Source organism: Prochlorococcus sp. MIT2308, from assembly GCF_059772345.1.
On sequence record NZ_CM186283.1, the window covers coordinates 1,527,099 to 1,921,059 of the forward strand.

Sequence of the window (393,961 nt, forward strand, 5' to 3'; positions counted from 1 at the left end):
GGCTTGCATTGGATGATATCTTTTGCAATTGGAATTAGTCGAAATTTCCAAAATAATTTTAAATTACTACCCTCTGAATTTTGTATAAGATTTTTCCCGGCACTTTTTTCTACATTTGTTGTTCCCTTGGGAGCCATGATTCAGTGGAATTTGCGTCCTAAAGATCGAATTTCTTGCATTACTACATCAGCAATTTTATTGACTTTATTGCCAATTATTAGATATGGGCGAATGGCAATGTTGGATGGAACGCAGCTTAGTGCTATTGCACTTTTATGGTTTTGCTTATCATCTATAAAAAATAATAAGTCTACTAAATTTAATTTTTTGGGAGCTGGGTTTGCCTGTAGTTTTATACTTTTACTTAAAGCTCCTGTAATTATCCCTGCACTATTTGCATCTTTATTACCTTTAATCTGGGAATATAAATCACAAAAATATTTTAATAATCTTTCATGGTCCTGGTTCTTTTATGGACTAATTCCAGGTTTTGCTTGGCACTCATGGAATATCTTTTCCTACGGGTCAGGAGCTCTCTGGCTCTGGTGGGGAGATGGAGCAGGAAGAGTTTTGTTTGAAAAAGGATCAGGTAGTGATCTGGGATTTTTGGTGCCAATAATTGAAATACTTGAAGGGGGTTGGCCTTGGATTCTTGTATGGCCCATTGGTTTTTTATGGGCATGCTTTAGTCTCAATACTCGTTGGGGAGTGTGGGCTTTTAGTACTCAGATCATTATTGCCGGAAGTGTTTTACCCTTGAAAATGCAACTTCCATGGTATATACATCCATTTTGGTTGCCTTTCGCTTTAATATGTGGCCCCCCAGTCTCTTGGTTAATTGAAAGGAAAGGTAATGATTATCTTTTTGCTAAAAAAATATTAAGTAAGATTCCGTACGTATTAACTTTGATTGGATTATGTTTAATTGTTTTTTCTTTATTAATTAAATTCAATATTCTGAATTTTGGAGAAGGTTACTTCAATATAATTTTTTATATAAGCTTAGGTTGGTGTACGGGAGGATTATTATTATCTAATCCAAGAAGGAATATTAGAAAAGTTGGTTTTGTTGGAATAATTTTTGGAAGTATTATTACTTTATTCTTTTTCGTGAGCTCTAAATTTTGGTTATGGGAAATAAATGAGAATTGGGATGTAAGACCAGTAGCTGAATTCTTATCTAGCTTTCCTGATCAACCAATATATATTCGAAATAGCTTCGAGCGTCCAAGTTTAAATTGGTATGCTCAAAAACAAATAAAAAGTTTTAACGATAAAGATCAAACTAATTGCAACCTAATTAAGAAAACTAATGATTGGGATCTTTTTACATGTAATGATTAAATAAAATATTATTATTCTGATATTTTTCACTTCTTCTGCATTTGTTTGTAAGAATTAAATGGTTATGAGGTTTTTAAAAACAAGTGTATTGTATTGAGCTTACTATTAAATTAAGTCCTTTGCCTTTGGTGGTACAAAGAAAAGAGCATGGAGATGCTCAGAGACTTTATTCTGAAGTAATTGATTCGATAAAAAAAGGCAATCAAAGCCTTTTAGAATTGACTTGTGAAAAAGTTGAAGATAAAAGAATTACTGTTCTTGTGAGTGAAATATCAGCTGTTCAGATTTATGAAAAGACCAGTAGCAGCTCTAGTAAGAGGCCTGGATTCTCATTCCAGGATTAAAAAAAAGGGATTTTAAATTTTGAAATCAACTTGGTCTGGTTACTTGGAATTCGATAAAGTTTCTTTTTCTTGGCCCTATGGAGTCAATGTTATTGATCAATTGTCTTTCTCAATTGTAAAACCTGGTTTGTGGATGATAGTGGGTGAAAATGGGAGCGGTAAAAGTACATTGTTTCGCTTGATCAGTGGGGTAATTCCCCCTAAAAGTGGAAAAATATACTGTTCGCTTAGACCATCAATGGTTTACCAAAATCCAGATCATCAATTGCTCATGCCAACATGTAAAAGTGAATTAATGCTCAGCGTTCCTAAAACCATTCCACATAGAAAATTATTTGATTTGATTCAATCTGCTCTTGAAAAAGTGGATTTAGGAGAAATGTTGGACAGACCAATTCATACCTTGAGTGGTGGCCAAAAGCAGCGATTAGCTCTTGCTAGTGCAATTGTCAGCAATTCAAATTTACTGTTACTCGATGAGCCCACAGCGCTACTGGATCCTCAAAGTCAAAATTCAGTTTTGAAAGTTGTGCAGAAGTTGACAAGTTCCTCAAAGGAACCAATAACGGCAATATGGGTGACTCATCGCTTGGAGGAATTATTTTTTTGTGATGGGGCCGCAATAGTTAAAAATGGATGTATTAGTAAATGGGATTCTGGTTCAAAAGTGTTCCAAGAATTAAAATCACTTGCCGTTAGGTAGCTAGCAAGGCTAAGTTCTTAATGTTGCAATCCTCGGTAGCTCAGCGGTAGAGCGATCGGCTGTTAACCGATTGGTCGCAGGTTCGAATCCCGCCCGGGGAGTTTAAAAAACAAATTTAAATTTGTTTAACCTTCAAAATTAGATTTTCTAGTTGCTGAACTGAAAAACAAAAATTTCTTGATTTGTAAGATAAAAACAAATCTCATTGATTTATTTATGAACATTTTTTCTTCCAGTTTTGAGAATTCCTTAACAGTAGAGCCCTGGAATCGGAAGACTTTCTAAAGACAGTTAATTTTTTTTTCTCCTTTTCAAGTCTAAAAAACAAGTCATGGCATATGATTTGCACGATTAAGGTATGGAAAAACGAATTTTCCGAATTCTGCAATAAAAACAAAATTTTGAGAGAATCATATGAAAATTTAGTAATCGCTCTTGCGGGTACTTTTAACTTGGTCATTTATCAATGAAGCCTTGCATTTTACTTATTGAAGACGACCAAGATATGAGAGATCTGGTTGCAGGGCACCTTGAGCACACTGGTTTTGATGTCCAAAAAGCTGAGGATGGTATCAAGGGCCAAGCACTTGCTTTGCAATACGCTCCCGATCTAATTCTTCTTGATTTAATGCTTCCAAAAGTTGATGGTTTAACTCTCTGTCAACGTTTAAGAAGAGATGAGAGAACAGCGGGTATTCCTATTCTCATGATCACTGCGCTAGGGGGCATAAAAGACAAAGTCACTGGCTTCAATTCTGGTGCAGATGATTACATAACAAAGCCATTTGACTTAGAGGAATTACAAGTCAGGATCAAGGCATTATTAAGGAGGACAAATCGTGCTCCACTGGGAAGTAATAATCAGCAAGAAATACTCAATTACGGTCCTCTCACACTTGTTCCTGAAAGATTTGAGGCGATCTGGTTCGAATCACCAGTACGTTTGACTCATCTAGAATTTGAATTGCTCCATTGTTTGATGCAAAGACATGGGCAGACAGTTGCACCTTCATTAATTCTAAAAGAAGTTTGGGGTTATGAACCTGATGATGATATTGAAACCATTCGTGTGCATGTAAGACATTTAAGAACAAAGCTTGAACCTGATCCTAGAAAACCAAGATTCATTAAAACTGTCTATGGTGCTGGATATTGCTTGGAATTACCAACTGGAGAAAAAATAAAAGAAATTCAGCCGTTAATAATTCAAGCTAGAGAAGCTAGCGCTATTAAAGAGAATACTGATGAAAAAGTGATTGCTTAATCAATCAAATTAATTTCTAATAATGTTACTTCCCAAGCAAGTCTTGGTTGTACGTAATTTAATAATTGTTTTCTCAGTTCTTCGAGTTTTTTTATTATATTTGAGTTTTTTTGTTTTATCCATATTCTATTTTGTTCGAAATCAATTAACCATAATTGCTGCTCTATATTAAGTTCATCAGTGATTTCTTTCGCTAATGTTAGTAATTTAATTTGATTATCTAACCTGATTTCTAGTTTTTGTCTTAACGGACTTGATATTTCTAACCAATATTGGAGATTTATTAGATACCGTCCAGGAGATCCATGTGAAAAATCGATTAGTTCCTTAATTTCTTCATTTGGAATATTATCCATTTCTCGTGCAAATTCTGATTGCTGAATGATTTTATTAACGTGATTATCATTTAGGCGTTCAAATGGGACTATTTGACATCTAGATCTAATAGTTGATAATAATTTCTCTGGTCTTTGAGTGATAAGAATAAATAATCCTGTATTTGTATCTTCAAGAGTTTTCAATAATGCATTTGATGCAGACTCATTTATTCGCTCAACATCTTCAATTAATACAATGCTTCTTTCTGCACCGAATGGCTTTTTCCCTAAGAATTCGATTATATCTTTAATTTGATTAAGCCTTATTTGTGGTCGTGATTTGATGCTTATATTTTCGAACTTTGCTTTTGTTTGTGAAATAGTTTTACCTTGCACTATATATGAAGGTTCTATCCATAATAAGTCAGGATGATTATTACTTTCTATTTTTCTTTTTGTACTCCCTTTATCAAAACTCTTATCAAGAAGAGTTTTAATAAAAACTTTTGCAGTTTTTTTTCTTCCAACTCCCTCTGGTCCAGCAAATAAATAAGCAGGAGCAATATGTCTTTTAGAGATGGCGGACTTTAAAATTTCAATTGCTAAATCTTGCCCATATATAGTTTTAAAGTTATTCATTTTATTTGCTTTTTGACAACTTGTTTATCTCCGATTTTATCTTGGATAAAATTTCTTTTTTGGAATCCATAGCAGATATGCGTTTCCATTTATTTTCTTCACACAAAGCCCTAAAGCCAAGAGAGACATTGGATAAAAACTCTTTGCCTTCTTTTTCCATTCGATCATCTTCTATATTTATTCTTCTTTTGACACTCTCTTCCACAGGTATATCTAGTAGAAATGTAATGTCTGGAGAAATATCTTGAGTAGCAATGATTTCTAGGTCTTTGATTAACTTGATATTTAATTTTCTACCATAACCTTGATAAGCAAGTGTGGATCCACAAAATCTATCGCTTATTACCCAATCCCCTTTGTTTAAAGATGGGCGAATAATTTCGTTGATGTGTTGAGCTCTATCTGCAGCATAAAGTAAAAGCTCTGTAATTGAATCTGGGCTGTATTCTTTAGAGGTATCTAATAAAAGTGATCTTAAAGATTTTCCTAGTTTAGTCCCGCCTGGCTCTCTAGTGATAACTAATTGATTATTTTCAGGAATCAAATCGGTCTCAAGAAGCCATTTTGATAATTGATTGATTTGAGTGGTTTTGCCAGAGCCATCAATACCCTCAAAAACAATAAACTTTCCTTTCATTTTGACTTTAATGAAATGGCATTAAATACAACACTTATTGAGCTCAAAGCCATCAGTAAAGCTGCTAAGGGAGGTGATAGTAATAAGCCTGATGATGGGAGAAGTAATCCTGCAGCTATTGGTAAAGCAATTAAGTTGTATCCAAATGCCCACGCAAGATTTTGTCTTATTTTGAGCATTGCTTGTCTCGAAAGTTGCAAAGCGTTGGGTAGAGCCTCCAAATTCTCTCCGAGTAAAACAAGATCAGCAGAATCCTGAGCTATTTGAGTTCCTGTCCCTATTGCTACTCCTAAGTCTGCGGAAGCAAGAGCAGGAGCATCATTGATTCCATCACCAACCATTGCGACTAAGCCATTTTTCTTTAGTTCATTTAACTTATTAAGCTTGCCTGAAGGTAACATTTGCCATTCAATTTGTTTTGAATTAAACCCTAATTTTTTTCCTAGAGATAAAACTGCTGAATCTCTATCACCACTAAATAAACTCAATGAAAAACCTTTTGAGCGTAATTTGTTAATTGAAAGTAAAGCATCTTTTCTTAATTGATCATCTATTAAGAAAAAACCTAATAATCTACTCTCCCGAGCAACTGCAACTACTGACTGAGCTTTTCTTTTTGAATGCATAAAATGTTGTTCAATTATTTCATTCCATTGAACTCCCTCACTTCTTATCCATTCTGGCGTTCCGACTCTAATCAATCCCTCTAAATTATTAATTTTGCCTGATAAGCCTTTCCCTGCAAATGTAGTTGAGGAAGTGACTTTCTCTAATTTAATTTCTTTTTTATGTGCTTCTTGAATAATTGCTTGTGCGAGAGGGTGTCGACTATCTTGTTCGATGCTTGCGGCTAATTTGAGCATCTCATCCCTAGATGAATCTTGGTTTTCCCATGAGCCAACAATTAAAGGCCTTCCAATTGTCAGTGTTCCTGTTTTATCAAAAACGATCTGACTGATTTTGGATGACATTTCTATCACATCTCCGCCCTTGAAAAGCCAACCTCTTTTTGCAGCTTCCCCAGAGGCAACAGTTATTACTGTTGGCGTCGCAAGACCTAGAGCACATGGACAGGCAACAACTAAAACGGCTATTGACAATTGAAATGAGAGCCCAATTGGTGTTTGCGTTGTATTCATTAAATGATCATGCAAATGATGACTTTGCATGAAACCTTGATTAGAGACTTCTAAAACTTCTGGCCATATTCTTGTTCCTATCTTCCACCAAAAAAGAAAAGTAAAAAAGGAGAGAGTTGTCACTGCATAGCAAAAAATTCCTGCAACCTTGTCTGCTAAACCTTGAATTGGGGCTTTTCTTGCTTGGGCTTCTTCAACTAAATTTATAATCTTTGCTATTGCAGTATCAGAACCTATTTTTTGTACTTCTAAAATAAGAGTTGATTCTAAATTTAAGCTTCCAGATGGGAGCTCGACACCAGGTGATGCCTCTAATGGTAAGGATTCACCAGTCAGACTGGAGATATCTACTGCCGAATTACCCTTTACAACTAAACCATCAACAGGGATTCTATCTCCTGCTAATAATTGAATTTTTTCTCCTGGTCTTAGAGCGCCTATTCTTATCTCACGAGTTTCATTGTTATCTAAAACCAGGTTGGCTATGTCTGGCTGTAACTTGGCTAATTCTTTTAATGCTGTACCTGTGTTTACTCGAGCTCTTTCTTCTAAAAAACGTCCTAATAAAACAAATCCAAGTAGCATTACCGGCTCATTGAAAAAACATGGCCAACCAACTTTTGGCCAAATTAAAGCAGTTATACTTGCTAAGTAGGCACTTAGTACTCCAAGACTAACTAAGGTATCCATGGTCGGAGTAAGATTAAGGGCCGCCTGGAAACCTGCTTTTAAGATTCCCTTGCCTGGGCCCAGTAAAGCAAATGTTGCGAGTGCTGCATGAAAAGGTAATGAACCAATCAGGGGCATGGATATTTGTTGCCCCTCTACTAAATGTCCCAATCCAGAGAGAATGAGAAGTGCAGTAGCTATTATTAGTTGTCGCCATTTATTCCATAAAGTTTGATTGTCATTTTTTTCTAATTCAATATTGTTTGAAATCGTTTGGTAATCTCTTTCCTTGGCAGGAAAACCCTTAGATGAAAGAGTTCTTATTACATCATTTAAGGAATTATTAAGTTCTTTAAGTTCTACAAAAGCTGTTTTTGTAACTAAATTAACGCTCGCGTTACTTATGTTTGGGTCGCTTTTAAGGATTTTTTCGACTGCCTGTACACAACTTCCGCATTTCATACCATCTACATCAAGCAAAATTGAATTTTTGCTTTGTGCAATTTTTTTGTTGCTCAAGGGAATATAAATACTTGATACTTATTCTAAATTTAATAAATAAATAGCATGTTGCATTTATTTAATAATTTATTAATACACATAATTAGTTACATTTTATATATCCATTTTTTCTATTTCCAAGCACGATAGAATATGTTTATTGAAATTGGTTCAATCCGTGCCACGAAGTCAAAACAAAGACAATTTTCTTGATAAGGCCTTCACGAAGATGGCTGAGGGAATAGTCAAAGTGATGCCAATTGCCTCTAAAGAAAAAGAGGCCTATCTTTATTACAGAAAAGGTCTAGCAGCACAAAATGATGGAGATTATTCAGAGGCTCTTGAGTACTACGAAGAGAGCTTAAAACTTGAGGATAATCAAGTTGATAGAGGAGAGACATTAAAAAACATGGCAATTATTTACATGAGTAATGGAGATGAAGAGAGGGCACTAGATACATATAAAAAAGCTTTAGGGCAAAATCCAAAACAGCCTTCTTGTTTGAAAAATATGGGATTAATTTATGAAAAAAGAGGCAGAATGGCTCAAAGGAATGGAAATCAAGATGAAGGTGATATCTGGTTTGATCAGGCAGCTGAAGTTTGGAGTAAAGCTGTACGACTCTATCCAGGTGGATATTTAGATATAGAGAATTGGCTTAAGACAACAGGGAGAGGAAATGTTGATGTTTATTTATAAAATAACAAAACCCCAAATTAAATATTATTTAATGCATAGACTAACGCTTGATTTATATTAGAGGCTTTTAATATTTTAAATTTTTTATTTGATTCAATCTGACTTGTATCTATTCCATTTGGGATGATTAATGTTTTATACCCAAGTCTGATAACCTCATTAATTCGTTGTTGCATTTGTCTGACCAATCTTAATTGACCGGCTAGACCTATTTCACCTATAAAAACCACACCTTCTGCAAGCTCAATATCCTTAAAACTCGAAACTATTGCTGCTGCTATTCCAAGATCAGCTCCTGGCTCTTCTACATTTAATCCTCCAGCAACAGCTAAATAACAGTCATATTTTGAGAGTGAGAGATTCATATTTTTTTCTAGAACTGCCAAGATTTGATGAAGCCTGTTTATCTCAATACCCGTGGTAGTTCTTCTGGGACTTGCATAACTAGTGGGATTTAAAAGTGCTTGTATATCTATGGCTAGTGGCCTTGTCCCCTCGCAAGTGACAATTGTCGAAATGCCAGGGGCAGAGATTTTGCTTAAGAATAGTTCGCTTGGATTAGATACTTCCGATAATCCATCTGCTTGCATTTCAAAAACACCAAGCTCACAAGTTGCACCAAACCGATTTTTTACCCCTCTAAGTAGTCTGTGAGAAGCAAATCTATCGCCCTCAAAAGTAAGTACTGCATCAACAAGATGCTCAAGCACTTTTGGTCCGGCAAGCATGCCATCCTTAGTGACGTGCCCAATGATTAAAAGAGATATGTTTTCTCGTTTCGCAATTTGCTGTAAAGCTGCTGAACATTCTCTAACTTGAGCAACTGAGCCAGGTGAGCTTGATAAGCTCTGATCATGTAAAGCTTGAATGCTATCAATAACTGCAACTTCAGGTTTTAAATAATTAAGCTCTTTTATTACTAATTCTAAATCGGTTTCTGCAAGTAAATGAAGATTGGACTCAGAGTTTTCTATTCGATTCCATCTAAGTTTGACTTGTTGAGCAGATTCTTCAGCAGCCACATAAAGAACAGATCTATGGTGTGAAATTTTGGTGGCACTTTGCAAAATGAGAGTACTTTTTCCAATACCTGGGTCTCCCCCAATCAATACAAGTGATCCAGGTACTAAACCGCCTCCTAGTACTCTGTCTAACTCATCATATCCACTTGGAATGCGATCAATGATTTGGTCTTTTGCTTGGCTTATCAGCTCTGAACGATAGGGAGTTTTCTCTTTGGGAGAATTAATCTTTGTGTAAATAGATTTTTCTGATTTTTGATTAATTTTTTCTTCTATTATTGAATTCCATTCCCCACAATTGTTGCAGCGGCCAAAGAATTGCCTGGTTTGAGCACCGCAACTTTGACAGACATAAATAGAGACAGATCGAGACACTTAGTTGTAAAAAGGAAGTTGGCTGTAGTTGAATAAAGATAGTGATCTTTATTGTTGGTGAACCTTCACTTAAGATCTTGTGACAGCCGCCAAAACTAAGGAAGAAATGACGGCCACAAGTCCCTCAAAGGAAACCATCCTCGTAGCTGATGATGAGGCGAGTATTAGGAGAATCCTAGAAACTCGTCTATCCATGATTGGCTATCAAGTCGTTACGGCTTGTGATGGAAACGAGGCACTGGATCTCTTCAGAAATTGTGAGCCTGATTTGGTTGTCCTTGATGTCATGATGCCTAAATTAGATGGATATGGAGTTTGTCAGGAATTAAGAAAGGAATCAGATGTCCCAATAGTCATGTTGACAGCATTGGGAGATGTTGCAGACAGAATTACTGGTTTAGAGCTTGGTGCTGATGATTACGTTGTTAAACCATTTAGTCCAAAAGAATTGGAAGCAAGGATCAGGTGTGTTTTAAGAAGAGTTGAAAAAGAACAAATAGCAGGACTGCCTAATTCCGGAGTTATTGCTGTTATGAATTTAAAGATTGATACAAATAAACGTCAGGTTTACAGAAATGATGAACGAATTAGATTAACAGGAATGGAATTTAGTCTTTTAGAACTTTTAGTTAGTCGGTCAGGTGAACCTTTTAGTAGAGGGGAGATTTTGAAAGAAGTTTGGGGGTATACACCTGAAAGACATGTTGATACGAGAGTGGTTGATGTACATATTTCTAGACTAAGATCAAAACTTGAGGATGATCCAGCTAATCCGGAACTAATTCTTACTGCAAGAGGAACAGGTTATCTTTTTCAAAGAATTGTTGATTCAATGATTCCTGAAGGCTCATAAATCAGTGGAAAAAAATCACCAAAATAATAAATTAAATCGTTCTAAGGCAATTAGGCGATTGGTGATTTGGTACCGTCGAAATTCAGCTGTTACTAGTCTTGTTGACACTGCAACAAGCTCAGCTACGGCAGCAACTAATGTCGCTGGAACAGTTGTTTCTAATGCTGGTTCTGTTGTTACAAGCGCTGGATCGATAGCTAGAAGCACACTAGAGCCATTTGTATTTGATCCTCTTAGAAGACTTCAAGTTGGAGACAGTACAGAAGATAAAAATGAAATTCAAGATTCCGAAAGGGTTTGGGTCGCTGTCGATGGAATGGGAGGAGATCTTGCACCTGGAGCGATACTTGATGGGTGTTTGAAAGCTTTGTCATTGCTTCCATTAAAAATTAAATTTGTAGGTGAAATTGAGAAAGTACAAAAAGCAGCGATTGAATTTGGCTTAGAAGATTCTTTAGAGAGAGCATTAGAAAATGGCAATTTTGAATTAATTCCCAGTGGACTCTCAGTTGGCATGGATGAAGAAGCCACTGCAGTGCGAAAAAAAAAGGATTCGAGCATAAATATTGCAATGAAATTAGTTAAAGAAGGAAAAGCTATGGGTGTCTATTCAGCTGGGAACTCCGGAGCAATGATGGCCTCAGCGATATTCAAGTTGGGACGTTTAAAAGGAATTGATCGTCCAGCAATTGGAGCATTATTCCCAACAAAAGATCCTGGTCAACCAGTATTGGTTTTAGATGTTGGGGCAAATATGGACTGTAAACCAACGTATTTGCATCAATTTGCTCTTTTGGGAAATATTTATTGTCGAGATGTTTTGCAGGTCGCAAAGCCAAGAATAGGATTATTAAATATTGGAGAAGAATCTTGTAAAGGGAATGATCTTTCTCTGGAAACTTATAAACTTTTAAGTACTGAAGAACGTTTTTGCTTTTCTGGAAATTGTGAAGGCAGAGATGTCTTATCAGGTGATTTTGATGTTGTGGTTTGTGATGGATTTACAGGAAACGTTTTGCTGAAATTTTTAGAGTCAGTTGGTAGTGTTCTTTTGGGAGTTTTGAGGGCTGAGTTGCCTAGAGGTAGACGGGGTAAAGTAGGTTCTGCTTTTTTAAGAAATAATTTAAAACGCATTAAGAAACGTTTAGATCATGCTGAACATGGTGGAGCGTTACTTCTAGGAATAAATGGAATTTGTGTAATTGGTCATGGTGGAAGTAAAGCTTTATCTGTTTTAAGTGCTTTGAGAGTTGTTCATTCTGCTGCAAGTCATGGAGTAATGGATGATTTAGCTAATCTCAATAAAACAGATGTCTTATAGGTCTGATAGGAACTGTCCTGTCCTAACATGTGAATGACTTATGAAATGAAGGCTTTTTTTAGATTTGAATAGGAACTCTAAATGTGACTCAGGAATATCTTTTGTGGGGTGTGGAAGCGCCACGCCTAAAAAGATAATCAACAATAATCAACTTAGCCAGAGAGTAGATACTAATGATGAATGGATTCAAAGTAGAACTGGAATTGAAGAAAGAAGAGTTATAGGAGAGAAAGAATCTCTTATTAATTTGGCGACAGATGCAGCTCTTAATGCTGTAAAGATGGCTAATTGGGATGTAAAAACTATTGATTTGATAATTCTTGCAACATCTACTCCAGAAGATTTATTTGGCTCTGCGCCTAAAATACAATCAAATTTGAAAGCCTCCAATGCAGTCGCTTTTGATTTAACTGCTGCTTGTAGCGGTTTTTTATTTGCTTTGGTAACTGCATCACAATATTTAGCTTCTGGGTCTATGAAAAGAGCTGTTGTTATTGGAGCCGACCAATTGTCAAAATGGGTAGATTGGGATGATAGAAAGACTTGCGTTTTGTTTGGAGATGGAGCAGGAGCAGTAGCTATTGAAACCACTGATAATAAAGATGGTTTAATTGGATATGATTTGAAGTCTGACGGCAGTAAAGGAGGTTGTTTAAATCTCTTTCAATCAAATAATTTTTTAGATTTAGTTCAAGGAGCTAAACATCAAAAAGGGGAATATTTACCGATCAAAATGGAGGGGAAAGAAGTTTATAAGTTTGCAGTGAAAGAAGTTCCAATTATTCTTGGAGAACTTTTAGATAAATATCAAATACAGCCTGAAAGTATAGATTGGCTCTTGTTACACCAGGCTAATCAAAGAATTCTCGATGCTGTAGCTTCACGATTTTCAATACCGTCTGAAAAAGTGCTTTCAAATTTAAAACACTATGGCAATACCTCCGCAGCAACAATTCCATTGATGCTTGATGAGGCAGTTAGAGATCAAAGGATCAAATCAGGAGATTTAATAGCTTGTAGTGGATTTGGTGCTGGTTTGAGTTGGGGAGCCGCGTTGTTTTTTTGGCATGGTCCCTATTAGGCTGCTAAACAATTAATCAAATAAATTATGACTATTGCCTGGGTCTTTCCTGGTCAAGGCTCTCAAAAAATAGGGATGGCAAATTCGTTAATAGATTTGCCTGGTTCGAGAGAAAGATTTGAATTAGCTTCTCAAATTCTTGGACGAGATCTTTGGAAAATCTGTTGTGGTGAGAGTATTCCTAACGAAGAAATTTATGATTTAAACGATACTAGAAACACGCAACCTGCACTTTTTGTGGTTGAGTCACTATTGGTTGATGATTTAAAAAGACAAGAAAGGGAGACCCAAATAATTGCAGGTCATAGTCTCGGCGAGATAGTTGGTCTTTATTCAGCAGATGTTTTAGATGCGGAGAAAGCGTTGAGGCTATTAAAGAAAAGATCTGAATTAATGGCAGCTGCAGGAGGCGGTGCAATGATTGCTGTTTTGGGTTTTGATCGCGATGAATTAGATGAGTTGATTAGAGCAACTGAGGGGGCAGCAATAGCTAATGATAATAGTGAATCCCAAGTTGTTTTATCTGGTTTACCAGATGCGGTGAAGAAAGTGGCTGATAATTTAAAATGTAAAAAAGCAATTCCTTTACAAGTTTCGGGGGCCTTTCACTCCACATTTATGACTGAAGCATCTCAAAGCTTTGCTGAGGAACTTGATCAATTAACTTTTCAAGATGCTCAGGTACCGGTTCTTAGTAATGTTGATCCGACTCCAACTGTAGATGGTGGAAGTTTGAAAGAACGCCTGAAAAAACAAATGACTACTGGGGTTAGGTGGAGAGAGACTATGAATGTCATGCAAAACGAAGGAATAACAACAATGGTTGAAATTGGACCTGGAAATGTACTTAGTGGTCTTGCTAAAAGATCAATGAAAGGAGTCCTGACTAGTCAAATCTCCAATGCAAGTGATTTAGGTTATTGATTTTGGAACAATCAAAAATAGTTGAGGGAGTTGAAACTATCAATCAAGCAATGCCTCGACAGAGCTTTGTTTATGCTTGCGTCAGTTATCTCTTTGTTTTTCCAATTTTTCGTTTTTTGTTTAGAGGTAAAACAATAGGGATTTCGAATTTACCCAAGACCGGCGGAGTTGTAGTTGTCTCTAATCATGGTTCTCATTTGGATCCACCAATATTGGGGCATGCTCTGGGCAGACCGGTAGCTTTTATGGCAAAGTCTGAACTTTTCAGAATACCAATTTTGGCATCTATAATTTCAGCCTGTGGGGCTTATCCAGTTAAGAGGGGTGCTGGAGATAGAGAGGCATTAAGAACTGCCTCTAATAGAATAAATAAAGGTTGGGCCACTGGTGTGTTTTTGGATGGAACCAGACAAGAGAATGGGAGGGTTAATGAACCTAAAGCAGGAGCGGCTCTTCTTGCAGGCAGGACAGGTTGCCCTATCCTTCCTGTTGCAATAGTCAATAGTCATAGAGCTTTCCCAAAAGGATCCTTTCTCCCTAGATTTGTATCTATTCATTTAAGAGTTGGTGAATTAATTCAACCCCCTAAAACACGGAAAAGAGAAGATCTATCATCAACAACTAAAGAAATTCAAATAGCTATAAATTCAATGCTTGATAAAGGTCTAATTATAAATAATTCAGCTCAGGCTATCTCCCATTGATAATAAAATAATATTGTAACTTATAAATTTTTTATTTATTATCTATTGGTGATGTTGGATAAATTGGCAATGTTTCTCCCCAATGAGAGTTTATTTTTGAATTTTGACAATACTGAGAAAAATCTATAAGTGAAATAATATCTTTTTCAATATTGTTAGAAGCTTTAATTGAAGGATTTATTTCTTTTTCATTGATTATCAATTTAGGGGGAATGATTTCAGTAAATTCATGATAATTTGATTCTTGGTGAATTTTAATTAGTTTGTATTGTCCAGCTACAAAGCCTCTTCGTGGCAAAAAATCTTTTATCCAAAATGGATTTTTTATTTGACTTTGATCAAGATCTCTATAAAGTCTTTTAGCCATTAAATGAAATGTACTAAGTGAATCTAATGAACAATTAATTTGCTGAGCAAGTGTTCTGGCCATTGAGATAGTTAATCTTGTGCTTGTAAAACTTCCAGGGCCTTTTGCGACTGAAATACGAATTATTTGCTTCCAAAATCTTCTAGGTAGAATGTTTTCTATACAATTAAATAATTTGTTGGATAAGGAGCGTCCGATATTAAATACTTCACTTTTTACTATATTTTCTGGATTCTTAATATCTTTAATGGCAATTCCAAAGGATTCTGTGCAGCTATGTAAAGCTAATAAATATTTTGATTTTGAGCTATGGAAATCTTGCAATGGATTTATTATAGTTGTTACTTTGGTATTTCTTCTCCTGGACGAAGTCTGCTCCATTTCCCTTTGTCTAATACAAAACTATCACAACCTCTTACATCCCATTCAATTCCTATCTCGCTCTCAGGCATATCCAAAATATTGATATGAATTTTTGGATTTGTGCCTTGAAAATCTGGATTTTTGGAAATGTGTTTGACGCCGTGATTCTCTTCAACTGTGAAGTAGGTCTTGCATCTATCTACCCAAGCACAATCAACACAGATGCACATAGCTATAAAAATAAAACCTAGGTGACATTTTGATAAGTAAGAACACATTACTATCAAATGATCTTTTTGGAGATTTAAATCCAAAAGATTGGCCAATATCCATAGCCGATTTGCCTGCTGGAAGTGCTTTGGTGGGGGGATCTGTAAGAGATGGATTGTTGAAAAAATTGAGTCAAAAACCTGAGTTGGATTTTGTGATACCAATAGAAGCTATTAAATTTAGTGAAAACTTATCAAAGAAAATTAATGCTACTTTTATAAAGCTTGATCAAAAGAGGGATATTGCTCGGTTAGTTACTAATGGATGGACTCTTGATTTTGCTGGACAGGTTGGAGCAACTCTTGAAGATGATTTATTAAGACGTGATTTTAGAATTAATGCAATTGCTTTAATCATTAGAGAAACGCCAGAGATATTTGACCCAACAGGAGGAATAGATGATCTAAAAAATAAGAGAATTGTTGCAATAAGTGAAAAGAACCTAATCGATGATCCGTTGAGAATTCTTAGAGGTTTTCGATTGATGTGTGAGTTGGATTTTGAGATAGAGGGAAAAACCAAAAGGTTTTTAAAAACTAATAAAGATAAATTAAGTAATGTTGCGCCGGAAAGGATGAAAATGGAGATTTTAAAAATAGTGAATTCAGAATGGAATCCCACAGTTTGGGAAACTTATTTAGAACTTCAAATATTGAGAGATTGGAATGAAGCTAAGCTCCCTTTTTTTGAGATAAAAAAACAAGAAAACTTATCTAAAGAGCTTTTACTTGGAAAGCCTTTAGCAAAATTAATATCTCTACTTAGTGATGAGGGTTTGTCAAGATTGAGATTTAGTAAAAATCAAATTAAAAAATGTAAAAACTTGAGATTTTGGGTTAATAAAACCAATTGCTTAGGTTTAGAAAATCTTTCAGAGGATGCAAGGTTTCAGCTTCACCTCGATTTGGAAGAGGATTTACCATCATTCATTCTTTTTTTGAATCAGAAACATAGAAGCGTTTGGTTGAAACGCTGGAAAGACCTCTCTGACCCTCTCTTTCACCCTTCTTATCCTTTGGATGGGCATTTGCTTCAAAAAGTCTTTGATATTCCCCATGGCCCTTTATTGGGAAAGCTTATGAGACATCTTTCTAAGGAAAGAGCTTATGGTCGATTCTTTACAAATCAAGAGGCTTTGGAGGTCGCTCGTAAATGGACCTTAGAGAATTCCCCCTCTATGTGATTAACTACACACAAATCAAATTCATCTCGGCCGTATGCCGTAGCCATTTTATCCCCTTTTTCTAAATGAGCGTCCGCCTTTACATCGGTAATTTGCCGCAGAATGTCAACGTTAAAGAACTTGAAGCCCTCCTAGCATCCATAGGTGATGGCATCAAATTTAAAGCTGTTTTCGACAGAGATACCAAGGCTTGTAGGGGATTTGGTTTCGCAAATATTAAAGATGAGAATATTGCAAATGAGCTTATTGAGAAATTAAATGGATATGAATTTAATGGGAATAAATTGAGGGTTGAGCGTTCTGAACGTAAAGATTCTAATTCAAGCAACTCAAGAAGAGGAGGAGGTTCTAATAGTGGGAATAGAGGTTCTAATCGTAAAGATGTTAAGAAAGTTGTACATAGCGATGCACCAATTAAAGAAGCTCCTGATCCAAGATGGGCTGGGGAACTATCAAAATTGAAGGATCTTTTAGCTAATCAAAAAACCCCTGTATAGATATTCAATTAATTAGTGTTTTAAGTTTATATTTTTCATCGTTGATAGTTATCAGATAAGAGATGGGTAGGTTTATTGCTTTAACCCATCCTTTTACATAAGCACGATTATTGAAGACGTCATAATCTAATTTTTCAATTGAATTTAGTATTCCGCTGTATAGCCTTAATGATGTCCATATGGGCCATCTTGCATCTATTGACAGCCATTTTATTCCTTCTTCAGACTTTTGGAACCAATCTCTCGCTCTGGCTAATTGAAAAGACATTAAAGCTTTCCAGTTCTCATTGATTTTTCCTTGCATTAAATCTTCCTCTGAGTAATTGAATTTTTCTAGATCCTCCAAAGGGAGATATATACGCCCTCTTCCTCTATCTTCGCCGACGTCTCTAAGAATATTTGTTAATTGATTCGCGATTCCTAAAGCAATAGCGGCTTTTGAAGTATCTGGAGATGGCTTATTTGGATTGGACGTATAGGCAGCATCAATTCCTATTACTCCTTGAGTCATTAACCCAACCGTTCCAGCGACTCGATAACAATAGAGTTTAAGTTCTTCAAAGGTTTTATATCTGGTTGTATCTAGATCCATTCTCTGGCCTTCTATCATATCGATATAGGGCTGAATAGATTGAGGGAATTTTTGAAGAGTATCCGCTAAGACTGCATCAAGATCATCTTCAGTATTACCAGCAAAAACCTTTTTTGTTTTGTCTTCCCATTTATTTAGTCGATCTGATAACTCATTTTTTGATTTTTTTTGAGCCTCAGTGCTATCCATCAACTCATCAGTTCTACGGCACCATACATAAATGGCCCATATTGCTCTGCGCTTTGCAGGAGGAAGCAACATAGTGCCAAGGTAGAAGGTCTTGGCCCATTGTGCAGTTTCTTTTCTGCAAGCCTCGTAGGCATCCTCTAAATTCACAGAAGGCCGCACCAAAATTAAAAGTTTGTAAGTTTTTTAGTTTGCATTAATCTCTCGAATAGCAATTTTAAATAAATTGCTATTGATACATTAAGACTAAGAAGAACCTATGTCAGTTGAGATTCGATCTTTTCCGCACATAGTTTTCCACTTAACACAGCCCCTTCCATGGAAGCAAGATATTTTTGCATTGTATAATCACCCGTTAAGAAAAAGTTGCTAATAGGAGTCTTTTGATCAGGACGTAAATCTTGACACCCAGGAACTGCTTTGTAGACCGATTGTGGTGTTTTTATCACTTTGTATTTTCTTAATTTAGCTTTGTCTTCCCCTAAAAAATGACTGGGAAAAAGCTTAGCCAATTCTTTCATTGTCGCATCGACGATTTCTTCATCTTTACGACTGATCCAGTCTTTTGCAGGCGCAAAGACTAATTCAAGCATGGATCGATTTGGATCTTCATATTCTTTACAGGTTATGCTCATGTCTGCATAAACGCTTAAGAGCGGAGATCTGCTAAATAAAAGGTGGTCAATATTGGTAAGTTTCCGATCAAACCAAAGATGAATATTAATAACTGGAACTCCTTTCAGACCTTCAAGTTTTCTGAAGATATCTTTAGAAGCCCACTCACTTGGCAAAATTGTTTTAAAAATATCTACGGGCATTGCGCTGACATATGCGTCAGCTTCAATTTCTTTCCCGTGAGATTCTTTAGCACTTCCTATCAAGAAATTTTCAACAGTGCCATCTCCTTTTAAATTGATTTTTTTAAGTGGGCTATTTAAAAATACATCGCCTCCCAAAGCTTTTATGTGATCAACCATTGGTTGGCAAAGTCTTTCTGGTGGGGCTCCATCAAGGAATGCCATTTTAGACCCGTTTTTTTCTTGTAAAAAGCGGTTTAAGGCTGTTAACAATACTGTTGAGGAAATTTCATCAGGGCCTATAAAATTTAGGGCCTTACTCATTGCGATAAAAACTTCGTCGTTTACTCTTTCGGGAATATTTTGTTTTTTTAGCCATTCGGTCCAAGAGTACTTATCACAATCTTCTACGTAATTTTGGCCGCGCAACATAGCAGGTATTAGCCCCAGTCCAAATGAAATTTTTTCTGGCCAGCTAAGCATGTCATTGTTGCTTAAAATTGCTGCGACTCCATTTATTGGAGCAGGCAAATCAGGAAAATCAAAACGGCTATATGTGCCCGGTTCTTCAGGTTGATTAAAAATCATTGAATGACTTTTCCATTGAAGACGATCTTCAATGTCTAACTCTTTAAAAAGTTGCAGCATGTTTGGATATGCCCCAAAAAATATATGCAAACCAGTTTCGTACCAATCCCCATCTTCGTCTTTCCAAGCAGCAACTTTTCCACCAAGTACGTTTCTTGCTTCATAAACGAATGGAGTATGACCTGCATCCGCTAAGTATTTTGCACATGAAAGTCCTGCTAATCCGGCTCCAGCAATTGCTACCCGCATACTTAAATAAAAGAGTATTTAACAACTTTAGTAAGTAAGACCACCCAACAAGGGGTAAGGTCGTTAAATTTGCAGTATAAATTTCGGTTTGTTGTTTTAATTTCATGAGCGACACTATCCTTAAGTGCACAACACGCCACGTAAGAATCTTTACTGCAGTAGTAGAAAATGAAGATTTAATTCTAGATAATGGTCATTTGACTTTGGATATTGATCCTGATAATGAATTTCTTTGGGAAGATCAATCTATTAGAAAGGTACAAGATTATTTTCGGGAACTGGTTTCTTCTCAAGACGATAAAGAATTGAGTGATTACAGCTTGCGAAAGATAGGATCCTTGCTAGAAGATTTTATTCGAAAGTTGCTTAAAGACGGAGAACTCAGTTATAACCCAGATAGTAGGGTTATGAATTACTCCATGGGATTACCTCGAACTCAAGAATTACTATGAATCAAGGTCCCTTCGATCGCCGTCCCCCATCTCGTAGAAGATCAGATCTTGCGAGAAGACAAGAGGGTAATAAATTTAATCCTAGAAATGAATCGAATTTTAGAAACCAATACGAACAGAGAAGAAGTAGATTTGATGCCTCTGGCCCTTCTGGTGGTGGTGGCGGAATAAAAATAAACTCTAACTCAGTTGCTATTTTGGCTGGAGTTTTGGTTATTGGTGTTGGTATTGGTAGCCTCATAACAAGCACAACTTCAGGTGGTCAGGGAAATATTGCAAGTCAGCAACAGCTCGACATGGCAGTTCCAGATCCAGACTTTTGTAGGCAATACGGGGCTAGTGCTTTTGTGATTGATGTTGAAATGTATACGACTCTAAATCCTTCTACAAGCTTTGTTACACAACCAGCTCTTCAACCTGGTTGTGTAATTAGAAGGGAAAACTGGACTGTTTTGCAAAAACAAGGAGCCATAAATAACGATGATGTTAGAGAGTGTAAACAGAGAATGAATACATTTGCTTATATTGGTTCTATTCGGGATCAGCCAATTGTTCGTTGCGTTTATCAAGCAGATGTTAACGAGAATAAATTTATAATTAAAGGAGCTGAAGAAGATGCTGTTGGTATTAATAAAGAAGCCATACAATTTTAAATTTCATCATTAGATAATGGTGAAAATGAACTAGCAAATAAAGGTAGGATATCATTTGTGAAGGCTTCTGCAGCTCTTGATGAATATCTCCCAGGATTAGTGATTACTTTTAGTTCTCTTTTTACTTCTAGATCCGCAACAATGGCTCTGTGGATACTTCCTCCAGCAAGTTCTCTTTCAATTGAAACTACTGGAAGAAAAGCGGCTCCAAGATCTGATTGAACAGCATTTTTTATCGCTTCAAGAGAATTTAATTCCATTTCAATATGTAGTCTTTGCACATCTAGTCCCGAGGAAGATAGAAGTTGATCAACTACTTTTCGTGTCGTTGATTGATTATCTAAAGTTATAAATCTTAGACTATATAAATCTTCTTTTGTAAGTACTTTTGACTTTGCAAATGGATGATTAGTAGGTAAAACAAGAGCTAATTCATCAGTTGCAAAAGGAATTACTTGTAATGATTCGTTTAGTTCTAATGGAAGTTGGCCTCCAATAATAGCTATATCAATCTGGCCATTAGCAACGCTCCACCCTGTCCTTCTAGTGCTATGAATTTGAAGTTGAACAGAAACCTCTGGATATTTTTGTCTAAAATGCCCAATCATTCTTGGCATTAAGTAAGTACCAGTAGTTTGGCTGGCTCCAATAATTAGAGAGCCCCCTTTGAGGTTGTTTAAATCTTCAATGGCTTTGCAAGTCTCTTGGCACTCTCCTAAAATTTTTTCGCAATAGTTAAGAAGAAGTTTTCCAGCTTCAGTTAATTGAGCTTTTCTTCCTCCTCTATCAAATATGGCAATTTCTAATTGTTTTTCTAAATTTTGCACTTGCAAACTAACAGCTGGCTGAGTAACAAACAGGCTGTCGGCAGCTTTTTTAAAACTTCCCTCATCAACAATTGCTTTGAGGATTCTTAGTTGGTCAAGAGTGAATGGAATTTCGGCCATGGTGGCAGGCCTGCATGGCAGTTATTAAAGTAAAATGTAGGGAAAAACAACACCAACTGTTGATCCGGTATGGATCTAATAATTTTTTGAGAGGCTTTTAAAAGGACGAATGGCATTTTTAGATACGCATGGTTCGAGTTGTGTGATGATATTACTTTTGTTTTGTTTTGCCATTATTCATAGTGGGGGCGCTGCTTTAAGGGTGAGGGCAGAAGGTTTAATTGGTGCAAGAGCATGGAGATTGATTTTTGCTTTTGCAAGTATTCCCTCAGCAGTTATTTTGGTTGGTTATTTTATTGCTCATCGTTACGACGGAGTTAGATTTTGGAATTTTCAGGGAGTTAGCGAATTAATTCCAATGATTTGGATTTTGAGTGCAATAAGTTTTCTTTTCCTATATCCAGCTACGTATAACCTTTTAGAAATACCAGCTGTTTTGAGGCCCAAAGTTAGAATCTATGCTACTGGGATCATTAGAGTCACTCGCCATCCTCAGGCAATTGGTCAAATTATTTGGTGTTTTGCTCATTTACTTTGGATAGGCACAAGTTTTACTCTTGTGACTTGCTTGGGATTAATTGCTCATCATTTATTTGCTATATGGCATGGTGATAGAAGACTTAGTCTCAAATTCGGGCAAGAATTTGAGGATGTGAAGAAACAAACATCAGTGGTTCCATTTTTGGCTGTGTTGGATGGACGACAAAAATTAGAAATCAAAGAATTTATCAGGCCTTCTCAAATGGGCATTCTAATTGCAGTGTTCTTTTTCTGGTGGTCCCATAAATTTATCTCTGTTGGAGCTGAGAGATTTCTCTCTTTTGATTTCACTGAATTACTAGCAAGAATTGCCTAAAATGATATCAATATGATTTAGCTGGATGCATTCGGCTGCAGATTTTGCTTGGTTAATTCCTCTCCTCCCTCTTTGTGGGGCAGTTTTGATTGGTTTGGGATTAATTAGTTTTAACGATCTCTTTAATCGTTCAAGAAAACCCGTTGCAATAACACTTTTAACCTCTGTAGGTGCCTCTGCATTTATTAGCTATGCAGTTTTGGCTGAGCAACTTTCAGGAAAGCCTCAAGTTGAACACTTGTTCATATGGGCAAGTGCAGGTTCTTTTGAGTTGCCAATGGGATATGTGATTGATCCCTTGGCAGCAGTAATGCTTGCTCTTGTTACGACTATTGCTTTGTTGGTAATGATTTACTCCCATGGTTATATGGCACATGACCCTGGGTATGTTCGTTTTTTTACCTATCTAGCCTTATTTAGCAGTTCTATGCTTGGGTTAATAGTTAGTCCTAACTTGCTTGAAATATATGTATTTTGGGAATTGGTTGGAATGTGTTCATATTTACTTGTTGGTTTTTGGTACGACAGAGATGGTGCTGCGCATGCAGCTCAAAAGGCTTTTATCGTTAACAGAGTAGGAGATTTTGGTTTATTGCTTGGCATCTTGGGTCTTTTTTGGGCAACTGGAAGTTTTGATTTTAATGGAATTGCTAATGGTTTATCAGAGTCAGTCAGTGCTGGGACAGTGCCAATATGGGCTGCTTTGACCCTTTGTATTCTTGTTTTTATGGGACCAATGGCAAAGTCCGCACAATTCCCTCTGCATGTTTGGTTGCCCGACGCAATGGAAGGCCCAACTCCCATATCTGCTTTAATTCATGCGGCAACAATGGTTGCAGCTGGAGTTTTTTTAGTAGCGAGGCTCGATCCTTTGTTTAGCCAGTTTCCTTTTATTGGATTGTTCATAGCAATTATTGGGACAATTACTTGTTTTTTAGGGGCATCAATTGCTTTGACACAAATGGATTTAAAAAAAGGATTGGCTTATAGCACTGTTTCTCAACTTGGATACATGATGTTAGCGATGGGATGTGGAGCACCAGTTGCCGGAATGTTCCATTTAGTTACCCATGCATGTTTTAAAGCAATGCTATTCCTTGGTTCAGGTTCAGTTATTCATGCAATGGAGGAGGTGGTTGGTCATGAACCAATTCTTGCTCAAGATATGAGATTAATGGGCGGCTTACGTAAGAAAATGCCCATTACGGCAATAACCTTTTTCATTGGCTGTATTGCTATCAGTGGTATCCCCCCTCTTGCAGGTTTTTGGAGTAAGGACGAAATTCTTGGTCAAGCTTTTAATAGTTATCCAATACTCTGGTTCGTTGGTTTTTTAACGGCTGGAATGACTGCTTTTTATATGTTTCGTCTATATTTTCTAACTTTTGAAGGAGACTTCCGTGGTGAAAATAAAGAGATGCAGCTTGCTTTGCTTTCTATGGCAGGTAAAGACCAAGATGATGAGCATGAAGATCATGAAGTTGGCAAGATACATGAATCTGCATGGCCTATGACATTCCCCTTGGCAGTTTTGGCAATTCCTTCTGTTTTGATTGGATTTATAGGAGTTCCTTGGAACAGTATTTTTGCAAACTTGTTAGACCCTCTTGAGGCTATTGAAGCTGCAGAAAAGTTTAACTGGGGAGAATTTATTCCACTTGCTACTGCTTCTGTGGCTATCTCATCTGCAGGAATACTGTTGGCAGTTTTAACTTATTACCTTAAACGATTTGATCTTGGCGTCTCTCTCTCCAAGAAATATCCTCAAATAAATTCATTTCTTCAAAATAAATGGTATCTAGATGATATTAATGAGAAAATTTTTGTAAAAGGTAGTAGAAAGCTCGCTAGAGAAGTACTTGAAGTAGATGCAAAAGTAGTTGATGGAGTAGTTAATCTGACTGGATTACTGACTCTCGGTAGTGGAGAAGGACTAAAGTATTTTGAAACAGGAAGAGCTCAGTTTTATGCATTGATTGTTTTTGGAGGAGTGATTGCTTTGGTCGCACTTTTTGGCGTTATTGGGACGTAATTTACATAATTTTTTTAGGTGTGTGTTTCATCCCCTATCTATAGGGTGCCAATAATCTCATAATTTCTAAACTCAAAAAGTGGTGATTAATTTCGAGTCTTGGAATTCGCTTTCAATGCAATTTTGAACCTAGGGACAATGCTCATTCCTGAGCCAATTCAAGCCGATTTACCTTGGTTAAGTTTATCCATATTTTTCCCAATTGTTGGAGCTTTAATCGTTCCTTTTATTCCAGATAAAGGAGAAGGGAAAGAAGTTCGATGGTATGCCCTAATAATTGCTTTAATTACTTTTCTAATTACCGTTGCTGCTTACTTTAAAGGTTTTGATCCGAGTCAAGAAGGCTTGCAGTTATATGAAAAAGTTAATTGGCTTCCAAATCTTGGATTGACTTGGTCTGTTGGCGCAGATGGTTTGTCAATGCCATTGATATTGCTTACAAGTTTCATAACCTCTCTTGCGGTTTTAGCAGCTTGGCCAGTTAGCTATAAACCTAAATTATTTTTCTTTTTAATCCTCGCTATGGATGGCGGCCAGATAGCAGTATTTGCTGTCCAAGATATGTTGCTTTTCTTTTTGGCTTGGGAATTGGAGTTGTTCCCGGTGTATTTATTTCTTGCAATTTGGGGCGGAAAGAAAAGGCAATATGCAGCCACGAAATTTATTATCTACACAGCAGGAAGCTCGTTATTTATTCTCCTTGCTGGTCTTGCAATGGGGTTTTTTCAAGGAGGAGGAATCCCAGATTTCGGCTATACCCATTTGGCTCAGCAAAATTTTGGTAAGGGGTTTCAACTGCTTTGTTATTCAGGATTACTAATTGCTTTTGGTGTCAAACTTCCTATTGTTCCTCTTCATACTTGGTTGCCAGATGCACATGGAGAGGCCACTGCTCCAGTGCATATGCTTCTAGCAGGAATATTGTTGAAAATGGGTGGATATGCTCTTCTAAGATTTAATGCGCAATTGCTGCCTGATGCTCATGCTCAATTTGCACCATTGTTAATCGTTCTTGGAGTAGTAAATATTATTTACGCAGCTTTAACTTCTTTTGCTCAAAGAAATCTAAAAAGAAAAATTGCTTATAGCTCCATAAGTCATATGGGTTTTGTTTTGATAGGTATTGGAAGCTTTAGTTCTTTAGGAACGAGTGGAGCTATGTTGCAAATGGTTAGCCACGGTCTAATAGGAGCAAGTTTGTTTTTCCTTGTTGGAGCAACTTACGACAGAACACACACGCTTCAATTAGATGAGATGGGGGGTATTGGTCAAAACATGAGAATTATGTTTGCTTTATGGACTGCATGTGCTTTCGCCTCTCTCGCTTTACCTGGAATGAGTGGATTTATCTCAGAATTAATGGTCTTTGTTGGTTTTGTAACTGACGAAGTTTATACACTCCCATTTAGAATTGTTATTGCTTCATTAGCAGCAATAGGGGTCATTTTAACACCCATATATCTATTATCGATGCTCAGAGAAATTTTCTTCGGGAAAGAGAATGCGAAGTTGATATCCAAAGCAAAGTTGGTAGATGCTGAACCTAGAGAAATTTATATCATTGCTTGTTTGTTAGTTCCAATTATTGGAATTGGTTTGTATCCAAAAATCATGACTGATACTTATATTTCATCGATTGATGGATTGGTTGAAAGAGATTTGTTAGCCGTTGAGAGAATTAGAAGTGACCAAGCAACGATTATTAGTAGTCCTAATTTATCAATTGGGACTATTGAAGTTCCTTTTTTAGATTGAATATCATTCCTTTGACCTGGCATAACTTTCATCAAAGAGATAACTTTCTTGTAGAGTCATAGTCTTACTTGCCAGTTAATCTTTTAAGTCAAACTGCAGATTCTGGAGCGAGACTTGCAATTCGTCTTTTGCAAGATGCTGCTGAAAGAGGTGATATTGATCCATGGGATGTAGATGTTATTCCTGTTATTGATGGGTTTCTTGACCAACTGAAACAGCGGATTGAAATTCCAAAAAAGATTTCAGAACATTTCAGTCAAAATGGTGGAAGTTATGAAGTTGATCTTGCTCAGAGTAGTGAAGCCTTTTTAGCCGCTTCTGTCTTAGTTGGCTTAAAGGCTGAGGTCCTTGAAGCTGAAATATTATCTGTTGATATAGATGATCAAGATGATTCAGAATTTGATTTTGGGGAGCAAGGTTGGCTAGATGAAACTTTTCAATTACCTTCTCGTCCAGAAAGACATCTATTTAGACGGCCTGTTGCTCCTCCACCTTTTAGAAGGCCAGTTACGCTTGGAGAATTAATAAACCAGCTTGAGACCATTGCAGAATCTTTGAAAAATGATGAGTTGCATAATCGTAGAAAGTTAAGACAGAGAAAATTAACTGATAGGGAAGTTATTGCTCAAGTTTCATCTCTTGCTCATCGAGAAAAATTACCTGAAACCACTGCAGCTTTGGCAATTTTTCTTAACGATTGGGAACAAGCTTTGCACTGGGTTGATTTTGAATTATTAGTTGAGAGGTGGAGTGAAGATTCAGCTTCAGAGGATTTGGATACTGATAGAGTTGGAGTCTTTTGGGCTTTATTGTTTTTATGTTCCCAAGGCAAGGTGGAGATTGATCAAAAGGATTCTTTGTTTTCTCCATTAAGTCTAAAGAGGCTTTTAGAACCAGGTATGGTTGCTCAACTTCCTTTGGCATCTTTGGACGTGACAGATGGCTCGCCGGCTGCTGCCTAGCTCTTTTTGGAGGCAGCATTCTATGTTGGCCTTGTATCGCTTCAGTTAGACCACTTATGAAGGCGATGATCCTGGCGGCTGGGAAAGGTACCAGAGTTCAGCCGATCACGCATGTGATTCCAAAGCCAATGATTCCTATCCTTCAGAAACCTGTAATGGAGTTTCTGTTGGAACTCCTTAAGGAGCATGGTTTTACTGAGGTTATGGTTAACGTTTCTCATTTAGCAGAAGAAATAGAAAATTATTTTCGAGATGGGCAAAGATTTGGAGTTGAAATTGCATACAGCTTTGAAGGCCGTATTGAAGATGGAGAATTAATTGGTGACGCACTAGGGTCAGCGGGTGGGCTGAAAAAAATTCAAGACTTTCAAAAATTTTTTGATGATACTTTTGTTGTCTTGTGCGGAGATGCACTAATTGATTTGGATTTGTCTGAAGCTGTAAAAAGACATAAAGAGAAAGGTGCCTTAGCTAGTTTGATTACTAAACGTGTTTCAAAAGATCAAGTAAGTAGTTATGGCGTAGTAGTAACAGATGAGGAAGATCGTGTTAAAGCCTTTCAAGAAAAACCTTCTATTGATAATGCACTAGGAGATACTATTAATACAGGAATATATTTATTTGAACCAGAAATTTTTAATTATATACCATCTGGAAAACCCTTTGATATTGGCTCAGATTTGTTCCCAAAGTTAGTAGAAGAGGGGGCATCTTTTTATGCTTTGCCTATGGATTTTGAGTGGGTTGATATTGGTAAAGTTCCAGATTATTGGAGAGCAATAAGGAATGTTCTTAAAGGTGATGTTAGACAGGTTGAAATACCAGGCAAGCAGGTAAGACCAGGGATTTACACTGGTTTAAATGTTGCAGCTAATTGGGACAAGATTAATGTTAAAGGACCTATATATGTTGGTGGAATGACAAGGATTGAAGATGGTGTAACTATTATTGGTCCTTCTATGATTGGTCCGAGTTGTTGTATTTGTGAAGGAGCAACAATTGACAATTCAATAATATTTGATTATTCACTCATTGGACCTGGAGTGCAACTTGTAGAGAAGTTAGTTTTTGGTAGATATTGTGTAGGTAAAGAAGGCGATCATTTTGATTTACAGGAAGCCGCGTTAGATTGGTTAATAACTGATGCTCGAAGACAGGACTTAGTAGAACCTTCACCGCAACAAAAAGCAATGGCTGAATTATTAGGAACTGACCTAATTGGTTCTTCTAACTAATATTTGCTCTTTCTAAAATTATCGGTATTTGTTGCTCTGCTTTAACTGCCATAAGATGAACCCCTTGAGCAATTCCTAGGAAACTTTTTACTTGCTCAGCAGCAATTGAGATGCCTTCATCAAGAGGGTTTGATGCTCGCTCAAGTCTGGAAATTATTGATTCGGGTATGCATGCTCCTGGGACTACACGATTAATGAATTGAGCATTCTTAGCAGATTTGAGAAGAAAGACCCCAGCTAAAACAGGTATTTTCATAGGCTCTGTTATTTCCTTACAAAATCTCTCAAGCACTTTGGTGTCCATAACCATTTGAGTTTGAAGGAAATTAGCACCGGCTTTTTTTTTGAGTTCTATTCTTCTTCGTAAACCATCGAATCCTCTGCAATTTGGATCCGCAGCGGCTCCAGCGAACAAATTAGTTTGGCCATCGGGTAATGAACCAGACACGGGATCTATCCCTTTGTTAAGTGATGTGACTTGATTGATAAGTTCAATTGAGTTTAAGTCTTGTACTGATTTGGCTTGAGATTGGTCTCCTACCCGTACAGGATCGCCAGTTAAACAGAGGATATTTCTTATCCCTAAAGCGTGCGCTCCTAGTAGTTCAGCTTGTAATGCGATTCGATTCCTATCCCTACAAGATAATTGCAAGACTGGTTCAAGTTTTGCCTCTAAAAGCAGTTTGCACAAGGCTAGGCTGCTCATTCGCATGATTGCCCTACTGCCATCTGTAACATTGAACCCATGAACAAAGTCATTTAATTTGATGGCTTTTGATATAGCCGAAGCTGTATCTCCTCCCCTAGGAGGCATGATTTCAGCAGTAATAGCTGATAAGCCAGATTCAAGTCGAATTTGAAGTTTAGATTTCACATGTATTTTTTACTAGATAATTACTATCGGTGATTAAAGGCCCTAATCTAAGTAGTATTAATTAAAGAGTTGTGAGTGAGGGGAATGTTTACAGGAGAAATCTCTAATTCGTCCCACATGGGACTCTCTGCTAGGGAAATGGAGATTATTGGATTGGTTGCAGATGGCCTCACTAATCAAGAGATTGCTGAAAAACTGACAATTAGCAAAAGAACTGTAGACAACCACGTGAGTAATATGTTTACCAAAACAGGTTCAAAAAACAGAGTGGCTTTATTAAACTGGGCAATGGATCATGGAAAGATATGCCGGGATGGGTTTAATTGTTGTTCATTGCCAGATGAAACAGATTCTTAAAAGATCTAATTATTTTCGTCCTCATTACTTTCTAATAGTGGCATTAAAGAAAATTCAATTGAAGATAAATTAAATAACTTTGCATATGCAATGCAAGCTTCCTTGTCAGTGCAAGTAAAGCGAAGTATACCCTCTTTGTCATAAAGACCGAACAAGTTAGGCCTCCTGCAGTAAGTGCATAGGCTGCTAGTTGTTACTAGCGCTAATTATAAAGACAATCTAAAGTAACGTTTGCTCTTTGGCTATTCATCTTTAGTTTTCAGCCTATCTTTTAATGACAATTCTGAAATAGGTATTTTTGCAAGAGATGCATTGCTCAGTAATTTGAGGCCTGTTATCTCCTTGCCACACCACGAGGGCACTTGGATTTCTTCGGATTCTGACATTAATTCAATTTCAGCTATTTTTAGAGAGAAATTTGACCCATCAAATAGATCAACTACCCATGTTTTATTATTGATTTTTAGCTGATATCGAGTTTTTATAATTTTATATTTTGATAATTTTATTAATTCAATAGCATCTTTGATAGGAATTGAATATTCAAACTCGTTATTTACTAATCTATTTAAAGAGGACTTTAAAGTTATGTATGCTTCATTATTATTAATTATCCTTATTCGAGTTGCCCATTCATCTACACTTGAATTTAAGTAGGCTTGACTAATATCTTGAATTAGTATTACCTTAGACTTCCAGTCTTCACTCTTAACTAAGAATCTTCTTTCGATTTCTATTCCCATAACTTATTATTTATTGCTTTCATTAAGGCTGCTTGCCCAATGAAGTTTTTGAGTGATTGTCTTATAATAAGAAAGATTCTCATCTAAAATTATTATTGATGTTGAATGATTCGATTTCTTTATTAAACATATATCATTAGCTTCAATTAGACATCCACCAGATCCATCTAGCCATAACTTTATTTTTTGCTTTTTTTCTCTGATGGGTTTTATTACTAATTGAGATTCAGGAGGGACCACAATCGGTCTACTTGCCAAGCTCATTGGACAAATGGCGCTTACGATTATTGCATCCAAGGAAGGGTGGATTATTGGCCCCCCTGCTGCCATAGAATAAGCAGTGGAGCCCGTTGGGGTCGAGAAAATAAGACCATCTCCTTTGTATTTGTCAACACCTTCACCATCTATTTCTAGCGCAAGACAGCAAGTAGGTGCAATTTCATCGGTGCAAGATCGAAAATAAAAATCGTTTAGAGCAAAAAATGATCTTTTAAGTATCCTTTCCTTATTGTTTTTTTCTTTAAATACATTTGCTTCAAGCATCATTCTTTTTTGTACGTTAAACCTATTATTTGTGACGCGTTCCCAGAAATTTTCTTGCTTTAATATACGACGATCGTGGGTCAAGAAGCCTAGATTGCCTCCAACATTGAAACTTAAAATAGGTATGTTTCTCGGGGATAAATATCTTGCTGCCTTTAAAACTGTTCCATCACCTCCTAAAACAAGAGCGATGTCAGGTAAATCCTCAGATTTTGAAAATAATTGATTAACATTATTCGTTTCATTACTTATTTCTGAAAATAAAACCTTTTTTCCATAACCTTCAATTATTTTCTTGCAATTTAAGGTTTCTTTGTAAGCAGTATCGCTATCTGATCTATATAAGATCCAGATCAGATTTGTTGTCATTAATATTATCTACCATTTGAGTAGATTGAAGCTTTCCATATCAATAGTAACTCTATTTCTATACAATGAAAGTAGTATTGCTAGTCCAACAGCGGCCTCGGCAGCAGCGACTGTAATAACAAAAATCGCAAATACCTGTCCTCTAATTATTGATCCGTCTATATAGGATGAAAAACTCATTAGGTTTATGTTTACTGCATTTAACATTAATTCAATACTCATTAAAACTCTTACAGCATTTCTACTATTTATCAATCCCCAGACTCCAGTACAGAAGAGGAACGCAGCAACTATTAGGTAGGCTTGGAGAGGTACTGGTACAATTGAAGTTGCTAACATCTTTATTGAATAAAAATTATATATACAGTTATTTTATTTTAGACTATTTTCGGAAAGAAGAGGAATTTCCTTATCAATTAAGGACTTTTCTTTATTAAATTCGTTTATATTATCTTTTGAAATTGAGCCATCTCTTCTTGCTAAAACAATTGCTCCAATCATAGCCATTAATAATAGAATTGAAGCTAGTTCGAAAGGTAATAAATAATCTGTGAATAGATGTTCACCGATTCTTTCAGTTGCTTCTTCACCAATAGAGGGTGGTCCAGGCAAGTTCCATTTCGTCGTGATGCTAACGCGCAATAACAAAATTAATAATCCACCACAAACTCCCCCGGATATCAATTTTCTGGTTTTAAGTCCTGAAATTGGTTTTAACTTTTCTTTCTTATTAACTAACATTATTGCAAATAATATTAAAACATTTACAGCTCCAACATATACAAGAATTTGAGCCGCAGCGACAAAACTAGCATTAAGTAAAAGATATAATCCCGCTACAGCCATAAATACTCCGCCTAATAAAAATGCTGAGTAAACAATATTTTCTAATAAAACAACTGCCAAACTTCCAGAAACTATGACAGCACTGAGAATTAGAAAGCAAATTAATTCTGTTGAATAAGCGATATTCATTAATTAGGAGAATTTAATTTTTTTTGAACGACATCGGACGAATTATTTTTATCTGCTTTTTGTGATTTCTGTGTTTGTAGTTCTTTTATAATTTGACCTGGCAGCTTGCCTGCTCTTTTTTGGTTTGCAGATAGTTCATGGGGATCCATAATTCCCTCGGGCAAATAAGCCAGTTCCCTTAGAGGAATAACTGAAGGATCTGAAGTTACGCTTGTTGGTAGTCTTCCAAGAGCAACATTATCGTAGTTAAGGCTATGCCTATCAAACGCAGCTAGCTCATATTCTTCCGTCATTGACAAACAATTTGTAGGGCAATATTCAACGCAATTTCCACAAAAAATACATGCACCAAAATCAATAGAATAATTTCTCAATTCTTTTTTCTTGGTTTCCTTGTTCATTACCCAATCAACAACTGGAAGATTAATTGGACATACCCTGACGCAAACCTCGCAAGCAATACACTTGTCAAATTCATAATGAATCCTTCCTCTATAACGCTCAGAGGGGATTAGCTTTTCGTAAGGATATTGAACCGTTACTGGCCTTCGACGCATGTGGTCGAACGTAACACCCAGACCGTCGACTAAATATTTTGCTGCACTAACTGCTTCTTTAGTGTAGTCGGCAATTTTTTCAAGGAAACCAAGCATATTAATCTTTCTGCCGGCGGCCCTTATTTACATTAACCATTATACAGTTTTTTTAAAATAAATGTAGGTACTTTTACTTAAAAAATAAGTGATTGTGTCGCTTTTCTTTTATCCCCCAAATGTCAAAGGAAATGCCAATTTCAGTGAAGCAGTGAAAAGTAAATTTACCAATGAAATAGGTAAAAGAAATTTCCATCCTAAATCAAGTAATTGATCAATTCGAACTCTTGGGGTAGTCCATCTCAATAAGATTGCTAAAAAAACCAGCAAATAAGCTTTGAGTATTGTCATGACAATGCCAATAGATGCAGCAATAATTTGAACTAATGGATTATCAATTGAAAGACCTATCAAAGACGAAAACCAATCGATTGATATTGGGAAACCCCATCCCCCTAGGTACAGAACGGAAACAAGTAAAGCAGATAAAACAAGATTTATGTATCCAGCCAAGTAAAACAGAGCAAATTTCATACCTGCATACTCAGTTTGATAACCAGCTACAAGTTCTTCTTCTGCTTCAGGTAAATCAAAAGGTAGTCTCTCGCATTCAGCTAATGCACAGATCCAAAAAATAATAAAACCCACTGGTTGTCGCCATATATTCCAGCTAAGAAAACCGGCAGTATTTTGTTGTTCAACTATATCAACTGTACTCAATGAGTTGCTCATCATAACTATTGCTAAAACCGCTAGCGCTAGCGGGATTTCATAACTAATTGATTGAGCAGCAGCCCTTAGTCCACCTAGCAATGAATATTTGTTATTGGAAGAGTAACCACTCATCAATAAACCAATAGGTTGAATACTACTCAGGGCAATCCACAAAAAGATTCCTATGCCTACGTTGCTAATTAAAAGATTTTGACCAAAAGGAACAATTAACCAAGATAGGATTACTGGAACTAAAACTAATATTGGACCAACTGTGAAAAGAACGCTGTCTGCCCTTGCTGGAATAATGTCTTCTTTAACTAAAAGTTTCAAACCGTCTGCCATTGGCTGAAGAATACCAAGCGCGCCTGCATACTCAGGCCCGATTCTCTGTTGAGCTGCTGCTGAAATTTTTCGCTCCAGCCAAACTGTTACTAGTACACCAATGACGGCTGACACCAATACTAGAAGCATTGGCAGAGGGATCCATAAAAGATGAGCCAATTCATGAGATAAACCAAGGTTTTGAATACCTTGTGTAAAACTCATTTCAAGGTCTATACCTGAGTTCACTTCTGATATTTAATCTATTAACAAGGTTAGTGTAATTTAAATTAATTTTGAATTCGAAAAAAAATTTTTCAAATTATCTATTCTCAAGAGGCTGCCAATTTCTGATTTTTGCTCCTTCATAAATTTGTGACGGTCTAAAAATTCTATTTGCTCCAAGTTGTTCTCTCCAGTGAGCCAACCAACCAGCAACCCTGGAAATTGCAAAAACTGGAGTAAACAAATCTCGAGGGATACCAAGCTTTCGATAAACCAGTCCAGAATAAAAGTCAACATTTGGGAATATACCTTTTGGTCCCAGTTTTGAAATAGCCTCCTTTTCAAGTGCTTTGGCGACTTCATACATTTCATCTTTACCAAATTCCGAGAAAAGTTCCTCTGCGAAGGCTTGTAAAATTGTTGCTCGAGGGTCTTTTACACGATATTCCCTATGACCAAAGCCCATAATTTTCCTTTTTTTTTCAATTGCATTATTGAGAAATGATGATGCTTTATCAGGTATTCCAATTTCTTCTAACATTGCTATCACATCTTCATTGGCCCCTCCATGCAGAGGACCGGCCAATGTCCCAACGGCAGAAGCTACGACAGCGTAAGGATCAGTTAGTGTGCTGGCAGTTACTCTTGCGCTAAACGTACTCGCATTGAGACTGTGCTCGGCATGAATAATTAAACATCTATCGAAAACTCTTGCTGCAAGAGGATTTGGTTCTCTCTCGGTGAGCATGTAAAGAAAATTGGATGAATAAGGTAAATCATCCTGAGGCTGAATTGGATCATCTCCCTTTCTTATTTGCTCGAAAGCAGCAACCATAGTAGGAATTTTTGCAATCAACCTCACGACTGCGTCGTAGATATATTTTGGATCATCAATTGCTCTTCGAGAATAAAAGAGACCGAGAGATGCAGCACTTGCTTGCAGAGCATCCATAGGATGCCCTGATTCTGGAAAACACTTGAGCATATCTCTAATTCGAAAGCTTACCCGTCTATGCATTTGGACATCCTCTTCAAATTTATGAAGCTCATCTTCAGTCGGAAGTTCTCCCCATATCAAGAGAAATGCAGTTTCTAGAAAACTACTTTTTTGGGCTAGCTCAGATATTGGATATCCTCTGTAATTCAGCTTTCCTTCTGTCCCATTGATTTCGCATATCCCAGAGTTGGTTACTGGAACTCCTTCCAAGCCTGGCTTTAGAACCAAATTAGTTGTCTTTTGTTCGTTATCTATGGCTTTAGCTCCTCAAAATAATTTTTCTGGTAAACTGGAAAAAATAAACTTCAGTTTGAACTTTATTGTATAGAATTAAGCTATAAGTTGAATATAGCACTTTAAACTTTTATCAACTAATTTTTAAGTCGATTTTAACTTTAATGAAGTCTGGATAATTAATTGCAGGGACAGCAACAGACATATCAATATTCTGAGGAGGAGTTAGTTTGTTCCCTAGCATTGTTTTAAATAAGATGTATGGATAGAAATTAGTTAAAACTTTCTTAGTTTTTTGTTCCCCTAAATGTATCCTAAGGATATCATTAAAATCGCTAATTTTTTCTATTTTTTGATCATTATCTGAGTAATTTTCTAAGTAATTTGTATTATCAAAATTGGAAATGGATGATAAGTTTTGACTCCAAATGTAACTCTCTTCATCTTCTCCAATAATTGCCTCGATATTTTCTTTTAGCTCATATTTTTCACTCTCATCTGTACTAATTTTTGACCAAATCTCTAGTGTCCTGTTTTTAAAATCTATTTTTGACCTTAAAAACTTCTCGTTTTTTAGAATATCTGTTACATTTGTTTTGCTGATATCAGATTTTTTAGTCAAAACGAACCAGTCTTTATCATTTATCCAAATCAAATTTCCTTTAGAGCTTTCAAGAATATTTTTTAAAAGATTAGAATAATTAGAAGTTGTAGATTCTTTAATAATTGACGCTATTAGATTTTGATATGGATGACTAGAATCTTTACTGAAATACTGGTTAGGATTATCAACTATTATTAGATCTTTTGACGATTTAAATTCTTTTTTTATATCAATTAAATTATATTGAATATCTTTAAATGGCATTATAGTTTTAACATCATAAGATATTATTCCTTCTAAATTTATTTTACTCTTATCTAAATTTATAGAAGATATTATATTATTCATCTCATTTGCCTGGAATAAATTTTCTTCTTCACCTATTAGATTTAAAATCTTCTTTGGAGACATTTCTAGTAAAAATATCCCGTCTTTAAGATTATCCTTTAATTGAATATTCTTATACTTATTTTTTGTATTTAATATATTCTTATCTAATTTTTCTATTGACGAATATATGATTTTAGGATTGGTCGCTATTAAAAGATTATCTTTATTATTTGTAAAGTAAATTGATTTATTTGAAGAAAGTTTTTTTGAAATTATTTCTGTTTTTGAAGTGCTTAATTTATTGGTTTTTCCAATACTCTCATCAATATTTTTCGAGCCTAATATAGATTCTAATTCTTCTTCGATATTAATATTTTCTTTTATTGCTAAGACCATAAGCCAATCATTTTCAGCTTGTTTATCTAAACCAAATACAGCAAAGCTCCCATAGTCTCCTACCAATTTTGAGAGGTCTTTTTCAAAATCAAGGCTAATTAACTTGAAAAAAGAATCTCTAATAAAACTTGTTTTTTTATGAACAATACTCTTGCTAACTTTATCTTGATAATTCTCGACATGCTTTGGAAGATTAGCTGGATTGATTTTCCAGTGAAAAACCAGATCAGCATGAGTTGGTATATATTTCGAAGAAACTGGAGCATTAAATTGTTGTTCATTTAACTGTGTTTTCTGATTGAGCTGACTATTTCGCCAAAAAAATGTACCTATGAAAATTGATAAAACTATTATTCCTGATATTAAAAGATGAGATAGACGTAATTTCATTTTTTTATTATTTGAGCCTTTGTATACTTTTTGAACTTTGATAACAGAAAGTTTAATCTTTAATTAGAATCTAAAATATGAAACAGAAGATTCCTTTAAATATATCTCCAAAAGAGTTAAATAAAATCTTAGAAGATGATTCTTCTGAAAAACCATTTATTGTAGATGTGAGGGAGGATAATGAAATAGCTATTGCTTCATTTTCATTTTCAGTATTACATCTTCCTTTGAGTAAGGCTTCAAACTGGTCAGCTGAAATAGGTTCAATGTTACCTAAGGATAGGCCTGTTCTCGTTGTCTGCCATGCAGGTGTGAGAAGTCTAAATTTTGGTATTTGGCTTTTAGAAAATGAGATAACGAGTAGTGTTTGGAATCTTGTTGGGGGAATTGATGCTTGGAGTACTGATGTTGATAAATCTATTCCGAGGTATTAATAGGGTTTTTACTTTATATTTTCGATCCTAGCTTTTCAGCAACTGTATTAACGTCTTTATCTCCTCTCCCAGAGCAGTTAATCACAACTTCAGAATTATGACTGAGAGTTGGGCAAAGTTTTTCAAGATAGGCAAATGCATGAGCGGTCTCTAGTGCAGGAATAATACCTTCCAATTTACTAACTAATTGCAGAGCTTCTATGGCTTCAGTGTCAGAAACAGCTGCATATTCCGCACGTCCAATTTCTTTTAAATAACTATGCTCCGGTCCAACTCCTGGATAATCAAGACCTGCGCTTATAGAATGAGCTTCCTCAACTTGCCCATCTTTGTCTTGGAGTAAGAGACTCATGGCTCCATGAAGCACTCCTATTCTTCCTTCGGTAATTGTCGCTGCATGTCGACCAGTGTCGACTCCATCTCCTGCAGCTTCAACTCCAATCATTCGCACACTTTTGTCTTCAACAAAAGAATGGAAAAGACCCATCGCATTCGATCCGCCACCAACACAAGCTAAAAGAACATCAGGAGACCTCCCAAAAGCTTGTATGCATTGTTGCTTTGTTTCTTCCCCAATAACTGCGTGAAAATCTCTGACCAACATTGGATATGGATGTGGGCCCGCAACGGAACCGAGAATATAGTGAGTATTTTCAACATTAGTAACCCAATCTCGAATAGCTTCGCTGGTTGCATCTTTTAATGTTGCAGTTCCAGTTGTTACTGGCTTCACTGAAGCTCCAAGCAATTGCATTCGGAAAACGTTTAAGGCTTGTCTTCTCATATCTTCTTTGCCCATATAGATAATGCATTCCAATCCAAAACGAGCGCAGACTGTCGCAGTTGCAACTCCATGCTGACCAGCTCCAGTTTCAGCAATAATTCTTTTTTTTCCCATCCGTATCGCAAGAAGAGCTTGCCCAAGTGCATTATTTATTTTGTGAGCACCTGTGTGATTTAAATCTTCTCTCTTAAGCCAAATTCGTGGTCCTTTAAAGGTATTTTTTCTGTAATGTTCAGTTAATCTTGTAGCTTCATAAAGAGGAGTGGATCTTCCTACGTAAGTTTTGAGTAAATGATTCAATTCTGAATTGAATGAAGAATCCTTCCATGCTTCTTTAGCAGCTTGCTCTAATTCAATAAGGGCAGGTATTAAAGTTTCAGGAACATATTGTCCCCCGTACTTACCAAATCGACCAAAAGCATTTGGCCTTGTTAATGGAGATAAATCCGAATCTTTAAATTGAGTTGGGAGTGTACCTGTCACCTTAAATTAAGAAATAGTTACCAGCCAAAAAGTAAGAAAATGTCCAAAGGTGGCTGGCGTGAATTTAATGACCCTCTTAAGACAATAGGGAATGACACTCAAAATAGTGTTACTCCTAAAGGAAAGCGACAAGTTCGTCTAGAAAGAACTCGATATGGAAAGAAGGGAAAACTTGTGACTGTCATTAAAGGACTGGAATTAAATCCAGTAGAGGCAAAAGAAATTCTTAAGAATTTGAAAATAGCTTGCGGAACAGGAGGAGCTTTGAAAGGTGATTTTTTAGAGTTACAAGGAGATCAAATTTCAAAAGCTCAAGATTTTCTTTTTAAGGAGGGTTTTAGACCAAAACAGAGTGGAGGCTGACAATAAACTGTGTCGATCAACATGGAGAATAGTAAACAATTAGTCTGAATTCATGGAACAAAACTCTCAAAGACCTCTATCAAAGGCCACCAATATAGTTTGGCACCAATCTTCAGTTGATAGAGATGCAATATCTCAGCAAAGAGGGCATCGCAGTGCAATACTTTGGTTTACGGGTCTATCTGGTTCTGGGAAAAGCACACTAGCTAATGCAGTAAATGTAGCTCTACATAAAAATTGTTATTCAACTTATGTTTTAGATGGAGACAACATTAGACATGGTTTATGCAAAGATCTAGGATTTTCTGATTTTGATAGAGAAGAAAATATTAGAAGAATTGGCGAAGTCTCTAAACTTTTTCTTGATGCTGGGATAATTGTATTAACAGCATTTGTATCACCATTTAGAGTTGATCGAAATAATGCAAGATCATTAGTTGGAAAAGATGATTTTATAGAAATATATTGTTCAGCTGATTTAGGGGTTTGTGAAACAAGAGATACAAAAGGACTTTATGCCAAGGCAAGAAATGGAGAAATTAAGGATTTTACTGGAATATCAAGTCCTTATGAAGAGCCTCAGTCTCCAGAATTGAAAATTGATACTGGAAATCTAGAGATTGATAAATGTGTAGATATAGTTACTAATTTTCTTGTTGATAAAAAGATTATTTCAAAAATCTCTTAGTGAATTAGTAATTCATTTCAAGTTCATTTCATTTTTTCTAGATACATTCCAGCTCCAATTTCTTTAAGTCTTTGATCTTTTTTTACTACAAGATCATGAAGCTCAGATCTGTAGGTTTTTAATTTGTTTTTTAATTCAGTATTGTAAATTGCCAAAATTTGAGTAGCTAAAAGGCCAGCATTTAGGCCACCTTCAATGGCAACTGTTGCCACTGGGATGCCTGAGGGCATTTGCAAGATTGAATACATAGAATCTACTCCCGAAAGCGCCTTGCTTTTGACTGGAACCCCTATTACTGGAAGGGTCGTAAGAGATGCGATCATTCCAGGTAGATGAGCAGCCCCTCCAGCCCCCGCAATTATGACTCTAAAACCATTTGATTCTGCCATCTGAGCAAAATCCATCATTTCTTTAGGAGTTCTATGAGCGGATAAGATCCTTACTTCATTAGTTATCCCAAATTTATCTAGGATTGTAATGGCAGGTTCAAGAGTTTTAAGATCTGAATCACTACCCATCACTACTGCTACTTCCTTCAATGTATGAGCTTCGGTTAAAGACAATTGTCAATTTTTATAAATCTCATTCTTAATAATGCCAATTATTTAGAAATCCTGCATTTCCTAACAGTGGAAAATAGTTTACACAGACTTCCAAATGAGACATTGCAGAATTCACTTTGCATTCACCAGATAGATGGAAGAAAATAGTTAATAGGGTTATGATTATTCTTCTGCCTGATGGCAACACTTGTTCTAAGTATGGTATTGAGTCAAAACATAATGACTGCAATAATTTTTACTGGAAAAATATTCAGTCTTTACTTCGATGGAGAATGAATTCTTGTAATCATCAGTTGTCTTGGCAGTTGGCTGCGTAAGATTGGTAAGAGGTAATTATCTGATTAAATGACAACGCAAATTGAGAACAATGAAAAAGCCGAAGTCACTGAATATTTTAATGGGACAGGATTTGATAGATGGAATCGAATATATAGCGAAAGTGATGATGTAAATAAAGTGCAAAAAAATATAAGGATAGGTCACCAAAAAACAGTTGATGATGTCATTAATTGGTTGAAAGAGTACAACAATATAAAGGATAAAAGTTTCTGTGATGCTGGCTGCGGTGTTGGTAGCTTAAGTATCCCATTGGCAAAATTGGGTGCTAAATCAATTCATTTAAGTGATATTTCTGAAGCAATGATAACTGAGACGAAAAACAGGGCAAAGGAGGCAGGCTTGGACTTCAATAAGCTGAATTTTCGAACATCTGATTTAGAGAATTTAAAAGGTTCCTTTAATACAGTTATTTGCTTAGATGTTTTCATTCATTACCCTCAACAGGAGGCTGAGACGATGGTGAAACATCTCTGTCAATTATCTGATGAGAGATTAATTGTTAGCTTTGCTCCTTACACCCCTTTACTAGCGCTTTTGAAAGGTATTGGTCAGCTATTCCCTGGACCAAGTAAAACCACTAGGGCCTACACATTAAGGGAGTCAGGAATTATTGAAGCTGCAAAGCAATCTGGCTTTAAAGTGGTCAAAAGCAAGTTGAATCAAGCTCCTTTTTATTTCTCAAAATTGATAGAATTTGTGAAATCCTAGTGAAAAAAAGCCTTTATTTTTCATAACACATTTAGGTAACTAAATGATTTTCAAGTGCATATCTAACTAGTTCTGTTCTACTAGAAGTGCCGGTTTTAATAAATAATCGACTCACATATTTCTCTACATTGCGGATAGAAGTCTCAAGTTGTCTTGCAATTTCTTTGTTCATTAAACCTTCCGCAACTAGTTGCAAAACGCTTGCTTCTCTTGGGGTGAAATTAGGAATCGAATCATCTTTGCGTAGGTTGTTTTTATCCCCCTGGCTAAGCATGGATTTTATTTCTGTAATTTGTTTTGCCATTTGGCCAACATCAGCATTCGCAAATCTGGCTGCTTCAGTTAGTAATCGCTCTTGCCGCTGAACTACATTCTTAACTCTTGCAACTAGTTCATCTGGATCAAATGGTTTTGGCATGTAGTCGTCTACACCTGCTTGATACCCCTGAGTCCTATCAGCTGTCATACCTTTAGCAGTTAGGAAAATGACAGGTGTACCTCCAAGTCTTTCATCCTCTCTAATTTTTTTTAAAAGCCCATAACCATCGCATCTAGGCATCATGACGTCACTGATAATCACATCAGGAATCATTTTTTGAGCTTTTTCCCATCCCTCTTCTCCATCTACAGCGGTTGTAACTTGAAATCCTTCATCTTCAAGATAAGCCTGAACAGCAGTTCTTAACCCAGGCTCGTCGTCGACAAGTAATATCCTTGGAGTTTGAGAAACTTCTTGTGTTGATGGATTGGGATCACTCATAAAAATTGGACTTCTAGAGCTCTTAAAAGGATATTAACCTTTATTCCTCTCTTGTTATTTAGCTTAACGAATGAATCAATGGATAATAATCACCTGAATTTTGATTTTCAGTCTTCAACACCATGTTGTACGAAGGTTGTTGAGGAGATGGCTCCTTATTGGAATGAGTTGTGGGGTAATCCCTCTAATACTAATAATCGATCAGGTCTTTCTGCTTCAGCTGCAGTAGAAGTATCTCGTGAAACAATAGCTTCCTATTTGAACATCAATCCTAAAAGATTAATTTTTACGAGTGGGGCAACAGAAGCAAATAATTTGGGTTTAGTTGGACATGCAAGAGCTAAAGCACAACTGATTGGAAAACCTGGACACATAATAACTGTTTCAACTGAACATCATGCAGTCCTTGACCCGCTTAGGCAGCTTCAAAAAGAAGGGTTTCGTTTGTCAGAATTACAACCTAATAAAGAGGGTTTAATCAATATTGAACAACTTTCTGAAGCTGTTGAAAAAGATACTTTTCTGGTTAGTGTCATGGCTGCAAATAATGAGATAGGGGTTTTGCAACCTATTGCTGAAATTGGATCTTTTTGTAAGAGAAAGGGAATCGCTTTTCATACTGATGCCGCTCAAGCCCTGGGTTATTTAGATTTAGACCCCGATAAATTTCGAATTGATTTGATGAGTTTGAGTGCTCACAAAATTTATGGACCTAAAGGTATTGGGGCTTTGGTGATTAAGGAAGGATTCCCTCTTGAACCATCTCAATATGGAGGAGGACAGGAGCTTGGATTAAGATCTGGTACGCTTCCTGTCCCTTTAATTGTTGGCTTTGCAAAGGCAGTCGAAATAACAAAAAATGATCAGGATGGGAGGAATAAGAGACTTTTGTTTTTTAGAAACTTATTGTTGAGTGGATTAAAAAAGAATATTTCTGGATTGATAGTTAATGGATCTATTGATCAAAGATTGCCTCATAATCTCAATATCACTTTCCCTGGTGTGAAGGGAAGTCAATTGCATGGTCAATTAAGAAGGTTTATTTTTTGTACTAGTGGTTCAGCTTGCAGTAATGGTAATGCTTCTCATGTTCTAAAGGAGATAGGGCTTTGTAAAAATGATGCTGAAGCATCAATAAGGATGAGTATTGGGAGAAAAACTACTGAGAAAGATATCAATAAGGCGATTGAAATTATAACAAATATAGTGATTAATCTGAGGCAATAGGTTAAGTCTATTTTAAAAATTTCTTTGCAGAAATTCTTAACTTTGCACTTTTACTTCTTGGATTTAATTCTATCTCTTCAAGGCATGCTCTCATAGGCTTTTTAGATAGTATTTTTAATCTATTGTCAGTTTTAAAACTCGATTTTACTCTTCTATCTTCTAGTGAATGAAAACTCATCACCATAAATAATCCATTCTCTAGCAACCAGTTTGGAGCTTTTAAAAGTAAACTATCGAGAGAGACTAATTCATTGTTTACAGCTATTCTTAAAGCCTGGAAAGTTCTAGTTGAGGGATGAATTCGACCATACCTTTGTTTTGGTGGAAAGCATCCTGCAATTGCATAAGAAAGGTCTTGAGTTCCAGAGTATGGCCCATTTTCTGCTAGATCATTTTTTATTTTTCTTGCAATACGTCTGGAGCGTTTTTCTTCTCCTAATTCATATATTAAATCAGCTAGATCTTGCTCAGAGAGAGTTTCAATAAGTTCGGCTGCACTTGAACCCTCTTCTGGGTTCATACGCATATCTATTGGACCATTTAGACGAAAGCTAAAACCCCGTGAAGGCTCATCAAGTTGATGACTACTGACTCCAAGATCCGCTAGGACGCAAATGGCTTGTTCGTGATGTGAAAAATCTGCGAAGTTTGTAGAAATTATTTCTATTCTTCTTCCGAATTTAATTAATTTTTTTGATGCTGCTTTTATGGCCATTGGGTCTTGATCAAGTCCAATGATTTTGATTCCCGGGAAATTTTCGAGTATTTGCGCTGAATGTCCCCCGCCTCCAATGGTGGCATCAATAATTAATCCTTGTTTTGTTAATTCACTTGGTAATTCCTTAAGTGATTGAATTATTTCTTTCCCCATTACGGGGACATGTTTAAAGTTAGAACTTGAACTAATTGGCCCTTCTTTCATAAGTTTTTACTAGTATTTAGACATTGCTTTGGTTTGGCCCAATGACGCAGCTTGAAACGCGTACGGAGCCGATGGTGGTCAACTTTGGGCCACATCATCCATCAATGCATGGTGTATTGCGATTAGTAGTAACCCTTGATGGAGAGGATGTTGTTGATTGTGAACCAGTTATTGGTTACTTGCATCGAGGGATGGAGAAAATTGCTGAGAATAGAACAAACGTTATGTTTGTTCCTTACGTTAGTCGCATGGATTATGCGGCTGGTATGTTTTATGAAGCCATTGTTGTTAATGCCCCTGAGCGTTTAGCAAATATAAAGGTACCCAAGAGAGCAAGTTATATCAGAGCGATAATGCTTGAGTTGAATAGAATAGCTAATCATTTGCTATGGTTAGGTCCATTTTTGGCTGATGTCGGAGCTCAAACTCCTTTCTTTTATATTTTTAGAGAAAGAGAGATGATTTACGATTTATGGGAGGCTGCAACTGGTCAGAGATTGATTAACAATAATTATTTTCGCATTGGTGGCGTTGCATGTGATTTACCTTGGGGTTGGTTAGAAAAATGCAAAGATTTTTGTGACTGGTTTGGTCCAAAAATTGATGAGTATGAAAAATTGATTACTAATAATCCTATTTTTCGTAGACGTATAGAAGGTTTAGGAGTTATTGGAAAAGAGCAAGCGATTAACTGGAGTCTTTCTGGCCCAATGCTTCGTGCAGCAGGTGTTCCGTGGGATTTGAGGAAGGTAGATCATTATGAATGCTATGACGATTTTGAATGGGATATTGCATGGGAGAAAGAGGGTGATTGTTATGCTAGATATAGAGTACGCATTGAAGAAATGAGACAGTCATTAAAGATATTACGACAAGCTTGTGAGATGATTCCTGGGGGGCCAACAGAAAATCTTGAGGCACAAAGAACAGTTGATGGGAAAAAAGGTGATTTGTCCGGTTTTGATTATCAATATGTTGCTAAGAAAGTTGCACCTACTTTTAAAATTCCTAATGGTGAATTATATACACGCCTTGAGTCTGGGAAAGGAGAGATAGGAGTATTTATTCAAGGTAATAATGATGTGACTCCTTGGCGGTTTAAAATCAGAGCAGCTGATTCAAATAATTTGCAGATACTTCCTCACATACTCAAGGGCGCCAAAGTCGCTGACATAATGGCTATCTTAGGCTCAATTGATGTGATTATGGGTTCTGTTGATAGGTAAGTCTTTTGAAGAAGCGCGATAGGAGAGATTGGTTGTTTTTGCAACGAACCGTTCGTTTTGGTGAGACAGATGCAGCAGGTGTAGTTCATTTTCTTCAATTATTCAAATGGTGCCATGAAGCTTGGGAAGAAAGTTTGGAAAGATATGGAATAGCTTTAAAAGACATTTTTCCTACAACCCAAATTAATCCAAGCAAGCAAAATCTCTCTCTGCCTGTCGTACATTGTGAAGCAAATTATTCCAAACCACTTTATGTTGGAGATTCTATTAATGTTGAATTATATCCAGAAAAGGTAAATGATTCATCATTTATACTTCGATTTAAATTTAAAAAGAATGGTGAGCAGATAGGTACTACAAATATCAGACATGTATCGATAAATCCGATTACAAGAGAAAAATGTTCATTATCTAAGCAAATAGATTTATGGCTAAATGAATCTTGTTTCGATTTTTAGTTAATAGGTGTATTTAAGGCTACCCAATCTTGCCATTTGTTTAGGTCCCATTTTTTATTTATATTTCTTGAAAGCTTTGGGCAATCGTACCAGCTCAGTGGCTTTTTTGATGGTTGCCAGTCGTTAATTAGACGAGTTAGAAGAGATATGATTTGAGGTTTATTAATTTCTTTTTCTTTAAATCGAGCTAAGGCAACTAAACGTTGTCCCCATTTTTTATCACTCACGCCTAGTACAAAAATGTCTTTAATTGGGAGCTGATTTTTTGTGACTATTTTGATTAATTTCATTTCGATATCTTCTGGGAAAATTGTTTCACCACCCGAATTAATGGCTGAATCTCTTCTCCCTAGGATTTGAAGTGATTTTTTGTTATTGAGTGTAATAAATTGCCCTAAATCGCCTGCTTCCCACCATCCTTTTGAGTCTGTAATTGATTCGAATTTGTCATCCTTCCATTTTGAAGTTGCAATTCTACTAGTTTTAATTTTCAATAAATTTTTTTTGTTGATTTCTATCTCAACATCTTCGAGTGGAAAACCAACACTATTACTTCCTTTTAAAAAATCTTTTGGACTAAGGCAAGTCACCATTGCGACTGTCTCGGTAGCCCCGTAACAAGGAGCTAAATTAATAGAATTCTTTCTCGCTTTGTCAGCAAGTTCGATGGGAATCAAAGCTCCTCCAACCCAAATGATGGCAAAAGATTGAAGCCATTTTAAACCATCAGGATTGTCAATTAGAGATAATAATTGAGTTGGTACTAGGGATGTAATTAATGGACGTCTATATTTATTAGTTAATTTTTCACTAAACCGTTTAAGTTGAAGTGGTTTATGCATCATAGAATGTGAAATCCAATGATACTCTGATTGCCAAGTGTGATGCCTCCACCAAGGCATGAAACCACTTATATGGTGTAAAGGTAGTGAATTTAGAATTATGCACTCTTTTGGCAGTAGTCCATGATTCTTCAACCACTTTCCGGTTGCTAAAGCCGAATTAGTTAGATTTTTAATTGATTGGAAACAAAGATTTGGTCCGCCAATACTTCCCCCGCTTGAGATGATAATGCCTTCTCCCTCAGGTAAAGTTGCAGATGTGGAAATTTTCGTTTGATCTTTTGGAGGTGCCAGGTATACCCAGTTATGCTCTTCAAAATTCTTCAAAATTTCTTTTGAACATTTCAGGGGTTTTTCGGGGTCACATTTTACAATTGAAAGTTTGGTCATGCGGCTTCCCAGACTGATTTTGGATTGTTGTTAAAGAGTGGCCCTCTCGGGCACCATCCTGGTGCAAGTCCAGGTGCGCATGGATTTTCTCCTTCGACTTGCTTGGCAGCGAGGTGATGAATCCACTTGCTCCCAATACCAGTTTCAAAAGCTGTGCTTATTACTGTTTGATTATCTTCTTTCCCTATCTCTTTTAAAAGCAATCGAGGATCACCCTCTAAAGCAGGGCGTCGTATTTGCCAACTTTTCCATATTTTCCGTAAATGTGGAAATTCAACCAAAGATTCGTCTAGTGCGATTGGTATTTGATCAGCCAATGAAAATAATCCTTCAATATCTTTTGATGGAAGTGGCTGCTCAATCCATTCCAAGCGATGTTCGTTTTTGAGTTCTATACTCCATTCTTGTGCTTTTTGACGGCTCCATCCCCCATTTGGATCAATCCTAAGTTTGAAATTTTTTGGGAGAATATTTAATATTTTTTGTAATATTTTTTCCTCATCAAAATTATTTTCTTTGTTAGATACTTTCCATTTTATTGTATGTGAACTTTTCACTTTATTCGATCTATCTAAATAATTTACTATTGAATCTAAAGGATCAATATCTGTAGGTAAAAGATAACATGATTTTGTGATATCAAACTCTTTAAAACTTTGCTTTTTTGTATTTAGAGTTTCTAAATCAGCTAAGGATGCTCCTAAACCGAAAGCAAGTGATCCTGGTAATTCACATAAATAATTTTCTATTGAATCTTTGGTAGTATTTTTCCCAATAAAAGCGAGTTTTTCGATACATGTTCTTAACTCACTTTCTTCGATAGGTGAAACTTCACCCCATCCGCAATTACCATCTGAGTCTTTTATTTGCAACAATAAACCCTTCTTTTGATGAATTATTCCTTGTGAGGTAGTTAACTTTCTTGTTAGTTGAAATGAAAATGGCTTAATATTAATTATTAATTTCATGATTTAATAAAATTAATAATTTATTTTAAAAATAAATACGACATAGCAAAACCTAAACTTAAGCATAACCCATTGATTGTCTGAAAGCGAAGAGCTAAAAATTTACTGTTTTTAATTAGCTCTGGCTTATTGTGATGTCTTTTAATTAATTTAATTAGATCTAATCCTGAAGGAAGGCTTATTAAACATATAAGAGTTGTTAGGGGCCATATCCCATTTAGTACTGGTAATAACTCTAAAAGAAATATTAGACCAACTAACCACGGTAAAAAATTTGCTGCTCGACTAGTTCCTAAAACAACTAGGGGTGATTTTTTACCAACAGCAGCATCTTGATTGATTTGATGAAAATGCGAACAGAATAGAACCAAAGTGGTCGCCATCGCCGGGCCTGCCCCAACCATTAGTGCAGTACCCCAGGGGATGGTTTCAAAATTGGATTTAGGAGAAATAACAATTAGTGCTGCAGCTGTCGCTAGTGGGCCAAATGCAATCCAGCAGAGGGGTTCCCCTAACCCCTTATACCCCAGTCTAAAAGGAGGTCCTTGATACAAATATCCAAGTAAACAGCAAATTAAGACCAAAAAAAGTACTGTTATTTTACTTTTTAAAGCGAGGATCAATATTATAAATAAACCCAATAAAAGAGAAAAATATGCAACTCGACTTACAGTGGTTTTATTACCAGTTAAAGCTACTACCGAGTGGAATTTGTATTTGTCAACACCAGTTTCATCGTCAAAAAGATCATTGGTAAGGTTTTCCCAAAGCAAAATCAAGATTGAGGCTATTAGGAAGCCGATGAATTGTCCTAGACGAATATTGCCGCTAATTCCTAGCTCCCATCCTGCAGACAAAATTACTGGCATTATTGCGACTGAATACAATGGCCACTTAATTGCAGCTTGCCAAAGATGTTTCCTTTCAGTTGTAGAAGACTTCACTGATAAAATAACCTGCTCTGTTTGTTTCTTGGTTCTTTCCTTAAGATTAGGCAGCAGTTCATGTATTGGTTTATTTATGTTTAAAGGGTCTAATTGGTTATGAATTTGGAACCTGTCTTTAGTGAGCTTTTAGTTAGTTCTCTTCAGAAATGGAGTTCAAGAAAAGTTGATGAATGTATCTTGAGTATTTGTGCTCCCGTAAGTCAAGCAGATCCTTTAACAACATTACCTTTAATTGCTGAGAAACATCAGTTTAGATTCCTTTGGGATCTCTCTCCAGGGTTGTGCATTTCTGCTGGAGGACATTGTCAATCATTGGATTTATCTGGGCCAAAGAGGTTTGAAAATGCAAAAAGGTTTAGTGATGAGATTTTTACTCGATTGATAGATCCTTGTCCAAGCCCAGTATTCTCAGCATCAAGGATTCTATTTTCATTTTCTTTCTTTGATCAAATTAAGAGTAATGAAAAGTCAATAGATGATAAATTTTCTTTGCAGGCTGTTCTGCCTAAGTGGCAATTAACTGCAAGAGAAGGATCGACATGGTTACGTTTAAACTCAGTTGCTCAGAATCCGACAGATGTTCGTGAAGCGACAGAAAGATTATGGGCAATTCGAGAAAAGATCAATAAATCACCAGTCATAATTGACCATGATTTAAAAGAAAATTTTTTTGTCGAAGATCTTTCTAATGATTGGAAATCTCAATATCGAGATGCATTAAGCAAGGGTATTGAATTAATAAATGTAGGTGATTTGGATAAACTTGTATTGGCTACAAGACAACTTCTTTTCCTGAAAAAACCATTGGATCCACTGAAGTTACTTGCTCGGCTAAGATTTCAACAATCTAATAGTTGTCGATTCCTGTGGCAAAAAAATAATGATGAGTCATTTTTTGGTGCATCACCAGAGAGACTTATAAGTCTCAATAAAAATCAGTTGCTAATTGATGCTTTAGCCGGTACTGCAAAGAAAGGTGATGATGGGAAGAAATTGCTTGCTTCCTCTAAAGATTTAAGAGAACACCATTTTGTAGTTAAATCTATTATCGAGCAACTTTTAAGAAAAGGGATTAAAGCAAGTCATCCATCTCAACCAAAATTAATTACTCAAGGACATCTAATCCATTTGCATACTTTGATTGAAGCTTTTGTTAAAGAGAAATCTCCTCTTGAGTTGGTTGAAGCGCTTCATCCAACACCTGCAGTTGCAGGATTGCCTCTGACTAAATCTTTGAGTTGGTTGGCAGCTTTAGAATCATTTGATCGTCAAACATATGCTTCTCCAATAGGATGGATAGATCAAAATCAAAATTCAGAATTTAGGGTAGCTATTCGTTATGGACATGTTAGAGGCAATGAACTTAAATTATTTGCTGGGGCTGGCTTAGTGAAAGGCTCAACTGTTGAGGAGGAAATGCAAGAGGTAGCTTTGAAATTTGAAGTTTTAAGAAATCAATTAAACTTAGATAAGGTTAATTGTTCAAATGAACTTTAAGGGAATCGATCACTTGATCTCCTAAGGGAACATTCATTAGGTTTTCTACTTCTCTAATACCAGTTGGACTCGTTACATTTATCTCACTTAACATTCCCCCAATAACATCTATTCCAACAAAAAAGAGCCCTTCTTTCTGTAATGCAGGTTTTATTTTATCACATATCTCTATTTCTTTAGGAGTTAATTTAGTTATCTCAGCTTCCCCACCTAAAGCAAGGTTGCTTCTGAAGTCTCCTTTTTTTGGGCGTCTATTAATTGCACCTAATGGTTCTCCATTAACCAAAAGGATTCTTTTATCGCCATTTATTACTTCTGGTAGAAATTGTTGCATCATCACTGGCAAATGTTCTTGTGAAGTAACCAGTTCTAGTAATGCTTCTAAGCCTGGTGCATCCTTTGCAATTCGTATGACTCCTTGCCCACCTTTCCCTCCAAGTGGCTTTAAAACAACTTCTCCATACTCTTTTGCAAATGTGATTAATTGTTCCACCCTACTTGCGACAAGAGTGGGAGCCATTAATTCACTAAATCGTAATGCTCCTAACTTTTCATTCCAAGCTCTAAGTGAAGCAGGCTTGTTAATTACATTGACACCATCTCTTTCGGCAACCTCTAGTAAATGAGTTGCGTATAAAAAAGCCTCGTCAACAGGTGGATCTTTGCGCATCCAAATGCAGGAGAAATCTCTTAAAGGAAGGCTTTGAGATGACTGGACATTGATCCATGGTTCACAATTAACTTTATTAGAAACGACCCATGCATCATCTCCCCGGGCTTGAAGGTCAGAGGGAGTACAGATCCAAACATCTATGTTAGCTCTAGATGCAGCTTGCATAAGTGCTGCTGATGAATCCTTTTTGGGATTAATATTTTCAATTGGATCAAGAACAAATAGTTGCTTCATGAATCAATTATTAGTTTCAATAATTTCATTTAATTTATTAGTTCTCTCAAGTTCGTAGAGCTCGTCGCAACCTCCAATACTTTTTCCATTAATAAAAATTTGAGGAACAGTTCTGAGTCCTCCTGCTCTTTCTGACATTTTTATTCTTGCTTCATTGTCTCCATCAATAGAATATTCAGTGAATTGGATCCCTTTTTCATTGAGTAGCGCCTTTGCACGCAGGCAAAAGGGGCAAAATTTCCAAGTGTATATTTCCACTGAAGAGATGCCTGAATCGTGAATTGATCTGTTCATTTATAGTTTTTGGGTGGATATGCTGATAGCTTTTAATGTATTAATTCTATTACCTCGTTTGCAAGACCTGACTGATTTTAAAAGAGACCTTTCTTTGTTGACTGCTCGCCTGGGTAAAGCCCAGGATTGTCTTTGACGAGCCTGCATTGTTAGCAAGGAAAAAGGATTTAGAACAAGTTGCATCACAACCTGAGTTTTGGAGTGATTCCCAAAACGCCCAAAAACAGATGCGTCAACTTGATGACGTTAAAGCAGAGTTGGAAAAATTAACCATATGGAGGAGCGCCATTGAAGACGCCAATCTCTCGTTAGAGCTTTATGAGTTAGATCCTGATGAAGAAATTCTCTCGGAAGCTCACAATGGGCTTAGGAAATTAAAACTAGAACTTGAACGTTGGGAAATGGAGCGCCTTTTAAGCGGTACTTACGATAAGGAGGGTGCTGTTCTTTCAATTAATGCTGGAGCGGGTGGAACTGACGCTCAAGACTGGGCTCAAATGCTTTTAAGGATGTATACCCGTTGGGCTGAAAATAATGGGATGAAAGTAATTATTAATGAACTTTCGGAGGGAGAAGAAGCGGGAATAAAAAGTGTCACTATCGAAATAGAAGGTTTGTACGCATATGGCTTTTTACAAAATGAAAAAGGAACACATCGTTTAGTCAGAATCTCCCCTTTTAATGCAAATGGAAAGCGACAAACCAGTTTTGCCGGAGTTGAAGTTATGCCTAAAATTAATGAGGAGGTTGAACTTGAGATTCCTGAAAAAGATTTAGAAATTACTACAAGTCGCTCAGGTGGAGCAGGCGGACAAAATGTAAATAAAGTTGAGACTGCAGTTCGTATTCTTCATGTGCCTACAGGTATTGCAGTTAGATGTACACAAGAAAGATCTCAACTTCAAAATAAAGACAAAGCAATGGCATTATTAAAATCAAAATTAATGGTGATAGCAGTCGAACAAAGAGCTGCAGAGATTGCTGATATTCGCGGGGATATTGTTGAAGCTGCTTGGGGAAATCAAATTAGAAATTATGTTTTTCACCCTTACCAGATGGTAAAAGATTTACGTACTGAACAAGAGACAACAGATATAGGTTCAGTTATGAATGGGGAAATAGATATTTTTATTCAGTCTCTTTTAAGGCAAAATATTGAAGAATCATAAATTTATTGGATATGAATAATAAAAATATTTCTGACGACGATGTCAAGAAAAATACACCTCCTCCAAGTTTTGTGAAACTTGCGATGAAAAATATGGTTCGTAAAGGTAGTCAAAGTCTTTATCATTTTGGCTTAACTGCTTTTGGTTTTCTGGGATTTATTCTTTTGGTTGCATTTCTTGGAAAACCTCACATACCGCAATAACTTTATGGAGAATTATTTGTCTAGTTCAAAAAAATTGGATTTAGAACTTTCTTTTAACCCTTTCCCGGTTCAAGATTTAGGTACCTCTGTAAACAATGAGACTTTAGAGCTTTTGAAGAATCCAAGTAAGTGGATTGAAGAGATAAGTAGATGGATTAGATTTATACAAGTCAATGAAGAACTTAAGTGTCCTGAAATAGTTCGAAATGCGTCTCAATTTAGCTTGGGGTTGGAATTAACGAATGATGAACAAATTCTTGATCTAAATTATACTTGGCTAGGTAAATCAAAAAGTACAGATGTGCTTTCATTTCCCATAATTGATGAGACATCTTTTTGTGTGAGTAATGAATATGTCGAATTGGGTGACATAGTTATCTCTGTTCCGACAGCAATCAGACAAGCCAAAGAAAATAGTGCTGATTTATTTAGAGAACTTCGATGGCTTTCCACTCATGGCCTTTTACACCTTTTGGGTTGGGATCATAGTGACGAAGAGAGCCTTAATAAAATGCTTTTCATTCAAGAGCAACTTATAGATTTAAATTGTTAATGAAAAACAAATCTACTGTAGCTAGAGCAACTAGCTATAATTCTTGAAAAGCAAGAATGACGAGTGATAAGGATGCCTCCTAAGATGCCTAGTGAAACTGAGAGAGAAGTTTGGGACAGGTTTAAAACTCTTCAAAAACCTAATAAAAGATCTTCATGGAAGATTGCTAAAGATCTTCCAACCAGCTTTTTATATGCAGCTAAAGGCATAGGATATGCTTTTTCGACTCAGAGGAATTTTCGAATTCATGTTGGTTTTGCAATTGGTGCGTTTGTTTTAGGTCTCTTACTAGGTCTTAATAAAAGTAATTTGGCAATAATGGCCCTCACAGCCTCTAGTGTGTTAGTAGTTGAATTGCTTAATACAGCGATTGAATCAGTTGTTGACTTGGCTATTGGAAAACAATTTCATCCACTCGCCCAAATCGCTAAAGATTGTTCTGCTGGAGCAGTTTTAATAGCTTCATTCAGTTCAGTACTGGTTGCTATTTTATTATTATTGCCTCCAGTACTTAAACAGTTTGGAGTTTAATGGTTTTAAAATTATGTTTTTGGTAATCGACAATTATGACAGTTTCACTTATAACCTTGTTCAATATTTGGGCGAATTAGCTTCTCAGCATTCAATCGCATCAGAAGTAAGAGTCGAACGTAATGATGCTCTTACAATCAGTGAGATTAAAGATTTAAATCCTGATGCAATTTTGTTATCTCCTGGTCCAGGAGACCCTAATCAATCTGGAATTTGTCTAGATATTTTATCTGATTTATCAATTGAAATACCAACCCTTGGCGTTTGTCTTGGTCATCAAGCTATTACGCAAGCTTTTGGTGGGAAAATAATTAGAGCTAAGCAATTAATGCATGGTAAAACATCTAATATTTTGCATAAAGGTACTGGAATATTTAAAGATTTGCCTAATCCCCTAGTAGCAACTAGATACCACAGCTTGATTGCAGAAAGACAGAGCCTCCCAGAGTGCTTAGAGGTTATAGCCTGGCTAGAAGATGAAACGATTATGGGAATAGCTCATAAGGATTACCCTCACATATACGGGGTACAGTTCCATCCTGAGAGTGTATTGACAGAAGCTGGGCATAAGTTACTTTCTAATTTCTTGGATGTAGCAGAAAATATATAGATTATCTAATTATCTATAGACGTTATAAATAAATTTATACCTCATCGACAACCTTGAAAGCTGACCAGAATCTTTTCATCTGCTCAATTGTTCCAATGCTAACTCTGATAGAGCCCTCTAAATTTTTTTTCTTATCCATATTTCTAATTAGTATTCCAGATGACTTTAGCTGTTGTTCAACGTGTCTTGGGTTTGATTTTGGCCAAAGTAGAAAATAGTTCCCTCCATCAATATGATGCTTTACTTGATACTTTTCAAATGTATTTTTTATCCAATTACGAGCCTCCAGTACTTTATTTACATAAGAATCAATATAGGGTTGATCTTTAAGTGCTGCAAAAGCTGCGATCACAGCAAAGCTATTGACGTCATAAGGACCAGTGACTCTATTAATTATGTTAATTACTTTAGAGTTACCAATAGCAAATCCAATTCTTAAACTTGCTAAACCAGCAGTTTTAGAAAGCGATCTTAGTGCAACAAGATTAGGTGTTTTTTTGAAATTTACAAATGGCAGAACACTATCACCTGTAAATGCCTCGTAAAGTTCATCGACAACAACTAGTGTTTTAGATGAAAGCTTTGTGATCTCTATAATTTTTTCTGGACTAAGTCTTGTTCCGGTGGGATTGTTTGGATTGCATATGAGTAAAATCTTAGGATTATTTTGGGTAATGAGTTCGCAAATGCGATCAAATGGGTATTGAAAATCCTGACCCTGATAAGGTATTGAGATAATTTTCATTCCTCGCATTTGTGCGCATGGAGCATAATATCCAAAAGTAGGCGATGTTGTTAACATTAGATCATTTAAGTCGCCATAGGCATGAAAAATAGCATTTATTGCTGCATCTACTCCATTAAAAATACCAATTTCAGATGAGTTTATATTCACCCTTGCATTTTGCTTGATAAGAGTTTCCACCACCTTTTCTTGAAGGCCTGAGTATTCAGGATAAATAGATATTTCATCTCTACTTATTTCTCTAAGAGATTTAATTACTAGTGGACTTGGTCCAATAGTGTTTTCATTAAAGTCTAGTCTTAGTAAATTTCTTCGACCTTCCAGTGGTGCTGAATAAGGCTTTAAATCCTCTACATTTTTCCTGGGATTTGGTAGATCTATGAATGAATCTTCTGTCTTTTTCATTACATTCTTTCCAGCGTGGGTATCCCCAACAAACTCATACCCAGTTTAAGTGTATCTGCAGTGATAGAACATAAAGCAAGTCTGCTCGTCTTTGAGGGTTCACTTGCTTTTAAAATAGGAACTTGATCATAGAACCTATTAAAGATTTGACTTAATTCGAATAAATATCCGCATAAGCGATTTGGAAGAAGCTCTTTTTCGACTTCAGCAATCACACAATCAAGTTGTAAAAGCTTACGAACTAATGTCCATTCTTGTTGTTCTTTGAATTGAATATCCTGACTTAATACGTTTAAATCCCCACCTTTACGAGAAATACCAGCTATTCGAACTAATGCATAAAGTAAATAAGGAGCTGTATTCCCTTGCAAAGAGAGCATCTTATCAAAACTAAATTGATAATTAGAGACTCTATTTTGACTTAGATCCGCATATTTGATGGCTGCAATCCCAACAGTTGTCGAAACTTTATCTATAAAACTTTCATTCTCATATCTACTTTCAGTATTGAGACGATCTATAAGATCGTCTTTTGCTCGTTGAATTGCTTCATCCAGAAGATCTACTAATTTAACTGTCTCTCCGGAACGAGTCTTTAATTTTTTACCATCTTCTCCTTGAACAAGACCAAAGGGGACATGCTCAATTTGACAATCTTTAGGAATCCAATTTGCAAGTTTTGCAATTTGAAAAACACCAGAAAAATGTGATGCTTGCCCAGCATCGGTTACATAAATCAAGCGGAATGCTCCATCTCCATCTGGGGGATTTGTCAATCTGTATTTAATCGCTGCTAAATCAGTAGTTGCATAATTAAAACCTCCGTCACTTTTTTGAATAATTATTGGTTGGGGCTTGCCGTCTTTACCTACTATGCCATCAAGGAAAATACATTGAGCTCCTTGATCATTTATTAGCAAATTTTTATTTTTTAAATCATCAATTATATCTACTAAAAATTTGTTATAAAAGGATTCACCTCTTTCAGTCAGTTTGATATCAAGCCGATCGTAGATCTTTTGAAACTCTTTTCTTGATTGATTACATAGCAATTGCCATGCAATTAGACTTTCTTGATTACCTGCTTGTAAATCAACAACTTCACCTCTAGATTTATTCTGAAAAATTTGATCTTCATCAAATCTTTTTTTTGCTTGACGATAAAAATTTACAAGGTCACTTATTTCCACGACATCTTTTGTATGGAGTGCCTCTGGGCTTACCTCTTTTAAATGAGTGATGAGCATGCCAAATTGTGTACCCCAATCGCCCACATGATTGATTCGTAAGACTTCATAACCGCAGAATTCAAGAACCCGTGCGAGAGAATCACCAATAATTGTTGATCGTAAATGACCAACATGCATTTCTTTAGCAATATTTGGACTGGAAAAATCAATAATAACTCGATTGTTATTTGTTCCTTCTTCTGCTTTTTCATTGCTGAATTCTTTTTGAGGCACTCCTAATCTTTGATCGTTTAGACGAAGATGGATCTCGGAAATAAGTGTTTTTGCGTTAATAGATAGATTTATAAATCCTGGACCTGCGATCTGTGGTGGGTTGCATAATTCCAAGAAACCTTTATCTTTTTGAAGCTGATCAGTGATTTGTTGTGCGATATGACGAGGAGGCTTTTTTAGTTCTTTTGAAAGTGCTAAAGCACAATTTATTTGAAAATCTCCGAACTCTGGCTTAGATGCGGGGACCAAGCTAGAACTTGTGAGTATTGAGGAGGTTTTTGAGGTTCGGTCCTCTTTTGGGAATACCTTAATGAAAGCTCTATTTATTGCTTCTTCTAATTTGGCGGATATTGCAAGCATGATGTTTGTGGTTAGGTGGAGCTGTTAAGATTTCTTGGCTTTTTCAAATTGTCAGAAAATAGTTTATTCATTGTTTTAGTCAAAGCGCATACTGAAATCTATCCATTTGCTTTTGGTGATTGGCGCGCTAGTTGATATTAGATCGATACCTGTAAAAACATAGTCTGATAAATTTTTTGGATTAATTCCAGAAACTTCAATAACAATATTATGTGAGACGTGCTTGGAATAAGTTTTCTTTGAAAGTTGACGTAATTCTGGAACTAATTTCTCAATAGTTTGAATAGACATTTCATCAAGTAAGACTCCATCAGCACCAGCCTCTACCGCTTCTTTCGCTTGGGCGGGAGTTTCTGCCTCCACTATTATTTTTTTTGTCCATGGAATAGTCTTTTTTAAGATTGTGATACTCTCACTAATCCCTTGAGACCATTCAATATGGTTTTCTTTCAACATTGCAGCATCATCTAATCCAAGTCTATGGTTTATTCCGCCACCACAATGAAAAGCATATTTTTCGAAGATTCTCAGCCCTGGAGTAGTTTTCCGGGTGTCTGCCAATCTCACATTAGATCCTGAGAGTTTACTTACCAGTAAAGCTGTCGATGTAGCAATACCTGAAAGATGCATGGCTACATTTAGAGTTATTCGCTCTCCTGCTACTAATGATGAAGAAGACCCTCTTAACTCTATGAGCCTTTGATCCTTATTAAATTGTTCACCATCTTTGATGAGTAGTTGAATATCAACTTGGGGATCAATTTTTTTAAATATTAGTTTGACAAGATCTCCACCACAAAAAGTTCCTGCTTCTTTTGCTACCCAATGAGCTGATGCACTTCTGTTTTTGAGGACAAATCTTGTGAGATCTCCATCACCGAGATCTTCCTCAATCCAGGTATCTAATATTTTATTTAGCTTTGGTGAGCGAAGATCCACAATACAACAAATACATTTATTACTATACCAATGCTAAAACCATTTATAGAAATATCTTTTCCTATTTTTTAATTTCATCTATTTATTTTTATCTATATTACTTCCAAGCTAAAGAAGTTTTGTAATAATTTTTCTTGGAGATATGTTAGATATGCTTTAATTAATTTAGTTTAGAATATTTTTAGAAAGTGGACGTTGTTCATAGTGTGAACATTATGGTGGCTCTATTGATTGGAGGGGTTTGCTATTACTTATATTATATTTTTACAATCGACAATACCTAGTAGATACAAATTGCTTGATTACTTCCCAATACAGAATTTTGAAAATATATTATCAAGTAAACTCTCTGTTAAATCATCGCCTGTTAATTCACCTAAATAATTAATAGCTTCTCTTAAATCAATCGTCCAGAAATCCCATGGGAGCTTTTCATCAAAAACCTTATCAATATTTTTTAGTGATTCCATCGTTGACTTTGCCAGATCAAGTTGTCTTTCATTTAGAGCAATGTTTAAACCATGCGTTAGAGACGAACCACACATTTTTAGTAGATAATTAATTAAATCGTCTTCCCCATTGCCCGTTTTTGCACTTATGATCACTAAATTCTCTTTTCCTGATAGATATTTGGGAATTTTTTCAAAAGGATTATTCTTCTTTAAATCAGATTTATTTCCAGCAATTAAGAGTGGAATATTTGTAGGTAATTGTTTTAGTATTATTTCATCCTCATTAGTCCATCCATTTGAATAATCATAGATCAATATTATTAGATCAGCTTGAACCAAAGTCTTTTTAGTTCTTGAAATACCAATTCTCTCTATGGTATTTTCAGTTTCTCTTAGACCTGCTGTATCAATAAAAGTTACTGGTATTCCCTCCAATACTATTTCACTTTCCAAAAGATCTCTTGTCGTTCCAGGTAGGTCAGTAACAATGGCTTTTTCTTGCTTAGAAAGCCTATTCATTAAGGAGCTTTTCCCTACATTAGGCTTCCCAGTTAATGCAATTTTTAAACCAGTGCGAACCCAGCATCCTCTTATAGCATTATCAATTAGTTCGTTGAGATCTTTTCTAATTGCAAAAATTTCATTTTTTACATTTTCTTCATCTAACTTTGGAAGATCCTCTTCAAAATCTATTCTTGCTTCAATTTCAGTTAGTTGCTCTATCAGTCTTTTCCTGATTGATTGGATCGTAGTTTGAATATTTCCTTCAATTCCATTAATCGCGAGTTCTGCAGCCTTTCGGCTTCTTGCTGACACTAATTCGCTAATTGATTCTGCTTGAGTAAGGCTTATACGACCATTTAGTACTGCTCTTTGGCTAAACTCACCTGGCTCTGCTCTTCGAACGTTTTTATTGTCAAGTACTCTTTCCAGGATCCTCTGGACTGAAATGATTCCACCATGGCAATGGATTTCTACTACATCTTCACCTGTAAAGCTTCGTGGCCCTTTCATTATTAATACGAGTACTTCATCGATATATATTTTTTGATTTAATTCGGTTACATGTCCGTAAAGCACTTGGTGAGTTCTCCAATCATGCTTTCCAGGAATATGAACAATAGTCTTAGTTATCTCAATTGCTGTGGGGCCAGAGATCCTAATGACAGCGATGCTTCCCTGGCCGGGAGAAACGGCAGTCGCAATTGCAGCAATTGTCTCTTCAGTAGGGGAAAACGAATTCATGAAGCAATAATCATGCAATCTTCACTAAAATAAAATCTAGTTTTCTTTTTTATGATCAAGATTTTTAAAATATGAGAAAAATCTTTCTAAATCTAATACATAGAATTCGTAAACTTATTTCTTGGCTCTGGAAGCAGGAAGGTTCTCCCTCACAGAGAGCACTAGGGTTGGGTGTGGGGATATTTAGTGGTTGCTTTCCATTCTTTGGTTTGCAAACTTTGATGGGAGTATTTTTAGCAAAAATTTTCAAGGGGAATAGTGTTTTTGCAGCTGTTGGGACTTGGATTAGCAACCCATTGACTTATGTGCCTTTATATTATTTTAATTATAGAATAGGTTCTCTAATAATTAACAAAGATAAAAATATAGTAGATTTTAGCCATATAACTACTAATCAGTTGTGGTCTCAAGGTTGGTACCTAAGTTCTCGATTATTAATTGGCTCGATATGTATGGGCCTTTTGACTGGAGTTATTGGTGGGCTCGGCTCATATTATTTACTCAAAAAACTTTCTGATAAAATATAAATTTATATCTTTGTGATGCTCTTTTTTAGCAATTCATCTAATTCATAAAAATGTTAATTGATTCCTGTTCTAGCGATATCTAAGACATCTACCATCGAACGTATTTGATTGATAGTGATTTCTAATTGATTAACGCTTTCTAGTTCAACTCTTAAATCTATACATGCTGGTTTACCTTGAGATGTCTTAACTCTGGCATCTATTACATTAATGCCTCTATCAGAGAGTCTCATTAATATATCTTTAAGCACTCCGACTCTATCAATAACTTCAATTCTTAATTGAATAGGAAATTTTTTTTCTTTGATGCATGTATTGTTATTCCACTTTACTGAAAGTCTTCTATTATCAGGAACTGATTGTATGTTGACACAATTAGTTCGATGTATAGTTATCCCATGATTCCCAAGTGCAACTGTTCCAAGTATGGATTCTCCTGGTAAAGGGCTGCAACATCCACCTAGTCTGTAGTCAAGCCCTTCCAGGCCAAGTATGGGCGAATATTTGGTTTGAGATGTTTTTGTTTTGTTGGAAACTTGATTTGTTTGTGATCCAATTTGGTTTGCTATCTCGATATCACTTAATTCATTCTCAGGTAGTTGGTTTTGAATTTTTATCTCTTCTCTAAACCTATTTATTACTTGATGTAGGGTTAAGGCCCCAAATCCAAGTGCAGCTAATAAATCCTCCGTGGACTTTAGATTACATCTTTCAGCAACTTTTGTGATCGCTTCACCTTTTAGTAGATTATCAATCCCTTTACGACCAAATTCTTGTTCTAGTAGTTCTTTCCCTCTTAAAATTGTTTCTTGACGATGACTTTTTTTATACCATTGCCTGATACGATTTCTAGCTGTGGGTGTGGCTACATAGTTTAACCAATCCAAGCTTGGATGGGAACTCTTGTGAGTAAGGATCTCAACAAAATCTCCATTTTCTAGAGGTGTAGATAGCACACACAAACGATCATTGATTCTCGCACCATTACAATGATTCCCTACTTCAGAATGAATCCGATAGGCGAAATCGATTGCGGTTGAACCATTCCTTAATCCCAAGACATCTCCTTTTGGAGTAAAAACAAACACTTCTTCATCAAATAAATCTTCTTTAATTGATGCAAGATAGTCATTATGATCATTTACGCCATCTTCTTGTTGCCATTCAACTAATTGACGCAACCAATTAAACTTTTCTGAATCAGGATTGGCAGGAGATCCTCCTTCTTTGTACTTCCAGTGAGCGGCAATTCCAAATTCTGAAACCCTATGCATTTCTGGAGTCCTGATTTGCACTTCAATAGGTCTGTGTTTGCCAATTACTGCTGTATGTAGCGACTGGTATCCATTTGGTTTTGGGAGGCCTATATAGTCTTTAAAACGCCCGGGTATTGGTCTGAATGTGTCATGGACAACAGCAAGAGCTCGATAACATGTCTCGACATCTGAGACAAGAATTCTTAGAGCAGCAACATCAAAAATTTCATGAAATTCTTTTTGTTGCCTTTGCATTTTGCTCCAAATTCCATATAAATGTTTTGGCCTTCCACTAACTTCACATTGATTAAGTCCTGCTGAGTTCAAACGATCTTTGAGTAATTGAACAGTTGTATTTAATCTCTCTTCTCTTTCACTACGTTTACTAGCTATTTGTTGTTGAATTTCTCGGAAGGGATCTGGCTCTAAAAGTTTAAATGCCAAGTCCTCCAGTTCCCATTTAAAACCTCCTATTCCTAAACGATTAGCGAGTGGAGCATAAATTTCTCTTGTTTCTTTCGCTATTCGAGTTTGTTTTTCTTTCCCTAGGTAACTAATAGTACGCATATTGTGTAGCCTATCTGCAAGCTTCACTAGTACTACTCGAATATCGCTAGCCATAGCTAGAAACATTTTACGTAGGTTTTCTGCTTGAGCTTCTGTGCGATTATTAAAATGGATTCCTCCTAATTTAGTAACTCCTTCTACTAGATATCTAACCTCACTCCCAAAATACTCCTCGAGTTGTTCTGGGGTTATATCTGTATCTTCGACGACGTCATGTAAAAAACCTGCTGCAATTACGCTAGCGCTTGCACCTATCTCTCTAAGTAAGTCTGCAACTGCAACTGGATGTGTTATGTAAGGCTCCCCACTTTTTCTGAATTGACCTTTATGTAATTGAAATGCAAGATCAAAAGCAGCAACTAATAAAGCTTCAGAATCTCTTGGGCAACTTGCTCCTATCCCAGGTGGAATATTTCTAATGCAATTTTTTAACCACTCTGGCAAAATAATTTCGTAATCATCAATATTTTTAATCTGACGAGTTCTGAGTTGCGGCTTGCCATCAAAAAATTCATCACAGACAACATTGGTCTGGGTTGAATTGCGTGCAGAGGTGACTTTAGACATCAGCACCGGCGCTTAATTTATCTTATTCACGCTCAACATTTCTTGCTACCTTTTTATGAATAATTCATCAAACGAAGTTTTAAAGATAAATAAACTAAATGCTATCTATCCAAATAGTTCTAAGTTCGTATTAAACGGACTAGATCTGAATATGAATCGTGGGGATAGGCTTGCATTAGTTGGTAGATCAGGTTGTGGGAAAAGTACTGTTGCAAAAGCTGTAATGCAGCTTCTTCCTGCTGGATGTATTTGTAAGGGTGAGGTTTTTTTAAATGGGAAAAATGTATTGGAGCAAGATAAGGTTTCTTTGCAAACTATTCGAGGAACAGAGGTTGGATTGATATTTCAGGATCCAATCTCACGTTTAAATCCCTTAATGACTGTTGGCGATCATTTGGTTGATACTTTTAGAGCTCATGATAAGTCTGCAACAAATAATACTTTAGTAAATAAGACTAAAAGCTTACTAGATAAAGTTGGAATAGATCCTTTGAGATTTAATTCTTATCCTCATGAATTTAGTGGGGGGATGCGACAACGGGTGGCAATTGCTTTGGCAATTTCTTTAAGACCTCCTTTGATAATTGCCGATGAGCCTACAACTAGCTTGGATACAATAGTTGCTGACCAGATCATGGGTGAATTGAGTTTTCTTTGCGATGAAATTGGGACTGCTTTACTATTAATTAGTCATGATTTATCTATGGCATATAAATGGTGTAATAAAATTGCAATACTTGATTATGGGAAAATAGTTGAATCTGGAAATATTAAGGAGATAATTTCTAATCCAAAAACTCATATTGCTCAAAGGTTAGTTGATTCATGCAGAATATTAGAAGGCTCTGCGAGAGAAATAATGAATAAAAGGACTGTATTATTGAGAGTAAATAGATTACGATGTTGGCATAATATAGGCTTTTGGCCCTTCAATACTTTTTGGCTTAAAGCTGTTAATGAAGTTACCTTTTCTCTTCATGAAGGTGAAACTCTTGGCGTAGTGGGTCCATCAGGATGTGGTAAGAGCACTCTATGTAGAGCTTTGACTGGTTTATTGCCTACAAGAGGTGGAAGTATTTCTTTCCTTGGATCTAATATTTCAAATTACAATAAGAAATCTTTGAGACAATTACGTAAATTTATTCAAATTATTTTTCAAGATCCTGCTACTGCTTTGAACCCTAAGATGTCGGTACTCGATGCAATTATAGATCCTATTCTTATCCACAAGTTGTTAACTAGATCTCAAGCGAGAGAGAAAGCTCGTCATCTTTTAGGCCTTGTAGGTTTAAACCCCACAGAAATGTATGAACAACGTTTACCTTCTCAACTTTCAGGGGGACAACAGCAAAGAGTAGTTATTGCAAGAGCACTGGCACTTAACCCTAAAATACTTATCTGTGATGAAAGCGTCAGTATGTTAGATGCAGAAATCCAAGCAGAAGTTTTAGAGTTACTTCGTTCTTTACAAGAAAAATTAAAATTGTCCATGTTATTTATAACTCATGACTTATCAGTTGCAGCAGGCTTTTGCCATAGAGTATTAGTATTTGATAAAGGAAAAATTATTGAAGAGAATTCTGGTAAAAATTTGTTGGATAATCCTCAACAATACCTGACACAAAAGATGGTTAAGTCTTGCCCTAGATTGCCGAAATAATATTATTGTTTGACTTTAATACTTTTAAAAGTTTCTCAAAATCTTGCGGTAATGGAGCTGTGAATTTCATTCTCTTTAGTGTTATTGGGTGTATCAAACCTAATTCAATTGCATGTAATGCTTGGCCGCTAAGATTAATGGGTAATTTTTTACATCTACTATAAGTTTGGTCTCCAATAATGGGGTGACCTATGTGTGCACTGTGAACACGAATTTGATGAGTTCTACCTGTATCAAGTTTGAACTTAAGAAGAGAAAAATTTCCTAGGTTTTCAATTAACTTCCAATGTGTGCAAGCATATCTACCTGATTCTTCATTAACTACAGCATATTTTTTTCTATCTTTTGGATGTCGACCAATACATCCGACAACCACTCCTCCAGTCTCTTTAATGGCTCCATGTACAACAGCAATATAATGTCTTGCGGCCACTCTTTTTTGTATTTGAATTTGAAGTTTTACTAAAGCTTCTTGAGACTTTGCTACGACAATGCACCCAGTTGTGTCTTTATCTAAGCGATGAACTATTCCAGGCCTTAATTTGCCTCCGATTCCAGGTAAGTCTGGACAATGATTGATTAATCCATTGACTAAAGTTCCAGATTTATTACCTGGTGCAGGATGTACTGCTATCCCTGCTGCTTTATTGATGACTATTAAATGATCATCTTCGTATAGGATGTCTAAATCAATGTCTTCTGGTTTTAAGTAAGGAAGAGGTTCCGGTGGTGGAACCCAAAGTTGAATTACGTCGCCTGGCCTAACTGGCGTTTTTGCTTTCCCAGTTTTACCGTTAACTCTTGCAAAACCAGCTTCGATAAATTTCTGAATATGAGCTCTACTTTGTTCAGATCTTTGACTGACCAACCATCTATCTAGCCTCATAGGTAATGGCTTTTGGTATTTACTCTCGAATAATTCGCCTGGACCTTGCCCAAATTCAAGCTTGATTTCTTTATCCATTAGGGGAGTTCAAGAGAAATATTTCCCAATAAATTTTTACGAAAATCATCAAGTAGTCTTTGAGACATTCTTCTAGTATCTCCGGAAGTGTGACGTTTTGCTGCAGAAAGTAGCCATAAAGATTTATCTTTAATGACTTCATTGATAAATATTCCATATCTATTTTGAAGACACATTGGCTTAATTCCGGCTTCTTTCTTGTTTGCTAATGTCTCAAGAAGTTTCATAAAGTTAATGGCTACTTGTTCCGTATCGTATGCGGCTTGACCGATATCATCACATATGGCCAGCTTTAATGCGGCACTTTGATCTTCAAATCTTGGTGGAAGAACTCCAGGAGCATCCAATAGATCCAGATCTTGTCCCAATCTTACCCATCTCAAACTTCTAGTTACACCTGGCTTTCTTGAACTAGAGACAACTTTTTTTTTAACTAATCTGTTAATGAGAGCAGATTTTCCAACATTTGGGAAACCAAGAGTTAGTACTCTAATTGCACGATTTTTCATCCCACGATCGAGACGTCTTTGATTTAACTCTTGCCCAGCACGAATGGCAGCTTGTTTTATTTGAAGAACGCCTGTTCCAGCTTTTGCATCACACCACCATGGGACTTTCCCTTCTGACCTTAATTTTTTATCCCAAGCTTTATAGGCATCGATATTGATCATGTCTTTTCTATTAATAACTAATATTTGCTTCTTACCTTTTAACCATTTTTGAAGATATGGATGAGAAGTTGAGAGAGGAATCCTTGCGTCTCGCACTTCGAAAACTAGATCAACTTTATTCAGATGGTCCTTTAATTGTTTTTCTGCTTTTGCAATATGACCTGGGTACCATTGTATAAGCTGCTTGTTCACGGAAATTAAAAGAATTTGGTTGAAATTGATTTATCTCGAAATTAAAAAAGTTAATTTTATCTATTTTGGGTGGGTATTTTTGAAATTTCTAAGTTCAACGTATCATCTGAAATGATTACGTAAGTTAATAATAATAATTGATTTATTCTAAACATCCTGACGGGAAATCAATTTTATTGATCAATCTAGATTGATAGAATTACAATATTTAATAACAAGCCATTGAAAAAAAACATCTCTCTTATTGCGTGTTTAAAAAAAATTGATTTCCAAACTTATTGCTGTAAGATTATTTCTCTAGTAACTGCAGTTGTTTGAGGGGTAATTAATTATTTTCAATAAAGGCTTTTAATATTTAAAATATCGTTTTTGGTTCCTCAAGGGTTTAGGTAGATTTTTTCTGTGTCTTAGTAATTACCCAATTGGTGCCTTTCAAGAGCTATGGTCACTCAGTTTCCTTTCTGAATCCTATAAATTATGTCTAAGCGTTCCCTGTCAAGTCTCGGCGCTGAAGACTTATGCGGCAAACGTGTTTTAGTGAGAGTTGATTTTAATGTCCCATTAGGAGATGAGGGGCAGATAACTGATGACACAAGAATTCGTGCTGCTTTACCAACTATTAATGACCTTCTTGAGAAGAGTGCAAGAGTTATTCTTTCTGCTCATTTTGGTAGGCCAAAGGGAGAGGTTAATGAAACAATGCGTTTGACAGCTGTTGCTCAAAGACTGAGTGAATTGCTTGGTAAAACAGTTGTAAAAACAGAAAGTTGTATAGGAGCTGAAGCTAAGTCAAAAGTAGATGCGATGTCTAATGGCGATGTTGTTCTTTTGGAAAATGTTCGATTTATTGCTGGTGAAGAAAAAAACGATGGAGAATTTGCTAGAGAATTAGCTTCTTTGGCAGAAGTTTATGTAAACGATGCTTTTGGTGCCGCTCACCGTGCTCATGCTTCAACTGAGGGAGTTACAAAGTTCCTGAGTCCTTGTGTCGCTGGTTATTTAATGGAAAAAGAATTGAAGTACCTTCAAGGAGCGATAGATCAACCTCAAAGACCATTGGCTGCAATAGTTGGCGGTTCTAAAGTAAGCAGTAAAATAGGTGTTTTGGAATCTTTAATTGATAAATGTGACAAGATAATCGTTGGTGGAGGGATGATATTTACTTTTTATAAAGCCAGAGGATTATCTGTTGGTAACAGTCTTGTAGAGGAAGACAAGCTAGATTTGGCAAGTGCTTTGGAGAAGAAAGCGAGAGATAAAGGAGTTGAGTTCCTGTTACCAAGTGATGTTGTATTGGCTGATGATTTTTCTCCTAATGCAAACAGTAAAGTTTCAAGAATAGATTCTATTAGTGAAGGCTGGATGGGATTGGATATTGGTTCAGAATCAATTGAACTTTTTCAGAACGCCTTGAAAGATTGCAAAACTGTGATTTGGAACGGACCGATGGGTGTCTTTGAATTTGAGAAATTTGCTAATGGAACCAATTCAATAGCTAATACGTTGGCTGATTTAAGTTCCCAAGGATGCTGCACAATTATTGGAGGTGGAGATTCAGTAGCAGCAGTTGAGAAAGCAGGTTTAGCTAAAAATATGTCTCATATATCTACTGGAGGTGGAGCCAGTCTTGAACTTTTGGAAGGGAAAGTTCTTCCTGGAGTTTCTGCTCTGGATGATGCTTAAGAATTTGAATCTGGCTTTATGATTTTTAGAAGTAGGTTTTTATAGACCTACTTCTATTTTTTTTGTTACTGAATAAATACCTTCAGGATGAGTAATGATTGCTGAAAAAGTTTGAGAGCCAGGATTTAAGGGGGCTTGGATATATTTAAATAAACCACCTGATTGATTAGGCTTAATCCCAAAGATATCATTGGATAAATTAATATTATCTTCGTTTTTAAGTAAGATAATTCCACTAGCAGTTAATGCATTGCCTAATGGATTTTCAATGACTAAATTTATTTCGTATTTCTGACCAGTAAAAACTTTGTCTGGAGATATAATTTTTATAATTAAAGGTGACTTTTGACTATTCAAAATTGATTCTTCTTTAATAACTTTATATCCTTTGATTTTATTGTTGTAGGTCTCTAATTCAACAGTCTGTTTAGAATTGAGATTATAAATTTGATTATTAATTTCTCTTGTAGATATTATTTTGACATTTAGTAATGACTTATTTGTTTCATTTCTAACTTGTTGAATTGACCATTTTGCATCTTTATATTTTTCCTGAAAAGCTTTGTAGCGCTTATTAAATTCATTGAATGATTTTTTTAGAAATAAATCTCTTAGTAAATCATCATTATTCAGGTTAAGAATTTCCTCCAATTTATTACTTAGCAACTGCTTATCCATAGTTTTACTTAAAGCAGAATTGATCATTAGGGGATGTAGCAATAAAAATATTATTGATTTCACTATGAGTGAATGTCGCACGCCTACCTTTTTTACTCAATATAACCTAGCCTTCATGAATAAGGTTATTTAATTTATGCCTCGCCTTTTAATTGCTGCAAGCGGAACAGGTGGGCATATTTATCCTGCATTGTCTTTCGCTGATTCACTCTCAAATTCTTGGGAAATTGAGTGGCTAGGTGTGCCAAATAGGCTAGAGATTGACCTGGTTCCCAAAAAATACAATCTAATCAAGCTAAAAGTTGGAGGATTACAAGGAAATATTTTTAGAAAAATGTTTGAAATTTGTAAATTACTCCTTTCTTCTATCCAAGTTTCTATTCTATTACGTCAAAAAAAGATTAACGTTATTTTTACTACTGGTGGGTATATATCTGCTCCAAGTATTCTCGGAGCGAAAATAACTGGCATTCCCATCATTTTGCATGAATCTAATGCTATCCCTGGAAAAGTAACTAGGCTATTGGGTAGGTTTTGTGACCATGTGGCGCTAGGCATCCCATCGGCATCGGAGTATTTGCAAGGATGTAAAACAAGTTTTACTGGAACGCCTGTAAGGTCAGAATTTTTTTTAGATCAATCTCTTCCCCATTGGGTGCCGATCGGAGATGGTTTATTGATTGTGGTTATGGGAGGTAGTCAAGGAGCAATAAAAATGAATGAGATGGTTAGGAATATCTTGCCTTGGTTGCTTGAGAAAGGTTGTAGAGTTGTTCATCTGACTGGTCACAACGATTGTTTCTACAAAAATTTAGATAAGGTTAATACGCACGCTAATTTGGTTGTAAGACAATTCAGTAATGAAATATCGGCCTTACTGCGAAATGCTGATCTTGCAATAAGTAGAGCAGGATCTGGTGCAATTTGTGAATTAATGGCAACTAAGACCCCATCTATTTTAATACCTTTTCCAGCTTCTGCCGATCAACATCAAGAGTTAAATGCTGCTTATATGGCTAGATATGGAGGTGCTGTAATAGTTAATCAACATGATCCAGAAAAGGCTATTTTGAAAAATACTTTATCTAATCTGCTAGACTCTGATTCTCTCAGTAAAATGAAATTAAATATGAATAATTACAATTGCATTAATTCGAAAAATAAGTTGTTTGATATTATAAATTTGATTAGTTAATGTAATCTTTTAATGTATTAATAATTTGAATATTTTGTGTTCTTTTTTGAAAACTTATTCTTATCCAATTTTCACCTAAATTTGTAAATGATCTACAATCTCTTAATAAAATTCCTCTTTTTTTTAAATTCTCAAGAAGATTTAATATAGAATTATCACTTTTAATTAACTGAAAATTAGTAGTTGAAGGCAAAGGCTTAATAGTAGAAAAGGTTGATAAATTTTCAAATAACCACTTCCCTTCTTTGTCTACCCACTTATGGATCTTATTTAATCTTTTTTTATGCATCTTCGAATCTTTCATTATCATTTTAGTTGCATTTATAGCTAGCGTATTAACGGGCCAAGGATCTCTTATCTCCTTCCATTGTAATAATCTATCTGCATTAGTTACGGCATATCCAACCCTTAATCCAGCTATACCTATAAATTTAGTGAGACTCCTTATCACTATAAGGTTCTTGTGTTTATTAGTTAAGTCAATTATTGATTGATTTTCACCTCCAGGTACAAGAGAAATAAATGCTTCATCGCAAATAACCAGTTTATAATTAGTTAATATACTTTCTATAGATGCACGACTCCATAATTGCCCAGTTGGATTGTGCGGATTTGTGATCCACAATACTTGGGCTTTTGGTTTAATTGGAAATGATTGAGGATTTCTATTAGTCCAAGATAAGGGTAAAGGGTTATGAATATAGGGAGCATTCCAACATTTTAAAGCTCTTTTATAGTCTCCAAACCCAGGCGAAGGTAAAGAACTTAGGCCATACAAGCTTGCATCTCTTGCTGCCCAAGTAAATAATTCAGAGGCTCCATTTCCAGGTAAAATCATAGAAGGATCAATATTATGCCATTTTGAAATAGCATTTTTGACTTCGAAATAACTTCTATCAGGGTAAGATTTAATAGATCCATTCTTTATACTATTAATTAGATAATTATTTAATTTTTTAGGTAATTTAAACGGTACGATTGATGCACTTGCATCAATGATATTTTTTGTTGAAAGTCCTAACTTTCTTGCTTCTTTTTCAATATTACCTCCATGATTATCAAAGTCTATTTTCATTATATTTGAGACAATATCATGTCCAGTTTCACTCATAATCATTTGCTGAATTCATTTGTCTAATATTTCCAAGGTTCTTCTGAACCGATTGCATCTTTAATATTTTTGAATCCGTGCTTTTCCATTTGCAATGTTAATCCATCTAAAATATCAGGAACTAAATTTGGCCCCTCAAATATCCAACCAGTATAAATTTGAACTAGTGATGCTCCAGCTGTAATTCTCTCCCATGCCGCTTTTGCTGAGTCAATTCCACCCACGCCAATCAGCGGTAAATCATTATTAGTACTTCTTCTAAGCCTCTTCATAACTTCAAGTCCTCTTTTTTGTAAGGGAAGTCCACTTAATCCTCCACTTTCTCGCTCTAAAGTATTTCCAGTTTTGATTGTTAGTTTTTTTAAATTAAATCGATTTAAGCTTGTATTGATTGCAATGATTCCATCAATTCCATTTTCAATAGCAACTTTGGCAATTTCATCAATTGCTTCATTGGAAAGATCTGGTGAAATTTTTACAAGCAAAGGCGGACAATTCGATACCTTTCTAAGAGTTCTTATTAATTTTTTTATTTGTTTTGTTCCTTGTAGTGAACGAAGACCTGGGGTATTTGGCGAACTAACGTTGATTACTGCATAGTCTGCTAATGGAGCCAACAGGGTTAGGGATCGAGAATAGTCTTTTGGAGCGTCATCAAGCGTTGTGATTTTTGACTTTCCTAAATTTATTCCTAGGACACAGGGTCTATTCCCGGGCTCAGGGAGTTTTTGCTTTTCTAAAGTTTTTAAAAAATTCTCTGCTCCTTCATTATTGAATCCCATTCGATTCAGTGCAGCTTTTTCTTTAGCAATTCTGAAAAGTCTCGGTTTTGGATTGCCTTTTTGGGGATGCCAAGTAATTGTTCCTAATTCGGCGAAACCAAATCCAAAATAGTTCCAAAGACCTGCTCCTACCCCATTCTTATCAAATCCTGCAGCAAGTCCTAAAGGGTTTTTAAATTGAGAGCCAAAAATAAATTGATTTAAGCTGGAATTGTTTCTTTGAAGACCACTCGATGCTTTTTTAAGGATGTTAGAAATTATTGGGAAATTTCTATTTAATGAGGCTAATTTAATTGCATTAAGAGCTGAATTAGTAAGAATTTCCGCATCAACACCCTCGTCCTGAGATAGAAGCTGGCCAAGCAGAATATTGTATAAGTCGCTTTTTTTATTTTTTGACAAAATCTTTTAGTTGTATTTTTCGACCTTTAGAAAAAGCTACCGCAATAGCATCGACTCTATCATTATCTTTTTCTCCACTATGACCTTTGACATATTGAAGTTTGATTTTTGGTAGCGAAGGATCATCAAGAGCTTTCCATAAGTCTTGATTGAGAACTGGTTTGCCCGAGGCTGTTTTCCAGCCTCTCTTTTTCCAGTTTGACATCCATTTTCCCATCCCATCAATTAAATATTTGCTATCAGTTTTAATGGTTATCGAGGGGTGAAATTTTATTTCTTTTAATTTTTCCAGAACAAATAATGCAGCTTGCAATTCCATTCGATTATTTGTTGTATCAGGGCTATATCCACCGAATTCAACTTCGCTTCCATCTTGGAATCTAATTAATACTCCCCAGCCACCGGGACCTGGATTCCCACTACATGCACCATCAGTTGCTGCAGAAATCGCAAATTTTTCTTCAGTTGTCATAAAAAAAAACCGGTCTGATTAGACCGGTTTCATATAAGCAGAAAACTGGTGTTTATCCAGTAACAATATTTATTTTAAAGTTACTTTCCCACCAACAGCCTCAATTGCTTTCTTTAGCGCCTCAGCATCTTCTTTTGTCGCTCCTTCTTTGATTGCCTTTGGAGCCGCTTCAACTAGGGCTTTTGCTTCGCCAAGGCCTAAACCTGTGGCATTGCGGACTTCTTTGAGGACTTTGATTTTAGATGAAGCTTCAAAGCTTTCTAAAACTACCTCAAATTCAGTTTTTTCTTCGGCAGCCTCACCACCATCGCCAACAGCAGCAGCTCCTGGAGCTGCCATGACAACGCCAGCAGATGCGGCAGCAGATACACCAAAAGCTTCTTCTATTTGCTTGACAAGCTCTGAAGCTTCAAGCAAAGAGAGGCTTTTTAATGAATCTAAGATTTCATCGGTTTTTGCAGACATGTTTTAAATCAGCAACTAAGTAAGTAGAAAACAAATTGTTTAACAATGAGTATCAGCTCTCGCCGCTCTCAGAATGTTGTTTAAGAGACCTTGCAAGTCCAGATGGGACCTCATTTATACCAATAGCGATTTTGCTTGTTATGGAATTCATTGCACCAGCAATTTGCGCCATAAGTGCTTCCTTGCTAGGAAGTTTTGCAATCGCTTTGATCTCATCTTGAGATAAAAGTTTGCCTTCGAAAAGACCTCCTTTAGTCTCAGATTTTTGAGTTTCCTTTTGAAATGCTTGTACAGCTTTAACAGCACTCCCAACATCTCCTTTGATTAAAACAAAGGCGTTAGTACCAGTAAGCAATGACTCCAAACCAGTCCAGGAATCTTTTCCTTTTATGGCTTGACGCATCAAGGTGTTTTTAGTGACCTTGCAGATGCCATCGCTTTTTTGCAATCTTGAGCGCAAGTCAGACATCTCTTTTGTGGATAAGCCCTTGTAATCAAGAACTAGAGCCATTTCAGAGTTATCCAGTAGACCCTCTATCGTTTCCACGATCTGTTTTTTGCTTTCCAGCGTGCGGCCCATAATAATTGGATCGAATCGGGGGAAGGACTGGACATACGGCCATATTCCCCTTGGGGAATCGAGGCCGCTTACGATTCAATCCAAAAGATAAAACCCTGCGTATGCCTCGGCTGGGATTATAAATTCTATTAAAACAAAGGTTTAATAAAATCAGACCTGCTGTCTTTGGCTGGGCGCATGCCCTCGTGGTTAAACCACTCGGTTAATTTACAACAAAAAGGGTCACTTTTCTTTCTGCAAGTCTTGTAATTCGTTGATATCTACTTCTACCGATGGCCCCATTGTGGATGTAATAAAAAAGCTTCTCCAGAATTTTCCTTTTGCTCCGCTAGGTTTATTTTTATCTATTGTTAATTGCAATGTCTTCAAATTTTCAAGAAGAGCATCTTCCGAAAAACTCGCTTTACCAAATCGGACATGCACAATGCCTGCTTTGTCTGCTCTGAATTCAAGCTTTCCTGCTTTAAATTCTTTAATAGCTCCTACTAAATCAGTTGTAACTGTTCCTGCTTTTGGATTAGGCATAAGTCCTCTTGGTCCAAGCACTCTTCCAAGTTTTGCAACCTTGGGCATCATATCCGGAGTAGAAATTAGCAGATCGAAGTCCATTTCTCCTTTGTTGATTGAATCAACTAAATCTTCCTCCCCAGCAAGATCAGCGCCTGCTTTCGTCGCCTCAGAAACTTTTTCACCGCGTGTCACTACCGCTATCCTGATGTTCTGACCGGTACCACTTGGCAAGGCAACTGTTGTTCTAAGTTGCTGATCAGTATATTTCGGATCTATGCCTAGCCTTATGTGAGCTTCTATAGTCTCATCAAATTTTGCATTTGCATTCTCCTTGACTAGCTTTATTGCTTCAATGGGAGAGTATGTACGTTCTTCCACTTTGGAAAGTAACGTTGTCATTCTTTTTGAAAAATTTTTCATAATAAATTGGGGTCCAATCGACTTTTCGTCTCCCCCTTCAAGAGAACGTTGGATGATTTTACGATTTTATTAGTCCTTTATGGAAACCCCCATATTTTTGGCTGTCCCCTCAATAACTTTCATCGCTGATTCGATGCTGCTGCAATTGAGATCTGGAAGTTTTGTTTTAGCAATTTCTTCCAGTTGACTTTTACTAATAGAACCGGCAGTTCCTTTCGCTGACTCGCCTGAACCTTTTGCAATGCCTGCGGCTTTAGTTATTAGAACAGAAGCAGGAGGGGTTTTTGTTATGAAAGTAAAACTTCTATCTTCGAAAACTGATATTTCTACAGGAATAACAAAGCCAGCTTTGTCTTGGGTGCGCGAATTGTATTCCTTACAAAACGCCATAATATTTACCCCATGTTGACCAAGCGCAGGCCCAACTGGGGGTGCTGGGTTAGCTTTGCCAGCCTGTAAGGCCAACTTGATCAGGGCTACTACTTTCTTTGCCATCGGCTGAGGATTGAACTAATGCGGAAAACCTGAAACGAATCAGATAAATTATCTAATAAACTTAACTCCTAGACTGACCAGACAGCAAAAGGAAATTAAAAATCAATTTTGTTTGGTTATTTGAGAAAATTCAAGTTCAACAGGAGTCTCTCTTCCGAAGATTGATAATAGTGCCTTTAGTTTGTTTCTTTCTCCAGAAACTTCAATTACTTCTCCTTGGAAATCTTTAAAAGGTCCTGAAGTGACAACAATCTGATCACCTTCTTCTACATCCAACTTGACAACAGTTTTCTTCTCAGCTGCTCGTTTAAAAATTCTATTAACCTCTTGCCTGCTAAGAGGACGTGGTTTGATATGACCTCGTGCTTTACCAGTAGCTCTTCGATCTTCTGCACCAACAAAATTAATTACATTAGGAGTACTCCTTACCGCCATCATTGTGTCTTCATCTAACACCATACGAACAAGCACATATCCAGGAAATACCTTCTCTTCTGTGGTCTGCCTACTACCATCTTTCTTTAGCTTAACTGCAGGTGTTTGAGGGATTTCGATCTCTATTATTCTGTCACTAACACCAAGAGTGATTGCTCTTTGTTCAAGTGTCGCTTTTACTTTCTTTTCGCAACTGGAGGCAACTTGAATTGCGTACCAACGTGCAATATTTGTCTTTATCGTTTGGTTGGGAAAATGTGATTGATCATCCTCAATGTTCTCTGATCTATCGATTATTTTTGAATCTTTATTAGGAGTGGTTTCAATATCTGACACTGGAAAAAATTGTGAGAGGTTTAGAAATTTAGATGAGTGAACTCAGCGAAATATCTGAGTAGAGGCCCATCCATAAAAACGGCTTACAGCTGCGATTGATACTGCTGATAGAGTGACCATTAAAATCACAGCAACAGATTCACTGAAAAGTTGTTGGCGTGAGGGCCATACAACTAATTTCATTTCATCAATTGTAGAGGATAAAAAACTTTTTTTTAAGGCAGTTTTTTCCTGTTGTTTAGGAATTACCTTTTCTTGATCCTCTTTAGAGGTTGGACTGGTCACTTTGGGAAGATTAAAAGGAAGGTACTTTTGAAAAAAATTGCTATGAACCTAGATTAACTTATGTTTGATGGATTAGTTATCTATTAAAAAAAGAAGTTTTTTTGACTCATCATCTTTAATCTTAACCCTTATTGTTTTCGCATCTTCAAAAGCTTCCTCTAAAATTTGTGTTGCCAGTGGGTTTTCTAATCTCTTTCGGATTACTCTTCTTAGTGGTCTAGCTCCGTATTCAGGTTCATAGCCTTCATTAGCAAGAGTCTTAATGGTGTTTTCGTCAACATAAAGATCTAAACCTTGGAGCTTGAGAAGCTTCTTGAGTTCTTCAAGTTGAAGGCGCACAATTTGTTCTAAACTCTCAGGCTTAAGTGGACTAAATCTTATTACTTCATCGATGCGGTTCAAAAATTCTGGTCGAAAATGTTTTGTTAGTGCCTCATTGATTTTTTGATCTAATTCTTCTGCAAGAATATTTTTATTTGAACTTTCACTTCGTACTTGAAGTGAATTATTTAAGATTGCCTGGCTAGCAAGATTGCTCGTCATAACAATAACTGTGTTTCTAAAATCTACTGTTCGACCTTGAGAATCGGTGAGTCTTCCATCATCTAAAACCTGTAAAAGGATATTAAAAACTTCTGGATGAGCTTTTTCTATCTCATCAAGGAGTAAAACTGCATAAGGTCTTTTTCTAATTGCTTCTGTTAATTGCCCACCTTCTTCATAACCTACGTATCCAGGTGGTGCACCTAAGAGCCTTGAAACAGCATTTCTCTCCATATATTCGCTCATATCAAGTCTCAATAAAGCGTCCTCTTCATCAAATAATGAATTTGCAAGTGATTTAGCTAGTTCAGTTTTTCCAACACCTGTAGGGCCCAGAAAAAGAAAGGATCCTATAGGCCTTCTTATGTCCTGCATCCCAGCTCTTGCTCTACGAATTGCTGCTGAAACTGCTTGAACAGCTTTTAATTGACCGATAACTTTTTTTTCTAATTCTTGTTCTAACTGTAAAAGCTTTTGTCTCTCACCTGATAAAACTTTGCTAACAGGAATCCCTGTCCATCTTGAGACAACATCAGCTACATCCTCTGGGTTAACTTGATCTCTTAGCAAAGAATTTCCATATTCATTATCTTTTTGAATGCAAGCTTCTATTTCTTTAATGCGTTCTTTGATTTTAAAAAGTTGTTCATAGCTAAGTCTTTCTGCTTCTTCAATATCACCGGAGATTTCCGCTTCTCTTATTAAATTTTTTAGTTCTTCAGCTCTTACTTTTAGTTCTTGTAGTTCCGCTGATTTCTCGATTTGATCTTGCCATTTTTGTTTGATCTGGGCTATTTCACAGAGTAGAAATTCTTTCTGTTCTTCAAGATTATGTATGGTTTCTAATGTTGTCTCTTTGTTTGCACTTTTGATTGAAGACTCTATATCAATAACTTGAGATTCTTTCTCTTCTATGATTTTTGGTTTTGATGCAGATTCGATTTTCACCTGAGCTGAAGCCTCGTCAATCAAGTCAATAGCTTTATCAGGTAGGCATCTGTCACTTATATATCTATGAGATAAACGATTTGCTGTAATTAGGGCTTCTTCAGTAATAGTCACTCCGTGATGAGACTCATAATTTTCTCTAAGTCCTTTTAGGATTTCCAAGCTTAAATCTAGACTTGGTTCTTTGATTGATACTTGTTGAAATCGTCTATCAAGAGCTAGGTCTTTTTCAATCGTGCGTCTATAATTGTCCGGAGTAGTTGCACCAATACAACGTAAGTCTCCGCTGGCTAATAATGGTTTTAATAAACTGCCAGCATCAGTATTTGATCTGTCTTTGCTTACAATTGAGTGTAATTCATCAATAAATAGAATCACTCCTTTTTCGCTGTTGCTGATTTCACTTAACAATGATCTAAATCGTTCTTCAAATTGCCCTCGGAATTTAGCTCCAGCTATTAATGCACCGATATCAAGTGAAATCAGTCTTAAACCTTGAAGAGATTCAGGAAGTTCGTTGGCTATTATTTTTTGTGCTAATAATTCTGCTACTGCTGTTTTCCCCACACCTGGAGCACCAATAAGTACTGGATTGTTTTTGCCTCTTCTAGATAAAACTTTTGTAATTGCTTTGATCTCCGACTCTCTGCCGATCACAGGGTCTAATTTCCCGTCTTCAGCTTCGGCTGTAAGGTCTTTGCAGTATAAATCCAATGCACTTGGCGTTTCATGAAGTTTTAAAGGTTCTTCTTTTGATGTGATCTCCTTATTGCTGATAGGAGCAAGTGACTCTGGGGCAGTATTTTTTGAATTTTTTTGGGGAGATACAGACGGCCTGGAATTTTTGTGTGGTCTATAGTTTTTTTGTTGAGTTGTATTTCTTTTTGATTGTTTAAATGATTTTGGTGCTGGTAGTCGTCTCAACTCTGCTTCAAGAAGTTCACTAGGCAGGCCTGCTTGATAAAAAAGATCTTCTCCTAAGCGATTGTCTCTACCAAGTGCGATAAGGATATGAGATATCTCTATTTGATTGGATCCCCATCTAGAGCGAAATTCATCAGCTGTTTCAAGAAGAATTTCTAAATCTTCTCCAACAAATAAGTCTGATTGATTGTTTATTGGAAGTTCAGCAATAAAGTTATCTAAAATTTGATTTATTTCTCTATGATTAACAGGTAGGGAATTTGTATATTTTTCGAATTTTTTGTTTCTAAAAAGAACTTGAATAAGATGTTCAACATCTAAGTTCTGATGGCGCCATCTTTTGGCCGATTGTTCAGCTATTAGTAAAAGACTCCAAGCTTCATCGCTAAAAGAATCTGGTTCTGTTGTGAGACTACCATTCATTTTCGATTAATTTGATTGAAATTGGTCATTTGCCTTCTAAATTTTGATTGAGACCTTTTTATCGATACGTTTATTTCTTGTTAAGACAAATTTGATTGATTAGGTCTTGGAAAGCAAGCTAGATTAGCAATTCAGGAACATATGGGAATAATGTAGTTCATAAGATCTAAATTCATCTTAAATTTGTGGCTGAATCTCTAGAACTAGTTATTGATACCATTATGGCCCGAGAAGTTTTGGATTCTCGTGGTAATCCAACGGTAGAAGCTGAAGTGCTTTTAGAAGGAGGAGCTATTGGACGTTCGATTGTTCCAAGTGGCGCCAGTACTGGAGCCCATGAGGCTCATGAATTAAGAGATGGTGGAAAACGTTATCTGGGTAAAGGAGTTATTAAGGCCGTTGGTCACATAGAAGAAACTATTGCTCCTGCTTTATGTGGCCTTTCTGCTTTAGATCAAGCCACAGTTGATTCTGTAATGAAACAACTTGATGATACAGAAAACAAATCAAATCTTGGTGCAAATTCAATTCTCGCTGTCAGCATGGCTACAGCAAGAGCAGCAGCTAAAGGTTTGGGGTTACCTTTATACAGGTATTTAGGTGGACCAATGTCATCTTTATTGCCAGTGCCATTGATGAACGTCATCAATGGAGGAGAACATGCTGCAAATAATTTAGATTTTCAGGAATTTATGTTGGTTCCTCATGGTGCTGAAAGCTTCAGAGAAGCCTTAAGAATGGGAGCTGAGGTTTTTCACACGCTTAAAGATTTATTGAGCCAAAAAGGTTTGTCAACTGCTGTAGGCGATGAAGGAGGATTTGCTCCGAATCTTGAAAGTAATAAAGCAGCAGGCGACCTTTTAATGCAAGCAATTGAACATGCTGGATTTAGACCAGGGGAGCAAATCTCTTTAGCATTGGATGTCGCAAGTACAGAGTTTTATAAGGAGGGAAAATATATTTATGGAGGAAATTCATATTCCAGCGAGCAAATGGTTGAGGAATTGGCTGGGTTAGTTAATTCATTTCCAATCATTTCTATTGAAGATGGATTGGCTGAAGATGATTGGGATGGCTGGAGCTTGCTTACGGAAAAGCTTGGCAAAAGTGTGCAATTAGTTGGAGATGATTTATTTGTCACCAACACACTTCGTTTACAAAAAGGCATTGATGACAATATTGCAAATTCAATTTTAATCAAGGTTAATCAAATAGGTTCTCTGACTGAAACACTTGAAGCTATAGAGCTTGCCTCAAGATCGAATTATACAACTGTAATAAGTCATAGAAGCGGAGAAACTGAAGATACAACTATTGCTGATTTGTCAGTAGCAACTAAATCAGGTCAAATTAAAACAGGTTCATTAAGTAGGAGTGAAAGAGTCGCGAAATATAATCAATTACTTCGCATTGAGGATGAGTTAGGTAGTCAAGCTACATATGCCGGACTTGTAGGCTTGGGACCAAGAGGAAGATCTAAGATTTGATTATGACTATTTAAGGCCTTTATTTCCTTGGAAACTATCTAAACGACTTTCGCTTCTTATCTTAAATTTTAATTTAATCCAACTTAGAGCTATCGGAAATCCAATCGTTGCTGGTATGAGTAATAGAAAAGGTCTATTAGTTGAAGCTAGTAAAGCAGATGATATTGCAAGTGAGCCAAGGAGAACAGAATTACCCAATTGATGTTGAGCATAAATTATTCTTCTGAGTTGCCTATCTGATTCACCCATTCGCACTTGAAGTTGCAAGTCCCCTTGCTCTAGTTTCTCTAGATTTTCATCTAAGCGTTTTGGTAATCCAACAGCTTTACTCCCTATTTCAGTGACTTGTCTTCCTAATTCATTAAATAAGTCATTAGAATCTGAATTTTTTGAAGTCATTAGAGGGAGAAGAAATGGTTTTGCTATGGCTATTAAGTTAAATTCGGGGTCTAAATATCTTCCAACTCCTTCAAAAGTTGATAACGCTCGAAAAACAAAAATCAACTCAATGGGTATTCTAAAGGGTTTCCCATAAGCTAGTTCAGATAAATCCCCAGAGAGCTTTTCTATAATTTGAGAGTCAAAGGGAGGTGTAAGAGCTTCATTTAACATTATTCTTATTAACCTTCTAACTGGACCTATTTCGATATCTTTTTCTATTAAGCCAGCTATTTGAAGCTCTTTGACAAGTCCACTAACATCTCTAAGCGCTGCGGCTTTGATCATAGAATTTAGTCTGCCTCTAATACGCTCAGAGACAAAACCCATCATCCCAAAATCATAATAAATAAGAGAACCTCCCAAAGAAACAGCTAAATTGCCTGGATGAGGATCTGCATGAAAAAAACCATAATTAACTAATTGTTTTAAATAACTTGTAGCTCCAATCTTTGCGATTGAAGCAGTATCAATGTCATTACTCTTTAGAGATTGAATGTCATTAATCTTAATTCCTGATAAATACTCCAAGCACAAAACCTTACTGGTGCTTAAATCCCAAAATACACTTGGAATTAAAATATCTGGGTCATCTATAAATTGTTGTTTAAATCTTGCTGCATATTGGGCTTCAATACGAAAATCAAGTTCTCTTAGCAATACTCTCTTCGACTCCTTTGCAATCCCTATCCAGTCATTACCTCGACTTAGGGACTTTATTCTTTGAACTAATTTGGCTACTTGATTCATTACATCTAAATCAAGCCTGAAAAACTTTTCTATATCGGGTCTTTGGACTTTGAAAATAACATTTTTATCATCAATTAACCTAGCTTTATGAACTTGAGCAAGCGATGCTGAGCCAATTGGAATTTGATCAATACTTATGATTTTTTTGTATGAATTTCCAAGTTGATCTTTTAAAATACTTTGAACTTTTTCAAATTCAAAAGGTGGAACTCTATCTTGTAAAGATGTAAGTTCTTTTACCCATTCCGATGGGATAACATCAGCTCTTGCAGATAAAAGTTGTCCTAATTTTATAAATGCTGATCCCAGATTAACTAATTCTTTCGTAAGCCATTTTGCTCTTGAAGTATTTCTTCTATTTCTTCTTGTGGCGGTATAACCATTTAAATAAGTCCATTTTTTTGAATCAAACCATAAATAGAAAAGTAATCCCAATAATATTATCCAAATTCTAATGGCTCTTCTAAATCTTTGAAGTTGACTAACTAGAAATATCAATTTTTTCCCTCAATATCTTTGTTGATGTCAATAACCTTTGATCTTATATTATCTATTTTAATTTGAATTAAATCTTCTTTACTTAACTCTTCCCTAGAACTTTTCTCTTTTGATGAATTAGGTTTTTTCCCTAAACGTTCAGATTCTTCTATAACCTCTTCTTTAAAGCTATCCCATTCATTTTGGAGTATTTGTGGCAATTCCTCAGCAATTTCGGTGAATTCTTGGGCAGAATGGATCACTTTCTTCGTTATCCGAGCTGCTATTCGGTTTATGGCTGCTTTTAGCAGTATTTCTGAGTCGCTCAATGATCTAATTAATCAGCTTTCACTTTAGAAGATCCAGGGTTTTTTGTGTCTTCAGATTGAAACTGGCTATATGCAGATTTGCTCTTAATCAATTAAATCTATTTAGAAGATTGTTTGTTATCACTCAACTAAGAATATTTTCATTAGAGTTGAAGAGTACAAACATTTGATTTGATTTGATTTGGGGTAAAGTCTAATCTGTTAACCCAAGTGATTTCAAAACATCCTTTTCTCTTCTCGAGAGATCAAAACCTAACTAAGAGATTTTCCATTGGAAACCATTGAAACTGATGTTGTCATAGTTGGTGGTGGGCCTGCTGGTTGCAGTTGTGCGCTTTACACTTCCCGTGCAGACTTGAAAACAGTAATTCTCGATAAGAATCCTGATGTAGGTGCGCTAGCAATAACACATCAAATTGCCAATTATCCAGGTGTTTCTAGTGAAATGAGCGGAGAGGCCCTTTTGAAATTGATGAGAGATCAAGCTACTCAGTACGGGGCTGATTATCGCAGAGCTCAAGTTTTTGGAATTGATGCTACTGGTGACTGGAAAACGATTTACACCCCAGAGGGAACTTTTAAAGCAAAGGCACTTGTAGTTGCGAGTGGTGCAATGGGAAGACCAGCATCATTTAAAGGGGAGGCGGAATTCCTTGGTAGAGGTGTGAGTTATTGCGCGACTTGTGATGGAGCTTTTTATAGAGATCGTGAAGTCGCCGTTGTTGGTACTAATAAAGAGGCAATTGAAGAGGCAAATGTTCTTACAAAATTTGCCTCTAAAGTTCATTGGATAACATCCAATGATCCAAAATCAGACGATCATCATGCACAAGATCTGTTATCAAAACCAAATGTGAAACATTGGAGTAAGACGAGGTTAATGCTAATTGAAGGTAATGATTCTGGGGTGACAGGTATTAAGGTTAAAAATCGTTCAATTGATTCTAATCAAGATATAGCTCTTGAAGGAGTTTTTGTGTATATGAGCGGTTCAAAGCCTATTACTGACTTTCTAGGTGAACAGGTCGCGTTTAAGGAGGACGGAGGAGTTTTGGTTGATGACTTTATGTCGACAACAGTCGAAGGGGTTTGGGCAATTGGGGATATTAGAAATACTCCTTTTAAGCAAGCTGTTGTTGCAGCCTCGGATGGATGTATTGCTGCTATGGCAATAGATAGATATTTAAATAGTCGTAAATCAATACGTGTTGATTGGGTTCACGCCTAACTTAATCAAACAAGAAGTATTTTTTAAAGAGGTGTTGCCTCTGAAACATAGGCCACACCTCCATAGTAACTAAGCACAGATTTTATATTTTCTCGTATTTTATCTATTATCTCTTGCTCGCAAAAAATAATTACGTGTGCATTTGCCCCAAATCCTGTGAATTCCATATCTTCAGTGACGATTCTTTCTGGCCCCCTTCCAGTTGCATGTTTCATAACGGTATAACCAGGAACTTCAGCTTTTTCTAATGCTGATAGAACATCATTTAATTCTCTTTCACTAAAAATTAAGTCTAGTCTTTTCATGATATTTAGTTACCCAATTGATGGAATCATTGTGTTTACTAAGCCCATATATACTGGTATTCCAATGATGATGTTAAAAGGGAAAGTTAATCCAAGAGTTGTCGAAATGTAATAACTAGGTCTAGCTTCAGGAACAGTCATTCTCATTGCCGTTGGTACAGCTAAGTATGACGCACTAGCACAAAGAACTACAAACAAAAGAGCATTACCTGGATCTAAATTTAGAAATCTGGCTATTACTGATCCAAGTACAGCATTAACGATTGGCATAAAAACTGAAAACATCACTAGAAAGGCACCAGTCTTATTGATGCGAGCGAGGCGTTGGGCCGCAACAATTCCCATGTCAAGCAGGAAAAAACATTCTGCGCCATAGAACAAATCAGCGGTAAATGGTTCCATTTTCTTTATGTCAGACGGATCAATTGCTGATGTTAAAAAACCTATGAGAAGGCTTCCGAGTAATAAATAGACAGAACCATTTAACATTGACTCATGAAGAATTGATCCCCACATCATTTTTCTTTTGATGGGCCTATCTTTGGGCGCTCCAAATTTGACTAAGAGAAGACCAATTATTATTGCTGGTGACTCCATTAGTGCCAAAGCTGCAACCATAAAACCATCAAAAGGTATATTTTGACTTTCGAGAAAGCTTTCAGCAGTTATGAATGTAACTGCACTTATTGATCCATATGCAGCTGATATTGCTGCTGCATTAAAAACATCAAACTTAAATCTCAGTATTACAAAACAAATAAGAGGGATAAATAGTGACATTAATATTGCTGCTATCACAGTTGGAAGAACTGGATAACCAAAGCCACTTTTTTGTAGCTCAATTCCGCCTCTGAAGCCTATTGCAAGTAAAAGATATAAAGAAAATAATTTTGGAAGGGGAGCTGGAATCTCAAAATCAGACTTTAATGCGTATGCAATTGCACCCAAAAAGAAAAAAAGTATCGGAGGACTTAAAGCATTTTGGATGAAAAGGTTTTGTCCCATTTCTCGTTAGTTTTTAAAGCAATCAATCAGATTAAATATATTATCGACTATTAACCATTGAGGCTGTCAATTGCAGCTGTGAGAGCTTCTTTTCTTGTGCCAATTACATCAACCCCAAATTTAGCAAGTCTGTCTTTTACTCTTCCTGTTGCACCAGCAACATATGCTTTCCTTGAGTTGTTTAGTGCTTCTTGAACCATATCTTCTATTGCGAGAGTTGCAGTAACCCCAAGCCTAGGTACATCAGTAATATCAAGAATTAGAACTTTGTAGTTTCTTACAAGCATCATTCTTTCAGTAATTCCTTTTGCTGCTCCAAAACTAAGTGGCCCTTTTAATCTGAATAGCATTACTTCTCCTGCACAGCGATCTAAAAGTGCTTTCTCATCTGAGGGAAGTTGTGAATTTGCTGCATTGTTGTTTGATGTTGAATCAAATGGGTTATCTGCTTCCATTCCCTCCAACTGAGTCTCCGTAATAGAATCGATTGTCAGCATATTTGCGATGAATACACCAACAAGCACAGCCCATATCAAGTCCCAGAAAACTGTCATTAAAAGGACGCCATACATCACACTTGCTGTTTTAAGAGAAAGGCGATGAGCCCTTAATAAAAAGCCCCAATCAATAATGTCTAAACCAACTTTTATTAGAATTCCTGCAAGAAGAGCTGTAGGAATCTGCGCTGCTAGAGGACCTGCACCAACAAGGACAAATAGCAATACAACTGAATGAACCATTCCTGAAATTGGCGTGGAACCTCCAGATTTGACATTTATGACTGTTCTCATGGTTGCCCCGGCTCCTGGCAAACCTGTGAAAAGACCAGCTATTGCGTTTCCAATACCTTGTCCAATGAGTTCTCTATCAGAATTGTGCCTGGTTTGAGAGATATTATCTGCTACAAGAGATGTAAGAAGGGAGTCAATAGCACCAAGAACAGCAAGGACTAGTCCAGCTTTAAGAATTATTGGGAAGAAATTGCCAAGACTTGGATCTGGGAGACTTAAAGAAAGACCACCCTCTGGTATTGCTCCTATTCGGTCTATGGAACTATCGCCAAAAAGAATTATTGATAAAGGAGTAACTATTAATAATGCTAAGAGAGGAGAGGGGACCCATTGACTGATTTTGCGTGGGGTCAGAAACACTATCGCAACTGTCATTATTGCAACTGCTATTGCAGCCCCATTCGGTTCGAAATTATTAACTAAAGTTGAAAGAGACTCTAATACTCCTCCTCGAGTTGATATCCCAAGTAAAGGTCCTATTTGGAGAGTAATTATGATTACTCCAATTCCAGACATAAAGCCTGAAACGACTGAATAAGGGACAAGTGTGATGTATTTACCAAGCCTTAGTATGCCAAATAAAATCTGAAATAATCCCCCAATGACTACAGCAGCCATTACTAAAGGAAGAATTTCTCCAGCAGATAAATCTCTTGGAACTCCTACAGCTGCCAAGCTAGCAACCACTCCAGCAACTGTTACGCTCATAGGCCCAGTTGGACCACTTACTTGAGCAGGAGTTCCTCCAAACAATGCGGCGAGGAATCCAACTACGACTGCTCCGTAAAGGCCGTAGATAGCGCCTCCAGGGCCTAGTGCAGCATTACCAAACGCTAGAGCTAGAGGTAGGGCTACAACCGCAGCGGTCAAGCCACCTAATACATCACCTCTTATATTTTTCAGGTGAAAGCCATTAATTAACGCCAATCGACTCTCCTTACTTGAATTCACTAAAACAAGCCTATCTCTTCAAGGTTCAATTACGTTCGGCATTCTCAATTTTTAAATACTAGATTTAGGAAAAATCATTCAAAGAATGACTCTTAGCACCTGAAAAAGCTTTATTTTCATGGAATTAAAAGGTTTTAAGGATTATTTCAAAATCCTTGGTATCAGTAGAAATGCTACCGATAAAGAAATCAAAAGTGCCTTTAGAAAACTTGCTAGACAATTTCATCCTGATTTGCATCCACATGATGATGAGGCTGAATCAGAATTTAAAGAAATCAACGAAGCTTATGAAATTCTTTCTGATGTGGATAAAAAAAAGTCTTATGAGGAATATCTAAGTTATTGGTCTAAAAATAGTTATGGAAAGTATAGGGATTTTGCTAGAGAAAAAAATGACAAGCGCTTTGATGAATATAAAAACTTTGATGATTTTTTGAGTGATTTAATTGGAAAATTTAGTGAGGTCGGTCAAGAAATTTACTCAAATATATCTTCAGAGAAGAATGCTCAATCATTAAATCTTGATGCTGAATTTAATTTGCAGATTAATTTTTTAGAAGCTTTGAATGGAGCTCAAAAGAATCTTTTGGTAAATGATGAACGAATCGAGGTGAACATCCCAAAAGGGATTAAAACAGGATCAATCTTACGTATTAAGAACAAGGGCAACATACAGCCTGGGAAAGGGAAAAGAGGAGATTTGTTGATTGAAATATCTATCAGATCCCATCCAATTTGGAAAGTCAAAGGTTTAGATATTTATGCGGACTTACCTATTTCTCTAGATGAATTAGCTTTGGGAGCAAATGTTTTGGTTGCCTCTCCTCGAGGAGATACATATTTATCAATTCCTTCTGGAAGTTTGCCTGAGCAACAATTCAGATTAAAAGGGCAAGGATTTCATAATTTAGATACCCAAGGGGATTTGTTATTTACTCTAAAATTAAAATTACCGGAAAGCTGGACAGAAGATGAGTTGAGACTTATTGAAAAGCTTAGATCTGTTCGAATAGATGAACCCCGATCAAGCTGGTTTGATCAGGCTAGGACTTAAAGGAAGTAAAATGTAGTTATCTGTTATGTAGTTATCTCTATTGGTCAATATGCATCTTACTTATCGGCCCCGTCGCCTTCGTAGAACAAACTCTTTGAGAGAGATGGTTAGAGAGAACAATGTTTCTGCTTCTGACTTTATTTATCCTCTTTTTGTTCATGAAGGTTTAGATATTCAAGAGATACCAGCGATGCCAGGTTCATTTCGATGGTCAATGGATGGATTGGTTGATGAAGTTAAACGGGCTTGGGATCTAGGAATAAGATGTGTCGTTCTTTTCCCAAAAGTTTCAGATGAGCTAAAAACAGAAGATGGAGCAGAATGTTTTAATGAAAAAGGCTTAATACCAAGGGCTATTGAAAGGTTGAAAATAGAGATACCTGAAATGAGTATCATGACTGATGTCGCTTTAGATCCTTATTCCTGTGATGGTCATGATGGAATAGTTAGTAATCAAGGAATAATTTTGAATGATGAAACCGTTGATTATTTATGTAAGCAAGCAGTGGTTCAAGCACAATCTGGAGCAGATTTAATTGGACCAAGTGACATGATGGATGGAAGAGTAGGAGCTATAAGAGAAGCCTTAGATGATGAAGGTTTTGAACATGTAGGAATAATTAGTTACACTGCAAAATATTCATCTGCCTATTATGGTCCTTTTAGAGAGGCTTTAGATTCTGCTCCCAGATCATTATCAAATAAGCCAATACCGAAAAATAAAAATACCTATCAGATGGATCCGGCTAATGCTAGAGAAGCCATAACAGAAGCTCAACTTGACGAACAAGAGGGATCGGACATCCTAATGATTAAACCTGGTTTGGCTTATTTAGATATTATTTATCGTTTAAGGGAAGAATCAGAATTACCAATCGCTGCATATAACGTTAGTGGAGAGTATTCAATGGTCAAAGCTGCTGCTCAAAGAGGTTGGATTGATGAAAAGGCAATTGTTTTAGAAACTTTATTGAGTTTCAAAAGAGCTGGGGCAAACCTGATCCTTACATATCATGCGTGTGATGCCGCAGGATGGTTAAAAGAACAATAGAGTTGACTAAGAACATTATTTAAAATTTCAATCTTCAATTAAAAGTAATGCTAGAAAAACAGTCTAAATTAAATAATAAAGAAGTTAATCGGCTTGGCCATGTAGCTATAAGAGTGGAAGATGTTGATAGGGCTAAAAGGTTTTATTTGAGCTTGGGGATGAAGCTTGTTTGGGATGATCCTGATTGGTGTTACTTAGAGACAGGAGAGAATAAAGATGGCCTTGCTTTGCTTGGACCGAGCTACAAAGCGGCTGGTCCACATTTTGCATTTCATTTCACTAATAAGGATGAAATAGAAAGCATTCATTCTTCTCTAAAAAATCAAGGTGTAAAGGTTGGTGCTTTGCATGATCATCGAGATGGAACTTCTTCTTTTTACTTGAAAGATACAGAAGGCAATTGGTTGGAAATGCTTTATCACCCATCAACAGGAATCCCAACAAATCAATAGAAGTTTTTTAGACGAATGGAAGTTTCAATAAATCAGGATGATTCAGAAAAAACACAAATAATTCTAGAATCTTTGGAGTTACTTGAATGGCCAACTGTTTGTAGCCATTTGTCTACATTCGCGGTTACCCAACAAGGTCGTAATAAATGTAGAAGCTTTGATTTACCATTAGATATATCTCTTAGCAAGGAGTTATTGTCCCAAACGTTAGAAATTGGATCATTAGATATTTCTATTGATGGAGGAATATCTTTTGAAGGTGTTCATGATTTGGAAAATATTCTTTTGATATGCTCCAAAGGTGGTGTTGCAATAGGCGAGGATTTATTAAAAGTTGCTGATACGTTAAGAGCTGCTAGAAAATTACGAAAACTAATATTTGATCAATTAATACGTCCACGACTCTCTGAATTACTCAAAGACGTTGCAACGTTGCCTGATTTGCAAAAACTCCTCGAATTTGGTCTGGATGAAGGTGGAAGAATTGCTGATCGTGCGAGTCCAAAACTTTCTGAATTACGACGCCATAGGAATTCGGTACGTCTTCAAAGAAAAGAAATTCTTCAAGATATTATTAGGAAATATGCTGGATTACTTCAAGACAATATTATCTCGGAGAGGTATGGAAGACCTGTTTTAGCTTTTAAAGCTGGGACTTCCGATCGGATTAAGGGAATGGTTCATGATAGTTCGGCTTCAGGAAATACTATCTATGTCGAGCCACAAGTTGTCATATCAATAGGGAATCGTTTGGCTAAAATAGATTCTGAAATCTTTAATGAAGAGAGGAGACTTTTAGCTAATTGGAGTAAGGAGGTTGGGTTTAATGCCGATGTAATAGCTCATTTAGGAGAGATTCTTTTACAGATTGAGTTTGCATTGTCACGAGCACGTTACTCTAAATGGCTTGACGGGGTGCCAGCAATTCTTGATGAAAAGGAGAATACACTATTTGAGATTAAAGATTTTCGCCATCCTTTATTAGTATGGAATGATTTCCATGAGAAAAAAAATACAGTCGTACCAACTAGTTTTGATGTTCCTTCTGATTTAAAAGTTGTTGCGATTACAGGCCCTAATACTGGAGGCAAAACAGTTGCGTTAAAAAGTATTGGTCTAGCAGTTTTAATGGCAAAAGCAGGAATACTTTTACCATGTACTGGTTCGCCAAGATTACCCTGGTGTAAAAATATTTTAGCTGATATTGGTGATGAGCAGTCATTACAGCAAAATTTATCTACATTTAGTGGGCATATTCTTCGTATAAGTCGAATACTTAATGCCATAGCTTCTTCCCGTGGTACAACTCTCGTTCTTTTAGATGAAGTTGGAGCAGGAACTGATCCCTCTGAAGGTACAGCCTTGGCTATGGCTCTGTTAAAGACAATGGCAGATAGAGCACGATTAACTATTGCTACTACTCATTTTGGAGAATTAAAAGCACTAAAATATAGTGATTCAAGATTTGAAAATGCTTCAGTTTCTTTTGATAGTGAAACAATAAAACCAACCTTTCATTTGCAATGGGGAATTCCTGGTAGGAGTAATGCGATTGAGATTTCAAAAAGACTTGGTCTTGATTCGGAAGTGATAAAACGTGCTCAAGAGTTTATCAATCCTGCAAGCGTTGATAATGTTAATCAAGTTATTAAAGGTTTAGAAAAACAACGTGAGCGGCAGCAATCAGCAGCTGAAGATGCTGCGGCTTTATTAGCAAAAACTGAATTATTACATGAAGAATTACTTGATAGTTGGCAGAAACAACGTCAACAAACGGAGAAGTTTAATGAACAAGGAAGGTTTAAACTGGAGTCATCAATTCGAGAAGGTCAAAAAGAAGTAAGACATTTGATTAAACGTTTGCGCGATCAAAATGCTAGTGGTGAAACAGCAAGAATTGCCGGTAGACGATTACGGCAAATGGAGAAAGGGTATCGAAGCGATAGGCGGGTCACTCCTTTGCCGGGATGGGTTCCCAAAATTGGGGATAAAGTTAGATTGTCTTCTATAGGTAGAGCAGGTGAAATAATTTCTTTCTCAGATGATGGAATGCAATTAACAGTTTTGTGTGGTGTATTTAGAAGCAAAGTTAGTTTGACTGAAGTAGAAAGTCTTGATGGTCAAAAAGCCGAAATAAATCCACGTGTGCAAGTAAAAACTTCGCGGGTAGTAAGAAAGAATTTATCTTTAGTTCGTACTAAAAAAAATACCTTAGATGTAAGAGGTTTACGCGTGCATGAAGCGGAGGGGGTAATTGAAGAAAAATTGAGAAATTGTTCCGGAGCTTTATGGGTTATTCATGGAATTGGTTCTGGAAAACTGAAAAAAGGTTTGAGGAAGTGGTTTGATTCACTTTCATATATTGAAAAAGTAGCCGATGCTGAACCTCATGATGGCGGCCCTGGATGTAGTGTTGTGTGGATGGTTGATTGAGAAATTGAGGTGAAAATTATAAACAATGTTTTTAGTTCTTTAATTTAGCAAGGATGAATGTAAGAATTATTATTTAGTTTATTGACTATAGATATTTCTAAATGCAATTTATTGATCAGGCTATTATTGATGTCAAAGCAGGTTCGGGTGGTGATGGTATCTCTGCTTTTAGAAGAGAAAAGTATGTTCCAGCAGGTGGTCCTGCGGGAGGAGATGGAGGACAAGGAGGAAATGTTGTTTTAGAGGCTGATGATAATTTACAAACTCTTTTGGATTTCAAATTTCAGAAATTAATTTCTGCCGAGAATGGTCAAAGAGGTGGCCCTAACAAATGCACTGGAGCATCAGGAAATGACACTGTACTTAAAGTTCCATGCGGAACGGAGGTAAGACATCTCTCTACGAATATTATTCTTGGTGATTTAACTCATAAAGGCCAACAACTTATTGTCGCGTTTGGTGGGAAAGGAGGTTTCGGGAACGCTCGTTATTTATCAAATAGCAATAGAGCCCCAGAAAAATTTACAGAAGGGAAAGCAGGTGAAGAATGGTCATTGCAATTGGAATTGAAACTACTAGCAGAAGTTGGAATTATTGGTTTGCCTAATGCAGGCAAAAGTACTTTGATTTCTGTACTCTCCTCTGCAAGACCAAAGATTGCTGATTATCCATTTACAACTTTAATTCCTAATCTCGGAGTAGTAAGAAGACCCTCAGGAGATGGAACAGTTTTTGCAGATATTCCTGGCTTGATTGCTGGAGCCTCAAAAGGTATAGGGTTAGGGCATGATTTTCTTCGACATATTGAACGAACAAAGGTTTTACTTCATTTAATTGACTCAGCATCAACCGACCCGATAAATGATTTTAAAACCATTAATGAGGAATTAACGACGTACGGTTGTGGTTTGATTTCTAGGCCAAGAATTTTTGTTCTGAATAAAAAAGAACTATTAAATGAGAATGAAATTAAAAAACTTCTAAATAATATTGAGAAACTAACTATGAAAAAGGTCCACATAATTTCTGCAGTAACGAAATTTGGTCTGGATGATTTGTTAAGTTCTATTTGGAACGAACTTGGATATTAATTAATTGTTATGAGTGAATCATACCTACTTGTCTTGTAGTTAATTTTTGGTCATAACTAAAGAGAGTTATTAAAATTATGGATTTTTACAGTTGTTTTGATGGACAAGGAGAAATTATCGCTCGCTGCCAGACTGATAAAGATATTAATGTTTTAAAAAAAATGGGGAGACCTATCGCTGAAGTACGTCAAATGAAAAATGAGGAGGCAGTTGTTTGCTCTTTAACTGGAAGCCCTTCAGATTTTAATATGGATTATTAATAGGATCTCATGGTACAAAAAAGGAGAAGTTGTTGCTTCTCCTTTTTTGTGCTTTTAATTGTTTTTAAGTTTTAATCGTCATATACCAAGCACTCTGGTTCATCAGGATTGGCGTCGCAGAATAATTCCAGAGCATTTGGATCATGCTTGTCTTCAGGATGATGCTCCTTGTATTCCTTTAGAGAGTTAAGTTCATCTTCTAAATGATGGAGCTTGGATTCATTCCCTTGAGCTTTTGCTTCTTGAATCTCGGATTCATCTTTTTGAATATGCTCGTCAATAGTTTTCATAGCGTCTTGTAAGAGCAGGATCATTTGACTAACACAATAATTATGACGGAGGAATATTGCACGTGGTTTGTAAATTTGGTTGGATTTCCTCACCATTCCCTGACTTAAGACCTGCAAAAAAGATCTTTTGTAGGTTTTGTTGAATTGATAATTTGTTGATTTATTTAACTATCAAATACTTTTAGCTTCCTTTCTTTGGCTTTCTAAATAATAAAAAACGCTTTTATCTCCTATGTCAGCTTCTGCTGGCAGGTTGAATTTCCTTATTCCCATTGATATCAATAGCAAGGACGACACAACTAGCGTTGCAAAAGTAAAACTTTCATTAGCTAATTCAGTTAAATATCCAAGTAAAGCAATTGGAATGAAAATTGTTATCCCTATTGCCTCAATTCTTCTAAAACAAAAAAACTCTTTGAAACCTATCCCAGTTAAAGAAGCAAAAAGTGGTCCTATAAGTAATATCGATTTAGGATTTTCTCTGAGGCCATACATTAGATTTGTTACTCCGAAATGATATAGAAGTATCAACAATCCAATACAACCGAGTAACCAGAAAATTGTTAGTGTTTGATGTAAGGGTCTTAAATATATATGTATCCACTTCAGACTTAAGCCTATACTTATTGACATACATAATAGCCAAATCCATATTTGATGAGATCCATTAAAAAACCATTGAGCTATTCCTATTAAAAAGAATAATCCGCAGAAAAGAATTGATAATCGGTAAAATAGAACTTCTTTTTTATCATCTGAAGTAACTATGAAATCACCATAGACACCTTTAATAGGATTTGAGGATTTAAAGTAAGAATTTTCTTCTTTCATAGTTGATCATTAATTGTTGATAATTGTTGTAATATCTTCTCCTTTAGGAATAATACTACTTGGGTTTAAAGGAAATAAAGCTCCAAAATAATCTTTTCTCCAAGTATCAACATCACATGTTTTTTTAATGTTACACATATTAAAAAATTTTTTTCTCCATTTAATTATATGTGGGAAAGATTTTATTGGTTTATTACTACATTTAAATAGTGGGTAATAAATTGCTTCCCATCTAATAAGGGTAGGGAAAAGTTTTATATCAGCAATTGAAAGATTCTTTCCACAAAGCCAAGGACCTCTTGATTGTAGACTTTCTTCTATGGTTTTTAGAGCTGAGAACAAATTCTCAGAAGCTTTTTCATAAGCTTTTTGATTTCTAGCAAATCCACATTTATAAACTCCATTATTAATATTTTCTTGAATTAGATTTTGCCAGTGAATAATTTGTTTTTTATATTTGCTTGGATTAAGGTCTATTTGATGATCGTATATTGGCCAATTATTTAATATTTCGACAAGCTCAGCGCTTTCGTTATTTATAAGTCTTAATTTTGCTTCGGGTTCATTGCCTGGATCGAAAAGCATTGGTACTGTTGCTCGTCTTGACTGATAATTTCCGCATTTCCGATAAAGCTCTTGAAGGGTTTTACAGCCTTGTATTGGATGGTCAAATATCCATCTTCCTCCCGCTGAGTCTACTTCAGCAATGTGAAGATTGATCGATTTCTTTAATCCTTTGATCTCATGAATTATCCATGTTCTATGTGCCCAAGGACAACTTTTGCCGACAATCAAACCTGGCATTTGAGTTAATGCTCTATTCTTTAAATCCTTCTCTGTCGGGATTTGAATTTGTTGTTGAAGATTTATAGGCCTTTTGTAATTTCCATTAGAATCCGATGGTGCAAGACCATTCATTAAAATTCTCCATTCAAAACTCCATATGTTTCTCGCAGCTTTTACAAATATTGGTGGTATGGCCATAACTTTCTTTTAGGGTTATTTTTATATCTATGGTTATTGAATAATGATGCAGCTACAAGTACTTCTAGTGGCTGGTACACATGGTAATGAAATAAATGGTATCTGGCTTTTTGATGAATGGAAAAAATCACCGTTTTTAATAAATACTTACGGGATTAAAACTTGTAAGGTGATTGGAAATCCTGAGGCTAAAAAGGTAGGGAAAAGATACATTCATCATGATTTGAATCGTAGTTTTAAAGAAGAATCATTTTTATTTATCAACTCTTCAAATTTTGAGGGAAACAGAGCGAATGAATTAGTGAATCTTTATGGAGAGGCAGGAAAAAGTCCCTGTCAAATAGCATTAGATTTTCATACAACCACAGCCTCCATGGGGAGTTGCTTAGTTGTATATGGAAGAAGATATTCAGATTTGGCTTTGGCTTCTTTAATTCAAAATAAATTAGGTTTACCAATATATCTACATGAATCAGATAAAAAACAAACAGGTTTTTTAGTTGAATCTTGGCCTTGTGGACTTGTTATTGAAATTGGACCTGTAGGTCAGGGTCTATTGAATTCTAGAATTATTTCACAGACTAAATTAATCCTTGAAAGTTTGATGGAACAAATTTATCAAATTAATAATTTGAATTTCTTTTTTCCTGATAAATTGATAATTCACAGGCATATTAAAAGTATCGATTTTCCAAGAGATGAAGAAGGTAATATTGATGGCTACGTACATTCATTTAGGCAATCAAAGGATTGGCTAGAATTAAAGAAAAACGATGAATTATTTTTTAAGTTGAATGGTGAAATAATTAGGTATGAAGAAGATGAACCATATATTCCTGTTTTCATAAATGAAGCAGCTTATGCGGAAAAAAATATTGCTATGAGCTTTACCAAAAAAGAATTATGGGATGTAAAAAAAGAATGGAAACAATCATTAATAGAGTTAGTACATCACAAGTAAGTTCTCTCGCTCCAATAAACAACTGCCCCTTGAGCTTCTAATTCATATTTTCTGTGACGTGCATCACATAAAGGAACCCTCTCTTCAGCCCTATTACCGTTAATCAGCCACTTTATAAGAACCAATTGCTGACCTCTTACGTTAAATCTTAAAAGAATCTTAAGACGTTTTAAGTGCTCTTCAGGCGCAACTTGCTGATTCTCTTAATAAATTGTCCTACAAATTGGCCACAGAAAGCATCATTCTCCTTTATTATCACTGCTGGCAGTCTAATTAGCTGCTCTTATTTACTCGTCCCATAAGGGACATACACATTCGTCCTCATGACCACCATTCAGCAGCAGCGTTCTTCGTTGCTCAAAGGTTGGCCACAATTCTGCGAGTGGGTTACTTCCACCAACAACCGTATTTATGTCGGTTGGTTCGGTGTATTGATGATCCCTTGCCTTCTTGCGGCAACAACTTGTTTCATCGTTGCATTTATCGCTGCTCCTCCAGTTGATATCGACGGTATCCGTGAGCCAGTAGCTGGTTCATTCATGTATGGAAACAACATCATTTCTGGTGCTGTTGTTCCTTCAAGTAACGCTATCGGCCTTCACTTCTACCCAATCTGGGAAGCAGCAACTCTTGATGAGTGGCTATACAACGGTGGCCCTTACCAGCTTGTAATCTTCCACTTCCTTATTGGTATCTCTGCATACATGGGACGTCAGTGGGAGCTTTCATACCGTTTAGGTATGCGCCCATGGATCTGTGTTGCTTACTCAGCTCCTGTATCAGCAGCTTTCGCTGTATTCCTTGTTTACCCATTCGGTCAGGGTTCATTCTCTGATGGTATGCCTCTAGGAATTTCTGGAACATTCAACTTCATGTTCGTTTTCCAGGCTGAGCACAACATCTTGATGCACCCATTCCATATGGCTGGTGTAGCAGGTATGTTCGGTGGTGCTTTGTTCTCTGCAATGCACGGTTCTTTGGTTACTTCATCACTTATCCGTGAGACCACAGGACTTGATTCACAGAACTACGGTTACAAGTTTGGACAAGAAGAAGAGACATACAACATCGTTGCAGCTCATGGCTACTTCGGTCGTTTGATCTTCCAATATGCAAGCTTCAACAACAGCCGTAGCCTTCACTTCTTCTTGGCTTCATGGCCAGTAATTTGTGTTTGGTTGACATCTATGGGCATCTGCACCATGGCTTTCAACTTGAACGGCTTCAACTTCAACCAGTCTGTTGTAGATACTTCAGGCAAGGTTGTACCAACCTGGGGTGACGTACTTAACCGTGCAAACCTTGGTATGGAAGTAATGCATGAGCGTAATGCTCACAACTTCCCACTTGACCTAGCAGCTGCTGAGTCTACTTCTGTAGCTCTTGTTGCACCTGCAATCGGTTAAGTCTTTAACTTGATTTTTTCAAAGCCCTCTTTTAGAGGGCTTTTTTTTTGCTTTTTTTCAAGTTATCTATTGCATTTATTGGTTTATTTTTTAGTGAGTATTGATTAACATTTTTAAGATAGGTTTATTTATGGGAAGTAGTTTCGGAAAACTTTTTAATATCAGCACTTTTGGTGAATCTCACGGTGGTGGTGTTGGTGTAATCATTGATGGATGTCCACCAAGGTTGGAGCTTGATATCAATGAAATACAAAATGATCTAAATAGAAGGAGACCAGGTCAAAGCAAAATCACTACTCCCAGAAACGAGAGTGATGAAGTTGAAATTCTTAGTGGTCTTTTAGAGAACAAAACTTTAGGAACACCAATTGCGATGGTTGTTAGAAATAAAGATCATCGGCCTAAAGATTATTCTGAAATTAAAAAAGCCTTTAGGCCATCTCACGCTGATGCTACTTATCAGAAAAAATATGGAATTCAGTCTTCAAGTGGCGGAGGACGAGCATCCGCAAGAGAGACGATAGGTAGAGTCGCGGCTGGTTCTGTTGCAAAGCAACTTCTCACTAAGTCTTCTAATACGGAAATACTTGCTTGGGTGAAGAGAATTCATGATATTGAAGCTGATATTCAACCCAATAAAGTTACTTTTGATGAGATTGAGAAAAATATTGTTCGGTGCCCAGATCAAAAAGCTGCAGCTTTAATGATTAAACGAGTAGAAGCTTTTGGGAAAGAAGGAGACTCTTGCGGAGGAGTCATAGAATGTGTTGTTCGTAATCCGCCAGTCGGCATTGGTATGCCTGTCTTTGACAAGTTGGAGGCTGATCTAGCAAAGGCATTAATGTCTTTGCCTGCCACTAAAGGTTTCGAGGTAGGGTCTGGTTTTGGAGGTACTTATCTAAAAGGCAGTGAACATAATGATCCTTTTGTACCATCGGACTCTGATCAATTGAAAACTGCTACGAATAACTCAGGGGGGATTCAAGGAGGAATTTCTAATGGTGAGGATATAGTTTTGAGGGTTGGATTTAAACCTACAGCAACAATTAGGAAAAGCCAAAAGACTATTGATGAGGATGGTAATGCTGTAACTCTCAAGGCAAAAGGAAGACATGATCCTTGTGTTTTGCCAAGGGCAGTTCCAATGGTTGAAGCAATGGTTGCATTGGTTTTAGCCGATCATTTACTTAGGCATCGAGGACAATGTACTGAATTTAAAAATCAATAATTAATTTTTGGTTTTATAGTAGATCTTGAATAATCTTTTAGCCAAATTTCTAGATCTTTGTCGGGAGTTTGATTTCGTAATTCTCTTCCGATAACTAATGCATCGTATCCATCTTTTATAAATATTTTTAGGTTTCTACTTTTAATTCCACCTGCACCAATAAAAAACATATCCTTTTGAGTTATCTTTTTTAATTCGTTTATAAAATTAATTCCTAATGTTGATGCGGGAAAGATTTTTACAATTTTATATCCTAGATTAATTGCCTCTTTGAAATTTTCAATATTCGATATCCCTGGAATAACTAGTTGATTATTTTGTATGGCTTTGAGGTGAATTTCTTTGTTAAATGATGGACTCATCGAATAATTTAGATCTAATGAGAGAATTGAATCTAAAGATTCTTTTGATTCAATTGATGCAGCACCAAGATTAATTGATTTGAAATTCTTTTTTATCTCTGATATCAAATTAACCCATTCTGCATTTGAATCCCATCCTATTTCTATATTTTTAATACCATAATTATATAGTTTTTCGATTTTTAAAAATAAATTCTCTCTTTTTTTTGATATATTAAAAAATTTATTTTCTAGCCTGATAAGAACTATTAAAGGCTGTAATTTAAGCCTTTTTATTAAATTATTTTGCTTGATTTCCAAAAATTATATTTTTGACTAAGCATACTCTGCAACTTTAACTTCATGGCGAATTAATAAATCCTGGAACTCAAGAGAATCAACGGTCTCAGTTTCCATAAGCATTGATGTTAACTCTTCGAGAACCTGACGGTTTTCATTTAAAGCTTTTTTGGCCCTTTCATATGCTATTTCAACAAGAATTGAGACTTCTGAATCAATAGTGGCAGCTGTATCTTCTGAAAAATCTCTTTCCGCAGAAATGTCTCTACCAAGGAACATGCCCCCTTGAGATCGACCTAAAGCTACTGGCCCTAACTTATCACTCATGCCAAATTTCGTAATCATTTGCCTGGCAACTGAAGCTACTTGCTTTAGATCATTTGATGCACCAGTAGTTACTTCATCTTCTCCATAAATAATTTCCTCTGCAACTCTTCCTCCAAGTGCAACAGCCATTTGATTTTGTAGGTAAGACCTTGAATAAAGACCAGATTCCATTCTTTCTTCACTGGGAGTGAAAAAAGTTAAACCTCCAGCCTGTCCTCTTGGAATGATTGAGATCTTTTGGACTGGGTCATAATCAGGCATTACAGCTCCTACTACGGCATGACCAGCTTCATGATAGGCAACTAGCCTTTTACGCTTTTCGCTCATGACTGTATCTTTTTTCTCTGGACCAACCATTATTCTCTCTATCGCAGCACCTATTTCGTCGTTGCTGACCTCAGTTAATTCTCTTCTGGCAGCTAATATCGCAGCTTCATTTAATAGATTTGCTAAATCAGCCCCAGTGAAACCAGGAGTTCTTCTAGCTACTTGATCTAGGTCAACTCCCTTTGAAAGAGTTTTACTTCTTGCATGAACTTTAAGTATTTGTAATCTACCTGAGTAATCAGGTCGGTCTACGGTTACTTGCCTGTCAAATCTCCCAGGTCGCATTAGTGCAGAGTCAAGCACGTCGGGTCTATTGGTCGCAGCAACAATAATTATTCCTGTATTTCCTTCAAATCCGTCCATTTCCGTTAATAGCTGGTTTAGTGTCTGCTCTCTTTCATCATTACCTCCTCCTAGACCTGCTCCACGCTGACGACCTACAGCATCTATCTCATCAATAAAAACAATACAAGGAGCATTCTTTTTAGCTTGTTCAAAAAGATCTCTGACTCTGCTAGCACCAACTCCAACAAACATTTCTACAAACTCAGAACCTGAGATAGAAAAGAATGGGACAGAAGCTTCACCAGCTACTGCTTTCGCAAGCAGAGTTTTTCCTGTTCCTGGAGGGCCAACTAATAAAACACCTTTAGGAATTTTTGCCCCGACAGCTGTAAAGCGGTCAGGATTTTTCAGAAAATCAACTACTTCAGTAAGTTCAAGCTTTGCACCTTCAATTCCAGCAACGTCTCCAAAAGTAATTTTTGTCTCTGACTCCATTTGTAGTCTTGCTTTACTTTTCCCAAAACTCATAGCTGGATTTCCACCCCCACCAGAGCCAGCTCTTCTAAATAGGAAAAATAGGCCTCCAAGTAAAAGAATTGGGAAAATAAGGCTGCTAGCTGCTTGTTGAAGTGGGTTTGCTTGAGTAGTTGGTTGTACAGCAATATCGACATCATTATCGGTTAAAAGTTGCAGCAATTCTTGATCAGGAGCCAAATTAACCAAAGCTCTGTTTCCATCACTTTCAACAATTTGAGCTGTACCTTTGTCTGGAGATATCAGTACTCTGCTTACCTGCCTGTCTTGAACAGCTTCTATGAAGTCACTATATCTAAGTGTTCTAGATGCTTTAGTCGGACTTGGCTTATCGAAAAAAGCACTTCCAACAAAAATCACTACTACAACAATTAGGACATAGAGGCCTATGTTTCTCCAGCGTTTGTTCAATGTTCTTCCATATCTAATAAGAGTTTAATAGGATCAGGTCCAACTATGCGGCTCTTAGAACATCAACGACGCTTTTAAATGCAAACCATTCAGGAATTTCTTCACCACTTCTAAGCATTTTTCTGAATTGAGTGCCGCTTAATTTTTTTACGTGTAATCCTTTTTCTTCTGCATAATTAGCGGTTACATATCCTTCCTCCTCAGTAAAAACCAGATTTAATGATGGAACTGTTTGCATCTCTAATTCTTCACAGCAATTGTTTGCAAAATCCTGAGCATCATATGGACCATAAAAATCTTTTCCGCTAAGAGAGGACTTACAACCGGCCATATCTCTTCCAATAATGAAATGAGTGCATCCATAGTTTCTCCTAATAATCATGTGCTGGAGAGCCTCTCTTGGTCCAGCCATATGCATCGAATAAGGAAGATATGACCATCTGATTTTTGGATTATTCACCTCAGAGGCAAGTTTTTCATAAGTTTGAAATCTCACTGATCCAGGGATGTCATCTTCTTGAGTTGGTCCACAAGTTGGGTGAACAAGAACAACACCATTTTGGCTCACATTATTTGCTTCTAAGGCTCTTGTGAAAAGCTCGTAATGGGCTCTGTGAATTGGATTTCTGCACTGGAATGCGACAACATCTTCTCCAGGTGGAAGTTTCTCTCTTACTTGAGAAGGGGTTTGGCAAGTAAAAACTCTTCTAGGTAATTCGAGACCTTTTATAGGGCCTCCTAAATAATATTTTTTTCTCTCCATAGAGATCATTCTTATCGCAGGATGCTCCAAAGAAGTTGTTCCATAGCAAAACTGGGCCTCTATCACTTTGTCAGGTGTCCATTTTTCTTCTACTTCTAAAATCGCCAGTTCTTGGTTGTTGTAATTTAGTAAAACAGAATCTCCTGGATTTATATCTTCTCTATCAGTATCCATAACAATTGGCAATCCAAAAAGCAGACCTGATTCGATTCGATTATGTTTAACAACTGAGTTGTAATTTTTTTCACTCATGAAACCATTCAAAGGTGAAAAAGCACCTACCAAAAGAAGCTCAATATCACAAGCATTTCTATCTGAACAATTTAAAGTTTTAAAAGAATTTTTTTTTAACTCTTTTGCCTCTTGATCAGATGCCATAAGGTTTACAAGTTCTCCACCATAAGGTTTGATCAAACCTTCGAGATTTCTATTAGAACTTTTCTTGCTAGTCATTTTCCAGTGAAGTAACCCGGCAAATTCTCCCAGATAATGGGCCCATATTTGAGAAATTGTTTGGATAAATTTTGCCCAAAAAAAAAGAGGGTTTTAACCCCCTTTTTTTTTTGATTAAGATGGTTATTTTTTAGGCTTTGCGACCATAGAAGATACCTTTAATTTTGATATCAACTGGATCTTTTGATCCAAGGTCATTGTCTGAAGGTTGGATGGCAACAAATTGGCCGCCAAATTCTTCAGTATCTGCGTCAACACTATCGACAGTAAGTGTTATTTGACCTTTACCGCCAAGATCATCTTTAACATTTTCTCTTGCAAGATCTTCATCATCACCCCCACGAGCAATGAGAGCTTGAGCATATTCAACACCAGTTGATTTAGCACGGCTCTTAGGATCAAGAAAGTCTGCAGATCTATAGCTAGGAGTAGTTGTTGGACCTGAAAATTCAGCTCCAGGTTCAATTGACTTTCCTTGCTTGGATTCAGCAACCATCTCTTTAACAGAGAAAGCAAAAGGAAATTCTTCTCCATTTGGAGCAAGAACTGTAATTAGAGAGAAGTCAATACCACCTTTTTCAGTGAATTTACCTCCAGAGAGATCTCCATAAACTTCATCAAGACTTGTGTTGAAGCGAGGACTGATAATTTTTGCAATAGCAAAATCAGATTTATTTCGCTTGTTACCTGGAAGTTTTACTGAAACTTCCGTTGGCTGAAGGCATAAACTTTTAAATTGGCCGTCAGCATTGATAGAACCCGATGAACCAGCTGGTAAAACAGTGCAAGCATCAGCTTGGCCAGTATTAACAACATTGCCAAAACGAGCATTGCCTTGCTCGCGCCCTTTTAAAGCCGCAGATGCGCTTGATGGGAGAGTTGTAAAGGTGAGACAAAAAGCCAGCATCAAAGCCAGCAGAGGACGAAATCGCATGAGAGGGCTAGATGACTGCGGTCGAAACCGCCCAATTAATTCAGTTGGGATATTACAGGTGTCAAATACTTCTTATCACAAGCATTTGACAGCTCTATACAACCCGTAGCTTTTTGTTTGTTGCATTTAACACTCCAATTTCCTTGAAAAGCCTCTTGCGGCAGTTGTTCCCAAAGTTTTGACGCTGATTATTGAAAAAAATAAATACTCAAAATATCTGTAAATTTATGATTTGAGATTTCGAATTTCATCTAAAAGTTGATGAGATATTGAAAGTTTTGTCGATAATGATAATTTTTTGACGATTTTTTTCGGACCTAACAAGAAACCACTGTTGAAGTTTTCGTCAAATCCTTGCCCAGATCTGTCAATGGGATTGGCCATAAGAAGGTCACAACCTTTCAAAACTCTTTTTTTCTCTCCCTTTTTAATAATTTCGTTGTCATTTCCAGTCTCAGCAGCAAAACCCAGGAAAATTTGATTTTTTAATTTCTTGCTTGTTTGTTTTTTAATTATGTCCGCTGTCATTTCTAAATCATCAAAAAGGGACTTTAAAAAAAATTCTTTGGAAATTTTTTGTACACATGGACTATTTTTTTTGAAATCTGATACTGCTGCAGCCATAACAATAACTTGAGCAGATGGTTGCAAATCATCAATTTTTGCTCCCATTTCAGCTGAGCTTCTTACTGGGTAAGTATTAAGCCCCTCTAAAAGATCTTCTTGAATCCTTATTGGGCCATGTACTAAGTCGACTTGTGCACCTCTTAATTTTGCAGCTTGAGCTATCAAAACCCCCATTCTTCCACTACTTCGATTTGTTAATTGTCTTGCAGCATCAAGATCTTCGACGGTGGGCCCAGCTGATATAAGAAACCTTAGGCCTATTAGATCTTTGGTGAGAAATTTATTCTCTGCCTTGAAAATCAATGCACTTTCAGAGGCTAATTCAATAATATCTAAATTTACCATTTTCCCATCACCAACTCTGTCGCAAGCTAAAAGTCCTTCACTAGGCTCGAGGCTTATAATTTGGTCTATGGTCTTTACGAAATTCCAATTCTTTTTTACTGATTGATTTCCCCACATTGAGGTGTTCATTGCTGCAGCAAAAAGTATTTGAGATTGACTAGCTAGAAGAATGCTCGCCAGAAGCCCATCAGCATTTCCAGTAGTAAATTTGGATAAAGATGTGGCGCTCATGGGTGCAACAATAATGAGCTCTGCCCATTCTGCTAATGCAATATGCAAGGGCTTAGTTTGAGAATCATCCCACTGATCTTTATCTTGATAACATTTATTTCTGCTTAAAGTAGATAAAGATAGGGTGCTAACTAACTTAGCTGCGCTTTGCGTTATGACGCATTTGACCTCTACCCCAGCTTTTACTAGACGACTAACCAAAGCAGGAGCTTTTACTGCTGCAATACTTCCTGTGACAGCAACTAATATTTTTTTCCCAGATAAAGTTGAATTATTCATGATATGTAGATTTTATCTTAAATAGATCTTTAAAAGATATTTTTTTAAATTTAAATAATTTATATTTTTCATATTAAAGAGAATTTGATTGTTTATATTTTGATAGAAGTAATTTTTTTGCTTTATGTGAATTTTGTTTTATTATGTATATGTTAGAGAATTTAGTAATGAGAAAAATCTAAAGTAATTTTTTGTTTTTTTCCATATGCCTCCAAGAACGCAGAAAACAGTTTTATATAAATCATCTGCAAAGATTTTTGATAGGCTAGCAAATTGGGCTGCAAATCCATGGAGAAGATATTCATTTTTGGTAATTATTTTTTTGATAGGTTTTTTTCTTGGTAGTTCCCTTGGTATGATAAATGGAGTACTTGCTTTGATGGACCCGGTTGGAGCATTTATAGTATTAGTATTTTTGGAGATATTAATTAAAGCTAGATTTATTTTTTTAAAGTCGAAAAAGCCAAAAATTCTTGTATGGGTCATAGACATGTTTAGGATCGGAATAGCTTATGGCCTTTTTTCAGAGGGATTAAAATTGTTATAAGTGCAATTAATTATTTTTACTTAACCCTAGTAAATACAACAAGGCCATTCTTGTTGGAATACCATTCTCTACTTGCTTGCTTATAAGATTGATTGAATTATCTTCCACTAAGTTACTGCTTATTTCTATTCCTCTATTCACTGGTCCGGGATGTAGGACAGGAACTTTCTTTTCACACCATTTTAAACTTTCATGTGTTATGCCATATTTTGCATAGTAACTATCTAGATCTGTCAGCATATTTTGCTTCATTCTCTCTTTCTGTAATCGAAGTGTCATTACAGCATCACTATTTTTCAAGGCATCTTTTAGTGATCTTTCTATAAAAATAGAACCTCTCTTTTTAATGGGGTCAAATTTTTGTCCTGGCGGAGGATTGAGAACAAAATCAATGAATTCTTCTGGAAGTAGACTTGGAGGTCCACAAAGCGTTACTTCAGCTCCACATGCAGTAAGGGCCCAAAGGTTTGATCGGGCAACTCTAGAATGAAGAATATCTCCAACTATTGTGATCTTTTTGTTTAAAAGACTCTTAGTGGATGGTTCGCTTGGATTAAAGAAATTAGCTAGTGTAAACAGATCCAAAAGTCCTTGACTTGGATGACTATGAAATCCATCTCCAGCATTAAGAATAGATGTATTTATGTTGTTTGTATCTAGGTAATTAGCTATCTCCGCGGGCACATTTGTAGACTCATGCCTAATTACTAAAATATCAGCACCCATGGAGATGTATGTGAGGATTGTGTCTAATGGGCTCTCTCCTTTGCTTAAAGAACTTGTTGATACAGAAAAATTTTGAACATCAGCAGATAGTCTCTTTGCAGCAAGTTCAAAGCTAGATCGTGTTCTTGTACTTGGCTCAAAAAATAAGTTAGTAATCAATCTTCCTTGAAGTGCAGGAAGTTTTCTAGAACTTGATTTATGGACATCTTTGAATCTTGTTGTTAGTTCTAAAACTGTGTTGTAATCCGCTAAAGAAAAAGTAGATAGATCAAGAATGTGATTTTGTGTCCAATTATTCATAATCCCTCAAATGTGGGTGGTGACCAACACTTGTTTTTCGAAGGAATTCGATCTCCTTTAACCCTTTTGCTAACACTCCTACTACATTTAAGGTACCAACGCCAAGGTATATCTTTAGCTTGAGATATGCCAATTCTTGTGGTCTGAACAATATTTCCTGTCCTTGTAAAATTTTCTCCCTGCTTTAACCAAAAATCATTTGCAGGTGATAAGGGTAAATTGTCAAAATTCCGATTTAATCCAAACCTTTTTGCTAATAACCCTGGCCCAGATGCAATTCTCTCGTTTTCCCCTTTTATTGCTATTGATCGAAGAAGTACACCATTTGCCCAATTTTTCTCTCCAGTGACGATATTAACGCAATTATTAATTCCGTATGAAAGGTATATGTAAAAGTTACCAGGTTCTCCAAAAAGTGTTTCGTTCCTTTGAGTTCTGCCTGAGAAACCATGGCATGATCCTTCTTCTTGAGAATAAGCCTCAGTTTCAACAATTACACCAGCAAGGTAGTTGTTCTTTGATAAGCGCTTAATTAAAAAACAGCCAATTAAGTTCGGAGCGACCAAATGAGATGGCCTTGAGAAGAATTCTTTTGTAAGAATTGAGATTTGCTTACTATTTCTTTTGATTCATATTACTCACTTAATAATAGATTTCTCCAATTGCTTATCAATCGACTAGAACTTAGGATTCCACAATAGGCATTTAGATGGCACAATGGTAGATGAACAGAATTGTTTAACCGTAATCACTAAGATCTTTGCTAATAAGGTTTCCTTGCAATTAAATAAAGATCTTCAAAATTTTCTAACATAAACATGACTAAAATTTCTTCGGCTGATGTTCGTAAGGTTGCGCAGTTAGCTCGTTTAGAACTGCCAGAAGATCAAATAGAAACTTATACAAAGCAACTCGAAGAAATACTTTCATATGTTGATCACCTACAAGAAATAGATACTGGTAATATTCCCCCTACTACTAGAGCTGTCGAAGTAGTTAATGCAATGAGGGATGACTTTGTTGAAGTTAATAGCTCAAGAGAAGATATTCTTAATCAAGCTCCTCAAAGAGAAGGTGATTTTTTTAGAGTGCCTAAAATACTTTAGACTGATAAATAAACTACCTTTTGGTTTCTGTTTTTATACGAGTTTTATGAATTAATTTTATATATTTTTTTCTCCAATTATTTTTAGGTAATATTCTTGCTAATGCTCTCATTTTACTTCTTCTTTCTTTATGACTTCTAATTCCAAGTAAAATATCATATAGAAAATTTAGACTATCTTTTTTAGTCTCAAAAGTACCCATTCTTTGAGGTGAACCTTTTTGATCTAAGAGAGGTTTTGTCGCTTCATAAGCAGGTTTATATTCAAACCAGGGAATTGATGGCCATAAATGATGAACTAAATGATAATTTTGTCCCATTATTAACAAATTCATTAATTTACTTGGATAAACTCTTGCATTTCGCCATCTATTTCTAGATTGAAAAGGTCTGTGTGGAAGATAATCAAAAAATATTCCTAAAGTTACTCCCACCATTAATGCTGGCCCAAACCATAGATTATAAATAACATTCATAAAATTATATTTAATTCCCGCAATTACAATGCAAATAAATATTCCCCTCTCAATTCCCCATTGCATTAGTTCAAATTTTCTCCACAGTTTTCGTTCAAAGAAAAAATATTCATGATAAAAAAATCTTGGAGCTATTAACCAAATAGGACCAAAAGTACTAACTATATGATCTGGATCGTTTTTGGGGTCGTTAACGTATTTGTGATGTTCGAGATGAACTCTTGTGAAAACTGGGAAACTAAAACCTAGTAATATGGCCGATCCATGCCCCATGAATTGATTGATCCATTTATTTGGATGGGCAGCATTGTGACAGGCATCATGAATAACGGTTCCTTCCATGTGGAGAGCCAAGAAAGCTAGTGCGACTAATATTGGTAACGGCCAATTCCCTTGATACCACTGCCAAACACTAATTATTGCAAGACAATACCCACCAAAAAATAGCCCTAAAGTTACGTTTATGGGCTTAGGTGGATCAAGATAGTCCTGGATCTCATTTTGCCAGTCTCGTAATGACTTCAGTTTTTTTGTTGCCTTATCTTTGTCAGACCTCGATAAGCACTGGGTCATTGCTTGATGTGATGTAGATAAATGAGCTTGTTCAGCTTAATTAAAAAATGCCCACCGGGAGACTTGAACTCCCACGACTAAAGTCACTGGTACCTAAAACCAGCGCGTCTACCAATTCCGCCAGGTGGGCCTAGGTTCTCACCGATAATCAACTAATTCTAGCAGCTCATTGATGGCTATTTGAAGACTATTTTTGATTCGTGAACGTAAAAAGATTAATGTAATTTTTATATTGATATATGAGATATTGGTAAATCTCTTTATATGAAGCATGATTTGTAGTTGCTTAAGAAGCTTATCCCAACAAAAACGAAATTCATATTGACAAAAATATGGTTGTTTCTATTTTTGGATATTTATTTCTTTTTGTTGGATTTTTGACTTTGTTTTTACCTTTAATGCTTGTCGAACTAAGTAGGCCGAGAGATTGGTTAATGGGCGGACTTTTTTTATTTTTAGGATTATTTCTCCTAGTGGAGAATGATCTTTTAAGAGGTTCGATAAATTTACTTGTTATTTCTATGGCAATTTTGTACGGAAAAATGATACTAGAAATCATTGAAAATAGGTGGTATAAATTGAGCCCTGAAGAAATAAAGCGGATTGGATCTTTTCAAAGATGGTTTGAATCTTTTAAACAGCTCGGTCAAAGTTTTGCTTTACTAAGCAATGGCTTTTTAAAGGTTCTTACAAGCTTTACGAACAAATCTGAAAAACCTTTAAAAGAAAAAAAATGGGTTCATCCAGAATTGAAAGAAGAAGTCAAGAAGAAAGTAGTTGATCAATCTGTTCCAAATGGTTCCAATAAGATCATAAATCAAGAATTACCTGAAAATGAAGAGACTTCTTGATAAGGTTAAAAGGCCTAAAGTAACCAAGTTGACTACTGGATATTTCTCAAAGTGAATAATGTAAATAAAGATTCTCAAAAGGATCGCCCTACCTACAAAGACACTCTCAACCTTCTGCATACAAATTTTGGGATGAGGGCTAATGCAACCCAAAGAGAACCTGAGTTACAAGCTTTTTGGGCTGAAGAAAAAATAGATTTTGAATTAGGCTTAAAAAATACTGGAGATACTTTTACTTTGCATGATGGCCCCCCTTATGCAAATGGGAAGCTGCATATGGGCCATGCCCTTAACAAAGTATTGAAGGACATAATTAATAAATTTCATACTATGAGAGGTAAAAAAGTTTGTTATGTCCCTGGATGGGATTGCCATGGGTTGCCTATTGAATTGAAAGTTCTTCAAGGTTTGGATAAAACTCAACGGGCGGAACTTACCCCTATTAAATTGAGGAAAAAAGCAGCTGCTTATGCAAAAAAGCAAGTTTCTCAGCAAATGGATGGTTTTAAAAGGTGGGGAGTGTGGGGAGATTGGGATCAACCATATTTAACTTTGGATAAAAAGTTTGAAGCGTCCCAGATTAAGTTATTTGGCGAAATGGTTTTCAAAGGATACATATATAGAGGCTTAAAACCTGTTCATTGGAGTCCAAGTTCTCAAACTGCTCTTGCCGAGGCGGAATTAGAATACCCCAGTGGTCATGTTAGTAAAAGTATTTATGTGGGATTTAAAGTTGATCAAATACCAAAAACATTAACTCAAGAAATTTCTAATCAAGCACCAGATCTTTTTAATTCTGAGGGACAATTAAAAGAAGTTAAACTTGTTATATGGACAACTACGCCTTGGACAATCCCTGCAAATGAGGCAATATCTGTTAACCAAAAATTAGATTATGTAATTGCACAAGGCTCTGATAAATCTTTAATAATTATTGCTTATGATCTTTTGGCAGATGTTTCTGAAAGAGTAGGAGTTAATTATGAAAAAAGAGTATTAATCAATGGATCGAAATTAGATGGGATTATATATGATCACCCTTTATTTGATAAAAGAAGTCCTGTAGTTTTAGGGGGAGATTATATAACTACTGACTCTGGAACTGGATTAGTACACACTGCTCCAGGCCATGGTGTTGATGATTTTAATACTGGAAAAAAATATAATCTACCAATTTCTTGCCCAGTAGATGCTAAAGGTTTTCTAACTAAGGAAGCTGGAAAATTTGAAGGCCTAAATGTATTAAAAGATGCTAATAATACAATAATAAATGATCTCATTAATACTGGATCTTTGATTAAAGAAATTCCATATGAGCACAAGTATCCTTATGATTGGAGAACTAAGAAACCAACTATTTTTAGGGCTACAGAGCAATGGTTCGCTTCTGTTGAAGGGTTTAGGGATAAAGCACTTTCTTCAATAGAGGATGTTATTTGGCTCCCTGAATCTGGGAAAAATAGAATCCATTCTATGGTTAGAGAAAGAGGAGATTGGTGTATTTCACGACAAAGGACATGGGGAGTACCAATACCAGTTTTTTATGAAAAAAATGGGAAAGAAATTCTACTTAATCAAGAAACTATTGCTCACATAACTGATTTATTCTCTACTAATGGAGCAGATGTTTGGTGGGAATACGAAGTTTCTCAGCTATTACCTTCGTCTTACTTAAACGAGGCAGATCGATGGCAAAAAGGCACTGATACTATGGATGTTTGGTTTGACTCAGGCTCTAGTTGGTCTTCAGTTATTTCCAAGAAAGAAAAACTAAATTATCCAGCAGATTTGTATTTGGAGGGATCTGATCAGCATCGGGGTTGGTTTCAGTCATCTTTATTGACTTCGGTAGCAGTCAATGAATATGCACCTTTTAAAAAAGTCCTTACACATGGTTTTGCTTTAGATGAGAATGGCAGGAAAATGAGCAAATCCTTAGGAAATATTATTGATCCTTTAGTTATAATTAATGGTGGTTCAAATAAAAAATTAGATCCTGCTTATGGAGCAGATGTTTTGAGGCTTTGGGTTAGTTCTGTTGATTACTCAGCAGATGTTCCTATTGGTTCAAATATACTTAAGCAAATTTCTGACGTTTATCGTAAGGTTCGAAATACGTCTCGGTATCTATTAGGAAATCTCTATGATTTTGATTACAAAAAAGATTCCATTGATATTTCAAACCTACCATTATTAGATCAATGGATGTTGAATAGAACAGCTGAAGTGATTGATGAGATAACCAACGCGTACTCCAATTTCGAATTCTCTAAGTTTTTCCAAACAATTCAGAATTTTTGTGTAGTTGATCTGTCAAATTTTTACCTAGACATAGCAAAAGATAGATTGTATGTGAGTTCTAAAACTGACTTTAGAAGAAGAAGTTGTCAGACAGTTTTATCCTTGGTTATTGAGAAAATATCTGGCTTAATTGCACCTGTTTTATGTCATATGGCAGAGGATATTTGGCAAAACATTCCATATAGTTTAGAGGAAAACTCCGTTTTTCAAAGAGGATGGCCTAAAGTCCCTGACTCGTGGCGAAATAATAGTCTTAATATTCATGTTGCTGAATTACGCAAACTTAGAACAGTTATTAATCGTATGTTGGAAAGCTGTCGTAATAATCAAAAATTAGGTTCGTCTTTAGAAGCTTCAGTAAGAGTTGATATCTTTGATGAAAAAGTTAAAGGTGCTATCAAATGGTTATCTTTAAGTGAATCTAACGAGGTTGATGTCTTGAGAGATTGGTTTCTTGTTTCATCTTTGCAAATTGGAGGAGAGCCTTGGGCTGAGGTTTTAGTCAGTGAAGATAATGATATTGCATCAGTGGATATAGCTAAAGCCAATGGATTTAAATGTGAAAGATGTTGGCATTACGAAGTTGAAATGAGCCAAAATCAAAATCATCCAAAGATTTGTACTAGATGTGAAAAAGTAGTGTTGGCTATTTAAATATAAATTATTTATTGTCTAAAACTTACCCGCAAAACGTCCATTTTTGGGGAATTGGATCACAAGCCATTGGAGTAAACCTATTAAATATAGTATCAGAGCTAGATATGCGAAAAATGTAGCTAAAGTTGTAGTCCAATTACCATCTAAAATAAATTTTATAATGATTTTTGTTGTAATAAATGTATTGTATGGGATTTCTCTCCAAGTATCGCAATAGTTTCCTGTTATTGAATTTAAACATCTCCAACTAATGATATGTAGTCCAGTATTTAAAATTCCCCAGAAGGATAAGCTCCAGCGCCAAATTCTTGTTGTTAATGAAATTGGGTTGTATGTATACATTTCATCAATTTCTTCATTGAGATCAACCCAAAACCAAATAGAAGCAATCATTAGTATTGGAGAGATTAGAGATATGAATAGGCCTAACTGGCTCTCACTACTTAGAAACAGAATATTTATTGCGTAAAGACTAGAAACTTTCCAATAAATTGATAACAATCGATCAATAGAGCTTGATTTGGAAATTTTTGCCCAAATAAAGAGAAACAAAGGCAGACCAAATGCAAAAGTAGCTGCAATACGATATGAGAGCCAAACTAGAATTTGGAATTGAGGTTCAGTCAAGACAATAATCTCATTCATATGTATTATCAGCCTTTATCTATTTTTTTCATCTTTATTCCCAATTATTAAAGACTTTTCTCTATATTAATACAAAAAGCCTGACTCAGACATCGAATCTATTCGATATTTTTATTGACGATTAGAAGCAAATAAATAATAAAGTTTATCTTCTTGAGACTTTGATCAGGGATTTGAAGTTAACTTGCTAGGATATAACTTTGATTTATTAATATCAGGCTTCATTTGTGAGACAGCATGTAAATCCTCTAAGCCATTTTTTTCAGTTACCTTTATCACTGCCAAGTAATTCTATTCTTTTCAAGAATTCTCATGACCCAATTCATTTAGATATTGGATCTGCTAAAGGAGAATTCTTAATAGAATTGGCATCAAAATATCCCAATTGGAATTTTTTGGGACTCGAGATAAGAGAACCTCTTGTTAGTTCATCTGAAAGAAAAAGAAAACAATTGGGATTATTAAATTTAAAATTCCTATATTGCAATGTGAATATTAGCTTGGATGAATGGTTGTCAGATTTAGATCTTAATCAATTAAAAAGAGTTTCGATTCAATTTCCAGATCCGTGGTTTAAACGAAAACATCTTAAAAGGAGAGTGTTAACAAAAAGTCTTCTTAATTCGATTGCACGATCTATAAGTAAGGATGGTGAACTATTCATACAAAGCGATATATATAAACTAATTGAATATATGACAAATATTATTGATGAGAGTATTTATTTTGATAGAAAAATTTTAAAAGGATCAAAATGGCTTGAAAAAAATCCCTACGAGGTAACAACAGACAGGGAATCATTTGTTCTTAAGCAGAATTTGCCAATATATAGAGCAATGTATATTAGAAATAGTGCTCTATTCATAAGTTAAGGTGATTTATAATTAATATAATGATATGCTTTTTGAATTCAAGAATTTTATATATAATTAACTATAGGAATGCTTATCTATTATGAAAGATAATACTAGTGCAGGCAAAGACCTTAGTGATTTTCAAAAATATTTTTTAGTTTTTCTAAGTTTTTTTCTAGTGATTGCTTTACTGTTTTTTCGCAATGGTTTTAAAGAAAATGCAATGCTTGATCGATTAGCTAAAAACTCCCTTTTACCTGAAAATGCCTTATCAAATGGAAAACCTACAGTTTTTGAATTTTATGCAGATTGGTGTGAAGCTTGTAAGGAGATGGCTCCAAATATGATTGATGCCAAAAAACAAAATGACAATAAAGTCGACATTGTTTTACTGAATGTTGATAATTCTAGATGGATTGATTTGATTGAAAAATATGATGTTAATGGTATTCCTAAGCTGATTTTTTTTGATGATAAAGGTGTTATGAAGGGGTTTTCATTAGGGGTTAGAAAATATAATGAACTTAATGAAATATTTATCTCTTTAATTAATAATTCAAAATTACCATCTTTTACTAAAGAATCAAACTCAAGCAATTTGTCATCAGAATTTTTCTCTAAGGAGGAGAGTTTTAATAACATTATTAAAACTGAAGCTCCAAGAAACCATAGTTAATTGAGCCAATTTAAAGCTGATGAAACCACTGGGTATACCTGCGAAAAAATATTTTTGCACTCTTTTGCAATATCCATATGTTCTTTTTGGGTCCCATGGCCAGTTCGTAGATTTATGTAATGAATCCAAGAACGACATGAACCTGTCATGTAAATCCTAGTTGGTGTAGCAAGTGGAAGTACAAATCTCGCACATTCTTTTGCTATTCCTGCTTCTAGCATTTCTTCATAAAGTTGTTTATTCAGATTGAATTGACGTTTAATCTTTTCATTAAATTGATTTATAATTTTTTCTGATAAATCTGAAATTGAATTTTGTCTATTTTTATTATCTTGCCTTCTCAATTCAGGTAGGGGTATTTCTCCAAGTGCTCTACTATCTGCATAACGTTGCGAGAATTCTTGAAAAGTAAATGATCGATGTCTCAATATTTGTGCTGCAATTCCTCTTGTGGTTTCTATTTGTAAAGTCATATAAGCTTGCTCAAATACACTCCAATGTTCATTTTTGATGCAATATGCCAATAATTTACTAAAATCTTCATTATCTTGATTTTTGGGATTACTAACTCTGGCTATGTATGCCATGTTTTTCTCAGCATCTGGTGTAGAAGTTATTAATTGAACAAGACTCATATTCAAACTTTTGCTAGAGTTACTTTTTCTTGTTGATGTTGATATTTGCCTTGCCTATCGCTGTAAGTAGTCTCACAAGGGTCACCTTCAAAGAAAAGTAATTGACAAATTCCTTCATCAGCATAAATCCTGCAGTCCGCCCCAGAGCTGTTACTAAATTCAAGTGTTAGATGACCTTCCCAGCTTGCTTCTGCAGGCGTTGTATTGACAATTATTCCTAAGCGAGCATAAGTACTTTTGCCAAGACAAATAACAGTAATATTTGGCGGGACTTTCATTTTCTCTAATGCCACTCCAAGACCATAAGAGTGAGCAGGTAAAATAAAATATTTACCATCCTGATCTTCTTTTAAATCGGTAGGTTCTAGATTCGCAGGATTAAATTTTTTTGGATTCATTACTGTTCCTGGAACATGCTTGAAAATCAAAAATTCTTTTGAGGATAGACGCAAATCGTATCCATAAGATGAGCAACCAAAGCTTAAAACAGGTGATTTTTTTGATTCAGGTTCAAGATGCCTTATTAGTTTTTCTTGAAATGGTTCAAGCATTCCTAAAGAAGCTTGCTGTGAAATCCAACGATCGTTCTTTAACATTTAATTGCAGCGTAATTCGGTAATTTGATCAGCCATCTCAATCACTTTAGGAGGAATTGATTGTCCCGTAAGAATAATATCTGTAGATGATGGGCGGTTATTGATCATAGAAATCAAATCAGTTTCTTCTATAAAACCAAGGCTAATTGCCATCCCAATTTCATCAAGTACGATTTTGTCTAACTTTTTTTCAACTATACGTTTTTTACAAAATTCCCATATTTCTTTAATTGCTTTCTCTTCATGTTTTTTCTTAAAAGATAAATTTTCTTCTGGCAACTCCCCAGGTAAGCAAGTTTCAATAGCTGGTCTTAACCACTCCAGTCGACCACAAAGATTTACTGCTCCATGGGGACCTTGATTGACTCCGCCTTTCAAGAATTGAGATATTAAAACTTTGCTTCCCAAGCCTGCAGATCGTAGCGCCTCGCTTAAAACAATAGAAAAACTACCTCTAAAAGGAGAGGTGTGTATTTGTAATTGGCCTTGAGTTTTAACTAGTTGTAAAGGTTTTCTATCTGGAAGAGCCCTAAGAGAAGGCCCTTTAGCTAGTGACAAATCCTCTCGTTGAGCATTGATGCTTGATCCTGCATTCATCTCAAATTCGATCTTAACGTCGTAATTTTAATCTAGCGCTTTAAAATTTGTAATCAACCAAAGAACACTATCTGTGGTGTATGAGGTAAAATTTTTTAACTTTTAAGATTCTTCGGAGCTTTGAAGGGGATTTAAATCCATAGATCAATTTTTTGAATACTTTTCAAGTCTATTTTTATGCATGTGGATTTTAAATAGTAGAATTGCGAACGATGAAAGAAATTGAGATGGGGATTAAGGGTGAAAAAAGTCGCCATGGCTACATATCGTTTTTTCACAACTTATTAATGTTCTCAGAACGATCAATTAAATATGGTCACTTCGTTTCGTGGCTTTACCCGTTTCAACCAACAAAAAAATAGCCATATGGCTGTTAATTCATCATCAAATTCTTTGCCTCCAACTAACACTTTGTTGGAAGTAATTAAGTCTTTAGATGGTGTCTCTACTGAAGTCGTAGATAGGTCAAAAACAATTTTTTTCCCTGGCGATCCAGCAGAAAGGGTTTACTTGATTAGGCGTGGTGCTGTTCGCTTGAGCAGGGTATATGAAACAGGTGAAGAAATTACAGTTGCTTTATTGAGGGAAAATAGTCTTTTCGGAGTTTTATCTTTATTGACAGGGAATAGATCAGATCGTTTTTATCATGCAGTTGCATTTACTCGTGTGGAACTCGTAGCGGCCCCCGCAACTTCGGTAAGGAATGCAATTGAGCAAAATGCTTCGGTTGGTTTGCTTCTTCTACAAGGTCTATCAAGTCGAGTACTTCAAACTGAGACAATGATTGAAACTTTAACTCATAGAGATATGTCTTCTCGGCTTGCCAGTTTTTTGCTGGTTTTGTGCAGGGACTTTGGTGTACCTGGGGAAAAGGGTGTAACAATTGACTTAAGACTTTCACATCAAGCTATTGCTGAAGCTATTGGTTCAACCAGAGTAACTATTACACGACTTCTTGGTGAGTTGAAAAGTTCATCATTATTGGCAATAGATAGGAAAAAGATAACTATATTTGATCCAATAGCCTTAGCAAAAAGATTTAATTGAAGGCCATTACATACTAAGGTTTAGGAGGTTTGCTTAATTCCACTTCTTCTTTCTCTCTGTGACAGTCTGGCTGAAAATTCTTTTAATATTAATCCTAGGTGGAATACTATCTACTCTAGGTGATCGCTTAGGTTCTAGAGTTGGTAAGGCTCGTTTAAGTATCTTTAAATTAAGACCAAAAAGCACTGCTGTTTTAATAACTGTTTTTACTGGAAGTATTATTAGTGCTATTTCATTTGCAACAATGATTGTATTTGATAGGGATTTAAGGGTCGGATTATTTCAATTAGAGGATATTCGAGAAAAGATTATAGATAGTGAAAAAGAATTAAAAAAATTAGAAAAAAATTTATATGCTTTTAGAAGTGGAAATGTCGTTATAACTAGTGGCCAGACTTTAGTAACTAAGACCATTAAATTAAATAAAAATAGTGATATAAAAAAAATTATCGAAAGTTTATTGCAGCAAGCTAATCTTTATGCTTTTAATTTAGTAAAAACAAATCAATCTAATTATAGAAGGATATTATTAGTTCGTAAAGATGATATTGAGAAGCTTGAGAGTAAAATATCTGATAACAGAAGTTGGGTTGTTAGAATCAAATCAGCAGGAAATATACTTAGAGGTGAAAATTATGTTTATGCATTTCCTGAGGTTACATTAAATAAAATTATTACAAGTAAAGGAGAGGTAATTGCTTTAGAAAATATATCTTTATCTGATTCTGACTCTGAATCGATTAGTAAAAAGATCAATCTTTTAATGGCTTCAACTTTGGCAGAGGTTAGGCGACGAGGATCGTTAAGTTCTGAGTTGCAAATTAATGCGAATCAAATTAATAATTTAGGAAAGTATCTAGTTAGTAAAAAAATGGGAGAATTTCAAATAATTGCTAGAGCTGTTGATACTCATCAAAGTGCAGATAAAGTCTCTGTATCATTAGAGCTAAAGTCTTTAGAAGAAATTATTAGAAGCAAGAATTAAATGAGTTTTTATATATCAATAGATCCAGGTAATAAAAAATGTGGCTTATTGTTGGCTGATATTCAGTCCAGAAAAGTAATTGAAGCAGGGATAACTTCGTTAAATAAATTTTCTGATTTAGTTTCGTTTTGGAGTGAAGATTATGATATTAGTAAGATAATCATTGGTGATGGAACAAATTGTAAGTATATAAAGAATGAATTAAAACGAAAAAAATTTTTTGATCTAAAATATGTGAATGAAAAAGGATCAACTTTACGAGCAAGGTTTAGATATTGGGAAATTTGGCCTCCAAATTATTTTATTCGTTGGCTTCCAAAAGAAATCCTTTTCCCTCCTGAAAATCTTGATGCCATTGTCGCTTTGATTTTATTGGAAGATTTTTTAAAAATTTCATTGATCTGGCCTGAAAAACTAGATATTAAAATTTGGCCCTAACTGTAAAAATGTAATCTCCGCCAGACTCAAGTTTGTAATCAGCTTTTACTAAATACCTTTCTAAGGCATCTTTTATTAAGGCTCTTCCAAGTGGTGGCTCTACAAAAAGTTGTCCCCTGTGAAAAGCCCAAATAAAGCTCCATTCGAAATCCCCTGCACGAACAATCCCTTCAACCTTCTTTTGATTAAAGCATTGCTTATGAATTTGAAGATATGCAGTAGTTGACGGTTTGTTATTCATTCTCAAACAGTTATGATTTTTCAGGCTTGTAAGAATTTAGTCGAGTAGTTATATTTTCCCAATTTTTTGATGTGATTGAATCAATACAACTAATAATTTCCTGAATGATCAAATTTAATACTATAAATTCTTCATTTGAAAATCTACCTAAGACATGAGATACAGTTTTAGATTTTCTGTCTTGTTGAATCTCACTTGGGGGTCCTATCCCAATCTTTAATCGCTTAAAATCAGTAGTACCTAGATGTTTGATAATACTTTTTAATCCATTATGACCGCCTGAACTACCCTTAGAGCGGACTCTTATTTTCCCTAGAGGTAGATCCATATCATCTACTAAGACTATTAATTGATGATTTTCAAAATTAAACCAATCCTTTGCTGATCTAACTGATTTTCCACTTTCATTCATGTATGTATTAGGCATTAAGAGTCTTGTTTGTTCTATACCTGAGCCATAAGCACAAGTCCTGCCAAATAATTTTTTGCTTTCACGAAAGCTACAATTATTTTTCTTTGAAATCTCCTCTAAAACCATGAAACCAACATTATGTCGAGTTTTCTTGTACTCAACTCCTGGATTTCCTAAACCAACTAATAATTTTATGTTATTGCCCAACATATCAAGTAGATAGAATCTATGTTGATTCTAAAAGTTAAATATATTTATTTAATTTTGGAGAAATTAGTTTTCTTTCTCCAAAATGTCTTCATTTGAAGACTCTTCTTCTGTCATGGCGTTTTTGATTTCACGTTCAAATTCCGTAGAGGCGCTTTGAAGACCTTTGAGAGTTTTACCAATAGTTCTTCCAAGTTCAGGAAGACGTTTTGGACCAAAAATAACAAGCGCTAATCCGGCAATAACAGCTATTTCAGGTAAACCAACCCCAAAAATATTCATGAGCAAAATTCAACTACTCAGAATTTAATCAATTCAGCCGTTCCAGTCGACAGAAAAACCTTGTAGGAGAAGTGATTGGTTATAAATTTGGAGCATTATAACTAGAAAAACTAGTAGCAAAATTCCTATAAAAGCCATTACTGGTACTGCTCCCCATCCTGGTACAACTTTTCCTTGTCCAGAATTGCCAATGGATTTAAGCAAAGATCCAAGTGCTGTTTTTTGTCCCATGTCGGTTCTCTTGGCTCAGATTTGTATGAGTCCAAATATTGTATGAGAACTTGTCCAAAAGAAGAAGAGACTGTAGAAACTTGTGATGGAATGACCTAAAAAAATATGATATTTGAGAATTATGCTTAGAAAAAAGCTGAAAAAAGCTGAAAAAAGCTGAAAAAAGCTGAAAAAGAAAAAGAACTAGATAAATTAAAAAAATAAGGAAAGTTAAGGATTTGAGAAATTTGAACGGGGAAAAAGTTGATCTCTCTCTATATTCCTTGCATTGATTGACTTTTTAGGCTTTATCGAATTTGAAAAACTTGTCCAGTTTCCAAAAGTCTGTAACACCTTTGCTTTTTTCATTGGAGTTATTGACTTCATAGGATAGGTTTAACCTCTAAATTACTCGGTTAGGATTCATGCTTGCCCTCAAGATTTCCGTTTATACGGTCGTCTTTTTCTTTGTCGGGATCTTTTTATTTGGTTTCTTGGCAAGTGATCCAACAAGGACTCCCAATAGAAAGGATTTGGAAAGTCCTCAGGATTAAAAAATGACACGCTAATTACTGGACTAAACAAGCTCCTGTAATTTCTTTTTTCAGTATTATCTTTTCGTCGGCTTAAATGATTTGGCGGCGAAGAGAAAATATTTATTTCTTGTAAACCTTGGTTTCCTTGGGTTTAGTACATTCTCCTATTTTTTTGACATTGCTTTTGGGAAAGAGAATCTTCTTGAAAATTTAAAAATTGATACTTATAAAAAACCACCTGTAGAAAATTTAAAAGAAGAGCAAAAAGAAAATATTTTCTTAACTCTCAAGATTTTCTCGGATAAGCAATATGATTACGATCAGGATATTTATCTAGCCCAAGGAAACGTTAAGGCAATAATAAATGGTTGGATCTTAAGGTCCGACTCGCTGAGTTATAATAAATCAACTGGTGTTGTAATCGCTAAAGGTAATATTAGATTTAGCAAAAAAAGGCAATATTTTAGAGGTAGGGAATTTCAATATAATCTATTAAAGGAAGAAGGAAGTATTAAAAATGTATACGGGATATTAGATATTCAAAACGTTTTGAAAGATTTAAAACTCGATACTAATTCTAATGAAATAACAAATGAAAATAATTCTACTAATATAGTGAAAAATACTTATGATGATGGCATAGAATTTGTTTTTGGCAATATTAAAGTGCCAAAAAATAAAATTACTTTATCAGATAAATCAAAAGGGTCTATTAATAGTTGGAGGTTTAAATCTGATTTAATAACTATTAATGATAGTGGCTGGAAATCTAATAGAATAGTATTTACGAATGATCCATTAGAACCTCATCAAATTGCTTTTGTGGGAATAGACGTTATTGCAGAAGAAGACGATGAAGATGAATTACTAATTACAACCTCTAAAACCAACTTAATTCTTGAAAATAGAACGAAAATTTCCATTGGTAAAAGAATATTTAGAGGGACGAAAAAAAAGAGAAAACTTAGTTTAATCTTTGATGCTAAAGATCGTGATGGATTAGTATTAATAAGAAGAAGTAATAAAACAAAGTTAACTAATAATTTAGAACTTCAGGTTCAGCCGCAGTTTCTAATTGGTAGAGCTTTTTTAGATAAAACATATAGTTACGATAGTGATAAAGCTCAAGAAGGTAAAGATGTAAAATTTTTGGATAAGTTTGGTTTGAATATAAAAGTAAATGCAAGTTATAAGGATTGGGATTTTGATAGTGTAAATGATCTGAGTACACTAAATACAAAAAGGATTTTTAGTGGTCTAAGACATTCATCCTCTTTAAGAAAGTATTTTACTCTGCCAATCCTAGATGAATCGAGTTTTAATTTTTTTACTACTTATAGGTCTAGAGCGTGGAATGGAACAATAGGAGAAACTGAAATTAAATCAGCATATGGTGGCTTTTTCGATAAGACTTATTCTTTTGAAGCTGCTAAAGGTAAACAAAATTTAAATATTCGATTTGGATCTGCTAAATACGAAGCAGAAGTACTTAAAAATACTAAAATTAATAGTCTTTGGCGAACTAGCTTTTTTGCTTCTTTAGACAGTGAATATCAAATATGGAAGAGTAATAGAAATAATATTGATCAGAATAGAAAGATGCTTTTATCTCCTATTTTAGTTAATCCTGAATTAGTTTTTAGAACTAATATTAATACTGCTTATTTTAAATATGAAGATGTTAGCGATCAGAGTTTTCTTAAGCTCAGTGCTGGGCCTGAAATTAGATTAGGGAAGTTAGAGCGAAATTTTCTTGATTATACAAAACTATTTGTTATGCCAGGTGTCAAATTTAAATCTGGAAATAGTCCATTTAAGTTTGATAATGCGGTTGACTTGAAAACATTAAATATAGGTTTTATGCAACAAATATATGGACCAATAATTTTTGATATTAGTTCTAATTTAAATATTGATAATGGTTCAGAGAATTATGGGGAATATTATGATACGAAGATTGGCCTTTTATGTCATAGAAGGGCTTATGAATTCGGAATTTACTATCATCCCAATAATGATGCAGGAGGAATATATTTTCGTTTAAATGGATTCAAATTTAGTAATTCTGTTAAACCAGTATTTTAGACGTCTAATTTGAAATTATTTAGATAGGGTAGATTATTAAACGTTTTATTTATTTTTTCTTCTTCATCTAGTAGTTGAGAGGTCGCATCCCATTTGCCAGAATAAAGCATGTTGTAGGGGCCTTCCTCAAGATTAAGTTTGAATGTTTCTTTTTGATTAGAAATGGATAGATTCTTAAGATTAAAATTCCAGATTTGATTTCTAGTTTTTTCAACTAGGTTTTGCAATTTAAATATTTTTTCTTTTGTGGCTGTTAGACAAGGTATGCCGAGAGCAAGACAATTCCCAAAGAAAATTTCAGCAAAGCTTTCCCCAATAATTAATCTTATCCCCCATCTCATAAGAGCCTGGGGTGCATGCTCACGACTGGAACCACAGCCAAAATTATCATTAACAATAAGAATATTGGCTCCTTTATTATGATCAAGATCGAATGGGTGATTACCATTTAGCTCTCTTCGATCATCCGCGAAGACTTGTTCTCCTAAGGCGGAAAAACTTACACATTTGAGAAATCTTGCAGGAATGATTCTGTCAGTGTCAATATCATCGCCTCTAATTGTAAAGCTACGGCCTTGTATTGATTTGATTTCACCTTTTGGGAACTCTTGTTTCATATTTCAATAAGTTTATTTTTAGTTTTACTCTTACAGGAAATTTCTTACATCTGTAATCTTCCCATTTATTGCAGCAGCAGCAACCATAGCAGGGCTCATTAACAAGGTTCTCCCATTTGCAGAGCCTTGCCTTCCTTTGAAATTTCTATTACTTGAACTAGCGCTGATTTGTCTTCCCTCAAGTTTGTCAGGGTTCATTGCCAGACACATTGAGCAACCTGGTTCCCGCCATTCAAAACCTGCCTTGAGAAATATTTTATCTATTCCTTTTTCTTTCGCCTCCCTAGCGACTTTTTGAGAACCAGGAACGACAAATGCTCGAATGCCTGTAGCGACTGAATGACCCTTAACAATTTTAGAGGCCTCTTGGAGATCACTTAATCTTCCATTGGTACAGCTACCTATGAAGCAAACATCAATTGATTTCCCCTCAATGGGTTCATCTGGTTTTAGATTCATATATTTGCATGCGTCTTTAGCGATTTGTTGCTCATTTTGTGGAAGCAACTCAGGATTTGGAATCGTTTCTTTGATTGAAATTCCTTGCCCAGGAGTTATACCCCAAGTAACAGTGGGTTCTATTGATGATCCATCTAATTGAATCTCATCGTCGAATGTAGCTTTTGAATCACTAGCTAAACTTTTCCACCAAGAAACAGCTTTATCCCATTCGGCACCTTTGGGCGCGTGTTTTTTCCCTTTGATATATCTAAAAGTAGTTTCATCTGGGTTGATATAACCGCATCTCGCACCACCTTCAATAGCCATATTACATATAGTCATTCGCCCCTCCATGGATAGTTTATCTATTGCAGGTCCAGCGAATTCATATGCAAATCCAACTCCTCCTTTAACTCCAAGATGTCGAATGATATGAAGAATTAGGTCTTTTGCATAGACTCCCTTTTGTAATTCACCATCTACCCATATTCTTCTTACTTTTAGTTTATTCATTGCCAAACTTTGACTGGCTAAAACATCTCGAACTTGGCTGGTCCCAATGCCAAATGCGATTGCTCCAAATGCTCCATGAGTTGAGGTATGTGAATCTCCGCAAGCTACTGTCATGCCAGGCTGGGTTAAACCTAATTCTGGAGCCATGACATGAACTACACCTTGCGAATCACTTCCAATTCCGTGAAATGTTATCCCATGAGTTTTGCAGTTGTTTTCTAAAGTTGCCAACATTTCCTCTGCAAGAGGATCGCTAAAAGGACGTTGCTGATTTGAGGTTGGGACTATATGGTCAACGGTTGCGACTGTGAGATTGGGAAACTTGACTTCAAGATTCTTTTCATCAAGAGCGGAAAAAGCTTGAGGACTCGTAACTTCGTGAATTAAATGAAGGCCTATAAAAAGTTGAGTTGATCCCCCAGGCAGTTCTTTTACCTGATGGAAGTTCCAAACTTTGTCGTAGAGGGTTCCAGAACTCAAATTTCAAATACAATAATTAGGAATTAATTTTCCATGATTATAGATAAACGTAATCTATCAAGAGCATTTAAAACGCTTAATTTTTGAATATCTTCTCTTGTCTTATTAGATCCGAATCTTTCTTCCCATGTAATAAGGGTTTTCGGACCTTTAATACAAAAATTTACTAAACCAACTGGTTTTAATTCGCTGCCACCAGTGGGCCCTGCAATACCACTGACAGATATAGCCCAGTTAACTTTGAATTTTTTTTGGACGCCTTTCGCCATTGCTTCAACAACTGCCTTTGAGACTGCTCCATACGTATTAATTATTTCTTCAGGGACTTCTAATATGTTCTGTTTGATTGAATTGTTATATGCGATGACGCCTCCATAAAAAATTTTTGAAGATCCAGGAATTTTTGTGAGTTTAGAACCAATACCACCTCCGGTACATGATTCTGCAACAGCAATTGTTTCTTTTCTGCTAAGTAATAATTTAATTACGACTTCTTCAAGAGTCGTGTTGTCTTTACCAAAGCATTTGGATCCAGTTATTTGGGTTAATTCTTCTTCAATTGGTTTTATAGATCTATTATTTTCTTTAAGATTATCTCCTTTAGCTGTGATTCTTACCTTTACCTCCCCTGTGCTTGCATAAGTTGCGACAGTAGGGTTGCTTTCTTTAAGTAAATGTGGGATCTCATCTGCTAGTAGGGATTCACTTATACCTGCAAAATGTAATACTTTGCTAGTAATAATTTCCTTTGAGAAATTGTTACTAATTAACCACTTTGAAGCCTCCTTTACCCACATTTCTTTTAATTCACTTGGGACCCCAGGAAAAGTTAGTATTGTAAAATTTTTTTTTGGACTCCAAATTATACCCGGTGCTGTGCCTGAATAATTGTTTATAATTTTAGCCCCTTTGGGGACAAAAGATTGCTTCTTCTGACTTTCAGACAATTTTCTAAATTTATTCTTCATTTTATTTCTTAATTCAATTAAAATGTCATCTCTTTGTTCCAGGGGCGTATTAAAAGAATCAGCAATTATTTTTGTCGTAATATCATCTGGGGTTGGTCCAAGACCACCAGTTGTTATTAAAAGTTGAGATCGATTAGATGACTCTAGTATTGCTTCTTTTAACCTTGCAGGATTATCTCCAATAACGGTTTGTCTAAAATGTGGAATACCTAAAATTGCTAATTGCTCTGCGATCCATTGAGAATTAGTGTTAACAATGTTTCCTAGGAGAAGTTCACTCCCAATGCATAAAATCTCTGCTCCAAATGGATTGTTTTTGTCTATCTTAATTTCTTTAGATGTTTTCACTATATAAAGGAAATTTGTTGCAAAGCTCAGATACTTTTTTGATTGATTTTTCCTTTATGTCTTCATCATGCGGGTTAAGCAGTCTATCGGCAATGATATTGCCTACATCCTCAAAGGCTTGTTCATCAAAACCTCTAGTTGTAAGGGCTGCTGAACCTAGTCTTAGTCCACTCGTAACAAACGGGGACTCAGGATCAAAAGGAACAGTATTTTTGTTCGCAGTTATTTTGATATCACTAACCAACTGATCAGCAACTTTACCTGTCATTCCAATGCTTCTAAGGTCAAGAAGAACAATATGATTGTCAGTACCTTTGCTTACAATTGAAATACCTCTTTTTTGTAGTTGATTTGAAAGAACTTGTGCATTTGAGATTACTCTTTGGCTGTAGATCTTGAATTCCGATTCAGAAGCTTCTTTGAATGCCACAGCCTTAGCTGCTATTACGTGTTCCAATGGACCTCCTTGAATACCTGGAAATACTGCCTTATCAAGCTTTTTCCCAAGCTCTTCATCTTTTGAGAGAATTAGTCCCCCCCTTGGGCCTCTAAGGGTTTTATGAGTGGTTGTTGTAACTACATCACAATATGGGACTGGGTTTGGGTGCAGACCGCTTGCAACTAAACCTGCAATGTGAGCAATATCAGCTAACAAATAAGCGTTTACCTCATCAGCTATTGATCTGAAAGCCTGGAAGTCAATTTTCCGTGGATACGCAGAAAATCCACAAATGATTAGTTTAGGTTGATTTTCAATTGCCTTTTTTCTGATTGCATCCATGTCAAGCATTTCGGTCTTTTGATCAACTTCGTAGTGGCATGCCCCAAACCACTTACCACTGACATTGACAGGTGAACCATGTGTGAGGTGTCCTCCATGAGATAGGTCCATTCCCATGATTGTGTCACCAGGCTTTAGGAGGCTTAAGAAAACTGCAAAGTTTGCCTGTGCTCCGCTGTGCGGTTGGACATTTGCCCAATTGGCACTGAAAAGGATTTTTGCTCTTTCTATTGCTAACTTTTCAATTTCATCGATATGTTCACATCCTCCGTAATAACGTTTGCTGGGGAGACCTTCAGCGTATTTATTTGTCAGGACTGATCCTTGGGCTTCCATTACAGCCTTTGAGGCGAAATTCTCGCTTGCAATAAGTTCTAAATGAGTTTCTTGTCTTGATAATTCATTGTTTATTAGTTTTGCAATACTTGGATCACATTCCAACAAAGAAGATTTAATGGTCACTTTATCCTATTAGTTGTGTTGTGATGGTAAGCATATGTTTAGTCCAATTAGGGAAAACTTTCTCTTATTTTCTATTTATATAAGGATTTACATATTTTTAAACGCGCCTGGAGAGATTCGAACTCCCGACCCTCTGATCCGTAGTCAGATGCTCTAATCCGCTGAGCTACAGGCGCACAAAAAAACAATATCAGATCAACTCCCAAAGAATAAAAAAAAATGTTTGTATATTTGTCTGAAAATTCATTGAAATTTGCTTGTAAAAGCTAAAAAGTTATTTCCTCATTAATTTTTTCAATTTGAGATAGCAACAAATTTCTATCTAAGCTCGTTGATAATAGGAAAAAAACCTATCTTTTTATGTCTACTTCTATCGATTCATCGCAAATTAATGAGCTAGCCGTCTCTGTAGCGGACAGATTGTTTATTCAAGTTGGAAGTTGGAACCTTTATCTAGGAGATGCTGGCCTTGCAAAGGACTTGGCTATAGAATGTCAGGCTTACTTTGACCAAGGTGCAAATACTGCAGCTAGAAAAGGTCTTGAAGGGATTCAAGTGAAACTTGGCGGAGGCAAAACTATATTGCCATTATCAAGATTAATTCCACCAAATCAATTTTTTGACCTTGAAGAGATTTTAGAACCCTATTGCAGATAAGATTTGATCAATTGCTTTATTGCTCTTGTTAATAATTCAAGTGACTAATGCCAGAGATGTTGTAAGGCAGCGAATTGGTCGTTTAGGTGAGAGACTTATAGGTAAAGTTACCGATGCTGATGCGCAGGTTGAGAAGGAATTAATTAAAGAGATGGAAATAGCTTTTCAAGAGTTTGGTATCGAAGCAAGAATTCTCTCAGTAAGTGGAGTGAAGACTGATGAAATGAACTGTTTGGAAATTCCTCTAAAAGTTAGATCAGAAAAAGATGTTTTTCTTAAAGACGAATAAATTTTTCTTTTAAAAATTTATTGACATAATTTATGTGGTCAATCTTAAAAATAGTTGCTAAATAATTAAATATAGTCAGAGTTATTCCAGAAGAGACTAAAATTTTCAATAATAAAGATAAAAATCCATAAGGTAAATCAATTATTTTAAAAATAAAAAATGAGCTAATTCCACAAATAAAACCTATTAAAATAATTTTAAGATTGTCCAAGAGTATTCTGGATAAATTGAAATTGTCTAATTTTTCATTTAATTTTAATAGTAAAAGTATACATGCAAAAAAATTGACAAATGTAGTTGAGAATACTAATCCATTTACACCTAGATTCAAAGGTGAAAGTTCACCCCAAGGACTTGATCCTCCTATTAAAAACCAGTCGAAAAATAAATTTAGAAATATTGCTATAGTTGAAATTCTGAATGGTGTTTTGGCATCTTCGATGCCATAAAAAACTCTAACTAATAGATCTCTAGATAGATAAAAAGGCATTCCAATACCATATGCAATTAATAGTTGACTTACGATGTCTATTGCATTTTGATTAAATGCCCCTCTTCCATATAATAATACAACAATTGGAGTGGAAAGTGAAATAAATATAGATCCTAAAAATATCATAGAGCCCATAGAAAGAGTCAATCCTTGATGAATCTTTTCTATTAATTTTATATGATTTTCTCTTGCCTTTAAACTTACAAAAACAGGCAATAATGGAATTAAAATAGTACTTGATAATATGCCAAGAGGAGCTTGTATTAGAAAGTTTGCATAACTTAGTGCGGCCGCTGCGCCTACTATTTTTGATGCGAAGAATAAATCAGTAAATACATTAATTTGAATCATTCCTGAAGAAAGTGATGCAGGAGCAATCATTCTCCATGCTCTTTTTATTTCGGAATATTTTGATTTGATTGAAAAACTTATTGCAAATATACCTTTTTTAATTAAGAAGGGTATTTGAATTAGATATTGTGTTAGAGCTCCTATTAATGTTGCCTTAGCGAGAATCATTCCTCCTGTTAGATCTAATTGAGATATATCGGTTGTGTTTTCTTTGCTTATCCAAAAGATTGATATCGAAATTATGATCAATAGACTTGATATTAATGGAGCTATAGAGGGGATGAAAAATTCTTTTTTGGCGTTTAATGATCCAAATCCTATGCCTATTAATCCAGACATGAAGATTATCGGAGACATTATTTTTAATTGTGACGATGCTATCTCTTTTATTCCTGGGGTTAAATTTGGTCCGACTAGATTAATTAATAGATCAGAAGAAAAGAAAATAAATAAACTTAAAATTAATAATATTAGTGACAAAATATTATTAATTGAATTGATAAATAATTTACTATCAACTTTGTTTTTCTCTGCTAATAGGCTAACCATTGAGTTATGTAATGGTCCGTTAACACCTCCTAAAAGAACCAAGAAAAAACCAGGTATAATGTAAGCATAACTATAGGCATCATATGCCGCACTGATTCCAAAAGCACCAGCAATAACTAATTGCCTTGCCATGCCTCCAAATTTGCTCAATAAAGTCCCTAGGCTGACAACGAAGGCAATTTCTTTTATTGATTTAGACATGTTAGGTTTGAAAATAAGAAGCTGTTTTGTTTAAAATATTTTGTAGTTCTTGTTTTATTGGATGTTAATTAAGTGATAAAAATTGGAAAACCCATTATTGAGTTTCTACCTCTTGTAGAGGGGGTTTTAATTAAGAGATATAAGAGATTTATGGCCGATATAGAGTTGGATGGTGGAGAAGTTGTAACTGCCCATTGTGCAAATACAGGACCAATGAGAGGGGTTTTGTGGCCTGGTGGTCGAGTCAGGCTTAAGTATTCTCCCTCACCTAAACGTAAATTAGATTGGTCTTGGGAGCAAGCTGAGGTACCAAGCCATAATAAGGAGAGGAAATGCTGGGTTGGTATCAATACATCTTTGCCTAATAAATTAATTAGGAATTTAATTGAAGCCAATTGCTTAGAGAAGGAATTGGGTTTGATAGCCAATATCAAGCCTGAAGTTAAATATGGTTTTGAAGGTAAAAGTCGAATCGATTTATTGCTTGAGCCAAAATCCAGCAATTTAGATAATAGGAAAATTTACATAGAGGTTAAAAACACAACATGGTGCGATCATTCATTGGCTTTATTTCCTGATACTGTAACTACAAGAGGCCAAAAACATCTGAAAGAGCTAATTGGTGTTTGCCCTGAATCGAGAGCAGTATTAATTCCTTGTATTAGCAGGTCAGATATGGATATTTTTGCACCTGCCGATTCCGCTGATCCACAATATGGTGATCTTTTTAGAGAGGCCTTGTCTAATGGGATAGAAGTGATTCCATGCTCGTTTGGTTTCTTCAATGATCACATCACATGGGAGGGGGTGAAGCCTTTTAGGAGGTTTCAATAGGACCTTATAAATGCATTTATAATATTTAGGTCTTTTAGCCTGTTTTATATGTAATCTATATTATCTAGACCGTGGCTGAATTATTTTGTTTTTTTATTTAAGAAGCAAAAGTTATTTAATGAACATCAGGATAATGTATTAGTTAATACTCTTTCTAAATATCAAAGTCTTTTTCTGTATCAACACGTACAACTTTAGTTCCGGTGTTGCGTGCATATTCATAAATGTAAAACTTTTGGATTAAATATCCATTCCTTTCTTCGCAGTAAGCATCATTTATGACCACTGCTTTGCAATCGCCACCAAGGCGAACTAATTCTCGTCTTCAAGACGCAAGTCTTTTGAATGGTCCAATGCTTCTTTTAAGAAGTATTCGAGGCTTAAGACGAAGTCAATCATTGACCTGGCTAGCCACAGTTCCTTTGGCACTCCTTGGTTTAGGAGTGTTCACTTTCTCCGCCCGTGCAGAAGTGAGCCTAGGGGATTTAACTGGGGCTCAGGCCGCTTCTTTCTTGGCAGATAACCTTTGGCTATTTGTGGCAACTATCCTCGTTATTTTTATGAACGCAGGATTTGCAATGGTTGAAGCAGGTATGTGCCGTCAAAAAAATGCGGTGAACATTCTTGCTAAAAACTTATTTGTCTTTGCTTTAGCCGTAACAGCATATTGGGTTGTTGGATATTCTCTAATGTATGGCGGCTCGGTAGTTGACGGTTGGCTTTATTTTAATGGCCTTTTTGTTGACCCTGATCCTTCTGGGGCATTAGCTTGTGCCGCTGGCCTTGAGGAAGATTGTTCTCAACTTGTTCCAGCAGTTGATTTCCTTTTTCAAGCTGCTTTTGCAGGTACCGCTGCCACGATCGTTTCTGGACTCGTAGCTGAAAGAGTCAAGTTTGGTGAGTTTGTTGTTTTCTCCCTAGTTTTGACTGCTTTTATTTATCCAATTGCTGGGAGCTGGCAGTGGAATGGTGGTTGGCTATCTCAACTTGGTTTTATTGATTTCGCAGGTTCCTCTATTGTTCACTCTGTTGGAGGTTGGGCAGGACTTGTTGGAGCGATGCTTCTCGGACCTCGTATTGGTAAATTCGTTGATGGCAAAGCTCAGGCCATGCCTGGTCACAACATGGCTATAGCTACTTTGGGAGCACTAATCCTTTGGATAGGTTGGTATGGATTTAATCCAGGCTCTGAATTGGCTATGGATCAATATGTTGCTTATGTTGCAGTAACAACAACTTTGGCAGCAGCTGGTGGAGCGATTGCAGCGACTGTATTCTCTACGATTACCTCTGGTAAGCCTGATCTAACAATGATCATAAACGGCATTCTTGCTGGGTTAGTTAGTATCACTGCTGGATGCGGCAACATGACTTTTGCTGGATCTTGGCTTGCTGGTGCAGTTGGTGGAATTATCGTCGTTATTTCAGTAGCTGCCTTAGATTCGGCAGGTATTGATGATCCAGTTGGTGCTTTCTCAGTTCACGGTGTTTGCGGCGTTTGGGGAACTGTTGTTATCGGCCTTTGGGGCGTTGATGGAATGGACCCAGGTGCTGCAGGAATTGGTCTTCTCAATGGAGGAGGAATTAACCAATTCTTAATTCAAGCACTAGGTGCAGCTGCTTATGGAATCTGGACTGTTGTTACATGTTGGCTCGCTTGGCAAATTATTGGTGGCTTCTTTGGAGGTATCAGGGTTAGCGAAGCAGAAGAGATACAGGGCCTAGATATTGGAGAGCATGGAATGGAGGCTTATCCAGACTTTGCCTCTAGCTAGTTTCCTTGTTTAGTTGTCTTACATTAAATCCAAAAAAGCCCGGAATATATCCGGGCTTTTTTAGTGTGGTTTAATAGTGATGAGATTTCTATCCATTTGTTTTTTATTATTTAATTGAAATGGATACTCAAGCCTTCAAGCAAACCCTTCATAAATCAGATAGATATAACCGAAGAGGATTTGGTTCAGCAAATAAGCGAGCACAAGCCCTTGCTGAAGCCTATCAAAGTGGATTGATTGGATCGATTAGAGAAAATGGAAATCTTTTGGAGCATGGAAGATTAAAAGTAAAACTTGCAGAAGCGTTTGGATTTTGTTGGGGAGTAGAAAGATCAGTTGCCATGGCTTATGAGACAAGGAAACATTATCCCAATGAACGAATATGGATAACTAACGAAATCATTCATAACCCTTCTGTTAATGATCATTTAAGGAAAATGAATGTTCTTTTCATAGCGGAAGAGAAAGGGATTAAAGATTTTTCCGGAGTTAAAGATGGAGATGTTGTCATTCTTCCTGCATTTGGGGCAACGGTGCAAGATATGCAACTATTACATGATCGAGGTTGTCACATCATTGATACGACTTGCCCATGGGTCTCAAAAGTTTGGCACACAGTTGAAAAGCATAAAAAACATACTTTTACATCAATTATTCATGGCAAATATAAACATGAAGAAACTTTAGCTACCAGCTCTTTTGCAGGAACTTATTTAGTGCTATTCGACCTTGAAGAGGCGAAATACGTTGCAGATTATATTTTAGGTAAAGGTAATAGAGAAGATTTTTTAAATCGATTTTCAAAAGCCTCTTCAGCAGGCTTCGATCCGGATAAGGATTTGCAAAAAGTTGGAGTTGCTAATCAGACCACAATGTTAAAAAGCGAAACTGAGGAAATAGGAAGATTGTTTGAGAAAACAATGTTGAAAAGATTTGGCCCTGCACAATTGAATGAACATTTTCTAGCTATTAATACTATCTGTGATGCTACTGAGGAAAGACAAGGAGCAATGTTTTCTCTTGTTGATGAACCTTTAGACCTTATGGTTGTAATTGGAGGATTTAATTCTTCTAATACAACTCATCTTCAAGAAATCGCAATAAGTCGGGGAATTCGCTCTTTTCATATTGATACTCCAGAGCGAATTGGTGAAGAAACTAATACCATTACCCATATGCCACTAGAAGGAGGCGAATTGCTGACTGAGGCAACTTTTCTTCAACAAGGAAATATTAGTGTAGGCATTACATCGGGTGCTTCAACTCCTGACAGAGTGGTTGAAGATGTTATTCACAAGCTAATGAAATTAAGCGAAAATTTTTGATAAGAAAAAAACACAATTTTGTCCCAATCTCTCGTAGGATAGTTAATAGTTTTTAGTGGAAAATGACTCAAGCGAACAAATCTAATCTTAAAGATCCTGATTCACAAAAGGTTGAAGTCGTTGTTCAGAGCCCTGAAGGGGAAGTAAATATTTTTGGAGAGCTATCAATATTAGTTCTAAGAGTTAGTTTTAGTTTGATGATGGTCCATCACGGTTTGGAAAAATTAAATGATCCAGGTGGATTCGCTGAATTTGTAGTAGGCAAATATTTCAGTTTTCTTCCTGGCGATCCTGTTATTTGGACTTACATGGCTGCAGTAACTCAAATAGTTTGTCCGATAGGCTTGGCAACTGGAGTGTTAGCAAGATTATCTTCCTTGGGTCTTCTATCAACAATGGTATTTGCTTTGTATTTCCACTTTATAGATACTGGTTTAGAAGGATTTCCTTTTGCGGTAGTAGAGAATCACAATTACATATTCGAATTGTCAGCTATTTACGCGGCAATATCATTTTATTTCTTATGTGCTGGTCCTGGAAGACTATCACTTTTTAGGAAATCAAATAAAATAACTTATTATCCAAAAGGTACATAATTGAGTTTAAATTAAAAGCCCACTATAAAGATATAAGTTAAAAAGTTCACTTTAAATAATATCAATGAAGAAAATGTCTTTTGCCGGTTATTACCATTTTTATACCTAATTCATTGCAAGCTTTAATTGAATCTTCGTCTCTAATGCTTCCCCCGGGTTGAATAATTGAACTAATCCCGTAATCAGCTGCCATTTTTACAGTATCATCGAAGGGAAAAAAACCATCGCTAGCTAAAACAGCACCTTTTGATTTGCTTCCGGCAGCTTCTAATGCAAGTTTTGCTGAGCCTATTCTATTCATTTGGCCAGCTCCAATCCCTAAGCTTTGTTTGTTATGTGCGACAGCTATAGCATTAGATCGTACATGTTTTACAATTTTCCATGCGAAGGATAAGTCATTTATTTCTTCTTGGTTTGGTACTAGCTTTGTAACATTTTTCCATTCTTTTTGATCTGTATTTGGTTCATCTAAATCCTGAATTAATAAGCCACCAAGTATGCTTCTAATATGGTATTTAGATGCTTTTTGAATAGATTCAGCTTTTAACTCTAAGAGCCTTAGGTTTTTCTTTTTTGATAGTATTTCTTTTGCATTGTCATCAAAACATGGAGCCACAATACATTCAATAAATATATTTTCGAGCTCTTTGGCCGCAGCTTTATCGACGGGACAATTGATAGCAATAATTCCACCGAAGGCACTAACCCTATCACCATCCAATGCTCTTTTGAGAGCTAAATATGGAGAATCTCCAATAGCGACTCCACAAGGATTTGTGTGCTTTATCACCACTGCTGCCTTTTGATATGAATCACTAGTAATAGTGTTTTCATATCCAAATTCACGAAGAGTAGATAATGCAGCCTCTAAGTCTAGAAGATTATTTGTACTTAATTCTTTGCCTTGTAATTGATTGGCGCCACTCCATCCTTTCTGAGGTTCTCCATACCATGAGGCTTTTTGATGTGGATTTTCTCCATACCTAAGTTCTTGTTTTAATGGTACGCCTTGTAACCAAGAGGCTTTTTCGTAAGAGATATTTTTAGCAATCCATTTACTTATAGTTAGGTCATAAATGGCTGTATGCTCAAAAGCTTGTTGTGAATATTTTTTTCGTAATTCATTAGTTATGGCTTTTGATTTATATGCATCTATTAATCCCTGGTATTGATGGGGATTCGTTACTACAAGAACATCTTGGTGGTTTTTTGCTGCTGCTCTGACCAGTGTTGGGCCACCAATATCAATATTCTCAATAGCTTCATCCCATAAAACATTTTCTTTTGAAATAGTTTTCTCGAAAGGATACAAGTTAACAACCACCAAATCTATTGGATTTATGTTTTGTTTATGTAAATCATCCAAATGAGATTTTTTATCTCTTCTAGCCAATATTCCACCATGAATCTTTGGGTTTAGTGTTTTCACTCTTCCTCCCAGAATTTCTGGAAATCCTGTGTAATCTGCCACCCTTGTTACAGGAAGATTCTCACTCTCAAGTAACTTTGCAGTTCCGCCACTTGAAATAATTTTGAATCCCAATTCATTAACTAATGCTTTAGCTAGAGGAACTAAACCAGTTTTGTCTGAGACACTTAGCAGAGCTATGGGTGACATCTTTATTGTTTAGGATCGATTCTCATCGATAACCTACGCATCAAAGAGTGATATTGCATTCAAGATGACTGAAGTTCTCTACTTAAATTCTGAATCCGCAACAAATAGACTCGTTTTACTGCATGGTTGGGGAGCAGATGCACATGATTTGTTGTCAGTCGGTAAATTGTTAACTGAAGGGTTAAAAGATCGTTTTGAAATAGTTTCTTTCTCTGCCCCTCAGCCTCATCCAAGTGGATTAGGGATGCAATGGTATCCCTTATATCCTCATAAATGGGAGGAGGTTCCAAATGCAGTATTAGATCTTGAAAAGAGACTAAATAATCTTTGCTTTAAACAAATACCTTTAAACAAAACATTGTTATTGGGTTTTTCTCAGGGGGGAGCAATGGCGTTAGAGGTTGCTACAAGAATTAAATTTCAAGCTGTTTTTGCATTTAGCTCATATCCACATTCGGATTGGAAACCTTTAAAAAATATGCCACCTATTTTTCTTTACCATGGCAATATTGATCAAGTAGTGCCTAAAGCAGCTTCTCAAAAAAGCTTTGATATTTTGTTAAAAAATGGAGCTAAATCAGAGTTGTATTTTTTTGATGGAGGTCATGAAATAAGCAATGATCTTATTGATCATTGCCGAAGAACAATTAAAGAACAATTTTTAATCTAAACAAAAGCGTATTCGTACTCTTCAATCTCTTCCCAATCATCTGCTGTAAGTTCTAAACCAGCAAAAATTTTGTCCTCACCAAGAAATTCAACAATAACCCTTAGCGAAGGGAAAAGAAAGTGATTCTCTTCAGCATATTGAGCACTAAACAAACCTTTCTCTCCCCAGAAGAAGCGATCAGTAGTGTGTTCATTGCGACGCACATTTAATATGGCGGGTGCAAACAAGCCTTCTTCAGCTATGTAGCGTCTCGCTGCGGTTACAGGCTTATGTTGACCAGTTCCTAAATGATAAATAGGAACATGGGACATGACACGCTGGCCTGCGAGTCTGCGTCTGCTAATTCTTTTACGCTTCTTTGACATGAAAAAACAAGCTTTGTATGTGGGGGAGAAGGTTAGAGACTTTTTTATTCGCTCTTGCTAAAACAAGAGTCATTTGAAAAAAGTTGAAACTGATATGGAAAGTTTTTCTCAAATTAACAAAAGTTGACTACAGAGGTTACCCATCAATCTCTGCAATAGCCTCAAAGTCACTCAAAGTGCTCACTTTTGAATTAGATTTGAGATAGCCTCCTTACAATTGATCTAAAATCTTTATTAACATCTTAATACTTTTTTCAAATTTTTCAAGTTTTTGAGTACTTCGTTTCCTTTGTCTAAGATTGCAAAATGAGCTCAATGCAGTATTCAGAAAGGTTTTTAAATTTTGTTCAACATCAGTTGATGAACTATCAAGCTGATCCGGAGCTTGAGCATGTTGTTGTTTATGTAGCAAGATCTGGAGACAGTGGATCCCCAACATTAGAGGTTGTTGGACAGTGGCCGAAGTCTGAAAAAGTTTTACAGCCAGTAGAAACTGACACTGCCCTTCGAACACCTTCATCTAATAGGAGATGGTACCCGTTGCAAGAAGGTTCGATATTGTTAGGCGTTATTCGTGCTGAGAGAATTGATTCTGTTGAAGAATGGCCCGAGTCTTTAGATCAGCGAATGCAATCTATGTCAATTTTATTGGCTAACGCTCTTGCATCTGAGCTTGAGAGAAAAAGGTTATTAGATCAATTAGATGATCAAAAGGAACAGATATCTTTAATGGTTCATCAACTCAGGAATCCATTGGCTGCCCTGGGGACTTATGCAAAACTGCTTTTGAGAAAAATAGGACCTGAAAGTGAACATGAGAATCTTGTAAAAGGCCTTATGACTGAGCAAGCGCAAGTTAATAAATACCTCTCTGCGCTTGATCAGCTAAGTCAAGTCAAATTACCTCAAGCTGATGATGGATCAAACAGATTACTTTTGCCTCCGCTCTTGCCAACTGAGACTTTGATAAGTGTAAAAAGCTTGATAGAGCCATTGATAGAGAGAGCAAAGGCAAGAGCAAATCTGCAAGGAAGAGATTGGTTTAGTCCTTCAGAGTGGCCAGAGTGGATGGAATCAAGATCAATTTCAGAAGGGGTCATTGCCGAAATAGTCGCGAACCTTCTGGAAAATGCATTTCGTTATAGCCCTCCTAAATCATCCATAGGTATTGAAGTAGCTGATGGGGGAATATGCATTTGGGATGAGGGCATCCCAATAATTGAAGAAGAAAGAGAGAAGATTTTTGAGAAAGGTTTTAGGGGTGCAAGTGGTTCGAAAATGTCAGGAAGTGGAATAGGTCTTGCTCTTGCTAGAGATTTGGCCCTCCAATTAGGTGGAGATTTGAAATTATTTGTTAATCCGAAGAAATTTAAAAACTCTTTACCTGAATCAGGGAACGCTTTTGTATTTAATTTGGAACCAAAATAATACTTAATAATAGTAAATTAGTTGTCTCTGTTATCACTAAACTTGCTCCAAAGCTGTCTCCACAATGACCTCCTAAATATTTATTTATTAAGCTTGGTATTGATACGGAAGAAATTAAACCCGAAAATATGCAATATATCAATAAAAAAATATTAGATATGTTTAAGTTAGTTAAAGTAAGAAAAAACATTATACCCGTAAAAACTACAATTACTGATGGTTTTATTTCTTTAGATAGGCCTTTCCAGTGTTCATGATGCATGGACTTGGATTCTTTATTAGAAATGTATTGATAGTTTTCAATTGCAAAAATCTGTGAGAGTCTTCCCCAAAAGGCAGCTAAAGGGAAGGCAAAGGGAGCATAAAATCCAAGTTTGATTATTGCAGCTATTTGAAGGATCAAAATGATAACTAAACTTTGTACACCTATTGCCCCTACTCTGCTATCTTTCATTGCCTCAATTCTCTTTGATGGACCTGCTCCAATCCCATCAGCTGTATCCATTAGACCGTCCATATGAAGGCCACCAGTGATGACGATGCTAATTGCGATAGATACCAAGGCGATAGAAGTAATCGGCCAATTAAGGTGATTCAATAAAAGCCAAGAAAGTGATTGTAAAAAGCCAATGAAAACTCCTATTAAAGGGGCAAAACGAGTAATTCTTTTGAAGCTTGGCTTAACTATTGGGCATTGAGGCAAAATTGTGTAAAAAACCCATGCACCTGCAAGGTCACCTAGCCAGTTCTTAAAAATCAGAATTACAACCTCAACTGTTTCTTACGTTCTAAATTAGTTATATAACTAATTTAAGTATTGATTATTTAGGAATAATTGAAAAAGCCCTTCTTTGATTTTCAAATAAAAAGCAGATGTAAAAAGACATTGGCACGTGTTTGTTCTTTTAAAACTCCAAACGGAATTGTAAATACTCCTAGATTTATGCCAGTAGGGACTTTGGGAACAGTAAAGGGCGTCTCATCTGAGCAGCTAAAGATGACAGGAGCAGAGATGATTCTTGCAAATACTTTTCATCTCCATCTGCAGCCTGGAGAAAAGATTGTTCAAGATGCAGGTGGACTACATAAATTCATGAGTTGGAGCAAGCCAATACTTACTGACTCAGGAGGTTTTCAAGTATTTAGTTTGGCAAAGTTGAATAAAATTGATGATCATGGGGTTTCATTTCAAAGTCCCAGAGATGGTAAACATATTTTTTTGACTCCTGAAAAAGCTATTCAAATACAAATGGCTCTAGGCTCTGATGTGGCCATGGCTTTTGATCAATGCCCTCCATATCCTTCTAGTGAATCAGACGTTGAGGAGGCTTGTAAGAGGACTCATCACTGGTTGGAGAGATGTCTCGATGCTCATACCAAAGATGATCAAGCAGTATTTGGTATAGTTCAAGGTGGATGTTTCACTCATTTGAGGGAATTGAGTGCGAAAATTGTTTCAGAGTTCGATTTGCCAGGAATTGCTATTGGAGGAGTAAGTGTAGGTGAACCAATAAATCAAATACACAAAATTGTACGAGAAACCTGTCTTTTGTTACCTCTTGATCGACCTAGATATTTAATGGGAATTGGAACCTTGAGGGAAATGGCCGTAGCAGTAGCTAATGGTGTGGATCTGTTTGATTGTGTCATTCCCACTCGCTTGGGGAGGCATGGGAGCGCATTAGTTGATGGGGATACATTGAATTTAAGAAATTCTCGTTTTAAAGATGATTTCAGACCATTGGATTCATCATGCAATTGTGAAGCTTGTAGTGGATATACAAGGGCATACATTCATCATTTAATTCGCAACAAAGAATTACTTGGTCTTACACTTTTGAGCGTGCACAATCTCACGCATTTGATCCGTTTTACAGGTGCTATGAGGCAAGCAATTATTGATGGTTGTTTTTCAGAGGATTTCGCTCCGTGGCAGAGTGACTCTAAAGCGCGTCATACGTGGTAGCGTGCGTGCTTAATACGTCCATTATTTCTTAGGGATGGCACTGATTAATCTCGACTTACTAGCTGAACTTCCTGTTGCTTACCAGGCTTTTGCACCAACAGTGGATGTACTTCCGCTAATACCTCTTTTCTTCTTTCTGCTTGTTTTTGTTTGGCAAGCGGCAGTTGGCTTTCGTTAACAAAGAAGTTTTTCTTCTGATTTCTTGAAATTTAAGTAATCAATTCAAGGTTCTTAACAAAATAAAACTTTTGTTCGAAGTAAAACATCGGGCAAAGGTTTTATTTTTTTTTTGAATATTTCATCTGGCTAATTTAAATTCCTTCTTCTAGCTGAATGTCTTCACTTGGCATTGAAACTGCTTTTTCGATTAAATCAGCCAGATGCAGTGCTCTAGAGGCTTGAAGCCCCCCGACGGCAGGTTTCTCTTTACCTCTAACACATTGTAAGAAATGCTCCAGTTCTGCATACAATGGCTCAATTGATGTTGTACTAACTTCTTCAATGAAACCATCGTTTCTATAAAGTAATTCTCCATGATCAGCTGAGTACCATTCATGGGCCTTTCTGTGTATGTGAATATTGTGGTTTAGGAAATCTGTTTCTATAAGACTTTGTTTGCAATGAGCGCTCAAGCTTCTGATTTTCTTGTGACTCATTTTGCTTGCAGTCAGACTTGCAATCACCCCATTTTGAAATCCGAGTGTAGCGTTAACGTAATCCATTGGTCCATCTTCACTACATCCTCCAACTGCAGCCAGCCTAATCACTTTTGAATTTGCAAGTTCAATAACTAAATCAATATCGTGAATCATTAAGTCCAAGACGACTGAAACATCATTTGCTCTTTCGGGATGAGGGCTATGCCTTCTGGCTTCAAGAACTACAACCTCCTCATTAGCAACTACTTTTGTTAATTCTCTAAAAGCTGGATTAAATCTCTCTATGTGGCCAACTTGTAATAACTTTTTTGCATTGTTTGATGCATTAATCAATGATGACGCTTCTTCTTTATTGGCTGCTATCGGTTTTTCAATTAACACGTGTTTGCCAGAGTTTAGGCATTCTAGACCTACTTCATGGTGAAATAACGTAGGTACAGCAACACATACAGCCTCTACTTTATGTAATAAGTCCTTGTAATTTTTATACCAATTACAATTAAATTGTTCCATAGCTAGCTTCCCTCTTTCTTCGTCTAAATCTGCAACTCCTACTAACTCAGCATCTTTTAAAAGACTAAGCACTCTCGCATGGTGCCAACCCATATTTCCAATGCCAATTACCCCAACTTTTACAGGAATAATATTTTCGTTTATATTGGGAAGTTTTTTCATGCTTACTTTCTAATTAATTATTATTTAGGAAGGATAATTTTTACTTTGTTTATTCTTGGACCTTTCATGGAGATAATTTCAAATACAACTTCATTATGAATGAACGTCTCACCTGAGTTGGGAATTTCTTGGAGCTTTTCTAAAACAAATCCTGCAAGAGTGTAATGATCATCCGCTTCTGGTAATTCTAATTTAAGCTCTCTATTTATTTCTATTACTTCTATTTCACCAGAAGTAATCCAGATTTTTTTCGAGTCATCAATAGGTTTTAGCTCAGATTCTTTATTATCAAATTGAATTTCATCACCAACGATTTCACCTGTTAAGTCTGCTGATGTTATTAATCCTTCAGTTCCTCCATATTCATCAACTACCAATAGGAGTGGGTTCCCATTTTTTATTAGGGGGAGTAATTCGGCCAAAGTAGAAGTTTCTAAAACACGAATAACTGGTTTTATATAAGGCTTTAAAGAAGAGTTCGCTTGCATTTCCCCTTTGGCTATTGGATCAGCAAGTTGCCTCAAATCTAAAACTCCAAGCACATTATCGAGTGAATCATCAATTACTAAGTATCTTGCATGACGAGTTTTATGAACTTCTTCCATCATTTGTGTGAAGGAAACATCTTTAGGAAGAGTAACCATTCCTGACCTAGGAACCATTACCTCTCTGACTTGGGTGTCTCTTAAAGCAAATACACCTTCAAGTATGTTTCTTTCGTCAGGTTTTAATCCTGTTACGCCCCCAGTTTCAATTAATTTTTCTAATTCTCCTGCAGAGAATGCAGCTGTTGTAAGACTTTCTGATTGAGTATTGAGTCTGAACAATCTAAGAATTAGTAAAGCAAGTCCCTCTAGCAAAGAAAGGAATGGAGACATCCATTTTATTGCTGCTTCAATTAAAGGTGATAATTTTAGAGCAGAATTCTCTGGCTGATTAAGAACAAGTGCTTTTGGAAGAAGACCTGATATGAGAGTTGCCAAAAGTACAACAGTAATAAAAAGTCCAAGATCTAAAAAATAGTTAGTTGAAGCATTATTTCCCCACCATTGAGATGCTAAATTTTTACAGATCCAACCAATTGAAATTAATGAAATAGTTATTCCTAACTCTGCTATTAATAGGGTTCTTCTAAGCCTTTTCTGCAGACGAATTATGGAGTTGGATCCGGGTAGCCCATCATCTATGAGTCTTTGAACCTTGGTTGAACGAAGGCGCAAAATTGCAAATTGACCTGCATTAAAAAATGCAGGTATTACAAGCAATATAAAAAGAAGTAATAAACTCATCAATAAATTTCTATGGGGGTGGCGAGGATCGAACTCGCCTAAGGCGAATTATGAGTTCGCTGCATTCACCAGATTGCTACACCCCCAAAAAAGCAGAACAAAAACTTTTTTTGATAATAGTTAATTTGTTTGCCTAAAGTAAATATATATCTAATCCCACCAAGATGTTTAATAATTAAACTTGCATATAAAGATATGACCCCATTGAATCCTTCATTAGATGGCGAAAGAGAAACTCTTTTAACTTTATTGGCTCAAAAAGCTTACAGGTTTGGAGATTTTTCTTTGGCTTCCGGGAAAAAAAGTTCTCATTATGTCAATTGCAAGCCGGTCTCTCTCTCTGGTCTAGGTCTCTTGTCGATAAGTTCACTATTCCTCAAACAAATAAATCAAGGTAATAGTGGCGTAGCTGGATTGACTTTGGGCGCGGATCCTCTTGTCAGTGGCGTTGTGATGTTGGCAGCCCAATCAGGCATTGAGTTAAGCGGTTTAATAGTAAGGAAAGAAGCCAAAGGACATGGGACTGGCGCATGGCTTGAAGGCCCTTTGCCTCCAAAGGGTTCTCTGATTACTGTCCTAGAGGATGTTGTGACTACTGGTGGTTCTTCTTTAAAAGCTGTTGAACAACTTAGAAATCAAGGTTATTTTGTTAAGCAAGTATTAGCAATAGTCGATAGAGAAGAAGGTGGTGCAGATGCCATGGCCAAAGCTGATTTAGATTTAAAAAGTCTTTTCTTTTTAAAAGAGATTGTTGGAAGAGCTAAAAGCTTGTAATGACAGAAACTAAATCATTGATTTGGGACGAAAAATTCCCTGCATTACTTCTTAAAGGGGAGGGTGCTTTTGCTTTTCTGCATGGTCAAACGACTGCAGATGTTTTTGCAAAGAAAGAATTAGACCAAATATTCATGAGTTGTTGGCTATCAACTAAAGGATCTTTAAAAGCTGTATTGGAAATTCGACTTTCAAATAATATGGCTGAGATACTTATTATTAGTGGTGAAGTTAATTCTATAAGAGATGGATTTGAATCAGTTATATTTCCAGCCGATAAAGTGAAGTTAGAAGTTATAGATCCAATCAGAAGAAGACAAGAAATAAATAATAATAAATCATGGAAGGAATCAAATTTTAGATGGATTGATGATAATGACTTAATTCTAGGAGAAATAACCAACGCTACAAAAGCTACTAAACAAGAATTGGAAAATTGGAAAATAAGACAAGGAATACCTAGCTTTGATAGAGAGATCAATGGAGAAACAAATCCTTATGAATTAGGATTAGCAGATACTATAAATCTTGATAAAGGCTGCTATCTAGGTCAAGAGGCAATGGCAAGAGTGTTTAGGTCTAAATTTCTAAAATATCAACTACGTTATTGGGAAGCTTATGGAGAATCTAATGAGTTTGATATTGGTAAAAAGTTTTTTAGCACTAATAAAGATGAAGGATTAAAAAAAAATATAGGAGTTGTTACTTCTTCAGTTAGGGTTGATGATAACTTCTTTAATGGTCTTGCTTTAATCAAAAATAATTTTATTGATAAGGATGTTTGTTTTTCTGAGAATGGTGATTCTATAATTATAAAAAAAACAATCTCTTTTACTAATCCTTTTTGATCTATTTCGATATTCTCAATCATGATCTATTAACCACTTCGCAATCATTAAAGTAGCAATGCAATCATCACGATTATATTTAAATATTGAATTTAGATTTTTAGAGTAATTACTATGTTGTTTACGCGATTGTTTCCATTGCCTCCACCATAAAAGAGCTCTAGCTCCATCAGTATTGGATTGCTCCCATTGGAATCCTATGAGTTCTGCGATTGATTTAAGCCCATAGTTTCTTACTGGAAGGCACCAGAATTTTCTAACTAATAAATGTATATCAATAAATCTTTTTTTTAATATTTCAATTTCTTTAGGACTTGTGCCTTGACTTAATGCAAGCTTTAGTAAAGCTATTTTTTCTGTTTCACCATAATGAATAATGGGATAGTCTTTATTAAGACTTAACTTTTTATTTATTCTTTTCCAGAGAAAACTTTCATTGGTTTTTTCAAGATTAAGTAATGGTGAATATTTAGTTTTTTCAAAGCTGATTTCGTTGTTAATTTTTTTTGGCAATCGAATAAATCCATGCAAAAAGTCATGTTTAATATCTGGGTCAGACTCTATATCATAAATATATAAACCTTTTGCTTTCTTTAAATTACTGAGTGTTATTTCAGGATTTAGTTTGATTGCCTTGTTTCTTATTTTAGATTGCGATTGTAGAATAATTTGTTTCGAAATATCACCATGTTGCGTGCCAAATCTTTCAAGCTTTTCCTTTAGTTTATAATGCTTAACTCTTGCTAAATCCTCTATATTTTTGATACCAATTTTGTTTAATAAAAGTTCTCTTTTTGCTCCAATTCCGCTAACTTCACTAAGACTTCCTTCTTTGCTTGATATTGCATCACAATCTTTTCTCCAAGAGCATATTGTACATTTTTTTCTATTAGAAGTTATTGGTGGAGGAGTTTTTGATTCGATATCTTTCTCTAGATTTAATAATGAATCGATTAATTCTTTATTCATATTTTCACTTAATCTTATCTTCTCGACCTTGATAATGTTATTATCTTTGTGTAAGATTAATCCTTTTTTGACTTGAAATTTCTGTAAATTATTAATTAATAAACCTTGCATTGCAAATATTAATCTATGCTCTCGCGTGATTTTTTTACCTTGTCTAGCTAAAACAGGTTGGTAAGAAAAATCACCCCAAATACTTTCTCCTGATGTCTTCTTTAGAATCGGTAAGTTTCCTTTGATAATTCTATTTTTAATAAACGGATATTTAAGTCTGACTCCATAGGCGATATTTTTCCCCTCTTTGCAAGCTTGAATTCCTATCCCATGACTTTTTTGTGAGAGATTATGAAAGCAGTCGATTTGATGATTTAATTGAAGTGTGCTGTGAGCGGTCCACAACTTTTTTTTTCTATCACCATAAATTTCGAGCCACGCTTTTCTTCTGCATCGAATCCAATTCCTTAAAAGGTGATCATTAATTGGTTTGGATTTATTACATTTCATACTTAGAGGTTAATCTGAATTTCTTTAAGAACAAAGTTTGCCAACATAAAGATGAAAAAGAAAAAGTTGAATCTCGCTCAAGAGAGCATTTCTTTCGGAACAGATGGATGGAGGGGAATATTAGGCGTTGATTTTACTTTGGAAAGATTACTCAAAGTTTCAGCAGCAGCAGCTCAAGAGCTTGCTTATGTGAAAGAGAAAAAAAATAATAAAATAATAATTGGTTATGACCGACGTTTCCTCGCAGAGGAGCTAGCTGAGGCGGTTGCATCTGCAGTTAGAGGAGTAGATTTAGTACCTTTGTTGTCTTGCTCTGCCCTGCCAACTCCCTCTTGTAGTTGGGGAATAGTTGAAGAAAATGCACTTGGTGCACTTGTGATTACAGCAAGTCATAACCCATGCGAATGGTTGGGTTTGAAAATAAAAGGTCCTTTTGGAGGCTCAGTTGATAGCTCTTTCACCGACTCCGTTCAAAAAAGATTAGATGCTGGAGGGATATCAATTCCAATTGAAGACGCAACAGAGAGAATTGATTTTCGAAAACAACATCTATTGGGGATTAGTCAGAAATTTGACATGCCTTTGATTGCTAATGGCTTGAGAAAACTGGGTGTGAAAATATTTGTTGATCCAATGCACGGATCTGCCTCGGGCTGCATGTCTGAATTATTTGGTTCTGATGGTGATGAGCTTATTTATGAATTGAGAACAAACAGAGATCCTTGTTTTGGCGGGCATCCACCAGAACCTATGAAAGCTTATTTATCTGAATTAATAAAAGAAGTTAAGGACTCGTGTAGAGAGGGTAAGTTGTCCATGGGTATAGTTTTTGATGGAGATGGAGATCGAATTGCGGCGATAGATGAAAAAGGTAGATATTGCAATACACAGTTGTTAATGCCTGTTCTGATAGATCACCTAGCAAGATTCAAAAATATGGCAGGTTGTGTCGTTAAAACTGTAAGTGGCTCTGACTTGATGCGATTTGTTGCGGAGGATTTGGGGAGAGAAGTGCTCGAGAAGCCAGTTGGATTTAAATATATTGCTGAAGAAATGCTTTCGAGAGAAGTTCTTATTGGTGGAGAGGAGTCAGGGGGGGTTGGATTTGGACATCATTTGCCAGAACGTGATGCTCTTTTTACTGCTTTGCTTTTGATGGAGTCAATGGTTGCTGAAAGTAAATGCTTGGGTGAGAAAATTGATTCTCTTCATGCTCGTTTTGGCGAGAGTCATTTTGAACGTATTGATTTAACTCTCAAAGATATGGAAATGAGAAGGAACTTGGAAAATTTTTTGAAACAGAAAACTCCATCTTCAATAGGTCATAAATCAGTTTTAGAGGTTATTTCAACTGATGGAATAAAACTTGTACTTGATAAAAGTCATTGGCTTATGTTCCGCTTCTCTGGAACAGAGCCTCTTTTAAGAATTTATTGTGAAGCTCCATCCAGCACAGAAGTGACTTCAACTTTGTACTATGCAAAGCAACTTTTAGACAATAGTTTTGGATAAGCTCCCTCTAGTAATTGCAAGCGGCAATCAAGGTAAAATCGCAGAATTTAAAAAACTTTTGGACGATTTTCCATTTAGTTTAATGACTCAACCTGTTGGATTTCAAATTGAGGAAACAGGAAGTACATTTTTGGAAAATGCAAGAATCAAGGCGATTGCTGTTAGTCAGGCAACAGGTAATTTGTCTCTTGCTGACGACTCTGGGTTAAGTGTTGAGTCTCTTGGAGGGGCTCCAGGTATTTATTCTTCAAGGTACGCAAATTCAGATGAGGAAAGAATTGAAAAACTACTAGCAGAGCTTAAACCTTTTCAAAATAGAAAAGCTAAATTTGAATGTGCATTATGTATAGCTAGTGGGGGTAAAGCGTTGATAGAAGTCTCAGGCTTTTGCGAAGGTTTAATAACTCTTTCCCCGAAAGGGAAAAATGGTTTTGGATATGATCCGATTTTTGAAGTTTCTGGTTTAGGTGAGACTTATGCGGAAATGGATCACGAAAAAAAGAAGCACATTGGTCATAGGGGGAATGCATTCAAATTGCTCATACCAGAATTGAAAAAGCTATTAAATTAAAAAAGTAGATTTAGTGTTGTCAAAATCTTTTTCTTACTAGTTTTCAACCCAGCTTCCGTGTAATCCATGGGGGATTGAAATAGGAACCTCAAGAATAGCTTTTTCAGTAAGATCTTTAGAATCAAGAATTATTAAATCAGTTCCAGATCTGATGCTATTCCAAACCAATACAATTACCCATCCATTGTCTTCTTCTGATTTTGATTCTTTGGAAGGAATAAATATTGGCTCACTTACAAAACCCCTTGGAGCAGCACTCCAACTAATTTCTTTATTGTCTATTAAATCAATTTTTTTTATAGCTTGGAGTGGTCCATTACCTTCCTTTTGCTCGGCAGTTGCCATCCAACTAAAGCGAGCCTTTCGTCCTTCAAAATTAGGATTGACCATTGCAAATTCACAACATTGATTGCTTATGGTTGAACAGGTAAATGTATTTTCTATTGGATTGATTGCACTTCTTTTCAAAATTCCTTCTGGTAAAAGATCAAAATCAATTTCTCTAAAATTATCCTCGGGTCCAATGCTAGGAAAATCATCATAAAAAATACTTTCAATATTAATTTTTTCATTGTCTTCCCACGCATTTAGATGATGAAAAACAAAACCCTTAGGGGCATTAACAGATTTTGGAGGTTGACCAGCAAATTTGCCAGAGTCCCTTGGAATTAGTAAAAATTTTGGGGTTCCATCGGGTTTGGAAGCTAAACATTGTGCGGCTCCTTTTTGTCCAAGTAGGAACGGGAGAGGATTAAAACTAATAGCATTTTGCAGAAATATTGCCCAGTTTGGAGTTATAGCAAAATCATGCAAGAACGCAAATCCATTAAATGAATCTTTTCTATCACTTAAAAGAGAGCCAATATTTTCTCCCTCTGTGGAAAATTCCATCAATCTAATTGTGCTTTTAGGACCTGTAGATACCCCAAAAGTGACCATTCTTTGACTTTTATGATGGCCAGGGTCAAATCGAGGATGAGCACTAAATGCCTCACCTTTTTTTAAAACTCCATTTAAATCAGATATACCATTGGTCTCCAGTGTATTTGGATTAAGTGAATATGGACTTGAGGCTTCCCATAAAGCTAGTAAATTATCTCCAAGTTTTACTACGTGAGTATTAGCAATATTTTTTAGCCTTACATCAAAAGCATTAGCTAACACCCCGCCTTCTTTTTGAGTTCCAAATACACCTCTATATAGAAATTTCTGGGATTTTTCTTCTTCTGTCCATTCCTTTGTACGAATAAAACGATTTGTCAGGCTTATTTTCCCATTTTCAAATTTGAAGGCGGCAATCATGCCATCTCCATCAAATGGATGATGGACCCATCTCCCGCCTCTTTCTAATCTGCCTGGCCCATTTCGATAAAAGGTACCAGAAATTTGCTCAGGAATAGATCCTTTTACCAGTTTGAGTTCAGCCTGATCTAATTCTTTTTCAACATTGCAATATGCACTTGACCAATCTTCTTTGTTGAAGCTTGTTTGCTGTGGTGATGATTCTCTTTTTAAATAACTAACTGCCACTATTTTGCTTGGATTGAGACTTAATTTTCGCTTAAACTTCTTACTTTTGCGAGCTAAAGGTCAAAATGATTTATTAAAATAGGGAGTTTCTATTGACCAGCCTGTTCAAGAACTCCTTTACTGCTTGGAATTTGACTTGATCTTCTCGGGTCAATCTCAGTAGCCATCCGAAGAGCTCTTGCAAAAGATTTAAAAGTAGCCTCAATTATGTGGTGAGTATTATTTCCCGCGAGTTGTTTGATGTGGAGAGTTAAGCCAGCATTACTAACAACAGCACCGAAAAATTCGTTAACCAACTCAGTATCGTAAGTGCCGACTTTTTGAGAAGGAATATCTAAATTAAAACTTAAATGTGGCCGACCGGAACAATCAACCACAACCTGAATAAGAGCTTCATCAAGTGGAGCTAAAAAATGACCAAAGCGCTTTATTCCGACTCGATCACCTAATGCTTTTGACAAAGCTTGTCCAATAGCAATCCCCACATCTTCATTGCTGTGATGATCGTCTATGTGAGTATCTCCATTAGCTCTTACTTCAATATCAAATAATCCATGACTAGATAATTGTTGGATCATATGGTCTAGAAAACCAATCCCGGTATTTGCACTGCATTTCCCAGAACCATCAAGATCAATCTTCACAAAAACGTCAGTTTCCTTAGTCTTCCTACTAATCTCTCCTGCTCTAGTTTTTTTCATATTTGATTAGCAATTTGAGTTGGCTTGGAATTACATTCCATTTATGCAATAACCTGCGTCAACATAAACAGTTTGTCCTGATATACCACTCGAAAGATCGCTAAGCAAGAAAGCAGCTGTGTTACCTACCTCGATTTGAGTAACGGTTCTTCTGAGGGGAGCTTTTTCTTCGACGTTATGAATCATGTCTAGAATTCCTCCTATAGCTGAACTCGCTAAAGTTCTTATTGGCCCAGCACTAATAGCATTTACTCGAACCTGATTTTCAGGACCAAGCTCTTCAGAAAGATATCTAACGGATGCCTCCAAAGCTGCTTTGGCAACTCCCATTACGTTGTAATTGGGAATCGCTCTTTCTGCTCCTAAATATGTCAAAGTGACTACGCCTGCACCTTTACTGAATAGAGGTTTTGCATATTTACATAGTGGGGCAAGTGAGTAAGCGCTAATTTCTAGGGCTCTGGAGAATCCCTCTGAAGAAGTCGCACTGTAATTACCTACTAATTCTTCTTTCCCTGCAAACGCTAGACAATGAACTAATCCATCAATTTGTCCCCATTGATTTTTAATGGCTTCAAAAACTTCCTCAATTTGAGAAGAGTTTTGCACATTGAGTGGCAAAAACAGGCTTGGATTTAAAGGAGACGTAAGCTCTTTTACTTTTGCTTCAAATCTACCTTTTTCATCGGGCAAGTATGTAACTCCTAGTTCAGCTCCAGCTGCTTTTAACTGTTGTGCAATGCCCCAGGCAATTGATCTGTTGTTTGCTATTCCGGTAACAAGGATTTTTTTGCCACTAAGATCGAGAAGCATCTTTCGGACTCATTTGGTTAGTATTACTAATTGTCCCCTATTTAGGGCTAAGACTCATAGTTAAATGAATATATAGTTAAAAGTTCTGTAATCCTTTCACCCCCAAAAGTATAAGCATCATGGTTCGAACAGCTTCAACAATGCTTCCATTAGGAACTCAGTTGCCTGCTTTTGAGTTAGATGTGGTTTCAGGCGTGAACCTGGCTCCGGATGATTCTTTAAATGGTCTTAATCGTATCAGTAGTTTTGAATTAACAAAAAGACCCTTGTTTTTGATGGTCATATGCGCTCATTGTCCATTTGTTAAACATGTAGAAAGTGGAATCACAAAGTTATTCAATTCTTTTGGTGATGACGTTCAATTTTTGGCTATTTCTAGCAATAGCTTGAAAACACACCCTCAAGACGCGCCAGAATTCCTTGCTTCTCAAGCTAATCAACTGGGATGGAAGTTCCCTTATTTATTCGATTCTGATCAAAAATTAGCAAAGGCGCTTAAAGCCGCATGTACTCCTGATTTTTATATTTTTTGGCCTTCTTCTGATGGAGGCTCAACATTGAGATACAGGGGACAAATGGATGAAAGTCGTCCCGGCAATGAAATACCTGTTTCTGGTGATGATATTCGTCTAGCACTCAGATCATTACTAAAGGGAGAAGATATTTCATCTCATCAAAAACCCTCTATTGGTTGCAACATCAAATGGCATCCTGGTATGGAGCCTGAGTGGTTTGGATGAATTAATGAGTTTCTTTTTGATTGTTCATTCTTGCAACTTAATTTAAATAGTTATGCAAATACCTCCTTTTAGCCTTGAAGATCAAATTTCTGAAATTGGAGAAGAGATTGAAGAAGCTTTAATAAAGGTTTTTAGAAGCGGAAAATATATCGGAGGAGAAGAGGTAACTTCCTTCGAAGAAGCTTTTGCCTTATCTACAGAAACTTCTTACTCAGTTAGTTGTAATAGTGGAACTGATGCATTAATTCTTGCTTTAAGGTCATTAAATATTGGACAAGGTGATGAGGTTATTACCTCATCATTTAGTTTTTTTGCTACTGCAGAAGCAATTACAAGTGTTGGAGCTAGGCCGGTTTTTGTAGATATTGATCCTGAAAATTATCTTATGGATCTGGATTTAATAGAAGAAGCAATAACTCCAAAAACAAAAGCTATTTTGCCTGTGCATTTGTTTGGTCATCCACTAGATATGGATAAAATAATTGCAATTGCTGAACGAAATAATCTAAAGGTTATAGAAGATTGCGCGCAAGCAGCTGGTGCTCATTGGCGAGGTAAACCCGTAGGAAGTTATGGAGATGTGGGTTGTTTTAGTTTTTTCCCTACTAAAAACTTAGGTGCAGCAGGTGATGGAGGAGCCATAACTACTGATGATTATGATTTGGCAAAAATAATTAGGGAATTAGCTATTCATGGGATGCCAAAGAGATATTTTCATACAAGAATTGGATACAATAGTAGACTCGACTCATTACAAGCTGCAATCTTAAATGTTAAGTTAGCTCGATTAAATAAATGGATTGAGCAGAGAAAAGCAATAGCAATTAATTATATAAATACGTTATCAACTATAGATTCAATTAAATTACCATCTTATACTTTTAACAATAATTCTAGTCATTCTTGGAATCAATTTGCAATAAGAATAATCGACAAATCTTTTGTTGAAAACACTAAATTTACTTCCAAGGATGTTCTCTCTAATCTTAGTAGAGATCTATTTAAAACTGAACTTCAAAGGCTTGGAGTAAATACAATAATTTATTACCCAATACCCATACATCTCCAGCCTGCATATAAAGAGTTAGGGTATAAGGAAGGGTCTCTTCCTATCACTGAAAAAGTATGTAGTGAGGTGATTAGTTTACCTATTTTCCCCGAGTTGAAATCCATTGAGCAATCATATGTAATTGATAAAATAAAGGAAATTTATAAAAAATAATTTACTTAATACTCGAATATAATTCTTTGAAGATTGATGTTTGATTTTTATGGTTTATTATAGGTTTTGGATAGCCATTTCTCTCCGCAGAAATTATTTCACCTGAAAGTAAATTAGGCGTAGAAATGTGTGATAACTCCGGAATCCATTTTCGGATATAATTACCATTTTCGTCGAATTTAGTCGCTTGTCTAAATGGATTAAATATTCTCATAGGTTTTGGATCCATTCCACTGCTAGCACTCCATTGCCAACCTCCATTATTTGATGCCAAGTCACCATCAACTAAGCTTTTCATGAAGAAAAGTTCTCCCCATCTCCAATCAATCAAAAGATCTTTTACTAGAAAAGAAGCAACAATCATCCTGCAACGATTATGCATCCATCCAGAATGCTTAAGTTGTCTCATCGCAGCATCAATAATTGGGATACCAGTTAATCCATTTCCCCAAGTTTCAAACCAATCAGAGTTATTTTGCCATGGAAAATTTAACCATTTTTTTCTATATGGACCTTTCTCAAGCTCTGGGAAATTAATAAGAGCATTTTGATAAAACTCTCTCCAAGCAAGTTCCTTTATCCATGTATCAATAGAATTTATTTGACATTGGTTTGTCGCTAGATTTTTTGATTGTTTAGCCCCATTTAATACTGCCCTGCAACTTATTGTCCCTAGACTTAAAGCAGCACTTAGATTAGAAGTTGATTCTAATGATGGAATATCTCTTGCTTCATTATATGAATTTATAATTCCTGAATTTATGAAAAAATCTAATTGCTTTTTTGATTCAGACTCCCCTGGTTTACAAGGACAAAGATTAGTATCCTTGAATCTATTTAAAGAAAGTAAATCATAAATAGGCTTACTTTCTTTTGTTATGCAATAGTTTAAATCTGAGTTTTTAATTAGTGACAATTCTTTATCATCTAGACCTCGAATTCTCTCAGATGTTCTTGAAATATCTATTGAATTTTCTTTAGTTATATTTGTCTGATTGATTATATCAATCCATTTACGATAAAAAGGTCCATATACTTTATAAGGTTCTTGATTGTTTGTTTTAATATTAATTGGATTAACAATTAATTGATCTAAAAATGTATATACTTTCCTTTTATCTTTTTTAAGCTGCTCTGTGATTATTTTGTCTCTGTTGATTTCATAGGGCTCAATGTTTTCGTTCCAGTAAATACATTCAGCTTTTATTAAATCAGCTAATTTAGAAATTAATTTAATAGGATCTCCATTCAATATTAATAGACGGCTTCCTCTCTTTAGCCAATTTTTTTGAAGCTCTAAAAGGCTTTCGCCCAAAAACCAATTTTTAGCCTCAGATGTAGTTCTATTGAGATTTAAAAGAATAGGATCTAAAATATATAATCCTATGAGATTTTTTGAATTTATAGTTGCTTCAAATAGACCTATATTGTCTTCAATTCTTAAATCTCTTCTATGCCAAAATATTGATCGAAACTTTGTCATTTTTTATTCAAGATTTGGCATGCTCTGAACCATGCAGTAATAGTTTTACCATCCAGTGATTCTTCTCCACTTGCAATAATTTCATTTAACTTTTCGGGTGCAATTTTTAATACTTCAATATCTTCATCTGCATCGCCCTCAGGCTTCTGATTAAGTTTAGTTAAATCTCTTGCAAGAAAGAGATGAATTGTTTCATCTGAATATCCTGGACATGGAAGCATTTCTCCAAGATTGTCCCATCTTTTAGCAGAGTAACCACTTTCTTCTTGAACTTCTCTTTTAATTGATTCAAGTGGACTTTCACCAGCTTCTAATGTTCCAGCTGGAAATTCAAGAATTCTTCTCGAGCAAGCAAATCTGTATTGACGAAGAATAACGACTTCTCCAGAATCTGTTATGGGTACTGCCAATGCAGCTCCTGGATGACGAATGACTCCGAATTCGCCCTCCATTGAATTAGGTAAAAGAAATTTATTAATTTCAAAACGAATTTTTTTTGCATCAAGACAAGCTTTTGTCTCAATAATTTCTGATGGTTCAGGTCCTGGAATAGACATGCATTTTTTTTATTAGTAATAGGATGACTGATTTTTTGAAAAAAGGTTGGTGATTTTTGTTACGAGTTTTATTCAGGCCAAATGTTTTTAGAATGTATTCTTGTCGGTTTCCCTTGAGCTTTTGATAAAACTTCTGTAAGGGGAATTAAAACAAAGTTTCTTTCACTTAATCTTGGATGAGGCAAAATCAGAGTTCTGCTATCTACCTTAAGTTCTCCCCAAGAAATGAAGTCAATATCTAGAGATCTTGGCCCCCATAAAGATTCTGTGTTCTCTCTTTTTCTGCCTGCGACTTTTTCTAATTCTAAAAATTTCTTCATTAATAAGATAGCTGCTTCCTCGTTTGGCTTAACATTGGCGAATCCTTTCCCTTCTACAACTAGTACAGTATTAATAAATTTAGGTTGGTTAATTTGAACCCCGAGAGGTTCAGTCTCAAACAGCGGCGCCCATTGAAAAGATAAAGACTTATCAATATTTTGAGAGTGATTTTCTGGATAATTTAAATCAACATTCCACTCAAGTATGCTTTTTTCTATTTGCGGCCTTATGGCAACGATTGTATTTATGGGATCTCCAAGAATTCCAGGGATATTAGCGCCTATTGAGATGACGAGTTTCAATTCTGGTTTTTGTTTTGCATAAGTCATGCGAGTATTAAAAGACTTTTAAAAATTTGCTTGATTTATCCAACCCTATGGTTTCCAGCGGATTGAAAAACAACAATATGTCTTCGGCTAAAAAAGACATAGCTGTCATGGATAGAGCTAATCGTTCTTTCCCTTTGGCTGCAATTACAGGTCATGGAACTTTAAAGCTTGCTTTGATGCTTGCGGCTGTGGACCCCGGGTTGGGAGGTGTGATCATTGCAGGTGGTCGTGGCACTGGTAAATCGGTTTTAGCAAGAGGGTTGCACGCACTTCTCCCACCTATTGAAATAATTGATTTAGAAATATTAACCAATATTAAAGGTGATGATGATTCATTTATTTATCCAGCGGGTAGAAATTTAGATCCTTCTTTTCCAGAGGAGTGGGATGATTTGACTAAAAAGCTATTTACGAAAAATATTGGCAATCTTGAAAATACTAATGACTTAGAAAATCTCCCTAAAAAAGTTGTGCCTGCTCCTTTTATTCAGGTTCCCTTGGGAGTAACCGAAGATAGGCTTGTTGGTGCTGTGGATGTTGCTGCTTCGTTATCAAGTGGAGCACCAGTATTTCAGCCGGGTCTGCTAGCTGAAGCTCACAGAGGAGTTTTGTACATAGATGAATTGAATTTATTGGATGATGGCATTGTTAATCTTCTTCTAGCTTCGGTTGGGGCAGGAGAAAATAAAGTTGAACGAGAAGGATTGAGTCTAAGTCACCCATGTCGTCCTCTATTGATTGCTACTTACAATCCTGAAGAAGGGGCATTGCGGGACCATCTTTTGGACAGATTTGCAATTGTGCTGTCTGCAGATCAATTAATTACTAATGAACAAAGAGTTGAAATAACCCAATCTGCTATTTCTCATGGGCAGTCGAGCGAAGCTTTTTCTAAGAAATGGGCTGAAGATACAGAATCTCTATCAACGCAATTACTTTTGGCAAGGCAATGGCTTCCAGATGTTCAAATCAGTGAGGATCAAATTGAATACTTAGTTGTTGAGGCTATTCGTGGAGGCGTAGAAGGTCATAGGTCAGAGCTGTATGCAGTAAGAGTTGCAAAGGCTCATGCTGCTTTATGCGGGAGAGATTCAGTTGACGCAGAAGATCTAAAGGCGGCAGTAAGACTTGTAATTGCTCCGAGGGCAATGCAAATGCCCTCAGAAGAGGAAATGGAGCCCCCAGCGCCAGAAGATCAGACGCCGCCGCCGCCCCCAGAAGATTCGGAAGACAATAATGATCAAGAAGAAGATCAAGAAGAAGATCAGGAGGAGGAGCAAGATGAAGAGTCTTCCCCTCCCATTCCTGAAGAATTTATGCTTGACCCAGAAGCATGTGCTGTTGATCCTGATTTGTTGCTTTTTTCATCTGCTAAATCAAAGAGTGGAAATAGCGGAAGTCGGTCAGCTGTTTTAAGTGATAACAGAGGAAGATATGTAAAACCAATTCTTCCAAGAGGTCCTGTCAGAAGGATTGCAGTAGACGCCACTTTAAGAGCTGCAGCTCCTTATCAAAAAGCTAGAAGAGAAAGAGAACCTAATAGAAAAGTTATTGTTGAGGAGGGTGATTTGCGTGCAAAATTACTACAGCGCAAGGCAGGTGCATTAGTTATTTTCTTGGTTGATGCAAGTGGTTCAATGGCTCTAAATAGAATGCAAAGTGCTAAGGGGGCTGTTATTCGTCTGCTAACTGAAGCTTATGAAAATAGAGATGAGGTTTCTCTTATTCCTTTCAGAGGAGATCAAGCAGAAGTTTTGCTTCCTCCTACAAGATCAATCACTGCTGCAAAAAGAAGACTTGAGGCAATGCCATGTGGGGGAGGGTCTCCACTTGCGCATGGTTTGACTCAAGCTGCTCGAGTAGGAGCAAATGCTTTAGCAACAGGAGATCTTGGCCAGGTCGTCGTCGTAGCAATAACTGATGGAAGAGGAAATGTTCCATTAAGTACTTCACTAGGACAACCTATTCTTGAGGGAGAAGAACCTCCTGACTTGAAGCAAGAAGTTCTTGATGTTGCTTCTCGCTATCGAGCACTTGGCATTAAGTTGCTTGTGATTGATACAGAAAGAAAGTTTATTGCAAGCGGTATGGGAAAAGATTTGGCTGAGGCATCTGGTGGCAAATATGTTCAATTACCCAAGGCAAGTGATAAAGCTATTGCTTCAATTGCAATGGATGCAATTAATAGCGTCACCTGAAACTCGTTTTTTAAGGGTATATATCATCAAATAATTTACCCAAACCTATAGTCACCCTTTTTAAAGCATCTAAGAGTTCTTTGTCTTCCATAATATTTACCATGTCTGAACTCATCTGATCAATTTTCTTTGTTAGTGAAGTAGATGTTGCGGCAAGCTCCTGAATATCTTTAAGGGTCTTAGGATTGTCAAGACTTTCAAGAATATTATTTAAATGAATAGAAGCTTTTGTTAATTCAGAAATGATAGGTTTTGCTCTTAGAAGTTCTGCTTTAGATAATAAAACAAGTTCATCAAGGTTGGCTTGAGTTCTATCAAATTGTTGAATAGATTCTGATATTTTATTGACGATTGATTGTCTATCTGCTTCATCAATCATTCCATTTATACCCTCGGTCAAACTAGATATACTTGTCATTTCTACACCTTTAATCTTGTCTCCAGAACATAAAATTCTTTTGTTAGGACAATCTTTTTTGACTGTAATTATTTCTTTTCTATTTAATGACTTGCCCATTGAAACTAATGATAATTGCGCATCTCCGCCAAGCATAGAGCTTGTAACTATTTTAGCTATTACAGGTTTTGGTAAAATCAGATTATCGTTGTTTAGTTTAATTTTAGTATCAACAGTATTTGGGGTGAAATTTATCTTTTGAACTGAACCAACAATGATTCCCCGATAAGTAACCGGAGACATCTTGGCAAGACCACTTGCATCTTTAAAGCTCGCAGATATTTCCCATGTTTTAGAGCCTAAACGAAAATCTCTTAACCAAAGCATTGCTCCTGAAAAGATAACCAATCCACCTAATAGTGAAAATCCAACAAATGCATCTCGTAAACTTCTACGCATAAATTTAAAAGTCCTCAGGTTGCATTGGTCCTTGAAGATTACCTGTGCGAAATTGTTTTACATAGGAGTTTTCACTTTGTTTAAATTGATCTATAGATCCATCCCATTTAAACTTCCCATCGTAAAGCAAAATAACTCTATTAGCCGTTCTTTCAATTGTACTTGAAACGTGACTAACTACGATTGAACAGCCATCAGCAGCATCAGTTGTTTTAATAATTAGATCTTCAATTCGTGTACAAGCTATTGGATCTAAACCAGCCGTTGGTTCGTCATATAGTAGAAGTGGAATTGAGCCTTTCCCTTTTTTGGAGTCACTAATTAAGGCACGGGCAAAACTTACTCTTTTTTGCATTCCCCCACTAAGTTGATTGGGAAATTTTTCTGCGACATCATATAAGCCTACTTTCTGTAAACAATTTATGACTTTTTGGTTAATAATCTCTTTGGAAAAAATTTGTTGTTTTTCAAGCAAAAACCCTACATTCTCCCGAACAGTTAAAGATGCCAATAACGCTGGGTTTTGGAAAACTAATCTCACATCGGGGGGTGTATTTTGATCTAGCCTTAAATATTGTTGCTCAATGCCGGATATTTGAAGGCTTCCGCTGGAAGGTAAGAGTAATCCAGCTAGTAAACGAAGTATTGTTGATTTGCCTGAGCCGGATGGACCAACAATTGCCAGCCTCTCACCAGCACTCATGGCAAGATTAACCACATTGAGAACTTTCTTTGATCCCAGCTCCACACTGAGATTTTTCATCAACATTACTTGAGTGTTTTTTGGCACACTCTCTCCTAATGTTTGTTTACGTATCTCATTTTGTATGAGATACGTAAATTGTGAAGCTTAATTAGATTTTATATGAATTAATTATTTAGATCTCTTTGTTGAAATCTTCTCTAACTTAAATCCATTGAAAAAAAGAAGAAAAAGAAATTTTAAAAGCTCTACTTTGCGTAAAACCTTTTTCGCTAGTTTGTCTTTTCAACTTTATAAGCGCTTTAAAAGAGCAATTGGCTGGCTATTGCCAGGTCTAGTATTGAAGAGGTGGATGCTCACATCTGGGTTGGGCTTGTTAATTGCTTTGATTGGAGCGGCAATATGGGCTGATCTGCGTCCAATTTATTGGGTTGTAGAAATGCTTTTTTTGTTTTTAGGATTCATAACAACTTTCATCCCTAGAAATATTTCTGGACCAATAGTCTTTTTGATAGGTATATCTCTGTTGATTTGGGGACAAGGAAGAAGTTTTGAATCTATTAAGCAGGCGTTAGGTTCCAAGAAAGATACTTTTTTAGTTGATGCTTTAAGAGCTAAACAAAAATTAAATAGAGGTCCGAATATCGTTGCTATTGGAGGAGGAACAGGTTTATCTTCATTATTAAAAGGTTTAAAAAGATATAGCAGTCGAATCACAGCAATAGTTACTGTTGCAGATGATGGAGGAAGTAGTGGAGTTCTTAGGAGAGAGCTTGGAGTTCAGCCTCCTGGCGACATTAGAAATTGTTTAGCAGCTTTAGCAACGGAAGAGCCACTAATAACAGGTCTTTTTCAGTATCGTTTTCCTGCTGGAAGTGGACTTAAGGGACATAGTTTTGGAAATCTTTTCCTTTCTGCTTTAACTGCAATAACTGGAAGTTTAGAGACAGCAATTACTGCCTCAAGTAAAGTTCTGGCTGTTCAGGGTCAAGTTGTACCAGCAACTAATGTAGATGTTCAATTGTGGGCTGAACTTGAAAATGGTGAGAGAATAGATGGTGAATCGGCTATTGGGAAAGCATGCGCACCAATAATGAGAATTGGTTGTTATCCCGCGCGACCCCCAGCTTTGCCTAGAGCTTTGGAAGCTATAAGAAATGCTGAAATCATTTTGATAGGCCCAGGAAGTTTGTTCACATCTATCCTCCCGAACCTGCTTGTTCCTGAAATAGTCGAAGCGATAGAGAAAAGCAAAGCTCCAAAACTTTATATATGCAATTTAATGACTCAACCAGGTGAAACTGATGGACTTGATGTTTCAGGTCATGTAAGGGCGATGGAAGCTCAATTGGCATCCATTGGAATTACAAGGAAAATATTTAGTTCAATCCTTGCTCAAGATGAATTAGAACCTTCTCCACTAATTGATTACTACAAATCAAAAGGGTCTGAACCAGTCAAATGCAATAAGATCGATCTTGAATCTAGAGGCTATAAGGTTTATTTTGCCTCTCTTCAATCTTCAAAGATTAATCCAACTTTGAGGCATGATCCAAGAAGTCTGGCTTTAGCAATAATGAGATTTTATAGAAGATACAAAAAAAGGAAATAAATCAGTACGCATCTTGCATTTCATAAAAATCTGGCTGAACATAGTCTTTTCTTAGTGGCCAACCTTTCCAGTCTTCGGGCATTAAAAGTCTTTTTGGATGAGGGTGCCCTTTGAAATTAACACCATACATATCAAATGTTTCTCTTTCTTGCCAATCGGCCCCTCTGAAAAGACTATACAAACTTGGAACAGTCATATCCCCATCACGAGTAAGAAATACTTTTAGTCTTACTTCACGGGGAGAAATATCTTTTTTAAATTCACTCATTTCTATTAAATTATAGAAACAGACTATATTTAAACCAGGTCCCTCGTCGTATCCACCCTGACATTGGAGGTAATTAAACCCTTCAATTTTTAATGCTTCAACTGTTGCTAGGAGATTGGTTGGAATGATTTTTATAACTTCAACGCCTAAATGATCATTTTCGAGAGGAATGTTCTCAAATCCATTCTTGGAAAGCCATTCACTTATGGGGCCAGAGTTTTTTTCTTCAACTATTATTTTTGAATCATTTGTCATGTTTATTAAGGAGGAGTTTAATTACTTGAAAGTTCTTCAGATATTTTTTGAACCTCTTTTAAAGATTGATCAAATTCCTCAGATAGAGAGGGGTTTAACGCAATCAATTGTGTTTTTGCACTAAGGTACTTACCGTTGACTTTGGACTCGGATCTCCTCATCTTATGAGGAATGGTTAAATACCTATGAGTTTGAGTAATCTTCGATCTCTCAGAAATTGATTCGTTGGCAACTTTTTTTCTTAATTTGATAACGGCATCGAATATTGCTTCTGGTCTTGGAGGACACCCAGGAAGATAAAGGTCAACTGGGATTAGTTTATCAACACCTCTAACTGCTGTAGTTGAATCTGCGCTGAACATCCCACCTGTAATAGTGCAAGCTCCCATGGCAATTACGTATTTTGGATCTGGCATTTGCTCATAAAGCCTTACAAGAGCAGGTGCCATTTTCATTGTGACAGTGCCTGCAACTATTAGGAGATCAGCTTGCCTAGGAGAACTTCTTGGTACCAATCCAAATCTGTCAAAATCAAATCTAGATCCAATTAGAGCTGCGAATTCGATAAAACAACAAGCAGTCCCATAAAGTAACGGCCACAGACTGCTTAGTCTTGCCCAATTGTGAAGATCTTCAAGGCTAGTAAGGATTATGTTTTCGCTTAGATCGTTAGTTACTGCAGGCGTTCCGACAGGTCCACATGAAGCCTCTCTAAGATTTCTTACTGCTTCGGAAGAGGGAGATTTGTTCAAGGGGTTTAACTCCATTCAAGGGCACCTTTTCTCCATGCATATGCTAATGCCACAACCAATATTGTGATAAAAACAAGTGCTTCGATAAATGCTAATAACCCCAGTTTGTGAAATGCAACTGCCCATGGGTAAAGGAACACTGTCTCGACATCGAATATAACGAAAACAAGTGCAAACATGTAGTAACGAATATTAAATTGAATCCATGCACCTCCAATGGGCTCCATGCCTGATTCGTATGTAAGTTGTCTTTCTCCAGCTTTGCTTTTTGGTGCTATTAGCTTATTTGTTGTAAGAGCAAGAATGGGAACGGCTCCGGAAATCAGAAGAAATCCTAAGAAATACTCATAACCCTGAAGGGAAAACATGAATGAATTACTGATTTCAATATCATTCTGACAGTCATTTTGTGGATTTGTGCCATAGAGTTGTCATATGTGAAAGTGAAAACTGTGAGTCAAGACACAAAAACAAAATCAAATCCTTTTGAAGATCTCAATTCTAATGAAAAACAAAATCAAATAATTTCATTTGAACCAAAAAGCTCAACCGAGGAATTTGATCCAAAATTAAATCGCTTCGAGTGCATGAGCTGCGGTTTTATTTATGACCCCGCTGAAGGTATAAAAAAGCTAAATATTGAACCAGGAACGGCATTTCTAGATATAGATAGAGACAAGTTTAGATGTCCAGTCTGTCGAGTAGGATTTGGTGGATATAAGGATATTGGACCTAAATCAAAGCCTAGTGGATTTGAAGAAAACCTTACTTATGGCTTTGGATTTAATAAACTTCCTTCAGGCCAGAAAAACGTTCTTATTTTTGGAAGCCTGGCTTTAGCCGCTGCCTGTTTTCTCTCTCTCTATTCTTTGAAATGAAACGTCTGTTTTCAAATGTCATCAACTTGACTCTTGTCTTCATAGTTGGAATAGCTCTTAGTAGTTGTACTGTTAGTAATGCTTCAATGGGCTCGTCAAGTCCTTGGTCACTTGTTGACCTCAATACTGAAGCAAACCCATTAGACGTTGACTTTGTAGATGATAAGAATGGGTTTTTAGTTGGTACAAATAGGTTGATTCTTGAGACAAATGATGGAGGAATTACTTGGAAAGAAAGAAATTTGGATATTCCAAGCGAAGGTAATTTTCGTCTGATAAGCGTTGATTTTAAAGGCCAAGAAGGATGGATTGCAGGTCAACCAGGTTTGATTCTTCATACAACTGATGGAGGGAAAAATTGGACTCGACTCAATTTGGGAAATAAGTTGCCAGGAGATCCATATTTGATAACAACAATCGATACTGATTCTGCTGAGTTGGCAACTACTGCTGGAGCAATCTATAAAACAACTGATGCAGGTACAAATTGGGAAGCAATGGTTGTTGATACCTCCGGCTCGGGAGGAGTAAGAGAATTAAGACGTACAAACAGCGGTGGTTATTTAAGTGTTAGTAGTCTAGGTAACTTTTTTTCAGTTCTAAATCCAGGCGAGACAACATGGAGTCCCCATCAAAGAGCAAGTAGCAAGAGAGTGCAAAGTGTTGGTGAGCAGCCAAATGGCGATTTATGGATGCTTTCTAGAGGTGCTGAAATCAGATTTAATGCAAACTCTGATGATGTCGACTCTTGGTCAAAGCCCATTATCCCAATCGTGAACGGTTATAACTATCAAGATCTTGCTTGGGATCCATCTAATTCCATTTGGGCAGCTGGAGGAAGCGGAACTTTATTAGTCAGCAATGATGATGGACAAACTTGGGAAAAAGATCCTGTTGGTGAATTTGTTCCAACAAATTTCATTAGAATTTTGTTTGTGGACGATTCCAATAGTGACAGTCGGAAAGGTTTTGTATTCGGCGAAAGGGGCAATTTATTGCGATGGCAGGGTTGAAATCATTAATTTTTGATGATTTCCGTGACTCTGTGTAACCACCTTGCAACACAGTTCGTTTCTTTTGATTTCGCTTGATAAGATCACTGAGCTGATTAAGTGAGGCTATGGCTGCCGGCTCTACCGGGGAACGCCCGTTTTTTGAGATCATTACAAGTGTCCGCTATTGGATCATCCATGCAGTGGCACTTCCTGCGATCTTCGTGGCAGGATTCCTATTTGTGTCTTCTGGGCTTGCCTACGACGCTTTTGGAACTCCTAGACCAGATACGTATTTTCAGGCTGGAGAAAGCAAAGCTCCTGTTGTTGTTCAGCGCTTTGATTCCAAGGCTGAACTTGACACGCGTCTGAAATAACCAAATTTCATCTGATTGCTTTATTATCCATGCAAGTCAATCCAAATCCAAATAAAGTTCCGGTTGAATTAAACCGAACAAGTCTTTATCTTGGACTCTTACTTGTTTTTGTAATGGGAATTCTTTTTTCCAGTTACTTCTTTAACTAAAACTCTTTATCATGAGCAAATTAAAAGGACCTGATGGACGAGCAGGAGATCGTCTACCAAATGGTATGCCTGCAGTCTCCTGGGAAAGACGGTGGACAGAGGGAGCACTTCCTTTATGGTTAGTAGCTACTGCAGGTGGAACAGCTGTTATTTTTGTTCTTGGTATTTTCTTTTACGGTTCATACACTGGTATCGGTAACGCTGGTTAGTTTTAACTAGAAAAATACCAATTATCTTAAATAACCTAAGAACCAACTGACAATTTTTGTCGGTTGGTTTTTTAACTCCAATATTTATCAGTAAATAATTTGATCTTGCCTTTAGTTTTATTTGGTACGTGTTCTTTTGGGGTAACTAATGCATTTTTCAATGCATTATGAGAAGAGCTTGAAGGTCTTAATGATGAAATTCTTTTAGCGGCAGCAGAGATTATTGATTTTGCAAAATTTGCATTTTCCATAAGATTTTCAATGACCATTTCAACGGATACATTTTCGGAATTTTGATTCCAGCAATCATAATCAGTAACCATGGACATGCTTGAGTAAGCAATTTCTGCTTCTTTTGCCAACCTAGCTTCTGTATGGTTTGTCATACCTATTATTGAGCATCCCCAATCTCGATATAAATTTGATTCTGCTCTTGTTGAAAATGCTGGTCCTTCCATAGCAAGATATGTTCCTCCAATGTGCATTTTTTTTTCTTTAGTTAAAAGTTTTTCTATTTCTTGCGAAAGTATTTGAGAAAGAATCTCGCAAAAAGGATTTGCCATGCTTATGTGAGCTACAACTCCATTATTGAAAAAAGTCAATGGTCTCTGATGAGTTCGATCAATAAATTGATCAGGAATAACTATGTCGCAAGGTTTGATATCTTCTTTTAATGATCCCACAGCTGATGCAGATATTAACCATCTAACATTCAATGAGCGCATAGCCCAGATGTTTGCTTTATATGGGATTTCACTTGGATTTAAAGTATGTTTTTCTCCATGGCGAGCTAGAAAAACAATCTCTAAGCCAAAAAGATTGCCTATTAGTAACTTATTAGAAGGTTTTCCATAGGGAGTGTCTAAGCTTAACTCGACTATATCTTTTAGATTTTCTATCCTGTATAGTCCGCTACCGCCAATAATTCCTAATCTTGCTTTTTTGAAATCATAGGCATCTGATTGTGTCCCAGAAATATTCAAAAAATCATGTTCAGTGATCATCTCGTTCTAGCTGGTGGTGGTCATACTCATGCCCTTGTTTTGCGCAGATGGGCAATGAATCCAAAATTGAAGCCTGCTGGAATGATTACTTTAGTCAATAAAGCAAGCACTACAATTTATTCTGGGATGTTCCCAGGTGTCTTAGCAGGTAAATATAAGATTGATGAAATACTAATTGATTTAAGGAACCTTGCTGCAAAAGCAGGAGTTTCATTTGTGATGGCTGAAATTGAGGGGATTGAATCTAAGAAAAAAAAATTACTTTTAGCAGGACGCCCAGAAATTGAATATTCTTTATTATCGTTGAATATAGGCTCAAAAACTAACTTAAAATCTGAATTTCTAACAGAAGGAGATGAAGATTTAGCTGTTCCAATTAAACCTTTTTCTGAATCTTATAAATTTATTTTAGATCAAGATATCCATAAGGATAATTCTTCTGCAAAACCGTTTGTAATTGTTGGAAGCGGATTTTCTGGGGTTGAATTGGCTTTTTCTCTAAGAAAAAGATGGCCAAAAAGGTCCATTATCTTAAAAGTTAGATCACTAAGAACACTTAGTAAAAATCTATTTAAAAAATTAAAAGATTTAAAGATTGAGATCACACAAAAGAATCCATCTATTTATTATCCCAAATTGATATGTACAGGTAATAAATCATTTGATTGGGTTAAAGATAGTGGTTTGCCTATAGATAAAGATGGGAGGATATTAACAAAAAAAACTCTTCAAGTTTTTAATTATCCAGAGTTATTTGCAGTAGGAGATTGCGGAGTGATCAAGGATCATCCCCGCCCTGCCTCTGGAGTATGGGCAGTACGTTCATCAAAACCATTAGCAAAGAATTTAGAGTCTATGAGTAAAGGTCACAAACTTAAGGAATGGAACCCTCAAAGAAAAGCGATACAACTTTTAGATACCAATTTTTTAAATAAGGAATCCAAAGCTTTTATATCCTGGGGTGAATTGTTCATTGGCCCTTTTGGTTTCCTATCAAGATTGAAAGAATCAATTGATAAAGAATTTGTCTCTAAGTTTTATCTTATTAAAGATAAAGATTCAGCAATGTTTGCTGATGAAGAGATGATTAAATGTAGAGGATGTGCAGCAAAAATAGCTTTTACTCCATTGATTTCAGCGTTGAAAAAATTAGATTTAATAGAACCTTCAACAGATGACTCTATTGATATAGCAAAACTCTCCTCTAGTCAGACCTTGATACAAAGTGTAGATGGTTTCCCTTCTTTAATTAGTGATCCATGGCTAAATGGGAGGCTTTTAGCTTTTCATTCTTGTTCTGATATTTGGGCATGCGGAGGAACTGTTATCTCTGCACAATCAGTTGTGAACTTGCCATCATTACCTAGTAATTTGCAAAAAGAATTATTATATCAAGTATTGGAAGGTATTAATTCTGCTTTAAATATTCAGGGCGCAAAACTGATAGGAGGGCATACATTAGAATCAAGAAAAATCTTGGAAGAGCCTTTCGCTCTAGGAATTGAAAGCTCATTAACTGTAAATGGAATTATCGAGGATAAAAAATATTTTTGGCCTAAGGGTGGAATGGAAAAAGGAGATCACATTCTAATTAGCCGCTCTTTAGGGACTGGAATAGTATTTTCTGCATTTATGAATGGTCAAGTAAAGCCTTATGTAATTGATTCTGTTTTAAAAGAGATGAATCAAAGTCAGCATGATATTATAAATTATATTAATCAATTAACAAATGTAAATCCACACTCAAGAATAATTAATGCATGTACTGATATAACTGGTTTTGGTTTGCTAGGTCATTTGTCTGAGATGTTGGAATCTACAAATAAAGATCAATTAAAAATGAATTTAGAACCCTTAAAAATGATTCTTGAGCTCGATCATATACCAGTCTATGATGGTGTAAAAGAACTTTTAGATAAAGGATTTGAAAGTACTTTATCTCCTGCAAATGAAATTTTTTTAAAAAATATTGAAGGAGATAAAAATTTAAGATTTGAAGTCATATCTCAAGAATTTAAATCTGATAAATCGTTTTATAATGCCATGTTAAAAATTTTAATAGACCCACAAACTTGTGGCCCTTTGGTTGTTAGTTGCCCATCTATTTATTCAGAAAAACTGATAAGGCAAGGACCTTGGGTTAGGATAGGATTTATTCCTGAATAAATATTTATTAAATCTTTAAGAAATAATTGTTTCATCAATTAATTTCATTCTTTGTCGTTTTATTTCTATTCCTATTTCTGGACCTGGCTTCCAACCTTTAGCTAGTAATTCATCTCCTTTTATTGGAGAATCTATATTTTTCCAGTTAAATAGCCAAGATTTTAAATATTCTTTAAGTGGGTTTCCTCTGCATATTTCAAGTATGAAAGATGATTCATTAGCATTTATTTCCTCTAGGGTAGTTGTCCACTTTGATGGAGACCAATTTTTATATAAATGATTAACTGTTATGTTTTTTAGATATTTATTTAATCGATATGCTCCTTCTATTACTTCTTTTTGTTGTTGATTTAAGTGTAATCTTCTTGCTAGATAGATAGGATCTTTAGATTCATAAACTAATGCTGTTAGGGGTTCTATCTGTGACTTCCTTGCAATGAAAATTTTTTCAATGATTCGCTGATCGTTCTGTAATTTTGAGTCTACTATTTTTAGCCCTTCAAAAGCTTGTAGGTTTTTTAATGCATTCTTCCAATCTTTACTTTCTAGCAGCAACTCTAGCTCCATTTTTAACCTTATTGATAATGCTGAAGGGGCTAGATCAATATTATCTCCAATATGCCAATTCCATGACCAAAGATTTATTGTATCTTTTATTTGCTTTAAGGCTTGATTCGATAGATTAAAATTTAATTTAGCAGAATAGCGAGAAGCTCTAATAATTCTAGTTGGGTCTTCTAAAACACTAGCTTCATGCAAAAAGTCCATCTTCTTATTCTCAATTGCATCTGATCCTGAAAATAAATCTATTAATTTATTATCTTTGAGTTCAATTGCCATTGCATTTATATTAAAATCTCTTCTTATTAGATCTTTTTTGATTGTTGATAATTCGACTGTTGGATTTTCACCAGGTATGGGATAAGTTTCTTCACGAGCAGATGCTATATCAACTTTTAAGCTATCAATTATTATCTCTGAGGTTTTATAAGTTGTGTTATCGCGAATAACTTTTACTCTTTCTGCTCCAAGAACTTTTTGCAATTCTTTTACATAGCTTGATGTGTCCCCTTCAATTATTAAATCTAGATCATTGAAGATGATTTTATAATCTTTATTATTTGCTTTTGTTATTAAGTCTCTTACAACTCCACCAACTATTGCAATATATTTTATGTCAACTGAGTTAGCTACATCTAAAAGAATAGTTAGAATTCCACTGGGTAATTCTTTTATCTCTTTTTCAATTGTAGATTTATCAAATAATTCCATGAGAAATATGATTTTATTTAATCAGGATTTTTAAGATTGAACATTACTCATCTATTAATTTTAACGGAGCTAGTCTTGGGTCTAATATTTTTGGTCCCATTCCTGAGAATTTTATAGCGAGTGAAATTTTTTCTCCTGTACCAAAAACATGGGTTATTTTCCCTTCTCCAAATGAGGAGTGTTCAACTCTATCGTTAACTGACCATCTCTTTCCAGGCGCGGGACCTGAGTATGTTTTCCTTACTGCATTTTCAGCTTTACTAGGAAAACTTTTTTTATTACTTTGTCGATCAATTCTTGTCAGCCTATCTAAATTTTTTTCTCTTCTCAAGGTAGCCCCACCAGACAATGGAATATCCCCTTTTACAAGCTCTTCTGGTATCTCGGAAAGGAAAATAGATGCGATAGCAGGTTCTCTCATTCCACCCCACATTCTTCTCTCAGATGCATGAAAAAGAAATAGTTTTTCTTTCGCTCTTGTAAGTCCTACGTAACAAAGTCGCCTTTCTTCCTCTAGTGAAGATGGATCATCAAGTGATCTATAGCTTGGGAATAAGCCTTGCTCCATTCCTACAAGACAAACAACAGGAAATTCCAAGCCTTTACTGCTGTGAAGAGTCATTAATGTGACTCGATTTTGAGCAGTGTCTTTATTGTCTGCATCGCTCGATAAAGCGGCAGTTGATAAAAAACCCTCTAAATTTGCATCTTCACTTTCTTCCTGATACTGCAGAGCGGCATTAACTAATTCTTGAAGATTGCGTCTTCTCTCTTCTGCTTCATCTGTCCCTGTCGCAATTAATTCACTCAAGTAGCCACTTTTTTCTAAAACCAATTGAACTAACTCGGCAGGGCTAGAAGAAAGAAGATGACTTTGTAATTCATTGATAAGCTCACTAAAATTCAAAAGACCTTTGGCTGATCTTCCAGCAAGAGATCTGACAGCTTCGGGGTCATTTACAACTTCCCAAAGAGGAATCTTTAATTGACTAGCAGCATCACTTAATCTTTGAACTGTTGTTTTACCAATCCCTCTTTTAGGAACGTTTAAAACTCTAAGAAGACTGACACTGTCAGATGGATTAATTAAAAGCCTTAAATAAGCTAATAGATCTTTAATTTCTCTTCGATCATAAAAACGTAATCCTCCAACCACAATGTATGGAATACTCCAGCGGACTAAGGAGTCCTCAATTGCTCTTGATTGAGCATTAGTTCTATAAAGAATAGCCATATCTCCCCAATTCAATTCTGGATTAGAGGCATCTAAAATTCTTAGCCTATGAATAACTGCCTCTGCCTCTGCTATCTCGTCATCACACCTTGTTAATTTAATAGGCTCGCCTTCTCCCCTGGTTGCTCTCAGAACTTTATCTATTCTTTCTTTATTGTTAGAAATTAATGAATTGGCAGCCTCGAGGATGGTAGAGGTAGACCGATAATTTTCTTCCAGTTTTACGAGAGTTGAATTGTTTGTATTTTCTAGGTTTTTCTTCCCAAAGTCCTCTTGAAATCCCATCAGTATTCGAAAGTCGGCAGCTCTAAAGCTATAAATACTTTGATCTGCATCGCCAACAACAAAAACTGATCGATTATTCCAATCTTTAAAAGAAGATGGATCTTTGCCATTGGTAACCAATTGTTTAATTAATTCGTATTGTGTCCAATTCGTATCTTGATATTCATCGACTAAAACATGTTTGAAACGATTATGCCAATAAGTTCTTATCTTCTCATTTTGCTGTAGTAATTGAACAGGTATTAATAGAAGATCATCAAAATCTAATGCATTATTAGCTGCTAAAGCTTTCCTATAAAGTCTATAAGTTTCAGCAATTAATTTGCCTCTTTGACCCTCTTGACTCTTTAACAAATCATCAGGCAGCAAGCATTGATTTTTGGCGTTACTAATTGCCCAACGTACTCTCTTGGGCTCAAATCTTTTAGGGTCTAATTGTAGGTCTTGTGTAACTATTTCTTTAATGAGACTTTGTGCGTCTGTTTCATCGTATATTGAAAATTGTCTAGTCCATGTCAATCCTTCAGGATCTTTGAATTTGTCAATGTCAAAGCGTAATAATCTTGCAAATAAAGCGTGAAAAGTTCCTATCCATAATTCACGGCTGATTTCACGATATATACGATTACGAATTTGTCTTTGTTCTGCTACTTGTAAAGCAGTCCATGGTTTTCCATGACTGATGTTTGCTAATCTTTTTGCTAAAAGTAATTCAAGCCTATCTTTCATTTCTCTTGCAGCTTTATTGGTAAAAGTTACTGCAAGAATAGAGCTTGGATCAACATTATATTCAATAATTAAGTGTGCAATACGATGAGTAAGAGCTCTGGTTTTGCCGCTCCCTGCTCCTGCTATAACTAATAATGGGCCATGAACATGATCAACTGCTTGAGACTGAGCCTGATTTAATCCATTTAAAAAATTATTATTTGATTTTTTCATTTTATAGGCTGAAAATACATTGTTTTGAATTTAGTTTTTGAGATATTAATAGAGACCATTTTATATTAATTATGTAATTAAACTAAATTTATGAGATCAAGCTAGAAGCTAAATTATCTTTTTGCTTATTTAGCTTGGAAAGTATTATTTTTATTTGATTAAGCTCTGAATGCGAGTCGATGATTGTGTTGATTTTGTTCTGAGGCATCTTTAGCTTATTTGAAATGGATACCACTTCTTTCTCTAAACGATTTTTGTACTCGGTTAGTGCTTTAATCGATTCTTCTAACTCTTCTTCTGTAGGACTTCGCATTTTTTATCTCAACAATAGCTCAAATTAGTAATATCCCCCTTTACTTATAAGCTTTTTGAGATAAGTTGATGATGCTTTTAGCAAAAAATCTTTGATACAGTTAAGAAGCATTGCGTTCTTAGGTCTCTTTGAGTGAAATTTGACGGTAAGTCTTAGGTTGAATTAAGTGATGACTTAATTAAGTCCTTACTTGATCGATTTTTTACTTACAGAGGCTAGGTAGTCAAAAGATGCTTGATGCTTTCTCTAGAAAAGTTGTAAGTGCTGACGCCAAGGGTGCAGCAATTGGAAGTGACGATCTTGCAGATTTAAGAAAGTACGTTGCAGATGCAAATAAAAGAATTGATGCAACCCTTGCGATAACTCAAAACGTTTCTTGCATAGCTGCAGATGCAGTAGCAGGCATGGTTTGTGAAAATACTGGACTTACTCAGCCAGGGGGACACTGTTATCCAACACGTCGAATGGCAGCTTGTTTAAGGGATGGTGAAATTATACTGAGATACGTTAGCTATGCACTTCTCGCAGGAGATCCTTCTGTTCTTCAAGATAGATGTCTAAATGGTTTAAAAGAAACATATTTGGCTCTTGGAGTCCCAACGTCTAATGCTATTAGGGCAGTTGAAATAATGAAGATTGCGACAGTTGCAATTATGACTGAGACAAATACAGGACGAAAAATGTTTAAAGGAATTAATTCTGGTTCAGGAGCACAATGTCAAGATATTGCTGCGGAGGCAGCATCCTATTTTGATCTTGTAATAGAGGCTTTAAGTTGACTAGACAACTTGGCTTTAAATTCCTCCCAAATCACTTCAAACTAATTCTTATTAAGTCATTATGAAATCTGCAGTTACAACCGTTGTTAGCGCAGCCGATGCAGCGGGAAGATTTCCTAGTATGAGTGATTTTGAGTCTGTGAAAGGTTCTTTTGATAGGGCCCAAGCTCGTTTAGAGGCTGCAGAAAAACTTGCTTCTTGTCTTGATAAATTTACGAATCTGGCGGTTGATGCTGTATATCAAAATAGTTCATATGAGCAAGCTAACAAAGATAAATGTGTAAGAGATATTCATCATTATTTGCGTCTTATTAATTATTGCTTGGTAACTGGTGGTACTGGTCCTTTAGATGAATGGGGAATATCAGGCATGAGAGAAATTATTCGTATCCAGCTATTACCAACTGCAGCATACGTAGAAGCATTTATTTTTATCCGAGATGAAATTAAGATCAATGATGTTATGAGTCAGCAGGCCGAAACAGAATTTAAAGGATTGTTGGATTATTTGATAAACGCACTTGCGTAAAAAAATTATGTTAATCAAAATATTTTATAGATTTTAATTAATTGTTTAAAATTGGGTATGGTTAATTATTTAGATTTAAATAAATATATTGAACTTTATCAAGATTTCTTGCATCCAAATCCAAATATTAATTCCCAAGCATTTTTGATCTTAAAAAAAGAATTTGAAGTTAAATTTATGAATAATCTTCTAGCTAATCTCAAGGAAGAAGATGTATTTATAAGAAGAAAATCAATATTAGCTTTGGGGTGCTTTGGAGAAAAAATATTAAAGTCGATCATTTCATTATATATAGATACTAAAAATCCAACGGTTAAAGTTAGTTGCCTTAAAACGATGATAAAGGTTGTAGTTAATTTTAATTTAGAAGAATTATCTCCCGACGAAATGTTAGTAATTGATTTAGCACTTAAAGATGACAAACCTGAAATAATATTGACTGTTATTTCTCTTTTGAGGCAATTAGGGACAACTGGTAGAAATATTTTGATGAAAACTTGTAGAGATAAAGACTTATTAAGAGCAAAAGCTTCTATTAGCGCCCTTTTAGAAATGAAAGATCAGACTGTTGATGATTTATTTGATGAATTATTAAATGATAAAACTATTGATCCAATGATAAAAGACGAGATTTTAAGAGATAGAATATTTTAATATCCTAAATTATTTCTTAGATTTTTTAGTCATCGATTTTTTTTATAGCTAATTTAATAATTGATCTAACATTTTTATCTTGCTCAACTTTAAGAAGTTCTTTGAGTGGGTTTATAGCTTCATTAATATTAAGTTGCATCATCGTCAATATGGAAGCTTTCCGAATATCTGGACTTTTATTTTCTAACTTTGATATTAATGTAGGAATTAAAGTTTCTATTCTATAAAGTTTGCCAATTAATTTAATAGCTTCAATCTGAACATTTTCAGCATTATCACTGATAGCATTTTCTACCAACTTGATTGCTTCTTGATCTTGCGACTGTCTAATATGTTCTTCAAGTGCTGAGATTGCGGCTGATTTAACGTTAGTATTTTTTGATTTGGCTGCTTTTTTTATTGCATTTGGTGCTTTCGCTCCAATAAATTCTAAACACCATGCTGCAAGACCATATTGAATTTCTGTGTGTTCTTGACTCTCTAAGACAATGATTAGATGATTTACAGCAGCCTCACCAAAAATTGCAATAGCACCAGCTGCTGAAAATTGCACTACAGAATCTGAATCATTGGTAAGTGCTTTTATTAAATGAGGTAAAGCTGTTGGATCTTCAACTAACTTTAAAGTCTTTGCTGCTGCTCTTCTCTGAATTACATTTTCACTATTCAGAAGAACATTAATCAACTCAGGTAAAGCTGCTGAACCAACTTGAGCTAATGCTTGTGCATGTCTTCTTCTCACTAAACCATTTTCATCACCAAGCCCTTTTATTGACAGCTTGATCTCGTCTTGATTTGATTTTTTCTTAATACTTATGTTGTCTTTACCTTCCTTGTTCTCTAATTTTTCTTCTTCGGTTTTCGCTTTACTTTTCATGTGAGTATCCATTTTTTTATTATCAACTTCAAATCACATTGTATAATAAGATTAATGAGTATCATTTAATCTTATTAATTGTATTTTAATAAATAATATCCTACTATATTCAGCATAATTTTATACTGAATATAGTAATTTCAGACGATTTACTAAACACAGATTTTTAAATATTCAAAGTGCAATCCAATCCATTTAATAATCTACCTAAAATCAATAAAAGAGATGCTATCAATATTCTTAGCAGACCAATTTCTGAAGTTAAGATTTTAGCGGATTATTATAAGGCGGTTTTCCACTTAGCCAATTTCCCATGTGAAGAATCAGAAATTGTACTTCTTGATTTTATTAAATATGACTATGAGAAACTTGAATATAAGATAGCAAAAAGAAAAGCAATAGAGGTACTTGCTATATTTGGCAGTAAAAAAGCGATACCAATCATTGCAAGTTTTCTAAACAACAATGATGATTACCTGGTTGAGAGTGCTGTTTGGTCATTAGGTAAACTTAAATGTAATGATATTGATGTCATTAACAACATTTGTTCAATATTACATAAACAATTTTATAATAAAAGGGTAGTCATTCAAACATTAACTAGTTTAGGAGTTAGAAAAGAAATTGCTAAGATTAGATCATTATCAATAGAAAAGCAGTCCTCGAATGGAATTAAAGGAGCTTCTCTCGCTGCATTGATAAAACTTGCTGGTGAGGATGATAAACTCAATGTTCTAAAGGATTTCTTGAGACTATCTAATCAAAATGATAGACATTGTGCAGTCCAAGATATTATAGATGCTGGTCATTTATCTGTTTTACCTTATTTAGTTAATGCTCCAATTTCTCCATCATTTAAATTAAAGGCAATAGATTCTCTTTGGATTGATGAAATAGTATATTGGAAAGATATAAAGCTGATTGAATCTCTTGACTCAGTCATTATTGATAATCCGAAAGATATAAATACTTTAGAGATTGATGGTTTTGAAAAAGATCTAATTTTTTTGATAGAGCAACTTTTTCATACAGACTTTAATAGATGTTATCAATCAATGAAAGAATTAAGGAAATTTCCTTCAGACGAAGTTTTGTATTATCTAAATCATTATTGGGATAGAGCCAAGTCAGATTATGGAGCAATATATTTCTTTATAAATGCATATAAACTACTATTAAATAAGCAATTATATGATAAGAAAATTTTAGAAAAAGTTGAATTTCTATTATCAGATAGTTGGCCTAATCATATGAAGTTTAAATCTTCAGCCATTGAAGTTTTGGGATGCTTAAATGAGAATAAATTCTATAATAATATAGATGAATATGCAGATGAAAGGCATACTCCATATTGGAAAAATCGATATGCAGCTTTGCTTGTATTACAAAAAAAGCAAATCTCTATAAAAAAGAGATTGGTTAAATTATTTTTGAATGATAATCATCGATTCGTCAGTTTAAAGGCGAAAGAAATTATTGCGTAGTTAATTTTCTTAGAGAAATATAATGATTAAACTTTAGCACCAATTCCTATCTATAAAATGATCAAAATTAGAAATTTTTTTAAATATTAATGGTCCAAAATTTGATCCCCAAATTTTCTTATTAGTCTCTATTTCGTATCCAGAATCTTCAGAAATAAGAGAGGTTTTATTTAATATAACATTACTTTTTACATAAGTTATTCCTTTATGGTGCTTTAGATGGCAATTCCTCCCAGGTTCTATACTCCCTTCATAATTACCGGGTTGAGTTTCTCTAAAATGCATAGAGCATCCAGACTGTTTATATAAATTATACTTCGATATTTTTTCTAAAATAGACATATCTAGTGCACCTCCAACTAATCTTTCTTTATCCTGAATTTTATGATTGCTTAAAATAAAAACTTCTTTTTCTTGCGATAATTTATTTATACACTGTCTATATGGATTCCATATGTCATGTTGATATCTTTGTTCTGAATAAAAAGAAAAACATTTATAAGTTTTAAAAAATAATGGTCGAAAATGTATTTGAATATGTGCAAAATTTCTTGGATTGTCTAAAGCTTGTTCCTTATTACTAAATATACCTGAGATTATCTTAGCAAATTCTAATATATGTTTGTTTTTCATCTTTCAGTATACAGTTTATTTTTTTGTAAAACGAATTTCTGATGCATAAGACGTTTGTAAGATGGCTGATGAATTTATTGATCTTGTAACAGAAGATCTGCTTCGTAAATTATTAGAGACAAACCATATTCTTTCTTCTGTACATATATGATTATAGTTTGAATGAATAATTAGAGTTCCATCATCAAGAAATTTATATAATGATATTAATTGTATTTCTTCAGTATATCCAACGCTTCTGATTATTCTCCCTTCTGTTCTAGAAACCTCTATTGGAATGAGTATACTTTCGCCAGACATCTTTTCTTTTTGATTCTCTTCTCCCCATTCACTTTTTGCTTCCCAATTAATTAGAAATGCTTGATTTCCTTGATTAGTAGTTTCTAGATTATCTTTTAATAACTCTCTAACTCTATGGTCGTTGCTTTTAACAGGAATTATTTTTACTCTGCTCCTTATTTCTTCAAACTCTTGAAATGCTAGTGAATGTCCGCTTCTCATTGAGTTCCATTCTCCAACACTCTTTAAGAAAAATTCTTCAATATTCATCTACTTCATTTGAATAGTGATTAATTTAGTTTTAGATAATGAAATGATTTCAAAATATCGCTTGTTGCAAAAGCTTTTGTTATGGAAGAGGTTTCGAGAAAACTTTTTGTTTTAAAACCAATCGGAGAATTCCATGACCTAATGTATGGAACTATATCTTCACCGAAAACATTATTGTATTCATCAGAATCTATTAGAAAATCAATATGAGCTCCAAAACCTAGTTTATTTATAATATTAAAACTTTCAGTCACTTCTATTTGACTTTTGATGGGTCTACCGAGGATATGCTTGTATCTTAGCTGGATAGATTTATATTGGCTAATGTTATCAAAGTAGAAATTTTTATAAATAGTTGATTTACAAACTCTTCTTGTAAATTCTCTTACTGTGATATCACCATTCCTTAGTTTCCTTTCAATATCAATTGGTCGCTCCGATTGCATTAAAGATAAGTTCCCAAAGATGTTTTTATATAATGCATTTGTTGCTACAAGTAATGCATCATCATCATTAGGAACAAATTCATTAATTTGAAGCTTATTTATTTCTGCATTTCCATTATTTATTATTTTGTAGTTATAACTTTCAATCTTTTCTCTTCTATAACTGCTCATAACTCTGTTATGTATTAAATTTTCAAATTGTTCAGGCTTGGTTTTAGATGTGGCTGTGAATTTTTCTTTTTCACCTGGCATAGATGCGCCTCTTATATGTAACCCATATAAGGTTTTTTTACTTCCTGATAGTCTACTTTTATTATACTTGACTGGATTTTCATTTATAGATTCCCCTCCTATTTTGAGCGCTTTAAATGGAATGCTTGACATATCAATATGAAGTACTGAGTAAGTTTAACAATATAAAGAGAATAAATATAAATATTTTCTTTTTAGTTATCTAAATATTTAATACTTGTTTCGAATTCATTGACTTTTCTGTTGAGTCCCTGAGACTCTATTTTTATTGAAACCAGCTATTGTTGCTAGTGCAAACATTCCAAGTAAAGCTCCCCCAAGCATTAAACCTGCGCCCTGGCTTACACCTGCTCCAACAGCAACAATAATTGAATCACTTATCAATAAACTAATTATTAAGGCAGGGGTGAAAATTCTCCAACGTGTTCCCCCTATTCCTAATGCGTAGCTTAAAAAATCAAAAAGTCCAGTCATTAGGAGTCCAGTCATTAGAAAGAAATTTCCTTCTAGTTGATTTTGATTGAAACCCTCAATTCTTTTCATGGCTTTTACCCCAACTAATTTCCGAACAGGAGTACGCCCGAAATTCCGAGCTATAAAAAATGCTAACTGACAAAAAATTAGGTCAGATATGAATATAGTTAAATAGCCTGTTTTAAAACCAAGCAATGATCCAGCCAAAAGTGAATAAACAGAACTAGGCAATGCTGGAAGGATCACACTTATTCCTCGAAGTATAAGAATTCCAAGAGGTGCCCAAATGCCCATTTCTTTAACTACACTTCTTAATGGTTCAATTCCATAGGTCTGAATCAAAAAGACTAGTAAAATGAAAGCACATGTTAATAATGCAATGAGAAGGGTTTTCTTTAATTTTTCTTTTTTCAAATTGAACTCCTGGCTATAGAGGATAAGCTTTTAAAAGATTTCTAATTTAATTATCCTATTTAAAATGTATTTATTTAAGTTAATCCATAAACATTTACGTGACTTATAAAATATCAATTTAATGAATTTTTGCAAGATACTAAACAAATTATTAAAATTTGAAATCTGATGGCCACAACTCCTTTAAGAAACTTGGTTACTGGAGGAGCTGGCTTTGTGGGTTCTCATTTGGTTGATCGTTTAATGAGATCTGGAGAAAAAGTTATATGTTTAGATGATTTTTTTACTGGGAGTAAAGAAAATATTGAATATTGGTTTGGACATCGATCTTTTCAGTTTATACATCATGATGTTACTGAGCCAATCACACTTGATGTTGATAGGATTTGGCATTTAGCTTGTCCAGCTTCTCCAATTCATTATCAATTTAACCCCATTAAAACAGCTAAAACTAATTTTATTGGAACATACAACATGCTTGAATTGGCTAGGAGAGTAGGAGCTAGAATATTATTTGCTAGTACTAGTGAAGTTTATGGAAATCCCGAAATACATCCTCAACCAGAAAATTATAACGGTAATGTAAATCCTATAGGAATTCGAAGTTGCTACAATGAGGGTAAGCGGGTCGCAGAATCGTTATGTTACGACTATGTGAGAATGCATCATGTAGATATAAGAATTGCAAGAATATTTAATACTTATGGACCTCGAATGTTATTAAGTGATGGAAGACTTATTAGTAATTTGTTAGTTCAATCTATACATGGAGAGGACTTGACTATTTATGGCAATGGTAATCAAACACGAAGCTTTTGTTTTATTGATGATTTGATCGATGGTTTGATTCTATTTATGAATTCTTCAAGTTTAGGTCCTATGAATTTTGGGAATCCAGAAGAACTATCGGTATTAGAAATAGCTAATCTGATAAGAAGTGATTCTATAAAAAAAGTAAAATTAAAGTTTTTAAATGAACTTGAAGATGATCCTTATAGAAGAAAACCTTCAATTGATTTTGCACGAAAACAATTAAATTGGCAACCTAAAATAATATTTAAGGAAGGATTGAAAATTACAAGAGAATATTTTCGGGAAAAATTAAATTTATAAAAAGTAAATAGTTAATCAACTATTTACTACAATATATCAATTAAACTATTTTTATGAATTAAAAGTTATGAGAGGCCCAACAACTTTATTCTGAATAGTGCTAAATTTTTTGATTGTATTGGATTTTTAATTAGGAAAGGGTGTGTTTTAATTTTTTCAAAAGTTATTTTTATTTTATCTTCAATACTAATATCATTATTTTTTTCTAAGTCACAGTCTTTCCATGCTGCATCAAATGCCATTGCAAAGCTGTCAGCATTATTATATGAATTTCCATTAGAAGCTTCTAAATTCATAAGGACAGGATATGATATAAAATATTTAATAAGAATATTAAAAATAGGTAAGATAATGGATTTATGTAATCATTGTTTAATTTATTTGATAATCCCTAGTTTGAATTAGTTCTTAGATAAATAAGCATATTAAAGAATTAGCGGATAAATGATTTCAAACCCAACATAATTAATATTTTTTGTTTAGGATGTGGTCTAGCGTCAAATGTTGATTTTGCCAGATGTAAACGATATTTTAGTTTTATTGATTGTGATTTTTATCGTGATCGTTAACTGCCTTCGAAGAAAATCGAAATAAAAAATCCAGTGTTTTCACTTAAAAAAATTTTTTATTTAATCTAAGTAATCTGTTTAGGTATAGGGGTTGTCTTTTGATTCTTGTCAATGTTGGAAATTAATTATCTCTGAGAGTTGTTCCAAGCCTCAAAGCTAGAACTCCAGCAAACATGACCATTAAAAAGGATATTCCAGCAAGATCAGGTGAATTGATTCCGAGACCTGATGAGAAATCAACTTTTGATAAATCAAAAGTGCTTTGAACTCCAAGTAAAAGGTTCATCATCTCTTTACTTCTAATTTCCATAATGCTAACGCAATATAGAAATGATCTTTTCTTTTTCTAGCTTTCAGGTTCAACTCTCATGCGATTTTGTAATATTTAAGCTGTTCTTGAATTGTTTTTTAGGGTACTCAAAGAATTTTAACTTGGTTTGATCTAGGCTTACATCCAAGATTCTTTTTTACTCGTTGAAAAGAGAAAAAGGGGCTTGTCTAATAGACCCTCTAGTAGGATTTTTTGGAAATATCCGTGGTTTAACTACATTCAAGAAATAGCATTATTGATTTGATATTCAATTAATCTCCAATCATTCGATAGCAGTTTGTTTCAAGCCTAATGTGCCTTTTCGTAACCCAATTGCCTCTTTTTTTTATTTTTGTTGAAATTCCTTTTTTAGTGCAATACCTAAGCTGAGTGAAAATTGTCGGAGAAACAATTACAGACTTCTTATCACGAATAAAGAAATACAAAAAATCTTTAGTTTGCGCAACTAATCATCTTATTGGAGTTGGCAATGCTTCTCTGATTGGTTGATTTATGTGATTGATCCCGGCAGAGGATTATTCCAAAAAGAAGAGACGAAAACATTTTTCTCACTCCCTAACTTCTTTGCCGCTGGTTAGGCAAGTCGATATAATACAAAGATACTATTTGTCTAAGCCGTTGACTAAAAGTTTTTCAATAACAAAAAGATATGGTTTTGAGTAGGCCTGATGAAGACCAGTTGCGAGTGTTTTCTTGCTAGAGCGTAAGAAGAGCTCAGCAAATATGTTTGAAGGGATTTCAATATGCTTATGGTTGAAGTCTTAACAGGTTGGGTTGAAGATTGGCATGCTTTTGTAAGGAGCTAAAAGCACTTTGAAGAAAATCATTAGAAACCTTCTGTGAGAATTTGGTAGTGCAGTCGGCTAGAAATTGGACTTATGAGAGGAAGAAAACACCTTTCAGTTGGCAAAAACACATTAGTTTTTCAGATCCTCGAATATTTTTTTGTATTTATAGGAAAACCATAAAAGTGTTGATATAGAGACTAAAAAAGCACCCAATGAGGTGCTTTCAGTATCCAAAAATTCCAATTTTAGATGGTGCCAGGACCCAGATTTGAACTGGGGACACGGCGATTTTCAGTCGCCTGCTCTACCAACTGAGCTATCCCGGCCTATTACTCTAATAATCTACCAATTCGTTAGTACCTTATTGAAAAACAAATCGAAATTTCCTTAATTTTCTTTCCCTCCTTTTAAAAGTAACTTTGAAATGATGATGAATTTAAATGGCATGGGAAAGGGACCTTCATGTCTTAGTAGGAATGTCTTTAATCATCCTTACTAATGTTTTATGAGCATCTGAACAGTCCTGAAGAACATGATCAAATTGGATGTCTATGGTTAGATCATCAATTTTTAGCTCAATTGATTCTGCGCTCAGGCTTATCATTTTTGCTGATCTAAAAGTTTCTATTTTCCCGTAATATTTTGCATAAGCATTGACGGCATCTTGGTGATCTTTGTTCATATGATTGCATATTCTTGTACTCGATAATTTGGTAATAGGTTCAGAATTCATAGGTTTTTATTATTTGATGATGAGATGGCTTGCAATGCAATACTAGCCACTCCTGCAGCAGGTGGCCTATTGCAAATCTTTATTGGGATACCTATTTCTTTTTCTCTTATTTTTTTCCAAGTAATATTTTTTGCACCTCCTCCAATAGTAATTATTTGCCTTGGTAGATCAGCGCCTATTTCATGAAGTTTTTGCCATCCTCTAGCTTCAATTTTTGCTAATCCCTCTAATAATGCATGAAGATAAAGAGAATCACTTACTGGCCTGGGTCCAAGTTTAGGTTGTAAATTTGGATCATCGATGGGGAACCTCTCTCCTTTTTTTGATAATGGAAGAAGATCTATCCCTGTTGATTTATAAGGATTAATTTGCTTACTTAATTCTTTGATATATTCCAGATTAAAAAAATCGAGTAGAATTGCGCCGCCTGCATTAGACGCCCCTCCAGAAAGCCAAGTTCCTAATATTTTATGATTTGATATGCCTTTCCCTGCAAGGGGCTTTTTGACAAACTTCTTAATAACTATTGTACTTCCAAGTATTGTAATCCCATCATTTTTATTAGGGCATGTTGCTAAAACGCCTGCATTTGAATCTGTGGTTCCTGCTATTACTTTTAGATTTTTAGGTAAATTTAATTCATCTGCTTTTTTATTGCATATAGTTCCCATTAATTGACCTGAAGAAATTATTTTAGGGAGACATTTTAGCCAGCTTAAATTTTTGAATTTTTTTGGCCATGAATTATTTACTACTTCCCAACCCATCCTAATGTTGTTACCTTCTTCTCCATATTCCCAATTATTTAAAAGCCATCCACTAAGCCAATCTGCTTGGTGTCTCAAGATGATTTCGTCACCATATTCGGCTAAAAGCCTTAATGCTCTCCCAACACTTCCACTTAAGCTGGAGCCGGCACATTCTTTTAAAAAGAGATTGTGAATTTCATTTTTATATTCTGAACAGGATAAGAAATAAGGTAGAGCCTTTCCCATTGGAATCCCATTATTTCTACATGCTAAGAGTGTTCCAGATGTTCCTGCTACAGAGCATGAAACTAATTTTTCTTTTAGATCTTTTGGAACTTCTTGAGTTAGTTTTTTAAGGCAATATATCCAGTCTTCACATATCTCCAGACCTGTAGAGTATCGCATTGACGATGTGTACAATATTTGTTTCTTAGTATTAATTATTGCTATTCTTAAGCCTGTTGTACCAAGGTCTATGCCAAGTACAAGAGATTTGATCAGCATTGAAATTTAATTTTAATTTGTTTCATATATGACTTCTCAATTCTTTGGCTTTTTGAGATACGTCCTCCCATGGGAGAAGAATATCAGTTCTGCCAAAATGACCATAGGCAGCAGTATCTCGATAAAAACTTCCACCTCTAATACTTGGTAGGTTTTGAAGATTGAAAGTTTTAATAATTGCGCCTGGCCTTAGATCAAATTGATCTTGTACAAGTTTCGTTAGTTCATTGTCTGAAATCTTCCCCGTACCAAATGAATCCACAAGTATTGAGATCGGTTTGGCAACTCCTATTGCATAACTTAATTGAACTTCAACTTTTTTTGCAAGATTTGCTGCAACTAAAGCCTTCGCAACAAATCTTGCTGCATAAGCTGCAGATCTATCAACCTTTGTAGGATCTTTCCCTGAGAAAGCACCTCCTCCATGTCGAGCATACCCACCATAGGTATCAACAATTATTTTTCTTCCAGTTAGACCTGCATCGCCTTGTGGACCTCCAATCACAAACTTCCCAGTTGGATTAACAAGAAAACGAGTTGAATCTTGAGAGGGCTTTAGAGGTAGGTCTTCAGTAGCAGGTTCAACAACAAATTTCCATAGGTCTTTTGAAATTCTCTGCTGAACTTCTTTCTCAAGAGTTAATCCATCGACTTCAGATTGATGCTGGGTAGAAATCAATATTGTGTCTATAGAGGAAGGTACTCCGTTTTCATAAGAGACACTTACTTGGGTTTTCCCATCAGGTAATAGATAATCAATCATTTTTTGATGCCTTACAAATGCAAGTCGCCTAGCTAACCGATGAGCAAGACTGATTGGTAATGGCATTAACTCAGGAGTCTCGTCGCAAGCAAATCCAAACATGATTCCTTGATCTCCAGCACCAACTTGATCTAGCGGATCAGTTGAGTGATCCTCTGCTTCATCTACTCCTTGAGCAATATCAGATGATTGCTGATCAAGTGCTACAAGGACTGCGCAACTATTCGCATCAAATCCACCAGCACTAGAACCCTCATATCCTATTTTTTTGATTACTTCTCTTACAAGCTTATTGAAATCTACTTCTGCTTTAGAGGTTATTTCTCCAGTTATTAAGCATAACCCAGTATTAACAACTGCTTCGCAAGCGACTCTGCTGGTTGGATCTGCACTTAAGCATGCATCTAAAACTGCGTCACTAACTTGATCACAGATTTTGTCTGGATGCCCTTCAGTGACAGATTCAGATGTGAAAACGTATCTACTCATTTGAAATATTAATCTTAATTATTTTAGTAGCTTGAATGAATTGTTAATTCATTCAAGTTTTTTACAAGAAATCTTGTTTCAGTAAGAATCGGGGGGGTTTCCCAGCCACCAGTGAAGCCTATTACTATTGGAATATCAGCTTTTTTGGCCATTTTTAAATCAGTATCAGCATCTGAAATAAGGGCAAATTCCGATGGTTTTAAGTGCATTTTTTTGCAAAGTTCTATAACTGCCTCTGGTTTGGGTTTGGAAGGTTTATCCTCTGCACTCCAGAAATAATCAAAGATACCCTCTAATTTGTTTTTGATGATAAATTCTTCAATTCCTTCTTGAGTATCATTTGTCATTAATGCAATGCTTACTTTTTTGTTTCTTAGAGAAACTAATAGATCAAATGCTCCTGAAATTAAAGTTCTATGCTTTTTCATTCTAGATCTATTAGTAGAAAGGAAAATATCTACTTCATCGAAGATTTCTTCACTTATTGAAAGTGATTTAAACCAATCAAAACCAAACAATGTGAAAATTGTTGCAGTAGATAAAATATTATTCTCTTTAGATGCAATCGCAAGACTTGCATTAGCAGAAAGAGATTGTTTTGTTAATCCATAAACAGATTTAAGTAACCTTTTTAATAAAGTAATTCTAAGATTGTTTATTTTTAATTCTCTAAATTTTTTACCTGCAAATTCTATTCTGGTTTTTGCTAGTTCTAGTAAGCATTTTTCACTGTTTGATAAAGTTCCATCCTTGTCAAATATTATTCCTTTAATTAAACCAACAGAGTTATTTCTTATAAATAATTCTGCCATCTCAATAAATGTAAATAATCAAATAGTCATTACTGCAATAGGATCTTCTCCTTCTTCCGCTTGCTCAAGAAGCATTTGTTTGTATCTTGCTGCCATCTCTTCCGCTTTATCAAAAACTTTCTGAGGATCTGTCAGCATATCTCCAGGTTCTGGCTCAAGAGCTTTTGTGGAAAGGGAAATTCGGCCTCTTTCAGCGTCCAGATCTATTATCATTACTTTCATTTGATCGTTAACATTCAATACTGAGTGAGGAGTTTCAATATGCTCATGACTTATTTCAGAGATATGTAGAAGTCCACTTACACCTCCGATATCAATAAATGCACCATAGGGTTTGATTCCTCTTACTGCTCCTACAACAACTTCTCCAACTTCAAGGCGATTCATTTTTCTCTCAACCAAGGCCCTTCGATGACTTAAAACAAGCCTATTTCTCTCTTCATCAACTTCTAAAAATTTCAATGGTAGAAAGTCTGCTACTAGCTCTTCTTTTGCTTTTCTAGTACTAATATGTGATCCAGGAATAAATCCCCTAAGACCTTCAACTCTAACGAGAGCCCCACCTCTATTAGTAGCAAAAACCTCTGAGTAAATTGTGGCATCCTCTTTTTGTAATTGTCTAACTCTTTCCCAAGCTCGTTGATATTCAATTCTTCTAATCGATAAAGATAATTGGCCGTCTTCATTCTCTTCAGTCATTATAAAAAATTCTCTAATTTCTGTAGGCTGCAAAACATCACTCAGCCCTTCTACTCTATTAATGGATACTTCTTGCATTGGCATAAAAGCAGCTGTTTTGGCGCCAATATCAATCATTGCTCCTTTGGATTCAAGAGCAAACACAGTTCCATTAACTATGTCGCCAGGTTTAAAGTTGTAGTCATATTTGCTTAGTAAAGATGCAAATTCATCAAGAGTGAAGCCTGCACTTTCAAGATCAGTCTTAGTAACTCTGCTTGAAGAATTGTCAGCAGTTGGAATGTCCTTAGGGATTTCCTCTTCTTCTTTTAACTGATTAGTGGAATTTTCTTCAAATTCTGTATTTAAGGAATTTGTTGAGCTTTCTTCAGGTATTGATGTTTCTTTTTCAGGATTTGTTTCTTGAGCTTTACCTGCTGGATTTTCTGACATGCTTGAATGGCGGTCTGCCTTTTTAGGACAGTGCGATAGAAATACAAAATGGCCCGCCGACCAAATTGAAATTAAATTCTACTTTATTGATAGGTCTTTCTAGTTAAAGAACTGATGCCAATTGTTCTTTTTTTATTGGTTTTAGTGATTCAAGGGTTTTCATGAAATCATTTATTCCATCAAATTGTCTGTAAACAGAGGCAAATCTGATATAGGCAACTTCATTAATATCTTTTAAATGTGTAAGAACCATTTCTCCAATCTCAATTGTTTTAACCTCTTTGCGAACACCTCTATGGAGTTCTAATTCTATTTCGTCAACGATAAATTCAACTTTAGATGTATTTATAAGTGTTTTTTCACATGCTCTGTTTAAACCATTGATTATTTTACTTCGATTAAATAATTCTTTTGCCCCGCTTTTCTTTAAAACAGTGATTGGTATTGTTTCTACTCTCTCATAAGTAGTAAATCGGAAGTCGCAATTTAAGCACTCCCTTCTTCTTCTTACACTTCTTCCAGAATCAGCTGAACGAGATTCAAGAACTCGGCTGTCTGTGTTTTGACAAGATGGGCACTGCATGCAGCCCTTTTGAATAATTTAACCAACTTTAAACATTTATTTGGCTTCTGAGAAGGGGCAAAATAAATAAACATACTTTTTATTTAGAAAAAATGTATGTTTTAGAGATTAAATCAAAATAACTTTTGATTTGTAATTACACAATAAAAAAAGCCCTGACGTTAAATCAGGGCTTTTTTTATTGTGTTTTACTTGTCGTACTTTGGAGGATCGCGAAATGCGACAGCAAAGAACAAGGTTACAAGTGCCAAAGTGAGTATTAGCACGTAGGAGAAAGCTTCCATCTAAGTTCTCGGTAAAAAGGGGGTAAAGAATCCTGACTTAGGCCCGACCAGGCATTCGGCGTGTTGAATCGTCTCCAAGTTTTTTGAAGAGACCAAACTCAACTTGATCGCCTAGCTCTGGATCGATACCTGAGAATCTGTCGCCGAAGAGAGTCCTTGCGGCGTGCCACCAGTGACCAAATAGGAATAACAAGCCAAAGCACAAGTGTGCATAGGTGAACCATGCTCTTGGAGAGCTTCTGAAAACACCATCAGACTTGTAACGATCTCTGTCAAACTTGAAGGCTTCTCCAAGTTGAGCCTTTCTGGCGAGACGCTTAACAACTACTGGATCAGTAAATGTTTGTCCATTTAATTCACCACCATAAACAGTAGCTTTAACTCCTGTTTGCTCAATGGAATACTTAGCTTCAGCCCTACGGAAAGGAATGTCAGCTTTAACGTTTCCATCCTTGTCTTCAAGAATGACAGGGAAGTTTTCAAAGAAATTTGGAATTCTTCTAACTTCTAAGTCATTACCTTCGCTATCTGTAAATGAGATGTGACCTTGCCATCCACTTGGCACTCCATCGCCATTAACCATTGCTCCCACTCTAAATAGACCGCCTTTAGCAGGACTATTTCCGACATAGTCATAGAAAGCAAGTTGCTCAGGTATAGATTCGTAAGCTTCCGCTTTTGAAGCCCCATCATTCATAGAATCTTGAACTCTACGGTTGATTTCAGTTTTGAAATACCCAGAGTCCCATTGATATCTGGTAGGACCAAATAATTCGACAGGAGTTGTAGCTGATCCATACCACATGGTTCCAGCAACTACGAAGGATACAAAAAGAACAGCTGCAAGAGCACTTGCAAGAACTCCCTCTAAGCTTCCAAGCTTTAAAGCTCTATAAAGCCTTTCACCAGGTCTGTTGGTGATATGGAATATTCCACCAATTATTCCTAAAAGTCCTGCCCCAATGTGATTAGCGACAATTCCTCCGGCATTGAATGGATTAAATCCCTCTGCACCCCAGACTGGAGCGACTTTTTCTACATGCCCGGTTAATCCATATGGATCAGAAACCCATATGCCAACGGTTGAGCAATGAAATGCCCCAAAACCAAAGCATGTTAAGCCAGCTAGGAAAAGATGAATTCCAAATATTCTTGGAAGATCTAAAGCGGGTTCACCAGTGCGTGAATCTTCCCATAATTCAAGGTCCCAGTATGTCCAGTGCCATACGGCAGCGAGCATCAAAAGACCACTGAAAACTATATGAGCTGCAGCAACCCCTTCGAAGCTCCAAAAGCCGGGGTCTACTCCGGTTGCACCGGTTATATCCCATCCGTTCCAGCTTCCTGTAATTCCTAGGCGGGCCATAAAGGGCATGACATACATGCCTTGGCGCCACATTGGATTAAGTACTGGATCAGAAGGATCAAAAATGGCCAATTCATATAAGGCCATTGAGCCGGCCCAGCCGGCTAACAAAGCAGTATGCATGAGGTGCACGGCCAAGAGGCGGCCAGGGTCGTTGATGACGACTGTGTGCACCCGATACCAGGGCAATCCCATGGGTCAGGTTCGTATAACGAAGCTGCTTAATGCAGCAAGACTCGCATGATCGTAAATGGTATTGCTTGAGTTAATGCACAGGATGTAGAGACCTGAAATGACTTTTGACACTCTTGGATGAAATCTTGCACGTTTTCAGTCGCTTATATTGGTGAATATCCAGTGATAGACTAGAAAAAAGTAAAAAGAAAAGAAAAAAAAGAAATTTTCAAATTTAAAGTGATTTTGTAATTTTAAGCCGTTTCCGTATCAACCCAATTTCAAAAAACTGAAATTTTTCGATCAAATACGCGTGAAAAAAAATTTTTTAGAAATTTTTTAAAGCTCTTACTAATCCCAAAAATATTTATCTCGAAGTTTTTAAAACAAAATTTTTCGGCAAATTACAAAATCTCCATCTCTTTGATCCAAATCTCAGTTTTATTGCTGAAGGGATATATAGTTTGTTTCAGTAAAATTGTTCTGAGTAAAAACCTCGGTTATGGAAACCACTAGTTTTGGATTTGCCGCAAGTCTTTTATTTGTTGGCGTACCAACCATCTTTCTCATTGGTTTATTTGTCTCCACCAGCGAAGGTGAGAAATCAAGCTTTTACTCAGATTCAAGTAAAGGTAGATTGAGCCCTGAACCTAAAAAGTAATCGAGAAATTTTTTTGAGAAAGGATGATCTCGGGCAACTCTCTGAGATCCTAATAGTTGTTGAGCTTTGCTTATGAGTTATTGCTGGAAAAAAATTTTATCTAACTATACGCTTAGTACATAATGTTTGCTTTTGAATAAATTTACTAAAAAAAAAGAGTGGAATTTAACTAAAACAATTCTTCCTCAGCACACTGATCATGCAGGAGTTATGTGGCATGGGTCTTACTTTAATTTCCTAGAAGAGGGGAGAATTGATGCTTTGAATAAAGTTGGAATAACATATTCAATATTATCTAAAAAAGGATATGAAATACCTGTAATTTCAGCTCAGATTAAATATAAAATATCTTTTACACATGGTGAAAAATTATTGTTAAAAAGTCAATTTAATCTTGTAAATAAAATAAAACTTAAGTGTAAAACTTTGTTTTTAAAAGTAAATGGTGATATTGGAGCAGAAGCATTGATAGAATTAGTTCTGGTTAGAAAAGAAAAAGATTCAATAAAATTAGTAAGACAAGTTCCTCCTGAAATTAAGAAATTTTTTTTACTCCTAGAAGAGGGTCCTAAAATTTAAATGGTTGTTAATTCTATTTCTGGTAATACTTTTCTTCATTGGAGAAGAAACATGATGCTCAAAGGAGGTAGAAAAGTAGATTTTGATTGGCTTTTAGATATCGCAGCAGGAGTTTCTTGGAGTCAATTACAAAACATAATTTTGAATCCAGAGAATTTTATTTCTTTAGAAATCTCAATTGAAGAATTAGAAGTTCTTTGGAAATCTCATTTAAGAGATCAAACTCCACTTCAATATTTGATTTCAAAGTGTCCATGGAGAGATTTTGAGTTAGAGGTTTCAAGCTGTGCTCTTATCCCTAGGCAAGAAACAGAATTTTTGATTGATTTTGCTTTAAATAAAGTGTCTGATATGAATTCTGGTAGGTGGGCTGATCTAGGAACAGGTTCTGGACCTCTTGCGGTATCTTTAGCGAAAGCTCTTCCCAGTTGGAATGGACATGCCTCTGATATTAGTAAAGATGCCTTAGAGCTAGCAAAAAGAAATTTAAAAACATTAGCTCCCAATTCGAATGTGAGTTTTTCTTTGGGGAATTGGTGGGAACCTTTAGAAAAATGGTGGGGATATTTTGATTTGGTTTTAAGTAATCCTCCTTACATACCCTCAAAATTAATAAAAGATTTAGAACCAGTTGTAAAAAATCATGAGCCACTTATCGCTTTGGATGGTGGAGAGGATGGAATGAATGCGTCAAAAAAAATAATTCTTGGAGCATTAAATGGCCTTGCTAAAGGAGGTTGGTTAATTATTGAACATCATTATGATCAAAGTGAAAAGACTCTTAATTTTATGAAGAATATTGGAATGGAAGAAGTCTCCTTTGAAAAAGATTTAGGTGGTATCAAGAGATATGCTATTTGTCGCAAAAAATAAAAATGAGCACTAATCAATTTGAAATTTCTGACTTGGCCTCGAAGTTAAAAAAGGGATCTTTAGCTCTATTTCCTACAGATACTTTGCCAGCACTTTGTGCTTACCCTCAATTCTCTGAGAAAATATGGACTATCAAGAAAAGGCCCTCAAACAAGCCGCTTATATTGATGGGAGGATGTTTGGATGATTTGTTTGAGTTTGTTAAACCTTCAGCTATTGAAGACGGTTTGAAATTGGCAAAAAATTATTGGCCCGGAGCGTTAACAATTGTCCTTCCAACAATAGGCAATTTCTCTAAGAATTTGAATTCCAATTCTAATTCTTTAGGTCTAAGAATCCCAGCTCTAAAACTTGCAAGAGATTTGCTAATGCAAACTGGTCCTCTAGCTACTACAAGTGCAAATATTTCTGGACAACCTCCTGTTAGAGATGCACTGGAAGCTTCGATTCAATTCCCTGGAATACCTAGACTTGCTCCTGTTCCTTGGCCAAAGTCTTCTGGAATAGCAAGCACAGTTGTTGAATGGAAAGAAGGGGAATGGAATTTGTTGAGGTCTGGCTCGGTTATTTTGAATAAAAAGTAACCAATGCTTTATTTGCTGGTAACAGTTTTATTTTTGCAGTCTTTTTTTTGGTGGTTTTTGAAGTACCCCATAATTAGTCTTGAGTGGATTTCTCAATTAAAATTTTTAAATCTTTTTCTTGCTACTCTTTTGATCTGGATGATCAGTGGTAAAGCCAAATAGATTTTCTTTCTAGAATTTTCGAATGCCGGCTAACAGATTTGAACTGATGACCTTCGCTTTACAAAAGCGCTGCTCTACCGCTGAGCTAAGCCGGCAATTTTTACATCTTACCTAAGAAAGGAATCTAAAAGTTGATCCAGATAGGAAATTTGTTGAAAATACTTTTTAAAAGATCTTTTTATCTAACCCAACAAATTAGTGACATCTTTTAATTGGTTAAGAACTTTACTCTGTATCTTCAGTTTGTTTGGAATTTTCTTCTGACTGATTCATGCTCTCTTTAAGTTTAATTTGACCAGTCATAGTTCTTTTTATTGGGAGATTTGCAACTAGTGCGGTCATGCGATCTTCTGTCTCAAGACTGACTGCGCCTTCATTAACATCTATCTCTACATATTTTGCTACCACTTCTAGTATTTCTTTTCTCATTTGATCTAAAAGCTCTGCGCTGAGATCGGATCGATCATGAGCCAAAACAAGTTGCAACCTTTCTCTAGCTGTGCTTGCGCTCGCAGGCTGTCTACGTAGTAGCTTGTTGATAATGTCTCTAAGTGTCATTGCCATTTCTTTAGAAAATTTTTGTTTGCATTAGTCTTCTAAATTTCGCCCCAATTCCCGAATTCTCCTCTGCGGGATCAATAAGTGGAATATCTTCTCCTTGTAATCTCTTGGCAATATTTAAATAACATTTTGCTGCTGGTGAATTAACGCTATTTAAAGTTAGAGGCTCACCTCTATTGGTGCTGACAATTACCTGTTCATCTTCAAGTACAAGGCCAAGCAAAGGTAAGGCTAAAATATCAGTCACATCATCGATAGAAAGCATTTCTTGGTTGGCCATCATCTTTGGCCTAACTCTATTAAGAACTAATTGGACTGGTTTTATAGCATTTGTATTAAGTAAGCCAATTACTCTGTCTGCATCTCTTACCGCTGACACCTCAGGATTGGTAACTACAATTGCTTCTTGAGAAGCAGCCATAGCATTTTTAAATCCATCTTCAACTCCTGCCGGGCAGTCTATTAAAACGTAGTTGAACTGTTCTTTTAGCATCTCGACTATGCGCTTCATATCTTCGGGTTTTAACCAATCAAGCATTCTTGGATTTCCAGCAGGAAGTAAAGATAGGTTCGATTCTTGTTTGTGCTTCACTAAGGCCTGATCAAGTCTGCATTCCTCCTCTAAAACTTCTTGTGCGGTATAAACAATTCGATTCTCAAGACCTAATAGTAAATCCAAATTTCTCAGACCAAAGTCTGCATCTAAAACAGCAGTAGTTAGCCCCTGCCTTGCTAGTGAAATTCCGAGATTCGCTGTAAGGGTTGTCTTGCCGACCCCACCCTTCCCTGAGCAAATAAGAATGACGCGCGTATCTGTCGCCACGGACCTCCTTGAATTCGTCAAACTTTAGTTCGATTTTGATGAAGAAAAAAGCTTTATTGTGAGATCGGTTGCATTGGGTTTGCTTTTGAAGACATCTCTCATGTTTTAAGTAGGAATTTCCTCTTGTTTCTGTTTGAAAGTTTTAGTTGCTTTGATTTATTAAACTATGTTGTCTCGAGAGGTGAAATTATAATTTCTTCGGCATATATTCTTGCTTGTTCTGCGAGACCAAGTTGAGGCTTTTCTTTGGGTCCTCTAGCAACCTTTTTAGCTATTCTTAGTTGAACAGGTCTGAGTTGAAGTGCGGAAATAGTTGCTTTAGAGTTCCCTTCGCTGCCTGCATGGGCAATTCCAAGAAGTCTTCCCCAAATAATAATATTTCCCTCTGCACTAACTTTTGCCCCTGGATTAACATCTCCAAGTATTAATAAATCCCCAGGGCTTTCAATATATTCCCCTGACCTGACAGTTCCTTGATGAAAGTTTGTTTTTGAAAAAGTTAAAATTTTTTCATTTATCTCTAAGGGTAGATTTGAATTATTTTCAAGAATGAATTGAGAATTGTAACCTAGTGATTGAGAGCTTACTATTGTTTTTGATGATGTTGAACAAAAACCAATTATTTTACAATTATAGTAATTAGCAATTGCGTTTATTTCCATTATATTTTTACATGAAAGATCTAGACTTTTACAATCGATCTCGATTGTTCTTGAGTTCAGGATTTTCAATTTATTTTTTAAACATATTATCCAATCTGAATATTTACTATCTTTGATATTGATAATAATTTTTTGAGGTTTTGAGTTCATTTTTAATAATGTTTGATTTTGAGCTTTTCTATTTCTATTTTTAAGTCACTTTCTATTTCCTTTGGATAAATTAACCATGAAGATTGGTTAGGCTCAATTAATCTTTCAACTAATGGTGATGCTTTCTCTAGAGCCTGTAGGTTTTCCCCATCCCATATACGAAGACCATGTTTATAAGGATGATAGCTTTTAACTATTTGCTCTCGTAATCCACATGAAATATCTGGTTCAATATAATATTTTTCTGATAATGTTCTAGCTTTTGCTAGAGCTTCTAGCCTTGTCTCTAACGAGAAGGAGGATATATTTAATGCTTTTAATAAATTTCTATTTATAAAACGTTTGCAGAGATTAGATAGATTATCAGAATCAGATTCTTGCCATTTATTGATATGGTAACCTGTCACGATATCATCATTAGATAAAAAACATTCTAGACTCATTTTTTCATGATTCCATAACCATTCAGACATGTTTTTATCAGCCCATAGTTTTTTAGGACCAATCTTTCTTGCTGTTTGTATGATTTGTTCTAATAACCAATTACAAACCTCGTTTAGTCTATGATTATATACGCTCCTGTACATTAGATTTCTTATTACTAAATAATGTTCAACTGCCATTAAACCTTTAGGCTGAATTGCTAAATCTCCATCTGGTGCAATTATCATTGCTGAGATTATTCGATCAATATCTAGCTGTCCATATCTGGCTCCTGTTGTATAACTGTCTCTCATTAGGTAGTCGAGCCTATCACAATCAAGCTGACTACTTATTAAGGCAATTATTGATTTCTCTGATGCTTTTCTTGATTGGATTAAATCTGAAATTGCTTTTGCATTTCCTTTGCCATATTTATTAAGTATCATAGTAATCTCTTGATTTGAATTTATTAATTTTGCCGTCCATGTTTCATGCTTAATTTTGAATATTTCCTCACTTGTATGACTTAGTGGTCCGTGACCTAGATCATGTAAAAGAGCAGCACCGTAGAGAATGAATTTGTGCTCTTTTAATTTAGAATTAAATCCAGACAAATGGTTGATTGCTCTTCTTGCAATATGAAATACGCCAAGAGAATGAGTGAATCTGCTTGATTCTGCACCATGAAATGTTAAATATGCAGGACCTAGTTGTTTAATTCTTCTCAATCTTTGAAAGGGGGAGGAATCTATTAATTCCATCACCATTTTTTCTTCAGGGATTGAACTGTTTAATGAAATGGATTGATGTAGAGGATCGTAATAGGTTCTTATTGGCATGCTTGCTCGATTTATTCGCTAATTATTTGTTCTTCTTTTTCTTGACTTTCTTTTAATAATTTCTCTGAGACTTCTTCTTTGTCCAATGTGGCTTGCATGATCAGCTCAGCATCTGAAAGCCACCTGTCTTCATCAGAGCCTGGGTTAAGGGGCTCAGGCATCTCCAAGAGTCGATCAGGATCTATTCCAAGATTCTGAATGTCTCTTCCACTTGGAGTTAAATAGCTGGCAACTGTTACCGCTAAACCACTACCATCACTGAGATTGCTCAAAGATTGTATTAGGCCTTTGCCAAAAGTTTTACTGCCTATAAGTTCAGATCTTTTATTGTCTTGTAAGGCCCCAGCAAGAATTTCACTAGCACTTGCTGTACCCTCATTTACAAGCGTAACCATAGGCCCGTCATAAAGGGTTTCTATCCCAGAGCCGATCGGATCATTTATTGCATCTCTCTTCTTAGTTTCAACAATAGGCATGTTGCTGAGGAAATCATCTGCAACGGCAAGTCCTGAACTTACAAGACCTCCGGAGTTATTTCTTAAATCCAAAATCAGTCCATCTATTTCTTTAACAGTCAGCTCCTCCAGTGCTTCTTTGACTTGCTCAGGCACTCCCTCGCTAAATTGTGTAATTCTTAAGTAACCAAATGTATGAGATTCATTTCTTATCCTTTTGGTTCTAACTGGTCTTAAATCAACGCTTCTTCTTTCTAAAGAAATCTCTTTGATTTCATTGTCAGGTTGCTCTAATTCAACAATTACTTGAGTTCCGGTTTGCCCTCTCAATTTTGCTGCCGTTGCTTCAAGTCCCAATTGCTTTGGAGATTGTCCATTAACTTTTTTTAAGATTGTTCCACTTGTTATGCCTGCATCTGCAGAGGGAGAGCCTTCAAGGGGAGAAATGACAACTATTTCACCATCCTCTTTTCTCGCTCCCAATTGAAGCCCAACACCATTGATTTCACTACCTATGTTGCTTTTTTTCATTGCTTCGTAATCATCAGGTCTCAATAGGCGCGTATAAGGGTCACCAAGAGGAAGAAGCATTGCTTCTATTGCTGAATAGGCTTGCTGAGAATTGTTTATTGGTTTTTCAAGGGCTTTTTGACGAAGTTTTTTCCATTGAATTTCATCAAATTTACTAGGTACCAGATAACCCTCATTTACTAAATTCCAGGCTTCAATAACAAGCATTTGTCCGTCATTAAGAGCAAAAGCTGGTTTTAGTAAAACTTGAAAGAAAATTCCGAAACTAATTAAAAATGCAAAAATTCTTTGCAGTGATTTAGTCAAAGATTTAACAGATGAAAACATTGGATTGATCTTTTGCGGCGACCAAGGAGCACATCGAGTAAGATATTTGGAAACACTAATCATAATTGGATGGCGAATTCTTCACCGGTTTATGACTGGTTTCAGGAACGTCTTGAGATTCAGGACATAGCTGATGATGTCACTTCAAAATACGTACCTCCGCATGTCAACATTTTTTATTGCCTTGGTGGGATAACACTGGTTTGTTTTTTGATTCAGTTCGCGACTGGATTCGCGATGACCTTTTATTACAAACCCACAGTAACTGAAGCTTATAGCTCAGTGAGCTATTTGATGACAGACGTAAGTTTTGGTTGGTTGATTAGATCAGTTCATCGCTGGAGTGCCTCAATGATGGTACTGATGCTTATTCTGCATGTTTTTCGTGTTTATTTGACTGGAGGTTTCAAAAGGCCAAGAGAACTGACATGGATTACTGGTGTGGTTATGGCAGTCATAACAGTTGCTTTTGGAGTTACTGGATATTCATTGCCTTGGGATCAAGTTGGTTATTGGGCTGTGAAAATTGTTTCTGGTGTCCCAGCTGCGATACCTGTTATTGGGGACTTCATGGTTGAACTTTTAAGAGGTGGTGAAAGTGTTGGACAGACGACTTTGACAAGGTTCTATAGCCTACATACCTTTGTCATGCCCTGGCTATTAGCAGTTTTTATGCTCATGCATTTTCTTATGATTAGAAAACAGGGTATTTCCGGTCCTTTATAGTAAAAGAAAATAATAGTTTTTAATCTCTAAATCAAAATTTTCCTAAATCATGTCAACTCTTAAAAAACCTGACTTATCAGATACAAAGTTAAGAGCGAAGCTTGCTAAAGGGATGGGTCATAATTATTACGGTGAGCCAGCTTGGCCCAATGATCTTTTGTACATTTTTCCAGTAGTTATTCTTGGAACCATAGCTTGTGTGGTTGGCTTGGCAGTTCTTGATCCTGCATTTCTAGGAGACAAAGCTAATCCTTTTGCAACTCCATTAGAGATTCTCCCTGAATGGTACTTGTATCCAGTCTTTCAAATTCTACGAGTAGTCCCTAATAAGTTACTTGGCATCGCCCTTCAAACATTAATACCTTTGGGCTTGATGATTCTTCCTTTTATTGAGAATATCAATAAATTTGCCAATCCATTTAGAAGACCAGTTGCAATGTCATTGTTTCTCTTTGGAACAGTTTTAACAATGTATCTAGGCATAGGAGCATGTTTACCTATCGATAAATCTTTGACTCTAGGTTTGTTTTAAAAATTTTTAATCTAAATCAAGCATCAACACGTCATCGGGTTCAGCTCTCAGTAAATGATGCATTAATAAAAATCCAACAATAGTCCAAGTTTGATAAGTCCTTGATTGCTGACCAACCCATGTACCTGTTGGCCCATCAAAGTACTCTGCCCATTTTTGTCTTGGTAGTTGATTTAATTGACTCCAATAACATTCTTCAACAAGAGCTCTCATTTGTCCCATGAGTAAAACATCGGCTTTTGGGTAACGTTTTTCATGAAGCAATATGGAAGCGCCGAAAAACCATAAAAGGCTAGGCCAATGACCTCCATTGTGATAACTCCATGGCCAGTTTTTGGGGTCTGAACCGGTTTTGTTTTGCCATTCCTCTATGTCCATTGGTGGATGACAAATCCTCATTGGCATTTGTGCCATAAGGTGTTCACGGTTGTGTAATACCAGGCGAAATAATGCTCTCTGCTGTGGGGCAGTTAATACTCCGAACATACATGCTAAGGAATTTCCCAAGCTATAAAAACGAAAATCTGGTCTACCAGTTCTTATATTTCCAATAAGGTATCCACCCCTGTTCTCAAGCCAATCTTGAAGCCATGAAGGTACTACTTGTGGCTGGACATTAAATTCATTTTGATGTTGATCTTCACCATATTGCTCGGTTGGTCTTCTTCTAAGGACTTGCATTGTTTTGCTTGTAACCCAATAATGCTTCAAAAGAAATTGGCGAAGATCATGTACCCATTGATTTGTTAAAACAAGTCTTTGATCAAGTAATCGACTTTTTTGATGTTTCCTACTCAACTCCATTAGTTGTATGCAACTTTTTAGACATGCATGCAACAAAACCTCCACTTCAAGAGGAGCTCCCCAAACATCCATAGGTCGGTCGATCATGAATGAGCAATCTGGGACAAATAAAACTGGATTGCCTTCAAAAGTTGGATGAAGAACTAAATCAAGAAGAAGTTGAATACCTCTTTGAACCTGTTGACTTGTTCCGAAACTTTGATCGCCACTTTTTCTTACATATAGCCAACAAAGTACTGGCCACCATAAGCTGGCATCTGCAGAGGTGATTCTTCCTATTGATCTCTGCCCATAATCTGCTATTAATTTCCCTTTTTCTTCAACAAAGCTTGTTGGGAAAACGCCTCGAGTTTGATAAGTAGTACTTTGCAAATCTAGACTTACTGTCAAGAACTTCTTGACTATGTCGAATCGTTTTTGCGTTAAGAGATAGATCATGACGGGGACGTTATCCCTTAAAAAGATCTCTCCGTAATTGAGGGCATCATTTTTTGTTGGATGCTCCAAGGCCGCAACACTTCCTGCAATATCTCCAGAAATTTCAATTAGGGTTTTTTCAAAATGCTCCTTAGCTCTTGCAACAACTTTATCTTCATTTGAATTGGGACGTACCCTTTTATGCTGTTGGCTAAAACGTGCGGGCATTAAGATAATCTCTTGCCATCGCTAAAAGCTAGTTATGGCTTACTCCTTTGTTATTCATAGTAAGAGGTAAAACATTTCAATTGCAACTTTGTTGCAAGTAAGTACTCCAAGGGTCTACAATATTTTTCTGCGCGAAAGTTAATCTTGAGCGTGCTCATCTAGCAAAAATTACGAAAGTTTTTTTGTTAAGTGGGAGTTTTACAACATTTGAAGACTTAACCCTTCTGTGCTGTAAAGTTAAAAACGGTCGAAAGATCGAAAATGTTTTGGCTATTTTGGTCAAGACAGAACCTAGACAACTTAAAAGTTTAGGAACTGACGCTTTTATCGCGTCTGGTTCGTAATGAATCGGATGTATTGCGATAAAGGTGTGAGGTCCCGTCAAAAAGAAATTAGTTGCATAATTTTGTGGCATTTTTCAATTTGAGTTTCACGGCTCAAATTGATTTATTTAGCTATTAGAGAAAGCAACGACGGATCTGAGATCCGGGAAAGTCACGAAGATAAAACTAAGTGCACTCTTTAGAACCCTTATGAAAATAAGGTGGCAACAATCACAAACAGTACGCCAGTGCTGTCATTCGTGGGAGAAGCAAATCAGACTGAGTAAAATTAATTTTTACAATAGGGCCTGACTACAACGGAGAGTTTGATCCTGGCTCAGGATGAACGCTGGCGGCGTGCTTAACACATGCAAGTCGAACGAACCTTCGGGTTAGTGGCGGACGGGTGAGTAACGCGTGGGAATCTGCCCTCAGGAGGGGGATAACGGTTGGAAACGACCGCTAATACCCCATATGCCGAGAGGTGAAATGAATTTCGCCTGAGGATGAGCCCGCGTCTGATTAGCTTGTTGGTGAGGTAATGGCTCACCAAGGCTTCGATCAGTAGCTGGTCTGAGAGGATGATCAGCCACACTGGGACTGAGACACGGCCCAGACTCCTACGGGAGGCAGCAGTGGGGAATTTTCCGCAATGGGCGAAAGCCTGACGGAGCAACGCCGCGTGAGGGACGAAGGCCTCTGGGCTGTAAACCTCTTTTCTCAAGGAAGAAGATATGACGGTACTTGAGGAATAAGCCACGGCTAATTCCGTGCCAGCAGCCGCGGTAATACGGGAGTGGCAAGCGTTATCCGGAATTATTGGGCGTAAAGCGTCCGCAGGCGGCCTTTCAAGTCTGCTGTTAAAGCGTGGAGCTTAACTCCATCATGGCAGTGGAAACTGATTGGCTTGAGTATGGTAGGGGCAGAGGGAATTCCCGGTGTAGCGGTGAAATGCGTAGATATCGGGAAGAACACCAGTGGCGAAGGCGCTCTGCTGGGCCATTACTGACGCTCATGGACGAAAGCCAGGGGAGCGAAAGGGATTAGATACCCCTGTAGTCCTGGCCGTAAACGATGAACACTAGGTGTCGGGGGAATCGACCCCTTCGGTGTCGTAGCTAACGCGTTAAGTGTTCCGCCTGGGGAGTACGCACGCAAGTGTGAAACTCAAAGGAATTGACGGGGGCCCGCACAAGCGGTGGAGTATGTGGTTTAATTCGATGCAACGCGAAGAACCTTACCAGGGCTTGACATCCTGCGAACCTTTAAGAAATTAGAGGGTGCCTTCGGGAACGCAGTGACAGGTGGTGCATGGCTGTCGTCAGCTCGTGTCGTGAGATGTTGGGTTAAGTCCCGCAACGAGCGCAACCCACGTTTTTAGTTGCCAGCATTTAGTTGGGCACTCTAGAAAGACCGCCGGTGATAAACCGGAGGAAGGTGTGGATGACGTCAAGTCATCATGCCCCTTACGTCCTGGGCTACACACGTACTACAATGCTACGGACAAAGGGCAGCAAACTCGCGAGAGCTAGCAAATCCCATAAACCGTGGCTCAGTTCAGATCGTAGGCTGCAACTCGCCTACGTGAAGTAGGAATCGCTAGTAATCGCAGGTCAGCATACTGCGGTGAATACGTTCCCGGGCCTTGTACACACCGCCCGTCACACCATGGAAGTTGGCCACGCCCGAAGTCGTTACTTTAACCCTTGTGGAGAAGGACGCCGAAGGTGGGGCTGATGACTGGGGTGAAGTCGTAACAAGGTAGCCGTACCGGAAGGTGCGGCTGGATCACCTCCTAACAGGGAGACAATTAATAGATTGTGATGTCTAAGTGATTTATTCTTAGGCCGCAATCCTGTCACCTTAAGGTCGATCGGTACCTCAGATTATTGATTTAATTTATATTTAATTCTTTGATTTCAGTTCCTAAACTTGTCTAGGTCACACCCAACAAAGGTTTCTCCTGGGCCATTAGCTCAGGTGGTTAGAGCGCACCCCTGATAAGGGTGAGGTCCCTGGTTCAAGTCCAGGATGGCCCATTCGTTGTTGGGGGTATAGCTCAGTTGGTAGAGCGCCTGCTTTGCAAGCAGGATGTCAGCGGTTCGAGTCCGCTTACCTCCACTGAAACCTATCCTGATAACTAAATTTCCGGAGAAAACTCTTAGATGTGACTTAGAATTGTTTACCTGAAAGAACCTAGCTTCTTATCATCTATTTTAGAGTTGATAATATGCTGGGCTCCCATGGATTTATTCCGTGAGAATTCAGTAGAACCTTGAAAACTGCATAGATTAGAAAGAATAAAGCATCTCATGGATGCATTGTTTTGGTTTGATTTTTTAGTGTAACAACTGAATTTTCACTTATCAAAATACATGTGTAATTCTTGAGTAATAGCCGAGCACAATTGATTTTGTGATTGTATTAAGGTCAAGCTACAAAGGGCTCATGGCGGATACCTTGGCACACAGAGGCGATGAAGGACGTGGTTACCTGCGATATGTCTCGGGGAGCTGGATACACGCTTTGATCCGGGAATTTCCGAATGGGGCAACCCTTAGAACGGCCAGCTGAATATATAGGCTGGCACGAGCCAACCCAGCGAACTGAAACATCTTAGTAGCTGGAGGAAAGGAAAGTAAATAACGACTCCCTAAGTAGCGGCGAGCGAACGGGGAATAGCCCAAACCGATGGTTTCGACTATCGGGGTTGTGGGACAGAAATGTGGACCAACAAACCTAGAAGAAACGCTTGAATGGCGTGCCACAGAGGGTGAAAGCCCCGTAATCGAAAGGAGAGTTGGCCTATCTGTATCCCGAGTAGCACGGAGCACGTGGAATTCCGTGTGAATCTACGAGGACCACCTCGTAAGGCTAAGTACTCCTGTGTGACCGATAGTGAAACAGTACCGTGAGGGAAAGGTGAAAAGAACCCCGGGAGGGGAGTGAAATAGAACATGAAACCATGAGCCTACAAGCAATGGGAGCCCGACTTATCGGGTGACCGTGTGCCTGTTGAAGAATGAGCCGGCGACTTATAGGCACTGGCGGGTTAAACCGAGAATGGTGGAGCCATAGCGAAAGCGAGTCTGAATAGGGCGTTTTGTCAGTGTTTATAGACCCGAACCCTGGTGATCTAACCATGGCCAGGATGAAGCTTGGGTGATACCAAGTGGAGGTCCCAACCGACTGACGTTGAAAAGTCACCGGATGAGCTGTGGTTAGGGGTGAAATGCCAATCGAACCAGGAGCTAGCTGGTTCTCCCCGAAATACGTTGAGGCGTAGCGTCTAGTGCTCCAGCAGGGGGGTAAAGCGACCATTTCGGTGCGGGCTGCGAGAGCGGTACCAAATCGTGATGAACTCTGAATACCCTGTGTGTAACTAGGCAGTCAGACTGTGGGGGATAAGCTCCATAGTCGAAAGGGAAACAGCCCAGACCGCCAGCTAAGGTCCCAAAATCAACACTAAGTGATAAAGGAGGTGGGATTGCCCAGACAACCAGGAGGTTTGCTTAGAAGCAGCCATCCTCAAAGGAGTGCGTAATAGCCCACTGGTCGAGCGATCCTGCGCCGAAAATGAACGGGGCTAAGTGTTGTACCGAAGCTGCGGATTTATTTATAAATGGTAGGGGAGCGTTCTATGTGGGGTGAAGCGTTAGCGTAAGCGGGCGTGGACTGCATAGAAGTGAGAATGTCGGCTTGAGTAGCGAAAACATGGGTGAGAATCCCATGCCCCGAAACCCTAAGGGTTCCTCCGGCAGGCTCGTCCGCGGAGGGTTAGTCTGGTCCTAAGGTCAGGCCGAAAGGCGTAGTCGATGGATAACAGGTCAACATTCCTGTACCAGTTATGTTTTGGGAAGGGGGACGGAGAAGGCTAGCCAATCCAGATGTTGGTTACTGGTTCAAGCGTTCGAGGCTTTGAGGAACGGAGAAAACGTTCTGAGCTAAGGCGTGAGTACGAGCTGCCACGGCAGCGAAGTTGGTGATGTCATGCTTCCAAGAAAATCCCTATACCCGTTAAGGCATAACTGCCAGTACCCGAAACCGACACAGGTGGGGTGGTAGAGAATACCGAGGGGCGCGAGATAACTCTCTCTAAGGAACTCGGCAAAATGGTCCCGTAACTTCGGGAGAAGGGATGCCAGCGCAAGCTGGTCGCAGTGAAGAGGCCCAGGCGACTGTTTACCAAAAACACAGGTCTCCGCTAAGTCGCAAGACGATGTATGGGGGCTGACACCTGCCCAGTGCCGGAAGGTTAAGGAAGCCGGTTAGCGTAAGCGAAGCTAGTGACTGAAGCCCCGGTGAACGGCGGCCGTAACTATAACGGTCCTAAGGTAGCGAAATTCCTTGTCGGGTAAGTTCCGACCCGCACGAAAGGTGTAACGATCTGGGCGCTGTCTCGGAGAGAGGCTCGGCGAAATAGAATTGTCTGTGAAGATGCGGACTACATACACCCGGACAGAAAGACCCTATGAAGCTTTACTGCAGGTTGGTATTGTTCTCGGGCTCTGAATGCGCAGGATAGGTGGGAGACATTGATGTAGTGCTTTTGGGTGCTACTGAGTCAACGGTGAGATACCACTCTTTCAGAGCTAGAGATCTAACGTTTACCCGTTATCCGGGAAACGGACAGTATCTGCTGGGCAGTTTGACTGGGGCGGTCGCCTCCTAAAAGGTAACGGAGGCGCACAAAGGTTTCCTCAGGCTGGTTGGAAATCAGTCGTCGAGTGCAAAAGCAGAAGGAAGCTTGACTGTGAGACCTACAAGTCGAACAGGGACGAAAGTCGGTTTTAGTGATCCGACGGTTCTGAGTGGAAGGGCCGTCGCTCAACGGATAAAAGTTACTCTAGGGATAACAGGCTGATCTCCCCCAAGAGTTCACATCGACGGGGAGGTTTGGCACCTCGATGTCGGCTCATCGCAACCTGGGGCTGAAGTCGGTCCCAAGGGTTGGGCTGTTCGCCCATTAAAGCGGTACGCGAGCTGGGTTCAGAACGTCGTGAGACAGTTCGGTCCATATCCGGTGTATGCGCAGGAATATTGAGAGGATTTCTCCCTAGTACGAGAGGACCGGGAGGAACGCACCTCTGGTGTACCAGTTATCGTGCCAACGGTAAACGCTGGGTAGCCATGTGCGGAGTGGATAACCGCTGAAAGCATCTAAGTGGGAAGCCCACCTCAAGATGAGTATTCCCATGGTTTAAACCAGTAAGATCACGGGAAGAACACCCGTTGATAGGCTCTACGTGGAAGTCTGGTAACAGATGCAGCGGAGGAGTACTAATAGATCGAGGGCTTGACCTTCTTTTGCTTTTATTCAAATTATTGCTTTATTCTTTCAATTTATTTTTAATAATATCTATGCAGTTTTCAGGGTTCATAAACAACACTATCCTGGTGTTCATGGCGATGTGGAACCACTCCGATCCATCTCGAACTCGGTTGTGAAACGCATCAGCGGCGACGATATTTGGGGGGTAGCCCCCTGAGAAAATAGCTCAATGCCAGGTAAAATTATTTAAAGAAGGGTTCTCATATGAGCCCTTTTTTGATGCTTAATTATTTTTGGCAATTAGGACACCAGTGTGTGCTCCTGCCACAGAGTTTCTCTCGCACTATTTTTTCTCCACATTTTTTACAACTTTTACCACCTCTTCTGTATACCAAGGCTTGTCCACCATATTTTCCATTTGTTCCTTCTAAATCTCGAAAATCACTAAAAGTTGTTCCTCCCTCTCCAATACTTATATTTAAAATTTTGACAAGACTCTTACAAAGCCTTTTTAATTCAGAACTTTTTAAATTTCTACTTTCAGTTTTTGGATTAATACATGCATCAAATAATGCCTCATCTGCATATATATTCCCAACACCAGCGACAGTCTCTTGATCTAACAATGATGATTTAATTGAACGAGTTCTTTTCTTCAAACATTTTTCTAAATAACTACCATTAAAAGATTCACTAAATGGCTCTGGGCCTAATTTTTTAATTCCAGAAACAATTTCTGATACCGATTTTGACGACGGCACGAACCACATCTGTCCGAAATTTCTGATATCAATAAACCTAAGTTCTTTGCCGTTCTTTTCTAAAAACCTAACTCTGGTATGAGCACAAGGGTTTATATGTTTTTCAAGTAATATAAATTGGCCTGTCATTCTAAGGTGAACGACTAAATAACCTTTGCTAATTTTGTTTTGTGATTGTAAAGATCCTATTAAATATTTTCCTCTTCTTTCCCAATTACCTAAATAGCTACTTTTAATATTATCAATAAAATGCTTAGATCCTCCAATACTTGCAATTGAACGTTCCTTTAATACTTCTATTCTTTGAATATAAAAATTTTTTAGATGTTTCTCAAGTCCCTTTCTAACTGTCTCAACTTCAGGTAATTCTGGCAAAAGTAATAATACTGCTAACTTGCAGCAGCTTCTAACTCTTTTACTGAAAATTGGCTGGTGTTGGCCCCGCCATCAACACCGCTAAAAGCTTTGAAATCACATTTTTCGAATTTGACAGTCACTGGGTATCTCATCGCTGGAGATTTGTCGATAGAGACAATTTCTCCAATTTGATTGAACCAGTATGATTCTTGGCGCAAAATGCGCACCTTATCTTTTCTTGCAAAGCTCATCTGACTTCCCTGAATTGTTTCTATATTATTATTATTATCTATCAAATTTGGAAATATTTGTAGATGTGTCACAGACTGTCGCTGCTATCCTGAAAAGTAGATCGCCATTAAAGATTTTTACTTTCAGATAAAAATAGTTCATATTGATTTTCGGACGAATTTTCAATTAGCTTTGAAATATTAACCTTATAACGATTTTATTTTTTGTGATATCACAACCATCTTTAGACCCATCTTCCATAACGTTTGATTTGCCTGATCCTGATCAAGATGATTTAAGTAATATTGACTTCATTGAGAAATTAGAAAATGCATGGTCTATATGCGAACAGTTCGATTTGCAAACTGAAATTTGGCGAGGAAGGATTTTACGTGTTGTTAGAGATAGAGAAAAGAGAGGCGGCGATGGAAGAGGTACAGGTTTTTTGCAGTGGTTAAGAGAGATGGAAATTAGTAAAAGCAAAGCATATTCCCTTATCCAATTAGCGGATTCCTCAGATAATCTTGTGGGTGATGGAATTCTTGAAGAATCAAGTGTAAATAATTTTTCTAAAAGAGCTTTTATTGAAACTGCGCAAGCTGCGCCTGAGATTCAATATATGGTTTCTGAAGCTGCCAATGAAGGAAAGGATATAACCAGAAGACAAGTAAAGAGTCTTACTGACGAATTTATGGCCGCAACCAGTTCTCTATTGCCTGTTGAAATTAGAGAAAAAACACAATCAAATCTATTACCAGCCAAGTTCGTTGCTCCATTGGTAAGAGAATTATCTAAGTTATCGCCTATTCAGCAAGAGGAAATATGTGAAACTTTACGAGAAAATCCTGAAATTGATTCGGTCAAAGACATGACGAATACTGCTAAATGGATCGGCAAGTCTTTAGATGCTTCTCTAGCTTTAAGAGCTTTTCAAAATAAGGATTTAAATTTAGATAAAGCCACTCAAGAGGCTCTCAGGTTGGATTCTTTAGGATTGCTTGCAGATGCTTTTGGACAGGCAAAAACTATAGAGAGTTCTATCTTAAAGTTTCACTCTGCTTGGAGAAGATTAGAGGGTTTGCAAGAGAGATTATGGGTCGAGTCTGGCAGTAGCACTCCTTATTTAAGAGAGCTTTTAGATACCCTCCAAACTCTTACTGGTTCAACTATAAGAGTTTCTCTTGGAGAACTTTCTGGGGGGAAAAGGTTGAGATTGCAACTTGTTGAGGAAGACTCTGAAAGATTGGATCCTCCTTCTCTTGATATGAATAAATAATTTACATTCTAAAATCCTGAGTACAAAAATCATTGATTAATTTAAATTCAAAATCGGTCTCAGGAAAATACCAGCTTGTCCAGTAAGAATTATTTAATGTGTTATTTAATGTTCTCTTTTTGCAGTTAAGAGCTAAGTAAAAAGATTTATTATTTTTTGTTTTTGCTAGAGCAATATAATTACCATCAAGATATGTCCAGTCTGCCCAATTGATCATTAATGAGCCATATTTTAGCCATTTAGAAGATTTATTTTTTCTTAGTTTTAATTTTGTATTAGGATTGACTTTTGAAGTGTTTTTCAAGTTATTCAAAATATTAATTTCTTCTATTGGGACTTGATGTATTTTCGCAATTGATGAAAGATCCTCTGATTCCGAAGTTTGGTGGTAAAAAACCTTTTTACTTGCTAATTTGATACTCTTATCATTAATTACTTCTCTATAGTTTGATCCCTTCGGCAGTATGATAATTTGACCTAGTTCGAGGAAAAAATTATTTCCTAAATTATTAATAGAAATAAGATCTTTTAAATTTGTATTATATTCTCTTGCGATTTTATAAAGAGTATCTCCTTCAACAACTTTATGAACAAGGTTGTCAACTTTTATATCTTTATCATTATTATTTACCGGTATTACTATCGCTTTACCTGCAATTATTTGGGTTGCATCATTGAAATTATTTTTATACATTAGCTCTTTCAACGACACTCCATATCGACTAGATATCTTTAAGAGTGTGTCGTCACTTTTAGCAATAATTTTTGTTTCTGCGTTAACATGTATGGCAAATATTGATAAGAATAAAACAATACTATTAAGATAAAATAGATTAATAGTTGTTTTTATCTTTGTGATCATTTCTATCGCAATTAATAATCCAGCTCATAGATTTAAACTAATTTTAACCTATTAACTTATTAAGTAAAGATAAATCCAGCTTATAGGGAGGATACCTGAAATTAAGATCTAGCCAAAAAGGTCTTTTTAGGACTGATTTGTAATGAGTAAAGTTATCAAAACCTGCTTTGCCGTGGTATTTCCCCATCCCACTTGAACCGACACCTCCGAAAGGGAGTTCTGGTATTCCTGCTTGTAAAACGACATCATTAAAGCAAACACCTCCAGAAGAAGTCATTGCAAGTATTTTCCCTTGCTCGTTGCCACCCCCTCCAAAAAGGTAAAGAGCAAGGGGTTTAGGCAAAAACTTGAACTCTTTAATGGCCTCGTCGAGATTTTTAATAGGCAAAATAGGTAGCAATGGTCCAAAAAGTTCTTCCTTCATTAGTGGATCATTTCGATTCTCGATTTTGATAAGAGTAGGGCTAATCCTTCTATCTATTTCATTGCTATCTCCTCCATATATTATCTGGCCATTCTTTTTAGCTTCCTTTAGTAAGTTATTAAGCCTATCAAAATGGTTTTTATTGATTATTCTCCCTAGATGTTGTGAATCTAGAGGAGTAGTTCCATAAAAATTATTGATCGAATTTTTTAAATTAGAAACTAAAGAATCAACAAGCTTATGCTCAACTAGTAAATGATCCGGTGCAATACATGTTTGACCGGCATTTAGACTTTTTCCCCATATGATCCTCTTTGCAGTTACTTCAAGATTTGCACCATTAATAACAACGGCTGGGCTTTTTCCCCCAAGCTCTAAAGTTACTGGAGTAAGATTTTTTGAAGCCGCTTCCATTACTTTTTTCCCTATATTTTCTCCACCCGTAAAAAAGATATGATCAAATTTTTGAGTAATTAAATCAGCAGCAGTACTTCCATCACCTTCAACAACTTGAGCGATCTCAGGCGGAAAATATTTTTCTATGAGATTTTTTATTAGATTTGAGACATTAGGTGCATGTTCTGAGGGCTTTAAAACTGCAGTGTTTCCAGCTGCCAATGCTCCTACTAACGGCTGAAGGGTAAGAGAAAAAGGATAATTCCATGGACCAATTATCAGAATGCAGCCTAAGGGATCTGGCTGAACAAGTGCTTGAGCAGGCCGTAAAGATATAGGGACATTTATTTTTTTCGCCTTCATCCAACTGGATAAATTTTTCTGTGCCAATTTTATTTCTTGTTTGACAGCAATAATTTCAAAGAAACCTTCTGTAGGAGGTTTCCCTAAATCCTGATGTAGAGCATTTAATATTTGCTGTTGATGATTTTCTAATAAATTTGACAAGACGTGAAGCTGTTTCCTCCGCCATTTCTCACGTCTTGTCATGCCGGACAAAACTATTTCTTGTAACTGATTAATTAAGAAATTTTTTGATGACATTGAGCTGCGAAGATTTTATTTCTTCTAACAAAATAAATCATTAATTGAGGGTCATGTCATATGAAGATAGTCCCTAAGTACTTTTTGAGGTGTTTGGCATTTTTGTTTCTACAATGCTAGATACGGTTTTGTGATGATTAATTGGATTAGTAATGAAATCTATGAAAGGTGCTAATCAGTATTTTTATTAAAAGAGAAGGGAAAGAACTTTGAGTATTATCTACGAGTTACTTTTGTATGATGTTGACAATAAAATATTAATCCTTAGTAATGAAAGATTGATTTATCATTTGTTAGTTATTTTTGCATTCTCTTTGGCTTTTATAGGTGTTGCCGAAGTAATGTACTGGTCATATAAGAAAGATTATCTTCGGGCGAAAGCTAAATATCTCCGAGAATTAATAGATCAAAAAAATGATTTAACTAGCATAAATGAACCTTTTTATACATGTGTATATGAGAAATGGAACTCTGGAGAAATGCCTCTAAGAGAGGCTAATACGCTTTGCAGCCTTAAGTTTGAGCAGAATTAGTAATTTTTATAGAAATTTTTTAAAAATTCCATACTATAATTTGAATATAAATTTAGATTTTGTTTGAGAAAATATTTTATGGATAAAAAGTCAATAAGTAGTAAATATTTTAGGTATGGAATACTAATTTTTTTTGTTATTACTTTAAGCATCTCTCTTGTTAGTTTTGATGTTAATATTATTAGTGATTTATTTTATGATATTGTTAGTAGTTTAAATACAAATAGTTTTTCCAGTTTAATATTAATATCCTTGTTGTTTTTATTGAGATCCATAAGTATTGTTATACCAGTTTTGCCTGGAACAATATTTTCAGTTGCTGCAGGTTTTCAGTTTGGCTTTACCCAAGGGTTAGTTATTATATTTTTTGCTGATTTTGTATCATGTTCGATATCATTTTTATTGTCTAGAAAATTAGGGAGGAACTTTGTTGGTAAGTTGCTTGGCCCTAAGCAAATGAAACGAGTGGAAAGTATTAGCCAATATTATCTTGAAAATAATTATTTTCTCATGACTGCGCTTTTAATGTCTGGGTTCTTTGACTTCGTTTGTTATGCAATAGGACTAACAAAAATAACTTGGAGGAGGTTTATGCCTGCTCTTGTTTTTAGTATAATAATCTCAGATTCTCCTTTTGTTGCTAGTGGTTTTGCTGCAAGAAAAATTAAGGATATAGGTTTAAAAAATTTCTTACAAAAAATATTAAATGGTGAAATAAATATGATTTCAGGAAACTATCTTTTGCTATTTATAATATCCTTTTTTATGATTTTTACCTTGGCTATGATAAATATATATTTGAATAAAAGATCCAAGATTATTAAGTGACTTTATTGTTTTACAAAAGCCCTTAAATTTAAGGGCTTTTGTAAATGAAGTAATCGTGTCTAGCTTTGGTAAGATTTACCCCGATATGTAAGTTGTACATGCTGCTTTTCAGAGCCTGACTTTTGCTAGTTGTACTAAAGGCCTCTGTAGGTTAAAGACATTTCTTGCTCCGAAATATGCTCAAGTCCCCGTTCCTTGGCTTGAGTCAAATTGGGGCTCATTAATCGACGAGGTGTACGTTTTTTGTTCTAATTGCTACAGAAGAATCCTAAACTAAAGATTCTCTTATTGGTGTTCAGTTTATTACATAAAGCTTGCTTTCTTTGCGTGGTATGTAATTTTTTATATCTTTTGTTCTTTAGTAACTTATCCATAGACATAAAAAATCATTTTTGCTTTACAAAATATTTTACTTGAATGTAATTATGCACTAGAGGAGGAAGTTTCCCTAAGGAAATCAAAAGGAAAGAAAACCATAGGAATAAAGATGAAAGAGTATCAGATCGATTAGGCCTGAAGAGTTGTCTTGCCAACATGTATTAAATAGATTCCTTTAAATTAGAACTAAGTGCTTTTGATATGAAAATTCTGTTGCCTTTTTGTTTGAATAGAAACATCAGAAGCAATTCAACAACATAAATTTCTCAAAGACTCGGTCAGGCTATCTGCTGATTAATTTTTTTTCACCTCTTTTTTTAGTTTGTTTTATGTTTTATCTCGTGTAACTCGGATTTATATTAGGTTTAAGGAAATAGGGCGAAATTTTGTCAATAAAGAGTTTAAGTGGTGTAAATAAGTCCTCACTAAGAATTCAAATATGTTTAAGAGAATATTCTGTTCTCAGCAATTTAGGTCAATATGGTTTAGAAAGGGTTTAACAGAACAACTCCTCACACATAGTTCTGTGCCAAAAAAGCATCCACTCAGTGAGCAGGATGCTTTTTTAGTGACTGAATGCATGTGCCAATTTTTAAACTCGCCTGCAAAGGGTTTCCCCTGGTTTTATTTCTATTAGATTAATTTTGTGAGGAGTTGAGATCCTCCGCAGTGGAAACAAGGAAACACTTGCGACTGATCTTCAAAAAAACCGCCAGTTTTAAACTGGCGGTTTTTTTGTGTTTTCTTTGATTCCACCTTTTAAGTCCTTTTTGATGTTGCCATGCCTGATACTTACAGCTTGAAAGTAAATAGTGAGGTGAAAATAATAATTTTCCCTTCTCAAATTAACTTTGAGAAATTACAAAGATATTTTGACGTTGCTTAAACATGTGTTTTCTCTGATGTTTGTGTAATCTAAATTTGTTAGGAATGAATTAATATTTCTAGCACTCTCGCCCCAGCAAGTTGAAGTTAGAAAGTCAAAGGTGGAAAGTTAAGTTGGATTTTTAGTCCTGAGCACAAATACGTGAATTAAAATTTTGCTTCTTTTTTTATTTATTAATACTAGATTTAAGAAGAAATTCTTCGGGATATTGTTTTTATGAGTGCTCTAATTTAAATGAAAATAATTTTATTCTGGGGAAAAGAACATTTGAGGAATCTTCCAATGTTCCATCCTACGACTTAAAAACAAAAGCAATTACTTGGCATGAAGAGGGGTGGAAATATTACGTGAATAATGATTTATAAAGTTAGGAAATTATTTTCAAAATTAAGTATGTGGCTATAAGTTAGTAGGCGTAATCAATTCATCATAGTTGCACCAAGAAACAACAAAAAAAAAGTTCTTAACCAGACCGTTAAAAACTTTTATTAGATCTTTTCAATAAATTTTGAAAAAATTGTTGATAAGGCTTAAATGGGTTGAGTTCCATTCAAAAAATGCCAGGAATGATTTGACCAGTTGTTGCGTAAGCGCCAAAGGCTGCAACGAAACCAAGCATTGCTGCCCAACCGTTAAACTTTTCTGCTTCAGGAGTCATGACAAAAATGTAAATATAAAGAAAATATAAAGAAAAATTGTCGATACTGTGGTTTTTTGCTTAGCGATTCAATTATGAATATTGATAAATACTATAAGAAAAACTTACCTGTTTATCAAGGTGCTCAAATCGCGCTGAATAAAAATAGATTCAAAAGATTTTTACAAGGGTTCTGGCTGTGTACTTAAAAACTGTGAACTCTCTTCCTCTTGTTTTCTTTAGTGCATCGTTTTCTCTGATGAATTCATTGCAAGTGTCCTCTCCTTTACGTAATTAATATTGACTTTTATGCGGCAACTGCCTCTTTCACAAATTCCATTGCTCAGCAATTGTATTGATTGCTTTTCTTGGGGAGCATTGATGTTTGATTATTGGGATAGGCTGATATTTCCTAATGGTCTTCTTTCATGATTTCCATCTGATCGCAACGAATTGGCATTAAAAAAGAGACCCCTTGAGGTCTCTTTTTCTCTGCTTAGGTGCTTTCGGTAGAGGGTCTTGAGTGCCCTCGTCGGGACTTGAACCCGAGGCCTCTCCCTTACCAAGGGAGTGCTCTACCGCTGAGCTACAAGGGCTTGTGGAAAAGATGGGCCGGGTTGGATTTGAACCAACGTAGGCGTAGCCAGCGGATTTACAGTCCGCCCCCATTAACCACTCGGGCACCGACCCGATTTCTTTCCACCCAGCGTGGCATCTTTGCTTAACGCCAATCGAATATATATCCGATAAGAACACTTGCCAAATTTTTTTTTTAGGGAGTGCTGTGATCTGTTTTTTGTCCATTTTTTAGTGCGTTTTATCCACTTCTCAATTCATTTCCTATTTGTTCAAATACGTAAATGACACATTCAGATTATTCGAATTGTGAGATGCTCTATCGAAATACATTAAGAACATTGTCTTCTGATTCACAGCAAATAGAAGCACTTATTCATGGCTTTACGGATAGGGCTCAAAACAAGACATTTTTACCAGCTAACACTACAAATGATTTCTTGGCTATCAGGCCAAGTGGCAACCCCATAACCGCGCAGGCTCTTGCAGGAATGTATGACAGTGCAGATTTGGTGATTGAACTCTCTGAATTAGTCAAGATTCATCGGCTAGAGGCTAATTCTGATTGGGGCTTTGCTGCATTCACCTTGAAAGAAGCATTTAGCTACAAAGGAGAGCGGAACAATGATTTATCTACTTATTCATTGATTTTCAAAAAAATTGATGGCATCTGGAAAATTTCATGGATGCAAAGATCTCAAGGAACTACTGATCTTTCAACGTGGGACTAACTAACACAGAAACTCCTGAAAGTGATATTGCTTTTAATTCTTTAATTTTAAAAGCTGTTTAATAACGGCTTTAATACTAGAAATCCATCTTCCAGCTCGTGAAGAAGATGTGAGGGATTTAGTCAAAAGTTCTATTTGTTCTTGTCTCTGTTTGTATTTAATTTCCAGTTCTTTTTTTGCAATAACAATGTTTTGAGTTTGAGTTGGGCAATCATTTTCTTTATTCCAATTATCAATATTTGCTTCTAATTCATGTATTTCCATGGTTCTGTACTTGCTGATAAGTATTTGTAAATTATCAGGATCGGAACTCATGAAAAATGAATAATTTGGTGTGGATTCAATATCTAAAATATAGCCTGCAATCAAAATATTAAGGGTGGGTAAACTCACTCATGTTAGGGCTGTTCATACTTATGAGGATCATCAGTGGATCTAATCATTTGATCAATATCTCTCTAATAAGTTGCTATATTTAGTGTTTGAGGATTAAAGCTATTAAGTACTAGAAGAAGCCGTACCTGACCGTATCTATCACTTTGAAAATTCATACTTTACATTACTTCACATCAATGTAAATTCAGTAATGACATCGTCATCTTCATCTCAGGTAATCACTGAGTACGGTAAGCAAAACATCTTTGCTCGTGAAACACAACCTCAGCTTGTAGAGGACTACACCAGCTATCCAGAAGAAGCAGAAAAGACAAATGGCCGTTGGGCAATGATCGGAATGATAGCTCTACTAGGTGCTTATTTCACAACAGGTCAAATCATTCCTGGAATTTTCTAAACCAACAACAACTAATAACAATGCAACCATCTAATAAAACAATCCTAGAAAGAAGCATCGGCAGACCAGCCATGATGGCATTCGTTCTACTAACAGGTATTTACCTAACAACCGGTCAACTTATCCCAGGTGTCGTTTGATGACTGCTCAGAACAATAGCAACAACAGCAGAAACATTGATCCTGAAAAGGTAACCGCTGAAAGACTTAACGGTTATGCAGCATTGTTTGGATGCATTGCTCTTGTAGGGGCTTATGCAACAACAGGTCAAATCATTCCAGGTTTCGTGTAATGAACAAATCAACTAATTATTGGAAAACAGCAGAGCAAATGAATGGTCGTCTAGCAATGATGGGTTTTTTTGCAGCTGTTATTAACTACGGAATAACAGGCTGGATCATCCCAGGGATTGTGTAGATCAAACTATCAAATCTTAAAAAGGCCTCTTCTCTGTCATTACGGAAGAAGCCTTTTTTTAGTGCTATGGGTGCACTAGGATCACTTGCCCTGGTTAAGCTTCCGACGATGCCTCGTCGGGACTTGAACCCGAGATCTCTCCCTTACCAAGGGAGTGCTCTACCGCTGAGCTACAAGGGCTTGTGGAAAGATGGGCCGGGTTGGATTTGAACCAACGTAGGCGTAGCCAGCGGATTTACAGTCCGCCCCCATTAACCACTCGGGCACCGACCCGATTTCTTTCCACGCAGCATGGCATCTTTGCTTGACGCCAATCGAATATATATCCGATCAGAATACTTGCCAAATCTTTTTTAGGGAGTGCTGTGATCTGTTGTTTGTCCATTTTCTAGTGCGTTTTATCCACTCTTTTATCCTTTGTTTGAGTTGTACTCAGACGCATGCAAAAGATGGTGATTGCAGTGATCTTTTGATAAAACTAGACAATCTAGTGTCAGCTGGGCATTCGTAATCAGACTGGCGTTAAATCAATGAACAAAGATGTGGAACGATAAAACTAGAGAGTTACTGAATTTACGCAAAGCACACCCGTCCAAAAGGTCTTTACTGTTGCTGGCAAGTCTGTGCTGTCTGGCCCCGATTCCTGCTCTTGCTAATCCAAGTCAAGCGTTCAAAGAAAAATCAGAGTGCTTAGATAACCCAACTTTCGTCACTCCTGGCAATCAAGAGATTAAATACTGCATTCAACCCAACGGCACATTCAAAACAATCAACGACGAAGGGTCGTTCACGAAAGAGAAAATCGAAATTGAGAAACCTTTCGAAGAACGCAAAGTGGACGGCTTTAGAACAATTACCCACTCAATTGAATATAAAATTGAAGAGGATGAATTGGTTCGATATAAATGCAAAGCAAAGAGGACAGGAGGTCAATATGTCTGCAAGGATTCGGTAGATCGAGTTGTTAAAGGTGTAAGGCCAGATGGATACTTTTTAAAAGAAGGATTGAAAAAAATTGAAGATGAACAATGGAAAGATTCGATTGAAGATTTCACTGCTGAAATTGATCTCAGCAAGAATCAAGATGCTTATTACCAAAGAGCATTTGCAAAATTGATGATCAAAGATTACTTAGGGGCTATCAAAGATAGTAGTTCTAGTCTGAGGTTAAATAAAGACAACATCAAAGCATATAACGTTCGAAGTTTCTCTAAGTACAAAATTGACGATCACAAAGGTGCGGTGAATGATCTCAATAAATTGATTGTTTTGCTGGAACGTTTAACAGATAAGGAGATAGAAGAGCTTGATATTAAAGAGGTCAGTCCGATTTATAACAAGTTCTATTTCAGGCGAGCACTGTCAAACAGTGAGCTAGGGAGACAGAATGCTGCGATTCAGGATTTTGATCAATCCATCGAAAGAGATCCACTCAATGGTCAGGCATATTTTCAACGCGGTTTAGAGAATTATTGGACCAATAGAGATTTAGCTTGTACAGATATGCTCCAAGGTTTATCTCTTGGAGCTGAGGATAGAAGTGAATCACTTATAAATAGCAGCAAACAAGAGACCTCATTTCTTGAAGAGTTATTTGAGAAAGAGAATACATTGATGAGTTCTTGTAAAGGCGTGAGTCAAGAGAAAATAGATAATAATAAGAGTAAATTTCAACGCGAACAGTTGATCAATGAGGGAGGTGATTTATTTAAAAAATATCTATTAATTATCCCTATCTTTTTGATTGTGATTGTGACAATTATCCTCAAATATACCAATAATGATGAATAAATAGCTTGTTTAAATACACGTCGATAACTAATTAAATTAAGTTTGACTGAAATACCTCTTGTCTAACAATTTACTTCAAGAATTATTCGTTAAGGCAAATATTTGTAGATTCTTTTCAGGTTAACCATATAATATCCCTGTCAGCGACAAGCTATTGGAAGTTACCACAATAGAAAACGAGGGAAGTAGCAGATCTCTTGTATGGAAGAGCCCAGAGAGATCTTTAGTTATTGGTGATCAAATCATTGTGAATGAAAGTGAGGAGGCGTTGTTATTTGAGAATGGACAGTTGATGCAAACTCTTGAGGGAGGTCGGCATCTCGTTGAGTCAGGAAATATTCCAGGAATTGAAGGATTAATCAGGAGAGCTGCAGGTAGTAATTCTCCAATTCGAATTGATACTTGGTTTATCAATAAGACGGTCTCTAATGATTATAAATGGGGTGTTCAATTACAAGCGAAAGATCAAGAGCATGGACTAATTGTCCCAGTTGGATCTTATGGATCAATGTTAATTAGAATTGATGATCCCGCTTCTTTTGTTCTGCAAATCGTTGGGCAAAGATATGAGATGAAGAAAGATGATTTAAGAGATTTTCTTCTTCCGATTATTGAGAGAAATTTAAAGGACTATATTTCCAAGAGCATTACCAACAAGCAATTAGACATCTTTACGCTTGATTCAGAGTTAATGGAATCGTCTAAGGCGATGAGTGATTTGATCTCAAAAGATATCAAACGGTTTGGAATTTCATTGATTGATTTTTATATTCAAGGAATCGAGGTGATTGGTAATAATCCTGATTATCTCAGAATCAAGGAAAGTCTTGCAGAAGCAGCAAGTTTAAGGATCAGGGCGAAAGCAGCATCAGATACTGAAGGCTTTTATGAAAAGGAACGAGAATTGGATGCTCTTGATCGGGCTATCGAAAAAGATAGTACTGGGCTTGTGGGATCGTTGTTGGGACGATCTGGTGCCACAACTTCAGGTACAACTCAAAATTCAGCTCCCAGCTCAGAGAAGAAATCATTATCAACAGAGGATCTTAAATTTAAATTATTCAACCTGAAGGACATGATGGATTCTGGGCTGATCTCAAAAGAGGAATATGAACAGAAGAAAAAAGAATTGTTGGGTAATTATTAATCTTTAAACTATAAAATAATCTTATATAGATATGAAAATAAATAGAGCGCTACCGATCATATGGCTACCATTATTAGCCTTCTGGACATTCCTCGTATCGATTCATATTAATACGACGCCTTTTGCTCTTTCCAATCTTGTCCCGACAGTTTTTTATGTTTTAGTTTCGTTCCTTCTTGCATTGCAATTGCAATTAGTCATCGGAGGGAAGAGAGAAGGCTTCTTTGTGAAATTTGGAACGATCAATATTATTGGTATTTGTTTATTTGTCTCTACTATTACGATCCTCTGCAGTGTGACTGGAGAAATAGCTCAAGATCTATCAATTATTATTTTAATTTGTTCTCTTCTTGCTAATTCAATTATTGCCGAGTTTCTTTCTTATTCCAATAAGCAGGTGACAAGGAAAATTGATAAAGAGAGAAAAGCCTGGGCTGATAGAACTAAAATTTTAGACGAACAACAAAAAGAAGCTTCTTATAAAGGTTCAGCAGAAAGAAGATTGTCTATTGAATCAAGAAAAGATTGGAAAGCATATTTCAAGAAAGCTGTAGTGACGTTTGCCGGTAATCAACAGATTATTGATGAGATCACAAGGATTAAAGATATTATTGACTACAGCTCTTACTTCAGAAAGGAGTTATCAGTCTCTGATTTGTCTGAAATTCAATCTGGAATCAATGAACAACAAATATTGGCAGTCTTAAAAGAGATTGAATGAAAAAGTGTAATTATTGTGGAGCTCCCATCACCTCTAGTTTGGGGATTTGTGAGTATTGCAATGGGTCTACGAGTATATCTAACAAAATAAAAAGTCTTTTTATCAAAAAGGATGTTAAGGCTTGGTTAATCAAAACTAAAAATCAAATTAATAATAAGGCTGTTGAACCAGTAATTGTTTTTCTTAAAAAGCAGAGGGTTATTCAACAGGGAAATAGATTTCTAAAAGATCAAAAGATTATCTCTAATACTCAGCTTCTTGGAAAGTATATAAAAAAAAGATTTAGTAGTAAAAGGAATCTTGCTCTTTTAGTTGCTATACCACTTGGCTTTCATCTCTATATCAGAGTGAATTATCCTTTAACTGCAAAACCATTTGTCCCAGATTCTCCATACAAACCAGCGAAGCTTGTTGGTTCGGATGATGAAAATGAGTTGATTTTTTATAGCAATAAGAACACGAAAGAAAGCAGAGATTACACAAAGGCTTGGTGCAAAAACAGTAGGAAAAAGATGCCACTATCAACATGCTTGAAAGACAATCTCAATGAAAGTAAATACTTTGATATTGGTTCAAAAGTTAAAGAAGGTGATTGGATTTTAGTTAAATTAGCGATTGCATATGGTGACGGGAAACCTTCGTCAGAACGCATGAATGATGCAGCTATAAATTGTAGAAAGAAAACTATTGCTTTTTTTTACAAGGGATATCCTGAGTCTTACGCAAAAACAAAAATCGATTTCCCTGATGCTTTTGACGAGGAAGATGAAATGCAGTACCGAAGAGAGAAACCAGCAGCAATAGTAAAAAGAATGGGAAAACTATGGTGGACTACAAATTACTCTTGGCACAATGATTTTGAGTTAGGCGAATATCTTGGATGGCAAAAGAACCAAGTAAGGGATGCTGAAAAAAGACTTTCAGAAAAAATAAATGATAAAACATATTGTCCATACTTTAGAGAGTCTGATAAGCATAGATGCACTCCTAAGGCAAGAAAAGAGAGCATTGCCAGTGATCGTGATTGGCTTAAAGGTAGAAAAAATAATCTCAATAGAGATAGGCTTGCAAGGAAGGCTGCAGGTGTTGAATACAATCGATTGTTAAAGGCTGTATGTAAAACGGAACCTTTCCGATTGTTTTGAGGATATTGATTCCTAAAAATATAAATGCCTAAATATAAATGTAATTACTGCGGTGCTCCTATAAGTTCAAGCTTAGGTATATGCCCGTATTGTGATAAGACAAATAATATATTTTCTTCGATTAGTGCTTTAGTAATTAAAAGAGATATAAAAAAAGTTCTTTTAAATTGGAAAGCTCAATTCGATCAAAAGGTTCTAAAGAATTCGACTGTAATTCTGATAAAGGAAAAGATTGTTGCCAATAATCAAATCAAGTTACTAAGAAATCATATAAAAAGACTGCTATGTAAGAGAAAGAATGTAGTTATTTTATTTGCTATCCCAATTGGTTTTCATCTCTATATGAGAGTCAACTATCCAACAACTGCTAAACCTTTTTATCCAGAACTTATTACTGTTGCACCCATGCTGGATGAGGCTGGTGAGTTTGTGCTGTATACAGATGGGAAGTCAAATAAGCACAATGCAAGTAACAAAGCTTGGTGTAAAAAATATAAAAAAACTCAACCTATTTCACTTTGCTTGAAGGATATTAATCAACCTAGAAAATATATTGATATTGGTTCTAAAAGAAGGGATAAAAGAGCTAAAGATTGGATTTTGTTCAGATTGGCTGAAGGCACACTATATGAGAATATGTCTGATGCTGCTATCAATTGTAAAAGGGGATTGGTGGCTTTTTATAAGACTGATGGACTTGTTGGATTTCATGCAATTGATCCGACTGTTCCTTCTATGTTTAGAGAAATTGAGAAGCAAAAATATGAAAGAAAAAAACCTGATTCAATTGCTAGAAAAATGGGAAGACTATGGTGGATCTCCAACTATTCTTATTACAAAGATCTTGAAAGTGGGGAATATCTAGCTTTCTCAAAAGAAACCATTAGAAGCTATAAGGAAGATCTTGCCGATAGAATCGCTGATAAGAAAAATTGTGAGAAGAAAGAAAGTAGATATGAGTGTAATTCTAGAGAATATCCAAAAAGGATAGCTAATTACCGTCGTTATATAAAAACAGCTATTGAGGATTTTGAGTATACAAAAGTTAAAAGGAGAAGTATGGCAATTGAATACAATAGTTTGTTCAAGAAAGCATGTAATACAGAAGGAACGTTTGAGATATACAAAAAACTCAAATAATTACATAGTCCAGGAGGGTTGAGATGCAAATAAGACGATAGTAAAAACAGTTAAGAATTTCTTCCAATGGCGTATTTTGCTTTTATCCGTTTAGATGACCTTCCTGATGAAAATATTGAATGAAGACAAATCAGTCTGAGATCGAAACAACAGATCAAAATAAGTCTCAAGGTGAGTTCACAGCATTCACAAACCTTTTGAACCGAAACTTCAATGAAATTGAGGATCGATCCTTAGGAAAATCAATAGCAGGAATACCCGTCAACTTCTATGACTTTGATGCGATGACTCAAGGTTTGCAGAGAGGAGATTTAATTGTTTTAGGTAGCAGGCCATCCATGGGAAAAACGTCTTTGGCTTTAAATATGGCCAAGAATGTTGCTCAACTTCATAGCCTTCCTGTATGCATCTTTGACTTGGAAATGAGCAAAGAGCAGCTCACCTATAGATTGATTTCAAGTGAGGTAGGCATTGAAACCAGTCGATTAAGAACTGGACGTTTACAAGAAGATGAGTGGCCTGACTTGGGAGAAGGGCTTGAAAGACTTGGTCAATTACCAATCTTCATCTCAGATAAAAGCAAGGTCACTGTTGATGAAATGATTACTAAATGCCAAGGGCTCAAAGAGCAACACAAGACTGAATTGGGGTTGATTGTGATTGATTATCTGCAGCTGATGGAGGGTCCTTTATATGAAGCAAGAGACGAAGAACTCTCCAAGGTTGTCGTTCAATTAAAAGAGATGGCAAAAGTTCTAAACGTACCGGTCATCGTTTTATCTCAACTTGATCGTGAAATCGAACATCGGTCAAATAAGCGTCCGATGCTAAGTGATATCAGAGAGACACAATCACTCGAAAGCCATGCTGATATCGTTACCATGATTTATAGGGATGAGTACTACAACCCTGAGACAGAAGATCGTGGCATTGCTGAACTCATTACTTGCAAGCATCGAAATGGTCCTCTCGGTACAGTCAAACTCCTATTTGAACCACAGTTCACACGTTTTAGAAATTTAGCGGCAATTGTTTAAAATACTGCTTTGACTATTAGTAGCTTCCTCAGTCAAGGCGGAAATGCTAAAAGACGGGATGAATATTCAATAACATCTAGTTGATCTAGTATGTACGAAGAAGCCTGAAAGATATGCGAGTCAATGTGAGTGGACAAAAAGAAAATAAATGAAAAAAGTTCTACAAGCATGTCAAAGATGTGGAGCACCAATCGTTTGGGATGAAGTCTCTTCTTCTATTACATGTGAATTCTGTGGAGCTAAGACTTATATAAGAAGTAGATTTATCATTGTAGAAAAAGTCAAAGATAAGCTTTATAAAATAAGTTCAAATATAAAAACTAAAGCAAAAAGAATTACAAAAACATGTTTAGAGAATCAGACTATATTGTCAAATAATCAATTAGATAAAATATATATAGGATTAAAGCAAACTATCAGTAATAGATATTTCAAAATATTATTTATATCAGTTCCGATTTTATTTATTAGTCGTTCTATTATTGATGATCCCGTTAGACCTTACAAATCAGATATAAAGAAACAATGTCAAAGAATCGATCCTGTATATGATGCAGAAAGCAAAAAGTTTATAGTTAATAAATGTACTAGTGATATCTACAAAGTAATAAGATCAATTAATAAAATAGTAAATAAGAGACCAGGGAAAAAGTCAAAAAAATCTTTCTATCCTTTAAATAATCAAAGTAATTTTAATTATTTAGGGGACGAGAATAAAAAAAATATCTATTCTTTTTATAAAGGGGACAATCGTATTTATATAAAAAATGATGATTCGTCAGGGATAACCCTATACATCAGCTTCTCTCCATACAGGGGCTATTCGGGAGGTTCAAGCGCAGTTGAGATTGAGTATATAGTTCCTCAATATTTTAAATTGCAAGAAAAGAAAAATCTTGAAAGATTTTGCAAAAAAGTTCGGAGAGATATTCGGAGATATGATTTTGGGCAAATCACCTGGAAAGAAAAATATCAATTGATTGGTGATCTAATTGAATCGAAGTCTGATGGAGGATATGATGGAGGATATGAAAGAATACAGAGAAGATGCAGAGAGTGATTAAGTAAGCTAAACCATTTTTAGGTAGGTTCTCATAGTTTTGTTGAGTCTTAAACCTCTAGTTCTTCGGAAAATTAATTGTCAAATAAATAAACTAATTACTTTCCCAAGCAAAACATTTTGTAGTAAGCATCTTTGATCTCTCCTTTAGAAGATCCATAGCGTAATCCTGACCTTAAAGCTAAGGCTCTGTTCTCTCCTGGACCATGATGATTGAAATCGTCGTATTCTTGATCTCCAACTGAATAAGCGGCATTAATCATCGTTTGAACTTCATCCAAATTAAAAGAAATGTTATCGGTACTAGCGAGAATTATCCCCGCATAACAGTCAGCCTGAAGCTCTATTCTCATGGTATTTCTTTTGGCACTTGATATTAATTTTGAGGTTGCATCTTGAACATGATGAGCATATTCATGAGCGACAACAAACGATATTGCAGCTTTGCCAGCCTTGCCTAGTTCTTTCATGAACTTAGGCTCTAAACAAATTGTTTTTGATATTGAGTTGTAGTAAGTATCTTCACACCAAGACCATTTTATTTTCCCTGTACCGGCTACTTTCCCCATGCTGTTAGCAGCTCCTTCAATCACAGTATCTACAAGCGTTTCTATATCACCATTAAATTCGATAGCTGCCTTTGCAGGTAATGGAAGAAAAGAAGCTAATCCAAGGCATAGAGGAATGGTGAATATCCTTGTATAGAAACGATCGAAACTGAAGATTTTTTCGGACATCTTTTGTTAAGACCCTTTTCTTAATGTTATGGGAGTAACGTCTTTACTCCTCTCTAGAATAACTAGACGTAGTATTTAATCTATCCTGAGGACACAGTAAGTGGTTGATGCAAGTCTCAACTGGGCAAGTATCGTAGGCATAGTGCTTGCAGCTTTTGGCTTATATCTTTTTTATTTGAGGAGCGCTAAGCCAAGTATCTCAAGAGATTTAGATCCTTTTATTGGCCTTACGGCAATGCTGTGCGGTGGGATTCTATTCTTTCAAGGTTGGAGGCTTGACCCTATTCTTCAATTCGGACAATTCTTATTGGCGGGTATAACAATTTGGGTAAGTTATGACAACCTTAAATTAAGAAAAATAGAAGCTAATAGAGATACTGTTCAAGATAAATTTGAACCTCTTCCTTATAAACGAAAATCACTAAATGATGATACTAAAATAATAAGAAGGCCTACTCAAAGAGATAGGCTTGGAACAAGTGTTAAATGCTCTTATTGTGGAGCTTCTGTTGACATCTAATAAATTAAAATAGTGAAAAATATTCCTGAGAAATGTATAAGATGCGGAGCTCCAATTAAGTGGGATAAAGTTTCTTTTGAGTTTGATTGTGACTTCTGCGGTAAAACATACTCAATCAATCAAGACCTTATCCCAAAGAACAATAAATTCAATATAACCAGTAAAAAAATAGAAAAAACAAAAGAAATAAAGAATAATTTAATATCTATCAATAAAAAGGGTTCGGACATTATAGAAACATTTATCTTTTCATTGACTGATTTCAGACCATTAGAATATGAAAGATTCAAATCATATACTATAAAATTAAGATTATTGGTAATTGCCATTTTTATCTTATCTACATTTGCTAACTCTCAACATTGGCTGTCATTTCTTATCATTTATTCAATAACTTATTTACTTGTAAACTTGGCTATTTTAAAAAAACTTTCAAGAAATCAGAATATTAAAGATGTAAAACGATCCAGGAGATTGAGATTTATTGATAAAAAAATATTGGATCATTTAATTGATATCTTTATGAAGATAGTATATATATTTAGTATTTTGATGGCAACCTTTTTTCTTCTTTCTAAGGATGGCTCTTTAATCTTTCCAGTTGATGATTATTTTGGCGTAAGCTTGTTTTGTTTTATCTTGTTTTCATTTACAGGATTTTTAGGTATAAGATTTAATTTGAATAGAAATTACCTACCTCAAATGGATTATATCTTTATCTTTCTTTCAGTACTATTTTCATTCGCTATGGTACTAGGTGAATGAAAAATATTCCTGAGAGATGTGAAAGATGCGGAGCTCCAATCAATTGGGATGGGATTTCTACTGAAATTGATTGTAGCTATTGCGGTAAAAAATATATAGCCAACGATACTCTTTTAACAGCTAAGGCAAGATTTAGAAAGATTTCTAAAGAGGCAAGTAATATAAAAGATAAATTAATTGAACAATCTAACAATATTAATCAAGAAATAGATCCATTAATAAATTTTAAGAAGAATGTAAACCCAAGACCAAAATTAGAAGGATCTTTCTCTCAAAGATTTAAGGCTTCTCTCAAGCCTACTAGAGATAATTTTATAGAAGATTCAGATAAGGAAGAGAATAGAAGTTCAAACGCGCCATCAAATCTACAAAGATTTATTTGGTCCCTTAGCTCAAAAAATAATAAAGATTCTTTGGAGAATAGTACAGAAAAAAGTTCTAATAGTCTTAAATCTAAAGTGTCAATTATTGGACTAACTATTTTGGGTTTGATTAGTTTTATAGTTATTTATAAAAATTTCAATAAATCAACAAATTGGGAAACAAAAATATTGGATGAATGTATTGATAAATATAATTCTTATGATTGGCATGGAGTAGTTGAAAAGTGTACAGAAGCTATTCAAAATGACCCCACAGATTTGTATTCAGGTAATGCATTCGCATATTCATTGATAGGAGATGCTCAAGAAGAACTAGGTAATCATAAATTGGCAATTTCTAGTTATACTAAAGCTATTTTTATTAACTCGGAAGATCAATATGCTTATCATGGAAGAGCATATAGTAAGGAATCAATTGATGACAATAAAGGAGCAATAAGAGATTATACTATTGCTATTGGTTTTGATCCTAATGATGATATCGCTTATGGTAATAGAGGGTGGAGCAGGTATAAAATCGGTGATTACAAAGGAGCTATAGAAGATAGTAATAAGTCAATTTCAATAAAAGATAATGAGGGTTATGTTTATCATAATAGAGGACTTTCAAGATATGAACTTGGCTTTAAAAAAGCAGCATGTCTTGATATATTTAAGGCCAAATCACTAAAAGAAAAAGAAGCAATAGATTACTTAAAAGCAGGAAATAATCAAGGTGATTGGTGTAGGGAGATGCCGCTAATTAAAGCACAGACATATAAGTGGACATTGTATGATTCAAATAAGGAAGTCGACAGTTATGTTAAATTAGGTGGTTGGAGAGTCTCTAAGAAAATCAGAGATTTTTATATTGATATTAGGAGCTTAGATGGTTCAAGAATGTCTGAGATGAAATACCAGGCAGACTGCCATGATTGGAGTATTATGTTTAATAATAATAGATCATTTAACTATTGGGAGAAGGTTGAACCAACTACAAGAGAAGATATTTTATTGTCAATGGTTTGCAGAGATAAATTTTAGCATCGATTCCAAAATTTCTTGGCTTGATTAATACTTTAGTAATGAATGATTTGCATAAGTCATTAGAAGATAAAGATTATTAAGTAAAAAGGCAATTCTTTAATCTGAGAATTGGAGTAAATTTGGAATATATGCCTCAACCACATCAATAATCTCTTGGCTTCCATCCTTCTCGCTCTTGCCGCTGGTCTTATTTCTCCTGTCTCTGCTAACGCTGGCGATTCTCTTTATAAATCAATGTATGAGGCTAAATATGCTTGTGATGTCTGGCAACTCAGAGGAGGTTATTTCAACATAAGGGGAGACAGTGAACTAGGAAGAAACTCCGTTAGAGATTGCAAGCTTGAGAAGGAAACCAGCCAGTTTTTAGGTTTTGAATGGACAACAGTTCAAGAAGGACGAACTTACAGCCCAAGCGAATTTACTGAATTTCACTTCTCTTCAAGAAAAGTTGTCCATTATTTCCGCTTTAGGAAGCCTCTGAATGATTAATCATGAAATTATGAGAAATAATTTAGGAAGAAAGTTAAGTTATCTTTTATGTCTTTTTAGATATAAACCAATAAGCCACATAAGTATGTAGAAACAGCGGTTCGTCATGTATACAGGGAAGAGAGCGGTTCGTTACCTATACAGGGAGAGTTTGGTTCGTCATATATAGAGGGAGAAGATAAATATTTTGAGATATGGATGGATTCCTACCGTTAGTCAGGACGAGATACCAACTCGCGGTAGTTATTCATAATTTCCCCAGGGAAATCGAACATACACAATGAACTTAGAAATAACAAAGGTACTTTCACCAGCAAAGGAAGATGGTCAGATGGATGATCGTTTTCAAGAGGATCAACGATGGATTATTGAACAGATTGGTCCTGATGTAATTGATGCTTTGAGGGACTTCAAGCAAAAGACAACTAATCTAGAAAATCAATATGGAACTGTTGCTATTAGGCTCTGCCATGTTTTCTTTGAACGCATTTCATACATTGATGAGAATGAAGATGAACTAACTAATAAATGGAGATGGCGATCTAAGAAACTCAGAGCACATTTGCAACCGATGCTTCAGGACTTGGGATTTAAACCTGTCAATGCAAGTAAAATAATTGGTGCTACTGAGCTGATTCATAATCTCAAAAGCAAGCTTTCTAATGGTAGAGGAGGTGAACATAAGAATGTCAGAAAGGCTGTTGACTTCGTGGAGTCTTTCCGCGTCTCATCTCAATATGTTTTGAGTTGCATGAGTGAGGCTGGGTTTTCTGAGGCTATGCGATTTGCAGATTGGGAGTCGTACAACCCTGATCGTGCGAATAAACAGTTAACCAAAAAAGAATTAGAAGAGATTCAAAAGAAATATCCAAAAGATGACAAAGGATCTCGTGCTTTTAGAAAGGAAAGTGATGAAGGGGGATTAAAACTGAATCCATTTATTGAAAATAATTTGATCAAAGAGTTGGTCTTAATGATTCAACGGATTAATCCAAGAAAGATTAATGATCATGAGAATCTCAAGCTCAAATTAGAAGAGATTAAGTAAGAGTTGATGATTGTCTTGGATGAATAAGGTTGTTGGTTGTCTTATAGAAATTTCTCAAAAATCTTAGAAGTCAAATTACGTATAGATCGGGACCAAGATTACCCCCGGCACCCCGGTTCATAGTGGCTATATCGCATCAACATCCTTAGATCTTTGTGACCGCTTGCCGCTGAAATTTCCAAAGCGTTCATTCCATCTGCCCACATCGTGCTAATTGCGATGTGGCGTAGATCATGGAATCTAAGCTTGGGCAGACCAGCAATGGCCCTTGCCCTGCTAAACCCATGACGAGCTGCTCCAATACTTAGATCAATCACTTTGTTGGTGCTCTTCTTTGGGTAACGCTTGAGAAGTGCAACTGCTTGGGCTGATAGAGGAACGATGCGTTGACTGGTTTGGATCCCTGTTGCGGCACAATCTTTGCGGCTCAGGTGCACCAGTTTGTTGTCTAAATCAAGATCATCCCACCTCAGATTAAGTAGCTCTGAGCGACGCATGCCTGTGGTTAAAGCCAATTGCGTCAGCCTTTTGTGATTGGGGTTCCTGGATTGCCCTAAAGCCGTCAGTAATTTCTTTTTCTGGGATGGTGTGATGTAAGGAGCTCTGGCATCACTTGCTCCTCTGACTTTCAATTCCCTGGCTGGATTGGAGTTCAGTTGGCAGCCCAGCTCATCTTTGGCCCAATCCAACAGAACTCTCAATATTCTGAGCTCTCTCATCACTGTGTTGGGCTTGACCTTTAAAAGTCGTTCATCTCGCCAGAGAGCAAAATGTCTGATGGAAAGTTCTTCCATAAGAATTCCTCCCATCCAACTTTTGGCCAAAACTTTTAAGGGATATTGTTCGTTAGCCCCGCTGCGGTGATCTTGCAGTGGTCCTTGTATATACAGATCAATAGCTTCTCGGAAGATTTGTGGCGGTTTTAGATCAAGTTTTGCTGGCGTTTCAAGAGAACTTTCAACAGCATTTGCCCACAGTTCTGCAGCTGCTTTAGAGCTAAAAGTTTTGGACGTTTGGCCTTGATATTTCTTCTTTCGAATCAGTGCTTGCCAGCCACTTCCGCTTCTTCTAATCGTTGCCATTTTTAAGGTTGCATCAGGTCAGATGCATCAAGCAAAAATGGTCTAAAAACAAGAAAAGTGGATCCAAAAACGGACGTCCACTTTCAAAGATTTGCGATCCTAGTGCCTTAGATCGCTTGCCCTGGCTAAGCTTCCGACGATGCCCTCGTCGGGACTTGAACCCGAGACCTCTCCCTTACCAAGGGAGTGCTCTACCGCTGAGCTACAAGGGCTTGTGGAAAAGATGGGCCGGGTTGGATTTGAACCAACGTAGGCGTAGCCAGCGGATTTACAGTCCGCCCCCATTAACCACTCGGGCACCGACCCGATCCACTTAGTAAGATTAACAGTAGACGGTTCCAATTTTCTTGGATTTGTTGGTCCAATTAGGTTGGAATCGATACGATCGAACAAGATGTTTAATTTGTTAGGAATATGGATCTTTTACTAATTAATGGACCGAATTTGAATCTTGTTGGGAAAAGGGAGCCCACCATATATGGCACGAAAACGCTAGTAGATGTTCAAGATGAGTTATTAATTTTAGCAAACGAGCTTGACGCAGAGCTTAAATTTTTTCAGAGTAATTCAGAAGGCGAGATGATTGATTGCATTCAAAACAGCGCTGGTTCTGTTGATGGAATATTGATTAACGCAGGTGCTTATACACACACTTCCATAGCTTTAAGGGATGCTTTATTAGGAGTTGCTATTCCCTATGTGGAGATACATCTAAGTAACATTTATGCTAGGGAAGAATTTCGCCACAAATCATTTCTTTCAGATAAAGCATTGGGTTTAGTTTGTGGCTTTGGAGTAAATAGTTATCAACTTGCGTTGAAAGGAATAGTTTCTTACTTAAAGAGAGTCTGAGGGCCCTATGGATAAGTCAAAATCTCAAGTCGTTGGGAAATCAAATATTCGCTGTCTAATAAATAAAACTAATGAAGATTGGATAAATCTTGCAATTTCTAATCCATTGGAAATACTTTTGGATCATGCACATTGTGAGAGAAAGGCGGCTGGAGTGGCTCTTCAACTCATGTTTCGTTATGTAAGTGAACCTGGTCTTTCAGAGGTTCTAAGCCCATTAGCACGAGAGGAACTTGAACATTTCGAGAGGGTTTTATCAATTTTGAATGCGCGAGGGAAAAAACTTCAAAAATTAGAATCTCCTCCATATGCTGCGATTTTGGCAAAAAACATTCGCAAAGATGAACCTTTGCGAATGTTGGATAGCTTTCTGGTGGCGGGTCTAATCGAGGCAAGGAGTCATGAAAGAATGAAATTGTTGTCTATACATTCTCCTGATATTGAACTTAGCAATCTATACGCCGACTTACTAAAGAGCGAAGCCAGGCATTTTGGGATTTATTGGAAGTTGGCAGAGGAACGTTTTGAGAGGAATACTATTAATTTGAGGTTGAGAGAATTAGCTAAGGTTGAATCTGATGCTTTAGTTAAAACGCATCATGAGCCAAGAATGCATAGTTAATTATTTTTTAAGTAGATAGAATCCCCCCCCCCCAATTAAATGAAAGTTTTAACTATTGCGGGTGTAGGCCCAGGAGATCCCTCTTTATTGACTCTGGCAGCGGTTGATGCTATTCAACATTCAACAGTTGTTTCTTATCCTGTCTCTAGTAAAGGAGGAGAAAGTCTTGCGGAAAAAATTGCTTCAAAATGGATAAGCAAAGATCAAAAAAAAATTCCTTTACATTTTCCTATGGTTAATGATCAGAGCATATTAAAAAATGCATGGAGAGTTGCCGGGAATAAATTAATAAGGATGGTTGACAAGGGTGAAAGAGTCGTTTTCCTTGCTCAAGGAGATATTTCGCTTTTTTCAACAGGCTCTTATCTTTCAAAGGTGATAGAAAAATATCATCCAGATTGTCTCGTTAAATTAATTCCAGGTGTTACATCTTTTTCGGCTGCTGCTGCGAAAAGTAAATTACCACTTGCTTTTCAAGAGGAACAGTTACTTGTAGCATCTGTCCCGGACTCGCATAACGAGCTAAAGGTTATTCTTTCTGATGCAGCTCTGATGAAAAGGGTGGTTGTGTTGCTCAAGCTTGGGAAAAAATGGGAGTGGGTCAAACCTTTGCTTGAAGAACTCGATCTAATAGAAAGATCTGTATTCGCAGAACGAATAGGATTCTCAGATCAACAAATTATTAGAGCATCTGATCTTTCCATAGGTGCTAGGCCATATTTTTCAATGCTATTGATTCGACAAAGTTGGCCTATGATTATGCCCTGAAATGTTTTAGTTGAATTTAATCAGCTCGTCTTCGAGTAGCTTTATAGCTTCATTTGGAGAGCTTGCTCTAACTAATTTTTGGCGAAGCGTAGAGGCGCCTTGAAAGCCTCTGCAAGTCCAATTCATATGTTTTCTGGCAATCAAAAGTCCATGATTACCTTTTTTTAAAATAAGTAATTTGAGATGTTCGAGGGATAAGCTGATTTTCATCTTTGCGTCAGGTGGTATGAAAGTTTTTTGATTTTTGATTTCCGCATCAATTTGTCCAACCAGCCATGGAGCTCCCATGCTTGCCCTCCCTATCATTACCCCATCGGCATTCGTAATCTTTAAACATTCGATGGCATCACGAGAATTTTTAATGTCACCATTGGCAATGACAGGGATATCTAATGATTTTTTTATTTTTGAAATAGCTTCCCAATTTGCACTCCCAGAAAATCCTTGTTTCCTCGTTCGGCCATGAACAGTTATTAGTTGTGCCCCAGCGTCCTGTAGCCCTAAAGCAAAAGATACTGGATTATTGGTGTTTTCATCCCAGCCCAACCTAATCTTTACTGTTAATGGAATTGATATTGCCTTGGAAACCTTTTTGACGATCAATTGAGCAAGTTCTGGTTCTTTTAATAGAGCACTTCCGCCCCCTTTCCGCGCAATTTTTTTTACTGGGCAACCCATATTTATATCTATAAGGAATGCACCCGATGATTCGGCTTTGATAGCTGCTTCGATCATTGAATCTGGCCGATGGTCAAACAGTTGAACACCAATTGGACCACTCTCCTCCGAAAGCTCAATTACTTTTTCTTCCCCATGACCTAGCTCAAGACTTTTAGCATTCACCATTTCTGTAAAAAGTAAAGCTTTTGGAGACCATCTACGAACAAACTTTCTGAAGATTTGATCGCTTACACCTGCCAGTGGTGATTGAATAACTGGACAGTTTAATGATCTAGAAGTTCCATTCCCTGATAACAAAATCGGAGATAACACTTTCATCTCTAAAGTAGATTTGAATTTTTCTTTGTCATTACAAAAAGAAAAAGTTTGATTTGTTTTTTGATTTCAAAAAATAAGAAAAAAATGCTAACTGATGCTTTTAAGGAAACGGCACTTTCAGAGATGCTATCAAAACCAGAAGTATTTATATTAAGGATAGTTTGGTCGTGAATGAATCCTTTTTTTTTGTTAATATTTTTTGGTTAGTTTTATTTCTAAACCTCATTTTCTAATATAACTCTTTGTTCATACTTGTAGTATGAAGAATTAATCTTGATTTTGGCCTATAAAGGTTACATAATCTTATGAAAGGTAGAGAATTTTGCCGCTGCCAATAGTCGCAATAATTGGACGCCCAAATGTTGGGAAATCTACATTGGTGAATCGCTTATGTCAGAGCAGGGAAGCCATTGTTCACGATGAACCAGGGGTAACTAGAGATCGAACTTATCAAGAGGGATTTTGGAGGGATAGGGATTTTAAAGTTGTAGATACTGGGGGTTTAGTTTTTGATGATGATACTGAGTTCCTTCCTGAAATAAGAGAGCAAGCTAATCTTGCGCTTGAAGAAGCCGTCGTTGCATTAGTAATTGTTGATGGCCAAGAGGGGGTTACTACAGCTGATGAATCGATTGCTGAATTTTTGAGGTCTCATTCTTGTAAAACACTCGTTGTGGTTAACAAATGTGAATCACCCGAGCAAGGGTTAGCAATGGCAGCAGAATTTTGGAAGCTTGGTCTCGGTGAGCCTTATCCAATTTCTGCCATACATGGAGTTGGGACCGGAGATTTGCTTGATCATGTGGTTACGTTGTTCCCCTCAAAAGATTTAGATGAAGTCGATGATTCTCCTGTTCAATTGGCAATCATTGGTCGACCAAATGTAGGGAAGTCAAGTCTTCTTAATTCTATTTGTGGAGAAACAAGAGCAATTGTTAGTTCGATTAGGGGCACGACTCGAGATACGATTGATACTCGAATAACTCATCAGGGGAAACAATGGAAATTAGTTGATACGGCGGGAATCCGTAGACGTAGAAGTGTTAACTATGGTCCAGAATTCTTCGGCATCAATCGGAGTTTTAAGGCGATAGAAAGAAGTGATGTTTGTGTATTGGTTATTGATGCTTTGGATGGCGTGACAGAACAAGATCAAAGACTTGCAGGTAAAATTGAGCAGAAAGGAAGAGCATGTGTAATTGTCGTAAACAAATGGGATGCTATTGAAAAAGATAGTCACACAATGTCTGCAATGGAAAAAGAAATTCGTTCGAAATTATATTTCCTCGATTGGGCCGAGATGATTTTTACATCTGCGCTGACGGGACAAAGAGTTGAAGGCATTTTTGCATTAGCTACTTTGGCAGTTGATCAGAATAGAAGAAGAGTCACTACATCAGTTGTTAATGAGGTCCTAACTGAGGCTTTGAAATGGAGAAGTCCCCCTACCACAAGAGGCGGAAAACAAGGGCGTCTTTATTACGGTACTCAAGTAGCTATTAATCCTCCAAGCTTTACTCTTTTTGTGAATGAAGCTAAATTGTTTGGGGAAACCTATCGAAGATATATTGAGAGACAAGTTAGAGAGGGACTTGGGTTTGAAGGGACTCCTATAAAATTGTTTTGGAGAGGGAAGCAGCAACGCGATGTCGAAAAAGACTTGGCACGCGAACTGAAAGGGGGCTGAAATTAGTAATTTTTATGGATTGGCTAAAAAAGATTCCAATTGGTCAATATGTCTCTGGCAAATCTAGCTGGCTTCGTGGTATAGATCCTCGAATCAAACTTTCCTGGATCTTAGTGTTTTTGTTATCTCCTTTTTTAGCTAATTCCATCTGGAGAATTTCAATTGCTTTGTTTCTTTTATTTATTACGTTTATTAGTTGGCTACCTCCTCGCATTTGGTGGAGGTCTCTGGTATTTCTATTGCTTTTCTCTTTAATTATCGGATTCTTATCGATTGTTTTACCCGCGAGTGAAGCATCAAGTGAATTGACCATAAGAGCACCTGATGAAATACCAGGAGCAATTGTTATGACTCGATCATGGGAGATTTTTAAGCTGGGGCCATTTAACTTTGGGGGTATTTCATTAGGGCCATTAATCGTTGATCGTCGCTCTGCAGAATTAGGCATTAAAACTTCGACTTTAATTTTTACTGTTATTCATAGTGTGAATTTGATGTTAATCACAACACCTCCTGAAGATCTTGTATGGGCAATCAAGTGGTTTTTTTCTCCTTTGGCTTCGTTAGGAGTCCCTATGGAAAAATTGTCATTTCAACTTCTTTTGGCTTTGCGATTTTTACCCTTAGTTCAAGAGGAGCTCCAAAACCTCTTTCGTTCCGTCGGTGTAAGGGCAATTGAATTTAGAAAATTGGGATTAAAAAGTTCATTAGATTTGCTTGTAACTTTAGGCGAACGACTTTTGTCAAATATTTTGCTCAGAGCAGAACAGGGAGCTGATTCTCTAATGTCAAGAGAGGGGCTTTGGCTGTCATCCAAGCAATTACGTCCTAATATTGTTGTTAATCCTAGATATTTGTGGGTTAATTTAAATTCGATTTTTGTGCTTTTGATAGCTATTGTCTTACGTTGTATGTATGGTACATCTTAATGAAAAAGAATTAAAATTTGAACGCTGAACGCTATCTGAATCACCCAACTTTTGGAATGTTATATTTGGTTTCACCAGCAAATAATGGTAGAGATGTTTATGCAACTTTATATGCGCAAAAAATATTTTTTTTAGTTACTTTGCAACCGAGAGGAGCAACTTTTGAGGTTATTCCATATATGGATGCTCGGCATTATTCAGAAATGCATTTGTCTAAATGTAAGAGAGAAAAATCATCAGACATTGACGTTTGGAAGGAATTATTTAATCAAACTTTTATGTAAATTTGGTCGATTTGATGGTGATTGATTCTCATGAATTTACGTCGATAATAAATTCACTACCCTCAGGGGTTAGTTTACTTGCAGTGAGCAAGGGGCATGATCAAGAATCCATTCGTAAACTTTCTGATTATGGTCAGCTGGATTTTGGAGAAAGTCGTTTACAAGAAGCTCTCCCCAAAAAAAACGAACTGAATGATCTGAAGCAACTCCGATGGCATTTTGTCGGTACATTGCAGAAAAATAAAGTCAGAGGAGTTATTAAAGAATTCGACTTCATTCATTCTGTTGACTCTTTGTCGTTGCTTGAACGAATTTCTAGAATTTCGCTGGAAGAGCAAAAAACTCCAAATTTATTTTTACAAGTAAAATTTAGGAATGATCCCCAAAAGGGTGGATTTTCAAGGGAAGATCTCTTGAACAACTGGTCTAAGATTATTGCTTTGAATAATGTTAATTTGATCGGCCTAATGACAATTCCACCAATTGCTCTTGATTCCTATCAAAGAAAAGATTTATTTCATGAATGTAAAAACCTTGCAAATCATTTGGGGTTAAAGGATTGCTCAATGGGCATGAGCAATGATTGGAAAGAGGCTATTGAGGTTGGCGCTACTTGGATTCGTTTGGGATCTTTTTTGTTTGGCAAACGTCGAACTTAGAGAAATTGTCGAAGATATGAAAAAACTAATAAAAAAGCTTGCCCCTTTAGATAAGGAACGTTATTTAAGTATATGGTTCATCCTTCATTTCGTTGAAGATGTATCCGATGTTGGCTTATCCAACTTTTAACAAATCATCCCGAGAGGATTAACTGGTGTCGCTTATTTCCCGTCTTCGTGCTGTCGTCGCTGGTGATGACTTTTTAGATAGTGATTTTGATGAGCTCGATTACGACACAAGTGAAGACTTTGAGAATTTTAATAAAGGGAGCAAAGTTGGAAACGGAGAAATGGCAACAATCTCTCAGCCCAATCCTTTTGATGGGAGGGGTGGTTATACTTCTTCAAATGTCATAGGTATGCCTGGGATTTCAACAAATGATTCTGAAGTTAGTTTGATGGAACCTCGTAGCTTTGATGAGATGCCGAGAGTAATACAAGCTTTGCGAGAGCGTAAAACAGTTATTTTAAATCTCACAATGATGGAGCCTGATCAGGCGCAAAGGGCGGTTGATTTTGTTGCAGGTGGAACATTTGCTATTGATGGACATCAAGAAAGGGTTGGAGAAAGTATTTTCCTTTTTGCGCCTTCTTGTGTGACAGTTACTAATTCATTCCAAGAGGAAGCTTCCCCTTCAAATATGACTAATAAAGGTCATGACTTGATGTCTAAGGAAACCTCTCCTGCTCCAGAGCCTGCATGGGGGGAGACAGTAGCTACAGCTCTTTGAGTGATTAAATAGATTGGAAATTTCTATTGGGATAATTGGCCTTGGCAGTATGGCTAAAGCTATTGTCTCACCTCTTTTGGAAAGAGGTGAATACAAACCTGAAAATGTTTTAGGAATTGTTGGTAAAAGCTCAAGTATTGAACCTGCGTTGAATGATCTTCCAAAAGAAATAAAAGTCGTATCGAGTGAAGATTCTTTCTCGACAGAGATATGGAATGCTCCTTTGAAAATTTTGGCTGTAAAACCTCAACAATTCAGCAAAATCAAAGAATCAGATTCAACATTCCAATCGAAAGCTCACTTCCCAAAACCATTGTTAATTTCCGTTTTAGCTGGAATAACATTGAAAACTCTTAAGAAAGCTTTCCCCTTACACACATGTGTAAGAGCAGTGCCAAACACTCCTTGTCTTGTAAGTCAAGGGCTTACTGGTTTGGCGTGGGAAGATAGTATAACTTTGTATCAGAAGGAAGTCGTTAGAAAGATTTTTGAACCTATTAGTGAAATTTACGAGTTAGAGGAGCAAAAGCTTGATTCCTTTTTGGCTTTAACTTCCTCAGGACCAGCATATTTAGCTTTAGTGCTTGAAGCAATGGCCGATGGTGCTGTGGCAGCAGGATTACCACGACAATTGTCCAATCAATTAGCTCATAAAACCCTTTCAGGTACTGCATCGCTATTAAGAGAAAAAAGTTTGCATCCTGCTGAACTTAAAGATATGGTTGCCTCTCCAGCAGGTACTACAATCAGCGCTCTTCGACACCTTGAACTTGCGGGCTTGAGATCCGCCTTAATTGAAGCAGTTGTTTTAGCTGCTCAGAAGAGTCGTCAATTGGCTGAGGAGATTTCGATTTAGATGACTTAAGTACGTCTGCATATAGAGTTTCAAGTGAGTCAATATTCTGTTGAAGTGTATATCTTTCTTTTACCCTCATACGAGCACGTCTACCTAATTCGTGTGTAAGTACTGGTTGATCACGTAATACAGGTAAAAGGGTCCTTAATTGAGAGGTAACTCCCTCAGTGTTAAGTATTATTCCTGCTCCATTTTCAAGTACTTCTCCATCTGCTCCAGCATCTGTCGCGATGCATGCTGTTCCAGTTGCCATGGCTTCAAGCAAGGCGATAGATAATCCCTCTACAAGACTTGGGAGTATAAAAACCTCAGCGATTTGAAGAAGAGCAACTCTTTTATTTTGATCGGCCTCATATCCCCACCAAATAACATTATCTTCTTTATTGAAGATTGAATGATTTTCGAGCGTTGGCCTTAGTGGCCCATCTCCTACTATTACTAGTCGACATCCTTTTGGCTGGACGAATCTCCATGCTCGTAGTAAAGCTTCAACATTTTTTTCAGAGGCTATTCTACCCATATAGATAAATATTCTCTCAGAACCAAGCTTCTTTTTTATTGCATGATGAAGCTCGTTTTGTGAATTACTTTGTTTCAGCGGGTTCCATTTCTTTATGTCAATTCCATTAGGGATTACTTCGAGTCTGCTTTCTTTAACGCCTAGTTTGGCAAGTACTTCTGCTTGCAAATCTGAAAAAACAATTACTCTGTCATACTTGGCTAATGATGGTGCATAAAGTTGGTAGGTAAGTTGCTGTGTATTGGCAGTCAGATTTCTTAGTTTCGAATCGAAAGCAGGGTGAAAAGTTGCGATCAAGGGTAAATTAAGCTGATGACAAAGCTCAGGTAGTCGAAAATCCAAAGGTGAAAGAGTCAGGCTTGCATGAACTAAATCAGGTTTAAGTCTTGAAAGGGATTCTCTAAGCTCTCTTTGAGCATTTAATGAAGGGATGGTGTAAACCTGAGATTTAATTAAATAAGGAAGACTTACATCAGGATCATTGGCTAATAGGGAAGTTTTATTATTCCCATCTCTTGTTGGGTTATCAAAGTGAATAAAACTTGTTTGATATCCTCTCTCCCTAAGCTTTTCAGTCGTGCTAAGCCCGTAACAGACGTTCCCGCAAAAAGGTGTTTTTTTGCCTAGCCAGGCGATATGGGTCAACTCTAAAAAAATCGGTATTTTAAATTAGCAGCTATAATAAATTTCTTCTTTAACTATTGTAATAGTTAAATAATTCATAAATAATAATTTTTTTTTAATATGTTGTTCTAATTAGTATTTAGATCATTGCAAATTATTACCTCTCTCATCATTTGAAGAGATGTAATTCTTTTTTGTAAATGAGTTTCAATCCAGGTCTCAACAATTTTTAGTAGTTTTAACCAGACATTTTTAGGACCTAATAATTTTCCATTGCTGTGAAAAGGTAATTGTTCTAGTAGTAGTCTCTGAAGTAAAGCAAGTTCTGATGGATTAAGCTCAGTGCTTGCATTAGGCATTCTTCCAATTGCAAAACCCTCTGCAGGAATAAAGCTACATTTCCAACTCCACTCTCCAATAGGGGGTATTAGCTTAGAGCCTGAGTAACAACAGTTTTGAAGCGGTAAGCAATATCCGCCTAGAGCCAATAAATGAATGCATGATTGAATACTTATTGCTAAAGCTTCTAATGTTTCAAATTCTGTTTTATGTAATTCATTTAGTCTATCTAGATGGATTAAAACCAGTTTCAGTAAATCTTTTTGCGGGTCTTCATTCCCGACTAAAATCATAATCAGCTCGGAAATTGCTTGTGCGGCTGAAAGTGTTTCGATGTTTTTTCCAAGATTCCCATAACTCTTAATAATTTTTATTTGTGTAACTCGCCTAAGATTTTTTTTCCCGACTATATGTAAATCTAAAAAATTAAACGGTGATGTGGCTCCAAGTCTACTTTTTGGTTTTCTTGCTCCTGGTATTGCGAGACGTGATATCCCATTTTCTTCACTAAGTATCGTTAATAGCCTGTCATTTTCACCTAGAGGACCAACTTTTAAAGAAAGACCTTTTATTCTTTGATTTGAATTCATTATTCCTTTTTCTTTTGTTCTTGAGTGATTTCAAAACCAAAACTTGTTCCAATATATGTTGACCCTGCTTCAATAATTTCTATTGCTTGATCAAAAGTTTTAATACCTCCGACAGTTTTAATTGAACAGCGATTTTTAACAATTTTGGAGACATGATTAGTTTGATCCTTTGAGAAAGATGGCCCAAAACCATTACCTATTTGAATTCCAATTGCGCCCGCATCAATTAATGCATCAATTGCCAAGGAAAGTTTTGATAAGTGTAAGATTGTATTTGCATCCATTATTACTCTTACGGGAATACCAAGTTCACTTATTTGATTTATTTCCTCAGCAAATAGTTCTATATTGTCTTCTTTTAATGCAAAATAATTTGGAACAAGATCTAGCTCTTCTGCTCCTTTCTCTATTGCATACTCGGCTTCTTTTCGTTTGTTAGAAGTTGGGATAAAACCAAAAGGGAAGGCGATTACTGAGATTAATTTTGTAGTACTTTTGTTGCCTAACCTTTCACGTGCAATTGATAGATTGGAAAGACTAGTACATAAACCTGCAAAGCCATTTTGCTTAGATGCATCACAAACTTGAACAATCGTTTCTTTATCAAAATGAGGATTTAGGACTGCTTGATAAATCACATTTGCAATATTGGCATGAGCTTCTTCTAAGCTGTGAATACTCATTTGACTAGTACTATCTAAATTTTTTCTTGGATTACGCCATATCCTCCATGATTTCTCTTGTATATAACTCGCAAAGCAGACCCTTCTTCCTCTCTAAATAAATAGAAGTCATGATCAATCAAGTCTAATTGGACTCTTGCTTGATCAATAGTCATAGGATTCATCGCAAAATATTTGCGTCTCACTCCTGGACTAGGTAAATGAGGTTCTTTACCTTCAATGAGCGAATGATCCGAGGAAGAAAAATTTTCAGTTTCTTCGTTTTGGACTGATTTCGTTGACTGATTATTATGAACATTGTGACTGTTATGTCGCTCTTTGTACTTACGTAATTGCCGTGCAAGTTTATTTGCTACTAAGTCGATGCTTGCATAAAGATTTTCACTTCTTTCTTGGGCTCTTATTACTGTTCCGTTTGCAAAGACAGTCACCTCAGCTGTCTGTTGTGGCACGCGAGGATTTCGAGCGACTGAGAGGTGGACATCAGCTTCTTGGACCATTTCTTGGAAATTGTGAGTTGCTTTATCAATTTTTGTTTTGGTGTAATCACGAAGTGATGGAGTTAATTCAAGATTGCGTCCATGGATAAGAAGCTTCATTCTGTTTCGCCTGAGTCAGGGCCTAATAGCAACTTAGATCTAACCCCTCAACTTGCACAATCTTCTTCCGCTTTTCTTTTTGAACCCAAAAATATTGTGCCATTTGAGACTGCCTTAGGTTGGCAGAAGAATTTTCAAAAAAACCTTATTGAGGAACCGTTCTCATCCCAAGCAGTATGGCTTCTTGAACATTTTTCTTGTTTCACAATGGGTAGAGGTAGCGATAAAAAAAATTTGTTGTTCGAAGAAAATAATTCTCCTTTGCCAGTTTTTAGTATTGAGAGAGGAGGTGAAGTTACTCATCACATGCCTGGGCAGATTGTTGGATATCTGGTTCTGAATTTAAGTCTTCACAAAAAAGACTTATCTTGGTATTTGAGAGAATTGGAGCAAGTGCTGATTGATGTTCTTTACTTGTTGGGAATAGAGGGGAAGAGGTTAGATGGCTTAACAGGAGTTTGGTGTGAAGATAAAAAGGTTGGTTCAATAGGAATTGGTTGCAAGAGATGGGTGACTCAGCATGGATTTTCACTAAATGTAGATTGTGATCTAATTGGTTTTGAAAAGATAATTCCTTGTGGACTAGATAAAGTGAAAGTAGGGAAATTGAGTGATTGGATTCCTGGTATCAAAGTCTGTGACGTTAAGCCTCTTTTAAGGGAATCTGTTAAAAGACGTTTTAAATTGAACTGGGAAAAATAAATCAACCTCTTTAAATATCACTAAAAAAATAACAAATTATTTTTTGGCAATGACAAAAACTAACTCACAAAAAAATATATTTTCATCTGATGATGCTTTGGCTTTTTGGATCCCTAAGAGGAAAGAGGAACAAGCAATTAATAGAAGATCTCATCTTAATAAGATCACTCAAGTTGACGAGATTTGGGAACTATTAAAACTTCAGATAGGGGAGGTATTGGCGGTTGATTCACCACATACTTTCCACCCAGAAAGCTTTACATATGAAGAACTTGCAGACAATATTTCTATGGCAGCATCTGCTTTTTCTCAGATCGGAGTAGAACCTGATGAGGTGGTAGCTCTTTTTGCCGAAAATAGTCCTAGATGGCTCATCGCCGATCAAGGTCTTATGCGAATAGGTGCAACTGACTCTGTTAGAGGTGCGACTGCTCCACCAAGTGAACTTAGATATATTCTTGAAGACTCAAATGCGGTTGGATTGATTGTTCAAAATTCCGATGTATGGGAAAGACTTTCGCTTAATGATGATCAAATCAATAGTTTGAAATTTGTTCTTCAACTTGAGGGTAAAGCTTGTGAAGGCGTTTTTGAATGGGAGACTTTTTTGAAGAAAGGATTGAATATAGAAAATGTAAGCAAACAGGAGAAAATAATTGATAGGCAAACAAAAAAAATAGCAACCATTTTATATACTTCTGGAACGACTGGTAAACCTAAAGGAGTTCCACTAACACATTCTAATTTATTACATCAAATTAGGTCTCTTGCTTGCGTAGCGAACCCTTCTCCAGGCGCGCCTGTATTAAGTGTCTTACCAATTTGGCATTCATATGAACGTAGTGCAGAATATTATTTTTTTTCTTGTGGTTGTACTCAAACATATACATCAATTAGGCATCTTAAGGAAGATTTGCCAAAGGTTAAGCCAATATTAATGGCAACAGTTCCAAGGCTTTGGGAGTCAATAAAGTTAGGGTTTGAGGATGCTGTGGATAAAATGCCGAGACTGAGAAAGACCTTGATAAAAAGTGCGATTTCTAATAGTAAGGCATATAAATTGGCACGAAGAAAACTTTATTTTTTAACTATTGATAGGGTTTCTAGTTTTGAACAAATTATCTCTTGTATAGAGATAATTTTACGGTACCCCATTCATAGAATTTCATCTATTTATTTATGGCCAAAAATCCTTACCAAGATTTGTGGAGGAAAATTGAGATTCCCAATTAGTGGTGGAGGTGCAATTGCTCCGCATATTGATTCTTTCTTTGAAGCTTTAGGTGTTGAATTATTAGTTGGTTATGGCTTAACAGAAACTAGTCCAGTCCTCACATGTAGAAGGCCTTGGAGAAATATACGTGGGGGTGCAGGTCAACCATTGCCAGAGACTGAGATAAAAATAGTAGATCCTGAAACATTCCAAATAAAAAAACTGCGTCAAAAAGGTTTGGTTCTTGCTCGTGGTCCTCAAATAATGTCTGGTTATCTAGGGAAACCATCCGAATCGAAGAAGGTTTTAGATGCTACCGGTTGGTTTAATACTGGAGATTTAGGGATGTTGCTTGCTGATGGATCCTTAATCCTGACTGGAAGAGCAAAAGATACGATTGTGCTAAGTAGTGGAGAAAATATTGAGCCTGGACCTTTGGAGGAATGTTTGATTGCTAGTCCATTGATTGAGCAGGCTTTGCTATTGGGTCAAGATCAAAAATATCTTGCTGCTTTGATTGTTCCAAGAATTGATCACGTAAAAGAATGGCTGGCAGAAAGGAGTGTGAATTCAAAAGTTGTTCTTGGAATATCTTCTGAAAATTATGAATTAAGACAACTTCTAAAATTGGAAATGAATCAAGCACTGGCAAATCGTCTCGGATCTAGAAGAGAAGAGAGATTATTTTCAATTGTCTTGGTAGAGCCATTTACAATAGAAAATGGCTTGTTAACGCAAACTCTTAAGCAAAAACGTGAAAAAATTATCCAACGTGATTTGAAACTTATAAATGAAATATACGGTTTGTAATTTGTTTGTTTGGCCAATTAAATTGACCAATACTATGTTTTACTGAGACTCTATGGGTCGAATCATGATTTATTGATCAGGTGGACTCAATTTCTATAAAACGTTCAATAACTGTTAGAGCAGTTGTAACACCTTCATGGAAAGAGGAGGCTGAACGTGAATTAAGTAATGCAATATCAGCAATAGATCAGCAACTTGGTGAATTAGAAAAAGAAGGACAACAAATTGTTGATGGTATTAGACGTCAGAGCGCTAATCCCCTTGACCCAAGAGTTCAAGAGCAAGTCGCTCAAGTGCAGAACCAAGTTGCTTCTAAGAGATCAGAATTTGAAGAACAAAAAAGAAATCTTCTGTCACAGCAATCTCAAGTTCGTGAGTTGGAGATGGAACAAATCGTCGAGCAAGGACAAATTGACAGCTTTTGTGATTTAAAAGTTGGTGATAACTTAGTCAGTAAAATGGGTGTGAGTATTTTGGTCAGAGATGGGGTAGTAGAGGCAATTGATCAAGATTGAAATTTGGTCGAACTACAATTAATCCAAAAATAATTTTTGATATTAAGAAGAAATCCACATAAAAAAAACTATCGTTGTAAGGACACTCATGTAGAACTAACATTGGTATGTATTGATACTTGCAAAGCTTCTAGATAGAAAATTTTGAAGCCTTGCTACAAACTCTCCATAAAGGAAATAGGAACAAATTATGGCCACTCATGACATCTTTATGCCTGCTTTAAGTTCAACTATGACTGAGGGCAAAATAGTTGAGTGGCTAAAAAAACCTGGAGATAAAGTTGAAAGAGGTGAGTCAGTTTTAGTTGTTGAGTCAGATAAAGCTGATATGGATGTTGAGTCTTTCCAAGATGGCTTTCTTGCTTCGATTGTGATGCCTGCAGGCAGCTCTGCACCTGTTGGAGAGACAATTGGATTGATCGTTGAGACAGCTGATGAGATCGCTGCAGCTCAAGCAGATGCACCTTCTCCTTCCACTCAATCAGCTAGTCAAGAAAAAGAGAGTTCATCCCCTCAAGTTCAAGAAAAACAAGCCTCTGTTGACTCTCCTAAAGCGACAGTAGTTACAAAGGCATCTCCTGCACCTCTTGTTTCAGAATCCTCTGTAAATCAGGATCAGTTTTTAAATGATGGTCGAATTGTCGCTTCCCCAAGAGCCAAAAAACTTGCCTCTCAAATGGGAGTGGATTTGGCAACTGTTAGGGGCTCCGGACCCCATGGACGAATACAAGCTGAGGATGTTCAAAGTGCAAAAGGGCAACCCATAAGCGTTCCTTGGATTGCAGAAAGTAATGCTCCAGCGAAAATCGTTTCTGACGTGCCTCGCATAGAAAAGAAATCTATTGACTCTGGTAAGCCACCTGCACCAGGGAAAAGTTTTGGATCTAGAGGGGAAACAATTGCATTCAATACTCTTCAACAAGCTGTAAATCGGAACATGGAGGAAAGTTTGAATACTCCTTGTTTCAGAGTCGGATACTCAATTCTTACTGATGAATTGGATGATCTTTATAAACAAGTTAAACCGAATGGAGTAACTATGACTGCTCTACTTGCTAAAGCAGTTGGCTTAACGCTGGCTAGACACCCCCAGGTGAATGCGGCTTTTAGTTCTGAGGGGATTGCCTATCCTTCACAAATAAATGTAGCCGTTGCAGTTGCGATGGAGGACGGAGGGTTGATAACTCCAGTGCTGCAAAATGCTGATAAGACGAGCCTTGCTGATTTATCCCTGCAATGGGCTGATCTTGTTAAGCGTGCGAGGAATAAGCAATTAGAACCGCAAGAATATAGCAGTGGAACGTTTACACTCTCGAATCTAGGTATGTTTGGTGTGGATCGTTTTGATGCAATTCTGCCCCCAGGGACTGGAGCAATTTTAGCGGTAGGAGCTTCATTGTCTAAAGTTGTTGCTTCTAAAGATGGTTCAATTTCAATCAAAAAGCAGATGCAAGTAAATCTCACCGCTGATCATAGAGTGATCTATGGAGCTGATGGAGCATTATTCCTGAAGGATTTGGCATACTTAATCGAAAAGAAACCTTATAGCCTCTCGTCTTGAGATTTAATTAGTTGAGCCACAAGTTATTTTTTCTTACTTTAATTTGATTTGATGTGTTAGATCAAAAAGATAATCTTTTAAGCTCATATAACTATGATCTACCAAATGACTTAATTGCTCAATCACCTACTAAGAGTAGGCATGATGCCAAATTGATGATTGTTAAAGATGGCCTCGATGATTCTTTAAACCTTGTACATGCAAAGGTATGGGACATAAAGGATATCTTGAAGCCTGCCGATCTTTTAGTTGTTAATAATACGCGAGTTGTTAAAGCAAGATTGAAAATTCGATTGTCAGGAGGAGGGGCAGGTGAATTATTGCTAATGGAACCGAGGGGTGATGGACGATGGCTTTGTCTTGGTCGTCCTGCTAGGCGTATGAGAGGAGGTGATCAATTGTGGTTGGATACGTCACCAGATAATTCTTTAATTTTGAAAGTTATTGATAAGGATGAGAGAACAGGCGGAAGGATTATTCAATTTTCAAATGAGTTTACTAGTTGGACGGAAATGGAAAATTTACTTGAATTATGTGGAGAAATCCCATTGCCTCCATATATAGATAAGGACAAATCTAGTTGTCATGAGGAAAGCTATCAGACTAGATTTGCTTCGAAACCAGGAGCCATAGCTGCTCCCACAGCGGGATTACATCTAAGTGATGAACTTATAGAAAATTTAAAAACAAGAGGTATTAAAATTGCTCAAATTACTTTGCATGTCGGCTTAGGAACTTTTAGACCATTAGAGAAAGAAGATCTATCTCAGTTGCATTTACATAGTGAGTGGATAGAGGTTACTGAAGAGACCATCAAAGCGATAACTAATTGTCAGAAGGATGGGGGGAAAGTCTTTGCTGTTGGCACTACAAGTGTGAGAGCCCTCGAGGCTGCTTACCTTTCAGGAAGAGGAACTTTGAAGCCGTATGAGGGTAAAGTGGATTTGGTAATTAAACCAGGATTTAAATTTTCCGTCATTGATGGATTGCTCACTAATTTCCACCTACCTAAAAGTTCTCTATTACTTTTAGTTAGCGCTTTAATTGGTCGAAAACGTATGTTGAAACTTTATAAGCATGCTGTTCATAACAAATATCGATTTTTCTCTTATGGAGACGCGATGTTGATAACACCGGAGTCGGTTATATAAACTCAAAAGTCAAGCTAATGATGGTTCTTTAATAACGCCTGTAGGAACATTCTCAAACATTACGGATGAGATATATCTTTCGGCAAGGTCAGGTAGAACTACAACGATTGTCTTTCCTGAGAACTCTTCTCTTTCGGCCAGCCTGCAAGCTACAGCCGCAGCAGCACCACATGATATACCAACTAGTAGACCTTCTTCTTGTGCTAAACGTAATGCCATTGCAATAGACTCATCATTGGAGACTTGCTCAACTTGATCGACTACGGATAAGTCAAGATTTTTAGGAATAAAACCAGCCCCAATGCCTTGAATTTTGTGAGGTCCTGGTTTTACTTCTTCTCCATTAAGAGTTTGTGTTATTACTGGGCTATGAGTGGGCTCTACGGCAACAGATAATAATGAATGATTTTTTTCTTGTTTTATGTAACGAGAAACACCTGTTATTGTGCCACCGGTCCCGACGCCAGAGACCAAAACATCAATTTGACCATCGGTATCATCCCAAATTTCAGGACCTGTTGTTTTGAAATGTATTTCTGGATTAGCTGGATTATCAAATTGTCCTGGCATGAAGTATTTTTGAGGGTCGCCATCTGCTATTTCTTTCGCTTTCGCGATGGCGCCAGGCATTCCTTTTGCTGCTTCAGTAAGTATTAATTCAGCTCCAAGAACAGCCATCATCCTGCGACGTTCAATTGACATGGATTCAGGCATCGTGAGAATTAACTTGTAACCTCGCGCAGCAGCTGTATAAGCAAGGGCTATACCAGTATTTCCAGATGTGGGTTCAATAATGACTTTATCTTTGTTGAGCAAACCTTTCTTTTCAGCATCCCAGATCATATTTGCTCCAATTCTGCATTTGACGCTGTAGGCAGGGTTACGGCCTTCTATTTTTGCAAGTATTGTCGCTTTTGCATTTTTTGTGATCGAATTAAGTTTGACTAATGGTGTATGACCAATAGCAAAACTATTGTCTTCATAGATTCTTGACATTTTTAAATGACTTAATTAACTAATACTCTAAATCTATATAAAAAATTCGCTAATTGGTTATTTAGACAATCTTTGTTAGTGATTTTTTTATATTACTGAATTAAATCTTGACCATAATTCATCTTCATTTTCTAGCCCTACTGACACTCTTAATAAGTGTTCCGAGACCCCATAACTTTCAGCCCATTTCAATTCTTTATAGTGAGCTAACTGAACATAGGGACAAACCAATGTAAAATTTGTACCTAAACTTGGTCCTTTGTTTACTCTTAATGAATCATAAACTCTTTTTGATTCTTCAATCCCTCCTTTAAGTTCAAATGATAATAGACATCCATAACCACCTCCTTTCTTTAATAGTGAATTGAAATTTTTGCAATATTGAGGATGTAAGACCTTTGAAATTTCTTTTTTTGTTTCTAATTTTTCTTTGAGCTTTAAGCAAGATATATTTAATCTTTGTAAGCGATCCTTTACGTCTCGACTGGTTTTTTCTAACTCGATAGCATCTGAATCAGATAGAGTGGATAACGCAACTTCAGGAATTATCTCAGCTAATTCTTTTTTCCATTTGGAGTAAGGACTTACGACAGTACTGCCAGCAAGAATATCTCCTCTTCCAGCGAAGCTTTTTGTAAGTGAACTAAAAACAACATCTGCATAAGGAGTTAGATGAACATTTAGAGATGAACCGATTGTATCGTCAACGATGATTGGTATATTTTTATCTTGAGCTAATTTAGAAATAGATATGAGATCAACGCATTGTAATAATGGGTTGCTAGGGATCTCTATGATTAATGCAGCTGGATTTTTTTTAACTAGCTCTTCTTTTATATGGCTTAATTTTGTTTTTACGATGAGATCGCTTCCTTGGAAAATGATCTGAGGCAGTTTAAGTACATCAACATATGGAAAGCCTATTTGAAGCGTCGAAGAAGTTCCTTTAATACAATTTATTGCTGAAAGAATAGTCGTTAAGGCAGCCATGCCTGAACGATGTAGTCGTATTAGACTTTTATCACAATTATATATATTTGCTAATCGCTTAAGAATCTCTTCTCGTGCGTAATGACCTTCAGAAATGGAGGGTTTTTTTTCTTTCCCAAGGGCAATTGCCGCTTCACGTGACGACAGCCCAAGACCAGTGTGTTGCCAGAAGGCTTTTGCAGCAAGATCACTTCTTTGGTCAACAATTAGACAGGAAATACCAAGAAAATCTTTTATTTTTGAAAAACAATCAGAATCTTTCAGAAGACAATATTTTTGTGCACTTAAAGCAGAGGCGCTATTGGGATAAGGCCAGCTACTTTGATGAGATTCATTATGAAATAAAAGTGATTTCCTTGCTAGCTCAGCAACAAAAGGATTAAATCCGAATCTAGGGTAGATTGCTTTTAATGAATTTATGCAGGCTGGAACCTTTTCTTCGTAGGCGATGACATCTTCCCATCTTGGTAAGGCAACAGATACAGCATGTGGCCGACTAGGAAGAGGCTCCCCTAAGTCTTTGGCACTCCAGCAAGGGTCATTAAGTAAATTTCGTTCAGTCAAGAGATGTTCCCTAATGCTTGATTTAAATCAGCACTTAGATCCTCAATATCTTCACATCCTACGGAAAATCGAATAAGTGAATCAGTAATACCAATCTTTAATTTTGTTTCTTGGGGAACTGAAGCGTGGGTCATTGTCGCAGGGTGGCAAACAAGGCTTTCAATTCCTCCGAGACTCTCTGCCATTTTGAAATAACGAAGATTTTTGCAAAATGTATAAGTTTGGGCTTGAGATGCTTTCAAAGTGGCAGTAACAACTGCTCCTCCCAAAGCCATTTGCCTTTGTGCTAATTCACGTTGTGGATGATCACTTCTAAAGGGATATCTAACTAACTTTACTGCTGGATTATTGGCTAATTGATTAGCTATTTTAGATGCATTATTGATTTGTTTTTCTAAGCGGAGTGGAAGAGTTTTGATCCCTCTAGTAATAAGCCAGCAATCAAAAGGAGAAGGATTTAAGCCAAGAGCTTTTTGGGCGAAATTTAGCTTGTCTCTCCATACTTTACTCTCGGTGCATACCGCACCCCCAAGTGCATCTGAGTGACCATTGATATACTTGGTCGTGCTAGTCAGAGACAAGGTCGCTCCAAGCTTAAGAGGCCTTTGTAATAGAGGAGTTGCAAAAGTGTTGTCTACAACAACAGGAATTTGCAGTTTATTTGAGAACTGACAAATTTCTTCAATATTAATGATTTTAAGGAGTGGGTTAGTCGGACTTTCGATCCAAATCATCGCGGGTTTGTGATTTGAAATGACTTCTTGAAAATTGGATTTCGTAAAGTCTATCCATTGAGTTTTTAATCCAAAGCGATTAAAAACTTGTTCAAATAATCTCACCGTGCACCCATAAAGGTTCTCCTCACAAAGTATTAAGTCTCCAGCCTTAAGAGAGGAAACTATTGCTGTAATTGCAGCGACTCCAGAACTAAATACACTCGCGAACTGACATTCTTCCAGATCAGACAAAACTGATTCAAGAATTCGAAAATTTGGATTTCCTGAACGGGTGTAGTCAAAACCACCTTGATTGCCATGTGCGAACGTTGAGGTTGGGAAGATCGGAGGCATTATTGATCCTGTCTCTCCAGAAAAATTTTCTTTGTGATGAATGACTTTTGTGTTTACTCCAGTGCTGAACTCCTTGCCTCTTTTTTTTACTGATCCCATATCCTTTGAGTTGTTTTTCTATAGGCTATAGAAAAACATGAAAAAGCCCCTAAAAAAAGGGGCTCTATAATTAAATTTAATGAGAAAGAAGCTATGTATAGCCCTATACCTTTCTTGAGTAATACTCAACAACTAACAATTCATTAATTTCAATAGCAACCCATTCCCTATCCGTTTTTGCAGATATCTTTGCCGAGAGTTTTGTTTTATCTAGTTCAAGGTGTGGAGGAACATTAGCAAGACCTGGAAATTCTAAGTTAGCTTGAGCCAATTGCTTACTAGCTTTGTTATCTCGAATAGCAATGACATCTCCAGCCTTGCATTGGTAACTTGCAATGTCAGTGATCTTGCCATTAACAGTTACATGTCCATGGTTTACTAGTTGTCTTGCACCTGGGATGGTAGGTCCAAATCCAATTCTAAAACAAACATTATCAAGTCTATTTTCCAGAAGCTTCAAGAGATTTGTTCCTGTGGAACCTTCCTGAGCACGAGCTTTTTTTACATAACGAACAAGCTGGCGTTCGGAAATACCATAGTTGAATCGAAGTTTTTGCTTTTCTTCGAGTCGGATCGCGTATTCAGAGCGCTTGCGACGGGCTTGGCCGTGCTGACCTGGGGGATGAGACCTTTTTGCGGCCTTCCGGGTGAGACCAGGTAGGTCTCCCAAGCGTCGCGTGATCCTCAAGCGAGGTCCGCGGTATCTAGACATAGGGGTTTAATTTGGAAACGTTTGCTGGAAAGGGTAACCTGGAAGTAAATCCATTGGCACCTTATTCTCCAGTCTTTTATTCTATATAAAGATGCTCACAAAGATCAATAAAACAATAGCAGTTGTTTTTGTTGGTTTAATTTCCTTTTATCAAAAGTGGATTTCACCATTGTTTGGACCCAGTTGTCGATTTATCCCTAGTTGCAGTGCTTATGGGATAGAAGCTGTTAACAAGCATGGTCCTTGGAGAGGTGGATGGCTGACTTTAAAAAGGTTAAGCAAATGTCATCCTTTTACTCCTTGTGGGTGTGACCCGGTTCCAGACAAATGAACTCAGAGGTATTAATTCTATATACACGTAAAGGGTGCTGCTTGTGTCAAACACTTGAAGAAAAATTGTCTAATATATCTTTAGAAAATTTAAAACCTTCTGTAGTGCTTTCCATTATTGATATAGATTGTGAAAAAGTGTCTTCAGATATTCAAATTAAGTATACAAACGAAGTTCCAGTAATTGTTCTTGACTCAGCTAGTCTATCGAAAAAGATTGAATTACCTAGGGTTTCTCCCCGTTTAAAGGAAGAAATGCTTTTATCTTGGATACAAAAGAATTTGAATATTTTTTACCAAACAGCTTAAGGAAATAATCAACTCCTATTTTTATTAAACTACTTTGTTAATTTCCAAGAGATAAACATAATTTATTGTTTTTATAGATAAAGTTATTTTATAAAAAAGATTGAATTTATTTTTAATTACTGAATCATAAGTAGATTTATTTTGTTGTGAAATTTATGTAGATCTTTTTATACTTGAACTGATCCTTCATTGATTTTTCATCATCAGAGGTTTGTTTTGTCGCGTTATTTGCACACTTTATTGAAGGCAATTGATTTTCAAGTCCCTTCAGGCTTAGCGAATCCAGAAATAAAAAATCTTTCATTTGATTCTAGGGCAATCAAAAAAGGTGATTTGTTTTTAGGTTTAAAAGGTGAAAAAGTTGATGGAGGGATTTATTGGGCAAAAGCTATTGAGAGAGGTGCTTGTGCAGCCATTATCAGTAGAAAAGCATCTATTTTGAATCCACCAACTAATGAAGACCCAGTAGTTATTATCCCGGATCCTGTATCACTGTTTATGGGAAAATTGGCTGCAGATTTTTGGGGTAAACCATCTAGTGAGATTTGTTTAATAGGCGTTACTGGTACTAACGGTAAAACGACTACATCATTTTTAATTGAGTTTTTGACTGCTTCTCTTGGCTATCCATCCGCCTTGTTTGGAACGTTAATTAATCGATGGCCTAACCATGAGGAAACTTCAAAATACACAACTACTTTTGCGGTCCCTTTGCAGGCTCAACTTAGTAAGGCTGTTCAGGCAGGGGTTCAATATGCAGTAATGGAGGTAAGTTCACATGCTTTGTCTCAGAATAGAGTTGCTGGTTGTGATTTTAGTGGAGCAATATTTACAAATCTTTCAAGGGACCATCTAGATTATCACGATTCAATGAAATCTTATTTTGAGGCTAAAGCTAGTTTGTTTCGATCACATTTAATAGAAGACGATTGCCCTAGATCCGTAGTTAATATTGACGATAAATGGGGAGCATTATTAGCAAAAGAGTTAAATAAAAAATGTTGGACATGTTCATTAAAGGAGAATTCTCAAACCAGAGAGAAGCCAGATTTATATATAAGTAATCTTCAAATTATGCAAGATGGATGTGAAGGGAAATTGCATACGCCCTATGGGGTAGAGAAATTCTTTTCACCACTTGTTGGTGATTTTAATTTAATGAATATTCTTCAAGCAGTAGGAGTCCTAGTTCAAAGGGGATTCCCTTTAAATGAACTTTTGGCAGCTTTGAAGAAGTTCCCTGGAGTACCAGGGAGAATGGAGCTGATAAATATGGATGGATTTAAAGTCAAAGAAGGCTATCCACTAGTGATAGTGGATTATGCACATACGCCGGATGGATTGCAAAATGCTTTAATCGCATCGAGATCATTGACGAAAAAAAAATTAATCTGTGTTTTTGGTTGTGGTGGTAATAGAGATAAAGGTAAAAGATCTGAGATGGGGGAAGTTGCTTCTAAGCTTGCAGATCATATAGTTGTGACATCTGATAATCCTCGGCAAGAAGACCCAATCGAAATCATTAAAGATATTGAAAAAGGTATAACTGTTGATTCTGAAATTTCTGTTGAGCCAGATAGAGCCATAGCAATTCAATTAGCCATAGAAAAAGCCAAGAAAAACGATATTGTTTTAATCGCAGGGAAAGGTCATGAAGACTATCAAATTCTAAAAGATCAGACAATTCATTTTGACGATCGTGAACAAGCTAGAAAAGCATTATCTTTAAAAAACAATTCATATTGATTATTTAGTAGAGATGAAATTCTTTAAGCCAAAGACTAGGTTATCGATCTCTTGTAGATCTGTTGTCACATGAACGCAAGCACGAAGCCATTTAGGATCTTCGAGAACTCTTATCCATAAATTCTCTTGACCAAGATAATTGACAACCTCTTCAGGAGAATCATTTCCATTAATTGTAAAACTTATAATTCCTGAAGGTGGAGGACTATTTAAAACAAGTTTAATTTTTTTGATTTGGTTTAGTTTTTCCCACAGGATAGCGCTGAGACTTTTAATTTTACAAAAGCGTTCCGTCTCATTACCTTCATCCCTTAGCATTATTAGAGAGCTCCTCAGACCTGCCAAAAGAGGTACACAAGAAGTTGCTATCTCAAAACGTCTACCATCAGAATGAAAAGGAGTTTTATTATCGACATATATTCCTTCTTCAGTTGTTAAGCTTTTCCAACCTATTAATGTTGGACTTGACTCTTCTAAAACTCTCTTTGAAAGAGCAACAGCTCCAAGCCCCTCAGGCCCGTAAGCCCATTTATGTCCTGTAAATGCATAGATGTCGGCATTGTCACAAGCACCTTTTATTGGTATGTGACAAAAACTTTGAGCAGCATCAACTAATAAATAAGGTTTACTTGAATGTTCTTTAAGTCTTTTGGAAATAAGTTCAATTGGCATGATTTGTCCTGTATTCCAAAGAAGATGTGAGAGAACGACGAGCTTTGTATTCTTTTGCAGATGTTCATCTATTAATCCAACTACTCTTTTATACGTCTCATCTTTCTTGTCGTTACCATTGCATAGTTTTGATACGGGTAGTATTGTGATTGTTAGATTTTTTTTTCGAGCTAGTTCTTTGCATGCCGCGACTATCCCCGGGTGTTCGCAATCGCTAAGCAACAAGTTATCCCCATCAATAAATGGCAGTCCTAGTAGAGGTAAGATGCATCCAGAGGTGACATTTTCAGTAAATGCAATTCTCTTGGGATTTATAGCGCACATCTCTGCTATAAGATTTTTTGTGGTTATGACCTCTTTCGTAATGTATGGCCAAACATTATTTGTGAATGGACCTAAATTTTGAATTGTTTGCCAACTCGAAGTTATGGCACTTAATGATTGAGTTGGGAGTGGGCCTTGACCTCCATAATTGAAGTAGTCTTTATTTTGCAAAGCGGGCATATTATCTCTGAACAATACTGGTGCCATATTTTTTTTTCTTTAAGTTGTGGTAATTAAGAATACTTTTTTTTTGCTAACTTACCAATTTGATTATGTTATCTAGCGATGTTAACCTTAATGGCTAACTTCCTAAAGGACATTGTGGAGTAATTTAAATCAAAAAATATGTTATTCAAGTATGATGGTTCTTTGTTTTTTAATTAGTTTATGAATATCAAAAAAGAAAAAAAAATCAAAGCTCAAGAATGGGTGATTATGTTTGATGGGCAAATAAAAAAAAGTGAGAAAGAGATTGATGCTCATGAGCACCATTTAGAAGTGAACAATCAAAAAAGCGAATAGTGATTAGCTTTTGCTTGGATCTGGCAAATAGTGAAAATGATATTTCTGTTGAACTTTAAAATTTCTTTCTATGAAAAGTGTCTCGCTTTTTATAGTTTTTCATATTAAGATTAAAACAACTTGAGTCTCAATATGAAAATCGATTTTGGCCCCATAACTTTTAGCAGGATTGCTAGCATCCTTTTGATATTAGGTTTTTTCGGCCTTTTAGCTTATAATTCCACTCTTTAATGTAGTCTTAAATAATAAGATCGTTAGAAAGACAAAAACTAGATTTTTTACTATTAGATATTGGCTTTTATAATGTTTATTATTATATTTATCTAACTAAATACAATAATAGGACAATTGAGATAGTTTCCGTTTGTGGCTCTCGATGTCGGAACTCGTACAGTAGAATTCAGAAAATAATGATTACGAATGGAAACTTCAACTACTGATCCAACCTTATTAATGCTTATAGGGGGGATAGTTGTTCTACTTGCTGGCTCAGTAGCATATGGCGTATATTCAACATTCGGTTCAGGCTCAAAAGAGCTTCGAGATACCATTGATGAGCACGCAAAAATGCATGAACTTGGAATTGCTCATGGACATGGTGGAAGTTCAGAAGCCTATGAGATGTCAGGAAAACTTCAAAAAGATCAAATTTCCTAAATTTAAGATACAACTTTTCTATTTTGATAAATATTCACTTATTTAAATTTACTCTCAAATAACAAAGTCCTGGGATGTAATATTGAAGTTATAATTTTGCTAAATTAAAAATTTTGTACGAGGGAGATATCTACTTAATCAAAGAATTTTTAATTCATCCATACTCATGTTAATAAGTGTAATAACTGGATTTGCAGCTGGAGCTGTGCATGTAGTTAGTGGTGCTGATCATATGGTCGCAATGGCTCCGTCATCTATTCGAAAACCCAAAGTGGCATTAATTGATGGTCTGGCATGGGGGGTCGGACACTCTGCGGGGGTTTTAATCCTCTCAATACTTGGGATTTTGGCTAAGGATTTAATAGATATTGAATTAATGTCTTCATATGCAGAGTTTCTTGTTGGTATAAGCCTTTTAATTGTGGGGTTTCTAGCTATTAGGACTTCCTTAAAAGCAAACATTCATATGCATCAGCATATGCATGGAGAACAAAAAACTCATAAACATTTTCATTTCCATTCTCCTGGAAATAAGTTTCGGGGAAGTCATACTCATGCCGCAACGGGTTTAGGTGTTTTGCACGGCTTCGCTGGGGCTAGTCATTTGGTGGCGGTTATTCCCGCATTGGCTCTACCTTTGCTTGGAGCTGTTGCTTATCTATTTTCATATTTACTTGGATCAGTTTTTGCAATGGGATGCGTTGTTTTGGGTATATCTTTTGCTACTAGTAAAGCGAATAAAATGTTTTATCCTTTCTTGATGAGATCAATAGGAGCACTATCAATAGTGACGGGAATATTTTGGCTTCAAAAGACTTCGATTCTGACTTTTTAAAAGTCTTTTTTCATGAATTACACAGCTAGCCTTATTGCTCTGGGTGGCTTCTTCTTATGGGTTGTTATTGCGACCTTGATATGGGCAAGAAGAATGAAAAAACTCAAGGAAGAATATTCTAAAAACCAATCAAAATTCACAAATTAATTGATACATCATTTTTCATCTTTAGATACATACTTATTGGTGAAAATGATTAAAAATTATGTATGATCATTCAACTATTAAAAAGAGTGATGAAAGGTGTTTTGTTTTTCTTAGGCTCTATCTTTAGATGGCCTGTTCAAAATACAAAGGATTTCCTGATTTTTCATTCTTATCTCTTGGGTCTATATGCGATAACTTTTTTGCTTGGAAAAATAGGTTTAGAAATCTCTAATCTCATTTTTACAGTTGGTTTAATAGCACCAATCGGCTATCTAATTTATAACGGTCTCCCTTTGGATTGTCTTAACTATAAGTCTGCAATTGAAAGGGAATTAAAATCTCTAAATTAAAAAAACTAAAGATTTTTTATTAAGTAAACTTATAAAACTTGTATTACCTCGCTAACTTCTGGAATCATTTCCCTGAGTTTTCTTTCAATACCCATTTTTAGGGTCATCGTGCTACTGGGACAACTTCCACAAGCCCCTTGAAGTCTAACTTTGACTATTGGCCCATCTATTTCAGCTATCTCTACATTACCTCCATCAGCCATAAGAAAAGGTCTTAATTCATCAAGAACCTTTTCAACGTTTTCTGTGGTTAGTGCAAGAGTTTCGTCGGTCATTTCAACTTCCTTAATTTGATTTTGCTTAGCTTAGTTAATTGCAGGATAGTCTATATGTAATCTTGATAAAGATTTTGCCTAATACCAGTTTCTCAGATTCAGCAAATACTTATGACGCAATACTAGTCGGTGCAGGAATCATGAGCTCAACTCTTGCAGTCCTTCTACATGAACTTGAGCCGGAATTACGATTGCTGATAGTTGAGAGATTACCTTCTGCTGGTTTGGAAAGTAGCTGCGCCAAAAATAATGCTGGAACAGGACATGCTGCCAACTGTGAACTTAATTATACTCCTAGCCAAGAGGATGGATCTATTAGTACTAGCAAGGCTTTTCAAATAAATAAATCCTTTGAGCAAAGTTTGGAATTTTGGGCATCTTTGACAGAAAAAGGGAAATTGATACCAAAAACTTTTTTAAATAAGTTGCCACACATCAGTCTTGTTTTTGGAGATAAAGATATTTATTTGCTTAAAAAAAGATTTTCTGAACTTAGTTCTCATGCCGCTTTTGCACAAATGGAATTTACTGAGGATCATGGTGAATTAAAAAATTGGATTCCATTGATTATGGAAGGTAGGAAACAGAGTGAGAAGATTGCTGCGACAAGAATTCAAAGAGGAACTGATATTGATTTTGGTAATTTAACTCGCTCATATATTAACCAAATTGAAGAGGCAAATTCTATTGAGATTAACTACTCCACTAATGTTGAAAATCTTCAACAAGATAATGAAGGAGATTGGTATTTATCTTTAGAAGGAGGAGTAAAAAACAATAGAATTGTCAGATCAAAGTTTGTTTTCCTCGGGGCTGGAGGAGGAGCTTTGACTCTCTTGCAAAAATCGAGAATTCCAGAAGGATTGTCATATGCAGGTTTTCCTGTCAGCGGTAAATGGTTGATTTGTGAAGAGGAAAGATCAACAAAGTCACATAATGCAAAAGTTTATGGAAACGCAGCAGTTGGAGCTCCACCAATGTCTGTGCCTCACTTAGATACAAGATGGATAGACGGGAAAAGGTCTCTTTTGTTTGGTCCTTTTGCAGGATTTAGTTCAAATTTTTTAAAATATGGATCAAAATTGGATTTATTCAGATCCATTAAAACAACAAATCTTTTCTCTATGTTGCAAGCAGGATTTGGAAATATTGATTTAGGAAAATACTTGTTAAATCAATTAACACAAACAAATGAAGATCGAATTGAAACTTTAAAAAAATTTCTCCCTATGGTTTCACCTAATGATTGGAAACTTTCAATTGCAGGACAGCGTGTTCAAATCATAAAACAAACCCCTAAAGGTGGCGTTTTAAAAATGGGGACAGAAGTTGTTACCTCATCGGATGGATCTTTAGCTGCTTTGCTTGGGGCTTCTCCTGGGGCAAGCACAGCAGTAACAATCATGCTTGAAGTTTTAAACCGTTGCTGGTCTGAAAAAATGAAATCAAGTAAATGGAAAAGTAAAATGTTAGGGCTTTTCCCAAGCCTTGGGTCAGATATTAATTCAAATCAAGAAGTACTTTTGGCAATTCGCAAAAGAAACGATTTCTTACTTAAATTAATTTAAAACTTTAGTATTAGTGAGTTATATTTAATCTTTATTCAAATTTATTCAAAGTTGAATTGATAAACAAAGATCCTGCTCCTCTAATTGCTTTCGAATGACTAATGTTCCCATTTCTCGTTTAAGGAACTTCTGCATAATTGCTCATATTGACCATGGCAAATCAACCTTGGCAGACAGACTTCTTCAGGATACTGGCACTGTCTCCTCCAGAGACATGCAAGAACAATTCTTGGACAATATGGATCTAGAGAGAGAGAGAGGGATAACTATAAAATTACAGGCTGCTCGCATGAATTATAAAGCTGATGATGGAGAGGAATATGTCTTGAATTTGATTGATACACCAGGCCATGTTGATTTTTCCTATGAGGTATCTAGATCATTACAGGCTTGTGAAGGTGCCTTGCTGGTCGTCGATGCTAGTCAAGGAGTTGAAGCTCAAACTTTGGCCAATGTTTATCTCGCCTTGGAAAATGATTTGGAAATTATTCCTGTGCTTAATAAAGTTGATTTACCTGGTGCTGATCCTGAGAAAATCAAAAATGAGATTGAATCAATTATTGGTTTAGATACATCCAAAGCAATTTCCTGTTCTGCTAAAACAGGGCTTGGCATTCCAGAAATACTGCAAGCGGTAGTAGATAGAATACCTTCTCCTCAAGATAATCCTGATCAAGCTACAAAAGCACTTATTTTTGATTCTTATTACGACCCTTATAGAGGGGTGATTGTTTATTTCAGAATCATGAGTGGTGGCATAAATAAGAAAGACAAGGTTTTACTTATGGCTAGTAAAAAAAGTTATGAGTTAGATGAAATAGGTGTTATGGCTCCTGATCAAGTAAAAGTAAATTCTCTCCATGCAGGTGAAGTTGGATATTTAGCTGCATCAATCAAAGCAGTAGCTGATGCAAGAGTTGGAGATACGATCACGTTGCAGGATAGGCCTGCTGAAGAAGCTTTGCCAGGTTATACAGAAGCCAAGCCAATGGTTTTTTGTGGGTTGTTCCCTACGGATGCTGATCAATATCCAGATCTAAGAGAGGCTCTAGATAAATTGCAGCTTTCCGATGCAGCTCTGAAATATGAACCTGAAACAAGTAGTGCAATGGGATTTGGCTTTCGTTGTGGATTTTTAGGTTTATTGCATATGGAAATTGTTCAAGAGCGTTTAGAACGCGAATACGACTTAGATTTAATTGTTACTGCACCCTCAGTTATTTATAAAGTGAAAATGGTTGATGGGGAAGTCTTGATGATCGATAATCCAGCTACACTTCCAGATCCTCAAAAACGTGAAACCATAGAAGAACCTTACGTTCGGATGGAAATTTATGCTCCTAATGATTACAACGGAACTTTAATGGGTCTTTGTCAGGAAAGAAGAGGAGACTTTATTGATATGAAGTACATAACGACTGATAGGGTTACGCTTATTTACGAAATACCCCTTGCAGAAGTTGTAACCGATTTCTTTGATCAGATGAAAAGTAGAACGAAAGGATATGCTTCTATGGAATATCATTTGATTGGCTATAGGCCAAATAATCTAGTTAGATTAGACGTATTAATTAATTCAGAGCGGGCAGATCCTTTAACGACAATTGTTCATAAAGATAACGCTTATGGTATTGGTAAAGGACTTGTTGAGAAATTAAAAGAACTTATTCCAAAACAGCAATTTAAGATTCCTTTGCAGGCTTCAATTGGTAGTCGAGTTATTGCAAGTGAGGGTATTAGTGCTTTACGAAAAGATGTTTTATCTAAATGTTATGGAGGCGATATCTCAAGGAAAAAGAAATTGTTAAAGAAACAAGCAAAAGGGAAAAAAAGGATGAAGTCGATGGGGAAAGTAGATGTTCCCCAAGAGGCTTTTATGGCTGTCTTGAAATTAAATAATGATTAATAGTTATTTTTATGATTTTGTTTATTTTGGATAGAGCTTATCTCGCTTGAATTATTTATAAAATATGAGACTTCCTGATTTCCTTTTTCTTTGGTTAGATTTGTCCATATAAAACCTATAATTATTATTGCTGCAATGGTTATCGAAAGCTCACCAACAGTGAGACCATCATTCTTTAAATTCATCTTAAATTGTATGTATTCTTTTATTTAAGCAATTTTTTTTTTATTTTCTACCTTTTAAAGCTAAATTTAATTAGGTCTTATTATTTGAGCATTGAATATAAGAGATTTTTTAGGACGAAGGAATATGTCGACAAGATTATTGTTCGTTGGAATGATCATTCTATCCGTATATGTAGGGATTTCTATCCTTATCCCATTATTAATATCTTTTAAGGTCGTACCCAATGGTGAATTTGGCTTAGGGAATCCGATTTTCTCAGCCCCATCCTTGGTGCACTGGTGTGGAACAGATCGACTAGGAAGAGATGTTTGTATTAGAACTTTGGCTGCGAGTGGAGTTGCGTTGCAAGTGGTTTTTGTCGCCGTTTCTCTTGCAGTTCTAGTAGGAATACCTTTGGGACTAGTGAGTGGCTACATCGGTGGTGTTTTGGATAGAATTTTAGTCCTTCTTATGGACACTCTTTATACCATCCCTGTTCTCCTCCTTTCTGTGGTGATGGCATTTTTACTGGGAAGAGGCATATTAAATGCCTCAATAGCATTGTGCGTGGTTTATATCCCTCAATATTTTCGACTTGTTAGAAACCAGACTTCACAAGTTAAATCAGAACTTTATGTTGAGGCGGCAATATCAATGGGGGCTTCCCCTTTATGGGTAATAAGAAAATACCTTCTGAAAAATGTTCTTACTTCTGTCCCAGTGGTCTTAACACTAAATGCTGCGGATGCTGTATTAGTACTTGGGGGATTAGGATTTCTTGGATTAGGTCTTCCTGAAAATATTCCAGAATGGGGAAGTGATTTAAATATGGCATTAGTTGCATTGCCTACTGGTATTTGGTGGACAGCGCTCTATCCTGGTATGGCTATGTTCGTTTTGGTTTTGGGACTATCCTTTATCGGAGAAGGCTTAGAGAAATTAATAAGTGAAACTAGCTAGATGAATTCAGCATATTTGAGGTTTTGATTTAATATCTCATTTTTTCTGTTCTTGGGAGATTGTCTATAATTTCACCTTTTTCATTAAGATCTGGATATTTTCTACCTTTGCTTTCACACCATTTTGCGACTTCTGGATAAGCCCACTCAAAGATCTTTTCTTTGTATGTTTCTTTGCTCATGCCCTCTCCTTCTTCGGGCATTATATTTGCTACTTGTCGTTGTCTAATCGCTTCAAACAGTAATGCTGAAGCTGCGACTGATACATTTAACGATTCAACCATTCCTCTCATTGGAATATGTATATGCTTATCTACTAGACTCGTCGCCTCCTCACTAATACCCCATTTTTCAGCACCCAAAACAAATGCTGTTGGCCCATTGAAATTACATTTTCTGTAGTCAATTGATTTAGGATTCAAGTTCGTACCATATAATTTAAAACCTTTTTTTTTAAGGACTTTTATTGCTTCGGTAGTCTCTCTATATTGGTTTACTTTGACCCATTTCTGGCTTCCTTGAGCGGTGCTATTAAAAGTTAAAAATTTTTCTTTGTTAAAGATTGCATATGCCTCAAGAACACCAACAGCGTCACAGCTTCTGATTATGGCTGAGAGATTATGAGGCTTTTCGACATTTTCAATTAAGACTGTAAGATCAGAAATTCTTTTATTAAGTACTGATTTTAGACGCTCAAAACGTCTAGGTAATAGAGGCATTTCTAATTATTTATGAGAGAGTTGGTGCTCTTTGATGAGATGAGTAGTTTTAATTGTTTTATGGAACAATTAAAATGAACAAATTGATTAGATAAAAAACTATTGATTAAAATATTACACAAAAAAAAGCTCCTGCCCATTGAACAGGAGCTTTTTTTGTGTAATTTAAGTTTCTTTGTTCTTAGAAACTAAATGCAGTTTCAACAACAACACCAGAATCATCATCACCAGTACTTGTATCTTCTACTGTGAAGAAACCAGGAGTGATTGATACATTGTCGTTCAATGCATAAGTGTAAGAAACTTCAAATCCTGTTGAATCTAAAGAATCACTACCATCAACATCAGTTGTGTTGTAAGCAGCACTTAATGTTCCAGGACCAACTTCGTAGTCAACACCGATGAACAAATCAGTTGCATCAGCACCAGTTTCTGGATCATTTGTGTCATAAGCAACGCTGAATGTCGCATCAATTGACTCTGGGCTGTAGTAGATACCACCACCAAAGGTGTCATATCCAGCTCCAGCATCGCCGTCGTTAGAAGCGATTACTAGACCGCCACCAAAGCCGTCTCCGTTGTAGCCAAGAGTGAAAGTTGAAACATCATCAGCATCATCAGCATTAATACCTTTGGTTGCGTCAGTACCACCAAGAGATATGAAGCTAGCAGAAGCAACTACGCCGTTGTCGTTAGACCAAGCAACAGCAACACCAGGACCAGTTTCGTTCCCAGCCAAAGAGTAAGGCATAGCGCCTAGTCTGAATGCATCTGAATAAGCAGATGGTGTCGCAGCAACAACATCATCCTGATCAACCAAAGGACCAGCAGTTACTTCTAGATCGCCAACAGGGAACGAATAAAATAAAGACTGAACATCTAGATCACCTGTCTCAGCACTATCCATGCTTGCAAGTGGGCCACTAGCATTACCAGCTACGATACCTGCGTAGAAAAGATCTTCTCCTGTGAAGCTAGAAGAAACATCAAGGCTATATGCATATTGCATATAAAGCTCTTCTTCTGTATCTGTAGTTCCGCCGTCAGAAACAGAACCAACAGTGAAATAAGCACCACCAGAAAGAGATGTTGTAGATGAGAATGCAGTATCTGCGTTAACTGCAACAGGAGCCATCAGGCCCAAAGCTGCTGGAGCTACCAATAAACGTTGAAAAAGCTTCATTGTGTCCTCACACATATAAGAAGTGATCCAAACCTAGCCCCATAATGATAGGTCTAAAAGTATCTTATGTTACACCTTCTGAGTTGGACTACCTCCCTGCTTCCTTTCAAAGTGTCTGTAATAACTGATTTCTTGATTTTTTGAGCTCTATTCATTTCGTTTATGGATTACTGTTAGCTGGTTTTGAATAGTTGCTTTTGAGTAACAATCTTTTGCAGATAAAAGGATTAGTGGCAAGAAAAGCTGCTTTGGAAGTTATTCAAGCAGTAGGTGGAGGAGCATTTGCAGATGTTGCGCTAGATAGGACTTTTAATGTTTATTCACTCAAGTCGATTGATAAAGCTTTAATAACTGAACTTTCTTATGGCGCAATTCGTCAAAGGTATTTTTTAGATCGCTGGATAGATTTTTTGGGAAAAGTACCGGCTAAAAAGCAACCTCCGATATTGAGATGGCTATTGCACCTTGGGCTTTATCAAATCTTAAAAATGGAGCGAATACCTCCAGCTGCTGCTATCAACACAACTGTCGAGCTTACGAAAACTCTTCATTTGAAAAAGCTTGCTCCTGTTGTTAATGGTATTTTGCGATCGGCTCTTCGAAGTAAAGAGAGAGGTCTTTCACTACCTAAGTCTGAAAACCCGGCTTTTGAGCTAGCTAAAAATGAGTCAATACCTCTTTGGTTGGCAGATGAATTGATTGCTTGGAAGGGACTAAAAGATGCTCGTAAAATTGCACAAGCATTCAATAGCGTTAGTCCCATTGATATAAGAGTGAATAAATTACGTGCAGATATAAAAGATGTACAAGAAATTTTTTATTCCTTTGGCATTGAAAATCATTTAATTCGAGGTTGTCCTTTTGGCTTGGAAGTCCCTGCAGGTGTTGGTGATCCTAAAAAATGGCCAGGATATGAAGAAGGGAAATGGAGTGTTCAAGATAGATCTTCACAGTTAATTGCTCCATTATTAGGACCTTTGCCTGGAGAAAAGATCCTTGACGCTTGCGCTGCACCAGGAGGTAAATCAACACATATTGCTGAATTAATTAGGAATGATGGCAAAATTTGGTCTGTTGATCGATCACCCCGAAGATCTAAAAAAATATCAGTCAATTCTGAGAGGCTTGGAATCAATTGTTTAGAACTAGTTGTTGCTGATTCTAATGATTTGTTAATAAAACATCCTGAATGGAATGGGTTTTTCGACCGAATACTAATTGATGCTCCATGCTCTGGATTAGGCACTCTTTCCCGCCATCCTGATGCAAGATGGAGAATGAACAGAGATAATATTAAGAATCTTGTTTCACTTCAAAGTCAGCTACTAAATTCTTTATCTCCTTTGTTAAAAAGTGGAGGCAAATTAGTTTATTCCACTTGCACTATTCATCCTGATGAAAATTTTAATCAGATAAAAAACTTTCTTCAATTAAAGTCTGAATTTTTATTAGAATATGAAAAACAAATTTGGCCCGGAGAAGAAGAGATTGGAGATGGATTCTATATTGCAGTTTTAAATAAATTTAAAAATTCATAAAAATATAGATGTAGAAGTAAATAAAGTCTTAGATAGTCTTAAATTTATTGCTTAAACTCAAGACTTGATTTTATAAACTAATTAAGGAGCTATGCCCTATTGCTATTGCAGTTACAAGCATTCCTAAAATGAGAAATGGTTGTGCGCTGGCTTGGTATTTAACATCAAATTTTAATGGATCACGTAATAGCCATATGTCTTGAAATGTTATTTGAGGAATTATAAGTAAAACCAGAATAACAGATGCAAAATGTTGTCCAATTGCTATTAAAACTACGACCATAGCTAGCTGAAAAATATCAATCATTCCGGCACTAATACGACTTGCATTTTTAATACCAAAAACAACTGGTAGTGAATCAAGTCCTAGACTTTTGTCCCCTTCCACACTCTTGAAATCATTTATCACAGCAATTCCTAACCCTGACAGGCTGTAGGCAAGAGTTAGTAGGGCTGTTGTCCAGGTTAAGTGTCCAAATAGAGCTTGTCCCGCCCACCAAGGTAAAGCTATATAGCTGGCACCAAGTGCATAATTTCCAAGCCAACCATTTTGTTTTAGTTTTAAAGGAGGTGCTGAGTAAATAAAACTTACAAATGATCCACCTAATGCCAGAAAGAGGACTGATGGAATTGTGTGATGTGCCCATAAATCCAATAAATATGCAACTCCTAAACCAGCTATTAGTAGAACCCAAATTTGTAATTTGACTTGAAAAAGGGAAATCGCCCCTGATGGTATGGGTCTATTAGGTTCATTAATTGCGTCTATTTCTCTGTCAAAGTAATCATTGATTGTTTGCGTGTATCCAGTTAAGAGGGGTCCGCTCATGAGCATGCAACTTATCGAAGCTAGAACGTTGCTTAATTCCCAATGGAAATTGCCACTGGCAGCCGCTCCACATATGACTCCCCAAAGTAATGGAATCCATGTGATTGGCTTCATTAATTGCAAACGAAGCTTCCAGATGTTTTTTGTTTCAGAACCTCCTTTTATTCCAAGGAGTTGCCTTGCATCACTCACTTTTTTATCTCAGGGTTAAGAAACTTCATCTTCAAAGAACCAATGTTTGCTTCCATCATTCATTTTAATTACCACTCCAATTCCGCCCCTCCCATCAGTCATTTTATAGTCAATTACAGTACCTCTAGGGTCTTCTGATAGTTGGTCTATCAAATAAGAAGGTATGCGATCTCTTACACGTTCAATATTAATCTTAATTTTTGAACCTATCCTTGAAAGGGAGGTTGGCTTAGCCATGGAATTAAATTGATTAATTTCGGGCACCTTAACAGTTCCTCTGTTTAAAAATCATGGTTGCTTTAAGATTGATCCCTTGTCTTGATGTTTCAAACGGTCGAGTAGTGAAGGGTGTTAATTTTGTTGGATTGCGTGATGCGGGAGATCCAGTTGAATTGGGATGCAGATACAGCAAGGCTGGGGCTGATGAATTGGTCTTTCTTGACATAACAGCTACACACGAAAAAAGATCTACTTTGGTTGAAATGGTTAGACGCACTTCCGAAGCTGTAACCATTCCTTTTACTGTTGGAGGAGGCATAAGTTCATTGAATGGAATAAATGAATTACTTAGAGCAGGAGCTGACAAAGTTAGTTTAAATTCTAGTGCGGTTAAAGACCCTTCCTTGATTTCTCAAGGGGCAGATCGTTTTGGCTCTCAATGCATTGTTGTTGCAATAGATGCAAAAAAGAACAAAGATATTCCTAATAAGTGGGACGTTTATGTAAGTGGTGGACGAACAAATACTGGTTTAGATGTCATTGAATGGTCAGAAAAAGTATTTCAGCTTGGTGCAGGGGAAATCCTATTAACTTCGATGGACGGTGATGGAACTCAAAATGGTTATGACATTGAGCTTACTAGGTCAGTTTCGGAGAAAGTTCCAATACCAGTAATAGCCTCTGGAGGTGCTGGTTGCTTGAGCCACATCAAAGAGGCCTTTACTCTAGGAAAATCTTCAGCTGCTCTCTTGGCTTCCCTTTTACATGATGGACAATTAACTATCAGAGAAATAAAAGAATATTTAATTAAAGAGAATTTATCTATAAGACCAATCGAATGATAAAGATTTTCATGAAAACACTGATAAAAAAATTATGAATTAATATTTTATGGAAGTTAAATATTTTTCTATATTTATATGAGACCTGGTAACACTAAGGCTATTGAGGAAATGTTTAATTCCATTTCTTCAAAATATGATTTTCTAAATGATATATTTAGCTTTGGATTACATAGGTTTTGGAAAAGAAAATTGTTGGATATTCTTAATCCGATTTATGGTGAGAAATGGATAGATCTTTGTTGTGGAACGGGAGATATGTCAATACTTTTGGCTAGATATATGAAAAGTTCGAAAAATATTACAGGGGTAGATACAGCTTCTAAAGCATTATTAGTTGCGAGAGAAAGATCTAAAAGAAAATATTCTTCAATTAAATGGATAAATGCTAATGCTCTCCAAACTAATCTCAAATCCAATGAATATGATGGGCTGTTGATGGCTTATGGCTTAAGGAATCTTTCTAGTTCTTATGAGGGGCTTAGAGAGGCTTTTAGAGTTTTGAAACCAGGTGGAAGGGCAGGAATATTAGATTTTCGATCTTTTGAAGGATATCCCATCCAAGGTCTTTTCCAAAAAATTTATCTAAGTCTTTATGTCGTTCCAATCGCATCACTCTTTGGATTAGGAAAGGAATATTTATATATAAAAAAAAGCTTAGTTAATTTCCCCTCAGGGGCAAAACAAATTCAATTAGCACTTTCTGCTGGCTTCAAGAAAGCAGAATATCAAACATTAGCAATAGGACAAATGGGAATTTTGTTACTTGAAGCCTAAGTTGAATAGCTCAATCTATTCTCAATTCTTTTCTTCTACAAAAACTACATCTACCCCACAATTTAATTTCTCCCTTAGGAGAGGGCACCTTGCAAAAAGGACAATTGGTGATTCCATTTTTTTCAGTTCTACTTGGATGATTTTCCCAAATTTCTTTTTCAGTTTCTCTTTTGATTAAATTTATTGGATAATGTTGTCTAATCCGGATCTCTTTTATTTGATATCCATGTGATTTTAAAGATTCAATTAACTCCAAACGGTTGTACAAAAGCGCTTGTCTCCATTGTGGATGGCTTGCTCCAATAGTTAGAACTTTATTTTTTATGTTAAGTGGCGTGCAATTTGCCGCAAGTTGCTCACCCGCTATTTCTACCCAATCTTGAATAAGACCTCCTACATTTCCTTCCCATGAGGACTTGATTTCTTCTAAGCATGTATATATTGACTTCTCCCTTTTTGCTTTTGTTTTATGCTTTAAGTCTTCTAAAATCAATTTAAATTAGACACTAATGATGAGTAAGTGCTTAAATCTAGCTAATATTTTTAAGATTGCATGAAAAATCCTAATGGGATTATTAGATAGGTTAAGTCGCTTGCTAAGGGCAAATCTAAATTCTTTTGTGAGTGATGCAGAAGATCCAACAAAAATACTTGATCAGTCTGTTGCTGATATGCAAGATGACTTAGTGAAGCTTCGTCAGGCGGTAGCTATTGCCATTGCGAGTCAAAAAAGATTAGAGAATCAGGCAAATCAAGCACAAGAGCAAATTCAAAATTGGTTGTCTAGAGCTGAATTAGCATTGAAAAAAGGAGAGGATGATCTAGCTAGAGAAGCATTAAGTAGAAAAAAAACCTTTCAGGAAACTTTTCAATCTTTAACAACTCAATCTCAAACACAAATTGGTCAAGTTGAAAAACTTAGAAAAAGTCTTTTGTTATTAGAAAGAAAGATCGCGGAGGCCCGAACGAAAAAAGATATGCTCAAAGCAAGAGCTCAAGCTGCCAAAGCTCAGCAAAAAATTCAAAATGCGGTCGGAGATTTGGGCAGCAAGTCTGCTATGGCTGCATTTGAAAGAATGGAGGATAAAGTAGAGGCATTGGAAGCAACTGGGCAAGCAGCCTTAGAGTTGGCTGGCGAGGATCTAGAAAGTAAGTTCGCAGCACTGGAGGGAGGAGGTGATATAGAAAAAGAATTAGAGACATTGAGGAGTCAATTAAAATCAGGAGTTGAGGCAATAGCTTTGCCTCCATCCGATTTAGATGTTGATGAAGTAAAGACTGTAGAAATTCAAGAAGTCGAAATTGAATTAGAGGAGATGAAGAAGTCAATGGATAAGGCTTGATTATTTAAGAACAAATGACTCTGCCATATGAGTAATCAAAAAATCTATAGCGGTGTAGGGTTGATTTCCAGATATCACAAATTAAATAACTCCTCTACAAGATCATGGCGATTAATGTTGAAACCTATTTGTGCTAGCACTGAAATAGAGTTGACGAATTGGATTGCAGAGAAACCAGTAAAAAAAAATCAGCCAAAAGCAATATTTGCCTCTTGTCAAAAATTTGGTAAAGGTCAAGCAGGTCGGATTTGGCAAGCACCTAAGGGAGGGGTTTGGGTTAGTGCAGCTATTAAGAGAGAGGGTCTGTATGAAAATAATTCACAGCTTTATGGGTTAGCTGTGGCATTGGCTTTGATTAAGAGAATTGAACGGTTAGGAGTTAATGTCAGTATTAAATGGCCGAATGATCTACTAGTTGATGGTCGAAAATTAGCTGGTATTTTACCCAGACTATTTTTTAGAGGTGGGGAACTTCGATTATTAAGAGTTGGAGTAGGTTTAAACGTTTTTAATAATGTTCCTAAAGAAGGGATCTCGCTTAAACAAATTGTTGGAGATAAAAATATGAATATCAATTTTTGGTCATCAGAAGTTTTACTTGCAATAGAAAGATCTTTAGACTTTTTAGAAAATAAAAATCTTCTATGCAGTGAAGTAGAAGAAAGGTTGTGGTCAAAAAAATATATTGATAATCAAACTGGCAAGCATTGGGATATCAAAGGTATAGACTCGATTGGTAGATTGGTTCTTTTTAAAGAAAACACAGAGAAATTTTTGTCAACTTCAATATGATTGCCTGAGTTAATTTTCAGTAATCTCTGTTACCTTACCGTCTCTAAACCTTGCTATTTTTTTTGCTCTTTGAGCGACATTATCTTCATGAGTTACTAATACAATTGTTATTCCCTGACTATGCAGTTGATCAAAAAGATTTAAAACATCTTCAGTAGTTTTGGAATCTAGAGCACCAGTTGGTTCGTCTGCTAATAATAGTGATGGTTGATTGATTATTGCTCTTGCTATGGCAACTCGTTGTTGTTGACCACCAGATAATTGATTAGGCAGATTGGTCAGCCTGTTCCCTAGCCCAACTCGATCAAGAGCCTCTTCAGCGCGCTTCTTCCTTTCTAAAGCGGGGACGCATGCATAAATCATGGGAAGCATTACATTTTCTAGTGCTGAAACTTCTTGAAGCAGATGAAATTGCTGAAAAACAAAACCAAGTTCTTTATTCCTAATATCTGCAAGTAAGTCATCATCAAGCTTTTCTACTGCAGTTCCATTTAATTCATAAGTCCCATTAGTAGGACGATCAAGGCATCCGAGTATGTTCATTGCAGTACTTTTACCAGACCCACTTGCACCCATCACTGCAAGGTAATCACCCTGATAAACCTCAAGGTTTAGGTCGTCAAGTGCTTTCACTTTGACCGATCCTTCCCCATAAAATTTATTTACATTCGTAAGACGAGCTACGGATTTTTTCAATGATTTTAATTTGTTAGCCAATTGAACTTTTAGTTGCAAGAGTAATGGCTTCTTGAAGTAAAGGAGTTCCGTTTACTGCATTGTCGGCAAATTTAAAGAGAGGGTTTGAAATGATTCCACCAATTGCAGTTACTAGAACACAAAAAATCAACCCGACTTTGAGAGAAGACATTCCCGGTATTGACCATTCTATAGTGGGATATGCTTTGACAACATCTGAAGCTTCTTTAGGTTCGGTTACTACCATCATTTTTATAACCGATATGTAATAGTAAATAGAAATAACAGAAGTGACTAAGCCAACACTTACTAGTAGGTATTGCTCATCTGCCCATCCAGCAAAAAACAAATAGATCTTCCCAAAGAATCCCAACATTGGAGGAATGCCTCCTAAAGATAGAAGGCATAAACTTAACCCTAATGTTATTAATGGATCTTTTTGGTACAGTCCTGCATAATCTGATATTTGATCACTACCAGTTCTAATTGAGAAGAGTATTATGCAGGCAAAAGCACCAAGATTCATAAATAAATAAGCAGCCATATATAGTACCATCGCGGCAAAACCATCTTCAGTTCCACAAACCAATCCAATCATTACAAATCCAGCTTGTCCAATTGAGCTATAGGCAAGCATCCTTTTCATTGATTTTTGAGCTAGCGCTACAACATTTCCCAGCGACATACTTAGGACTGCTAAAACAGTAAAAAGCAATTTCCATTGTGTATCAAAAGCGCTAAAACATCCCAAGAGTATTCTTACTGCCAGAGCAAAACCTGCTGCTTTGGATCCCACTGATAAAAAGGCAACTACAGGAGTAGGAGAACCCTCATATACATCTGGTGTCCATTGGTGAAATGGGACTGCAGCAATTTTGAAAGCTACTGTAGATAATACGAAAACAAGCGCTAACGCAGATAAAGGGGTGGGAGCATTGATTAACGTTATTCCGATCTCTTTTAAATTTGTTGATCCACTTATTCCATAAAGCAGAGATGCCCCATATAGAAAGACAGCGGCAGCAGCCGAACCAACTAATAAATATTTCAGAGCAGCCTCGGAACTTCTCGAATCTCTTTTTAGATATCCAGAGAGCAAATAGCTGGCAACGGAGAGTGTTTCAAGAGAAACAAAAACACTTACCAAATCGGTCGAACCACATAGAAGCATTGCTCCAAGAGTGGCAGCTAATAATATTGCTGCAAATTCACCAACAGGACTCCCGTTTTGTTCAGCATATCTCCAGCTAATTAACAAAGAGATAAGAGTTGATAGAGCTATGACCCCTCTAAAAGCAATAGCAAGATTGTCTGCAATAAATGCGCCTAAGAAAGATTCTTGAATGTCTCCATTCCATTGCATTAGTAGCAAAAACAAGGAGCTTCCAAGTCCTGCATAACAGATGGGCGGAGACCAGCGGGCTGAAATCTTTTCGCCAGCCAAGTCAACCAAAAGAGTCCCTAACATTGCCATTAGGACTGCAGCCTCAGGTAGCACAGCTTTAGCATTTAAAGAGAGATTTAAAAGCTCTACAGGCTCGTTTATGAATATTTGAAAAGACAAAAGTTCTCCCATTTATGTATTGTTTTGAAGCTGTGTCTGATTTTATAACTTTAGCGAAGTTATAAAATATGCCTTTTTAATCATTTTGGGCTATGCATTTTACTATTCAGTACGTTAGATAAGAAGAAGGAAAATTGAGCTGATGCCCACTGACCATACTCTGGTAATTGTTGAAAGTCCCACAAAGGCAAAGACCATCAGAGGGTTTTTGCCTAAGGATTTTCAAGTTCTTGCGTCAATGGGGCATATAAGAGACTTGCCTAATAATGCTTCCGAGATCCCTGCGAAGCACAAGGGAGAAAAGTGGGCAACGATAGGGGTTAATACAACTGCTGATTTTGATCCTTTGTATGTGGTCCCAAAAGACAAGAAGAAAATTGTCAAGGAATTAAAACAATCTTTGAAGGGAGCTAGTGAATTGTTGCTTGCTACTGATGAGGACAGAGAAGGTGAAAGTATTAGTTGGCATTTAATGAACGTCCTTGATCCCAAAATCCCTGTTAAGAGGATGGTTTTTCATGAGATAACAAAAGAGGCTATTTCCAAAGCTCTATCGAAAACAAGAGAAATTGATATGGAATTAGTTCATGCTCAAGAAACAAGAAGAATATTAGACAGATTAGTTGGATATACCCTGTCTCCTCTTCTGTGGAAAAAAGTTTCTTGGGGTTTATCTGCTGGAAGAGTCCAATCAGTTGCAGTAAGATTGCTGGTTTTGCGAGAGAGAGCAAGGAGATCTTTCAGAAGTGGAAGTTATTGGGATTTGAAAGCAAAATTAGAAAAAGAAGGCAGTGAATTTGAGGTGAAAATGACCTCAATTGGTGGACAAAGAATTGCCAGTGGTAGTGATTTTGATGAATCAACTGGATTATTGAAATCTGGTCGAAACGTAAAATTACTGAACGAGGAGGAATCTAATGAACTTGCTAAAAAATTAATTACTGATAATTGGAAAGTTATCAATGTCGAAGAAAAACCGTCAATTCGAAAACCAGTTCCTCCTTTTACGACAAGCACATTACAACAAGAAGCTAATAGAAAACTTCGATTATCAGCTAGGGAGACCATGAGATGTGCCCAGGGGTTATATGAAAGAGGTTTTATTACGTACATGAGAACAGATTCTGTTCATTTGTCCGATCAGGCAATTAATGCTTCAAGAAAGTGTGTTGAATCAAAGTATGGCGTTGAATATTTAAGTAATAAGCCCCGTCAATTCTCCAATAAGACGAGAAATGCTCAAGAAGCTCATGAGGCAATTCGTCCTTCTGGTGAGAGCTTTAAAACACCCAAAGATTCCAATTTACAAGGGAGAGACCTTTCTTTGTATGAACTGATTTGGAAACGAACAGTTGCTAGTCAAATGGCCGATGCAAGATTGACAATGCTTGGAGTGGAATTGCAAGCATCGGATGTGTCCTTCAGGGCTAGTGGTAAAAGAATTGATTTTCCAGGTTTCTTTAGGGCTTATGTTGAAGGAACGGATGATCCTGATAGTGCCCTTGAAGGTCAAGAAGTGCTTTTGCCTAAATTAGCTGTCGGAGATACTCCAACGGCTAAGAAGGTTGAGGCACTTGGGCATCAGACTCAACCTCCTGCTAGATATAGCGAAGCGTCTTTAGTTAAAACGCTTGAGAAAGAAGGTATAGGTCGTCCTTCAACATATGCCAGCATTATTGGAACAATTGTAGATCGAGGCTATTCAGTCCTTAATAATAATTCTTTGACTCCAAGTTTTACAGCATTTGCTGTTACTGCTCTTCTTGAAGAACATTTCCCTGACCTTGTAGATACTAGCTTTACAGCTCGAATGGAATCAACACTTGATGAGATATCAACAGGGAAAGTAAGTTGGCTTCCATACCTCAAGGATTTTTATAAAGGTGATACTGGGCTGGAAAATCAAGTTCAACAAAGAGAAGGAGACATAGATGGAGGGGAATTCCGGTCGGTTTCTTTGGAGGGACTTTCGTCTCTTGTTAGGTTGGGTAAATTTGGAACATATCTGGAATCAAAGCAACTAGGTGAAAATGGGAAGCCTATAACAGCTACTCTCCCACAGGAGATTACTCCCGCAGATCTAGACGAAGATATCGCAGAAATGATCTTAAAACAAAAAGCTGAGGGACCTGAGTCCCTTGGAATTGATCCTGATAGTGGACAGAATTTATATCTATTGAATGGTAGATATGGTCATTTTGTTCAAAGAGGTTTAGTTGTTGAATTGAAAGATCTTGGAGTTCCAAAAGGCAAAAAAAAATTAGGGAATCTTCGCTTATTCAAAAGTAGTCAATATGGACTCTATTTGAAGCAGGATTCATCAAAGGTACAGGTCTTGTTGCCAGAGAATATAAAAGAGGATGAGATTGATGTTGAAAAAGCGATCGAATATCTAGATGATAAATCCTTGAAAAAAGCTCCAAACCCAAAAAGGACTTCATTACCAAAGAATTTAAAACCTGAGAACTTGACCTTTGAGGAAGCCCTCGGATTAATTCAATTACCACGTCTGCTGGGAGAGCACCCAGAGGGAGGCAAGGTTCAATCAAGTTTAGGTAGGTTTGGTCCGTATGTTGTTTGGAGTAAAACTGATGGTGAAAAAGATTATCGTTCAATTAAGGGCGAAGATGATGTTCTTCAAATAAGCCTAGAAAGAGCCCTTGAGCTTTTATCTATTCCTAAGCGGGGAAGAGGTGGAAGAACCGCTTTGAAAGAACTTGGTGTCCCAGAAGGAGAAACAGAAACTATCCAACTTTTTAATGGACCATATGGTTTATATGTTAAACAGGGAAAAATCAATGCCTCTCTTCCAGAAGGAAAAACCGTTGAAGATATCTCTATTGATGAGGCTATTCAACTATTGGCAGCTAAAAAATCAAGTAAAAAAACAACATCTAAGAAAAAAAGTTCTACAAAAAAGACAATAAAATCTAATAAGAGAGATTTGAATTCATCATCTTCAAAAAAAAGTACTTCTCGAAAATCGTCTTCCACAGCTAAAGCAGGACGTCCAAGAGCTAGTAAGGTCAGGGTAATTAAACCCAAATAAAATTTTGGATATTTTAGTATTTGTTGAGAAAATGTTTATTAGATTATTTCTAATAGTTATTCTAATTCCACTTCAATCATGTTCAAATACTGTAATTGGTGAGAAGTTGGAAAGTAGTTTTGATACCCCTCAGAATCCAAAAGCTTCAGGAGATATGAATATTAAATCAAAAAAACAAAATGAAATGCCAAAAATCACATCAAGAATTAAAGTTGAGAAGAAAAAAAATGAAAAAGATTCAGGGAAAATTATCATAGATAATTCAATATCTAACAAATATAGACTTAGCCAAAAATCAACTAAATCAGTAAAGAATACAATTTTTACCCCACAGCCATACAGAATTATTTTAAGATTGTCAGGCGCTAATCCCTCTGCACCAGCAGAGACTGTTACAAAGGCTCTAAGGAAAGCAGGAGTCCAGTTTGAAGTCGAAAAAATCGAACGTTTTGATAACGGGGATTTGTCAAATGATAGTTCTCTAAAAAGAAAATAATTTTGACTTTAGATAATAAAAACTTTTTTAAAAGCAGCTCTCTTTATAAAGCTCCTCTTAGCAAGAGACAAGCCTTGAAAATTGTTGAGTCCTCTTATTTAGCTGCTGCATCGGCTTTGATTTGGATAGCTCTCTATTATTTGCCGATTGGTGGAGCTGTATTTCGTCTTGCGTTGCCTTTGCCCTTGGCTCTTCTTCAAATTCGGAGAGGTATTAAAACAGGGGTTGAGGGAGTGACAATATGTGTATTGTTATTAACTGCTCTGATGGGTCCGCTAAGAGGCCCTTTAGTGCTCTTCCCTTATGGATTACTTTCCTTGTGGTTAGGACATAGTTGGCAAAAAGGATGGAATTGGTGGATAAGTTGGAGTGTTGGAGTGTTTATAGGGACTATGGGTTTTATTGTTAGAGTCTTCGTCTTATCTATGTTGGTTGGTGAAAATTTGTGGGTAATTCTTACTCGTGCTGGAGCAGGATTACTCGCCAAAGGGATAGATGTTTTCAATCTTTCCTTTACTCCGGATATGAGACAAGTTCAAATAGTTGCAGTATTTCTAATTATAACTCAAGAAATTGTTTACGTTCTTTGTTTGCATGCGTTGGCTTATTGGATTTTCCCTAGGCTCAAATCCTCTATACCCGAGCCACCTGCATTCTTAGAGAATTTAATTTCTCTTCAATCTAATTGATTGAAAATGAAAGGAGTTGACTATACTTTATTGCCGTCAGGAGTATTGGCTTTTGGGGATGGCCTGCAAATGCAAAATGTTAATGAAAGAGTAAAAATTTTGCAAGAAAATATTACTAATATGGAATTCTTTTTAATTCTTGCTGGATCTCAAACTGCAGAGATTGAGGGTATTTCTGCGGCTGGTTCGACTCCTGTTTCTAGACGTTATACAGCCGTTGCAGACGCCGAACTTTTATTAAGAGGTCCTTTGATTCCCAAAAGATGGCCTTTACCTCCTTTAGCTGCAGGTGTCTCGCCTGCATTGATTAGTTACGTTGCCTCAAGGTTCTTGAAAATTAAGCCAACAATCATATCGGCAGGACTGCTGCAAACCCCCCCATTTAGTCATGTAGCCTTAGAGTCACCCGAGATGGGCCCTGCTAGATGCTTGAGTTCAGGTAATGCAATGGAAAGAACTAGAGTCAAACTTTTACTAGATGGTGGATTTAAGATAGCTAAGAAGTTAAAAAAATCTCTTTTAATAACGGAGTGTGTTCCAGGAGGTACCTCTACCGCTTTTGCTGTTCTTTTAGGATTAGGAATAAATGTTAATGGTCTGATAAGCGGAAGTTATAGGAATCCACCTTCAGAATTAAAAGCAAAATTAGTGAACCAAGGACTCAAAGCTGCAAAATTAAAGAAGAATCCATCTTCTGTTGATCTCATGGCAGCAGTCGGGGATCCATTTCAACCAATTGCAGTTGGTCTTTTGATGGGAGCTATAGAATCTGGTCAAGATGTTCTATTGGGAGGAGGTTGTCAAATGTTGGCAGTATTAGCTTTAGCATTAAATGAAATTGAGCCTAAATTACGTTCTGAAGTTACTGGTAAAATTTTAATAGGAACAACATCATGGTTAGTAGATGAATCACTTTCTACTGCAAAAAATAGAAATTCTTTTATTCATTTAATGAATCATGTCGCCAATAATTTTAAAGTAAATATCCTTGGTCTAGCTAGTGGTTATAGATTTAATGATAGTAATCAAAAAGTTCTTAGAGATTATGAGATCGGTTATGTTAAAGAGGGTGTTGGTGCTGGAGCATTATCGTTGCTTGCTCAAATCAAGGGATTGACTCAGAAAGAAATGGTTGAAAAGTGTGATTTAGAGGTTGCTAATCTTTTTAGGTCAAATAACGAAATAACTTGTCACGGGATTTGAATATGAATACTGATAAATTTGGTAGGAGAGAGTTCATCAAATATGGATTGATCTCTTCTTTATTTTTCTTATCTGGGTGTTCAACGTCTCAAAAGAAATTGGCTTTGAGAGGAGTTTCTAATACCTTCCCTAATGAATTTTTAAATAGTTTATCTTCAGGTTGGGAATTTTTCCCTATAAAAGATATCGACTTAAAAAATTTTTCTTATAACTCTACTCTTCAAGAAAAAACAGATTTATTAATCTTAAATGATGGTTGGATATCTGAGTTAGCCATTAATTCATTTCAAGAAATCAAAGTAGATACTATTAGAAATAATTTCAGCAAGCAGACTAATTCTTTTCTCGAAGGGTTAGGCGAGGATTATAAAAAAAAGCTTTTACCGGTAGCGGTTAGCCCTTGGGTGATACTTTTCAGAAATGAAGATTCTCTTGCTTTAAAAAATAAGGATACTTGGGAAGTTATTTTTTCGAATTCACTTGCAAATCAGATAGTTTTTCCTCGTAGTCCTTATCTTCTGATTTCTATTGCGCAAAAAATAGATTTAGTTAACGATTTCTTGAAAATCAAGAGTCAAGCTAAAACTTATGATGATAGGAATGCTTTAAATTGGGTCGTTTCAGGTAGAGCAAATGCAGCAGTTTTACCCTTATCTAACTGTGTTAAAGCTCTTGTTGAAGATCCTCGTTTGTCTGTCCTTTTGCCTAATGAGGGAAGTCCGCTTAATTGGACGGTTCTTGCTTCTCCCTCGCTTCCTCCAGAGTCTTTCCCTATTGAGTGGGTTGATTCCTTGTGGGGAGCTACTTATTTAAGACGTCTAATAAGTAAAGGTTATTTGCCACCAACTAGCTTTTCTGACTTGAGGAGAAAAAATATAAATGCCTCTCAAAGGTATCAATCTATCTTTCTACCAGAAGATAGTGTTTGGAATAAATGTTGGTCATTGCCAATACTCAGTGCTGATGAGAAAAAAGCCTTGGCTTTATATTGGAATAATTCATAACCAAACTATATTTGAAATTCAAACAAACTTTTTCAAGACATTTCTAAATACCATAACTAGCATTCTAAAAGTGGCAGTTACAATAATGTTTACTGGTTTAATTCAGTCTATTGGAACGATCAAGAAAAATAATTTGGGGGTAATTGTTGATGGATGTAAGCCTTTTTCTCCACTCAATCTTGGAGACAGTGTCTCTGTAGACGGAGTTTGTCTGACAGTTTCTGAATTAATCAATGATTCTTTTTTCGCAAATATAAGTGAAGAGACTCTTAAGAGAACAAATCTTGCAGAAAAAGCTCAGAAAAATTGTTATGTAAATCTTGAACCAGCATTACGTTTGTCTGATCGGTTAGGTGGACATATTGTCAGCGGACATATTGATGGTCTAGGTGAAATTATTTCAATTGAAAATTTGAAAAATTCCTGGAATTTGAAAGTATCTTGGGATGATATGAATTTCTGCAGGTATATGTGCGATAAAGCTAGTATTAGCCTGAATGGAATTAGTCTTACTATCTCTGAGATATGTAATTATGGGTGTGAATTTTCAGTAGCCGTAATACCTCATACTTGGACAAAGACATGCTTGCAGTATTTGAAAATTGGCGAAAAAGTTAATTTAGAGGTTGACTTAATGGCAAAGTATGCAGAAAAACTTTTAAAGGTACAAAATAATGATTCTTTTTCAAAAACTCCACCATTAATTAGCTCTCAGTGGCTTAATGAGCAAGGTTGGAACTAGGAATTTACATTTAATAAATATAAATTCCTCTGGAAAGATTTATTATTTCTTTAGTGGTAACAAACTTATCGCACCAGAGTCTTTTCGTACATCAATACGAAATTCCTGTCCAGGCTCTAGACCTAGTTTTTTCGTATAGGCATGTCCTATAAGAAGATTGCCATTACCATGAACTTTAGTTCGAAATTCTGCTTGTCTTCCTCTTGAAGATCTATTGCCTGCTCTGCCAGGGCCATTTGAGCGAAGTTTATAACCCTTAGCTTCAACTAGAGCACGGTAAAAACTTTTACGTAAAACTCTCCCGCTTGGGCCGACATAACCACATCCTTTAGCTATTTCGTCTTCTGGACGGCTGCTCAAAGATCTTGCTTTGTCGAGGAGTTCTTTTCCAACAAGCATTTCAGACTGTTTTATTTAATATAATTCTGACCAATAAGTGGAATTGTGCAACAAATTAATTGAAAGTTTCTTGCTTAGTATCAATATTTACCTCTTAAAGCAGATAAAGGATGATGAATAAGATAACCCAAATGCCATCTACAAAGTGCCAATAGAGCTCTACTGCCTCAAATGGGAACTTGTTTTCATTATTCACTCGACCAGATGGGATACGTGTTTGCCACCAAATAATCATTATCATTATTGATCCAAGTGTTACGTGAAGCCCATGAAAGCCAGTTAATGCATAAAAAGTACTTGCATAAAGGTTGTCTGTTAATCCAAAAGGCAAAGTAAAGTACTCAAACATTTGACTGATTAAAAATGCCACTCCCAAAGAGCCTGTTATTAGAAGCCATTTTTGACATTGTTTTGCTTCATTCTTTTCTAGGAATTTCCCGGCTTTATGAAATGTAAAGCTACTAACTAGAAGTAAGACTGTATTTAAAGTTGGTAATGGCAGCTCTAGTTCGTAAACAGCATCAGGACCAAGGGGATTGACTGCTTTGAAAGTTAGATATGCTGCAAAAAAACCTGCAAAGGTCATCCCATCTGCGATTAAAAAAGCTATTAAACCAAACAAACGAAAATCTTCATGCTCTTCAGTTGAGAGTTCTTTTTTGTTCTCTGAAGATTGTTCTTTTGGAACTATCGAAGTCATGTAATTACCTCCTGAGTGTTATGTGAATTTTTTTCTCCATAACCATATGGTTCTAGAACTAGTGGTGCTTCTCCCTCCCAATTTTCAACAGGAGGAGGTGAACTTGTTAACCACTCAGGTGTTAATGCATTCCATGGATTGTCACCAGCTTCATCCCCGTAGAGGATGCTTTGAAAGATATTCCATAGAAAAGGGATAGTGCTTAGAGCCATTAACAATGCACCTACGCTACTTATTTGATTGATTAATTGAAATTGTGAATCGTATTCAGCAACTCGTCGAGGCATACCATTTAAACCTAGCCAGTGTTGAGGAGCAAAACAAAGATTAAAGCCTATAAAAGTAATTATGAAGTGGAATCTCCCAAGATTTTCATTGAGCATTTTTCCGGTAAATTTTGGGAACCAGTGATAAATAGAAGAGAAGATAACAAAGACTGAACCTCCATAGACTATGTAGTGAAAATGAGCAACAACAAAATAGGTATCATGTACATGAACATCAAAAGGAACTTGAGCTAGGGCAACTCCAGTTATTCCACCCAAGACAAAGTTAATAATAAATCCGCAGGAAAATAGCATGGCCGCATTAAGTGATATTTTCCCTCCCCATAAGGTTGCAACCCAATTGAAAAATTTTATACCTGTAGGAACAGCTATAAAAGCAGTAGCGATTGTAAAAAATAAGCGCATCCATGGAGGAGTTCCACTCGTAAACATGTGATGAGCCCAAACAACTAGGCCTAAAACAACTATTCCCATAATTGAAAAGACCATTGTTGTATAGCCAAATAGTGGCTTTCTACTGTGGATTGGAAGTATTTCACTTACCAAACCAAAGGCAGGTAAGACCATGATATAAACAGCAGGATGCGAGTAAAACCAAAAAAGATGTTGATAAACAATTACATTTCCACCAAGACTTGGGTTGAAGAAACCTGTATGAGCAACTATGTCAAAGCTCAACAATATTAAAGTACCTGCTAGAACAGGAGTTGATAAAACTACGAGAATACTTGTACCAAGCATTGCCCAGCAATACATGGGTAATTGCATTAATTTTAGTCCAGGTCTTCTTAGCTTGAGGATTGTAGCGATAAAATTAATACCACCAAAAATTGAGCTTCCACCCAAAAGTAATACGCTTAGTATCCAAATTATTTGACCGGCGGCTGGAGTCGTAATGCTTAAAGGTGGATATGCTGTCCACCCAGCTTGTGCTGCCCCGTTTATGAAATAGCTTGTTATCAACATCAACCCGGAGGGAGGTATTAGCCAAAAAGCAACAGCATTCAGTCTTGGGAAGGCCATATCTCTTGCCCCAACATAGAAAGGTATTAAATAGTTGCCAAATGCACCATTTACTACAGGCACGATCCATAAGAAAATCATGATTGTGCCATGGAGCGTCAAAACTTGGTTGTAAACCTCTCTAGGCATGAAATCTGAGAGGGGACTTGTGAGCTCTACCCTTATCGCTCCAGCTAAAGATCCTCCAATTAAATAAAACAAGAAACCACAAACTAAATATTGAAGACCTATGACTTTGTGATCGAGACTAAAACTCAGATATTTAAGCCATCCAGTTGGTTGGAGCTTCTCTGGAGGCGAGTTACTTGGTTTGAGTGAAATAGTCATAAATCTAAATTGACTCTTTAGAGTTTTCTTTTAACCAAGTATCAAAGTCTTCTTGTTCATCAACTATTACGTTTGATCTCATCCCACCATGATAAGGGCCACACAATTCTGCGCAAACAATTGGGTAATTACCTGCTTTTGTAGGAGTAAAATTTAAAATCGTTGGTTGGCCTGGAATTACATCTTGTTTAAGTCTGAATTGAGGCACCCAAAAAGCGTGTATTACATCTTTAGACTCCATTCTTAAATTAACTTCTCTTCCAACAGGAACATGAAGTTCGCCAGAAATAATATCTCCTTTTGGATAGTGAAAAATAAAAGCAAATTGCATTGCAGTTAACTCAATTGGTAATGAAGATGAATTTTTTGTGGATGAAGATTCAATTGGCCCAGAACCTATACCTCCCCAAACCCTCCCAGCTTGATTATCCATTTGACCACTGTGATCATGCATTAAAGGTTGCATGCCACCCATTCGATCATAAATATCGTAGCTATATAAACCTACAAATAAAACAACAATTGCAGGAACTGCTGTCCAGAATATTTCTAAAGAAATATTACCTTCTAAGTCAATCCCGTCTCCAGTTTCTCCAGGCCTACGACGGAATTGAATAAGACTATAAATTACTAAAGCAGTCATACCTATGAAAAGTATGCAGCCAATAATGAATAGGACTCGATATAGTTCATCATAAACAGGAGCATTAATGCTCGCGCTCACGGGAAGCATATTGACGTTGTACGCAATCCAAACTCCTGCTACGCCAAGAATTAAACTTAACGTTAGAGTTAAGATGGCCGATAGTTTCGGCAAGAAAATCTCCTGTTCTATTTATAGGTTATGGGCAAAAGTAACTAATGTATCGGCTAATTGTTAATTCAAGATGAATAATTTTTTTTTTAAAGACAATCTTTATGTTGCAGTCCTTTTATTCAGGTGACGTGTACAAAGTAATCGCTACGTTGAATTAATAATGATCTTGATGGATTTTTGCATACGTGCAGGTTATTTATCCACCAAAGCCACTCTTTAGATTGGGCCAACTTGCCGCTCATGTGGTGGTTGCACTGATCACTCTTGTCGTGATTGGAGGTGCAACAAGAGTTATGGAGGCTGGCCTTGCTTGCCCAGACTGGCCTTTATGTTATGGGTCGTTTTTACCTGGGAGGCAAATGAACTTACAAGTCTTCTTGGAATGGTTTCATCGTTTAGATGCATTTTTTGTAGGGATTGTTTTAATTGCTCAATTTGTGCTGTCTTTACGTTGGGCAAAAACTTTACCTACATGGCTTCCTTGGACCTATGGATTCTTAACTTTATTGGTTGCTTTTCAGGGTTTTTTAGGTGCTTTGACAGTACTGCAGCTATTGCCATCTCTAATCGTCATGGCTCATCTTGCAGTTGCACTCACTCTTGTTGCAATCATGAGTGGCGTGACTCAACAACTACTCAACCCTGGCAAGTCACTTTTTCCACTTTGGCTTCGTTCCCTTGGATTCTTATCTCTTTTTTCAGTTGTAGCTCAGTCTTTATTGGGTAGTCGGGTGGCAACCTCGTGGGCAGCGCAAAGATGCTTGGCTTTTGGAGATTCTTGCAATCTTTTAGGGATGCACCGTTCTAGTGCTGTCCTGGTGAGCTTTTTGGTGATTTTATTCGTAATTGTTTCATCTTTTCAGAGAGATGTTCTTGCTAAGCAGTGGCCTTATCTTTTGACGATTGTTTCTTTGATCATCTTACAAATCTTATTAGGTGTTTTTTCTATTCATCTAAGCATGAGTCAACCTGGTCTTATAATTGGTCATCAACTAATTGCCTGCTTGTTAGTGGCCGTAATAGCAGCATTGAATTTTAAAGGTAGAGGAATTGATGAATCTTCTCAATCATTTCTTTTAAATCAATCAACTTTGGAGACATGTCATGGTTAGCTCTACATCAGATGTAATTTCACAGCCCGTTAATCGCGAGGAAATCGTTCCTTCTAGAAAGCGAATTAAACTTCCAGCTTGGTTAGAGGTTGCCAAACCAAGATTAATTCCTCTATTACTGGCAACCACTGTTGGTGGAATGGCTCTTTCGGAGGAATGGCCATTACCCTCTCCAAGATTGGTATGCACTTTGGGTGGAGGAGCTCTTGCGGCTGCAGCCGCAGGAGCTCTTAATTGCTTGTGGGAGCAAGACCTCGATAAGCGAATGAAACGCACCAGTAATAGAGCATTGCCCTCTGGTCGCCTTTCTCAGTCTTCTGTTTTTATTGGAGCAATTGCTTGTACACTTGCTGCTTCAACCCTTTTGGTAAGTGGAGTTAACTGTTTGGCAGCAGGACTTACTCTTTTAGGACTTTGTAGTTATGTTCTACTATATACAGCATTCTTAAAACCTAGAACTTCTCAAAATATAGTTTTCGGAGGAGTCGCTGGAGCAATTCCCCCTCTTGTAGGAGCTTCGGCAGCAGCAGGCCATATTGGATTGGGTGGTTGGTGGCTATTCTCCTTGGTAATGGTTTGGACTCCAGCACATTTTTGGGCTCTGGCCATATTATTAAGAGAGGACTATCGATCTGTTGGTATACCTATGCTCCCAACAGTAAGCGGCCCATTTGTTACGGCAAAAGCTATATCTGTTTATGGCTATCTAACAGTCTTTCTAAGTTTTTTAGGGTGCTTTGTCTTGCCCGCAGGAGGCTTGTTATATGGAATGTTATTACTACCCTATAATTCAAGGCTTCTTCAATTGGTCTCCAGATTAAGAGATAATCCGGAGGACTTAGATAGGGCTAAGGGTTTGTTTAGGTGGTCTATCCTTTATATGTTTGGAGTTTGTTTTTTGCTTGTTATTAGTAGATTGGAGGTATCAATTGTTTTTAATGATCAGTTGATAGCTTTAATTAAAGACTTCTCAATGATATTTTCGTAAATCTATAAAATTAAAATAAAAATTTTACAACCTTGCTTAGTCATATTAATTAGACTTTGTTAGGTGATATTAACTTGTTTTTAGGCAATCTGTTTTTAGATGTTTTTCATCCAACTAAGAGATTTATTTAAGTCTTATGGCCCTGTCAGGGCTCTAGATGGACTTAACCTTGAAGTTCCAAAAGGTTCTTTGTATGGTTTGTTAGGCCCAAACGGAGCAGGTAAAAGCACTGCAATTAGAATTATCTGTACTCTTCTTGCCCCTGATTCTGGCCATGTTGAGGTTGGGGGACTTGATGCTTTGTTTGAGGAAAAAGAAATTAGGCGCAAATTGGGTTATGTCGCTCAAGATGTTGCAATCGATAAAATACTTACTGGTAGAGAATTGCTGCAGCTTCATGGAGACCTTTATCATCTAGACAGCAAACGTAAGAGAAAGAGAATTGACGAATTGATTCAGAGACTAGATATGCATGAATGGATTGATAGAAGATGTGGTTCTTTTTCGGGAGGAATGAAAAGAAGACTTGATCTTGCCTCAGGATTGTTGCATGAACCAGAATTATTGATTCTTGATGAACCTACTGTTGGGTTGGACATAGAAAGTCGATCGGTTATTTGGGACTTATTGAAGGAACTTAGAAATAAGGAAACTACTATTCTTTTAAGTAGTCATTATCTCGAGGAGGTAGATGAGTTGGCAGATGAGATGGCTATTGTTGATAAGGGAAAGGTCATTGCTAGTGGAAAACCGGATGATTTAAAAAAAGAACTTGGTGGTGACAGAGTTACACTTAGGGTGCGAGAGTTTAGTGATGAAGTAGAGGCTGAATCTGTAAGGAAATTAATTAAAAATATCAATGGGGTATCAAATGTAGTAGTGAATCAAAAGCAAGGATACTCTTTAAATTTTTTAGTTCAAAGTAATAATGTTATCTCAAATCTTTCGAGTCATCTTTCAAAAGAAAATTTTGAAGTCTTTGCACTTTCTCACAGTAGACCAAGTTTAGATGATGTTTATTTGCAAGCAACTGGTAAAACTCTTATGGACGCTGAATTAGAACTTGCTGGTAAAAGAGATTTAAATCTTGAGAAAAAGAAATCGATGCGTTAATTAATCGTATTACTCCTAAATTATTAGACATGATCACTACTAATCCATCAATTCCTAAGGATAAGCAATCTAGAAATGATTTGAATGAAATGTTACAAGAGACTTCTGCATTGACATGGAGGCTTTTCATTCAACTAATTCGAAGACCTTCAACATTATTTGCAGGAATCCTTCAGCCTTTAATATGGCTTTTGCTTTTTGCAGCGTTATTCTCTAATGCTCCCATAGATTTTTTGCCAGGGAACAGTAGCTATGGAGAATTTCTTGGCGCAGGTTTAATAGTCTTTACTGCTTTTAGTGGAGCTCTTAATGCAGGACTACCTGTGATGTTTGATCGAGAATTTGGTTTCCTTAATCGATTGTTAGTTGCTCCATTGACAAGTAGGAGTTCAATTGTAATTTCTTCAGTCATCTATATAACTACTATTAGCCTTTTGCAGAGTTTCGCAATAATGGCAACTTCTGCTCTTTTAGGTTATGGCTGGCCAAGTCTGGGAGGTTTCCTTCTGATAGCAATAACCCTATTATTATTGGTATTTGCAATAACTGGTTTAAGTCTTGGATTGGCCTTTATATTGCCTGGACATATAGAGCTAATTGCGATTATCTTTATTGCTAATCTACCTGTTCTTTTCGCAAGCACAGCATTGGCCCCCATATCTTTCATGCCTAAATGGCTTGGATGGATGGCATCGATTAATCCATTAACATTTGCGATTGAACCGATACGATTGGCATATCAAAATTCTGTAGATCTAAAATTAGTTTTAATCAATGCTCCCTATGGAGAAATAAATGGATATTCTTGCTTATTAATTCTATTTGTTCTTACAATTGGGTTGTTTTTTCTTATTAGACCTCTTTTAAATCGCAAACTTGCTTGATAATCTTAGTCTAGAGATTGAGAAGAACCTTGGATTCTAGAAAGTATCATCTAAAAAAACAAATCATAGACGCTCTAAAGGCCAATGACAGTAATTTACACTCTCTCCTGAAATCTCAATGGGCACATCGTTTTGGAGTCGAAAGTTTGGAAGAATTGGAAAATTTAGATTTAAACCAGTTGAATCAACAACCTAATAATTTAAATAATCAAAACATAGATAAACTAGAAGAAAATTCGTTCGATGTTGATGAACCAAATAATATCAATAATTACGAAACTAAAGAAAAAGAAATCAAAACCGAAGAGTTTAAGCCAACTAAGGATGGGATTGATGAATCGTTTAAAATTAAATCCGATGAAATAATCAATAAAGAAAATGATGGATACAAGGCTGAGAGTTCAATCATTGACAACAAAATTAATTCTCAGATTGAAGCTTTAATACCCTTACCACCTAAACCTAAATATAGTTATCTTAGGAAGTGGTTATTAAGAAAATAAATTTAAATTGATGTTTGGTCTTTTTTTAATTTGAAAGTATAGACCTTTTCACTTCCTTACATCATTCCTGGCATACCCATACCACCCATACCACCCATACCACCCATACCACCCATACCACCCATACCACCCATACCACCCATTGGGTCTCCGCCTTCAGCACCTGGTGCTGCTGGTGGTTCAGGTTTGTCTGCAATAACAACTTCAGTTGTTATTAAAAGTGAGGCTATTGAGACAGCATCTTGAAGTGCAAGTCGTATTACCTTTGAAGCATCTAATATTCCTGCTTCAAGTAAATCAACATACTCTCCAGTTTGTGCATTAAAGCCTTTACCCAATCTCTTGATGTCTGAGACAACAACATCTCCGTTAAATCCAGCATTTATAGCTATCTGTTTGGTTGGAGCCGTCAATGCTCTTTTTATGATTTCAACTCCGGTTCTTTGATCACCTTCAAGCTTTTTGGATAAATCTTCAAGCCCTTCACTTAATTCTAAGAGAGTAGTTCCACCCCCTGCCACAATCCCTTCCTCAATAGCTGCACGAGTTGCATTTAGAGCATCCTCAATCCTGAGCTTTCTGTTCTTTAGTTCAGTTTCAGTAGGAGCTCCCACTTTTATTACGGCTACACCTCCTGCAAGCTTAGCGATTCGCTCGTTTAACTTCTCTTGGTCATACTCAGAATCTGTTTCATCAAGCTCTCTCTTTATAGAGGCAATGCGATTAGATAATTCGGTGGTTTGATTCTCATTTGCGACAATTGTTGTGCTGTCTTTTGTAATTGTTACCCTTCTAGCTTGACCTAGATCAGAGATTTGAACTTTCTCAAGACTCATTGCTTTGTCTTCACTAATTAATGTACCGCCAGTAAGCACAGCAATATCTCCTAGGGCAGCTTTTCTCCTCTCTCCAAAAGAGGGGGCTCTGACTGCTGCCACTTGTAAAACGCCGCGGTTTTTGTTTACTACAAGCGTAGCTAATGCTTCACCTTCTACTTCTTCGGCAAGAATTATTAGGGGAGTTCCATTCTTCTGAACAGTTTCCAGAACTGGAATGAGATCGGCGATGGATGAAATTTTTTTGTCAGTTATTAGTATTGAGGGGTTTTCAAATTCACAAATTAAGCGATCTTCATCAGTAACAAAATATGGTGAGCTATAACCCCTATCGAAAGCCATCCCCTCAGTGATATCTAGCTCAGTAGCTAGAGACTTGGATTCTTCAACTGTTATTACTCCATCAAAACTTACCTTGTCTATTGCATCTGCAATCATTGAACCTATTTCCTCATCTCCACCAGCACTCACTGTTGCAACTTGTTTAATAGCATCACCACTGACTGATTTGCTTTTTTCCTTGAGATCATCAACGATTTGAGCTACTGCCTTTTCCATGCCCCGTCTTAATTCGATTGGGCTTGCTCCAGCTGCAGTGTTTCTCAACCCTTCTTGAACCATGAATTGAGCTAAAACTGTTGCAGTGGTTGTGCCATCGCCAGCTTTTTCTTTCGTTTTTGAAGCAACTTGTTCAATAAGCTTTGCTCCTATGTTTTCAAAAGGATCTTCAAGATCTATTTCCTTAGCGATAGTTACTCCGTCATTAACGATATCTGGGGCTCCAAATTTTTTTTCAATAACTACATTTCTACCCTTAGGTCCAATTGTGACTTTTAAAGCATTGGCTAAGTTGTTTACTCCTTTTTCTAGAGCACCACGTGATTCGTCTGAAAAACTTAGAAGTTTTGCCATATTTGTTTTGAATTAGTCTTAATCTCCCATAGGAAACACACATTAGGGGAGGCTAAATAAGTGGGGAAAGCCGAATCGAAATTCATAAATTATTCCCAATTTTTGCAGAAGGTAGTTAGTGTCAACATATGAATGATCCTGGGGCTTTATTTTTTATTCTCATGGCTGGCTTGGCCGGGACTATGACTTTGATTTATTTCCCTTTGAGGATATTTCTTACGGCTACGGCGAGAAGTAGAAGACTAAAATTATTGCAAAGGATAAGAAGATTGAGAGATGAATTAGGTCAGCCCATACAAAATTGAAATTAGCTCAACTCATAACCATTCCACCATCAACTTGAATTGTCTGGCCGGTTATGTAAGCTGCTGATGGATCTGCTGCAAGAAATCTCACTGCCCCTGCAACGTCCTCAGGATTTCCGAATCTTCCAAGCGGAATAGCAGAAAGAATCGGTTCACTGTTTAGATCCTTTGTCATATCAGTTGAAATAAAACCGGGTGCGACTGCATTTACAGTAATTCCTCTGCTTGCGAACTCTTTCGCAGCACTTTGTGTAAGACCTACTACTCCGGCCTTGGCTGCAGAATAATTTGCTTGCCCTGGGTTGCCCATCAACCCCACCACAGAAGTTATGTTGATAATCCTTCCTTTTTTTTGCTTCAACATTTGCCTAGAGACAGCTCTTGTACAATAAAAAACACCACTCAAGTTAAGATCTAAAACTTTCTGCCAATCGTTAGTTTTCATTCTCATTAGAAGTCCATCTTTAGTTATTCCTGCGTTATTGACCAAAACATCAATTTTATTATTTTTCTCCAAAACTGTTTTGATTAATTCATTTACCGAGTTTTCATCAGAAATATCAGCTTGAAGAGGGTATGCCTTCCCTCCAAAAGAGCTTATTTCTGATACCACTTTATTTGCATTCTCCAAAGATGAAGAATAATTGATTATTACTTCTGCTCCCTCTTTTGCTAAAAGAATTGCAATAGCCTTACCAATACCCCTGCTGGCTCCAGTAACAATTGCAGTCTGACCTTCAAGTAATTTTGATAATGTCATGATTTTATGGTTTTAAAATTGTTAAAATCGAATAATTATTTTATTTAACTTACTATTGAGTCACTTGCTTTTTGAAAAGACTTTAAGCTAAGACGCTAAAAATAGTCATTTTTACTGTCGAATATATTAAATAGATAATTAATAGAGAGGAATTAGTTGTGCATTTGTTAATTGCTGCTGCAGGAAGTGGGAATCGAATGGGTGCTGATAGAAATAAACTCCTTTTGAAGGTTGCAGGTAAAACAGTTTTAGAGTGGACTTTGAAAGCAGCTTTCGACTCTAAAACAATTACTTGGATTGGAATTATTGGACAACCGAAAGACAAAAATTCAATATGTTCAATTTTTGTTAACTCAGTAAAGTCAATTCAATGGATTAATGGGGGATCAACAAGACAGCAATCAGTTCAGTTGGGATTAGCTGCCCTTCCAAGTGATGCTAAGTCTGTCCTGATTCATGATGGAGCAAGATGCTTGGTGAAATCATTTGTTTTCGATGAAATCTCAAAGATTGTTTCCAAGGGCCAAGCTGTTATTGCCGCGTCAAAAGTAACGGACACAATTAAAAAGGTTGATAAAGATGGTGAAATTATTGAGAGCCCTCCTCGCTCAGATTTGTGGTCTGCTCAGACACCTCAGGGTTTTCCCGTAAACAAACTGAAGCATGCACATAGTGAAGCAATTGCAAAAGGGTGGGATGTAACCGATGATGCATCCTTATTTGAACGCTTGGAATTACCAGTGAAAATATATGATGCTGGACCTTCGAATATTAAAGTGACAACTCCATTTGATCTTGTGATTGCAGAGTCTTTATTGTCTACTTTAAAAGACTAAGACTCCCTAAGTCGCCATTCAAGATAGCTTGCCTACCTAGTGGAAGTGATGCATTCCCACAGCAATGTCCGATTGGCAAATTTGAAACAATTGGAATTTTAAGATCTTGTGTTCGATCTTTGAAAATATCAAGAAGCTCAAACGTCTTGCTTCCCTCGACGTCTATCTCATTATCACAATAAGTAAACGAGCCAAAACCCAGGCCAGACAGCTGTTGTAAAACTCCAGCCAATCTTAAGTGAGTTAGCATTCTGTCGATTCTATACGGAGCCTCTCCTATATCTTCGATGATTAGTATTGATTTGTTGAAATTTGGTAGATGTTGAGTCCCTATCAAGTGAGTAAGTACAGTGAGGTTGCCAACTATTAGGTGCCCCTTTGAGATGCCGCCTCCCCATGGGTCTCCATAAATATCTGGTACAGAATTACCAAACAAAATTGATTTAAGTCTGTTTTTACTCCAGCCTGGTTCGGAACCCAAAGTTGTAATAAGGGGACCATGAACTCCTCCCTGAAACCCACCTGCGAGCCGTGCAAGAAGTATTGAAGTTAAATCAGAAAATCCAATCAACCAGCCTTCTCTCCATGGTTGTTTTTTTTCAAGCAATCTCGCCGATCCCCAGCCACCTCTGGCAAAAGCTAAAAGAGGGTAATGATTATTTGAGTGTAAGTTATTGAATCTAACTTCATCATTGCCTGCTAAATACCCCCATGATCTATCTACTGCATCGAAATCGTTGCATATTAAACCCCAATCCTCAAGGACTTTTATTCCGGACAGTAGATCTTCTTTTTTACTTATTGGCGAACTTGCGGCAACTATGTGGAAAAGATCGCCTTTCTTTAGAGGAGCAGTCATTTGCGAATATCGCTAAAGAGATTGATTAAATAAGCTTGCTTAACACCATGCCGAGAAGTAAAAAGCTGCCAATACGAACTTGATTGCTGAAATGCGAACCTGAACTTTTAATACCTTTTGGTTTTGAATTTAATAAGATAACTTCTCTTTGCATTGCCAATGTTGCTATCAACCAAAAAGGCCAAAACGTTAATCCTAAATTTGCTTTGAAAGCACCAAAAGCTAAAAGGAAACAGGTTGAAAAGTAGCAAAAAGAAACGGTTTTTATTGACCCTTTACCTAGACTGATAGCGCTACTGTTTAGACCAATTAATTTGTCATCAATCTCATCGGCCATCGCGTAAACAGTATCAAAGCCAAAAGTCCAAAATATTGTTGCAAACCAACAAAACAACAATTGTAGCCCTCCTGCTAATGAGGATTCACTTGCTGCCCAGGGAATCAGAACTGAAAATCCCCAGCAAATTGAGAGAATAAGTTGGGGAAATTTAAACCATCTTTTTGCTGATGGATAAAGAAGAATAAAAGGTAATGAAAGTGTCGCAAGTTGAAGGCATAAATTTCTACTTTCTGTCGGGATATATAGAACTACGATAAGACTAAAAAACAACATTAAAATTAATAGTATCCATGCAGCCTTAAGAGATACCTTCCCATTAGCTAATGGTCGTTCTTTTGTCCTCCTCACCTTTTTGTCAAATTGTCTGTCCCAAATATCATTTGCAATACATCCAGCACCACTTACAAATAATCCACCTAAAATTATTAATCCCAAAATAAATATGGATGGGGGGGCTGAGGGGGCTAACCAAAGAGACCAGCCAGCTGGAATTAGAAGTATCAATCTTCCGCTGGGTTTATTCCATCTAAGAAGTTGAAAATAATATCTCATTTTTTTTGTAAGAAGATTACTCACGAAAATTTAAATTGATAATCATTTATAAGGCCTTCTCAATGGGGTGCTGAGAGTGTCAGAGTATTGAGGTTAAACCTACTAATATATGTTAGGTGACTCAATAGATAATTCCTCTAAACGGAATATTATCGAATTGGATCTTGGGGAAAATCAAGATACTGAGTTATGTCGTGTAGCAACAATAGATATTGGCACTAACTCAACGCATCTCTTAATTGCAAAGCTTGAGCCAAAATTAAATACTTTTAGTATTGAACTTGCTGAGAAATCAACAACAAGACTTGGCGAGAGAGACCCTGGTAATGGAGAACTTACATCCATTGCTATGACAAGGGCATTCTCAACATTAAAGAGATTTAAGGACTTATCAGAAAGCTATAAAGTTGATAGCCTTCTTATTGCTGCTACAAGTGCGGTTCGAGAAGCACCAAATGGAAAAATCTTTATATCTGAGATAAAAAAGAAGATAGGCTTAGATGTTGAATTGATAAGCGGAGCAGAGGAAGCAAGATTGATTTATCTAGGTGTCCTTTCCGGGATGCAATTTGGAAATAAACCCCATTTAGTTCTTGATATTGGAGGAGGTTCGACAGAATTAATCCTTGCTGATAGATCTGAGGCAAGAGCATTAACAAGTACCAAGATTGGAGCAGTAAGATTACAAAGAGAATTTATTAAAAAAGATCCGATATCTTCTCAAACTGAATTATTTTTAAGGTCATTTATTAGAGGCTCTATGGAGTCAGCAATTGATAAGATATCTAAGAGGATTGAAGTAGGTGAAAAGCCCGTCTTAGTGGCAACTAGTGGAACTGCCATGGCTATTGGGGAATTAATCTCTAACAAAGAAAATCATATTCAGTCAAAATTGCAAGGGTATAAAATTTCCAAAAATAATTTAGATATTATTGTAAATCAATTAATAAAAATGACACCTTCTGAAAGGAGTAATTTATCCTCATTAAGTGAAAGAAGATCTGAAATTATTGTCCCGGGGGCTTTGATTTTGCAAACGATAATGAATATGGTGAATGTTAATGAGATTGTTTTAAGTGAAAGAGCTCTTCGTGAAGGTTTGGTAGTTGATTGGATGTGTCGTAATAATTATTTAAAAGATCAGTTGGGCTTTCAAGGGTCAATAAGAGAAAGAACAGTAATACATCAATCAAAAAGATTTGGTGTTAACTCAAAAAGATCAAAAAGAGTTTCGGAATTTGCTCTTGCTTTTTATGATAAGACCCGAGGGGTTTTGCATCATGATAATGGTGAAGGTAGAGATCTTTTGTGGGCAGCAGCCAGGCTTCATGCCTGTGGCAAACATATAAATATTGGAGCTTATCATAAGCATTCGTGGTATTTAATAAGGCATGGAGAGCTCTTAGGTTACTCTCAAGCTGAGCATTTAATGGTCGCGGCTATTGCTAGGTATCACAGGAAAAGTTTTCCTAAAAAAAGACATGAATCTTGGCAATCTTTGATAGATGAAAGACATAAAAACTTAGTAAATGAAATGTCTTTACTTCTTCGCCTTTCATGCGCTTTGGATAGAAGACCAGAACCTTTGATATCAAAGATAGTGATTGAAGCTAACAATAACAAAGTTGATATAGAATTGATTCCTAATGACTTAGGCCAGAATTTAGATCTTGAGAAATGGAGTTTTAAGAAGGCACTTTTACTAATCAAAAAAGTTAAAGATGTTGATATAAATATACTTTAAAATACTTTAAAAATATGTTTCTCTTTCCAATAAAAAGATATTACTTTGCCGGGGATTATTAATTGAATCATTTTGAAAACTTTGTATATATTTTAGTGCAATTACTGAAGTAAATAATCCTAGGACTCCAGACAAAATCACAAAAATAAATGGGTTGAAATGTTTTTTCTTCCTTGCATTTTTCTTTTTAATTAATGGGTTCGGCTTCGCTACATTTTTTTTCTTTTCATTCAGTTCATCAAGAACAAAACTTGTATCTAAGTTCAATTTCTCAGCGATACGTCGAACCATTGCTCTTATAAAAACCTTCTCAGGAAGTGATTGTTCATCACCTTCTTCAAGTGCGACCAATTGTTCTTTCCCAATTCTAAGTGATGAGGATAATTCTTCTACTGAAAGATTTCTCCCTTGCCTTGCTTCCCTTAGGAATTCACCAACTTTTTGTAAGGGAGACTTTTTATTTGCGATAAAGGAATTATCGCTTTTGATGCCATCACTTTGTTCCAATTAAAAAACTTTTTGTTGTTAATTTTATTCTAAAGGGTTTGTAAAGTCGTACATCTCGAAAAAATAATTTAAATCTATCTTTGAATACTTTGAAATAGGTTTATTACTTCTTTCACTTTAGTTAGGTCGAAATAAATGAGAATGTGTGGGACTATAAAGTTTTGATCTTTTATGAGCTAGCTTTAATGTTGGACTAATTATGTATAACGTTGTTCTAATTAATTTTTTTTCTCTAGAGGTTTTTGCCATTTCAGTCAAAGGTACAACTTTTGTCCATTCGTCTGGCCAAGTGACTCTATAAGCAATAGCGACAGGAGTATTAGCAGGGTAATACTTTATAAGGATAGATTGAACTTCTTCTACATGTCTTGCACTTAGGTAAAGACATAAAGAAGACTGAATAGACGCTAGCTTTTGAAGGCTTTCCTTCTCTGGTTTACCTGTTCTGCCATCTGCTCTACTGAGTATTATTGTTTGTGTTAAATCTGGAATTGTTAGCTCGAAACCTAATTTTGCCGCTGTTGCTTGATAGGCACTTACTCCAGGAACTATTTCTACCTCAATACCTTCATCGTTTAATCTACATATTTGTTCTGATATCGCTCCATACAAGCAAGGATCACCATCATGCAGACGAACAATTTTTTTACCTTCCCTGTGCTTTTTAATTAAGATTGAAATGATCTCCTCAAGAGTTAATGAACTTGTCTTTATTTTTTCACAATCATTTTTAACAATTTTTGTTATTTCTATAGGAATTAGAGAGTCTGTCCAAACCAAAACCTCAGCTGTTTTTAACCTTTCTTGAGCTCTGATTGTCAACAAGTCTAAAGCACCTGGACCCGCTCCGACAATTGAAATTGAACTCATTTCTTTCTCCCATTAATTAATGAAGGATCGGGAAGTGCTTTTTTTGAAATATAAAGTCTCCATATCCCCAACAAACCAGCACTCATTAAAAATAAGCTAATCAATTGTGCCATTCGAACACCGCCTTCGCAAAAAGGCGCCGTTCCTCCTAAACAGAGAGGGTCTATTCTTAAGGCTTCTATCCAAACTCTTCCTAAGCTGTAGCTTATTAGATAAATGCAACTTAGGCTGCCAGAGGGCAGCCTAAGTTCATTGTTATTTGACCTTTTAAAAAGAAAAATTAATGTTCCAAAAACAAAAATATTCCATAATGATTCGTAGAGAAAAGTAGGGTGAAAATAAGTCTGTGAAGAGAATATTTCAGGTCTAAATTCATAAGGTATAAATAATTTCCAAGGTAAGTTAGTAGGAATTCCAAAAGCTTCGTTGTTAAAAAAATTTCCCCATCTACCTATTGCTTGGCCTAATGCAACTGAAGGAACTAAAACATCAATAACATCCCAAAAAGATTCTTTACGCCAACGGCAAAAAAATATTACGGATAATGTGCCCATTATTAGAGCACCATGAATTGCGATTCCTCCTCCCCATATCTCCAAAGCAGTTGGTATTGGTATATTGAAATTGAAAAAATTAATTGAACTCCAGAAATTTCTACCTGTGTAGTTTTTCCATTCAAATGCTACATAATAAATTCTTGCACCGATTACTGAAGCCAGAACTAAAATAGGGAGTAAATCATTTATTAGACTTTTTTTTAATCCTTTTTTGGTTGCTAATTCACCAGATAGATTAAGTCCTACCAAAACTGAAATAGCTATTAAGAAACCGTACCACTTCAATGAAAAAGGACCTAGATGAACCAACTCTGGCCCAGGTGATCTAAGCGCTATTAATATATTCTCCATCAATTCTTTGAATTTATATTCCTTCTGCAGCTTGTACTTTTTCTACCTGTTTCTTTTTAAGAACAAGCATTATTTGTGATAACCCAACTCCTATAAAGAAAATAATCATTCCAATAACTCTTGCTTTACTTTGTAAAACAATTTCTTTGTCAAGTTGACCAAAACCTCCAACGTTAGGGTCTTCAGTTAATCTTTCACCTTTCTCAATAGTGTCACCTTCTTTTATTAATAATGAAGTCCCTGCAGGAAGATTTTCAGTGAAACTTTCGCCTTCTTCATTGTTTAGATTAATTATTTTTGTTCCATCTTCATTAGTTTCTATTGAAGTGATTGTCCCTGAATTTGTTGCAGTGAATAAGTTATTATTGCTCTTTTCACCAGTCGGATAAACTTGACCTCTTCCTCTATTCCCTCCTACGTGAATTGAATACTTTCCAAAATTATAATTTTTGTCTTTTCTTGGATCAGGAGATAAAACAGGGAATACAATTTCCCTGTTTTGATCTCCAGGTAAAGGACCTACTAAAAGTATATTTTCTTGTTCCTCGCTGTATTGAGTGAAGTAGACACCTTGTGTCTCTTCTCTTATTTCATCAGTCCATCTATCTTGAGGAGCAAGCTTAAATCCATCTGGAAGCATTACAACTGCTCCAACTTGGAGAGGAACTTTGCTTCCATCAGCTCCAATCTCTTGTAAGTCCTTTTTATAAGGTATCTCTACTACTGTTTTGAAAACACTATCAGCAGCAACTGCCTGAGGCACTTCAGCTCTTGTAGGCATACTTGCCACATGACAATTAGCGCAAACAATTTTTCCCGTTGCCTCTCTGGGATTTTCAAATTTTTGTTGAGCCCAAAAAGGGTATGCCCAAGTTGGTTGAGGAACTATAAATATTGAAAACCCAATAAAAACAGAGAAGAGAAAAAATTTTAATGAACGACTCATGGTTTTTGAAATAGTATTGAAATTTTTTTTCATTTATTGATCAACCCCACCAAGGATCAGTACCAGTTCGAAAATCAGTTTCTGTCCACTGACTTACGAGAACTTGGTCATCCTCAACTGAAACATGAGCTATTGCTAGAGATAAGGGTGCTGGACCTCTGACTACTTTCCCTGTCGAATCGTATTGACTTCCATGACATGGACACATATATTTATTTGCTCCGCTATTCCATGGAACTACACAACCTAGGTGAGTACAAATCGCATTAATTCCGTAACTAGTAATTGCATCCTCGCCTTCAACAATAAGGTAAGTCGGATCACCCTTAAGTCCTTGCACCAAGCTTCTGTCACCAACTGGATGGGTTGATAACCAACCACTTGCACTTACATTATTACCTAGCTCATCCTTTGCATTCGTTCCGCCGCTGCCGCCGCCTGCCCTATATGGGGTGAAATATTGGGCTACTGGATATAAAGCTCCTAAAGCGACCCCTGTAACAGTTCCAAAGGTAAGCAGATTCATGAACTGCCTTCTGCCCATTGAGGGCACATCTGCAGTTGTCATTTGTGTCATTACAGACGTTCACCTATACATAGATATTAGACCAGAATGGACACATAAAGGGTTATTAATCTCCGCGAAGACTAGGTTTTGAAATGAGTTTTGAATTTAATTCGTCAAATTCTGGTCGTTCCTCTTCTTCAACTCCACTGGAGCCAGAAGAAGTAATGCAGTGCTTAAGAAGGCGTTGGGGCGTAACATATGATTTGAGATTGTTAATAAAAAGAGACCGTATTTATTTACAAATGATGTGGGGGTTCTTAGAACAACAATCTTTCCCGCTGGATGAGGAGACCTATAAAGAAAATTTGAATCGAACCTTAGAAATTATTAATCGAGCAGGGCAATCTGATTTTGTAAGGAAATGGTTAAAAAATGTTCAAGCAAAACCAAGACTAGGCAGAGCTATCACTTTACCTTTGCCTATGGATCCCAGGATGGATGAATTTGTCCTTTGAGATTTGTTGTTAAAGCAACTAACCCAATTCCAACAAAAAACAAAAAAGTTATCGATGTTGATAGAAGAAGCATCGTTATTGGATCAGTTGATGGAGTTAAAACAGCTCCTGCAATGGCTGAGGCCATAACAACTAATCTCCATGTAGATAACATCTTTTTCCAAGAGATTATTTCAAAGAAACCTAAAATGAATTGAAGAATTGGCAACTGGAAGGCTAAACCAGTTGAAAGCATAAGTAGAAGGACAAAATCTAAATATTTTTCTATTGACCAGATTGGCTCAACCACATCGGCACCATAACTTATTAAAAATGACAAGGCTGCAGGTATCAAAGCTTTCCAGGCAAAGAAAATTCCTAAGAAAAATAAAATTGCTGACCCTGCAACTGAGGGAGCTATGAGAAGTTTCTCTTTTTTAGTTAGACCAGGAAGGATGAATTTTAAAAATTGGTAAAGGATGAATGGGAGAGAAATAGTAAGCCCGCCATAACCTGCAACTTTTATTGAAGTAAATAAAAATTCGCCAGGTGCTACCTGTAAAAATTGTATTTTTCCTGCGGGTATCTCTAATGCCTGTACAAGTTTCCTAACAAATAGTAAGCAAAAACCTGAAGATAGAAGAATTGCAATGAGACTCTTTAGTATCCTTTGGCGAAGTTCTTCTAGGTGATCAACTAAAGGCATCTCAAGTGATTCAGATACCTCAGTTGAACTCTCTTTTCCTTTTATCTTGATAGGAGGAGGAGCTTTAAAAATATTTTCTTTTTTGTTGGAGCTGTTCAGATTAATTTAGTTAATAGATTTATTTTAGTAGAAAATTGAGTTTTCAATCATGTAATAAATTTTATCTAGATTTTTAAAAAAGAATTAATTATATAAACTTTTGGTCATTAGTCCATAAGGTCAAATTAATTTATTTGGTTTTTGTTGGATCAGGCAATATAAAAGGAGGGCAATCATTCAGCGATGATTCACCATAACTAGCATATTCTTTGTAGCCACCCATTTTCCCATTGGTTTTCATTAAAGCGCTGGTAAATGCTAATAAAAGGAAGACTGTTGGAGCTCCAATAATTAGTGCTGCTCCAAATGCATATCCAATTAAAAATTCGGGGAAAGAATGATTACCGAGAAATTCATGAGTCCCCAGCAAAAAGTCAATCATTTTTCATCTTGTCTAATGAAGTCGATATTAATTCATTGAAGTTCACTTGTGGTGGAAATATTTCTGTGCTCGCTCTGTTTTCCCCCAAATCACCTTGCCTCCTCTATGGCTAACAGTTCCAGGTAAAGCTCCTGAAATTCGTTGTAGATTTTCAATTGGAGTCATTATAATTGGAACTAACTTGTTACCTCGGGCCCTGCTAAAAAAAGAAGCCAAATCAGCAGCTAGCTGAATATCTTTTTCATCTGCAAGTCCATTTGATGATTTAAGTACAATGTGGCTTCCGGGTATTTCTTGAGCATGAAACCAAATATCTCCTTTTTTCCCTTTCTTTAAACTTATTAACTCGTTTTGCCTGTTGTTAGATCCTATTTGAATTGTTAGACCGCTAGGACTTTGGATCTCTTTTATGTTTGATGAGCTTCCCTTCTTTTTACTTAATTTAAATTTAGAATTATTTTTTTTGATGCAAACATATTCTTCTACTTCTTCTTTAAGTTCAATAATTGAATCTAGTTTGTTTTTCAGATCCTCATTTTTTTCATATAGAAATGAATCAAGAAATGATTCACAGCATTGAATCTCTGATATTTTTTTCTTGTGGAAATCGATTCTATTTAAAATTGAATCCCTAGATCTTTTTTTTCTTTTAGCTTCTTTGAAGAGAGTTTGAGCTTCAATTATTTGCTTTTTTGTTGGAGATTGTAAGGTGAGAAGGTTTCTTGCCTTGTTTTGCATGTTTATATATTCAGAAATATTTTTAATTAGGAATTTCTGAACATTTAGTTTCCTGATTTCATCAACTTTTGATTTCTCGAGATCTTGCTTTAGTTTTTCTCTAATAGAATTTATTTTTCTTTCTGCAATCTTATTTGAATAATAGATACTAAGTTTTAGCCCTATTTTTATATCTTGAGGATTTGATTTTCTTTGCCCCCACACAATGAAATCCGTTGGACCTTTGAAATTAATCGTGAAATTATTATTCTCAATATCTAATAGCCACTTTTTCCATTTTTTATATATTGCTTTCCATGTTTTTAATTCAATACTTGTTACTGGTTGATTTATTAGTTTAAGTGCATCGTTATAACTATTGCTTGCAATTTGTAATGTTAAAGCAGGACTTATTCCTTGATAAGTATCTTTAAGACTATTCTTAAATGTTGATGGTACTAAGCATATATTATTTTTCCATGAATAGAATGATTCAGAGTATTCAGGGGTTAATCCTTTAAGAGGTGGAGGTGACGTATAGATATCTCCTGTTCCTATTGGCCTTAATCTTGATTGACTCTCTTTTATTTTTTTCCCAAGAGTAATTACTTTACCTGTTCTGTCTAAAAGTAAAATATTACTGTGCCTTCCCATGAGTTCAACTACCAATTCTTTTTCTATTTCTTCCCCAGGTCTACTAGAAAATCTAAACCTTACTATTCTTTCGAAACCATTTTGCTTTATTTCAACTAAAGCTAAATTGACTAATAAATGTTTTAATTGTTTCGCTAATGTACTTTTTTCACCATATCTTTTTGGAGGCGGTATTGATACAATCCTTGGGGATTCAGCAAGCCAACTTATTTCTATCCATGTGAGTCTTTCAATGGTTCTAAATCCTAATTGAATAGTATTTGAATCGATTTGCTGTGCATTTTCAAATCGACTTGGAACTATATCTTGGCTAAGTTCAAATACAACCGCTTTAAGGGTTGTTAAGTCCATTATTTGAATTGGAACTTTGTTCATCTATCATCCTTTTAATTTAATAGATAATGTAATTAACCTTTGGTAGGTAAATTAGATACCATTCAGTTATGTCTTGTTTAGGAAATCTTACTGTTATTACTGGCCCAAGCGGGGTAGGTAAAGGAACAATTGTTAGGAAAATCCTCGAAAGTCATAGTGATGTATGGCTTTCAATTTCTGCTACTACTCGCCAGCCAAGATCTGGAGAAATAGAGGGAGAGCATTATTTTTTCTTAGAAAAGACAAATTTTCTAGAAATAATAGATAAAAACGGTTTTCTCGAATGGGCTTCATTCTCCAATAACTTATATGGAACTCCCAAAAAAATAGTTAAAGAAAAAATAGAAGAAGGAACGAATGTCCTTCTTGAAATTGAATTAGAGGGTGCTCGACAAATTCGAAAATCTTTTCCTGAAGCATTACAAATATTTTTAGCACCACCAAATTTATCAGAACTTGAAAAAAGAATTAGAGGTAGAGGAACCGAGACTGAAGAATCTATTAGGGATCGTTTAGCAATAGCAAATAAAGAGCTTATTGCGAAAAAAGAGTTTGACGCAGTAGTTATCAATGAAGATATAGAAAAAGCCTTCAAGGAAATTGAAGGCTTAATGGGATTAAAAACTTAAATCTAATTAATTAGATTTTAAAAAGACATTGGGTGGAAAAGTAAGTCAGGAACAAATCTATTGAATTCAACAATGATACTTGCTGTAATAAAGATCCAAATTGTCGCTACCACTGGAGCGGATCTAAACCATTTGGTACGGAATAATTGAAACATGATTGAAAAATTTTAGGTGATTTTTAATTTGATAAATAATTATTTATCATCTTGGACCGTTAAGAGTGACATTATTGTCTCTTTCTCTCAGCTCACCATTCTTGCCCTCTCTATTGGCTTGTAAAGGCCAGGCAGCGCCTCTTTTTAAGCATTGCCAAGCTAAATCGGTATCTATAATAATTTCGTATTCTGCAGCGTTCTTTTTTCCTCTAACAGCTCTTACATATTCCCTTCCTGACCAACCAATAATTCCAGCTATGTAAATGAACATTACTCCTGGAATGAGAAGATCTCCCTCATGACCTCTGTTGAACCATGCGCCCCAGGGCTCAATAGGAGGACCAATTATTAAATGAGGAAGTCCGTCATCGCCACATAGAGCTTTGCTATATCTTTCAAATCTTTTTATTGCCTGATCTGTTGTCGCTGCGCTTGCTCTTTCTTGGAAACGGGCATTCTCAGAGCAAGATACTAGAGCAGAAGCTGTAAAATCTGTAGGAGCTCTGTCAGCATTTAGTGCTGGGCCTGGCCTAGCGTTAGCTACTGGTGCTATTCCTAAGAAAAGGAATGTTGAAAGCAGAATTGATAAAAGACGACTCATGAGTTCAGATTTTTATCTGTTGCCCTGTTTTAATGGGATTTCAGTATTAAACTTAGTGGATAACTAGCGATAAATGTCAATAATTTTGTCCCTCGAAACAAGTTGTGACGAGTCCGCGGCAGCTTTAGTTTCTAATGAAAAAGGAAAAATTGATTTGTTGGCTAATGAAATAGCTTCACAAGTTGAGGAACACACCAATTGGGGTGGGGTGGTTCCAGAAATTGCATCAAGAAGACATTTGGAAAATCTTCCATTTTTAATTGAAAAAGTTTTTGCAAAATCAAAACTACAAATAAAAGATATAGATGCGATAGCAGCAACTGTTACTCCAGGATTATCAGGTTCACTTTTAGTTGGATCAATTACGGCGAGAACTTTAGCTAATTTGCATCAAATTCCATTTTTAGGAATACATCACTTGGAAGGCCATCTTTCATCAATTTATTTATCGAAAAATCATCCACAACCTCCTTTCCTAGTCTTATTGGTAAGTGGAGGTCATACTGAATTAATCAAAGTAGATGCTCAGCATAAGTATCAACGTCTTGGTAGAAGTCATGATGATGCGGCTGGAGAAGCTTTTGATAAGGTTGCTAGACTTCTGGGACTGTCTTATCCAGGGGGACCAGCTATTCAAAAAAAAGCTGAATCTGGAGATCCAAAAAAATTCTTATTTCCAAAAGGTAGAGTATCTAAGCCAGGCGGTGGTTTTTATCCATATGACTTTTCTTTTAGTGGTTTGAAAACTGCTGTTTTTCGCCAGATAGAAAAGCTCAAGTCGGAAAACAAAAAATTACCAGTAGAAGATATTGCTGCGAGCTTTGAACAGGTGGTAGCTGAGGTTTTAGTCGAGAGGAGCCTGCGTTGTGCTCTTGATCAAGGTCTAAATTCTCTTGTTTTGGTTGGAGGGGTTGCGGCAAATGTGCGATTAAGGAAAATGATGATTTCCCAAGCATCTAAAAATTCAATTAACGTTGCTCTTGCCCCCATGGAATTTTGTACTGATAATGCCGCAATGATTGGGGCGGCAGCTTTGTTAAGATTATCATCAAATAGCATCGAAAGTTCAATTGAATTAGGTGTTTCAGCTCGATGGCCTTTAGAAAAATCTAATTTGCTTTACGATTCCAAGCCTCCTTTTTAATTAATACTTTGACGATTTAATTTTTTCTTATGTCTTTAAATCAAGGAAATCAAACACATAAATCCACTAGGCCTGCAAGCTCAAGTGAAATTAATTCTTGGAAAAGAGGATTCACTCCTCAAGCTGAAATATGGAATGGTCGAATGGCTATTGCAGGTTTGATTATTGTATTGACTATTCTTATAGGATCTAATTTGATTTTATCTAGCTAGAAAGATAGTTTAAATTAATAGTAATGATTTAGGGTTAAGTTTTTTTGTCATTTTGCTTATTTAGTAAATGCAGTTACTATCGATGGATCTTAAAAAGAGAGTCTTTGACTGGTAAAAAGACGGTAGTTTTTATCGGCTTAAATCCTTCAAATGCTAATTCATCTAAGAATGATAGGACTCTCACTAGGATAATTAATTTTTGTTCAAGATGGAATTATAAGAATATTTATGTAATAAATTTATTCGGATTAATTTCAAAGTCTCCTTTACAGTTATCAAAAAGCAAAGATCCAATTGGCAGAAATAATGATTTAATTACTCTAGCAACATTACAATTTTGGCGGAAAAATATTAATTGTGATTTGTGGTTGGGCTGGGGTGATAAAGGTCAATTAAATGGACGTGATCATGACGTACTAGAAATGATTAAACATATCTCAAATTTGAAGTCCACTGAAAATAATAGTCCTAAACGTATTTTAAGTTTGGGTCTCAGTAAAAAAGGAAACCCTTTGCATCCTCTTTATATGCCTAATGAATCATTTTTAAGACCATTTGGCCAGAAATTTTAAATTGTTTTGTCAGGTGTTTTTTAAATTAGAATGTATAAACAATATAAGGATTGAAAGTGTTGCTATTGTAGAAGAATATGTAATTAAAACTATCTTATTAACTTATTTATTTTCTTAGGCAGATTTAATGGATACTCTCTTATGCCTTCATTGCTAGTTATTTATGACTCCTGAGAGGCTGGGCTTGCTCTGGGGAATCACAGTTTTTTCTGGGGCTGGAGCAAGACTGTTATCAGTCATAACAGGTCTTCCTGGGGTTGTTTTGTTATTGCTATCTGGCTTGTTGATAGGGAGATCAGGTCTTGGATTAGTTGAACCATTAGATCTTGGAAAGGGGTTGGAGACAATAGTAGGTTTACTAGTAAGCCTTGTTTTATTTGATGGTGGTTTAAACCTTCGATTTCCTGGAGGTGCTATTAAGTCAATAGTTTTAAGAATTTCTTCAATAAGATTAATCATTTCATTGGCAGCTGGCTTCTTTGCTGCTCATTGGTTTTCTGGACTTGGCTGGTCAGTAGCAGGTGTTTATAGTGCAATTGTTCTTGCTACCGGACCAACAGTTGTAACTCCATTGGTTCGACAAATTCGACTTGCATCACCACTAAGTGATGTTCTGGAAGCTGAAGGGTTGATACTCGAGCCTATTGGAGCAGTGCTTGCACTTTTGTTGTTAGAGCTTGTTGTTGGAGATTTGCATGGCTGGAGAGAGCTACTCTTTGGATTGCTTTCAAGGCTTGGAGGAGGAGTCTTGTTTGGATCAATTGCCGGTCTTTTGCTTTCAGAAGGATTAAAACGCTTACGATCTGAACCTTATGTAGGGATCAGGTTGCAACTAACTCTTGGTGTCATCTTCTTGCTTTATGGAGTATGCGAATGGTTATTACCTGAATCAGGATTGCCTGCATCTGTTGCAGCAGGATTTGTTGTAGGACAAAGGCCCTCTACAGAGGCGAATGAACTTGATAAGTTAATTAGAGAATTAGCTCAGTTAGCAATTACTATGCTTTTCCCTTTGTTGGCAGCAGATGTCTCATGGGGGGAATTGAGCCCTTTGGGATGGGGAGGTATCACTTGCGTGCTTTTTTTGATGATTGTAGTGAGACCAATTGCTGTATGGATAGCCACCTATGGATTACCTCTTGATAATAAACAAAGATTGTTTCTTGGTTGGTTGGCTCCCCGTGGAATAGTGACTGCAGCAGTTGCTTCTTTGTTTTCCATTAGATTGGAGCAGGCAGGTGTTTTAGGGGCTGGAAAACTTCAGGGATTAGTGTTTTTGACAATATTAATGACAGTAGGCATACAAGGTTTAACAGCTCAACCGTTAGCAAAAATGTTGGGTTTATTAGATGAAAGTAAAGATTTAAATGAAGCGACTAATTCGGGTTCTATCTTTACTGAATCTTGAGAGTAGAACCCAGCTTTGAATTAAGTCAGGCCCATTAAGAGTTCCAAAAAGTGCTGCTCGAAGACTTTTCATCACAAGCCCTTTCTTCACTGAGCAGCTTTTTGTAGCTTGATTGATTAAATCAAGAGCTTCATCTTTGGTAGTTAATGAAGCATTTAAGCTTTCAAGTTTTTCAAAAACAAACTTTAAAATTACTTTTGCTTCTTTTAGTTCTAATTGCTTCTTTCCGTCAGTATTTAATTTGGGCTCTTCAAAAAAAGGTTTAGCTTGATCAACTCCATCATTAATGAGAACCATAGATGGTCCAATTAAATCAACGAGATGAATTCCCCATTCTTGACTTGGGATGTGCCATCCATTCTCTTTAAATAAAGGATTTAAATTTTCTAATAGTGTTTCGGCTGGCATTTCATGGATTACTTGAGAGTTTAGCCAGTTCAATTTATCCCAATCAAATTTTGCTGAGGCTTTATTAACCTTTTTAAAACTGAAAATTTCTGAGATTTCTGAGATTTTAAATCTCTCATTAATCCCCTCTGGAGGAGACCAGCCAAGAAGAGTCATGTAGTTTGCCATTGCTTCAGATGTGTAACCCATTTTCTTGAATTCAGAGATTGAAGTAACCCCATCTCTTTTTGAAAGTTTTTTACCTTCAGAATTAAGAATTAAAGGAGTATGAGCGAAAATTGGAATTTTGAGATCTAGAGCTTCGTAAAGAAGAATTTGCTTTGCTGTATTCGCAAGATGATCTTCTCCCCTTATTACATGGGAAATGTTCATTGCTGAATCATCAGCTACAACAACTAAATTGTATAAGGGGTCACCAATTAAATCTGCTGGTGCTCTTCTCGCAATTACCATGTCACCGCCTAAATCTTTACCACTCCAAGTCATTTCACCTCTAATTAAGTCATTCCATGAAATTAATTTTTGATCACTGATTTTGAATCTGATAACGGGTTCTCTTCCCTCGTCTATGTATCTTGATTCTTGCGCTGGAGTTAAATTTCTGTGCCTATTATCGTGTTTAGGAGCTAAACCACTTCTCCTTTGAGATTCTCTCATTTCATCTAGTTCCTCTTCTGAGGCGAAACACTTATAGGCAAACCCCTTATTGAGAAGAGTCTTTATGATTTGTTTATGTTCTTTTATTCTCTCACTTTGAATGGTTGGGGATTCATCCCAGTTTATCCCTAGCCATTGGAGACCTTCATAGATATTTTGTATATATTCCTCTTTAGATCTTTCCATATCAGTGTCTTCTATTCTCAGGAGAAAAGATCCACCTTCTTTTTTTGCAAATAGCCAATTAAAAAGTGCTGTTCTAGCCGTTCCTAGATGAAGTGTTCCTGTTGGACTCGGTGCCAGTCTTACCCTAACTGTCAATGCTCTAAATCGATTTAAATACGGGACCGACGGGATTCGAACCCGCAACTTCCGCCGTGACAGGGCGGTGCTCTAACCAGTTGAACTACGGTCCCAGTTTTAGGCTTCAAAGGATTCTTTCTTACAAATGAAATCCTTTTATTGACCCAAAGAGTATCATCCTATAAATGCCATCTAGTCAACCAACGATTAATATTGTTGACTTTAGAACTATTTTTAGATGATTTTTCATCTAGCGAGCTCCCTATGAAGAGAAATACGCTAGTGAAATAAAACCAAAAATAAGATGATTATTTAAGGACGGAAACCAGCAGGCTCTATCAGCCTAACTTGATTACCACGAGCTGTGAACTCGCGTCCTTGGTCGCTTTGCACTACTACACGGCCACCTGATTTTACACGAATAACTCGAGCTCTGACCCAGCCTAATGCGGCTGACTCAAGAACTTTTACGACATCGCCAGGTTGAAGATCCAACTCCATTCTTTAAAAAAGTAACTGCAAAAAGGGTTTTCGAACGCGCCGTGGAGGACTTGAACCCCCGACATCAGGTTTTGGAGACCTGCGTTCTACCAACTGAACTAACGGCGCATTGTATATACCCTTTAAGTCATTGTTAACCAATGACTTTTGATTGAGGAGGCCGAAACCTCAGCGGTCGAAGCGCTGCTTTACGCGTGTGGCTTTGCCCACTCGCTCACGCAGATAGAAAAGCTTCGCTCTTCTTACTTTACCTCGGCGTTCAACCTTAATGGATGCAACTTGAGGACTGTGAACCAGAAAAATTCTTTCAACGCCTATTCCTTGAAAAATTCGTCTTACTGTGATTGTTTGATGAATTCCGCCATGTCTCTTTGCTATTACAACACCTTCATAGGGCTGAACTCTTTCTTTATTACCTTCACTTATGCGGACTCCAACACGAACAGTATCACCAACATAAATATCAGGGAGATCTTTAGTTTGTTGTTCGTCTTCAAAAGCTTTAATTATTGCTGCAGGAGAGAGAGTTTTAATTGAAATTTTCTCTCCTTTAGGCTTTGTTTCAGAAGCATTTTTTACTCCAGAGTCTTCTGGAGTACTTGATTCAACTTCAACTTGTACCTCTTCTGTAGAGGGTTCTTTAGAATCAACTGACATCACCAATTACTCTTGATTTGGCCGGAGTCATATTGTAACCGCTTGTTTCTCAAATTTAAAATTTTTAATGTATTGGTTCTTTAATCCAAATCTTCTCATTATTTTCATATTTGGCATTTATTGAGCCATTGATTGATCGTTAAAGAAAAAAATGAGTCTTTCAATCTTTCGTTTAATATAGAAATTTTTATTAAAGAAAAGAATTTTTCCAATAAAAATGTCCCTATCCATTTGATAATTTGCGTATTATTAATTTGTTAATAACAGTCAAATTTTGTGGTTTTTACTTTTTCCTTAAACAATGAAGCTTTTCTCTGATCTCCTTTCCTCATCAAATTCAAAAATACCTGTCAATAATGGTCCTGTTATTAAACAAAGGAGAGGAGTTGAAATTAAGTCTTCAAGAGAGATAGAAATTATGCGTAAATCTAGCAAAATTGTTGCAAATGTATTAAGTGAAATTAGAGATTTGGTTGAACCAGGAATGTCTACCTTGGATCTAGATAAATATGCGGAAAAACGAATAAGAGAACATGGTGCAACCCCAAGTTTTAAAGGATACCATGGCTTCCCAGGTAGTATATGTTCAAGCGTAAACAACGAGGTTGTTCATGGAATACCAAGTAAGAAGAAAATTATTAATGATGGAGACTTGCTAAAAGTAGATACTGGCGCTTTTTATAATGGTTATCATGGAGATAGTTGTATAACTATTTGTGTAGGAAATGCTTCAGATGAAGCAGTTGAACTAAGTAGAGTGGCTAAAGAAGCTTTGATGCTTGGAATAAAACAAATTAAACCACAAAATAAGCTTCTTGATATTGCAGGAGCGATTGAAGATTATGTGAAAGCTAATGGTTTCAGTGTTGTTGAAGATTATACCGGTCACGGTGTAGGAAGAAATCTTCATGAAGAACCTTCGGTATTTAATTTTAGAACTAATGATTTGCCAAATATCAGTCTAAGAAAAGGTATGACTATTGCAGTAGAACCCATAATCAATTTTGGGTCGAAATACTGTAAGACTCTTCGTGATGGCTGGACTGTAATTACTAAAGATGGAAATCTATCTGCTCAGTGGGAGCATACTGTATTGGTTACGGAAAAAGGTTTTGAAATACTTACTGATAGAGGAGATTGATTATCTTCGAAAGAAACCATTAGGAGTATATTTTTTTTGTAAATCTTGAATATAATATTCTAATTAATTCAACGAATGGCATTAATAAATAGGTTATGGGATTGGGAGATACTATGATTAAATAATTATCCTTTTCTGCTTTCTGAATTATTTTTTTTGCTACAAATTCAGGACTCAAAATTCCCTGTGGATTTAATTTTGATTTAAAAGGACCTAGTATTAATTTCCTGATTATAAATTGAGACCTTTTTTCCATTAATAATTTACTTTTCTTTAGGCTTACAAGTTCGCCAATTAGACGTTTTGTTATTTCATATGCTGGACTGAATGCTATTTGGATCTCTGCTTCTGATGTGTTTACCCATATTTCCTTTGAAGTGAACTTATTTATATCACTGTTTGATATTGCTAAATCCTCAAATATTTCTATTAATCTCCAATGACTGAGCGAATTTATTTCTATGGCTTTATTTATTTCATTTGAATCAATCATTCCTTTTGGATTAAATCCATGATTAAGTATCAAGATATCAATATTAGCAAGACTTTTTGAAAGTATTTCTTCTTTACCGCAAGACCAGTAAATCCATTCGTTTGGTCTCTTCCTAAAAGATTTTTCATTGTTATTTTTGTTATGAGTTAAGCCAACAACATAAGCCCCTTGTGCTTTCAGCTCTTCAATTAGAGACCTGCCAAGACTCCCATTTGCCCCAGTTATGGCAATCTTCAAACCCTTAAACCTTGAGTTTTTGTACAAGTCTTTTCATTGAGTTGTATTGATTGTATCTCTTGCGAAAAAACACGAGTTAATGGAGAGTTTTTGTCTGATGAGAATTTTATTCAGATTAAGTGTTGAGAACTTTCTCAAAAAGCCTAGACTTAAAAAGATATTAATCTCACATCAGGTCTTTAATTAATGAGCAAGACCTTTCTAATTGGATCATGTGAACCATTTAGTGGTAAATCAGCCTTAGTTCTTGGCATAGCAAGAAATTTAATCGCTTCAAATTATTTGGTTAGATTTGGGAAACCCTTAGCGACAAGTCTTGAGTTGAATGTCTCTGAAGGAGGAGACATTCAAGAGATGATTGATGATGACGTTAGGTTCGTTGGAGAGACTTTAAAAATGTCTGTTGAAAATTTAATTCCCTCGATTCAATTTTTGGGTGCCTCTACTGCTAGTAAAAGAATTCAATCAAAGAGCTTAGACCCTGGAATTGAATTTGATAAGTTAAAGCTATCTCTCGATTCTTCTGGTGATACTATCAATATTCTTGAGGCCGCTGGGAGTTTGCATGAGGGACTCTTGTATGGGTTAAGTCTCAGTCAACTCGCAAAAGGTTTAAATGCTAAAGTGTTACTCGCTCATTTTTGGCAAGATAGTAGAAGTGTTGAAGCTTTGTTGGAGGCTAAAAATCAACTTGGTGATTATTTAAGTGGAGTTATCTTAAATGCTGTTAACCCTGATCAAATTAAAGATATCAAAGATAATGTAGTTCCATCGCTTAAGTCACTAGGTTTAGATGTTTTTGGGGTAATGCCTAGGTCCCCTTTGTTGAGGAGTGTCACGGTTGAAGAATTGGTGAGACGTTTAAATGCTCGAGTTGTTTGTTGCTCTGACAGGCTTGAGTTGATGGTAGAAACATTGAGCATCGGTGCGATGAGTGTTAATTCGGCAATGGAATTTTTTCGAAGAAGGCGTAATATGGCAGTAGTTACTGGCGCTGATCGAACGGATATCCAATTAGCGGCTTTGGAAGCTTCCACTCAATGTCTGATTTTGACAGGTGCTGGTGAACCACTGCCACAATTAATTAATAGATCCGAAGAATTAGATGTTCCATTGCTAAAAGTTGATAGAGATACACTCTCAACAGTTGAAGTTATTGAGCAAGCATTTGGCCATGTTCGTCTTCATGAAACAGTCAAAGCTACTTATGCTTTTCGGTTAGTTCAAGAACATTGCGACCTTGATCGAATCTTTAAAACTTTAGGAATTTCTTTTTGACTTCATGAATAGTGCTACCTTAAAATTATCTGAATTAGGATGTCCTTGAGTCGATCACTCGATCTTCCTGCATTGGGACGAGTTGATACTCTCGCTCAGGAATTGGCCTTGCTAAAAAACGAGGGAAAAAGAAGGATTGCTTTTTTAGGGAGTAGGCATGTGCCAGTTGTTTCGATTCACATAGTCGAATTAATAGCACGCTCTTTGGCTCAGGAGGGGCATTCGATAATTACATCAGGTTCACAAGGGGTCAATGCGGCAGTAATTAGAGCCGTTTTAGATGTTAACCCCTCTCTCTTAACTGTTTTATTGCCTCAATCTCTAGATAGGCAGACTGCAGAGGTAAAAGATCTTCTTGGGAGCGTTTTACATTTAATAGAAAAAGAAGAAAATAATGATTTACCTTTGCCAATGGCAAGTAGTCTTTGTAATCAAGAAATTATTAATAGATGTGATCAATTGATTTGTTTCGCATTCCATGACAGTGAAACATTATTGAGTAGTTGTCATAGTGCTGAAGATATGGGAAAGATTGTCAGCCTTATGTTTTTTGATTAATTTAAAATCAAAGATAATGATTTATTTATAGTTATTTTTTAAGCCTACAAAATATCTTTTAAATATATTTATAAGCAATTTCTCTTTTTGATAATAAAATGGTGGTAACAAATTGAAGTTTTTATGCCTTCTTCTTATTCTTTTGATGTAGTCTCAGAATTTGATCACCAGGAATTAGTAAATGCTATTGATCAATTGAGAAGAGAAGTCGATCAAAGATATGATCTTAAAGATTCAAAGACTAAAATAGATCTTAAAGAAAATGAATTATCTATTGTTTCTATTAGTGAGATGACGATTCAATCTGTAAAGGATATTTTATTGCAGAAGGCTACGAAAAGAAATTTATCATTAAAAATTTTCGATTTCCAAAAGATTGAAATAATTGGTGGAAATATGGTATTGCAAAATGTTTTATTAAGAAAAGGATTGTCTCAAGAAATTGCAAAGAAACTCAGTAAGCTAGTTCGAGATAACATAAAGAAAGTTTCTGCTTCAATACAAGGAGAAAGTTTGAGAATAACTGGTAAAAACAAAGATGATTTGCAAACTGCAATTAATTTAATCAAGAAACAGGAAGAGGATCTGGAAATAGCTCTTCAATTTGAAAATTATAGATAGTAAAATGATAATTTAAAACTTTGATTTTTATGATTCTTTATTATGGAAAAAACTATACAAAAACTTGCTAAAAAATCACTTGAATTTTCTGGCATGTCAAAAAAAGAATTGGAAAGATCATGTTGGATGATTGTTCATGAACATAAGCACGGGACGATGCCTACAGAATATGATATTAGAGAGATTGATGAAGAACTTTATTTGGAGGTTTTAAGAACTGCTAAAGAGATGATTTAAGTAAAGAAAATGGAGTTTTTATTCATGCAAGAACTCTTCTTGATCAATTAAAAAAATAAGTTGATTATTTTTTCTATCTAACAAATTTCACAATATTCTCTAAATCAACATAAAATCATTCTAGACAAGCTTTTTTATGACAACTCCATTTCGTAATGTGACTCCGAATGGACCTGGTGGCACAACAACTCTTCTACTAGTCCTCTCCTTTACCGGCTTTTTACTTCTTACTCAATCATTTTTTGTTGTCCCTGCTGGGCAGGTTTCAGTTGTGACAACATTAGGAAAAGTGAGTGGCGGATCTCGTAAGCCTGGTCTGAATTTCAAAGTACCTTTTGTCCAAAATACTTATCCTTTTAATGTTCAGACTCAGGTTAGACCTGAGAAGTTTGATTCATTAACCAAAGACTTGCAGGTTATTTCTGCTACTGCAACTGTAAAATATGCTTTAAAACCTAGCGAAGCTGGAAGAGTATTTAAAACAATTTCTTATAACGATAGAGAGATTTACAATAGGATTATCCAACCATCACTTTTGAAAGCACTTAAGTCAGTTTTCTCAAAGTATGAATTAGTAACTATCGCAAGTTCCTGGAGTGATATCTCAGAATTAGTAGAAAAAACAGTAGCAGAAGAGCTTAATAAGTTTGACTATGTAGATGTTCAATCTCTTGATTTAACGGGTTTAACGATTGCAGATGAGTATCGAGCAGCAATTGAAGAAAAACAAATTGCTGAGCAAAAACTATTGAGAGCTCAAACTGAGGTTAAAATTGCTGAGCAAGAAGCTCTCAGGTATGACACATTAAATAAAAGTCTTGATGATCAAGTGCTTTTTAAATTGTTTTTAGATAAATGGAATGGCGAGACACAAGTTGTTCCATCTTTGCCTGGCAGTTCTTCTGGAAATGTCCCGGTTATTGTAGGAGGAAAGAATAGATAGTAATTAGAACCCAATAAAAAAAGTCCAATTAAAGTAATCTTTAGTTGGACTTTTTTTTATGAGATTTCAGAAAAACTTTCTTGAAAAGCTTTTATTGTCGCGTTTATATCATCTTCAGAGTGAGCTAATGATGTAAAACCCGCTTCAAATGCACTTGGAGCTAAATAAACACCCTTCTCAAGCATCATTCTATGAATTTTACTGAATCGTTCAGTATCAGCAGATTTAGCTTCCTCAAAGTTCCTAACAGGGCCTTCACATAGATAAAAACCAAACATAGCGCTAATGCTCTGACCATGAATTGGAATATTTGATTCTTTTGCAGCAGTGAGGATTCCATCCAAAAGTTTTTTTGTAATAGCTTCTAATTTTTCGTATGTTCCTTCTTGTTTAAGCAGTTCAAGAGTTTTAATACCTGCTGTCATAGCAAGAGGATTTCCGCTCAAAGTACCTGCTTGATACATCGGGCCAGAAGGGGAAACCATGGACATGATTTCTTTGCGTCCTCCATAAGCGCCTACTGGAAGGCCTCCTCCGATTACTTTGCCCATAGTTGTCAAATCAGGAGTAACTCCAAAACGCTCCTGTGCTCCTCCGTAGCTGATCCGAAAACCAGTCATTACTTCATCAAAAACTAAAAGAGCCCCGTTCTCTTGAGTTACCTCTCTTAATCCTTCTAAGAATCCTGGTTCAGGTGTTATGAAGCCTGCATTCCCTACAACTGGCTCCAGTATGACTCCTGATATTGCATCAGGGTTTTCAGCAAATAGTTCTTTTACTGCTTCAAGATCGTTATAAGGAGCAGTAAGAGTATTAGCAGTAGTACTTCTTGGGACACCCGGTGAGTCTGGCAGACCTAGTGTTGCTACACCTGAGCCTGCCTTCACTAAAAACATATCTGCATGTCCGTGATAGCAACCTTCAAATTTGATAACTTTATCTCTCCCGGTGAAGGCCCTCATTAAACGAAGAACAGCCATACATGCTTCGGTGCCGCTATTCACAAAGCGGACCATTTCAACGCTTGGTACGGCATCTATAACCATTTCAGCGAGTTGGTTTTCAAGAACACAAGGTGCGCCAAAGCTAGTTCCTTTTTCCAGTGTTTCTTGAAGGGCCGCAATCACCTCAGGATGAGCATGGCCACAAATAGCTGGTCCCCAGCTACCCACATAGTCGATGTATCTGTTTCCATCAACATCCCAAGCATAAGGACCTTTAACTCGATCAAAAACGATTGGATCCCCTTCAACAGATTTGAAAGCTCTTACAGGTGAACTGACTCCACCAGGCATTAAATTTTTGGCAGAGCCAAAAATTTCTTCAGATCTTTTTGTGTTCAACGCGTCTGTCACAGCACCTCAGCTAATGAGCTCATAAACACAGTTCGCCATAATGGCCTAAAAGTGACTGATTCGTCTAAATTTTTGAATCTGTTCAGCATCTGGTTATTTTTTTTAATCTTTTAAGGAGCTATTTTTCTTGTTGAGCTTGATCATAAAAACAAGTTGCAGACTGACATCTTAAGAGGCGATGCCCTTTGCTAAAAATATTTTTTAGCAAATTGTAAATATTTGATTTGTTAATTCTGTGATGATATGAAAATAGAAAATAATCTAATTTTTTAAAAGAAAAATTCATTTTCAGTTTCTGTTGGAGGCCAGCTGATATCGACAACTACAGGTGCATGGTCACTTGGCTTCTCTCTAGATCTTGGTTCTTTATCTATCCAGCAACTATTGGCACAACTAAGAATATCTTCTGTTAAGTAAATATGATCGATTCGCCAACCTTTGTCTCTTTCCCAGGCTGAATGGCGATAATCCCACCAAGACCAATTTTTTCCTCCAGGCTCAAAAATTCTAAAAACATCTTCTAATTCTCCTCCTAAAGCATCTTTAAGTAATTTTCTCTCCTTAGAGGAAGCCATGATTGATTCCTCAAAATTACTTGGTGTGTGTATATCTTTATCTTCAGGAGCGATATTAAAGTCTCCTAATAAACATATAGGTGTATGACTTGAATTTATTTTCCTTAGATAAGCATGTAATCCTTTTATCCATTTTTCTTTATAAATAAATTTATCTGAATCTAATGACGATCCATTTGGAACATAAACATTTATAATTCTAATATCGTTTATTTCAGCGCTTATAATTCTTTTTTGCTGACTTAAGACAGCTAAATCTTTGTAGTCTGAAATTACCGTATCAAAGCCAAGCCGTATATTACTAATCGGGAATTTACTTATAATTGCTACTCCATTATAAGACTTTTGCCCAGAGATAGATACCTCATATCCAAGATTTGAAAAAATTTCAACTGGAAAAAATTGATCTTCTGTTTTTGTTTCTTGTAAGCAAAGAATGTCAACGTTGTTGGTGATTAGCCACTCTTTTACATGATCTATTCTTGAACGAATAGAATTTACATTCCATGTCGCAATAAGCAAGACTTAAAATTTCTATTACTTAAGTTATTATTATATAAATTTAGACCAAAGTTAAGTTTTGAATCAAACTCGAAGTATTATTCATCGTCAATTATTTTTGACTTTCGTTTTCTTAACACCAATTTTAATTACTGCCGGGCAAGTTATTTTCTCTTTAAAAATTACAAAAATTTCAGAAGTAAAAAATTATTCTATCGATGAGAAAAGAGATATTTACAATACTTTTGATGCAGAAAGTCAAATTGATCAAGGTTTGCCTATCGATCCATTCGATTTAATGAATCGTCTAAAGCAAGCAGAAGCTATGGATGATGCAACAACTCCATCTGACGCACTCGATGAAGCTCTGAAGGCATTTGATCAGTCACAGTATGAAAATGTCCCAAATGAATAAAATCAGAATAGTATTTGTAGAGATTTTGGTAAATTTAAGATTGGTCATTAATGGGCAATTTATTAAATAGATGCAGAACCACCCAATCCCCTTGGTCACTGATCCATTGCAATACAGAGCAATTGGAATGGTTAGAGGTATTTACAAGCCCCAAGATGATGACAATTTTACTCGTGGTAATCTCATTGATACTAAAGGTAATGAAATAGATTCAGTCCTGCTTGGAAGAGTCATAACGTTAATCCGTAATCATGTCTCTCTAGAAAAACCTCACCTGTGGGTTGTATATCCAAGATGTAGGAATAATAAAAATCTTCATTTACAAATCACAGGCATTTGGGAACCTAGCACTTTAAAAAAAGATCTTAAGGAGAAAGATGAATTGAATGAAGCTTCAATTTTTAATGCTGATTCTGATGATTTATTGGAAGGTGATGATTATTTCTCAATAAGAGGAGAATTGGTTTTTACTAAGCCAGAAGATAAGGATTTAGTGGTAAAAATCCGTCAAAAGCCGAGAAATCAAAAAAAGAAAGCCATACCTTTTAAGGTAAATGTTAAAGGTGAAGTACCTATCAAATATTTAAAACATTTTATTAGCCTTGATGTTCGTCGTGTTGACTATCAACTTTTGGTTGAGGATTTTCAAATTATAGCTCCAGTTCTTCAAAAAAATATGGATAATAATAATAGAAAAAGACTTGACAATAAAAATTAGTCTTTTGATTTATCCAAATGCATTCTGTGTATAAATATACTCATAAATGAAATCTATTTTTATTGATTGTTGTCTTGGAATATCTGGAGATATGCTTGCATCAGCATTATTAGATCTAGGTGTTCCGTACTCTATTTTTTTGAATAACTTAGCAAGTTTAAAAATAGATAAAAATTATAAATTAAAATTTAATCAAGGAGATAGTAATGGATTTAGAGGAATTGTCTGCATAAGAAATGAAAGTGAATTTAAAGAATTACCTAGAAGTTTTAATGATATTAAAAACCTGCTTCTTGATTCAAGCTTGAATGATTATGTGAAAAAAAAATCTATTAGGGTTTTCGAAATTCTTGCAGAGGCAGAAGGAATTGTTCATGGGAATCAAATTACAGATGTTCATTTTCACGAACTAGGTTCAATTGATTCCATCGTTGATATTGTCAATGTATGCTCGGCTATAGATTTTTTAAAACCAGACAATATTTATTTTTCAAGTCCACCTTCTGGGAAAGGAATTGTATCTACCTCGCATGGCCCTTTGCCAGTTCCAGTCCCAACAGTTTTGGAGATAGCCAAACAATTTAACATCCCATTGATGTTGTTAGAGGATGAATATCTTGGTGAAATAACAACACCCACTGGTATTGCATTGATGGCAACCTTTGTAGATAAAGTAGGTCGCCCAGATAATATATTTATTAAAAAGATTGGTATTGGTTTAGGCAGTAAAAATCTTTCTAGACCAAATTTTTTACGCGTTCTGCTAATAGATTCGCACCAGGCTTACAAAGAAAATAATGATAAGCCTGCATATGAGACCATAATTTGTCAGGAGGCTTGGATCGATGATTCTACCCCTGAAGATATTGCAATTTTGATAGAAAGATTAAGAGCTGCCGGTGCTATAGATGTGATTTGTTATTCAGTTGATATGAAAAAAAATAGAAAAGGTATATGCATAAAAGCTATTATCTACCCAAAACATCAAACCCTAATAAGGGAAGTTTGGTTTAAATATAGTACAACAATTGGAATAAGAGAAAATAAGATTAGTCGCTGGATACTTCCAAGACGAAAGCTGTGCTACAAAACTAAATTTGGGGAAGTCAATGTTAAACAAATTAAGAGACCAAATGCCAAGACTTCAATAAAAATAGAACATGATGACTTGACTAAAATATCTTTGGAAACAGGAATTGGTATAGAAGAGATTCGCCAAAGATTATTTTTAGAATTATCAGAATTTCTTGAGTTAGATGATTAGTCGAATTAATGCTTAATTTGAAAAAGGTTCAATTTGAAATAAACAGTTTTATATTTTTGATATTATCTAAAATTAATATCAAACTTTTAGTAACATTTATTTGCTTTGTATTTCTTGGAAATTCAATATATGGAAATTCCGAGTCTTTATCTAATCTGACAATTACTAGTCAAAAAATATTATGGCTAATATGGGGTCTTTTGTTTAGCTTTTTAAGTGTAATTTTTAATGCTTATGCATGGAAGCTTTTAATCGACAATATTGGCTGCAATATAAATAAGTTGAATATTATAAAGTTATTTTTAGCTACAAATATATATAAATATTTGCCAGGTGGAATATGGCATTTTGTATCTAGATATAATAACTTGCGCTTAGAGCTTTCCAAAGAAAAATCAATTGAATCTATTTTATTAGAACCGATTTTAATGTTGGTTTCAGGCTTTATTTTTATACCTTTTCGAGGTTTTAATATTGCTATTTATATACTTTGCTGGTCAACTACTCTCATTTTTTTGCCAGCATTTAGACAGTTTGTTGTCAATAAATTGAAGGTAATGAAGGCAAAAATTTTTATTAATAATGATAATATTAAAGACATAGAATTAGCACAAAATAATCCAAGAACGATTTTTTATCCCTATAAGCCAATATTAGTGGAGACTATATTTTTTCTTTTCCGCTTCCTAGGATTTTTATGTTGTATAAATGCATTCTCTATTGGGTCATTTGTTTCTCATGGTGAATTAATATCTTACTTTTCCTTTGCATGGATTACTGGCCTTATAATCCCAGCGGCCCCAGGAGGCTTAGGCGTGTTTGAATCTGTAATTCTATTTAGCCTTGGCTCATCACATTTGCCAGAAGCGCCTCTGATAGCTTCATTGCTTTGCTATCGCCTTGTTTCAACAATTTCTGATATTCTGGCAGCTTTAGTTTACCCTGTTAAAAGATTATTTAAAGTTTAAATATCTGTGTTAATTATTTCTGTTGTTTAGGCTGGGGATTAAGGCTAAAGAGGCTATTAATCCCAAGCAAATTATTATCAATGAAGGTAAAATAGATTCTGCCACTCTCTCATCACCGGCATATTGGAATATTCGTACAGAAAGAGTATCAAAATCGAAAGGTCTTAAAATAAAAGTTAAAGGCAATTCTTTTATGGTGTCCACAAAAACAAGAAGGATACCCACCAACATTGGTCCTTTGAGAAGTGGTAGATGTATCTTGAGAAGGACATCTGACCAGTTCTTCCCAAGATTTATTGCTGCATTATCTATATTTGGTGAAATTCTCTCAAACCCAGCATCAAGACCACCTTTAGAAACAGCTAGGAATCTAATGCTATAACCCCATATCAGTAAGCTTAGTATATTTATTTGCCAAATATTTCCTTTAAAGGAAAGAAGAGCAAGAGCTAGGACAGAGCCAGGGATTGCATAGCCAATACTGGATAAAAAGGTCAATATATTTAGCCAGTTTTGATTATGCCATCTCTTAGAAATTGATAAAATCAATGATATGAATATCGTTACAAGTGAAACAGCCAAGGCTAAGCTAAAGCTCCTAATAGTTAATCCAATTAAATCTGTATTAAAGCCCTGATTCATTTGATCAATATTTATTGTTGCCCATGTAATTGGAATACCTAATGTAAACATTGGAGGAGTAAAGGTTATAACTTGAGCAAGTAATAGATTCATGCCTTTTAATTCCCATTTTGGCGAGCCTCCATTACTTACTCCGTCTGTCCATCGCTTACTTCTCTCTCTTGATTTGCGTTCAATTGCAACTAATAGAAAAACTATAATTAGAGCAAATAAGGCAAGAGCAATGGCACCTGAGGGCTCACCCTCCTCTACCCAACTCTCAAGTATTCCAGCAGAAATACTTGGAATATTTAAAAGTTGAACGGCACCTAATTCATTTATGATTTCCATCGCCATCAAAGCTAACCCAGCAGTGATTGAGGGAAGAGCTATTGGCAGAGATATTCTAAAAAAACTTTTCCAAGGACCTATCCCAAGAGTTCTGCATGCCTCAATTTGTTTTCTACCACCTTTCTCAAAACTTTCAGAACATAGTAGAAATACATATGGATAGGTTGTGAATGCCATTATTAATACCCCCCAAAACAATCCGGTTATTCTGATGGAATTTATGCTGCCGAGGTCAATGAATGTAGCGGCTAAAAGATAAGCTGGAGTTGCGAAAGGAATTAGTTGGCAAATTCTAAGAATTTTTCGCCCTTTGAAATGGCAATTGGCTAAAATCCAACCATTAGCTACTCCTAAAAATCCTCCTAGAGTTAGAGAAAAAATCAATAATAATAGTGTTCCTTTTATTTCATTAAGATTGTTTATCGTCAAATAGATAGATCCTTTTTTAATACCGTATAAAGCCTCTCCTGCGAGGGTGAATAACGGCAATAAAACAAAAAATGTTAATAGGACTACTAAGAACTTTAATATATAGCGACTATTTCTCAATCCTATTATTTTATAGATAAAGTTTATGCCTTTCTCTTTTTTAAAAATTTTTAAAGTGGATTTGATGTTGTTCAATTTATCTTTTTAAGTTGGTATTTTTGATTATTTGTCAATACATGCCTGTAATTGAGAGAGTATTTTCACTTTGTTTAATTCTTTACCAATAAAGACAAGTTGATTCTTTCTTTCTTCTCCCCAATCACTATCATCAATGGAAATTCTTTTGCCTGCGAGGTGGAAGACATGTCTTCTTTCGCTTTCTCTGAACCAAAGTATACCTTTTGCTCTAAAAACATTACTTTTTAATTGATTATCTAGAAAATATTGGAATTTTCTAAGAGATAAAGGTTCTTTAGTTTGAAAAGAAACAGAAAGAAAATCTTCAATTTTATTATCTTCTTCTGAGTGAACATGAACATGTTCATGTTCATGTTCATGCTCATGTTCATGTTCATGTTCATGAGAGTTTTCATGATATGAGTCTTCTTGATTTATAAGATCAGTTTCGAATAGACCTACACTTAATAATAGATTTAGAGGAATATTTCCTTTAATACTTTTTAAAATCCTCACATCATTCTTTATTTCTTTTAACTTGGCTATGGTCTTTTCTATGTCTTTATTATTTACTAAATCACATTTGTTAAGAAGTAATATATCACCATAAATTACTTGGGATCTTCCTATGGAACTTTCGAAAGCGACTTCATTAAAGTTCTCAGCATCTATTAAAGTTATAATAGAGTCTAGTCTTGTTTGATCTCTTAAATCACTTCCAAGTAATGTCATAGCAACTGGAAGAGGATCTGCTAATCCTGTGGTTTCAATTATAATATAATCTAGGATTTTGTTGGCATTAATTAACTTTTCTATTGCTTCTACTAACTCACCATTTATAGAACAACATATACATCCATTATTTAGCTCAATCATTTCTTCTTCAGTTTTAATTATTAACTCATTATCAATTCCTATCTCACCAAATTCATTAACTAATACAGCTGTTTTTATCCCTTGCTGATTAGTAAGAATATGATTTAATAAAGTTGTTTTTCCTGAACCTAAAAATCCTGATATAATTGTAATCGGAATATTAGTTTTTGAGACTATATTGTTTTTAGCATCGGATTTAGTTGTTTTCATTTCAGTAGTAGTAATTAATGATGCATTAGGGGTTGATTAATTTATCAATAGACTCAGCAAGCTTTATGTCGTTAGTGGTAATACCACCTTTATCGTGAGTAGTTAGATTGATCTTAACTTTATTGTATGTATTTTGCCAATCTGGGTGATGATCCATCTTTTCAGATAAAAGAGCGACCTTACTCATAAAGCCAAAAGCATCTATAAAATTATCGAAATTAAATTCTTTCTTTATCGTATTATTATCTATTATCCATGAAGGGTTGTTTTTTATAAAGTAATCTAGTTGATTTTTCTCTAATAAGGACACCATAGGTTTTTTTTATTTAATTTTAATTTAAATCAAAATCACCAATAGCATGCAATTGTAATGATCTTGATTTATTTGATGTTCTGTGTTCCCAAATATAGATTGCTTGCCATAAACCTATTTCTAATTTACCATTCACAACACTGAAGTTTAAATTATTTGAAGTAAGCATTGTTCTGATATGAGCAGGCATATCGTCTAAGCCTTCTTCTGAGTGAAGATATTTTATTTTTTTACTGGTTCTGTTATTTGGATAAAATCCCTCCTCTGGGACAATAGCTTGCATGTATGCTGAGAGGTCTTTGAGAACATTAATATCCGCATTTTCATTTATAATTAAACTACAGCTAGTATGCTTTAAAAAAATAAGAAGTATTCCTTTTTGAAACTTTTTACATTGGATCCAATGATTAATGTCTTGTGTGACGTCAGTGAATCCTTGTCCATTCGTCTCGAAATCTAATGTAGATAAAATCTGTTCCATTGCTAATAAACTGTCTTACCAAGCTATATGAAATTTTAACAGGTTTGTTTTTTCTATTAAGTATAAAGTATTTTGAATTCGAGCTGATAAAAAAAAGATATATTTTTTATCTTGAAATCATGAGTAAATAATTTAAATCAGAAATTATGATTTAAATTATTTTAAATTGACCAAATACAGATCTTTTTTCATCAATTTGATATTAGGATTAAATAAATATCAAATGGAATACTTTGTCAAAGTCTGCTTGGCAGCTTTTGGGTGATTACCTAAAAGATACGCAGTTATTGGGATCTATACAAAACACTCTCTATTGGGATCAAAACACATCTATGCCTATTGCTGGTTCGACCTGGAGAGGAGAGCAATTAAGTCTTTTGGCTAAGCAACTTCATGCAAGACAAAGTTCTGAACAGTTCGAACTTTTAATAAAAGAAGCAAAATTCGAACTTCAAAATTTAAAAGTAAAAGACGATTTTGATTCACAACAAATTACAGATCGGTTTAGAAATATTGAGTTGCTTGAGCAAGATTTCAATAGACAAAAAAGTTTGGATCCGAAGTTGGTTGTTGAGCTTGCAACAGCAAAGTCTGAAGGTTATATGTTTTGGCAGGAAGCCAAGAAAAATAATGATTTCAAAAGCTTTTCTCCATCTCTCAAGAAATTAATTTCATTACGAACAGAACAATCCAATCAGCTCGGTGAAGAAAGAAGTTGTTGGGAGACACTTGCCCAACCTTTTGAACCGAACTTAACGATTAATCGTGTTAGCGAACTATTTGAACCTTTAAAAAAAAGATTGCCCGAATTGATTCAGAAGGCTGCGACAATAACAAGTAAAAAGAGTAAGAAATGGGATTTAGCAATTAGTGATCAAGAAAAGCTCTGTCAGATACTTTTAAATGATTGGTCCAGGGACCCCTCTAATACAGCTATAGCTAAGTCTCCTCATCCATTCTCCATAACTTTGGGCCCGGATGATTATCGAATTACGACGCGAATAGTCAAAGGTCAGCCCCTTTCTTGCTTATTGGCTACCGCACATGAGTGGGGACATTCTCTGTATGAACAAGGGTTACCATCGCAAAGTCACCAATGGTTTGCATGGCCGTTAGGTCAAGCAACCTCTATGGGCGTTCATGAGAGTCAATCTTTATTTTGGGAAAATAGAATTGCTAGGAGCTTTTCATTTGCAAAGTCTTTTTGGCATCATTTTGAGAATGCAGGTGCTCCAATTCACTCTGGGAATGATTTATACATCAATCTAAATCCATTTACTCCAGGGTTGAATCGAGTAGAGGCCGATGAGCTTAGTTATGGGTTACACATAATGATTAGGACTGACTTGGAAATTGACCTTCTCGAGAGAGGACTTTCTGTAGAAGACCTGCCCAATGAATGGAATAAAAGGTATAGGAACCTTTTAGGTGTCTCGCCTGAAAATGATGCTGAGGGTTGCTTGCAAGATGTTCACTGGAGTGAAGGGATGTTTGGTTATTTTCCTTCTTATTTACTGGGTCATCTTATTAGCGCTCAGCTAACAAAAACTCTGGAGGAAGATTTAGGAAAAATTGAAAATATAATTGCATCTAAGGAAATCAGTAAAATATTGGATTGGCTTCGCAGAAATGTTCATCATCATGGGAGAAGTTTGGATTCCGAGGAACTTGTAGAAAAGGTCTCAGGAACGACATTATCGCCAAATTATTTTCTTGAATACTTAGACAATAAACTTGAAAAGCTTTCTAAAATCTCTGAATAAAATAAAAATTTAGTTGTGCATATTTTTTTTTGAAACTTTTCTAAATATGTGCCACAACCACATTTACATTTACCTCTTTGATTTACGATGTAGGAACATAAATAAATACTATGGCTAACCTTGACCAAGCACCTAGCAGATCAATGCCTAATCTGCTTCATGTATTACCTGCGTTTGCCAATGAATCTGAACTTAGAGTCAATACAATTGTTGAATTAAATTCAAATACCATAAATAAATACGAACTTATTACTGAAACTGGCCATTTAAAGCTTGATAGAGTTGGATATTCGTCCCTAGCCTATCCTTTTGCTTATGGATGTCTCCCAAGGACATGGGATGAAGATGGTGATCCATTAGATATTGAAATTGTTGGTGTTACTGAACCGTTGATCCCAGGTTCAATTGTTGAGGCAAGGATAATAGGAATTATGACCTTTGATGATGGGGGTGAAGTTGACGACAAAGTAATTGGTGTAATAGCTGATGACAAGAGGATGGATCACATAAAAAGCTTTGAACAATTAGGGAAGCATTGGATCAAAGAAACAACTTATTATTGGGAGCACTATAAGGATCTTAAAAAACCAGGAACTTGTACTGTAAATGGTTTCTTTGATGTTGAAAAAGCAGTTCAGATTATTAAATCCTGCGAGGAGCGTTACTTATCTGAAATAGATCCTAAATTAATTAATTAAATTTTTCAATGATTTAGGCCCGTGCAGATTTGAATATTTCTTCTAATATCTCCCCAGCACCACGCCCTTTTAGTTCATTAGCTAATTCTATTCCGATTTCCTCCGCAGAGCTTTTCGACCCTTTTTTTATATCTCTAATTAATCTTTTTCCATCTAAGCTTGCGACCATACCCTCAAGAGTTAATTCATTGTTGTTGATTTCAGTTCTAACGCCTATTGGAACTTGACATCCTCCTTCAAGTTCTCTGAGGAACGACCTTTCTGCTAAACATCTTTTAGATGTTGATTCGTGCTCAAGTGTTTTTAAAATATCTAGCACCTCTTGTTGACCATTTACACATTCAATGCCGAGAGCTCCTTGACCCACAGCATGAAGTGAAATATCTGTTGGTATTAATTGATGTATTCGATTAGCAAAACCAAGTCTTTGTAATCCAGCAGCAGCCAAGATTAGGCAGTCATATTCTCCTGAGTCAAGCTTCTCTAATCGTGTAATAACATTTCCTCGTACATCTTTGAAAATAAGACTTGGATAATGGTATCGCAATTGAGCAAGTCTTCTTAAGGAGCTAGTCCCTACTACAGATCCTTCTGGCAGAGTTTCTAGTTTGTAAATTTGATTTTTTTCATTAACTACTAACGCATCCGAGGGATCCTCCCTTTCTGTTATGCAGCCAAGAATTAATCCCTGTGGAAGGTTGGTAGGTAAATCTTTCAGTGAGTGGACTGCAATATCGGCACGACCAACAAGCATTTGAGCTTCAAGTTCTTTAGTGAACAGACCTTTGTCTCCTATTTTTGCTAAGGCTACATCAAGTATTTTGTCACCCTGTGTAGCCATTGCTTCTATAGTGATAGCAAGATCAGGATGGGCCTTTTGGAGTTCATCTCGTACCCAGTTCGTCTGAACCATGGCCAGCTGGCTTCGGCGAGAGGCGATGCGCAGTTGGTCTAGTGTCATTAGCAAATATTTTCTATTTCTTTACCTTAAGCAGTCAACCTTACAAAATTAAAATTCTTGGAAAATAATTTAATAAGGTTAATGTGAAATGAGGTTTACCTTCTAGCAAATCCTAGGTTTAGTAATCGCTGAGTAAAGTAAAGTTTGTGGTTTTATTGTTTTAGTTTAGCTTGATATATTCTTTTAGGACCCCGTTTCTATTTGGATGACGGAGTTTTCTGAGAGCCTTAGCCTCTATTTGTCTTATCCTCTCTCTAGTTACATCAAAAATCTGTCCAATTTCTTCAAGAGTTTTCATTCTCCCATCATCTAAGCCATAACGAAGTCTTAGAACATCTCTTTCTCTAGGACTTAATGTAGCAAGAACACCCTCCAAATCCTCTCTTAGCAGGGTTTTTGCTACATCTTGTTCAGGATTTTCTATATCCGCTTCAATAAAATCACCAAGTCTAGAATCTTCTTCTTTCCCAATAGGTGTTTCTAAAGAAATGGGTAGTTGGGCACTTTTGGCAATAAATCTAAGTTTCTCAATTGTCATTTCCATGCTTTCGGCGATTTCTTCTTCGGTTGGTTTCCTTCCAAACTCTTGACTTAAAACTTTAGTGGTTTTTTTGATACGTGAAATTGTTTCGTATAAATGCACAGGCAAACGAATTGTTCTGCTTTGATCTGCAATTGCTCTGGTAATAGCCTGTCTGATCCACCAGGTAGCGTAAGTTGAAAATTTATATCCTTTCTCATGGTCAAATTTCTCAGCTGCACGAATGAGACCAAGACTTCCTTCTTGGATAAGATCTTGAAAAGATAATCCTCTATTCATATATTTTTTTGCAATCGAAACTACTAATCGCAGGTTCGATTGCACCATTTTTTCTTTTGCTCGTCTACCAAGCATTAAACGCCGTCGAAAGCGAGTTAATGGCATCTCTGCAAGAGCTGCCCATTCTTTTACTGATGGGAAATGTCCATTCTCACTTTCGAATTGCGCGGCTTCTTCCTCTAATTGAAGAAGATCAGCTATCTTTCTTGCTAACTCGATTTCTTCGTCTGGCCTGAGAAGTCTTATACGACCAATTTCTTGTAAATAAACCCTAATCGAGTCTTCTGTGTAAACTCCCTTTGGACCAATTTTGATACTTGCTAAAGCTTTGGCTGCTGCTTCTTGAGCACTAGATAGAACTGAGGCATTATCGTCATCATCATCATCTAGTTCGATATCTGCTTCAGGTACTTTATTTGCTTCAGCAATTAATTTATCCGCCTCTAGATCTAAATCAATTTTTAGATCATTTGAAGATTCTTGAGGAAGAGTTTGAGTTTCTTTAGTCACGTTTACTTTAGCGGCTGTTTTTTTAATTTTTTTGGAATTGTTGTTACTTTCCTGATTAAGAGAAATATTTTTAGATGTCTTTTTTTCCTTTAACATGATTTTCCGGATGGTTTTTGTGGTCTGTTTCAGAGCTCAGGTTATTACCCGAAAAATGGTGGAATCTCCTAGAGATAATATTTCAGGAAAAACTATTTAATTTTTAAAAATTCAACAAAAACACTCTAATTTGAGAATGTCCTCAATCGTGACAAATCTTGCGAAAAATCACATGACATCAATTTGGACTTGGAAATTATGAAGGATGTTTTGTTGAGGAATGAAAATGTATAAGCAAGGATGTCAGGGGATTTCTCAGACCGGCTTATCTAAGAATTGGATTTTTCCTATTCTTGACAAAGCTTCTAGTCTTCCCTCTGGGTGGAATTTTGCAAGTTCCACAACAGCTTTAAAGCTGTTCACAATCCAATGGTAGAAAAAATTTCTGAAGTCGGCAAGTATTAAATAATGATATGAACCCTTTTATATTTGATATTTGGTTGCATGTGGGTCGTGAGGGACGATGTTTCTCTTATCGGGATGGAAATAATTTGGGAATTGATGTGGGTGATGTCGTAACAGTGCGTCTGAAAGGGCAACGCATGCAAGGGCTGGTAGTTAATAAGATGAAAAAATGTATAACTAATTCAAAAGGAAACTCTGAAAATATTTCATTCAATAATGTGGAAACATTAGTTCAAAAAGCAGCTATCAAAAAAGAATGGAGAGAGTGGTTAGAGGAAATGGCTCGTGAATTGTTTGTAAGTGATTTCCAGATGCTTAAGACCGCGTTACCTCCTGGTTGGTTGGGAAGGTCAAAACTATCGAATAGACCTAAAAAACTTTGGTGGGTGAAATTGGCGAACAAGAATCATCAGGGAAAGATATCTCCTAGACAGGTTGAGTTAAAGAAAATTTTACTTACAAGTGGAGGAGGAAAATGGCAAAAAGATTTAGAGGCAGAAGGGTTTTCTTCTTTATTGATTAGAAATTTTGTTTCGGCTGGTTGCGGAGAAAGAGAAAAACGTCTGTTTTTCTCAAATACTTTTGCTGATGAAGAATCTAATGAAAAGATGAAGGTGAACATTGAGGACCCTCAAATTCTAACTTTAGAGCAAAAATCAGCAAAAGAAAAATATGAGTCTCTTCCATATGGATCAGTTCTTTTGCTTTGGGGTGTCACTGGATCTGGGAAGACAGAAGTATACCTACAAACTGTAGCTCTTGAGTTGTCTGAAAATAGACATTGTCTTGTCCTCACGCCAGAAATTGGTTTGGTGCCACAATTGGTTGATCGCTTTCGAAAAAGATTTGGATTAAATGTTTTTGAGTATCATAGTAATTGTTCTAATAGAGAGAAAATTTATGCATGGAAGAGATCTTTACAGACTACAAAACCAAGTATATTTATAGGTACTCGCTCAGCTGTCTTTTTACCATTATCGAACTTAGGATTGATCGTGCTTGATGAAGAACATGATAGCTCTTATAAGCAACAATCTCCCATGCCTTGCTACCATGCAAGAGAGTTGGCAATTCATCGTGCAAAAAAAATTGGAGCTAAAGTAATACTTGGAACCGCAACTCCTTCACTAAATGTATGGAAAAATATAAAACCCAATGGCAATGTGGTTGTTGCGAAATTAAGCCAACGGATTTTGAATCGTAAAGTGCCAACTGTCAATATTGTAGATATGCGGGAGGAATTAGCTATTGGAAATCGAAGTTTGATTAGTAGATATCTAAAACAACAGCTTTTGATTATGAAAGAGAGCGACAATCAAGCCATCATTCTGGTCCCTAGACGTGGATATAGTAGTTTTTTAAGTTGCCGTAGTTGTGGAGAGGTTGTTCAATGTCCTCATTGTGATGTTGCTCTAACTGTACATCGTTCGAAAGATGGGGTTGAATGGCTACGTTGTCATTGGTGTGACTTTCGTTCGAGCATTAGTGATAAATGTGGAGAATGTGGCTCAAATGCTTTTAAACCGTTTGGTACTGGGACACAAAGAGTTATGGATCATCTAGAAAGAGAACTTGAGGGTATAAGTCTACTAAGGTTTGATAGGGACACAACTAGAGGACGTGATGGCCATAGATTGCTGTTAGAAAGATTCGCTAATGGTGACGCCGATATCTTGGTTGGCACTCAGATGCTGTCTAAGGGTATGGATTTACCAAAAGTAACGCTAGCAGTCGTCCTGGCGGCAGATGGTTTATTGCATCGCCCTGATTTAATGGCTACTGAAGAAACTCTTCAACTTTTTATGCAATTGGCTGGTCGTGCTGGACGTGGTGAGAAGCTTGGGAAGGTTGTAGTGCAAACTTATTGTCCTGAACATCCTGTTATTCGTCATTTGATTGACGGAAGGTACGAAGAATTTTTGAAGAAAGAAGAAAAGACTAGAAGAGAAGCTGCGATGGTTCCATACAGTCGGGCCTGCTTGTTAAGGTTCTCTGGCGAATCTTCAGAGTTGACATCAAAGGGAGCATTTAATGTTTTGTCAAAAATCAATCATGCTTGTAGTCAAAAAGGTTGGAAATTGGTCGGTCCAGCACCTTCATTGGTTGAGAGAGTCGCAGGTAAAAGCCGTTGGCAACTTCTTTTGTACGGTCCTCAATCAAGTCAGATCCCACTTGCCTATGGACCTGAATTATGGAAAGATTTACCAAAAGGAGTAAATCTTTCTATTGATCCTGATCCGATACAATTATGAGTTTTTATCTTGATTAAGGTGGTAGTTCCGGAAAACCGAAACCCATTTTGAGGCGGAATCTTTGAAGGGATAAGCTCAGCAAAGTTAAAGCAATTATCAGGATAATCCCAATTGAAATTTGGTTCCATTCCCAATTTGAAATTTCAAGTTGGTTAATCTCACCAATCTCAAGAGGTAAGAATGCTGAGCCTTCTTTAAAACTGGTTTCAAGAGGTTTGGACCTGAAATTATTTTTATTACCAACGTCGTTAATGATTATGTTTATTTTTAATCCAGGGATTTTTGGGATTTCTTTTAAGTCAAAATAAATTTTAAAATTTTGACTTGTGCCAATTAACCAGTTTTTGTTGTTTGTAATTATTTCAGGTTTATTTATATTGAACCCGCTAGTTTTCGCGGCTACTGAAGCTATTTGTTGAAGTAATTTATTTGCTTCTTCAAAACGAATAGTTGGTGATTCAAAATGCTGTCTTCCCTGCTTGGTCTGGAGTCTTAAAATGCTATTTTTTTTTGTAAGATTACTTTCAAATTCCATCTGCCATGGAATTAATTTACCAGAATTGCTATCTATATCAAGTGAAAACTTGAGTCGATCAGGACCAGTAATACTCAAGTTGGTTGACATGTTGACGCAACCACTAAGAAGAAAAGTTAATAATAAAATAATTAATAAAGCTGTTATTGAAAATCCAAAGTCTAAACTTTTCGTTGTACCAGTTGGAGGATGGTAAATTCTCTCTTTCTTCTTTTTCGCTCTTTTAAATGACGATTTTAGAGATGGCTCCATCTCTATCTTTGGTATTTCTACCGACCAGTTTGAAGGCCTTGGTAATTGTGGGGCTTCGAGTATTGATAAAAGCTGTTTGGCTTGTTGACGGACACTTTCTTTTTTATTATGAATTAATGCTTGGCAAACATTGATCGCTTTTTGTTCATCACCTTTGCCCATGTAGGCAGTAACTATAATTAGTCTAAGCTGTCCTCCTATTGCTGTCTCTGCTTTGCATTCTAGGAGTAGAGGTTTTACTATTTTTATACAAAAACCATAGTCACCTTTATCGAGGGCCGCTTCAGCAGCTTTTATAACTGAAGCTATGTCTGGCATTTAACCTCTACCCGTAACCATTGTTCCAATACCTGCATCAGTGAAAAGTTCTAGTAGAAGTGCGTGAGGAGTTCTTCCGTCAATGATATGAGCAGCCTTTACCCCTTGGGCAAGAGAACGAATACAACATTCAACTTTTGGTTTCATTCCTGCTTTTACTATCCCTTTATCAATTAATTCTCTGGCTTCCGATAGACGTATCTTTTCTATTAAGGAAGAAGGATCATTTTCATTCATTAAGATGCCAGGAGTATCTGTTAGAAGGATTAATTTTTCTGCACCAAGTGCTGCCGCAAGCTCTCCAGAAACAGTATCAGCATTGATATTGTGTGATCTGCCATCAGAAGAGTTGGCAACACTAGAAATGACTGGTATGTAACCTTCTTCAAGAAGAGGGCTTAGTATCTTTATATTTACTTTCGCAACTTCTCCCACAAGACCATGACTTCCATCTCCAAGCGTTCTTGCCTCAACAAGTCCACCATCTATTCCACATAGTCCAACAGCTAAGCTTCCGTGATTGTTGATTCCGCCTACTATCTGCTTATTTACTCTTCCAGCAAGAACCATTTCTACTACATCCATGGTCTTGGTATCAGTAATTCGCAAACCATCGTGGAAAACAGGCATTATTCCTAATTTTTCCAACCATTGGTTTATTTCTGGACCTCCCCCGTGAATGACTACTATTTGTACGCCAACAGACGAAAGAAGAGCTAGATCTCTAAAAACTGCATTTTGAAGAGTTTTGTCTGTCATGGCCGAGCCACCATATTTGACTACGATCCTTTTATTTTCAAAACGCTGAATATAAGGAAGAGCCTCGCTTAAGACAGAGACTCTTATTGAATCTTTGTCCGAAAAAGTTTTATTAGAATTCTTACTGGATTTAGCTTGTTGCGCTTCTTTATTCATTTTCTTGTGAATTTTCTTCTTGTTTTTGCGGAAGTAGGGTTAAATCTAGTTCACCGGGTGTGGGGCAAAATAGTTCAGCGCGCAAACCTTTAGCAAAGAATCTTCCTAAACGCTCTTTTTGAGCATTCCATCTTTCTAAAGATACAGCAGCCATTTCAAATCTCATTCGTATTCCATAATTACCATCTTTAACCAATTCTTCTACTTCTTTAAGCTGGGGAGGAGTGTCTATATCCCAAAGCTTTAATACTCTTAGAGATGCTTCAAGCTGGCAGGATTGACCATAGCGCCATCTGGTCACATCTTTAACTAGTTTTCCCAGTTCTTCAGGAGCTTTATCTCTCTCTGATGCAAACTTAGATGCAGGAACTACTCTTAGGGCAGGGGGAACTTCAGTGGTTTTCAATGATATACCTATCAGGAATATAGGTACTCCATAAAAGAAAGTTGGTACACTGAGATTTGTTGCATCAGTGAAATAGGCTGTTAGTCCAATTAGGGAAAGGGATGCTCCTCCTATGGTGATGAGGCTTGCCGGTGAAAAAATTTTATTCATGAGTGTAATTTTGGCTAAAATCTTGGGCAGATGGGTTTTCAGGAGACAGTCTCATGGCCTCACACCAAAAACAATTTTCTGAATTAACTGAACTTGTTGAGAAATTAAACAAGGATAGAGCGTGGATCCTTGAACAATTAGATAGAGGTACCTGGCCTGAATTTAGACCTGATCTGGCTGCTTTGGAGAGAGAATTAGGTCAGCTTTTAACTAGGGCTACAGAATACATTGAAGAAAATTGTTGATTTTTCAGAATGGAATGTCATCAGTATCTGGTACTAATGGCGAACTGTCCCATTTAACCCCTTCGTTATTTAAAGAATTTGCGGAATCGCTTTTTAGGTTTTGTTGAGTTTTAGAAGGTGTTGAAACATTTGGACTAGAAGAAAAAGGGTGAATTCTTGAAAGAGTAAACTCAGCTCGCTTCTCTTTAGTTCCATCCGGTCGAGGAACAGTATTCATTCTTAGGCGTCCTTCGATAACTAATCTAGAATTGACTTGAACTGTATTTTGAAGTTCCTCTGCTAGTTTTCCCCAGCCAACTACTTTAAGTGCGCAGGCAGGGTCGTCAGGACGGAGACTGTCAAATTCAACTTCTAATTCAGCTAGCGGAGTTTTGTTGTCTTGGGTGAAACGAACTGTTGGGGCTTTTTTAACCAGGACCTCAAGCATGCAATGGTTCATTTTTTTTTCTTTAGCTATTGTGGTTTATCTTGATTGATACAAGGGAAAAATGCCAGCCTCATCTTTGGTTGTTAACAGGAACAGTCGAAGGTCATATTTTTGCTAAGTCTTTATTGAAAGAAGGCTGGAAAATTACTGTGAGCGTTGTTTCAGATAGAGCCTCAATTCCCTATGAAAAATTAAACTTAGAGGAAATATTGGTTGGAGCCTTGACTACTGAGCAAAAGATCCAGGATGTCATATTAAAGGCAAGAGTTAATCACAATGGATTTGATTGTGTAATTGACCTGACTCATCCGTTCGCTATAAACATTACTGGAGCAATCTCAAAAGTTTGTAGGAAACTAGGTCAACCTTTCATAAGGTATGAGAGGGCTATTGATAATATTTCAAATGCATTTTTAATAAAAAAATTTACTGATTTGGGAAATTATGAACTAACTAATAAATCTATTTTGCTCGCTGTAGGTGTAAGACATCTCAAAGAAGCACTAACTATTTTAAGGAATTCAGGAGCTGAAGTTTATGCAAGAGTTTTAGCTAATCCAGAAAGTATAAAAATGACTTTGTCTTCATCAATTCCAGAAGAAAATTTTGCGGTATTAAACCCTTTAGTTTCTAGTGATGGGAAAATTGAAAAAGCACTTATTAGGAAATGGAATATTGATGGAGTCGTTTGCAGGCAATCAGGAGGGAAAAATGAAATCTTATGGCACCAAATTTGTTCAAGCATGAGTATTAATCTTTGGCTGTTGGAAAGACCTTTTAAATTTAAACATATTAATTCAATAGATAGTTATGAAAAATTAATTAAAAGATTAAAATCTATTAATATGGAGTAATAAGAATTTAGAGATCATGTCTTTATCTGATTATAATCAAAAACTTTATTTAATTATAACTACTGAGGTAGATAAAAAAAATGCGACTAAAATAGCTAATTTTCTCTTGAGCGAGAAATTAATACCTTGTGTGACTTTTAAAAATATCGAATCACATTTTTGGTGGGAAGGTGATATTGTTCAAGCAAAAGAGGTACAATTATTGATTAAGTGTAGAGAGGAAAATGTAAATAAAGTTATTGGTAAGATCTCTGATTTTCACAGTTACGATGTGCCAGAAATAATTTATTTCCCTGTTTCAGCCAATAATAAATTCCATAATTGGGTAAATTCTATTTGAGTTTTAAATGTTTATTTTCCCAGATTTGAACTGACCAATTGTAAAAGATTAGTATTTGATCGAGATCCTAATTGTGTAACTATGTGTCCTGCACAAATAGATCCAATTTTTGCAGATATTTCTGGCTCTAGACCATCTGCAAGCCCTTTCAAGAAGCCTCCAGCATAAAGATCTCCTGCTCCTGTGGTATCAATAGCCTTCCCGAAAATGAAAGGATCTATATTTCTTTCTTTGCCTTTTGAAATTAGAATTGATCCTTTTTCCCCAATTGTGATTGCCGCAAGGTCACATTTGTTTTTCAATTTCTCAATGGCTGCATTTAAAGAAGATGTTTTATATAAAGTTGTTATTTCATCTTCATTGGCAAATAAAATATCTACATAGTCAGCCACAAGTTTTACAAAACTTTCGCGGTGTCTAATCACACAAAATGAATCAGAAAGGGATAAGGCAACCTTTCGACCTGAATTTTTAGCGATTTCTGCAGCTTTGATAAATGCCCTTTTGGCAGCTGAGTTGTCCCAAAGGTACCCCTCTAAATATAGTATTTTTGCCTTCTTGACTGCTGAGAGATCCAGATCATTAGGTTCTAATAAAACTGATGCGCCCAGATAGGTGCACATCGTTCTCTGAGCATCGGGAGTGATAAAAATAATGCACCTTGCAGTAGACGGACCAATGGATGATGTGGGTGTTTTGAAAATGGTCCCAGTTTTTGATATCTCTTCCGTAAAGATTTCTCCTAGGTTGTCATTTCTGACCCTTCCAATGAAGGCTGCCTTCCCCCCTAATTCGGCTATGCATGCCAATGAATTTGCAACAGAGCCTCCTGATCTCTGAATTCTATTAGTAGTAATTTCATAAAGTTCTTTAGCTTTATTTTCATCAATCAATGTCATTGATCCTTTTTTGAGAGAAAGTCTTTCAAGGAGAGAATCGTCTGTAGTTGTTAATACGTCTACAATTGCATTGCCAATACCTACTATGTCAAGAGAGGGATTGTTTGTCTTATTGGTCATCAAGTAAATTTGAAAAACATAAGTGCATCATTACTAGCTCCCTAAGAATTTAAAAGAGCTCTTTTTGGTCCGTGAATAGGGTCCTCAATAACAATTGTTTGATCTCTATTAGCTCCTAGCGAAACTATTGCTATGGGGACTTCCATTAGTTCAGCCAGGAACCGCAAGTAACTCATTGCAGCAGGAGGTAGGTCCTCTAGACTTCGGCAATTCTCAGTAGAACTTTTCCAGCCAGAAAGCTTTTTAAAAATGGGGGTGCATTTTTCAAAATCTTCAACACTACTTGGGAAATAATCAATTCTTGTGCCATCTAATTCATAAGCGACACAAACATGAATTTCATCAAGCTCATCTAAAACGTCTAATTTAGTAATAGCAAGACAATCCAACCCATTCACCTCAACTGCATATTTACCAATTACCCCATCAAACCAGCCACATCTTCTCCTTCGTCCAGTGGTTGTTCCAAATTCACCACCTCTATTACAAAGCTGATCATTAATACTTCCTTGCAATTCGGTTGGGAAGGGCCCCTCTCCAACTCTGGTTGTATATGCTTTGGCGACACCAATAACTCTGTCTATGAGAGTAGGACCCACTCCTGCACCAATGCAGGCGCCTCCTGATACGGGATTAGAGGACGTTACATAAGGGTAGGTCCCATGATCAAGATCTAAAAGAGTTCCTTGAGCTCCCTCGAATAAGATATTTTTCTTCTTTCTTGCTGCTTGATGAATGGTTCTATTGCAGTCAACAATATGTTTTTCTAGCTGTCTCCCATAATCAAGATATTCTTCAATTATTTCATCAATGATTAATGGCTCAATTCCGTAAATCTTTTGTAGGAGACCATTCTTTTCTGCTAACGGGACCTTTAATCTTTCTTGAAGTTTTTCTCTGCTCAGTAGATCAATAATTCTGATCCCATTCCTTTGTGACTTGTCAGCATAAGTTGGCCCGATTCCCCTGCCAGTCGTACCAATTTTTTGGAGACCTCTTGTTTGCTCCATCGCCATGTCTAGAATCCGATGATAGGGCATCGTTACATGAGCTGTTGAGGCTAGTTTCAGCCCTGAGATATCAATGTCGTTATCTTTAAGCATTTTTATTTCTTTAATCATCACTTTTGGATCAACAACCGTTCCCGATCCAATAAGACAAATCGTATCTTGATACAAAATCCCAGAGGGTATTAAATGCAATTTAAGGACTTTGTCCTCTACAACAATTGTATGACCGGCGTTAACACCACCTTGATAGCGAACAACTACATCTGCGGAGCGACTGAGCAAATCGGTGATTTTGCCTTTACCTTCATCACCCCATTGCGCTCCTATGACTACAACATTTGCCAAGGAAGAAAATTCGGCTCGAAACCGATTTACTTTAGAAGAGATAACATTTGCAGATAGCCATACCCTGAGTCAAAGAAATGAATTAAAGATTATCTTTAATCTTCTCTAAGTACCAATTTCTCTGCTTTAGAAAGTTCTTTATTTAATCTTTCTTTGAGCTTTTCTGGTACTGGTCTATTAGCGAAAGTTTTGTAATGACCTGATAAAGCATTTAACGCAGTTTGCATTGTTGTGAAGGTCGTGGACGTATTTACTTGAGACCGATTCCTATATCTTGAAATGTAATCGCTAATTAGAAAAACAGCTTCTTTTTCTTCCTCTGACAGGCCTTCATCTTCTTTTGGTAAAGTTATGGTCTCCTTCAGAACAGAAGAGACTGAAATAGTGTCTTTAGCAAAATCGCCAGTCATGAGTGTTTTAGCTGCATTTACTTCTGAGGCGAATTGGAAGAATATGAGGCAGAAGCCAAGGCAGATAGCCAAAGCTGCCCTCACCAACCTGATGGAGAGGTGATGAAAGGCAGAAATCATTTTTTTTTTTGCAGTTAACTAAGACTCTAGAGTCCTTTGGGCTGAATTTATAGTTTTTTAGTATTTAATTCTTTAGAAAGTTTTTTAAAAACCGTATTTAAATCTAATGACTCTGTAGTTTTAGTTCTTCTGTTGTGTAACTCGACTAGTCCAGAACTGGCTTCTCTACCAACAACAATTCTCCACGGGATACCAATAAGGTCTGCGTCTTTAAACTTTATTCCAGCTCTCTCGTCCCTATCGTCAAGTAAAGCATCAACTCGATTTTTTATTAATTTTTGATAGATCTCTTCTGCTAAGCATGTTTGTGCGGTATTTTTCATGTTGGCAATAATTATTATTACTTCAAATGGGGCAATTGATACTGGCCAAATAATACCTGAATCATCGTGATTTTGCTCTACTGCAGCTTGCGCTAGCCTTGATATACCAATTCCATAGCACCCCATCCAAAAGTTTTCTTCTATACCTTCATCGTTGGTGAAAGTAGCATTTAATGATTTTGAATACTTTGTTCCTAATTGAAATATATGACCTATTTCTATGCCTCTACATTCTTTTAATGTTTGTGTTTTATCATGGACACACATGTCTCCTGGTTTAGCTTTTCTTATATCACATATTAGCTGTTGAGTATTAATTAAATCCCAATTATAAAATATTTTATGTTCGTCTTTGATATTATTTCCACATATAAAACTTTTAAGATCTTTTATGGAATTGTCAGAAATTCTTATGAATTTTCTTTCCCACCTTTCTGCTTTAGATAATAACTTGTCACTAAGATCAGGTCCTATAAATCCGAATGGAATATTAGTTATACTTTGCTTTTGTATATCTTCATTTGAAATGATTTTAATCTCTAGTACATTTTGTTGTAAGTTTTTAGATATTTCGTTCAAAAGTTTAATATCATTTACTTCCTGATCCCCCCTAATACTAACTAGCACAGGATATTGCTTTTCATTATCACATGTCGCCAGATAAAATAATACTTTTATGATTTGACTTGGGTGGAAATTGTTCTGGTTGCACAATTCCTCTATAGTTTTTTGATTAGGGGTCTTAATTATAGATGGTTCGTTTAGTTCTAATAACTCTCCTTTTTCGATAATTGATACAGCTTTTTCTTGATTGGCCCCATATTTACCATCAGAACTTATTAAAATTAAATCTTCTCCAGATTCTGCCGTAACCATAAATTCTTGAGATGCTGCACCTCCTATAGCCCCACTATCGGCATCGACACAAACAAAATCTAGACCACATTTAGTAAATATATTTTGATAAGCATTTTTCATCTCAGAATAAGTTGATTGAAGATTACCCTCATTTTCATGAAAGGAATAAGCATCCTTCATAATGAATTCTCTACTTCTCATTAATCCAAATCTTGGCCTTATTTCATCTCTAAATTTTGTTTGAATTTGGAATATATTTATTGGTAATTGTTTGTAGGAGTGAATAGTTTGAGAAATTATTTGAGTAATTACTTCCTCATGAGTTGGACCCAGGCCAAATTCTTTGCCTTGTCTATCTTTAAGGCTAAACATAATACCTTCTCCTTCTGTATATGATTTCCACCTTCCGCTTTTTTCCCATATTTCCGATGGCTGAAGTTGAGGGAGAAGAGCTTGAAGGCAACCTTTCGCCGATAACTCTTCTTCAACAATGAAGCTTATTTTTTTTATAACCCTCCACAGCAACGGCATGTAAGTATAAATACCTCCAGCTAAGCGTTTAATGAAACCGCCTCTTATCAATAACTGATGTGAGATTATATCGGCTTCTGCAGGGACGTCTCTGAGAGTAATCAGCATTAGGCGGGAGACGCGCATAAGCCTAAAATTTAAATCTTTATGAGACTAGTACTTTGAGCGATGGCCGTAAGAATATCAATATTAATTGTGCGGGAATCATGTTGTTTTTTAAAAGTGTCTAAATGTACATGGTGTTAATTTGATTCCTCTGCTAACTTCCTCTCATGTTTTCCAGAAGCTTTCTTTCGCAATGTTTAACGGGTCAGTAAATTCAGGAACAAATGGAAGATCAGAGGAGTCTTTAGGTAAAGGATTTAATACAGCTTCTACCCCAAGTGATTCATTATTGACTATTGATGAAGTTCAGAAAACATTAAATAGATCTAGAGCTTCTGTATATAGATATACAAACACTGACACTAGAAATTTAAACCCTCCATTTAATCCTAGAAAACTAAATACTGAATTTAGAAGTGATCAAAAAGATCAATTGCTTTTTCATCCCAATGAAGTTGCTAGATTTGCAAAAGACATACTCAGAATTAAAGAAGTAACTGTAGAAATATTTAATTCGCCATCATCCGAAACTCAAAATATTTTAAATGCAATACTTGATGAGTTGAGATTGATAAGAAATAAACTTGATGGACAATCTGATAATAATAATGCTATTCCGAATCATTTACAGGATACTGATAGAAAGGCTGCTTAGTTATTCTTAGATATGGGATAATATCTATATAATTTAAATTTTTTTCTTTTAATTGACTTTCTCACATTCGACTAATGGTTTACCTATTCTAGATTTTAAATGGATTTAGAACCACATTTAATTGATAAGCAATCTTCTGAGCTAGATCCTCCATTGCTAAACAAAGAAAAAGATCAATTATCTTCTAATGATGAAGATCCTTATAGTTTTAATAGCACCTCAACTTCTTTAATTGGTTTAGCAATAGTATTAGTAATGGTTGGAATACCATTACTTGCTGTCATTAGTGAAAGACCAGAAACAACGGAAAGCTTACCGACCTCAATAAATCAAAATGGACCTGAGTGATCTGCCTCCATCACCCTCTCCTGGATTAGTAAATCTTGTTGTCGAGATTCCTGCTGGCAGTAGAAATAAATACGAATATTTCAGCTCTGCAGGGATTATGGCTCTTGATAGAGTTTTGCACTCTTCAGTGAGATATCCATTTGATTATGGATTTATTCCAAATACTCTTGCTGAGGATGGAGCACCCCTTGATGCAATGGTAGTTATGGAAGAACCAACTTTTGCAGGTTGCTTGATAAAGGCAAGACCTATAGGAGTTCTTGATATGCATGATTCAGGGGCTTACGATGGCAAACTTTTATGTGTACCTACTGCTGATCCAAGACAAAGAGAGATTAATACTATTAAGCAAATAGCTCAAAATCAATTGGAGGATGTTGCTGAGTTTTTTAGAACTTACAAAAGTTTAGAAGGAAGGGTAATCGTAATAGACGGATGGAGAGATTACGATGCTGTTGATGACTTATTAAACAGCTGCATAGAAGCACATCAATCTGATATGACACGTAAATAACTATTTTAGACTTATTATCTGGATAAAATAGTTTTTAATACGCCTTTAAAACTTGAAATTATTTAGTTATTCCTCATGCTCAACATGTCGCAGAGCGATTAAGTGGCTTAATAACAATGAAATTGCCTTTGAGTTAATTGATCTTTTAAAATCTCCCCCGTCTAAAGAAATGCTTATCTCAGCAAGTGAACTATATGGTGATAGAAAATATCTTATAAATACAAGTGGGGTTATATATCGCTCTATTGGTTCGGATGTTGTAAAAAAAATGACTGATAATGAATTGTTTGATCAACTTTGTATGGAACCTAGATTAATAAAGAGACCATTTTTATATAAGTCCAGTAAATGCTTTTTAGTAGGATTCAAAGAAGAAAAGTGGGCTGAAAAATTACTTTGAAATTCACATGAGGACTGTCATTGACTGAAAATAAGTAGTCTTTACAAATAAAGTAAACTATATATTTATTTTTGAGAAACAAGTGCAACATAACAATTCAGACTCCAGCAAGGAAACTAAAAATTGTTGGTGGTACGCCTTCTTTGATACTTGGGGACCTGTCTCTTTAACACTTCTTTTATATGTAGGTATTCGTCATTTTATAGCAGAAGCTAGATATATACCCTCGGGCTCGATGCTGCCAGGATTGAAAGTGAATGATCGACTAATTATTGAAAAACTTTCTTTGCGCAAACGGTCTCCTTCCCGAGGAGAAATTGTAGTTTTTAACTCACCATATTCCTTTGATGAGATATTGATATCTAATAGAAAGAAACAACTTCCGTCTAAATTTGAATGCTCATTAAGGACCTTCCCATTGATTTCCTGGATACCCACTCTCTCTGATCGTGCTTGTGATGCATATATCAAAAGGGTAGTTGCTGTAGGAGGAGATCGTCTTTTGATTAATGGTAAGGGAGAAATTGTTTTGAACAGTAGATCAATCAACGAACCATATGTTGAATCCTTCTGCCCAAACAAACCTAAATTTAATCTATGTCGCTCCATAGCTACAACTGTTCCCAAAGGACATGTGTTTGTTTTGGGCGATAACAGAGCTAATAGCTGGGATAGTCGTTTTTGGCCAGCAGGGGGGTTCTTACCCCAGACAGAAATAATTGGGAAAGCAACCTGGCGTTTTTGGCCTGTTAGTCGTTTTGGTAAGCTTGATTAATAAGCCCACAATCTATAACTTTCCCTAATATTTTTTTGTCTTTTAGCGGCTGATTAGTTGCTGTAGTTAAAATTTTTTCTTCATTAGATTGGTACCATTCTTTGTCGGGGTCAAATAATAACCAACGGTTACTATTTAAACTTAATTTTTCCTCAGCTTGGTTCAAGAATTTAGAGGGCCCAAAGCTAATTTTCTCCCATAATTTCTCCACTCCCCATCCTGACTTTCTAACTAATTGATCCCAAAGCAAGGGTAGAACAAGGTTATGGCAACTGATACCTTTTTTCCTTTTGTTTGCAGGTAATTTGGTCTCGGAGTCATCTGTAGGAGTGGAGTGAACAGATATTGCTGCTAAAATATTTTCCTCTAAACCCTCTATAAGTGAGGCTCTATCTATAGGGGATCCTAACGAAGGCGTTACACTCCATCCAATATCAAAAGGAGAAAGACTTGAGTTGTCATTGACTAAATGCCACCAAAAAATAGTTGCCATTGGCTTTGAGGGTGCATCCTTAAGTATTGCAACGCCTTTAGCTGTTGAAATGTTCATTAGCCTTAGTGAAATTTCAGGATATTGCTTGTGAAGTTCAAGTAATTGGACCAGAGGGATGGTTTCGCTTTCAACAGGATCAAGAGGCCAGCCTGCTCTAAGAGTATGTACACTTTGTCTAGACATTCCTCCTGCTTGCAGTGATTTATCTCTTGGTGCAAGAAGCACAGGGGATTTTTTCATCTCTCCAATTGAAAAACCTTGCTTAAGAAGCTCTATAGGTGGCATGAAATCGTCATCACTTAACCCAATGGCTCCATTTTGTAGTATCTCAGAATGTTTTGAAAAGTTAATTCCCTTTCCGCTGAGACTAAAGCCTCCCCATAAGTGTATTAAAACCTCACTTTTAATAGCTTTTAAAGAAATGATCGACTCAATGTGATCTCTCCATAAATCACCTCTAGGGAGGATACCTAACTGGCCATAACCAGAGAATGTTGCTTTTTCTATAAGTGTGTAAATATTTTCTTCTTTACCATTAAAAGGAGATTCCAAAAAAGAATGAGGATCAACAAGACAAGGGGCTAAAAGCATATTTTTGGCTTGCCGAGGCTTGATTCCTAAAAGTTTTGCATTTTGAAGAGCCTTTTTGCCGAATGCTTTAATCACACCATCTTTGATTAAAACAGGTTCTCTTTTTAAAGATGATCCAGCCTGTTCAAGGATTTGAATATTTTCAAAGAAATAACTACTTGTCATAAATTACAGCGCTCCTGCAGCGGTTGAGTCGATAATCCCTCCCAAATGAGAAGTGATATTTAGGCAGGTGATTTGAGCTGGTTGGCCTTCTTCTTCTGAGAGATCAATGACTGTAATGCCACCATTACCTTGTTTTATCATCCAAATTTTTGATGGCATCAATCCTAAAAGATGACAAAGAATGGTTTTGTTAACTGCATCATGAGCCACAACTAATGCAGTTTCTTCGTTCTTTAGATCTTTGCAGATCTCATTCCAACCACTAATTGATCTGATTGAGACTTCGGTTATGTTTTCTCCATCTGGCATTTGAACTTTTTCAGGAGAGGTTTTCCATGTTTTAAGAAGATCTGGCCAGTCGGAACTGATCTCAGACTCCAACTTCCCTTCCCATTCGCCGTGACCGATCTCTTTAAGGTTATCTTTGAGAGAAATTTCGACTCCGGGATGTTCATTTAGAATTATCTGTGCTGTTTCTTTTGGCCTTGATAGCGAACTACTAAAAGCTTTTTGTATAATATTATTTTTTAAAAATTCGCTCGCCGCCTTGGCTTGAAATTTCCCATTTTGATTTAAGGGAATATCAATTTGTCCTTGGAATCTTCCCTGTTTATTCCAATCTGTTTCACCATGCCTGACTAAAATAATTCTTTTTTTTCTACCTTTTTTGGGAATGTTAGGGTGTAAATGAGCGACATTATTGAGACATTGAATTTGGACTTGTCTATCTTCCCAATTATTAAAAGTAATATTACAAATGGAGATTGAGGTATTGTCTAACTTCAATCTTCTAAACCCTTTTGATGGCTCATTAATTAATTTCAGTATCAAGCATCTGAGAATTGCATTGTGGGCAACTATCAAAATAGTTTTATTAGAGCCTGAATAGGTATTAAATAAGTATTTTAAAAAATGTTCAGCTTGATATAAGAGTTCTTTAATTGGCTGAAATTTTGTGCCGTCGTCTTTATTAATGGTTAGTTCTTTGGGCTCTTTTTGCCAAACAGAAAGCTCTTGTGGAAAGTCGTTTTTTATTTCATTTTTTGTTAAACCGCTCCAAGGCCCAAGGTCAACCTCTAATAGTTCGTCCGTATAAATTGCTTGAAGGTCTTTTTGATGTTGTTCGATAATGATTTTTGTGGTTTCTGAGGCTCTTTGCAGAGGGGAACTATAAATTGCATCTATTGGAATAGAGGAAATTGTTTTTCCAGCAGCCTCTGCTTGTAGTTGACCTTCTTTAGTTAATTTTGAAAGGTCGTTTCTTCCTTGAATACGTCCTTCCTTGTTAAAACTACTCAATCCATGACGGACAAAAATTAGACGCAATGTCATTAAATAAAGTGTCTTCTAAATAATTATGGTATTAGCCATGAAGGCAATCTAATGTTCTTTTGGTAAAGATAGAAGTCTTTCTCCATGTCAGTCGTCACAAATTGATTTTATGAGACAAGCCAAAACTTGGTGGAAATGGGCTGTAGCTCTATTTTCATTACTTTTAACTATTCTGATATGGCGGCAAGGTTTGCAAGAAAGCTTTGAGCGACCTTCCGTCGCTCCAAAGATTTCATTGATGCAAACTGAGATGGCAGTTTCAGCTTCTTCATCAATACCTGAAAAAATACAAAATGTATTTTTAGGATCAGAACCTCAAGAAAAACTATATCAAACTCTTCGAGAGATTCCTTTAGAGCAACTTGAGGATAGGCAGAGGCTGTTATTGGCAATGCTGGAAGAGTCTGAGGATGAGCAAAAATTAATCCTGACGAAAAATTTTAAGGATAAAAACCTTGAAACTGTTCGAAGCTATATATTGGATAGACAAGAAGGAAAAGAAGTAAATAAATTTCCTGAATTTAATGAGATTAAATTAGACCCTTTACTTTACCAAATTTCATGCTCTACTCTCGGATTCTCGGATGGGAAATGTATTGATAAAAAATATAACTCAACTGCTGCTATAAGACTTTTAACTTCACAATTTTTACCACTTTTTGCTTCCTTTGTAGGGAGTATATTACTAATTAGGTATGCTTTTATTTTCTTAAGAAATAAAAATACACCCTGGCCAGAAATTATAGCTCCACCTCTATCATTCCTAGATATGATTCTACTTATTTCTGGTGGTTTCGTTGTAATAGGTGAAGTTGTTTTTCCTGCACTAGTAATACCAATAACTGATTTATTATTTAATAATTTATCCTCTCCATTAAAACAATCTTTAAGAGTATTTATTGGTTACTGTTCAATGACTATAGCTCCTTTATTTATTATTCGATATCAATTAATGGGTCTAGTTCCCACGGGAATAGATGGAGGATGGTTGCAATGGAAGATCAAACCTATTAAAGAAGGACTTTTTAAATCTATAAGTGGATGGTTAATGATTATGCCTTTAGTGCTATTAATTGGGTGGCTAATGAATGAGATTATAGGTGACCAGGGTGGCAGTAATCCTTTGTTGGAACTTGTTTTAAGCAGTGATGAAATTTTCCCATTGTTTTTACTTTTGATTACAACAGTTGTATTGGCTCCTGTTTTTGAAGAATTAGTTTTTAGAGGTATTCTTCTGCCTGTATTGGTATCCAAAGTTGGCAAAATCAGCGGTGTTTTATTGAGTGCCTTGATCTTTGCCTTAGCTCATTTAAGTGTAGGAGAATTACCTCCTTTATTTGTTTTAGGAATTGGTCTCGGTTTAATGAGATTGAGTTCGGGAAGGTTGTTCCCTTGTGCTCTTATGCATTCTCTTTGGAATGGAGTCACTTTTATTAGCTTATTATTAGTAGCTTGATATTAAATAAATAAAACATCATTATTTCAGCTCTTGCAGTTGCTTCATCAAGGTGTTTGACTTGGATTACTTTCGAAATTTGATTTGGTTAGTCGTACTCTTTATAAACAAAAAGTAGGACAATTTCAAAAAAAGAAGTTGCCCCAAGGATTGTTAAACAGTGTTTTTTCATCTAAGCAGGTTCAAAGAAAATTTCCAGTTCAAGCCGCTCTTCATATCGCTTTAGATGGTGCATTGATAGGAATACTCGCAACAGTGGCGATCATGTCATCAGTAGCTCTGCACTCTCAATATTTATGGACTAAGTCTTTTACTAAACTTGAGAAAACCAGAGACTTGAACCGAAGGATATTGGAATCAACTTCAATTATTGAAGGTTACCTATTGAAAAATCAAAAGTTGTCAAGAGATTTAGTTCCGACTAAAGCAGAAGATCTAATATATGTAGATAGTCCAAAAACAGAAAAAACCAAGAAATCATTCGATAAAACATTAAAAATTAGGTTATTAGCACAAATATCTGCTTTCCCAATGAAGTCAGGTTATTAATAATTTCGATGAGAAAAATTAATTCTATAAAAAAGCGAAAGACCTTTAAAGCGAAAACTCTTTCGCCTCTATCTCAGTCAAGGTTTAGGATTGTATTTGCTTTATTATGCTTTGGACTTGGCGGTCTTTTTTTAAGGGTAGGTTGGCTTCAACTATTTCAGGCTGATCAATTAAGATCACTAGCACGCGAAGTTCAAACGGAACAAAAGAACCCTCTAGGCACACGTCGATCTATTTTTGATAGAAATGGAAAGCTTGTCGCAATAGATGAGAAACGATTTAAGATTTGGGCTCATCCCAGATATTTTAATTTTCCTGGAGATTCATATGGAACCATTCGTAAGCCAGTTGAAGTAGCAAAAATTCTTTCTATTCCACTATCCAAAAGTGTTGATGAGATTTTAAATAAATTAGGAAATTATTCTTCAGGGGTAAAACTTGCAGAGGGCATAACACAAGAGCAGGCTGATGCAATTAAGAAACTTGGAATAAGTGGTATTGATTTGGAGGTCTATCCTCAAAGGCTTTATCCTCATGGATCACTTTTTGCGAATGTGGTTGGTTTTTTGGATTTAGATAGAAGGCCTCAGGCTGGACTCGAATTAAGTTTAGATAGAGATCTTAAACGTCTTGAAAAAGCTAGTGTAATAAGGAGAGGAGCTGATGGAACACCTTTGCCTATAGGTGTTCAGCCTGGCGTATTTGATGAGGACCAATTGAATCTCCAGTTGACCTTAGATGTAAGGCTCCAAGAAGTAGCAGTTAAAGAAATAAGCAAGCAAGTAAAGGAGTGGAATGCAAAAAAAGGCGTAGTAATCGTAATGGATATTAATACGGGAGAACTTTTAGCATTGGCTTCAACCCCAACTTATGATCCCAATAAGTATTGGGACTATTCGCCATCTCTTTTTAAAGAGTGGTCTGTGCAAGAATTATTTGAACCTGGGTCTACCTTTAAGCCCATCAACTTAGCCTTGGCATTGGAAGAGGGAGTTATAACTCCCAATGGAGAAGTAAATGATGATGGTCTAATTACGGTCGGAGGATGGCCTCTTTCGAATTGGAATCGAAAGCCTAATGGAATACTTACTTATCCTGAGGTGTTACAAGTCTCAAGCAATGTCGCTATGGTTAAGATTATGAATAAATTGAATGCAAATAATTACTGGCAATGGTTAAGGCGATTAGGTATAGATGAAATCCCAGAAACTGATCTTCCAGGTGCAGTAGGTGGCCAAATAAAATCAAAGCAGATTTTTGTAAATCACCCTATAGAACCTGCAGTAGCTTCCTTTGGCCAAGGTTTTTCTATTACACCTCTCAAACTAGCTCAATTACATGCTTTGATTGCTAATGGAGGCAAACTTGTTACCCCTCACATCACTAAAGGACTGAAAGATGATTATGAGTCGTATTTCAATACTCCGTCTGTATCTAAGCAAGTTTTATCTCCTGAAGTTACAAATACTGTTCTTGGCTGGATGGAAACTGTTGTGTCTTTTTACGATGAAAGTGGTATTGAAGTAAATGTTCCTGGTTATCGAATTGGAGGAAAAACAGGAACGGCACAAAAATCGCAGGATGGCCTGAATTATAGTTCTAAAATTTGCAGTTTTGTTGCAAGTCTTCCTATCGATGATCCCCGCTATGTCGTTTTAGCAGTTATTGATGAACCCCAAAAGCCAAATGCCTATGGATCAACTGTGGCCCTACCTGTGGCAAAAAAAATTATTGAGACTTTGCTTGTTATTGAAAAAATCCCACCAAGTACTTCTAAAAAAGAATATTTAGCTATCAAAAGCTAAGAGATGGCTAAATTTTTCCAAAAGTGCAAATTAAAGGGTGAAATCCACAAAAAATATAGCTAGTCTATTTCCTATGCAAGACGTTTTTTATTATGGAATCCCTTCTTAAGCAGTTATCTTCAATGACTGTAGTAGTGGCTGATACCGGTGATCTTGAAGCGATTAAAAAATTTCAACCTAGAGACGCTACAACAAACCCTTCTTTAATTCTGGCGGCGGCACAAATACCTGCTTATCAAAGTTTGATTGACAAAGCGCTAGCCACTTCAAGAGAAATGCTAGGAGCTAATGCCTCGAGAGCTAATGTTGTCAAAGAAGCTTTGGATGAACTATGTGTTGTATTTGGTAAAGAGATTCTGAAATTAATTCCTGGCCGAGTTTCAACAGAGGTTGATGCAAGACTTAGCTTTGATACTGATGCCACAATTGCAAAAGCGAGGAAAATAATTGCTAAATACAACCAAGATGGCATTACTAACGATCGGGTTCTAATCAAAATAGCTTCGACTTGGGAGGGGATAAAAGCTGCTGAGGTACTAGAAAAAGAAAATATTCATTGTAACCTAACTTTGTTGTTTAATTTTTATCAAGCAGTTGCTTGTGCTGAGGCAGGTGTAACTCTTATTTCACCCTTTGTTGGCAGGATTTTAGATTGGTATAAATCCGCGACAGGAAGAGATTCTTATCCAGCAATTGAGGATCCAGGGGTCGTTTCTGTTACTAAAATATTTAATTATTTCAAGTCAAATGGTTATGAGACAGAAGTCATGGGAGCAAGTTTCAGGAATATAGAGGAAATAACTGAGCTTGCAGGATGTGATTTGTTAACAATTTCTCCTAAATTGCTTCAGGAACTTAATGAATCATATTCGGATTTGCCAATCAAGTTAAACGCACAAAAACCTTTAGTGATTGATGAGACGATTCATTTAGATCAGACTGCTTTTGAACTAATGATGGCCGGAGATAAAATGGCTACGGAAAAACTAAATGAAGGAATTAGCGGTTTCAGCCAAGCAATTGATAAATTGGAAAATCAATTGAATGAAAGACTTGAGTTGATTGAAAGAGGAATTGCACTAACTCTTTGAACTTGAATTTTGAAAGAGTAATCTCTTGATTACTCTTTTTGCGATGTCTTCATAACTCATCTCACCAGAAAGAATTTGTGCAATCCTTTTTGGAGCAGTAGGTCTTTTTACACCTAATTGATATCCAATTTTTGGAAAACGATAAAAAACTTGAGAAATTCTTTTACCCCAAGCCATCGAATTCCCCCATTTTTTTTGCATTGTTTTCGTGTATGAATCTAAACAATTGACTTCTCCATCTAACCAATAGATAAGGTTTTTTGCAGCTTCAAATCCACTCATTAAAGCGGGCCTTAATCCCTCTGCTAAAAAGGGATCGCATAATGAGGCGGCATCACCAACCAGAAGAATTCCTTCCCCGTTTAATTTACTGTGGCTATTCCATATCCTTAATTTTTTTTTATGACCGATTATTTCAGTTGGTTCTAAGCCTAAATCAGGCAGAAATGATTGAAGTATTTCATTAACTTGAATTGAAGTCGTATTATTCAGAAAAGTTCCCATACCAATATTTACTTCATTCTTTAGTGGAAATGCCCATGCAAAACCATTTTTTACTAGGCCAAATTCAAATCTAGCAGTTTCATTTTCTAAGTTTCCCCTCCTTTTAATTCTTCCTGAGAAAGTGGAGGCGAATTTTTGTTGATTTGGACCTAAATTAAAAGTTTTAGGCCATGGTGATTCAGAGCCATCAGCAATAACAACTGCTCTTGCTTCTATTTGTCTCCCATCAAGAGCGGTAATATGCCAAATATTAGAAACTTTTTTTAGATCGACTACTTTAAAGGTAGTCAATAAATTACAACCTGAAGATAGTGCTTTATCTAATAAGAATGCATCAAGTTTTTCACGTTTAACTATCCAAAAAGGAGAAGAGCCTGAGAGTTTAGCGACCACTTTGTCGGTATTGCACCAACTAAACTCTACATTTGTTATTACTTCATCAACTATTGGTGACAGTTCAAACGGAAACCAATTTTGCACTGCAGCAGACATTCCACCCCCACAGATTCTCTCTGGAGAGGAATTGTTTTTTTCAAGAATACATACTTTTTTCCCTTTACTAGCCAGATGAAAAGCTGTAGTAGTGCCTGATGCTCCCCCTCCAATAATGGCAACATCTAAAAGTGTCAAACTTTTAAAATCTCAGCTTCTTTTTCTGAAAGTTTTTTTTCAATATCTTTAATAAAATTATCAGTCTCTTTTTGAATTGTTTCTTGTTCATCTCTACTTTGATCTTCGGAAAGATCACCATCCTTTTCAGATTTTTTGACTCTCTCTATTGCGTCACGGCGTATATTCCTTAGTGCGACTTTTCCTTCCTCTGCATATTTAGATGCGAGTTTGCAAAATTCTTTTCTACGCTCTTCAGTTAAAGGTGGAACATTGATACGAATTATTTTGCCATCATTGTTTGGAGTAAAACCTAGATCACTAATAGCAATGGCTTTTTCAATGGAAGCCAATGAGCCTAAGTCGAACGGTTGAATTGCTATCGTTTGAGAGTCGGGAGTAGTGATTGTTGCTAGTGATTTTAGTGGAGTATCTGCTCCATAGTATTCGACTGAGATTCTATCTAGTAAAGATGTATTTGCTCTTCCCGTCCTGATTGTATTGAAATTTCTTTGAGCTGCTTCAACAGATTTGCTCATTGTGGTTTTTAGCTCTTGGTTTGACATTTAGATAAAGTTATTGCGAATTGATTATTAAATAAGGTTCAAAAATTTAGTTTTAACTTGAATTAGATATTCTTGATCCAATTTGTTCGCCAGAAATAGCCTTAGCAATGTTCCCAGGTTGAAAAATATTAAAAACAACTATTGGGATTTTATTATCTTTGCAAAGAGCAATAGCAGTGCTATCCATTACTTCTATTTCGTTGGTTAATACATCTTGAAAGGTGAGATTGTCATATTTGACAGCATCAGAGAATTTCTTTGGATCTCGATCGTAAACCCCATCAACTTTCGTAGCTTTGAAAACAACTTCTGCGTTGATTTCAGCGGCCCTAAGAGCAGCAGTGGTATCAGTTGTAAAAAATGGATTGCCGCACCCACCTCCAAAAACTACTACCCTTCCTTTCTCTAGATGTCTTATTGCTCTTCTTCTTATATATGGTTCAGCAATCTGTTGCATATCAATAGCAGATTGAACCCTGGTGGGTACTCCAGCTCTTTCTAATCCATCTTGAAGTGTTATTGCATTCATTACGGTTGCAAGCATTCCTACATAATCAGCAGTGGCTCTATCCATCCCTGCAGCGGATCCTTTTAGACCCCTAAAAATATTTCCACCGCCAACCACAATTGCTATTTGCGTTCCATTCTCAACCGCTTTTGAAACATCCTTGGCAATAGATTGAACAATTTCAGGATCAATTCCATAAGGTTTTTCTCCCATAAGAGCTTCACCACTGAGTTTTATAAGTGCTCTAGAGTATGTCATTAAAAGTTCATAACAAACTGACAGTAGCAAGTCTTGGGAGAACGTCTTTATGTCTGTATTGGATCCCTTGCGATGGAAATATTTCCAAGACTATAAACTAATATTCGATCCCTTCTTGTGCTTTTATTCCCTGCTCTCTAAAAGGATGGTGGATTAATTTCATTTCTGTCACAAGATCAGCTGAATGGATTAATTTTTCTGAAGCACCTCTCCCCGTCAAGACTACATGTGTAAGCTCGGGGCGTAAATTTATGCCATTTATAATTTCATCTTCATCTATGTATCCAAGTTTTATTGCAACGATAATCTCGTCTAAAATAATAAGTTTATAATTTGGGTTTTTAATATAAGAGACAGCTTTTCTCCAGCTTGATTTAACTAAATTCATATCTTTATTTCTATCTTGTGTTTCCCATGTGAACCCTTCTCCACAGGCATGAAATTTTAACTTGTCCCCAAATATTTTCAAGGCTAACGTCTCACCTGGTTCCCACCCACCCTTAATGAATTGAATGATTGCAACTTTGTGGTTATGACCAATAGTTCTTAATCCCATTCCAAGAGCAGCAGTAGTTTTACCCTTGCCTTGTCCAGTATTGACTATTATAAGACCTTTTTCTTTATTTCTTTCTTGTAATCTTTGTATTTGAACTTCTTTCCTCTTTTGCATCCTTTCTCGATATTTTTCTTCAGTTATATTTGGTATTAAATTACCTCCCATTCCTATTTTTTCTGCACTCTTATCTAGGCTGTTAAGTTTTAAATCTTCTTCGGAAATCTTATCTTTCATTCCTTTGGCTTAAATTATATATTATATAAGTTAATAAAAGAATAATTTCTAAAAATGATATGGCTATAAATATTAATTATTCTTCTTGTTAAAATTTAACTTTTGACAGAGCACTATCAACAGCAATTTGTTGGTCTCTTCTTGTTATCCAATGATGATAGGTTTTTGTGTGTATTGAGACTGAGTGCCCCATCATTTTTGCAGCTACGGTATTTGGTAGGCCTATTAAGATTGTCCTGACTGCCCATGCATGCCTTAAATCATAGGGGGTAAATGATATTTTATATCTTCTAAATTGTTCAGATACTCTTCTTCCGATATGTTGAAGAGTTGTCACCTTGAGATCCGTTTGGATATCTGGGATTAAATCTGAAGTATTAATTTTGTTATCTAGCTCAAATAAACCAACCCATTCAGGATGAAAGGGCCAAACTTGATGCTCTCCTGTTTTTGTGTTTGGAAAAACACGAAGTATTTGATCCCCATTTTTTTTTAAACAAGATAAGTCACAAAAAAAGACTTCATGATTTCTAAGGCCATAGGTTGCCATTAGCCCAAAAACAAATCTCCATTTTGGATTTGGTATTAATTTAAAACTATCAATAATTTCTTCGTCACTTGGTAATTCTCTGAAATTAGACTCGTGTATTCCATAGCCACTTTGAAGTTGTTTCCAGTTTTCTGGAAGCTCCAATTTAAGGTATCTAGCTAAAGCACCTAAAGCAATTCCACATTGTTGCCTGCTCCTTGAGTTTTTTTTGTAACTTAAAAGGATTTTCACTAGAAGATCCTCGTTTAATTTTAAAGTAGATTTATCACTTTCTCCAATTAATTTGTTCAAATATGGTTTGTAAGCAGACTGCCAGGTGCTGATCATTCCAGCTGGTGATTTGCTCCTGGATGTGTCAGAAAAAAATTGCCTTTTAAAGCTTTCTATTTCATTGCTTACCACTGATTTATTAGTCTTTGTTGTTGTGATGGTTTTTTCTTTAATCCAATTAGACCAGGAAAATTGATTTTTTTTGAGTTGAAAATCAATTAACTCTATAGCTTTTCTAGCCTCTTCTAGACCATTAATGTTGTGTGGAAGTTTAAGACTTATTCTTTGTATTTTGGAAAGATTATGAGATTTCTTATCTGGCAAAGAGCCTCGAATGTTTAAAACTTTACCCCTTTTCTCAATTCTTAGATTGATTCCCTTTGATTCAAGGTCTTGGTTGATATCTAGTAACTTTTGATTCTCGTCCATGATCCTGTAAATTTAGCTAGCTTTACTTTTATTAGGGTTTATATAACCTTTTATAAGGAGTTTTTTCTGAAATGGCTCGGGTTGGTGTCCTCTTATTAAATCTCGGAGGTCCAGAGAGGATTAAGGACGTTGGACCATTTTTGTATAATTTATTCTCTGATCCAGAGATAATTCGTTTACCAGTTCGTTCTTTCCAAAAACCTCTAGCGTGGCTTATAAGCTTATTAAGAAGCAGTAAATCACAAGAGGCTTATAGATCGATAGGAGGTGGATCACCTTTACGTCGTATTACCGAGCAGCAAGCACGAGAACTACAGAGCTATCTTAGAAATATTGGAATAGACGCTACAACCTACGTTGCTATGAGGTATTGGCATCCATTTACTGAGTCGGCTGTAGCGGATATGAAGGCTGATGGTGTTAGCGAAGTTGTTGTTCTACCTCTTTATCCACATTTTTCTATAAGTACAAGTGGATCAAGTTTTAGAGAATTGAAAAGGTTAAAAGATGGTGACCCTGAGTTCGCAGAACTATCAATACGTTGTATTCGTAGCTGGTTTGATCATCCAGCCTATGTTTCCTCAATGGCTGAATTAATAAAGAAAGAAATCTTGGCTTGTGATTTACCTCAAGGGGCCCACGTTTTTTTTACTGCACATGGTGTCCCTAAAAGCTACGTAGAAGAAGCCGGTGATCCTTATCAAGATCAAATACAAAACTGTTCACTTTTGATTATTGATAAGCTTGAAAACTCACTTGGATATAGCAATTCATTCTCACTTGCTTATCAAAGCAGAGTTGGGCCAGAAGAGTGGCTAAAACCATACACTGAAGAAGTATTGGAAAAACTGGGCAAATCCGGCATAAAGGAACTTGTTGTGGTCCCAATAAGTTTTGTGAGTGAGCATATCGAAACCCTCCAGGAGATTGATATTGAGTACAAAGAAATTGCTGAGAAGAATGGAATTGTTAATTTTAAAAGAGTTCCAGCGCTTGATATATATCCTTTATTTATTGAAGGATTGGCTGACCTGGTTTCTTCTTGCTTAAACGGTGCGGGGATAAGTTTAGAGGAAGCATCAAAATTGCCAGAAAGAGTAAAACTTTATCCTCAGGAGAAATGGCAGTGGGGTTGGAATAACAGCTCTGAAGTTTGGAATGGAAGAGTCGCAATGATTGTTTTTCTTTGTTTTTTGGTGGAATTAATAATTGGTGGTGGACCTTTACATCAAATAGGTTTGCTATAAAGAATTAAAATAATTATTTGTGTTGATTTATTTGATAAGTAAGCTTCCTATTAAAACTTAGAGAATTTAATTAAATCTTTGCTTAATTTAGATTAATTGAAATTATTCACACTAAGATTTATTGTTAGTTTAGATTTTCTTTTGCCGTGACCCTGACTTCTGCGCCCAATCAAATAGGGGATTCAGGATCACAAACTCAAAATGAGATCTCAGGTGCTGATGCCTTGATGGATTCTCTTCGTAGGCATGGAGTAGATACTATTTTTGGTTATCCAGGCGGAGCAATACTCCCAATATATGATGCGGTTTTTAAAGCAGAGCAAGAGGGGTGGTTAAAACATATTCTTGTTCGACATGAGCAAGGTGGAACTCATGCTGCAGATGGTTTTGCTAGGGCGACTGGCAAAGTAGGCGTTTGTTTTGGTACATCCGGTCCTGGAGCCACGAATCTTGTAACAGGAATTGCCACCGCTCAGATGGATTCTGTGCCTCTTGTCGTGATAACAGGACAAGTCCCTAGACCTGCAATAGGTACTGATGCTTTTCAAGAAACAGATATTTTTGGGATAACACTTCCAATTGTTAAACATTCATGGGTAGTAAGAGATCCATCTGAAATTGCAAGAGTTGTGGCTCAAGCTTTTCTTATTGCCTCATCGGGTAGACCAGGACCTGTTTTGATTGACATACCAAAAGATGTTGGACAAGAGATGTTTAATTATCTCCCTGTTGAGCCAGGTTCAATAAAGCCACCAGGCTTTGAATTACCATTCGCTCCAGAACATAAAGCCATAAGTGCAGCCCTGGATTTAATTGAAAAAGCTGAGCAACCACTCCTTTATGTTGGAGGGGGTGTTATTTCTTCGGGGGCACATGAAACTCTCGCGGCTATTGCTAATAGATTTCAAATACCAGTAACCACAACTTTGATGGGGAAAGGCGCGTTTGATGAACGTGAGCCTTTATCAGTTGGGATGCTTGGAATGCATGGAACAGCTTATGCAAACTTTGCTGTGACTGAATGTGATTTGTTGATTGCGATTGGAGCAAGATTTGATGACAGAGTTACAGGTAAACTTGATACGTTTGCTCCTAAGGCAAAAGTAATTCATTTTGAGATTGATCCTGCTGAAATAAATAAAAATAGAGTAGTTGAAGTTTCCGTATTAGGAGATGTAGGAATTAGTCTTGTTAAATTATTAGATCTCAGTAATCAAAGAAAAATAAATCCAAGAACCTCCAACTGGCTTAACAAAATTAATAACTGGAAAAATAATTTTCCTTTGATAATTCCCTCTAAAGAAGGAGAAATTTATCCACAGGAAGTATTAATTGCTTTAAGAGAGTTGGCACAAGATGCTTTCATTACAACTGATGTTGGACAACATCAGATGTGGGCAGCTCAATACTTGTTAAATGGACCAAGACAATGGATTAGCAGTGCTGGACTTGGAACAATGGGTTTTGGAATGCCCGCTGCAATGGGAGTCAAAGTTGCTTTACCTAAGGAGCAAGTAATTTGTATCGCCGGTGATGCAAGTATCCTCATGAATATCCAGGAGCTTGGAACTATTGCGCAATATAAGTTGAACATAAAAGTAATTATTATCAATAATCATTGGCAAGGGATGGTTAGGCAATGGCAAGAAAGTTTTTATGATGAACGATATTCAGCATCTAATATGTCTGTTGGGGAACCTGACTTTATTTCGCTATCTAAGGCTTTTGGTATTGAGGGGATTGTAATTTCTGAGAGAGACCATCTAATACCTAAGCTTCAAGAAGCCTTGGCTAGTGAAGGCCCAGTTCTTGTTAACGTAAATGTACGAAAAGGTGAAAATTGTTATCCTATGGTGCCACCTGGGAAAAGTAACGCTCAAATGGTTGGTATCCCTGAGATGAAAAAATAATTGTACAAACTTTTTATGAATAAATTTTTTATAAATATTTTAATATTACTAATTTCTTTTTTTTGTTTTTATTTGGAAGTTGATGCGGCCGAAATTTTGCAAGTTACAAGTTCGTCTGTGTTGCTGATCGGTGATCATAATCGTACCTATACTGTGAAATTAGCATGCACAGAAATCAACCCTGATTTAGAAGAAAAATCAGTTAATTGGCTCAAAAAACAACTGCCAAGACATACAAAAGTAAATTTAAAACCTAAAGGCTCAGTCGATGGTGTCTTAGTGGCAAAAGTTATTCCTTTTGATAGCAATATTGACATCGCGGAGGAATACATAAATGAAGGATTAGCAACAAATAAATGCTAAATTAATTATAAATAGATATATAGCTTTATATATATCTATGATCATGAATATATCCATCTCCATTATCTTGAATTGTTTTTTCTCTTCTGTAAGAATTAAATAGTTTTGGATTTGAGTATGTTCAAATTCTATTTGTATTGATTTGATATTGTTTAATACCTTCTTTATATAATTGTGAGATAGCAGTACCTTGTATGTCAAAAAGTATTTTATTAGGGTTAGAGTCTTTTTTGAATAAGGGAATCATTTCTTCTCCTTTGATTGCTTTTATGCTTGAATTTTTCTAAGTAAACTTTTCACCTGCGATTTGAATAATTAAGTTGTTTTTTATGAGATCCTATTTTTTCTAAACGTTTTAAGTTTTTGTGATAATTTTCTTTTCAAGACCTTTCAATCCGGAATGACAGGTAGCGATATATCTTTTTTTTTATATCAGCGATAAGTATAGCTATGTAATCTGCTGTATATATTCATAGACTTTGATTTTTTGCTTCAGATAATTGAGCTTAGAAGTAAGATTTAGCTGCTCTTGTAATTTTACTGGCTCATTATTGCTAGTTCTTTTAGTGAAAAATGAATGTATGAAATCATATTCTTTTAATAGTTTAGATTTAAAAAATCAACATTTTTACAGCTAGATAAAATCATTTTTTTATAATTATTTCTTAAGCGCGACTAACCTACTTCAATAGTTTTGTTCGATATTGCTGTTAAATTTCTCCAATATCTTTTAGCATCCAAAAACCATCTAGAGAATTTTCTTCAGGACTTTTTTGAACTGAAATAAATTGAAGTCCATCGGCGTCTGTTTTTGTATTTAGAAAATTATTTTCAATAGCCTTTTGTGCTTCTTCTTCTACATCAGTTACCAACCATCTATCAGCTTGCCCTGCTTCTAATATTATTTGAGTCCCTTCGATTAAAAGCTTTGCAGGTTCAAGTCCCCCAAGCCAAGCTGCAAGTGCTAAGGATCTTTTTGGACTAAAAAGCCTAATACCTGGAATAGAAATATTTTGATTAATTGAATCTTTTATAGGGATTAAATTGGAAAACTCTATTTCCCATTCATCGGCTTCTCTAAGTGTATCTAGAGTTAGGGAAGCAAAGCTCCAAGAGTCACCTCTTACCTCTTCTGGTAAAGGGATAGCCTGGTTTGCAATTGGTTTTGAGGGAGGAGAAAGATTGACGCCGATATAGCCTTTTTGCTGTGGATAAAAATTCCTTTCTCTTTCAATAAGCCATTCCAATAATGAATATGTTCTTCTGCTAGAAACAAGTTCAATTCCTATTTGATCTGCTGCACGTTTGATCATTGTTTTCATAGAGGATCGCCAACAACGAATAACGGACGGTTTATCCCAACCTTGAGAATAAGCTGTATCAATAGCTTCGTCTAAAGCATCTTTTAACCAAATAGAATTAACACTGGATGCTGGGCATATCTTTTCCCATTTAAAAGTTTTCGTGGCTTTGAAGTTATTTGTAGATGTGATTAATAATTCCCATCTTTTTTTTCCATTTTCATCAATTATTGGGCGGGAATAAAAGTCTATTTCCCAGTCTGCTTTTTTTAAATCAGATTTTTTTGAAGCAATCACAATTTTTTTTCTTCAATGTAAATTTAAGAGGGTTAGTTGATGCCTTTCTCTTCCTTTTTAGGATCAACTTTTTCTTTGTTTAAGCTATTGCGAGCTTTCACTGCTCGCTCATCCGCTTCTTCCATTACTTTTGCTTTGTCAGTAATAAGTTCTCCAGGAGGACCCTCTAAAAGGGCTGTGTTTAATCCAATTCGTCCCCGGGAAGGATCTAAATCAGTTATCAAAGCTTTAATAGACTCGCCTGTTTGAAAAACTTCTCCAAGGCTTCTCATGCTTCCATTGGTTACCATTGAATGATGCAGTAACCCACTGACTCCCTTCAAATCAACAAAAAAACCATAGGGTTTTATGGTTAAGATTTTACCCTCAATTAATTGTCCAATTTCTAATTCAGAAAATCTTGAAGCAATTGCAGCTTTCTTCTCGGAGAGAACAAGTTTTCTTCTCTCTGGATTTACCTCTAAAAAAGCGGTGTTGAGTGTCTTTGAAACAAGAGATTGATGATTTTCTCCGTCTTCAAGTTGAGATCTTGGAATAAAGCCTCTTAAACCTTCGAAGTCGCATGTAACACCCCCACGGTTAAAACCATTTATTTTAACTCGAACAACTTTTCCTTCTTTAGCAAGGTTTTGAACTTTTTCCCAGCTTTTTCTTAGTTCTAATGCCCTACAACTAACTGTTACCATCCCATCTGCATTTTGCTCTCTAGTAACAAGAACTTCGACTTGTAACCCTTTTGGGAAACGTTCTTTTAAATTTGTAATTACCCCTAGACCGCATTCATTTTTAGGCATGAACCCAGGTGCTTTCCCACCAATGTCTACGTATATACCATCACTTTCAATTGCAATAACTGAACCTTTTGCAATTTCTCCAGTTGTACCGATTGGTTGATTTTCTTCCAAGGCTGCCAAAAATTCGTCCTCATCAAAATCAAATTCATCAACTGTTCTACTTCTTTGGTCAAGAATATTTTGATCATCAAAAGTCTGAAAATTTTTATGGTCAGAACTATTTTCAAATCTCAGAACATCTTCCATGGTCTGTGTTTTGAGATTGCCGCTAGAATCTGCGGGAATAGAAGGAGCTTTATTTAACTGAGAAGTTTCTTTTTGATTTAAAACGTTTTCATCGAATCTTTTATCTTTAGATTGATCTGAAATTTCTTTCTCAGATGATCCTTTGTCAATTAATTTTTCTTCAGTCTTTCGACTGATGTGCATAACCTGTAATGGTTTGCGCGGAGCATTTGCTGCCGGCCTGGGGGGAGTAGCTTTTTTAGGCTGAGAATCTGACCCGGCCATAATACCCTTGTAATAAGTAAAACATTCTTACAGTCAAGGGTAAGTTGTTTTTTAATTATTAGGAGATTTCTATCATTTTTCAAACTCGCCGATTTGAGCATTTGACCTGGCCTGAGGCATCTAAAGCCGCTTCTGCTAAAGGATCTACCTTGGTTTGGCCTTTTGGTGCATGTGAACAACATGGACCTCATTTACCTTTGATTACTGATACTTTTTTTGCTCAGAATATTTTAATTAAGACACTTGAATGTTTGCCAGAAAAAATGCCGATATGGATGTTGCCATCCCAGACAATTGGGTTCTCTCCTGAGCATCAAGCTTTCCCTGGAACTTTATCTTTGTCAGCAGATGTTTTACTTTCACTTGTTACTGATGTCGGTCAGCAAATAGCTAAAATGGGATTCGATAGATTGGTCTTCTTCAATGCACATGGAGGACAAATAGGACTTTTACAAGCTGTTTCAAGGCAACTAAGAATTCAATGTCCGTCCTTAGCAGTATTGCCTTGTTTCCTTTGGAGCGGTGTCCGGGGCTTAGATGATCTTCTTCCTGAGAAAGAAGTTGAGGAAGGACTACATGCTGCTTTAGCCGAAACAAGCCTTATGTTGCACATGAAACAGGAGTTAGTCCGAAATGATTCATATCTAGAAAAAAAAGAAACAGACAACGAAAGCAGTTCTTCCCCTAAAGGATGGAGCCTTGAGGGTGCATCACCATGCGCATGGCTGACAGAAGATTTGAGCTCATCAGGTGTTATTGGGGACGCTAGTGCTTCAAATTCTGAATTGGGTGCCGCTTTGGAAAATGCACTAATAGATCATTGGAAGTCCCTATTTACAAGCCTTTTAGAGAGTGATTGGCCTCCAATTATGTCAGAAAGACCTATTTCTAGCAGTTAAGATGTGATAACTGAACTACCATTTTGCAATTAATTCTGTAAGATCACTCAGATTGACAAATTTCTAATAGATCTATGCAAGCTCTTGCATCCGACAAATTAACTGTAGAAAAAGAAGAGTTATGTGCTGACTCTCTACCGGATTTCACCTCAGAGTCCTACAAAGATGCCTACAGCAGAATTAATGCAGTTGTTATTGAAGGTGAGCAAGAGGCTTATGCGAATTTTCTAGATCTAGCGAAATTGATCCCTGAGCATGCAGATGAGCTGGTGAGACTAGGGAAGATGGAGAAAAAGCATATGAATGGTTTTTGCGCTTGTGGAAGAAATCTCGCAGTAAAGCCAGATATGCCTTTTGCTAAAACTTTTTTCTCAAGACTTCACAACAATTTTATAGAGGCTTTCAAAGTCGGGGATACAACTACTTGTCTTCTTATCCAATGCATTCTGATTGAATCTTTTGCAATATCTGCTTATCACGTTTACATACGTGTTGCAGATCCTTTTGCAAAAAGAATTACAGAAGGTGTTGTTCAAGATGAATATCTGCACTTGAATTATGGTCAAGAATGGCTCAAAGCTAATCTCAAGACAGTCAAGAAAGATCTTATGAAGGCCAACAAAGAAAATTTGCCTCTTATAAAATCAATGTTGGATGAAGTTTCAAATGACGCGGAAGTGCTTCATATGGATAAGGAAGAATTAATGGAGGAATTCATGATTGCTTATCAAGACTCCCTCCTTGAAATAGGTCTTGACAATCGAGAAATAGCCAGAATGGCACTTGCTGCAGTGATTTAGAGTTTCTTAATATTATATTTTTATAGTTTCATCTATTCCTTAAGAACTTTCAGTTCTTGAGGAATTCTTTTTTTTTTGACCTTGGTGGTCTAACCTTCAATCTTGGAAAAATATTTAGTTTCAATTTTGACCTTGCTTGCTACCAAATGTTTGGGCTAATTGGACATTCAACAAGTTTTGAAGATGCCAAACGAAAGGCATTGGACTTGGGCTATGACCATATTGCTGAAGGAGATTTGGATGTGTGGTGTACTGCTCCTCCTCAGCTGGTAGAGCATGTTAAAATTGTCAGTGCGATTGGAAAGACAATCGAAGGCGCTTATATCGATTCATGCTTTGTCCCTGAGATGCTAAGTCGCTTCAAAACTGCTAGAAGAAAAGTTTTGAATGCGATGGAGCTAGCGCAAAAGAAAGGTATAAGCATTACAGCTCTTGGTGGATTCACATCAATAATTTTTGAGAATTTTAATTTGCTTCAAAATCAACAAGTGAGAAATACGACACTTGATTGGCAAAGATTTACTACTGGTAATACTCATACTGCTTGGGTTATTTGTAGGCAGTTAGAGCAAAATGCTCCTCGAATAGGAATTGATTTAACTAAATCAAAAGTTGCTGTTGTTGGAGCTACTGGCGACATTGGCAGTGCGGTTTGCAGATGGCTTACAAGTCGAACTGGTGTCTCAGAACTTCTATTAGTAGCTCGGCAGCAAAAACCTTTGATTGAACTCCAATCTCAGCTTGGAGGAGGGAGAATTCTTAGCCTTGATGAGGCTTTGCCCGAAGCTGATATTGTGATTTGGGTTGCAAGTATGCCTAAAACCTTAGAAATTGATCCATCCAAAATTAAGCGACCCTGCTTGATGATTGATGGAGGATATCCTAAAAATTTAGGTGAGAAGTTTTCAGGACCTGGTATCCATGTCTTAAAAGGTGGAATAGTTCAATTTTTTAAAGATATTGGTTGGAGCATGATGGAATTGGCTGAGATGGACAATCCTAAAAGGGAAATGTTTGCTTGTTTTGCTGAAGCAATGATTCTTGAATTCGAAAATTGTCATACAAATTTCAGTTGGGGTAGGAATAATATCACCCTTGAAAAGATGGATTTTATTGGTCAAGCCTCCAAGAGGCACGGATTTTCTGCTGTTGGCTTGAAACAAAACATTCAGACTTTAACCGTCTGAATGTTTGAATAGTTGGTTATTTTTCTATGGCTAGACGTTTTCTGCTCGAATTTGAAAAACCTCTTGTTGAATTAGAGAATCAGATTGATCAAATCAGAGAATTAGCAAGAGATTCTGAGGTTGATGTAAGTCAACAACTTCTGCAATTAGAAACTCTTGCTGCAAGGAGGCGGGAAGAAATATTTAATGCACTCACTCCAGCTCAAAAGATTCAAGTAGCTAGGCATCCTCAAAGGCCTAGCACACTTGATTACATCCAGATGTTTTGTGATGATTGGGTTGAATTACATGGGGACCGAAGCGGAACTGATGATCAAGCTCTCATAGGAGGGTTGGCTCGAATAGGTGAAAGACCAGTTCTTCTCATTGGACAACAAAAAGGTAGAGATACAAAAGAGAATGTCGCAAGAAACTTTGGCATGGCGAAGCCTGGAGGCTATAGAAAGGCTTTAAGGCTTATGGATCATGCAGATCGCTTTAGTCTCCCAATAATATCTTTCATAGACACTCCTGGGGCTTACGCAGGGCTCGTGGCGGAAGAACAAGGCCAGGGGGAGGCTATAGCAGTTAATTTGCGTGAAATGTTCAGATTAAAAGTGCCCATCATTGCAACAGTGATTGGGGAGGGAGGTTCTGGCGGTGCCCTTGGTATTGGAGTCGCAGATAGATTGCTGATGTTTGAACATAGTGTTTATACCGTTGCGAGCCCCGAAGCTTGTGCTTCGATTCTATGGAGAGATGCGGGGAAGGCTCCTGAGGCAGCATTATCTCTAAAAATCACTGGACCTGATCTTGTGAAATTAGGAATTGTTGACGAGGTTCTAAAAGAGCCTTCTGGTGGGAACAATTGGGCACCGCTTCAGGCTGGAGAAACTTTAAAAAATGCCCTTGAGAAGCATTTATCTGAATTATTGGCTTTATCTACTGATCAATTGAAAAAAAACAGGTATGCAAAATTTAGAGAAATGGGAAAATTTTTGGAAACTGAGTCTATAGAAAGTGAAATTTCAGTTTAAAGTTTTCATGTTTGCTATTAACTTTCTTGTCAACAGTATTAATCACAGGTGCTTCTAGAGGAATTGGGAGGGCAACTGCCAAAGCTTTTGCTGATTCTGGATGGGATTTACTACTATTGTCTAGATCTGAAGATGAACTTGAAAGTCTATCTCAGGAAATTGAGAATAAGAAAGTCAAGGTTTTGTACAAATCTATTGACCTTAGTAATTCCAAAAATATCTCTAATGGGATAGTTGAATTGATGAATAGTGGATTGATTCCTTCAGTATTGATCAATAATGCAGGAGTTGCCTGGACTGGAGATCTTTTATCTATGCCACTTGAGAAATGGGAATGGATCATGCAAATGAACCTAACCAGTATCTTTCAGGTTTGCTCTGAAGTGGTTCCTTTAATGAGAAAAAAAGGAGGATTAGTTATCAACGTTAGTAGCCATGCTGCAAGAAATGTTTTCCCGCAATGGGGAGCATATTGTGTTTCCAAAGCAGCATTAGCAAGTTTTACTAAATGCTTAGCAGAAGAAGAACGAAGTAATTTAATACGAGCATGCACACTTACACTTGGATCAGTAAATTCATCTCTTTGGGATGCTGATAGCGTGGGGATGCAATTTGATAGAGATTCTATGCTCTCAGTTGATCAAGCGGCTTCTCAGCTTTTACATCTTGCTAATCAGCCAATTAATCAAATTATTGAGGACATTACACTTATGCCCTCCGCAGGAGCATTCTAAATTAGTCAAATCAAAGTAAAACTCTTTTATTGTTTTGTTCTCTTATTTCACGCACAAGAGATTTAACTTTATTCAGATCTTTAATTCCTGGAGATATTTCTAATCGGCTTGAGGCGTCAACCCCGTCAGGCCTAAGTTTAGAAAAAATTTCAGGAATTATCTCGGCTGATATTCCACCAGCTAATATCCAAGGAGCTTTAAAAGTTTTGTTAACCAGTAACTCTACTGGGACTCTATTACCCGTTCCACCAATTGACTTTTCATCCCATGCATCTATGAGGATAGCATCAACATACTCCTCGTATTGACTTATGATATTTAAATCATTAATAGATTTTAATCTGAAGGCTTTCCATAATTTAATTGTTGAAAATTTATTCTTTAATTCACGACAATAATCAACTGATTCATCCCCATGTAGTTGGATAACTGATGGTGGAATTGATCTGTTGCTTATACATTTTATTGTTTCTAAATTTTCATTTGCGATAACTAATACTTTCTCAATTTCTGAAGAAACCTTTTCTACTTCATTAAAAATTTTTATACATTCTTCTTCTTCTACAAAACGAGGGGAATTTTTTACGCCAATAACCCCAATAGCATTTATTTTGAATTGAGCTATGGATTTTGCTTGCGTAGTATTTGTTATCCCACAAATTTTTATTGCTGTTGATTTTATCGAAGGAGATTTTCTGATCATTTTCAGAACTTTTATTAAGATTGATTGAAATAGATTTATTGAGAGTTTGGAGGAATTTAGTTGGACAGTTGGGAAGTTATGAAAATCAAAGGCATCCCCTTAAGGGTCCATCCTAGTTGGTTTTTGGTTTTCTTATATTTTACTTTGTCAGCAAGAGATCAGTTTGAGACAATGTTGGATGGTCAAGCATCTATTTTTGATGGCTGGCTGATAGGTGTTTTTACGTCGATTCTTTTGTTCATATCTGTTTTATTGCATGAATTGGCTCATTCCTTTGTTGCAATTGGAGAAGGTCTAAAAGTTAGAGACATAACACTTTTTTTCCTTGGGGGAATGGCAAACCTAGAAAAAGAATGTAAAACTTCAAAAGGAAGTTTGAAAATTGCAATTTCAGGACCAGTTGTTAGTCTTTTTTTAGCCTTTTTAATGATTTTATTAAGTAATAATTTATCAGTATCAAATCTTGTTTTTTCGAACTTATTTAAGCAGGTTGGGAACCTTAATCTTTTAATAGGGTTATTTAACTTGCTTCCGATAATCCCTCTTGATGGTGGTGTAATATTAAAATCTTTAATTTGGCATTTTACTGGTAGTAAAAGGACAGGTATTAAAGTTGCAATAGCCTCTGCAAGATTGATTTCTTTTATTGCTATCTTTGTAGGCATTTTTAGTTTGCTCAGTGGTAGCTTTTATGTTGCATTTTGCTTATTTATTATTGGTTTATTTATCTTTACTTCAGCCAAGTCACAGAGCCAAATTATTCAAATACAAAAGATATTATCTGAATTGAATGTCAATCAAGTATGCAGTCGCTCATACAGGGTCCTAGAGGATAATTTGCCAGTTAAAATTTTATCTAAATCTAATTCATTCAATAAAAATAACGGCTCTAACCAAGATTGGATTCTTTTGTGTAGAGAAGGTCGATGGGTTGGTTATGTGCATGAAAAAATCTTGAAAAATATTGTTGTACAAAATTGGGATAAAAAGTTTCTTTATGAGTTTTCATTGCCAATAGATGAATTGCCATCAATTAGTGAAAAAGAATCTTTATGGCAAGCAATAATAAAAATTGAAAAAACAAGAGACGCAAGATTACTTGTTCTTTCGAGTGCTGGTCTTCCTTTAGGAACACTTGATAGAGTAGATATAGGCAAAGCAGTACTAAAAAAAATTGGATTAAATCTTCCAGATCAATTAATTAAAGTCGCAAGACAAGAAAATATTTATCCAATAGGATTGAATCTTTCTCAAATAGCAAATTCAATGGCTTCGAGTGATCTAGAGGATAGTCAAAAATGATTGATCTTGTTGAACTTTTCTATAGATAAACGTTTGATCATTTCTTTATCTTTTTCATCTAATTTGTAATTAGACATTTCTAAACCAGGCCATATTTTGCTGAATGACTCTTTTAAAATATTTATAACCTTACCTTTATCTTTGATTTCATTTTTTATTTTTGGTGGATCAGTATTAAAAACTTTCTTCCATAATTGTTTTGACGGTTCCATTAATATTTCTCCATGTTGAAGCAAGTGTCCCTTTCTCCAGTATTGGGCACTTCCAATATGCTTGTTTTTATCTTTATCAATCAAGTCAGCTAATGTTGAAGTTGAAAAACAATTACTATTAGATAAATGCACAGGTTCAGTCCCGAAAGATAAATCCACTCCAGCTTTTTTTAGACCACATTTTAACCATTGAGTTGTCTTTAGGTATGATTCTTTTTTGTTCCTTGGTGGATATTTCCATATGAGTGCATAAGTCAGCCCTCTGCTATGAAGAACAGCATTCCCTCCGCTAGGTCTTCTTACGATTTTTAACTGTTCATTTTTTAAAAGTTTAAGCCAGCCTTTTGGTAGTTCTTTTTGATTTTTACCAATCGACAACCAGTCCCCATCCCAGGTGTAAAAACGTATTGCCATATTAAATTTTTGGTCAGTAAATGATTTCTCTAATAAGAAGAGATCAATTGCCATTTGTTCTGGTCCACTTAATTCAAGAGGATTTAAATAAAGAACTTCTTCTCGATTATTCATTTTGCTTTTTAGTTATTTGTTATGAAAACTTTTCAAGTAGAATTTAAAACATCATAAACTTAACCTAAGAATAGTAAAAGCTATTTGATTATATTTTGAGTCAAAGTATGATATTTAAGATTTATTTGATTTCTTAAAAATATTACTTTCTTTATATTCTCCTTTACTTATTTATTTATTTTTGAATTTATAAAGCATTGAAAGTAGTGAAAGAATTGATTCTATTGTTAATTAAGTTAACATGAAAACATGTGAGACTTTCATTTGATTTTGGGACAACCTCAGCGTATTGAAGAGCCATTCAGAAGGAAGCGATCAAGGAAAATTATTAAGAGGAATCCTTCTGTAAATAAAAAAATCGATGCTTTTACTCAAGTTTCTGAATTTCAGAAAGAAGAAATTAGGCGAGAGCTTTTATATAGCTATGTGGGATTAATTTTGAAGCTTGGTCTATTGATTGTATTTTCAACAAGTCTCGTGAACTTAGGACTTGCATCTCATCAACGTGTAAATAGGAATCTGGAGTTGTCATATCTATTAGAAAGAGAATCAAAAAAACTTCAAAAGATAAGACTACGTTTTGATGAAATGTTTATAAATGGTGGAGAACAAAGTTTTTTTAAGGAGCAAGATCAGTGGATTACTCCAAATAGTGTCAGAGTTATCTGGCGATGATGAACTTTGCGTCTCTTAGGTTTAGATTTGTCTTTGAAAATTGATTAAAAATAGTTTTTACTAAAGAAGATGGCTCTAGTACAAGCGGCACCAGGAACTGTCTTAATTACTGGTACAACCTCAGGTGTTGGTTTGTATGCAACAAAGTCTTTGGTAGAGAGGGGGTGGAGAGTTATTACCGCAAATAGATCTTCTTTGAGAGCTGAGGCTTCGGCCTCAGCTATAGGTTTACCTATTAATAGTCCAAGACAACTGAAACATATACAAATTGATCTTGGCGACTTGGATAGCGTTCGCAATGGGGCTAAAAGTCTTCTAGCGGATTTGGACAAACCATTGGATGCTTTGGTTTGTAATGCTGCTGTGTATCTGCCTCGTTTAAAAAAACCATTGAGATCTCCACAGGGATATGAAATATCAATGGCAACAAATCATTTTGGGCATTTTTTATTGATTCAGTTGCTTTTGGAAAATCTTAGTAAGTCCTCAAGACCGGTCTGGAAGGGAAGATTTTGGGGGGTGGAATCATCTAGAGTAGTCATTTTAGGGACAGTAACTGCTAACAACAAAGAGTTAGGCGGGAAAATACCAATACCAGCTCCTGCTGATCTCGGAAATCTATCTGGTTTTGAAGAGGGTTTTTGCGAACCAATATCAATGGCTAGTGGTAAACGTTTTAAGCCAGGGAAAGCCTATAAAGACAGTAAGTTATGCAATATGATTACGACTCAAGAATTACATAGGCGATTTAATTCTTCTCCAATTCTTTTTAGTTCTCTATATCCAGGATGTGTCGCTAATACAAGATTATTTAGAAACACTCCTAAACTGTTTCAGTGGTTGTTCCCATGGTTTCAGAAATTAATAACTGGAGGTTTTGTCAGTGAAGCGCTCGCTGGTGACAGAGTAGCGCAAGTCGTTGCAGACCCTCAATTTGCTATTTCAGGTGTCCATTGGAGCTGGGGTAATAGACAACGTAAGGACAGACAACAATTCTCACAAGAGTTGTCAGATAGAGTGACAGATCCAGTGACTTCTAGAAAAGTTTGGGAATTGTCTATGCGTTTAGTTGGTATGAAATAGCCCTTTAAGTATTTATTTAGTCAAATCCAAGTAGATCAAATATTTCACGGTCTTTTAAAGGTTCTGCCTCTAATGGCTCAACGTTATCTATCATTTTCTGGGCTAACGAAAGATATTCATTTTGTACTTCAACTACGCCATCTTCTTCTGGATCCATCTCAAAAATTGTGCACTTTTTGAGTCTTGATCTGCGTATTGCGTCTACGTTACGAAAATGAGCCATGGTCTTAAGACCTGTTTTTTCATTGAATTTTTCTATCTGATCTAATTCAGCAGAACGGTTGGCTATTACACCTCCTAAGCGAACTTTGTAATTTTTTGCTTTGGCATTTATTGCTGCGACGATGCGATTCATTGCGAAAATTGAATCAAAATCATTTGCGGTAACAATTAGACAATAATTTGCATGTTGTAATGGAGCAGCGAAACCACCGCATACAACGTCACCAAGAACATCGAATATAACCACATCAGTATCTTCTAAAAGATGGTGCTCTTTTAGAAGTTTGACTGTTTGACCAGTGACATAGCCACCACAGCCTGTTCCGGCTGGAGGCCCACCACTCTCAACGCACATGACACCATTGAAACCTTTAAACATAAAGTCTTCAGGTCTAAGCTCTTCACTATGAAAATCTACTTCTTCAAGAATATCTATGACGGTAGGCACCATCTTGTGCGTAAGAGTAAAAGTGCTGTCATGCTTTGGATCACAACCGATTTGAAGTACTTTCTTTCCAAGTTTTGAAAATGCAGCTGATAAATTCGAAGAAGTAGTTGATTTGCCAATACCTCCTTTGCCATATACAGCAATAACAAGAGCTCCTTCTTGGATTTGTGCTTTTGGATCTTGTTTTACCTGAACGCTACCTTCACCGTCCTCCTTACGAGTTATTGTCGAAGTCATTAATCTTTTTCTTTCGAAAGTCCTTGTTTATATTCTTGCAGTCAAATATCTCTTTAGGAAATGTTTAGCGAATTCGATACATTTGGCATTAAATATATATCTTCAAATGAAAATATATACATCCTGAACAGCGCATATGCGTATTTCTACTCATGCCTTTGGCTTGTATCTTGGATAAGGAATTGCCTTCCAAGTATCCTGTCTTTACTGAGGACTGCTAACTGTTGGGAGAGCAAAAGTCACCGTAGTCAGATATTAGGTAACTAAAAAGTAACTAAATGCGAAAGAGATTAAGTGTTTGTTGACGGTATACCCTTTTTGGATGCAATTTGAATATATACATGTATTAAATTTATTTCTATGAGCGGTGCAACGCTCCTTAAGGAATCTGGTCCAAGAGAGGTTTTCTGCGGCCTAACATCTATTGTTTGGCTCCACAGGAGAATGCCTGATGCTTTCTTTCTGGTTGTGGGTTCTAGAACCTGTGCTCATTTGATTCAAAGTGCAGCTGGTGTGATGATTTTTGCTGAGCCGCGCTTTGGCACAGCCATTTTGGAAGAAAGAGATTTGGCAGGATTAGCTGATGCTCATGACGAGTTAAACAGAGTAGTTAAAAATCTTTTAGCAAGACGACCGGAAATAAAAACTCTTTTTCTAGTTGGTTCATGCCCAAGCGAAGTAATAAAAATAGATCTTTCACGAGTTGCCGAAAATCTGAATATTGAACTTAAGGGTCAAGTAACAGTATTGAATTATTCGGGTAGTGGAATTGAAACAACTTTCACTCAAGGTGAAGATGGAGCTTTAAAAGCATTGATACCATTGATGCCGAAGAGTGATCAAAAGAAATTGCTTTTAGTAGGTACTCTTGCGAATGCTGTAGAGGATCGGCTTACAAGTATTTTTAATCGACTTGGTATAGACAATGTAGAAAGTTTTCCACCCAGGCAGTCAACTGAATTACCTTCAATTGGCTCGGAGACCAAAGTCCTTCTTACGCAGCCATATTTAACTGATACGGCAAGAGAGTTAAAAAATAAAGGTGCTGAAATAATTGAAGCTCCCTTTCCATTAGGTGTCACGGGAAGTACATTATGGATTCAGGCGGCTGCGAATTCATTTGGAATAGAGAAATCTCTAGTTGATTCAATATTAAATCCATTGATATCTAGGGCAAAGCAAGCCTTGATACCTCATGTAGAGAAACTTTCTGGAAAGAAACTGTTTCTTTTGCCCGAATCTCAGTTAGAAATACCTCTCGCCAGATTTCTAAGTAATGAGTGTGGAATGGAGATTGTTGAAATAGGAACGCCTTACTTAAATAGAGATTTAATGAAAGCAGAAATAGACTTACTCCCACCCGATTGTCGTATTGTTGAGGGACAGCATGTTGAGAGGCAATTAGACAGAGTAAGAGATAGTTCGCCAGATCTAGTTGTTTGTGGAATGGGGCTTGCTAATCCACTCGAAGCAGAAGGGATATCAACTAAATGGTCGATTGAAATGGTTTTTAGCCCAATTCACGGTATTGATCAAGCTTCTGATCTAGCAGAATTGTTCTCAAGGCCACTTCGCAGGCATGACATTTTAAACCCTAAAACACTTACATCAAATTAATTTCATGGAATTAACTCTCTGGACATACGAAGGCCCTCCTCATATTGGTGCGATGAGAATTGCCACGTCGATGAAAAAATTACATTATGTTTTACATGCTCCTCAAGGAGATACCTATGCTGATCTTCTTTTTACGATGATTGAACGTCGTGGTAGTAGGCCACCTGTTACATATACAACTTTTCAAGCTAGAGATTTAGGAGGTGATACAGCTGAACTCGTAAAAGGACATATAAAAGAAGCTGTCGATAGGTTTAATCCAGAGGCTCTTTTAGTTGGAGAAAGCTGTACAGCTGAATTAATTCAAGATCAGCCTGGTTCACTTGCTAAAGGTATGGGGTTTGACATCCCAATTGTCAGCCTAGAGTTGCCTGCCTATAGCAAAAAAGAAAACTGGGGTGGCTCTGAGACTTTTTATCAAATAGTAAGAAATTTACTTAAAGACAAATCGGAAGAATCAAAACAAGCTTGGCAGGAGGAAAAAAGAAGACCGAGAGTAAATCTTCTTGGTCCAACTTTACTTGGGTTTAGATGTCGTGATGACATTTTGGAAATACAAAAACTTCTTGGTCAGCACGGTATAGACGTCAATGTTGTGGCGCCATTAGGAGCTTCACCTGCAGATATAATTCGAATACTAGATGCAGATGTGAATGTTTGCCTTTATCCAGAGATAGCGGAATCAACTTGTATTTGGCTTGAAAGAAATTTAAATATGCCTTTTACCACAACAGTTCCTCTTGGCGTTGGGGCTACTCAGGATTTTCTTAGAGAATTACACGAAATTTTAGGGATGGAAATCCCACAATCAGTAAACGAAGCTAATAATTCGAAACTAACTTGGTATTCGAATTCAGTGGATTCGAATTACTTAACAGGGAAAAGAGTCTTTATTTTTGGAGACGGAACTCATGCTCTTGCTGCAGCAAGAATTGCTAACGAGGAGCTAGGTTTTAAAGTTGTTGGTCTAGGAACTTATAGCCGTGAGATGGCTAGGAAAGTTCGTCCGGCTGCTAAGGCTCTTGGCTTAGAGGCATTGATAACAAATGACTACTTGGAAGTAGAAGAGGCGATAAAAGAAACGTCTCCAGAATTGGTTCTTGGTACACAAATGGAGCGACACAGTGCAAAAAGACTTGGCATACCATGTGCAGTAATTAGCACACCGATGCATGTTCAGGATGTACCTGCTAGATATAGTCCTCAAATGGGATGGGAGGGGGCAAATGTCATTTTTGACGACTGGGTCCATCCTCTAATGATGGGACTTGAAGAACATTTAATTGGAATGTTTAAGCATGACTTTGAATTCGTAGACGGTCATCAAAGTCATTTAGGCCATTTAGGTGGAAAAGGAACTGAAAATATTAATCAAGGAGTTAAAACTACAATTTCGAATGATTCAACAAATACAAGTTCAGATCCTATATGGACTCATGAAGGTGAAAGGGAGCTTTCTAAAATCCCATTTTTTGTAAGAGGTAAAGTAAGAAGAAATACAGAGAATTATGCCCGCCAAGCAGGATGCAGAGAAATTAATGAAGAAACTCTTTACGATGCTAAGGCTCATTATAAAGCCTAAATTTTGTACTTCTAATTACGCCAATGAGAACTTTCTTGGCTTGATTTAATTAATCTCCAAACATTTCTTGATATCTTTTTAGCAATGAGACCACCTCTCTCGACTCTTGAGGAGCCTGGCCTAACGCCTAAAAGTTTTGATACTTCTGTCGTGCTAAGTGGAGCTCCTGTCTCTATAGCTAGAGAGGTTAGTTCAAGTCTTTGACGCAGTTCATAGGTATCACATTTTTCGTCTTCTTTTAACCAATTCAAGTTGCCAATACCTTTATCGGACAATTTTTGCATAAGACCCAATGAGACTAACCCAAGTGCTTGCTCCGGATTGATTTCAGTATTTAAGTTATTATTTTTTGAATCCTTTGGCTGAGGTGCAGTCATTCTTCAATCAGAACTATATGTATTGAATTTATCGGCTAAAATTAAGCACGCAAGTCTAAATTGCTAGCTAAAAAGGCAATCTTTGAGGTAATATCCCGCCCATGACAAGATTCGCCACATTCGAAAATAATGAAAGGCGACTAGGTGGCAGCCAGAGAATTACTGGTGCAGAGGTGGATGAATATCTTGCTGACGATCCAAAGCGTGTAATAACAACTGATTCGGAAAAATCGTTAGTGGCTCGGCAAGCAAGTCATGTAAAACAAATTGAATTAAGAACATATGTTTTCCTAGATTCTTTGCAACCTCAACTTGCGGCTTATATGGGAACTGCAAGTTCAGGATTCTTGCCCATACCTGGCGATGCTTGCCTTTGGATGGAGGTTTCTCCTGGAATGGCTGTGCACAGGGTTACAGATATCGCACTAAAAGCCAGCAACGTGCGATTAGGCCAAATGATCGTTGAGAGGGCATTTGGCTCTCTTGCTCTTTATCACCGAGATCAAAGTACTGTACTGCATTCTGGTGATGTCGTTTTAGATGCCATAGGAAGCACAATTGATAGGAGAACTAATCCTCAAGTTACTTGGACTGAAGTTATTCGATCTATTACTCCTGACCATGCTGTTTTGATCAACCGCCAAAATAGACGTGGCTCAATGATTCAATCTGGCATGAGTATGTTCATCCTTGAGACTGAACCAGCGGGATATGTTTTGATGGCTGCAAACGAGGCAGAGAAGTCATCAAATATCACAATCGTTGATGTGAAAGGAGTTGGTGCTTTTGGAAGGCTGACTTTGGCGGGAAAAGAAGGCGATGTTGAAGAGGCTGCTGCTGCGGCGATGAGAGCTATTGATTACATTAATAGAAATTAATTATCTTTTAATTCCCATAGCTTTCAAAAGGTAAGGAGCTAATTCTCTAGCTGCTTTGCCTCTACTTCCATGTTTAGATAATTGGGCATTATTTAATTCTCCATAAGTGCAGTTAGTTTCACGAACCCAAAATAATGATTCAAATTCGCCATTTGGATAAGCAGGCTTTTTTAAAATTTCACCCCAGCAAATCCCTATCGTATTTTTGATAATTTCTCCAGTGTTTGTGCAAAGCACCATTACGCTGCATACTTTTGCACTTCTGTAGGGACTGTCACCAAGAGCAGAAAGAATCTTCTCTATCTTTTTTTCATTTGTATCTGCAAGTCGCGCAGAGAAAATACCGGGAGCATTACCAAGAGAATCAATTTCAAGTCCAGAATCATCCGCAATAGTCCAACTGTTAGTTAATTCTGCTGCTGCTTTTGCTTTCAATATTGCATTATCAAGGTATGTTTTTCCTGTCTCTTCAACATCTAGAGAATTAGGTTGTTTTTTGACTTCAATTGGGAGTGGCCCAAGCATTGCCTCTATCTCGGCAACCTTCTTTGGATTACCACTAGCTATTGTTATTAATGGCTTTTCCAAATCGAATAATTTAACTAGATCTATATAGTCTTACAGGAAGAAGTTAAAAACAAAAGTAGTTGGATTTTTTAGATGATTTTGAGACAGTTTTTGGGTGAACATTCCAACCCTGACATAGCCAGGAAGCTGTCTCGTGGGTAAAAATAACTACATGGACAAGTTTACGCAATGCAATATGAGTATGTCCTAACCATTGATCGAACAGCGATACTCAACTGTCGTAGCAAGGGTGATAAGCTCAGCTTATACTTGGAACTAGAAACTGTAATCAGCGCTATTAGAAAATCCCCTTGACTAATTACTCTTTGGCGGGCCATTGTCCCTCCTGAACATTCCATCCCTTTACTGAAATAGGACATGGCTAGCGAAACAATGGGTATTGCTCTCGGCATGATCGAGACACGCGGATTAGTACCAGCTATTGAAGCTGCTGACGCGATGACCAAGGCAGCAGAAGTGCGCTTGATTGGTCGTGAGTTTGTTGGTGGTGGTTACGTAACAGTTTTAGTTCGTGGCGAAACTGGTGCTGTAAACGCTGCAGTTCGTGCAGGTGCAGACGCTTGTGAGCGTGTAGGTGACGGACTCGTTGCAGCTCACATCATTGCTCGTCCTCATCGTGAAGTTGAGCCAGCTTTGGGTAACGGTAACTTCTTGGGTCAGAAGGACTGATTTTTGACTAAGTCCGAAGAGGAGAGGACTTTTCAAATTTTCAACCTTCTAAACTAATTAACAGGAGCTATCAATGGCTAAAAAGTATGATGCTGGAGTTAAGGAGTATAGAGATACTTACTTCACTCCTGACTACGTCCCCCTAGATACTGACCTACTAGCATGTTTTAAATGCACAGGTCAGGAAGGTGTACCAAAGGAAGAGGTTGCAGCAGCTGTTGCAGCTGAATCATCCACAGGTACATGGTCAACAGTTTGGTCTGAATTATTAGTAGATCTTGAGTTCTACAAAGGCCGCTGTTACCGCATCGAAGATGTCCCTGGAGACAAGGATGCCTTCTATGCATTTATTGCTTATCCGTTAGATCTTTTTGAAGAAGGATCTATAACTAACGTTTTAACATCACTTGTTGGAAACGTCTTTGGTTTTAAAGCCTTGCGACATCTTCGTCTTGAAGATATCCGCTTCCCAATGGCATTTATCAAAACCTGTGGCGGACCTCCCAGTGGAATCGTGGTTGAACGTGATCGTCTTAATAAGTACGGTCGTCCATTACTTGGTTGTACTATTAAGCCTAAGCTTGGTCTTTCGGGTAAAAACTACGGTCGCGTTGTATACGAATGTCTCAGAGGCGGTCTTGATCTAACTAAAGATGATGAGAATATTAATTCTCAGCCATTCCAGCGTTGGAGAGAGCGTTTTGAGTTTGTGGCTGAAGCAGTAAAGCTAGCCCAGCAGGAAACTGGGGAAGTTAAAGGTCATTACCTTAACTGTACAGCGACTACTCCTGAGGAGATGTATGAGCGTGCTGAGTTTGCAAAAGAACTCGATATGCCCATTATCATGCATGACTACATTACTGGTGGTTTTACCGCTAATACAGGTCTGGCTAACTGGTGTCGTAAGAACGGCATGCTTCTTCATATCCACCGTGCTATGCATGCGGTTATTGACCGTCATCCTCAACACGGTATTCACTTCAGAGTTCTTGCGAAGTGTTTACGCCTATCAGGCGGAGACCAACTCCATACAGGAACAGTTGTTGGAAAACTAGAAGGAGATCGTCAAACAACTCTTGGTTATATCGATAACCTTCGTGAATCCTTTGTCCCTGAAGACCGTTCTCGCGGTAACTTCTTCGATCAAGATTGGGGTTCTATGCCTGGTGTATTTGCCGTAGCATCTGGTGGTATACATGTTTGGCATATGCCAGCATTGCTCGCAATCTTTGGAGATGATTCATGTCTTCAGTTTGGTGGTGGTACTCATGGTCACCCATGGGGATCAGCTGCTGGTGCGGCTGCGAACCGTGTAGCTCTAGAAGCATGTGTTAAAGCACGTAATGCAGGTAGAGAAATCGAAAAAGAAAGTCGCGATATCCTTCTTGAAGCTGCAAAGCATAGCCCTGAGCTAGCAATTGCTCTTGAGACATGGAAGGAGATTAAGTTCGAATTCGATACAGTCGATAAACTCGACGTTCAGTAAAAAGATATAGGGGTGATTTTTAAAAGTCACCTCTAATTTTCTTAAATTCACTAGTCGATAACTCAGTCGACTTTCATTCATTCACTAACCTAAGTTCACCATGCCTTTCCAGAGCACAGTAGGTGACTATCAGACAGTCGCCACCCTGGAAACATTCGGCTTCTTACCGCCGATGACCCAGGACGAAATTTACGATCAAATCGCTTATATCATTGCTCAGGGTTGGAGCCCAGTTATTGAGCATGTTCATCCAAGTGGTTCAATGCAGACCTATTGGTCTTATTGGAAATTACCTTTCTTCGGTGAAAAGGATTTGAATCTTGTAGTAAGTGAGTTAGAAGCTTGTCATAGAGCATATCCTGACCACCATGTTCGTATCGTTGGATATGACGCATACACACAAAGCCAAGGTACTTGCTTTGTAGTTTTCCAAGGCCGCTAGAATTAAGGCTTTGATAAATTTAGCCCTGAAAAGTTTTCGGGGCTAATAATTCCTTAGAGAATTAAAAATTATTTTTTACGATCTCTCCATTGGATTGATATGGCAAAACAAACAAGTAGACAATTAGTTCTTGATCGCCGACAGGCATTAAGTCAAGGTGGTAAAAATGCCTCTATTAAAGGCTCAACACCTAATAGAGTTCGTTCCTCAAGCGATGCGAGGGCCACGAGAACTGATGCGGTTTTTGTTAAGCCTAAAAAAACTTTGACTAATTCAAATAATTCCTCTTCTCAGTTAAGTACTAGTAGTTATCAATCAGGTGCTTCTGGAAGTTCAACAGGTGCAAGGTCATATAAAAGTTCAGTAGCTCAGTCTAGTCGAAAACTTGTTATTGCTAGACGAGAGGCATTATCTCGTAGAGGCAAATCTGCTGATCATACAAAAGATATAACCCGAGTTGATGTTGAGAGAAAAAAGGTTCTAAACGCTCCTTCTTACGAAGCAAAAAAGACTGAACATTGTTGCCCTGAATGTGAGCAAAAAGCTTTAGATGAGACTAGAAATACAATTTCAAAGCCTGAAATCAGTTTGACTTTAAACAAAAGAAAGGCTGATCATCGCTCAACTGTTAAAAGAAAAGCAATTACAAATTCAAGTAGAGCTTATGTGCTGGCTCGAAGAGAAGCATTATCAAAACACGGTAAATCTGCTGGAAAGCAGCCAACTACAGCTGCTTCAGTAGCTCGCCAGGGTAATCCAGATTTGACCACTAAAGAAATAGCTCAACGTGTTAGAGAGCTAAAAAGTAAAACAGGAGCGACTGGAAAAACTCGTACATCAGTAACACGTCCTTGTGGTCCAAATAAGAATGGTGCCAAGCAAAATGCCAATGCACCTGATGCACATTGGAAAGTGGGAATGAGTGAAACTTCTACTGGCCAACTTGTTACCGGAACTCAAGCAAATAGATCTCTAAAAACCACAGGAAATGAAGCAAGTACATGTCGTTCAATAACAGGTACTCAATACTTGGGTTCAGAAGTTATTGATTCTTTCTGCAATGGTTCAAATACTTCTATAAGTCAGCCAGCAAAAGTAGGCGTTACAAGTACTACTCATGGAAATTTAGTTACTGGTAATGAGGTGGGCAGATCAGAGAAAGTTACCGGAGATGAGCCTGGTACTTGTAAGAACCTGACTGGCACTGAATATATTTCAGCTAACCAATCTAATGCCTACTGCGGAGGTGTTAATCCCTCTCCTTCAAAGATTGGTTATAGCCAAACTTTAGAGGGTAAGAAAGTAAGTGGAACTATGACTGGTAGATCCGCTTTGGTTACAGGGAATGAGGCTGGATCAAACAAAGATCTAACTGGTGATCAGTATTTAGGTGCTGATCCACTCCCTTCAGGCAGACCAGCAGAAAAGGTTGGCTCACTAACAACAATTCGTGGAAATGGTGTAACTGGTACTGACGTATCTAGAAGAGAGAATGTTACTGGTAATGAGGCTGGTAGTTGCAAGAACGTGACAGGAGATGAGTATGTGGGTGCTGGACAATTTAATGCATTTTGTGGAAGCAAGCCCGCTCCTGATCCAGCAAAAGTTGGATTGAGTATTACTAATAAAACTCAATCCGTTAGTGGAACTATGACTGGTAGATCACCACTCGTAACAGGAGATGAACCTGGCACTTGTAAAGCGGTAACAGGTACCCCTTATGCAGGATTAGATCAAGCAAATCAATGGTGTGATAATCCCTCGTCATCTGAGATAGTGGCTAGAACTCCTAGGAAACTTGGCACTCCTGCTGCAAGATTGACTGGCCAGCAACCTGGCATAGGCGGCAAGATGACAGGAGCTCATAAGGGAGCTTGTGAACCTTTAACTGGAACTCCTTATGTAGGAGGAGATCAATTAAAAGATAATTGTGGTGTTTTAAATATTCCTGAAGGTTATGCGCATGAAGAAAAACCTGAGAAAGCAGCTGCATGGACAAGTTTCAGCGTGAAATCTCCAGCTAGGCAGGCTCATATTCAAAATGAAATTAATTCGGGTGTGACAGGTACGAGCTATGAAGACAGCTCAAGAATCACTGGTCCATTTGATATGGCTGCAAATAAAGTGACAGGAACTGAACAATTTCGTTTTGATAGAAAACCATCAAATTCTCAGAGGAATAAAGTTGACGAAATAGTTAATGAGGAAGCTAAGCAACGTCCAACTTCTCAAATAACAGGAGAAGGACAATCTGCAGGATTGAACATAACTGGTGATGATTGGGCCAGAGGAGAGCATGTCACGGGAACTGAAGGTGCCTCTGCTAAGCGTAGAAACCCTTCACGTCCAGGACCAATGAGTGCAATGAAAGCATCTGAATTAAAGAGAAACCAAGAGGTTCCTGAACCAGATTTCCTAATCACTGGCTCTAGTGGTAATACAAGGGAAGGTCAACTGGTTACTTTCTCTGGTGGAGCAAGAGGTTAAATAGTCGATGGCCTATCGTAATTTGGCCAAGAAATCTCTTCGTGGGCCTACAGCTCCTATGAAGAGATTTGTCGACCTAGAGAACCAGAGCTTTAATTCTGAACTAATTAAGACTACTAATTCTTTCTCTGATGAAATAAAAATCATTAGCTCTTTTTCCACTGATCATCCATTAACCAATTCTCAAGAAAATCAGAAGTTAAATCAATACGAAAAAAAGGTTAAAGGTCGATTTGACAATATTGTTCCTCTTTTAAAAAGAGTCTCTAGTCTTCAAAATGATTTAAATTTTGTAGAAAGAGCTCAAAATTTATGTCGCTCAGAATTAGGTTATGAACTACCACTCCACATACTTGAAAAGGCGTGGGTTGGAAGTGTTGATATAAGTGCTTTGTTTGCATGGTGTGTGTTTCAATCACACCAATTGACTAGTAATGAATTTTTCAATTCAGATCCAATAGAGGGATCTGAAGATAGTCAATATGCCAAATCTTTTCAATCTTTTCTTTATCAATGTGGCTTTCATCTTTTAGATATAACTCCCTGTGCTGATGGCCGATTAGCTCATGCTATTTCTTACGCTTTACGTATACCTTTTAGCTCTGTTAGGAGGCGTTCTCATGCCGGTGCTCTATTTGATATTGAAAAAACAGTTAATCGTTGGATTAAAACAGAACATAGTAGATATAGAGAGTCAACTCCTAATTCTGCAACTGAGCCAACAAGATATTTAAAATCAGTAATCTATCATTTTAGTTCTGTTGATCCTACGCACCAAGGATGTGCTGCACATGGTAGTAATGATGAGTTGGCGGCATCAGAAGGCTTACAGCGATTATTAGATTTTAGGGAAGCAGTCGAAAATAGTTTTTGCTGTGGTGCATCTGTTGATTTGCTTTTAATTGGTATTGACACAGATACAGATGCGATAAGAGTTCATACTCCTTCAAAAACTAATGAAGTTGATTTGAAATCATGGGTTTGTTCAAATGAAATCTACAAAGAGACTCAATTTCTAAATGCTGAGGATGCTCTTCAAAAAATTCAAGAAAATATCAAAAGTGTTTGTCCTGGAGAAACTGATCCAAATATGGTTATGTTTATCACTAAACTCATTTCAAATAATATTTCTCAAATTGATTATGTAAAAAACTTTCACGATGGAAGTTATAAAGATGCTGGTCATGCGGAGAGATTTATTGGTGTAGGTATTGGTTTTAAAGAAGTTCATTTGAGAAACCTTACTTATTTTGCTCATTTGGAGACTGTTGAGCAAGGAGCTCCTGACTTAGATGTCGGAGTGAAAATTTTTACAGGTCTCAATATCTCTAGGAGCTTACCAATCCCTATTGTCATTCGCTTTGATTACTCAGGTAGTGTCCCTCATGCGAGGAATAGGGCGTTATCTGATTGTCATAGAATTAATGAGGCTATTAAGTCTCGTTATCGAGATTTAATAGATGATGGATCACTTCACACATTTCTTACTATTCGAGATCGAGACAAAAAGGCTCCTGCAGAAGTTGTAGGTTCTTCCCTCGATCCAGTCACTCAGGAGGCTCACTAAATGCTCATTTGTAAAGTTCTCAAACCACTTGTCTCAACCAATCGCATTCCAGGCTTTGAACATAAGCATTTACAGGTTGTATTGGATGGCAGCTCAAAAAAAGTTGCTGTTGATGCTGTTGGATGTAAACCAGATGATTGGGTTATATGTGTAGGAAGTTCTGCCGCTCGCGAAGCTGCTGGAAGTAAGTCTTATCCAAGTGATTTAACTATTGTTGGGATTATTGATCATTGGGATCCAGAGACACAACAACAGATTCCAGGAGGAGAAAAATAATGGAGATCATGCAAGTTATGGGACGGTTGGTATGTACACAGAGAGTGGAAGGTTTAGGACACATGCATTTAAGAATATTGTGTAATAACAAAGGTAAAAGACTTGTGGCTGTTGACCCTGTCGGTGCGCGAGAAGGTAATTGGGTCTTTACTGCAACAGGAACCGCAGCAAGGTGGGGATGCCCAGATCCAAATGTTCAAACTGATTTAACTATTGGTGGGATTATTGATAATTGGTCACCTGATGATTAGTTTGTGCACTTTTCAATAAAGCTTAATTTTATAAATTCCTAAATTATGACTAACTCTTCAAATCGACGACCAAAAAGTGGTAATAAAAGCATTAAACCTAAAGATCAGATTGTTGATATTACTCCCTTGAATTCAAGCACTAAATTAAAAACTACTTCCAACATAAAGCCCTCTTCGACTGAAAAAGTATCTAATACTAAAAGTATTCCTGGAGCTAGAAAGATATTAAATGGCTCTGGAGGTTCTGGTTCAACTAAAACTCCAATTGGAAAAAATAAAGGTTCCAAAAGCAATTCAAAATCAGGGATTGCAATAGGAATGATAGAGACTCGTGGACTTGTACCGGCAATAGAAGCAGCAGATGCAATGACTAAGGCTGCTGAAGTTAATTTGATCGTTAAGGAACTCGTAGGTGGAGGATATGTAACAGTAATGGTTCGTGGTGAAACTGGTGCTGTGAATGCTTCTGTGAGAGCAGGTGCTGATGCATGTGAGCGTGTTGGGGATGGCTTGGTTGCGGCACACATCATTGCCCGTCCACATATCGAAGTTGAGCCGGCTTTGAGAGGGAGTGGTGCTAAAAGAAGAAGTTAAGTAGTTTTTGTTTATAAATTATTTCTTCAATCAATTCAAGATGTAGTAGTTTTTATAAAAGAAATGTTTTTTTTTATGGAAGGGTGGAGGCAAAAGAAAAGACCAGAGTGTCTAGAAAAAAGGTTTGAATTCCAATCTTATGAAAAAAACAGAGATTTTTTAGATGAGCTAGGTGATTTTTGCGAGAAGGTAAATCGCTTCCCTGACATAAGTTTCGGGAAGACTTATGCAAATATCACCATCAGGCCTGTGGAAAATAATGAGAAAGAAGAAATATCAAAAGATGATTTTGATTTCGCAAGTAAAATAGATTTTTTAAATAATCAGCAAAAAAATTAATCTTCTTCTTTTGGTTGTTCTAGGTCTCTTTTGATTAATGCCATTAGATAAGAGGGAGTTTTATATCTCCCTGGCAAACAGCGATTAAGAGTCTCTAGATGGCTCCAGCAAACTGTTCTTTGAATTTGATCAGCGGTACGTCCTTGCTGCAAGAGCCTCCTAAGTGCTTTGCAGTACAAAGGGTATCCTGCTTCTAGTTCGCCAATAGTCAACTTGGCAGTGGACATTGTCTATCGCGAATCATTTATTAATTTAGACAATCATGGGGCCACTTAGCAAAGTGGCAATGTTCTGTTTAGTCACAAAGTTGTTTTTATTTCTTGTTTCCTAGCCAAGCAACGCAATCTATTTCAATTTTTCCTCCCTTTGGAAGATTTGATACTTCCACGCATGCTCTTGCTGGGCTCGTCGCTGCTCCCCCAAAGGTTTCTGCATAAATCGCATTCACTATTGCGAAGTCGTTTAAATCAGTCAAATAAATAGTTGTTCTTACTACATTTGAATTTTTCCCACCAGCAGCTTCAACTACTGCCATTAAATTTTTTAAAACTTGTCTAGTTTCCTCCTCTATGTTCCCATTCCCTAGCATTACTCCAGTTGAAGGGTCTAAAGCAATTTGTCCTGAGCAATACAACCAGTTTTCTACTAACACAGCTTGGTTATAGGGGCCAACTGGTTTAGGTGCGAATTCTGTTTCGATTGGCTCTATATCTGAACTTTTCATAAATGTATAGGCTTGTGTTGAGATTTGATAGTTAAATTAGAATTTAACATTTCCAACTATCCTTGTGCATTCTTAGTTTTGTAAATTCTTCGACATTTTGCGCTCTTAAAAATAAATTTGTTTTTCTTTCTTCTGAGATTGTTGATGGGAGACTAGGTATTCCATTTCGAAGCTTATTCTGAACAAGCTCTAATCTTTCTTTAATAGAAATATTTTTTGAATCTAAAGTTAATGCCCATTTTAAGTTGTTTTCTGTATATTCATGAGCTGAGTATATTTTTGTGAATTCTGGTAAGGAATTAAGTTTATATAAACTTTCAAACATTTGAGACGGCGTTCCTTCTAGAAGGCGACCACAACCACCTCCAAAAATTGTGTCTCCAGGGAATAATATATTATATTTAGCATTTTCTTTGGATACATAAAAGGCAATATGGTTGTTCGTATGACCATGCACTTCAATGACTTGAATTTCACCATCCATTAAATGAAAAATATCATTATCATCTACTGAAAATGTTTGAAAAGGTATTCTTTTAAGTTCTTTTTTTGAAGCAATTACCTTTGCATTCGGCCATCTTTTGATTAGCTTTTGTGATCCACCTATATGGTCATCGTGATGATGCGTTTGAAGGATAGCTTTCAAGGATAGGTTTTTCTCTAAAAGCCATTTTTCTACAGGACTTGAGATGGATGGATCTATTACTACCGCATTGCAATTGTGGACCCATACCCATACGATATTGTCCTGTAAAACAGTAATTGGGTGAATAGTGAATTCGCTTTCTTTCTCTAACATTTTTTATTTAAGTAATGAAATAGTTGGAATCAATTTCAATGGTTTTTGACATGTTTACAGTTGCATTAGCAAAAGGCGCCTTATTGAAAGAATCAGTCTCAATGTTTTTGAACGTTGGACTTGACTTTTCGGCTGTTTTAGAAGATAGCAATCGTCAATTGATGGTCCCGTCAGTTTGTGGACGAGCTAAAGCCCTTTTAGTAAGGAACAGTGATGTCCCTGTTTACGTATCTTATGGACAGGCACAACTGGGAATAGTGGGTTTTGATGTGTTACAAGAGCAGAAATTGCAGGTGTCTAATTTAGTTGATCTTGGTTTTGGAGCTTGCCATATGTCTGTTGCAGTTAAATCGAGTAGTGGTTATTTGAGTGCTACTGACTTGCCACCTAACTGTCGTGTTGCAAGTAAATTTACAAACTGTGCAAAGAGATTTTTTGATCAAATTGATTTGCCTGTTGAATTGGTTCATTTGAGTGGATCGGTTGAACTTGGTCCAATAACAGGTATGGCTGAAGCAATCGTTGATTTGGTCGCAACTGGTCGTACTCTTAGAGATAATGGTCTGATAGAAATTGAAGAACTTTTCAAATCAAGCGCTCGGCTTGTTGGTCATCCTCTATCACTAAGGTTAGATAGAGGTCCACTTCAAGAAATTATTGATTCAATTCAAATCCAATCTCAGATTAATCTCTCTACTGATGGCAAAAAATGATTTTCGAAGAGTTAAGAAACTTGGTAAATATTTAAAAAAGGAAAAAAAACGTTTAATTCTAATACTTTTAATACTATTGCCTGTTGCTTTAGCCGGTGCAATTCAACCTCTCCTTGTAGGGCAAGCTATTTCTGTTTTAAGAGGAGAAGATACGATATCTTTTTTTGATAATTTATCTGGTCAATCATCAATTAGTTTGATAATATTAATTCTATTCATAACAGTATTACTAAGACTTGGATTACAGGGTTTTCAGTCATACAATATACAGGCTGTAGGGCAAAGGCTGACTGCAAGAATTAGAAATGATTTGTTTTCCCATTCCATGTCATTGTCATTGCGTTTTCATGACAAAATGCCTGTTGGTAAATTGCTAACAAGATTAACTAGTGATGTTGATGCATTGTCAGAAGTTTTCGGAAGTGGAGCTGTTGGTGTTTTAGCTGATTTTGTAAGCCTTATAGTTATATCAATAACTATGATTTTAATTGAATGGAGATTGGGTTTGCTTCTTTTAATTATTCAAATACCTGTTACAGCTTTTATTCTTTGGCTACAAAAACGTTATCGAATAGAAAACTATAAAGTTAGAGAAGAACTTTCCCAACTGAATGCAAACTTTCAGGAAAATTTACAAGGCCTAGAAGTTGTTCAGATGTTCAGAAGGCAATCATTAAATGGTCAAAAATTTTCCAAAACAGGTACTAATTATAAAAATGCGGTAAACGGGACTATTTTTTATGACAGCAGTATTTCTGCTTTTATCGAATGGGTCTCATTGGCAGCAGTGGCATTGGTTATTTCTTTGGGTGGTTATATGGTTACGGCAGGAGCTATGGGACTTGGTACTCTAACCACATTTATTCTTTATTCACAAAGATTATTTGAACCTCTGAGACAATTGGCAGAAAGATTTACACAAATCCAGGGTGGGCTAACAGCAGTTGAAAGAATAAGTGAGCTGCTTGAAAAGAAAATAGAGATTTATGATCAAATTGATAAGAAGGTAGAAAATAAAAAGATAATCAATTCAAATGAAACTCGAATTGGAGAAGTTTTATTTGAAAATGTTAGTTTTTTTTACAGAGAAGATGAACCTATAATAAACGATTTAAGTTTCAAAATTAATCCCGGTGAACATGTCGCTCTCGTTGGCCCAACTGGGTCAGGTAAGACCACTTTGATTAGATTATTATGTAGGCTTTATGAACCTCAAAAAGGAAATATATACATTGATGGTCAAAATATTAAAAACATTTCTATACAAGCTCTTAGGAAACAACTTGGAGTAGTGCTTCAAGACACTTTCCTTTTTAGTGGAAACGTTGCAGATAATCTTCGTTTGGATTCTTCAATAGATAATCAGGGCTTGAAAGATATATGCAGTGAATTAGGACTCGATAATTTATTGAGAAAGCTTCCAAATGGATTAGATACATATATCAGGGAAAGAGGAGGGAATCTTTCTTCAGGTGAGAGACAGCTTTTGTCTATTGCAAGAGTTGCAATAAGAGATCCAAAAGTATTAATCATGGATGAAGCTACTGCTTTTATGGATCCGTCAACTGAGGCAACTTTGCAAAGAGATCTTGATAGGTTGTTAGAGAAAAGAACAGCGCTTGTTATTGCACATAGATTAGCAACAATAGAATCATCTGATCGAATCCTTGTAATGAGAAAAGGAAGGCTAGTTGAGCAAGGTAATCATGAAGAGTTGAGGGCTTTGGGTGGACTTTATGCTCAACTATCTGATTTGCAAGAAAAAGGTCTCGCATCTATCTGACTAGTACTAATTTATGATTAATCTAGGGTCAAAAAAACTTGGAATGCCAGGCTGGAGGAATCAAAATGTTCTTTCAGATGAAACCTTAAAAAATATATATGGAAAACAAGCTATTCAATACTTTAATCAAGATAATTCATCCCTCTTCGTTTTTAGTGATTCCAAATCTTTTGACTTAATTGAACTTGAGCAACTTTTACAAGCAGTTGGTTGGGGAAGAAGACCACTTCGAAGAGTGAAACGAGCTCTAGATAATAGCTTGCTTAAGATTGGTCTATGGCAACATGATCCTAAGTTTCCAAGATTAATTGGATTTGCAAGATGCACCGGAGACGGAGTTATTGATGCAACAATATGGGATGTAGCTATTAACCCTGTTTATCAAGGTTATGGATTAGGGAAACAACTTATGTCATATTTAATGAGGAGTTTAAAAAGGGAAGGTGTTACTAGAGTAACTCTATTTGCTGATTCTGATGTGATAAATTTTTATAAAAGACAAGGATGGAATCTAGAACCAAAAGGGAATAAATGTGCCTTTTGGTATTCTAATTAATTGATTAAATCACAGTTGATAAATTATGAATAGTATTCTTTTGATAATTTATCTGTTTCATGGCCTTGGCGCCATTTCTTTCTTAAGCTTGCATTCTTAATAGCACGTTTAATTATATTTGAATTAGACCATCTTATGTCGTCAGTGTATAAATTTAAACCGATACGCTTTACTTTTGCAGTTGTCGTAATTCTAGTTATCAAGTCTAGATCCTCCATTATTTTTAAGGATGAGAACCCTCCTGATCGGTGGTAAAGGTCTTTGTGAATTAGTAAACCTTGGTCACCATAAGGACGTTGTAAAAAATGACTTCTAAGTGCTACAGCGAGTTCTAAAATTCTGTATTCTAATTTATCTTTTTTGACTTTAAAATCAAAATACCATGCAAAATTCTTTGATGTTTTATTTTGCGTTATTTTAAATAAAGTTTCTCCACATCTTTTGTCAAATCTACTATCTGCATGAAGAAATAGAAGCCAATCTCCTTTTGCTTTGGAGGCACCAGTTTTTAATTGGTATCCTCTATTTTTCTTAGGACTATTGATAACACTAACTCCTTGTATTTTTGCAATTGAAATAGTTAAATCTGTACTTCCTCCATCCACTAATAATAAATCAAAATCATCAGGCCATTCATTTAAATCAGCAAAGAGAAGAGGAAGATGATCTGCTTCGTTTAGAGTTGGTATGACGATGCTGAGAGTTGGAAACTGTTGTGATCTAGCCATGGTGATAAATCCAAAATATTGTCAAGATCATTTTTAGTTTGAAGTAATTGATAATTTATTTGATTTAAGGAGGCCAATCGAATTGTCTCTTCAAGCACTTTATCGCTTCCCCATTTTATACCAGAAAACGGCCAGGTGCATAATGGATTTAAGAGTTTGTTTGATAATCCTATAAGCCAGTATCCACCGTCTTTTGAAGGACCTAATACCATTTCTTTTTTATTAAGTATTTGAATAGCTTGAATTAAGTCAAAGTGTGAGATTGATGGTAAATCAGTTCCAATTAATAGGACAGGTTTATGAATCGTTTTGTGAGAAATAGTATTTTCAAATTGAGTCTTTAAAAACTGTCTTTTCATTTTTGTTCCTAGATTGCCAGGCCCTTGAAGCGCAATTTTTTGAATCTTATTTTGGAGCGCCCATTTTTTTGCTGCCTGAATTCCAATTCCATCGATGGCAACTGTTACATCAGCAAGACCATCTTTTTGAATCTCTTTAGCTACTTGAATAGTGTGATTAGTTAGTTTTTCTTGGATCTTTGCAGCATGAAGTGCCCCTATATCCTTAGATAAACGACTTTTACATCTAAAGATAGCGTGCCATCTTGTCATTAAAACTATGGTTGGTTTATTGCTTTTATTGAATCTTGCTGTTTTAACTACCTTATACATAGTTATTGATTTCGGGCTTTTCGATGTTCTTGAACTTTAAGTTACTGTTTATTTCATCTGATTAATTTTTGTTCTTAAAAAATAAACCTATTTGTGTGTTATTTAACTGATCCATGACGTAATTTGCCTTTTTGAATGTGACGATTCAATTTTTACAACTGGATTCCCAGATTTAACAATTTCTGATTGAAGTTCTCGCTAAAATCAAAATCCATTAGGTAATTTCT

Annotated in this window: 419 protein-coding genes, 16 tRNA genes, 3 rRNA genes and 1 pseudogene (1 of these 439 running past the window's edge); 222 read left to right on the plus strand and 217 right to left on the minus strand. The window is 36.3% G+C overall.

The annotated features are described in order from the left end of the window. From AC6EIW_RS08760 to AC6EIW_RS08780, 5 genes are all read left to right on the plus strand, one after another. Positions 1 to 1,344: the 3' portion of an ArnT family glycosyltransferase gene (locus AC6EIW_RS08760; protein WP_498520277.1), read on the plus strand. The gene continues 222 nt to the left of window position 1, outside the view; the window shows 1,344 of its 1,566 coding nt (coding positions 223-1,566); its start codon lies beyond the left edge, outside the window; the stop codon is at positions 1,342 to 1,344. Positions 1,345 to 1,427: 83 nt separating this feature from the next. Further along, positions 1,428 to 1,688, plus strand: coding sequence for a UPF0367 protein family (locus AC6EIW_RS08765; protein WP_498462018.1), 261 nt, complete (start codon positions 1,428 to 1,430; stop codon positions 1,686 to 1,688). A gap of 16 nt (positions 1,689 to 1,704) precedes the next feature. Further along, on the plus strand, positions 1,705 to 2,391 hold the full coding sequence (locus tag AC6EIW_RS08770; protein WP_498521635.1) for an ABC transporter ATP-binding protein: 687 nt from the start codon (positions 1,705 to 1,707) through the stop codon (positions 2,389 to 2,391). Positions 2,392 to 2,420: 29 nt separating this feature from the next. Beyond that, positions 2,421 to 2,492: transfer RNA gene (locus AC6EIW_RS08775), tRNA-Asn, on the plus strand. 365 nt (positions 2,493 to 2,857) lie between these two features. Then, the gene (locus AC6EIW_RS08780) at positions 2,858 to 3,655 is read left to right on the plus strand and encodes a response regulator transcription factor (RefSeq protein WP_498520278.1); all 798 of its coding nucleotides are present in this window, start codon (positions 2,858 to 2,860) and stop codon (positions 3,653 to 3,655) included. On the opposite strand, the gene AC6EIW_RS08785 is transcribed toward AC6EIW_RS08780, so the two are convergent. Genes AC6EIW_RS08785 through AC6EIW_RS08795 form a run of 3 tightly spaced genes read right to left on the minus strand, consistent with a single transcriptional unit; the run spans position 3,652 to position 7,575 of the window. Next, a complete protein-coding gene (locus AC6EIW_RS08785) occupies positions 3,652 to 4,611 on the minus strand; it encodes a DNA polymerase III subunit delta' (RefSeq protein WP_498520279.1) in 960 nt (319 codons plus the stop codon). The genes AC6EIW_RS08780 and AC6EIW_RS08785 overlap by 4 nt on opposite strands. A 1-nt stretch (position 4,612) precedes the next feature. Continuing rightward, on the minus strand, positions 4,613 to 5,248 hold the full coding sequence (gene tmk / locus AC6EIW_RS08790; RefSeq protein WP_498520280.1) for a dTMP kinase: 636 nt from the start codon (positions 5,246 to 5,248) through the stop codon (positions 4,613 to 4,615). Continuing rightward, entirely contained in the window at positions 5,245 to 7,575 is a 2,331-nt protein-coding gene (locus AC6EIW_RS08795; protein WP_498520281.1) for a heavy metal translocating P-type ATPase, read from the minus strand. Before AC6EIW_RS08795 ends, tmk begins: the two co-directional genes overlap by 4 nt. Before the next feature lie 160 nt (positions 7,576 to 7,735). On the opposite strand from AC6EIW_RS08795, the gene AC6EIW_RS08800 reads away from it, so the two are divergent. Then, complete coding sequence (locus tag AC6EIW_RS08800) at positions 7,736 to 8,257, plus strand: photosystem I assembly protein Ycf3 (RefSeq protein WP_498462024.1); 522 nt, start codon at positions 7,736 to 7,738, stop codon at positions 8,255 to 8,257. A 17-nt stretch (positions 8,258 to 8,274) separates the two neighbouring features. Here the strand turns inward: AC6EIW_RS08800 and radA are convergent, their stop codons facing one another. Further along, positions 8,275 to 9,654 (minus strand): DNA repair protein RadA, encoded by a 1,380-nt coding sequence (radA, locus tag AC6EIW_RS08805; protein ID WP_498520282.1) that lies wholly within the window; start codon positions 9,652 to 9,654, stop codon positions 8,275 to 8,277. A gap of 106 nt (positions 9,655 to 9,760) precedes the next feature. Here radA and rpaB point away from each other — a divergent pair, with 106 nt between their 5' ends. From rpaB to AC6EIW_RS08830, 5 genes are all read left to right on the plus strand, one after another. Beyond that, entirely contained in the window at positions 9,761 to 10,507 is a 747-nt protein-coding gene (gene rpaB, locus AC6EIW_RS08810; RefSeq protein WP_011294133.1) for a response regulator transcription factor RpaB, read from the plus strand. A 4-nt stretch (positions 10,508 to 10,511) separates the two neighbouring features. Beyond that, the gene (plsX, locus tag AC6EIW_RS08815) at positions 10,512 to 11,828 is read left to right on the plus strand and encodes a phosphate acyltransferase PlsX (protein WP_498520283.1); all 1,317 of its coding nucleotides are present in this window, start codon (positions 10,512 to 10,514) and stop codon (positions 11,826 to 11,828) included. Positions 11,829 to 11,892: 64 nt separating this feature from the next. After that, on the plus strand, positions 11,893 to 12,909 hold the full coding sequence (locus tag AC6EIW_RS08820) for a beta-ketoacyl-ACP synthase III (protein WP_498520284.1): 1,017 nt from the start codon (positions 11,893 to 11,895) through the stop codon (positions 12,907 to 12,909). Between the two features lie 27 nt (positions 12,910 to 12,936). Further along, positions 12,937 to 13,833 (plus strand): ACP S-malonyltransferase, encoded by an 897-nt coding sequence (gene fabD / locus AC6EIW_RS08825; RefSeq protein WP_498520285.1) that lies wholly within the window; start codon positions 12,937 to 12,939, stop codon positions 13,831 to 13,833. Between the two features lie 50 nt (positions 13,834 to 13,883). After that, the gene (locus AC6EIW_RS08830; RefSeq protein WP_498521636.1) at positions 13,884 to 14,537 is read left to right on the plus strand and encodes a lysophospholipid acyltransferase family protein; all 654 of its coding nucleotides are present in this window, start codon (positions 13,884 to 13,886) and stop codon (positions 14,535 to 14,537) included. Positions 14,538 to 14,568: 31 nt separating this feature from the next. On the opposite strand, the gene tsaB is transcribed toward AC6EIW_RS08830, so the two are convergent. Together tsaB and AC6EIW_RS08840 are read right to left on the minus strand one after the other, a co-directional pair. Then, on the minus strand, positions 14,569 to 15,285 hold the full coding sequence (tsaB, locus tag AC6EIW_RS08835; protein WP_498520286.1) for a tRNA (adenosine(37)-N6)-threonylcarbamoyltransferase complex dimerization subunit type 1 TsaB: 717 nt from the start codon (positions 15,283 to 15,285) through the stop codon (positions 14,569 to 14,571). Further along, positions 15,246 to 15,497: a Ycf34 family protein gene (locus AC6EIW_RS08840; protein ID WP_498521637.1), complete on the minus strand. Its 252-nt coding sequence runs from the start codon at positions 15,495 to 15,497 to the stop codon at positions 15,246 to 15,248. Before AC6EIW_RS08840 ends, tsaB begins: the two co-directional genes overlap by 40 nt. Positions 15,498 to 15,526: 29 nt before the next feature. Here AC6EIW_RS08840 and AC6EIW_RS08845 point away from each other — a divergent pair, with 29 nt between their 5' ends. Both AC6EIW_RS08845 and AC6EIW_RS08850 read left to right on the plus strand, forming a co-directional pair. Next, complete coding sequence (locus AC6EIW_RS08845) at positions 15,527 to 16,720, plus strand: tRNA nucleotidyltransferase/poly(A) polymerase-related protein (protein WP_498520287.1); 1,194 nt, start codon at positions 15,527 to 15,529, stop codon at positions 16,718 to 16,720. Positions 16,721 to 16,785: 65 nt separating this feature from the next. Then, positions 16,786 to 17,217, plus strand: coding sequence for an RNA recognition motif domain-containing protein (locus AC6EIW_RS08850; RefSeq protein WP_498520288.1), 432 nt, complete (start codon positions 16,786 to 16,788; stop codon positions 17,215 to 17,217). A 4-nt stretch (positions 17,218 to 17,221) separates the two neighbouring features. On the opposite strand, the gene AC6EIW_RS08855 is transcribed toward AC6EIW_RS08850, so the two are convergent. Both AC6EIW_RS08855 and pds read right to left on the minus strand, forming a co-directional pair. After that, entirely contained in the window at positions 17,222 to 18,160 is a 939-nt protein-coding gene (locus tag AC6EIW_RS08855; protein WP_498520289.1) for a phytoene synthase, read from the minus strand. Positions 18,161 to 18,252: 92 nt separating this feature from the next. Then, entirely contained in the window at positions 18,253 to 19,629 is a 1,377-nt protein-coding gene (gene pds, locus AC6EIW_RS08860; RefSeq protein WP_498520290.1) for a 15-cis-phytoene desaturase, read from the minus strand. Between the two features lie 104 nt (positions 19,630 to 19,733). On the opposite strand from pds, the gene ndhM reads away from it, so the two are divergent. Both ndhM and AC6EIW_RS08870 read left to right on the plus strand, forming a co-directional pair. Then, positions 19,734 to 20,081: an NAD(P)H-quinone oxidoreductase subunit M gene (gene ndhM / locus AC6EIW_RS08865; protein WP_498520291.1), complete on the plus strand. Its 348-nt coding sequence runs from the start codon at positions 19,734 to 19,736 to the stop codon at positions 20,079 to 20,081. Beyond that, entirely contained in the window at positions 20,078 to 20,734 is a 657-nt protein-coding gene (locus AC6EIW_RS08870; protein ID WP_498520292.1) for a DUF3172 domain-containing protein, read from the plus strand. The genes ndhM and AC6EIW_RS08870 overlap by 4 nt, the downstream gene beginning before the upstream one ends. On the opposite strand, the gene AC6EIW_RS08875 is transcribed toward AC6EIW_RS08870, so the two are convergent. Further along, on the minus strand, positions 20,731 to 21,681 hold the full coding sequence (locus tag AC6EIW_RS08875; protein WP_498520293.1) for a LysR family transcriptional regulator: 951 nt from the start codon (positions 21,679 to 21,681) through the stop codon (positions 20,731 to 20,733). The genes AC6EIW_RS08870 and AC6EIW_RS08875 overlap by 4 nt on opposite strands. 109 nt (positions 21,682 to 21,790) lie before the next feature. Here AC6EIW_RS08875 and AC6EIW_RS08880 point away from each other — a divergent pair, with 109 nt between their 5' ends. From AC6EIW_RS08880 to AC6EIW_RS08900, 5 genes are all read left to right on the plus strand, one after another. After that, on the plus strand, positions 21,791 to 22,537 hold the full coding sequence (locus AC6EIW_RS08880; protein ID WP_498520294.1) for an NnrU family protein: 747 nt from the start codon (positions 21,791 to 21,793) through the stop codon (positions 22,535 to 22,537). 25 nt (positions 22,538 to 22,562) lie between these two features. Then, the gene (locus tag AC6EIW_RS08885; RefSeq protein WP_498520295.1) at positions 22,563 to 24,569 is read left to right on the plus strand and encodes an NAD(P)H-quinone oxidoreductase subunit 5; all 2,007 of its coding nucleotides are present in this window, start codon (positions 22,563 to 22,565) and stop codon (positions 24,567 to 24,569) included. Positions 24,570 to 24,707: 138 nt separating this feature from the next. Beyond that, positions 24,708 to 26,324, plus strand: coding sequence for an NAD(P)H-quinone oxidoreductase subunit 4 (locus AC6EIW_RS08890; protein WP_498521638.1), 1,617 nt, complete (start codon positions 24,708 to 24,710; stop codon positions 26,322 to 26,324). 68 nt (positions 26,325 to 26,392) lie between these two features. After that, positions 26,393 to 27,286, plus strand: coding sequence for a segregation/condensation protein A (locus tag AC6EIW_RS08895; protein ID WP_498520296.1), 894 nt, complete (start codon positions 26,393 to 26,395; stop codon positions 27,284 to 27,286). Positions 27,287 to 27,342: 56 nt separating this feature from the next. Beyond that, entirely contained in the window at positions 27,343 to 28,521 is a 1,179-nt protein-coding gene (locus tag AC6EIW_RS08900) for a sugar phosphate nucleotidyltransferase (protein WP_498520297.1), read from the plus strand. Here AC6EIW_RS08900 and AC6EIW_RS08905 read toward each other — a convergent pair. Next, positions 28,514 to 29,395 carry a methylenetetrahydrofolate reductase gene (locus tag AC6EIW_RS08905; RefSeq protein WP_498520298.1) on the minus strand — a complete coding sequence of 294 codons (882 nt, stop codon included), beginning with the start codon at positions 29,393 to 29,395 and terminating at the stop codon, positions 28,514 to 28,516. The genes AC6EIW_RS08900 and AC6EIW_RS08905 overlap by 8 nt on opposite strands. An 84-nt stretch (positions 29,396 to 29,479) precedes the next feature. Here AC6EIW_RS08905 and pedR point away from each other — a divergent pair, with 84 nt between their 5' ends. Continuing rightward, positions 29,480 to 29,752 (plus strand): photosynthetic electron transport-dependent transcriptional regulator PedR, encoded by a 273-nt coding sequence (gene pedR / locus AC6EIW_RS08910; RefSeq protein WP_498462044.1) that lies wholly within the window; start codon positions 29,480 to 29,482, stop codon positions 29,750 to 29,752. Positions 29,753 to 29,757: 5 nt separating this feature from the next. Here pedR and AC6EIW_RS08915 read toward each other — a convergent pair whose 3' ends face one another. From AC6EIW_RS08915 to AC6EIW_RS08955, 9 genes are all read right to left on the minus strand, one after another. Beyond that, a complete protein-coding gene (locus AC6EIW_RS08915; protein WP_498520299.1) occupies positions 29,758 to 29,907 on the minus strand; it encodes a hypothetical protein in 150 nt (49 codons plus the stop codon). A gap of 87 nt (positions 29,908 to 29,994) precedes the next feature. Then, a complete protein-coding gene (locus AC6EIW_RS08920; protein ID WP_498520300.1) occupies positions 29,995 to 30,495 on the minus strand; it encodes a CYTH domain-containing protein in 501 nt (166 codons plus the stop codon). Between the two features lie 6 nt (positions 30,496 to 30,501). Then, positions 30,502 to 31,407: an NAD(+) kinase gene (locus AC6EIW_RS08925; protein ID WP_498520301.1), complete on the minus strand. Its 906-nt coding sequence runs from the start codon at positions 31,405 to 31,407 to the stop codon at positions 30,502 to 30,504. A 9-nt stretch (positions 31,408 to 31,416) separates the two neighbouring features. Then, the gene (gene nuoK, locus AC6EIW_RS08930; protein ID WP_498520302.1) at positions 31,417 to 31,746 is read right to left on the minus strand and encodes an NADH-quinone oxidoreductase subunit NuoK; all 330 of its coding nucleotides are present in this window, start codon (positions 31,744 to 31,746) and stop codon (positions 31,417 to 31,419) included. Between the two features lie 33 nt (positions 31,747 to 31,779). Next, positions 31,780 to 32,382 (minus strand): NADH-quinone oxidoreductase subunit J, encoded by a 603-nt coding sequence (locus AC6EIW_RS08935; RefSeq protein ID WP_498520303.1) that lies wholly within the window; start codon positions 32,380 to 32,382, stop codon positions 31,780 to 31,782. Beyond that, a complete protein-coding gene (gene ndhI / locus AC6EIW_RS08940; RefSeq protein WP_498520304.1) occupies positions 32,382 to 33,035 on the minus strand; it encodes an NAD(P)H-quinone oxidoreductase subunit I in 654 nt (217 codons plus the stop codon). Before ndhI ends, AC6EIW_RS08935 begins: the two co-directional genes overlap by 1 nt. A gap of 108 nt (positions 33,036 to 33,143) precedes the next feature. Continuing rightward, the gene (gene nuoH / locus AC6EIW_RS08945; RefSeq protein ID WP_498462050.1) at positions 33,144 to 34,262 is read right to left on the minus strand and encodes an NADH-quinone oxidoreductase subunit NuoH; all 1,119 of its coding nucleotides are present in this window, start codon (positions 34,260 to 34,262) and stop codon (positions 33,144 to 33,146) included. Between the two features lie 73 nt (positions 34,263 to 34,335). Beyond that, positions 34,336 to 35,463 carry a citrate synthase gene (locus AC6EIW_RS08950; RefSeq protein ID WP_498520305.1) on the minus strand — a complete coding sequence of 376 codons (1,128 nt, stop codon included), beginning with the start codon at positions 35,461 to 35,463 and terminating at the stop codon, positions 34,336 to 34,338. Between the two features lie 139 nt (positions 35,464 to 35,602). Continuing rightward, a complete protein-coding gene (locus tag AC6EIW_RS08955; RefSeq protein WP_498520306.1) occupies positions 35,603 to 37,189 on the minus strand; it encodes a DUF3352 domain-containing protein in 1,587 nt (528 codons plus the stop codon). Between the two features lie 77 nt (positions 37,190 to 37,266). On the opposite strand from AC6EIW_RS08955, the gene AC6EIW_RS08960 reads away from it, so the two are divergent. Then, on the plus strand, positions 37,267 to 37,623 hold the full coding sequence (locus AC6EIW_RS08960; protein WP_498520307.1) for a rhodanese-like domain-containing protein: 357 nt from the start codon (positions 37,267 to 37,269) through the stop codon (positions 37,621 to 37,623). 13 nt (positions 37,624 to 37,636) lie between these two features. Here AC6EIW_RS08960 and trpB read toward each other — a convergent pair whose 3' ends face one another. Next, positions 37,637 to 38,890, minus strand: coding sequence for a tryptophan synthase subunit beta (trpB, locus tag AC6EIW_RS08965; RefSeq protein WP_498520308.1), 1,254 nt, complete (start codon positions 38,888 to 38,890; stop codon positions 37,637 to 37,639). 39 nt (positions 38,891 to 38,929) lie between these two features. On the opposite strand from trpB, the gene AC6EIW_RS08970 reads away from it, so the two are divergent. After that, positions 38,930 to 39,253, plus strand: a complete 324-nt coding sequence (locus AC6EIW_RS08970; RefSeq protein ID WP_498520309.1) for a translation initiation factor — start codon at positions 38,930 to 38,932, stop codon at positions 39,251 to 39,253. A 52-nt stretch (positions 39,254 to 39,305) separates the two neighbouring features. Further along, positions 39,306 to 39,941 carry an adenylyl-sulfate kinase gene (gene cysC, locus AC6EIW_RS08975; protein WP_498520310.1) on the plus strand — a complete coding sequence of 212 codons (636 nt, stop codon included), beginning with the start codon at positions 39,306 to 39,308 and terminating at the stop codon, positions 39,939 to 39,941. A gap of 23 nt (positions 39,942 to 39,964) precedes the next feature. Here cysC and purE read toward each other — a convergent pair whose 3' ends face one another. Then, positions 39,965 to 40,504 (minus strand): 5-(carboxyamino)imidazole ribonucleotide mutase, encoded by a 540-nt coding sequence (gene purE, locus AC6EIW_RS08980; RefSeq protein ID WP_498520311.1) that lies wholly within the window; start codon positions 40,502 to 40,504, stop codon positions 39,965 to 39,967. Between the two features lie 116 nt (positions 40,505 to 40,620). On the opposite strand from purE, the gene AC6EIW_RS08985 reads away from it, so the two are divergent. Next, positions 40,621 to 40,821 carry a hypothetical protein gene (locus AC6EIW_RS08985; RefSeq protein ID WP_498520312.1) on the plus strand — a complete coding sequence of 67 codons (201 nt, stop codon included), beginning with the start codon at positions 40,621 to 40,623 and terminating at the stop codon, positions 40,819 to 40,821. Between the two features lie 28 nt (positions 40,822 to 40,849). After that, positions 40,850 to 41,551, plus strand: a complete 702-nt coding sequence (gene bchM, locus AC6EIW_RS08990; RefSeq protein ID WP_498520313.1) for a magnesium protoporphyrin IX methyltransferase — start codon at positions 40,850 to 40,852, stop codon at positions 41,549 to 41,551. A 31-nt stretch (positions 41,552 to 41,582) separates the two neighbouring features. Here the strand turns inward: bchM and AC6EIW_RS08995 are convergent, their stop codons facing one another. Further along, positions 41,583 to 42,311, minus strand: coding sequence for a response regulator transcription factor (locus tag AC6EIW_RS08995; protein ID WP_498520314.1), 729 nt, complete (start codon positions 42,309 to 42,311; stop codon positions 41,583 to 41,585). A gap of 78 nt (positions 42,312 to 42,389) precedes the next feature. Here AC6EIW_RS08995 and AC6EIW_RS09000 point away from each other — a divergent pair, with 78 nt between their 5' ends. After that, complete coding sequence (locus tag AC6EIW_RS09000) at positions 42,390 to 43,538, plus strand: cysteine desulfurase family protein (protein ID WP_498520315.1); 1,149 nt, start codon at positions 42,390 to 42,392, stop codon at positions 43,536 to 43,538. Between the two features lie 7 nt (positions 43,539 to 43,545). On the opposite strand, the gene rsmH is transcribed toward AC6EIW_RS09000, so the two are convergent. Then, positions 43,546 to 44,460 carry a 16S rRNA (cytosine(1402)-N(4))-methyltransferase RsmH gene (gene rsmH / locus AC6EIW_RS09005; protein ID WP_498520316.1) on the minus strand — a complete coding sequence of 305 codons (915 nt, stop codon included), beginning with the start codon at positions 44,458 to 44,460 and terminating at the stop codon, positions 43,546 to 43,548. A gap of 41 nt (positions 44,461 to 44,501) precedes the next feature. On the opposite strand from rsmH, the gene AC6EIW_RS09010 reads away from it, so the two are divergent. Further along, complete coding sequence (locus AC6EIW_RS09010; protein ID WP_498520317.1) at positions 44,502 to 45,686, plus strand: NAD(P)H-quinone oxidoreductase subunit H; 1,185 nt, start codon at positions 44,502 to 44,504, stop codon at positions 45,684 to 45,686. Positions 45,687 to 45,691: 5 nt separating this feature from the next. Continuing rightward, positions 45,692 to 46,144: an acyl-CoA thioesterase gene (locus tag AC6EIW_RS09015; protein WP_498520318.1), complete on the plus strand. Its 453-nt coding sequence runs from the start codon at positions 45,692 to 45,694 to the stop codon at positions 46,142 to 46,144. Here the strand turns inward: AC6EIW_RS09015 and AC6EIW_RS09020 are convergent. The 3 genes from AC6EIW_RS09020 to menA are packed head-to-tail and all read right to left on the minus strand — an operon-like array spanning position 46,141 to position 49,288. Then, positions 46,141 to 47,376 carry an AMP-binding protein gene (locus AC6EIW_RS09020; protein WP_498520319.1) on the minus strand — a complete coding sequence of 412 codons (1,236 nt, stop codon included), beginning with the start codon at positions 47,374 to 47,376 and terminating at the stop codon, positions 46,141 to 46,143. The two genes, AC6EIW_RS09015 and AC6EIW_RS09020, sit on opposite strands and share 4 nt — an antisense overlap. Then, complete coding sequence (menC, locus tag AC6EIW_RS09025) at positions 47,373 to 48,344, minus strand: o-succinylbenzoate synthase (RefSeq protein WP_498520320.1); 972 nt, start codon at positions 48,342 to 48,344, stop codon at positions 47,373 to 47,375. Before menC ends, AC6EIW_RS09020 begins: the two co-directional genes overlap by 4 nt. A 20-nt stretch (positions 48,345 to 48,364) precedes the next feature. Then, entirely contained in the window at positions 48,365 to 49,288 is a 924-nt protein-coding gene (menA, locus tag AC6EIW_RS09030) for a 2-carboxy-1,4-naphthoquinone phytyltransferase (protein ID WP_498520321.1), read from the minus strand. A gap of 99 nt (positions 49,289 to 49,387) precedes the next feature. On the opposite strand from menA, the gene AC6EIW_RS09035 reads away from it, so the two are divergent. After that, the gene (locus tag AC6EIW_RS09035) at positions 49,388 to 50,788 is read left to right on the plus strand and encodes an isochorismate synthase (RefSeq protein ID WP_498520322.1); all 1,401 of its coding nucleotides are present in this window, start codon (positions 49,388 to 49,390) and stop codon (positions 50,786 to 50,788) included. Here AC6EIW_RS09035 and gshB read toward each other — a convergent pair. Both gshB and grxC read right to left on the minus strand, forming a co-directional pair. Next, on the minus strand, positions 50,766 to 51,695 hold the full coding sequence (gshB, locus tag AC6EIW_RS09040; protein WP_498520323.1) for a glutathione synthase: 930 nt from the start codon (positions 51,693 to 51,695) through the stop codon (positions 50,766 to 50,768). The two genes, AC6EIW_RS09035 and gshB, sit on opposite strands and share 23 nt — an antisense overlap. Before the next feature lie 3 nt (positions 51,696 to 51,698). Then, positions 51,699 to 51,962 carry a glutaredoxin 3 gene (gene grxC / locus AC6EIW_RS09045; RefSeq protein ID WP_498521639.1) on the minus strand — a complete coding sequence of 88 codons (264 nt, stop codon included), beginning with the start codon at positions 51,960 to 51,962 and terminating at the stop codon, positions 51,699 to 51,701. Between the two features lie 85 nt (positions 51,963 to 52,047). Here grxC and prfB point away from each other — a divergent pair. From prfB to AC6EIW_RS09070, 5 genes are all read left to right on the plus strand, one after another. Next, a protein-coding gene (gene prfB, locus AC6EIW_RS09050; RefSeq protein WP_498521640.1) for a peptide chain release factor 2 occupies positions 52,048 to 53,158 on the plus strand; the annotation gives its coding sequence in 2 pieces (ribosomal slippage) (positions 52,048 to 52,122 and positions 52,124 to 53,158; 1,110 coding nt in all). An 11-nt stretch (positions 53,159 to 53,169) separates the two neighbouring features. Next, positions 53,170 to 53,361, plus strand: a complete 192-nt coding sequence (locus tag AC6EIW_RS09055) for a DUF3285 domain-containing protein (RefSeq protein ID WP_498520324.1) — start codon at positions 53,170 to 53,172, stop codon at positions 53,359 to 53,361. A 16-nt stretch (positions 53,362 to 53,377) separates the two neighbouring features. Then, positions 53,378 to 53,914, plus strand: a complete 537-nt coding sequence (ybeY, locus tag AC6EIW_RS09060; protein ID WP_498520325.1) for an rRNA maturation RNase YbeY — start codon at positions 53,378 to 53,380, stop codon at positions 53,912 to 53,914. Positions 53,915 to 53,998: 84 nt separating this feature from the next. After that, positions 53,999 to 54,445, plus strand: coding sequence for a diacylglycerol kinase family protein (locus tag AC6EIW_RS09065; protein WP_498520326.1), 447 nt, complete (start codon positions 53,999 to 54,001; stop codon positions 54,443 to 54,445). Positions 54,446 to 54,458: 13 nt separating this feature from the next. Further along, positions 54,459 to 55,055 (plus strand): anthranilate synthase component II, encoded by a 597-nt coding sequence (locus tag AC6EIW_RS09070; RefSeq protein ID WP_498520327.1) that lies wholly within the window; start codon positions 54,459 to 54,461, stop codon positions 55,053 to 55,055. Positions 55,056 to 55,089: 34 nt separating this feature from the next. Here the strand turns inward: AC6EIW_RS09070 and AC6EIW_RS09075 are convergent, their stop codons facing one another. The 4 genes from AC6EIW_RS09075 to mnmE all read right to left on the minus strand — a co-directional run bounded on the left by AC6EIW_RS09075 (position 55,090) and on the right by mnmE (position 60,664). Next, complete coding sequence (locus AC6EIW_RS09075) at positions 55,090 to 56,205, minus strand: pyridoxal phosphate-dependent aminotransferase (protein ID WP_498520328.1); 1,116 nt, start codon at positions 56,203 to 56,205, stop codon at positions 55,090 to 55,092. Continuing rightward, entirely contained in the window at positions 56,205 to 58,028 is a 1,824-nt protein-coding gene (gene argS / locus AC6EIW_RS09080; RefSeq protein ID WP_498520329.1) for an arginine--tRNA ligase, read from the minus strand. The genes AC6EIW_RS09075 and argS overlap by 1 nt, the downstream gene beginning before the upstream one ends. A 75-nt stretch (positions 58,029 to 58,103) precedes the next feature. After that, entirely contained in the window at positions 58,104 to 58,967 is an 864-nt protein-coding gene (gene nadC / locus AC6EIW_RS09085; RefSeq protein WP_498520330.1) for a carboxylating nicotinate-nucleotide diphosphorylase, read from the minus strand. A gap of 302 nt (positions 58,968 to 59,269) precedes the next feature. After that, positions 59,270 to 60,664 carry a tRNA uridine-5-carboxymethylaminomethyl(34) synthesis GTPase MnmE gene (gene mnmE, locus AC6EIW_RS09090; protein WP_498520331.1) on the minus strand — a complete coding sequence of 465 codons (1,395 nt, stop codon included), beginning with the start codon at positions 60,662 to 60,664 and terminating at the stop codon, positions 59,270 to 59,272. A 71-nt stretch (positions 60,665 to 60,735) separates the two neighbouring features. On the opposite strand from mnmE, the gene AC6EIW_RS09095 reads away from it, so the two are divergent. Then, entirely contained in the window at positions 60,736 to 61,191 is a 456-nt protein-coding gene (locus AC6EIW_RS09095) for a DUF2062 domain-containing protein (RefSeq protein ID WP_498520332.1), read from the plus strand. 53 nt (positions 61,192 to 61,244) lie between these two features. On the opposite strand, the gene AC6EIW_RS09100 is transcribed toward AC6EIW_RS09095, so the two are convergent. Continuing rightward, positions 61,245 to 63,581: a RelA/SpoT family protein gene (locus tag AC6EIW_RS09100; protein ID WP_498520333.1), complete on the minus strand. Its 2,337-nt coding sequence runs from the start codon at positions 63,579 to 63,581 to the stop codon at positions 61,245 to 61,247. Positions 63,582 to 63,636: 55 nt separating this feature from the next. Here AC6EIW_RS09100 and AC6EIW_RS09105 point away from each other — a divergent pair, with 55 nt between their 5' ends. Beyond that, the gene (locus tag AC6EIW_RS09105) at positions 63,637 to 65,241 is read left to right on the plus strand and encodes an ABC transporter ATP-binding protein (protein ID WP_498520334.1); all 1,605 of its coding nucleotides are present in this window, start codon (positions 63,637 to 63,639) and stop codon (positions 65,239 to 65,241) included. On the opposite strand, the gene AC6EIW_RS09110 is transcribed toward AC6EIW_RS09105, so the two are convergent. Continuing rightward, positions 65,225 to 66,205, minus strand: a complete 981-nt coding sequence (locus AC6EIW_RS09110) for an RluA family pseudouridine synthase (protein ID WP_498520335.1) — start codon at positions 66,203 to 66,205, stop codon at positions 65,225 to 65,227. The two genes, AC6EIW_RS09105 and AC6EIW_RS09110, sit on opposite strands and share 17 nt — an antisense overlap. Then, positions 66,205 to 67,068: a ribosome biogenesis GTPase YlqF gene (gene ylqF / locus AC6EIW_RS09115; RefSeq protein WP_498520336.1), complete on the minus strand. Its 864-nt coding sequence runs from the start codon at positions 67,066 to 67,068 to the stop codon at positions 66,205 to 66,207. Before ylqF ends, AC6EIW_RS09110 begins: the two co-directional genes overlap by 1 nt. Before the next feature lie 477 nt (positions 67,069 to 67,545). Between ylqF and AC6EIW_RS09120 the strand changes: the two genes are divergently transcribed. Continuing rightward, a complete protein-coding gene (locus tag AC6EIW_RS09120; RefSeq protein WP_498520337.1) occupies positions 67,546 to 68,751 on the plus strand; it encodes a phosphoglycerate kinase in 1,206 nt (401 codons plus the stop codon). Positions 68,752 to 68,790: 39 nt separating this feature from the next. Here AC6EIW_RS09120 and AC6EIW_RS09125 read toward each other — a convergent pair whose 3' ends face one another. Next, complete coding sequence (locus tag AC6EIW_RS09125) at positions 68,791 to 69,456, minus strand: DUF8623 domain-containing protein (protein ID WP_498520338.1); 666 nt, start codon at positions 69,454 to 69,456, stop codon at positions 68,791 to 68,793. 109 nt (positions 69,457 to 69,565) lie between these two features. On the opposite strand from AC6EIW_RS09125, the gene AC6EIW_RS09130 reads away from it, so the two are divergent. Then, positions 69,566 to 70,624, plus strand: a complete 1,059-nt coding sequence (locus AC6EIW_RS09130; RefSeq protein ID WP_498520339.1) for a UDP-N-acetylglucosamine--N-acetylmuramyl-(pentapeptide) pyrophosphoryl-undecaprenol N-acetylglucosamine transferase — start codon at positions 69,566 to 69,568, stop codon at positions 70,622 to 70,624. Here the strand turns inward: AC6EIW_RS09130 and AC6EIW_RS09135 are convergent. The 10 genes from AC6EIW_RS09135 to AC6EIW_RS09180 all read right to left on the minus strand — a co-directional run bounded on the left by AC6EIW_RS09135 (position 70,617) and on the right by AC6EIW_RS09180 (position 79,755). Next, entirely contained in the window at positions 70,617 to 71,699 is a 1,083-nt protein-coding gene (locus AC6EIW_RS09135; protein ID WP_498521641.1) for a pyridoxal phosphate-dependent aminotransferase, read from the minus strand. The genes AC6EIW_RS09130 and AC6EIW_RS09135 overlap by 8 nt on opposite strands. 59 nt (positions 71,700 to 71,758) lie before the next feature. Then, positions 71,759 to 72,919, minus strand: a complete 1,161-nt coding sequence (locus AC6EIW_RS09140) for a quinone-dependent dihydroorotate dehydrogenase (protein ID WP_498520340.1) — start codon at positions 72,917 to 72,919, stop codon at positions 71,759 to 71,761. Further along, positions 72,906 to 73,391, minus strand: coding sequence for a ribonuclease HI (gene rnhA / locus AC6EIW_RS09145; RefSeq protein ID WP_498506631.1), 486 nt, complete (start codon positions 73,389 to 73,391; stop codon positions 72,906 to 72,908). Before rnhA ends, AC6EIW_RS09140 begins: the two co-directional genes overlap by 14 nt. 69 nt (positions 73,392 to 73,460) lie before the next feature. Continuing rightward, the gene (rplL, locus tag AC6EIW_RS09150; protein WP_498520341.1) at positions 73,461 to 73,856 is read right to left on the minus strand and encodes a 50S ribosomal protein L7/L12; all 396 of its coding nucleotides are present in this window, start codon (positions 73,854 to 73,856) and stop codon (positions 73,461 to 73,463) included. 52 nt (positions 73,857 to 73,908) lie between these two features. After that, positions 73,909 to 74,436 carry a 50S ribosomal protein L10 gene (gene rplJ / locus AC6EIW_RS09155; protein WP_498520342.1) on the minus strand — a complete coding sequence of 176 codons (528 nt, stop codon included), beginning with the start codon at positions 74,434 to 74,436 and terminating at the stop codon, positions 73,909 to 73,911. A 222-nt stretch (positions 74,437 to 74,658) separates the two neighbouring features. Continuing rightward, positions 74,659 to 75,366: a 50S ribosomal protein L1 gene (rplA, locus tag AC6EIW_RS09160; protein WP_498462089.1), complete on the minus strand. Its 708-nt coding sequence runs from the start codon at positions 75,364 to 75,366 to the stop codon at positions 74,659 to 74,661. 69 nt (positions 75,367 to 75,435) lie between these two features. Continuing rightward, a complete protein-coding gene (rplK, locus tag AC6EIW_RS09165) occupies positions 75,436 to 75,861 on the minus strand; it encodes a 50S ribosomal protein L11 (RefSeq protein ID WP_269604350.1) in 426 nt (141 codons plus the stop codon). Between the two features lie 102 nt (positions 75,862 to 75,963). Then, positions 75,964 to 76,572: a transcription termination/antitermination protein NusG gene (gene nusG, locus AC6EIW_RS09170; protein WP_498463481.1), complete on the minus strand. Its 609-nt coding sequence runs from the start codon at positions 76,570 to 76,572 to the stop codon at positions 75,964 to 75,966. A 102-nt stretch (positions 76,573 to 76,674) separates the two neighbouring features. Then, positions 76,675 to 76,917: a preprotein translocase subunit SecE gene (gene secE, locus AC6EIW_RS09175; RefSeq protein ID WP_498462091.1), complete on the minus strand. Its 243-nt coding sequence runs from the start codon at positions 76,915 to 76,917 to the stop codon at positions 76,675 to 76,677. Between the two features lie 72 nt (positions 76,918 to 76,989). Continuing rightward, the gene (locus AC6EIW_RS09180; RefSeq protein WP_498520343.1) at positions 76,990 to 79,755 is read right to left on the minus strand and encodes an ATP-dependent Clp protease ATP-binding subunit; all 2,766 of its coding nucleotides are present in this window, start codon (positions 79,753 to 79,755) and stop codon (positions 76,990 to 76,992) included. A gap of 185 nt (positions 79,756 to 79,940) precedes the next feature. On the opposite strand from AC6EIW_RS09180, the gene eno reads away from it, so the two are divergent. Then, the gene (gene eno, locus AC6EIW_RS09185) at positions 79,941 to 81,242 is read left to right on the plus strand and encodes a phosphopyruvate hydratase (protein WP_498520344.1); all 1,302 of its coding nucleotides are present in this window, start codon (positions 79,941 to 79,943) and stop codon (positions 81,240 to 81,242) included. Positions 81,243 to 81,248: 6 nt separating this feature from the next. Here eno and AC6EIW_RS09190 read toward each other — a convergent pair whose 3' ends face one another. Then, positions 81,249 to 82,928, minus strand: coding sequence for an ABC1 kinase family protein (locus AC6EIW_RS09190; protein WP_498520345.1), 1,680 nt, complete (start codon positions 82,926 to 82,928; stop codon positions 81,249 to 81,251). Beyond that, on the minus strand, positions 82,925 to 83,236 hold the full coding sequence (locus AC6EIW_RS09195) for a hypothetical protein (protein ID WP_498520346.1): 312 nt from the start codon (positions 83,234 to 83,236) through the stop codon (positions 82,925 to 82,927). The genes AC6EIW_RS09190 and AC6EIW_RS09195 overlap by 4 nt, the downstream gene beginning before the upstream one ends. 271 nt (positions 83,237 to 83,507) lie before the next feature. Between AC6EIW_RS09195 and AC6EIW_RS09200 the strand changes: the two genes are divergently transcribed. After that, positions 83,508 to 84,464, plus strand: coding sequence for an NAD(P)/FAD-dependent oxidoreductase (locus AC6EIW_RS09200; protein WP_498520347.1), 957 nt, complete (start codon positions 83,508 to 83,510; stop codon positions 84,462 to 84,464). Between the two features lie 23 nt (positions 84,465 to 84,487). Here AC6EIW_RS09200 and AC6EIW_RS09205 read toward each other — a convergent pair whose 3' ends face one another. The 3 genes from AC6EIW_RS09205 to AC6EIW_RS09215 are packed head-to-tail and all read right to left on the minus strand — an operon-like array spanning position 84,488 to position 87,492. Further along, positions 84,488 to 84,769: a P-II family nitrogen regulator gene (locus AC6EIW_RS09205; protein ID WP_498520348.1), complete on the minus strand. Its 282-nt coding sequence runs from the start codon at positions 84,767 to 84,769 to the stop codon at positions 84,488 to 84,490. A 9-nt stretch (positions 84,770 to 84,778) separates the two neighbouring features. Continuing rightward, positions 84,779 to 85,774, minus strand: coding sequence for a sodium-dependent bicarbonate transport family permease (locus AC6EIW_RS09210; RefSeq protein WP_498520349.1), 996 nt, complete (start codon positions 85,772 to 85,774; stop codon positions 84,779 to 84,781). Positions 85,775 to 85,824: 50 nt separating this feature from the next. Continuing rightward, positions 85,825 to 87,492, minus strand: coding sequence for a SulP family inorganic anion transporter (locus AC6EIW_RS09215; protein WP_498521642.1), 1,668 nt, complete (start codon positions 87,490 to 87,492; stop codon positions 85,825 to 85,827). A gap of 142 nt (positions 87,493 to 87,634) precedes the next feature. Between AC6EIW_RS09215 and AC6EIW_RS09220 the strand changes: the two genes are divergently transcribed. The 6 genes from AC6EIW_RS09220 (at position 87,635) to AC6EIW_RS09245 (ending at position 93,857) form a co-directional block, all read left to right on the plus strand. Continuing rightward, positions 87,635 to 88,570, plus strand: a complete 936-nt coding sequence (locus tag AC6EIW_RS09220; RefSeq protein ID WP_498520350.1) for a DnaJ C-terminal domain-containing protein — start codon at positions 87,635 to 87,637, stop codon at positions 88,568 to 88,570. A 49-nt stretch (positions 88,571 to 88,619) separates the two neighbouring features. Next, positions 88,620 to 89,621, plus strand: a complete 1,002-nt coding sequence (gene hemB / locus AC6EIW_RS09225) for a porphobilinogen synthase (protein WP_498520351.1) — start codon at positions 88,620 to 88,622, stop codon at positions 89,619 to 89,621. 47 nt (positions 89,622 to 89,668) lie between these two features. After that, positions 89,669 to 90,073 (plus strand): VOC family protein, encoded by a 405-nt coding sequence (locus tag AC6EIW_RS09230; protein WP_498520352.1) that lies wholly within the window; start codon positions 89,669 to 89,671, stop codon positions 90,071 to 90,073. Positions 90,074 to 90,088: 15 nt separating this feature from the next. Then, positions 90,089 to 92,506 (plus strand): endonuclease MutS2, encoded by a 2,418-nt coding sequence (locus tag AC6EIW_RS09235; protein WP_498520353.1) that lies wholly within the window; start codon positions 90,089 to 90,091, stop codon positions 92,504 to 92,506. 101 nt (positions 92,507 to 92,607) lie between these two features. After that, complete coding sequence (gene cgtA, locus AC6EIW_RS09240; protein WP_498520354.1) at positions 92,608 to 93,597, plus strand: Obg family GTPase CgtA; 990 nt, start codon at positions 92,608 to 92,610, stop codon at positions 93,595 to 93,597. Between the two features lie 77 nt (positions 93,598 to 93,674). Beyond that, complete coding sequence (locus AC6EIW_RS09245) at positions 93,675 to 93,857, plus strand: hypothetical protein (protein ID WP_498520355.1); 183 nt, start codon at positions 93,675 to 93,677, stop codon at positions 93,855 to 93,857. Positions 93,858 to 93,928: 71 nt separating this feature from the next. On the opposite strand, the gene AC6EIW_RS09250 is transcribed toward AC6EIW_RS09245, so the two are convergent. The 3 genes from AC6EIW_RS09250 to AC6EIW_RS09260 all read right to left on the minus strand — a co-directional run bounded on the left by AC6EIW_RS09250 (position 93,929) and on the right by AC6EIW_RS09260 (position 95,962). After that, positions 93,929 to 94,147: a CP12 domain-containing protein gene (locus AC6EIW_RS09250; RefSeq protein WP_498462105.1), complete on the minus strand. Its 219-nt coding sequence runs from the start codon at positions 94,145 to 94,147 to the stop codon at positions 93,929 to 93,931. A 171-nt stretch (positions 94,148 to 94,318) separates the two neighbouring features. Further along, positions 94,319 to 94,978, minus strand: coding sequence for a DUF2301 domain-containing membrane protein (locus AC6EIW_RS09255; protein ID WP_498520356.1), 660 nt, complete (start codon positions 94,976 to 94,978; stop codon positions 94,319 to 94,321). A 9-nt stretch (positions 94,979 to 94,987) separates the two neighbouring features. Further along, positions 94,988 to 95,962, minus strand: coding sequence for a glutathione S-transferase family protein (locus AC6EIW_RS09260; RefSeq protein WP_498520357.1), 975 nt, complete (start codon positions 95,960 to 95,962; stop codon positions 94,988 to 94,990). A gap of 43 nt (positions 95,963 to 96,005) precedes the next feature. Here AC6EIW_RS09260 and AC6EIW_RS09265 point away from each other — a divergent pair, with 43 nt between their 5' ends. Continuing rightward, on the plus strand, positions 96,006 to 96,923 hold the full coding sequence (locus AC6EIW_RS09265) for an aspartoacylase (RefSeq protein WP_498520358.1): 918 nt from the start codon (positions 96,006 to 96,008) through the stop codon (positions 96,921 to 96,923). Here AC6EIW_RS09265 and AC6EIW_RS09270 read toward each other — a convergent pair. Beyond that, on the minus strand, positions 96,914 to 97,048 hold the full coding sequence (locus tag AC6EIW_RS09270) for a YWSERL motif small protein (RefSeq protein WP_498520359.1): 135 nt from the start codon (positions 97,046 to 97,048) through the stop codon (positions 96,914 to 96,916). The two genes, AC6EIW_RS09265 and AC6EIW_RS09270, sit on opposite strands and share 10 nt — an antisense overlap. A 198-nt stretch (positions 97,049 to 97,246) precedes the next feature. On the opposite strand from AC6EIW_RS09270, the gene psbA reads away from it, so the two are divergent. Continuing rightward, positions 97,247 to 98,329: a photosystem II q(b) protein gene (gene psbA / locus AC6EIW_RS09275; protein WP_011294225.1), complete on the plus strand. Its 1,083-nt coding sequence runs from the start codon at positions 97,247 to 97,249 to the stop codon at positions 98,327 to 98,329. A gap of 130 nt (positions 98,330 to 98,459) precedes the next feature. After that, positions 98,460 to 99,557, plus strand: a complete 1,098-nt coding sequence (gene aroC / locus AC6EIW_RS09280) for a chorismate synthase (RefSeq protein ID WP_498521643.1) — start codon at positions 98,460 to 98,462, stop codon at positions 99,555 to 99,557. Here the strand turns inward: aroC and AC6EIW_RS09285 are convergent. The 5 genes from AC6EIW_RS09285 to coaBC all read right to left on the minus strand — a co-directional run bounded on the left by AC6EIW_RS09285 (position 99,551) and on the right by coaBC (position 105,714). Beyond that, a complete protein-coding gene (locus AC6EIW_RS09285; RefSeq protein WP_498520360.1) occupies positions 99,551 to 100,219 on the minus strand; it encodes a bifunctional 4-hydroxy-2-oxoglutarate aldolase/2-dehydro-3-deoxy-phosphogluconate aldolase in 669 nt (222 codons plus the stop codon). The two genes, aroC and AC6EIW_RS09285, sit on opposite strands and share 7 nt — an antisense overlap. Positions 100,220 to 100,234: 15 nt before the next feature. Beyond that, positions 100,235 to 102,082, minus strand: a complete 1,848-nt coding sequence (gene ftsH, locus AC6EIW_RS09290) for an ATP-dependent zinc metalloprotease FtsH (protein ID WP_498520361.1) — start codon at positions 102,080 to 102,082, stop codon at positions 100,235 to 100,237. A gap of 43 nt (positions 102,083 to 102,125) precedes the next feature. Continuing rightward, positions 102,126 to 103,298, minus strand: a complete 1,173-nt coding sequence (gene sat, locus AC6EIW_RS09295) for a sulfate adenylyltransferase (protein WP_498520362.1) — start codon at positions 103,296 to 103,298, stop codon at positions 102,126 to 102,128. A 130-nt stretch (positions 103,299 to 103,428) separates the two neighbouring features. Continuing rightward, positions 103,429 to 104,232 (minus strand): photosystem II manganese-stabilizing polypeptide, encoded by an 804-nt coding sequence (locus tag AC6EIW_RS09300; protein ID WP_498520363.1) that lies wholly within the window; start codon positions 104,230 to 104,232, stop codon positions 103,429 to 103,431. Positions 104,233 to 104,457: 225 nt separating this feature from the next. Next, positions 104,458 to 105,714 (minus strand): bifunctional phosphopantothenoylcysteine decarboxylase/phosphopantothenate--cysteine ligase CoaBC, encoded by a 1,257-nt coding sequence (gene coaBC, locus AC6EIW_RS09305; protein WP_498520364.1) that lies wholly within the window; start codon positions 105,712 to 105,714, stop codon positions 104,458 to 104,460. Positions 105,715 to 105,919: 205 nt separating this feature from the next. On the opposite strand from coaBC, the gene AC6EIW_RS09310 reads away from it, so the two are divergent. Then, positions 105,920 to 106,261 carry a DUF565 domain-containing protein gene (locus AC6EIW_RS09310; RefSeq protein WP_498520365.1) on the plus strand — a complete coding sequence of 114 codons (342 nt, stop codon included), beginning with the start codon at positions 105,920 to 105,922 and terminating at the stop codon, positions 106,259 to 106,261. A 6-nt stretch (positions 106,262 to 106,267) separates the two neighbouring features. On the opposite strand, the gene AC6EIW_RS09315 is transcribed toward AC6EIW_RS09310, so the two are convergent. Both AC6EIW_RS09315 and AC6EIW_RS09320 read right to left on the minus strand, forming a co-directional pair. Continuing rightward, positions 106,268 to 107,287 carry an aspartate carbamoyltransferase catalytic subunit gene (locus AC6EIW_RS09315; RefSeq protein ID WP_498520366.1) on the minus strand — a complete coding sequence of 340 codons (1,020 nt, stop codon included), beginning with the start codon at positions 107,285 to 107,287 and terminating at the stop codon, positions 106,268 to 106,270. Next, complete coding sequence (locus AC6EIW_RS09320; RefSeq protein ID WP_498520367.1) at positions 107,284 to 107,853, minus strand: DNA-3-methyladenine glycosylase; 570 nt, start codon at positions 107,851 to 107,853, stop codon at positions 107,284 to 107,286. Before AC6EIW_RS09320 ends, AC6EIW_RS09315 begins: the two co-directional genes overlap by 4 nt. A 252-nt stretch (positions 107,854 to 108,105) precedes the next feature. Here AC6EIW_RS09320 and gatC point away from each other — a divergent pair, with 252 nt between their 5' ends. After that, entirely contained in the window at positions 108,106 to 108,393 is a 288-nt protein-coding gene (gatC, locus tag AC6EIW_RS09325; protein ID WP_498520368.1) for an Asp-tRNA(Asn)/Glu-tRNA(Gln) amidotransferase subunit GatC, read from the plus strand. 13 nt (positions 108,394 to 108,406) lie between these two features. On the opposite strand, the gene crtR is transcribed toward gatC, so the two are convergent. Together crtR and AC6EIW_RS09335 are read right to left on the minus strand one after the other, a co-directional pair. After that, positions 108,407 to 109,441: a beta-carotene hydroxylase gene (gene crtR / locus AC6EIW_RS09330; RefSeq protein WP_498520369.1), complete on the minus strand. Its 1,035-nt coding sequence runs from the start codon at positions 109,439 to 109,441 to the stop codon at positions 108,407 to 108,409. A gap of 48 nt (positions 109,442 to 109,489) precedes the next feature. Next, a tRNA-Leu gene (locus AC6EIW_RS09335) sits at positions 109,490 to 109,571 on the minus strand. Between the two features lie 202 nt (positions 109,572 to 109,773). Here AC6EIW_RS09335 and AC6EIW_RS09340 point away from each other — a divergent pair. Together AC6EIW_RS09340 and ileS are read left to right on the plus strand one after the other, a co-directional pair. Beyond that, positions 109,774 to 110,292 (plus strand): hypothetical protein, encoded by a 519-nt coding sequence (locus AC6EIW_RS09340; RefSeq protein ID WP_498520370.1) that lies wholly within the window; start codon positions 109,774 to 109,776, stop codon positions 110,290 to 110,292. Positions 110,293 to 110,343: 51 nt separating this feature from the next. Continuing rightward, complete coding sequence (gene ileS, locus AC6EIW_RS09345; RefSeq protein WP_498520371.1) at positions 110,344 to 113,247, plus strand: isoleucine--tRNA ligase; 2,904 nt, start codon at positions 110,344 to 110,346, stop codon at positions 113,245 to 113,247. 18 nt (positions 113,248 to 113,265) lie between these two features. Here ileS and AC6EIW_RS09350 read toward each other — a convergent pair whose 3' ends face one another. Beyond that, positions 113,266 to 113,877 carry a DUF3177 family protein gene (locus AC6EIW_RS09350; protein WP_498520372.1) on the minus strand — a complete coding sequence of 204 codons (612 nt, stop codon included), beginning with the start codon at positions 113,875 to 113,877 and terminating at the stop codon, positions 113,266 to 113,268. 245 nt (positions 113,878 to 114,122) lie between these two features. Here AC6EIW_RS09350 and trmB point away from each other — a divergent pair, with 245 nt between their 5' ends. Further along, positions 114,123 to 114,767, plus strand: a complete 645-nt coding sequence (trmB, locus tag AC6EIW_RS09355) for a tRNA (guanosine(46)-N7)-methyltransferase TrmB (RefSeq protein WP_498520373.1) — start codon at positions 114,123 to 114,125, stop codon at positions 114,765 to 114,767. Positions 114,768 to 114,849: 82 nt separating this feature from the next. Continuing rightward, positions 114,850 to 115,425, plus strand: coding sequence for a thioredoxin domain-containing protein (locus AC6EIW_RS09360; RefSeq protein WP_498520374.1), 576 nt, complete (start codon positions 114,850 to 114,852; stop codon positions 115,423 to 115,425). On the opposite strand, the gene thyX is transcribed toward AC6EIW_RS09360, so the two are convergent. From thyX to AC6EIW_RS09375, 3 genes are read right to left on the minus strand one after another with little or no spacing between them, the layout of a single operon-like run. Further along, positions 115,422 to 116,060 (minus strand): FAD-dependent thymidylate synthase, encoded by a 639-nt coding sequence (gene thyX / locus AC6EIW_RS09365; protein ID WP_498520375.1) that lies wholly within the window; start codon positions 116,058 to 116,060, stop codon positions 115,422 to 115,424. The two genes, AC6EIW_RS09360 and thyX, sit on opposite strands and share 4 nt — an antisense overlap. A 2-nt stretch (positions 116,061 to 116,062) precedes the next feature. Next, entirely contained in the window at positions 116,063 to 116,656 is a 594-nt protein-coding gene (gene dcd, locus AC6EIW_RS09370; protein WP_498520376.1) for a dCTP deaminase, read from the minus strand. Further along, positions 116,657 to 117,253, minus strand: a complete 597-nt coding sequence (locus AC6EIW_RS09375; RefSeq protein ID WP_498520377.1) for a cob(I)yrinic acid a,c-diamide adenosyltransferase — start codon at positions 117,251 to 117,253, stop codon at positions 116,657 to 116,659. Positions 117,254 to 117,565: 312 nt separating this feature from the next. On the opposite strand from AC6EIW_RS09375, the gene ntcA reads away from it, so the two are divergent. Genes ntcA through AC6EIW_RS09390 form a run of 3 tightly spaced genes read left to right on the plus strand, consistent with a single transcriptional unit; the run spans position 117,566 to position 119,723 of the window. Continuing rightward, positions 117,566 to 118,300, plus strand: coding sequence for a global nitrogen regulator NtcA (gene ntcA, locus AC6EIW_RS09380; protein WP_498520378.1), 735 nt, complete (start codon positions 117,566 to 117,568; stop codon positions 118,298 to 118,300). Positions 118,301 to 118,358: 58 nt separating this feature from the next. Then, entirely contained in the window at positions 118,359 to 119,285 is a 927-nt protein-coding gene (locus AC6EIW_RS09385) for a DUF3084 domain-containing protein (protein WP_498520379.1), read from the plus strand. Continuing rightward, a complete protein-coding gene (locus AC6EIW_RS09390) occupies positions 119,286 to 119,723 on the plus strand; it encodes a RuvC family protein (RefSeq protein WP_498520380.1) in 438 nt (145 codons plus the stop codon). It begins immediately after the preceding gene. Here the strand turns inward: AC6EIW_RS09390 and AC6EIW_RS09395 are convergent. From AC6EIW_RS09395 to psbH, 4 genes are all read right to left on the minus strand, one after another. Further along, positions 119,707 to 119,964: a DUF3146 family protein gene (locus tag AC6EIW_RS09395; protein WP_498520381.1), complete on the minus strand. Its 258-nt coding sequence runs from the start codon at positions 119,962 to 119,964 to the stop codon at positions 119,707 to 119,709. The genes AC6EIW_RS09390 and AC6EIW_RS09395 overlap by 17 nt on opposite strands. Positions 119,965 to 119,974: 10 nt before the next feature. After that, positions 119,975 to 120,586 carry an aminoacyl-tRNA hydrolase gene (pth, locus tag AC6EIW_RS09400; protein ID WP_498520382.1) on the minus strand — a complete coding sequence of 204 codons (612 nt, stop codon included), beginning with the start codon at positions 120,584 to 120,586 and terminating at the stop codon, positions 119,975 to 119,977. 63 nt (positions 120,587 to 120,649) lie between these two features. Continuing rightward, positions 120,650 to 120,865 carry a TatA/E family twin arginine-targeting protein translocase gene (locus AC6EIW_RS09405; RefSeq protein ID WP_413389751.1) on the minus strand — a complete coding sequence of 72 codons (216 nt, stop codon included), beginning with the start codon at positions 120,863 to 120,865 and terminating at the stop codon, positions 120,650 to 120,652. A gap of 33 nt (positions 120,866 to 120,898) precedes the next feature. Then, entirely contained in the window at positions 120,899 to 121,096 is a 198-nt protein-coding gene (psbH, locus tag AC6EIW_RS09410; protein WP_413677259.1) for a photosystem II reaction center phosphoprotein PsbH, read from the minus strand. A gap of 404 nt (positions 121,097 to 121,500) precedes the next feature. Between psbH and AC6EIW_RS09415 the strand changes: the two genes are divergently transcribed. Next, entirely contained in the window at positions 121,501 to 121,629 is a 129-nt protein-coding gene (locus tag AC6EIW_RS09415) for a photosystem II reaction center protein I (RefSeq protein WP_011294252.1), read from the plus strand. 81 nt (positions 121,630 to 121,710) lie between these two features. Next, complete coding sequence (locus AC6EIW_RS09420; RefSeq protein WP_498520383.1) at positions 121,711 to 123,696, plus strand: DUF3769 domain-containing protein; 1,986 nt, start codon at positions 121,711 to 121,713, stop codon at positions 123,694 to 123,696. On the opposite strand, the gene AC6EIW_RS09425 is transcribed toward AC6EIW_RS09420, so the two are convergent. The 5 genes from AC6EIW_RS09425 to AC6EIW_RS09445 form a co-directional block, all read right to left on the minus strand. Beyond that, on the minus strand, positions 123,693 to 124,313 hold the full coding sequence (locus tag AC6EIW_RS09425) for a 3-isopropylmalate dehydratase small subunit (protein ID WP_498520384.1): 621 nt from the start codon (positions 124,311 to 124,313) through the stop codon (positions 123,693 to 123,695). The two genes, AC6EIW_RS09420 and AC6EIW_RS09425, sit on opposite strands and share 4 nt — an antisense overlap. A gap of 30 nt (positions 124,314 to 124,343) precedes the next feature. After that, a complete protein-coding gene (leuC, locus tag AC6EIW_RS09430) occupies positions 124,344 to 125,747 on the minus strand; it encodes a 3-isopropylmalate dehydratase large subunit (RefSeq protein ID WP_498520385.1) in 1,404 nt (467 codons plus the stop codon). Between the two features lie 23 nt (positions 125,748 to 125,770). After that, positions 125,771 to 127,063, minus strand: a complete 1,293-nt coding sequence (locus tag AC6EIW_RS09435) for a competence/damage-inducible protein A (RefSeq protein ID WP_498520386.1) — start codon at positions 127,061 to 127,063, stop codon at positions 125,771 to 125,773. Beyond that, the gene (glyA, locus tag AC6EIW_RS09440; protein ID WP_498521644.1) at positions 127,050 to 128,285 is read right to left on the minus strand and encodes a serine hydroxymethyltransferase; all 1,236 of its coding nucleotides are present in this window, start codon (positions 128,283 to 128,285) and stop codon (positions 127,050 to 127,052) included. The genes AC6EIW_RS09435 and glyA overlap by 14 nt, the downstream gene beginning before the upstream one ends. A gap of 123 nt (positions 128,286 to 128,408) precedes the next feature. Then, positions 128,409 to 128,482: transfer RNA gene (locus AC6EIW_RS09445), tRNA-Arg, on the minus strand. Between the two features lie 184 nt (positions 128,483 to 128,666). On the opposite strand from AC6EIW_RS09445, the gene AC6EIW_RS09450 reads away from it, so the two are divergent. Together AC6EIW_RS09450 and AC6EIW_RS09455 are read left to right on the plus strand one after the other, a co-directional pair. After that, a complete protein-coding gene (locus AC6EIW_RS09450) occupies positions 128,667 to 128,963 on the plus strand; it encodes a DUF3181 family protein (RefSeq protein ID WP_498506676.1) in 297 nt (98 codons plus the stop codon). Between the two features lie 40 nt (positions 128,964 to 129,003). Continuing rightward, entirely contained in the window at positions 129,004 to 129,252 is a 249-nt protein-coding gene (locus AC6EIW_RS09455; RefSeq protein WP_498506677.1) for a cytochrome-c oxidase, read from the plus strand. Here the strand turns inward: AC6EIW_RS09455 and murJ are convergent. Then, a complete protein-coding gene (murJ, locus tag AC6EIW_RS09460) occupies positions 129,239 to 130,846 on the minus strand; it encodes a murein biosynthesis integral membrane protein MurJ (RefSeq protein ID WP_498520387.1) in 1,608 nt (535 codons plus the stop codon). The two genes, AC6EIW_RS09455 and murJ, sit on opposite strands and share 14 nt — an antisense overlap. Positions 130,847 to 130,918: 72 nt before the next feature. On the opposite strand from murJ, the gene sfsA reads away from it, so the two are divergent. From sfsA to AC6EIW_RS09480, 4 genes are all read left to right on the plus strand, one after another. After that, positions 130,919 to 131,680, plus strand: a complete 762-nt coding sequence (gene sfsA / locus AC6EIW_RS09465) for a DNA/RNA nuclease SfsA (protein WP_498520388.1) — start codon at positions 130,919 to 130,921, stop codon at positions 131,678 to 131,680. Positions 131,681 to 131,958: 278 nt separating this feature from the next. Further along, complete coding sequence (locus tag AC6EIW_RS09470) at positions 131,959 to 133,455, plus strand: ammonium transporter (RefSeq protein WP_498520389.1); 1,497 nt, start codon at positions 131,959 to 131,961, stop codon at positions 133,453 to 133,455. A 119-nt stretch (positions 133,456 to 133,574) separates the two neighbouring features. Then, a complete protein-coding gene (locus AC6EIW_RS09475; protein ID WP_498462144.1) occupies positions 133,575 to 134,780 on the plus strand; it encodes a 4-hydroxy-3-methylbut-2-enyl diphosphate reductase in 1,206 nt (401 codons plus the stop codon). A 62-nt stretch (positions 134,781 to 134,842) separates the two neighbouring features. Further along, positions 134,843 to 135,376: a DoxX family protein gene (locus tag AC6EIW_RS09480; RefSeq protein ID WP_498506682.1), complete on the plus strand. Its 534-nt coding sequence runs from the start codon at positions 134,843 to 134,845 to the stop codon at positions 135,374 to 135,376. Positions 135,377 to 135,437: 61 nt separating this feature from the next. Here the strand turns inward: AC6EIW_RS09480 and purH are convergent, their stop codons facing one another. Then, on the minus strand, positions 135,438 to 136,994 hold the full coding sequence (gene purH, locus AC6EIW_RS09485) for a bifunctional phosphoribosylaminoimidazolecarboxamide formyltransferase/IMP cyclohydrolase (protein ID WP_498520390.1): 1,557 nt from the start codon (positions 136,992 to 136,994) through the stop codon (positions 135,438 to 135,440). Positions 136,995 to 137,058: 64 nt separating this feature from the next. Here purH and AC6EIW_RS09490 point away from each other — a divergent pair, with 64 nt between their 5' ends. After that, the gene (locus AC6EIW_RS09490; protein WP_498520391.1) at positions 137,059 to 137,664 is read left to right on the plus strand and encodes an alpha/beta hydrolase; all 606 of its coding nucleotides are present in this window, start codon (positions 137,059 to 137,061) and stop codon (positions 137,662 to 137,664) included. On the opposite strand, the gene AC6EIW_RS09495 is transcribed toward AC6EIW_RS09490, so the two are convergent. Further along, on the minus strand, positions 137,661 to 138,029 hold the full coding sequence (locus AC6EIW_RS09495; protein ID WP_498520392.1) for a DUF3155 domain-containing protein: 369 nt from the start codon (positions 138,027 to 138,029) through the stop codon (positions 137,661 to 137,663). The two genes, AC6EIW_RS09490 and AC6EIW_RS09495, sit on opposite strands and share 4 nt — an antisense overlap. Positions 138,030 to 138,344: 315 nt before the next feature. Here AC6EIW_RS09495 and AC6EIW_RS09500 point away from each other — a divergent pair, with 315 nt between their 5' ends. Then, entirely contained in the window at positions 138,345 to 139,457 is a 1,113-nt protein-coding gene (locus tag AC6EIW_RS09500; protein WP_498520393.1) for a sensor histidine kinase, read from the plus strand. Here the strand turns inward: AC6EIW_RS09500 and AC6EIW_RS09505 are convergent. After that, complete coding sequence (locus AC6EIW_RS09505; protein WP_498520394.1) at positions 139,438 to 140,160, minus strand: adenosylcobinamide-GDP ribazoletransferase; 723 nt, start codon at positions 140,158 to 140,160, stop codon at positions 139,438 to 139,440. The genes AC6EIW_RS09500 and AC6EIW_RS09505 overlap by 20 nt on opposite strands. A 132-nt stretch (positions 140,161 to 140,292) precedes the next feature. Here AC6EIW_RS09505 and tgt point away from each other — a divergent pair, with 132 nt between their 5' ends. Both tgt and AC6EIW_RS09515 read left to right on the plus strand, forming a co-directional pair. After that, on the plus strand, positions 140,293 to 141,423 hold the full coding sequence (gene tgt, locus AC6EIW_RS09510) for a tRNA guanosine(34) transglycosylase Tgt (protein WP_498520395.1): 1,131 nt from the start codon (positions 140,293 to 140,295) through the stop codon (positions 141,421 to 141,423). A gap of 34 nt (positions 141,424 to 141,457) precedes the next feature. After that, positions 141,458 to 141,601 (plus strand): photosystem II reaction center protein K, encoded by a 144-nt coding sequence (locus AC6EIW_RS09515; protein WP_269604438.1) that lies wholly within the window; start codon positions 141,458 to 141,460, stop codon positions 141,599 to 141,601. Positions 141,602 to 141,734: 133 nt separating this feature from the next. Here the strand turns inward: AC6EIW_RS09515 and AC6EIW_RS09520 are convergent, their stop codons facing one another. The 3 genes from AC6EIW_RS09520 to AC6EIW_RS09530 form a co-directional block, all read right to left on the minus strand. Further along, positions 141,735 to 142,757, minus strand: a complete 1,023-nt coding sequence (locus AC6EIW_RS09520) for a Gfo/Idh/MocA family oxidoreductase (RefSeq protein WP_498520396.1) — start codon at positions 142,755 to 142,757, stop codon at positions 141,735 to 141,737. Positions 142,758 to 142,777: 20 nt separating this feature from the next. Further along, positions 142,778 to 144,046: a hemolysin family protein gene (locus tag AC6EIW_RS09525; protein ID WP_498520397.1), complete on the minus strand. Its 1,269-nt coding sequence runs from the start codon at positions 144,044 to 144,046 to the stop codon at positions 142,778 to 142,780. 13 nt (positions 144,047 to 144,059) lie between these two features. Further along, a tRNA-Ile gene (locus AC6EIW_RS09530) sits at positions 144,060 to 144,132 on the minus strand. A gap of 109 nt (positions 144,133 to 144,241) precedes the next feature. Here AC6EIW_RS09530 and pyrE point away from each other — a divergent pair. Then, positions 144,242 to 144,820: an orotate phosphoribosyltransferase gene (gene pyrE, locus AC6EIW_RS09535; RefSeq protein WP_498520398.1), complete on the plus strand. Its 579-nt coding sequence runs from the start codon at positions 144,242 to 144,244 to the stop codon at positions 144,818 to 144,820. Further along, positions 144,820 to 145,668, plus strand: coding sequence for a CAF17-like 4Fe-4S cluster assembly/insertion protein YgfZ (gene ygfZ, locus AC6EIW_RS09540; protein WP_498520399.1), 849 nt, complete (start codon positions 144,820 to 144,822; stop codon positions 145,666 to 145,668). Before pyrE ends, ygfZ begins: the two co-directional genes overlap by 1 nt. Before the next feature lie 15 nt (positions 145,669 to 145,683). Here ygfZ and AC6EIW_RS09545 read toward each other — a convergent pair whose 3' ends face one another. Continuing rightward, on the minus strand, positions 145,684 to 147,138 hold the full coding sequence (locus tag AC6EIW_RS09545; protein WP_498520400.1) for a TM0106 family RecB-like putative nuclease: 1,455 nt from the start codon (positions 147,136 to 147,138) through the stop codon (positions 145,684 to 145,686). A 51-nt stretch (positions 147,139 to 147,189) separates the two neighbouring features. On the opposite strand from AC6EIW_RS09545, the gene AC6EIW_RS09550 reads away from it, so the two are divergent. Beyond that, on the plus strand, positions 147,190 to 148,650 hold the full coding sequence (locus AC6EIW_RS09550) for a phosphoglucomutase/phosphomannomutase family protein (RefSeq protein WP_498520401.1): 1,461 nt from the start codon (positions 147,190 to 147,192) through the stop codon (positions 148,648 to 148,650). Continuing rightward, positions 148,643 to 149,221 (plus strand): RdgB/HAM1 family non-canonical purine NTP pyrophosphatase, encoded by a 579-nt coding sequence (rdgB, locus tag AC6EIW_RS09555; protein ID WP_498520402.1) that lies wholly within the window; start codon positions 148,643 to 148,645, stop codon positions 149,219 to 149,221. The genes AC6EIW_RS09550 and rdgB overlap by 8 nt, the downstream gene beginning before the upstream one ends. Positions 149,222 to 149,257: 36 nt before the next feature. Here the strand turns inward: rdgB and AC6EIW_RS09560 are convergent, their stop codons facing one another. The 3 genes from AC6EIW_RS09560 to fabI all read right to left on the minus strand — a co-directional run bounded on the left by AC6EIW_RS09560 (position 149,258) and on the right by fabI (position 152,265). Continuing rightward, a complete protein-coding gene (locus tag AC6EIW_RS09560) occupies positions 149,258 to 150,751 on the minus strand; it encodes a carotenoid oxygenase family protein (protein WP_498520403.1) in 1,494 nt (497 codons plus the stop codon). An 89-nt stretch (positions 150,752 to 150,840) separates the two neighbouring features. Continuing rightward, positions 150,841 to 151,452, minus strand: coding sequence for an imidazoleglycerol-phosphate dehydratase HisB (hisB, locus tag AC6EIW_RS09565; protein ID WP_498520404.1), 612 nt, complete (start codon positions 151,450 to 151,452; stop codon positions 150,841 to 150,843). A gap of 30 nt (positions 151,453 to 151,482) precedes the next feature. Continuing rightward, entirely contained in the window at positions 151,483 to 152,265 is a 783-nt protein-coding gene (gene fabI, locus AC6EIW_RS09570) for an enoyl-ACP reductase FabI (protein WP_498520405.1), read from the minus strand. Positions 152,266 to 152,384: 119 nt separating this feature from the next. Between fabI and AC6EIW_RS09575 the strand changes: the two genes are divergently transcribed. Next, a complete protein-coding gene (locus AC6EIW_RS09575) occupies positions 152,385 to 153,005 on the plus strand; it encodes a thioredoxin family protein (protein WP_498520406.1) in 621 nt (206 codons plus the stop codon). 52 nt (positions 153,006 to 153,057) lie between these two features. Then, complete coding sequence (locus AC6EIW_RS09580; protein WP_498520407.1) at positions 153,058 to 154,227, plus strand: DegT/DnrJ/EryC1/StrS family aminotransferase; 1,170 nt, start codon at positions 153,058 to 153,060, stop codon at positions 154,225 to 154,227. A gap of 1 nt (position 154,228) precedes the next feature. Here AC6EIW_RS09580 and AC6EIW_RS09585 read toward each other — a convergent pair whose 3' ends face one another. The 3 genes from AC6EIW_RS09585 to folK form a co-directional block, all read right to left on the minus strand. Beyond that, the gene (locus tag AC6EIW_RS09585) at positions 154,229 to 155,710 is read right to left on the minus strand and encodes a cryptochrome/photolyase family protein (protein ID WP_498520408.1); all 1,482 of its coding nucleotides are present in this window, start codon (positions 155,708 to 155,710) and stop codon (positions 154,229 to 154,231) included. Further along, positions 155,707 to 156,267, minus strand: a complete 561-nt coding sequence (locus AC6EIW_RS09590) for an NUDIX hydrolase (RefSeq protein ID WP_498462164.1) — start codon at positions 156,265 to 156,267, stop codon at positions 155,707 to 155,709. Before AC6EIW_RS09590 ends, AC6EIW_RS09585 begins: the two co-directional genes overlap by 4 nt. Positions 156,268 to 156,335: 68 nt before the next feature. Next, positions 156,336 to 156,917 carry a 2-amino-4-hydroxy-6-hydroxymethyldihydropteridine diphosphokinase gene (gene folK / locus AC6EIW_RS09595; protein WP_498520409.1) on the minus strand — a complete coding sequence of 194 codons (582 nt, stop codon included), beginning with the start codon at positions 156,915 to 156,917 and terminating at the stop codon, positions 156,336 to 156,338. A gap of 47 nt (positions 156,918 to 156,964) precedes the next feature. On the opposite strand from folK, the gene bchD reads away from it, so the two are divergent. Then, a complete protein-coding gene (gene bchD / locus AC6EIW_RS09600) occupies positions 156,965 to 159,115 on the plus strand; it encodes a magnesium chelatase ATPase subunit D (protein ID WP_498520410.1) in 2,151 nt (716 codons plus the stop codon). 10 nt (positions 159,116 to 159,125) lie between these two features. On the opposite strand, the gene AC6EIW_RS09605 is transcribed toward bchD, so the two are convergent. Together AC6EIW_RS09605 and AC6EIW_RS09610 are read right to left on the minus strand one after the other, a co-directional pair. After that, complete coding sequence (locus tag AC6EIW_RS09605; protein WP_498520411.1) at positions 159,126 to 159,971, minus strand: MlaD family protein; 846 nt, start codon at positions 159,969 to 159,971, stop codon at positions 159,126 to 159,128. A gap of 4 nt (positions 159,972 to 159,975) precedes the next feature. After that, positions 159,976 to 160,761: an ABC transporter ATP-binding protein gene (locus AC6EIW_RS09610; protein WP_498520412.1), complete on the minus strand. Its 786-nt coding sequence runs from the start codon at positions 160,759 to 160,761 to the stop codon at positions 159,976 to 159,978. 127 nt (positions 160,762 to 160,888) lie between these two features. Here AC6EIW_RS09610 and AC6EIW_RS09615 point away from each other — a divergent pair, with 127 nt between their 5' ends. After that, positions 160,889 to 162,286 (plus strand): gluconeogenesis factor YvcK family protein, encoded by a 1,398-nt coding sequence (locus AC6EIW_RS09615; RefSeq protein WP_498520413.1) that lies wholly within the window; start codon positions 160,889 to 160,891, stop codon positions 162,284 to 162,286. A 1-nt stretch (position 162,287) separates the two neighbouring features. Here the strand turns inward: AC6EIW_RS09615 and AC6EIW_RS09620 are convergent, their stop codons facing one another. The 3 genes from AC6EIW_RS09620 to AC6EIW_RS09630 are packed head-to-tail and all read right to left on the minus strand — an operon-like array spanning position 162,288 to position 163,929. Further along, the gene (locus AC6EIW_RS09620; protein ID WP_498520414.1) at positions 162,288 to 162,809 is read right to left on the minus strand and encodes an NAD(P)H-quinone oxidoreductase subunit J; all 522 of its coding nucleotides are present in this window, start codon (positions 162,807 to 162,809) and stop codon (positions 162,288 to 162,290) included. Positions 162,810 to 162,826: 17 nt separating this feature from the next. After that, positions 162,827 to 163,576, minus strand: a complete 750-nt coding sequence (nuoB, locus tag AC6EIW_RS09625; RefSeq protein WP_498520415.1) for an NADH-quinone oxidoreductase subunit NuoB — start codon at positions 163,574 to 163,576, stop codon at positions 162,827 to 162,829. After that, complete coding sequence (locus AC6EIW_RS09630) at positions 163,567 to 163,929, minus strand: NAD(P)H-quinone oxidoreductase subunit 3 (RefSeq protein WP_011294293.1); 363 nt, start codon at positions 163,927 to 163,929, stop codon at positions 163,567 to 163,569. Before AC6EIW_RS09630 ends, nuoB begins: the two co-directional genes overlap by 10 nt. A 153-nt stretch (positions 163,930 to 164,082) precedes the next feature. Here AC6EIW_RS09630 and AC6EIW_RS09635 point away from each other — a divergent pair, with 153 nt between their 5' ends. The 5 genes from AC6EIW_RS09635 (at position 164,083) to AC6EIW_RS09655 (ending at position 166,166) form a co-directional block, all read left to right on the plus strand. Then, positions 164,083 to 164,439 carry a rubredoxin gene (locus tag AC6EIW_RS09635; protein ID WP_498521645.1) on the plus strand — a complete coding sequence of 119 codons (357 nt, stop codon included), beginning with the start codon at positions 164,083 to 164,085 and terminating at the stop codon, positions 164,437 to 164,439. Beyond that, positions 164,436 to 165,452 carry a photosynthesis system II assembly factor Ycf48 gene (locus tag AC6EIW_RS09640; protein ID WP_498520416.1) on the plus strand — a complete coding sequence of 339 codons (1,017 nt, stop codon included), beginning with the start codon at positions 164,436 to 164,438 and terminating at the stop codon, positions 165,450 to 165,452. The genes AC6EIW_RS09635 and AC6EIW_RS09640 overlap by 4 nt, the downstream gene beginning before the upstream one ends. Before the next feature lie 107 nt (positions 165,453 to 165,559). Next, entirely contained in the window at positions 165,560 to 165,808 is a 249-nt protein-coding gene (psbE, locus tag AC6EIW_RS09645; RefSeq protein WP_011294296.1) for a cytochrome b559 subunit alpha, read from the plus strand. Positions 165,809 to 165,837: 29 nt separating this feature from the next. Continuing rightward, positions 165,838 to 165,957, plus strand: coding sequence for a photosystem II reaction center protein PsbL (gene psbL / locus AC6EIW_RS09650; protein WP_011294297.1), 120 nt, complete (start codon positions 165,838 to 165,840; stop codon positions 165,955 to 165,957). A gap of 11 nt (positions 165,958 to 165,968) precedes the next feature. Next, positions 165,969 to 166,166 (plus strand): photosystem II reaction center protein J, encoded by a 198-nt coding sequence (locus AC6EIW_RS09655; RefSeq protein WP_011294298.1) that lies wholly within the window; start codon positions 165,969 to 165,971, stop codon positions 166,164 to 166,166. Between the two features lie 71 nt (positions 166,167 to 166,237). Here AC6EIW_RS09655 and mtnP read toward each other — a convergent pair whose 3' ends face one another. After that, on the minus strand, positions 166,238 to 167,170 hold the full coding sequence (gene mtnP, locus AC6EIW_RS09660) for an S-methyl-5'-thioadenosine phosphorylase (protein WP_498520417.1): 933 nt from the start codon (positions 167,168 to 167,170) through the stop codon (positions 166,238 to 166,240). Between mtnP and selD the strand changes: the two genes are divergently transcribed. Next, positions 167,156 to 169,336: a selenide, water dikinase SelD gene (selD, locus tag AC6EIW_RS09665; protein ID WP_498520418.1), complete on the plus strand. Its 2,181-nt coding sequence runs from the start codon at positions 167,156 to 167,158 to the stop codon at positions 169,334 to 169,336. The two genes, mtnP and selD, sit on opposite strands and share 15 nt — an antisense overlap. 15 nt (positions 169,337 to 169,351) lie before the next feature. Here the strand turns inward: selD and AC6EIW_RS09670 are convergent, their stop codons facing one another. The 3 genes from AC6EIW_RS09670 to AC6EIW_RS09680 all read right to left on the minus strand — a co-directional run bounded on the left by AC6EIW_RS09670 (position 169,352) and on the right by AC6EIW_RS09680 (position 173,382). After that, a complete protein-coding gene (locus tag AC6EIW_RS09670; protein WP_498520419.1) occupies positions 169,352 to 170,608 on the minus strand; it encodes a tRNA nucleotidyltransferase/poly(A) polymerase family protein in 1,257 nt (418 codons plus the stop codon). Positions 170,609 to 170,651: 43 nt separating this feature from the next. Then, a complete protein-coding gene (locus tag AC6EIW_RS09675) occupies positions 170,652 to 173,069 on the minus strand; it encodes a UvrD-helicase domain-containing protein (RefSeq protein ID WP_498520420.1) in 2,418 nt (805 codons plus the stop codon). Between the two features lie 88 nt (positions 173,070 to 173,157). Then, complete coding sequence (locus tag AC6EIW_RS09680; RefSeq protein WP_498520421.1) at positions 173,158 to 173,382, minus strand: DUF8630 family protein; 225 nt, start codon at positions 173,380 to 173,382, stop codon at positions 173,158 to 173,160. A gap of 230 nt (positions 173,383 to 173,612) precedes the next feature. On the opposite strand from AC6EIW_RS09680, the gene cpeB reads away from it, so the two are divergent. The 3 genes from cpeB to AC6EIW_RS09695 all read left to right on the plus strand — a co-directional run bounded on the left by cpeB (position 173,613) and on the right by AC6EIW_RS09695 (position 175,344). Then, positions 173,613 to 174,161 carry a phycoerythrin subunit beta gene (cpeB, locus tag AC6EIW_RS09685; RefSeq protein WP_498520422.1) on the plus strand — a complete coding sequence of 183 codons (549 nt, stop codon included), beginning with the start codon at positions 173,613 to 173,615 and terminating at the stop codon, positions 174,159 to 174,161. Positions 174,162 to 174,222: 61 nt separating this feature from the next. Beyond that, entirely contained in the window at positions 174,223 to 174,690 is a 468-nt protein-coding gene (gene cpeA / locus AC6EIW_RS09690) for a C-phycoerythrin subunit alpha (RefSeq protein ID WP_498520423.1), read from the plus strand. 57 nt (positions 174,691 to 174,747) lie between these two features. Beyond that, positions 174,748 to 175,344, plus strand: coding sequence for a glycosyltransferase (locus tag AC6EIW_RS09695; RefSeq protein WP_498520424.1), 597 nt, complete (start codon positions 174,748 to 174,750; stop codon positions 175,342 to 175,344). 25 nt (positions 175,345 to 175,369) lie between these two features. On the opposite strand, the gene AC6EIW_RS09700 is transcribed toward AC6EIW_RS09695, so the two are convergent. Then, entirely contained in the window at positions 175,370 to 176,233 is an 864-nt protein-coding gene (locus AC6EIW_RS09700; protein ID WP_498520425.1) for a HEAT repeat domain-containing protein, read from the minus strand. A gap of 167 nt (positions 176,234 to 176,400) precedes the next feature. On the opposite strand from AC6EIW_RS09700, the gene AC6EIW_RS09705 reads away from it, so the two are divergent. Then, positions 176,401 to 177,705: a HEAT repeat domain-containing protein gene (locus tag AC6EIW_RS09705; protein ID WP_498520426.1), complete on the plus strand. Its 1,305-nt coding sequence runs from the start codon at positions 176,401 to 176,403 to the stop codon at positions 177,703 to 177,705. 33 nt (positions 177,706 to 177,738) lie between these two features. Here the strand turns inward: AC6EIW_RS09705 and AC6EIW_RS09710 are convergent, their stop codons facing one another. The 4 genes from AC6EIW_RS09710 to AC6EIW_RS09725 all read right to left on the minus strand — a co-directional run bounded on the left by AC6EIW_RS09710 (position 177,739) and on the right by AC6EIW_RS09725 (position 180,440). Further along, a complete protein-coding gene (locus tag AC6EIW_RS09710; RefSeq protein WP_498520427.1) occupies positions 177,739 to 178,338 on the minus strand; it encodes a chromophore lyase CpcT/CpeT in 600 nt (199 codons plus the stop codon). Positions 178,339 to 178,353: 15 nt separating this feature from the next. Further along, positions 178,354 to 178,887, minus strand: coding sequence for a phycobiliprotein lyase (locus AC6EIW_RS09715; RefSeq protein WP_498520428.1), 534 nt, complete (start codon positions 178,885 to 178,887; stop codon positions 178,354 to 178,356). Positions 178,888 to 178,907: 20 nt separating this feature from the next. After that, a complete protein-coding gene (locus tag AC6EIW_RS09720) occupies positions 178,908 to 179,717 on the minus strand; it encodes a phycobilisome rod-core linker polypeptide (RefSeq protein WP_498520429.1) in 810 nt (269 codons plus the stop codon). A 96-nt stretch (positions 179,718 to 179,813) separates the two neighbouring features. Further along, positions 179,814 to 180,440 carry a TVP38/TMEM64 family protein gene (locus tag AC6EIW_RS09725; RefSeq protein ID WP_498521646.1) on the minus strand — a complete coding sequence of 209 codons (627 nt, stop codon included), beginning with the start codon at positions 180,438 to 180,440 and terminating at the stop codon, positions 179,814 to 179,816. Between the two features lie 201 nt (positions 180,441 to 180,641). Between AC6EIW_RS09725 and AC6EIW_RS09730 the strand changes: the two genes are divergently transcribed. Then, a complete protein-coding gene (locus AC6EIW_RS09730) occupies positions 180,642 to 181,586 on the plus strand; it encodes a UDP-glucuronic acid decarboxylase family protein (RefSeq protein WP_498520430.1) in 945 nt (314 codons plus the stop codon). A gap of 65 nt (positions 181,587 to 181,651) precedes the next feature. Here the strand turns inward: AC6EIW_RS09730 and AC6EIW_RS09735 are convergent, their stop codons facing one another. The 12 genes from AC6EIW_RS09735 to psbB all read right to left on the minus strand — a co-directional run bounded on the left by AC6EIW_RS09735 (position 181,652) and on the right by psbB (position 190,883). Further along, positions 181,652 to 181,882, minus strand: coding sequence for a hypothetical protein (locus AC6EIW_RS09735; protein WP_498520431.1), 231 nt, complete (start codon positions 181,880 to 181,882; stop codon positions 181,652 to 181,654). A gap of 394 nt (positions 181,883 to 182,276) precedes the next feature. Next, the gene (gene psaM / locus AC6EIW_RS09740; RefSeq protein ID WP_498520432.1) at positions 182,277 to 182,465 is read right to left on the minus strand and encodes a photosystem I reaction center subunit XII; all 189 of its coding nucleotides are present in this window, start codon (positions 182,463 to 182,465) and stop codon (positions 182,277 to 182,279) included. 272 nt (positions 182,466 to 182,737) lie between these two features. Then, entirely contained in the window at positions 182,738 to 182,911 is a 174-nt protein-coding gene (locus AC6EIW_RS09745; protein ID WP_498520433.1) for a hypothetical protein, read from the minus strand. 613 nt (positions 182,912 to 183,524) lie between these two features. Continuing rightward, positions 183,525 to 183,600 (minus strand) — tRNA-Phe (locus tag AC6EIW_RS09750). 134 nt (positions 183,601 to 183,734) lie between these two features. Then, on the minus strand, positions 183,735 to 184,007 hold the full coding sequence (locus AC6EIW_RS09755) for a DUF2470 domain-containing protein (RefSeq protein ID WP_498520434.1): 273 nt from the start codon (positions 184,005 to 184,007) through the stop codon (positions 183,735 to 183,737). Then, complete coding sequence (locus AC6EIW_RS09760; protein ID WP_498520435.1) at positions 184,004 to 185,260, minus strand: FGGY-family carbohydrate kinase; 1,257 nt, start codon at positions 185,258 to 185,260, stop codon at positions 184,004 to 184,006. Before AC6EIW_RS09760 ends, AC6EIW_RS09755 begins: the two co-directional genes overlap by 4 nt. Before the next feature lie 22 nt (positions 185,261 to 185,282). Beyond that, entirely contained in the window at positions 185,283 to 186,512 is a 1,230-nt protein-coding gene (metK, locus tag AC6EIW_RS09765; protein WP_498520436.1) for a methionine adenosyltransferase, read from the minus strand. A 23-nt stretch (positions 186,513 to 186,535) separates the two neighbouring features. Beyond that, complete coding sequence (locus AC6EIW_RS09770; protein WP_498520437.1) at positions 186,536 to 187,324, minus strand: HAD family hydrolase; 789 nt, start codon at positions 187,322 to 187,324, stop codon at positions 186,536 to 186,538. 18 nt (positions 187,325 to 187,342) lie between these two features. Further along, positions 187,343 to 188,455 carry a 30S ribosomal protein S1 gene (locus AC6EIW_RS09775; RefSeq protein WP_498520438.1) on the minus strand — a complete coding sequence of 371 codons (1,113 nt, stop codon included), beginning with the start codon at positions 188,453 to 188,455 and terminating at the stop codon, positions 187,343 to 187,345. Between the two features lie 103 nt (positions 188,456 to 188,558). Then, positions 188,559 to 189,038 carry a transcriptional regulator NrdR gene (nrdR, locus tag AC6EIW_RS09780; protein WP_498462195.1) on the minus strand — a complete coding sequence of 160 codons (480 nt, stop codon included), beginning with the start codon at positions 189,036 to 189,038 and terminating at the stop codon, positions 188,559 to 188,561. 188 nt (positions 189,039 to 189,226) lie between these two features. Next, positions 189,227 to 189,322 (minus strand): photosystem II reaction center protein T, encoded by a 96-nt coding sequence (locus tag AC6EIW_RS09785; RefSeq protein ID WP_011294325.1) that lies wholly within the window; start codon positions 189,320 to 189,322, stop codon positions 189,227 to 189,229. A gap of 37 nt (positions 189,323 to 189,359) precedes the next feature. Further along, on the minus strand, positions 189,360 to 190,883 hold the full coding sequence (psbB, locus tag AC6EIW_RS09790; protein ID WP_498520439.1) for a photosystem II chlorophyll-binding protein CP47: 1,524 nt from the start codon (positions 190,881 to 190,883) through the stop codon (positions 189,360 to 189,362). A 481-nt stretch (positions 190,884 to 191,364) separates the two neighbouring features. Between psbB and psbM the strand changes: the two genes are divergently transcribed. The 4 genes from psbM (at position 191,365) to AC6EIW_RS09810 (ending at position 193,559) form a co-directional block, all read left to right on the plus strand. Continuing rightward, positions 191,365 to 191,523: a photosystem II reaction center protein PsbM gene (gene psbM / locus AC6EIW_RS09795; protein WP_269609630.1), complete on the plus strand. Its 159-nt coding sequence runs from the start codon at positions 191,365 to 191,367 to the stop codon at positions 191,521 to 191,523. Between the two features lie 132 nt (positions 191,524 to 191,655). Continuing rightward, the gene (locus tag AC6EIW_RS09800) at positions 191,656 to 192,102 is read left to right on the plus strand and encodes an acyl-CoA thioesterase (RefSeq protein WP_498520440.1); all 447 of its coding nucleotides are present in this window, start codon (positions 191,656 to 191,658) and stop codon (positions 192,100 to 192,102) included. Beyond that, entirely contained in the window at positions 192,103 to 192,975 is an 873-nt protein-coding gene (prmC, locus tag AC6EIW_RS09805; RefSeq protein ID WP_498520441.1) for a peptide chain release factor N(5)-glutamine methyltransferase, read from the plus strand. A gap of 2 nt (positions 192,976 to 192,977) precedes the next feature. Further along, a complete protein-coding gene (locus AC6EIW_RS09810) occupies positions 192,978 to 193,559 on the plus strand; it encodes a Sua5/YciO/YrdC/YwlC family protein (protein WP_498520442.1) in 582 nt (193 codons plus the stop codon). A 185-nt stretch (positions 193,560 to 193,744) separates the two neighbouring features. On the opposite strand, the gene AC6EIW_RS09815 is transcribed toward AC6EIW_RS09810, so the two are convergent. The 6 genes from AC6EIW_RS09815 to ctpZ form a co-directional block, all read right to left on the minus strand. After that, positions 193,745 to 193,816: transfer RNA gene (locus AC6EIW_RS09815), tRNA-Thr, on the minus strand. Positions 193,817 to 193,946: 130 nt separating this feature from the next. Next, positions 193,947 to 194,285, minus strand: coding sequence for a cell division topological specificity factor MinE (minE, locus tag AC6EIW_RS09820; protein WP_498520443.1), 339 nt, complete (start codon positions 194,283 to 194,285; stop codon positions 193,947 to 193,949). A gap of 4 nt (positions 194,286 to 194,289) precedes the next feature. Beyond that, positions 194,290 to 195,105 (minus strand): septum site-determining protein MinD, encoded by an 816-nt coding sequence (gene minD / locus AC6EIW_RS09825; protein WP_498462200.1) that lies wholly within the window; start codon positions 195,103 to 195,105, stop codon positions 194,290 to 194,292. 164 nt (positions 195,106 to 195,269) lie between these two features. Next, on the minus strand, positions 195,270 to 195,917 hold the full coding sequence (locus tag AC6EIW_RS09830; RefSeq protein WP_498520444.1) for a septum site-determining protein MinC: 648 nt from the start codon (positions 195,915 to 195,917) through the stop codon (positions 195,270 to 195,272). Positions 195,918 to 195,919: 2 nt separating this feature from the next. Further along, a complete protein-coding gene (locus AC6EIW_RS09835; RefSeq protein ID WP_498520445.1) occupies positions 195,920 to 197,179 on the minus strand; it encodes an HD domain-containing protein in 1,260 nt (419 codons plus the stop codon). Between the two features lie 11 nt (positions 197,180 to 197,190). Next, positions 197,191 to 198,492 carry a carboxyl-terminal processing protease CtpZ gene (gene ctpZ / locus AC6EIW_RS09840; protein WP_498520446.1) on the minus strand — a complete coding sequence of 434 codons (1,302 nt, stop codon included), beginning with the start codon at positions 198,490 to 198,492 and terminating at the stop codon, positions 197,191 to 197,193. Between the two features lie 69 nt (positions 198,493 to 198,561). Here ctpZ and petB point away from each other — a divergent pair, with 69 nt between their 5' ends. Together petB and petD are read left to right on the plus strand one after the other, a co-directional pair. Next, a complete protein-coding gene (gene petB, locus AC6EIW_RS09845) occupies positions 198,562 to 199,218 on the plus strand; it encodes a cytochrome b6 (protein ID WP_413389834.1) in 657 nt (218 codons plus the stop codon). A gap of 49 nt (positions 199,219 to 199,267) precedes the next feature. Continuing rightward, the gene (petD, locus tag AC6EIW_RS09850; RefSeq protein ID WP_413682969.1) at positions 199,268 to 199,750 is read left to right on the plus strand and encodes a cytochrome b6-f complex subunit IV; all 483 of its coding nucleotides are present in this window, start codon (positions 199,268 to 199,270) and stop codon (positions 199,748 to 199,750) included. Between the two features lie 6 nt (positions 199,751 to 199,756). Here the strand turns inward: petD and AC6EIW_RS09855 are convergent, their stop codons facing one another. Further along, positions 199,757 to 201,199: a glycoside hydrolase 100 family protein gene (locus AC6EIW_RS09855; RefSeq protein ID WP_498462204.1), complete on the minus strand. Its 1,443-nt coding sequence runs from the start codon at positions 201,197 to 201,199 to the stop codon at positions 199,757 to 199,759. 637 nt (positions 201,200 to 201,836) lie between these two features. On the opposite strand from AC6EIW_RS09855, the gene AC6EIW_RS09860 reads away from it, so the two are divergent. From AC6EIW_RS09860 to rrf, 5 genes are all read left to right on the plus strand, one after another. Continuing rightward, positions 201,837 to 203,321, plus strand: a 16S ribosomal RNA gene (locus tag AC6EIW_RS09860). A gap of 166 nt (positions 203,322 to 203,487) precedes the next feature. Next, positions 203,488 to 203,561: transfer RNA gene (locus AC6EIW_RS09865), tRNA-Ile, on the plus strand. Between the two features lie 9 nt (positions 203,562 to 203,570). Beyond that, positions 203,571 to 203,643 (plus strand) — tRNA-Ala (locus tag AC6EIW_RS09870). Between the two features lie 307 nt (positions 203,644 to 203,950). Next, a 23S ribosomal RNA gene (locus AC6EIW_RS09875) occupies positions 203,951 to 206,826 on the plus strand. A gap of 89 nt (positions 206,827 to 206,915) precedes the next feature. Next, a 5S ribosomal RNA gene (rrf, locus tag AC6EIW_RS09880) occupies positions 206,916 to 207,032 on the plus strand. Together the 16S, 23S and 5S rRNA genes with 2 tRNA genes alongside form the textbook arrangement of a ribosomal RNA operon. Before the next feature lie 49 nt (positions 207,033 to 207,081). On the opposite strand, the gene AC6EIW_RS09885 is transcribed toward rrf, so the two are convergent. Beyond that, the gene (locus AC6EIW_RS09885) at positions 207,082 to 207,930 is read right to left on the minus strand and encodes a DNA-formamidopyrimidine glycosylase (RefSeq protein WP_498520447.1); all 849 of its coding nucleotides are present in this window, start codon (positions 207,928 to 207,930) and stop codon (positions 207,082 to 207,084) included. A gap of 14 nt (positions 207,931 to 207,944) precedes the next feature. Next, positions 207,945 to 208,163, minus strand: a complete 219-nt coding sequence (locus tag AC6EIW_RS09890; RefSeq protein WP_269609645.1) for a photosystem I reaction center subunit IV — start codon at positions 208,161 to 208,163, stop codon at positions 207,945 to 207,947. A gap of 206 nt (positions 208,164 to 208,369) precedes the next feature. Here AC6EIW_RS09890 and AC6EIW_RS09895 point away from each other — a divergent pair, with 206 nt between their 5' ends. Then, the gene (locus AC6EIW_RS09895; protein WP_498520448.1) at positions 208,370 to 209,419 is read left to right on the plus strand and encodes a hypothetical protein; all 1,050 of its coding nucleotides are present in this window, start codon (positions 208,370 to 208,372) and stop codon (positions 209,417 to 209,419) included. Position 209,420: 1 nt separating this feature from the next. Here AC6EIW_RS09895 and AC6EIW_RS09900 read toward each other — a convergent pair whose 3' ends face one another. Together AC6EIW_RS09900 and AC6EIW_RS09905 are read right to left on the minus strand one after the other, a co-directional pair. After that, on the minus strand, positions 209,421 to 210,281 hold the full coding sequence (locus AC6EIW_RS09900) for a LysM peptidoglycan-binding domain-containing protein (RefSeq protein ID WP_498520449.1): 861 nt from the start codon (positions 210,279 to 210,281) through the stop codon (positions 209,421 to 209,423). 43 nt (positions 210,282 to 210,324) lie between these two features. Beyond that, entirely contained in the window at positions 210,325 to 211,704 is a 1,380-nt protein-coding gene (locus AC6EIW_RS09905; RefSeq protein ID WP_498520450.1) for an aldehyde dehydrogenase family protein, read from the minus strand. A 209-nt stretch (positions 211,705 to 211,913) separates the two neighbouring features. Here AC6EIW_RS09905 and AC6EIW_RS09910 point away from each other — a divergent pair, with 209 nt between their 5' ends. Both AC6EIW_RS09910 and AC6EIW_RS09915 read left to right on the plus strand, forming a co-directional pair. Next, positions 211,914 to 212,237: a hypothetical protein gene (locus AC6EIW_RS09910; protein WP_498520451.1), complete on the plus strand. Its 324-nt coding sequence runs from the start codon at positions 211,914 to 211,916 to the stop codon at positions 212,235 to 212,237. Positions 212,238 to 212,315: 78 nt separating this feature from the next. Then, positions 212,316 to 213,065 carry a TVP38/TMEM64 family protein gene (locus AC6EIW_RS09915; protein WP_498520452.1) on the plus strand — a complete coding sequence of 250 codons (750 nt, stop codon included), beginning with the start codon at positions 212,316 to 212,318 and terminating at the stop codon, positions 213,063 to 213,065. Positions 213,066 to 214,879: 1,814 nt separating this feature from the next. Here AC6EIW_RS09915 and AC6EIW_RS09920 read toward each other — a convergent pair. From AC6EIW_RS09920 to AC6EIW_RS09930, 3 genes are all read right to left on the minus strand, one after another. Then, on the minus strand, positions 214,880 to 214,987 hold the full coding sequence (locus AC6EIW_RS09920) for a high light inducible protein (RefSeq protein ID WP_011125327.1): 108 nt from the start codon (positions 214,985 to 214,987) through the stop codon (positions 214,880 to 214,882). A 503-nt stretch (positions 214,988 to 215,490) separates the two neighbouring features. Next, a tRNA-Thr gene (locus AC6EIW_RS09925) sits at positions 215,491 to 215,562 on the minus strand. 12 nt (positions 215,563 to 215,574) lie between these two features. Continuing rightward, positions 215,575 to 215,656 (minus strand) — tRNA-Tyr (locus AC6EIW_RS09930). Between the two features lie 170 nt (positions 215,657 to 215,826). On the opposite strand from AC6EIW_RS09930, the gene AC6EIW_RS09935 reads away from it, so the two are divergent. Next, on the plus strand, positions 215,827 to 216,273 hold the full coding sequence (locus tag AC6EIW_RS09935; RefSeq protein ID WP_498520453.1) for a DUF3804 family protein: 447 nt from the start codon (positions 215,827 to 215,829) through the stop codon (positions 216,271 to 216,273). Positions 216,274 to 216,306: 33 nt separating this feature from the next. On the opposite strand, the gene AC6EIW_RS09940 is transcribed toward AC6EIW_RS09935, so the two are convergent. Beyond that, positions 216,307 to 216,588, minus strand: a complete 282-nt coding sequence (locus AC6EIW_RS09940) for a hypothetical protein (protein ID WP_498520454.1) — start codon at positions 216,586 to 216,588, stop codon at positions 216,307 to 216,309. Positions 216,589 to 216,859: 271 nt separating this feature from the next. On the opposite strand from AC6EIW_RS09940, the gene AC6EIW_RS09945 reads away from it, so the two are divergent. From AC6EIW_RS09945 to AC6EIW_RS09960, 4 genes are read left to right on the plus strand one after another with little or no spacing between them, the layout of a single operon-like run. Further along, complete coding sequence (locus AC6EIW_RS09945; RefSeq protein WP_498520455.1) at positions 216,860 to 217,066, plus strand: high light inducible protein; 207 nt, start codon at positions 216,860 to 216,862, stop codon at positions 217,064 to 217,066. Positions 217,067 to 217,086: 20 nt separating this feature from the next. After that, on the plus strand, positions 217,087 to 217,206 hold the full coding sequence (locus tag AC6EIW_RS09950; RefSeq protein WP_011294968.1) for a high light inducible protein: 120 nt from the start codon (positions 217,087 to 217,089) through the stop codon (positions 217,204 to 217,206). Further along, positions 217,206 to 217,358 (plus strand): high light inducible protein, encoded by a 153-nt coding sequence (locus AC6EIW_RS09955; RefSeq protein WP_498520456.1) that lies wholly within the window; start codon positions 217,206 to 217,208, stop codon positions 217,356 to 217,358. Before AC6EIW_RS09950 ends, AC6EIW_RS09955 begins: the two co-directional genes overlap by 1 nt. Beyond that, positions 217,358 to 217,483, plus strand: coding sequence for a high light inducible protein (locus tag AC6EIW_RS09960; RefSeq protein ID WP_498520457.1), 126 nt, complete (start codon positions 217,358 to 217,360; stop codon positions 217,481 to 217,483). Before AC6EIW_RS09955 ends, AC6EIW_RS09960 begins: the two co-directional genes overlap by 1 nt. Positions 217,484 to 217,592: 109 nt before the next feature. Here the strand turns inward: AC6EIW_RS09960 and AC6EIW_RS09965 are convergent. Both AC6EIW_RS09965 and AC6EIW_RS09970 read right to left on the minus strand, forming a co-directional pair. After that, positions 217,593 to 217,663 (minus strand) — tRNA-Thr (locus AC6EIW_RS09965). Positions 217,664 to 217,674: 11 nt separating this feature from the next. Further along, positions 217,675 to 217,756, minus strand: a tRNA-Tyr gene (locus AC6EIW_RS09970). A 267-nt stretch (positions 217,757 to 218,023) separates the two neighbouring features. Here AC6EIW_RS09970 and AC6EIW_RS09975 point away from each other — a divergent pair. The 7 genes and pseudogenes from AC6EIW_RS09975 to AC6EIW_RS10005 all read left to right on the plus strand — a co-directional run bounded on the left by AC6EIW_RS09975 (position 218,024) and on the right by AC6EIW_RS10005 (position 225,524). Continuing rightward, positions 218,024 to 219,274, plus strand: coding sequence for a tetratricopeptide repeat protein (locus tag AC6EIW_RS09975; protein ID WP_498520458.1), 1,251 nt, complete (start codon positions 218,024 to 218,026; stop codon positions 219,272 to 219,274). 154 nt (positions 219,275 to 219,428) lie between these two features. Continuing rightward, positions 219,429 to 220,421, plus strand: coding sequence for an SPFH domain-containing protein (locus AC6EIW_RS09980; protein WP_498520459.1), 993 nt, complete (start codon positions 219,429 to 219,431; stop codon positions 220,419 to 220,421). 31 nt (positions 220,422 to 220,452) lie between these two features. Further along, positions 220,453 to 221,142: a hypothetical protein gene (locus AC6EIW_RS09985; RefSeq protein WP_498520460.1), complete on the plus strand. Its 690-nt coding sequence runs from the start codon at positions 220,453 to 220,455 to the stop codon at positions 221,140 to 221,142. Further along, positions 221,139 to 222,287 carry a hypothetical protein gene (locus AC6EIW_RS09990; protein ID WP_498520461.1) on the plus strand — a complete coding sequence of 383 codons (1,149 nt, stop codon included), beginning with the start codon at positions 221,139 to 221,141 and terminating at the stop codon, positions 222,285 to 222,287. The genes AC6EIW_RS09985 and AC6EIW_RS09990 overlap by 4 nt, the downstream gene beginning before the upstream one ends. Before the next feature lie 24 nt (positions 222,288 to 222,311). Continuing rightward, a complete protein-coding gene (locus tag AC6EIW_RS09995; RefSeq protein WP_498520462.1) occupies positions 222,312 to 223,427 on the plus strand; it encodes a hypothetical protein in 1,116 nt (371 codons plus the stop codon). A 131-nt stretch (positions 223,428 to 223,558) separates the two neighbouring features. Next, positions 223,559 to 224,464, plus strand: a pseudogene (gene dnaB / locus AC6EIW_RS10000) (replicative DNA helicase); the annotation flags it as partial. 148 nt (positions 224,465 to 224,612) lie between these two features. Then, positions 224,613 to 225,524, plus strand: coding sequence for a TFIIB-type zinc ribbon-containing protein (locus tag AC6EIW_RS10005; protein WP_498520463.1), 912 nt, complete (start codon positions 224,613 to 224,615; stop codon positions 225,522 to 225,524). Between the two features lie 98 nt (positions 225,525 to 225,622). On the opposite strand, the gene AC6EIW_RS10010 is transcribed toward AC6EIW_RS10005, so the two are convergent. After that, positions 225,623 to 226,261 carry a neutral zinc metallopeptidase gene (locus AC6EIW_RS10010; protein WP_498520464.1) on the minus strand — a complete coding sequence of 213 codons (639 nt, stop codon included), beginning with the start codon at positions 226,259 to 226,261 and terminating at the stop codon, positions 225,623 to 225,625. A gap of 100 nt (positions 226,262 to 226,361) precedes the next feature. On the opposite strand from AC6EIW_RS10010, the gene AC6EIW_RS10015 reads away from it, so the two are divergent. From AC6EIW_RS10015 to AC6EIW_RS10035, 5 genes are all read left to right on the plus strand, one after another. Beyond that, positions 226,362 to 226,781 carry a Ycf66 family protein gene (locus tag AC6EIW_RS10015; RefSeq protein ID WP_498520465.1) on the plus strand — a complete coding sequence of 140 codons (420 nt, stop codon included), beginning with the start codon at positions 226,362 to 226,364 and terminating at the stop codon, positions 226,779 to 226,781. Positions 226,782 to 226,793: 12 nt separating this feature from the next. Next, complete coding sequence (locus AC6EIW_RS10020; protein ID WP_498520466.1) at positions 226,794 to 227,546, plus strand: hypothetical protein; 753 nt, start codon at positions 226,794 to 226,796, stop codon at positions 227,544 to 227,546. Then, positions 227,543 to 228,952, plus strand: a complete 1,410-nt coding sequence (locus AC6EIW_RS10025) for a hypothetical protein (RefSeq protein WP_498520467.1) — start codon at positions 227,543 to 227,545, stop codon at positions 228,950 to 228,952. Before AC6EIW_RS10020 ends, AC6EIW_RS10025 begins: the two co-directional genes overlap by 4 nt. 156 nt (positions 228,953 to 229,108) lie before the next feature. Then, entirely contained in the window at positions 229,109 to 229,444 is a 336-nt protein-coding gene (locus tag AC6EIW_RS10030) for a hypothetical protein (RefSeq protein ID WP_498520468.1), read from the plus strand. A gap of 280 nt (positions 229,445 to 229,724) precedes the next feature. Beyond that, a complete protein-coding gene (locus AC6EIW_RS10035) occupies positions 229,725 to 230,492 on the plus strand; it encodes a hypothetical protein (protein WP_498520469.1) in 768 nt (255 codons plus the stop codon). A gap of 98 nt (positions 230,493 to 230,590) precedes the next feature. Here the strand turns inward: AC6EIW_RS10035 and AC6EIW_RS10040 are convergent, their stop codons facing one another. The 3 genes from AC6EIW_RS10040 to AC6EIW_RS10050 form a co-directional block, all read right to left on the minus strand. Then, complete coding sequence (locus tag AC6EIW_RS10040) at positions 230,591 to 231,574, minus strand: tyrosine-type recombinase/integrase (RefSeq protein WP_498520470.1); 984 nt, start codon at positions 231,572 to 231,574, stop codon at positions 230,591 to 230,593. Between the two features lie 140 nt (positions 231,575 to 231,714). After that, positions 231,715 to 231,786, minus strand: a tRNA-Thr gene (locus tag AC6EIW_RS10045). A gap of 12 nt (positions 231,787 to 231,798) precedes the next feature. Then, positions 231,799 to 231,880: transfer RNA gene (locus AC6EIW_RS10050), tRNA-Tyr, on the minus strand. Between the two features lie 108 nt (positions 231,881 to 231,988). On the opposite strand from AC6EIW_RS10050, the gene aroQ reads away from it, so the two are divergent. The 3 genes from aroQ to cobI are packed head-to-tail and all read left to right on the plus strand — an operon-like array spanning position 231,989 to position 233,816. Next, positions 231,989 to 232,426 (plus strand): type II 3-dehydroquinate dehydratase, encoded by a 438-nt coding sequence (gene aroQ, locus AC6EIW_RS10055; protein ID WP_498520471.1) that lies wholly within the window; start codon positions 231,989 to 231,991, stop codon positions 232,424 to 232,426. A 7-nt stretch (positions 232,427 to 232,433) separates the two neighbouring features. Next, positions 232,434 to 233,048, plus strand: coding sequence for a MiaE family protein (locus AC6EIW_RS10060; RefSeq protein ID WP_498520472.1), 615 nt, complete (start codon positions 232,434 to 232,436; stop codon positions 233,046 to 233,048). A gap of 39 nt (positions 233,049 to 233,087) precedes the next feature. Next, positions 233,088 to 233,816 carry a precorrin-2 C(20)-methyltransferase gene (gene cobI, locus AC6EIW_RS10065; protein WP_498520473.1) on the plus strand — a complete coding sequence of 243 codons (729 nt, stop codon included), beginning with the start codon at positions 233,088 to 233,090 and terminating at the stop codon, positions 233,814 to 233,816. 6 nt (positions 233,817 to 233,822) lie between these two features. Here the strand turns inward: cobI and dusB are convergent, their stop codons facing one another. Further along, positions 233,823 to 234,815, minus strand: coding sequence for a tRNA dihydrouridine synthase DusB (dusB, locus tag AC6EIW_RS10070; RefSeq protein WP_498520474.1), 993 nt, complete (start codon positions 234,813 to 234,815; stop codon positions 233,823 to 233,825). A gap of 322 nt (positions 234,816 to 235,137) precedes the next feature. On the opposite strand from dusB, the gene der reads away from it, so the two are divergent. From der to proC, 6 genes are all read left to right on the plus strand, one after another. Continuing rightward, the gene (gene der / locus AC6EIW_RS10075; protein WP_498520475.1) at positions 235,138 to 236,502 is read left to right on the plus strand and encodes a ribosome biogenesis GTPase Der; all 1,365 of its coding nucleotides are present in this window, start codon (positions 235,138 to 235,140) and stop codon (positions 236,500 to 236,502) included. Between the two features lie 14 nt (positions 236,503 to 236,516). Beyond that, entirely contained in the window at positions 236,517 to 237,431 is a 915-nt protein-coding gene (locus AC6EIW_RS10080) for a CbiQ family ECF transporter T component (RefSeq protein WP_498520476.1), read from the plus strand. A 17-nt stretch (positions 237,432 to 237,448) separates the two neighbouring features. Continuing rightward, positions 237,449 to 237,715 (plus strand): PipX family protein, encoded by a 267-nt coding sequence (locus AC6EIW_RS10085; protein ID WP_498520477.1) that lies wholly within the window; start codon positions 237,449 to 237,451, stop codon positions 237,713 to 237,715. A 14-nt stretch (positions 237,716 to 237,729) separates the two neighbouring features. Then, entirely contained in the window at positions 237,730 to 238,374 is a 645-nt protein-coding gene (locus AC6EIW_RS10090) for a YggS family pyridoxal phosphate-dependent enzyme (protein ID WP_498520478.1), read from the plus strand. Positions 238,375 to 238,529: 155 nt separating this feature from the next. Next, positions 238,530 to 239,105 carry a cell division protein SepF gene (locus AC6EIW_RS10095; protein ID WP_498520479.1) on the plus strand — a complete coding sequence of 192 codons (576 nt, stop codon included), beginning with the start codon at positions 238,530 to 238,532 and terminating at the stop codon, positions 239,103 to 239,105. A gap of 13 nt (positions 239,106 to 239,118) precedes the next feature. Beyond that, a complete protein-coding gene (gene proC / locus AC6EIW_RS10100) occupies positions 239,119 to 239,961 on the plus strand; it encodes a pyrroline-5-carboxylate reductase (protein WP_498520480.1) in 843 nt (280 codons plus the stop codon). Here proC and AC6EIW_RS10105 read toward each other — a convergent pair. The 4 genes from AC6EIW_RS10105 to hpf all read right to left on the minus strand — a co-directional run bounded on the left by AC6EIW_RS10105 (position 239,852) and on the right by hpf (position 243,316). Beyond that, the gene (locus tag AC6EIW_RS10105; protein WP_498520481.1) at positions 239,852 to 241,126 is read right to left on the minus strand and encodes a glycosyltransferase family 4 protein; all 1,275 of its coding nucleotides are present in this window, start codon (positions 241,124 to 241,126) and stop codon (positions 239,852 to 239,854) included. The genes proC and AC6EIW_RS10105 overlap by 110 nt on opposite strands. Positions 241,127 to 241,233: 107 nt before the next feature. Beyond that, complete coding sequence (recO, locus tag AC6EIW_RS10110) at positions 241,234 to 242,034, minus strand: DNA repair protein RecO (protein WP_498520482.1); 801 nt, start codon at positions 242,032 to 242,034, stop codon at positions 241,234 to 241,236. Then, on the minus strand, positions 242,034 to 242,717 hold the full coding sequence (deoC, locus tag AC6EIW_RS10115) for a deoxyribose-phosphate aldolase (RefSeq protein WP_498520483.1): 684 nt from the start codon (positions 242,715 to 242,717) through the stop codon (positions 242,034 to 242,036). The genes recO and deoC overlap by 1 nt, the downstream gene beginning before the upstream one ends. Positions 242,718 to 242,731: 14 nt before the next feature. After that, positions 242,732 to 243,316 (minus strand): ribosome hibernation-promoting factor, HPF/YfiA family, encoded by a 585-nt coding sequence (gene hpf, locus AC6EIW_RS10120; protein WP_498520484.1) that lies wholly within the window; start codon positions 243,314 to 243,316, stop codon positions 242,732 to 242,734. On the opposite strand from hpf, the gene lipB reads away from it, so the two are divergent. The 5 genes from lipB to queA all read left to right on the plus strand — a co-directional run bounded on the left by lipB (position 243,299) and on the right by queA (position 249,268). Beyond that, positions 243,299 to 244,018, plus strand: coding sequence for a lipoyl(octanoyl) transferase LipB (gene lipB / locus AC6EIW_RS10125; protein WP_498520485.1), 720 nt, complete (start codon positions 243,299 to 243,301; stop codon positions 244,016 to 244,018). The two genes, hpf and lipB, sit on opposite strands and share 18 nt — an antisense overlap. A gap of 49 nt (positions 244,019 to 244,067) precedes the next feature. Then, positions 244,068 to 246,041: an AMP-binding protein gene (locus AC6EIW_RS10130; protein WP_498520486.1), complete on the plus strand. Its 1,974-nt coding sequence runs from the start codon at positions 244,068 to 244,070 to the stop codon at positions 246,039 to 246,041. A gap of 80 nt (positions 246,042 to 246,121) precedes the next feature. Further along, on the plus strand, positions 246,122 to 246,556 hold the full coding sequence (locus tag AC6EIW_RS10135; RefSeq protein ID WP_011294371.1) for a YlqD family protein: 435 nt from the start codon (positions 246,122 to 246,124) through the stop codon (positions 246,554 to 246,556). A gap of 190 nt (positions 246,557 to 246,746) precedes the next feature. Next, positions 246,747 to 248,117 carry a dihydrolipoamide acetyltransferase family protein gene (locus tag AC6EIW_RS10140; RefSeq protein WP_498520487.1) on the plus strand — a complete coding sequence of 457 codons (1,371 nt, stop codon included), beginning with the start codon at positions 246,747 to 246,749 and terminating at the stop codon, positions 248,115 to 248,117. A 53-nt stretch (positions 248,118 to 248,170) separates the two neighbouring features. After that, complete coding sequence (queA, locus tag AC6EIW_RS10145; RefSeq protein WP_498520488.1) at positions 248,171 to 249,268, plus strand: tRNA preQ1(34) S-adenosylmethionine ribosyltransferase-isomerase QueA; 1,098 nt, start codon at positions 248,171 to 248,173, stop codon at positions 249,266 to 249,268. Positions 249,269 to 249,277: 9 nt separating this feature from the next. Here queA and cysK read toward each other — a convergent pair whose 3' ends face one another. From cysK to rpsD, 4 genes are all read right to left on the minus strand, one after another. Further along, positions 249,278 to 250,264: a cysteine synthase A gene (gene cysK / locus AC6EIW_RS10150; RefSeq protein ID WP_498520489.1), complete on the minus strand. Its 987-nt coding sequence runs from the start codon at positions 250,262 to 250,264 to the stop codon at positions 249,278 to 249,280. An 87-nt stretch (positions 250,265 to 250,351) separates the two neighbouring features. Next, on the minus strand, positions 250,352 to 251,818 hold the full coding sequence (locus AC6EIW_RS10155) for a PLP-dependent transferase (protein ID WP_498520490.1): 1,467 nt from the start codon (positions 251,816 to 251,818) through the stop codon (positions 250,352 to 250,354). Next, complete coding sequence (locus AC6EIW_RS10160) at positions 251,815 to 252,987, minus strand: trans-sulfuration enzyme family protein (RefSeq protein ID WP_498520491.1); 1,173 nt, start codon at positions 252,985 to 252,987, stop codon at positions 251,815 to 251,817. The genes AC6EIW_RS10155 and AC6EIW_RS10160 overlap by 4 nt, the downstream gene beginning before the upstream one ends. A 103-nt stretch (positions 252,988 to 253,090) precedes the next feature. Next, positions 253,091 to 253,699: a 30S ribosomal protein S4 gene (rpsD, locus tag AC6EIW_RS10165; RefSeq protein ID WP_498520492.1), complete on the minus strand. Its 609-nt coding sequence runs from the start codon at positions 253,697 to 253,699 to the stop codon at positions 253,091 to 253,093. Between the two features lie 91 nt (positions 253,700 to 253,790). Here rpsD and yidD point away from each other — a divergent pair, with 91 nt between their 5' ends. The 3 genes from yidD to AC6EIW_RS10180 all read left to right on the plus strand — a co-directional run bounded on the left by yidD (position 253,791) and on the right by AC6EIW_RS10180 (position 256,084). Beyond that, on the plus strand, positions 253,791 to 254,030 hold the full coding sequence (gene yidD, locus AC6EIW_RS10170) for a membrane protein insertion efficiency factor YidD (protein WP_498520493.1): 240 nt from the start codon (positions 253,791 to 253,793) through the stop codon (positions 254,028 to 254,030). After that, a complete protein-coding gene (locus AC6EIW_RS10175) occupies positions 254,027 to 254,338 on the plus strand; it encodes a glutaredoxin family protein (RefSeq protein WP_498520494.1) in 312 nt (103 codons plus the stop codon). The genes yidD and AC6EIW_RS10175 overlap by 4 nt, the downstream gene beginning before the upstream one ends. A gap of 216 nt (positions 254,339 to 254,554) precedes the next feature. Then, positions 254,555 to 256,084: a UDP-N-acetylmuramoyl-L-alanyl-D-glutamate--2,6-diaminopimelate ligase gene (locus AC6EIW_RS10180; RefSeq protein WP_498520495.1), complete on the plus strand. Its 1,530-nt coding sequence runs from the start codon at positions 254,555 to 254,557 to the stop codon at positions 256,082 to 256,084. Here the strand turns inward: AC6EIW_RS10180 and AC6EIW_RS10185 are convergent, their stop codons facing one another. Then, positions 256,085 to 257,287, minus strand: a complete 1,203-nt coding sequence (locus tag AC6EIW_RS10185) for an aminotransferase class V-fold PLP-dependent enzyme (protein ID WP_498520496.1) — start codon at positions 257,285 to 257,287, stop codon at positions 256,085 to 256,087. A gap of 180 nt (positions 257,288 to 257,467) precedes the next feature. Here AC6EIW_RS10185 and AC6EIW_RS10190 point away from each other — a divergent pair, with 180 nt between their 5' ends. The 5 genes from AC6EIW_RS10190 to AC6EIW_RS10210 all read left to right on the plus strand — a co-directional run bounded on the left by AC6EIW_RS10190 (position 257,468) and on the right by AC6EIW_RS10210 (position 259,591). Next, positions 257,468 to 257,602, plus strand: coding sequence for a hypothetical protein (locus AC6EIW_RS10190; RefSeq protein ID WP_498520497.1), 135 nt, complete (start codon positions 257,468 to 257,470; stop codon positions 257,600 to 257,602). 420 nt (positions 257,603 to 258,022) lie between these two features. Further along, on the plus strand, positions 258,023 to 258,259 hold the full coding sequence (gene psbN / locus AC6EIW_RS10195; RefSeq protein WP_225866589.1) for a photosystem II reaction center protein PsbN: 237 nt from the start codon (positions 258,023 to 258,025) through the stop codon (positions 258,257 to 258,259). A gap of 166 nt (positions 258,260 to 258,425) precedes the next feature. Beyond that, entirely contained in the window at positions 258,426 to 259,094 is a 669-nt protein-coding gene (locus tag AC6EIW_RS10200; protein WP_498520498.1) for a hydantoin utilization protein A, read from the plus strand. A gap of 12 nt (positions 259,095 to 259,106) precedes the next feature. Continuing rightward, entirely contained in the window at positions 259,107 to 259,241 is a 135-nt protein-coding gene (locus AC6EIW_RS10205) for a hypothetical protein (RefSeq protein ID WP_498520499.1), read from the plus strand. 62 nt (positions 259,242 to 259,303) lie between these two features. Further along, positions 259,304 to 259,591 carry a hypothetical protein gene (locus AC6EIW_RS10210; protein WP_498520500.1) on the plus strand — a complete coding sequence of 96 codons (288 nt, stop codon included), beginning with the start codon at positions 259,304 to 259,306 and terminating at the stop codon, positions 259,589 to 259,591. A 29-nt stretch (positions 259,592 to 259,620) separates the two neighbouring features. Here the strand turns inward: AC6EIW_RS10210 and AC6EIW_RS10215 are convergent, their stop codons facing one another. Then, complete coding sequence (locus AC6EIW_RS10215; RefSeq protein WP_498462270.1) at positions 259,621 to 259,866, minus strand: NifU family protein; 246 nt, start codon at positions 259,864 to 259,866, stop codon at positions 259,621 to 259,623. A 140-nt stretch (positions 259,867 to 260,006) separates the two neighbouring features. On the opposite strand from AC6EIW_RS10215, the gene AC6EIW_RS10220 reads away from it, so the two are divergent. After that, positions 260,007 to 261,434, plus strand: a complete 1,428-nt coding sequence (locus AC6EIW_RS10220) for a malate:quinone oxidoreductase (RefSeq protein WP_498521647.1) — start codon at positions 260,007 to 260,009, stop codon at positions 261,432 to 261,434. Between the two features lie 94 nt (positions 261,435 to 261,528). Beyond that, complete coding sequence (gene lepA, locus AC6EIW_RS10225) at positions 261,529 to 263,340, plus strand: translation elongation factor 4 (RefSeq protein WP_498506782.1); 1,812 nt, start codon at positions 261,529 to 261,531, stop codon at positions 263,338 to 263,340. Here the strand turns inward: lepA and AC6EIW_RS10230 are convergent. Further along, complete coding sequence (locus AC6EIW_RS10230) at positions 263,337 to 263,525, minus strand: hypothetical protein (protein WP_498520501.1); 189 nt, start codon at positions 263,523 to 263,525, stop codon at positions 263,337 to 263,339. The genes lepA and AC6EIW_RS10230 overlap by 4 nt on opposite strands. Before the next feature lie 124 nt (positions 263,526 to 263,649). Between AC6EIW_RS10230 and AC6EIW_RS10235 the strand changes: the two genes are divergently transcribed. Next, a complete protein-coding gene (locus AC6EIW_RS10235) occupies positions 263,650 to 264,465 on the plus strand; it encodes an ABC transporter permease (RefSeq protein ID WP_498520502.1) in 816 nt (271 codons plus the stop codon). A 28-nt stretch (positions 264,466 to 264,493) separates the two neighbouring features. Here the strand turns inward: AC6EIW_RS10235 and trmH are convergent, their stop codons facing one another. Further along, positions 264,494 to 265,183, minus strand: coding sequence for a tRNA (guanosine(18)-2'-O)-methyltransferase TrmH (trmH, locus tag AC6EIW_RS10240; protein WP_498520503.1), 690 nt, complete (start codon positions 265,181 to 265,183; stop codon positions 264,494 to 264,496). 181 nt (positions 265,184 to 265,364) lie between these two features. Continuing rightward, the gene (locus AC6EIW_RS10245) at positions 265,365 to 266,366 is read right to left on the minus strand and encodes a porin (protein WP_498519881.1); all 1,002 of its coding nucleotides are present in this window, start codon (positions 266,364 to 266,366) and stop codon (positions 265,365 to 265,367) included. A 191-nt stretch (positions 266,367 to 266,557) separates the two neighbouring features. Between AC6EIW_RS10245 and AC6EIW_RS10250 the strand changes: the two genes are divergently transcribed. Further along, entirely contained in the window at positions 266,558 to 267,904 is a 1,347-nt protein-coding gene (locus AC6EIW_RS10250) for a 16S rRNA (cytosine(967)-C(5))-methyltransferase (protein WP_498520504.1), read from the plus strand. 70 nt (positions 267,905 to 267,974) lie between these two features. Here the strand turns inward: AC6EIW_RS10250 and chlG are convergent, their stop codons facing one another. Both chlG and petP read right to left on the minus strand, forming a co-directional pair. Beyond that, a complete protein-coding gene (gene chlG, locus AC6EIW_RS10255; protein ID WP_498506786.1) occupies positions 267,975 to 268,925 on the minus strand; it encodes a chlorophyll synthase ChlG in 951 nt (316 codons plus the stop codon). A 15-nt stretch (positions 268,926 to 268,940) separates the two neighbouring features. Continuing rightward, on the minus strand, positions 268,941 to 269,162 hold the full coding sequence (gene petP / locus AC6EIW_RS10260) for a cytochrome b6f subunit PetP (protein ID WP_011823230.1): 222 nt from the start codon (positions 269,160 to 269,162) through the stop codon (positions 268,941 to 268,943). Positions 269,163 to 269,215: 53 nt separating this feature from the next. On the opposite strand from petP, the gene hisF reads away from it, so the two are divergent. Together hisF and ubiE are read left to right on the plus strand one after the other, a co-directional pair. Further along, positions 269,216 to 269,986: an imidazole glycerol phosphate synthase subunit HisF gene (hisF, locus tag AC6EIW_RS10265; protein WP_498520505.1), complete on the plus strand. Its 771-nt coding sequence runs from the start codon at positions 269,216 to 269,218 to the stop codon at positions 269,984 to 269,986. A 78-nt stretch (positions 269,987 to 270,064) separates the two neighbouring features. After that, on the plus strand, positions 270,065 to 270,763 hold the full coding sequence (ubiE, locus tag AC6EIW_RS10270) for a bifunctional demethylmenaquinone methyltransferase/2-methoxy-6-polyprenyl-1,4-benzoquinol methylase UbiE (RefSeq protein WP_498520506.1): 699 nt from the start codon (positions 270,065 to 270,067) through the stop codon (positions 270,761 to 270,763). A gap of 10 nt (positions 270,764 to 270,773) precedes the next feature. Here ubiE and AC6EIW_RS10275 read toward each other — a convergent pair whose 3' ends face one another. Continuing rightward, positions 270,774 to 271,256: a DciA family protein gene (locus tag AC6EIW_RS10275; protein WP_498520507.1), complete on the minus strand. Its 483-nt coding sequence runs from the start codon at positions 271,254 to 271,256 to the stop codon at positions 270,774 to 270,776. Positions 271,257 to 271,329: 73 nt separating this feature from the next. Here AC6EIW_RS10275 and AC6EIW_RS10280 point away from each other — a divergent pair, with 73 nt between their 5' ends. Both AC6EIW_RS10280 and AC6EIW_RS10285 read left to right on the plus strand, forming a co-directional pair. Then, entirely contained in the window at positions 271,330 to 272,106 is a 777-nt protein-coding gene (locus AC6EIW_RS10280) for a PspA/IM30 family protein (protein WP_498520508.1), read from the plus strand. A gap of 27 nt (positions 272,107 to 272,133) precedes the next feature. After that, the gene (locus AC6EIW_RS10285) at positions 272,134 to 272,898 is read left to right on the plus strand and encodes a biotin--[acetyl-CoA-carboxylase] ligase (protein ID WP_498520509.1); all 765 of its coding nucleotides are present in this window, start codon (positions 272,134 to 272,136) and stop codon (positions 272,896 to 272,898) included. Between the two features lie 9 nt (positions 272,899 to 272,907). On the opposite strand, the gene AC6EIW_RS10290 is transcribed toward AC6EIW_RS10285, so the two are convergent. Together AC6EIW_RS10290 and AC6EIW_RS10295 are read right to left on the minus strand one after the other, a co-directional pair. Further along, positions 272,908 to 273,594, minus strand: coding sequence for an ABC transporter ATP-binding protein (locus AC6EIW_RS10290; protein WP_498520510.1), 687 nt, complete (start codon positions 273,592 to 273,594; stop codon positions 272,908 to 272,910). 13 nt (positions 273,595 to 273,607) lie between these two features. Continuing rightward, positions 273,608 to 275,170 carry an NAD(P)H-quinone oxidoreductase subunit N gene (locus tag AC6EIW_RS10295; RefSeq protein ID WP_498520511.1) on the minus strand — a complete coding sequence of 521 codons (1,563 nt, stop codon included), beginning with the start codon at positions 275,168 to 275,170 and terminating at the stop codon, positions 273,608 to 273,610. 130 nt (positions 275,171 to 275,300) lie between these two features. On the opposite strand from AC6EIW_RS10295, the gene topA reads away from it, so the two are divergent. The 6 genes from topA (at position 275,301) to AC6EIW_RS10325 (ending at position 282,341) form a co-directional block, all read left to right on the plus strand. Beyond that, the gene (gene topA, locus AC6EIW_RS10300; RefSeq protein WP_498520512.1) at positions 275,301 to 278,207 is read left to right on the plus strand and encodes a type I DNA topoisomerase; all 2,907 of its coding nucleotides are present in this window, start codon (positions 275,301 to 275,303) and stop codon (positions 278,205 to 278,207) included. A 4-nt stretch (positions 278,208 to 278,211) separates the two neighbouring features. Continuing rightward, positions 278,212 to 278,703 carry a hypothetical protein gene (locus AC6EIW_RS10305; RefSeq protein WP_498520513.1) on the plus strand — a complete coding sequence of 164 codons (492 nt, stop codon included), beginning with the start codon at positions 278,212 to 278,214 and terminating at the stop codon, positions 278,701 to 278,703. Between the two features lie 2 nt (positions 278,704 to 278,705). Then, the gene (locus tag AC6EIW_RS10310; protein ID WP_498520514.1) at positions 278,706 to 279,392 is read left to right on the plus strand and encodes a DUF2232 domain-containing protein; all 687 of its coding nucleotides are present in this window, start codon (positions 278,706 to 278,708) and stop codon (positions 279,390 to 279,392) included. A 6-nt stretch (positions 279,393 to 279,398) separates the two neighbouring features. Continuing rightward, complete coding sequence (locus tag AC6EIW_RS10315) at positions 279,399 to 280,595, plus strand: nicotinate-nucleotide--dimethylbenzimidazole phosphoribosyltransferase (RefSeq protein WP_498520515.1); 1,197 nt, start codon at positions 279,399 to 279,401, stop codon at positions 280,593 to 280,595. A gap of 2 nt (positions 280,596 to 280,597) precedes the next feature. Then, the gene (locus tag AC6EIW_RS10320) at positions 280,598 to 281,599 is read left to right on the plus strand and encodes a type 2 periplasmic-binding domain-containing protein (protein WP_498520516.1); all 1,002 of its coding nucleotides are present in this window, start codon (positions 280,598 to 280,600) and stop codon (positions 281,597 to 281,599) included. 85 nt (positions 281,600 to 281,684) lie between these two features. Then, positions 281,685 to 282,341 (plus strand): riboflavin synthase, encoded by a 657-nt coding sequence (locus AC6EIW_RS10325; protein ID WP_498521648.1) that lies wholly within the window; start codon positions 281,685 to 281,687, stop codon positions 282,339 to 282,341. Positions 282,342 to 282,383: 42 nt separating this feature from the next. Here AC6EIW_RS10325 and AC6EIW_RS10330 read toward each other — a convergent pair whose 3' ends face one another. The 4 genes from AC6EIW_RS10330 to AC6EIW_RS10345 form a co-directional block, all read right to left on the minus strand. After that, entirely contained in the window at positions 282,384 to 282,740 is a 357-nt protein-coding gene (locus tag AC6EIW_RS10330) for an AbrB family transcriptional regulator (RefSeq protein ID WP_498462290.1), read from the minus strand. Between the two features lie 94 nt (positions 282,741 to 282,834). After that, positions 282,835 to 283,440 carry a cytochrome c oxidase subunit 3 gene (locus AC6EIW_RS10335; protein WP_498520517.1) on the minus strand — a complete coding sequence of 202 codons (606 nt, stop codon included), beginning with the start codon at positions 283,438 to 283,440 and terminating at the stop codon, positions 282,835 to 282,837. Next, entirely contained in the window at positions 283,437 to 285,077 is a 1,641-nt protein-coding gene (gene ctaD / locus AC6EIW_RS10340; RefSeq protein ID WP_498520518.1) for a cytochrome c oxidase subunit I, read from the minus strand. Before ctaD ends, AC6EIW_RS10335 begins: the two co-directional genes overlap by 4 nt. Before the next feature lie 4 nt (positions 285,078 to 285,081). Then, positions 285,082 to 285,894 (minus strand): cytochrome c oxidase subunit II, encoded by an 813-nt coding sequence (locus tag AC6EIW_RS10345; RefSeq protein WP_498520519.1) that lies wholly within the window; start codon positions 285,892 to 285,894, stop codon positions 285,082 to 285,084. A 185-nt stretch (positions 285,895 to 286,079) separates the two neighbouring features. On the opposite strand from AC6EIW_RS10345, the gene AC6EIW_RS10350 reads away from it, so the two are divergent. From AC6EIW_RS10350 to AC6EIW_RS10370, 5 genes are all read left to right on the plus strand, one after another. Then, a complete protein-coding gene (locus tag AC6EIW_RS10350) occupies positions 286,080 to 287,006 on the plus strand; it encodes a COX15/CtaA family protein (protein WP_498520520.1) in 927 nt (308 codons plus the stop codon). Next, on the plus strand, positions 286,999 to 287,994 hold the full coding sequence (locus AC6EIW_RS10355) for a heme o synthase (protein ID WP_498520521.1): 996 nt from the start codon (positions 286,999 to 287,001) through the stop codon (positions 287,992 to 287,994). Before AC6EIW_RS10350 ends, AC6EIW_RS10355 begins: the two co-directional genes overlap by 8 nt. Positions 287,995 to 288,093: 99 nt before the next feature. Continuing rightward, a complete protein-coding gene (locus tag AC6EIW_RS10360; RefSeq protein ID WP_498520522.1) occupies positions 288,094 to 289,107 on the plus strand; it encodes an ABC transporter ATP-binding protein in 1,014 nt (337 codons plus the stop codon). 29 nt (positions 289,108 to 289,136) lie between these two features. After that, positions 289,137 to 289,991 carry an ABC transporter permease gene (locus AC6EIW_RS10365; RefSeq protein ID WP_498520523.1) on the plus strand — a complete coding sequence of 285 codons (855 nt, stop codon included), beginning with the start codon at positions 289,137 to 289,139 and terminating at the stop codon, positions 289,989 to 289,991. 29 nt (positions 289,992 to 290,020) lie between these two features. After that, the gene (locus tag AC6EIW_RS10370) at positions 290,021 to 290,494 is read left to right on the plus strand and encodes a hypothetical protein (protein WP_498520524.1); all 474 of its coding nucleotides are present in this window, start codon (positions 290,021 to 290,023) and stop codon (positions 290,492 to 290,494) included. 56 nt (positions 290,495 to 290,550) lie between these two features. Here AC6EIW_RS10370 and groL read toward each other — a convergent pair whose 3' ends face one another. Then, a complete protein-coding gene (gene groL / locus AC6EIW_RS10375) occupies positions 290,551 to 292,242 on the minus strand; it encodes a chaperonin GroEL (protein ID WP_498520525.1) in 1,692 nt (563 codons plus the stop codon). A gap of 128 nt (positions 292,243 to 292,370) precedes the next feature. Between groL and AC6EIW_RS10380 the strand changes: the two genes are divergently transcribed. Beyond that, positions 292,371 to 292,547, plus strand: coding sequence for a hypothetical protein (locus AC6EIW_RS10380; protein WP_158466132.1), 177 nt, complete (start codon positions 292,371 to 292,373; stop codon positions 292,545 to 292,547). 7 nt (positions 292,548 to 292,554) lie between these two features. Here the strand turns inward: AC6EIW_RS10380 and fabG are convergent, their stop codons facing one another. Further along, the gene (fabG, locus tag AC6EIW_RS10385) at positions 292,555 to 293,307 is read right to left on the minus strand and encodes a 3-oxoacyl-[acyl-carrier-protein] reductase (protein WP_498520526.1); all 753 of its coding nucleotides are present in this window, start codon (positions 293,305 to 293,307) and stop codon (positions 292,555 to 292,557) included. A 158-nt stretch (positions 293,308 to 293,465) separates the two neighbouring features. On the opposite strand from fabG, the gene ispD reads away from it, so the two are divergent. Further along, positions 293,466 to 294,143, plus strand: coding sequence for a 2-C-methyl-D-erythritol 4-phosphate cytidylyltransferase (gene ispD, locus AC6EIW_RS10390; protein WP_498520527.1), 678 nt, complete (start codon positions 293,466 to 293,468; stop codon positions 294,141 to 294,143). Here the strand turns inward: ispD and AC6EIW_RS10395 are convergent. Both AC6EIW_RS10395 and AC6EIW_RS10400 read right to left on the minus strand, forming a co-directional pair. Further along, positions 294,127 to 295,002: a S66 peptidase family protein gene (locus tag AC6EIW_RS10395; protein WP_498520528.1), complete on the minus strand. Its 876-nt coding sequence runs from the start codon at positions 295,000 to 295,002 to the stop codon at positions 294,127 to 294,129. The two genes, ispD and AC6EIW_RS10395, sit on opposite strands and share 17 nt — an antisense overlap. A gap of 25 nt (positions 295,003 to 295,027) precedes the next feature. Beyond that, positions 295,028 to 295,894, minus strand: coding sequence for a 4-hydroxybenzoate polyprenyltransferase (locus AC6EIW_RS10400; RefSeq protein WP_498521649.1), 867 nt, complete (start codon positions 295,892 to 295,894; stop codon positions 295,028 to 295,030). A 109-nt stretch (positions 295,895 to 296,003) separates the two neighbouring features. Between AC6EIW_RS10400 and AC6EIW_RS10405 the strand changes: the two genes are divergently transcribed. After that, positions 296,004 to 297,638 carry a Ppx/GppA phosphatase family protein gene (locus AC6EIW_RS10405; protein WP_498520529.1) on the plus strand — a complete coding sequence of 545 codons (1,635 nt, stop codon included), beginning with the start codon at positions 296,004 to 296,006 and terminating at the stop codon, positions 297,636 to 297,638. 6 nt (positions 297,639 to 297,644) lie between these two features. Here the strand turns inward: AC6EIW_RS10405 and AC6EIW_RS10410 are convergent, their stop codons facing one another. From AC6EIW_RS10410 to petC, 5 genes are all read right to left on the minus strand, one after another. Next, positions 297,645 to 298,145: a helix-turn-helix domain-containing protein gene (locus AC6EIW_RS10410; RefSeq protein WP_498520530.1), complete on the minus strand. Its 501-nt coding sequence runs from the start codon at positions 298,143 to 298,145 to the stop codon at positions 297,645 to 297,647. Positions 298,146 to 298,262: 117 nt separating this feature from the next. Next, on the minus strand, positions 298,263 to 299,015 hold the full coding sequence (cobM, locus tag AC6EIW_RS10415) for a precorrin-4 C(11)-methyltransferase (RefSeq protein ID WP_498520531.1): 753 nt from the start codon (positions 299,013 to 299,015) through the stop codon (positions 298,263 to 298,265). Next, entirely contained in the window at positions 299,012 to 299,923 is a 912-nt protein-coding gene (gene lgt, locus AC6EIW_RS10420) for a prolipoprotein diacylglyceryl transferase (RefSeq protein WP_498520532.1), read from the minus strand. Before lgt ends, cobM begins: the two co-directional genes overlap by 4 nt. Positions 299,924 to 299,936: 13 nt before the next feature. Then, on the minus strand, positions 299,937 to 300,902 hold the full coding sequence (gene petA / locus AC6EIW_RS10425) for a cytochrome f (RefSeq protein ID WP_498520533.1): 966 nt from the start codon (positions 300,900 to 300,902) through the stop codon (positions 299,937 to 299,939). 7 nt (positions 300,903 to 300,909) lie between these two features. Beyond that, positions 300,910 to 301,446 carry a cytochrome b6-f complex iron-sulfur subunit gene (gene petC / locus AC6EIW_RS10430; protein WP_498506820.1) on the minus strand — a complete coding sequence of 179 codons (537 nt, stop codon included), beginning with the start codon at positions 301,444 to 301,446 and terminating at the stop codon, positions 300,910 to 300,912. Between the two features lie 83 nt (positions 301,447 to 301,529). Here petC and AC6EIW_RS10435 point away from each other — a divergent pair, with 83 nt between their 5' ends. Beyond that, entirely contained in the window at positions 301,530 to 301,892 is a 363-nt protein-coding gene (locus AC6EIW_RS10435; RefSeq protein WP_498520534.1) for a DUF3067 family protein, read from the plus strand. Here AC6EIW_RS10435 and tatC read toward each other — a convergent pair. The 3 genes from tatC to AC6EIW_RS10450 form a co-directional block, all read right to left on the minus strand. Beyond that, on the minus strand, positions 301,858 to 302,577 hold the full coding sequence (tatC, locus tag AC6EIW_RS10440) for a twin-arginine translocase subunit TatC (RefSeq protein ID WP_498520535.1): 720 nt from the start codon (positions 302,575 to 302,577) through the stop codon (positions 301,858 to 301,860). The two genes, AC6EIW_RS10435 and tatC, sit on opposite strands and share 35 nt — an antisense overlap. 229 nt (positions 302,578 to 302,806) lie before the next feature. After that, on the minus strand, positions 302,807 to 303,058 hold the full coding sequence (locus AC6EIW_RS10445; protein WP_498462311.1) for a hypothetical protein: 252 nt from the start codon (positions 303,056 to 303,058) through the stop codon (positions 302,807 to 302,809). A 42-nt stretch (positions 303,059 to 303,100) separates the two neighbouring features. Then, a complete protein-coding gene (locus AC6EIW_RS10450; protein ID WP_498520536.1) occupies positions 303,101 to 304,804 on the minus strand; it encodes an Rqc2 family fibronectin-binding protein in 1,704 nt (567 codons plus the stop codon). A gap of 68 nt (positions 304,805 to 304,872) precedes the next feature. Here AC6EIW_RS10450 and gmk point away from each other — a divergent pair, with 68 nt between their 5' ends. After that, complete coding sequence (gene gmk / locus AC6EIW_RS10455; RefSeq protein WP_498520537.1) at positions 304,873 to 305,433, plus strand: guanylate kinase; 561 nt, start codon at positions 304,873 to 304,875, stop codon at positions 305,431 to 305,433. Positions 305,434 to 305,450: 17 nt separating this feature from the next. Here gmk and psaJ read toward each other — a convergent pair whose 3' ends face one another. Both psaJ and AC6EIW_RS10465 read right to left on the minus strand, forming a co-directional pair. After that, a complete protein-coding gene (gene psaJ / locus AC6EIW_RS10460; RefSeq protein ID WP_498462314.1) occupies positions 305,451 to 305,588 on the minus strand; it encodes a photosystem I reaction center subunit IX in 138 nt (45 codons plus the stop codon). Positions 305,589 to 305,634: 46 nt separating this feature from the next. Continuing rightward, on the minus strand, positions 305,635 to 306,189 hold the full coding sequence (locus AC6EIW_RS10465; RefSeq protein ID WP_498520538.1) for a Photosystem I reaction center subunit III: 555 nt from the start codon (positions 306,187 to 306,189) through the stop codon (positions 305,635 to 305,637). A gap of 73 nt (positions 306,190 to 306,262) precedes the next feature. Here AC6EIW_RS10465 and tsaD point away from each other — a divergent pair, with 73 nt between their 5' ends. The 4 genes from tsaD to AC6EIW_RS10485 all read left to right on the plus strand — a co-directional run bounded on the left by tsaD (position 306,263) and on the right by AC6EIW_RS10485 (position 309,525). Then, the gene (gene tsaD, locus AC6EIW_RS10470; protein WP_498520539.1) at positions 306,263 to 307,333 is read left to right on the plus strand and encodes a tRNA (adenosine(37)-N6)-threonylcarbamoyltransferase complex transferase subunit TsaD; all 1,071 of its coding nucleotides are present in this window, start codon (positions 306,263 to 306,265) and stop codon (positions 307,331 to 307,333) included. A gap of 29 nt (positions 307,334 to 307,362) precedes the next feature. Continuing rightward, complete coding sequence (locus AC6EIW_RS10475) at positions 307,363 to 307,545, plus strand: high light inducible protein (RefSeq protein ID WP_498520540.1); 183 nt, start codon at positions 307,363 to 307,365, stop codon at positions 307,543 to 307,545. 104 nt (positions 307,546 to 307,649) lie between these two features. After that, positions 307,650 to 308,117 carry a DUF1643 domain-containing protein gene (locus tag AC6EIW_RS10480; RefSeq protein ID WP_498520541.1) on the plus strand — a complete coding sequence of 156 codons (468 nt, stop codon included), beginning with the start codon at positions 307,650 to 307,652 and terminating at the stop codon, positions 308,115 to 308,117. 163 nt (positions 308,118 to 308,280) lie between these two features. Then, the gene (locus AC6EIW_RS10485) at positions 308,281 to 309,525 is read left to right on the plus strand and encodes a cation:proton antiporter (protein WP_498520542.1); all 1,245 of its coding nucleotides are present in this window, start codon (positions 308,281 to 308,283) and stop codon (positions 309,523 to 309,525) included. On the opposite strand, the gene gltX is transcribed toward AC6EIW_RS10485, so the two are convergent. The 5 genes from gltX to rplS all read right to left on the minus strand — a co-directional run bounded on the left by gltX (position 309,481) and on the right by rplS (position 312,051). Continuing rightward, positions 309,481 to 310,911: a glutamate--tRNA ligase gene (gltX, locus tag AC6EIW_RS10490; RefSeq protein WP_498521650.1), complete on the minus strand. Its 1,431-nt coding sequence runs from the start codon at positions 310,909 to 310,911 to the stop codon at positions 309,481 to 309,483. The genes AC6EIW_RS10485 and gltX overlap by 45 nt on opposite strands. 21 nt (positions 310,912 to 310,932) lie before the next feature. Continuing rightward, a tRNA-Asp gene (locus AC6EIW_RS10495) sits at positions 310,933 to 311,006 on the minus strand. Positions 311,007 to 311,205: 199 nt separating this feature from the next. Continuing rightward, the gene (locus AC6EIW_RS10500) at positions 311,206 to 311,394 is read right to left on the minus strand and encodes an SH3 domain-containing protein (protein WP_006043540.1); all 189 of its coding nucleotides are present in this window, start codon (positions 311,392 to 311,394) and stop codon (positions 311,206 to 311,208) included. Positions 311,395 to 311,429: 35 nt separating this feature from the next. Further along, positions 311,430 to 311,502 (minus strand) — tRNA-Trp (locus AC6EIW_RS10505). A gap of 60 nt (positions 311,503 to 311,562) precedes the next feature. Continuing rightward, on the minus strand, positions 311,563 to 312,051 hold the full coding sequence (gene rplS / locus AC6EIW_RS10510; RefSeq protein ID WP_498520543.1) for a 50S ribosomal protein L19: 489 nt from the start codon (positions 312,049 to 312,051) through the stop codon (positions 311,563 to 311,565). A 301-nt stretch (positions 312,052 to 312,352) separates the two neighbouring features. Between rplS and map the strand changes: the two genes are divergently transcribed. Then, positions 312,353 to 313,192 (plus strand): type I methionyl aminopeptidase, encoded by an 840-nt coding sequence (gene map / locus AC6EIW_RS10515; RefSeq protein ID WP_498520544.1) that lies wholly within the window; start codon positions 312,353 to 312,355, stop codon positions 313,190 to 313,192. A gap of 19 nt (positions 313,193 to 313,211) precedes the next feature. Here the strand turns inward: map and AC6EIW_RS10520 are convergent, their stop codons facing one another. After that, positions 313,212 to 313,922: an SDR family oxidoreductase gene (locus tag AC6EIW_RS10520; protein ID WP_498520545.1), complete on the minus strand. Its 711-nt coding sequence runs from the start codon at positions 313,920 to 313,922 to the stop codon at positions 313,212 to 313,214. Between the two features lie 186 nt (positions 313,923 to 314,108). Between AC6EIW_RS10520 and AC6EIW_RS10525 the strand changes: the two genes are divergently transcribed. The 5 genes from AC6EIW_RS10525 to AC6EIW_RS10545 all read left to right on the plus strand — a co-directional run bounded on the left by AC6EIW_RS10525 (position 314,109) and on the right by AC6EIW_RS10545 (position 317,559). After that, entirely contained in the window at positions 314,109 to 315,200 is a 1,092-nt protein-coding gene (locus AC6EIW_RS10525; protein ID WP_498520546.1) for a DRTGG domain-containing protein, read from the plus strand. Positions 315,201 to 315,239: 39 nt separating this feature from the next. Beyond that, the gene (locus tag AC6EIW_RS10530; RefSeq protein ID WP_413682807.1) at positions 315,240 to 315,758 is read left to right on the plus strand and encodes a DNA recombination-mediator protein A; all 519 of its coding nucleotides are present in this window, start codon (positions 315,240 to 315,242) and stop codon (positions 315,756 to 315,758) included. Positions 315,759 to 315,881: 123 nt separating this feature from the next. After that, positions 315,882 to 316,379 (plus strand): YajQ family cyclic di-GMP-binding protein, encoded by a 498-nt coding sequence (locus tag AC6EIW_RS10535; RefSeq protein WP_498520547.1) that lies wholly within the window; start codon positions 315,882 to 315,884, stop codon positions 316,377 to 316,379. A gap of 42 nt (positions 316,380 to 316,421) precedes the next feature. Continuing rightward, positions 316,422 to 316,616: a DUF8662 family protein gene (locus AC6EIW_RS10540; RefSeq protein WP_498506837.1), complete on the plus strand. Its 195-nt coding sequence runs from the start codon at positions 316,422 to 316,424 to the stop codon at positions 316,614 to 316,616. Between the two features lie 136 nt (positions 316,617 to 316,752). Continuing rightward, the gene (locus tag AC6EIW_RS10545; protein ID WP_498520548.1) at positions 316,753 to 317,559 is read left to right on the plus strand and encodes a prohibitin family protein; all 807 of its coding nucleotides are present in this window, start codon (positions 316,753 to 316,755) and stop codon (positions 317,557 to 317,559) included. A gap of 56 nt (positions 317,560 to 317,615) precedes the next feature. Here the strand turns inward: AC6EIW_RS10545 and hemL are convergent, their stop codons facing one another. Both hemL and xth read right to left on the minus strand, forming a co-directional pair. Continuing rightward, positions 317,616 to 318,854, minus strand: a complete 1,239-nt coding sequence (gene hemL / locus AC6EIW_RS10550; protein WP_498508223.1) for a glutamate-1-semialdehyde 2,1-aminomutase — start codon at positions 318,852 to 318,854, stop codon at positions 317,616 to 317,618. 329 nt (positions 318,855 to 319,183) lie between these two features. After that, positions 319,184 to 320,011 carry an exodeoxyribonuclease III gene (xth, locus tag AC6EIW_RS10555; protein ID WP_498520549.1) on the minus strand — a complete coding sequence of 276 codons (828 nt, stop codon included), beginning with the start codon at positions 320,009 to 320,011 and terminating at the stop codon, positions 319,184 to 319,186. A gap of 58 nt (positions 320,012 to 320,069) precedes the next feature. On the opposite strand from xth, the gene AC6EIW_RS10560 reads away from it, so the two are divergent. From AC6EIW_RS10560 to AC6EIW_RS10575, 4 genes are all read left to right on the plus strand, one after another. Next, a complete protein-coding gene (locus AC6EIW_RS10560) occupies positions 320,070 to 320,405 on the plus strand; it encodes a hypothetical protein (protein ID WP_498520550.1) in 336 nt (111 codons plus the stop codon). A gap of 70 nt (positions 320,406 to 320,475) precedes the next feature. Next, entirely contained in the window at positions 320,476 to 321,123 is a 648-nt protein-coding gene (gene patR / locus AC6EIW_RS10565; protein ID WP_498520551.1) for a heterocyst master regulator PatR, read from the plus strand. Positions 321,124 to 321,169: 46 nt separating this feature from the next. Continuing rightward, positions 321,170 to 322,387, plus strand: a complete 1,218-nt coding sequence (larC, locus tag AC6EIW_RS10570; RefSeq protein ID WP_498520552.1) for a nickel pincer cofactor biosynthesis protein LarC — start codon at positions 321,170 to 321,172, stop codon at positions 322,385 to 322,387. A gap of 56 nt (positions 322,388 to 322,443) precedes the next feature. Next, entirely contained in the window at positions 322,444 to 323,355 is a 912-nt protein-coding gene (locus AC6EIW_RS10575; RefSeq protein ID WP_498520553.1) for a lysylphosphatidylglycerol synthase transmembrane domain-containing protein, read from the plus strand. A 9-nt stretch (positions 323,356 to 323,364) separates the two neighbouring features. On the opposite strand, the gene AC6EIW_RS10580 is transcribed toward AC6EIW_RS10575, so the two are convergent. The 4 genes from AC6EIW_RS10580 to AC6EIW_RS10595 are packed head-to-tail and all read right to left on the minus strand — an operon-like array spanning position 323,365 to position 326,813. Beyond that, positions 323,365 to 324,924 carry an ABC transporter permease gene (locus AC6EIW_RS10580; RefSeq protein ID WP_498521651.1) on the minus strand — a complete coding sequence of 520 codons (1,560 nt, stop codon included), beginning with the start codon at positions 324,922 to 324,924 and terminating at the stop codon, positions 323,365 to 323,367. Between the two features lie 54 nt (positions 324,925 to 324,978). After that, a complete protein-coding gene (locus AC6EIW_RS10585; RefSeq protein ID WP_498520554.1) occupies positions 324,979 to 326,019 on the minus strand; it encodes a CobW family GTP-binding protein in 1,041 nt (346 codons plus the stop codon). Positions 326,020 to 326,044: 25 nt separating this feature from the next. Beyond that, positions 326,045 to 326,332 (minus strand): 4a-hydroxytetrahydrobiopterin dehydratase, encoded by a 288-nt coding sequence (locus AC6EIW_RS10590; protein ID WP_498520555.1) that lies wholly within the window; start codon positions 326,330 to 326,332, stop codon positions 326,045 to 326,047. A 19-nt stretch (positions 326,333 to 326,351) separates the two neighbouring features. Beyond that, positions 326,352 to 326,813, minus strand: coding sequence for a secondary thiamine-phosphate synthase enzyme YjbQ (locus tag AC6EIW_RS10595; RefSeq protein ID WP_498520556.1), 462 nt, complete (start codon positions 326,811 to 326,813; stop codon positions 326,352 to 326,354). A gap of 233 nt (positions 326,814 to 327,046) precedes the next feature. Here AC6EIW_RS10595 and AC6EIW_RS10600 point away from each other — a divergent pair, with 233 nt between their 5' ends. Further along, positions 327,047 to 328,576: a carboxypeptidase M32 gene (locus AC6EIW_RS10600; protein WP_498520557.1), complete on the plus strand. Its 1,530-nt coding sequence runs from the start codon at positions 327,047 to 327,049 to the stop codon at positions 328,574 to 328,576. Between the two features lie 110 nt (positions 328,577 to 328,686). Beyond that, on the plus strand, positions 328,687 to 329,274 hold the full coding sequence (locus AC6EIW_RS10605) for an inorganic diphosphatase (RefSeq protein WP_498462338.1): 588 nt from the start codon (positions 328,687 to 328,689) through the stop codon (positions 329,272 to 329,274). Between the two features lie 13 nt (positions 329,275 to 329,287). Here AC6EIW_RS10605 and hemC read toward each other — a convergent pair whose 3' ends face one another. Beyond that, entirely contained in the window at positions 329,288 to 330,235 is a 948-nt protein-coding gene (gene hemC, locus AC6EIW_RS10610) for a hydroxymethylbilane synthase (protein WP_498520558.1), read from the minus strand. Between the two features lie 160 nt (positions 330,236 to 330,395). Further along, positions 330,396 to 331,661 (minus strand): RNA polymerase sigma factor RpoD, encoded by a 1,266-nt coding sequence (gene rpoD / locus AC6EIW_RS10615; protein WP_498520559.1) that lies wholly within the window; start codon positions 331,659 to 331,661, stop codon positions 330,396 to 330,398. 413 nt (positions 331,662 to 332,074) lie between these two features. Between rpoD and priA the strand changes: the two genes are divergently transcribed. Continuing rightward, positions 332,075 to 334,318: a replication restart helicase PriA gene (priA, locus tag AC6EIW_RS10620; protein WP_498520560.1), complete on the plus strand. Its 2,244-nt coding sequence runs from the start codon at positions 332,075 to 332,077 to the stop codon at positions 334,316 to 334,318. 13 nt (positions 334,319 to 334,331) lie between these two features. Here the strand turns inward: priA and AC6EIW_RS10625 are convergent, their stop codons facing one another. From AC6EIW_RS10625 to AC6EIW_RS10635, 3 genes are read right to left on the minus strand one after another with little or no spacing between them, the layout of a single operon-like run. Next, complete coding sequence (locus tag AC6EIW_RS10625; protein ID WP_498520561.1) at positions 334,332 to 335,423, minus strand: DUF3153 domain-containing protein; 1,092 nt, start codon at positions 335,421 to 335,423, stop codon at positions 334,332 to 334,334. Continuing rightward, complete coding sequence (gene argB / locus AC6EIW_RS10630) at positions 335,424 to 336,338, minus strand: acetylglutamate kinase (protein WP_498520562.1); 915 nt, start codon at positions 336,336 to 336,338, stop codon at positions 335,424 to 335,426. Then, a complete protein-coding gene (locus AC6EIW_RS10635; protein WP_498520563.1) occupies positions 336,331 to 336,894 on the minus strand; it encodes a DUF2854 domain-containing protein in 564 nt (187 codons plus the stop codon). Before AC6EIW_RS10635 ends, argB begins: the two co-directional genes overlap by 8 nt. Positions 336,895 to 336,947: 53 nt before the next feature. Here AC6EIW_RS10635 and AC6EIW_RS10640 point away from each other — a divergent pair, with 53 nt between their 5' ends. Next, on the plus strand, positions 336,948 to 337,139 hold the full coding sequence (locus AC6EIW_RS10640) for a DUF8666 family protein (protein WP_498462345.1): 192 nt from the start codon (positions 336,948 to 336,950) through the stop codon (positions 337,137 to 337,139). A gap of 4 nt (positions 337,140 to 337,143) precedes the next feature. On the opposite strand, the gene AC6EIW_RS10645 is transcribed toward AC6EIW_RS10640, so the two are convergent. Next, on the minus strand, positions 337,144 to 337,578 hold the full coding sequence (locus AC6EIW_RS10645) for a single-stranded DNA-binding protein (protein WP_498520564.1): 435 nt from the start codon (positions 337,576 to 337,578) through the stop codon (positions 337,144 to 337,146). Positions 337,579 to 337,607: 29 nt separating this feature from the next. On the opposite strand from AC6EIW_RS10645, the gene AC6EIW_RS10650 reads away from it, so the two are divergent. Together AC6EIW_RS10650 and cutA are read left to right on the plus strand one after the other, a co-directional pair. Further along, positions 337,608 to 338,420: a precorrin-6A/cobalt-precorrin-6A reductase gene (locus tag AC6EIW_RS10650; protein WP_498520565.1), complete on the plus strand. Its 813-nt coding sequence runs from the start codon at positions 337,608 to 337,610 to the stop codon at positions 338,418 to 338,420. Between the two features lie 16 nt (positions 338,421 to 338,436). Beyond that, positions 338,437 to 338,760, plus strand: a complete 324-nt coding sequence (cutA, locus tag AC6EIW_RS10655; RefSeq protein WP_498520566.1) for a divalent-cation tolerance protein CutA — start codon at positions 338,437 to 338,439, stop codon at positions 338,758 to 338,760. A gap of 11 nt (positions 338,761 to 338,771) precedes the next feature. On the opposite strand, the gene AC6EIW_RS10660 is transcribed toward cutA, so the two are convergent. The 4 genes from AC6EIW_RS10660 to AC6EIW_RS10675 all read right to left on the minus strand — a co-directional run bounded on the left by AC6EIW_RS10660 (position 338,772) and on the right by AC6EIW_RS10675 (position 343,502). Beyond that, positions 338,772 to 339,779 (minus strand): adenosine kinase, encoded by a 1,008-nt coding sequence (locus AC6EIW_RS10660; protein ID WP_498520567.1) that lies wholly within the window; start codon positions 339,777 to 339,779, stop codon positions 338,772 to 338,774. A 41-nt stretch (positions 339,780 to 339,820) separates the two neighbouring features. Then, the gene (locus AC6EIW_RS10665; protein WP_498520568.1) at positions 339,821 to 341,134 is read right to left on the minus strand and encodes an adenylosuccinate synthase; all 1,314 of its coding nucleotides are present in this window, start codon (positions 341,132 to 341,134) and stop codon (positions 339,821 to 339,823) included. Positions 341,135 to 341,229: 95 nt separating this feature from the next. Beyond that, positions 341,230 to 341,664: a photosystem II protein Psb27 gene (psb27, locus tag AC6EIW_RS10670; RefSeq protein ID WP_498520569.1), complete on the minus strand. Its 435-nt coding sequence runs from the start codon at positions 341,662 to 341,664 to the stop codon at positions 341,230 to 341,232. Between the two features lie 47 nt (positions 341,665 to 341,711). After that, positions 341,712 to 343,502, minus strand: a complete 1,791-nt coding sequence (locus AC6EIW_RS10675; protein ID WP_498520570.1) for a proline--tRNA ligase — start codon at positions 343,500 to 343,502, stop codon at positions 341,712 to 341,714. Between the two features lie 172 nt (positions 343,503 to 343,674). Here AC6EIW_RS10675 and AC6EIW_RS10680 point away from each other — a divergent pair, with 172 nt between their 5' ends. From AC6EIW_RS10680 to lepB, 5 genes are all read left to right on the plus strand, one after another. Beyond that, positions 343,675 to 344,136, plus strand: coding sequence for a DUF8631 domain-containing protein (locus AC6EIW_RS10680; RefSeq protein ID WP_498520571.1), 462 nt, complete (start codon positions 343,675 to 343,677; stop codon positions 344,134 to 344,136). 99 nt (positions 344,137 to 344,235) lie between these two features. Next, complete coding sequence (locus AC6EIW_RS10685) at positions 344,236 to 344,484, plus strand: hypothetical protein (RefSeq protein ID WP_498520572.1); 249 nt, start codon at positions 344,236 to 344,238, stop codon at positions 344,482 to 344,484. Beyond that, entirely contained in the window at positions 344,471 to 344,998 is a 528-nt protein-coding gene (locus tag AC6EIW_RS10690) for an inorganic diphosphatase (RefSeq protein WP_498520573.1), read from the plus strand. The genes AC6EIW_RS10685 and AC6EIW_RS10690 overlap by 14 nt, the downstream gene beginning before the upstream one ends. A gap of 52 nt (positions 344,999 to 345,050) precedes the next feature. Further along, positions 345,051 to 345,398, plus strand: a complete 348-nt coding sequence (locus AC6EIW_RS10695) for a Spx/MgsR family RNA polymerase-binding regulatory protein (RefSeq protein ID WP_498520574.1) — start codon at positions 345,051 to 345,053, stop codon at positions 345,396 to 345,398. Positions 345,399 to 345,480: 82 nt separating this feature from the next. Next, a complete protein-coding gene (lepB, locus tag AC6EIW_RS10700; protein WP_498520575.1) occupies positions 345,481 to 346,173 on the plus strand; it encodes a signal peptidase I in 693 nt (230 codons plus the stop codon). Here the strand turns inward: lepB and AC6EIW_RS10705 are convergent. Then, on the minus strand, positions 346,148 to 347,422 hold the full coding sequence (locus AC6EIW_RS10705) for an amidohydrolase family protein (RefSeq protein ID WP_498520576.1): 1,275 nt from the start codon (positions 347,420 to 347,422) through the stop codon (positions 346,148 to 346,150). The two genes, lepB and AC6EIW_RS10705, sit on opposite strands and share 26 nt — an antisense overlap. Positions 347,423 to 347,425: 3 nt before the next feature. After that, positions 347,426 to 348,754 (minus strand): histidine phosphatase family protein, encoded by a 1,329-nt coding sequence (locus AC6EIW_RS10710; RefSeq protein ID WP_498520577.1) that lies wholly within the window; start codon positions 348,752 to 348,754, stop codon positions 347,426 to 347,428. A 109-nt stretch (positions 348,755 to 348,863) separates the two neighbouring features. Here AC6EIW_RS10710 and AC6EIW_RS10715 point away from each other — a divergent pair, with 109 nt between their 5' ends. The 4 genes from AC6EIW_RS10715 (at position 348,864) to AC6EIW_RS10730 (ending at position 353,655) form a co-directional block, all read left to right on the plus strand. Further along, positions 348,864 to 350,210: a CPBP family intramembrane glutamic endopeptidase gene (locus AC6EIW_RS10715; RefSeq protein ID WP_498520578.1), complete on the plus strand. Its 1,347-nt coding sequence runs from the start codon at positions 348,864 to 348,866 to the stop codon at positions 350,208 to 350,210. Between the two features lie 84 nt (positions 350,211 to 350,294). Further along, positions 350,295 to 350,759: a hypothetical protein gene (locus AC6EIW_RS10720; RefSeq protein WP_498520579.1), complete on the plus strand. Its 465-nt coding sequence runs from the start codon at positions 350,295 to 350,297 to the stop codon at positions 350,757 to 350,759. A gap of 8 nt (positions 350,760 to 350,767) precedes the next feature. Further along, on the plus strand, positions 350,768 to 352,564 hold the full coding sequence (locus tag AC6EIW_RS10725; RefSeq protein WP_498520580.1) for a peptidoglycan D,D-transpeptidase FtsI family protein: 1,797 nt from the start codon (positions 350,768 to 350,770) through the stop codon (positions 352,562 to 352,564). 92 nt (positions 352,565 to 352,656) lie between these two features. Continuing rightward, the gene (locus tag AC6EIW_RS10730; RefSeq protein ID WP_498520581.1) at positions 352,657 to 353,655 is read left to right on the plus strand and encodes a transaldolase; all 999 of its coding nucleotides are present in this window, start codon (positions 352,657 to 352,659) and stop codon (positions 353,653 to 353,655) included. Here the strand turns inward: AC6EIW_RS10730 and AC6EIW_RS10735 are convergent. The 5 genes from AC6EIW_RS10735 to AC6EIW_RS10755 all read right to left on the minus strand — a co-directional run bounded on the left by AC6EIW_RS10735 (position 353,644) and on the right by AC6EIW_RS10755 (position 358,139). Next, positions 353,644 to 354,789: an NAD(P)/FAD-dependent oxidoreductase gene (locus tag AC6EIW_RS10735; RefSeq protein ID WP_498520582.1), complete on the minus strand. Its 1,146-nt coding sequence runs from the start codon at positions 354,787 to 354,789 to the stop codon at positions 353,644 to 353,646. The genes AC6EIW_RS10730 and AC6EIW_RS10735 overlap by 12 nt on opposite strands. Beyond that, positions 354,786 to 355,334, minus strand: coding sequence for a ribosome recycling factor (gene frr / locus AC6EIW_RS10740; protein ID WP_498520583.1), 549 nt, complete (start codon positions 355,332 to 355,334; stop codon positions 354,786 to 354,788). The genes AC6EIW_RS10735 and frr overlap by 4 nt, the downstream gene beginning before the upstream one ends. A gap of 52 nt (positions 355,335 to 355,386) precedes the next feature. Next, positions 355,387 to 356,100, minus strand: a complete 714-nt coding sequence (gene pyrH, locus AC6EIW_RS10745; RefSeq protein ID WP_498520584.1) for a UMP kinase — start codon at positions 356,098 to 356,100, stop codon at positions 355,387 to 355,389. Between the two features lie 97 nt (positions 356,101 to 356,197). Beyond that, a complete protein-coding gene (gene cobO, locus AC6EIW_RS10750) occupies positions 356,198 to 356,890 on the minus strand; it encodes a cob(I)yrinic acid a,c-diamide adenosyltransferase (RefSeq protein WP_498520585.1) in 693 nt (230 codons plus the stop codon). An 88-nt stretch (positions 356,891 to 356,978) separates the two neighbouring features. Next, positions 356,979 to 358,139, minus strand: coding sequence for a site-specific integrase (locus AC6EIW_RS10755; RefSeq protein ID WP_498520586.1), 1,161 nt, complete (start codon positions 358,137 to 358,139; stop codon positions 356,979 to 356,981). 71 nt (positions 358,140 to 358,210) lie between these two features. Between AC6EIW_RS10755 and hemH the strand changes: the two genes are divergently transcribed. The 3 genes from hemH (at position 358,211) to AC6EIW_RS10770 (ending at position 361,659) form a co-directional block, all read left to right on the plus strand. Then, positions 358,211 to 359,386 carry a ferrochelatase gene (hemH, locus tag AC6EIW_RS10760; protein ID WP_498520587.1) on the plus strand — a complete coding sequence of 392 codons (1,176 nt, stop codon included), beginning with the start codon at positions 358,211 to 358,213 and terminating at the stop codon, positions 359,384 to 359,386. A 146-nt stretch (positions 359,387 to 359,532) separates the two neighbouring features. Further along, positions 359,533 to 361,296: a biosynthetic-type acetolactate synthase large subunit gene (gene ilvB, locus AC6EIW_RS10765; RefSeq protein ID WP_498520588.1), complete on the plus strand. Its 1,764-nt coding sequence runs from the start codon at positions 359,533 to 359,535 to the stop codon at positions 361,294 to 361,296. A 117-nt stretch (positions 361,297 to 361,413) separates the two neighbouring features. Next, positions 361,414 to 361,659, plus strand: a complete 246-nt coding sequence (locus AC6EIW_RS10770) for a nuclease (RefSeq protein ID WP_498520589.1) — start codon at positions 361,414 to 361,416, stop codon at positions 361,657 to 361,659. 710 nt (positions 361,660 to 362,369) lie between these two features. Here the strand turns inward: AC6EIW_RS10770 and AC6EIW_RS10775 are convergent. After that, complete coding sequence (locus AC6EIW_RS10775) at positions 362,370 to 363,257, minus strand: Tab2 family RNA-binding protein (RefSeq protein WP_498520590.1); 888 nt, start codon at positions 363,255 to 363,257, stop codon at positions 362,370 to 362,372. Positions 363,258 to 363,289: 32 nt separating this feature from the next. Further along, positions 363,290 to 364,561: a S1 RNA-binding domain-containing protein gene (locus AC6EIW_RS10780; protein ID WP_498520591.1), complete on the minus strand. Its 1,272-nt coding sequence runs from the start codon at positions 364,559 to 364,561 to the stop codon at positions 363,290 to 363,292. A 101-nt stretch (positions 364,562 to 364,662) separates the two neighbouring features. Between AC6EIW_RS10780 and AC6EIW_RS10785 the strand changes: the two genes are divergently transcribed. The 5 genes from AC6EIW_RS10785 (at position 364,663) to AC6EIW_RS10805 (ending at position 369,197) form a co-directional block, all read left to right on the plus strand. After that, positions 364,663 to 365,460: a creatininase family protein gene (locus AC6EIW_RS10785; RefSeq protein WP_498520592.1), complete on the plus strand. Its 798-nt coding sequence runs from the start codon at positions 364,663 to 364,665 to the stop codon at positions 365,458 to 365,460. A 74-nt stretch (positions 365,461 to 365,534) separates the two neighbouring features. Further along, on the plus strand, positions 365,535 to 366,260 hold the full coding sequence (locus AC6EIW_RS10790; protein WP_498520593.1) for an aldehyde oxygenase (deformylating): 726 nt from the start codon (positions 365,535 to 365,537) through the stop codon (positions 366,258 to 366,260). 146 nt (positions 366,261 to 366,406) lie between these two features. After that, a complete protein-coding gene (locus tag AC6EIW_RS10795) occupies positions 366,407 to 367,447 on the plus strand; it encodes a long-chain acyl-[acyl-carrier-protein] reductase (RefSeq protein ID WP_498520594.1) in 1,041 nt (346 codons plus the stop codon). Positions 367,448 to 367,473: 26 nt separating this feature from the next. Next, positions 367,474 to 368,463, plus strand: coding sequence for an acetyl-CoA carboxylase carboxyltransferase subunit alpha (locus tag AC6EIW_RS10800; RefSeq protein ID WP_498520595.1), 990 nt, complete (start codon positions 367,474 to 367,476; stop codon positions 368,461 to 368,463). A gap of 26 nt (positions 368,464 to 368,489) precedes the next feature. After that, the gene (locus AC6EIW_RS10805; protein WP_498520596.1) at positions 368,490 to 369,197 is read left to right on the plus strand and encodes an SDR family oxidoreductase; all 708 of its coding nucleotides are present in this window, start codon (positions 368,490 to 368,492) and stop codon (positions 369,195 to 369,197) included. 10 nt (positions 369,198 to 369,207) lie between these two features. On the opposite strand, the gene AC6EIW_RS10810 is transcribed toward AC6EIW_RS10805, so the two are convergent. After that, positions 369,208 to 369,900, minus strand: a complete 693-nt coding sequence (locus tag AC6EIW_RS10810; protein ID WP_498520597.1) for a phosphoribosylanthranilate isomerase — start codon at positions 369,898 to 369,900, stop codon at positions 369,208 to 369,210. A gap of 60 nt (positions 369,901 to 369,960) precedes the next feature. On the opposite strand from AC6EIW_RS10810, the gene AC6EIW_RS10815 reads away from it, so the two are divergent. Continuing rightward, positions 369,961 to 371,202: a site-2 protease family protein gene (locus AC6EIW_RS10815; RefSeq protein WP_498520598.1), complete on the plus strand. Its 1,242-nt coding sequence runs from the start codon at positions 369,961 to 369,963 to the stop codon at positions 371,200 to 371,202. Here the strand turns inward: AC6EIW_RS10815 and AC6EIW_RS10820 are convergent. Then, positions 371,193 to 371,942 (minus strand): lipoyl protein ligase domain-containing protein, encoded by a 750-nt coding sequence (locus AC6EIW_RS10820; protein WP_498520599.1) that lies wholly within the window; start codon positions 371,940 to 371,942, stop codon positions 371,193 to 371,195. The two genes, AC6EIW_RS10815 and AC6EIW_RS10820, sit on opposite strands and share 10 nt — an antisense overlap. Before the next feature lie 270 nt (positions 371,943 to 372,212). Between AC6EIW_RS10820 and AC6EIW_RS10825 the strand changes: the two genes are divergently transcribed. After that, positions 372,213 to 372,617 carry a hypothetical protein gene (locus AC6EIW_RS10825; protein ID WP_498520600.1) on the plus strand — a complete coding sequence of 135 codons (405 nt, stop codon included), beginning with the start codon at positions 372,213 to 372,215 and terminating at the stop codon, positions 372,615 to 372,617. 69 nt (positions 372,618 to 372,686) lie between these two features. Beyond that, a complete protein-coding gene (locus tag AC6EIW_RS10830; protein ID WP_498520601.1) occupies positions 372,687 to 373,700 on the plus strand; it encodes a protochlorophyllide reductase in 1,014 nt (337 codons plus the stop codon). A 16-nt stretch (positions 373,701 to 373,716) separates the two neighbouring features. On the opposite strand, the gene bchL is transcribed toward AC6EIW_RS10830, so the two are convergent. Next, the gene (gene bchL, locus AC6EIW_RS10835; RefSeq protein ID WP_036906964.1) at positions 373,717 to 374,607 is read right to left on the minus strand and encodes a ferredoxin:protochlorophyllide reductase (ATP-dependent) iron-sulfur ATP-binding protein; all 891 of its coding nucleotides are present in this window, start codon (positions 374,605 to 374,607) and stop codon (positions 373,717 to 373,719) included. A gap of 360 nt (positions 374,608 to 374,967) precedes the next feature. Here bchL and AC6EIW_RS10840 point away from each other — a divergent pair, with 360 nt between their 5' ends. Continuing rightward, positions 374,968 to 376,224 carry a ferredoxin:protochlorophyllide reductase (ATP-dependent) subunit N gene (locus tag AC6EIW_RS10840; protein ID WP_498520602.1) on the plus strand — a complete coding sequence of 419 codons (1,257 nt, stop codon included), beginning with the start codon at positions 374,968 to 374,970 and terminating at the stop codon, positions 376,222 to 376,224. 4 nt (positions 376,225 to 376,228) lie between these two features. Further along, positions 376,229 to 377,806, plus strand: a complete 1,578-nt coding sequence (locus AC6EIW_RS10845; RefSeq protein WP_498520603.1) for a ferredoxin:protochlorophyllide reductase (ATP-dependent) subunit B — start codon at positions 376,229 to 376,231, stop codon at positions 377,804 to 377,806. 11 nt (positions 377,807 to 377,817) lie between these two features. Here AC6EIW_RS10845 and AC6EIW_RS10850 read toward each other — a convergent pair whose 3' ends face one another. Continuing rightward, positions 377,818 to 378,183, minus strand: a complete 366-nt coding sequence (locus AC6EIW_RS10850) for a DUF8679 domain-containing protein (RefSeq protein WP_498520604.1) — start codon at positions 378,181 to 378,183, stop codon at positions 377,818 to 377,820. A gap of 101 nt (positions 378,184 to 378,284) precedes the next feature. Here AC6EIW_RS10850 and AC6EIW_RS10855 point away from each other — a divergent pair, with 101 nt between their 5' ends. Beyond that, positions 378,285 to 379,061, plus strand: a complete 777-nt coding sequence (locus AC6EIW_RS10855) for a BMC domain-containing protein (protein ID WP_498520605.1) — start codon at positions 378,285 to 378,287, stop codon at positions 379,059 to 379,061. Here AC6EIW_RS10855 and AC6EIW_RS10860 read toward each other — a convergent pair whose 3' ends face one another. Together AC6EIW_RS10860 and AC6EIW_RS10865 are read right to left on the minus strand one after the other, a co-directional pair. Then, entirely contained in the window at positions 379,062 to 379,649 is a 588-nt protein-coding gene (locus AC6EIW_RS10860) for a non-canonical purine NTP pyrophosphatase (RefSeq protein ID WP_498520606.1), read from the minus strand. It abuts the gene before it with no gap. Between the two features lie 161 nt (positions 379,650 to 379,810). Continuing rightward, complete coding sequence (locus tag AC6EIW_RS10865) at positions 379,811 to 380,008, minus strand: hypothetical protein (protein WP_498520607.1); 198 nt, start codon at positions 380,006 to 380,008, stop codon at positions 379,811 to 379,813. On the opposite strand from AC6EIW_RS10865, the gene csoS1 (AC6EIW_RS10870) reads away from it, so the two are divergent. The 9 genes from csoS1 (AC6EIW_RS10870) (at position 380,007) to AC6EIW_RS10910 (ending at position 387,760) form a co-directional block, all read left to right on the plus strand. After that, entirely contained in the window at positions 380,007 to 380,318 is a 312-nt protein-coding gene (csoS1, locus tag AC6EIW_RS10870) for an alpha-carboxysome major shell protein CsoS1 (RefSeq protein WP_011130577.1), read from the plus strand. The two genes, AC6EIW_RS10865 and csoS1 (AC6EIW_RS10870), sit on opposite strands and share 2 nt — an antisense overlap. Positions 380,319 to 380,391: 73 nt before the next feature. Then, positions 380,392 to 381,804, plus strand: a complete 1,413-nt coding sequence (locus tag AC6EIW_RS10875; protein WP_036906976.1) for a form I ribulose bisphosphate carboxylase large subunit — start codon at positions 380,392 to 380,394, stop codon at positions 381,802 to 381,804. Between the two features lie 100 nt (positions 381,805 to 381,904). Then, positions 381,905 to 382,246 carry a ribulose bisphosphate carboxylase small subunit gene (locus AC6EIW_RS10880; RefSeq protein WP_036906978.1) on the plus strand — a complete coding sequence of 114 codons (342 nt, stop codon included), beginning with the start codon at positions 381,905 to 381,907 and terminating at the stop codon, positions 382,244 to 382,246. A 99-nt stretch (positions 382,247 to 382,345) separates the two neighbouring features. After that, positions 382,346 to 384,733 (plus strand): alpha-carboxysome scaffolding protein CsoS2, encoded by a 2,388-nt coding sequence (gene csoS2, locus AC6EIW_RS10885; protein ID WP_498520608.1) that lies wholly within the window; start codon positions 382,346 to 382,348, stop codon positions 384,731 to 384,733. Between the two features lie 7 nt (positions 384,734 to 384,740). Continuing rightward, complete coding sequence (locus AC6EIW_RS10890; RefSeq protein WP_498520609.1) at positions 384,741 to 386,300, plus strand: carboxysome shell carbonic anhydrase; 1,560 nt, start codon at positions 384,741 to 384,743, stop codon at positions 386,298 to 386,300. After that, a complete protein-coding gene (gene csoS4 / locus AC6EIW_RS10895) occupies positions 386,301 to 386,576 on the plus strand; it encodes an alpha-carboxysome shell vertex protein CsoS4 (protein ID WP_498520610.1) in 276 nt (91 codons plus the stop codon). Continuing rightward, a complete protein-coding gene (locus AC6EIW_RS10900) occupies positions 386,576 to 386,827 on the plus strand; it encodes a carboxysome peptide B (RefSeq protein WP_158466232.1) in 252 nt (83 codons plus the stop codon). Before csoS4 ends, AC6EIW_RS10900 begins: the two co-directional genes overlap by 1 nt. Positions 386,828 to 386,872: 45 nt before the next feature. Next, positions 386,873 to 387,421, plus strand: a complete 549-nt coding sequence (csoS1, locus tag AC6EIW_RS10905; protein WP_498520611.1) for an alpha-carboxysome major shell protein CsoS1 — start codon at positions 386,873 to 386,875, stop codon at positions 387,419 to 387,421. A 75-nt stretch (positions 387,422 to 387,496) separates the two neighbouring features. Beyond that, complete coding sequence (locus tag AC6EIW_RS10910) at positions 387,497 to 387,760, plus strand: 4a-hydroxytetrahydrobiopterin dehydratase (RefSeq protein WP_498521652.1); 264 nt, start codon at positions 387,497 to 387,499, stop codon at positions 387,758 to 387,760. Here the strand turns inward: AC6EIW_RS10910 and AC6EIW_RS10915 are convergent. From AC6EIW_RS10915 to gloB, 3 genes are all read right to left on the minus strand, one after another. After that, positions 387,757 to 387,987 carry a DUF3136 domain-containing protein gene (locus AC6EIW_RS10915; protein ID WP_011294518.1) on the minus strand — a complete coding sequence of 77 codons (231 nt, stop codon included), beginning with the start codon at positions 387,985 to 387,987 and terminating at the stop codon, positions 387,757 to 387,759. The genes AC6EIW_RS10910 and AC6EIW_RS10915 overlap by 4 nt on opposite strands. 86 nt (positions 387,988 to 388,073) lie before the next feature. After that, complete coding sequence (locus tag AC6EIW_RS10920; RefSeq protein WP_498520612.1) at positions 388,074 to 388,484, minus strand: RidA family protein; 411 nt, start codon at positions 388,482 to 388,484, stop codon at positions 388,074 to 388,076. A gap of 43 nt (positions 388,485 to 388,527) precedes the next feature. Continuing rightward, complete coding sequence (gloB, locus tag AC6EIW_RS10925; RefSeq protein ID WP_498520613.1) at positions 388,528 to 389,283, minus strand: hydroxyacylglutathione hydrolase; 756 nt, start codon at positions 389,281 to 389,283, stop codon at positions 388,528 to 388,530. A 50-nt stretch (positions 389,284 to 389,333) separates the two neighbouring features. On the opposite strand from gloB, the gene hisG reads away from it, so the two are divergent. The 3 genes from hisG to AC6EIW_RS10940 are packed head-to-tail and all read left to right on the plus strand — an operon-like array spanning position 389,334 to position 392,335. Further along, the gene (gene hisG / locus AC6EIW_RS10930) at positions 389,334 to 389,996 is read left to right on the plus strand and encodes an ATP phosphoribosyltransferase (RefSeq protein ID WP_498521653.1); all 663 of its coding nucleotides are present in this window, start codon (positions 389,334 to 389,336) and stop codon (positions 389,994 to 389,996) included. Further along, entirely contained in the window at positions 389,983 to 391,779 is a 1,797-nt protein-coding gene (locus AC6EIW_RS10935; RefSeq protein ID WP_498520614.1) for an ABC transporter ATP-binding protein, read from the plus strand. Before hisG ends, AC6EIW_RS10935 begins: the two co-directional genes overlap by 14 nt. Before the next feature lie 13 nt (positions 391,780 to 391,792). Beyond that, positions 391,793 to 392,335 (plus strand): GNAT family N-acetyltransferase, encoded by a 543-nt coding sequence (locus AC6EIW_RS10940; RefSeq protein ID WP_498520615.1) that lies wholly within the window; start codon positions 391,793 to 391,795, stop codon positions 392,333 to 392,335. Positions 392,336 to 392,358: 23 nt separating this feature from the next. On the opposite strand, the gene AC6EIW_RS10945 is transcribed toward AC6EIW_RS10940, so the two are convergent. Together AC6EIW_RS10945 and AC6EIW_RS10950 are read right to left on the minus strand one after the other, a co-directional pair. Beyond that, positions 392,359 to 393,063 carry a TIGR04283 family arsenosugar biosynthesis glycosyltransferase gene (locus AC6EIW_RS10945; RefSeq protein ID WP_498520616.1) on the minus strand — a complete coding sequence of 235 codons (705 nt, stop codon included), beginning with the start codon at positions 393,061 to 393,063 and terminating at the stop codon, positions 392,359 to 392,361. Further along, positions 393,012 to 393,734 (minus strand): TIGR04282 family arsenosugar biosynthesis glycosyltransferase, encoded by a 723-nt coding sequence (locus AC6EIW_RS10950; protein ID WP_498520617.1) that lies wholly within the window; start codon positions 393,732 to 393,734, stop codon positions 393,012 to 393,014. The genes AC6EIW_RS10945 and AC6EIW_RS10950 overlap by 52 nt, the downstream gene beginning before the upstream one ends. Between the last annotated feature and the right edge of the window lie 227 nt (positions 393,735 to 393,961).

Excerpts from the sequence above, each read along its gene's own strand:
- AC6EIW_RS09130 (WP_498520339.1), top strand. The coding sequence starts at position 69,566 with ATGCCTCGCCTTTTAATTGCTGCAAGCGGAACAGGTGGGCATATTTAT.
- AC6EIW_RS09770 (WP_498520437.1), bottom strand. The coding sequence starts at position 187,324 with ATGGCAGAATTATTTATAAGAAATAACTCTGTTGGTTTAATTAAAGGA.
- rpsD (WP_498520492.1), bottom strand. The coding sequence starts at position 253,699 with ATGTCTAGATACCGCGGACCTCGCTTGAGGATCACGCGACGCTTGGGA.
- AC6EIW_RS10595 (WP_498520556.1), bottom strand. The coding sequence starts at position 326,813 with ATGGAACAGATTTTATCTACATTAGATTTCGAGACGAATGGACAAGGA.
- AC6EIW_RS09955 (WP_498520456.1), top strand. The coding sequence starts at position 217,206 with ATGACTGCTCAGAACAATAGCAACAACAGCAGAAACATTGATCCTGAA.
- AC6EIW_RS09835 (WP_498520445.1), bottom strand. The coding sequence starts at position 197,179 with ATGCCAATAAGAACCTATTACGATCCTCTACATCAATCCATTTCATTA.
- AC6EIW_RS09405 (WP_413389751.1), bottom strand. The coding sequence starts at position 120,865 with ATGAATATTTTTGGGGTTGGTTTACCTGAAATAGCTGTTATTGCCGGA.
- csoS1 (WP_498520611.1), top strand. The coding sequence starts at position 386,873 with ATGACTAACTCTTCAAATCGACGACCAAAAAGTGGTAATAAAAGCATT.
- AC6EIW_RS09950 (WP_011294968.1), top strand. The coding sequence starts at position 217,087 with ATGCAACCATCTAATAAAACAATCCTAGAAAGAAGCATCGGCAGACCA.
- AC6EIW_RS09230 (WP_498520352.1), top strand. The coding sequence starts at position 89,669 with ATGCTAGAAAAACAGTCTAAATTAAATAATAAAGAAGTTAATCGGCTT.
- AC6EIW_RS08970 (WP_498520309.1), top strand. The coding sequence starts at position 38,930 with ATGTCCAAAGGTGGCTGGCGTGAATTTAATGACCCTCTTAAGACAATA.
- AC6EIW_RS09180 (WP_498520343.1), bottom strand. The coding sequence starts at position 79,755 with ATGAATGGTAGTCTCACAACAGAACCAGATTCTTTTAGCGATGAAGCT.
- petC (WP_498506820.1), bottom strand. The coding sequence starts at position 301,446 with ATGACACAAATGACAACTGCAGATGTGCCCTCAATGGGCAGAAGGCAG.
- hisG (WP_498521653.1), top strand. The coding sequence starts at position 389,334 with ATGTTTACAGTTGCATTAGCAAAAGGCGCCTTATTGAAAGAATCAGTC.
- AC6EIW_RS09360 (WP_498520374.1), top strand. The coding sequence starts at position 114,850 with ATGAAAGATAATACTAGTGCAGGCAAAGACCTTAGTGATTTTCAAAAA.
- AC6EIW_RS10945 (WP_498520616.1), bottom strand. The coding sequence starts at position 393,063 with ATGGCTAGATCACAACAGTTTCCAACTCTCAGCATCGTCATACCAACT.
- AC6EIW_RS10940 (WP_498520615.1), top strand. The coding sequence starts at position 391,793 with ATGATTAATCTAGGGTCAAAAAAACTTGGAATGCCAGGCTGGAGGAAT.
- AC6EIW_RS09075 (WP_498520328.1), bottom strand. The coding sequence starts at position 56,205 with ATGAAAAAGACAGAAGATTCATTCATAGATCTACCAAATCCCAGGAAA.
- AC6EIW_RS10540 (WP_498506837.1), top strand. The coding sequence starts at position 316,422 with ATGGAAAAAACTATACAAAAACTTGCTAAAAAATCACTTGAATTTTCT.
- AC6EIW_RS10920 (WP_498520612.1), bottom strand. The coding sequence starts at position 388,484 with ATGAAAAGTTCAGATATAGAGCCAATCGAAACAGAATTCGCACCTAAA.
- AC6EIW_RS10725 (WP_498520580.1), top strand. The coding sequence starts at position 350,768 with ATGAGAAAAATTAATTCTATAAAAAAGCGAAAGACCTTTAAAGCGAAA.
- AC6EIW_RS10040 (WP_498520470.1), bottom strand. The coding sequence starts at position 231,574 with ATGGCAACGATTAGAAGAAGCGGAAGTGGCTGGCAAGCACTGATTCGA.
- AC6EIW_RS10810 (WP_498520597.1), bottom strand. The coding sequence starts at position 369,900 with ATGATCAGAAAATCTCCTTCGATAAAATCAACAGCAATAAAAATTTGT.
- AC6EIW_RS09680 (WP_498520421.1), bottom strand. The coding sequence starts at position 173,382 with ATGCGAAGTCCTACAGAAGAAGAGTTAGAAGAATCGATTAAAGCACTA.
- AC6EIW_RS09210 (WP_498520349.1), bottom strand. The coding sequence starts at position 85,774 with ATGGGACAAAACCTTTTCATCCAAAATGCTTTAAGTCCTCCGATACTT.
- purH (WP_498520390.1), bottom strand. The coding sequence starts at position 136,994 with ATGTCACCCATAGCTCTGCTAAGTGTCTCAGACAAAACTGGTTTAGTT.
- AC6EIW_RS09515 (WP_269604438.1), top strand. The coding sequence starts at position 141,458 with ATGGCACTGATTAATCTCGACTTACTAGCTGAACTTCCTGTTGCTTAC.
- AC6EIW_RS09525 (WP_498520397.1), bottom strand. The coding sequence starts at position 144,046 with ATGAGTTTATTACTTCTTTTTATATTGCTTGTAATACCTGCATTTTTT.
- psbN (WP_225866589.1), top strand. The coding sequence starts at position 258,023 with ATGGAAACTTCAACTACTGATCCAACCTTATTAATGCTTATAGGGGGG.
- AC6EIW_RS10365 (WP_498520523.1), top strand. The coding sequence starts at position 289,137 with ATGATCACTACTAATCCATCAATTCCTAAGGATAAGCAATCTAGAAAT.
- csoS4 (WP_498520610.1), top strand. The coding sequence starts at position 386,301 with ATGCTCATTTGTAAAGTTCTCAAACCACTTGTCTCAACCAATCGCATT.
- AC6EIW_RS09390 (WP_498520380.1), top strand. The coding sequence starts at position 119,286 with ATGAGTTTTTATATATCAATAGATCCAGGTAATAAAAAATGTGGCTTA.
- hemC (WP_498520558.1), bottom strand. The coding sequence starts at position 330,235 with ATGACACTAGACCAACTGCGCATCGCCTCTCGCCGAAGCCAGCTGGCC.
- AC6EIW_RS09855 (WP_498462204.1), bottom strand. The coding sequence starts at position 201,199 with ATGCCCGCACGTTTTAGCCAACAGCATAAAAGGGTACGTCCCAATTCA.
- AC6EIW_RS10445 (WP_498462311.1), bottom strand. The coding sequence starts at position 303,058 with ATGATTGACTTTTTGCTGGGGACTCATGAATTTCTCGGTAATCATTCT.
- AC6EIW_RS08785 (WP_498520279.1), bottom strand. The coding sequence starts at position 4,611 with ATGAATAACTTTAAAACTATATATGGGCAAGATTTAGCAATTGAAATT.
- AC6EIW_RS09830 (WP_498520444.1), bottom strand. The coding sequence starts at position 195,917 with ATGAACTCAAAACCTCAAAAAATTATTATCAATATCAAAGATAGTAAA.
- AC6EIW_RS10230 (WP_498520501.1), bottom strand. The coding sequence starts at position 263,525 with ATGAATTTAAAGAATGATGGTCTCACTGTTGGTGAGCTTTCGATAACC.
- AC6EIW_RS09520 (WP_498520396.1), bottom strand. The coding sequence starts at position 142,757 with ATGAAAAAACTTCCCAATATAAACGAAAATATTATTCCTGTAAAAGTT.
- AC6EIW_RS08890 (WP_498521638.1), top strand. The coding sequence starts at position 24,708 with ATGCTCATTCCTGAGCCAATTCAAGCCGATTTACCTTGGTTAAGTTTA.
- prmC (WP_498520441.1), top strand. The coding sequence starts at position 192,103 with ATGGTTGTTAATTCTATTTCTGGTAATACTTTTCTTCATTGGAGAAGA.
- AC6EIW_RS10465 (WP_498520538.1), bottom strand. The coding sequence starts at position 306,189 with ATGAGTCGTCTTTTATCAATTCTGCTTTCAACATTCCTTTTCTTAGGA.
- AC6EIW_RS08995 (WP_498520314.1), bottom strand. The coding sequence starts at position 42,311 with ATGAGTGATCCCAATCCATCAACACAAGAAGTTTCTCAAACTCCAAGG.
- petD (WP_413682969.1), top strand. The coding sequence starts at position 199,268 with ATGTCAACTCTTAAAAAACCTGACTTATCAGATACAAAGTTAAGAGCG.
- larC (WP_498520552.1), top strand. The coding sequence starts at position 321,170 with ATGAAATCTATTTTTATTGATTGTTGTCTTGGAATATCTGGAGATATG.
- AC6EIW_RS08960 (WP_498520307.1), top strand. The coding sequence starts at position 37,267 with ATGAAACAGAAGATTCCTTTAAATATATCTCCAAAAGAGTTAAATAAA.
- cpeA (WP_498520423.1), top strand. The coding sequence starts at position 174,223 with ATGAAATCTGCAGTTACAACCGTTGTTAGCGCAGCCGATGCAGCGGGA.
- ygfZ (WP_498520399.1), top strand. The coding sequence starts at position 144,820 with ATGACAGAAACTAAATCATTGATTTGGGACGAAAAATTCCCTGCATTA.
- dcd (WP_498520376.1), bottom strand. The coding sequence starts at position 116,656 with ATGTTAAAGAACGATCGTTGGATTTCACAGCAAGCTTCTTTAGGAATG.
- csoS2 (WP_498520608.1), top strand. The coding sequence starts at position 382,346 with ATGGCAAAACAAACAAGTAGACAATTAGTTCTTGATCGCCGACAGGCA.
- petP (WP_011823230.1), bottom strand. The coding sequence starts at position 269,162 with ATGGCTAAGCCAACCTCCCTTTCAAGGATAGGTTCAAAAATTAAGATT.
- AC6EIW_RS09575 (WP_498520406.1), top strand. The coding sequence starts at position 152,385 with ATGGTTCGAACAGCTTCAACAATGCTTCCATTAGGAACTCAGTTGCCT.
- AC6EIW_RS09720 (WP_498520429.1), bottom strand. The coding sequence starts at position 179,717 with ATGTCAAGCATTCCATTTAAAGCGCTCAAAATAGGAGGGGAATCTATA.
- AC6EIW_RS09500 (WP_498520393.1), top strand. The coding sequence starts at position 138,345 with ATGCAGTATTCAGAAAGGTTTTTAAATTTTGTTCAACATCAGTTGATG.
- AC6EIW_RS10160 (WP_498520491.1), bottom strand. The coding sequence starts at position 252,987 with ATGGGATCAGTAAAAAAAAGAGGCAAGGAGTTCAGCACTGGAGTAAAC.
- hisB (WP_498520404.1), bottom strand. The coding sequence starts at position 151,452 with ATGAAAAAAACTAGAGCAGGAGAGATTAGTAGGAAGACTAAGGAAACT.
- rpoD (WP_498520559.1), bottom strand. The coding sequence starts at position 331,661 with ATGTTAAAGGAAAAAAAGACATCTAAAAATATTTCTCTTAATCAGGAA.
- AC6EIW_RS09300 (WP_498520363.1), bottom strand. The coding sequence starts at position 104,232 with ATGCGATTTCGTCCTCTGCTGGCTTTGATGCTGGCTTTTTGTCTCACC.
- AC6EIW_RS09655 (WP_011294298.1), top strand. The coding sequence starts at position 165,969 with ATGAGCAAATTAAAAGGACCTGATGGACGAGCAGGAGATCGTCTACCA.
- rplL (WP_498520341.1), bottom strand. The coding sequence starts at position 73,856 with ATGTCTGCAAAAACCGATGAAATCTTAGATTCATTAAAAAGCCTCTCT.
- AC6EIW_RS10220 (WP_498521647.1), top strand. The coding sequence starts at position 260,007 with ATGAGCTCAACTCTTGCAGTCCTTCTACATGAACTTGAGCCGGAATTA.
- topA (WP_498520512.1), top strand. The coding sequence starts at position 275,301 with ATGCCCACTGACCATACTCTGGTAATTGTTGAAAGTCCCACAAAGGCA.
- ndhI (WP_498520304.1), bottom strand. The coding sequence starts at position 33,035 with ATGCTTGGTTTCCTTGAAAAAATTGCCGACTACACTAAAGAAGCAGTT.
- AC6EIW_RS10205 (WP_498520499.1), top strand. The coding sequence starts at position 259,107 with ATGAATTACACAGCTAGCCTTATTGCTCTGGGTGGCTTCTTCTTATGG.
- psbB (WP_498520439.1), bottom strand. The coding sequence starts at position 190,883 with ATGGGATTGCCCTGGTATCGGGTGCACACAGTCGTCATCAACGACCCT.
- AC6EIW_RS10865 (WP_498520607.1), bottom strand. The coding sequence starts at position 380,008 with ATGTCCTATTTCAGTAAAGGGATGGAATGTTCAGGAGGGACAATGGCC.
- cpeB (WP_498520422.1), top strand. The coding sequence starts at position 173,613 with ATGCTTGATGCTTTCTCTAGAAAAGTTGTAAGTGCTGACGCCAAGGGT.
- AC6EIW_RS10175 (WP_498520494.1), top strand. The coding sequence starts at position 254,027 with ATGAACTCAGAGGTATTAATTCTATATACACGTAAAGGGTGCTGCTTG.
- psaM (WP_498520432.1), bottom strand. The coding sequence starts at position 182,465 with ATGGAAATTAGAAGTAAAGAGATGATGAACCTTTTACTTGGAGTTCAA.
- AC6EIW_RS10730 (WP_498520581.1), top strand. The coding sequence starts at position 352,657 with ATGGAATCCCTTCTTAAGCAGTTATCTTCAATGACTGTAGTAGTGGCT.
- AC6EIW_RS09935 (WP_498520453.1), top strand. The coding sequence starts at position 215,827 with ATGACACATTCAGATTATTCGAATTGTGAGATGCTCTATCGAAATACA.
- AC6EIW_RS10640 (WP_498462345.1), top strand. The coding sequence starts at position 336,948 with ATGGCCTCACACCAAAAACAATTTTCTGAATTAACTGAACTTGTTGAG.
- AC6EIW_RS10710 (WP_498520577.1), bottom strand. The coding sequence starts at position 348,754 with ATGACATTGCGTCTAATTTTTGTCCGTCATGGATTGAGTAGTTTTAAC.
- AC6EIW_RS10890 (WP_498520609.1), top strand. The coding sequence starts at position 384,741 with ATGGCCTATCGTAATTTGGCCAAGAAATCTCTTCGTGGGCCTACAGCT.
- yidD (WP_498520493.1), top strand. The coding sequence starts at position 253,791 with ATGCTCACAAAGATCAATAAAACAATAGCAGTTGTTTTTGTTGGTTTA.
- hisF (WP_498520505.1), top strand. The coding sequence starts at position 269,216 with ATGGTTGCTTTAAGATTGATCCCTTGTCTTGATGTTTCAAACGGTCGA.
- AC6EIW_RS09755 (WP_498520434.1), bottom strand. The coding sequence starts at position 184,007 with ATGAATTCTGAACCTATTACCAAATTATCGAGTACAAGAATATGCAAT.
- gshB (WP_498520323.1), bottom strand. The coding sequence starts at position 51,695 with ATGAAGCAACTATTTGTTCTTGATCCAATTGAAAATATTAATCCCAAA.
- AC6EIW_RS10405 (WP_498520529.1), top strand. The coding sequence starts at position 296,004 with ATGTTAGGTGACTCAATAGATAATTCCTCTAAACGGAATATTATCGAA.
- AC6EIW_RS10295 (WP_498520511.1), bottom strand. The coding sequence starts at position 275,170 with ATGGGAGAACTTTTGTCTTTTCAAATATTCATAAACGAGCCTGTAGAG.
- psbH (WP_413677259.1), bottom strand. The coding sequence starts at position 121,096 with ATGGGACAAAAAACAGCACTTGGATCTTTGCTTAAATCCATTGGCAAT.
- AC6EIW_RS10360 (WP_498520522.1), top strand. The coding sequence starts at position 288,094 with ATGTTTTTCATCCAACTAAGAGATTTATTTAAGTCTTATGGCCCTGTC.
- tatC (WP_498520535.1), bottom strand. The coding sequence starts at position 302,577 with ATGCCTTTAGTTGATCACCTAGAAGAACTTCGCCAAAGGATACTAAAG.
- AC6EIW_RS09220 (WP_498520350.1), top strand. The coding sequence starts at position 87,635 with ATGGAATTAAAAGGTTTTAAGGATTATTTCAAAATCCTTGGTATCAGT.
- AC6EIW_RS10755 (WP_498520586.1), bottom strand. The coding sequence starts at position 358,139 with ATGGACGAGAATCAAAAGTTACTAGATATCAACCAAGACCTTGAATCA.
- fabI (WP_498520405.1), bottom strand. The coding sequence starts at position 152,265 with ATGCTTCTCGATCTTAGTGGCAAAAAAATCCTTGTTACCGGAATAGCA.
- AC6EIW_RS09545 (WP_498520400.1), bottom strand. The coding sequence starts at position 147,138 with ATGAAATGTAATAAATCCAAACCAATTAATGATCACCTTTTAAGGAAT.
- AC6EIW_RS08830 (WP_498521636.1), top strand. The coding sequence starts at position 13,884 with ATGCCTCGACAGAGCTTTGTTTATGCTTGCGTCAGTTATCTCTTTGTT.
- AC6EIW_RS09995 (WP_498520462.1), top strand. The coding sequence starts at position 222,312 with ATGCCTAAATATAAATGTAATTACTGCGGTGCTCCTATAAGTTCAAGC.
- rnhA (WP_498506631.1), bottom strand. The coding sequence starts at position 73,391 with ATGACAACTGAAGAAAAATTTGCGATTTCTGCAGCAACTGATGGTGCA.
- AC6EIW_RS10685 (WP_498520572.1), top strand. The coding sequence starts at position 344,236 with ATGGATTTAGAACCACATTTAATTGATAAGCAATCTTCTGAGCTAGAT.
- priA (WP_498520560.1), top strand. The coding sequence starts at position 332,075 with ATGAACCCTTTTATATTTGATATTTGGTTGCATGTGGGTCGTGAGGGA.
- AC6EIW_RS09480 (WP_498506682.1), top strand. The coding sequence starts at position 134,843 with ATGACTCAAGCGAACAAATCTAATCTTAAAGATCCTGATTCACAAAAG.
- gmk (WP_498520537.1), top strand. The coding sequence starts at position 304,873 with ATGTCTTGTTTAGGAAATCTTACTGTTATTACTGGCCCAAGCGGGGTA.
- tmk (WP_498520280.1), bottom strand. The coding sequence starts at position 5,248 with ATGAAAGGAAAGTTTATTGTTTTTGAGGGTATTGATGGCTCTGGCAAA.
- AC6EIW_RS08850 (WP_498520288.1), top strand. The coding sequence starts at position 16,786 with ATGAGCGTCCGCCTTTACATCGGTAATTTGCCGCAGAATGTCAACGTT.
- patR (WP_498520551.1), top strand. The coding sequence starts at position 320,476 with ATGCAGAACCACCCAATCCCCTTGGTCACTGATCCATTGCAATACAGA.
- AC6EIW_RS10585 (WP_498520554.1), bottom strand. The coding sequence starts at position 326,019 with ATGAAAACAACTAAATCCGATGCTAAAAACAATATAGTCTCAAAAACT.
- AC6EIW_RS10910 (WP_498521652.1), top strand. The coding sequence starts at position 387,497 with ATGGAAGGGTGGAGGCAAAAGAAAAGACCAGAGTGTCTAGAAAAAAGG.
- tsaB (WP_498520286.1), bottom strand. The coding sequence starts at position 15,285 with ATGGAGCAGACTTCGTCCAGGAGAAGAAATACCAAAGTAACAACTATA.
- AC6EIW_RS10185 (WP_498520496.1), bottom strand. The coding sequence starts at position 257,287 with ATGGCACCAGTATTGTTCAGAGATAATATGCCCGCTTTGCAAAATAAA.
- pyrE (WP_498520398.1), top strand. The coding sequence starts at position 144,242 with ATGACCCCATTGAATCCTTCATTAGATGGCGAAAGAGAAACTCTTTTA.
- AC6EIW_RS10800 (WP_498520595.1), top strand. The coding sequence starts at position 367,474 with ATGGCTAGACGTTTTCTGCTCGAATTTGAAAAACCTCTTGTTGAATTA.
- AC6EIW_RS10130 (WP_498520486.1), top strand. The coding sequence starts at position 244,068 with ATGACAAAAACTAACTCACAAAAAAATATATTTTCATCTGATGATGCT.
- coaBC (WP_498520364.1), bottom strand. The coding sequence starts at position 105,714 with ATGAATAATTCAACTTTATCTGGGAAAAAAATATTAGTTGCTGTCACA.
- hemH (WP_498520587.1), top strand. The coding sequence starts at position 358,211 with ATGGCTCGGGTTGGTGTCCTCTTATTAAATCTCGGAGGTCCAGAGAGG.
- AC6EIW_RS10645 (WP_498520564.1), bottom strand. The coding sequence starts at position 337,578 with ATGAACCATTGCATGCTTGAGGTCCTGGTTAAAAAAGCCCCAACAGTT.
- AC6EIW_RS09940 (WP_498520454.1), bottom strand. The coding sequence starts at position 216,588 with ATGAGTTCCGATCCTGATAATTTACAAATACTTATCAGCAAGTACAGA.
- hpf (WP_498520484.1), bottom strand. The coding sequence starts at position 243,316 with ATGAAGCTTCTTATCCATGGACGCAATCTTGAATTAACTCCATCACTT.
- AC6EIW_RS09730 (WP_498520430.1), top strand. The coding sequence starts at position 180,642 with ATGGCCACAACTCCTTTAAGAAACTTGGTTACTGGAGGAGCTGGCTTT.
- AC6EIW_RS10875 (WP_036906976.1), top strand. The coding sequence starts at position 380,392 with ATGGCTAAAAAGTATGATGCTGGAGTTAAGGAGTATAGAGATACTTAC.
- AC6EIW_RS10190 (WP_498520497.1), top strand. The coding sequence starts at position 257,468 with ATGAATATCAAAAAAGAAAAAAAAATCAAAGCTCAAGAATGGGTGATT.
- argB (WP_498520562.1), bottom strand. The coding sequence starts at position 336,338 with ATGAATAAAGAAGCGCAACAAGCTAAATCCAGTAAGAATTCTAATAAA.
- AC6EIW_RS09000 (WP_498520315.1), top strand. The coding sequence starts at position 42,390 with ATGGATAATAATCACCTGAATTTTGATTTTCAGTCTTCAACACCATGT.
- tsaD (WP_498520539.1), top strand. The coding sequence starts at position 306,263 with ATGTCAATAATTTTGTCCCTCGAAACAAGTTGTGACGAGTCCGCGGCA.
- AC6EIW_RS09265 (WP_498520358.1), top strand. The coding sequence starts at position 96,006 with ATGATGCAGCTACAAGTACTTCTAGTGGCTGGTACACATGGTAATGAA.
- AC6EIW_RS09550 (WP_498520401.1), top strand. The coding sequence starts at position 147,190 with ATGAAAAAGAAAAAGTTGAATCTCGCTCAAGAGAGCATTTCTTTCGGA.
- aroC (WP_498521643.1), top strand. The coding sequence starts at position 98,460 with ATGGGAAGTAGTTTCGGAAAACTTTTTAATATCAGCACTTTTGGTGAA.
- AC6EIW_RS08920 (WP_498520300.1), bottom strand. The coding sequence starts at position 30,495 with ATGGGAATAGAAATCGAAAGAAGATTCTTAGTTAAGAGTGAAGACTGG.
- AC6EIW_RS10915 (WP_011294518.1), bottom strand. The coding sequence starts at position 387,987 with ATGTCCACTGCCAAGTTGACTATTGGCGAACTAGAAGCAGGATACCCT.
- AC6EIW_RS10080 (WP_498520476.1), top strand. The coding sequence starts at position 236,517 with ATGGATTGGCTAAAAAAGATTCCAATTGGTCAATATGTCTCTGGCAAA.
- hemB (WP_498520351.1), top strand. The coding sequence starts at position 88,620 with ATGCATCTTACTTATCGGCCCCGTCGCCTTCGTAGAACAAACTCTTTG.
- AC6EIW_RS09890 (WP_269609645.1), bottom strand. The coding sequence starts at position 208,163 with ATGAGCTTTGCAAGAAAAGATAAGGTGCGCATTTTGCGCCAAGAATCA.
- AC6EIW_RS09450 (WP_498506676.1), top strand. The coding sequence starts at position 128,667 with ATGTCTACTTCTATCGATTCATCGCAAATTAATGAGCTAGCCGTCTCT.
- sat (WP_498520362.1), bottom strand. The coding sequence starts at position 103,298 with ATGACTAGCAAGAAAAGTTCTAATAGAAATCTCGAAGGTTTGATCAAA.
- cobO (WP_498520585.1), bottom strand. The coding sequence starts at position 356,890 with ATGAAAGATAAGATTTCCGAAGAAGATTTAAAACTTAACAGCCTAGAT.
- AC6EIW_RS10035 (WP_498520469.1), top strand. The coding sequence starts at position 229,725 with ATGAACTTAGAAATAACAAAGGTACTTTCACCAGCAAAGGAAGATGGT.
- rplA (WP_498462089.1), bottom strand. The coding sequence starts at position 75,366 with ATGAAAAATTTTTCAAAAAGAATGACAACGTTACTTTCCAAAGTGGAA.
- AC6EIW_RS09110 (WP_498520335.1), bottom strand. The coding sequence starts at position 66,205 with ATGGATAAAGAAATCAAGCTTGAATTTGGGCAAGGTCCAGGCGAATTA.
- AC6EIW_RS09975 (WP_498520458.1), top strand. The coding sequence starts at position 218,024 with ATGTGGAACGATAAAACTAGAGAGTTACTGAATTTACGCAAAGCACAC.
- pds (WP_498520290.1), bottom strand. The coding sequence starts at position 19,629 with ATGCGGGTAGCAATTGCTGGAGCCGGATTAGCAGGACTTTCATGTGCA.
- AC6EIW_RS10820 (WP_498520599.1), bottom strand. The coding sequence starts at position 371,942 with ATGAATAATCGAGAAGAAGTTCTTTATTTAAATCCTCTTGAATTAAGT.
- AC6EIW_RS09920 (WP_011125327.1), bottom strand. The coding sequence starts at position 214,987 with ATGACTCCTGAAGCAGAAAAGTTTAACGGTTGGGCAGCAATGCTTGGT.
- AC6EIW_RS10235 (WP_498520502.1), top strand. The coding sequence starts at position 263,650 with ATGTCGACAAGATTATTGTTCGTTGGAATGATCATTCTATCCGTATAT.
- AC6EIW_RS09095 (WP_498520332.1), top strand. The coding sequence starts at position 60,736 with ATGAGAAAAATCTTTCTAAATCTAATACATAGAATTCGTAAACTTATT.
- AC6EIW_RS10245 (WP_498519881.1), bottom strand. The coding sequence starts at position 266,366 with ATGAAGCTTTTTCAACGTTTATTGGTAGCTCCAGCAGCTTTGGGCCTG.
- bchM (WP_498520313.1), top strand. The coding sequence starts at position 40,850 with ATGACAACGCAAATTGAGAACAATGAAAAAGCCGAAGTCACTGAATAT.
- groL (WP_498520525.1), bottom strand. The coding sequence starts at position 292,242 with ATGGCAAAACTTCTAAGTTTTTCAGACGAATCACGTGGTGCTCTAGAA.
- AC6EIW_RS09395 (WP_498520381.1), bottom strand. The coding sequence starts at position 119,964 with ATGAATAACAAACCGTCAACTACTGCATATCTTCAAATTCATAAGCAA.
- AC6EIW_RS10210 (WP_498520500.1), top strand. The coding sequence starts at position 259,304 with ATGATCATTCAACTATTAAAAAGAGTGATGAAAGGTGTTTTGTTTTTC.
- AC6EIW_RS08925 (WP_498520301.1), bottom strand. The coding sequence starts at position 31,407 with ATGACAACAAATCTGATCTGGATCTTATATAGATCAGATAGCGATACT.
- petB (WP_413389834.1), top strand. The coding sequence starts at position 198,562 with ATGGCGAATTCTTCACCGGTTTATGACTGGTTTCAGGAACGTCTTGAG.
- AC6EIW_RS09260 (WP_498520357.1), bottom strand. The coding sequence starts at position 95,962 with ATGGCCATACCACCAATATTTGTAAAAGCTGCGAGAAACATATGGAGT.
- AC6EIW_RS09605 (WP_498520411.1), bottom strand. The coding sequence starts at position 159,971 with ATGCGTAGAAGTTTACGAGATGCATTTGTTGGATTTTCACTATTAGGT.
- AC6EIW_RS09315 (WP_498520366.1), bottom strand. The coding sequence starts at position 107,287 with ATGAATAATTGGACACAAAATCACATTCTTGATCTATCTACTTTTTCT.
- AC6EIW_RS10830 (WP_498520601.1), top strand. The coding sequence starts at position 372,687 with ATGGCTCTAGTACAAGCGGCACCAGGAACTGTCTTAATTACTGGTACA.
- nuoK (WP_498520302.1), bottom strand. The coding sequence starts at position 31,746 with ATGTTAGCAACTTCAATTGTACCAGTACCTCTCCAAGCCTACCTAATA.
- AC6EIW_RS10400 (WP_498521649.1), bottom strand. The coding sequence starts at position 295,894 with ATGAGATATTATTTTCAACTTCTTAGATGGAATAAACCCAGCGGAAGA.
- AC6EIW_RS09905 (WP_498520450.1), bottom strand. The coding sequence starts at position 211,704 with ATGTCATCAAAAAATTTCTTAATTAATCAGTTACAAGAAATAGTTTTG.
- AC6EIW_RS10545 (WP_498520548.1), top strand. The coding sequence starts at position 316,753 with ATGACAACTCCATTTCGTAATGTGACTCCGAATGGACCTGGTGGCACA.
- hemL (WP_498508223.1), bottom strand. The coding sequence starts at position 318,854 with ATGCCTGGTGGAGTCAGTTCACCTGTAAGAGCTTTCAAATCTGTTGAA.
- pyrH (WP_498520584.1), bottom strand. The coding sequence starts at position 356,100 with ATGACATACTCTAGAGCACTTATAAAACTCAGTGGTGAAGCTCTTATG.
- dusB (WP_498520474.1), bottom strand. The coding sequence starts at position 234,815 with ATGAAAGTGTTATCTCCGATTTTGTTATCAGGGAATGGAACTTCTAGA.
- gatC (WP_498520368.1), top strand. The coding sequence starts at position 108,106 with ATGACTAAAATTTCTTCGGCTGATGTTCGTAAGGTTGCGCAGTTAGCT.
- pedR (WP_498462044.1), top strand. The coding sequence starts at position 29,480 with ATGTTTACAGGAGAAATCTCTAATTCGTCCCACATGGGACTCTCTGCT.
- AC6EIW_RS10060 (WP_498520472.1), top strand. The coding sequence starts at position 232,434 with ATGGATAAGTCAAAATCTCAAGTCGTTGGGAAATCAAATATTCGCTGT.
- AC6EIW_RS10840 (WP_498520602.1), top strand. The coding sequence starts at position 374,968 with ATGAGCGGTGCAACGCTCCTTAAGGAATCTGGTCCAAGAGAGGTTTTC.
- AC6EIW_RS10280 (WP_498520508.1), top strand. The coding sequence starts at position 271,330 with ATGGGATTATTAGATAGGTTAAGTCGCTTGCTAAGGGCAAATCTAAAT.
- AC6EIW_RS09710 (WP_498520427.1), bottom strand. The coding sequence starts at position 178,338 with ATGAAAAACAAACATATATTAGAATTTGCTAAGATAATCTCAGGTATA.
- AC6EIW_RS08875 (WP_498520293.1), bottom strand. The coding sequence starts at position 21,681 with ATGGCCGAAATTCCATTCACTCTTGACCAACTAAGAATCCTCAAAGCA.
- folK (WP_498520409.1), bottom strand. The coding sequence starts at position 156,917 with ATGACTTATGCAAAACAAAAACCAGAATTGAAACTCGTCATCTCAATA.
- cutA (WP_498520566.1), top strand. The coding sequence starts at position 338,437 with ATGTCTTTATCTGATTATAATCAAAAACTTTATTTAATTATAACTACT.
- AC6EIW_RS10380 (WP_158466132.1), top strand. The coding sequence starts at position 292,371 with ATGAATGATCCTGGGGCTTTATTTTTTATTCTCATGGCTGGCTTGGCC.
- AC6EIW_RS08840 (WP_498521637.1), bottom strand. The coding sequence starts at position 15,497 with ATGTGCATCTGTGTTGATTGTGCTTGGGTAGATAGATGCAAGACCTAC.
- psbL (WP_011294297.1), top strand. The coding sequence starts at position 165,838 with ATGCAAGTCAATCCAAATCCAAATAAAGTTCCGGTTGAATTAAACCGA.
- AC6EIW_RS09585 (WP_498520408.1), bottom strand. The coding sequence starts at position 155,710 with ATGACAAAGTTTCGATCAATATTTTGGCATAGAAGAGATTTAAGAATT.
- AC6EIW_RS09735 (WP_498520431.1), bottom strand. The coding sequence starts at position 181,882 with ATGAATTTAGAAGCTTCTAATGGAAATTCATATAATAATGCTGACAGC.
- minE (WP_498520443.1), bottom strand. The coding sequence starts at position 194,285 with ATGGCAATGACACTTAGAGACATTATCAACAAGCTACTACGTAGACAG.
- ctaD (WP_498520518.1), bottom strand. The coding sequence starts at position 285,077 with ATGACTATTTCACTCAAACCAAGTAACTCGCCTCCAGAGAAGCTCCAA.
- AC6EIW_RS09675 (WP_498520420.1), bottom strand. The coding sequence starts at position 173,069 with ATGAAAAAATCAAATAATAATTTTTTAAATGGATTAAATCAGGCTCAG.
- AC6EIW_RS09945 (WP_498520455.1), top strand. The coding sequence starts at position 216,860 with ATGACATCGTCATCTTCATCTCAGGTAATCACTGAGTACGGTAAGCAA.
- AC6EIW_RS09490 (WP_498520391.1), top strand. The coding sequence starts at position 137,059 with ATGACTGAAGTTCTCTACTTAAATTCTGAATCCGCAACAAATAGACTC.
- mtnP (WP_498520417.1), bottom strand. The coding sequence starts at position 167,170 with ATGATCACTGAACATGATTTTTTGAATATTTCTGGGACACAATCAGAT.
- AC6EIW_RS10090 (WP_498520478.1), top strand. The coding sequence starts at position 237,730 with ATGGTGATTGATTCTCATGAATTTACGTCGATAATAAATTCACTACCC.
- menC (WP_498520320.1), bottom strand. The coding sequence starts at position 48,344 with ATGAAATTAATAATTAATATTAAGCCATTTTCATTTCAACTAACAAGA.
- nrdR (WP_498462195.1), bottom strand. The coding sequence starts at position 189,038 with ATGCAGTGCCCATCTTGTCAAAACACAGACAGCCGAGTTCTTGAATCT.
- cysC (WP_498520310.1), top strand. The coding sequence starts at position 39,306 with ATGGAACAAAACTCTCAAAGACCTCTATCAAAGGCCACCAATATAGTT.
- psbA (WP_011294225.1), top strand. The coding sequence starts at position 97,247 with ATGACCACCATTCAGCAGCAGCGTTCTTCGTTGCTCAAAGGTTGGCCA.
- AC6EIW_RS09105 (WP_498520334.1), top strand. The coding sequence starts at position 63,637 with ATGAATAATTCATCAAACGAAGTTTTAAAGATAAATAAACTAAATGCT.
- AC6EIW_RS09640 (WP_498520416.1), top strand. The coding sequence starts at position 164,436 with ATGAAACGTCTGTTTTCAAATGTCATCAACTTGACTCTTGTCTTCATA.
- AC6EIW_RS10880 (WP_036906978.1), top strand. The coding sequence starts at position 381,905 with ATGCCTTTCCAGAGCACAGTAGGTGACTATCAGACAGTCGCCACCCTG.
- AC6EIW_RS09760 (WP_498520435.1), bottom strand. The coding sequence starts at position 185,260 with ATGCTGATCAAATCTCTTGTACTTGGCATAGACCTTGGTACAACAGGC.
- AC6EIW_RS09985 (WP_498520460.1), top strand. The coding sequence starts at position 220,453 with ATGAAAATAAATAGAGCGCTACCGATCATATGGCTACCATTATTAGCC.
- AC6EIW_RS09915 (WP_498520452.1), top strand. The coding sequence starts at position 212,316 with ATGGATAAAAAGTCAATAAGTAGTAAATATTTTAGGTATGGAATACTA.
- crtR (WP_498520369.1), bottom strand. The coding sequence starts at position 109,441 with ATGACCCAGTGCTTATCGAGGTCTGACAAAGATAAGGCAACAAAAAAA.
- AC6EIW_RS08880 (WP_498520294.1), top strand. The coding sequence starts at position 21,791 with ATGGCATTTTTAGATACGCATGGTTCGAGTTGTGTGATGATATTACTT.
- AC6EIW_RS10605 (WP_498462338.1), top strand. The coding sequence starts at position 328,687 with ATGGCTAACCTTGACCAAGCACCTAGCAGATCAATGCCTAATCTGCTT.
- csoS1 (WP_011130577.1), top strand. The coding sequence starts at position 380,007 with ATGGCTAGCGAAACAATGGGTATTGCTCTCGGCATGATCGAGACACGC.
- AC6EIW_RS09785 (WP_011294325.1), bottom strand. The coding sequence starts at position 189,322 with ATGGAAGCTTTCTCCTACGTGCTAATACTCACTTTGGCACTTGTAACC.
- AC6EIW_RS10780 (WP_498520591.1), bottom strand. The coding sequence starts at position 364,561 with ATGGCCGGGTCAGATTCTCAGCCTAAAAAAGCTACTCCCCCCAGGCCG.
- AC6EIW_RS09055 (WP_498520324.1), top strand. The coding sequence starts at position 53,170 with ATGAATAATAAAAATATTTCTGACGACGATGTCAAGAAAAATACACCT.
- AC6EIW_RS09245 (WP_498520355.1), top strand. The coding sequence starts at position 93,675 with ATGGATTTTTACAGTTGTTTTGATGGACAAGGAGAAATTATCGCTCGC.
- AC6EIW_RS10330 (WP_498462290.1), bottom strand. The coding sequence starts at position 282,740 with ATGCTTGTTGGAAAAGAACTCCTCGACAAAGCAAGATCTTTGAGCAGC.
- AC6EIW_RS09695 (WP_498520424.1), top strand. The coding sequence starts at position 174,748 with ATGGTTAATTATTTAGATTTAAATAAATATATTGAACTTTATCAAGAT.
- AC6EIW_RS09010 (WP_498520317.1), top strand. The coding sequence starts at position 44,502 with ATGACGCAGCTTGAAACGCGTACGGAGCCGATGGTGGTCAACTTTGGG.
- AC6EIW_RS09590 (WP_498462164.1), bottom strand. The coding sequence starts at position 156,267 with ATGTCTATTCCAGGACCTGAACCATCAGAAATTATTGAGACAAAAGCT.
- AC6EIW_RS10535 (WP_498520547.1), top strand. The coding sequence starts at position 315,882 with ATGCCTTCTTCTTATTCTTTTGATGTAGTCTCAGAATTTGATCACCAG.
- AC6EIW_RS09035 (WP_498520322.1), top strand. The coding sequence starts at position 49,388 with ATGAATTTGGAACCTGTCTTTAGTGAGCTTTTAGTTAGTTCTCTTCAG.
- AC6EIW_RS09670 (WP_498520419.1), bottom strand. The coding sequence starts at position 170,608 with ATGGAATTATTTGATAAATCTACAATTGAAAAAGAGATAAAAGAATTA.
- AC6EIW_RS09990 (WP_498520461.1), top strand. The coding sequence starts at position 221,139 with ATGAAAAAGTGTAATTATTGTGGAGCTCCCATCACCTCTAGTTTGGGG.
- AC6EIW_RS10325 (WP_498521648.1), top strand. The coding sequence starts at position 281,685 with ATGTTTACTGGTTTAATTCAGTCTATTGGAACGATCAAGAAAAATAAT.
- thyX (WP_498520375.1), bottom strand. The coding sequence starts at position 116,060 with ATGAGTCTTGTTCAATTAATAACTTCTACACCAGATGCTGAGAAAAAC.
- AC6EIW_RS10525 (WP_498520546.1), top strand. The coding sequence starts at position 314,109 with ATGAGCAAGACCTTTCTAATTGGATCATGTGAACCATTTAGTGGTAAA.
- AC6EIW_RS09700 (WP_498520425.1), bottom strand. The coding sequence starts at position 176,233 with ATGGATACTCACATGAAAAGTAAAGCGAAAACCGAAGAAGAAAAATTA.
- selD (WP_498520418.1), top strand. The coding sequence starts at position 167,156 with ATGTTCAGTGATCATCTCGTTCTAGCTGGTGGTGGTCATACTCATGCC.
- ubiE (WP_498520506.1), top strand. The coding sequence starts at position 270,065 with ATGAGACCTGGTAACACTAAGGCTATTGAGGAAATGTTTAATTCCATT.
- AC6EIW_RS09620 (WP_498520414.1), bottom strand. The coding sequence starts at position 162,809 with ATGACAAATGATTCAAAAATAATAGTTGAAGAAAAAAACTCTGGCCCC.
- psb27 (WP_498520569.1), bottom strand. The coding sequence starts at position 341,664 with ATGATTTCTGCCTTTCATCACCTCTCCATCAGGTTGGTGAGGGCAGCT.
- AC6EIW_RS09120 (WP_498520337.1), top strand. The coding sequence starts at position 67,546 with ATGTCTAAGCGTTCCCTGTCAAGTCTCGGCGCTGAAGACTTATGCGGC.
- psaJ (WP_498462314.1), bottom strand. The coding sequence starts at position 305,588 with ATGTTTCAATTATTCCGTACCAAATGGTTTAGATCCGCTCCAGTGGTA.
- AC6EIW_RS09235 (WP_498520353.1), top strand. The coding sequence starts at position 90,089 with ATGGAAGTTTCAATAAATCAGGATGATTCAGAAAAAACACAAATAATT.
- AC6EIW_RS09255 (WP_498520356.1), bottom strand. The coding sequence starts at position 94,978 with ATGAAAGAAGAAAATTCTTACTTTAAATCCTCAAATCCTATTAAAGGT.
- AC6EIW_RS10900 (WP_158466232.1), top strand. The coding sequence starts at position 386,576 with ATGGAGATCATGCAAGTTATGGGACGGTTGGTATGTACACAGAGAGTG.
- lepA (WP_498506782.1), top strand. The coding sequence starts at position 261,529 with ATGACTAATGTTCCCATTTCTCGTTTAAGGAACTTCTGCATAATTGCT.
- rpaB (WP_011294133.1), top strand. The coding sequence starts at position 9,761 with ATGACGGCCACAAGTCCCTCAAAGGAAACCATCCTCGTAGCTGATGAT.
- AC6EIW_RS09135 (WP_498521641.1), bottom strand. The coding sequence starts at position 71,699 with ATGAAAATAGACTTTGATAATCATGGAGGTAATATTGAAAAAGAAGCA.
- psbE (WP_011294296.1), top strand. The coding sequence starts at position 165,560 with ATGGCTGCCGGCTCTACCGGGGAACGCCCGTTTTTTGAGATCATTACA.
- AC6EIW_RS10845 (WP_498520603.1), top strand. The coding sequence starts at position 376,229 with ATGGAATTAACTCTCTGGACATACGAAGGCCCTCCTCATATTGGTGCG.
- AC6EIW_RS10690 (WP_498520573.1), top strand. The coding sequence starts at position 344,471 with ATGGACCTGAGTGATCTGCCTCCATCACCCTCTCCTGGATTAGTAAAT.
- cgtA (WP_498520354.1), top strand. The coding sequence starts at position 92,608 with ATGCAATTTATTGATCAGGCTATTATTGATGTCAAAGCAGGTTCGGGT.
- AC6EIW_RS10475 (WP_498520540.1), top strand. The coding sequence starts at position 307,363 with ATGTCTTTAAATCAAGGAAATCAAACACATAAATCCACTAGGCCTGCA.
- mnmE (WP_498520331.1), bottom strand. The coding sequence starts at position 60,664 with ATGAATTCGTTTTCCCCTACTGAAGAGACAATTGCTGCAATTGCGACT.
- AC6EIW_RS09065 (WP_498520326.1), top strand. The coding sequence starts at position 53,999 with ATGCCTAGTGAAACTGAGAGAGAAGTTTGGGACAGGTTTAAAACTCTT.
- AC6EIW_RS09470 (WP_498520389.1), top strand. The coding sequence starts at position 131,959 with ATGACCACTGCTTTGCAATCGCCACCAAGGCGAACTAATTCTCGTCTT.
- AC6EIW_RS10320 (WP_498520516.1), top strand. The coding sequence starts at position 280,598 with ATGAATACTGATAAATTTGGTAGGAGAGAGTTCATCAAATATGGATTG.
- AC6EIW_RS09340 (WP_498520370.1), top strand. The coding sequence starts at position 109,774 with ATGGTTGTTTCTATTTTTGGATATTTATTTCTTTTTGTTGGATTTTTG.
- AC6EIW_RS10285 (WP_498520509.1), top strand. The coding sequence starts at position 272,134 with ATGAGTAATCAAAAAATCTATAGCGGTGTAGGGTTGATTTCCAGATAT.
- psbM (WP_269609630.1), top strand. The coding sequence starts at position 191,365 with ATGGAAACCACTAGTTTTGGATTTGCCGCAAGTCTTTTATTTGTTGGC.
- AC6EIW_RS10590 (WP_498520555.1), bottom strand. The coding sequence starts at position 326,332 with ATGGTGTCCTTATTAGAGAAAAATCAACTAGATTACTTTATAAAAAAC.
- fabG (WP_498520526.1), bottom strand. The coding sequence starts at position 293,307 with ATGACATTATCAAAATTACTTGAAGGTCAGACTGCAATTGTTACTGGA.
- AC6EIW_RS09715 (WP_498520428.1), bottom strand. The coding sequence starts at position 178,887 with ATGAATATTGAAGAATTTTTCTTAAAGAGTGTTGGAGAATGGAACTCA.
- rplJ (WP_498520342.1), bottom strand. The coding sequence starts at position 74,436 with ATGGGCCGCACGCTGGAAAGCAAAAAACAGATCGTGGAAACGATAGAG.
- cobI (WP_498520473.1), top strand. The coding sequence starts at position 233,088 with ATGAAAGTTTTAACTATTGCGGGTGTAGGCCCAGGAGATCCCTCTTTA.
- AC6EIW_RS10140 (WP_498520487.1), top strand. The coding sequence starts at position 246,747 with ATGGCCACTCATGACATCTTTATGCCTGCTTTAAGTTCAACTATGACT.
- AC6EIW_RS09205 (WP_498520348.1), bottom strand. The coding sequence starts at position 84,769 with ATGAAAAGACTAGACTTAATTTTTAGTGAAAGAGAATTAAATGATGTT.
- AC6EIW_RS10355 (WP_498520521.1), top strand. The coding sequence starts at position 286,999 with ATGGTTAGCTCTACATCAGATGTAATTTCACAGCCCGTTAATCGCGAG.
- AC6EIW_RS10485 (WP_498520542.1), top strand. The coding sequence starts at position 308,281 with ATGACTCCTGAGAGGCTGGGCTTGCTCTGGGGAATCACAGTTTTTTCT.
- AC6EIW_RS09810 (WP_498520442.1), top strand. The coding sequence starts at position 192,978 with ATGAGCACTAATCAATTTGAAATTTCTGACTTGGCCTCGAAGTTAAAA.
- nuoB (WP_498520415.1), bottom strand. The coding sequence starts at position 163,576 with ATGGAGTTAAACCCCTTGAACAAATCTCCCTCTTCCGAAGCAGTAAGA.
- rplK (WP_269604350.1), bottom strand. The coding sequence starts at position 75,861 with ATGGCAAAGAAAGTAGTAGCCCTGATCAAGTTGGCCTTACAGGCTGGC.
- AC6EIW_RS08885 (WP_498520295.1), top strand. The coding sequence starts at position 22,563 with ATGCATTCGGCTGCAGATTTTGCTTGGTTAATTCCTCTCCTCCCTCTT.
- AC6EIW_RS09250 (WP_498462105.1), bottom strand. The coding sequence starts at position 94,147 with ATGAAAACTATTGACGAGCATATTCAAAAAGATGAATCCGAGATTCAA.
- AC6EIW_RS10200 (WP_498520498.1), top strand. The coding sequence starts at position 258,426 with ATGTTAATAAGTGTAATAACTGGATTTGCAGCTGGAGCTGTGCATGTA.
- AC6EIW_RS08935 (WP_498520303.1), bottom strand. The coding sequence starts at position 32,382 with ATGAATATCGCTTATTCAACAGAATTAATTTGCTTTCTAATTCTCAGT.
- AC6EIW_RS10395 (WP_498520528.1), bottom strand. The coding sequence starts at position 295,002 with ATGACTGCTCCTCTAAAGAAAGGCGATCTTTTCCACATAGTTGCCGCA.
- AC6EIW_RS09475 (WP_498462144.1), top strand. The coding sequence starts at position 133,575 with ATGGATACTCAAGCCTTCAAGCAAACCCTTCATAAATCAGATAGATAT.
- AC6EIW_RS10500 (WP_006043540.1), bottom strand. The coding sequence starts at position 311,394 with ATGGAGTTGGATCTTCAACCTGGCGATGTCGTAAAAGTTCTTGAGTCA.
- ndhM (WP_498520291.1), top strand. The coding sequence starts at position 19,734 with ATGAGCGACACTATCCTTAAGTGCACAACACGCCACGTAAGAATCTTT.
- AC6EIW_RS10450 (WP_498520536.1), bottom strand. The coding sequence starts at position 304,804 with ATGAACAAAGTTCCAATTCAAATAATGGACTTAACAACCCTTAAAGCG.
- argS (WP_498520329.1), bottom strand. The coding sequence starts at position 58,028 with ATGCTTGCAATATCCGCCAAATTAGAAGAAGCAATAAATAGAGCTTTC.
- AC6EIW_RS10635 (WP_498520563.1), bottom strand. The coding sequence starts at position 336,894 with ATGAATAAAATTTTTTCACCGGCAAGCCTCATCACCATAGGAGGAGCA.
- map (WP_498520544.1), top strand. The coding sequence starts at position 312,353 with ATGAAGCTTTTCTCTGATCTCCTTTCCTCATCAAATTCAAAAATACCT.
- AC6EIW_RS08870 (WP_498520292.1), top strand. The coding sequence starts at position 20,078 with ATGAATCAAGGTCCCTTCGATCGCCGTCCCCCATCTCGTAGAAGATCA.
- AC6EIW_RS10335 (WP_498520517.1), bottom strand. The coding sequence starts at position 283,440 with ATGACTTCGATAGTTCCAAAAGAACAATCTTCAGAGAACAAAAAAGAA.
- AC6EIW_RS10215 (WP_498462270.1), bottom strand. The coding sequence starts at position 259,866 with ATGACCGACGAAACTCTTGCACTAACCACAGAAAACGTTGAAAAGGTT.
- AC6EIW_RS09495 (WP_498520392.1), bottom strand. The coding sequence starts at position 138,029 with ATGTCAAAGAAGCGTAAAAGAATTAGCAGACGCAGACTCGCAGGCCAG.
- AC6EIW_RS09580 (WP_498520407.1), top strand. The coding sequence starts at position 153,058 with ATGCAAATACCTCCTTTTAGCCTTGAAGATCAAATTTCTGAAATTGGA.
- gloB (WP_498520613.1), bottom strand. The coding sequence starts at position 389,283 with ATGTTAGAGAAAGAAAGCGAATTCACTATTCACCCAATTACTGTTTTA.
- deoC (WP_498520483.1), bottom strand. The coding sequence starts at position 242,717 with ATGAGTATTCACAGCTTAGAAGAAGCTCATGCCAATATTGCAAATGTG.
- AC6EIW_RS09425 (WP_498520384.1), bottom strand. The coding sequence starts at position 124,313 with ATGAAACAAGAGTTCCCAAAAGGTGAAATCAAATCAATACAAGGCCGT.
- ntcA (WP_498520378.1), top strand. The coding sequence starts at position 117,566 with ATGGTCACTTCGTTTCGTGGCTTTACCCGTTTCAACCAACAAAAAAAT.
- cobM (WP_498520531.1), bottom strand. The coding sequence starts at position 299,015 with ATGAGTTCAATTTCAATTGTCGGAGCGGGTCCAGGTGCTTTAGACTTG.
- murJ (WP_498520387.1), bottom strand. The coding sequence starts at position 130,846 with ATGTCTAAATCAATAAAAGAAATTGCCTTCGTTGTCAGCCTAGGGACT.
- rplS (WP_498520543.1), bottom strand. The coding sequence starts at position 312,051 with ATGTCAGTTGATTCTAAAGAACCCTCTACAGAAGAGGTACAAGTTGAA.
- AC6EIW_RS10715 (WP_498520578.1), top strand. The coding sequence starts at position 348,864 with ATGAGACAAGCCAAAACTTGGTGGAAATGGGCTGTAGCTCTATTTTCA.
- AC6EIW_RS10935 (WP_498520614.1), top strand. The coding sequence starts at position 389,983 with ATGGCAAAAAATGATTTTCGAAGAGTTAAGAAACTTGGTAAATATTTA.
- AC6EIW_RS10680 (WP_498520571.1), top strand. The coding sequence starts at position 343,675 with ATGTTTAACGGGTCAGTAAATTCAGGAACAAATGGAAGATCAGAGGAG.
- AC6EIW_RS09415 (WP_011294252.1), top strand. The coding sequence starts at position 121,501 with ATGCTTGCCCTCAAGATTTCCGTTTATACGGTCGTCTTTTTCTTTGTC.
- AC6EIW_RS10675 (WP_498520570.1), bottom strand. The coding sequence starts at position 343,502 with ATGCGCGTCTCCCGCCTAATGCTGATTACTCTCAGAGACGTCCCTGCA.
- lipB (WP_498520485.1), top strand. The coding sequence starts at position 243,299 with ATGGATAAGAAGCTTCATTCTGTTTCGCCTGAGTCAGGGCCTAATAGC.
- AC6EIW_RS10005 (WP_498520463.1), top strand. The coding sequence starts at position 224,613 with ATGAAAAAAGTTCTACAAGCATGTCAAAGATGTGGAGCACCAATCGTT.
- AC6EIW_RS10950 (WP_498520617.1), bottom strand. The coding sequence starts at position 393,734 with ATGTATAAGGTAGTTAAAACAGCAAGATTCAATAAAAGCAATAAACCA.
- bchD (WP_498520410.1), top strand. The coding sequence starts at position 156,965 with ATGGTTTCCAGCGGATTGAAAAACAACAATATGTCTTCGGCTAAAAAA.
- AC6EIW_RS10795 (WP_498520594.1), top strand. The coding sequence starts at position 366,407 with ATGTTTGGGCTAATTGGACATTCAACAAGTTTTGAAGATGCCAAACGA.
- AC6EIW_RS10010 (WP_498520464.1), bottom strand. The coding sequence starts at position 226,261 with ATGTCCGAAAAAATCTTCAGTTTCGATCGTTTCTATACAAGGATATTC.
- petA (WP_498520533.1), bottom strand. The coding sequence starts at position 300,902 with ATGAAAAAAAATTTCAATACTATTTCAAAAACCATGAGTCGTTCATTA.
- AC6EIW_RS10660 (WP_498520567.1), bottom strand. The coding sequence starts at position 339,779 with ATGACCAATAAGACAAACAATCCCTCTCTTGACATAGTAGGTATTGGC.
- AC6EIW_RS09020 (WP_498520319.1), bottom strand. The coding sequence starts at position 47,376 with ATGACCAAACTTTCAATTGTAAAATGTGACCCCGAAAAACCCCTGAAA.
- lgt (WP_498520532.1), bottom strand. The coding sequence starts at position 299,923 with ATGGAGAATATATTAATAGCGCTTAGATCACCTGGGCCAGAGTTGGTT.
- AC6EIW_RS08780 (WP_498520278.1), top strand. The coding sequence starts at position 2,858 with ATGAAGCCTTGCATTTTACTTATTGAAGACGACCAAGATATGAGAGAT.
- fabD (WP_498520285.1), top strand. The coding sequence starts at position 12,937 with ATGACTATTGCCTGGGTCTTTCCTGGTCAAGGCTCTCAAAAAATAGGG.
- AC6EIW_RS09900 (WP_498520449.1), bottom strand. The coding sequence starts at position 210,281 with ATGATCACAAAGATAAAAACAACTATTAATCTATTTTATCTTAATAGT.
- metK (WP_498520436.1), bottom strand. The coding sequence starts at position 186,512 with ATGAGTAGATACGTTTTCACATCTGAATCTGTCACTGAAGGGCATCCA.
- recO (WP_498520482.1), bottom strand. The coding sequence starts at position 242,034 with ATGAATTCAAATCAAAGAATAAAAGGTCTTTCTTTAAAAGTTGGTCCT.
- AC6EIW_RS10790 (WP_498520593.1), top strand. The coding sequence starts at position 365,535 with ATGCAAGCTCTTGCATCCGACAAATTAACTGTAGAAAAAGAAGAGTTA.
- AC6EIW_RS10025 (WP_498520467.1), top strand. The coding sequence starts at position 227,543 with ATGAAAAATATTCCTGAGAGATGTGAAAGATGCGGAGCTCCAATCAAT.
- AC6EIW_RS10530 (WP_413682807.1), top strand. The coding sequence starts at position 315,240 with ATGTCCTTGAGTCGATCACTCGATCTTCCTGCATTGGGACGAGTTGAT.
- ctpZ (WP_498520446.1), bottom strand. The coding sequence starts at position 198,492 with ATGTTTTCATCTGTTAAATCTTTGACTAAATCACTGCAAAGAATTTTT.
- aroQ (WP_498520471.1), top strand. The coding sequence starts at position 231,989 with ATGGATCTTTTACTAATTAATGGACCGAATTTGAATCTTGTTGGGAAA.
- AC6EIW_RS10625 (WP_498520561.1), bottom strand. The coding sequence starts at position 335,423 with ATGCCAGACATAGCTTCAGTTATAAAAGCTGCTGAAGCGGCCCTCGAT.
- AC6EIW_RS09375 (WP_498520377.1), bottom strand. The coding sequence starts at position 117,253 with ATGAATGCAGGATCAAGCATCAATGCTCAACGAGAGGATTTGTCACTA.
- AC6EIW_RS10705 (WP_498520576.1), bottom strand. The coding sequence starts at position 347,422 with ATGACAAGTAGTTATTTCTTTGAAAATATTCAAATCCTTGAACAGGCT.
- frr (WP_498520583.1), bottom strand. The coding sequence starts at position 355,334 with ATGTCAAACCAAGAGCTAAAAACCACAATGAGCAAATCTGTTGAAGCA.
- AC6EIW_RS08900 (WP_498520297.1), top strand. The coding sequence starts at position 27,343 with ATGAAGGCGATGATCCTGGCGGCTGGGAAAGGTACCAGAGTTCAGCCG.
- AC6EIW_RS10435 (WP_498520534.1), top strand. The coding sequence starts at position 301,530 with ATGAGTTTTGAATTTAATTCGTCAAATTCTGGTCGTTCCTCTTCTTCA.
- AC6EIW_RS09630 (WP_011294293.1), bottom strand. The coding sequence starts at position 163,929 with ATGTTTTCCCTTCAGGGTTATGAGTATTTCTTAGGATTTCTTCTGATT.
- AC6EIW_RS08955 (WP_498520306.1), bottom strand. The coding sequence starts at position 37,189 with ATGAAATTACGTCTATCTCATCTTTTAATATCAGGAATAATAGTTTTA.
- bchL (WP_036906964.1), bottom strand. The coding sequence starts at position 374,607 with ATGACTTCGACAATAACTCGTAAGGAGGACGGTGAAGGTAGCGTTCAG.
- AC6EIW_RS09775 (WP_498520438.1), bottom strand. The coding sequence starts at position 188,455 with ATGTCAGAAAATCCAGCAGGTAAAGCTCAAGAAACAAATCCTGAAAAA.
- AC6EIW_RS09070 (WP_498520327.1), top strand. The coding sequence starts at position 54,459 with ATGTTTTTGGTAATCGACAATTATGACAGTTTCACTTATAACCTTGTT.
- AC6EIW_RS09100 (WP_498520333.1), bottom strand. The coding sequence starts at position 63,581 with ATGTCTAAAGTCACCTCTGCACGCAATTCAACCCAGACCAATGTTGTC.
- AC6EIW_RS09960 (WP_498520457.1), top strand. The coding sequence starts at position 217,358 with ATGAACAAATCAACTAATTATTGGAAAACAGCAGAGCAAATGAATGGT.
- AC6EIW_RS10855 (WP_498520605.1), top strand. The coding sequence starts at position 378,285 with ATGACAAGATTCGCCACATTCGAAAATAATGAAAGGCGACTAGGTGGC.
- AC6EIW_RS10315 (WP_498520515.1), top strand. The coding sequence starts at position 279,399 with ATGAAAGGAGTTGACTATACTTTATTGCCGTCAGGAGTATTGGCTTTT.
- pth (WP_498520382.1), bottom strand. The coding sequence starts at position 120,586 with ATGTTGGGCAATAACATAAAATTATTAGTTGGTTTAGGAAATCCAGGA.
- AC6EIW_RS10850 (WP_498520604.1), bottom strand. The coding sequence starts at position 378,183 with ATGACTGCACCTCAGCCAAAGGATTCAAAAAATAATAACTTAAATACT.
- trmH (WP_498520503.1), bottom strand. The coding sequence starts at position 265,183 with ATGCCTCTATTACCTAGACGTTTTGAGCGTCTAAAATCAGTACTTAAT.
- AC6EIW_RS09310 (WP_498520365.1), top strand. The coding sequence starts at position 105,920 with ATGCCTCCAAGAACGCAGAAAACAGTTTTATATAAATCATCTGCAAAG.
- AC6EIW_RS09125 (WP_498520338.1), bottom strand. The coding sequence starts at position 69,456 with ATGATCAATTCTGCTTTAAGTAAAACTATGGATAAGCAGTTGCTAAGT.
- rsmH (WP_498520316.1), bottom strand. The coding sequence starts at position 44,460 with ATGAAAGAAGGGCCAATTAGTTCAAGTTCTAACTTTAAACATGTCCCC.
- cysK (WP_498520489.1), bottom strand. The coding sequence starts at position 250,264 with ATGTCAAGAATCTATGAAGACAATAGTTTTGCTATTGGTCATACACCA.